Origin of the sequence: Dyadobacter pollutisoli (genome assembly GCF_026625565.1) — a bacterium.
Taxonomy (GTDB): Bacteria; Bacteroidota; Bacteroidia; order Cytophagales; family Spirosomataceae; genus Dyadobacter; species Dyadobacter pollutisoli.
In genome coordinates this window covers 3,808,817-4,270,189 of record NZ_CP112998.1, presented here as the reverse complement: position 1 = coordinate 4,270,189, position 461,373 = coordinate 3,808,817, and the positions used below count along the sequence as shown (strand labels likewise).

At 46.0% G+C, this 461,373-nt stretch carries 370 protein-coding genes, 2 other RNA genes and 1 riboswitch (1 of these 373 running past the window's edge); of the genes, 170 read left to right on the top strand and 202 right to left on the bottom strand.

Annotation, left to right across the window (positions count from 1 at the left end):
- The first annotated feature begins 109 nt into the window (after positions 1-109).
- The gene (locus tag ON006_RS17450; protein WP_244820656.1) at positions 110-910 is read left to right on the top strand and encodes a glycoside hydrolase family 25 protein; all 801 of its coding nucleotides are present in this window, start codon (positions 110-112) and stop codon (positions 908-910) included.
- 67 nt (positions 911-977) lie between these two features.
- On the opposite strand, the gene ON006_RS17445 is transcribed toward ON006_RS17450, so the two are convergent.
- The 11 genes from ON006_RS17445 to ON006_RS17395 all read right to left on the bottom strand — a co-directional run bounded on the left by ON006_RS17445 (position 978) and on the right by ON006_RS17395 (position 15,201).
- Entirely contained in the window at positions 978-2,036 is a 1,059-nt protein-coding gene (locus tag ON006_RS17445; protein WP_244820655.1) for an agmatine deiminase family protein, read from the bottom strand.
- Positions 2,037-2,190: 154 nt separating this feature from the next.
- Positions 2,191-2,781 carry a Hint domain-containing protein gene (locus ON006_RS17440; protein ID WP_244820654.1) on the bottom strand — a complete coding sequence of 197 codons (591 nt, stop codon included), beginning with the start codon at positions 2,779-2,781 and terminating at the stop codon, positions 2,191-2,193.
- Between the two features lie 23 nt (positions 2,782-2,804).
- A complete protein-coding gene (locus ON006_RS17435) occupies positions 2,805-3,899 on the bottom strand; it encodes an AEC family transporter (RefSeq protein ID WP_244820653.1) in 1,095 nt (364 codons plus the stop codon).
- Positions 3,900-4,118: 219 nt separating this feature from the next.
- On the bottom strand, positions 4,119-5,309 hold the full coding sequence (locus ON006_RS17430) for a pyridoxal phosphate-dependent aminotransferase (RefSeq protein ID WP_244820652.1): 1,191 nt from the start codon (positions 5,307-5,309) through the stop codon (positions 4,119-4,121).
- Positions 5,310-5,417: 108 nt separating this feature from the next.
- Complete coding sequence (locus ON006_RS17425) at positions 5,418-5,900, bottom strand: hypothetical protein (protein WP_244820651.1); 483 nt, start codon at positions 5,898-5,900, stop codon at positions 5,418-5,420.
- 40 nt (positions 5,901-5,940) lie between these two features.
- Positions 5,941-7,422, bottom strand: coding sequence for a SusD/RagB family nutrient-binding outer membrane lipoprotein (locus ON006_RS17420; protein WP_244820650.1), 1,482 nt, complete (start codon positions 7,420-7,422; stop codon positions 5,941-5,943).
- 39 nt (positions 7,423-7,461) lie between these two features.
- Complete coding sequence (locus tag ON006_RS17415) at positions 7,462-10,620, bottom strand: SusC/RagA family TonB-linked outer membrane protein (protein ID WP_244820649.1); 3,159 nt, start codon at positions 10,618-10,620, stop codon at positions 7,462-7,464.
- Positions 10,621-11,391: 771 nt separating this feature from the next.
- A complete protein-coding gene (locus ON006_RS17410; protein ID WP_244820648.1) occupies positions 11,392-12,297 on the bottom strand; it encodes a carbon-nitrogen hydrolase in 906 nt (301 codons plus the stop codon).
- 47 nt (positions 12,298-12,344) lie between these two features.
- Complete coding sequence (locus ON006_RS17405) at positions 12,345-13,331, bottom strand: glycosyltransferase family 9 protein (protein WP_244820647.1); 987 nt, start codon at positions 13,329-13,331, stop codon at positions 12,345-12,347.
- Entirely contained in the window at positions 13,324-14,238 is a 915-nt protein-coding gene (locus ON006_RS17400) for a lysophospholipid acyltransferase family protein (RefSeq protein WP_244820646.1), read from the bottom strand. Before ON006_RS17400 ends, ON006_RS17405 begins: the two co-directional genes overlap by 8 nt.
- 63 nt (positions 14,239-14,301) lie before the next feature.
- Positions 14,302-15,201 carry a lysophospholipid acyltransferase family protein gene (locus ON006_RS17395; protein ID WP_244820645.1) on the bottom strand — a complete coding sequence of 300 codons (900 nt, stop codon included), beginning with the start codon at positions 15,199-15,201 and terminating at the stop codon, positions 14,302-14,304.
- Positions 15,202-15,307: 106 nt separating this feature from the next.
- Here ON006_RS17395 and ON006_RS17390 point away from each other — a divergent pair, with 106 nt between their 5' ends.
- Positions 15,308-15,649, top strand: coding sequence for a hypothetical protein (locus ON006_RS17390; RefSeq protein ID WP_244820644.1), 342 nt, complete (start codon positions 15,308-15,310; stop codon positions 15,647-15,649).
- Here the strand turns inward: ON006_RS17390 and cobA are convergent.
- The 9 genes from cobA to ON006_RS17345 form a co-directional block, all read right to left on the bottom strand.
- Complete coding sequence (cobA, locus tag ON006_RS17385) at positions 15,646-16,419, bottom strand: uroporphyrinogen-III C-methyltransferase (protein ID WP_244820643.1); 774 nt, start codon at positions 16,417-16,419, stop codon at positions 15,646-15,648. The two genes, ON006_RS17390 and cobA, sit on opposite strands and share 4 nt — an antisense overlap.
- Positions 16,420-16,497: 78 nt before the next feature.
- Positions 16,498-18,726 carry a ferredoxin-like domain-containing protein gene (locus tag ON006_RS17380; RefSeq protein WP_244820642.1) on the bottom strand — a complete coding sequence of 743 codons (2,229 nt, stop codon included), beginning with the start codon at positions 18,724-18,726 and terminating at the stop codon, positions 16,498-16,500.
- Positions 18,727-18,847: 121 nt separating this feature from the next.
- A complete protein-coding gene (locus tag ON006_RS17375) occupies positions 18,848-20,092 on the bottom strand; it encodes a sulfate adenylyltransferase subunit 1 (protein WP_244820641.1) in 1,245 nt (414 codons plus the stop codon).
- 94 nt (positions 20,093-20,186) lie between these two features.
- The gene (gene cysD / locus ON006_RS17370; protein ID WP_255772896.1) at positions 20,187-21,146 is read right to left on the bottom strand and encodes a sulfate adenylyltransferase subunit CysD; all 960 of its coding nucleotides are present in this window, start codon (positions 21,144-21,146) and stop codon (positions 20,187-20,189) included.
- A gap of 112 nt (positions 21,147-21,258) precedes the next feature.
- Positions 21,259-21,963, bottom strand: coding sequence for a phosphoadenylyl-sulfate reductase (locus ON006_RS17365; protein ID WP_244820640.1), 705 nt, complete (start codon positions 21,961-21,963; stop codon positions 21,259-21,261).
- Between the two features lie 23 nt (positions 21,964-21,986).
- Positions 21,987-23,174: a trans-sulfuration enzyme family protein gene (locus tag ON006_RS17360; protein WP_244820639.1), complete on the bottom strand. Its 1,188-nt coding sequence runs from the start codon at positions 23,172-23,174 to the stop codon at positions 21,987-21,989.
- 70 nt (positions 23,175-23,244) lie between these two features.
- Entirely contained in the window at positions 23,245-24,420 is a 1,176-nt protein-coding gene (locus tag ON006_RS17355) for a TSUP family transporter (protein ID WP_244820638.1), read from the bottom strand.
- 124 nt (positions 24,421-24,544) lie between these two features.
- Complete coding sequence (locus ON006_RS17350) at positions 24,545-26,821, bottom strand: FAD-dependent oxidoreductase (protein WP_244820637.1); 2,277 nt, start codon at positions 26,819-26,821, stop codon at positions 24,545-24,547.
- 127 nt (positions 26,822-26,948) lie between these two features.
- Positions 26,949-28,979, bottom strand: a complete 2,031-nt coding sequence (locus ON006_RS17345; RefSeq protein ID WP_244820636.1) for a glycoside hydrolase family 2 protein — start codon at positions 28,977-28,979, stop codon at positions 26,949-26,951.
- A 58-nt stretch (positions 28,980-29,037) separates the two neighbouring features.
- Here ON006_RS17345 and ON006_RS17340 point away from each other — a divergent pair, with 58 nt between their 5' ends.
- Positions 29,038-29,274 (top strand): DUF8507 family protein, encoded by a 237-nt coding sequence (locus ON006_RS17340; RefSeq protein ID WP_244820635.1) that lies wholly within the window; start codon positions 29,038-29,040, stop codon positions 29,272-29,274.
- On the top strand, positions 29,271-29,681 hold the full coding sequence (locus ON006_RS17335; protein ID WP_244820634.1) for a putative toxin-antitoxin system toxin component, PIN family: 411 nt from the start codon (positions 29,271-29,273) through the stop codon (positions 29,679-29,681). Before ON006_RS17340 ends, ON006_RS17335 begins: the two co-directional genes overlap by 4 nt.
- On the opposite strand, the gene ON006_RS17330 is transcribed toward ON006_RS17335, so the two are convergent.
- The 5 genes from ON006_RS17330 to ON006_RS17310 form a co-directional block, all read right to left on the bottom strand.
- Entirely contained in the window at positions 29,638-31,353 is a 1,716-nt protein-coding gene (locus ON006_RS17330; RefSeq protein ID WP_244820633.1) for a sodium:solute symporter family protein, read from the bottom strand. The two genes, ON006_RS17335 and ON006_RS17330, sit on opposite strands and share 44 nt — an antisense overlap.
- Before the next feature lie 112 nt (positions 31,354-31,465).
- Positions 31,466-33,442 carry a sialate O-acetylesterase gene (locus ON006_RS17325; RefSeq protein ID WP_244820632.1) on the bottom strand — a complete coding sequence of 659 codons (1,977 nt, stop codon included), beginning with the start codon at positions 33,440-33,442 and terminating at the stop codon, positions 31,466-31,468.
- A gap of 38 nt (positions 33,443-33,480) precedes the next feature.
- Positions 33,481-36,051, bottom strand: coding sequence for a glycerophosphoryl diester phosphodiesterase (locus ON006_RS17320; protein WP_244820631.1), 2,571 nt, complete (start codon positions 36,049-36,051; stop codon positions 33,481-33,483).
- Entirely contained in the window at positions 36,052-37,062 is a 1,011-nt protein-coding gene (locus ON006_RS17315; RefSeq protein WP_244820630.1) for an FAD:protein FMN transferase, read from the bottom strand.
- Between the two features lie 24 nt (positions 37,063-37,086).
- Positions 37,087-38,859 carry an FAD-dependent oxidoreductase gene (locus ON006_RS17310; RefSeq protein WP_244820629.1) on the bottom strand — a complete coding sequence of 591 codons (1,773 nt, stop codon included), beginning with the start codon at positions 38,857-38,859 and terminating at the stop codon, positions 37,087-37,089.
- A gap of 52 nt (positions 38,860-38,911) precedes the next feature.
- Here ON006_RS17310 and ON006_RS17305 point away from each other — a divergent pair, with 52 nt between their 5' ends.
- Positions 38,912-39,622 (top strand): hypothetical protein, encoded by a 711-nt coding sequence (locus ON006_RS17305; RefSeq protein ID WP_267609886.1) that lies wholly within the window; start codon positions 38,912-38,914, stop codon positions 39,620-39,622.
- Here ON006_RS17305 and ON006_RS17300 read toward each other — a convergent pair.
- The 3 genes from ON006_RS17300 to ON006_RS17290 form a co-directional block, all read right to left on the bottom strand.
- Positions 39,609-40,520, bottom strand: a complete 912-nt coding sequence (locus tag ON006_RS17300; protein ID WP_244820627.1) for a hypothetical protein — start codon at positions 40,518-40,520, stop codon at positions 39,609-39,611. The genes ON006_RS17305 and ON006_RS17300 overlap by 14 nt on opposite strands.
- A 191-nt stretch (positions 40,521-40,711) precedes the next feature.
- The gene (locus tag ON006_RS17295) at positions 40,712-42,205 is read right to left on the bottom strand and encodes a RagB/SusD family nutrient uptake outer membrane protein (RefSeq protein ID WP_244820626.1); all 1,494 of its coding nucleotides are present in this window, start codon (positions 42,203-42,205) and stop codon (positions 40,712-40,714) included.
- Positions 42,206-42,238: 33 nt separating this feature from the next.
- Positions 42,239-45,265, bottom strand: coding sequence for a SusC/RagA family TonB-linked outer membrane protein (locus tag ON006_RS17290; protein WP_244820625.1), 3,027 nt, complete (start codon positions 45,263-45,265; stop codon positions 42,239-42,241).
- Between the two features lie 351 nt (positions 45,266-45,616).
- On the opposite strand from ON006_RS17290, the gene ON006_RS17285 reads away from it, so the two are divergent.
- The 4 genes from ON006_RS17285 (at position 45,617) to ON006_RS17270 (ending at position 47,639) form a co-directional block, all read left to right on the top strand.
- Positions 45,617-46,789, top strand: coding sequence for a LacI family DNA-binding transcriptional regulator (locus ON006_RS17285; RefSeq protein WP_244820624.1), 1,173 nt, complete (start codon positions 45,617-45,619; stop codon positions 46,787-46,789).
- A 67-nt stretch (positions 46,790-46,856) separates the two neighbouring features.
- The gene (locus ON006_RS17280) at positions 46,857-47,066 is read left to right on the top strand and encodes a type II toxin-antitoxin system Phd/YefM family antitoxin (protein WP_244820623.1); all 210 of its coding nucleotides are present in this window, start codon (positions 46,857-46,859) and stop codon (positions 47,064-47,066) included.
- Positions 47,063-47,323: a Txe/YoeB family addiction module toxin gene (locus tag ON006_RS17275; protein ID WP_244820622.1), complete on the top strand. Its 261-nt coding sequence runs from the start codon at positions 47,063-47,065 to the stop codon at positions 47,321-47,323. The genes ON006_RS17280 and ON006_RS17275 overlap by 4 nt, the downstream gene beginning before the upstream one ends.
- 106 nt (positions 47,324-47,429) lie before the next feature.
- Positions 47,430-47,639: a hypothetical protein gene (locus tag ON006_RS17270; RefSeq protein WP_244820621.1), complete on the top strand. Its 210-nt coding sequence runs from the start codon at positions 47,430-47,432 to the stop codon at positions 47,637-47,639.
- 190 nt (positions 47,640-47,829) lie between these two features.
- On the opposite strand, the gene ON006_RS17265 is transcribed toward ON006_RS17270, so the two are convergent.
- The 5 genes from ON006_RS17265 to ON006_RS17245 form a co-directional block, all read right to left on the bottom strand.
- Entirely contained in the window at positions 47,830-49,494 is a 1,665-nt protein-coding gene (locus ON006_RS17265) for a RagB/SusD family nutrient uptake outer membrane protein (protein WP_244820620.1), read from the bottom strand.
- Between the two features lie 51 nt (positions 49,495-49,545).
- Positions 49,546-53,124: a TonB-dependent receptor gene (locus ON006_RS17260; protein WP_244820619.1), complete on the bottom strand. Its 3,579-nt coding sequence runs from the start codon at positions 53,122-53,124 to the stop codon at positions 49,546-49,548.
- A gap of 173 nt (positions 53,125-53,297) precedes the next feature.
- Positions 53,298-54,416 (bottom strand): FecR family protein, encoded by a 1,119-nt coding sequence (locus ON006_RS17255; RefSeq protein WP_244820618.1) that lies wholly within the window; start codon positions 54,414-54,416, stop codon positions 53,298-53,300.
- Positions 54,417-54,504: 88 nt separating this feature from the next.
- Positions 54,505-55,119: an RNA polymerase sigma factor gene (locus ON006_RS17250; protein WP_244820617.1), complete on the bottom strand. Its 615-nt coding sequence runs from the start codon at positions 55,117-55,119 to the stop codon at positions 54,505-54,507.
- Between the two features lie 215 nt (positions 55,120-55,334).
- Positions 55,335-56,798: an alpha-L-fucosidase gene (locus tag ON006_RS17245; RefSeq protein ID WP_244820616.1), complete on the bottom strand. Its 1,464-nt coding sequence runs from the start codon at positions 56,796-56,798 to the stop codon at positions 55,335-55,337.
- Positions 56,799-57,036: 238 nt separating this feature from the next.
- Between ON006_RS17245 and ON006_RS17240 the strand changes: the two genes are divergently transcribed.
- Both ON006_RS17240 and ON006_RS17235 read left to right on the top strand, forming a co-directional pair.
- Positions 57,037-57,324, top strand: a complete 288-nt coding sequence (locus ON006_RS17240) for a hypothetical protein (RefSeq protein ID WP_244820615.1) — start codon at positions 57,037-57,039, stop codon at positions 57,322-57,324.
- Positions 57,318-57,602 (top strand): type II toxin-antitoxin system RelE family toxin, encoded by a 285-nt coding sequence (locus tag ON006_RS17235; protein ID WP_244820614.1) that lies wholly within the window; start codon positions 57,318-57,320, stop codon positions 57,600-57,602. Before ON006_RS17240 ends, ON006_RS17235 begins: the two co-directional genes overlap by 7 nt.
- On the opposite strand, the gene ON006_RS17230 is transcribed toward ON006_RS17235, so the two are convergent.
- Positions 57,599-59,020, bottom strand: a complete 1,422-nt coding sequence (locus ON006_RS17230; protein ID WP_244820613.1) for an alpha-L-fucosidase — start codon at positions 59,018-59,020, stop codon at positions 57,599-57,601. The two genes, ON006_RS17235 and ON006_RS17230, sit on opposite strands and share 4 nt — an antisense overlap.
- Before the next feature lie 40 nt (positions 59,021-59,060).
- Complete coding sequence (locus ON006_RS17225; RefSeq protein WP_244820612.1) at positions 59,061-60,092, bottom strand: isoaspartyl peptidase/L-asparaginase family protein; 1,032 nt, start codon at positions 60,090-60,092, stop codon at positions 59,061-59,063.
- 221 nt (positions 60,093-60,313) lie between these two features.
- On the opposite strand from ON006_RS17225, the gene ON006_RS17220 reads away from it, so the two are divergent.
- The gene (locus ON006_RS17220; protein ID WP_244820611.1) at positions 60,314-60,952 is read left to right on the top strand and encodes an ABC transporter ATP-binding protein; all 639 of its coding nucleotides are present in this window, start codon (positions 60,314-60,316) and stop codon (positions 60,950-60,952) included.
- Positions 60,949-62,019 carry a hypothetical protein gene (locus tag ON006_RS17215; RefSeq protein ID WP_244820610.1) on the top strand — a complete coding sequence of 357 codons (1,071 nt, stop codon included), beginning with the start codon at positions 60,949-60,951 and terminating at the stop codon, positions 62,017-62,019. The genes ON006_RS17220 and ON006_RS17215 overlap by 4 nt, the downstream gene beginning before the upstream one ends.
- Before the next feature lie 138 nt (positions 62,020-62,157).
- On the opposite strand, the gene ON006_RS17210 is transcribed toward ON006_RS17215, so the two are convergent.
- Both ON006_RS17210 and yiaA read right to left on the bottom strand, forming a co-directional pair.
- Positions 62,158-62,868 carry an SDR family oxidoreductase gene (locus ON006_RS17210; protein ID WP_244820609.1) on the bottom strand — a complete coding sequence of 237 codons (711 nt, stop codon included), beginning with the start codon at positions 62,866-62,868 and terminating at the stop codon, positions 62,158-62,160.
- A gap of 68 nt (positions 62,869-62,936) precedes the next feature.
- A complete protein-coding gene (gene yiaA, locus ON006_RS17205) occupies positions 62,937-63,350 on the bottom strand; it encodes an inner membrane protein YiaA (RefSeq protein ID WP_244820608.1) in 414 nt (137 codons plus the stop codon).
- A gap of 160 nt (positions 63,351-63,510) precedes the next feature.
- On the opposite strand from yiaA, the gene fabG reads away from it, so the two are divergent.
- From fabG to trmD, 10 genes are all read left to right on the top strand, one after another.
- Positions 63,511-64,257: a 3-oxoacyl-[acyl-carrier-protein] reductase gene (gene fabG, locus ON006_RS17200; RefSeq protein WP_244820607.1), complete on the top strand. Its 747-nt coding sequence runs from the start codon at positions 63,511-63,513 to the stop codon at positions 64,255-64,257.
- Positions 64,258-64,332: 75 nt separating this feature from the next.
- On the top strand, positions 64,333-66,408 hold the full coding sequence (locus ON006_RS17195) for a BTB/POZ domain-containing protein (RefSeq protein ID WP_244820606.1): 2,076 nt from the start codon (positions 64,333-64,335) through the stop codon (positions 66,406-66,408).
- Complete coding sequence (locus tag ON006_RS17190) at positions 66,395-67,357, top strand: DUF2279 domain-containing protein (RefSeq protein ID WP_244820605.1); 963 nt, start codon at positions 66,395-66,397, stop codon at positions 67,355-67,357. Before ON006_RS17195 ends, ON006_RS17190 begins: the two co-directional genes overlap by 14 nt.
- A 67-nt stretch (positions 67,358-67,424) precedes the next feature.
- Complete coding sequence (locus ON006_RS17185) at positions 67,425-68,408, top strand: Smr/MutS family protein (protein ID WP_244820604.1); 984 nt, start codon at positions 67,425-67,427, stop codon at positions 68,406-68,408.
- Between the two features lie 94 nt (positions 68,409-68,502).
- The gene (locus ON006_RS17180) at positions 68,503-69,843 is read left to right on the top strand and encodes a DUF4403 family protein (protein ID WP_244820603.1); all 1,341 of its coding nucleotides are present in this window, start codon (positions 68,503-68,505) and stop codon (positions 69,841-69,843) included.
- A 108-nt stretch (positions 69,844-69,951) separates the two neighbouring features.
- Positions 69,952-70,358: RNase P RNA component class A (rnpB, locus tag ON006_RS17175), an RNA gene on the top strand.
- Between the two features lie 54 nt (positions 70,359-70,412).
- Positions 70,413-71,924 carry an OmpA family protein gene (locus ON006_RS17170; RefSeq protein ID WP_244820602.1) on the top strand — a complete coding sequence of 504 codons (1,512 nt, stop codon included), beginning with the start codon at positions 70,413-70,415 and terminating at the stop codon, positions 71,922-71,924.
- Positions 71,925-72,061: 137 nt separating this feature from the next.
- Entirely contained in the window at positions 72,062-72,637 is a 576-nt protein-coding gene (locus ON006_RS17165) for a 30S ribosomal protein S16 (protein ID WP_244820601.1), read from the top strand.
- Between the two features lie 90 nt (positions 72,638-72,727).
- Positions 72,728-73,294 (top strand): ribosome maturation factor RimM, encoded by a 567-nt coding sequence (rimM, locus tag ON006_RS17160; RefSeq protein ID WP_244820600.1) that lies wholly within the window; start codon positions 72,728-72,730, stop codon positions 73,292-73,294.
- On the top strand, positions 73,284-73,958 hold the full coding sequence (trmD, locus tag ON006_RS17155; RefSeq protein ID WP_244820599.1) for a tRNA (guanosine(37)-N1)-methyltransferase TrmD: 675 nt from the start codon (positions 73,284-73,286) through the stop codon (positions 73,956-73,958). The genes rimM and trmD overlap by 11 nt, the downstream gene beginning before the upstream one ends.
- Here the strand turns inward: trmD and ON006_RS17150 are convergent.
- On the bottom strand, positions 73,955-74,398 hold the full coding sequence (locus ON006_RS17150; RefSeq protein WP_244820598.1) for a GNAT family N-acetyltransferase: 444 nt from the start codon (positions 74,396-74,398) through the stop codon (positions 73,955-73,957). The two genes, trmD and ON006_RS17150, sit on opposite strands and share 4 nt — an antisense overlap.
- Before the next feature lie 51 nt (positions 74,399-74,449).
- Positions 74,450-75,481 carry an RluA family pseudouridine synthase gene (locus ON006_RS17145; RefSeq protein ID WP_244820597.1) on the bottom strand — a complete coding sequence of 344 codons (1,032 nt, stop codon included), beginning with the start codon at positions 75,479-75,481 and terminating at the stop codon, positions 74,450-74,452.
- 40 nt (positions 75,482-75,521) lie between these two features.
- Between ON006_RS17145 and ON006_RS17140 the strand changes: the two genes are divergently transcribed.
- Complete coding sequence (locus tag ON006_RS17140) at positions 75,522-76,415, top strand: 1-aminocyclopropane-1-carboxylate deaminase/D-cysteine desulfhydrase (RefSeq protein ID WP_244820596.1); 894 nt, start codon at positions 75,522-75,524, stop codon at positions 76,413-76,415.
- Here ON006_RS17140 and ON006_RS17135 read toward each other — a convergent pair.
- From ON006_RS17135 to rfaD, 3 genes are all read right to left on the bottom strand, one after another.
- Positions 76,408-78,678 (bottom strand): monovalent cation:proton antiporter family protein, encoded by a 2,271-nt coding sequence (locus ON006_RS17135; protein ID WP_244820595.1) that lies wholly within the window; start codon positions 78,676-78,678, stop codon positions 76,408-76,410. The two genes, ON006_RS17140 and ON006_RS17135, sit on opposite strands and share 8 nt — an antisense overlap.
- A 109-nt stretch (positions 78,679-78,787) precedes the next feature.
- Positions 78,788-80,239 (bottom strand): Fe-S cluster assembly protein SufB, encoded by a 1,452-nt coding sequence (gene sufB / locus ON006_RS17130; protein ID WP_244820594.1) that lies wholly within the window; start codon positions 80,237-80,239, stop codon positions 78,788-78,790.
- A gap of 179 nt (positions 80,240-80,418) precedes the next feature.
- Positions 80,419-81,384 (bottom strand): ADP-glyceromanno-heptose 6-epimerase, encoded by a 966-nt coding sequence (rfaD, locus tag ON006_RS17125; RefSeq protein WP_244820593.1) that lies wholly within the window; start codon positions 81,382-81,384, stop codon positions 80,419-80,421.
- A gap of 179 nt (positions 81,385-81,563) precedes the next feature.
- On the opposite strand from rfaD, the gene ON006_RS17120 reads away from it, so the two are divergent.
- From ON006_RS17120 to ON006_RS17105, 4 genes are all read left to right on the top strand, one after another.
- Positions 81,564-81,983 (top strand): 6-pyruvoyl trahydropterin synthase family protein, encoded by a 420-nt coding sequence (locus tag ON006_RS17120; RefSeq protein ID WP_244820592.1) that lies wholly within the window; start codon positions 81,564-81,566, stop codon positions 81,981-81,983.
- Positions 81,984-81,985: 2 nt separating this feature from the next.
- Complete coding sequence (lpxB, locus tag ON006_RS17115; protein ID WP_244820591.1) at positions 81,986-83,089, top strand: lipid-A-disaccharide synthase; 1,104 nt, start codon at positions 81,986-81,988, stop codon at positions 83,087-83,089.
- A 103-nt stretch (positions 83,090-83,192) separates the two neighbouring features.
- Entirely contained in the window at positions 83,193-84,350 is a 1,158-nt protein-coding gene (locus ON006_RS17110) for a TlpA family protein disulfide reductase (protein ID WP_244820590.1), read from the top strand.
- A gap of 96 nt (positions 84,351-84,446) precedes the next feature.
- Positions 84,447-85,394 carry a bifunctional helix-turn-helix transcriptional regulator/GNAT family N-acetyltransferase gene (locus ON006_RS17105; RefSeq protein WP_244820589.1) on the top strand — a complete coding sequence of 316 codons (948 nt, stop codon included), beginning with the start codon at positions 84,447-84,449 and terminating at the stop codon, positions 85,392-85,394.
- Positions 85,395-85,403: 9 nt separating this feature from the next.
- On the opposite strand, the gene ON006_RS17100 is transcribed toward ON006_RS17105, so the two are convergent.
- Both ON006_RS17100 and ON006_RS17095 read right to left on the bottom strand, forming a co-directional pair.
- Positions 85,404-85,997 (bottom strand): Uma2 family endonuclease, encoded by a 594-nt coding sequence (locus ON006_RS17100; protein WP_244820588.1) that lies wholly within the window; start codon positions 85,995-85,997, stop codon positions 85,404-85,406.
- 62 nt (positions 85,998-86,059) lie between these two features.
- On the bottom strand, positions 86,060-87,313 hold the full coding sequence (locus ON006_RS17095; protein ID WP_244820587.1) for an asparagine synthetase B: 1,254 nt from the start codon (positions 87,311-87,313) through the stop codon (positions 86,060-86,062).
- Between the two features lie 229 nt (positions 87,314-87,542).
- On the opposite strand from ON006_RS17095, the gene ON006_RS17090 reads away from it, so the two are divergent.
- The 3 genes from ON006_RS17090 to ON006_RS17080 all read left to right on the top strand — a co-directional run bounded on the left by ON006_RS17090 (position 87,543) and on the right by ON006_RS17080 (position 90,325).
- Positions 87,543-88,130 (top strand): Crp/Fnr family transcriptional regulator, encoded by a 588-nt coding sequence (locus ON006_RS17090; protein WP_244820586.1) that lies wholly within the window; start codon positions 87,543-87,545, stop codon positions 88,128-88,130.
- Between the two features lie 103 nt (positions 88,131-88,233).
- Entirely contained in the window at positions 88,234-89,019 is a 786-nt protein-coding gene (locus ON006_RS17085; protein ID WP_244820585.1) for an alpha/beta hydrolase, read from the top strand.
- A 25-nt stretch (positions 89,020-89,044) separates the two neighbouring features.
- A complete protein-coding gene (locus ON006_RS17080) occupies positions 89,045-90,325 on the top strand; it encodes an aminotransferase class V-fold PLP-dependent enzyme (protein WP_244820584.1) in 1,281 nt (426 codons plus the stop codon).
- Positions 90,326-90,327: 2 nt separating this feature from the next.
- On the opposite strand, the gene ON006_RS17075 is transcribed toward ON006_RS17080, so the two are convergent.
- Entirely contained in the window at positions 90,328-92,040 is a 1,713-nt protein-coding gene (locus ON006_RS17075; RefSeq protein WP_244820583.1) for a hypothetical protein, read from the bottom strand.
- A 71-nt stretch (positions 92,041-92,111) separates the two neighbouring features.
- On the bottom strand, positions 92,112-92,618 hold the full coding sequence (locus tag ON006_RS17070) for a lipocalin family protein (RefSeq protein ID WP_244820582.1): 507 nt from the start codon (positions 92,616-92,618) through the stop codon (positions 92,112-92,114).
- A gap of 223 nt (positions 92,619-92,841) precedes the next feature.
- Between ON006_RS17070 and ON006_RS17065 the strand changes: the two genes are divergently transcribed.
- A complete protein-coding gene (locus tag ON006_RS17065) occupies positions 92,842-94,299 on the top strand; it encodes a hypothetical protein (RefSeq protein WP_244820581.1) in 1,458 nt (485 codons plus the stop codon).
- Between the two features lie 12 nt (positions 94,300-94,311).
- Here ON006_RS17065 and ON006_RS17060 read toward each other — a convergent pair whose 3' ends face one another.
- Positions 94,312-95,922, bottom strand: coding sequence for an amidase (locus ON006_RS17060; RefSeq protein ID WP_244820580.1), 1,611 nt, complete (start codon positions 95,920-95,922; stop codon positions 94,312-94,314).
- A 429-nt stretch (positions 95,923-96,351) separates the two neighbouring features.
- Here ON006_RS17060 and ON006_RS17055 point away from each other — a divergent pair, with 429 nt between their 5' ends.
- From ON006_RS17055 to ON006_RS16925, 27 genes are all read left to right on the top strand, one after another.
- Positions 96,352-96,537 (top strand): hypothetical protein, encoded by a 186-nt coding sequence (locus tag ON006_RS17055; protein WP_244820579.1) that lies wholly within the window; start codon positions 96,352-96,354, stop codon positions 96,535-96,537.
- 158 nt (positions 96,538-96,695) lie between these two features.
- Complete coding sequence (locus ON006_RS17050) at positions 96,696-97,679, top strand: FAD:protein FMN transferase (RefSeq protein ID WP_244820578.1); 984 nt, start codon at positions 96,696-96,698, stop codon at positions 97,677-97,679.
- A gap of 24 nt (positions 97,680-97,703) precedes the next feature.
- Entirely contained in the window at positions 97,704-99,812 is a 2,109-nt protein-coding gene (gene pta, locus ON006_RS17045; RefSeq protein WP_244820577.1) for a phosphate acetyltransferase, read from the top strand.
- A gap of 211 nt (positions 99,813-100,023) precedes the next feature.
- Positions 100,024-100,635: a TetR/AcrR family transcriptional regulator gene (locus tag ON006_RS17040; protein WP_244820576.1), complete on the top strand. Its 612-nt coding sequence runs from the start codon at positions 100,024-100,026 to the stop codon at positions 100,633-100,635.
- A 65-nt stretch (positions 100,636-100,700) separates the two neighbouring features.
- On the top strand, positions 100,701-102,017 hold the full coding sequence (locus ON006_RS17035; protein ID WP_244820575.1) for a TolC family protein: 1,317 nt from the start codon (positions 100,701-100,703) through the stop codon (positions 102,015-102,017).
- A gap of 33 nt (positions 102,018-102,050) precedes the next feature.
- Complete coding sequence (locus ON006_RS17030) at positions 102,051-103,100, top strand: efflux RND transporter periplasmic adaptor subunit (protein WP_244820574.1); 1,050 nt, start codon at positions 102,051-102,053, stop codon at positions 103,098-103,100.
- 21 nt (positions 103,101-103,121) lie between these two features.
- Entirely contained in the window at positions 103,122-106,268 is a 3,147-nt protein-coding gene (locus ON006_RS17025) for an efflux RND transporter permease subunit (RefSeq protein ID WP_244820573.1), read from the top strand.
- A gap of 458 nt (positions 106,269-106,726) precedes the next feature.
- Positions 106,727-107,932: a serine palmitoyltransferase gene (gene spt / locus ON006_RS17020; RefSeq protein WP_244820572.1), complete on the top strand. Its 1,206-nt coding sequence runs from the start codon at positions 106,727-106,729 to the stop codon at positions 107,930-107,932.
- Positions 107,929-109,050 carry a GNAT family N-acetyltransferase gene (locus ON006_RS17015; RefSeq protein WP_244820571.1) on the top strand — a complete coding sequence of 374 codons (1,122 nt, stop codon included), beginning with the start codon at positions 107,929-107,931 and terminating at the stop codon, positions 109,048-109,050. The genes spt and ON006_RS17015 overlap by 4 nt, the downstream gene beginning before the upstream one ends.
- Positions 109,047-110,063, top strand: coding sequence for an NAD-dependent epimerase/dehydratase family protein (locus tag ON006_RS17010; protein ID WP_244820570.1), 1,017 nt, complete (start codon positions 109,047-109,049; stop codon positions 110,061-110,063). Before ON006_RS17015 ends, ON006_RS17010 begins: the two co-directional genes overlap by 4 nt.
- Positions 110,064-110,159: 96 nt before the next feature.
- Entirely contained in the window at positions 110,160-112,727 is a 2,568-nt protein-coding gene (locus tag ON006_RS17005; RefSeq protein ID WP_244820569.1) for a DUF5686 and carboxypeptidase-like regulatory domain-containing protein, read from the top strand.
- A gap of 27 nt (positions 112,728-112,754) precedes the next feature.
- Positions 112,755-113,486, top strand: coding sequence for a nucleotidyltransferase family protein (locus ON006_RS17000; RefSeq protein WP_244820568.1), 732 nt, complete (start codon positions 112,755-112,757; stop codon positions 113,484-113,486).
- Positions 113,487-113,538: 52 nt separating this feature from the next.
- Positions 113,539-114,408, top strand: a complete 870-nt coding sequence (locus tag ON006_RS16995) for a hypothetical protein (protein WP_244820567.1) — start codon at positions 113,539-113,541, stop codon at positions 114,406-114,408.
- Positions 114,408-115,382: a CDP-alcohol phosphatidyltransferase family protein gene (locus tag ON006_RS16990; RefSeq protein WP_244820566.1), complete on the top strand. Its 975-nt coding sequence runs from the start codon at positions 114,408-114,410 to the stop codon at positions 115,380-115,382. The genes ON006_RS16995 and ON006_RS16990 overlap by 1 nt, the downstream gene beginning before the upstream one ends.
- A complete protein-coding gene (locus ON006_RS16985) occupies positions 115,363-116,373 on the top strand; it encodes a lysylphosphatidylglycerol synthase transmembrane domain-containing protein (RefSeq protein ID WP_244820565.1) in 1,011 nt (336 codons plus the stop codon). Before ON006_RS16990 ends, ON006_RS16985 begins: the two co-directional genes overlap by 20 nt.
- A gap of 63 nt (positions 116,374-116,436) precedes the next feature.
- On the top strand, positions 116,437-117,186 hold the full coding sequence (locus ON006_RS16980) for an HAD family hydrolase (protein ID WP_244820564.1): 750 nt from the start codon (positions 116,437-116,439) through the stop codon (positions 117,184-117,186).
- Between the two features lie 57 nt (positions 117,187-117,243).
- The gene (locus tag ON006_RS16975; protein ID WP_244820563.1) at positions 117,244-118,152 is read left to right on the top strand and encodes a PfkB family carbohydrate kinase; all 909 of its coding nucleotides are present in this window, start codon (positions 117,244-117,246) and stop codon (positions 118,150-118,152) included.
- Between the two features lie 15 nt (positions 118,153-118,167).
- Positions 118,168-118,740, top strand: coding sequence for a DUF4833 domain-containing protein (locus ON006_RS16970; RefSeq protein WP_244820562.1), 573 nt, complete (start codon positions 118,168-118,170; stop codon positions 118,738-118,740).
- Position 118,741: 1 nt separating this feature from the next.
- The gene (locus ON006_RS16965; protein ID WP_244820561.1) at positions 118,742-119,380 is read left to right on the top strand and encodes a sterol desaturase family protein; all 639 of its coding nucleotides are present in this window, start codon (positions 118,742-118,744) and stop codon (positions 119,378-119,380) included.
- 11 nt (positions 119,381-119,391) lie between these two features.
- Positions 119,392-120,141, top strand: a complete 750-nt coding sequence (gene cmoA, locus ON006_RS16960; RefSeq protein ID WP_244820560.1) for a carboxy-S-adenosyl-L-methionine synthase CmoA — start codon at positions 119,392-119,394, stop codon at positions 120,139-120,141.
- Positions 120,138-120,866, top strand: a complete 729-nt coding sequence (locus ON006_RS16955; RefSeq protein WP_244820559.1) for a methyltransferase family protein — start codon at positions 120,138-120,140, stop codon at positions 120,864-120,866. Before cmoA ends, ON006_RS16955 begins: the two co-directional genes overlap by 4 nt.
- Before the next feature lie 62 nt (positions 120,867-120,928).
- A complete protein-coding gene (locus ON006_RS16950) occupies positions 120,929-122,206 on the top strand; it encodes an NAD(P)/FAD-dependent oxidoreductase (RefSeq protein ID WP_244820558.1) in 1,278 nt (425 codons plus the stop codon).
- A 111-nt stretch (positions 122,207-122,317) separates the two neighbouring features.
- Positions 122,318-124,723 carry a GAF domain-containing protein gene (locus ON006_RS16945; RefSeq protein ID WP_244820557.1) on the top strand — a complete coding sequence of 802 codons (2,406 nt, stop codon included), beginning with the start codon at positions 122,318-122,320 and terminating at the stop codon, positions 124,721-124,723.
- 44 nt (positions 124,724-124,767) lie between these two features.
- Positions 124,768-126,006 (top strand): Pycsar system effector family protein, encoded by a 1,239-nt coding sequence (locus ON006_RS16940; RefSeq protein ID WP_244820556.1) that lies wholly within the window; start codon positions 124,768-124,770, stop codon positions 126,004-126,006.
- A 9-nt stretch (positions 126,007-126,015) separates the two neighbouring features.
- On the top strand, positions 126,016-128,052 hold the full coding sequence (gene ppk1 / locus ON006_RS16935) for a polyphosphate kinase 1 (protein WP_244820555.1): 2,037 nt from the start codon (positions 126,016-126,018) through the stop codon (positions 128,050-128,052).
- Positions 128,053-128,919, top strand: coding sequence for an SdiA-regulated domain-containing protein (locus tag ON006_RS16930; RefSeq protein ID WP_244820554.1), 867 nt, complete (start codon positions 128,053-128,055; stop codon positions 128,917-128,919). It begins immediately after the preceding gene.
- A gap of 68 nt (positions 128,920-128,987) precedes the next feature.
- A complete protein-coding gene (locus tag ON006_RS16925; RefSeq protein ID WP_244820553.1) occupies positions 128,988-132,779 on the top strand; it encodes a metallophosphoesterase in 3,792 nt (1,263 codons plus the stop codon).
- Between the two features lie 14 nt (positions 132,780-132,793).
- Here the strand turns inward: ON006_RS16925 and ON006_RS16920 are convergent, their stop codons facing one another.
- Positions 132,794-133,288 (bottom strand): DUF421 domain-containing protein, encoded by a 495-nt coding sequence (locus ON006_RS16920; protein WP_244820552.1) that lies wholly within the window; start codon positions 133,286-133,288, stop codon positions 132,794-132,796.
- 297 nt (positions 133,289-133,585) lie between these two features.
- Here ON006_RS16920 and ON006_RS16915 point away from each other — a divergent pair, with 297 nt between their 5' ends.
- Both ON006_RS16915 and ON006_RS16910 read left to right on the top strand, forming a co-directional pair.
- Complete coding sequence (locus ON006_RS16915; RefSeq protein ID WP_244820551.1) at positions 133,586-134,008, top strand: response regulator; 423 nt, start codon at positions 133,586-133,588, stop codon at positions 134,006-134,008.
- Positions 134,009-134,127: 119 nt separating this feature from the next.
- Positions 134,128-135,894: a response regulator gene (locus tag ON006_RS16910; protein WP_244820550.1), complete on the top strand. Its 1,767-nt coding sequence runs from the start codon at positions 134,128-134,130 to the stop codon at positions 135,892-135,894.
- A 24-nt stretch (positions 135,895-135,918) separates the two neighbouring features.
- Here the strand turns inward: ON006_RS16910 and ON006_RS16905 are convergent, their stop codons facing one another.
- Both ON006_RS16905 and ON006_RS16900 read right to left on the bottom strand, forming a co-directional pair.
- Positions 135,919-136,452 carry a hypothetical protein gene (locus ON006_RS16905; RefSeq protein ID WP_244820549.1) on the bottom strand — a complete coding sequence of 178 codons (534 nt, stop codon included), beginning with the start codon at positions 136,450-136,452 and terminating at the stop codon, positions 135,919-135,921.
- Entirely contained in the window at positions 136,418-136,597 is a 180-nt protein-coding gene (locus tag ON006_RS16900; protein ID WP_244820548.1) for a hypothetical protein, read from the bottom strand. The genes ON006_RS16905 and ON006_RS16900 overlap by 35 nt, the downstream gene beginning before the upstream one ends.
- A gap of 201 nt (positions 136,598-136,798) precedes the next feature.
- Between ON006_RS16900 and ON006_RS16895 the strand changes: the two genes are divergently transcribed.
- The 6 genes from ON006_RS16895 (at position 136,799) to ON006_RS16870 (ending at position 146,090) form a co-directional block, all read left to right on the top strand.
- A complete protein-coding gene (locus tag ON006_RS16895) occupies positions 136,799-137,407 on the top strand; it encodes an RNA polymerase sigma factor (protein ID WP_244820547.1) in 609 nt (202 codons plus the stop codon).
- A 109-nt stretch (positions 137,408-137,516) separates the two neighbouring features.
- Positions 137,517-138,620, top strand: coding sequence for a FecR family protein (locus tag ON006_RS16890; RefSeq protein ID WP_244820546.1), 1,104 nt, complete (start codon positions 137,517-137,519; stop codon positions 138,618-138,620).
- Positions 138,621-138,859: 239 nt separating this feature from the next.
- Positions 138,860-142,330, top strand: coding sequence for a TonB-dependent receptor (locus tag ON006_RS16885; protein ID WP_244820545.1), 3,471 nt, complete (start codon positions 138,860-138,862; stop codon positions 142,328-142,330).
- A gap of 11 nt (positions 142,331-142,341) precedes the next feature.
- Complete coding sequence (locus tag ON006_RS16880; RefSeq protein WP_244820544.1) at positions 142,342-144,027, top strand: RagB/SusD family nutrient uptake outer membrane protein; 1,686 nt, start codon at positions 142,342-142,344, stop codon at positions 144,025-144,027.
- 33 nt (positions 144,028-144,060) lie between these two features.
- Positions 144,061-145,212 carry a glycan-binding surface protein gene (locus ON006_RS16875; protein ID WP_244820543.1) on the top strand — a complete coding sequence of 384 codons (1,152 nt, stop codon included), beginning with the start codon at positions 144,061-144,063 and terminating at the stop codon, positions 145,210-145,212.
- A 23-nt stretch (positions 145,213-145,235) separates the two neighbouring features.
- Positions 145,236-146,090 carry an IPT/TIG domain-containing protein gene (locus ON006_RS16870; RefSeq protein ID WP_244820542.1) on the top strand — a complete coding sequence of 285 codons (855 nt, stop codon included), beginning with the start codon at positions 145,236-145,238 and terminating at the stop codon, positions 146,088-146,090.
- A 118-nt stretch (positions 146,091-146,208) separates the two neighbouring features.
- Here the strand turns inward: ON006_RS16870 and ON006_RS16865 are convergent, their stop codons facing one another.
- The gene (locus ON006_RS16865) at positions 146,209-146,418 is read right to left on the bottom strand and encodes a hypothetical protein (protein ID WP_244820541.1); all 210 of its coding nucleotides are present in this window, start codon (positions 146,416-146,418) and stop codon (positions 146,209-146,211) included.
- 327 nt (positions 146,419-146,745) lie between these two features.
- On the opposite strand from ON006_RS16865, the gene ON006_RS16860 reads away from it, so the two are divergent.
- Positions 146,746-149,826, top strand: coding sequence for a sensor histidine kinase (locus ON006_RS16860; RefSeq protein ID WP_244820540.1), 3,081 nt, complete (start codon positions 146,746-146,748; stop codon positions 149,824-149,826).
- A gap of 11 nt (positions 149,827-149,837) precedes the next feature.
- On the opposite strand, the gene ON006_RS16855 is transcribed toward ON006_RS16860, so the two are convergent.
- Positions 149,838-152,192, bottom strand: a complete 2,355-nt coding sequence (locus tag ON006_RS16855) for a PAS domain-containing hybrid sensor histidine kinase/response regulator (protein ID WP_244820539.1) — start codon at positions 152,190-152,192, stop codon at positions 149,838-149,840.
- A gap of 522 nt (positions 152,193-152,714) precedes the next feature.
- Between ON006_RS16855 and ON006_RS16850 the strand changes: the two genes are divergently transcribed.
- The 5 genes from ON006_RS16850 to ON006_RS16830 all read left to right on the top strand — a co-directional run bounded on the left by ON006_RS16850 (position 152,715) and on the right by ON006_RS16830 (position 164,895).
- Entirely contained in the window at positions 152,715-155,774 is a 3,060-nt protein-coding gene (locus ON006_RS16850) for a SusC/RagA family TonB-linked outer membrane protein (protein WP_244820538.1), read from the top strand.
- A 26-nt stretch (positions 155,775-155,800) separates the two neighbouring features.
- Positions 155,801-157,369 carry a RagB/SusD family nutrient uptake outer membrane protein gene (locus tag ON006_RS16845; RefSeq protein ID WP_244820537.1) on the top strand — a complete coding sequence of 523 codons (1,569 nt, stop codon included), beginning with the start codon at positions 155,801-155,803 and terminating at the stop codon, positions 157,367-157,369.
- 20 nt (positions 157,370-157,389) lie between these two features.
- Positions 157,390-158,982 (top strand): arylsulfatase, encoded by a 1,593-nt coding sequence (locus ON006_RS16840; RefSeq protein ID WP_244820536.1) that lies wholly within the window; start codon positions 157,390-157,392, stop codon positions 158,980-158,982.
- 52 nt (positions 158,983-159,034) lie between these two features.
- Entirely contained in the window at positions 159,035-162,808 is a 3,774-nt protein-coding gene (locus ON006_RS16835; RefSeq protein ID WP_267609885.1) for a sulfatase-like hydrolase/transferase, read from the top strand.
- Between the two features lie 272 nt (positions 162,809-163,080).
- Complete coding sequence (locus ON006_RS16830) at positions 163,081-164,895, top strand: sulfatase-like hydrolase/transferase (protein WP_244822757.1); 1,815 nt, start codon at positions 163,081-163,083, stop codon at positions 164,893-164,895.
- Between the two features lie 7 nt (positions 164,896-164,902).
- Here ON006_RS16830 and ON006_RS16825 read toward each other — a convergent pair whose 3' ends face one another.
- The 5 genes from ON006_RS16825 to ON006_RS16805 form a co-directional block, all read right to left on the bottom strand.
- Complete coding sequence (locus tag ON006_RS16825) at positions 164,903-165,106, bottom strand: hypothetical protein (protein WP_244822758.1); 204 nt, start codon at positions 165,104-165,106, stop codon at positions 164,903-164,905.
- Between the two features lie 86 nt (positions 165,107-165,192).
- Positions 165,193-165,390 carry a hypothetical protein gene (locus tag ON006_RS16820; RefSeq protein ID WP_244822759.1) on the bottom strand — a complete coding sequence of 66 codons (198 nt, stop codon included), beginning with the start codon at positions 165,388-165,390 and terminating at the stop codon, positions 165,193-165,195.
- Between the two features lie 31 nt (positions 165,391-165,421).
- Positions 165,422-165,919 (bottom strand): DUF6934 family protein, encoded by a 498-nt coding sequence (locus ON006_RS16815; protein WP_244822760.1) that lies wholly within the window; start codon positions 165,917-165,919, stop codon positions 165,422-165,424.
- A 168-nt stretch (positions 165,920-166,087) separates the two neighbouring features.
- Positions 166,088-167,713, bottom strand: a complete 1,626-nt coding sequence (locus ON006_RS16810) for an NADP-dependent glyceraldehyde-3-phosphate dehydrogenase (RefSeq protein WP_244822761.1) — start codon at positions 167,711-167,713, stop codon at positions 166,088-166,090.
- A 92-nt stretch (positions 167,714-167,805) separates the two neighbouring features.
- Positions 167,806-169,152: an MATE family efflux transporter gene (locus ON006_RS16805; protein ID WP_244822762.1), complete on the bottom strand. Its 1,347-nt coding sequence runs from the start codon at positions 169,150-169,152 to the stop codon at positions 167,806-167,808.
- A 173-nt stretch (positions 169,153-169,325) separates the two neighbouring features.
- Here ON006_RS16805 and ON006_RS16800 point away from each other — a divergent pair, with 173 nt between their 5' ends.
- The 3 genes from ON006_RS16800 to ON006_RS16790 all read left to right on the top strand — a co-directional run bounded on the left by ON006_RS16800 (position 169,326) and on the right by ON006_RS16790 (position 174,783).
- A complete protein-coding gene (locus tag ON006_RS16800; protein WP_244823201.1) occupies positions 169,326-171,752 on the top strand; it encodes a TonB-dependent receptor in 2,427 nt (808 codons plus the stop codon).
- Between the two features lie 145 nt (positions 171,753-171,897).
- On the top strand, positions 171,898-172,347 hold the full coding sequence (locus tag ON006_RS16795; protein WP_244822763.1) for a response regulator: 450 nt from the start codon (positions 171,898-171,900) through the stop codon (positions 172,345-172,347).
- Between the two features lie 18 nt (positions 172,348-172,365).
- Positions 172,366-174,783, top strand: a complete 2,418-nt coding sequence (locus tag ON006_RS16790) for a PAS domain-containing sensor histidine kinase (RefSeq protein WP_267609884.1) — start codon at positions 172,366-172,368, stop codon at positions 174,781-174,783.
- A 6-nt stretch (positions 174,784-174,789) separates the two neighbouring features.
- Here the strand turns inward: ON006_RS16790 and ON006_RS16785 are convergent, their stop codons facing one another.
- On the bottom strand, positions 174,790-175,665 hold the full coding sequence (locus tag ON006_RS16785; RefSeq protein WP_244822765.1) for a DMT family transporter: 876 nt from the start codon (positions 175,663-175,665) through the stop codon (positions 174,790-174,792).
- 48 nt (positions 175,666-175,713) lie between these two features.
- Between ON006_RS16785 and ON006_RS16780 the strand changes: the two genes are divergently transcribed.
- Positions 175,714-176,061, top strand: a complete 348-nt coding sequence (locus tag ON006_RS16780) for a DUF1801 domain-containing protein (RefSeq protein WP_244822766.1) — start codon at positions 175,714-175,716, stop codon at positions 176,059-176,061.
- Between the two features lie 9 nt (positions 176,062-176,070).
- Here the strand turns inward: ON006_RS16780 and namA are convergent, their stop codons facing one another.
- The 3 genes from namA to ON006_RS16765 are packed head-to-tail and all read right to left on the bottom strand — an operon-like array spanning position 176,071 to position 179,615.
- The gene (gene namA / locus ON006_RS16775; RefSeq protein WP_244822767.1) at positions 176,071-177,144 is read right to left on the bottom strand and encodes an NADPH dehydrogenase NamA; all 1,074 of its coding nucleotides are present in this window, start codon (positions 177,142-177,144) and stop codon (positions 176,071-176,073) included.
- Between the two features lie 12 nt (positions 177,145-177,156).
- A complete protein-coding gene (locus ON006_RS16770; RefSeq protein ID WP_244822768.1) occupies positions 177,157-177,369 on the bottom strand; it encodes a YwbE family protein in 213 nt (70 codons plus the stop codon).
- Between the two features lie 8 nt (positions 177,370-177,377).
- Complete coding sequence (locus ON006_RS16765) at positions 177,378-179,615, bottom strand: FUSC family protein (protein WP_244822769.1); 2,238 nt, start codon at positions 179,613-179,615, stop codon at positions 177,378-177,380.
- Between the two features lie 156 nt (positions 179,616-179,771).
- Between ON006_RS16765 and ON006_RS16760 the strand changes: the two genes are divergently transcribed.
- Entirely contained in the window at positions 179,772-180,356 is a 585-nt protein-coding gene (locus ON006_RS16760; protein ID WP_244823202.1) for an HPP family protein, read from the top strand.
- Between the two features lie 36 nt (positions 180,357-180,392).
- Complete coding sequence (locus ON006_RS16755; RefSeq protein ID WP_244822770.1) at positions 180,393-180,950, top strand: GNAT family N-acetyltransferase; 558 nt, start codon at positions 180,393-180,395, stop codon at positions 180,948-180,950.
- 67 nt (positions 180,951-181,017) lie between these two features.
- Here ON006_RS16755 and ON006_RS16750 read toward each other — a convergent pair whose 3' ends face one another.
- The 5 genes from ON006_RS16750 to ON006_RS16730 all read right to left on the bottom strand — a co-directional run bounded on the left by ON006_RS16750 (position 181,018) and on the right by ON006_RS16730 (position 184,420).
- Positions 181,018-181,542 (bottom strand): ferritin, encoded by a 525-nt coding sequence (locus ON006_RS16750; protein WP_244822771.1) that lies wholly within the window; start codon positions 181,540-181,542, stop codon positions 181,018-181,020.
- 112 nt (positions 181,543-181,654) lie between these two features.
- On the bottom strand, positions 181,655-182,002 hold the full coding sequence (locus ON006_RS16745; protein WP_244822772.1) for a hypothetical protein: 348 nt from the start codon (positions 182,000-182,002) through the stop codon (positions 181,655-181,657).
- 114 nt (positions 182,003-182,116) lie between these two features.
- Positions 182,117-182,428: a HigA family addiction module antitoxin gene (locus ON006_RS16740; RefSeq protein WP_244822773.1), complete on the bottom strand. Its 312-nt coding sequence runs from the start codon at positions 182,426-182,428 to the stop codon at positions 182,117-182,119.
- A gap of 5 nt (positions 182,429-182,433) precedes the next feature.
- A complete protein-coding gene (locus tag ON006_RS16735; protein WP_244822774.1) occupies positions 182,434-182,712 on the bottom strand; it encodes a type II toxin-antitoxin system RelE/ParE family toxin in 279 nt (92 codons plus the stop codon).
- A gap of 34 nt (positions 182,713-182,746) precedes the next feature.
- A complete protein-coding gene (locus tag ON006_RS16730) occupies positions 182,747-184,420 on the bottom strand; it encodes a glutamine--tRNA ligase/YqeY domain fusion protein (protein WP_244822775.1) in 1,674 nt (557 codons plus the stop codon).
- Positions 184,421-184,526: 106 nt separating this feature from the next.
- On the opposite strand from ON006_RS16730, the gene truA reads away from it, so the two are divergent.
- Complete coding sequence (truA, locus tag ON006_RS16725) at positions 184,527-185,279, top strand: tRNA pseudouridine(38-40) synthase TruA (protein ID WP_244822776.1); 753 nt, start codon at positions 184,527-184,529, stop codon at positions 185,277-185,279.
- A gap of 16 nt (positions 185,280-185,295) precedes the next feature.
- On the opposite strand, the gene ON006_RS16720 is transcribed toward truA, so the two are convergent.
- The 4 genes from ON006_RS16720 to ON006_RS16705 all read right to left on the bottom strand — a co-directional run bounded on the left by ON006_RS16720 (position 185,296) and on the right by ON006_RS16705 (position 191,737).
- Positions 185,296-186,885 (bottom strand): aldehyde dehydrogenase (NADP(+)), encoded by a 1,590-nt coding sequence (locus tag ON006_RS16720; protein WP_244822777.1) that lies wholly within the window; start codon positions 186,883-186,885, stop codon positions 185,296-185,298.
- 111 nt (positions 186,886-186,996) lie between these two features.
- Positions 186,997-187,959, bottom strand: a complete 963-nt coding sequence (locus ON006_RS16715; protein WP_244822778.1) for an AAA family ATPase — start codon at positions 187,957-187,959, stop codon at positions 186,997-186,999.
- A 21-nt stretch (positions 187,960-187,980) separates the two neighbouring features.
- Positions 187,981-189,351, bottom strand: a complete 1,371-nt coding sequence (locus tag ON006_RS16710) for a peptidylprolyl isomerase (protein WP_244822779.1) — start codon at positions 189,349-189,351, stop codon at positions 187,981-187,983.
- A gap of 94 nt (positions 189,352-189,445) precedes the next feature.
- Entirely contained in the window at positions 189,446-191,737 is a 2,292-nt protein-coding gene (locus ON006_RS16705; protein ID WP_244822780.1) for a peptidylprolyl isomerase, read from the bottom strand.
- A gap of 354 nt (positions 191,738-192,091) precedes the next feature.
- On the opposite strand from ON006_RS16705, the gene ON006_RS16700 reads away from it, so the two are divergent.
- A complete protein-coding gene (locus ON006_RS16700; protein ID WP_244822781.1) occupies positions 192,092-192,574 on the top strand; it encodes a hypothetical protein in 483 nt (160 codons plus the stop codon).
- A gap of 17 nt (positions 192,575-192,591) precedes the next feature.
- Here ON006_RS16700 and gloA2 read toward each other — a convergent pair whose 3' ends face one another.
- The 5 genes from gloA2 to ON006_RS16675 all read right to left on the bottom strand — a co-directional run bounded on the left by gloA2 (position 192,592) and on the right by ON006_RS16675 (position 198,141).
- On the bottom strand, positions 192,592-192,981 hold the full coding sequence (gloA2, locus tag ON006_RS16695; RefSeq protein WP_244822782.1) for an SMU1112c/YaeR family gloxylase I-like metalloprotein: 390 nt from the start codon (positions 192,979-192,981) through the stop codon (positions 192,592-192,594).
- A gap of 46 nt (positions 192,982-193,027) precedes the next feature.
- Complete coding sequence (locus ON006_RS16690; RefSeq protein WP_255772976.1) at positions 193,028-194,215, bottom strand: acyltransferase family protein; 1,188 nt, start codon at positions 194,213-194,215, stop codon at positions 193,028-193,030.
- 243 nt (positions 194,216-194,458) lie between these two features.
- Entirely contained in the window at positions 194,459-196,177 is a 1,719-nt protein-coding gene (locus tag ON006_RS16685; protein WP_244822783.1) for an FAD-dependent oxidoreductase, read from the bottom strand.
- 72 nt (positions 196,178-196,249) lie between these two features.
- A complete protein-coding gene (locus tag ON006_RS16680) occupies positions 196,250-196,849 on the bottom strand; it encodes a gluconate 2-dehydrogenase subunit 3 family protein (protein ID WP_244822784.1) in 600 nt (199 codons plus the stop codon).
- A gap of 236 nt (positions 196,850-197,085) precedes the next feature.
- Complete coding sequence (locus tag ON006_RS16675; RefSeq protein WP_244822785.1) at positions 197,086-198,141, bottom strand: long-chain-fatty-acid--protein ligase; 1,056 nt, start codon at positions 198,139-198,141, stop codon at positions 197,086-197,088.
- Between the two features lie 50 nt (positions 198,142-198,191).
- On the opposite strand from ON006_RS16675, the gene ON006_RS16670 reads away from it, so the two are divergent.
- Positions 198,192-198,743, top strand: a complete 552-nt coding sequence (locus ON006_RS16670) for a hypothetical protein (RefSeq protein WP_244822786.1) — start codon at positions 198,192-198,194, stop codon at positions 198,741-198,743.
- A 54-nt stretch (positions 198,744-198,797) separates the two neighbouring features.
- Here the strand turns inward: ON006_RS16670 and ON006_RS16665 are convergent, their stop codons facing one another.
- Positions 198,798-200,075: a sensor histidine kinase gene (locus ON006_RS16665; RefSeq protein ID WP_244822787.1), complete on the bottom strand. Its 1,278-nt coding sequence runs from the start codon at positions 200,073-200,075 to the stop codon at positions 198,798-198,800.
- 273 nt (positions 200,076-200,348) lie between these two features.
- Here ON006_RS16665 and hemA point away from each other — a divergent pair, with 273 nt between their 5' ends.
- Positions 200,349-201,608, top strand: coding sequence for a glutamyl-tRNA reductase (gene hemA, locus ON006_RS16660; protein WP_244822788.1), 1,260 nt, complete (start codon positions 200,349-200,351; stop codon positions 201,606-201,608).
- Positions 201,609-202,039: 431 nt separating this feature from the next.
- On the opposite strand, the gene ON006_RS16655 is transcribed toward hemA, so the two are convergent.
- The 9 genes from ON006_RS16655 to ON006_RS16615 form a co-directional block, all read right to left on the bottom strand.
- A complete protein-coding gene (locus tag ON006_RS16655; RefSeq protein ID WP_244822789.1) occupies positions 202,040-203,641 on the bottom strand; it encodes a DUF4394 domain-containing protein in 1,602 nt (533 codons plus the stop codon).
- A gap of 137 nt (positions 203,642-203,778) precedes the next feature.
- Positions 203,779-205,563, bottom strand: coding sequence for an ABC transporter ATP-binding protein (locus ON006_RS16650; protein WP_244822790.1), 1,785 nt, complete (start codon positions 205,561-205,563; stop codon positions 203,779-203,781).
- Between the two features lie 60 nt (positions 205,564-205,623).
- Positions 205,624-206,952, bottom strand: coding sequence for a DEAD/DEAH box helicase (locus ON006_RS16645; protein ID WP_244823204.1), 1,329 nt, complete (start codon positions 206,950-206,952; stop codon positions 205,624-205,626).
- Positions 206,953-207,071: 119 nt separating this feature from the next.
- Positions 207,072-207,713, bottom strand: a complete 642-nt coding sequence (locus ON006_RS16640; protein WP_244822791.1) for a porin family protein — start codon at positions 207,711-207,713, stop codon at positions 207,072-207,074.
- Positions 207,714-207,924: 211 nt separating this feature from the next.
- Positions 207,925-209,001 (bottom strand): hypothetical protein, encoded by a 1,077-nt coding sequence (locus ON006_RS16635; RefSeq protein WP_244822792.1) that lies wholly within the window; start codon positions 208,999-209,001, stop codon positions 207,925-207,927.
- A gap of 30 nt (positions 209,002-209,031) precedes the next feature.
- Positions 209,032-209,949, bottom strand: coding sequence for a hypothetical protein (locus ON006_RS16630; RefSeq protein ID WP_244822793.1), 918 nt, complete (start codon positions 209,947-209,949; stop codon positions 209,032-209,034).
- A gap of 8 nt (positions 209,950-209,957) precedes the next feature.
- A complete protein-coding gene (gene purN, locus ON006_RS16625; RefSeq protein ID WP_244822794.1) occupies positions 209,958-210,527 on the bottom strand; it encodes a phosphoribosylglycinamide formyltransferase in 570 nt (189 codons plus the stop codon).
- 130 nt (positions 210,528-210,657) lie between these two features.
- On the bottom strand, positions 210,658-211,353 hold the full coding sequence (locus ON006_RS16620; protein ID WP_244822795.1) for a TapB family protein: 696 nt from the start codon (positions 211,351-211,353) through the stop codon (positions 210,658-210,660).
- Between the two features lie 109 nt (positions 211,354-211,462).
- Positions 211,463-212,344, bottom strand: coding sequence for a geranylgeranylglycerol-phosphate geranylgeranyltransferase (locus tag ON006_RS16615; protein ID WP_244822796.1), 882 nt, complete (start codon positions 212,342-212,344; stop codon positions 211,463-211,465).
- 181 nt (positions 212,345-212,525) lie between these two features.
- On the opposite strand from ON006_RS16615, the gene bshA reads away from it, so the two are divergent.
- Positions 212,526-213,665, top strand: a complete 1,140-nt coding sequence (gene bshA / locus ON006_RS16610; protein ID WP_244822797.1) for an N-acetyl-alpha-D-glucosaminyl L-malate synthase BshA — start codon at positions 212,526-212,528, stop codon at positions 213,663-213,665.
- A gap of 130 nt (positions 213,666-213,795) precedes the next feature.
- Positions 213,796-214,053, top strand: a complete 258-nt coding sequence (locus ON006_RS16605) for a DUF4834 family protein (protein ID WP_244822798.1) — start codon at positions 213,796-213,798, stop codon at positions 214,051-214,053.
- Between the two features lie 78 nt (positions 214,054-214,131).
- On the opposite strand, the gene ON006_RS16600 is transcribed toward ON006_RS16605, so the two are convergent.
- From ON006_RS16600 to nuoB, 6 genes are all read right to left on the bottom strand, one after another.
- Positions 214,132-215,670 carry an MFS transporter gene (locus ON006_RS16600; RefSeq protein WP_244822799.1) on the bottom strand — a complete coding sequence of 513 codons (1,539 nt, stop codon included), beginning with the start codon at positions 215,668-215,670 and terminating at the stop codon, positions 214,132-214,134.
- 185 nt (positions 215,671-215,855) lie between these two features.
- Positions 215,856-218,699, bottom strand: coding sequence for a carbamoyl-phosphate synthase large subunit (gene carB / locus ON006_RS16595; RefSeq protein WP_244822800.1), 2,844 nt, complete (start codon positions 218,697-218,699; stop codon positions 215,856-215,858).
- 216 nt (positions 218,700-218,915) lie between these two features.
- Entirely contained in the window at positions 218,916-220,763 is a 1,848-nt protein-coding gene (locus ON006_RS16590; protein WP_244822801.1) for a BamA/TamA family outer membrane protein, read from the bottom strand.
- A gap of 106 nt (positions 220,764-220,869) precedes the next feature.
- Positions 220,870-222,549, bottom strand: coding sequence for a hypothetical protein (locus ON006_RS16585; protein WP_244822802.1), 1,680 nt, complete (start codon positions 222,547-222,549; stop codon positions 220,870-220,872).
- Positions 222,550-222,654: 105 nt separating this feature from the next.
- Entirely contained in the window at positions 222,655-223,197 is a 543-nt protein-coding gene (locus ON006_RS16580; RefSeq protein ID WP_244822803.1) for an NADH-quinone oxidoreductase subunit C, read from the bottom strand.
- Between the two features lie 15 nt (positions 223,198-223,212).
- Positions 223,213-223,737: an NADH-quinone oxidoreductase subunit NuoB gene (nuoB, locus tag ON006_RS16575; RefSeq protein ID WP_244822804.1), complete on the bottom strand. Its 525-nt coding sequence runs from the start codon at positions 223,735-223,737 to the stop codon at positions 223,213-223,215.
- Between the two features lie 135 nt (positions 223,738-223,872).
- Here nuoB and ON006_RS16570 point away from each other — a divergent pair, with 135 nt between their 5' ends.
- Complete coding sequence (locus ON006_RS16570; protein ID WP_267609883.1) at positions 223,873-224,619, top strand: hypothetical protein; 747 nt, start codon at positions 223,873-223,875, stop codon at positions 224,617-224,619.
- A gap of 5 nt (positions 224,620-224,624) precedes the next feature.
- Here the strand turns inward: ON006_RS16570 and ON006_RS16565 are convergent, their stop codons facing one another.
- Positions 224,625-224,957 (bottom strand): helix-turn-helix domain-containing protein, encoded by a 333-nt coding sequence (locus ON006_RS16565; protein ID WP_244822806.1) that lies wholly within the window; start codon positions 224,955-224,957, stop codon positions 224,625-224,627.
- 232 nt (positions 224,958-225,189) lie between these two features.
- On the opposite strand from ON006_RS16565, the gene ON006_RS16560 reads away from it, so the two are divergent.
- The 3 genes from ON006_RS16560 to ON006_RS16550 are packed head-to-tail and all read left to right on the top strand — an operon-like array spanning position 225,190 to position 226,608.
- A complete protein-coding gene (locus ON006_RS16560) occupies positions 225,190-225,561 on the top strand; it encodes a Spi family protease inhibitor (protein ID WP_244822807.1) in 372 nt (123 codons plus the stop codon).
- Positions 225,562-225,601: 40 nt separating this feature from the next.
- Positions 225,602-226,141: a C10 family peptidase gene (locus ON006_RS16555; protein ID WP_244822808.1), complete on the top strand. Its 540-nt coding sequence runs from the start codon at positions 225,602-225,604 to the stop codon at positions 226,139-226,141.
- 14 nt (positions 226,142-226,155) lie between these two features.
- Positions 226,156-226,608, top strand: coding sequence for a hypothetical protein (locus ON006_RS16550; protein WP_267609882.1), 453 nt, complete (start codon positions 226,156-226,158; stop codon positions 226,606-226,608).
- 7 nt (positions 226,609-226,615) lie between these two features.
- On the opposite strand, the gene ON006_RS16545 is transcribed toward ON006_RS16550, so the two are convergent.
- The 11 genes from ON006_RS16545 to thiS all read right to left on the bottom strand — a co-directional run bounded on the left by ON006_RS16545 (position 226,616) and on the right by thiS (position 237,899).
- The gene (locus ON006_RS16545; protein ID WP_244822810.1) at positions 226,616-227,089 is read right to left on the bottom strand and encodes an NADH-quinone oxidoreductase subunit A; all 474 of its coding nucleotides are present in this window, start codon (positions 227,087-227,089) and stop codon (positions 226,616-226,618) included.
- Positions 227,090-227,180: 91 nt separating this feature from the next.
- A complete protein-coding gene (locus ON006_RS16540) occupies positions 227,181-228,062 on the bottom strand; it encodes a sulfite exporter TauE/SafE family protein (protein WP_244822811.1) in 882 nt (293 codons plus the stop codon).
- 114 nt (positions 228,063-228,176) lie between these two features.
- Positions 228,177-229,316, bottom strand: coding sequence for an ATP-binding protein (locus tag ON006_RS16535; protein WP_244822812.1), 1,140 nt, complete (start codon positions 229,314-229,316; stop codon positions 228,177-228,179).
- 108 nt (positions 229,317-229,424) lie between these two features.
- Positions 229,425-230,366, bottom strand: a complete 942-nt coding sequence (locus ON006_RS16530; protein WP_244822813.1) for a nitrilase family protein — start codon at positions 230,364-230,366, stop codon at positions 229,425-229,427.
- A gap of 74 nt (positions 230,367-230,440) precedes the next feature.
- Entirely contained in the window at positions 230,441-231,244 is an 804-nt protein-coding gene (locus ON006_RS16525; RefSeq protein WP_244822814.1) for a helix-turn-helix domain-containing protein, read from the bottom strand.
- Positions 231,245-231,267: 23 nt separating this feature from the next.
- Entirely contained in the window at positions 231,268-232,308 is a 1,041-nt protein-coding gene (gene moeB, locus ON006_RS16520; RefSeq protein ID WP_244822815.1) for a HesA/MoeB/ThiF family protein, read from the bottom strand.
- A 39-nt stretch (positions 232,309-232,347) separates the two neighbouring features.
- Positions 232,348-233,457, bottom strand: coding sequence for a 2-iminoacetate synthase ThiH (gene thiH, locus ON006_RS16515; RefSeq protein ID WP_244822816.1), 1,110 nt, complete (start codon positions 233,455-233,457; stop codon positions 232,348-232,350).
- Positions 233,447-234,214 (bottom strand): thiazole synthase, encoded by a 768-nt coding sequence (locus ON006_RS16510; protein WP_244822817.1) that lies wholly within the window; start codon positions 234,212-234,214, stop codon positions 233,447-233,449. Before ON006_RS16510 ends, thiH begins: the two co-directional genes overlap by 11 nt.
- Positions 234,208-235,764 carry a thiamine phosphate synthase gene (locus ON006_RS16505; protein WP_244822818.1) on the bottom strand — a complete coding sequence of 519 codons (1,557 nt, stop codon included), beginning with the start codon at positions 235,762-235,764 and terminating at the stop codon, positions 234,208-234,210. Before ON006_RS16505 ends, ON006_RS16510 begins: the two co-directional genes overlap by 7 nt.
- Before the next feature lie 2 nt (positions 235,765-235,766).
- A complete protein-coding gene (gene thiC / locus ON006_RS16500) occupies positions 235,767-237,650 on the bottom strand; it encodes a phosphomethylpyrimidine synthase ThiC (RefSeq protein ID WP_244822819.1) in 1,884 nt (627 codons plus the stop codon).
- A 42-nt stretch (positions 237,651-237,692) separates the two neighbouring features.
- The gene (gene thiS, locus ON006_RS16495) at positions 237,693-237,899 is read right to left on the bottom strand and encodes a sulfur carrier protein ThiS (protein ID WP_244822820.1); all 207 of its coding nucleotides are present in this window, start codon (positions 237,897-237,899) and stop codon (positions 237,693-237,695) included.
- Between the two features lie 68 nt (positions 237,900-237,967).
- Positions 237,968-238,063: riboswitch (TPP riboswitch) on the bottom strand.
- A 141-nt stretch (positions 238,064-238,204) separates the two neighbouring features.
- On the opposite strand from thiS, the gene ON006_RS16490 reads away from it, so the two are divergent.
- Positions 238,205-238,708, top strand: a complete 504-nt coding sequence (locus ON006_RS16490; protein ID WP_244822821.1) for a GNAT family N-acetyltransferase — start codon at positions 238,205-238,207, stop codon at positions 238,706-238,708.
- A gap of 40 nt (positions 238,709-238,748) precedes the next feature.
- On the opposite strand, the gene ON006_RS16485 is transcribed toward ON006_RS16490, so the two are convergent.
- The 6 genes from ON006_RS16485 to ON006_RS16460 all read right to left on the bottom strand — a co-directional run bounded on the left by ON006_RS16485 (position 238,749) and on the right by ON006_RS16460 (position 248,705).
- Positions 238,749-239,855 carry a bile acid:sodium symporter family protein gene (locus ON006_RS16485; RefSeq protein WP_244822822.1) on the bottom strand — a complete coding sequence of 369 codons (1,107 nt, stop codon included), beginning with the start codon at positions 239,853-239,855 and terminating at the stop codon, positions 238,749-238,751.
- Positions 239,856-239,859: 4 nt separating this feature from the next.
- On the bottom strand, positions 239,860-240,792 hold the full coding sequence (locus ON006_RS16480) for an RraA family protein (protein ID WP_244822823.1): 933 nt from the start codon (positions 240,790-240,792) through the stop codon (positions 239,860-239,862).
- 93 nt (positions 240,793-240,885) lie between these two features.
- Positions 240,886-242,157 (bottom strand): amidohydrolase/deacetylase family metallohydrolase, encoded by a 1,272-nt coding sequence (locus tag ON006_RS16475; protein WP_244822824.1) that lies wholly within the window; start codon positions 242,155-242,157, stop codon positions 240,886-240,888.
- Positions 242,158-242,362: 205 nt separating this feature from the next.
- Positions 242,363-243,925: a SusD/RagB family nutrient-binding outer membrane lipoprotein gene (locus ON006_RS16470; protein WP_244822825.1), complete on the bottom strand. Its 1,563-nt coding sequence runs from the start codon at positions 243,923-243,925 to the stop codon at positions 242,363-242,365.
- Positions 243,926-243,946: 21 nt separating this feature from the next.
- Positions 243,947-247,393, bottom strand: coding sequence for a SusC/RagA family TonB-linked outer membrane protein (locus ON006_RS16465; protein ID WP_244822826.1), 3,447 nt, complete (start codon positions 247,391-247,393; stop codon positions 243,947-243,949).
- A gap of 211 nt (positions 247,394-247,604) precedes the next feature.
- Positions 247,605-248,705, bottom strand: coding sequence for a FecR family protein (locus ON006_RS16460; protein WP_244822827.1), 1,101 nt, complete (start codon positions 248,703-248,705; stop codon positions 247,605-247,607).
- A gap of 188 nt (positions 248,706-248,893) precedes the next feature.
- Between ON006_RS16460 and ON006_RS16455 the strand changes: the two genes are divergently transcribed.
- Complete coding sequence (locus ON006_RS16455; RefSeq protein ID WP_244822828.1) at positions 248,894-249,496, top strand: Crp/Fnr family transcriptional regulator; 603 nt, start codon at positions 248,894-248,896, stop codon at positions 249,494-249,496.
- Between the two features lie 15 nt (positions 249,497-249,511).
- Here ON006_RS16455 and ON006_RS16450 read toward each other — a convergent pair whose 3' ends face one another.
- Positions 249,512-250,678, bottom strand: a complete 1,167-nt coding sequence (locus ON006_RS16450) for an acyltransferase family protein (RefSeq protein WP_267609881.1) — start codon at positions 250,676-250,678, stop codon at positions 249,512-249,514.
- 232 nt (positions 250,679-250,910) lie between these two features.
- Here ON006_RS16450 and ON006_RS16445 point away from each other — a divergent pair, with 232 nt between their 5' ends.
- From ON006_RS16445 to ON006_RS16435, 3 genes are all read left to right on the top strand, one after another.
- Positions 250,911-251,312 (top strand): hypothetical protein, encoded by a 402-nt coding sequence (locus ON006_RS16445; protein WP_244822830.1) that lies wholly within the window; start codon positions 250,911-250,913, stop codon positions 251,310-251,312.
- A 235-nt stretch (positions 251,313-251,547) separates the two neighbouring features.
- Complete coding sequence (locus tag ON006_RS16440) at positions 251,548-251,994, top strand: hypothetical protein (RefSeq protein WP_244822831.1); 447 nt, start codon at positions 251,548-251,550, stop codon at positions 251,992-251,994.
- A gap of 160 nt (positions 251,995-252,154) precedes the next feature.
- Entirely contained in the window at positions 252,155-255,202 is a 3,048-nt protein-coding gene (locus ON006_RS16435; protein WP_244822832.1) for a T9SS type A sorting domain-containing protein, read from the top strand.
- A 39-nt stretch (positions 255,203-255,241) separates the two neighbouring features.
- Here ON006_RS16435 and ON006_RS16430 read toward each other — a convergent pair whose 3' ends face one another.
- The 13 genes from ON006_RS16430 to ON006_RS16370 all read right to left on the bottom strand — a co-directional run bounded on the left by ON006_RS16430 (position 255,242) and on the right by ON006_RS16370 (position 272,162).
- Positions 255,242-255,853, bottom strand: a complete 612-nt coding sequence (locus tag ON006_RS16430; protein ID WP_244822833.1) for an RNA polymerase sigma factor — start codon at positions 255,851-255,853, stop codon at positions 255,242-255,244.
- 223 nt (positions 255,854-256,076) lie between these two features.
- The gene (locus ON006_RS16425; RefSeq protein WP_244822834.1) at positions 256,077-256,547 is read right to left on the bottom strand and encodes a RidA family protein; all 471 of its coding nucleotides are present in this window, start codon (positions 256,545-256,547) and stop codon (positions 256,077-256,079) included.
- A 32-nt stretch (positions 256,548-256,579) separates the two neighbouring features.
- Complete coding sequence (locus ON006_RS16420) at positions 256,580-258,061, bottom strand: PQQ-dependent sugar dehydrogenase (RefSeq protein ID WP_244822835.1); 1,482 nt, start codon at positions 258,059-258,061, stop codon at positions 256,580-256,582.
- Positions 258,062-258,083: 22 nt separating this feature from the next.
- Complete coding sequence (locus tag ON006_RS16415; protein ID WP_244822836.1) at positions 258,084-258,479, bottom strand: c-type cytochrome; 396 nt, start codon at positions 258,477-258,479, stop codon at positions 258,084-258,086.
- Between the two features lie 143 nt (positions 258,480-258,622).
- Positions 258,623-260,362, bottom strand: a complete 1,740-nt coding sequence (locus ON006_RS16410; RefSeq protein WP_244822837.1) for a PQQ-dependent sugar dehydrogenase — start codon at positions 260,360-260,362, stop codon at positions 258,623-258,625.
- Between the two features lie 95 nt (positions 260,363-260,457).
- Positions 260,458-261,708, bottom strand: coding sequence for an amidohydrolase/deacetylase family metallohydrolase (locus ON006_RS16405; RefSeq protein ID WP_244822838.1), 1,251 nt, complete (start codon positions 261,706-261,708; stop codon positions 260,458-260,460).
- 46 nt (positions 261,709-261,754) lie between these two features.
- Positions 261,755-262,975, bottom strand: coding sequence for an aminotransferase class V-fold PLP-dependent enzyme (locus ON006_RS16400; RefSeq protein WP_244822839.1), 1,221 nt, complete (start codon positions 262,973-262,975; stop codon positions 261,755-261,757).
- Positions 262,976-263,156: 181 nt separating this feature from the next.
- Positions 263,157-264,734, bottom strand: coding sequence for a SusD/RagB family nutrient-binding outer membrane lipoprotein (locus ON006_RS16395; RefSeq protein ID WP_244822840.1), 1,578 nt, complete (start codon positions 264,732-264,734; stop codon positions 263,157-263,159).
- 11 nt (positions 264,735-264,745) lie between these two features.
- Complete coding sequence (locus ON006_RS16390; protein WP_244822841.1) at positions 264,746-268,204, bottom strand: SusC/RagA family TonB-linked outer membrane protein; 3,459 nt, start codon at positions 268,202-268,204, stop codon at positions 264,746-264,748.
- 146 nt (positions 268,205-268,350) lie between these two features.
- On the bottom strand, positions 268,351-269,388 hold the full coding sequence (locus ON006_RS16385; protein ID WP_244822842.1) for a FecR family protein: 1,038 nt from the start codon (positions 269,386-269,388) through the stop codon (positions 268,351-268,353).
- 69 nt (positions 269,389-269,457) lie between these two features.
- Complete coding sequence (locus ON006_RS16380) at positions 269,458-270,000, bottom strand: RNA polymerase sigma factor (protein ID WP_244822843.1); 543 nt, start codon at positions 269,998-270,000, stop codon at positions 269,458-269,460.
- A gap of 295 nt (positions 270,001-270,295) precedes the next feature.
- The gene (locus ON006_RS16375) at positions 270,296-271,402 is read right to left on the bottom strand and encodes a lactonase family protein (protein ID WP_244822844.1); all 1,107 of its coding nucleotides are present in this window, start codon (positions 271,400-271,402) and stop codon (positions 270,296-270,298) included.
- Between the two features lie 22 nt (positions 271,403-271,424).
- Positions 271,425-272,162 (bottom strand): carbohydrate-binding family 9-like protein, encoded by a 738-nt coding sequence (locus ON006_RS16370; protein ID WP_244822845.1) that lies wholly within the window; start codon positions 272,160-272,162, stop codon positions 271,425-271,427.
- Positions 272,163-272,403: 241 nt separating this feature from the next.
- On the opposite strand from ON006_RS16370, the gene ON006_RS16365 reads away from it, so the two are divergent.
- From ON006_RS16365 to ON006_RS16350, 4 genes are all read left to right on the top strand, one after another.
- Positions 272,404-272,676 carry a hypothetical protein gene (locus ON006_RS16365; RefSeq protein ID WP_244822846.1) on the top strand — a complete coding sequence of 91 codons (273 nt, stop codon included), beginning with the start codon at positions 272,404-272,406 and terminating at the stop codon, positions 272,674-272,676.
- A gap of 133 nt (positions 272,677-272,809) precedes the next feature.
- Positions 272,810-274,345 carry an MFS transporter gene (locus ON006_RS16360; RefSeq protein ID WP_244822847.1) on the top strand — a complete coding sequence of 512 codons (1,536 nt, stop codon included), beginning with the start codon at positions 272,810-272,812 and terminating at the stop codon, positions 274,343-274,345.
- Between the two features lie 27 nt (positions 274,346-274,372).
- Positions 274,373-274,624, top strand: a complete 252-nt coding sequence (locus tag ON006_RS16355; protein WP_244822848.1) for a DUF6814 family protein — start codon at positions 274,373-274,375, stop codon at positions 274,622-274,624.
- A gap of 45 nt (positions 274,625-274,669) precedes the next feature.
- The gene (locus ON006_RS16350) at positions 274,670-275,854 is read left to right on the top strand and encodes an acetyl-CoA C-acyltransferase (RefSeq protein WP_244822849.1); all 1,185 of its coding nucleotides are present in this window, start codon (positions 274,670-274,672) and stop codon (positions 275,852-275,854) included.
- Here ON006_RS16350 and ON006_RS16345 read toward each other — a convergent pair.
- Entirely contained in the window at positions 275,851-276,360 is a 510-nt protein-coding gene (locus ON006_RS16345) for a GtrA family protein (RefSeq protein WP_244822850.1), read from the bottom strand. The two genes, ON006_RS16350 and ON006_RS16345, sit on opposite strands and share 4 nt — an antisense overlap.
- A 231-nt stretch (positions 276,361-276,591) precedes the next feature.
- Here ON006_RS16345 and ON006_RS16340 point away from each other — a divergent pair, with 231 nt between their 5' ends.
- Entirely contained in the window at positions 276,592-277,128 is a 537-nt protein-coding gene (locus ON006_RS16340) for a hypothetical protein (RefSeq protein WP_244822851.1), read from the top strand.
- 6 nt (positions 277,129-277,134) lie between these two features.
- On the opposite strand, the gene ON006_RS16335 is transcribed toward ON006_RS16340, so the two are convergent.
- From ON006_RS16335 to ON006_RS16325, 3 genes are all read right to left on the bottom strand, one after another.
- Entirely contained in the window at positions 277,135-278,139 is a 1,005-nt protein-coding gene (locus ON006_RS16335) for an SMP-30/gluconolactonase/LRE family protein (protein WP_244822852.1), read from the bottom strand.
- A gap of 95 nt (positions 278,140-278,234) precedes the next feature.
- Entirely contained in the window at positions 278,235-279,737 is a 1,503-nt protein-coding gene (locus tag ON006_RS16330; RefSeq protein ID WP_244822853.1) for an alpha-amylase family glycosyl hydrolase, read from the bottom strand.
- Between the two features lie 35 nt (positions 279,738-279,772).
- Complete coding sequence (locus tag ON006_RS16325) at positions 279,773-280,348, bottom strand: Maf family protein (RefSeq protein ID WP_244822854.1); 576 nt, start codon at positions 280,346-280,348, stop codon at positions 279,773-279,775.
- A 185-nt stretch (positions 280,349-280,533) separates the two neighbouring features.
- Here ON006_RS16325 and ON006_RS16320 point away from each other — a divergent pair, with 185 nt between their 5' ends.
- A complete protein-coding gene (locus tag ON006_RS16320) occupies positions 280,534-281,001 on the top strand; it encodes a MarR family winged helix-turn-helix transcriptional regulator (protein ID WP_244822855.1) in 468 nt (155 codons plus the stop codon).
- Positions 281,002-281,050: 49 nt separating this feature from the next.
- A complete protein-coding gene (locus ON006_RS16315; protein ID WP_244822856.1) occupies positions 281,051-281,662 on the top strand; it encodes a YceI family protein in 612 nt (203 codons plus the stop codon).
- A gap of 109 nt (positions 281,663-281,771) precedes the next feature.
- Here the strand turns inward: ON006_RS16315 and ON006_RS16310 are convergent, their stop codons facing one another.
- Positions 281,772-282,221: a type I restriction enzyme HsdR N-terminal domain-containing protein gene (locus ON006_RS16310; protein WP_244822857.1), complete on the bottom strand. Its 450-nt coding sequence runs from the start codon at positions 282,219-282,221 to the stop codon at positions 281,772-281,774.
- 50 nt (positions 282,222-282,271) lie between these two features.
- Here ON006_RS16310 and ON006_RS16305 point away from each other — a divergent pair, with 50 nt between their 5' ends.
- From ON006_RS16305 to ON006_RS16280, 6 genes are all read left to right on the top strand, one after another.
- Complete coding sequence (locus ON006_RS16305) at positions 282,272-283,045, top strand: AMP nucleosidase (protein WP_244822858.1); 774 nt, start codon at positions 282,272-282,274, stop codon at positions 283,043-283,045.
- A gap of 10 nt (positions 283,046-283,055) precedes the next feature.
- On the top strand, positions 283,056-283,427 hold the full coding sequence (locus tag ON006_RS16300; RefSeq protein ID WP_244822859.1) for a globin domain-containing protein: 372 nt from the start codon (positions 283,056-283,058) through the stop codon (positions 283,425-283,427).
- Positions 283,428-283,521: 94 nt separating this feature from the next.
- A complete protein-coding gene (locus tag ON006_RS16295; protein WP_244822860.1) occupies positions 283,522-283,818 on the top strand; it encodes a type II toxin-antitoxin system HigB family toxin in 297 nt (98 codons plus the stop codon).
- Between the two features lie 2 nt (positions 283,819-283,820).
- The gene (locus ON006_RS16290) at positions 283,821-284,186 is read left to right on the top strand and encodes a helix-turn-helix domain-containing protein (protein ID WP_244822861.1); all 366 of its coding nucleotides are present in this window, start codon (positions 283,821-283,823) and stop codon (positions 284,184-284,186) included.
- 47 nt (positions 284,187-284,233) lie between these two features.
- The gene (locus ON006_RS16285) at positions 284,234-285,649 is read left to right on the top strand and encodes a CCA tRNA nucleotidyltransferase (protein ID WP_244822862.1); all 1,416 of its coding nucleotides are present in this window, start codon (positions 284,234-284,236) and stop codon (positions 285,647-285,649) included.
- Positions 285,650-285,737: 88 nt separating this feature from the next.
- Positions 285,738-285,935 carry a hypothetical protein gene (locus ON006_RS16280; RefSeq protein ID WP_244822863.1) on the top strand — a complete coding sequence of 66 codons (198 nt, stop codon included), beginning with the start codon at positions 285,738-285,740 and terminating at the stop codon, positions 285,933-285,935.
- Here the strand turns inward: ON006_RS16280 and ON006_RS16275 are convergent.
- Positions 285,932-287,218 (bottom strand): DUF2851 family protein, encoded by a 1,287-nt coding sequence (locus ON006_RS16275; protein ID WP_244822864.1) that lies wholly within the window; start codon positions 287,216-287,218, stop codon positions 285,932-285,934. The two genes, ON006_RS16280 and ON006_RS16275, sit on opposite strands and share 4 nt — an antisense overlap.
- Positions 287,219-287,352: 134 nt before the next feature.
- Between ON006_RS16275 and mtgA the strand changes: the two genes are divergently transcribed.
- Entirely contained in the window at positions 287,353-288,039 is a 687-nt protein-coding gene (mtgA, locus tag ON006_RS16270; RefSeq protein ID WP_244822865.1) for a monofunctional biosynthetic peptidoglycan transglycosylase, read from the top strand.
- An 87-nt stretch (positions 288,040-288,126) separates the two neighbouring features.
- Here the strand turns inward: mtgA and ON006_RS16265 are convergent, their stop codons facing one another.
- The 10 genes from ON006_RS16265 to ON006_RS16220 form a co-directional block, all read right to left on the bottom strand.
- A complete protein-coding gene (locus ON006_RS16265) occupies positions 288,127-289,377 on the bottom strand; it encodes a hypothetical protein (protein WP_244822866.1) in 1,251 nt (416 codons plus the stop codon).
- 56 nt (positions 289,378-289,433) lie between these two features.
- Complete coding sequence (locus ON006_RS16260) at positions 289,434-290,750, bottom strand: amidohydrolase family protein (protein WP_244822867.1); 1,317 nt, start codon at positions 290,748-290,750, stop codon at positions 289,434-289,436.
- A gap of 94 nt (positions 290,751-290,844) precedes the next feature.
- Positions 290,845-291,729 (bottom strand): glycoside hydrolase family 43 protein, encoded by an 885-nt coding sequence (locus ON006_RS16255; protein ID WP_244822868.1) that lies wholly within the window; start codon positions 291,727-291,729, stop codon positions 290,845-290,847.
- A 31-nt stretch (positions 291,730-291,760) separates the two neighbouring features.
- Entirely contained in the window at positions 291,761-292,456 is a 696-nt protein-coding gene (locus ON006_RS16250) for a hypothetical protein (RefSeq protein ID WP_244822869.1), read from the bottom strand.
- Between the two features lie 137 nt (positions 292,457-292,593).
- Positions 292,594-293,433, bottom strand: a complete 840-nt coding sequence (locus ON006_RS16245) for an endonuclease/exonuclease/phosphatase family protein (RefSeq protein ID WP_244822870.1) — start codon at positions 293,431-293,433, stop codon at positions 292,594-292,596.
- A 72-nt stretch (positions 293,434-293,505) separates the two neighbouring features.
- Entirely contained in the window at positions 293,506-294,723 is a 1,218-nt protein-coding gene (locus tag ON006_RS16240) for a metallophosphoesterase family protein (protein ID WP_244822871.1), read from the bottom strand.
- Between the two features lie 34 nt (positions 294,724-294,757).
- Positions 294,758-296,491, bottom strand: coding sequence for a RagB/SusD family nutrient uptake outer membrane protein (locus ON006_RS16235; protein WP_244822872.1), 1,734 nt, complete (start codon positions 296,489-296,491; stop codon positions 294,758-294,760).
- 22 nt (positions 296,492-296,513) lie between these two features.
- Positions 296,514-300,125, bottom strand: coding sequence for a TonB-dependent receptor (locus ON006_RS16230; RefSeq protein ID WP_244822873.1), 3,612 nt, complete (start codon positions 300,123-300,125; stop codon positions 296,514-296,516).
- 161 nt (positions 300,126-300,286) lie between these two features.
- On the bottom strand, positions 300,287-301,303 hold the full coding sequence (locus ON006_RS16225) for a FecR family protein (RefSeq protein WP_244822874.1): 1,017 nt from the start codon (positions 301,301-301,303) through the stop codon (positions 300,287-300,289).
- A gap of 70 nt (positions 301,304-301,373) precedes the next feature.
- A complete protein-coding gene (locus ON006_RS16220; protein WP_244822875.1) occupies positions 301,374-302,063 on the bottom strand; it encodes an RNA polymerase sigma factor in 690 nt (229 codons plus the stop codon).
- A 61-nt stretch (positions 302,064-302,124) separates the two neighbouring features.
- Between ON006_RS16220 and ON006_RS16215 the strand changes: the two genes are divergently transcribed.
- The 4 genes from ON006_RS16215 to ON006_RS16200 all read left to right on the top strand — a co-directional run bounded on the left by ON006_RS16215 (position 302,125) and on the right by ON006_RS16200 (position 306,923).
- A complete protein-coding gene (locus ON006_RS16215; RefSeq protein ID WP_244822876.1) occupies positions 302,125-302,829 on the top strand; it encodes an NUDIX hydrolase in 705 nt (234 codons plus the stop codon).
- Positions 302,830-303,011: 182 nt separating this feature from the next.
- Positions 303,012-304,697: a ribulokinase gene (locus ON006_RS16210; RefSeq protein WP_244822877.1), complete on the top strand. Its 1,686-nt coding sequence runs from the start codon at positions 303,012-303,014 to the stop codon at positions 304,695-304,697.
- A gap of 20 nt (positions 304,698-304,717) precedes the next feature.
- Positions 304,718-306,208 carry an L-arabinose isomerase gene (gene araA / locus ON006_RS16205; RefSeq protein WP_244822878.1) on the top strand — a complete coding sequence of 497 codons (1,491 nt, stop codon included), beginning with the start codon at positions 304,718-304,720 and terminating at the stop codon, positions 306,206-306,208.
- 10 nt (positions 306,209-306,218) lie between these two features.
- On the top strand, positions 306,219-306,923 hold the full coding sequence (locus ON006_RS16200) for an L-ribulose-5-phosphate 4-epimerase (RefSeq protein WP_244823205.1): 705 nt from the start codon (positions 306,219-306,221) through the stop codon (positions 306,921-306,923).
- A 3-nt stretch (positions 306,924-306,926) separates the two neighbouring features.
- On the opposite strand, the gene ON006_RS16195 is transcribed toward ON006_RS16200, so the two are convergent.
- The 7 genes from ON006_RS16195 to ON006_RS16165 form a co-directional block, all read right to left on the bottom strand.
- Complete coding sequence (locus tag ON006_RS16195; RefSeq protein ID WP_244822879.1) at positions 306,927-307,073, bottom strand: hypothetical protein; 147 nt, start codon at positions 307,071-307,073, stop codon at positions 306,927-306,929.
- 151 nt (positions 307,074-307,224) lie between these two features.
- Positions 307,225-307,413, bottom strand: coding sequence for a hypothetical protein (locus ON006_RS16190; RefSeq protein WP_244822880.1), 189 nt, complete (start codon positions 307,411-307,413; stop codon positions 307,225-307,227).
- A gap of 278 nt (positions 307,414-307,691) precedes the next feature.
- Positions 307,692-308,081 (bottom strand): response regulator, encoded by a 390-nt coding sequence (locus ON006_RS16185; protein ID WP_244822881.1) that lies wholly within the window; start codon positions 308,079-308,081, stop codon positions 307,692-307,694.
- A gap of 6 nt (positions 308,082-308,087) precedes the next feature.
- Positions 308,088-309,179, bottom strand: a complete 1,092-nt coding sequence (locus ON006_RS16180) for a sensor histidine kinase (protein WP_244822882.1) — start codon at positions 309,177-309,179, stop codon at positions 308,088-308,090.
- Positions 309,176-311,350 (bottom strand): sensor histidine kinase, encoded by a 2,175-nt coding sequence (locus tag ON006_RS16175; protein ID WP_244822883.1) that lies wholly within the window; start codon positions 311,348-311,350, stop codon positions 309,176-309,178. The genes ON006_RS16180 and ON006_RS16175 overlap by 4 nt, the downstream gene beginning before the upstream one ends.
- Positions 311,341-312,033, bottom strand: a complete 693-nt coding sequence (locus tag ON006_RS16170) for a hypothetical protein (RefSeq protein ID WP_244822884.1) — start codon at positions 312,031-312,033, stop codon at positions 311,341-311,343. The genes ON006_RS16175 and ON006_RS16170 overlap by 10 nt, the downstream gene beginning before the upstream one ends.
- The gene (locus ON006_RS16165) at positions 312,034-314,328 is read right to left on the bottom strand and encodes an Rv1355c family protein (RefSeq protein WP_244822885.1); all 2,295 of its coding nucleotides are present in this window, start codon (positions 314,326-314,328) and stop codon (positions 312,034-312,036) included.
- A 397-nt stretch (positions 314,329-314,725) separates the two neighbouring features.
- Between ON006_RS16165 and ON006_RS16160 the strand changes: the two genes are divergently transcribed.
- The gene (locus ON006_RS16160; protein ID WP_244822886.1) at positions 314,726-315,193 is read left to right on the top strand and encodes a response regulator; all 468 of its coding nucleotides are present in this window, start codon (positions 314,726-314,728) and stop codon (positions 315,191-315,193) included.
- 33 nt (positions 315,194-315,226) lie between these two features.
- Here ON006_RS16160 and ON006_RS16155 read toward each other — a convergent pair whose 3' ends face one another.
- Complete coding sequence (locus ON006_RS16155) at positions 315,227-315,571, bottom strand: hypothetical protein (protein WP_244822887.1); 345 nt, start codon at positions 315,569-315,571, stop codon at positions 315,227-315,229.
- On the opposite strand from ON006_RS16155, the gene ON006_RS16150 reads away from it, so the two are divergent.
- Together ON006_RS16150 and ON006_RS16145 are read left to right on the top strand one after the other, a co-directional pair.
- On the top strand, positions 315,570-315,782 hold the full coding sequence (locus ON006_RS16150) for a hypothetical protein (protein ID WP_244822888.1): 213 nt from the start codon (positions 315,570-315,572) through the stop codon (positions 315,780-315,782). The genes ON006_RS16155 and ON006_RS16150 overlap by 2 nt on opposite strands.
- 25 nt (positions 315,783-315,807) lie before the next feature.
- Complete coding sequence (locus tag ON006_RS16145) at positions 315,808-316,953, top strand: alpha/beta hydrolase (RefSeq protein WP_244822889.1); 1,146 nt, start codon at positions 315,808-315,810, stop codon at positions 316,951-316,953.
- Here the strand turns inward: ON006_RS16145 and ON006_RS16140 are convergent.
- Entirely contained in the window at positions 316,946-318,106 is a 1,161-nt protein-coding gene (locus ON006_RS16140; RefSeq protein WP_244822890.1) for an acyltransferase family protein, read from the bottom strand. The two genes, ON006_RS16145 and ON006_RS16140, sit on opposite strands and share 8 nt — an antisense overlap.
- Before the next feature lie 309 nt (positions 318,107-318,415).
- Here ON006_RS16140 and ON006_RS16135 point away from each other — a divergent pair, with 309 nt between their 5' ends.
- From ON006_RS16135 to ON006_RS16125, 3 genes are read left to right on the top strand one after another with little or no spacing between them, the layout of a single operon-like run.
- Positions 318,416-318,844 (top strand): SRPBCC family protein, encoded by a 429-nt coding sequence (locus tag ON006_RS16135; RefSeq protein WP_244822891.1) that lies wholly within the window; start codon positions 318,416-318,418, stop codon positions 318,842-318,844.
- A 41-nt stretch (positions 318,845-318,885) separates the two neighbouring features.
- On the top strand, positions 318,886-319,197 hold the full coding sequence (locus ON006_RS16130; RefSeq protein WP_244822892.1) for a MerR family transcriptional regulator: 312 nt from the start codon (positions 318,886-318,888) through the stop codon (positions 319,195-319,197).
- Positions 319,194-320,420 (top strand): M20/M25/M40 family metallo-hydrolase, encoded by a 1,227-nt coding sequence (locus ON006_RS16125; RefSeq protein WP_244822893.1) that lies wholly within the window; start codon positions 319,194-319,196, stop codon positions 320,418-320,420. Before ON006_RS16130 ends, ON006_RS16125 begins: the two co-directional genes overlap by 4 nt.
- A gap of 3 nt (positions 320,421-320,423) precedes the next feature.
- On the opposite strand, the gene ON006_RS16120 is transcribed toward ON006_RS16125, so the two are convergent.
- On the bottom strand, positions 320,424-320,933 hold the full coding sequence (locus tag ON006_RS16120) for a metallophosphoesterase family protein (RefSeq protein WP_244822894.1): 510 nt from the start codon (positions 320,931-320,933) through the stop codon (positions 320,424-320,426).
- A gap of 277 nt (positions 320,934-321,210) precedes the next feature.
- Here ON006_RS16120 and ON006_RS16115 point away from each other — a divergent pair, with 277 nt between their 5' ends.
- The 3 genes from ON006_RS16115 to ON006_RS16105 all read left to right on the top strand — a co-directional run bounded on the left by ON006_RS16115 (position 321,211) and on the right by ON006_RS16105 (position 325,863).
- The gene (locus tag ON006_RS16115) at positions 321,211-324,015 is read left to right on the top strand and encodes a TonB-dependent receptor (RefSeq protein WP_244822895.1); all 2,805 of its coding nucleotides are present in this window, start codon (positions 321,211-321,213) and stop codon (positions 324,013-324,015) included.
- Between the two features lie 17 nt (positions 324,016-324,032).
- Positions 324,033-324,776, top strand: coding sequence for a GLPGLI family protein (locus ON006_RS16110; protein ID WP_244822896.1), 744 nt, complete (start codon positions 324,033-324,035; stop codon positions 324,774-324,776).
- A 199-nt stretch (positions 324,777-324,975) separates the two neighbouring features.
- Positions 324,976-325,863, top strand: a complete 888-nt coding sequence (locus tag ON006_RS16105) for an OmpA family protein (protein WP_244822897.1) — start codon at positions 324,976-324,978, stop codon at positions 325,861-325,863.
- Between the two features lie 57 nt (positions 325,864-325,920).
- On the opposite strand, the gene ON006_RS16100 is transcribed toward ON006_RS16105, so the two are convergent.
- From ON006_RS16100 to ON006_RS16090, 3 genes are all read right to left on the bottom strand, one after another.
- Positions 325,921-326,601, bottom strand: coding sequence for a response regulator transcription factor (locus tag ON006_RS16100; protein ID WP_244822898.1), 681 nt, complete (start codon positions 326,599-326,601; stop codon positions 325,921-325,923).
- 10 nt (positions 326,602-326,611) lie between these two features.
- A complete protein-coding gene (locus ON006_RS16095) occupies positions 326,612-328,264 on the bottom strand; it encodes a T9SS type A sorting domain-containing protein (RefSeq protein WP_244822899.1) in 1,653 nt (550 codons plus the stop codon).
- A gap of 79 nt (positions 328,265-328,343) precedes the next feature.
- A complete protein-coding gene (locus ON006_RS16090) occupies positions 328,344-330,341 on the bottom strand; it encodes a tetratricopeptide repeat-containing sensor histidine kinase (RefSeq protein WP_244822900.1) in 1,998 nt (665 codons plus the stop codon).
- Between the two features lie 143 nt (positions 330,342-330,484).
- On the opposite strand from ON006_RS16090, the gene ON006_RS16085 reads away from it, so the two are divergent.
- Together ON006_RS16085 and ON006_RS16080 are read left to right on the top strand one after the other, a co-directional pair.
- Complete coding sequence (locus tag ON006_RS16085; protein WP_244822901.1) at positions 330,485-331,438, top strand: threonine ammonia-lyase; 954 nt, start codon at positions 330,485-330,487, stop codon at positions 331,436-331,438.
- Between the two features lie 148 nt (positions 331,439-331,586).
- Entirely contained in the window at positions 331,587-332,066 is a 480-nt protein-coding gene (locus tag ON006_RS16080; protein WP_244822902.1) for a hypothetical protein, read from the top strand.
- Positions 332,067-332,423: 357 nt separating this feature from the next.
- On the opposite strand, the gene ssrA is transcribed toward ON006_RS16080, so the two are convergent.
- Positions 332,424-332,795: a transfer-messenger RNA gene (gene ssrA / locus ON006_RS16075) on the bottom strand.
- Positions 332,796-332,994: 199 nt separating this feature from the next.
- Positions 332,995-335,304, bottom strand: coding sequence for a TonB-dependent receptor (locus tag ON006_RS16070; RefSeq protein ID WP_244822903.1), 2,310 nt, complete (start codon positions 335,302-335,304; stop codon positions 332,995-332,997).
- Between the two features lie 170 nt (positions 335,305-335,474).
- Here ON006_RS16070 and ON006_RS16065 point away from each other — a divergent pair, with 170 nt between their 5' ends.
- Positions 335,475-335,600 carry a hypothetical protein gene (locus ON006_RS16065; protein ID WP_255772977.1) on the top strand — a complete coding sequence of 42 codons (126 nt, stop codon included), beginning with the start codon at positions 335,475-335,477 and terminating at the stop codon, positions 335,598-335,600.
- Positions 335,601-335,686: 86 nt separating this feature from the next.
- Positions 335,687-336,598 (top strand): oxygen-dependent coproporphyrinogen oxidase, encoded by a 912-nt coding sequence (gene hemF / locus ON006_RS16060; RefSeq protein ID WP_244822904.1) that lies wholly within the window; start codon positions 335,687-335,689, stop codon positions 336,596-336,598.
- Here the strand turns inward: hemF and ON006_RS16055 are convergent.
- Entirely contained in the window at positions 336,566-337,666 is a 1,101-nt protein-coding gene (locus ON006_RS16055; protein WP_244822905.1) for an o-succinylbenzoate synthase, read from the bottom strand. The two genes, hemF and ON006_RS16055, sit on opposite strands and share 33 nt — an antisense overlap.
- 67 nt (positions 337,667-337,733) lie before the next feature.
- Between ON006_RS16055 and lpxK the strand changes: the two genes are divergently transcribed.
- The 6 genes from lpxK (at position 337,734) to ON006_RS16025 (ending at position 347,600) form a co-directional block, all read left to right on the top strand.
- Positions 337,734-338,774 (top strand): tetraacyldisaccharide 4'-kinase, encoded by a 1,041-nt coding sequence (gene lpxK / locus ON006_RS16050; protein WP_244822906.1) that lies wholly within the window; start codon positions 337,734-337,736, stop codon positions 338,772-338,774.
- Between the two features lie 78 nt (positions 338,775-338,852).
- Positions 338,853-340,790, top strand: coding sequence for a putative porin (locus tag ON006_RS16045; RefSeq protein ID WP_244822907.1), 1,938 nt, complete (start codon positions 338,853-338,855; stop codon positions 340,788-340,790).
- 11 nt (positions 340,791-340,801) lie between these two features.
- A complete protein-coding gene (locus ON006_RS16040) occupies positions 340,802-341,401 on the top strand; it encodes a MiaE family protein (protein ID WP_244822908.1) in 600 nt (199 codons plus the stop codon).
- Between the two features lie 26 nt (positions 341,402-341,427).
- Positions 341,428-344,334, top strand: a complete 2,907-nt coding sequence (locus tag ON006_RS16035) for a PD-(D/E)XK nuclease family protein (protein WP_244822909.1) — start codon at positions 341,428-341,430, stop codon at positions 344,332-344,334.
- Positions 344,335-344,822: 488 nt separating this feature from the next.
- The gene (locus tag ON006_RS16030) at positions 344,823-346,298 is read left to right on the top strand and encodes a tannase/feruloyl esterase family alpha/beta hydrolase (protein WP_244822910.1); all 1,476 of its coding nucleotides are present in this window, start codon (positions 344,823-344,825) and stop codon (positions 346,296-346,298) included.
- A gap of 282 nt (positions 346,299-346,580) precedes the next feature.
- Positions 346,581-347,600, top strand: a complete 1,020-nt coding sequence (locus tag ON006_RS16025) for an LLM class flavin-dependent oxidoreductase (RefSeq protein WP_244822911.1) — start codon at positions 346,581-346,583, stop codon at positions 347,598-347,600.
- Here ON006_RS16025 and ON006_RS16020 read toward each other — a convergent pair.
- From ON006_RS16020 to ON006_RS15975, 10 genes are all read right to left on the bottom strand, one after another.
- On the bottom strand, positions 347,515-348,000 hold the full coding sequence (locus tag ON006_RS16020; protein WP_244822912.1) for a hypothetical protein: 486 nt from the start codon (positions 347,998-348,000) through the stop codon (positions 347,515-347,517). The genes ON006_RS16025 and ON006_RS16020 overlap by 86 nt on opposite strands.
- A 43-nt stretch (positions 348,001-348,043) precedes the next feature.
- A complete protein-coding gene (locus tag ON006_RS16015) occupies positions 348,044-348,631 on the bottom strand; it encodes a hypothetical protein (protein ID WP_244822913.1) in 588 nt (195 codons plus the stop codon).
- A gap of 98 nt (positions 348,632-348,729) precedes the next feature.
- Positions 348,730-348,978, bottom strand: coding sequence for a helix-turn-helix domain-containing protein (locus ON006_RS16010; RefSeq protein ID WP_244822914.1), 249 nt, complete (start codon positions 348,976-348,978; stop codon positions 348,730-348,732).
- A gap of 61 nt (positions 348,979-349,039) precedes the next feature.
- Positions 349,040-349,366 carry a helix-turn-helix domain-containing protein gene (locus ON006_RS16005; protein ID WP_244822915.1) on the bottom strand — a complete coding sequence of 109 codons (327 nt, stop codon included), beginning with the start codon at positions 349,364-349,366 and terminating at the stop codon, positions 349,040-349,042.
- 3 nt (positions 349,367-349,369) lie between these two features.
- Positions 349,370-349,702, bottom strand: a complete 333-nt coding sequence (locus ON006_RS16000; protein WP_244822916.1) for a type II toxin-antitoxin system RelE/ParE family toxin — start codon at positions 349,700-349,702, stop codon at positions 349,370-349,372.
- A gap of 943 nt (positions 349,703-350,645) precedes the next feature.
- The gene (locus tag ON006_RS15995; protein WP_244822918.1) at positions 350,646-353,033 is read right to left on the bottom strand and encodes an ABC transporter permease; all 2,388 of its coding nucleotides are present in this window, start codon (positions 353,031-353,033) and stop codon (positions 350,646-350,648) included.
- Positions 353,034-353,182: 149 nt separating this feature from the next.
- Positions 353,183-354,577, bottom strand: coding sequence for a S41 family peptidase (locus tag ON006_RS15990; RefSeq protein WP_244822919.1), 1,395 nt, complete (start codon positions 354,575-354,577; stop codon positions 353,183-353,185).
- Positions 354,578-354,598: 21 nt separating this feature from the next.
- Positions 354,599-355,021: a hypothetical protein gene (locus ON006_RS15985; RefSeq protein ID WP_244822920.1), complete on the bottom strand. Its 423-nt coding sequence runs from the start codon at positions 355,019-355,021 to the stop codon at positions 354,599-354,601.
- A 21-nt stretch (positions 355,022-355,042) separates the two neighbouring features.
- Positions 355,043-355,525: a hypothetical protein gene (locus tag ON006_RS15980; protein ID WP_244822921.1), complete on the bottom strand. Its 483-nt coding sequence runs from the start codon at positions 355,523-355,525 to the stop codon at positions 355,043-355,045.
- Positions 355,522-356,118, bottom strand: a complete 597-nt coding sequence (locus ON006_RS15975) for an RNA polymerase sigma factor (protein WP_244822922.1) — start codon at positions 356,116-356,118, stop codon at positions 355,522-355,524. Before ON006_RS15975 ends, ON006_RS15980 begins: the two co-directional genes overlap by 4 nt.
- 364 nt (positions 356,119-356,482) lie before the next feature.
- Here ON006_RS15975 and ON006_RS15970 point away from each other — a divergent pair, with 364 nt between their 5' ends.
- The 17 genes from ON006_RS15970 to ON006_RS15890 all read left to right on the top strand — a co-directional run bounded on the left by ON006_RS15970 (position 356,483) and on the right by ON006_RS15890 (position 389,179).
- Complete coding sequence (locus ON006_RS15970) at positions 356,483-357,883, top strand: S8 family peptidase (RefSeq protein ID WP_244822924.1); 1,401 nt, start codon at positions 356,483-356,485, stop codon at positions 357,881-357,883.
- A 234-nt stretch (positions 357,884-358,117) separates the two neighbouring features.
- Positions 358,118-358,555 carry a response regulator gene (locus tag ON006_RS15965; protein ID WP_244822925.1) on the top strand — a complete coding sequence of 146 codons (438 nt, stop codon included), beginning with the start codon at positions 358,118-358,120 and terminating at the stop codon, positions 358,553-358,555.
- A gap of 135 nt (positions 358,556-358,690) precedes the next feature.
- Positions 358,691-360,904 carry a glycosyl hydrolase family 95 catalytic domain-containing protein gene (locus ON006_RS15960; RefSeq protein WP_244822926.1) on the top strand — a complete coding sequence of 738 codons (2,214 nt, stop codon included), beginning with the start codon at positions 358,691-358,693 and terminating at the stop codon, positions 360,902-360,904.
- 130 nt (positions 360,905-361,034) lie between these two features.
- Complete coding sequence (locus ON006_RS15955; protein ID WP_244822927.1) at positions 361,035-362,141, top strand: DKNYY domain-containing protein; 1,107 nt, start codon at positions 361,035-361,037, stop codon at positions 362,139-362,141.
- A 313-nt stretch (positions 362,142-362,454) separates the two neighbouring features.
- On the top strand, positions 362,455-363,642 hold the full coding sequence (locus tag ON006_RS15950; RefSeq protein ID WP_244822928.1) for a DUF5005 domain-containing protein: 1,188 nt from the start codon (positions 362,455-362,457) through the stop codon (positions 363,640-363,642).
- Positions 363,642-365,396, top strand: a complete 1,755-nt coding sequence (locus ON006_RS15945; protein ID WP_244822929.1) for a class I mannose-6-phosphate isomerase — start codon at positions 363,642-363,644, stop codon at positions 365,394-365,396. The genes ON006_RS15950 and ON006_RS15945 overlap by 1 nt, the downstream gene beginning before the upstream one ends.
- A gap of 29 nt (positions 365,397-365,425) precedes the next feature.
- The gene (locus tag ON006_RS15940) at positions 365,426-368,089 is read left to right on the top strand and encodes a glycoside hydrolase family 38 N-terminal domain-containing protein (protein ID WP_244822930.1); all 2,664 of its coding nucleotides are present in this window, start codon (positions 365,426-365,428) and stop codon (positions 368,087-368,089) included.
- Between the two features lie 105 nt (positions 368,090-368,194).
- Positions 368,195-368,926: a GntR family transcriptional regulator gene (locus ON006_RS15935; RefSeq protein WP_244822931.1), complete on the top strand. Its 732-nt coding sequence runs from the start codon at positions 368,195-368,197 to the stop codon at positions 368,924-368,926.
- A 679-nt stretch (positions 368,927-369,605) separates the two neighbouring features.
- Positions 369,606-372,779, top strand: coding sequence for a SusC/RagA family TonB-linked outer membrane protein (locus ON006_RS15930; RefSeq protein ID WP_244822932.1), 3,174 nt, complete (start codon positions 369,606-369,608; stop codon positions 372,777-372,779).
- Positions 372,780-372,792: 13 nt separating this feature from the next.
- Complete coding sequence (locus tag ON006_RS15925; RefSeq protein WP_244822933.1) at positions 372,793-374,643, top strand: RagB/SusD family nutrient uptake outer membrane protein; 1,851 nt, start codon at positions 372,793-372,795, stop codon at positions 374,641-374,643.
- 141 nt (positions 374,644-374,784) lie between these two features.
- Positions 374,785-378,378, top strand: coding sequence for a VCBS repeat-containing protein (locus tag ON006_RS15920; RefSeq protein WP_244822934.1), 3,594 nt, complete (start codon positions 374,785-374,787; stop codon positions 378,376-378,378).
- Between the two features lie 32 nt (positions 378,379-378,410).
- Positions 378,411-379,727, top strand: coding sequence for a vanadium-dependent haloperoxidase (locus ON006_RS15915; RefSeq protein ID WP_244822935.1), 1,317 nt, complete (start codon positions 378,411-378,413; stop codon positions 379,725-379,727).
- Positions 379,728-380,028: 301 nt separating this feature from the next.
- Positions 380,029-381,297, top strand: a complete 1,269-nt coding sequence (locus ON006_RS15910; RefSeq protein ID WP_244822936.1) for an ROK family protein — start codon at positions 380,029-380,031, stop codon at positions 381,295-381,297.
- A 42-nt stretch (positions 381,298-381,339) separates the two neighbouring features.
- Complete coding sequence (locus ON006_RS15905; RefSeq protein WP_244822937.1) at positions 381,340-382,746, top strand: sugar porter family MFS transporter; 1,407 nt, start codon at positions 381,340-381,342, stop codon at positions 382,744-382,746.
- 293 nt (positions 382,747-383,039) lie between these two features.
- Positions 383,040-385,361, top strand: coding sequence for a PSD1 and planctomycete cytochrome C domain-containing protein (locus ON006_RS15900; protein WP_244822938.1), 2,322 nt, complete (start codon positions 383,040-383,042; stop codon positions 385,359-385,361).
- Between the two features lie 156 nt (positions 385,362-385,517).
- Positions 385,518-386,978 (top strand): DUF1501 domain-containing protein, encoded by a 1,461-nt coding sequence (locus ON006_RS15895; RefSeq protein ID WP_244822939.1) that lies wholly within the window; start codon positions 385,518-385,520, stop codon positions 386,976-386,978.
- A gap of 38 nt (positions 386,979-387,016) precedes the next feature.
- Positions 387,017-389,179, top strand: coding sequence for an FN3 associated domain-containing protein (locus tag ON006_RS15890; protein ID WP_244822940.1), 2,163 nt, complete (start codon positions 387,017-387,019; stop codon positions 389,177-389,179).
- A gap of 22 nt (positions 389,180-389,201) precedes the next feature.
- Here the strand turns inward: ON006_RS15890 and ON006_RS15885 are convergent, their stop codons facing one another.
- From ON006_RS15885 to ON006_RS15840, 10 genes are all read right to left on the bottom strand, one after another.
- Positions 389,202-389,939, bottom strand: coding sequence for an outer membrane protein (locus ON006_RS15885; RefSeq protein ID WP_244822941.1), 738 nt, complete (start codon positions 389,937-389,939; stop codon positions 389,202-389,204).
- 24 nt (positions 389,940-389,963) lie between these two features.
- Positions 389,964-390,374, bottom strand: coding sequence for a DoxX family protein (locus tag ON006_RS15880; RefSeq protein WP_244822942.1), 411 nt, complete (start codon positions 390,372-390,374; stop codon positions 389,964-389,966).
- A gap of 29 nt (positions 390,375-390,403) precedes the next feature.
- The gene (locus ON006_RS15875; protein ID WP_244822943.1) at positions 390,404-390,877 is read right to left on the bottom strand and encodes a YHS domain-containing (seleno)protein; all 474 of its coding nucleotides are present in this window, start codon (positions 390,875-390,877) and stop codon (positions 390,404-390,406) included.
- Between the two features lie 12 nt (positions 390,878-390,889).
- Positions 390,890-391,504, bottom strand: a complete 615-nt coding sequence (locus ON006_RS15870) for a LysE family transporter (protein ID WP_244822944.1) — start codon at positions 391,502-391,504, stop codon at positions 390,890-390,892.
- Positions 391,505-391,667: 163 nt separating this feature from the next.
- Positions 391,668-392,684, bottom strand: coding sequence for a hypothetical protein (locus tag ON006_RS15865; protein ID WP_244822945.1), 1,017 nt, complete (start codon positions 392,682-392,684; stop codon positions 391,668-391,670).
- Between the two features lie 57 nt (positions 392,685-392,741).
- Complete coding sequence (locus ON006_RS15860; protein ID WP_244822946.1) at positions 392,742-392,909, bottom strand: hypothetical protein; 168 nt, start codon at positions 392,907-392,909, stop codon at positions 392,742-392,744.
- Positions 392,910-393,115: 206 nt separating this feature from the next.
- Positions 393,116-395,938, bottom strand: coding sequence for a hybrid sensor histidine kinase/response regulator transcription factor (locus tag ON006_RS15855; protein WP_267609880.1), 2,823 nt, complete (start codon positions 395,936-395,938; stop codon positions 393,116-393,118).
- Between the two features lie 4 nt (positions 395,939-395,942).
- Positions 395,943-397,310: a ligand-binding sensor domain-containing protein gene (locus ON006_RS15850; RefSeq protein WP_267609879.1), complete on the bottom strand. Its 1,368-nt coding sequence runs from the start codon at positions 397,308-397,310 to the stop codon at positions 395,943-395,945.
- 81 nt (positions 397,311-397,391) lie between these two features.
- Entirely contained in the window at positions 397,392-399,992 is a 2,601-nt protein-coding gene (locus ON006_RS15845) for an ABC transporter permease (protein WP_244822948.1), read from the bottom strand.
- Between the two features lie 213 nt (positions 399,993-400,205).
- Positions 400,206-400,541, bottom strand: coding sequence for a helix-turn-helix domain-containing protein (locus ON006_RS15840; protein ID WP_244822949.1), 336 nt, complete (start codon positions 400,539-400,541; stop codon positions 400,206-400,208).
- Positions 400,542-400,691: 150 nt separating this feature from the next.
- Between ON006_RS15840 and ON006_RS15835 the strand changes: the two genes are divergently transcribed.
- Positions 400,692-400,979 carry a hypothetical protein gene (locus ON006_RS15835; protein ID WP_244822950.1) on the top strand — a complete coding sequence of 96 codons (288 nt, stop codon included), beginning with the start codon at positions 400,692-400,694 and terminating at the stop codon, positions 400,977-400,979.
- Here the strand turns inward: ON006_RS15835 and ON006_RS15830 are convergent.
- The 3 genes from ON006_RS15830 to ON006_RS15820 form a co-directional block, all read right to left on the bottom strand.
- On the bottom strand, positions 400,946-401,296 hold the full coding sequence (locus ON006_RS15830; protein WP_244822951.1) for a hypothetical protein: 351 nt from the start codon (positions 401,294-401,296) through the stop codon (positions 400,946-400,948). The genes ON006_RS15835 and ON006_RS15830 overlap by 34 nt on opposite strands.
- A 1-nt stretch (position 401,297) precedes the next feature.
- Positions 401,298-401,702 carry a hypothetical protein gene (locus tag ON006_RS15825; RefSeq protein ID WP_244822952.1) on the bottom strand — a complete coding sequence of 135 codons (405 nt, stop codon included), beginning with the start codon at positions 401,700-401,702 and terminating at the stop codon, positions 401,298-401,300.
- A gap of 174 nt (positions 401,703-401,876) precedes the next feature.
- Positions 401,877-404,219, bottom strand: coding sequence for a GAF domain-containing protein (locus ON006_RS15820; RefSeq protein ID WP_244822953.1), 2,343 nt, complete (start codon positions 404,217-404,219; stop codon positions 401,877-401,879).
- Positions 404,220-404,412: 193 nt separating this feature from the next.
- Here ON006_RS15820 and ON006_RS15815 point away from each other — a divergent pair, with 193 nt between their 5' ends.
- The 3 genes from ON006_RS15815 (at position 404,413) to ON006_RS15805 (ending at position 408,478) form a co-directional block, all read left to right on the top strand.
- Positions 404,413-405,987, top strand: a complete 1,575-nt coding sequence (locus tag ON006_RS15815; protein ID WP_244822954.1) for an FG-GAP repeat domain-containing protein — start codon at positions 404,413-404,415, stop codon at positions 405,985-405,987.
- Positions 405,988-406,092: 105 nt separating this feature from the next.
- Entirely contained in the window at positions 406,093-407,244 is a 1,152-nt protein-coding gene (locus ON006_RS15810) for a DUF4249 domain-containing protein (RefSeq protein WP_244822955.1), read from the top strand.
- A 37-nt stretch (positions 407,245-407,281) separates the two neighbouring features.
- A complete protein-coding gene (locus ON006_RS15805) occupies positions 407,282-408,478 on the top strand; it encodes a cytochrome-c peroxidase (protein WP_244822956.1) in 1,197 nt (398 codons plus the stop codon).
- Between the two features lie 5 nt (positions 408,479-408,483).
- On the opposite strand, the gene ON006_RS15800 is transcribed toward ON006_RS15805, so the two are convergent.
- Entirely contained in the window at positions 408,484-409,062 is a 579-nt protein-coding gene (locus tag ON006_RS15800; RefSeq protein ID WP_244822957.1) for a hypothetical protein, read from the bottom strand.
- Positions 409,063-409,329: 267 nt separating this feature from the next.
- Between ON006_RS15800 and ON006_RS15795 the strand changes: the two genes are divergently transcribed.
- Positions 409,330-412,503: a metallophosphoesterase gene (locus tag ON006_RS15795; RefSeq protein ID WP_244822958.1), complete on the top strand. Its 3,174-nt coding sequence runs from the start codon at positions 409,330-409,332 to the stop codon at positions 412,501-412,503.
- A gap of 14 nt (positions 412,504-412,517) precedes the next feature.
- On the opposite strand, the gene ON006_RS15790 is transcribed toward ON006_RS15795, so the two are convergent.
- Entirely contained in the window at positions 412,518-412,961 is a 444-nt protein-coding gene (locus ON006_RS15790; RefSeq protein ID WP_267609878.1) for a winged helix-turn-helix transcriptional regulator, read from the bottom strand.
- A gap of 21 nt (positions 412,962-412,982) precedes the next feature.
- Here ON006_RS15790 and ON006_RS15785 point away from each other — a divergent pair, with 21 nt between their 5' ends.
- The 3 genes from ON006_RS15785 to ON006_RS15775 all read left to right on the top strand — a co-directional run bounded on the left by ON006_RS15785 (position 412,983) and on the right by ON006_RS15775 (position 417,036).
- A complete protein-coding gene (locus ON006_RS15785; protein WP_244822960.1) occupies positions 412,983-413,723 on the top strand; it encodes an SDR family oxidoreductase in 741 nt (246 codons plus the stop codon).
- 333 nt (positions 413,724-414,056) lie between these two features.
- Complete coding sequence (locus ON006_RS15780) at positions 414,057-415,256, top strand: FAD-dependent oxidoreductase (RefSeq protein ID WP_244822961.1); 1,200 nt, start codon at positions 414,057-414,059, stop codon at positions 415,254-415,256.
- Positions 415,257-415,272: 16 nt separating this feature from the next.
- On the top strand, positions 415,273-417,036 hold the full coding sequence (locus tag ON006_RS15775) for a flavin monoamine oxidase family protein (protein ID WP_244822962.1): 1,764 nt from the start codon (positions 415,273-415,275) through the stop codon (positions 417,034-417,036).
- Positions 417,037-417,083: 47 nt separating this feature from the next.
- Here ON006_RS15775 and ON006_RS15770 read toward each other — a convergent pair whose 3' ends face one another.
- Together ON006_RS15770 and ON006_RS15765 are read right to left on the bottom strand one after the other, a co-directional pair.
- On the bottom strand, positions 417,084-418,142 hold the full coding sequence (locus tag ON006_RS15770) for a radical SAM protein (protein WP_244822963.1): 1,059 nt from the start codon (positions 418,140-418,142) through the stop codon (positions 417,084-417,086).
- 3 nt (positions 418,143-418,145) lie between these two features.
- A complete protein-coding gene (locus ON006_RS15765) occupies positions 418,146-418,454 on the bottom strand; it encodes a hypothetical protein (protein WP_244822964.1) in 309 nt (102 codons plus the stop codon).
- 273 nt (positions 418,455-418,727) lie between these two features.
- Between ON006_RS15765 and ON006_RS15760 the strand changes: the two genes are divergently transcribed.
- Complete coding sequence (locus ON006_RS15760) at positions 418,728-418,898, top strand: hypothetical protein (protein WP_244822965.1); 171 nt, start codon at positions 418,728-418,730, stop codon at positions 418,896-418,898.
- A 49-nt stretch (positions 418,899-418,947) separates the two neighbouring features.
- A complete protein-coding gene (locus ON006_RS15755; protein ID WP_244822966.1) occupies positions 418,948-419,274 on the top strand; it encodes a hypothetical protein in 327 nt (108 codons plus the stop codon).
- A gap of 78 nt (positions 419,275-419,352) precedes the next feature.
- Here ON006_RS15755 and ON006_RS15750 read toward each other — a convergent pair whose 3' ends face one another.
- From ON006_RS15750 to ON006_RS15740, 3 genes are read right to left on the bottom strand one after another with little or no spacing between them, the layout of a single operon-like run.
- Positions 419,353-420,792, bottom strand: a complete 1,440-nt coding sequence (locus tag ON006_RS15750) for a TolC family protein (protein ID WP_244823206.1) — start codon at positions 420,790-420,792, stop codon at positions 419,353-419,355.
- Positions 420,782-423,988, bottom strand: a complete 3,207-nt coding sequence (locus ON006_RS15745; protein WP_244822967.1) for an efflux RND transporter permease subunit — start codon at positions 423,986-423,988, stop codon at positions 420,782-420,784. The genes ON006_RS15750 and ON006_RS15745 overlap by 11 nt, the downstream gene beginning before the upstream one ends.
- A 25-nt stretch (positions 423,989-424,013) precedes the next feature.
- Positions 424,014-425,096, bottom strand: a complete 1,083-nt coding sequence (locus ON006_RS15740; RefSeq protein ID WP_244822968.1) for an efflux RND transporter periplasmic adaptor subunit — start codon at positions 425,094-425,096, stop codon at positions 424,014-424,016.
- Positions 425,097-425,886: 790 nt separating this feature from the next.
- On the opposite strand from ON006_RS15740, the gene ON006_RS15735 reads away from it, so the two are divergent.
- Positions 425,887-427,083, top strand: coding sequence for an MFS transporter (locus ON006_RS15735; RefSeq protein WP_244822969.1), 1,197 nt, complete (start codon positions 425,887-425,889; stop codon positions 427,081-427,083).
- Here the strand turns inward: ON006_RS15735 and ON006_RS15730 are convergent.
- Positions 427,076-429,622, bottom strand: coding sequence for a TonB-dependent receptor plug domain-containing protein (locus ON006_RS15730; protein WP_244822970.1), 2,547 nt, complete (start codon positions 429,620-429,622; stop codon positions 427,076-427,078). The two genes, ON006_RS15735 and ON006_RS15730, sit on opposite strands and share 8 nt — an antisense overlap.
- 139 nt (positions 429,623-429,761) lie before the next feature.
- On the opposite strand from ON006_RS15730, the gene ON006_RS15725 reads away from it, so the two are divergent.
- Positions 429,762-430,940: a PQQ-dependent sugar dehydrogenase gene (locus ON006_RS15725; protein ID WP_244822971.1), complete on the top strand. Its 1,179-nt coding sequence runs from the start codon at positions 429,762-429,764 to the stop codon at positions 430,938-430,940.
- A 58-nt stretch (positions 430,941-430,998) separates the two neighbouring features.
- Complete coding sequence (locus ON006_RS15720) at positions 430,999-431,988, top strand: FAD:protein FMN transferase (protein ID WP_244822972.1); 990 nt, start codon at positions 430,999-431,001, stop codon at positions 431,986-431,988.
- Here ON006_RS15720 and ON006_RS15715 read toward each other — a convergent pair.
- From ON006_RS15715 to ON006_RS15690, 6 genes are all read right to left on the bottom strand, one after another.
- Entirely contained in the window at positions 431,982-434,177 is a 2,196-nt protein-coding gene (locus ON006_RS15715; protein ID WP_244822973.1) for a PepSY domain-containing protein, read from the bottom strand. The two genes, ON006_RS15720 and ON006_RS15715, sit on opposite strands and share 7 nt — an antisense overlap.
- A gap of 15 nt (positions 434,178-434,192) precedes the next feature.
- Positions 434,193-434,687, bottom strand: a complete 495-nt coding sequence (locus ON006_RS15710; RefSeq protein WP_244822974.1) for a DUF2271 domain-containing protein — start codon at positions 434,685-434,687, stop codon at positions 434,193-434,195.
- A gap of 6 nt (positions 434,688-434,693) precedes the next feature.
- Entirely contained in the window at positions 434,694-436,166 is a 1,473-nt protein-coding gene (locus ON006_RS15705; RefSeq protein WP_244822975.1) for an ankyrin repeat domain-containing protein, read from the bottom strand.
- 145 nt (positions 436,167-436,311) lie between these two features.
- Positions 436,312-436,494, bottom strand: coding sequence for a hypothetical protein (locus tag ON006_RS15700; protein WP_244822976.1), 183 nt, complete (start codon positions 436,492-436,494; stop codon positions 436,312-436,314).
- Between the two features lie 58 nt (positions 436,495-436,552).
- The gene (locus ON006_RS15695; RefSeq protein ID WP_244822977.1) at positions 436,553-437,317 is read right to left on the bottom strand and encodes a DUF72 domain-containing protein; all 765 of its coding nucleotides are present in this window, start codon (positions 437,315-437,317) and stop codon (positions 436,553-436,555) included.
- A gap of 52 nt (positions 437,318-437,369) precedes the next feature.
- Positions 437,370-438,263: an alpha/beta fold hydrolase gene (locus ON006_RS15690; protein WP_244822978.1), complete on the bottom strand. Its 894-nt coding sequence runs from the start codon at positions 438,261-438,263 to the stop codon at positions 437,370-437,372.
- A gap of 240 nt (positions 438,264-438,503) precedes the next feature.
- Here ON006_RS15690 and ON006_RS15685 point away from each other — a divergent pair, with 240 nt between their 5' ends.
- The gene (locus ON006_RS15685; protein WP_244822979.1) at positions 438,504-438,704 is read left to right on the top strand and encodes a hypothetical protein; all 201 of its coding nucleotides are present in this window, start codon (positions 438,504-438,506) and stop codon (positions 438,702-438,704) included.
- On the opposite strand, the gene ON006_RS15680 is transcribed toward ON006_RS15685, so the two are convergent.
- From ON006_RS15680 to ON006_RS15650, 7 genes are all read right to left on the bottom strand, one after another.
- Positions 438,697-439,773, bottom strand: a complete 1,077-nt coding sequence (locus ON006_RS15680) for a sulfotransferase (RefSeq protein ID WP_244822980.1) — start codon at positions 439,771-439,773, stop codon at positions 438,697-438,699. The genes ON006_RS15685 and ON006_RS15680 overlap by 8 nt on opposite strands.
- A 3-nt stretch (positions 439,774-439,776) precedes the next feature.
- Positions 439,777-440,958 carry a chromate efflux transporter gene (gene chrA / locus ON006_RS15675; RefSeq protein WP_244822981.1) on the bottom strand — a complete coding sequence of 394 codons (1,182 nt, stop codon included), beginning with the start codon at positions 440,956-440,958 and terminating at the stop codon, positions 439,777-439,779.
- 3 nt (positions 440,959-440,961) lie between these two features.
- Positions 440,962-442,362: an aryl-sulfate sulfotransferase gene (locus tag ON006_RS15670; protein ID WP_244822982.1), complete on the bottom strand. Its 1,401-nt coding sequence runs from the start codon at positions 442,360-442,362 to the stop codon at positions 440,962-440,964.
- A 111-nt stretch (positions 442,363-442,473) separates the two neighbouring features.
- Positions 442,474-444,003 carry a RagB/SusD family nutrient uptake outer membrane protein gene (locus tag ON006_RS15665; RefSeq protein ID WP_244822983.1) on the bottom strand — a complete coding sequence of 510 codons (1,530 nt, stop codon included), beginning with the start codon at positions 444,001-444,003 and terminating at the stop codon, positions 442,474-442,476.
- Between the two features lie 10 nt (positions 444,004-444,013).
- Positions 444,014-447,061 carry a SusC/RagA family TonB-linked outer membrane protein gene (locus ON006_RS15660; RefSeq protein ID WP_244822984.1) on the bottom strand — a complete coding sequence of 1,016 codons (3,048 nt, stop codon included), beginning with the start codon at positions 447,059-447,061 and terminating at the stop codon, positions 444,014-444,016.
- Between the two features lie 222 nt (positions 447,062-447,283).
- A complete protein-coding gene (locus tag ON006_RS15655) occupies positions 447,284-450,271 on the bottom strand; it encodes a glycoside hydrolase domain-containing protein (protein WP_244822985.1) in 2,988 nt (995 codons plus the stop codon).
- Positions 450,272-450,386: 115 nt separating this feature from the next.
- Positions 450,387-451,487 (bottom strand): substrate-binding domain-containing protein, encoded by a 1,101-nt coding sequence (locus tag ON006_RS15650; RefSeq protein ID WP_244822986.1) that lies wholly within the window; start codon positions 451,485-451,487, stop codon positions 450,387-450,389.
- Between the two features lie 179 nt (positions 451,488-451,666).
- On the opposite strand from ON006_RS15650, the gene cysQ reads away from it, so the two are divergent.
- On the top strand, positions 451,667-452,428 hold the full coding sequence (gene cysQ, locus ON006_RS15645; protein WP_244822987.1) for a 3'(2'),5'-bisphosphate nucleotidase CysQ: 762 nt from the start codon (positions 451,667-451,669) through the stop codon (positions 452,426-452,428).
- Here the strand turns inward: cysQ and cysC are convergent.
- The gene (cysC, locus tag ON006_RS15640) at positions 452,425-452,988 is read right to left on the bottom strand and encodes an adenylyl-sulfate kinase (RefSeq protein WP_244822988.1); all 564 of its coding nucleotides are present in this window, start codon (positions 452,986-452,988) and stop codon (positions 452,425-452,427) included. The two genes, cysQ and cysC, sit on opposite strands and share 4 nt — an antisense overlap.
- A 45-nt stretch (positions 452,989-453,033) precedes the next feature.
- On the bottom strand, positions 453,034-453,765 hold the full coding sequence (locus tag ON006_RS15635; RefSeq protein ID WP_244822989.1) for a hypothetical protein: 732 nt from the start codon (positions 453,763-453,765) through the stop codon (positions 453,034-453,036).
- Between the two features lie 273 nt (positions 453,766-454,038).
- On the opposite strand from ON006_RS15635, the gene ON006_RS15630 reads away from it, so the two are divergent.
- The 7 genes from ON006_RS15630 (at position 454,039) to ON006_RS15600 (ending at position 460,480) form a co-directional block, all read left to right on the top strand.
- Positions 454,039-455,082 carry a sensor histidine kinase gene (locus ON006_RS15630; RefSeq protein WP_244822990.1) on the top strand — a complete coding sequence of 348 codons (1,044 nt, stop codon included), beginning with the start codon at positions 454,039-454,041 and terminating at the stop codon, positions 455,080-455,082.
- On the top strand, positions 455,082-455,795 hold the full coding sequence (locus ON006_RS15625; protein WP_244822991.1) for a LytR/AlgR family response regulator transcription factor: 714 nt from the start codon (positions 455,082-455,084) through the stop codon (positions 455,793-455,795). Before ON006_RS15630 ends, ON006_RS15625 begins: the two co-directional genes overlap by 1 nt.
- 203 nt (positions 455,796-455,998) lie before the next feature.
- A complete protein-coding gene (locus ON006_RS15620; protein ID WP_244822992.1) occupies positions 455,999-457,060 on the top strand; it encodes an NAD(P)-dependent alcohol dehydrogenase in 1,062 nt (353 codons plus the stop codon).
- 216 nt (positions 457,061-457,276) lie between these two features.
- A complete protein-coding gene (locus tag ON006_RS15615; protein ID WP_244822993.1) occupies positions 457,277-458,278 on the top strand; it encodes a virulence RhuM family protein in 1,002 nt (333 codons plus the stop codon).
- A gap of 50 nt (positions 458,279-458,328) precedes the next feature.
- A complete protein-coding gene (locus ON006_RS15610) occupies positions 458,329-458,901 on the top strand; it encodes a Crp/Fnr family transcriptional regulator (protein ID WP_244822994.1) in 573 nt (190 codons plus the stop codon).
- Between the two features lie 116 nt (positions 458,902-459,017).
- Positions 459,018-459,857, top strand: coding sequence for a DUF2306 domain-containing protein (locus ON006_RS15605; RefSeq protein WP_244822995.1), 840 nt, complete (start codon positions 459,018-459,020; stop codon positions 459,855-459,857).
- Between the two features lie 323 nt (positions 459,858-460,180).
- Complete coding sequence (locus ON006_RS15600) at positions 460,181-460,480, top strand: DUF1330 domain-containing protein (RefSeq protein WP_244822996.1); 300 nt, start codon at positions 460,181-460,183, stop codon at positions 460,478-460,480.
- Positions 460,481-460,677: 197 nt separating this feature from the next.
- Here ON006_RS15600 and ON006_RS15595 read toward each other — a convergent pair whose 3' ends face one another.
- A protein-coding gene (locus tag ON006_RS15595) for a helix-turn-helix domain-containing protein (RefSeq protein WP_244822997.1) crosses the window boundary here: on the bottom strand, positions 460,678-461,373 show its 3' portion. The gene runs 222 nt beyond the window's last position; 696 of the gene's 918 nt are visible here — the last part of the coding sequence; the start codon falls outside the window, past its right edge — the gene reads right to left on this strand; its stop codon occupies positions 460,678-460,680.

The following is a 461,373-nucleotide window of genomic DNA, read 5'->3' as shown; positions in this document are numbered from 1 at the left end:
AAGAACAAAGTTGTGATTTAGCAAGATAGGAGTTTTCAAGCGTCGGCTTCGGGCATACAATCGGCATCACCATCACTTCCAATACCGATCTTTTGTACTTTTGCGCTGTATGGCAAAAAAGAAAGTACGCTCGCTTGCGGGCAAACCCAGTTACCTCAAACCACTTCCTGCAAAAGGCTGGGCAATTATTGCGGCGGTGATTATAGTCATTGGCGGCCTGATTTGGTGGAGTGACACTAAGGACGAAAACCAATGGGAATTCATCAGCAAGTTCGGTATCAAGCTGCCCCTGCGCTACGCAGTTCACGGTATTGACGTTTCACACCACAATGCAAAGATCAATTGGGACAAGCTCAAAAGTACGCGTTCTGACAATGTTGGTATTGACTTTGTATACATTAAAGCTACGGAGGGTGCCACGCATCTTGACAGGCAGTTCAAAAGAAACTGGAGTGAAGCCAAGAGGGTAGGGATGAGGCGCGGTGCATACCATTTTTATAATCCACGGGTGATGTCCGATCGGCAAGTGCAAAATTTTATCGGCCAGGTGAGAATGGAGCCGGGAGATTTACCACCGGTACTGGACCTGGAAACCGACGCACGGAAGCCGAACGAAATTATTGTCAAAGGTGTGCGGAACTGGCTGGTACTTATTGAAGCGCATTACGGCGTGAAGCCGATCATATATGTGAACGAGCATTTTTATAAAAAATACATTGCTGGCAATTTTGACGACTACCCGCTCTGGCTCGCCGGGTACTCCCGTACGCACCTGGACGATCTCGCCTCGGATGCGCATGTGCTTTTCTGGCAGCATAGCGAGAAAGGCTGGGCGGATGGTATCAGAGGTTTTGTGGATTATAATGTATTCCTGCATGAGCGGCAGGATTGGGAGAGTTTGGGAGAGTAGGATAGACCGGCTATTTCGGAATATTTAAGCAAAAATGGCCCCGGATTCAGTCCGGGACAACTTTTACCTAAATCAGCGGCTCCTGCTGGCTCAGGCAGTGAAAACTCCCCTGTCCCCAGATAATCTCCGTCGCCAATAATGGAATAATCTGACGGCCCGGAAAGGCTTTTTCCAGAATGTCAATGGCGATTTCGTCATTAGGGTTATTGAATACCGGCACGATCACCGCGGCATTGCAGATCAGGAAATTGGCGTAAGAGCCCGGCGTCCGGAAATCATCGATCACCACAGCTTTGGGCATCGGTATTTCGATGATATTGAGCTGCTTTCCGTTGACCAGCCTCATGGCTTTCAGCATATCCAGGTTGGTTTGCAGGATTTCAAAATTCTCGTCGTTACGATCACTTTCCACACAGGCAATGACTGTATCTTCATTGATAAAACGGGTCGTGTCGTCGATATGCCCGTCGGTATCATCGCCTACTATGCCGCCCTCCACCCAAAGCACCTGCTCAATCCCGTAGTAATTGCACAAATATTCTTCAATCTGCCCCTGATTCAAATGTGGGTTGCGGTTGACATTCAGCAAGCAGGATTTGCTTGTGAGCAATGAACCTGCCCCATTGAATTCCACGGCGCCGCCTTCCATTATAATGCCCGGCATCACGACAGGGATATTCAAATAATTGGCTATCGCCTGAGGAGTTCTGTTATCGTCGTCATAAGGCGGATATTTTCCGCCCCACGCATTATGCCCCCAGTCCACGATCATTTTCTGGCGGGTTTCGGGATTAATGACAAATGAAGGCCCGTGATCGCGGCACCAGGCGTCATTGGTTGGTTTTATTACAAATTCAATTTTCGCAAGATCTACACCGGTACGGATAAGCTCCTGCGTGATGAATTGTTTCAGGTTTTCATCATTGGCAATGATCCCTACATTTTCACCCTGGCTGATCGCCTTGATGAAAGCAAGATACTGCGGCCGCATCTTCGCTAGCCGGTCACCTTGCCAGGAAGCGTCATTGTGCGGGAATGTGAGCCAGGTAGCGCGGTGAGGAAACCATTCGGCAGGAAATGTATAACCCAGTTCTTTCGGGGTCAATGAAGTGTTAATATCAGGCACAATTACGATTTTTTGTATTCATTATCATGATCAGGATGCAAAGGTCGTAAAGGTTTTCCTGGAAGCCAATTTCCCTGCTGTAATGAATGGCAAAGGCAAGACATAAAAATAGCCCCGGCAACGGGGCTATGAAGAATGTTGAGTATATATGAAATCAGTTATTGGCCACCATTACATTATCAATGAGGTAGGTGCCTTCTTCGGTTTCGAGATTGTAGGCTTTGTTAATCCTCCTTGCATTTTCCTTTACCGCACCCACTTTCCAGGACGAAACAATACCGGTTGAAGGTTCATAATGATAAAGAATGTCTCTTTTTGACAGCCTGTTCATCCTTTTTTTACCTCGCTTGGTCTGCACGAGGTGGTGGGGTGTTGCTTCCAGGAGGAGTGCCGGCACCATGGTTTGTGCATGAGGTTTTTCGTTTTCGGCAGGGCGCAGGTAGATGGCTGTCAGTGTCGAGTTAGGCTGATTGTAAATGTCGATCTGCTTTACCTGCGTGCTGGTGCTTTTGCCATCCTTGCAGGTTTTGACGTGCTCGCCAACCCTCACTTCTGCAATCGGTTTTACACTTCCGTCGGCCATGGTTACTGGCGCGGTTCCCGAGAAATATTTATATCGTTTCTGCTTCTTGGAGACCTTGATCGTTGCTTCCGATTTAATGTTCGCATCAGGAGCGCTTTCCGACTGGGCCAGTAAATTCAATGAAAAAAAGGAAAGAAAAGAAGTGATGACGATCTTATGCATAAATGGTTGTTTATTCTTCAAAATCATGCTTTGGACATTTTTACAAAAACCTTACTCAAAGCATTTGGCAAAGCGCCCAGCGAAATTAGTATCAATCCCGCAGTTACCAAAGTGGAGGTATGTGCAAAAAAGGAACCAGAGGAAAGTATCGCCAGGATCAGGATCGTCGAGAATGGCAATGAAAATGCCAGCAGCAACACGGCCAGTTCCAGGTCAAATGTTCTCTTTTCTTTCGGCAATGCTTTTGCGTCTTCTCTGAGGTTAAACGCTGAAATATGAGCCAGCGGCCAGAAACTTGCAGCACTCAAAGGAATTACAATGGCTAGTAACATCATTGACAAATCATTGATATTCAGTACATATATCATTCCAGCGCTGATCAGCATTGTGATGCCTGCACGGAAGAAAAGTATACTAGCAACAATACGCTTTTTCCCCTCCTTCAGCTGCACAGCCAGTCCGATAAAAAGCAAAACCAAAGGAGTCATCATGGCGCTGGTCTTATCAAAAAGATCGGTTACCACCGACGGGAGCGTTTTATAATTGATGCCTAGGCTGAGGAGAATGATCGCAAGGAAAATCAGTATGTTAATGGGTTCCTGGAACATGCTGGCAAAAAGGCTTTTCAGCTTTCCGCCCATCTTGGTCTCTTTGTCATCGCTGTTTTTAAGGAACATATTCATTGCGAGAATGTACAATGAGATGAGCACAAAAAACTTGTTACCTACGTCCGCAAGGGCTGCGATAGCAAGACTTTTCTCACCCAAAAACTCAGCAATAAATGGAAAACAGGACAAGCCAGGGGCAAGGGATGGGATCAGCATCATCAATGTTCTGCCGGTCGGACTGTTTTTTTCAATCCCAAATAATGCAAAGGCAAGCGGTGCGGAAAAGAACATTAAAAAGTTAAAAACCAGGGTCACCAGTGGGATAATGATCATGGAGGAGTCTATATCAATCTTCATCAGAGAGATAAAGATCGTGGACGGCAATGCAACGGATAAAATGATTTCCTTGATGCCGTTTGTCTGATCCTTGCTCTTGAACTTGCTTTTGAGAAGCAGACCCAGAGAAATCAATAGTAATAGTGTTATGGTTTTTTGCAATGCATCACTCATAATCAAAAAAAATTTGAATGGTCAATGGGTATCGTGAAGATGTTAAAGAGGGCAGTACTTCCGGGAATTTTATTAATAGGAGTGAAAATGGGTTGTCGGATAGCAGTCAGACATTGTCAGGTTGGTCATTTGTAGTCACTTATAGTCATTTATTGTCAAGGGTTGACAACTTATGACTATAAATGACCATTAATGACAACTAATGACAAACTGTAAAAATCAGCTCAGCTGGCCCAGTGCACCTACGAACGCTTTCATTTCGTCCATTGTACCGATACTCACGCGGCACCATGGCTTGTTCATGATATCAAATGAGCGTACAGCTACACCCTTGGCAGTCATTTTAGTAAGTAACTCCTTACCTGTGATACTGATCGGGAATAGTACGAAATTGGTGTAGGACGGGATGTATTTGTAACCCATTTTGTCCAGGTTTTCGTAAAGGTATAGTTTCGCTTCGTGGTTCAGTTTACGTGTTGTGCCTTGAAAATCTTTGTCGTCAAGACTGGCAGATGCCGCGAAGATAGAAGTATAAGAGATACCCATTCCACCGCGGGTGATCTGATTGATGCTTTCCAGGTAGGATGGAAGGGCCACCATATAACCTACACGGATACCAGCCATTCCCATGATTTTAGAGAAAGTACGGGCAACGATCACGTTTTTCTTCTGAGTAAGCAGAGAAACCATGCTCTGAGTGTCAGCGCCAACAGCTAGTTCAATGTAAGCTTCGTCAACAAACACAGGTACTTTTTCCGAAACGCGTGAGCAGAAATCCAGAAGGTCCTGTCCTTTTGTGATAGCGCCGGTTGGGTTGTTAGGGTTACAAACGTAAACCAATTTGGTTTCGCTGTCGATCGCAGCTTCCATTGCTTTCAAGTCATGCGACCAGTCGGCAGTACATGGAACGGGCTTCCAGGTAGCACCAACAGATTTCGCAACCTGCACCAGCGACATGTAGCAAGGATCAGCAGAAACGATGTTTCCTTTGCCTTTCATGAATGTAACCAAAGCAACTTTTTCCAAAAGATCCGATGAACCTGGTCCCATCATAATGTGGTCAGCGCTTACACCTTCTTTTTTGGCAATTTTATCAATCAGGTCATACATTTCTTTCCATGCATAACGGTTACCGTTTTTCACAGAGTCAGCTACTGCTTTTTGAGCAGACATTGGAGGTCCGTATGGGTTTTCGTTAGCATTCAGTTTTGCTATGATTTTAGGAGCTTTGAAATCAGCAGGTAAGAAATGTTCTCTTACCATTGGGCTGCGGTAAATGCGGCTTTCAGGATCTAATGGTAACGGTGAGTTTGAGAAAGCTCCCATGCTCAAATGCGGTGCTAAGGTCATACCTCCGATTGCCATTAAACCGGATTTTAACAGATTCCGACGGTCAATTTTTTGATTCATTGTTCAAATGTTTAGTAAGTACGTGACGATAAGTATTATTGGGTAAAGTCTAGATACAATTTACAAATAAACAGGTCAACTATTGCAAATAGTCGACCTGTTTTTCAACTAGTTAGCTTGTACTTGCGAAAATCTTGTGAAAGCAATTCCCTTGTAACTGCCTGTCCATGAAATCTTGCTGATCGATCCCGCTTTTGGTGCGGCGATACCCAGTTCTGCCCAGGTTTTGTCAATCGTTACAAGTCCTTGTGCATTCGATGTTACCTCGCCAAGAACAGTACCTGTACGCAGCGTGATTTTGATCGAAATATTAGGTACCGGAATCGAATCAATGCCTTTGGTATGGTCAAGAATATTGGTCTTGTCCAGTTCCAGCAGCCTGGCCGAAAGTGTGAGCTTCGTATCGGTAGCTTTGTAAGCCACGGTTGGTTCGCTGGCGATAGGGGCACCAAAAGCGGCCCCGACGATATCCACCAAAACAGGCGCAACATTATTGTCCAAAAACGGATCTTCTTCTTTGCAGGAGGCTAGTCCCAGAGACAGGGTAAGCGCCAGGCAGAGTGCGGGAAAGTATGTTTTGATATTTTTCATAATCTCGGATTCTTAGATAAAATTGAAAGGATTGCGACCACTACTTTTCAGCCCACCACAACTTGGTTTTCATATCATTAGGGCCACCATTCAGTCCTTCTCCTGCTTTTACAGCATCAGCATTCAGCGAATACTCCGAGTTAGGATAAGGGAAACGGGTTGGGAGGATACCGCCATTCTGCAATACCGCACGTGGGTCCGGAGCAGGGAATACAGGTAACCCCGTTCTGCGCCATTCGATCCAGGCTTCAACACCCTGAGCGAAAAGTGAGACCCATTTTTGTTCCAATACTTTTTCACGGGTTACCGCGCCAAGTTTCGTCAGGAACGAAGCCGAAGGCGTTAAGCCGTATTGTGCAAAAGATGCTGCGACGCCAGTTTCAAAGTAGGTTTTGGCAGTTCCGACTGTGATGTCACCGTCCAATGCGGCCTCTGCGAGAATGAAGTTCAATTCTGCGAAAGTCATGATCACTTCCGGAGCATCCGGCTTGGTGAATGCATTTCCAATAGTTGCGCTGGTAGCCAGATAGGAAGTTGCAATGGCGTCAGGAAGCCCGTTCGCGTGTCCTTCGTATTTGCCGTCCTTATTCGCATTGGCGAAAACCGTGATGCGGCTGTCGTCCAGTGCATTCATTTTGTCGGCCAGCGTTTTGCTGATATTCCAGTCAGTCCGTCCGTCCTGCTTCATCACCTGGTTCCATTCGTTATTGCTTGGAAGTACGGTGGTACAATTCAGTTGTGCATTGTCTGCATTGCTGGTGAAAATCGGGAACTTAGTAGCATCGGCGAGTATCTCAGCCATAATCGCTTTTGATTCGGCAGATTTCTTAGCAGCCTGACGATTCGCAAGACGCAGGCGCAGTGAGTTCGCAAATTTTTTCCATTTCAAAATGTCACCTGAGTAAAGAATGTCTCCTGCGATGGACGGGCCGCCTACGACCAGTTTTTCGTTGGCCATTTTAAGGTCGTTCAGCATACCTGCGTATACCACATCCATTGGATCATACTTTGGCGTGTAAATAGGCGCATCAGCGGTTCCTTTGATGGCCTCCGTGTAAGGAATCGCGCCATACATATCAGTAAGCAGTGAGAACACCCAGGTACGCATCACCAATGCTACACCTTCGTAGTTGCTGTTAGGAGTTGCAGAGCCTTCGCCGGTTTGCAGGATAATGCGCTGAAAATTGAGCTGCGAATCGTTGTAGAAGCCTTTCCAGTTGTTGGCTACCAGTGCAGGGGAAACTGTGTAGTCGTCACCTTCATTGGAATAAATATTCCGGGTCAGGTGCTGTACATACAGTTCAGCGGCATCAATGTTGATACGCTCGAAACGGGTCCGGTGTCCCCAGTAGCGGTCGATCGCCGTTTCTATTCCTGTTGGAAGAAGGTATTGCGGTCCGATAGCCGTCGGGCTGTTTGGACTCGTATTCATTTCATCAAAATCTTTGGTACAGCTGGTTGCAGTCAGAATCCCCGCCAAAGCTGTCATCCAAACGGTTTTATGATTAAATATCTTTTTCATTTCGAAGTTCTTTAAGGTCCGTTAATTAGGTTAGCTGGATCAGAATGACAACGAGAGGTTCATACCTACGCTGCGTGAACTTGGAAGTTCTCCGTAACCGAATCCTTGTGAGTTTCCTCCTTTTGCATCAATTTCAGGATCGATATGCGGTGTGTTTTTGAAGATCATCCACACGTTACGTCCTACAACTGAAAGTTTAGCGGACTGAATTTTGATTCTTTTCAGGAATGAAGGAGCGAAGCTGTAACCCAGTGACAATTCACGAAGCTTCACGTAGCTCGCATCGAAAATCGCAGACTCGTGGTAGTTACGTGGATTGCTGTAACCGTACAGCTGGTTGGCAGTAACGATAATGTCATTGGGAACAAAAGATTTGGTTCCGTCAGCAGCTGTCATTTCACGAACACCTTTTCCGATTACACCTTCTTCGCGGCCCAATGCAGTTTCTGCATATTGGCCTGTCCAGCGGGCAGTACCAGTTCCTTCGTCGTAAATGTCCCCGCCGATGCGAACGTCAACCAGTGCGCTCAATGAGAATCCTTTGAAGTTCAATGTGTTTAGCATGCCGCCGATAAAGTCTGGCTGAACATTGCCCAATTTTTGGTTAGAAACCGTCACAGGCAACCCATTTGCACCGTAAACAACCTGTCCGTCAGGTGATTTTTGGAAGCCTACGCCGTAAAATGTTCCGTATGCTTCTCCAACACGTGCTTCGGAAGACATACCTCTTTGCGTAGCCAGCGTGTAGGTGGTCAGGCCTTCTGCCAGTTCAACTACCTTGTTGCGGTTACGGGCATAGTTCAAAGACACATCCCAGCTGAACCCATTGGATAGCTTTATTGGCGTACCCGAGATCGTAACCTCAATCCCCTTGTTAGTGATTTTACCGGCATTCAGGATACGTGTATTGTAGCCGCTCGCTTTGGAGATCTCCACGCCCAGGATCTGATCTTTTGTAGTTTGGTCGTAGTAGGTAACATCCAAACCGATTTTACCTTTTAAGAAACGAACATCAGCACCTACTTCAAGACCGGTTGTGATCTCAGGTTTCAGGTTAGAGTTTGCGATCTGAATGTTTTCGGCAAATTTGGGAACCGATCCGTTCCATGATCCGCTGGACACGAATGTCTGTGCAAGCTGATAAGGAAGCGCATCATTACCTACCTGTGCATAGCTGGCGCGAATTTTACCGAACGAAAGAACATTGCTTTTCAGATCCAGCAATTCAGTCACCACCGCACTTACAGAAGCAGAAGGGTAGAAATAAGATCTTGCATTGGACGGCAATGTGCTCGACCAGTCGTTTCTGGCGGTCAGGTCAAGGAACAATGCGTTTCTCCATGAGAAGTTGGCGGTTCCGAACAAGCTCTGCGTTTCCGATTTCTGGATCAAACTTTCGATGGTATTGGCGCTAGGGACGGAGTTTCCTGCATTGTAAAGACCGTCCACAACAAGCTCACCAACAGCAAAGTAATTTCTCTTGTAATAGTTCTTACGCTGGATACCACCCACCTGAATGTTGAGACCGAAGTCGCTGGTGATGTTCTTATTGTAGGTCAGCATGAAGTCTGAGTTCGTTTCCTGGCTGCGCAAGACCTCTTCGTTAAAGCGTCCTGGGGTACGTGTACCGTTACGGACACGAAGGAAGTTAGTTACATTGATACGGGTATCGCTCCAATAGTCAGTTCCGCTACGCAGCATCAGGGTTAATGATGGAAGGATTTTGTAGTTCAGAGCAATGTTTCCAAGCAGGCGGTCTTTTTCGTTACCAGACGGCAATCTTTTTTGCGAGAAATACGGGTTGGTGAAGAAAGTGTGCTGCCAGTTTGGTGGATCTGTATCGCCCACTTTTTGATTGTGCACGTCCATGTAGCTTTCATAATCACGTAATTGATCCCATGAAACATGGCGGTGTGACCAGATAAATTCCTGTCCGCCTGAGTAGCTGCGGTTGTCAGAGCCTGACTTGATATATTCACCCGATAAGGTTACGCTGATATTTTTGGTAAGGTTGTATCCCGAGTTAATGCGGAAGTTGTTACGGTGGAAATCATTGTAGTACATGATTCCTTTCTGGTCCACACGGCTTAGCCCCAAACGGAAATAGCCTTTGTCGTTACCACCTGAAAGCGCAACGCTATTGGTGATTGTACGGCCGGTATTCCAGTATTCGTCCCAGTTGTTAGGCTGAGGAGTCAGTGGTGCAACATCGTCACCAGTCCACCACTGTCTCACCAGACGCCCGTCCATTGGAGCTCCCCAGCTTTCATCTGTTCCTGCTGATCCGGCAAGCGGATATCTTGCATCGTAAACCGCCCTGTATTGTGCGATCTGCGCAGCGTCGGTAATGGATGAACTCCATCCGTCATTATACCAGGTCCTGTAACCGTTTCCACCACCATATGTGTTTTGGAAATTCGGCTTGATCCAGGGACGTTCGAATGTAATATTAGAGTTGATTTCAACGCCAAGTCCTTTTGTGCCCTGACCGTTTTTAGTGGTGATCAGGATAACACCATTGGCAGCACGCGATCCGTAAAGCGCTGCTGCGTTAGGTCCTTTCAGAACAGACATTTCTTTAATGTTGTCAGGGTTGACCTCCGAAATTCCTCCTCCGAGTGTTTTGCTGGCAGTTTGTTCCATAGGTACACCGTCAATAACGATCAATGGCTGGTTGTTTCCCGAAACAGAAGATGAGCCCCTGATCTGGATGGTGGAGCCACTACCCGGGCCACCGTTAGCCTGTACTCTCACACCTGCGATTTTACCAGACAATGCATTGGCTACGTTGGTAGAACGTGATTCCGTTAATGCGCTTCCTTTTACTTCCTGAACTGTATATCCTAATGCTTTTTTCTCCCGCTCAATACCGAAAGCGGTCACTACCACTTCCGCAAGTTGTCGCGTATCAGCATCTAATTTGATGTCAAACTGAGTTTGGTTGCCAATGGCTACCTCTTTGATCAAAAATCCAACGTATGAAATAACCAGAACGCCATCGCCTGGCACTGAAAAACTAAATTTTCCGTCCGCGTCTGCATTCGTACCTACATTGGTACCCTTATAAATAACAGAAGCTCCAGCTAATCCAATGCCATCTTCGGCAGCCAATATCTTGCCGCTTAGCTGACGCACTTGCGCGAAAGCGAGCGGAGAACATAGGCAGACCCATAATAATAAGAGTAGAATTTTACGCATGGGGAATTAGGGTTAAATTGTTGTTAGGTGTATATGAGAAGAAAAAGTTATGGCTGTGTGGTGTCCACGTTGCCGTGCGCCGCACACACTTTCGCGTGGACATAACAACACAGCCATAAGCTTGCAAAACTGCTTTTCCGGAAAGCAATACCCTCTTTAATCGAGGACAAACAGTGATCGAAGTTTCAGTCTGGACAAAAACACCAAACATCGACAAAAATGTTTGTCCACGGTTTCGAGAAACTTGTATTAAAAAAATTATATTGTATTGAGGCGGAACTTGCCGAAAGATCGTAAGACGAGCTCTCAGGTTTTTGGAATGTTCCTCCCAATACAGTCAGATATATTCATGTGCGGCTGGAATATATCATCGGATTAGAAGTTCGGTCATTCGTTTAATGACATTTCAAATATACTGACAATGTCAAAAAATGCAAGAGAATAAATCTAAAAATTGAAGTTTTTTGCAATAATAATTGGTCATTTGGAATTATTATAAAACGTTTTGGTAATAATTTTATAATTAGTTTCAAATTTCCTGTTTCTGCAAAATCTCTATGGGGTGTATAGACTTGTTTTTCGAAGTATTGCAATTAATTGTCTAAAATTGAGATATTTATATACTTAAAAAATCAATTTTAAATAAAATATAGGTTACATATGATGATTTTTAAACCTAATTTCGGTCAATTGTCAAAAAACAAAAAAGGACACCGCTGAGCGAGTCCTTTTTTGTTGAAAAATAAGAATATTTATATTTTGTTTGAAACGCTAGTCAATGTATCGCTTCAAGATCGGCTTGTAAGAGTCAATTCTCCGGTCTCTCAGGAAAGGCCAGGTAGTCCTGTAAAAATCTAACTTTTGCAGGTCAAGTTCCTCTACATGCGTCACTTCCTCATCGTGCGGAGCCAGGTAAAGTAGCCTTCCCTGCGGATTAGCGATAAAAGAACCGCCCCAGAACTGTTGCTCGGCCTCACGTCCCACACGGTTAACGGATACTACATACACGCCATTCGCAACCGCATGGCCGCGCTGAATAGTTTGCCAGGCACCATACTGCTCCTCATTGATCAATGGGTCCTGCTCATTCGTATCCCAACCGATGGCGGTCGGGTAAAACAATATTTCTGCACCCATCAAACTGGTAATTCTAGCAGCCTCCGGGTACCATTGGTCCCAGCATATCAGCACGCCGATTTTGGCAAATTTTGTTTCAAATATCCGGTAGCCTGTCGTATCACCTTGCTCCTGGTAGTCACCCACGGGCGCATCACCCGGCGTGAAGTAGAATTTTTCGTAGTAACCGGGATCATCCGGGATGTGCATTTTGCGGTATTTGCCAAGGTAAGTACCGTCTGCGTCGAGGACGGCGGTTGTATTGTGATAAAGGCCGTGTGCCCTTTTCTCAAAAAGTGAGGCAATGATCACCACGCCCAGCTCTTTGGCCAGTGCGCCCAGTGAATCAGTGGTAGGCCCGGGAATGACCTCGGCGAGAGCAAAATTGCCATGGTCCTCAACATCACAAAAATATAGCGACTTGAAAAGCTCCTGAAGACAGATCACATTTGCGCCTTTCTGCGCAGCTTCACGGATTTTAACAACGGCTTTTTGAAAATTAGCATCAACATCATCGGTACAGCTCATTTGTACCAGACCTATGTTTACCTTTTTTGTCATTGATCAGAGATTGTGGATTAACCTTTTATATAGTAGGAGAAGCAACACTAATTTTCCAGTGGTAGTTCTTTAATGAGAAAGTCAAACGAGATGTCATTCATACATTTGAAATGCTTTTTGGGACATTCCTTGTACCCGATTTTGGAGCACGGGCGGCATTCCAGGTTTTTGTTTTCGAGAATTTCAAATGCAGTTTTGTAGGGATACATTCCAAAAGCGGGTACCGTGTTGCCCCAGATGGAGTAAACTTTCTTCTTGAATGCGGCCGCAACGTGCATCAGGCCGGTATCGTGCGAAAAGACAATCAATGACTTCTGGATCAGCGACGCGGACTGATTGAAACTGTATTGTCCGCAGGAATTCAGTACCAATGTACCGCCCAATGCTGTCCGAACTTCTTCTCCGGCATCGAAGTCTTCTTTTCCACCCAGGAGAATAATCGGGTAATTGATTTTCCTGCAGAGTTCGATCATTCTTGGCACAGGGAGCTTCTTGGTACCATGCTGCCCACCGATCGCATAGGCCACATAGCCGTTTTGATGAGTCTGAGGCAGCCAGGTGAGCTCTACATTGTCTTTGTATGGAATGAAATAGTCGAGGCCCTTGTCATCATTGGTGATCCCAAGCGATTTCAGCGTGTCCATGCAGCGATCTGCAATGTGTACGTCGGGCAGGTAATTGACCTTAAACTGCGTCAGGAGAAACTTCTGCATATTCAGCTTTTCAAAACTGAATGATGGTACGCCGAGCGTCAGTTTGATCCGTAGCGTGCGGATATTCCTGTGCAGGTCAATGATGTAATCGAATTTTTCTTTTTTGAGAATGGAAAGCAACTCGGCCGTATTCTTCTCTAGCAGCCATACCTTATCTATATATGGATTGTCTTTCAGAAGAAACTCGAACTTGCTTTTGGTAAAATAGTGAATTTCAGCTTCCGGCATTTGTTGTTTCAGGCACCTGACCACCGGCGTCGTCAGCACGATGTCGCCAATGGAAGAAAAACGCAGGATTAAGAATTTGACTGGTTTATTCACTTTTTATTTCTTCACGTTTCTGATAAGGCAGGAGGTGCTGCGGCCGGGTATGCTTCCAGCGACGGTGGCTCCACAGCCAGTTATCAGGTTGCCGTTTAATGTCTTCTTCCAGGTATTCGATCTGGCTTTGCAGAATACGATTAGCGGGTTCTTGTTTTGGATTCTCAGTTATCAGTTTAAAATAGGCCTTATAAAAACCTCTTTTAAGTTCATCTCTTAGTATGCCCATATATAAAACGGGCGCATTCAGTCTTTTTGCGATCAGCTCACCACCTCTGAAAATTCCGGTATCCTGATTCAGGAACCGGGTCCAGTATGCTTTTTCCGGGACTGGCGACTGGTCGTTTATCAATACGAACAGAAACGGTTTCTCGCTTGGTGCCAGTGCGCGGCTCATCGCTTCATTCATTGGTACCATTTCAGTACCGAACCTCGTCCGCACTTTTTTGAACCAGTCTTCGAAGATATCATTGGCGAGTTCGTGATATACGACCACAATTTGGTAGGATAATTTGGCAGAAGCAAACAAGTTAAGCATTTCCCAGTTTCCCAAATGCCCGGCGAGTACCACCACACTCTGCTGTTTTCTGCAATAGTAGTCCAGAATCGGCATTTCCAAGTCAAATCTGTTCAACAGGTCAGCCTTGGAAATTGATCTTAATTTAATGGTCTCGAAAACGATGTCCGTGAAATTCCGGTAGTAATCACGGGCTATCGATTCAATGGTATTGGAGTTGTAAGTGGGGAAACTGTTGCGAAGATTGGAAAGGATCACATTTCTCCGGTAATGTCCCAGATCAAATATAAGGAAGCGAAACAGGTCTGAAAGCTTATACAGTTTTTTCCACGAAAGCCTCGAAATTGCTGTTAGGATAACCAGGAGAAGTCGGGTCGGAAGAGTCTTCATCGAGTAAATTTCTTTGCAAAAAGAAACCAAGTATGCAAAGGAAATAGTTCCTGAAGACTACATCTATATCAATGTCTGTTCCGGTTTAAGGCATTCAGGCCTTTTATGTTTCCAGCGGCGATGGCTCCACAGCCAATTGTGCGGCTGCATATTAATGTTCTGTTCGAGTATACGGATCTGCTTTTCCAGTATTTCGTTATTCCGGATCTCCTTGGGTGTATTGGTGATGGTGGAGATCTCGACATGGTAAAATCCGCGTTTATCCGCTACCTTGGCAAAATCAGCATATAACACTGTAAGGTTATATCGCCGGGCGATGGTTTCCACTCCACGGAAAACGCCTGTATCCTGGTGTAAAAAGTGCGTCCAGAACGCCGTTTTCGGGTTCGGTGACTGATCGTTGGCCAGTACGACCACATACGGTTTTTCGCGCGTTTTTTGAAGTTCTTTGAAAATGCCGTCCATGGGCACAAGTTTAGCCCCGAAACGTGTTCTCAAATCCATAAACCATTGGTCAGAAGCCAGATTTTGAAGCGGCCTGTATACTACGATGCATTCGTGTGTAAAACAAAGGGAGGAGAATAAATTGGCTAGTTCCCAGTTCCCACGGTGCCCCATTAAATAGATGATGTTGGTATTACTGTCATAAAAGTCATCCATGACGCTAATGTCGCCCTGCAACCGCTCGCGGACGCATTCAGGACTGGCCGTCCGAAATTTAATGGTCTCGACGATCAAGTCGGTAAAATGGAGGTGAAAGGCTTTGGCAATGCAATGCAGCTCCGCATCACTTTTTTCGGGAAAGCTGTTTTTTAGGTTTTGCCATATCACTTTTTTGCGGTATCCAAACACACTGAAAAGCGTCCAGCAAAGGAAATCGGAAAGTCTAAAGGCATTCTTCCAGGAGAGGCGGGAAATTTGATTCAATCCTGAGAACAGGATTTGCACAATACTATGTTTCATTTATAAAAATTTAACAAAAATACACATATATTATGTGTTTGTAAAATGTTAGCATTTCATTTTGATTTTTGTTAGATTCACTGTTTCAAAACATTGACGTAAGAACGTGTTGGAAGGATTATTTGACATCAAGAACGACCGCCGCCTGAGCATGTACCTGTACCGGGTGGGATTTGGAATGTGGCTCATGTATCTGGTACTTGGCGCTCCCGCTTTGCATCCGTACCTGCATTACCGCCAGGATTGTGGATTGTTATCTTTCGTATTAATGATCTTTGGATTTACTGCTTCGATGGTTTACGACTATTTCCATCACCACGATCAATACGAAATGAAGAAGAAATGGTTATTTATCAGCTACGTAGTGTTAGCTGGAATTATCTATTTTTTGGAGTTCAAAGGCAAGGGAAATATCATTGACCTGCACTGGATCCTAGGCCTGCTCTAATCTGCAAATCCATTCACGCCGGTTTGCTTCTGCATCATTTCCTGCACTTTTTCATAAGAAAGATCGGGTAGGGCTGCCACTTTGCCAATCACAATGATTGCAGGTGAAGCCATTTCACTTACTTTCGAGAGCGGTACAATGTTGCTGATCTTGCCGGTTACCAGTTTCTGGTTTTCCAGCGTGCCATTTTGGATAATCGTGATAGGCTCATCCATTTTATTCAACCCGGAATACATCGCAACGATCTCTTCCAGTTTGTGCAGCCCCATTAAAATCACGACTGTAGCGGAAGACTGCGCTGCCAGATATAGGTCTTTGGATAACTGATGTTCTTTGGTAGTGCCTGTAATGACCCAGAAACTTTCGCTTACACCTCTGGATGTTAGTGGAATGCCGGCCAGGGCAGGTACCGCATAGCTGCTGGAAATGCCTGGGATCACTTCTGACTCAATGCCGTGCTCTACGGCGAACATGATTTCTTCATAGCCACGTCCGAAAATAAACGAGTCGCCGCCTTTCAGCCGTACCACCTCGCCGTATTGACGTGCTTTTTCAACGATGAGTTCGTTGATATCATCCTGTCCGCAACTGGTTTTTCCAAATCGTTTTCCGACAAGGATTTTAACGCAATCGTCCGGGCAGTAATCCAAAAGTGAGGGATGGGCAAGGGAGTCGTAGAGCACGACCTTCGCTTTTTTCAAAGCTTTGATCCCTTTCAAAGTGATCAGGTCCGGATCACCCGGACCTGCACCAATTAGTGTCAGTTTCATATCTTAGAGACTTCGGCTTTCGGCTTTCGGCCCTCGGCATTAAGCTCGATTGCCGACGGCCGAAAGCCGACTGCCATATTAACTATCTTTTCCAAATGACAATTCCTGCAAAACGGGCTCGCCGGTTTCCATTAATTGTGCTTCACGGGTGTTGCGGACAAAATCCAGGAACTGCTCGGCAGTGCTCAAAAAGTATGTCGCGAATGCTTCCGTTGGTTCAAATTTATTGATACTGAAAGCAAGAGAACGGAATGGTGTTTCTGCTTTGTCAGCCAGTGTAAATTCCGAAGGCGTTTCATATTTGAACTCCTGACCGAAATGTGTTTCAAAGTCATTGATAATGCCGTACTGTGTGTTAGTAGTCATATCTTTGGTCATCAACAAACCTTTTGCACCTGTGATCAGTACATTATAAGCATGATATATAGCATCAGCCCAAATGCCTGATTCGTAGTTTTCTTTGGCAAGGTTCAGTTTTTCCTGTCCTTCCGTAATGGTTGTAGCAACCAAATCCACCAGCACACTCGCACATTCTCCTACCCCGATCTCGGTTTTAAATAATTCATCATGGTCCCAGTCGCGGTAATCGTCATCCTGTAATGTGGACAGATCGGCGATCGGTTTCAGCAATTGGAAGAAGTAGTTTTTCGTTTGGCGCTGATAGTATTGATTGTAGTACTCACCATCGTATGCATTCGTTTCAAAATCATTGAAAAGCGTACGCAACACTTCCGGTCCGCGTTTGGTAGGGACTTTGATCACCTTATCGCCGATCAAACCGATGCCATCACCTGAAAAACCACCTCCGAGCAATACTTGCAAAGCAGGAAGTACCAGCTTGCCGTTTTTGATAGAGCTCCCGTGGAAACCAATGTTGGACGCATTATGCTGGCCGCAGCCATTCATACATCCGCTGATCTTGATTTTGATATCCTGGTTGTAGATCATTTCCGGAAACTCGTCTCTCATCACATCTTCCAGTACACGGGTAATTCCGTAGCTGCTTGAAATCGCGAGGTTACAGGTATCAGTTCCGGGGCAGGTAGTAATGTCCATAGTACTGTCAAAACCCGGGGCAACAAGTCCCAATTTTGCCAGTTCGTGATAGATCGCTACCAGATCTTCGCCTTTTACAAAACGGAGAATGTATCCCTGATTCACTGTTACACGAATATCGTCAGCTGCATATTGACGTACAATGTCAGCCAGTGAACGGGCAGTATCCGAGCTCATATCGCCCAGCAATACCCTCAGCTGAACTGCGTACCAGCCTTTTTGTTTTTGTTCAAATGTATTGGTACGAAGCCATTTTGTAAAAGTGTCCAGTTGGGAAGCATCAATACTTTCGGCTGCGATCTTCAAAATCTCTGCTTCGCTCAATGAAGGACGAGGCGCATGATTGATGGATTCGATTTCGTTCGTGCCAAACAAATCCTCAGGAATAGTGAAGACTTTGTTTTTAACAGCGGTACGTTCTTCCTCCACTTTGGCCATCATTCCTTCGAGGCCCATGTCGTTCAAAAGGAACTTCATACGTGCCTTGTGACGACGTACGCGCTCCCCGTAACGGTCAAAAACACGAAGTAACGCTTCAATGAACGGGATAACGTCTTTTTCTTCCAGGAATTCAAATGCTGTCTGGGCTGAAAAAGGCTGTGCGCCCAGTCCTCCGCCTATCAGCACTTTGAAACCTTTTACTGATTCCCCAACCTCATTCACGCCCATTTTGGCGATCAGACCGACGTCGTGGATAAATGCCAACGCAGAGTCTTTTTCGGAAGAAGAAACCGCTATTTTAAATTTCCGCCCCATATCCTGGTTAATAGGATTGCGAAGGAAATAAGTAAATATCGAATGGGTAATTGGCGTTACATCAAAGGGTTCGTCAGGGTCAATACCCGCTACCGACGATGCCGTAACATTCCGGATAGTATTTCCGCAAGCTTCTTTCAATGTAATGCCCGCATCTTCCAGGTCAGCCCACAATTGAGGCGAATCCGAAAGCTTTACAAAATGCAGCTGGATATCCTGGCGCGTTGTTGCATGCAGGTTACCGGTTGCAAATTTGTCGGATGTATCGGCAATGCGCACGAGCTGGTCGGCAGTGATGCGTCCGTAGGGGAGTTTGATACGGATCATTTGCACGCCTGGCTGGCGCTGACCGTATACGCCACGTGTCAGACGAAACTTACGGAAGGCTTCTTCCGGTGTTTCCCCCGAGTTAAAGGCATTGATTTTGTTGTTTAAATCAATGATATCACGCTTTGCAACGGCGGATACTTTGTCAGAAATGATAATTTCGCTCATGATGGTATTTCTTGTAATCTAATCGTCTATCGGAATAGTATATTATTTTGTCCCACTTCGGCTCCGCTCAGTGTGACAGCAATGACATTGTCACACTGAGCGGAGCCGAAGTGGGACAATGTCACTCAATCATACAAGCCCCAACGGTAACATTTGATGTTTCGTCGATCAGAATGGCGGCGCCGTTTGCGCGGTTTTTCTGATAGGGATCGTAGGCAATAGGCTGGGCAGTTCTCAAAACGATTCTTGCGACATCGTTCAGTTTCAGGCTTTCAACCTCGTCCAGTTTTTCGTATGAATTGATGTCAATCTGGTACTCAATGTCACGGACGGAACAGCGTGATCTTGCTGTGCCATGTTGAAGTACATATTTATTACCTGGTTTCAATGTCTTTCTGTCGTCCATCCAGCATACCAGCGCCTCTATATCCTGACTCACAACCGGAGAATTGTTCAGTGAAACAATGCTATCTCCGCGGCTGATGTCAACGTCGTCTTCCAGCAGAATTGTTACTGATTCTAAAACAGACGCCTCTTCAATTTCGTTTCCGCCAAATTCGATTTTAGCAATTTTAGACTCTGTTTCAGACGGTAGTACCTTAACAAGATCACCTTTTTTGAAGCTTCCGCTCTGAACGCGACCCGCATAACCACGGTAGTCGTGCAGCTCATCAGTTTGCGGACGGATCACATATTGTACAGAAAAACGGCCGTCTTCCTGATTCTGGTCTTTCAGTACATTCACATTTTCCAGAACAGAAAGCAATGTTTCGCCGGTATACCAGCTCATGCTTGCAGATCTGTCCACAATGTTATCACCGTTCAAAGCACTTACCGGAATAATAGTCAGATCTTTGATATTAAGCTTTTTAGCCAACTCCTCGTACGATTTTGCGATCTCCAGGAATGCATCTTCTGAATTGCCAACAAGATCCATTTTATTGATAGCAACAATAACATGGGGAATGCCCAGCATCGAAGCGATCAATGAATGCCTGCGGGTTTGTTCCACCACACCGTGACGGGCATCCACGAGGATAATCGCCAGGTCCGCATTGGAAGCACCGGTAACCATGTTTCGGGTGTACTGAATGTGTCCCGGCGCATCGATACTGATAAACTTACGGTTTGGCGTCTGAAAATATTTGTAGGCAACATCAATGGTAATGCCCTGCTCGCGTTCCGAACGAAGACCGTCGGTCAGCAATGCAAGATCAATTTCACCTGTATTGCGGGTTTTGCTGGCGCGCTCAATGGCTTCCATCTGATCCGCCAGAATATTTTTTGTATCGTAAAGCAAGCGTCCGATCAACGTACTTTTTCCGTCATCTACGGAACCTGCTGTAATAAATCTTAATAAATCCACCTTGTTAAGTTTAAAGTCTATGAGTTTAAAGTCTATGAGTACAGTTTATGAGTAAATACTTTGAACTCATAAACTCCTGAACTTCTAAACTCTATCAAAAATATCCCCCCTTTTTCCTGTCTTCCATTGCCGCTTCTGTTTGCTGGTCGTCGATACGGGTTTCGCCGCGTTCGCTGATCCTCGAAACAGTGATCTCAGCAATAACTTCGTCCAGGGTTGCTGCGCTCGATTCAACCGCTGCGGTACAGGTCATGTCACCCACAGTCCGGAAACGGACCTGACGCGTTACGATCTGGTCCTCAGGATCTTTTTCAATAACAGGGGTATTGTTCAGCAGCTTTCCATCTCTCAAGATCAACTCACGCTCATGTGCGAAGTAAATGGAAGGAAGCGTAATGCCTTCTCTTTTAAGGTAAGCCCATACGTCGAGCTCAGTCCAGTTGGAGATCGGGAATACGCGAACGTTTTCGCCTTTTTGGATCCTACCATTGAACAGGTTCCAAAGCTCAGGACGCTGACGTTTCGGGTCCCATTGACCAAATTCGTCGCGGAAGGAAAATATTCTCTCCTTAGCACGGGCTTTTTCCTCATCCCGGCGTGCACCGCCTATGCAGGCATCGAACTCAAATTCTTCGATGGTATCTAACAAAGTAAAGGTCTGCAACCAGTTACGGCTTGCATTTTTACCGGTTTGTTCTTTCAGTCCTTTTGCTTTAATCGTATCCTCCACATATCTCACAATCAGCTTCGATTCGGTTTTTTCAGCCAGCTCGTCGCGGTACTCGATCGCTTCGATAAAATTGTGTCCTGTATCGATATGGACCAAAGGAAAAGGAATTTTACCAGGGGCAAAAGCTTTTTGCGCCAGACGAACCAGCGTAATCGAGTCTTTTCCACCAGAAAACAACAAGGCAGGGCGCTCAAACTGGCCAGCCACTTCACGCATAATGTAAATGGCCTCGGCTTCCAGTTGATCCAGATAATCCGGAGTTCTGCGTTCGGTACCTAACTCACGAATATTGATATCGGAGGCCTCTTTAACTGAAATTGACATATTGAATTTAATTTTTCTTCAAAAAATTTTGCCGTCGGCTATCAGCAGTCGGCTATCAAAAATTGTAATCGTTTCTAATCAAAGCCGATAGCCGAAAGCCGACGGCCGATAGCTACTTGGCATGCAATCCACATTCCTTTTTCGATTCGTCTTCCCACCACCAACGGCCGGCCCTGAAATCCTCACCTTCCTGGATCGCACGGGTGCAGGGTGCGCAACCAATGCTTACAAAACCTTTATCGTGCAATGGATTATAAGGAATGCCATTGGACTTCACATAATGTTTTACTTCTTCAAACGACCAGTCAAGGATAGGATGGAACTTGATCAGGTCATGCGCTTCGTATACTTCCAGCCGCTCCATTCCCTGACGATTTCCGGACTGCTCTGCCCGGATACCCGTAACCCAGATTTTAGCGCCTTTCAATGCACGGTTCAGAGGTTCTACCTTACGGATGAAGCAACATTCTTTCCTGTTTTCAACCGAATCGTAGAAGCTTAGCGGGCCTTTTGTGCTTACCAGCTCTTCTGCGGCGGCTGTTTGCGGGTAGTAAACCTTTATTTTGGTGTCGTACCGGTTGTTGGTTTTTTGCAGCGTCATATAAGTTTCGCTGAAAAGCCTTCCAGTATCCAATGTGAAGATCGTAATGTTCAGATTGTTCTTTAAAATGAAATCTGTGATCACCTGGTCCTCGTAGCCAAGGCTGGTTGAAAACACGACTTCGCCCGGAAACAGGTCCGCCAGTATCGCCAGCGATTCTATCTCACTTTTGCCTTCAATGGCAGCGTTTAAAGAGGATAATGATATGTTGTTCATGGTGATTGGGTAAGCGCCTTATGTTACTCTAATATATCACTTTTCACAGACACTTCTACGGCGTTGGTGAAATCTTCGATCAGGTCTTCAATGTCTTCCAAACCAACCGAAATCCTGATCAAGCCTTCGGTAATACCCAAAGCCTGCTTTTCTTCCGGTTTCAGTTTCGCGTGGGTTGTCGTGTTCGGATTGGTAACGATTGTTCTGGTATCTCCCAGATTGGACGACAATGATGCAATTTCAAGTGCATCCATAAACGCTGCCACTCTTTCAAAACCACCTTCCAGTTCAATGGTAACAATGGCACCGCCGGCACTCATTTGCTGTTTGGCCAAATGATATTGCGGATGTGATTCCAGGAACGGATATTTTACCTGTTTTACGTCAGGATGTTTTTCCAAAGCCGTTGCTAGTTGCAATGCGTTAGAAGAATGTTTCTCCATTCTCAGGCTCAACGTTTCAAGGCTTTTGCTTAAAACCCATGCATTGAATGGAGACATAGACGGTCCAGTCTGGCGACAGAAAAATCTCAATTCTTTAATGTACTCTTTCTTACCCACTACAATTCCGCCCAATACGCGGCCCTGACCGTCCATAAATTTGGTTGCTGAATGCAAAACAAGGTCTGCGCCGTAATCCGCGGGGTTCTGCAAAGCAGGTGATGCGAAACAGTTATCTACGTTGAATATAATGTTATGCTTTTTTGAAATCCTTCCGATCATCGCCAGATCAACCAGGTCGAGACCCGGATTGGAAGGAGTTTCGAGATAGATCATTTTTGTATTGGGCTGCACCGCAGCTTCCCAATCAGCCTCGCTCGCATCCGCATCCAGGTAAGTATGGGTAATGCCCCATTTGCTCAGTATCTGCGTGATCACCTGATGTGCCGAGCCAAAAAGCGCACGACAAGCCAGGATATGGTCTCCACTTTTCAGCAAAGCAGCCATGCTGGCGAATACTGCAGCCATACCAGTCGCAGTGGCAACTCCATCTTCGCAATCTTCCAGAAGGCAAACCTTGTCTACAAATTCCTGAACACTAGGATTGGAAAAACGGCTGTAAATGTTTCCGTCTTCTGTTTCCTCAAAAAGGGCTTTTCCCTGTTCAGCGCTTTCGAATGTGAAGCTGCTGGTCAAAAACAGAGGAGTGGAATGCTCACGATACTTTGTTTTCGGTGTCTGGGTACGTATCGCTTTGGTTTGCTTTTTCATGATGTAGATACTTCGGTTGTCGGCTTTCGGCTGTCAGCCTGTTTTACTTTATTTTTAAATAGATCTTGAATTATAAGCTACTCAAAACCATATAGATAATTCTCAAACTCACAATAACGACAATGGTACCAACCATGATCATCATTGTTTTAATAGGCAATCTTCTGGAAAGGTTAGCGGCGATGGGGGCGGATACCATACCACCTAATATTAAACCTAAAACCACCTGCCAGTGCGAAAATCCGATGATGCTGATGAATGTGACCGAGCTTGCCAGCGAAACGAAAAATTCGGCCAGGTTAACCGAGCCGATCGTGTATTTGGGGTGGCGTCCTCTGGCAATCAGGGTAGAAGTAACGATGGGTCCCCATCCTCCGCCACCGATCGAATCCAGTGTTCCGCCAGCCATTGCCAGCCAGCCTATTTTGGTAATCGGCCGTTTTTCAACTCGTTTCTTTAACGCTTTCTGAATAATAAGAATTCCCAGTATCAGCGTATAAACTGCCACCAAAGGCTTAATTATATAAATATATTGTTCAAAAGAAGACAACAGATAAGCGCCGGCAATGGCACCAAGGACACCCGGGAACAAAATCTTTTTGAAAAGCTTGCTGTTAACGTTGCCGAATTTCAGGTGCATATAGCCTGAAACGCCACTGGTGAATATCTCGGAAGTATGAACGCTGGCGCTCACAGCGGATGGTGGTACGCCCAGGGTAAGCAGAAAAGTGGAGGCAGTAACCCCGTATGCCATACCCAATGCTCCGTCGATCATTTGCGCAACGAAGCCGCCCAGTACATAATAAAAGAAGTTTTCGTTCAGTTCGAGATCGTTCCAGAGAACTGTCAGACGATCGTAAGTAACAAACGTGAACAACAAATGTCCCACGATCATCAATGCGATCGCCGAGAATATATTAACCGCTATTTCTGTCCTGCTACGTTTTCGAATGGTAGCGGCCCATATTTTTTGCTGAATGGTTTCCCAGGTCAACGGAGATTTTGTATTATTCTTAGGATCTTCCGAAGCATGGGCTGAAATGGCGTCAGATCCTGCGGATGCATTGAAACGAAAATCGGATTCTTCTGGTAAATCTCTCAGAAAAACTACCTGGCCTTTCTCTCTCGCAAGAGCGGCCAAACGCCGATCTTCCTCAGGATCACCACTTGCAATGTAAGCTACATGCAGGGATTCCCAGTCGTTTGTGGCATCAGATGAGGGTGAAAAGTCCGCCGCTTCCTTCAAAGTCTATGTAGTATACTATTATTATAGAGTAAACAGTCAACAAAATAGCAAACGGTAGTTTGCTATAAGGAGCGCAAATTTAAGACCAAATTGTTAATTTTCAAAGAAGAAAGTAAGAGACAACTCAGGCATAGGCACGGATTTCGAACAGTGAAGCAGGGACATTGGGATTGGAATTGGTCACTTTGATTTTCAAATATCGCGTTGCTGCGGACTGTGCGACATTTATTGTTCTTTTGGTCTGGTGATTTTCTTTTATGCTACCTATCAATTCATTTTGATCATTAAAGATTTCGACATCGTTTGCACAGAACGGCATAACCGTTTCGGGATGCACATAAATTACGTTTTCCATAGGATGGTCGAAGTCGGTATCGAACACCAGTTCTATGGTTGAAACGCCGACGGGACTGTTCCATTCCACCGTAATTTCAGGGTGTTGGTCATCAAATGCGGCAACCCAGGCATTAGGGCTGGCTATCGGACGATGAAAACCATTCCGGATATTTTCAGGTTCAAAAAGGCGAATGGGTTCAGCTAATGTAAAAGCCAGGTTTCGGCCTTCCGGGCGTCGCTGCGGACACCAGAACTCGAAAGTATCCACACCGAGATCTTCACCAGGCTCTTGTTTTCCATAGTTGGAGACAGCAGGATTCGTCGCATTGAAAACGGTCAGTATACCGGTCACACGTTTTTCGCTAGCCTGTATTTTGATGTTTTCATTTTTAATAAAACACACGAAAGCATAGCATTCCTCTTCAAAATTTTCCGCCCAGTCGAGCAGAATTTCCTGTTTACCGGGTGCCAGTGCAAAGCTTCTCATTTCCAGGGTAATATCGGGCGTGTGATTGAATGCCTTGCTGCTTTTCCGAAGCTCCACATTCAAAGTGGTATGTTGCGATGCTTCCACCCATACTGTCATTGCAGGCATTTTTCCGTGTATTGGAAGCATTTGTGCTACTGAATGTTCAATGTTTGCCCAGTGATCCGAACCAGGCAATTCGTGTAGTTGCAGGCTGGATGAAGCCGTAATGTTCGCTTTTTCAACCAGATTGTCAGGATCTGAGATTTTGGTCTGAGGCAAATATTGTCCCGAACGCCACAGTTCCAGTTGCAGTTCTTCCAGATACAGCTCACCGACTTCCCTCGGCGTACAACTGTATTTTTTCGCAATCGCTGCCGCCACCGCCACCGCCTGCCCGCCCGTCGCGCTTGTAGCCATAACCCGTGTCGACGCGAACGCCACGTGTGTAGCGCTGATGATCCTGCCCGCAATGAAAAGGTTATTGATATTTCTACTATAAAAACAGCGGTAAGGAATGCTGTAAACCCCTTTGCTATGCCATTGGTTACAGCCCGACTGGTCGCTGTAAACGCCGTCGGCCGGATGCAGATCGAGGCTCCATCCTCCGAATGCGACGGTATCGTCAAATTTTTTTTGCTCAACAATGTCCTGCTGTTTGACCAGATAATCGCCTTCAAAGCGACGGCTTTCCCGTTTTCCGGGGATAGTACCGACCCATTCCAATGTCATAGTCTCAGCCTCAGGAAATGCGCCTGAGTTTTTAATGTAATTCCAGGCGCCGTACACAACTTTCCAGAGCTCCCACTTAATTTTTTCAGTATCGTGGACTGTATCCAGCCTGCCTCCGTATTCAAGCCACCATAGCCGGCAGCCGAAATCTTTCGGATTAAAGGTTTTATAGCGCGGGATTTCAGTAATGTCCTGCAACGCAAAAGAGGGTGGAGTAAACTTAACCGGGCGTCCTATATCTTTGGAGTAGAAATACATAGAATGCCCCAGCAGCTCACCGTAAGCCTTGTCCGGCGCGAATTTTTCACCAAACTCTTCCATAGACTCTGCTCCCATACGGAAGGCGGCACCTGCCAGAAAGCCCACAATTCCGTCTCCCGAAGAGTCACAAAAGAATGGTGCAGTCAGTATATATTTGGTACTATTCTGACTGCAAAAGGCATATATAGTTTCAATGGTATCCGTCCCTGTCTTTTTATCGAGGTCGTAAACAGCCGTGTTCAAAAGCAATGTAATGTTTGCCTCTTGCACAACTTTTTCGAGCAGTACAATGTCGAAGATCAGCGGGTTACCGTCGGGGTTTCGGTTAATGTTGTCCAGCATGATCTCGTCGATCACGCCGCCTTCTCTCGCCCAACGGTTATTGTTGCCCATATGCGAAGTAGCGCCCAGTATCCACAGTCGTACTTCGCTGGAACAGTTACCGCCTAAAACCGGCCTGTCCTGCACCAGGACCACTTTCAAGCCTGCACGCGCCGCTGTTACAGCCGCACAGGTACCGGTCAATCCGCCTCCGATAATCACCAGGTCCGATGCTAATGCTAATGTTTTTGGTTCTCTTTTGTGTGTTGATTCTTCTTTTATCATTGGTCAGGTCATTAAAAAAATGGCATATCTGTTTTGTTGACAATTGACCATCGCCAGTCAATTGTCATTAATGGTCAGGAATAGTCAAGAATTGTTAGAATCATCTATCGTCACTGATGTCAAAGACTTATTTCAGTTCAAACTCCGTTTCAAGGGTTGCAAAACCGGTTGGTTTAGAGATTGTTATATGTATCGTTTTATCAAATCCAAGAACAGGAATCGTAATGTCCTTGCTTTCTCCGGGGTTCAGGTTTGGCAGGTTAATGCCTGTTTTTTCGGTTTTAAGCGTATATCCCTTGATAGTCCGTGAAGGGAAATCTGCGCGCGATGTGATGCGCAGCACCAGCTGATGTTGCCCCTGGTCACCTTTTGTGAAACTTACTTTTTCAATGGTTACCGGTGATAATTCTCTCTGGTGAACCGCATAAGCAGGGCGGTGAGATCGGTCCGGACCAACTATACCCCAGGGCCGGTAGCCATTCACATTCGTACCAAACAATTTACTGCGGTAGTCGTTATAGGTCCACCATGAAATGCCGGCCACATAAGGCCTTTTTCGGATCTCGGACACAACTTCCCGGATATGTTGCGCCTGGTATGCTTCACCTTTGTCTCCGTCGGAGCGCGTACCCCACTCGCTGATAAATACAGGTTTGTTGGGATAAAGTTTGTGGATATGATCGAGGGACCTGGCGTGTCCACCGTAGGTGTTGGTTGATACAAAATCCACGTACTGACTGGCCTCATCTTCGGGCTTAGCGGGCAATGCATTCAGGCGCATTGTCGCAAAAGTGTAGAGCCGTGTGGGATCAACTTCTCTGGCGAATGCAATCATGTCTTTCGTCCAGCGCTGACCACCAGGCTCATCGGAAAGGTATTCATTACCAACGCTGTATGCCATCACACTCGGATGATTCCAATCCCGCTCGGCCATTTCCCTGAACTGCGATTTGAATTTATTCCGCATGGAATCATCGTCCATTTGCTTTCCGGTAAGTTGCCAGTTCCCCGCTTCGGTGATGATCAGCATTCCGTGTTTGTCGGCCAGGTCATAGAAATATTCACCGGGAGTATAATGTGTGAGCCGCTGGAACTCCATACCAGCCTCTTTCATCAGGCGGAAGTCTTTTTCAACAAGCCAGTCCGGCTCCATTGAACCCAATCCCGGGTAATCCAGCACACGATTCCCTCCTCCGACTTTTAATGGCTTTCCGTTGAGCAATATCTGTGTGTCGCGGATTTCGATTTTTCGTATCCCGAAGTGGGAAGCGATCGAGTCCGAGCCGACTGTGGCTTTGAGTTCGTACAGGTTCGGCTGGTCAAGGTCCCATAGCTTTACCTGTGGGGCTGGAATTGTTGCTTCTGCCTCAATGAAGGCAGTTTGTCCAGCGGGAATACTAGCAGATCTCGTTTTCCACCGTAATAAAACTGGTTTTTTGTCTTGAAAAACAACAAAGTCAACTTTTGGCGTAGCTGCGTTTGAAGATGAATTTTTGACCCGGATTTTGGCGGTAATGCTGGCAGAGCTCTTAATAAGGTCCGGTGTTGTTTCAATTTTGATATTCTCAGCGTAAACCTCCGGCTCGATTGTCAGGTAAACAGGGCGGGTCAGTCCGCCGTAATTGACCCAGCCTACAAAGGAATCATCGACATCTCCATTATCCTTGACCCCTGGAATGGTATTTGTTTTCCAGGTATTGTTATTGACTGCAACGACCAGCTCATTATCACTTTCTTTGAGGAAAGAAGTCGCATCGAAGCTGAAAGGCGTGTAACCACCTTCATGCTCGCCGACTTTCTGGCCATTCAGCCAAACGTAGGTTTTGTAATAAGCTGCATCGAAATGCAGGATCACGCGTTTGCCTGACGTTGGTTTCCAGGGAAAAAATTTACGATACCAGGCTGTTCCTGTGTAAAATTCATAGCGGGCATCTGTCGAGAAACAGTGCGGTACAGTTACCTTGTCTTGTCGGGAGGGCTTAGCCGCGTTCTCTTTATACCACTGATTTGAAATTCCAAGCTCAGCCGGGTCCAGCACAAACCACCAATCCCCATTAAGCGATATCGCCCCCGGATCTTTGATATGATACTGAGCGAAAGTGGTTTGTGGCGCCCAATAGGCGATAATCAGGAGTAATGTTTGAAATCTATAGTTCATAAAAAGCGTTAAAGAAATTCAGGAGAATTAGGTTATTTTTGTAAAAACAGTTTCAGCGATGTCATCAACCCAGACCATTCCGAGCCGACTAAGCAATCTTCAAATCGAACTTTTGAAGTTGTATCCGTATAGCGTTTCCGAAAAGGAATTAGCTGATATTCGTAAAATGTTGGCTGATTATTTTGCCGAAAAAATTGATAATCAAATGAGTCAGTTATGGGACAAAAATGACTGGAATGATCAGACCATTGAAACCTGGAAATCAGAGCACCTTCGCAGCAAAGTTTCCAAATGAAAATAGTTCTGGACACAAATGTTTTGCTGATTTCTCTTCCTTTAAAGTCCAAATACCGTCCCATTTTTGATGCGCTCAGAGCGGGCGACTTTGAATTGGTGGTCAGTAATGACATTTTGCTTGAATACCACGAAAAAATTGCCGAAAAAACGTCTTTTGAAATCGCCGAAAATGTCATTAAGTTGATTTTATCTCTCGACAACTGCACACTGCAGACTACCTTTTTCGAATGGGGATTGATGCACAATGATGAAGACGACAATAAATATGTTGACTGTGCATTAGTGGCGAGCGCAGACCATTTGATTTCAGAAGATCGGCATTTTAACATTCTCAAAACGGTTGAATTTCCTAAATTATCTGTCATGCGTGCGGATGATTTTCTTGAACTGGTAAAACTTCACTGACCTTCCTGGATGCCAAAAATGGGATCAATGAGGATATCAGAACCACCGTCGCCACCCCTGCCGTAATCACGGCACCCGAAGTCGTCAAAACACTCAGAATATAAAGCATCACTGCTGTAAAAAGCAGCGCACCGGCAATCACCTGCAATCCAAAACGATTCTGACGTTTGATCTCCAACGCCTCCCCCTCATTGACTTCCAGTGCATTAATTCTCTTTTGTTCTTTGGATACCAGATACTCCCGGTACTCATTGGCCGTCAGGTTATTCGATCGTGACCACAGCTCGTAAGCAAGCAGGAGCAGTAACGGCAACCCGACGCCCACAATGGTTTCCATTCCCCGCGATAACTTGAAATCCAGCAGAATCGGAGCTAATATTTTGAAGAATAAATTGACGGACAAGCCAACACCCGTAACCCATAATGTTACTTTACTGGTGAGCCGTTTTGAAAACAATGCCCAAAGTGGAGGAGCCAGCAAAGGCCCGCCCGAAATGGCTGAAATGCTCAGTACCACTTCCACGATCCCACCCGCGGCAGGCACAAGTAATGCGATCCCGATCATACCCAGCCCGAATACCCAGGAGGAGCCACGCGCGACACGGATCAGCTGCTTGTCAGAAGCTTTCGGGTTCACCATTCCTTTATAGATATCATTGGTAAATACTGCCGAAACTACATTCAAAGCGGTATTGGCACTCGCAGAAGTGGAGAAATACATGCCGGTGAGCATGAGCCCGAGCAGGCCGGGAGGCAGCACCAGTTTGCAGATCATGAGATAAGCATTTTCCGTATCCAGGCCGGTCAGTGATGGATTAATGGCCTTGTAAATCATCGGTGGGAACATCCAGATCACGGGGCTGATGAGATACAATCCGGCAAATAGAAAAGCCACTTTTTTCGCTGATTTTTCACTATCCACACTGGTATACCTCTGTACCATCGTCCAGTTGCCGCCTATGTAGCAAATGTGATAAATGACAAATGCGGCGACAAAACCAAGGGTATATTCGCCGTTCAAAAGATTGAAAAAATCACCCGGAATTCGTTGCGTGAAACCTTCCCAGCCACCGACTTTATCAAATGATAGCGGAAGTAAAATGAATACCGCTGCCGACAAAACCACGAATTGTAAAATATCCGTCACCATCACCGCCCAAAGCCCTCCGACCGCCGTGTAGGCGATCATAAACAATCCCAAACCAATGGTACAAGGTACCAGCGGCAAGTCCAGCGAGGCACTCACAAGCCTGGCAACGGGATAAAGCACTGAACCCTTGATAAAAACAGAGACGAGTGTGAAAATGAAAATGTAGGTCTTTTGAACAGGTAAACCCAGGCGTTCGCGGATGAATTCGGCGGCTGTTAACGCGCCCGTCCGTTTCCAGCGAGGAGCCAGGTAAAGTGCTGTTACCAATGCGCCGATGCACATTGTCCATTGAATGGTGATCGCTACCCAGCCATGTTTGTACGCAATGGAACCCCAGGCCACGAAAGTCCCGGCGGAGAAAAAGCTCATGAAAAGTGATAATCCGCCGATGAACCAGGGTACGGCTTCGCCTCCTGCGAAAAATGACTTCAAATTTCTCCCGGTCCTGGCAAACAACATCCCAATGCCCATCACGAATGCGGAAAAGACGAGAATGACAATGGTATCAATGGTGGTATTCATATTTTGGCTGTCGGCTTTCAGCGGTCGGCTGTCGGCATTTTTAGTTGTATTCGAGTTTTAATGTTTTTATTCCAAATGAGCGATCGTTACTAGCGGCGCTTCGTACTATTCTTTACGGTTTGTCGGTTCGGAATGGGGAGGCGGGGTAGCCCGTCTGGTTGTAAAGATTGGCGCCGTTGCTTTCCACCGGGCTGCCCGACCAGGCATAGCGTACGGTTTTCGGATTATCAATGCCATCCTGCCAAACGATCACTTCATTTCCTTCAATTTTGGTTTTTGCCCAAACAAATTTTTTGTCTTCTCCCGCAATCGCAAATCCTTTCAAAGCGCCTTCTTTGGGCTTCAATCCATTCGTTGCATATTTGAATTTCAAGCGGATCTTATTGCCTTCAATTTGCATCGATTCGTACAATGGAGAGGTTTGGAGGCCGTTTTCACCGTAGCAAATCCTTCTGGCTTCGGCTGCCATTCGTTGGCCGACCTGCTGTTTATAAATCGGGTGGACATCGTAAGGATTTCCGACATCAATGGTAACCGCCAGGCCGGTTTGCGGAACAGCTAGCGTCGCCATTTGCGCCTCGCGTAGTTCAGCCCAGTTTGATTCAACAGGATTGGGAGTCAGTGCACCGTAACCTGCCAGTTGCGCGATGATAAATGGTAATTCTCCCTGGTTAAATTGTTTTCGCCAATCGGAAATCAGCAGCGGCAGCGACTTTTTGTACTTGGCAGCATCGGAAGCATTGGCCTCGCCCTGGTACCAGAGAAACCCTTTTAACCCCAAATCAGCAAAAGGTGCGATCATGGCATTATAAATTACCGATGGATTTTTTCGGTTTTCAGAAGGATCTGCTGGTTTGGCAGGGTACGCATTTATAGCCAGACTGCTCTTGAAAAGCCACTCACCAGACAATGGGATTATCAATGGATTTTCTGACTCTGAGAGTTCTTTAAGCCATAGCTGAGTAGCGTCCCGACTGGTAAAACCGCCCAATCCGGACAAGTTTTCAAGTCGGATGGAAATCAGGTTTTTGCCTTGTTTTACCGATTCTTTTGGGATGGTATAAATTCTTCTGCCCGGCTGCCAGGTCCCGCGTGCGATTTCGGTTCCGTTGAAATAGGTAATGTCGTAATCTTTCAATGTTTCGAGGTTCAAAAGGAGTGGTTTATCAGCCATCGAAGCAGGTACATTCACTTCTTTGCGTAGCCACACAACTCCGTCAAAATCTTGCAGGCCGTGATTTTCCCAGTAGTCGGGAGCGATCAGTTTTTTCCAATTCTTGGGCTGATAGGCTGGCGAATACCACTTTTCAACAAAACCGCTGTCGCTTTTCCACAAATTTTCCATCCATTTTTGTGAACCCGTAGCATAGGCCTGCTGGCTCATTTCAAGCGCATTGTTACCCTTGTATTTAGCATTGAATTTGTCGGCCAGTTCTTTGAAATCAGGATGCTCATTCATGCTTTGCAGCCCGATCCAGGGCTCGATAAAAGTGCCTCCCCAGGAAGAGTGGATAATGCCGATTGGAATGTGTTGTGTCCTGTAAATTTCTTTCGCAAAAAAGTAAGCAACTGCCGAAAAAGCCGCAGCATTTTCAGGAGTAGAGACTTGCCAGAATGCTTTGGTTGTGTTACTCTGAGGATTGGTACTGATCTCTCTCGCAACCGTAAAAGACCGGATCTGCGGCAGATCGGCGTTTTTGAGTTCGTAGGAAGCATTAAATACCTTGCTTACCGGCCATTCCATATTCGATTGCCCGGAACAAAGCCAGACATCCCCGATCATTACGTTTTTGAAAGAAAATGAGCTATCCGAAACCACATTGATCTCATAAGGTCCGCCGGCTTCCCGTGCTGAAAAAGTTACTTTCCAGTTGCCGCCCGGCTCTGCTTTTACCTTTTTCTTTTCTCCATTAAAATCAATGGTGAATGTAGATTTCGGCGCAGCCGTTCCCCAAAAATGAATAGGTTTCTGACGTTGTAACACCATATTATCGCTAAAAAACCAGGGCATTTTTATTCCGTCTGCCAAAGTAAATTGGCTGGCGAAAACACTAAACAGAATGAATATCCCAATGCTAATGCGAATCATTTTTTGAAATAATTACTCAATATTTTTTACTAAAAACCTTACTCAAACCGCACAGTGTATACCTCCATTCCAAATCCAGGCAATTGATACGAAGCAGTGCTGATAGCTTCTCCCGAAACAGTTTTGGCAATATTTTTGACCTTTTTACCAGCAGCCCATTTGTCAGGATCAAATGTTAGTTTCCCGTTGGAAGGCTGTGCACGGTTGTTCAAAAGGATGACGTACGCTTCATTTTTGGAGGTATTCTCAGCCAAAATGCAGTCTACCGTCGGCTGAATACCCGCTACAAATCCTTCGCGAATGACCAGATTAGCTTTTTCTCCGTACACCTTCCCCGCCTCGAAGCCATAGGTTTGATGCGGACCAACTTTGGGTGTTACAAAGCCTCTCGGGAACTCCACTTTTCCAGCAGATCGCAATGCTACTTCTGAAAGCAAATAATCGGTGATCCAGCCGATCTGCCACCACGCATGATGCGGGTAGGGGCCGGCGCCGCGGTTCATCGCATTCCAATAGTAGGAAGCCACACTCGTTTTGCTGTCTACAAATGCATCCCGTCCAATCGCCGCCGAGCGCGCCATATCGGCAAAAATGGGTTCGTTGGTCAGCTGCGACATCCTGATAAACATTCCCGCATGGCTGGCCAGCTGGATAGGGCCATGGCGTGTAGCAGAACCGAAAATGCCGCCATGTTCAAAGCTAAGCCCGGTCTGACTGATCTCCCAGTCTTCCCTCGCGACGCCATTCACCGATTTAGCATTGTGATTGGCGATGGGGTGGGTATAGATGGAAGTGGTGTAAATTTTCGCGCAGGTGATGGCTGCGTCCTGGTACTTTTTGTTTTTGGTCAAATCATAAAGGTCAAGCAACGCCTGCGCTGACTGGCCAGTCGCAAAGTCGGGAGCGTAGCGTGCATCGCCACAAACGCCCAGAAATGCGCCGGTTTCAACTGCATTTTTGATAAACCAATCCGCGCCTTTTTGCGCCGCTTTCAGGTATTTTTCATCTTTCAAAAGTCGGTAAGCCACGATCATTCCGTAGAAAGTCGGTCTTACATCTTTGATATCTTTGAAAAGTTCTTGTTCCGTTTTGCGGTCGTAAGCCACTGCCCAGCTGCCGTCTGCACGCTGCCAGTTAAGCAATTTATCCGCACCAAGGCGCAGCCTGTTTTTGAGCTCGGTATTATTAGCATCAAACAAAAGCATATTCCCCATGTCGAGTAACACATAGTAAGTCAGTGCGATAGGTTCCACCACCTCGCCCCATTCTTCGACGAATTTTTTGCTTTTGGCCAAATAATACTGACCCTCAATGGCACCGTCAAAAAATCCTTTATCAGTTTCTTGCTGTACCAGTTTGAAATTGAGTGCGGGGGGCAATACTTTTTCTTTCAGTTCGGGATCGTTGGTAGCATTGGCCAGCATCCACATTGCACCGTAATCCGCGTTTTTCATTGCGTCTTTATTGGAGCCTACCACTCCACCGAGATAGGATTGAGCACCAATCTTTTTCCCTTCAAACTCCTCAATGTTCCACATCGAAGTTGCCGGATCGGTGAGGTAATGGTGCATTTTTTCAATGCGGTCGGTCAGCGATTGTTTGCTTTGCCGAAGTGCCAGCGTCTCGCGGAATTTGTAAATATCATTAGCAGCATGCTTCGCAGCCTGGAACCAGTCGCCTGCAATAAGGCTGTACCGGAATGAGTAGCTGATCGTTTCTCCGGCATTACGCTCCGACTTTGGTTCACCCAACACCGGGTAATAAAGGGTAGGAGAAAGCTGGGCTTTACGGTTCATGTGCGACAAACCTAAAAACCAGTCCGTTTGCGTGATTTTGTCTTTCGCCCACGGATCTCTCGCCAGCCCTGGCTCCGGAATGACTGACAATGTGATGCCGTTTTTGGTACTCACCAGCGGGCTCAGCGTGGTGGCGCAACGTTCGCGGTAAACAACCGGGCGGGCGGGTGCGCCATGTCCGTATGCATATGCGAGCGCGAAATTTTTCTGTAAAAAGTTACTTTGAAAGTAGCCCGGTACCGATATCCACGCCATTTGTTCTGTGGGTACAGTTGCTAATGTGGGTGTAGCCAGTGAAAAATAGCCCTTCTTTTTCGGGGTCAATGTCATGGTAACCAGCACGTCACCCGGGAAATTTGGGTCGAGTTTCCAGTTTGCCACAACCGTAGCCGCCTCGGTTTCCTTCTTGAATTCCAGTTCTCCATTTTTGGCCTGCAATGATGATGGTAGAAAATGAAAAGCCTGGCCGGCTGTGTTCAATGAAACCTCGGTGGTGCTTTCTTTCCACTGTTCCTGCTGGTAATGGTAGTTGTCCTCCGGGAATTTGCCGCCTGTAATTTTTTCAAATGTCTCTTTGGGTTCGGCGGAAGTTTTGGTGTCGGAATAGAGTAATGTGTACTCGCCGGAAGGAGTGAGTCCCTGCACCCATTTGCCGTCTTTTTTTACCAAAATCTTGTTGATCCGCCAGCTATCATTTTGTTGCTGCCAATGAATCTGAATGTCGTCATTGGATAGCGAATTGACGATTTTCTTCTGGGCGAAGACGCTGCCCAGCAAAATAATGTTCAGGAAAAGGGTTATGGAAATTCGCATTTAATTCGCTGTTTCTTTAATAAAATTCTTAATTCCTTCGGTCACAAAAGCCTCCATTTTGCCTTCGTCGTTGGTGTATAGAACGTACACATCTATATCTTTTCTCTTGGTCAAAAATCGTTTGATACCATCCAGGCCCATTACAAAAAAAGCTGTGTCGTAGCCGTCCGCTGTGATCGCATCTTTGGCAATCACCGTCACGCTCAGTACCGAACTTTGCTCCATCGACCCGGTTTTGGGGTTTATAATGTGATTGAAAACCTGTCCATTTTTCTTGAAATGATTCCGGTAATTTCCAGCCGTCGTCATGGCGCGGTCGGCGAGCACAATGGATGAATGCAATGTGCCGGGAACCAGCGGATTTTCTATCCCTGCAACCCAGTACTGTCCATCGTTCTTTTTTCCTTTGCAAACCACCTCGCCACCTATCTCGACCATAAACCGGTTTATATTTTTAGTTTCAAGAAAATGGCCAATAATGTCAACCGAGTAACCCTGGGCAATTCCATTGAAATCAAGCCTGATGTGCGGCTTCTTTTTGCTGACCGAGGTTTTGTTAAACTGAATGTTCTGAAAACCGATCAGTTGCAACAGCGAATCAACATTAGCATTCTCAGGGTCTATTTTCTTTTTAGGGCCAAATCCGTAGGCTTCCACCAGCGGCATGATCGTCGGGTCAAAAGCGCCGTCAGTTGCATTAAATATTTCTTCTGATTTTTTTAAAACAGGATAAAAATAAGGTAGCCGGAATGTCAGTGAACTGGACTTGTTGAACTCGGCGATCTCCGAGTCTTTCCGGTAATTGGAAAGTGATTTGTCAAATTCTGTCAGGATCGAATCAATTTGAACCTTGAAATTTCGGTTTTGGCCATCGAAGTATTTGATATGATAAGTGGTCCCTTGTGCCTCTCCGCTAATGGAGACCATTGGTGTTTCCAAAGTTGCTGCCTCATCGGAAAGAGGCAGCGTCCAGGACATTAAAAAACAAACTACTCCGGCAAATCGATTCATTATCATTGATTTAAACAAAACTTATTACGGCTGCGGAGGCGAAGTTTCACCTTTCAGAATGCCCATTAGTTCGGGTAGGTGATCCTGATAAACCCCGCGTGGAGTCGTTTTGTATTTGGTTGTCAGATACGCTGCAAAACCAACAACCTCGCCCATCATGCCACAAGTCCGCATGACGCGCGTGCTTCCGAATGCCACGTGGGTGGTGCTGATATTCCGTCCTGCAACGAACAGGTTTTGAATATTTTTCGAATATAAGCAGCGATATGGAATAGTATAGGGCGCTACCTTAATGTGTTTGGTACCCGCAAAAAACTCCTGGCCTTCAAAGTACCGGCTGTTTTTCGCGTCGGGGAAATGGAGGTCAATGGTCCAGGTAGCAGTTACTGAACCATCGGGGTAAAATTTGCCCTCCTGAATATCCATCTGGTTCAGGATATGGTCGCCGATAATGCGCCGAGACTCGCGTTTTCCACCAATGTAAGCCACCCAAGCCAGTTCTTTTTTGGCGTATTTGGCAGGTTTGTTCTTTTTGAGATAAGACCAGTTTCCGTAAATGGCGCGGAGGTTATGGTCGCGGATTTTTTCGGCGTCGGTAATGGTATTAAAGTTTCCAAAGCCTGTTTCCCATTGCCAGTCAGCCTTAGGCTCGTCGATATGGTATTCGTCGGAAAACTGGATGGCCCAGGGTGTTTCTGGGAATGAAGAAACTGTGTCCCTGTCAAGTGAAGCCCACAAATTGGAAGTTCCTAATGTAAAATCGTCTGCTTTTTCGGCCGCTAGCGATTCCCCGGTTTCGGCTTTGCTCTCACGGCCCATCCTGAACTCAGCGCCAGCCAGGTAGCCAATGGTACCATCGCCGGTACAGTCGGAAAAGAATGATCCGGCAAACCGCAGTTCCTTGTTGGTAGCAATGTCACGGCCGATTACAGCTGTAATGATATCGTTTTCTTTTTCCACTTTATAAACGTGGGTATTCAGGAAAAGGGAAATGTTTTTTTCTGCTTTTACAATCGCAATTTTCCTCGCGTCGCCATATTCTTTGGCATCAGGGTTACCGTTGCCTGGATCACCATTATCCATTTCTCTTACAATCCGGCCCAGTTTTGGATAATGGTTTTTATCCACATCCCCCATTAAATGTACCCTGATCTCCGAGCTGTTATTTCCTCCTAAAACAGGTCTGTCCTGTATCAAAGCCACTTTCAGGCCCATTCTTGAAGCTGAGATCGCTGCGCAGGTTCCCCCGATACCACCACCTACTACTACCAGATCAAAGTCACCTGCATTGGCTGGTTTGTCGGTAAGGTTCAGCAGTTTTTTGCGGAATGTGGTCAGTTCTTCCAGTTTATTTGGTGGTGTAAATTTCAGGTCATCGGTGAAAAGTATTGCGTCGCAGCGGCCGTTGAAACCTGTCATGTCCTTTAATGTAAGGCTCAGCTGATCGCTTTTGATTTCCGTTTCGCCGCCGTCGTACCACTTCCATTCGTCCGACCCGCTGGAACCAAAGGCTTGTCCGGCAACTTTGCCATCCAGTATTACTTCGAATTTACCTGGCCCTTTCGGGAATGGCGCCCAGTCTTTGGTGCGTACCCACATGCGGTATTTCCCTTTTTTAGGGAATTTAACGATGGTTGTGGCATCTTTTACAGGCCTTCCCATTCCGTGGGCCATAAGGTACGAGGAGCCCATTACCACAAATGACTGCTGGTCGATCACCCAGCCACCTTTATTTTCAAAGGATTCGGTTTCCACGAAGACGTGGTTTTGGGCGGAGACATGGAGAGACAGGAGCATCAGGAGGACGATGGCGACCCATCCCCTAGCCCAGGGCTTAAGCCCTGGGTTAATGGATGATGATGATGATGATGATGATGATGCGGTATGTCGTCCGGATGGTGTGCCGGTGGATGTACGGGTGTCGTGGGTGGTGGCGATAGCCCAGGGCTTAAGCCCTGGGTTAATGGATGATGATGATGATGATGATGATGATGCGGTATGTCGTCCGGATGGTGTGCCGGTGGATGTACGGGTGTCGTGGGTGGTGGCGATAGCCCAGGGCTTAAGCCCTGGGTTAATGGATGATGATGATGATGATGATGATGATGATGATGATGATGATGATGACGATGCGGTATGTCGTCCGGATGGTATGCCGGTGGACGCGCGGGTGTCGTGGGTGGTGGCGATAGCCCAGTGCTTAAGCCCTGGGTTAATGGATGATGATGATGATGATGATGATGCGGTATGTCGTCCGGGCGGTGTGCTGGTGGACGCGCGGGTGTCGTGGGTGGTGGCGATAGCCCAGGGCTTAAGCCCTGGGTTAATGGATGATGACGATGATGCGGTATGTCGTCCGGATGGTGTGCCGGTGGATGTACGGGTGTCGTGGGTGGTGGCGATAGCCCAGGGCTTAAGCCCTGGGTTAATGGATGATGATGATGATGATGCGGTATGTCGTCCGGATGGTGCGCCGGTGGATGTACGGGTGTCGTGGGTGGTGGCGATAGCCCAGGGCTTAAGCCCTGGGTTAATGGATGATGTTTTCATTGATTGGTGAGTATGGCGTTGATTAGTCTTGACTGCTCTTCGTTGGATGAAGGAGCGGCCGTTTTCAGGTTCTTTTTCAATGATGGGGTTAAGGGAATAGTGGTCAGTTTCTTTAAAATGGCTGTTTGTAGCGCGTATGACGATTTTTGGAATGTTTTCCAGAGCCAGTTTTGTCTTTGCTCACCAGTGAAAAACTGGCCGTTTGTATGTTGCAAGGCATACCTGGCTGTGAAAATGTTTTTTCCACCAATGACCTTTTCAATGTCGGATTCAAATGGTTTTTGAACTATTCCATTTTTGTCCGTCACCTTCGCCATTGCCCAGTATTGATAATTGTGGTTGGTACTGGTCAGAAATTCGTGCAGCAAGTTTTCATTCGTATAACCAGCGATGATTTTTTGCATTTCGGGGACGGCTTTTCCGTATGCAATGTGCCATAATGTATAGCAGGTGTACACCGCCCCGTCGATTACCTGATTTTTAATGGTTTTTAGTGTTGCGCCCGCTTTGGCATCTACCGAATCGGTCAGGCTTTCGGTACCTTTTACGATCAGGTCTTCCATTTTAAGGTCGGCGAAAATGGAGTTGGGCTGGGCAAGGATATCCTGCAATTTTTCGTAATCCTCTTCCTTAAACTCGTCGTGATCCACCTTCGTCAGCACTTTATTTTTGGGTAGATCAAATCGTACATAGTTGCCAAGCAGGTCCCAATAAAAGTTAATATGCACCGGTTTGCATTCATTGGTATAGCAAACCGGTGTGAAAATGTTTCTAAAAAAATATTGCGGCCTGCCGCTCTCATCCAGTGCCAGTTTTAATGTATAAGTCAAGGTATCATTTTCGACAATTTTGAATTCACGAACTTTTTCAATTCCCCAAGTCGGAGAATTGAAAAGTGCAAGTGTCATCAAAAAAAGAAGTGTTTTGAACATTAATAAACAGGGAGCCCCGCTGGGGCTCGGCGGTTAAATTGGTATTATTATTTCTAGTAACAGGGAACCCCGATGGGGTTCTGACTGAAAATGGTCATCCATCGTACCTAACAACATTCATTCATTCATTCATTCATTCGCTCATTCACTCATTCAAAATTCAAAATTCATTTCCAATCTGGGTTTTGTTCCAATTTCGAATTGGCATTGATTTCGTCCTGCGGGATTGGGAAATATTTGTTTTTGGGTGTCACATTACGGACCGGGTACACGCTGTTGACCGCTTTCGGGATCACCGTCAGGAATTTGCCGGTGCGGGTAAGGTCATACCAGCGATCACCTTCTGCAAAAAATTCCCAGGCGCGCTCCTGCAAAACGGCTTCGATGAATGCGTCTTTGGCAAGCCCGGCTTTCAAATTTGGTAACCCGGCGCGGTTTCTCACCATATTCACGTATTCGTAAGCGGCGGCGGTCGGGCCATTCAAACGTGCTTCTGCTTCGGCAGCGATCAGGTATACATCCGGCATTCTCAGAATAGGAATGTTGGGGATCAAACCAATGGTAGACACCGGGTCCTGGTATTTTTTGATCAGTACACCCTGTGTTGTGATCGGGGTGATGCTTTTCTGCGGAACGATTTTTCCAGCTTTATCAATGTAGTTGGTATCCAGCAAAGTGCGGCGTTTGTCGGCAGGATCGAAGGAGTTAAAAAACGACTGATACGCAAACATTGACCCAAAAGAAGTTCTCGCATAAGCAGGCGCAGCACTACCTGCCGGCCCGCACAAGCCTACCAACTGGTGGCCCAATCCCGGTGAAACAGGATCAACCTCGTAAGCGAAAATGTTTTCGAGACGGGCAGCATCTTCGTTGTCATATCGGTAAACATCCACCACATTTGGCAAAAGAGCATGCTTATTCGTAGCGATAGTTGCCTTTGCTTTTTCTAATGCTTTGGCCCAATCTTCATTATACAATGCGGCTTTGGCATAAAGCGCAAGCGCAGCCTCGTTAGAAGCACGACCTTTTACTACCGACGGGAAAGAGGGCAATCCTGCCGAAGTAGCCAGGTCCAGATCGGCATAAATCTGCTTGTACACATCCGCTTTCGGGCTCTTCGCCGTCAACGCTTCTTCTTCTGTATAGCTTGGCGTGATCTTGATCGGAATATCACCGAAGTTTTTTGTCAAAAACCAGTGATAAAAAGCGCGCAGGAAGTATGCTTCGCCGAGGATCTGTTTCTTTCGGGTTTCATCCATTGTCGCATTGGGAACCTTGGCAATGACCCAATTGGCCTTTTCGATACCACCGTAACAAGCCTGCCAGATCTGCTGTGGCGATTCAAACACCCGGCTGTTGCTTTTCTGGGTGGTATAATTGACATCATAAGTGAATAATGTCAATGTGTTTCTGCCCACTACACCGCGAGGGTAGGTTTGGTCGTCACTGAAATCGGCGATGAGCGTGAGTGCTGGCGCACCGCCCAGGCTACCCAATGCTCCATAAACTGCTACGAGCCCTTTTTCAGCGTCAGAGGCAGTTTTGTAAAAATCTTCGGTATAAATGGACGAGTAAATCGTTTCGTTCAACTCGCAGGACGGCAGCATAATGGACGCTGCCAGGGTACATAAGCTTGCGGTTATTTTAAATGTCTTTTTCATATTTTGAATGCTAAGAAATCAGCGTTGAGGATTTTAGAATGTTACCTGAATTCCGCCAAGGAATGATCTGGATTGAGGATACACGAAGTTGTCGACGCCAATCACGGTGTTGGAACCGGCATAGGTGTTCACCTCAGGATCGTACCCGCTGTAATCGGTGATCGTGAACAGGTTGTTTGCACTTACGTACAGTCTGATTCCCTGTACCCACTTCATTTTAGGCAAAGTGTAGCCGAGTGTCAGGTTTTTGCATCGCATGTACGAGCCATCTTCCACCACGTAGTTTGAGATCGGTAACCTTCCGCCCTGCGCACCGCTCACGTACTGGTTGCTCGGGTTTGTCGGTGACCAGCGATTTACCACACCTTTCAGCAAATTGCGCTGGCCAAGCGGGTTTTCGAATGATAATCGGCTTGCATTATAAATATCATTGCCCTGCGATCCCGAAATAAAGACGCCAAGGTCAAAGCCTTTGTATGCCAGATTGGTAGAAAACCCGTAAATGAATTTTGGATTTGGATTACCCACAATCACCTGGTCAGCAGCCGATATCAGCCCGTCGCCGGTAACGTCTTTGATTTTATGACCACCGAGGCGACCGTCATAACCCGGGAGAATGGCATCGCCAGTCTGGTTTACACCATCGAAGACATAGGTTTTAAACATTCCAAGCGGTTGTCCCACTTTCAAAACTGTGTAAGTAGTCACGAAACGTTCGTTGGTAACACCTCCGTCGAGGTCCAGTACTTTGTTTCGGTTAATCGTTGCATTGGCTGAAACGTCCCATTTCAATGCGCCATTCAGGATTCTCGCGTTCACTGCCAGTTCAAGTCCTTTGTTCTCCAATGAGGCATAATTACCTGTTATTGAACCATAACCAGAGCTCAATGGAAGTGTTTTTACGTACAGAAGATCATCTGTTTTCTTGCGATAAAGGTCGGCGATCACACTCACCCGGTTGTTTAGCAGGCTGATATCCAAACCAATGTTACTTTGTACCGAACGCTCCCATCTCAGATCGGGGTTTGCAATTCCGGTCGGGTTGATACCTGTCGTATAAGTATGGTTGATCAGGTAATCGCTCCCCGTAGCTGCGGCGGTCGAAAGCGACTGATATGGGTTGATACCCCCGGCGTTACCCGTTATCCCGAAGCTACCACGCAATTTCAGGTCGGACAGCCAGGTAAGGTCTTTCATAAAAGACTCCTCGATCAGACGGTAAGCCGCTGAAATCGCAGGGAAAACACCGTATTTGTGATTTGCCCCAAATTTGCTTGAACCGTCGGCACGGGCAGTAAGGTCCAGGAAGAACTTATCTTTGAAGCCATAATTCACCCGGGCCATGTAGGAATCCAGGCGCTGGCTGCTTCTGCCACTGCTCACCGTACGGGTCAATGCGAGCTGCATTGCCTCGTTTTGGGTAGCATCATTCGGGAAACCTGATGCATTCATGGTATTGGAATTAGATTGTTCCAATTGTGTTCCAAATACCGCCGTAGCTTTGAATGAATGGTTTTTGCCAAAATTAGTGCTGTAAGTCAGGATACTTTCGTGAAGTAAAGCCAGGTAGTTGGCATTGGCTTTGGTACCGGAACCGGAATTATCATTCAAATCACTTTTGTTGATAATCGATCTGGGAGAATAGCCGTCATACAACTCAGCTCTCTGGTCGATGTTGAAGGAAGCCCGATAAGTAAGGCCCTCGAAAAGATTGGCTTCTCCATACAAATTGGCCAGCGTTCTTTTAATATCTCTTTTATTCAAAGCCGCAGCAAAATTCAGGGGATTAACTACCTCGCGATACTGACCGCCCGCCTGCTCTCCGAAAGGAAAAATGGAACCGTCTTCGCGGTATGGTTTCAATGTAGGTGGTGCACCAATCGCGGCGCCAAGAACCGACGAAAGCACTGCGCCGCCGTCGCCAATGTTCTCTCCGCCGGTCTGGATACCATCATTGACAGAATAACTGCCCAAAATACTGGTGCCTATTTTAATGGATTTGCTGAGGCGGTGATCCAGGTTAAGACGGTAAGAGTAGCGTTTGAAGCCTGAGCCGATGAATGTTCCTTCCTGATCAAAATAATTGAGGGACAAAGCCAACTGGGTCTTTTCGTTTCCACCGTTGACAGAAAGCTGGTGGTTCTGGATCGGGGCTTTGCGGAAAATGTAGCTCTGCCAGTTCACACCCTCGCCAAGCGAAGCGGGATCAGGGTAGTAGGTATTTTTAAAAACCTCATTTTCCAGTTGTGCAAACTCGGAGGCATTCAGTACATCCAATGTTTTGTTGACTTTCTGAGTACCGTAGTAACTGTCGAAAGTGACGCGGGTTGCTCCGTTTTTACCTCTTTTGGTCGTGATCAACACCACGCCATTGGCGGCTCTTGCTCCATATATAGCTGAGGCTGAAGCGTCTTTCAGTACTTCAACTGATTCAATGTCATTGGGGTTAATGGTCGACAGCGGGCTCACGTCAGTGATGCCGCCGCCATTGGAAATCTGGATTCCGTCGATCACATACAACGGTTCCGAAGATCCGTTGATAGAGTTCGTTCCCCTGATCCGGACGCTGATATTTCCGCCTGGCGCGCCAGAGTTCTGGTTGATCTGCACACCTGCTACACGTGCCTGCAATCCTTGTGCGATGTTGGCAACCGGTGTCTGTACCAGGTCAGATGCTTTTACGGATGCAATGGAACCGGTGGTTTCCACTTTGCGCTGCGTTCCGTAACCTACCACCACCACTTCTTCCAGTGCTTTGGTGTCCGTTTTGAGTGAAATATTCACCGAAGACCGGTTGCTGATTGCAATTTCCTCTTTCAGGTATCCGACAAAGGAAAATACCAATGTGCCGTTTCCAGGTGCTTCCAGCGAGTAGGTACCCTCTGCGGTGGTGAGCGTTCCCACCTGTGTTCCTTTTACTGTGACGCTCGCTCCCGGAATACCTTCTCCTTTTTCGTCCGTAACCTTTCCGGTCACAGTTTGGCCCTGGGCAAAAACAGTCTGCATTGTTCCGAGGCACATACCCAGGAGCAAGAACAAATGATGTATTTTTTTCTTCATATAAACAAAAAATTAGGGTTTGATCGATTAACGGGTAAATGGGAATAATACAATTGTTTGGTTATTTGAGAACTGGTAACCTGTTTCAGTAATGTAATTCCAATGTCGTTTCTGCGCTTCAAAACGACACTTTTACTTGAAGATAATGGCTCGATAGTCTCGAATCAAGAGGATTTAAAGCCTAATAATTCAAGAATTCAGACAAAAAGTATCGGCAACGTTTGCGGAGACGTTACCGATATATGGTTTTATATATTTTTAATATAAGAATTTTATATTTTTGTGAAGTGATTGCTGAAAGGAGAGAAGAAATAGGTTTCGGGGGCTGTTTATGTAAATAATACAATTGAAATGATCAAATGTGTCAAGTGCGGGGAAGTGGATGGAATTATGAAGGCGGGTTATGTGAGAGGAAAGCAGCGCTACCTGTGTAAACTCTGCAATTACTATTTCACCTGTTCAGAAAAAGATGATTCAGCCCAGTCTCTGCTTCGGAAAAAACGACATCAAACCACGATCATCGACATTGCCAAATCACTGGGTGTTTCCAATTCAACCGTATCCCGCGCATTGCATGGTCACGCTGACATCAGCCCGGACACGCGCCAGGCGGTACTCGATAAAGCGACGCAGCTGGACTATCAGCCGAATCAGCTGGCCTATAACCTGGTGAAAAGCAAGACGAATACCATTGGAATGATCGTTCCGGAATTTCACAACCCGTTTTTCCCCAATGTCATTATCGGTGCACATGATATCCTGACGAAGGCCGGGTATAACCTGACGATCATGCAGAGTAATGAATCCTATCAGGTGGAAATTTCTAATACCAAAGCAATGCTTGCCAACCGGATCGATGGTTTGCTGATCTCGCTGACGCAGGAAACCAATAATTTTGATCACCTCAGTGTTTTTGAAAAACGTGGGATTCCGCTGATCCTTTTTAACCGGGTATGTGAAGAAATTGATGTGCCCAAGGTAGTGGTGAATGATTTTGAAGCGTCTTTTCTGGCTGTGGAGCATTTGATATTAAATGGATACGAAAGAATCGCCCACCTCGGTGGACCGCTCACATTGCAGGTGAGCCAGGAGCGGCTGAGGGGTTATAAGGCCGCAATGGAAAAGCACGGCAAGAGCATCGATGACCACATGATCATTCAGGGGATGCTAACACAGCAAAAGGCGAGGATCTACGGCCAATATCTGCTGGACCTGGCTGACAGGCCTGATGCAGTTTTTGCTGTCAATGATTCTTCTGCCATTGAAATTATGCTTATCGCTAAGGAAAAAGGAATCAGCATTCCCGACGAGCTCGGGGTAGTGGGGTTCAGTGATAATCCCGAGTCGGCCTACATCGGCCCCGGCCTCACCACAGTCCGGCAGCCTACCCTCGAAATCGGACGGACTACCGCGGAATGGATCCTGCAACTCGTTGATTCGGAGGATCTGAACCTGCATGAAAGGAAGATTCTGAATACGGAACTGATTGTGCGGGGGTCGTCGCGGCGGAGCTGTGTTCTTTGAATTTTTCGTTACATTTGAGATACATTACTCACTTCATGACACATACTAACATTTAAAACTATTCACGATGCTACGATTAGCTTTGGCAACAAACAGAGGCAAACGCACCATTTTAAGTTTTTTGAGGAACCTTAAACCTCAAAAGAAAAGGTTTGTGCCGATGGACACCACAGAATATTTAATGAGTAGTCCAGAGAATAGAGATCGTCTGCTCAAAGCTATAGACGATGTCAAAAATGGTCGAAATATTATTTATCGTGACCTTATTGAGCCTTGACGCTTGCCTGGCAAACCGAAGCCTGGGACGAGTATTTGGAGTGGCAAAAAACTGACAAGAACATTGTAAAACGGATCAATGATCTTATAAAGGAATGTTTAAGAACCCCTTTTGAAGGAAAAGGTAAGCCCGAACTGCTGCGCTCGAACTTGTCAGGCTATTGGTCAAGACGGATCACAGATGAGCATCGTCTTATATATAAAGTGGAGAATGGCATTGTTACTATTGTGAAATGTCGGTATCATAACGGTAAATAACTGATAATAAGGTCGCTGTGTCGTACCAGTACGATCTAAATTTTTCGTTACATTTGAGATACATTACTCACTTCATGACACATACTAACATTTAAAACTATTCACGATGCTACGATTAGCTTTGGCAACAAACAGAGGCAAACGGTCTATTCTTAACTTTTTGAGCCGCAGGGTTCAAAAGAAGAAGCCTGTCGAAATGGATACTACTGACTATTTATTAAGCAGCCCTATTGACAGGGAGCGCCTTCTCCAGGCAATGGACGACTTCGAAAATAACAGAAGCGTCTTTGTCCAGCGAGATCTTATCGAGCTTTGACGCTTTCGTGGCATCCTGATCCAAATGCTATACTTATCTCAGATGATTATTTCGCCACGAATACACGAATAATGCACGAATGCATTAGTGTCCATTCGTGCATTCGTGGCACAAAAAAAGTGCGATCCCAACGAAGTCGCACTTTATTAACTACAGAATATAATTATGATTATCGGTCGGGATATTGCTCTTACTGATTTTGTTTCAATATATTGGCTCCCATAATATCAATTTGCGCCTGAGGAATAGGGAAGTACTCACTTTTCCCTTTTACGAAAGTCGCTCCGGTCAGATAAGTCCTTTTCTTGCTTTCTTTGGTCAGGTAGGCATTCAGGACCACGTCGGCAACTCCCCAGCGAACCAGGTCAAAGTGACGGTGACCTTCCATCGCCAGCTCCACGCGACGCTCGAAACGAACGGCTTTCCGAGCATATTCCTGGGTAGCAAACGCAGTGTAAGGTTTTACAAGATAATTAGCCGCAGGTTTGCCGTCAGCACCGGCCACTACTACATTAGCAGCACGCGTCCGGATTTGGTTTACAATGCTTAGCGCAGTGGCCAGATCATTCTCTTCCACAGCTACTTCTGCACGCATCAAAAGCACGTCGGCAAGGCGGATGGCGCGGTAATTGTTAGCATTGGCACGAGGCGATTCGGCACCGGCGTTTTCGCCACTGTAAGCAAAAAACTTCTTGAATGTATAAGGCCCGCCGAAACTCTGGTCCCTGATCCAGTTCTTACCAGGATGCGTTCCCCAGTTCAGGAAAGGCAATCCTCTGCGTCCAACGGTCCAGTCCAATCGTGGATCCAATGTTCCTTCGTAAGGAGTGAATGCATCTGTGGAAGCAAGTCCTTCGTCATTTTTTACATCCACATCATTGAAAGTGTCCAGTAATGGCAAGCCCGCAGCATCTGTTTTAAATGCATTGACCAGGTTTTGAGAAGGTTGGTAAAATCCGCAGCAACCGCCGGGAGCGGAGCCGTATGGGAAGTTATAGTTATCTCCCCAGCTTCCGTTTTGGCCGCTACCGCCGTCGCCTACCGACATTTGTACTTCAAAGATCGACTCGCTGTTGTTCTCCGTCGTAATCCTGAAATTGTCGTGAAAGCTGTTTACCAGTGAAAAAGGGCCATTTTTAATAATGTCCTCCAAAAGTGGTTTTGCCGCAGTATAATCCGCCTGGTACATATGTACTTTGGCCATCGCCGCCTTAGCTGTCCATTTGCTTGCGCGACCTACCTGCGCTTTGGTGGCCGACAGGTTGTCGATCGCGAACTGAAAATCGGCCTCGATGTTGGGCCAGATATCCTTATCGTTCGGCAGGTTGATGTAATCCGTCACGGTTTCGTCCACGTAAGGCACCATATTCCAAAGTTTTTTAGCTTCAAAATGGTACCACGCCCTCAGAAAACGCGCTTCTCCCAATGCCTGCGCTTTCTCGGCATCAGTCATGTCAGTAGTCAGGCCGATCAGTTTGATCACGTTGTTGGAGCGGGATACACCGTCATAAACGGCCACCCATTTGTCATTGTAAGCGCCGATATCCGCTTGTGGAATGTAGCGTTCGATGGTTGTGATCTGAGCCTGGTCACCTACGTCACTGCCTTTGTAAGCATCATCCGAAGCAATGGAGCCGTAGATCCAGTTGCTCACGGATGAAGTATTTACTGGTCCCGCGCCTACACCATCCAGCAAACTGTATGCACCGATCAAGACTGCATTTACCCCGGATTTATTTGAAAGCGACTGCTCATTTCCCACACCCAGTGGCGTAGTTTCCAGAAACCCATCGCTGCAGGAGGTTATCATCCCTATGCAAACTAATGCTGTTAATACCAATAGTCTCTTTTTCATATCTATAAACTTATGATTCTCAGATAAGTGATTTTTTGATTATACCCGTTTTTAGAATCCGAAATTGATACCGATCTGGTACATTTTGGAATTAGGATAATTTCCCTGATCTACCCCAAGCACTGTGCTGCCCGGAGTGGAGCCAACCGACGTAACCTCAGGATCGATACCGCTGTATTTGGTGATCGTGAAAAGATTTTGGGCCTGCAGGTACACACGTGCGCTTTCGAAACCGATTTTCGACAGCATTGTGGAGGGCAATGTGTAGCCCAGCGTCAGGTTTTTCATTCTGAAATAGGAGCCGTCTTCAATGAAGTAGCTCGAAGGCTGCTGGCTGCGGCTATCGTTTGCATCCAGGATCGGCAACACAGCATCAGGATTTGACGGAGTCCACGAGTCATTCAGCATGCGAAGGCTGCGGTTACCCGCCTGGTTGTTGAAATCTACCCAGCGCTTTACCATGTTAATGATCTGATTGCCTTTTACGCCCTGGAAGAATGCCGAGAGGTCAAAGTTTTTGTAACCTACATTCAGGTTGATACCATAGGTAAAGTCAGGATGCGGGTTACCGAGGAACTTGCGGTCGTTATCGGTAATGGTACCGTCGCCGTCCGTATCGTGGTATTTGTATTTACCAATTGCAGCGTAACCAGGATATTTTGGTCCGCTATCCACATCGCCCTGATTTTGGTAAATACCGTCGATCTGCAAACCGTAGAATGAGTACAATGGCATTCCGGCTACTGAACGCGTCCAAGTATAGCTACGGATCGCTGGTCCTAAAAGAACTGCTGTTGCGCTGTTGTTCAGCTTTTTAACCTCGTTTTTGTAAGTCGAGAAATTGACGCCTACTGAATAGGTAAGGTCACCATTCAATGCTTTGTTGTTAAAATCAATCCCAAGATCAATACCCTTATTATTCATTTCACCTACATTGACATAAGGAATCGTGGCGACACCCTGAGTAGCAGGCAAACTCACCTGATAAAGCATGTCCGAGGTGGTCCTGTTGTACAAATCCAGGTTCAGACCAAACATTCCTTTGAGAAATGTTGCGTCCAAACCAACGTTGGTCTGCGTGGTAGTCTCCCATTTGGCGTTCGGGTTTCCGAATGCATCGGTATCAAAGCCAGGCTGTACCGCATTGTTAGAGCCGTCGATTGCATACGAAGAAAGGCTCAGGCTTGAACGGTAAGTGCTGAATCCATTGTAGTTACCAATTTCCTGGTTGCCGGTTTGACCCCAGCCAGCTCTTATTTTCAAGTCGTCAATCCACGATACCGGTTTCAGGAATGCTTCTTCCGAAAGTCTCCATCCCGCGCTGAATGCTGGGAATGTTCCGTACCGGTTGTTTTGACCAAATCTTGAAGAACCATCGCGGCGTACCGTAGCTTCAAGCAGGTAGCGGTCCAGCAATGAGTAGTTGACCTTTCCGAAAATGGAGAAAAGTGCCCATTCGTAGCCAGCGCCCGTATTGTTGATACCCGCCGTACCTGAGTTAAGGAACATGTACTGAGGATCTTCGGAGAAGAATGTAGTACGGGTCGCAGAAAAGTCGCGACCGGTACCTTTAATGGCTTCCGTTCCCAAAAGGACACCCAGTTTATGAATGTTGCCCAATGTTTTGTTGTAGTTCAATGTATTCGACCACGTCCAGTTAATGTCGTACGCATTGGCATTAGTCAAAGCATTGGCCGCTTCGATTTCGGCTTCTTCCAAATCCAGCAGGGTATAACCTACGCGGTTGGCAGCGGTAATGTCGATACCAATGCTCGATTTCGCAGTCAGGTCTTTCAGGATATCTACTTCCAGGTATGCATTACCAAATGCGCGGAAGTTGTTAGTCTGGTTTTTTCTGGTTCTCCAAAGCTGCGCCACAGGATTGGTAGCAGGTCCGAGTCCCGCCGCTCTCGTAGCAGCGAAATTGCCCATGATATCATACACCGGGATGATCGAAGGAATACGGTATCCGTTTCCGATCGGGTTCCCATCCTGGTTGTTGGCCGAGCTTGAAGTTCCGTTATTGTTATAGTAACCCTTGTTTTCCGTATAACTTACTTCCAGGTTTTCACCAACCCTGATGCGTTTTTTGAACGAGAATTCAGTATTGGAACGCAATGAATAACGGTTAAAAGAAGTGTGGATCAACACACCGTCCTGCTTGAAGTAATTGAATGCGATCGCATACCTTCCGCTTTCTGTCCCACCAGTAGCACCTACATTGTATTCCTGGATCGCAGCCGGGCGCAGGATTTCCTTGTGCCAGTCGGTACCTTCTTTATTTGCTTTCACGATCTGGTAAAAACCTGTGCGGTTGTAGTTGTAAAGCGAAGGGTTGGTTTTTGGGTCACCTTCAAACAACCCGTAGCTCGATCCTGCCAGAATGTAGTCGGGTACCACTGCATTGGCACCATTGCCGTATTGCTGATGCGACGGGTTACCATTAGTCAGTACACCTGCATTTTTGCGTTGCGTCCAAAGCAGGTCACCGAATTGCTGCGGATCTTTGATCAGGTCAAGATCAACTTTACCTGTCTGCAAACCCGCTCTTGAATTGAATGCAAATCTCGGAGCACCTGCTTTTCCTTTTTTGGTAGTGATAATGATAACACCATTCGCCGCCCTTGAACCATAAATAGAAGCCGAAGAAGCATCCTTCAAAACCTGCATTGACTCTATGTTGTTCGGGTTAATGCTGTTCAATCCGCCTTTTGTCGGTACCCCGTCGATCACGTACAAAGGATCATTGTTGTTGATCGTTCCAAAACCACGGATACGTACAGTGGCCTCACCACCCGGCGAGTTATTGGAAGTAACAGTAACACCAGCCACACGTCCCTGCAACTGCTGGGCAACGTTCGGGGCAGCCACTTTGGTCAGCTCGGTAGCGTCAACGGTACTTACCGCGCCGGTAATATCTCTCTTGGATTGAGACGAGTATCCGGTAACTACCACCTCGCTCAATGCTTTTACATCAGATTGCAATGTGACGTCCACCATTGATTTGTTGGTAATGTCAACTTCCTGCGTCAGAAAGCCGATCGATGACACAACCAGCGTGGTGCTGCCGTCGGGTACATTCAGCGAAAAGGCTCCGTCTGCGTCCGTAGTAGTACCGACCGACGAGCTTCCTTTCAAAACAATCGTCGCTCCCGGAACACTGCCGCCCGCAGCGTCCACAACCTTTCCTTTCACCGGAGTATCGATGGACTGAATGGTTTTAATGGATGAGCCGGTGCTTTCAGGAGTAGCGGTCGACGGCTTGGAAGATGCTCTTTTCAGAAGGATCTGTTTGCCCGAAACTTCGTAGGTAACCTGCAAAGGCGTGAGAAAATTATCCAGTATAGCTTCCAGCTTCTCTTCTTTTGCGCTGAAAGTTACTTTGCGTTGGGACCGGATCAGTTCAGGGCTGTACATGAAATTGACGCCCGAAAGTTTACCGATCTGGTTTAAAGCTGCTCCGATTTTTTGTTCCTTAATGTTGATCGTAAGCCGGCGGTTCAGCACTTCCTGCCCGAAACCATCGAAGGCAAAGGACAGCTGCGTGAACCCGACGATCATCATCATTTGTATGAGGCTGATTCTCATAATTTTGAGCAGGTAATTCTGCCGGTAAAAGGTTTTTTTCATACTTTTGTTTGTTTTGTAGGTTATAAAAAATCAGCAAAATAATTCCCTTGTCCCCGTAGGGATTTAGTCTTAGCGCCAGCATAGAGAGGGGATTTACATACGAGGTGAATGATGTTGACGCATCGTTCACCTTTTGTTGTTTTAGGTCAAATAGGGTTGGTTTAGGTGAATAATTATCTACATGGATTTCCTTTGATCGTTATTTTCTCCGGCGTGATCTCGTACTCCGCTTCGAGGATGGTACAGATCCATTTCAACTTATTTTCAAGTGGTTCATCGCCCAAAGTAGCGGTAATGCTGCATTGGGACATGATTTCTCTATTGAATTCAATATCAACACCATATGCTTTGCTCAATGTAGTGAAAACTGCTTCCGCCGGTGTTTCGGAATAAGTAAATGCCTGGTTTTCGATCGGAATATTGAGCAGTATGGCGGTGCTTAATATGGTGCGGAAGAGGCGGTCGTGGCTTCTTTCAAATGTGGCCTGCTGATTCGGGGTCAGAACGAGTGCGGCGAGTTCCTTGTCCTCGGTGTACTGTTTTGCCTTCGCGTCTTTTTTAGTAAATACCGACACCTTGCCAGTCTTGACCGCTACGATCACCTGCTCATCCTCGGCCCTGGCCTTCACACTGAAACTGGTACCGTGTACTTTGGCCACGAGTTCATTGGCATATACAAAAAACGGCTGCTCCGGATTTTTGGTAACCTCGAAAAATGCTTCGCCTGACAGAAAAACCTCTCTTTTGGAAGCCGCAAACTCTTTGGGATACTTCACACTGCTATTCTTGTGCAGTACCACAGAACTGCCATCGGGCAGCTGCACATATTTGAGCGCACGCTCATTGTTGACGATTTCGGTGATGGTTTCCGGTTTTTCCTGAGATGCTGCCACAGGTGGTTCAAGCTTCTGCCTGTTATTTTTATAAATGCGAAACAATGCAAAACCCAGCCCGAGTACAATGAGCACTGATGCTGCTACATTCCAGCCGGACGTAAACAATGGACGGATGGGGGAGATCTGTTGGGTCTTTTTGTGCAGCTCTTTTTGTTTAGCAATGCGAAGTGCCTGGCTGATCTTGTGCTCAATGTGCTCGTCGGTAAGTCCCTGATTTTCGGACTCGACGGCGCTCACCAGTTCGCGGGCTTTTTCGAGGAGCTTTACCCGCTCTTCGTTTTGATCCGCCCATTGTTTCCAAATGACATCATCCTCCGGTTTCTCGCCTCTTGCCCATTGGATAAATCCAGGGTCTTCCAAGAGTTGTTGAAGTGATGTGATAAACCGATGATTCATAGCGGAACGGATGCTGTTTTATTACATTATCCTTTTATGTCGCCTGAATACTCACTTGGAGCAGAATAATTTTTATTTTATTTAAATGTTAATACAACATTTGGTAAAAAGAATAAAAGAAGAGGGAACATGAAGTAGTAGCGGTCCAGAGTTCGCGGAGGTTTGACAATGCACGCTGGATAAGGTTACTGACCGACTGGGGATTGATGGAGAGAAGACCGGCGATTTCTTCCGGTTTGAGATTTTGGAAAAAACGAAGGTAAATGACTTCCTGCTGGCGGGACGGAAGCTGGTCCATTACGTTTCTGACCTGTTTTTTCAATGCCAGGTCATTTTCGCCCTGGATCATGGAATCTTCGCGTGAAAATTCAGTATTCAGGTCATCGAAATGGTTGGTCAGTTCCACCTCTTCGGCCAGCGGTTTAATGGTCTTCAGGATTCTGTTCCTGAATGATTTGATCAAATAGAACTTGACCGACGGTGTGTCATTCACAGATTCACGGTGCAGCCAGAGATGTACCAGCAAGTCTTGCAATGCATCTTCAATCACCTGCATATTGGGAGTAAACCGCTGCCCATATTGCGTCAGTGGACGGTAGTAGCGGCGGGCCAGCTCCGTGTAGGCATCCTCATCCCCATTCCGGAAACAGTTCCAAAGTATGGCATCATCGGTATGTTTGGTAAACTGAGCCAAGAGCAGCAAAAACGGGGAAAATGACCGCTATAATCAAAAATAGGTATTGACTATCATTAATAAAATACTGTTTGGCATATTATTGGAATAACAAAATTTTATTGTTTTATTTTACCAAAGGCAGTTGGTAAAGGAAAGTGTAAAGTTGTGAAATGATAAATGTCCCGCCGGAAAGCTTTCTTTTCCAGCGGGACATTTGCCATAAAATATTGACGTTCAGTGTGCTACTCCGAGTCCTTATAAAGACCAAATTCACTGATTGCCACGCTCACGGGAGATTTTGTGATCCGTAGTCTCACTTTGGCGGATGTGACAGGAGCTGCCAGCTTCACAAGCCGCTTGGCGCCAATGCTGGTACCTTTATGGATTTCCTTCCATTCAGTTCCCTGCCATGCGTCTATCGCAAATTCTTCGATCCGCTGGCCCAGTTTAATGAATTCCTGAATGCTGATAATGTCGAATGTAATTGGCTGGCTCATATCAATGGTTACTTCCGGCGTTTTGAAATCGTCGTCCGTCGCCCAGTAAGTTTCCGGTCTTCCGTCGAGAATGTTTTTGGCACTGTAAACAGAATTATAACCACGCACATTCACTGCTTTTGAACCTCCTTTTGCGGCAAGGTTAGTAGCGAAAGTCTGCTTAATGTGGTCGCCAAATGCTTTAAGCGCAGCCACATCATCCTCGTGCAGCTGACCGCGTGTATCGGGCGCGAGACCAAGATCCAGCGCTGCACCGCGACCAACGCTTTTCAGGTACAGGTCAAAAAGTTTTTCGGGTGTCTTAGGTTTCTCGGTAGGGTGATAAAACCAGCCTTTCCGCAATGGAACGTCACATTCGGCAGGGATCCAGAACTTCCCGTTTCGTGTACCGCCGGGATTTTCAGTAGCATTGGCCTGGCCTGGAACTGCCACATTCTGGCCTTCCGAAGGTTTTGGCGTTAATGTCGCCCAGGATGTTTCGTTCACGCTTCCGTCCTCATTGCCAGCCCAGCGCACGTCCCAGCCGATATCGCTGAAAATGTTAGCTGTCGGCTGCAATTTACGTGTCAGGTTCGTCCAGGTTGAATCCCATTGATAGTAGGTAGTGTTATCGATCGAGCGTTTTTCTCTGGTGCCTCCGTAGTAGCCGTCGCCTCCGTTGGCGCCATCGTGCCAGGACATAAACAATTCCCCGTAATTGGTATAAAGTTCTTTCAACTGTTCGCGGTAAATGGCCAGGTATTCGGGCGTGCCGTATTTGGCATTATTACGGTCCCAGGGAGAGCAATATACTCCGAATTTGAGTCCGTGCTTTCTCGCCGCGTCGGCAACTTCTTTCACAAGATCGCCTTTTCCGTCACGAAATGGGCTTTTTGAAATGTTATACTCGGTTGTTTTTGTTGGCCAGAGCGCAAATCCGTCATGGTGTTTTGCCACCAAAACGACACCTCTGAGCCCACCTGCTTTCGCTGCCAGTACAATTTGTTCCGCATTAAAGTCTGTCGGATTGAATGTCTTCGGGTCAGCGTCTCCGTAGCCCCATTCCTTGTTTTCAAAAGTGGTAGGAGTAAAGTGTATGAGGCCATAAACTTCCGTTTCGTGCCATGCTACCTGCCTGGGTGCGGGCAATGCGCCGTAAGGTTTTGGTGGGGTTTGGGCGAATACAGCAGACGTAGCAAAGAAAAACAGGCAGGTTATTTTTTTTATCATTTTATAATGCGGTTTCTGATGAAACAGATAAGGGTGGCTCATGTAAGATCTAATAAATAGTGAAGATCGTTTTTTTTGGTACAGATCACTAATTTTTTTGAAGTATGTTCAATCAGCATGTTCATTTAAAATTTGGCAGCGGCTAGATTCAGAAATTCAGAAAAAAACGTAACAAAAATCTTAATTTAAAGTTATAAATTTGAATTGAAAAATACTTAATAATGAAATCACAATCGATATGCTGAACATTGTCGAAAACTACATTGAGCTTAAAAAAAATATGGCTGTACTAATTAACAAGTCCGGTTATAAAAATGCGTTTCTGGCAGAACAGATAGGAATTCCGGCCCCTACGTTCAGCGTCAAAAAGCAACGCGGTAATTGGAGTGAGTCCGAGATGATACAAATTTTGCGCATCATTGAGAATGAAAAATTAGAGGACTTTTTTATGCTTGAATTAATGCGTGCTGAAAAAGACGAACCCCGTTTTCCGGTTTCAGACCTTAGGAAAGAGCTCGGATGGTAGTTCTTTATGTTAAACGTTTTCAGAAAGACCTCAAAGGCGCCCATAAAAATGTACAGAAAAGGGTTTTTGAAGTCATAGAGAAATTGGAAAACGCCCAAAGCCTGGAAACTTCCGGCGTCGATTGCAAAAAAATGGAAGGGCAAAAGAGCGGCGAACATTACTACCGGATCCGGGTGGGTGATTGGCGCATCGGAATAGAATACATTCACCCTGACGTTACTTTGTTAAGAGTACTAAGCCGGGGTGATATGTATAAGTCATTTCCGCCCAAATCCTAGTTGATCACAAACAAGTAAGCCGGCTGCGAGCCAATTTCTGCTACTGTTTTCGCTGGGACTTCAATGGCTCCTTCTTTCACTTTCAATGCTTTTTTGTTTCCTGCAAAATGGATTTTCGCATTGGCAGGCAGGTTCAGACCTTCCGGTTTAAGGCTGGCTGGCAGTTTTTCCGCGGCATCAGCAAGGTAGAAAGCGTAAGTAGTAGCTCCTTTTTTGGTATACGCCCATTTGCCCTGGCGGTAAGGTGCCAAGGGCTTGGTTTCATAAATACCTTCTCCATTGACATTCATCCATTTGCCTATTTCTTCCAGTCGCTGATAAGCCTCCTCATGCCACTCTCCGTCCGGGCCGGGAGCTACATTCAGCAGCAGGTTACCACCTTTGGCAACGATGTCGACCAGGGTATGAACCAGTTTCTGGGTAGATTTGAAGTTTTCTTTCGGGATGTAAGACCAGGAATCACCCATGGTAATACACGACTCCCAGGGAATCGACATATAGTGATCGGGAATGGATTGCTCGGGCGTTACATAATTTTCAAACTCTCCGGTCACGGTGCGGTCCACCACGAGCAGGCCAGGCTGATGCGACCTCGCCATTTTAGCGATACGTGCCATGTCAATGTCCTGATCATAAGGAATGTTTTTCTGCCAGCTGATATTGGGATCAATGGAGCTGAATGGGCGAACCCAGCCACCGTCCAGCCAGAGAATGTCCACGGAGCCGTAATCGGACATTAATTCCTCAATCTGATTATAAGTGAAATCCTTGAACTTGTTCCAAATCTCAGGCCGCTTTTTAGGGTCGTAGGACACATTGCGGTCTTTTGGTGGGAAGTAAGGCCACCAGTAGGAGTCGGTATGCCAGTCGGGTTTGGAGAAATAAGTACCTGTCATAAAGCCCTGGTTGCGGAATGCGGCCAGTACTTCCTTGGTCACATTACTTTTGGGATTGGACTTAAATGGCGTGTTCGTGATTTTGTAATCCGTGTATTTGGAATCGAACATTGAAAATCCGTCGTGGTGCTTCGTCGTGAAAACCACATATTTCATGCCAGCGCCTTTCGCTGCCTGCGCCCATCTTTCAGGGTTAAATTTGACGGGGTTGAATGTCTTGGCAATGTCCTCGTAAGCTTTTTTGTATTCAAACCAGTCATGTGAATGCGGTCCTCTGCGCTCGCACCAGCCCTCGTCTTCCGGGCATAGGGACCAAGATTCTACGATCCCCCACTGGCTATACGTTCCCCAGTGCATGAGGAGGCCGAATTTTACGTCCTGCCATTTGCTCAGTTTCTGCTGTACCAGCGGGTCGGTGGGGGCGATGTATTTGGAATGGTCTTGTTCCGAATGCTGTTGCGCATTCGCAAAGCTGGCAGATAGCAGACCGGCCAGAAGAAAAATTGTGGGTTTTAGATTCATTTTTTATTGGATAAAACAACCTGTCCGATTCTCGGATCTTTCAGGCAAAATAACTTTTTGCATTAATCACTACACCTTTACCGCCCTTCTCGGTAACCGTATAATTGAAGCCTTTCTGAACAGAATATGCGCCTACTTCACCTTGCTTGTTGACTGCTATGAAGCCAACCTGGAACGTTTTGGCACGCTCGGGATTAGGTTTTACAATTCGTTCTACCGCTTTCTTGCAAGCTTCTTCCGGCGAAAGTCCGGAGCGCATAAACTCCACTACCAGGTGCGTTCCGCAAACCCTGATCACTTCTTCACCTTGCCCTGACGAGGTAGCAGCGCCTATTTCATTATCTACAAAAAGCCCTGCACCAATGATTGGGGAATCTCCGACCCTGCCACGCATTTTGAAACCCATACCACTGGTCGTACACATTCCCGACAGGTTTCCCTTCGCATCCAGCGCCAATGTACCCATGGTATCATGGTTGAACGAGCCGTCTTCCAATCGCGCAGGCGCAAACGGGCCGTGTCCTTTTGGGTGAGATTGCTGATGTTCAATGTTGATAACGGGCTTGTATTCTGCTTTTTTTAGCCATTCTTTATATGATTTCTCTGCATCCGGGGACAGTTTGTCCGATTCAAGCTTGAAGCCGTTGGCTAGTGCAAACTGTTGCGCTCCCACACCGGCCAGAAACACGTGCGGGGTTGTTTCCATGAGCTTTCTCGCCACCGAGACAGGGTGCTTGATCCTCTCCATAAATGCTACCGCCCCACAATTGGCTTTGTCGTCCATAATGCAGGCATCGAGGGTCACATGGCCGTCACGGTCAGGATTTCCGCCCAGGCCTACACAGCAGTTGATGTCGTTTTCAATGGCTATGGCTGCCTGCTCCACCGCATCCAGCGCAGTACCACCTTTTTCCAATACTGGCCAGGCGGCACCGTTGGCAATCTGGCCGCTGTCCCAGGTTGAAATGAGAAGCGGCTTATTTACAGTGGTTTTACCAAACATGGTATTGATCCTTGTAAATGGAAGTGCTATGGCTGACAGGCGCAGAAAGGAACGGCGATTGGATTTCATGAACGGTTAATTATAAAATTTTAAAAATATCATTTATAAAATTAAAAATTCTTCAAATATACATTTACTATGCAACGTGTCAAATGAAAATAGGAATATTTTGCCGGATAGTAAAACAGGGAAACGGATTATCTGCCTTTTAAGAATTGAGTGTTATAATGTTTTATTTAATAGTTATACTTTTTGGATTTCATATTAAAGTTTCTTCCATATTTTTGTCTATGGTTTTAAAAATTGAAGGTTTGAAGCAGCATTACGGGGACCACGAGGTTCTGGACATTGCTTCATGGGAAATCAATCACGGTATTTACTGGATTCAGGGCGAAAATGGTGCTGGTAAATCCACCCTTTTCAGGACACTTGCGGGAATGTTACCCTATCAGGGAACGGTTATGCTTGATAACCAATATGACTTGCGGAAAAACCCTGTTGGATACCGATTAGGCCTTAATCTCGGAGAAGCTGAACCATTATACCCCTCATTTTTAACTCCCGCCGACCTTATCGCATTTGTTGCGGAAGCAAAAAGAAGCCCTGCCGGTCAGGCGGAAAGCCTGATCAATGCATTGGGTATTCAGTATTTGAACAACACTTTCGGCAGCTGTTCCAGCGGAATGGTCAAAAAGGTGTCGCTTGCCGTGGCTTTTCTGGGTAAGCCCTCGGTCATCATTCTCGACGAACCGCTCATTACAATTGATATGGAAGCGCGGGCGGCGTTATTTGACCTCATCAAAACTTACTATGCCGCCGGCGTTACGTTTCTGCTCTCTTCGCATCAAACTTTTCAACAAGAAGGCTTAGAGGTGACACAGACTTTTGCATTGAAAAATAAGACACTCATTGAATTTCCGGTAGCATGAAAACGCTGATGCTTTCGACCGTGACGGCGTTTTTCAGTCAAAGAGCTGGGCTGTTCTTCGTTTTGATGGGTATTTTGTTTGGATTTCTGAGCGGAGCGGAACACCATGCATTTGCAGTGTTTTTCCTGACGGGTACTTACGGTTTCGCGTATCTGTCGGCGATCTGGCTGGCGTATACCTTATTATGTGTACAATTTTTGACCCGGCTTTGGAAGCAGCCGGAATATACATTTGTTTACCATACCAGGTTATGGAGCACGTCAAGACGCTTTTTTAGATTTTTAATGATGTCCCTGGGTTTCCTGCAGCCGATCCTTTACTACGGCGTGTACCTGACTTCTATTTCAATTCAGGACAAGGTTTCTGACCGTTTGTGGCCAGTTTTGCCACTGTATCTGATCATGATTGCATTCGTAATGATTGCAGGCGAATGGCGGATCAGGAAGCCTGTATTATATGTTGCCAAAAATAGCAAATTCATATTCCGCTGGCCTTTTCCAAGACCACGAAACTGGGCATACTGGTCTATTGAATGGCTTTTCAGAGAAAGAGGGGTGACATTGCTGGCAGGCAAGGCGGGTGCTATCCTCGTTGCTACGGGTACGATGCTCTATTATACCACCGATGCCTATGACTTGCGGCTACCGGCAGTTGGCCTGCTGCTTGCGTACTCTTTGAACCTTGGAATTTCCTTTGAGCTTTATAAATGGGAGAGCCAGGTGTGGCTGTGGGGGAGGACTATGCCGGTTTCGAATTTGCAGCGGTTTGGAAGAGTTTTGACATTGCACGCAATCATCATATTACCCGAAACATTGGCCGTCTTGCGAAATGGCTCACTGACTTTTTTTGAAATCTGCCAGTTGTTTGGACTCGGACTATCGGTATTGACTGTACTTCATTCATTTTTTTACAAAAAAGAGGGATTGCTGGAAGACTCCATGCAAACGATTTTGCTCTGCTTTGTAGGTCTCACCATTTTGATATTATACAAAATACCGCTGCTGCTGATTGGGGGAACTCTGCTGGTACTGACCTATTATATGTTTCCCAGATGGTATAAGGTTTAATGGCGGGTACGGTGATACCCGCCATTAAAATGACGGGCGGGGCGATGCAATCCGCCATTAAATGACGGGCGGGGCAATGCAATCTGCCATTAAATGACGGGTGCGCGGCGCTACCCGCCCCGCCACTAAAGTGACGGGCTATTTGGGTATTGATGGCCTTACTTCAATTTTGCTTGGTAATGTTCGGGCTGGTAACTTGATGAGGTCGGAAACGATTTGGCCGATGTCTTCCGGCTGGATTTTCCATGCATCTTTTTCCGAAGGATGATGATTATTGAACTCCGTTGCTACTGAACCGGGCATGATCGTGGTCACTTTGATACCGGCACTTCGTACGTCCATCATCATGGCCTGCGAAAAACCTACCAGGCCGAATTTGCTTGCATTATAAGCAGTGCCGTTCGGGAAGAAATTGGTTCCTGCAAGGCTTGCAATGTTGATAAAATAGCCTTTGGATTCAGTAAGCGCTGCCAACGAAGCTTTTGCGCTGAAAAATACACCAGTAAGGTTAATATCGATCGTTTCATTCCATTGTTCCGCAGTCAGCTCCTGGATAGGGGCGAAATGTCCTACTCCCGCATTGGCAATGAAATAATCCAGGCGCCCCCATTTGGAGATCACCTGTTCAACCGCAGCTTCCTGCGACTGCAGATTTCTCACGTCCGATTCAATTCCGATTGCGTAGCCTTCCTTGATTTTATTGAGTGAAGCAGCGGCCTGATCAGCGCTTTCTTGCGACCTGCTGGTGATGGCGACAAGTATTCCCTCGCTGATCAGGACTTCTGCTATACCATACCCGATTCCTTTGGAGCCCCCGGTAATGAGCGCAACTTTATTTGATTCTGCCATTACAATATATTTTATTAGAAAAAATTAAGCGTAATGGTTTAACAGCATTCAAGTCTTTAAGGTTTGCGTTAATTTCCGGGGGTTTCAAAAATTTGAGAATCCCTTGTGTTTTTCTGCACGGCAATAGCGCCAAAAATCCCAAGTAAATAAGCAAAAGCATAAAACCCTTTTTCACTAGGGAGCAATGCTGCATTCCATAATCCAACTGCTAAAAGTACGATCGCCAGGATCGTGGAAAACCAGCTGATACCATAATAAATGCCGGTAACAGGGATGCCTTCCAGCCTGTCCCGGACGCTTTTTTGAACAGAGACGGCTGCAAACAGGCCGTACATTAAAACAGTGAAATAGTAGCCCTTTTCGCTTAGTAACATTTCCGACCTCCAAAGTCCAATAATAAAGCCGAGCATTCCGACGCCAAGCGCGATCCAGGAAGCCGCGATAAACGCACCAGAGGTTTTTTGTGCTGCAATAGTGTTCATGTAGGTGTAAATTAAGTGATTGTGATAGTAGAGTTTGTCAATATTACTTCTTTTCAGAATAAAGTACCACTGCAAGTTTCTGTACTTTGTTTTTTGCCGGTCTCTGGTCAATATCCTATTTTTGCCGGCAGTATATATTTTGACAGATTTTTACCCATTTATGAAAATAGTAGAAAACAAGGTTGCATTGGTAACAGGGGCTTCAAGAGGCATTGGCCGCTCTATCGCATTGCGTTTGGCCGAAGAAGGTGCTGATGTAGCATTTACATATCTTTCAAGCGTTGAAAAAGGAGAAGCCCTTGCCAAAGAACTGGAATCCTTTGGTGTGCGAGCAAAAGGTTATCGTTCAGATGCTTCTGACTTTCAGGCTGCTGATCAGCTGGTGACGGATGTGATCGCTGATTTTGGCAAGCTTGACGTGTTGATCAACAATGCCGGTGTAACGCGAGACGGTCTGCTGATGCGCATGAGTGAGGAACAATGGGATACTGTCATTAACATCAACCTGAAATCGGTTTTTAACCTGACCAAAGCCGCTACCAAAAGTATGATCCGCGCCAAAAGCGGTTCTATCATCAATATTACGTCGGTAGTAGGTATCCGCGGAAATGCGGGCCAGTCCAATTATGCGGCTTCCAAAGCGGGTATCATTGGTTTTACGAAGTCCATTGCGCTCGAACTGGGTTCGCGTAATATTCGCTCCAATGCAGTGGCACCGGGTTTTATAGAAACTGAAATGACCGACGCCGTAGACTCCAAAGCAGTAGATGACTGGAAACAGTCGATACCAATGAAGAGGGGCGGACAACCGGAAGAAGTGGCTGATGCCTGCGTTTTCCTTGCATCTGATCTGTCACGTTACATTACCGGACAGGTTATTCAGGTGGACGGTGGTATGTTAACATAGTCTCTTTCTTCGTTAGTGAATAGCTGGCAGTTTCATTGTATATTGTAACGTTGCCAGCTATTGATATTTTAAGACATGCGGTCCGAACTGATTTTTCAAACCCCTTACTGGTTTATCATTTTCTGCCTGATAGCAGGGGCCGCATACGCGTTTTTCTTGTATCAACCGGAAGCTTCCTGGACCAAAAGATTAAACTACATGCTGGCCGCTTTTCGGGGAATTACGGTAGCATTGATCTGTTTTTTGTTGCTGAGCCCGCTGGTCCGTAAAACCGAAACTTCCGTAGACAAAGCCAAGATCGTTTTCGCGATCGATAATTCTGAATCGGTAGGGAAATATGGTAAGGATTTAATGAAACAAATCGCGGACGCGTCTGCCGATCTCGCGGCCTCAGGATTTGAAATAAGTCTCGAAACGCTGGATAAAGCTGCAAAGTCTGCGAATCCTGATTCTGTCAGTTTCAATGAAAATAAAACCGACTTGTCGGGAATGCTGCAAAATGTGAGGAGCAATTTTGAAGGCCGTAATCTCACAGACGTTGTTTTACTTTCTGACGGAATTGTTAATCAAGGCATTTCTCCTTCCTATAACCGTTATCCTTTTCGTGTCAATGCATTGGCTGTGGGCGATTCTGTGCCTGATCTCGACATCAGGATCAAGGACGTGATCAGTAACCGCATTGCTTATTTGGGTAATGAATTTCCGATCCGTACAGAAATTGTGGCTAATGGTCTCGCCGGAAAAGCAACGACTATTTCGCTGAAACAAAATGGTCGCGTGATTGAAAGCCAGACTGTGCTGATCGACAAACCAACCTTTTTTAAAGCATTTGATTTCAAGGCGTCGTCCACGCAGAAAGGAGTACAGCATTACACACTTGAACTGGGTGCAGTAGCTGGTGAGACTTCGGGCAGGAACAACCGTAAGGATGTTTACATTGATATTATCGACGGCAGACAAAAAATATTACTGATGGCGCTGGCGCCACATCCGGACATTAAAAGTATCAGAAGCCTGATCGAAGCCAATGATAATTATGAGCTGGATATCAATATTCTTTCGATTTCCAACACGCCACCTGCCAGTACCAAGCCTTACGACCTGGTGATTCTGCATCAGATACCCAATTTGCTGGGGCTGGGCAATGCGCAGGTGCGAAAATTTATTGATTCCAAAACACCTACATTCTATATTCTGGGAAACCAGTCGGCAGTACCTCTCGCCAATTCACTGAACAGATCATTGATAATTAACGCAGCTAATAGTCAGGTAGATAAGGTTACGGCGAGGTACAATCCTTCATTCCAGCAGCTCAATTTCGATACCGAAAGTCTAAAATTACTCGAACGCCTGCCGCCATTGTCGGTACCATTCGGCGAGTATAATGTGTCGTCAGGTACTGAAACGATTTTGTATCAAAAAGTAGGGACATTGAATACCAATAAACCTTTGCTGGTGCTCAATACCAGCGGGGAGCAGAAGATTGCGGTACTGGCGGGTGAAGGAATATGGCAATGGAGACAAGAGGAATTTGCACAAACCAGCAAGCAGGAAGTGGTCGATAACCTGTTCCAAAAGCTGATTCAGGTCCTTTCTGTTCGTGAAGACAAGCGTAAGTTCAGGGTTTATCCGGTGAGGAACGAATTCGAAGGCGGCGAACAGGTCGTGTTCCAGACGGAGATTTATAATGATATTTACGAACCGATTTATGGTCAGGAAGTGAAGCTGGATGTGACCGATGAGAAGGGTAGGACGAAACAATTTACATATACTCATACCAAGGAATCGCCAAGATTTAATGTGACCGGCCTGGCAGAAGGAGTGTACCGTTATTCTGCGTCTGCTGCATTACGAAATGGTCAGGAAAAGGCCAGCGGACAGTTTGTGATCAGAAACGTTGATGTGGAGCTGAACAATACTACCGCTGATTTTGGTATGCTTCGTGAACTGGCGGGGCGTTCGGGTGGAGCATTTATTACCCCGGCTTCTTTCGCAAACTTTATTCAAAAATTAAAAGACAATCGTCCCGCCGACCGGCTTGACAGCTCCGAAGATATGGTAGAGCTGATTTACCTGAAATGGTTGTTTTTCCTGCTGGTTTTGCTACTTGGAACAGAGTGGGGATTAAGAAAATACCATGGTGGATATTAGTAAAAAAAGCATTGTCAGTAATCCATTGTCGGTATTTTTGGTACAATTTCTCCTGATATTGGGCTTTGCCCAAAGTAATAATCTGTTTGCCCAGCAAGACTCACTGCAAGTTTTGCCTGCTCCCAAAGACTCAATTTCACAAGTCCATCCCAATTACAAAATGCTTCGCGGGATATTTGCTGCGCAGTCGGCATTGTACCTGGGTAGCATTTACGGGCTGAGTAAGTCCTGGTACAAAAACAAACTTACCCATTTCACCATTAAAGACGACACAGGTGAGTGGCTCCAAATGGACAAAATGGGGCACGTTTACACATCATACCAGATCGCACGACATACTGCGGCCATTTATAAAAAAACTGGTATTTCAAAAAGACAGATGCTTGTTTACGGGGCAATTTCCGGGATCATTTTTCAAACACCTATCGAAATCCTGGATGGTTTTTCTCCTGACTACGGGTTTTCTCCGGGCGATATGATCGCTAATATTACGGGTTCCGCATTGTATCTGGGGCAGGTAGCATTGTGGGATGAGGTGCGGATACAGCCCAAGTATTCGTTTCATTACACTTCGTTGTCCAAGGTGCGGCCGGAGCTGCTGGGGAGCAATCGTTATGAAAGCTGGCTGAAAGACTATAACGGGCAAACTTACTGGCTGTCAGCGAGTCCGAAGTCGTTTTTTAGAGGCAGTAACTGGCCGGCATGGCTGTGTTTTTCGGTAGGTTACGGGATTCACGACATGGTATCTGCGGAGCGAAATAAAAGTATAGAAATGGGTTACCGACCTTATCGTCAGTATTATTTGTCACTGGATATTGACCTGACGAAGATCAAAAGCAAGAGTAAGTTTGTTCGTACGATAGGGTTTTTAGCTAACTCCCTGAAAATTCCGGCACCCGCGCTGGTTTTTAGTAAAAAAGGGATTGATTTTAAGCCATTCTATTTTTAAGAGCGTTCTTTTAGAAAGAAATCAAGTGGCAGCAGGACTGAGAAGGATAGTTTAACTAAGTGAATTTATGAATATTGGAGATAAAGTAAGATTGGTGCATGGCCGCGAAGAAGGTGTTATTTATGCTTTTTTGCCAGGCAATATTGTAGAAATTGAGATAGAAGATGGTTTCAGGATTCCGGTGCTTCGTAATGAAATTGTTACCATTTCACCGGTAGAGTCCCAGCGGCTGGTAAAACAGCCGGATTCTAAGAAGCTTGGTTCTCAGAGTGATATCATTGTTTCAAGACAAGCGCCATTCGCTGAAAAAGGGATTTACATTGCTTTTGTATCAATCAATGACCGGGCTCTGACGTTGCACATTATCAACAATACCGACTGGATTTTGCCCTTTACAGCCATTTCGCTGACGGAACAGGTAAGTTTGGGACTGGGGGCAGGCGTGCTGCAACCACGGACTTCGCAGAAATTGACGGAAGTATTGATGAAGGATTTTGAAAGCTGGCCGGTATTTGAACTTAAACTGCTGTATTTCAGGGAAGGAAACCATTTGTTGCCGCAGCCGTTAACCAAGAAAATCAAATGCAGGGCCCAATCATTTTACAAGAATAAAGGCAAGGCGCCAGTGTTGGATAAAGAGGCATTTGTGTATCAGCTGGATGACGAGAACCTGAAAAAGGAAACGGTTGCTACCAGTGAGAACCTTTCTGCCGACCTCAGGGCCAGTATGTTGGGTGGGGCGAAACCTGAACAAGTCACATTGGAGAAGCCAGAACAAGTTGTGGACCTGCACATTGGTAAACTTACCCAGGATTCGGGTAAGCTATCGAATGATGCTATATTAAAAACCCAGTTAGAAACGTTTGAAAGCAGCCTGGAAATGGCGATTGCAAATGGAATGGAGGAGATAACCTTTATCCACGGGGCGGGAAGCGGGGCTTTGAAGAACGAGCTTCACCGTCGGCTTGGCAAAAATCAGCATGTTCAATATTTTAAAGACGCTCAAAAAGAAAAATTCGGATACGGTGCAACCCTCGTCAAAATCAAGTAACAGACCCGTTAAATGCTTGTATCCATTGGTGTTAGCATTCATTATTTGCGGCCAATGGCAATGTACTCCCAAAAAAACCTCTCCCCAGGCACCTATGGAAGAATATAAGTATTCCGATAAAGAAATTCAGAATGAAAAGCATTTATCGTCACTGAATGTCCCGGTCGAAATTCCCGTCTCGGAGATTGAAAATCAGATCAATGCGAAAATAAAGGGCCTGATTTATGAAGATAACAGCTATGAAGATGAGGGGCAGGACAATCTGAAAGCGAAAGTCTGGAAGATCAGCCCGATCCGTGTTGTGGCTATTGACTCGTCATTTTTGTTCGAAGTTCCCTTAAAGATTTGGGTAAGTGCAGGTTACAACATCAGCCCACTCGGAATAAAGATGTCGGGGTACAAGGATACTGAGTTTTCGATCAAAATACGTCTTATTTCCAAAATCGGGATTTCGCCCAACTGGCAGATCAAATCGGAGACTTATGTGGATAGTTACGACTGGATCACCGACCCGAACATCAAAGTTGCAGGAATTAACATCCCCATTAAAAGTATGGCGAGCCGCCTGCTGAACAAGAATTTTGACAAAATCACGGAAGCCATCGACGAACAGGTAGCCAGCAATCTTGAACTGAAAAAGAATGTGGAGCTTGCGTGGGGTATTGCCCGTCAGCCGGTTATGCTTGCGAAAGAGTTTGATACCTGGCTGGTAATTGTTCCCACGGCTATCGTGATGACGCCGCTTTTGGCTAAAAACAACATTCTGCGCTCAGTAATCGGTATCCAGGGATACACGCAAACCATCACTTCCGCGACCAAACCTGCGATACCGGCTGTATATAAACTGCCTGATTTGAAGATAGTTGACAAAATCAATGAAGACTTTAAAGTCGGGTTGATCAGTGTGGTCTCGTATGAAGACGCAGCAAGATTGGCCACTGCGAAGTTTGCAGGAGAGAAGTTCTCCTTTTTGAGCGGGCAGTACAATGTGGAGGTAACGTCCATTGAAATGTACGGGCAAAACGACCGGATGGTAATTAAGGCTGGCCTGAAAGGAAATATTAATGGCTTTATTTATCTGAAAGGCATACCTTACTACGATCCTGTGTCTCAGCAGCTATCGTTGAAAGGACTGGACTATGATCTGGATACGAGGAATAGTATAGTGCGTACGGCCGGTTGGTTATTGCAGGGACAGTTCAGCAGAATGATGGAGAAAAAAATGGTTTTTCCCGTTGGTCAGCAAATCGACGAGGCCAAGAAGACGATACAGAAAGCATTAAGTAACTACAAAGTCACAGAGGGAGTTGTGATTAAAGGAACGCTTTCAGATATCACGCCGGACAAAGTTTACCTCACTCCAAAACACCTTTATTCTGTTGTATTTGCGCACGGAAAGGTCAATTTGAAAGTGGGCGGATTGAAAGGAATTTAAAAGAAAATTTGCACAATAATCTGTGTCGTTACCATATTTTTTTACTTTTTGTGGTATATTGACTGCTGATCGAAAGAAAGTATTTCTTAGCTTTGTGGTCAGAGGAAGGGAATAAGCTGTCCTACCGCCGCGGTATTTGGCCGGGGAGGAAAGTCCGGGCAGCACAGAGTGCCGTACTTCCTAACGGGAAGGCAATCGGATGGAGACGACCGGTTGACAGCAAGTGCCACAGAAATGATACCGCCTTGGCATGTTTTTTATATGTGAAGGTAAGGGTGAAATGGTGGAGTAAGAGCCCACCGCTCCCCGGGCAACCGGTGAGGCAAGGTAAACCTTACGGGCTGAAAGATCAAATAGGTGTTATTAAGTGGGGTTACTCGTCCCCGTTCTTCGGAACAATGACACGGGTAGATCGTTAGAGGTTTCGGGTGACCGGAATCCTGGATAAATGGTAGGAGTCTTTTATTGAGTTTCAATGAAGGAAACAGAACCCGGCTTACAGGCTTATCCTTTTTCTGATTTTTTGTTAATTAAATAGTGAATATTGAATCACATAACTGGTGTTTCCCATGAAGAAAAAGAATCTTTACGTTGCTTTAATTTGTTTGTCCCTACTGAGTTTGAATACGTTTGCTCAAAACCGGACGTATGAAGGACCCAATAAAATGAACACCTGGTCCATCACAGGATACGGCGGGATTACCAAATTCTTCGGAGATTTGACTCAGTACAGCGGCTGGAAACGCGGAGACAATGAGAAGTTGACCGGCGCATGGGGACTTTCCGTAAATAAGCAGTTGTCACCTATTTTCGGCGTTCAGATTGTAGGGTACAATGGTCGCCTTCAAGGCTCGAAAAACGGACATATCAGTTCAATATCCAACGATACTTACAATGCTACCTTCAACAGCCCTTCATTCGTGCAGGTGACTTTGGACGGTACAGCCAATCTTAACCGTCTCCTTTTTGGATACAAAAAAATGCGTAGATGGAAAGTTGACGCACATTTGGGAGGTGGTATCATCTACTATCACACAGATGTTGACTATACCAACGTAACCAAAAACGGCCCGCTTAAACATTTTTCTACTAACACTGATGCCAGCTCGAAAACTGCTGGTAAATGGGAACGTAACGGTTCCACTTACACACGTGAATGGGTTATCCCGACTGGTCTTTCAGTGCATTATGAGTTGACTCCACGTTTCGACTTGGGTATCGATTACACACATAACTTTGTGAATACTGAGAAATTGGATGCAACAGTTGGTGGATTAAGCGACTATGATCTTCAAGCAGGAATCTGGACGTTTGCAAAAGGAGAATCAAACAATGATGCTTACGGAATGGCTACAATTGCATTGACCTACAAATTGGGTAAAAACGCAGTAATGGCTAAAAAAGGCAAGTACGATGCAGCAAGCGGACGTTACCACCTTCGTTGGGCTAATCCACAAGCTTTGATCCCTGTTCCTTACAATCCTACTATGGATGATGCGGATTCAATCGCAAAAGCTAACATGCCAAAAGCAGTTGACCCACGTCTTTACACGGATTCTGATGGTGACGGAGTTGCGGATCTATTCGATAAAGAGCCTAACACACCAATCGGAAGCGTAGTTTCAGGTGGTGGTGTTGCAATGGATCTTGATAAAATTATCAGAGACGCGATCAAAAACAACCTGCCGAAAGACGAATGCGAAGCTTTATTCAGCAACATCGAATTCGATACTGACAAAGCGATCATCCGCAATCCTTCGAAAGAAACATTAAGCAAAGTGGTTGAGTTGTTGAACATGCGTACAAACTGCCGCATCGTTCTGGTTGGTCACACGGATGCCCGTGCTTCTGACAGCTACAACGTTGCACTTTCACGTCGTCGTGTTGATGCCGCCAAGAGATTCCTGGTACGTGGAGGCTTAACTGATCCAAGCCGTATCATTGTAGAATACTATGGTGAGTATCGCCCGATCGCAGAAAATACAACAGTTGAAGGATTGCAGTCTAACCGTCGTGTTGAGATCAAAATTCTTCCAAATAACACAATCCGCTCTACTTACCCGGCTGGTTTCCGCCGCTAGTAGTTGCAGAAAATTGAAAGGGAAGGTACTCGTTACCTTCCCTTTTTTTGTGCAATACTATTTAAAAGCCGAGAATTTAAATTACCTTTGCACCCTGTTTAAACGAGGGACGAGTTCCCAACATAACAAATTCAATAATGGCAGTTAAAATTAGGTTAGCGCGTCGTGGACGCAAAAAGAAAGCGATTTATGATATCGTAGTCGCAGATGCCAGAGCACCACGTGATGGTCGCTTCATCGAAAAATTGGGTATCTACAACCCAGGTACCAACCCTGCTTTCATCGTTTTGGAATCGGATAAGGCAGTTGACTGGTTGCTTAAAGGAGCTCAGCCAACAGATACAGCCCGTTCTATTTTGCAACATGAAGGTGTAATGTTGAAAAAACACTTGCAAGTAGGCGTAATCAAAGGTGCAATTACTCAGGAAGTTGCTGATGCACGTTTTGAAGAGTGGAAAGGATCTAAAACAGATCGTAAAGCTACTGCTGCCGATTCATTGTCTCAAAAGAAAGAAACTGAGAGAAGTGCTAAGCTGGAAGCTGAACGTAAAGTTAACCAGACACGTGCAGAAGCTATTGCTAAGAAGAACGCACCTCCTGTTGAGGAAGTTGTTGTTGCTGAAACCGCAGAAGCAGAGGTTACAGACGAAGTATCTGATGCAGTTGATACTACTGATGGTGCAGAAGCACCGGCAGAAGAGTCAGCTGAATAATTACAAGTCAAAATACATTCTTTATGGGTCTGTCGGTTTTCCGTACAGACTCATACTGTTTTATATTCATCCTAAATATTTTTCTTAACGGTGACACAGGATAACTGTTACTTACTGGGCTATATTGTTCGCACGCACGGGACCACCGGCAATGTCGTAATTTTCATGGATGTAGACTATCCGGAGGATTATGAAGAACTGGATTCGGTATATGTGGAAATCAAAGGCGAACTGGTTCCTTATTTTATCGACAATTTTAATATTCAGAAACAGGGCAACGCTATTGTTAGCTTTGAGGATGTTAATACCATTGAAAAGGCGCAGGCACTTGTCGGTAGCTCGCTTTACCTGTCATTGGACGAATTGGAGGAGCTAGGCGAGGAGGAGTTTTACTACCACGAGATCAAAGGTTTCAAAGTAATTGATCAAAATCAAGGTGAATTAGGGATTGTTCGGGAGGTGTACTCTCTTAACGGACAGGATCTGATAGCAATGGATTATCAGGGTGCAGAAATTCTGATCCCTACCGCGGAAGACATTGTTTTAAAAGCTGATAAGGAACAAAAGCAACTGCTGGTTAATTTACCGGAAGGCCTGCTGGAAGTATATCTCGATAATACCTCTGACGCTGAAAACATTCCTGACGATGCGGATTGATATTTTAACCTGCGTTCCTAACCTGCTGGATAGCTTCTTTGCACATTCAATCCTGAAACGTGCGCAGCAGGGAGGTTATGTGGAAGTGGTAGTACACGATATCCGCGACTACTCCACTAACAAGCATCGTACCATTGATGACTACGCGTTCGGCGGAGGTGCGGGAATGGTACTGCAAATAGAACCGATCGCTGGCTGTATCAGAAAATTACAAGCTGAAAGGCACTACGACGAGGTTATATACCTCACGCCTGACGGTGAGCTCATGCAGCAAAGAATGGTAAATCAGTTATCATTAAAAGGTAATCTGATCATGCTCTGCGGGCATTACAAAGGAGTGGACCAGCGTGTGAGAGACCTTTTTGTTACCAAGGAAGTGAGCATAGGCGATTATGTATTGTCAGGTGGCGAGCTCGCTGCAGCTGTTCTCTCAGACGCTATTATACGGCTACTTCCGGGCGTGCTCAATGACGAAACATCTGCATTAACCGATTCATTTCAGGACAACCTGCTCGCACCGCCGGTATATACCAGGCCTGCGGATTATGAAGGAAGCAAGGTGCCTGACATCCTCATGTCGGGGCACGAAGCTAAAATCGAAGAGTGGCGATATGAACAGTCTCTGAAAAGAACACGGGAAAGAAGGCCCGATTTGCTATCTTAAAAGTCCAGGCTGCAGTTAATCCATTCATTATCGAAATTAGTGCCGTATTTACGGTAAAAGCCTACCGCTGATGTATTCCAATCCAGTACCTGCCAGAGCATACCTGTACATCCGGTTTGTTTGGCAGCTGCTACTGTGGCGTCAAACAGGATCTTCCCAATGCCATTACCCCGCATTGATTCTGTTACAATAATGTCTTCCATGTACAATCTCTTGCCCTTCCAGGTCGAATACCGGTAATAATAAAGGGACAGACCAATGATCTTTGAATCGGACTCGGCGACAAAGAAATCGTATAGCTTTTCATTATAATCACGGGTCATTTTTTCGACATTGTTCGTGACCTGATTTAAAGCTCTTTCATAAATCGCCAACTCTTTTACCAATTCAAAAATGGCAGGTATGTCTTCTATTGTTCCTTGCCGGGTTGAGACTGTCATAAATTCTAATTTTATCTTTAAAGTACTAACAAACTTAAAATATACTATTTCCTACTGATAGTTTACATAGTTTTCCCACTTTTCTATAATCGCTCGAAAATTTTCAGGTAAATCGGTGTCAAACTGGATCCATTGCCTGGTTGTAGGGTGTGTAAAGCCGAGTGATTTGGCGTGTAATGCCTGTCCAGGCAACATACTGAAACAGTTTTCGACCATTGCTTTATAGCTTCCGTTGGATACTCCCCTCAGGATTTTATCACCGCCATAAGTAGTATCATTGAAGATCGGATGCCCGATATGTTTCATGTGCGCGCGTATCTGATGCGTACGCCCGGTTTCGAGATTGCATTTGACCAAAGAAACATAACGCAGCGGCTTGATGACTTCATAATGCGTGACAGCATGTTTTCCCTGGCTTCCGTCCGGGAAAACGTCCATCACACGCCGGTCGCGGACGCTCCGTCCGACATTCCCGGTAATGGTACCTTTCTCCTCTTTCGGTTCTCCCCAGATCAATGCATTGTACGTTCTCTCGATGGTGTGATCGGAAAACTGTTTGGCAAGAAACGACATAGCAAATTCAGTCTTGGCGATCACCAGCAGGCCAGAAGTATCCTTGTCGATCCGGTGAACGAGACCTGGCCTTCCTTCACCGTTTCTGCCAGTGGGAAGCTGCTGGAAATGGTACACCAGTGCATTGATCAATGTGCCGGTCCAGTTTCCAAATGCAGGATGTACGACCATTCCGGTAGGCTTGTTTACGATCAACAATACTTCGTCTTCGTAAACGATCTCCAGCGGGATATTTTCGGGAATTATTTCGGTGTCACGCGGAGGTTCCGGGAGGGAGAGTGTAATCACATCCAGCGGCTTAACCTTGTAACTGGCTTTTGTAGGAAGCCCATTTACTTTTACGGCTTCTGCTTCAATTCCGTTTTGTATTTTTGTCCGGGAAGCATTGGCCACATGAAGGTTCAGATATTTGTCCAACCTGACCAGGCCCTGACCCTTATCGGCAACGATTCGATAATGTTCAAATAAATCATCCTCTTCGGAGGTAATTTCAATGTTATCTTCGGACATTTCCATTCTGTATTTACTAAGAGCAAAATTATTAAAATTGATGGATTTCCTTCATCCTTCCTTACCCACCCCTTTACAGAAACTTTCCGATCCAATCTTTGAAAAGGCGCAAGTCAGTGTATATGTTAAAAGGGAGGACCTGATCCATCCCGTTGTTTCAGGTAATAAATGGAGGAAGCTGAAATACAATCTGCTGGAAGCAAAAGCGACGGAGCAAAAGGCCATTCTCACATTCGGTGGGGCTTATTCCAACCATTTGTATGCTACTGCGGCAGCGGGCAATGCGATGGGTTTTGAGACGATAGGTGTGGTAAGAGGAGTGGAGTTTGCTGAAAATGACACACCGACATTGCGGTTTTGCAGAGAACAAAATATGAAGCTGCAATTTGTTTCCAGGGAAGAATATAAGCATAGAAACTCGTTGTCGTATTTAAATAAACTCGTGCAAAAGCTGGAACACCCTTTTCTTATCCCGGAAGGTGGTACTTCAGAGCTTGGATTGAAGGGTGTTGCCGAAATGGTTACAGAAGCTGGCGAACAGCTGGAATCGCCACCGGATTTTTTTGCGGTTGCTGCCGGCACAGGTGGTACTGCGGCCGGACTACTTTCCGCCGGCGCCAATGTACTCGCATTCTCTGCATTGAAGGGTGGCGAATTCCTGGAAACGGATATTCAGGATCTTTTGATCCATTCTGAACAAAAAGGTAACCTGAAACTTTTCACGGAATATCATTTTGGTGGTTATGCGAAATGGAATACCGAACTAACCGATTTCATGGACAGCTTCAAAGACCGTTTTGACATTCAGCTTGAACAGGTTTATACCGCCAAAATGTTCTACGGCTTATTCGATCAGATTGAAAAAGGATATTTCGAAGCCGGTTCAACCATTGTGGCTGTGCATACTGGTGGCTTGCAAGGCTTGCTCAAATAACAACCGGGACTTCCTCGTCACTATTGGCGGTTTTGTTGCTCATAAACTCCTTAATCAGGTCACGGTCGCCCGCGATCCAAAGCACGTCCTGATTTTCAATGATCATGGACGAATCGGGGTTCAGAATACGCTCTCCATTGCGTTCCAGGCCAACGATCATACCATGTGTTTTTTCACGAATCTGGCTGTTGCGGATCGTTTTACCTCGGATATTATATTCATTTCTAACTTCCACGCGTTCGAGGACAATGCTGTCTTCGTGCGCCATGTACACGTCCCCGTTGGTACTCACCTCCACGTGCCCACGAAAAATGTCGAGCTGTTCATCGGTCCCGATTACCTCAATGCGGTCGCAGGGATAGAGCACTTCCGTCGGCCGGGGCAGGTGAATGGTTTTGCTGCCACGTTCGATCAGTACGACATTGATACCGAAGTTCTCCCGGATTTTTAACTCCTGCAAACTCTTGCCGATTAGTGAAGAGTCTGCACTTACTTCCAGGAAGGCAAAGTGTGCGTCCCAGGGTAGTAATATCTTTTTAGACTTGCCGCTGCCTTCCAGTTGTCTTGCATTGAGATTTTGTAAAAACCTGTCTTCAATGCGATTATAGAACTGTTGCAGCCTTTGATAAAAAATCGCAAATCCCAGTACCATTATTCCCCCGCCTACACTGAGGGCTGTGGGTGTTGCGAAAAAGGAATTTAGCAGAAAACCCATGAGCAAAATGGCGATCAAAACCCGCGATAGTTCCAGTAGGAGCAAGGGCCCGCGACTGTATTTTCTGCTAAGCCAGATGAATGAATAAGCTTTGCGATTTGACCTTTTGAAGATCAGCGCCCACAGAAAAGGGGAAATCAGTAGGAATGTAATGCCAAACAGTACCGAGTTGGTAATGAATGTCTCCGGCACGCGGGTATGGAGCTGTTCGGCTAACTGACGCGACGCCGCCAGAATTATTCCAATCACCACCACAGAGTTCAGTACGACGGTTTGCGCGTAAGATTGTAGTATTTCCTTCCAGTGAGTGGTTTGTGCGATGGTTTCCGTACTGGTACTGTACCGGTTCAGGTAGAGTCGCCATTTCTCCGGTAATCGCTTGTCGAGCCATTCGTACAGCGGTTCTGAGGCTTTCATCATATAGGGCGTAGCAAAGGTCGTGATCACGGAAACACCGACGGCGATTGGATAGAGGAACCCGCTGGTCACTTTTAATGACAAACCGAGATTGGCAATGATGAAAGAAAATTCGCCGATTTGCGAAAGGCTCATTCCCGATTGTAAAGATTTTCTTAATGGCTGGCCTGAAATAACGGCTCCCAGCGTCACGAAAGTGGTTTTGCCAATAATCACAACAAGTACTAAAATCGCTGTCGGAACTGCGTATTCCAGCAGTAATCCGGGATTGATCAGCATCCCTACTGAGATAAAGAACACGGCGCCGAACAGGTCTTTCACCGGTTTTAATAAATGCTCAATCTTTTCAGCGTGTGTTGTTTCGGCCAATATCGAACCCATAATAAATGCGCCCAGCGCCGCGGAAAATCCTGCCTTGGTGACAAAGAATACCATTCCGAAGCAAAGCGCCACGGATGTGATTAATACACTTTCGTCATTCATCAACTTCCGGTAGCGCCGTAGCAATGTCGGGAAGACGAAAATGCCTCCCAAAAACCAGAGTGTAAGAAAAAAGAAGAGTTTTAAAATAGATTGAAGGAGTTCAAATCCCGCAAACTGCTGGCTGATCGACAATGTCGACAATAATACCATTAACAAAACGGCCGTCAGATCTTCTATGACGAGAATGCCGAGGACGACCCGTGTGAATTTCTGGGTTTTGATCCCCAACTCGTCGAAAGCACGGAAAATGATTGTAGTTGAAGAAATGGCTATAATTCCTCCGAGAAAGAGACTATCTGTTTTGCTCCACCCTAATAATTGGCCTGTTATAAAACCGGTCATCAGCATCATACTTACTTCAAAAAGGCCGGTAATGGCCGCAGTGTTTCCGACTTTGACCAGCTTTTTGAAACTGAACTCCAAACCCAGGTTAAACAGCAGAAAAATAACACCTATCTCCGCCCATATCTCAATGGTTTTGATGTCGGTAATGGTGGGGAACAAATGAAAATTAGGTCCAACAAGTAATCCGGCCAAAATGTATCCCAACACGATGGGCTGTTTCAATTTCTTGAAAATGAGGGTAATGATACCCGCCATCGAGAGTATTAAAGAAAGGTCAATGATTAGCTGTGGAACGTGAGTCATGAAGGGTTATCGTTGATGGAACATATTTTAGAATCAATAAAATACAAAAAGCCTTTGACGAATCAAAGGCTTTTGTGATATTAAGCTGCAAAAAGTACCGGGAGGTTTTTCAACCAACGCTACCTTCCAGACTGATTTCCAGTAATTTCTGGGCCTCTACTGCAAACTCCATTGGAAGCTGGTTAAGCACCTCTTTGGCGTATCCATTTACGATCAGCGCAACTGCCTGTTCAGTTGGGATACCACGTTGGTTGCAATAGAAAAGAATGTCTTCCCCGATTTTAGAAGTCGTCGCCTCGTGCTCGACCGTGGCCGAAGGGTTGCTTACTTCAATGTATGGGAAAGTATGCGCGCCACACTTGTCGCCCAGCAACAGTGAATCGCATTGGGAGAAGTTTCTCGCTTTGTCGGCTTTTTTGAAAACCTGAACCAGACCGCGGTATGAGTTCTGACTTTTTCCAGCAGAAATACCTTTGGAAACGATACGGCTTTTGGTGTTCTTTCCGATATGGATCATTTTGGTACCGGTATCAGCCTGCTGCATATTATTGGTAACAGCAACTGAATAGAACTCGCCGATGGAATTATCACCTTTCAGAATGACCGATGGGTATTTCCAGGTAATGGCAGAACCGGTTTCAACCTGTGTCCAGGAGATTTTGGAACCAGCGCCGTCACAAAGACCGCGTTTGGTCACGAAATTGTAAATTCCGCCTTTGCCTTCTTTATCACCAGGGTACCAGTTTTGTACCGTTGAATATTTAACATTCGCGTTTTCATGTGCGAAAATCTCTACGACAGCAGCATGCAACTGGTTTTCGTCACGCATCGGAGCGGTACATCCTTCCAGATAACTCACGTGGCTGTCGGCGTCACCGATAATCAATGTCCGCTCAAACTGACCCGTTCCCGCCGCATTGATACGGAAGTAAGTCGAAAGCTCCATCGGGCAGCGAACGCCTTTTGGAATGTATACAAAAGAACCGTCTGAAAACACTGCTGAGTTCAAGGCGGCGTAATAGTTATCTTTTGGAGGAACAACTGATCCCAGGTATTTTTTTACCAAATCGGGATGTTCGCGGATTGCTTCGCTGATGGAGCAGAAAATGATACCTTTTTCTTTCAGAGACTCTTTAAAAGTTGTGAAAACCGACTCTGAATCCATGACAGCATCTACTGCAATGGCAACACCTGACAGTCTTTTTTGTTCGTTGAGAGAAATTCCCAAACGCTCAAATGTATCGCGCAATTCCGGATCAATGTCATCCAGGCTATCAACTTGCTTTTTCTTTTTAGGCGCAGAGTAATATTTGATCGCCTGAAAATCGATTTTAGGGTAGTGCACGTTTGGCCACTTGGGTTCACTCATGGTAAGCCACAAATGGTATGCTTTCAAACGCCACGCAAGCATCCATTCTGGTTCATTTTTTTTGGCTGAAATGAACCTGATAATATCATCATTCAACCCCATCGGGGCTTCATCTGCTTCAATATCAGTTACAAAGCCGTATTTGTATTCCGAACTGGTGATTTCCTCCAACAATTCATCTTCTTTGCTCATAGTCGTATTTGTATCACACTGTGTTTCGTCGTTATTGTAACACAGAGATGTGGGATTGAGTTTAATCAGAGGGTCAAAAATACAGAAAATTGCGGACAAATCCGCCATAGCAATCAAAACCCCTGCTACGGATTGAGCTGTTTTCAATCCGTAGCAGGGGTTTTGAAGAATAAAAAATCTTATAAATATGAGCCTGAGCTGAGGTAGTTCTTCACGTAATCGGCCACACCGTCTTCGAGGGAAGTAAATGGCTTTGTGAAGCCTATCGAGCGGAGTTTGCTCATGTTGGCCTGTGTAAAATACTGGTACTTGTCTCGAATGTCGACAGGCGTATCAACGAAAGAAATATCAGGCGTTTTGCCCATCGCGATGAAGGTATTGGTCACCAGGTCTTTGAATGTTCTTGCGCGCCCGCTACCCAGGTTATATATGCCTGAGTTCTTGCGGTGGTGCATGAAAAAGATACATACATCGATCAGGTCCTTCACATAAATAAAATCACGCATTTGTTCGCCATCCTTAAAATCAGGGTTGTGTGACCGGAAAAGTTTCATTTTCTCAGTCGCCTTAATCTGGTTGTAAGCATGGAAAATAACGGAAGCCATTCTGCCTTTGTGATATTCATTCGGCCCGTATACGTTGAAGAATTTCAATCCGGCCCAGAAGAAAGGTTTCTTTTCCTGCTGCAATGCCCAGATGTCGAATTCATTTTTAGAATCGCCGTATGGGTTCAGAGGTTTCAGCTGCGATAATGTAGATTCATTATCATCATATCCATGCTCGCCGAGGCCGTAAGTGGCAGCCGACGATGCATATACAAGGGGAATTTGATAGGCTACACACTTTTCCCAGATCTGCTTGGAATAATTGACATTGAGCTCATCGAATATTTCTTTGTCAAACTCCGTCGTGTCCGTCCTGGCACCAATGTGAAAGATGAATTCCACATCCCGGTTGTTTTGATCAAGCCATTCAAAAAGAGTATCCCTTTCTACTTTTTCCTTGATCGTTTTTCCTTCCAGATTTTCCGCTTTATCAATTTTCGAAAAATCATCAACTGCAATAATGTTTTTAAAACCATCTTGATTGAGGCGGCTAATAAGTCCGCTGCCAATGAATCCGGCTGCACCTGTTACGATAATCATGGGAGAGATTATATGTTAAACTGTAAAAAGAATGCCAGATAAGAGTACACTTAGTGGCCAATCTACTCTTAAATTTTATCCTGAAATTGGATTTTTTTTAGTTATCCGCTTGTTGAACTGCAAAACTACGGATACAAGATGTAATTTTGTATCCTATTTATTAAGTGCGAGGAAGATTTATGATTTACGTCACGAGAAAAGAGCATTTCAATGCGGCCCACCGGCTTTTCAATCCGGCTTGGTCAGAAGAGAAAAACCAGGAAGTTTTCGGGCCATGTGCCAATAACAACTGGCACGGACATAATTTTGAGCTGATTGTTACGGTTAAAGGGAAACCGGATGTTGATACCGGTTTTGTGATTGATTTGAAAGTGCTGGGAGATATCATTAAAAACGAAGTGGTAGACAAGGTTGATCATAAAAACCTGAACCTGGATGTGGACTTCATGCGTGGCAAAATGGCTTCCTGCGAGATTTTTGTAATGGAGATCTGGAATATTCTAGCTCCTGCGGTTTCGAGCGCAGCGCCCAATGCAAAACTGCATTACATTAAACTTGTAGAAACCCCCAAGAATTTCGTAGAATACTACGGCGAATAAAAATGAAATACTACCTCATTGCCGGAGAACGTTCAGGAGATTTGCATGGCTCTAACCTGATCAAGGGAATTAGAGAAAGCGACCCGAATGCGGATTTCAGGGGATGGGGCGGTGATATGATGAAGGCGGAGGGGCTGGAACTGGTAACACATTATAAGGATACTGCTTTCATGGGGTTCCTGGAAGTAGCGCTTAACCTGCGCAAGATTTCCGGATTTCTAAAAAAGTGCAAAGCAGATATACTTGCTTACCAGCCGGACGCACTGGTACTCATTGATTATCCCGGATTTAACCTTCGCATTGCGGCATTCGCCAAAGCAAAGGGCCTGAAAGTTTTCTATTACATTTCTCCAAAAGTGTGGGCCTGGAACCAGAAACGGGCTTGGAAGATCAAAAAGAATGTCGATCACATGTTCGTGATCTTTCCATTTGAAATCGATTTTTATAAAAAGTACGACTATAAGGTTGACTATGTCGGTAATCCTTTAATGGACGCCATCGCCGCATTCAAGCCTGATCCTGATTTTAAAAAGAAGAATAACCTGGACGACAGACCGATCATCGCGCTGCTGCCTGGTAGCCGGAAGCAGGAAATCACCGGGATGCTGGACCTGATGTTGACTGTACAACCCCATTTTCCTGACCATCAGTTTGTTATTGCCGGTGTTAGTAACCTGCCTTCGGCTTTATATGGGCAATATAGTTCCTCGGATCGGGCTACTATCGTTTACGAAAGCACGTATAACTTGCTGTCAGTGGCGCAAGCTGCATTGGTAACGTCCGGTACTGCCACTTTGGAAACCGCGCTTTTCAATGTCCCTGAGGTAGTTTGTTACAAAACGAGCGGATTTTCGTACGCTGTCGCCAAACGCCTTATCCGGGTACCCTACATTTCGTTAGTCAATCTGATCCTTGAAAAAGAGGCCGTCAGAGAGCTGATCCAGGATAATTTGAATGAAAAATTACTCGTGGAAGAGCTGAAACAAATTATCCCCGGCGGAGCAAAACATACGGTTCAACTCAATGACTACGCTACTTTGCAAAAGCTGGTAGGCGGCCCGGGCGCTTCTCAGCGGGCCGGGAAGTTGATTGTGGGTTATATATAATTTAATTTTATATAAAATTTAGAAACATTTAGTTCTTTCGTTTATATTTGAGAAGGTATACTATTTATTGAAATAATTAATTATTCAATAATCTCAACTACAAATGAAAGACGTATCAATCATCACGCTCAGGCTGCATAAATGCGCCGTCACCTTATTCTCAGTTCTCGTTACATTCAGCACTTTCTCCTGTCTGTCCACGAGCGAGCCTGATACCATCATCATCACCGGAGATATAGGAGATTCGCGTTCGACGCTTGAAGGGAAGAAACTGTACCTGGGCAATGCCGATACCCGAGAATTTGTGGATTCTACCTTTGTGAAGGATGGCAAGTTTAAACTTGAAATAAAACCTGCTGACAACTTTATTCCTTTTCGCAGCAGCATTCTGTATGCTACTCAAAATCCCAGGCAACCTTACCAACTTATCGGTTACAAAAATCCTTATTTCAGGAAAACCTATGAAAGTAATTTTTATGCGGATAAAGGGATAATGCGTTTAAAGAGGGATACGTCCGTCCATATTAAAGGTAGGGAGATATTTAGTTTCCTTGTCGACAAACCCAATAAGCAAACAGAAGTCGCATTCAGACATTTGTCTTTCAAAGCCAATCCTGAGCAGACTTTGGAAAAGAAAAACTATAATGCTTCGCTTGTAAAAAAATATCCATATTCAATTGATTTGATAAATCAGCTGGACTGGGCGAAACAGTCATTCAAGGATAACGAACTGGCGGCTTTGATTTCTCTTTTTGATAGTTCCGTCGTGCGCACGGCTGACTTTCAAAGCATTAACAATTATGTGCGGTTTCAGAATAAGACTGGCAGTATGTTTCCTGAGGATATTTTATTGAAAAAGCCCGATAATTCGCTCGCATCGAGTATTTTGAACGATAAATACAAATACAATCTGGTCGTTTTCTGGGCAAGCTGGTGTGGTCCATGCCGACAGGAAATCCCTCAGGTGAAGTCGCTTTATTCAAAGCATAAAGATAAACTCAACATTTCCAGCATTTCAATTGACGCAAAGGAAGAGGCCTGGAAAAAAGCTTTGGGCCAGGAGAATATGCCGTGGAGTCAATTTATAGCCAATCGTGATTCTTCATTTACCAAACTCGACAAGAAATATAATCTTCAATCCATTCCTGTATGGCTTCTTTTTGATTCCAATCATAACCTTATTGCCAGGCAGGTAGGTTATGATCAAGGCAAGAATGCGATCGATAAAAAAGTGGAGGAATATTTATTAAGTAAGAACTAATCGGGGATGGCCAGCCTTTTTGAAACAAAGTTTGATTGATCATTTGTATTTAAGTAGGAAACTACGTATAATTGAACATTAATTCAAAATGGCGTTATGAATATTTTTAATGAGCTGGGCGGATTGGCTATTTCTACGCGATTACAGCGGTTGAGTGACCAGTTTCGGAAAGAGGGAGTTTTGATTTATAAGGCAAATGATATCGATTTTGAGCCCAAATGGTTTCCTGTGATTTATGCATTGCATGTCAAAACTTCGCTGAGCATTATCGAACTCTCGGAAGAGATCGGTTACGCGCATCCGTCGACGATCGGTTTGCTGAAAGAGCTGGAAAAGAACGGTTTGGTGGAGTCTTTCAAGGATTCAAAGGACGAGAGAAAGCGAATGGTCAGACTTACGGAGAAAGCTCAGAAGCTGGTGACTAAAATGCAGCCGGTTTGGGAGAAGATGAAAAAGACGGCCGAAGAAATTACGAATACTGCAAATAACCTGTTACTAGCTATGGATGAGACAGAGTATCAACTAAAAAAAGAGGGTTTTCTTGACCGGTACCTTCGTTTAACCCAAGAGGAAACGGATTCCTCGGTCAGCATTGTAGATTATAAGCCGGAGCACGCCAAGGCATTTTACGATCTCAATTATGCTTGGATCTCAGAGACTTACGAAGTGGAGCCGGAGGATGAAAAGACATTGTCGGATCCTGAAAAATACTACCTGAAAGACGGTGGGGCTATTTTAATGGCTTTGTACAATGACGAAGCCGTGGGTACCTGCGCGCTGAAATGGAGTGGCGAAGAAATTGTTGAAATGAGTAAAATGACGGTTTCCAAAACCATGCGCGGCAAAAAGATCGGTGATCTGCTTGGCAATGCGGTTATTCAGAAAGCTGCGGACCTGGGGGCGAAAAAGGTGATTCTTTACTCGAACAGAAAAGGCTCGGCGGCTGGCATTAACCTATATAAAAAGCTGGGTTTCGTAGAAGTACCATTATCCGGGCACAACTTCAAACGAGCAGACATTAAAATGGAAATGGAATTGGCTTGAATGGAAATCTTACTTAAATATCTGTTCAAGATCAATTTTGAGGTCGGGAAAAATGGCCGACTGTAATATGTTAATAGCTGGTTTCAGGCCTATATAAGTGCCGTGTTCGTTTAATACATAGGCGAATACGGCATTTTCCGCTGGCTCAACAAGCCAGTATTCACGTACTCCTGATTCTTCGTATAGTTCGAATTTAATGTCCATTTCCTTGCGGGAGTTGCCGGGAGAAAGTATCTCAACAATCAAATCAGGGGCGCCCAAGCATCCTTTTTCATCTAGTTTTCCCTCATCACAGATCACGCAAAGGTCCGGCTGAACTACAGTGTAAATTTTGGTATCTGAGGACTGGCTATTTTTCTTGTGTAACCGTACATCAAAAGGAGCATAGAAAACCTGGCAGTAATGATTTTTAAAAAACATGCCCATCTCCAAATGTAACTTTCCTGAAATTTTCTGATGCCGGACATTAGGTGCCGGTGACATCTTAAAGATTTTCCCTTTGATGAGTTCTAAACGCTCTTCCAGACGCCAGAGAAGGTAGTCAGCGTAGGTGTAGGTCCCGTTGAGATCCAGTTGATTGATATCCTTGATTGTAGTCGACATAGTGCTGCTGTTTCAGGTAAAGCTACCGAAAAACGACAAAAGAGTAAAATGAAAGTCTTGATTTACGTTTTCCGTTTCTTCTTCCTCGCCGAAGGAAATAATACATTATTCAAAATCAGCCGGTAGCCGGGGGAATTGGGGTAGAGATTCAGGTCAGTTGGCATTCTGCGGCCTCCGCCTCCGCGACCTTCCGGGTCGTGGCCTCCGTAGAATGTCCATTGACCCCGGCCGAGCTCGCCATAAATGTAGCGATCGGAGGAACTGCTGGTACCCATGACCAACACGCTAGGCTTGACGGTGTACTTAGAAAAGGCAGTCGTTTGTCCAAAAAACTCCCGTACCAAATGCTCATGATTTTGAACCAGCATGGCCGGTATCACGTCCCATTTGGCCGAAAAATCGAAAAGTGAGAAGTATGCATCATTCTCGCCCCAGCCACGAAACCTGCCAGCGGAGGAATTGATGTCGGAGAAATTCATCCCCTCGTAGTCGTCGAGCTGCAGTTTGAAATTGTAAAAGGCGAAAGTCTTGTCGAAATCCAGTTTGGACTGTGCGTCGGGGTCGATGCCGTCACCGTCGAGGTTATCGACAATGTCGAGACCTTCCGCTGCCAGTGCAATATCAAAAGTTTCCGCTCCGGAGCACATGGCGAATAAAAATCCGCCTCCCGCACAAAATTCCTTGATAGACTTTGCAACCGCCAGCTTCATTTTAGAAACCTTTGTGTAACCAAACCGGCTAGCAATCGCTTCCTGAGCTTTGATGTCAGTTTGAGTAGTCCTACGCAGGTTTTTGCCAAATTGACCGGTGAAATCTTCGTGATGCAAATGCAGCCAGTCGTATTTCGGAAGTTCGCCTTTCAGAATTTCTTCGTCGTAAATGACTTCAAATGGAATTTCAGCATATTTCAAAACCAGCAAAACCGCATCCGTATTTTCAAACTCGGCGGGACTGATTTTGATCGGAGAATAAACCGCAATTCTCGCTGCCTTGAACAACTTCACCACGTCCATATTCACATCCGGGCTGCTGATCTGGCTCACGATCTGCGAACTAGCAGCCTCCGATAACACTTCGTAGGAAATCGCCCGTAGCTTACATTCATTTTCAATGGATTTGGCATATTGAACCTTGAAGCTGCCGCCGCGATAATTGAGCAGCCAGTCTACTTCAATGTCTCCTTTCAGCAGCATATAGGCAAGGCCATATGCTTTCAGGTGGTTTGTCTGTGTCTGATCCATCGGAATCAGGATCTGGTTTGCTAAACAAACACCGGAAGTCAGTATCAAAAACAGTAGAGTAACCCTTTTCAGCATACTGTTAAAGTTTAAAGGTCGTGAGCTGCAAAGTAGGGGGAGGGTTATCAAATTTAACAAATAAAAATTGGATTCATCATGCTGAAAACGAGTTTTTTAGCTGTAAATCTGTAAGATTCAAATCAGGATTATCATTTTTTAAATGTTTTGTGTTTCGGCGCACCAATTCATGAGGAAATAGTGCCATAACTGGTTATTTTTGGAATATACGTTCCTAATCTCCTTTTTCATGACTGAAACTGATATACTTGGCTACGCTTTAAACAATTTTGCGGAGATCGGAGAGGAGGCTTTTGCATTGTCATTACCTTATTGGCAACGAAAGCAATACGGTAAAGGAGAGTTTTATAATGAGTACAAAAATGTCTGCAAACACCTCGGGTTCATTCTGGACGGGGTTTTCAGGACTTATTATATCAATGACGATACCGCCGAGGAAAAGAATGTGTTCTTCTTTTCCAAAAATCAGGTCGTAGTTTCCTACAAGAGTTTTGTGACACAAACTCCCTGCAACTATTACACGGAGTCAATGGTGGACTCTACCATTCTATACATTCACATCAATCACCTGAAAGAACTTTATCAAAAATCACATCAATGGGAAAGGTTTGGCCGATTAGTGGCCGAAACGGCTTTCAATATAGCCATGACGAGGGCCGAAGACCTGATGTTCCTGACGCCCGAAGAGCGCTACCTGGATCTGATCCGGAAACATCCCGACATCTTTAATAACGTTCCACTGTACCACATTGCGTCTTATTTGGGCATTCAGGCCCCGTCATTGAGCCGTATCCGAAAAAGAATGATGGGTAAATGACGATCTTAACCGAGGTTAATTTTATTGTCTCCGATACTGCTGAATTTTGTCATGTTCAAAGCAAATAACAAGAAACAAAATTCATTTTTAAACGATAGAAATCATGAAAAGCAGTAACACAAAAACCATCGTATTTGTAACAGGAGCATTCGTTAGTAACAGCGGTTGGAATCCATGGAAAGCCTATTTTGAAGCAAAAGGTTATACTACTTACGCACCGGCCTGGCCATTTAAAGATGCGCCCGCAGCGGAACTAAGAAAAAGACAACCCAATGATACTGACCTGGCTGCATTAACATTGACTGAGGTGATAGACCATTATGCGAATTTTGTAAAATCGTTGCCTGAGAAACCAATCATTATCGGACATTCACTGGGCGGATTAATTACGCAGGTTTTGGTAAACAGAGATTTGGCGGCCGCTGGTGTAGCCATTCACTCGGTACCTCCGCAAGGCATTATCCCTTATGAATTCTCGTTTTTGAAAGCAGGCTACAAAGTGCTGGGACTGTTTTCTTCTTTGAAAAAAACCTATCTGATGTCACTGGCTGACTGGCAATATGCATTTACCAATGGAATGTCCCTGGAAGACCAAATAAAATCATACGAAGAAAATACGATCCCGGAATCTAAAACAGTAGGCAGGGGCGGATTGGGTTCAGCCGCGAAAGTTGATTTCAAAAAACCACACGTACCATTGTTGCTCACTTCCGGTGATAAGGACAACATTATCCCTGCCTCATTGAATACCCGGAATTTCAAGGCTTACAAAGCCAATGGTTCCGTACTCGAATACAAAGAATTCCCCGGTCGTAACCACTACGTTTTGGGACAACCTACCTGGACCGAAGACGCCGACTATATCTTGGAATGGCTTGATAGAAATTAATGTTCATAACACTCCCGTTACTCCTATGAAAACAGAAACCTCAGTACAGAATGAAAGAAGGCATTTCCTGAAACGGCTGGGTGCCGGATCGCTCGCAGCTATTGCACTGCCTGTTTTTGGAAACGAAAGTCATGCGCCATTCGTGGCACCTCCATCGGGTGATGCGCCGGATGAAAAGTACTGGGAGCAAATCAGAAAACAGTTTGCGGTGCCGCCCAATCTTATTATGCTGAATGCGGCGAATCTATGCCCGCCGCCGGCAGCGGTGAATGAACAGGTAAAAAAGATGCTGGACGGGCTGGAAAAAGACGTCTCATTCCAATATCGGGAGCAATTTTCGGAGAAGCGGAAGAAAGCAGTGGAGCTTTTGGCAGGATTTACAGGAGTAGCGAAAGAAGAGATCGGCATTACCCGAAATACCTCCGAAAGTAACAACATTATCGTCAATGGCCTGGACTTGAAACCGGGCGATGAGGTGCTGCTTTGGGACCAGAATCATCCCTCGAATGGAAGTGCGTGGGAGCAGCGGGCGAAGCGATATGGATTTACTGTTAAAAAAGTAAGTGTTCCTGCTACTCCGCAATCAGTGGAAGACCTGATCAAGCCATTCCGTGACGCTATTACGCCTCAAACCAAACTGTTGGGTTTCTCACACATTTCGAACACCAGCGGAATCGGGCTTCCTGCGAAAGAATTGTGCAAACTGGCAGCTGAAAAGAATGTATTGACGTTGCTGGACGGAGCGCAGTCATTTGGTTTCCTGGACTTGAACCTAAAAGACATTGGTTGTGATTTTTACACGGGTAGCACACACAAATGGTTTATGGGCCCGCTGGAAAATGGCATTCTGTATGTGAAAAAGGAAAGTGCCGGCAACTTATGGCCGAACATTATCAGCGCAGGCTGGAAAGAAGGTGCATTGACCGTGGACGAAAAATATTGCATGCTGGGGCAGCGTAATGAATCTACATTAGCCGGTTTGGTAGAAACGGTGAATTTCCACCAAACCATTGGTAAAAAGAACATTGAAAATCGTGTCGTTCAGCTGAATACCTATCTCAAAGACCAGATTAAGTCCAAAGTTCCGGGTGCAAGCTTTGTCACGCCGCTGTACCCCGAATTGAGCGGAGGCGTTACGATCATTAGTTTTCCCGGAAAGAAACCGGCAGAACTTTCTAAAAAGCTTTACGAAACACACGGCATTGCAGCCGCACCGACGGGCGGTATCCGTATGTCGCCACACATTTATAACACTATGAGCGATATGGACAAGGTCGTAAAAGCCTTGCAGGCATTATCCGTTTAGTTTTAGTGAAAACGTATCGTGTGCCGGAAGGGTGTAAAACCTGTCAGATATACCGTTGGCGCTTCCATGGCAGGTAATGCGCCGCGCAATGCAATGTTTTTATGCAAAGCAAGGCCCGGGCCAAATGAAACAGTATCGTCTGCAAAACGGTAGCTGCCTGTTTCCTCTTTGAGCAGCCACGAGTCTTTCGTATTTTCAATTTTGGTGACACCTTTCAGTTCGCCGCCCGGCCTGAATATCAGTTCCAATGCAGCCGGAACACGTTCGGTACCATTGGTCGTGATTTCGATTTCCATACCATCGGTCGTTTCCCGGATCAGGATTCGGGTTTCGAGCTTTTGTACCTCGCTTTGAGGGCGGGTGGCTTTTGGCATTTTCTCCCAGTCGCCGTCGGCGGAGATCGCTTCTTTCGCAATGGGTTGGAAGTAAGGGCCTTCCAGCTTTTGGGTCAATTCCCAGGTATTGCCGTTTTGTACGAGTTTCTCAGTTTGAAATTGTCCTTTTCCAAAAAATGAAGAAGCAAACCGCACGCCCTGCAACACTGCATTGCCTTTCATAAAAGTAAACCAAACCGGATTGTTGGCGATCAATGTACAGTCGCGCTGATTTCTGCGTATCCGCACAAGGCCGGAATTTGGGAATGTTTTGACATAGTCAACAGGTAGGGCTTTGTCGGCGGGAAGTTCGGCCCACAATGTAGCATCGGTCAGGAAATAGTCCAGAAAGGCGCCTGTTTTGGGCGCGGCCGTTTTTTCAATCAGTCGGCACATGGCGGCATAAGTGCCATTCTGATCTTTAATGGCCAGGTACCGGTAAGGATAATAGTAATTTTCGAGTGTACCAATGATCGCCTTATCCTGTCGTCCCGACGCATCCGTTACGATTTCAGCATTGGGATGCACATAATACAAGGTCATATCCAGGTTTTTACGTACATCATTCAGCGGTTCTGGTTTTTTCAGCCCCTTTGAAACTGTGATCAGCAAACGATCTGTCAGCGATGAATAAATGAAGGTACTTTTTTCATTGTACTGCCCATCTTTGTCGATATCAATGTGTTCACCCAGCCATTGCTCGGCCCGGGCAACATATTTTGGGTCAGGCCAAAGTTCATTCAGCTTGGTCAGCGCGGCAGAAACTACCCAGCGATGGTTAGGCGTATGAATCCCTCCCACACTCAGCGCATTACCCGCGCGGACCAGAAAAGTTTTGAGATTTGATAAAAACTTCTCAATTCCATGCGTACCCGATTTTTCAACCAAAGTGTAAGCCATCGCAAGCCTTTTGACAATAAAACCGGTATCAGGAGTTGAATGGAAATTGGTCGAAAGCAGGTCAATGGTCCCGTCGGCGTGCTGCGTACGGATGAGGTACAGCGTCGCGAGGTTCATATCGGCCAGCAATTCCGCAGACTGGTAAAATTTGGAAGAAGGAGAAAACAATGCACACGCGCCCCATTGTACCAAAGCAGCCGTACTGTGCGGATTAAGAATGTCGAATCCATCCTTTAACCCGCCATAAGTCTCTCCCTGCACGTTTTTGATCTGATAAGTCCTCAGCGATTCGACTCCTTTGTCATTTTGAGCGACGAGGGCCAGCAGCCAGGGCGGCATTTTATCTGCATTGATTTTGTCAGGAAAAATTCCTGACAAATGAGCGACTGGTAATGCACAAAGGGCTACAGTATTGTTTTTTACAAATTGTCTTCTGTCCATGAAGGTACTTTTTACTTTGGCAGTAAAAGGACAAGAGAGCAGGTGGATACTGGAAAGCCAATGTTTTTTAATTATTCACCGTGATGCTGTGAAGTGAGCTTGGCCACATCATAGCCACGTTCCCGGCATCGTGCAACGATTTCTGAATACAGCTTTTTGTTCATATTTTTCTTGCGGCTCATGATAAACAGAAGCTTATGCTCGGGATGGCCCACAACCGCATAAGAGTAGTCGGAAGCGAGCTCGATCACCCAATAATCCAGCTTGAACGGCCACACAAACTGGCATTTCATCCTTGCGCCGTGATCCGTATTTTTATATACTTTCGAACGAATGGAGAAAACCTCCTCGCTACCGGGCTTTTTGTAAGAGGTCACTACATCAAAATACCCGCCCGAGCTATTCCAGGTATATTTTCCGGTGGTTTCCCGGCTGCCTTTGTCGTAGGATGTCGGAATGGAAGAAAGTGAGTACCAGGTTCCTGAATAGTGTGCCACGTCAAGATTATCAACCGTGGAGTTGGGAATCCTACTCTCATTAAAAAACCAAGTCAGAAGAATCAGGCTGATTAATTTCATAGGAGCTTTTTGAAATGATATACGCCCCGGCAATGCTCCTGGATCGGTTTCTGAAAAAAAGCCGCATTCTGACTTGATTTATCACTAAAATCGTATCCGTTTTCCAACCCTCTGAAATATGTTTTTGTCTTAACATTTGATAACAAATCAATCCATTAATTTTGTCAGATTTTAAGTTAGCCATCATCAACCAAAACCGATCATTAAAAGGCCGCATCTTTAAATGAAAACAACTCTACTGCGTAATTTAAGTTTAGGTTATTTGCTTCTGCCGAACATTATCTTTTCACTCGGCTGGTTCCGAATGCCTATTTCGATCTTATTGGTTGCCGGATTAATTTTCATGTTTATCCAGAGTTACGAACGTGAAAAAACGCTTAAAACCGATCTGGACACCAGGCAAATGATGCAGATTTCTTTGATCTCCCTGCTGATCATCGCATTCTCGGGAATAGGCGGGTTCTGTTTTCAGGCTTTTGATTTCTGGGCCCATAACTCCAAATATTATACACTCTATAATCAATCCTGGCCCGTTTTATTCAAAGAAAATGGCCGGTATGCATGCCACTATTTTGGTTTTTTCCTGGTACCGGCGCTTATTTCGAAAGGGCTGGGCGAGCTCTCGGGCATTGCGCTTTACCTCTGGGCCTCGGTTGGGCTATTTATAGGACTTTGCTGGATTTTTGTATTCACGAGTAAAAATTATCTCGCGCTTGTATTCTTCCTGTCGCTGGGCGGTGTGGGGCACATTACCAAAGTGCTTTTGCTTCATGCAATTGGTCTCAACTATCACGTACCCCCATTTTTCACCGAGATCTGGCCGGTATTGTATCAAACTCAGTGGGCGCCCAATCAGCTTATTCCGATCATCATCGTTTCCTGCATTCTGTTCCACGACTACGTTTATGCAAAAAGACCAGAAAGAAGCTTTCTGGCTGTTACCGCGATTTTTATTTGGGGAATATTCCCATCCATTGTTTTCGTCATCATCTTTGGTATTCTGGTACTGTTCCGCTACCACAAAGATTTGCGTTATTTCCTGCATCCGAGGGCGATGATGGACATTATGGTGCCCGGGTTACTTTTTATTCCAACATTCTTTTATTTTTTGTCAGGGAAAAATTCGGTGGTTGCAGGCTTTATCTGGCAGTTCAAGCCGTTGAATGAAATAGCCTTCCATTACTTTTTCGGGGTTGTGGTAGACCTGCTGGTACTATATGGAATTGTGCTGTTGCTCAATCTCCACAAAAGCGCTTTCAGTGGCTTCATTCATGCATTATTCGCGCTGCTGATCATGATTTCACTGGTCAGAATGGGCAAATGGAACGACTGGTTTCTTCGCGGCAGTACTCCGGTACTGACATTGCTTTCCTTGTTCATTCTGCACCGGTTCTCCGTCTGGATTAAAGAGCGGCCTGACTGGTACAAGATGAAAATGGCCTATCCGGTAGTGTTATTTCTGCTTCTGGGCCTCATTGTACCTGTTTCGCACATTACACGCGCATTGAAAGAGAACCTCATCACACATATGTTGTTCCCCGATCTGGTGAAATTCACGCCCTATCCTTATAATCAGTACGAGGATTTTTACCAAATGGGCAAGGTGATTTACTCGCAACAGGAAGCCAATCAGTTTTTAGGACAAAAAGGCTCCTTTTACGAGGTATATCTGGCTCGATAGTGGTCAGTTAATTTACTTTTTGCCGACGGTCTCAATGAATTTCGGGGCAGCCCGATTTTTGGAAACCTGCTCGTAAGCATAAGCAATGCCGATCAGTCCGGGCTCGTCGTAAGCCTTTCCGAGGAACGATATGCCGACAGGGAGCTCATCCACCTTGCCCATCGGGAGGGTAATGGAAGGAAAGCCGGAGATAGCAGCTGGCCCATATGCGCCATATCCCGTCCAAAAATCGCCATTAACGAGGTCAATACACCAGGAAGCTCCCGTGGCAGGGCCGCAGAGCGCATCGAGTTTATCGTCTTCAAACTTCTTGTTGAGCGAGTCGGCGACACCGGTTATTTTGCTCAATGCATCCTTATATGCTTTGGTATTCAAATCTCCTTTTGCTTGCGAAGTTTCAAACAATTCCTGCTTGAAGTAAGGCATTGTTTTGGCTTCATTTGCTTTGTTGAATGCAATCAGGCCTTCCAATGATTTGATCTTTGCATTGGAATGTGACAGATAGTTATTCACGCCGTCCTTGAACTCAATTTGCAGCAATGCTGATTCAGCGCCATCCAGCGCCTGGGTTTTCATATATTCCACTTCCACGATCACCGCCCCAGCTGCTTTCATTTGGGCTATTGCCTTGGCCAAAAGTGAATCGATACCTTCGTGGACTTTCAACATGCTTTTTTCTACTCCGATCCTTTTGCCTTTCAATGCCGCGGAATCGAGGAATTTGGTATAGTCAACAGGTATCGGGGAGGTAGCAATGTGTCTTGCCGGATCAGCCGGATCATTGCCAGTCATAGCGCCGAGCAAAGCTGCTACATCTGCGACAGTTCGTCCAAATGGACCCGCCGTATCCTGTGTTTTGGAAATTGGAATGATACCGGACCTGCTCACCAGTCCGACCGTAGGCTTAATTCCCACCACGCCATTCATCGACGCGGGGCAGGCAATGGAGCCATTGGTTTCGGTCCCCACAGCTACTGCACAGAGGTTGGCAGCTACGGCCACGCCTGATCCCGAACTGGAACCGCAGGGTGAACGGTCTAGTATATAGGGATTCTTCGTTTGACCTCCGCGACTGCTCCATCCGCTCGACGCCCGCGTGGAACGGAAGTTGGCCCATTCGCTCAAATTGGTCTTACCAAGTATTACTGCTCCGGCCTCTCTGAGTTTTTTTACAACAAATGCGTCATTACCCGCAACATTGCCAGCCAACGCAAGTGAACCGGCGGTAGTCTGCATTTTATCAGCGGTATCAATATTGTCTTTGATCAAAATAGGGATGCCGTGCATCGGGCCTCTCGTTTTTCCTGCTTTTCGCTCCCTGTCCATTGCCTCGGCGATGCTCAATGCGTCCGGGTTTATCTCGATAACAGCATTCAGTTTCGGCCCCTTCTTATCCAGTTTGGCGATTTGATCGAGATAGAAGCTGGTAATGCCCTGAGAAGTCAGCACTCCGCTTTTCATTTTTCTCTGCAGCTCAGCCACGCTCATTTCCGATAAATCGGGCCCGGTGGCTGTTGAACCGGTACCTGCTGCATCGGCTTTTGAATTAGATTGACTGAATGGAATGATGATGGATGATAAACCTGCGGCTGAGCCTAACCGGATAAAAGTTCTTCTTTTCATAGGAATGAATATGCTGAGACGGTTCCAACGCAATATATAAAGTATGGAAACCAGCAGTTCACTTTTGGGTGAGGAAATCTGTGAATTTTTTCCAGATCCACAGCGCCAGCACAACAGGAGACATTACAATCGTGGTGATAACTGTGGCCACTGCGAGGATGGATCCGAACATGACCCGAAGTATAATTAGTAGGAGGCGATTCATTGTAACCTTGCGTGTATAGTATTGTAGTATAGATTTGATTGTCGATAGAATAAATTGAATTATTATACTATCATACAATAGAATATTAGCTATTGATTTCTATCGAATGTTAGCTATTGATCTAAAAATCATCTAAATATATAATAAAATCATAATATTTTTTTGACTGGTACGGTTATTTATTTAACTTTGTCAATGAAAAATATCATATAAACATTACGGTTATGAACTTCCTGTCAAACATTATATATTATTCCGGAAAGCTGTTATTTGCAACGATCCTATTCGTTGCAATGATCATTTCAACCATCATATCCCTGCCGTTTATCGGAGTGGGTATGTTAAAGGATGCCATGGCCTCGCATCATCACCATGCTGACCCTGACAATCTGCTGGATTATTACGGATAGTATTCGGCTGAAAATCAAAAAGATAAGCGAGGGTATGGATTCACAATCCATACCCTCGCTGCATTAAAGGGGTTTGCCGATTTCAAAACATAATTTACTTTGCGGTCTGTAATTGGGCAAAATGAGTTAATTTTCAGGCCGTTTTCTTCGACTACAACATGAATACTATTTTAAGGTCCCTGAAAGTTGCTGCGCTGTTTTGCCTGTTTTCCATTCATTCTGATGGCCAGGAAATGCGTTATAGCTTTGAAAAGGGAATGATGGGCTCTCCTTTCAAACTGGTTTTTTACGCCACCGGTGACTCACTGGCCAACCTTGCTGCCAAGCGTGCATTTGAAAGAATTGAAAAACTAAATGAAATTTTGAGTGACTACCGCGACGGTAGCGAAATAAACTTGCTATCGGCTCAGTCTGGTAGCGGAAAATGGGTTCCGGTAAGTAAAGATTTATTTGACATACTTGCTGTTTCACAGGATATTAGCAAAAAAACAGGTGGTGCATTTGATGCTACATTAGGGCCGGTCGTTCAAATGTGGAGACATGCCACCCGCAAAGGGATTTTCCCTCCCCAAGAAGAGATCCATGAAGCTTTACAAAAGACAGGATATACCAAAATGCAACTGGATCGTGCCAAGCAAAGTGTTTTGCTGATCCAAAAAGGCATGCGACTGGATATTGGCGGATTAGGAAAAGGATATGCTGCCGAAGAAGCCATAAAAGTGTTGAAAAACATGGGCATTACTTCCGCCATGATGGATGCAGGTGGAAAAATAGTCCTCACCAACCCGCCTCCGGGTACCAAAGGCTGGAATATTACGATTTCCAATGGCAGCGATTCCCTCAAAACCATGGCGCTTTCAAATGTGGCCCTCGCTACTTCCGGCCCCACTTACCGATTTATGGAATACAAAGGCGTGAAATATTCACATATTGTTGATCCACAGACAGGTATAGGGCTGCTATTCCATGTTCGGACTACGGTGATTTCACCCGACGGCACAGTTGCCGATGCTTTGGCGACTGCATTCAGCGTGGCAGGAATCGATAAAAGTAAGGCCTACCTGAAACATTTCCCCGGAAGCCGCGTGTGGCTGGTGGAAAAGCAGGACGAGCACATTGCCGACTGGAATATGCTTGAATAATTGCAGGTTAACTGAAAGCTGGTTATGACGAAAACGATTTTTATTGCGTCCGCGGAGCCTTATGCCGGTAAATCAGTGATCGCCTTGGGGCTGGTAAATATGCTTCTCGCCAAGACGAAAAAGATCGGTTTTTTCAAGCCTATCATTTCACAGCAGTCGCCCGGAACCCGGGATAAGCACATTGAAGCGATCCTCAACCACTTTTCTCTTCCAATCGCCTATGAGGACACGTACGCTTTCAGCAGACATGAGGTGTTGCAGCAGTCCGAGTCGGAGAATTGGCGGGAAATGATCAATACGATCATTGGCAAGTTCAAAAAGCTGGAAGAAGCTTATGATTTCACGGTTATCGAAGGAAGCGATTTCCTGGGTGAAGGTGTTGCTTTTGAGTTTGAAACCAATGCTGCTATCGCCAAAAACCTGGGCGCGCCGGTTCTGACGATCATTAACGGGGAAAATAAGTCTACCGAGCAGATCATTAATTCCGCACTGAATGTACTCCGTAATTTTGAATCCCGAGAGGTACAGGTGCTGGGCATCATCGCAAACCGTGTGAAACCGGAACAGGTTGATGATGTGCACGAATTGTTGCGCATGCAGTTACCTGAGGATATGATGCTGACGGTGATCCCGTGGGACAAAAACCTGCAAAGTCCAACAATGAAAGAGATCGCCGATGCGCTGGATGCAAAAGTCCTTTTTGGTGAAAACCTTCTTTCCAGCCAGGTAGATCATTTTGTGACCGGCGCGATGATGCTCCCGAATTTCTTAAACCACATCAAAGAGAATGTACTGATCATTACACCAGGTGACCGGGGTGACATCATCATTGGTGCGTTGCAGGCTAACCTGTCTGCCAATTATCCCAAGGTGGCGGGTATCTTACTCACTGCCGGAACGGAGCCAGAGGAGCCCATTGTGCGGTTGATTGAAGGTCTTCAAACCATTGTACCGGTCATCTCAGTGCAAAAAGGAACTTTTGAGACCACGACGCGGGTAGGTGCGATTCATTCAAGGATTTCTGCTGATAACAAGAAGAAGATCACGCTCGCCATCGATATTTTTGAGAAATATGTGGATATGAAAGTGCTTGACGACAAGATCATCACGTTCAGGTCCGAAGGGATTACGCCGCATATGTTCCAGTACCAGCTCATGAAATGGGCAAAAAGCGAGAAGAAGCACATTGTATTGCCCGAAGGTAACGACGACCGGATTTTGAAAGCCGCCGCCCGTTTGATCAGTCAGAACATCGTGAACCTGACGCTGCTCGGAAATCCGGTGGAAATCGCGGCATCACTGAAAAGGCTCGGCTTGAACCTGGACCTCAATGCAATCAAAATCGTGGACCCGGCCACTTCCGAGAACTATGATTCTTATGTGGAGACATTGTATGCGCTTCGGAAATATAAAAATGTGAATGAAGAAATGGCCCGTGACCTCATGACGGACGTTTCGTATTTCGGTACCATGATGGTGTACAAAGGCCATGCGGACGGAATGGTTTCGGGTGCTGTGCATACTACACAGCATACGATCAGGCCGGCATTGCAGTTCATTAAGACCAAGCCTGGCGTTTCTCTGGTTTCCTCCGTATTTTTTATGTGCCTGCCGGAGCGGGTAAGCGTTTTTGGAGATTGCGCCGTTAATCCGAACCCGACAGCAGAGGAACTGGCGGAAATAGCGATCTCTTCTGCGGAAAGCAGCAAGCTGTTTGGCATAGAGCCGAGGATCGCCATGTTATCGTATTCTTCGGGCTCGTCCGGCGAAGGCGAGGACGTGGAAAGGGTGAGAGAAGCCACTGCATTGGTGCGGCAAAAGCGGCCTGACATTAAGATTGACGGGCCAATCCAGTACGATGCCGCGGTGGACCCGATGGTGGGTAGTCAAAAATCGTCAAATCCTGACGTGTCGGGAAGGGCGAGCGTGTTTATTTTCCCGGACCTCAACACGGGTAACAACACTTATAAAGCATTGCAACGTGAAACGGGTGCGTTGGCAATTGGGCCTATGTTACAGGGACTTAATAAGCCAATCAATGATCTGAGCCGTGGCTGTACGGTTGAGGATATTTTCAATACGGTCATCATTACGGCCATTCAATCGCAGGAGAACGCGGGGCACCGACACTAATCTATTGGGGCAATTCCATTGTGGCAATTCCATTGGGGGCAACGGAATTGTATAAATTAAATAATTTCTATCCTCAAATGAACATTTTAAATGATTGTTTAAATTATTCATTTAAAACGTTTGTGAGTTTGAAATTTATTTCCAACCTTTGAATCGATAATACTGGAACAACTGTTTTAGAAGATCAAAACAAACCTAATCGGTAATCAAAGTGAAGTGCATAGCAGAAAAGAGTGAGGATAAGATCAAGGAAGCGGCGAAGCGGGTTTTTCTGAAAAAAGGTTTCGATGGGACCACGTCGCGTGACATTGCGCGGGAGGCCGACATGAACATTGCATTGACCAATTATTATTTCCGTAGTAAGGAGAAGCTTTTTTTAGAGATTTTCAGGGACATCCTGGGAGAGTATTTTCAAAGTACCGTCGATATTCTGAATAAAAAGATTGACGTTAAGGCAAAGATTTCGGAAATGATTGAGAATGATTTCAAGATGATGAAAGAGGAACCGGACCTTATCATTTTTATCATGAATGAGATTCACAAAGAGCCTGACCGCCTTTTTCCTGATATGTCTTTTTTTCATCAGATTCGAAATACCTACTTTATACAACAGTTGGAGGAAGGTGTTGCAAACGGAACACTGAGGCCTATGCAACTCGAAACTATTTTGCCGCTGATTAAGTGTAATGTAGAGTTCATATTTTTGGGAAAGCACATTCACAAAAAGCTTTTCAACCTAACAGAAGAGGAATTTGAAGTTCATGCTGAGGCGCAGAAAGAACACGTTAAAGAAATGATCTGCAATTATTTGGTGATCGGTTAACAACGATTTTTTTTGCCCTGGGTTTAAACAACCATTTAAAATAAACATTTATTTGATCTACTGCTATGAAATTTAAATTTCATTTACTGGCCGTGCTATGCCTTTTAGCCACGCAAAGCCTGCATGCGCAGGACTACAATCTGAGCCAGTTGCTTGATCTGGCCATGAAAAACGATTTCAGCATTCAGTCTGCACGCCTTGACGAACTGAAAACCAATGCTAAGATTGACGAAGTGAAATCTGCCCTGTTACCGAGCGTGAATGTATCGGGTGATTATAAAAGATATTTCAAGATTCCCGGGCAGGTCGTACCGGCCAGTGCTTTCGGAGGACCGGAAGGTTCTTACAGCACATTGGCTTTTGGGTTGCCATACAATTTGTCTACTACGGCACAAGTAACTCAGAACCTGTACAATCCCTCCGTTAAATATGCTTTGAAAGCTGCCAACCTGAACCGCGAGCTGACATCATTGAGTACTGTGAAGACAAAAGAAGACGTTGCCTACAATGTAACAGACGCTTATTACAACCTTGTCACCGTGGTGCAACAAATGGCTTTTCTGGACAGTAACCTGGTGTCGCTGGACAAGCTTTATAAAGTCTCAAACCTTCTTTATCAGAACAAATTGGGCCAGAGAGTAGACGTAGACCGCATTATCATCAACAGAACTACAACAGAAACCCAGCTGGCTACATTAAAAGACAATTATAGTCAGCTGGTTAATTTGTTGAAATATTACACCGGAACACCGCAATCGGATTCTATTCGTATAGTAGTAAACGTTAGCGGTGTTGCGCTGCCGGCCCGGGATGGATTTGATGAAACAAGGCGTACTGATGTGGCGCTTTTACAAAAGCAAAAAGACCTGAACGAATTACAGGACAGGAACATTAAATCAGGATTAATTCCCACGGTAAATGCTTACGGAGTAGCCAATATGGCTTTTTATGCCAAAGCAGGGGAGAACTCCACTTTTCAGGATGTGCCGGGCTATTGGGCAGGTTTGCAGCTTAATTGGAGCGTTTTTGATGGACTTGCAAGAAGGGCCAAAAGAAGCCAGAACCAGATTGATAAGGAGAAATTGAATGTACAGTTGCGGCAGGTGAAAGAATCCATTCAAATGGAGGAGGCCAATGCTCGGAACAAGTTCGGGGTGGAGCAAAAGAACATTAACGCAAAGAAGGATCAGGTTGCACTGGCGGAACGGGTTTATAAACAGATCCAGCTTCAATTTAAAGAGGGTACTGTTTCTCTGACGGACGTCATTCAATCTGAAAACAGCCTCCTGGATGCGCAGAGCAACTATTTGACTTCATTAGTACAGTTGCTCAAAGCGGAACTGGAATGGAAAAAGGCCACGGGATCATTAATTCAAAAATAGTCAACACCATCATTATCTATCAACAGCCACATTATGAAACGTCTTTTTATATTTCTCGGTGTGATCGCCGTCATCGGCCTAACCGCAGCAAAGTTGCTGAGCAACAAAGAGCAGACAGCACAGAAAGTTTATGTTCCCGACCCGGACCCGAAAGTAGGTGTTAAAACAGCGGTGGCGGAAATGCGCAAATTATCTCAGGAATCGGCTTTTCTGGGCTCATTTACACCTAATCGCAAGGTCGAGATCCGTCCGCAGGCGGGTGGCGAAATCATTCGTCTGACAATCGAGGAGGGGCAATTTGTAAAGGCGGGGCAACTGATCGCCAAGCTGGACGATGAGCAACTACGTTACCAGGTGGAAGCTTTGCAAGTCACATTGGAAGGATATCAGAACGACCTGAAAAGATATGAAGTCCTGGTGAAGGGCGATGCAGTTCCGGCGGTGAACCTGGAAAGGACGCAGCTTAGTATTCGCAGCACGCAGGCGCAAATTAAACAACTGAACAAGCAGATCCAGAACACCAATATTATTGCGCCTTTTGGAGGGATCATTACTGCTAAAATGGTAGAAAAAGGTTCAGTAGTGAGCATAGGGACACCTATGGCGGAGATTACGGATATTTCTTCATTGAAACTGGTGGTTAACATCCCGGAGAAATCAATTAATGAATTTCGTACAGGTAAATCCATTGTCATTAAAACAGACGTAAATCCCGATGCCGACCTGAAAGGACGGGTGACGATGGTAGCCGCCGAAGGTGATGATGCGCACAATTACCCGGTAGAAATTACGGTGGCCAATTCGCAAAATCATCCGCTGAAAGCAGGTATGTATGGTTCCATCGCCAATTCGACAGACGTGAAAGGTGAGGCACTTTCCGTTCCGCGTCAGGCAATTATGGGATCGGCGAAGCAGCCGCAGCTATATGTGGTGGAGAATGGAAAAGCAGTGCTACGCTCGGTAGGGATCGGTTCTACCACGAACGATTACTATGAAATTACCAAAGGTTTGAAAGCAGGTGACAGGGTTGTTACGAGCGGACAGATCAATTTGCAGGATGGTACATCGGTCATTGCCCAGTAATTTATTCCAACAGACAGTATTATGAAATTTGTTGAAACCATATTAAAGCGTCCTTCGATGATTATCGTACTTTTTGCGATACTCTTCATCGGCGGATTGGCTTCCTACACGCAGCTCAGCTACGTGCTGTTACCCGAGTTTTCGGTACCAACCATCACCATTACTACATTATATCCAGGCGCGGCACCTACGGAAGTGGAAGCTGAAATCAGCAAGAAGATTGAGGATGCGGTGTCCGGCCTGGATAATATTGAAGAAGTTACCTCCAAATCATACGAAAGCGCTTCGCTGGTGATCGTGCAGTTCAAAGCTGGTACCGACATTGATAAAGCACTGGAAGATGCGCAGCGTGATGTAAATAACATGCTGAGTGACTTGCCGGACGATGCGGAAACGCCTTCTTTGTCCAAAATATCGCCTAGCGACCAGCCAATTATGCAGCTGCTGGCCACATCCAGTCTGCCCAACGAAGTGTTTTATCAGCAGGTAGAAGACAAGTACCTGCCTGTTCTTCAACAGATCCCGGGCGTTGCCGAGATCAATATGGTGGGTGGTGACCAGCGCGAGATCCGTGTGAATGTGAATAATGATAAGCTCAACTTTTACGGCTTGTCGCTGTTGCAGGTAACACAAGCCATTAACCAGGCTAATGTGGATTTCCCGACGGGGAAAGTAAAAAGCCCTTCTGAAAATATGACGCTTCGTCTGGCTGGTAAATTCGCTTCGCTTGACGACATTCGTAGCCTGGTGATCACGTCGCCTGTCAACGGAAGCCCGATTCGGGTAGGCGACGTAGCTGAAATTACCGATGGGCTCACCGATGCCGAGAGTATCAGCCGGTACAATGGCGTCAACGGGATTGGTATGTTTATCAAAAAACAGTCCGATGCCAATGCCGTGGAGATCAGTAAATCGGTTCAGGCGAAACTCGCTGCCATTGAAAAAGCCAATGCAAAGGACAAGGTCAAATTTGGGATTGCATACGACAGCAGCATTTTTACATTGGAATCGGTTGAGGCAGTTACCCATGACCTGATCATTGCGGTGATCCTGGTAGCGGCGGTAATGCTGCTTTTCCTTCATAGTTTCCGGAATGCATTCATTGTAATGGTTTCAGTACCAGCATCATTGATCGCCGCATTCTTGTTTATGTATGTGATGGGTTACTCGCTCAACCTGATGACATTGCTCGCATTGTCGCTGGTAATCGGTATTCTGGTCGATGACTCCATTGTAATATTGGAAAATATTCAGCGGCACCTTGAAATGGGTAAAGATCGCTGGACGGCCACGGTAGACGGTGTTACTGAAATCGGTTTTGCAGCATTGGCCATTACACTGGTGATTGTAGTCGTATTTGTTCCGATCACCATGGTTAATTCCGTGATTGCGGATTTGCTACGCCAGTTCTCGCTGACGGTAGCATTTGCGACAATGGTCAGCTTGCTGGTGAGCTTCACGCTTACGCCCTGGATGACCTCCAAGATGGCGCGTATCGAGCATCTTGATCCGAAAAATCCTGTTCAGGCATTTTTACTATGGTTTGAAAAAGGGTTGACCAAGCTGACGAAATGGTATCACGGAAGTTTGGAATGGGTTTTGAGCCACAAACTGGCCTTCTCGGGAATACTGATAGCCATATTCGCGATGACTGCCTGGGTAATGAGCCTTGGAATTATCGGTTCCGAGTTTGTTGCCGAAGGTGACCAGGGCAAGTTCCTGCTCACGATGAAGCTTGATAAAAGTGCTTCGCTGCAACAGAATAACCTCAATGCGAGAAGTATTGAAGACTATTTGAGGAAAAAACCGGAAGTGAAAACCATTTTTGCGAACGTAGGTGGTGCCAGTACCGGCTTGAACAGTTCAGGCCAGGGCGAGACCAATCGTACTGAGCTTACCATTGAGCTGGTTCCCGTGGAGGAAAGAAAGAATGCACAACCTACTGAGGACTATATGTTGGCAGTGAGGAAAGAACTGGAACAAAAGTTCGCAGGTGTGGAATTTAATTCCGCAGCGGTGGGTATAGTGAATTCCGGAACTGCCCCTATTGAGATATTCCTTAGCGGCGATAATCTCGACGAAATCCTGGTAGCGGCCAATGATCTGGCGAACCGTCTGAGACAAACGCCGGGAGCTAATGATGTGAATGTCTCGGTGGAAGCTGGAAATCCTGAGGTGAGGGTAGACATTGATCGCGAAAAAATGGCCAAGCTCGGTCTGGATATTCAGACTGTCGGAGCCACCATGCAGAACGCATTCGCAGGTAATGATGATTCCAAATACCGCGACAGCGGTGAAGATTATGACATCCGGATCATGCTGGATGCTTTTGACCGGAAGAATCCTGACGATGTGAAAAGCATCACTTTTTACAGTCCGGCGGCCAAGCGTCCGGTACGACTGGCAGAGTTTGCAAACGTCACATTGAGCACAGGGCCTTCGATCGTGGAACGGAAAAATCGACGTTCATCAGTGACTGTAACCGCTAATACATTAGGGATTGGTTCAGGAACGTTAGTGAGCAATATTCAAGCAGGTTTGGTGCAGCATCCGCTGCCATCAGACATTATTCTTACGTGGGGAGGAGATGCCAAGAACCAGAGTGAAGGGTTCGGATCGCTGGGTCTCGCGATGCTGGCAGGGTTGCTTCTGGTGTATTTTATCATGGTACTGCTTTACGACAGCTTTATCTATCCGTTTGTCGTATTGTTCTCCATTCCTGTTGCAGTGGTAGGAGCATTGCTGGCACTGGCATTATCATCCTCAAACATCGGGATTTTCGCCTTGCTGGGTATGCTGATGCTGATCGGGCTTGTAGTTAAAAATGCAATTCTGATCGTCGACTTTGCGAATCAGCAAAAAGCACAGGGTATTCCGTTCCGAAAGGCGATCCTGATCGCAGGTGAAGAACGGCTGAGACCGATCCTGATGACGACGATCGCAATGGTTATCGGGATGATCCCAATCGCCACAGCAACTGGTGCAGGGGCGGAATGGAAGAACTCGCTGGCATGGGTTTTAATAGGCGGATTGACCAGTTCGATGCTGCTTACCATCTATCTGGTACCTATGGCATACTATTTGGTCGACAGGGTGGGCGAAAAATGGACGGCATTCAGATTACGCACCGGTAAGGTACGGGAAAGTGTTGTGGTAGAGGAAATTTAGGAAATGTGTGTGGTGGTAACATAAAAAACTCCTGTTTTGCCTGATGAAAACTTGCCGGTCATTGAAGTTTAAAGTTGGTCAGGACTTGACAATTATAGGTGCGGTTAGTGAAATAAGGCAAAACATTTTTTTTCATTTTAACGGTAAAATACAAAATGAAGGGCATTTTTTTGAACTAGTGAGGCGGGTATCGGGTTATCAGTAAAATAAAATCCTGTCATGCCGGGGTACACCTCTTTTTCCCGGCCTCGCAAGACCTAGCTGCGGCGGATTTTAACGACTCAACAAGCAAGAAAATGACATTTTTTTACATGACTCACGATTTTCTAAAAAACTTAACCATGGAAAAGAAAGGCTACAACACCAACTGATCCTGCTGATCACTCTTAATCAGGCACCTTGCCTGAGGCCTGGTAGGCACCCCACTAAAAGAGCTCTTGATCCTGACACTAATTATTATGGGTAAAAAATTAAATAAGCGCATCGCCGAGTTCAAAGACGCGGCAATTATAAGAGAAAAAGGTCTTTATCCTTACTTCCGGCCAATAGAGTCCGGACAGGACACAGAAGTAATCATCAACGGCAAGCCCGTCCTGATGTTTGGTTCAAATTCATACCTGGGATTAACTTCCCATCCTTATATCATTGAAGCATCACAACGCGCCATTCAAAAATATGGCAGCGGATGCGCAGGTTCACGTTTTCTGAACGGTACATTAGATATACACGAAGAACTGGAAAGAAGACTAGCGACCTACACAGGAAAAGAGGCTTCTGTCCTTTTCAGTACCGGCTATCAGGCCAATCTGGGTGCATTGTCCAGCCTGACGGGCCGTAATGATTACCTGATCCTGGATGAAAGCGACCACGCGTCTATCATTGACGGTAGCCGTCTTTCTTTTTCGAAAGTGATCAAATATGCGCACAACGACATGAAGGATCTCAGAAAGAAACTGAGCCTTTTGCCGGAAGAATCTGTGAAGCTGATCGCTACCGATGGGATTTTCAGTATGGAAGGAGACATTGTCAAACTTCCTGAACTGAATGCAATTGCAGAAGAATTTGACGCTTCTGTACTGGTCGACGACGCTCATAGTCTTGGCGTGATCGGAAAGAATGGCGCAGGGACAGCTTCTTATTTCGGTTTGACCGAATCTACGGACCTGATCATGGGAACATTCAGCAAATCGCTGGCCTCGCTGGGCGGATTTATCGCCGGTGACGCTGAAACGATCGATTATCTGAAACATCGCGCACGCTCACTGATGTTCAGTGCGAGCATGACGCCGGCAGCAGTAGGTAGTACATTGGCTGCATTGGATATCATTGAATCAGAACCTCATCATATTGAACGCCTTTGGGCAAATACAAGATATGCAAAGGAGTTGCTGCTCGTAAATGGTTTCGATTTGGGTAAAACAGAAAGTCCGATTTTGCCGGTTTACATCCGTGACAATGAAAAGACTTTCCTGATGACCAAGCTGTTACAGGAAGACGGCGTATTTGTTAACCCGGTAGTTTCACCGGCCGTTCGTCCCGAGCATTCCCTGATCCGTTTTTCATTAATGGCAACGCATACATTCGGTCAGATCGAGGAAGCCGTTGACAAAATGGCTAAAATATATCGTCAAATCTGTCCAGAAGCTGTTACTGAAAAACTATGAAGCGAATTGTCCCCGTAAACTCTGCCAAGGAACTGAAATTATTCATCGATTTTCCACATGATCTTTATCAGAACGATAAAAATTATGTTCCGGAATTGTTCATAGCGCAGCAGGATATGCTTTCACCAAGCAAACATCCATTTTATGAACATTCGGAGGTTCAGACTTTTTTGGCATATGACGGGGATAAGATTGTAGGGAGGGTAGCAGCCATTTTTAATCGGAACCACAATGCTTTTACTGGTAGCAATGACGGTTTTTTTGGCTTTTTTGACACTATTAACGATCAGGAAACGGTTAATCTGCTGATAGGAGCGGCTGTTTCGTGGGTAAAGCAACACGGCGCGGGCGCCTTAATGGGCCCCGTGAATTTGTCAACCAATGACACCTGCGGTTTGCTGATCGAAGGTTTTGACAGGCCTGCCATGGCGATGATGGGTTACAATGCACCTTATTATCAGCAGTTGCTCGAAAATACGGGCCTTGTCAAGAAGACGGACCTGCTGGCTTATGAGATCAATGTCAATACAGCCAATGATAAGTCGGTCAGATTGATCGAGGCGCTGGAAGGAAGGTTGGAACGTAGCGGCATTGTTATCCGGAAGATCAATCTCAAAGATTTTAAAAATGAGGTGATCAAGATCAGAGAAGTATATAACAAGGCCTGGGATAAAAACCTCGGTTTTGTTCCGATGACAGAAAAGGAGTTTGATTACCTGGCGAAAGACCTGAAAATGATCCTGGACCCGAACTTCTGTCTGGTTGCCGAAAAGGACGGACAGCTGGTAGGGTTTGTGTTGGGGATACCCGATATCAATCAGATCCTGATCAAGATCAAGCGGGGACGTTTGTTACCGACCGGGATTTTTAAACTGCTTTTTGGCAAAAAAGACATTACCCGTATCCGTGTACTGACATTGGGTGTAATTGAAGGATACCGCAAAATGGGCATTGAGGCCTGTTTGTACGGCCACATCATCAAAAACACATATGGTACCAAGATCACCGGAGGAGAATGTTCATGGATGCTCGAAGAGAATTACCTGATGAACCATGCCATTGAACAGATCAATGGTAAGCTGTACAAACGGTACAGATTGTTTGAAAAACCAATATGAAAGAGCGTGTATTCATAACAGGGGCCAGTGGGTTCATAGGTTATCATCTGGTAGCGGCCGCGCTCAAAGCAGGTATGGAAGTACATGCAGCGGTGAGGCCTTCCAGCGACCTGACCTTCCTGAAAGAGCTTCAAAAAAGCGCTGAACCGGAAGCCCTGGTTTTTGTGAATACAGATTTCAGTTCAAAAGAAGCTTTAAGATCGTTGCTGGAAAAAGGGGGCTATACCTACATCATCCACGCAGCAGGTGTGACGAAGGCAAAAAATGCTGCAGCATATAACCTCGTCAATGCCGAATACTCGCTCAATCTGGCGCAGGCAGCCATGTCGTCTGATATTCCACTAAGGCGGTTTGTGCTCCTGAGCAGTTTGGCGGCCATTGGTCCCCTGGCTTATGCCGAGGAGCAGCCGATCACGGAGAGTACCTTACCCATTCCGGTGACGGACTACGGAAGAAGCAAGTTGTTGGCAGAGCAATATCTGGAAACCGTTAGTGGATTGCCGCTGAGCATTATACGCCCTACGGCGGTGTATGGTCCCGGCGAAAAGGATTTGTTTGTGCTTTTCAAAACACTGAGCAAAGGGCTGGACGCCTACATTGGAAAGGGGCCACAACGATTGAGTTTTGTATATGTAAAAGACCTTGTAGCCGCTACCATGGCTGCATTGACCGAAAGTCAAAAAGAAGTGACGGTGTACAACATCTCCGACGGAAATGCTTACGACCGTTATGCGCTGGCCGACCGTTTCAGTGAAATCAGCGGAAGGCATGTTTTTCGCGCTCACCTGCCAATGGTATTGGTAAAACTGATAGCGGTATTTCTGGATTTTGTTTATGGATTTTCATCAACAACACCGGTACTAAACAAAGAGAAGCTGAAAGAACTAACAGCTTCCAACTGGATCTGCAGCATTGACGCTGCGAGGAACAACCTGCAATACCGGCCGCAATATGATCTGCGACAAGGGCTTACGGAAACCCTGATCTGGTACAAAGAGAATAAATGGCTTTAATATTAAATGTGACCTTTTTGATCATAAACCGGGGTTCCGGCGTAAATGATGATACCAACTAAAGGGGCAGCAGGAAACACGTTATGATGTCAAAAAATGAAAACAATAATTAAGTCGGTATGGTTAAAATTCTTCCTGATCCTCTGTGTGTCACAGATCGGTTCCGGGGTTGCCATGGCGCAGACCACAACTATCAAAGGAACTATTACGGATGCGAAAACCGGTGAGACGCTGCCTTTCGTATCCATTCTGATACCCGGAACGACCATGGGGACCGCTTCCGACTCGGAAGGACGTTATGCCATGACGTTACGTGAAAATCACAGCACTATCAAGTTCACCTACGTGGGCTACCTCAGTGTGGAAAAGCCGATTGAAGCAGGCAAAAGCCAGGTCATCAACATTAAAATGTCGGTTGACGCCTCAATGCTGAAAGAGGTTACCATTAAAGGCAGAGGCCGCTACCGCAACAAGGATAATCCTGCGGTGCAGCTGATCCGTGAAGTAATTGCGCATAAGGACCAGAACAAAATGGCCAGCAATGAATTCGTGGAGTATGAGCAGTACGAGAAGATTTCGTTTGCATTGAGTAACCTTTCCGACAATTTCAAAGACAGAAGGATATTCAGGAATTACCAGTTTTTGTTCAAAGACCAGGATTCCACTGCCATGGGCGGCAAGAATATTTTACCTGCTTACATTCAGGAAAAGCTTTCGCAGGTTTATTTCCGCAAAAGTCCTTATACCAAAAAACAATGGGTACTTGCCAACAGACGCGCTGAATTTGATGCCAAATTCGTTGACAATGATGGTCTGAGCGCCTATTTCAACAGATTGTATGAAGACATTAACCTGTACGAAAACGACGTTTCGATCGCGACCAACCTGTTGCTGAGCCCGATCGCCAACACTGCTCCGACTTTCTATAAATATTTTATCAGGGATACGATCAAAACCAACACCCCGTGGCTGGTAGAACTCGGATTTGTACCCCGGAACAAAACGGACATGCTTTTCGAAGGTAAGCTGTTCATTACCCTGGACGGTAACTACGGTGTTCAAAATGCGTATCTGACAGTTAACAAAGACATTAACCTCAATTTCATGCGCGACCTCGAAGCGCGCCTGGAATATGAAAAAGGCCCCGACGGACGCTATCACCCGATCAAGACTACATTGGGAATGGAGTTTGCGCTGGGCGAGAAAAATGCAGGTTTTTATGGCCAGAGGGTAGTGAATTTTAAAAACTACCTGATCAATCAAAGCCGGCCGGACAGCGTTTACAGTGGTCCGCGCGAAGAAATTGTATTCAATCCTGAGATCAAAACGGGAGAATCTTACTGGAAGGGTGTAAGACACATTCCGTTGGAAAGAATGGAGCTGGATATCTACAAAAACGTGGATACGCTGCAAACGATCCCGTCGTTCCGTCGTACAATGGACATTGCGACACTGTTCTTGTCGGGTTACAAATCCTTTGGAATAGTGGAAATCGGGCCGGTGAATACGTTTTACAGCTTCAACCCGGTTGAAGGTTTCAGGCTTCGTTTTGGAGGAAGGACCACGACGGATTTAAGCAAACGGGTGTATTTCGAGACCTATGCGGCTTATGGCTTCAAGGATCGGAAATGGAAGTACTTTTTGAGTGGTACCTATTCATTCAACAACAAATCCGTTTACCATTTTCCACTGAATTATATCCGGGCGAGTTTTCAGCGCGATACCAAGATCCCGGGCCAGGAATTGCAGTTTGTTCAGGAGGACAACTTCTTGCTGTCTTTCAAACGAGGTGATAACAACCGCTGGCTGTACAATGATATTTATAAACTGGAATACGTTCGTGAATTTGAAAACCGGCTTTCGTATAAAATTGGTTTTACCCAATGGAGACAAACCCCGGCAGGTGTGTTACGGTACGAAAACTTTGACAGCGACAGTGCCCTGCAAAATGTGGGTGGCCTGAGCAACACGGAAGCAAATTTCGAGCTGCGTTATGCACCTCACGAGCAATATTACCAGGGGAAATTGTATAGGACACCTATTATCAACAAGTACCCGATCTTTACATTACGTTATAATGCAGGCTTGAAAGGGGTTTTTGAAGGACAGAACCGGTACCACAATGTAGCGTTGAACATCTCGAAACGCGTGTACCTGTCACAGTTTGGCTTTGTCGACGTGACGACGGAGGGCGGTTATATTTTTGGTAAAAACATATTGTTCCCGTTGCTAACGATCCACCGCGCCAACCAGACCTATGCGTACCAGCTGAATTCGTATAACCTCATGAACTTCCTGGAATTTGCGAGTGATCACTACGCCAGTCTGGACGTGCAATATTATATGAATGGCTTCTTGTTCAACAAGATACCATTATTGAAAAAACTGAAACTGCGCGAGGTTTTCAGTTTCAAAGGACTAGTAGGTGGCTTGCGGGATGAGAACAACCCGGCATTAAACCCGTCACTTTTCCGCTTTCCTGTGGATGCTGAGGGCAAGCCGATCAGTTATACCTTGTCGAGGGAGCCATACATTGAAGGTAGCGTGGGGATAGCGAACATTTTCAAGCTGCTCCGTGTGGACCTGGTCAAACGTTTTACATACCTGGACAACCCGAATGTTTCGGAATGGGGGATCCGGGCGAGGTTCAGGCTTGATTTTTAAGACAGAAGTTAAAAACACCAATTATATATGAATTATGCAATCATAGCGGCAGGAGAGGGTTCCAGATTGGCAAAGGAAGGTTTCAAACTTCCCAAGCCAATGGTAAGCCTTTACGGAGAAATGCTGATAGACAGGCTGATCGGGATTTTTATGCGCAATAATGCAGAAAGGATCAAGATCATCATCAATGAAGATTCAGCCAGTTTGGAAGGACATTTGTCCGAGCTTAGCCAGACCATGCCGATTGACATTATCAAAAAATCCACGCCGAGTTCATTGCATAGTGTTTACGAACTTTTGAAGACAGATCCTGACCTGGATTCAGTTTGCCTGACTACCACGGATACCGTTTTCAAAGAGGAAGAATTCAGCGCGTTCATTACCAAGTTTGAACAAAACCAGCAAATGGAAGGCCAAATGGCCGTTACGTCATTCATTGATGACGAAAGCCCATTGTTCGTGACCGTGGATGAAGACAACCTGATCACGGCTTTTACCGACGACAACAGCACGCATACTCCGTTCGTTTCGGGCGGAATTTACTGTTTGCGGAAAAAAGCCATTGAGAATGTAAACCGGGCCGTAGAGGACGGATTGAGCAGAATGCGGAATTTCCAGCGCCAGTTATTGGTAAATGGCGTAAAGCTCCGGGCATATCCATTTTCTAAAATTGTGGATGTGGACCATGTGAGCGATATCCGCACTGCCGAACTGTTTTTGAGACCTGAGAATGCGGCTTTGGAAATGATAACCAACTAATTGACACTAATTATTATTAAAGACCGGAGCGTATTGCCGGTCGTCAGCGTACATGAATGAATTAGAAATACTGGGCGTTCACCGTAATAAAAAGTTTTCGCCTAACCACATTGGTAATGATGATGCGATTTTTTCTCTGACAGCAAAAGAGCTTGAAAAACTAGGATGTAAGGTCATCATTTGCTGCGAGGATGAATTTTTGGCGATGGAGCATGTAGCGCCGAAAAAAGTGTTCACCATGGCCCGTCAAAAGGAAGTAGTGAGCAAGTTGCAGGTTTTGGAAAAGAATGGGACACAGGTTTTGAACTCCGCATTTGGCATTGAAAACTGTTTCAGGACGAACCTTACCAATGCATTGAACCTGAATAATATCCCGGTAGCGGAAAGTTACATTGTACCGACCAGCTATCAGGATGACGAAGTTTTTGATAAAATAACAGGGAAAGGTTACTGGATCAAGCGGGGAGATTTTCATGCGATCCATAAAGAAGACGTTTCCTTCGCGGTTTCCAAGGCGGAAGCAAAGGAGATATTGAGAGAATACGCATTACGTGACATTCCTGACGCGGTGATTTCCAAACACCTGATCGGGGACCTCGTGAAGTTTTACGGGGTGCGTGGTACTGAGTTTTTCTTTTGGTTTTATCCCTATGATAACAACCATCACAAGTATTCGGAGTACCAGGACATCAATGGTGACTCGGTTTATTACCCGTTTGACGCGTTGAAATTGAAAGATGTGGCGACAGAAGCGGCAGGTGTGGTAGGAATTGAAATTTACGGTGGGGATGCGATTGTTGGCAAAGACGGCCAATTCCGTATCATCGACCTGAACGACTGGCCGAGTTTCGCGCCTTGCCGGGATCAGGCAGCCGGCCACATTGCAAGCATGCTATATCAGAAATTTACAAACCCCAATTAATGGACACAACCAGCACTGGAAATACAGTAAAAAAGGAAGCTGAAAAAGAGGTTTCCGCATTCGAAAATTCGCTCAAATCCAATGATACGGAAGAGCAGATCGACATTTGGTTTTATCGCCCGATTGGCTATCAGATTGCCTTGTTTTGCGCTAAAATCGGTTTGCGGCCTAACCCGGTAACCATTATCAGCATATTTTTTGGCGTAGGGGCGGGTATTTTGTTCTATTACCAGGAGTTGTGGATCAATGTGATCGGGATGCTTTTGCTGGTTTTTGCCAATTCGCTGGATAGCGCCGACGGGCAGCTGGCCAGGATGACGAATGATAAAAGCAGGCTGGGCAGGATACTGGACGGAGCGGCCGGGGATTTCTGGTTCATCGCGATCCACATTGCGATCTGTTTGAGAAGTCAGAACGAAGGATGGAGTGCATGGATATGGGTACCGGGTGTGCTGGCCGGCGCATCGCACGTGGTACAATCGGCTATGGCAGATTATTACCGCAATGTGCATTTGTTCTTTATTAAAGGAACATCAGGCAGCGAACTTGACAATAGCGCGGAGCTGCAAAAAGAGTATGACAGCCTGAGCTGGTCGAAGGATTTCGGAATGAAATTCATTGCCCGTACTTATCTGAACTATACCAAGTTACAGGAGAGCTTTTCACCCAATCTGCAAAAGTTGCTGGCCTTGGTGAGGGGAAAATATAAGAATGGATTACCGCAGACATTGGTAACGGATTTCCGGGCTCAAAACAAGCCGCTGATGAAGTATACCAACATTGTACAGTTCAATACGCGGGTGCTTTTTCTGTTCCTGTGGCTGTTTCTGGACCAGTCGTGGATCTATTTTTTCTTTGATATGTTCGTCCTCAACCCGATCCTCGTGTATATGATCGTGAACCAGGAAAAAGTGAGCCGTTATTTTTATCAGCAGATTTCAACTGAGAAAACGAATGGGTACCAAAGCGTATAAAGCCCTTTTCATGGCGATTGGCATCATTTCACTGGGCTATATGATTTATGGCACGGGGCTGATCGTGATTTGGGATAACGTTCGAAGGACTGGTATTTGGTTTGTTCCGGTGATTGGCAGCTGGCTTTTAATTTATATACTGAATGCATTTGCTTTCCGCGCTATCATTCGCGAGCCCGGGTTACCCGAAAGCAACCTGTCGTTCTGGGCGGTGTTGAGGCTTACCATTTCGGGTTATGCGATCAATTACATTACGCCGTTTGTGGCGCTGGGCGGGGAACCTTACCGGATACTGGAACTGAAACCTGCGCTAGGGATACAAAAAGCAACGTCGTCGGTGCTGCTTTACAGTTTAATGCACATGTTTTCGCATGTATTGTTCTGGCTGGCATCTATTTTACTGATCGTAGCGGTGGTTCCGCTGAGCAATGTAATGCTGGCTGGTTGCGGAGTACTGCTGATCACGGGCCTGGTGCTTGGGTACTGGTTTATTAATGTGTATAAAAAGGGTTTTACGGTAAGTACCTTCCGTTTGCTTGAAAAAGTACCTTTTATCAAAACCAGAGCACGGGAATTTGCATTGAAGAATGCTGAAAACCTATACGAGGTAGACGAGCAGATACGGGTACTGTACGCCGAGCGCAGAAATGTTTTTTACGCTTCCCTGTTCTACGAATTTGTAGCACGGGTAATTGGCTGTTTGGAAATTTACTTTACAGCACACGCTATCGGGATGGAAATGAGCTTGTCGCAATCGCTGATCGTTAGTTCAGGTTCGTCATTATTTGCCAACCTGATCTTCTTTTTTCCAATGCAGCTGGGTACCCGCGAGGGAGGACTTGCGCTGGCTTTGAGAAGTGTAGGATTACCGGCTGCCCAGGGAATTTTCATAGGAGTAGTGCTCAGGATAAGGGAGATAGTGTGGATCATCATTGGTCTGGCGTTGATGAGCAAGAAGGTGAAAGTGGAGGAAGAAGTGGTTTTGCAGTAGGCTTCGGCGGTCGGCTGTCAGATCAGTAATATATGAATTAGGATTTTTTTAGAAACTCGATAAATGTCTGACGGCCGACAGCCGACAGCCGAAGTACAAATGATTAAAGGAATTTTACTTGATTACGGTGGTACGATAGATACCAACGGCCTGCATTGGGCCAATGTTTTGTGGGAAAGCTACCAGAATAATCAGGTAAATGTGGACAGGGATGCATTCGCAAATGCATATAAATTCGGAGAGCGGGCATTAGCCATCAAACCGATCATTGAGCCACATCATGTTTTCTATGATGTTTTGTTCCTGAAAGTAGAGCAGCAGTTTGCTTTTTTGAAGGAAAACGGACACCAGGTAAATGACGAGGCGATTGAAGCAATTGCGACTGAATGTAACCTTTTTGCACGCACTACTGTTGAAAAAGCTGCGCCGGTTTTAGCAAAACTTTCGCAAAACTACCCTCTCGTGATGGTTTCCAATTTTTATGGAAACATTCAGAACGTTTTGAAGGATTTTGGCATTGCCCATTACTTTCAGGCTGTGGTCGAATCTGCTGTGGTCGGCGTCCGGAAGCCCGATCCGCAAATTTACCAGCTGGGAATTGATTCGCTCGGCTTTCTTCCTGACGAATGCGTGGTGATCGGGGATTCATATTCCAAGGACATCATTCCTGCAAAAGAATTGGGCTGCAAGGCATTATGGCTCAATGTGAAAGGCTGGGAGGATGCCGCTGACCACGAGCAGAAAATTTCGGTTGCAGACGTTGAGATCACCGATTTTGACCAGACACCGGAAGCAATAAGAAGTCTGGATTAGTTGTCAACTTTTGTCATGGCAAGAAGCACAGTGACGAAATTAAATTAAAAAATTACCATGTACGACATTTGTACCATAGGGCATATTACACTGGATAAGGTAGTTACGGCCCAATCTGTCAAATACATGCCCGGCGGTACCTCGTTTTATTTTTCCAAGGCACTCCGGCAGTTTGATTTAAAATATATGCTGGTTACCGCATTGGCTGAGGAGGAAAGCCACATTGTGGCCGGTTTGCGGGATGAAAAAATAGAGGTTTTTTCTCAGAACAGCCCTTATACCGTTTACTTCGAAAATATTTACAGTGCCAATCAGGACCATCGCGAGCAGAATGTGCTGCATAAGGCTGCACCATTCACGGTAGCGCAGATGCCTGCGATCGACGCCAAAATTTTTCACCTGGGACCATTGCTTTCCGACGATATCACGGTCGATCTAGTGAAATCACTCGCTTCCAAAGGAATCGTTTCACTGGATATTCAGGGATACCTGAGGTATGTGAAGGACAAAAAGGTGTTGTACAAAGACTGGGCTGATAAGAAAGAAGCATTGGCGCATGTTTCCATTCTCAAAGCCAATGAATTTGAAATGGAAGTGGTAACAGGCACCAGCGATGTACGCGAAGGCGCACAGTACCTGGCCGGCCTGGGCGTGAAAGAAGTCATTATTACGTTGGGCAGCAAAGGTTCATTGATCTTCAAAGACAACCATTTTTTCCAGATACCAGCTTACAGGCCATCGGCTGTGGTAGATGCAACGGGTTGTGGCGATACCTATATGGCGGGGTACCTGAGTAAAAAAGTAGCAGGAGCAGGAGTACAGGAAGCCGGTGAGTTTGGTGCGGCCATGGCCACATTGAAGATCCAGTCTTCGGGGCCATTTTCAGGCGATGCCGAAATGGTGGAGGAGGTGCTCAGGTATGGTGAATGTGACAGAGAAGTGATTGCCCAGGCAATTTATTTATAGAAGCTTACAACAGTTATGAAATACGCAGTCAGCATGTTAATGGCACTTTGCCTATTGCTTGTTTCGTATTCAGGTAGCTATTCTTCGGACAAAAAGTCGAGCGGGACGGTAGCAGAGCCAGACGAATTCCCGGTACCGAAGAATGTCCCCGGATTGCTTTTTTATATTCAGCGTGACCCGAATACGAATACAATTTGTTATCAGCTTAATCTGGATCAGCAGGGCCGGTTAAGTGAGAAGAATCCTGTTAATATGTTCTGGATTCGTTATCCGGAAGGAGGAGGCCGGAAGGAGCTCAACTATCTGCAGCGGAAATTTGCTTATGGGATCAATTCCAAAGCAACCGGTAATGCAAGTTATGAGCTCAGGTCCGTCGCTTACTCCAAGATGCCCCTGTATCTGCGCAGGGACAGCAAGAATGAATATCACGTTTATGCCAGCATCGATAAAAAGGAATGTATCCTTACCCGGGTTTTTATCCGGATCGACGGTGGGACATTCTGGTCGCCCAATGTGCTATACATAGAACTGAAGGGTACCGAAACAGCCACCGGTAAAACCATTATTCAACGTATTAAACCGTCGTGACATGGCTAAAAATTATGTCTCCAACGAAACGGAATCTTCAAGAATGTTTAAGAGTAATTTTCTTGAATCGCTTTCCAAAGTCCATTTTAGTGTTCCACTCTTCATTTTCGTTCCGGTAATCATTTATTTTTCATGGAAATCACTGGCCGCCGGGGGCCTCGCCTGGTATGATTTTATTCTCACTGTTTTGGGCGGACTGTTTGTCTGGACCTTTACAGAGTATTTCATGCACCGATTTGTTTTTCATTTTAATCCGCAGGGAAAGATGATGGAACGTATTCATTTTATTTTCCACGGGGTGCATCATGATTATCCTAATGATGCCAAGAGGCTGGTAATGCCGCCGTCGGTAAGTATTCCGCTGGCGACCGGTTTCTATTTTCTGTTTACACTATTCATGGGAGAATATCATGTTGCTGCATTCTTTTCGGGATTTATGACTGGCTATCTTTTTTATGATATGAGCCATTACGCGCTCCATCATGCCAATTTCAAATCCCCGTTTTGGAAAAAACTAAAGAAGCATCATATGCAACATCATTATTCGGATGCTAGTAAAGGTTACGGAGTTAGTTCAGATATTTGGGACAGGGTCTTTGACTCAAATGAAAAACGCTCGGACAAATCTCACTCAATCTAACCTATTACCTTATGAAGAATGTTGGAAATGCCAATCAGGACCAGGTTTTTAAGGATGAAATCATGAAAGTTTCCGATTTCAAGTTCGGGACGACAGTGGTAAATGTTTTTGATGACATGGTAAGCAGATCAGTGCCGTTCTATGGCGAAACTCAGCGAATGCTGGCCGAGATAGCGGCTGATCACGTTAAAGAAGGAAGCTTTGTTTATGATCTGGGTTGTTCTACGGGTACGACCCTCATCGAGGTAGACAAGCTGATGTCCTCTGATATACGGTTCGTTGGCATTGACGAATCACGGGAAATGCTGGACAAATGCGACTTGAAGTTAAAAGAGGCCGGTTTTGCCCGTCCATACGATCTGATAGCGGGTGATCTGCATCAGGAGCTTCCGATCCAAAATGCGTCCGTGGTGATCTTGTGCCTGACACTTCAATTTGTACGGCCGCTGTACCGGGAGAGGTTGCTTCGTAATATTTACAATGGTCTGAACCCCGGCGGCGTGCTGCTGCTGGTGGAGAAGGTGCTGGCAGAAAGCAGCGTCTTCAACCGTGATTTTATCAAATACTATTACAATTACAAACGCCGCAACCATTACAGTGAAATGGAGATCTCGCAGAAGCGGGAGGCGCTTGAAAACGTTTTAATCCCATATAAGTTATCTGAAAATACGCTCCTGTTGAAGGAAGCAGGTTTCGCGGACTGCGAAGTCTTTTTCAAATGGTACAATTTTTCAGGAATGATAGCTTATAAAAAACTATGATCACGATCGGTAATTTCTTTTTTACATACAGGAACGGTTTGTTCATCATGCTGTACCTCTTACTTTTTGTGCCTTCTCCAATGCTTTTCAGCCCGGAGAAATTTGGAGAAAAATATTACCTGTTCCCGGTCATTCTTGGCCTGCTGGTCACCTTTGCCGGAGAGCTCATCCGCGGTATCACGATCGGGCTCGCTTACATCATCCGCGGTGGCAGGGACAGGAAAGTGTACGCCGACAAGCTGGTGACAGAGGGCATATTCAGGCATTGCCGTAACCCGCTTTATGTGGGGAATATACTGATGTTGCTTGGTGTAGGGATTTTGTCCAACTCGTTGTTTTATGTAGTAATTGTAATGCCGCTGTTCCTTTTTATCTATCAGGCAATCGTTCGGGCAGAGGAAAATTTCCTTCGTAACAAGTTCGGTGCTGATTTCGATAACTACACGAAGCGGGTGAATCGCTGGCTGATCAATTTCAATGGTCTCTCGGAAACATTCAGGGGTATGCGGTTCAACTACAAACGCTGGTTGCTTAAAGAATATAATACGTTGCTGGTGTGGCTGATCGGTATTTTTGCGCTCCTGTTGTTCAGGTATCCGCAGATCGTACCGGACGCCGAGTTCAGAAATACGCTGTTTGGCGCGATCGTGGTTTTTCTATTGGTGTTATACGGATATATCAAGTATCTCAAAAAGTCAGGAAAGATGACTGACAGCATGGCTTAGTACTTTTTCCCTCCCTCTTCTTGATTAAAAAAGATAACCCCCTATATTAATTTACTAAAATTATGAAAATCGTAATCGTTGGAGGAGGATTCGCAGGCGTAAACCTGGCGCTTGATCTTGCCAAAAGCAGCAAGTTTGAGGTAACGCTGGTGGATAAGAATAACTATAATTTTTTCCCGCCGCTGATTTATCAGGTAGCCACCGCTTTCCTCGAACCGTCCAGTATCAGCTATCCGTTCCGCAAGCTTTTTTCAGGAAAAGAAAACCTTCATTTCCGTTTGGGAGAGCTGGTGCGGGTGATCCCCGGCGAGAACAAGATTGTACTCGACAACGGTGAAGTGGATTACGATTTTCTGGTTTTCGCAACAGGAGCGGAGACTAACTTCTTTGGGATGGAGAATGTGAAAAGGAACGCCACACCCATGAAAACCCTGGAAGATGCGATTGGAATGAGGAATAAGATGCTGATGCAGATGGAAAAGGCAACGCTGACAGAAGACCCGGCAGAAGTGAAAAAACTGCTGACTGTGGTCATAGCGGGCGGCGGGCCCACCGGGGTTGAGATATCCGGCATGTTTGCAGAAATGCGCAATGGTATTTTAAGGAAAGAGTATCCCGAACTTGCTGGCAAGGGAAGTGAAATTTACCTGGTCGACGGCGGTGATGCCCTGCTTTCGCCAATGAGTGTGAAATCGCAGAAAGATACGTATGAAGCTCTTCGCAAACTGGGTGTCAAGATAAAGCTCAACACGCACGTGGTTGATTTTGTGGATGATAAAGTGTTCTTCTCGGAAGGGGAGACCATTGAAAGTAAAACATTGATATGGGCTGCCGGGGTAACAGGCAAGATATTTGAGGGAATCCCGGCGGAAGCGTACGGGCGTGGTAGAAGGCTGATCGTGGACGCTTATAACAAAGTGACGGGCGCATACAACATTTACGCCATTGGCGATGCCAGCCTGCAAACAACCGACCCCAACTTCCCGAACGGTCACCCGCAGGTAGCACAGGTAGCGATCCAGCAGGGTAAAAACCTGGCCAGGAACTTTGAACTCATTTCAGAGCACCTGCCGTTGAAGCCTTTTGGCTATCATGACAAAGGTTCGATGGCGATCATCGGACGGGCCAAAGCCGTGGTCGATCTGCCTTCGCCCAAGCTGCATTTCAAAGGAATTATTGCATGGCTTGCGTGGTTGTTCATACACCTTATTTCGCTGATCAACCATCGTAACAGAATGAAAACGCTCTACAACTGGATGATCGCGTATTTCACGAAAGATCAGTCGCTCCGGATGATCATTAAACCGTCGGTCACCCAGGAGAAAGTCGAATCGGTTTAAAAGTATTCAATTTCAATATCTAACGTTGGGAGTTTGACAAAAAACACCCAATTTTAATTGCCGGTAGCCTACCGGTCAATCTGGTAGCTTATTGGCCTATATTTATCTTAAATGGAACCGATCACTATTGATGTAACACAAAACACACCATACGGTCTCCAGAAAATTGACTCTTCAATTTCTTTCGGAAAATTTATTGATTTTCTGGAAAATAAAATAAATCAGGAAGAGACGGTAAAAAAAACATTTTTCTCACTGGTTCTTGAAAGACTGAAGGCCAACCCGGCATTCGAATCGGAGATTGAACTCTCCGAAGTCAGTCTGTACAAAGAAGAGCTAAGTTTGATCTATGGCATGCTTATGCCGCCAATTGCTGACGAAAAGGATGTTTTCTGGGCTATGAGTGCCCCGCTGAGCCCCATTGTATTTTACGGTACTTCCGGATTTTATAGCCTGGTTACCGACGACTGCACGGGCGACCTCAGATGCGACCTGATCGAGGACCAGGCCGCAAATTTCAAGCAGAAAACGAAAATGCTGTATTCCTTTATCCTGGAACGGCTCTATCATTTTCCGCCTTTTTATCACAACGACATGATCATCACCTTAAAGGATGATGTTTCAGGTCTGCAGAAATACTACCGCCTCAACATTGACAATCGTTTCTGTGATGTGTACGCCAAAGGCAGCCTACCCGAACTGGACCTGGATTCTATTCGTGCTGATCTGCAGGAGTCTTTTGATGTAAACACATTCACGACGTTGCTTCCCCATTCGCTGTTCAGGTTTGAAGGATTTTCCATAATAACCCTGACGGATGTAACAGCCGAGCACGCTGTCGAAAACATCAAGAACACGATCCTGGACCGCGCTTCATATGATTCTAAAACGTATTTCAATTTCGTGGCCGGCGCGCTGAAAATGGTTGTGGAAAACGCGCGTATTGATTTCGGGTTGATGGCCGTGTTGCGGGTTAATAATAAGCTTGTATTCGACCGTAGCAGTATGCTTTTTAGCAAACTGATGTCGGCTGCTACCGAGAATGATATGGCGGAGGAAACTTACCTGAATATGGCTAATCATTATTTTCAGGCACCAAAACCATTACTAATGCGCAACCTGGGGGCGGAGGATGAGCATAAGCAGGATTTCATCAGGATACTCAAAAATGACGGCGTGGAATCTTACGCGTTGCTGCCGGTATACTACGACAATAAAGTGGTAGGGGTGCTGGAAGTGTATTCCAAGGAGCAAAAAGCCATTGATGAACGCGTACTAGCCAAGCTGGATGTAGCGTTGCCACTGATCGCCCAGATCATGAAGAACTACATCGACGAGTTCAACATGGAAATTGACAATGTGATCAGGGATAAATTTACTTCCCTGCAACCCGCCGTACAATGGCGGTTCCGGGAAACGGCATGGCATTACCTGAGGGACAAATCGCTGGACCCGCAATCCGCGGCCATTGAAAATATCCATTTCAGAGATGTGTTTCCACTCTATGGCGCCATAGACATTCGTAATTCGACCATTGAGCGAAATAGCGCTTTAAGAGACGATCTTCAATTACAATTTAACTTATTGATAGAAACCTTTACTTTTCTGAAACAAAAATTGGGCTTCGGGCTGGCCGACGAAATGATCTATAAATGCAAAAAATGGATCAGCCAGATCAGCGACGATTCTACCGACAATGATGAAATGAAAGTAAGGGATTTCCTGGAAAATGAAGCGCATCCATTTTTGCAGCATTTCAAGGAAGACAGCTTGCAACAGGCCGTTTTTGGACATGGTACTCCCGATCCTGCCGAAAAATTGCTGATCGAAAATATTAACAAATACTTCGAGGTTATCGACGAACACAGGGGTGCTGCTTTTGCCAACAGACGTGCCCTGGAAGCGTCCATGCAGAAGATCAATTCTTCTGTAAATCTCTATCTGGATCTGTTCAGGAAGGAAATTCAGCAATCGTACCCGTGTTATTTTGAAAAATTCAGGACGGACGGCATTGAATATGACATTTACATTGGCCAGTCTATTGAACCGGAGAAAAAATTCAGCGAGCTTTATCTGAAAAATATCCGGCTGTGGCAGCTCACCTCCATGGCAGCAATCGCCAGGATCACCCATTCACTTATTCCGCAAATGGGTAAACCATTGGAAACGACGCAGCTGATATTTATTCATTCGAGTAGTATCGACATTAGTTTCAGGGACGACGAGCGGCGGTTTGATGTGGAAGGAGCTTACAATATTCGCTACCAGGTGATCAAAAAGAGGATCGACAAGGTACACATTAAAGGTACGGGTGAACGCCTGACCCAGCCGGGTAAAATTGCATTGGTATATTTCAATAGTAAATCTGCCGAAGAATATGTAGGTTATGTGAGGTATTTGCAGGAAAAAAATACTTTAAAGGATGATCTTGAATTCCTGGATCTCGAAGAATTGCAGGGTGTGAGCGGTTTGAAAGCATTGAGAATAAGTGTGAACCTGGATTCGGAATGGAATTAGTAGCAGCGTAAAGAAGCGATTCAAATATAATAATTGACCATTCTATGAACTATAACCATCGGCTCGACAAGGTAAAGCATCATGTCCATCACTTTTTCGGAACCAAATCATTGGCGCAGCTGAGCTACCACAATCTCCTTCATACCGAGGCCGTGGTATCCAATGCTGTCAAAATAGCCAATCATTACCGTTTGGAGGACAGGGAGACTTTTATCGTGGTGACGTCGGCATGGTTTCATGATACCGGTTACAGCACAGGCGAGGCGGTGGGGCACGAAAAGAGAGGCGCTGAAATGGCTGAGGAGTTTTTGAAATCAGAGGAGATAGATGATACCGTCATTGAGGAAGTAAAAGGCTGTATTATGGCGACGGTATGGCCGCAAAACCCGGATAATTTCTTACAGCAGATCGTTTGCGACGCGGACCTGTTCCATCTGGGAACTGCTGACTTTGCCGACTGGAACAAGCTGGTGCGGAAGGAAGCAGAGCAGCGGGCCGGTAAAAAAATTGATAAATCCGACTGGCGGAAGAGCACCATTAAATTGCTTGAAACGCATACTTTTCAAACGGACTATTGCCGCGACCTGCTGGATAAGCAGAAAAAGAAAAATCTTGACAAGTTGAGGGAGAAAGAGCAGGAAGATGTTGTCGAGAAGGAAAAGGAAATGGAAGCAGAGACCATTACATTGCCGATCAAGGAGGAAGGGGTGTCATTTCCTGAAATGGCCGAAGGTAAAAAGAGCAAAGCAGACCGGCCTGACAAGGGGATTGAAACCATGTTCAGGATCAGTTCCAATAACCATCAGCGGCTCAGTGATATGGCTGATAACAAGGCACATATCATGATTACGACCACTTCCATTATCATTTCGGTTTTGCTCAGCGTGCTTGTCAGGAAGCTGGAAGACAACACTTACCTGATCATTCCCACGATGTTGTTGCTGACGATCTGTATGATCACCATGGTATTTTCCATTTTGTCGACCAGGCCTACCATCCCGCATGGAACATTCACGCAGGAGGACATTGAGACGAAGAATGTCAACCTGCTATTCTTCGGAAATTTTTACAGAATGTCATTCCATGACTACTCCGTCGGAATGCAGCGCATGATGAATGACCGGGAGTTTTTATACGGGAGCCTTACCAAAGATGTTTATTCTCAGGGCGTTGTGCTAGGTCGTAAATACCGGTTGCTTCGGGTGGCCTATAATGTTTTCATGTTTGGGATAGTTGTGTCCGTGATTGCATTTGTAATTGCTTCCGTACTTTTTGAACATTAATCGCCGGCTATGGAAGCGTTTCGTTATTTCAATCGTGATATCAGCTGGCTTTCCTTTAACGAACGGGTACTGATGGAAGCAGGGAATGCCGCCGTTCCGTTGATGGAGCGGATCCGGTTTCTTTCCATTTACTCTTCCAATCTGGATGAATTTTATAGGGTACGGATGCCCTACCTGCAAAAAAGCCAGCTGCGCGACGGCGACATAAGCGTTTATGAAAAAGCGCAGGCGGTTATCAACAGACAACAGGACCAGTTCGGCAAGATACTGGGGGAAACAGTGATTCCTGAACTGGGTAAGCTTGGGTTCAGGTTTTGTTACAAAGAGCCAGTCCCGCAATCCGTTGCTGAGCGTACCGTCCCGTACTTCTTCTCACAGGTAGCGGGATTCCTTCAACCAGCGTTTCTGAGCAGGGAAACAAAGTTTTTTCCCGAAAACAACATGCTCTACCTGGTTGTGATCATGAAATTTCCACCGGACGAAGAGCAGGTAGCTTTGGTCAACATCCCCACCGCCAATCTCGACAGGTTTCTGAAAGTCAATGAGGGTATTGAAAATTTCATTGTTTTCCTGGAAGACATTATCCGGTACAATCTCAAAAACCTGTTTCCGGGTGCGATCGACATTCAATCTTATAATATTAAAATAACCCGGGACGCCGAGCTGGACTTACTGGATGAAGACGGCGAGGATGTGACCGAGAAATTTGAAAAGCAGCTGAGCAACCGCGACTACGGCCTGGCTACACGGCTACTGTACGAACCGGGCCTTCCTGTTCGCCATTTGCAGCAGATCATCAATGTATTTGATCTGAAAAGAGCGTCTGTCGTAGAAGGAGGACGTTACCATAACCTCAAAGACCTTGCTTCGTTACCTGTCAATTCACCGGCTATTTCCTATCCCGCCTGGCCGCCGGTGCAGGGCATCGAGGGCGTGGACCTGAATACGACATTGTTCGAAGCTTTGGTCGAAAGAGATTTGATGGTACATGCGCCTTACCAGTCGTATGATACGATTTTGCGGTTTTTCAATGAAGCGGCGATTCATCCGGCCGTGGAAGAGATATACACGACCATGTACCGCGTTGCCCACGATTCCAAAATCGCCCACGCGCTCATCAGCGCAGCCAGAAATGGTAAAAAGGTGACGGTACTGGTAGAGTTAAAGGCCAGGTTCGATGAAGCCAATAACATTCGCTGGGCCAAAAAAATGAAGGCGGCTGGCGTGAAGATCATTCACAGTATCAACACATTGAAAGTACACGCCAAGCTGGCTTTGGTCAAAAGGCAGCACGCGACTCACCCTTATCTGGGTTTGCTGGCAACCGGTAACCTCAATGAAGGCACGGCACGTTTCTATACCGACCATATTTTGCTAACGGCGCATCAGCCGATGTTACGGGAAGCGGAGCAGCTTTTCGGATTTTTGAGAAAGAAGAAAAAGGCAGAAAAAACGGACACCATTACATTCCAGCATTTACTGGTGGCGCAGTTTAACCTTCAAACGAAATTTCTGGAACTGCTCGACCGGGAAATTGAGCACGCGAAAAGCGGGTTACCCAGCGGGCTGACCATTAAGCTGAACAACCTGGAAGAAGAGGTGCTGATCAACAAGTTATACGAAGCATCCAACGCTGGTGTGAAGATCAACCTGATCGTACGGAGCATTTGCCGGCTTGTGCCGGGAGTTGTGGGACAGAGCGAAAACATTGTCGTCAAACGTATTGTAGACCGTTATCTGGAACACGGGCGCGTTTTTGTGTTTATGAATAAAGGCGACCACGAGGTGTTTATGGGTTCGGCTGACTGGATGAACCGGAACATTTATCGCCGGATTGAGGTTTGCTTTCCAATCTACCATGAGAAATTAAAAAAACAATTGATAGAAATCCTATCCATTCAATGGGCAGATACCGCGCAGGCTGTCTTGATTGACAGTGAATTGCATCATGTTTCGCTACCCAAAACGACGACAAGCATCCGGTCGCAGGAAGCGATTTATCAGTTTTTGTCGGAGACGGTACAGGATTTTAAACCGACCTTTTAAATGAAAAAAAGACATTTGCTATTGAATTCACTCGCACTTTTAATTATGCTCAGCACTTGGCTCGGCGGATGTAACTCGACACAAAAAGAAGAGGTGATTTACAAAGATTACGACCTGAGCAAGCCCGAAAAATTCAATATGCCCGAAAGTCTGTTCGAGATTTCGGGTATCACTTTTGTTGACGGAAAGGCCGATACAATCTATGCAGTGCAGGACGAAGAGGGAAAGATTTTCAGGCTCGCCTGGGACATTCCCAAGCAGCTGCACGCCAAATTTGGCAAAAAAGGGGACTACGAGGATGTTGCCATCATGAACGGCCAGGCCTATATTCTGAAAAGCAACGGTACGATTTACGCATTACCTATGGCCGAGGTCGTGTTTGAGGAGCCTGAGCAGGTGAAAGAACTGAAAGGAAGGTTGCCGAAAGGCGAATACGAAGGAATGTATGCCGATGCTGCCAGCGGGGATCTGTATGTCATTTGTAAAAATTGTACTGAGGATAATTCCAAGAACAGCGTGACGGGCTACATCTTCAAACCTGGGCCGGACTCTACCTCCGCACCGCGCACATTCTCCATCAATGTAGATCAGATCAAGGCTATTACGGGTAAGGTTTCGAGAGGTTTCAGGCCGTCGGGATTGGCGAAAAATCCACTAACCAATGACTGGTACATTATCTCAGCGGTGAATAAGCTGCTGGTCGTTACCGACAGCCAATGGAAAGTGAAGGACGCTTTTCCGTTGAATGGCAACATGTTCATGCAGCCCGAAGGAATTGCTTTCGACAAGGCAGGTAATTTGTATATTTCCAATGAAGGCGACGATTTGTTCAGCGGGAATATCCTTAAATTCAAAAAAATAAAGTAACGGATTCAAATCCTGTTATAAGCACCTCATTCCGCTCCCGGCACGCCGACGGCATTATTCAACGATTTATGAATGCACATTTCCGGTTTTTACTGTTCAGCATCTTATGGATTGGCATTACTTCCTGCGCCAGTTATAAAACCCATTTTTCAAAAGAAGGCGCTCAATGGAAGGCATCGTCGCCCGACCCAAATCTGGAACTCAGGCATACCATGTACCTGATCGGCGATGCGGGAAATGATATGCCTGAAAACCGTGCCCCCGTGCTGGAATACCTTAAAGTAAAGCTGGCGACCGAGTCTAAAAATAGCTCTGCGCTGTTTCTGGGGGATAATATTTACGAATATGGCATGCCGCCTTCGGAAGATTCGGTGAACAGGGGAGTGGCCGAATACCGGATCAATTCGCAGCTGGAAACATTGGAGCATTTCAAAGGCCGGCCTTTTTTCATTCCTGGAAATCACGACTGGCGCGGCTGGGGTGTCAAGGGATTGAAAAGGCAGGAAAAATATATCCAGAAATACCTGAACGAACGTCGCGGGAAAACGGATAAGGATGACTACGAAGATTACTTCCTGCCGCTGGATGGTTGTTCAGGCCCGGAGGTAGTTGAAATGAATGATAACGTGGTCGTGATCGTGGCGGATTCACAATGGTGGCTTACCGACTGGGACCGGGACTCGAAGATCAATGATGGCTGCGAGATCAAAAACCGGGAACAGTTTAGGTTCGTTTGGGAGAACGTGGTCAGGAAGTACCGTAACAAAAATGTCGTGATCGCGATGCATCACCCACCTTATACGTATGGGCCGCACGGGGGAAGATTTACAATCAAGCAGCACATTTTTCCGTTGACGGAAATGAACCCGAAGCTGTACATCCCCCTGCCGGTACTGGGCAGTTTGAGTGCATTGTTCCGCGCTACCATCGGTTCAAAACAGGATGTGGCCAACAAACATTATAAAGACCTCCGGACAGCGGTAATGGCCGGCGCGAAGAAAAACGGAAAATTCATTTTTGCCAGCGGCCACGAGCATGCGCTACAGTTCATAGAAAACGACGGGCAGGAGTTCATCGTCAGTGGTAGCGGTTCCAAAAATAGTCCGGTAAGTCTCGGAAAAGGATCATTATATGCTTCATCGGCGTTGGGTTACTCCACACTCAACTTTTATGCCGGTGGCGAAACCTGGGTGAAATTCTGGGAAGTAAATCCTGACGGGAAGGGCGTTAAACTCGTATTTCAACGAAAAGTCAAGGACAAGCAAGAGGCCGAGATACCAGATCCCGCCATTGCTTTCACCGAATATAACCAGCATAGCGATTCTACGAGCCGGTTTGTGACCAGCAATGAAGTGAAGCCGATAGGAGGTTTACACAAGTTTCTGTTCGGCGAGCACAACAGGCCACTTTATCTTGAAAAATATCCATTCCCCGTGTTGGATCTCAGTGCATGGAAAGGCGGCCTGATCCCTGTCAAGCAAGGTGGTGGCAACCAGACGAACTCATTGCGGCTACGGGACAATGACGGAAAGGAATATTCATTGCGCGGCCTGACCAAGGATGTGAGCCGTTTTTTGCCTTTTCCTTTCAATCAAATGATTGCGGCGAAGTATTTGGTAGAGGATAATTTCTTATCTACCAACCCATTCGCACCACTGTCGATGCCGGTACTGGCGGGAGCAGTGAATGTATATCATACCAATCCGAAGCTATATTATGTTCCCGCGCAGCCCGCATTGGCTACTTATAATGCATTGTTTGGCGGTACTATGAACCTGCTGGAAGAGCGCCCCGATGGGAAGAAGTGGAAAAAGGCCGATTTCTTTGGCAATCCCGACAAGATCGTGAGCACACCGGAACTCGTGGAAGAACTGCTTGAAAATAGCAAAAATATCGTCGACGAAGAGTGGGCGATCCGGACCAGATTGTTCGACTTCGTGATTGGTGACTGGGACCGCCACGATGATCAATGGGCATGGTCTTCGGTGAAACAAAAGGATGGTACTACCCTTTACAGGCCGATTCCGAGAGACAGAGATCAGGCTTTTTCCAAATATGACGGTTTACTGACCGGGGTAGCGAGACTAACGCTTCCATTCCTGCGACAGCTTCAAAGTTTCAGTCCGGAAATACAAAGTATGAAATGGACGACGTGGAGCGCACGGCTTTTTGACCGTACCTTCCTGAATGAACTGAGTTGGGAACAATGGGAGGAGCAGGCGAAATTTATCCAAAAGAACCTGACCGACGACGTGATCGCCAAATCATTCGGGGACTGGCCGCAAAAAGCCCGTGAAATATCTTCGCCGGAGCTGATCAGGAATATCCGGTCCCGTCGCGACGACCTTGTTAAAATTGCAAAGGCACACTATGAGTTTGTGAGTGAATCCGTGAATGTGATCGGTACCGAGGAGGAAGAGCGTTTCCTGATTGAACGTTTGGACAACAACCGGACGAGCGTCACGGTTTACGAAACGGGTAAAGATGGGAAGATCAAGCACCAGAACTACCACCGGATTTTTGACGGAAGCATTACCAAATCCATTAATGTGTACGGCAATGGTGACGAGGATGAGTTTATTGTAAAAGGCGATGTCCAGAAAGGTATCAAGCTTAGGCTGATCGGCGGGCTGGGTAAGGATGTGTTTACGGATAGTGCACGGGTGAGCGCAGGGGGCAAAAAGACATTGGTATACGACGACCTGAAAAGCAATACCATCAATCCCGGCCCGGATACCAAAGACAAAAGAACCAGTCTGTACCGGTTCAATGTATATGACCGTAGAAGCGCCGACAGCAATTACGACATTACAATGCCATTTCCCAACATTGGCGCCAATCCTGACGATGGCTTCATTATCGGCGGTAAGGTGAATATGACGAAGTATGGCTTCAAAAAAGAACCTTATGCTTCGGCGCAGACCTTCGGTGGAAGCTATGCATTCAGTACCAGGGGTTTCAAGGTAAATTATACCGGTGATTTTATCAATGCGTTCAAGAAACTTGACTTTTATCTGGATACCTACTACCGCGGCCCTACGTATGCATTCAACTACGCGGGCCTGGGCAACACCACTGTGCGGACGGTGGACGATGCTGATTTTTACCGGGTTAGGCAGTCTGTTTTACACATTTATCCGGCATTTAAAAAACGTTTCGCAGGTAATAGCGGATTCATCACACTAGGGCCGGTTTTCGAAATTTCGGACGTACAAGCCACGGCGGGACGGTTTATTACCAGCAAGGAAAACGGGCTGGGGAACGACATTTTCAAGACTAAATATTTTAGCGGCGCGAAGTTTATGTTTGATTTCAACAGTGTCGACAATATCTTCCAGCCGCATTCGGGTATCCGTTTCAACACAGGCGTTAACTGGACGTCCAACCTGAATAGCAAGGATAACTTTGCTTCATTACGTGCCCAGTTTGCATTTTATAACAGTCTGGATCAGAATGAAAACTTTGTGCTGGCGTCGCAGATCGGCACCGGCATCAACTTTGGCAACGGCTACCAGTTTTTCCAAATGCCTACGATCGGCGGCAAACAAGGATTGCGGGGTTACCGAACCGAGAGGTTTTACGGCAAAGCTTCCCTTTGGCATGATACCGACCTCCGCGTGAGAATTGGCAGCAGCTACAATCCGACATTGCCATTGACTTATGGTGTTTTCGGTAGCTTCGACTACGGACGTGTCTGGTATGGCGACGATGATCCGTCCAAAAACTGGCACTACGACTATGGTGGGGGTATCTGGCTGGCTCCGGTCGACATCCTGACATTCTCGGTCGGGGCATTTATTCCAAAAGAGAAAAGCGAAGAAAAGCCGCGCATCTCTTTGCAGATCGGGTTCTGGTTCTGATGGGCTGACTGCGCTTAATCTTTTTCCAGAACACTCAGGTTACCGCTGCCTTCCAGGTAGCAGGCCTTCACCTTTTTAGGATCGTCAATGCCCTTTGTCCTGAGATAGCTGGCCAGGTCTTCTTCTGAAATGAACTCACGCCGCATGTTTTTGAACTGAAATTCTCCGTCTTTGATCAGCAATTTGGGGCTTGCCTGTGCAAAATTGCTGAATACGCGCGATTTATAACCCAGGTAGTCAATCGCGAGGTCCCAAAACACCAGGGTTCCTATTAGCACAACTCCCTCCGTAATGCTTTTATAATCGCCGGCCATAGCGTTCTGTGCCGCATCGCCGATCAGAATAATGAGCAGAATGTCGCTCACGCTGAACTGGCCTGTTCCCCGCCGGAAAAGCCGCAACAACAGGAAAATAGACCAGTATGTTAATGTTCCCCTGATGAACACTTCAAACAATGAAATATTGGGCGTCCACATGTCCTGCCAGTTGATGTCAAAGAGTTTTTCCATGATGAAAAGGATTAAAATGGTTGATCGGTAAGATTACTCAAATGTAACCGGGTAAATGTTATGCCAATAAAAAAACAGACATGAGATCAGCAAGTAGCTTCCATTAAAAGAGGCCGGGATATGAAATGTTTAACGTATATGATAGTATTAGTTCTACATACACAAGAAAGAATAATTTCATATTGCGACTTTTTTTCGTTAGACTAGTAGGAAAAAGGAAGTTTTTGTAACCACTATATCAATACTGGTGAACAAAAACGTCTGAAACCTCCATAATGCAGTTAAAATCCAAGGTTAATGAGTAGGGAACTAAAAATACTTTTAGTGGATGATGATAAGATCATGCTGTTTCTCCACGAAATGTTCTTGAAGAAGACCGGTGTGCTATGCGAAACCGTGCTATGTTACAACGGCCAGGAAGCCCTCGACTTTCTTAACACTTACGATTCTGGAATGACAACTTTTTTGGTGCTTCTGGATATCAACATGCCTGTTATGAATGGCTGGGAGTTCCTCGGTTCGATCCGCGACCGCGCTGATTTGCCGCCGGTCCACATTGTGATGGTTAGTTCAGCTACGGAAGATTCGGAAAAGGAACGTGCATTCTCTTTCGAACATGTGTTTGATTATCAGCAGAAGCCGCTTACCATTGAAAGTTGCAAACAAATCATCGGCTCGCGGCAGATCAGGGATTTCTTTAATGACATAACATTCGATTAGCTGCTCAAAACCCTTTAATAAGACATTATACAAATTAGATGAGCTTCGTACGTATTAACAGAACGGTTTCTTATATTTAATATCTGTTTTGCATTACCAACCCTACGATAGCATTTTCTTTGAAAAATACCCTCTATACAGAAGCATTTGAAAAGCTATGGCTGGAAGAGGCTGAGACCAAGACGCGTATGCACAACAGGTTGTTCTGTTTCACTTTTCTGGTCTGTAATCCTGTTTTTTCGATCCCGTTTTATCTGGTAGGAGATCCGTTTTTTTATACCATTTTCCCTACACATTTGTTTTCCGGCAGTATTATCATTTTGCTTCTGTTCCTTCATTCCAAAAAGGTGATCACGGGCCAGCAGATGAGTTTTTACACCTTCGTGATCCTGATATGCTTTTACGCCTTTCTGTTATCGATGCCTCATTTATCTTACGTTCAATCGTGTCTGAACCTGACGCTGGCGATCATTTTCGCGGGGCTTGTTCTCAGGTGGCCGGTGAGGTATGCGCTGGTAATTTCGGGACTTTGTCTGACGCTGTTTCCCATATCCATTCATTTTTTCAGTGACATTACTTTAGCGACTTTTCTGTCGCAGGGCGGAATGTTCCTGATGATGGCCAATTTGCTTTTTCCTTTTGTAATCAGGCTGAGTTACATAAAAGACAAGCGTGAGTTTTATTTCAGATATGCACTGCAGGAACATAACGAGGCGCTTGAAAAGCAAAAGACGATTGCCGAGCAAGCGACCAGGGCTAAGTCAGATTTCTTGTCCATGATGAGCCACGAGATCCGTACGCCGCTGAATGGTATTGTCGGGATTGTTCATTTGATGATCCAGGAAGAAACCGAGCAAAAGGAATCTAAGGAACTGCTCGATACGCTCAAATTTTCAGCCGATCATTTAATGGCCGTGGTGAACGAGGTGCTCGACTTCAACAAAATCAATTCCAATCACGTGGTACTCGACCCGGTACCATTTGATCCCGGTCTCCTTTTTGAAAACCTGAGAAAGACATTTGTTCCCAAAGCAAATGAGAAAAATTTAGACCTGGTCTTCGAAGTAGACCCGAACCTTCCTCGCCGACTTGTTGCCGACACTGTACGGCTTAATCAGGTGATTACCAATTTGATCCACAATGCAATTAAGTTTACCGCTGAGGGGTCGGTCAGGTTTGTAGTAGAGGAAGCCGCGAAGGACCCAAGCCACGTTGTCCTCAATTTTGAAGTCATTGATACCGGCATTGGCATCCCGGCCGCCGAGCAAGGTTCGATATTCGAGATTTTTACACAAGCCAAGCCGACCGGCCAGCGGGAAAGCGGTGGTACCGGGCTAGGCCTGGCCATTACCAAAGAACTGCTACGGCTTTTCGGAAGCGAGATCGTGGTCAAAAGTGAAGTAGGGAAAGGTTCCATGTTTTCATTTCAGTTAAAATTGCCTTATCAGGATAAAATGGAGCAGGTTATGACATTGCCAGAAAATGAAACGGCCCCGGTGACTTTCCCGGAGATTAAGGTGCTGGTTGCCGACGATAACAAGACGAACCTGTTGCTGGCGACAATGCTTTTGCAACGTAAAAAAATTCTGTTTGATACCGCGAGTAATGGTCAGGAAGCCTTCGAGATGTTTCAAAAGAATACCTATGATCTCGTTTTAATGGACCTGCGAATGCCGGTGATGGATGGCTTTGAAAGTACCGCACTCATCCGTCAGGTGAACCCCCAAATACCCATCATTGCATTGACCGCCTCGGCTTTTGAAGATGAACGAGAACGCGCACTGGCGAATGGTTTCTCAGGATACCTCATCAAGCCCTTCATACCTGAGGATTTCTATAACTACATTTTTTCTTTCCTCAAAGGCGAGTCTTCCAATGCGGTTTGACGTGGTAGTATCACTAAATGGAGATTACTTTTCAGAATCTGAAAGGCTAAGGAAAGAGGTTTTAACGGCTTGATGGTGCTCCCAATTGTCCTTTACGAATATTGATCCTATTCCCAGGCCAGCCAAATCGGAATCGTATTTCGAAACCCCGAATTCTACAATGCTTAAAGCTTCCTTAAACCACGAATCAAACAGTCTGTGCCGACATTTGTCGCGGCCTTTATGAGCATCAAAAATGACTATTATCCCCTGGATAGAAGCGTTTTTTAGGGAATCTGCCAGTAAATATTGAATAGTTTTTCTTACCCTGGGATCAATTTGCTTAGACAGGGCAAATCTTTCATCCTTTGATAAAAGACGAGCTTCACCCCCAATGCCAACCGGCCCGAAGGTGAAGCTCAATATGTGATGATCGAATTCTGGGTGATCTGGGAAATACCCTTCAGATGTGCTGAAATAGGCTTCGTATGCTATCTGTCTGTCAGTGATGAACTCATATTTAAGGGAGTTTATCTTAACTACATCATATCGGCGTGACGAATTTAATTCCTTTGGCATGTACTTCGTCTATGGATATTTCTCCGTTGAAAAAACGTTCAGTTAGGTCCTTGTCGTCGAGCATTTTCTTGACTATTTCTTTCTTGCTGAGTTTTTTCGCACCATAGGCAGCTTCTGCCACTGGTGCACTTGCCGTTTTGTTCATGGTCTTAAAGTAAACTGTTATAGTTGTGGGCCTTATATTTTCACAACATACAAATATATAGAATTCGTTTCTCAACTGAAAAAAACTGGTTAAATGTTGATTTTACACTTCTCTGTTTAAAATAATATTTATTAGTTCATTAGTTATATATTTTCTTTTAACTTTGATTTTTGACAAGGAAAACAAAGTTCGGACGGCGGCATGATTATTGGTGGAACTTCCTCTCAACTTAGAGATATCCGGCTCTGGAAAGAGTTAATTCAGGGTGACGACCAGGCATTGGGACAACTGATGCATGTGCACTACAAAGCGCTGCTGAATTACGGGTATAAGTTTGTGAAAGACGATGAATTTGTGAAAGACTGTATCCAGGATATTTTTATAGATCTGTGGAACAGCAGGACACGTGTGACTGAACCGGATCATGTCAAGGCCTACTTATTTGTATCGCTCCGCCGCAAAATTTTCCGCAATCGCCGCAAGCTCAGATTAACGGAAGAAAGCAACACTGCCTGGAATGATGACAGCCAGTTTCCGGTGGAATTTTCACCCGAATGGTGGCTGATCGAAGAAGAAACGCTATCCCATAAAACCAGGCTGGTTGCCGAAAAGCTGAATGCACTTCCTGTCAGGCAACGTGAAGTGATCTATCTTAAATATTACCAGGAGCTAAACCGCGAAGAAATCTCGGATATCCTGTCCATTACCCCGCAAACCGTTTCAAACTTGCTTCAACTGGCTTATTCCACGCTACGTAAGCACCTGGACCTGTCCTCGATCGGCCTCTTTTTATTTATTTTATGCTCTTGAATGTCAAGTAGTTAAAAATATATTTATAAAAATTTCAAAAAAAAATATAAATATCATGGTATCTGCGTGACTGTTCCGGTATCTCGGTAATAACAGGACATACGCCCCCATGATGAATTATCGTAAGTATAAGACAACAGATTTTGTAACTGATCCCTATTTCCGGTCGTGGATAATAGAGCAGGACCGGGATGCGGAAGTTTTTTGGGAAGACTGGCTACATGATAACCCCGACAAAAAGGAAGAGGTGGAGGATGCGCGCGCGTTTTTGTATGTGCTGGCCGAAAAATCGGGACAGACCGATGACGCTGAAATAAGGGGCCGTGTGGACACTACCCTAAGAATGATTCAGGAACGGCCGGAAGAAACTGACGCTACGCCCGTCAGGAAGCTATGGTACATGAGTTATGCGCGGGTAGCAGCTATGTTCACGCTTGCGCTTGGCCTCGGCTGGCTGGTTAGCCAATACAAGCAGGGAAGTTTGCCGGGGCAACAGTCTGCTGTGAGCCGTCATTATGCGGAATCGGGCGTTGTACATTACAATCACACGTCCAGCCCTGTGACCATTATGCTCGAAGACAGCAGTACTGTAACGTTACAGCCTGAAAGCGAATTGGAATACCCCAAAACTTTTGCAAAAGGCAAACGAGAAGTGCATTTGAAAGGAGAGGCGTTTTTCGAGATCACGCGTAATCCCAACAGGCCATTCCTGGTGCTAACCGACGAGCTGGTAACGCAGGTACTAGGTACGAGCTTTACAGTAAGGTCATTTGAAAAAGACAGAAATGCCTCCGTATCAGTGAAAACAGGTCGTGTTTCGGTTTATTCGAAACTGGAAGAACAATCGGCGAAAGAGTCATTGTCCAAGGAAATAAAAGGCGTGGTGTTGAAACCTAACCAGCAGGTTCTTTTCGATAAAGAGGAATCCAGGCTGGTGAAAGTGATCGTCAACAGTCCACAGCGTATCTCGGAAATACCCGCTACTGCGCTGGTGTTTGATGAAGTTCCTGTTAAAAATGTATTCAGGACACTGGAAAAGGAATATGGTATAGAGATAATTTTTAATGAAGAAGTGCTCTCAGCCTGTCTGCTAACCGCCAATCTTTCGGGATTGCCGATGTATGAGCAGCTCGACCTGATCTGTAAGATCATCAAAGCCCGGTATGAAATGATCGACGGGCAGGTGGTTATTTACAGTGACGGGTGTAAATAATTTTGTCAAACTTGAACAACCACGAAACCAGCGAAATATGAAAAAATAATTACGTCAGGTACATAAAAAAAGCCAATGATGGTTGCGACATCACTGGCCTTCGAATGCCCCACCTTGTAATACCCTCCGAATGCACGGAAAGGGTCCAGTGAGTTTTTTGCCCCAATCTTTCATTAGAACAAAAAGTGTTTAAAGTTATGCCCGGAATTTATTTTCTCAAAACAATTGTGTGGGATACTATGAAATTATCCTTATTACAGTTATGCATCGCGGTGGTCTTCACGGGAGTGACGTTTAGCCATGACCGTTTATCTGCCCAGGAGTTACTGGAGAGACGGATCACGCTCAAAATGGAGGACAAGAGCCTGAAAAATGTGCTGTCTTCCATTGAACGGACCTCTGAGGTTAAGTTCATTTATAATCCAAACGAGATCAGATCATCGGCCAAAGTGAGTTTCAATGCCTCCAATGAGCCGCTGGCTGAGGCGCTGAATAAACTTTTTCGTCCCCTTTCAATACGGTACGAGGTTGCTGGTAAGCAGGTTATGCTTTTTAAGGAGAACAAAAGTTCATTCACCGATGATAGCATTGAACCGGAAAGCAATGTAGCCGCTGAAACCACCGAAACGGCCGTACTTGCCGGTGTAAAAGGTAAGGTAACCGACGAGAAGGGCGATGGTTTGCCCGGGGTAAGTGTGGTCGTGAAAGGCACACAGCGCGGAACCACTACCAATTCGGCCGGTGTCTACGACCTGGAACTGGCCTCGGGGGACAATACGCTCATCTTTTCATTTGTGGGTTATTTATCTCAGGAAGTGAATGTTGGGTCAAGGTCGGTCATCGATATCGCTCTCAAAGTGGATACCAAAGCATTGGAAGAAGTGGTAGTAGTAGGCTATGGAGAAATGAAACGTGCTGACCTCACCACTGCACAAACTTCGGTATCAGCCAAAGACATTGCCAGAACAACCAATACTACATTGGAACAAGCCATACAGGGTCGTGCCGCAGGTGTGTACGTAACCCAAAACTCAGGCCAGCCTGGCGGAGGGATATCGGTGAATATCCGCGGTGTAAACTCGATCAGCGGGAGTAATGAGCCATTGTATGTAGTGGATGGGGTCCAGATCCAGGGACAGTCGGTTTCGTATGGGCAGCAGAGCTCCTCCAACCCGTTGGCAGGTTTGAACCCGGCTGATATAGAATCTATCGAAGTGTTACAGGGGCCTTCTGCTACGGCCATTTACGGCTCCCGCGCTACGAATGGGGTGCTTTTGGTAACTACAAAAAGAGGGAAATCGGGCGATACCAAAATATCATATGGCTACCAGTACAGCGTGCAGACACCGCCGTCGTCATTGAAGGTAATGGACCTGAAACAATACGCGCAGATGGTGGGTGAGTATCACCAGCTGGCAGGTGGTGATACGCCCGCAGAATTTCTGGACCCGTCATTGCTGGGCAAAGGAACGGACTGGCAGAAAGAGCTTTTTAAAAACGCCCCGATGAACAAACATCAGCTGAGTTTGAGTGGGGGAAACGACAAGACAACTTATTATTTGTCAGGAGAATACCTGAAACAGGAAGGTGTGGCGCTTGGATCGGGGTTTAACAGGTACGCATTCAGACTTAATCTGGACAACAAACCCAGGGAATGGGCAACGATCGGGGCAAACCTGAGCTTTAACCAAACCAATGATAACCTGACCACCAGCCAGGAAAACGTGATTTCAAGTGCTTTGCAATTAACGCCACAAGTTCCTGTCAGAAACATTGACGGTACCTGGGGCGGTGGCGACGAGAATAACGGAGCAAATCAGTTTGCACCTGTTAACCCGATCGCAATTGCCAATTTGACTACTAACAAACTGGTCAGAAGACAGTTTTTGGGAGGCCTCAATGTTGGCGTGAAAATTCTGCCAGGCCTGAATTTGCGCTCGTCGTTCAACACAAACCTGGGATTTTCAAACTCGTCGTACTATGTGCCAACTTACAAAATCGGTTGGGCGCAGAATGTGACCGCATCGTATAACAATGGATCCGGCGTAAACACATACTGGAACTGGAACCAACTTTTGGAGTATAATAAGCAATTTGGGAAGCATAGTATCAATGTCATGCTGAGCCATGAATCGCAGGAATCGTCCTGGAAAAACCTGGCAGGAACACGTACAGGTTTTTTAACGAACGATATTCTTGACCTCGCAGCAGGTGACGCATTAACGGCCAGTAATTCAGGAGGATCGGGCGACTGGGCAATGGAATCATACCTGGGCAGGCTCAACTACAACTACGGCGATAAGTACATTATTATGGGTACCGTGAGACGCGATGGTTCGGCGAACTTCGGAGCTGATAATAAATGGGGCTTCTTCCCATCCGTTTCGGCCGCATGGCGGGTTTCGCAGGAAGCATTTTTCCAGGTACCGGCTATCAGTGAGTTGAAACTGAGATTTGAAACGGGTGTCACAGGTAACCAGGGCAGCGGAGGAATTTACTCGCCGCTTGGTACCGGGACCACTCCCACTACTACCGGCTTTTTGCCCACCAAATACAGCAATGCAGGTTTGAAATGGGAAGAAACGAAAACCAATAACTTCGGTATCAACCTCGCTCTTTTCGAAAACCGCATTCAGTTTGAATTTGACTATTATATCAAGAATACCGACAACCTGCTGATGGAGAAACCATTGCCATGGTATATGGGAACTAATGGTACCGGCGCTGTGGGCTCGCCAACTGTGAACATTGGCGCGCTGCAAAATAAAGGCTGGGGCTTCACAGTCAATACGATCAATATCAACAGGGGCGGATTCAAATGGGAGTCGAACCTGAATTTGTCGAGCTTTAAAACCAAGATCAAGTCATTCTATTCCGACGCGGCATTTGTAGACCGTACTTCGTGGTGGATGGCCGACTGGACGCAGCGGTCGGAAGTAGGAAAGGCACCATGGCTGTTCCGTGGATACATCGAGGAAGGTATATTCCAGTCGGTGGCTGAGATCGAAAGCAGCGCATTGCCTGTGGATAACAATGGCGTAAAGCTGCCGGTCAATGTCAACAATATCTGGGTTGGTGATGTAAAATTCAAGGACATCAATGGCGACGGGATCATCAATGAAAATGACCAGACGGTGATCGGTAATCCATGGCCAAAGCTGTTTTCAGGATTTACCAATACATTTTCCTACAAAGGCTTTGACCTGAGCGTGTTGCTGACCAGTACCTATGGTAATGATGTTTACAACTACCTCGGCAAGCTGAACACCAATGCGAGTAACATCAATTTGAGCCGCAACCTGCTGGTACATGCCATGGATTATGCCAAACCGATCACGAAAGAAGACGGTACAGTAGGCTTGTCCAACCCTGATACCGACGTGGCGCGGATCTCGAACGGACCGAACGGAAACTTTGCAAGACATACCAACAAATGGGTAGAAGACGGTTCTTTTATCAGACTGAAAAATGTATCGCTGACATACAATCTGCCGGTATCGCTGGTATCACGTCAAAAAGTGATCAGAGGGGCCAGATTTACGGTAGGTGCGCAAAACCTGGCTACCATTACCGGTTATTCAGGTTTTGACCCGGAAGTAGGGGCCTATGTATCACGCGATGCGAGTGCCTCCAACCAGGCCATCGGCCTCGACTACGGACGGTACCCTCTGACACCGGTTTACACATTCAGTTTAGGCTTGGATTTCTAAAAACTATCGAGATGAAAAGTTATCAAAAAATATATACCTGGTTTGCATTCATACTGCCGGTCGCATTGCTGTCGGCTTGTTCGGAAGATTTCCTTGAAAGACCACCGAAAGACTCCATCGTAGATGCCGGTTTTTACCAGACGGACGATCAGGTGCTGGCCAGTACTGCATTGCTTTACAGTAAAGTATGGTTCGATTACAATGACAAGGCGTCGTACAATCTGGGCGATTTTCGTGCCGGAACAGCCTTTTCGGCTTGGAACGACAGAGGTAATGTGTTGTTCAACACCACTGGAAATACACCTGAGAATGGCTCGTCGTGGCGTTCATTTTTTATCGTGGTAGGGCAGTCCAATCTCGCGATCCAGAACATTAATAAATATGCCGGGCCAGCAGTTTCGCCTGCGATTAAAAAACATGCGATTGCCGAAGCAAGGTTTATGCGGGCATTGGCGTATCGATTTCTGGTGATGAACTGGGGCGCTGTGCCGGTCATTGAAAATAACCTGGAATTGCTGGCTGACACCACAGTGCAAAGAAATACGCCTGAAAGCGTATGGAAATTCATCACCAGCGAAATGCGCCAGGTAGCGGAAGATTTGCCGGAAACACCCGTTCGTTCAGGCCGCATTACCAAATGGTCGGCGGAAGGAATGCTGGCGAGGTTTTACCTGACGCGCTCAGGCGTGGAAGCAGGGGGCTCGGGTAACCGGAACCAGGCATTTTTGGACAGTGCGAAGTACTATGCCGAAAGGGTCATCACCACAAGTGGGGCTTCAATGGTGGGTAAGTACAGCGATTTGTTCCTATACCCTTACGACAACAATCCCGAGTCGTTATTCTCACTGCAATGGGTATACTCTCCCGGCGCCTGGGGAACGCAAAACTCAACACCAGCATACCTCGCGTATAGTTCCGATATCGCCAATGGCGACGGCTGGGGTGGAGACAAAAGTGCCACGTTCTGGATGATGAAGCAGTATGAGGGGATCAAGCAGACCTCTGAGACGGTATTGCAGGGAAGGACATTGGATCAAAGGTTAAAAGCGACATTCATGCTGCCCGGCGCGAGCTATCCCGAAATCACCCAGACGATTCCAGGCGGCACCCAGAAGCTGATCTTCCCTTTCACGGGTTCTGACAATAATTTCCTTTCCATCAAAAAATACATTACCGGAAAAGCAGCCGACGTGGGCGGGCAGGCAGCCCAGCAGAACTACGGCAATGATACATATATGATGCGTCTGGCTGAAATGTACCTGGTTTATGCTGAGGCTGTTATGGGCAATGCAGCCTCGACCAGTGATGCAAAAGCATTGGCCTATTTCAATAAGGTCCATACCCGCGCTGGCTTGTCACCGGTGACAGGTGCGCTTACTTTTGATATGATCTTCAAAGAGCGGATCGTCGAATTTGCAATGGAAGGAATGGCCTGGTACGACCTTGTGAGCCTGCATTATTACAATGCTGCCAAAGCTTACGCCATTCTGAATGAGCAGGACAGGGGACTTTTCTTTACCAAGCCCGATCAATTCCCGGACCCGACTTCATGGACATTTACCAAAACTTCGTGGGTAGCCGTGACGGACAGGATGATCAATGCCAACAGTGGTAATTTCCTGCTGCCGATCCCGTCGGCCGAGCTGAGCCAGGCGCCAAACCTGCAAAAACCTGCCGTTGATTATTATTCCAAGTAAACCCAATAATGGTCATTACAAATGCGAAATCACATGAAATTCATATATAAGTCAATGCTGCTGCTGGCAGTAATCATTGCCATGGCAGCTGTAACTATGTCTTGCCAGGAAGAGGACCTTCCGAACAATGGCGAGCCCAGTATCAAGTACGTCCGCATTACCGACCCGGCTTCCGGTGATTCGCTGCTGGTGAGCGCAGGGCAGGGCAGCCTGATAGCGATTGTAGGAGAAAATTTGCAAGGTGCGACCGAAATCTGGTTCAATGATCAGAAAGCGAGTTTGACACCTACTTACATTACCAATAAAACCATTCTTGTCAGCGTGCCTACCATGATCCCGGCTGTGATCGACAACAAAATGAAGATCATTTTTTCAAATGGCAGGACATTGGAACATGCTTTCAAGGTGAAGATCAGCGAGCCGCTTGTTTCGAGTATGGTCAGTGAGTACGTACCGGCGGGAAGTGTGGCCACCATCCGGGGAGATTACTTTTATGAGCCCTTAACAGTCACTTTTGCCGGGGGCAAAAAAGGAACGATCGTATCGATCAAAGACCAGGAAATACAAGTAACCGTTCCGGAAGACGTACAGCCTGGGCAGATTACCGTGACCACGAACTTCGGAGAGACTAAATCAGACTTTTGGTTTGCTGATAACCGTAACATTTTCCTGAGCAGTGATCCATTCACAGGCTGGTGGAATGCTGCGTATGTGGTAACCAAACCGGCGGCGGGCGATCCTGTCGCAATCAATGGCAATTATATCCGCGTTAAAAAAGCAATTGCAGGCTGGAACTGGATGGAAGTGGCTGGCGGGCCGCCCGATGCAATGGGCGCGATCAGCAAGAATATCCCGGACGAAGCAATATTGAAACCGGCTGACTATAACCTGAAATTTGAAGTAAATACTGTGAAGCCCTATAATAACAACGTGCTGAAAATCAGTGCCGGGCTGAGTAGTGGCTTTGATGACACGCCTTATCAATGGCTGCCGCCTTACGATACTAAGGGAGAATGGCGAACCGTGGTGATCCCGTTCGAGGAAGTGGCGGGAAGCTACAAATCAAAGCTGGAAGTGAACAAAAATGGCTACTATACCAGGCTGTTGTTCCATGGTGGCGGCGATCTGGATGCCGACATTTCATTCGATAATTTCAGGATCGTTCCCAAAGTCCTTCGTAAGTAAACATTCAAAAAAGCACTGTAAAAATGAAGATATTAATATTGAACAGGAGATTACTCTCTCTGATGTGCCTGATCCTGTCCGTTGCATTCATTACCGCGTGTAATGATGATGATGACGAAGTGAATTCCGGCGAAGTACAATTGCTCAGCTTTGGGCCATCGGGTGTTAAGCCAGGTGAAGAGATCAGTTTTATTGGAAATAATCTTGACAAAGTGACGTCCATTGAACTGCCCGGAGCCAGCGTACCGAGTTCTGCATTTTTAAAACAAACAGCGGAGCTGATCACGCTCAATGTTCCCAAGGAAACGGAGGAAGGGCTGGTTACATTGAAAACAGCAGCCGGGGACATTGTTTCGAAAACCATACTGAGCTTTGAAGTGCCGGTAATCATTAAAACGGTAACCGCGGAAGCTAAGCCGGGAACAAATGTGACCATTACGGGTGAATTTTTGAACTGGGTGGATGGCGTGACCTTTGCGCCGGATACCACTGTCACCAAATTCGTCAGCCAGACAATGACCGAACTGGTAGTGGCCGTACCAGTGAATGCAAAAACAGGTAAGCTTGTGTTGTACTCGGGCGGAACCGAACCTTTAAGTACGGAAACAGAAAAAGAACTCGTCGTTACATTGCCGACGATCACGACTTTGGCTCCCAACCCTGCCACGAAAGGAAAAAGCCTGACCATCACAGGTACTAACCTCGACCTGGCGGAAGGTGTGCTGTTTACCGGATCGGCCGCTGCAGTTACCAAATTCGTAAGCAAGTCGGCCACGCAGATTGTAGTGACGGTACCGGCAGACGCGGCCAAGGGCAAAGTTTCGCTGATCACCTATTCCAATGTAGAGGTGCCGTCGAAGGATGAATTGAAATTATAAAATGCCGTTTTAGTTAACGACTTCATTGATAAACTGAGGCCAGCGGGATGTATGTTCCGCTGGTTTTTTTGTTTGATAAAAATGGATTCTCGATGAAGTTTTGAGCGTAAAAAATGGATCAGGCGACCATTTGATTTCCAATCGATGATCTTAAATCTTCGACCTGATGCTGCAAAAGCCAGTTGCGGAAATCTGTAACATTCTGGGGTTGATAATGTACAATACGCCCATCCGTTAGCATGATGGTAAACACCTCGTATGCATGGATATACTTGCGAAGCTGAACAATACAAAAGTCAAATCCAGGGAAGAAATAGTTTGTTTTCATTTGCCTTTAGGGTTTGCTAAGGATTTAGATCACGTTTTAAGCTACATTTGAGTATGTTAGCACTATGTAACTGGCAATAAATATGCCTATTTAACTATCTGGAACGTTCCGTCTGTATTTTGCTTGTAGTTGGTCAGAATTCATTTTGTAGCTGAATTTCTACAAACATATAACTTTAAACGTTAAAAACTTTAATTCTGTGTTATTTTTTCAAAAATAGTACATCATGAGGCTTAAAGTTTGTCGAATTAATTTTATATAATTGCACGTGTACTACATCAATTTGTATTGAAGAGGCTTTTAACCATCCTACTTTTCGTTTTATTAATGTCAGAAAATACTGTGGCCCAAACGGGTTACACAGTGACTCATTTTACTGATGATAATGGTTTGCCCCAGAACAGCGTCAAAAGTCTTGCGCCTGATGGAGAGGGATATATATGGCTGGCAACTGAGAACGGACTGGCGCGGTTTGACGGCCATCATTTTTACTATGTCGATAAGTCTTCCCTGGGCATTACCAGCAGCCGTTTTTATATGCTGTTACCGTCTATCCAGAACAATGGCAAGCAGGCAATGGAATTGGCAAACTGTGCATTGTACGCGGCGACGGACGGTGGCGAATATGTGCGGATCGAGAATGGAAGGGCGTGGAACGATTCGGCGTATACCGATGGAAGGATGAAGCGCGTTCCGTTTATCCGGGAAGGCGACCGGAATACGTTTTTGGCTGCGGGCCTGCCCAGCTACATGAGCGACATTGCCAGGCCGAAACATTATGTAATCTCAGTCGGATACGGAACCGGAAATACGTATGTGATCGACAGCTCCTCGGTGTCGTTTTACAATGATCAGAAGAGGTTATACAAAACACCTGTTGCCGGCAAGTCGTTCTGGAAATTCTTTACGATGGGCCGGGTGCTGTACCATCTGGACGAGGGTGGTACCCTGAGCAAGATCACGGGTAATGGTATTTCTAAGGTTGACATTTCCGGTGACCTCATTCGGGACAACGGATACGATACCCATTTTGACCGACTGGCCCTGTATTGGAACATTGCGAGCGATCAGGTCTATTTTTATTATCGTAAAAAACTGTATTCGGTCGATAAAGAGCGAAACGGAAGGCTCGCCACCAGTCTAGTACTGCAGGATTTTGACCTCGAAAGTTTCAATATATATTCCGTTCACCGTGAGACAAAGACCGGGACGTTATTCCTGGGCAGCATTTCGGATGGCCTTTTTGTATTGACGAAACATTCATTTGAAACGCTGACGCATGATGGCGAGGATATGGACAATGTCTTTTATGCCCAACTGGATTACAGTAAAAATTCTGTCATGACACCTACCGGGATCATTTTGGGAAAAGATCCAGTTACCGGAAAGACCTTTTCTGATAAGATTCCTTTTCTGGAAAAGATCAACCAGAATGATAAAAGAACCCTTTTGAGGGATAAGACCGGGCTGGTATGGGTCAAGGCAGGCGACATACTGTACCGGCTGGACATGCATCTTGAGAAGATTGTCTATGAACAGAATTTTGGTGAAGAGGTCAAACACCTTTTTGAGGATAGCCACGGAAACATCTGGATAGGACTTGCCCAGCGATTATATTTCATCGACATGGCGCAGCCTGTGCCTAAACCCAGGCAGATCCAGGACAACATGAGGGTAACCTACTTTCAGGAGGACCGTGAGGGGAAAATCCTGGCAGGAACAATCAGCGGACTTTACTCATTTGGGGCCAATGGCCAGAAGAACGGACTTGTACCGGCGACAAAGGATTTGTATATCAAGAGTATATATGTAGACAATGAAGGCCGTACATGGATGGTGGCCAATCAGGAAGGGTTGTTACTGTACAGTAATCATAAGCTGGTGCGCTTTCCGCTCGATAAAAACAAATATCTGGGCAGGCCGCATTGCATTGTGGAGGACAATAGGGGTTTTTTCTGGATACCGACGGACAAAGGATTGTTTCAGATGGCTGTGGAAGACTTACTGAACTATGCGAAATTGCCGGTTTCGGAATTGTTCTATATGTACCATTCGAAAGGCGACGGGTTACGGACGAATGAATTCAATGGCGGCTGCCAACCTTGCGGAGTAAAACTGGAAAGCGGGTACATTTCGCTGCCATCATTGAAGGGGTTGGTATGGTTTAGTCCTGATCAGATTACTGCCAAAGTTCCGGACGGACGCTTTATGCTAGACAGAATACAGGTAAACAGCAGCTTTCTGCCGACAAACGGTGACACACTAACACTTCCGGGCGACCCGGTGCAAACCAAGTTTTACTTTTCAACACCTTATTTTGGCAATGTAAATAACCTGAATCTGTCTTATGCTTTGGTGAAAGAAGGATATGCTGTCCGGCCGACAGACTGGATACCGATTCCAGGTTCAGATTTCAGCATTACCTTTTCGAATCTGGATCCCGGGACGCACAGGCTCATTGTGAGGAAGATAAATGGCTTTGGAAAAAATAACTACACGACCCGGACGATATTGGTCATTGTACCGCCTGTCTGGTATCAGAACTGGTGGGTGAGAGTGCTGTTTCTGATCGGGTTTTTGTTCGTCGTTTACCTCTATAATAGTTTACGGCTGAGAAATATTTCAAGGGAAAATGCGCGGCTGGAAGAGATCGTCGCCAAACGTACCGAGCGCCTCAACCGCGCACTCAGCGATATTGAAGCGTCTAAGAACGAAATGAGCAAACAGATACATATGCTGTCGAGGCTGCTGGCCTCCATGACACATGACATTCAGTCCCCGCTCAACTACATTATACTGACCTCCGGGGCGATACCTGCGATGGTCAAAAAAGGCGAGGTCGAGACGGTCGCAGAGATTGGGCAGGTTATTTCCAACTCGTCGCAGCGGATGAGCGATCTGCTGCGCGGCTTGCTGGATTATGTTAAGCTGCATGTGTACGGAAACAGTGTTCAATTTGAGGATGTTAACCTGAAAGTACTGGTTGAAAACAAATTTGAGATCTTTCGAAGCGTCATAGCGCTTAATGGGAACCAGTTTTTAAATGAATTACCCGACAACCTCACGGTATCATCAGACTATCAGATGCTTGCCATTATGATCCACAACCTCATTGACAACGCGACGAAATTCACCAGCAAAGGCGTTATCCGGGTTTTCTCCGAAACGGATGAGCAAGGTCAGGTAAGGCTTATGATCTCCAATACGGGCCAGGGTATATCCGATGAGCTGATGGAGGTTATCAATTCTCCTGACTTAGATGGAAACGAAGATATCATGAGGCCTTTCGGACGAAAAACAGGACTTGGCTTGCTGATTGTCAAAGAGATTGCGGAACTGATCCAGGTGCGGTTAACATTAACCCAATGCCCAGAAACGTGTTTTGTGATGACGTTCCCATTGATGTAATACTCCCGACTTCAGTTCCTGTACGAGGAGATTTTGGCATACAATTCTGCCGGGCTGAAAGGCTTGCTGATGTAATCGTTCATGCCGACGGTGAAAGCGATATCTTTAATGTCCAGCATCGCCGAGGCAGTGAGTGCGATGATCGGAAGCGTAGCATATTTAACCTCTGGCAGGCTCCGGATTCTCGCAGTAGCCTCGTAACCATCCATTTCGGGCATTTGCAAATCCATCAGGACCAGGTCGTAGTCCGTTTCCTGAACTTTTTGAAGAGCTATCAGCCCGTTTTCGGCAATATCGTATTCAACCTCCCATTGTTTCATGAAATTCTTCATCAGGAAGACATTGATGGTATTGTCTTCCACAATGAGCAGTTTCATTCCTTTGAGGCTGAATGTATTTTTCGAAATACCATTGGTATGTTCTTCGAGCGGTTTCGGGCTTATTTTGAAGGACATCGTAAAATAAAAAGCAGAACCCTTTCCTTGTTCGCTCGTCACATGAATGCTGCTTTGCTGCAATTCGAGCAGCTTTTTGGTGATGGTCAGCCCCAAACCCGAGCCTCCGTATTTTCGGGTCGTATCGGAAGTCGCCTGTGTAAAGCTTTCAAAAATGTTATCGATCTTATCCTTTGGAATACCTATGCCAGTATCTTCGACCTTGAAATCAATGGTAACCGTCTCGTTTTCACGCTTTGCGATCGATGCAGAAAGCGTGACTTTCCCGACTTCGGTAAATTTGACTGCATTGCTCACCAGGTTTGTTATTATCTGGCCGAGCCTCACCGGGTCACCGATCACATTCAGGTTCAGTTCGGTATCCACCATCAGTTTTAGACGGATCCCTTTTTCATTGGCTTTTTGAAGGACGCCTGAGCGGATGTTCTCGAGTAAAAAAAGAATGTTAAAATCGACCTCTTCAAATTCAATTTTACCAGCCTCAATCTTACTGAAGTCCAGAATGTCATTGATCAGTACAAGCAGGTTCTCTGCCGAAAATTTAAGGATATTCAGGAACTCCATTTGCTCAGGTTTGGGGTCCTGCTGCAAAAGAAGGTGTGTAAATCCGATCACAGCGTTCATCGGTGTGCGGATTTCATGACTCATGGTGGAAAGAAACTGAGACTTCGCGATCGCCGCCATTTCAGCTGCTTCCTTCGCTTTGATCAGCTCGGCTTCCGTCTTTTTATGCGTATCAATGTCCATGATCGCACCATATAGCTTCACCACCCGCCCCGACTGGTCCACAAAAGGCTTGCCTATGGCGTGTATGAACTTGATTTTACCGTCAGGCAAAACAATTCGCAGGTCGAAACTCGCAGGATTAAGATGATTGATCGCATCCTTAATGTGAGATTTGTACAGATGCAGGTCATCCGGATGAATCATTTTTGAAAACAGCTCGGTATCAGGTCCGCTGCTGTCCGGTTCCAGGCCGAATATCCTGAAAGCCTCGTCCGACCAGTAGTTCTGCCCGGTAACGAGGTCAGCTTCCCAGCTTCCTGAGTGGGTAAGCTGCTGTGATTCAGAGAGCATGGCTTCGTTGCGGCGAATTGCCTCCTCGGCACGTTTTCTATGGCTGATATCGTGCCACACGACCAGCAATATTTTCTTGTTATTGATCAGAACAGGATTCAATGTAACCTCAACCGGAAATTCCTCCCCATCCATTTTTTTATGGACCCATTCAAACCGGTTGTAACCCGTTTCGTAGGCGATACGATCCATCTCAACTGACTTTTCCGCTGATCTTCTGCCATCGGGCTGGTACTCCGGGGAAAACCGGGCCGGGTGAATAGAGAGTAGCTCGCTCTTGTTCTTGCACCGCAACATCTTCACCGCTGCCTCGTTGCAATCGACAATGCCCGTATCGTCCAGCAGCAAATGTGCGTCGGTGGAGTACTGAAAAATGACACTAAGCTTTTCCTCAACGATTTTTCGCTCCGTCAGATCTTGAAGCACACCATCCAGCTTTGGCGCGAGTTCCTTTTCCATCATCAGATCGTGCACGTCCGAAATAGAGCCTACCATGAGTTCAGGTCTGCCGTTTTCAAACTTAGCCGTGCCCCTGCATTCAAAATAGCGGTAGCCGTTTTTCTTTGTTTTAAGCCGCACCCGTACCTGGTAGGGCACATTATTTTCCAGTTGATCCTTGATCGCCTCAGTAACAACAATACGGTCGTCGGGGTGTACGAGCTGCTCGGTGAACACGCCATAGCCAGGTGTGATGTCCTCAGGCTGGTACCCCAGTAATTCATATAGCCGGTCCGACCAGACTTGTTTGCCCGTCTGAATTTCCCAATCCCATATTCCGGCGTTGATGCCGGAAATGACCATCTCCAAAGAAGCAGGTGTGAATTTGGATGCCATGGGAAATCGGGTGTATTTATTTTGTTAAATTTAAGATAAATTCGAGTTTTCCCGCATCAAATCAATGCCAGGGTCATGTTTCCTGATACCTTAAATATAAAAAAATATTCTTCGGTTAATTCCCTCTTCCCGATTTACCTCACGACAGTTTAATAAAAAAATATTTGTGTATTAATTTTTAATAAGTTTACTTTGTCTATCATATTTGTAGACTATATGATTTTGTCCGATTAACCACCAGTCAGGCAAAACACGATTTCAAAATTCTTATCGTACCTATGAAAGCGAAAGATTTACTTCTTACACCGAATGTTAATGTCGGCAAGATGGTGGTTACCAGTTGTCCCCGCCTCGTGCTTCCCTGTTGTTCCTGTTGTTGACTACGTCAGCATTGAGGTTCTCCCGAATTTTTAAGAGCTGATCTTATACCCATGCCTGTCGTTTCGGCGGAGTCTTGCTGCGTATATGTAGAACAGTTATGTGCCATTCATTCTGCATTTTTCATCCTATTGCTCATTTATAATGATTAAGAAAATCTACTACCTGATAATTCTGTCAGGCTCATTACTATTCGGTTCTGGCTATGCCCGGGCCCAGGATATTATATCCGGTGTTATCAGGGACGAGTCGGGCCAGGGGCTGCCCGGTGCCACAATTGTGGAAAAGGGCTCTTCCAGATATGCGCTTACAGATGTGGACGGCAAATTCAGCATCGCGGCCGCCAAAGAGTTTCCGTTTACATTGCAAATCAACATTACAGGCTTTCAGCAGCAGGAAATTGAAATTTACGAGCTCACTTCCGAGGCTGTTGAAGTAGTTCTAAAAACGGCCAACCTACTCGACGAAGTGGTTGTAATAGGCTACGGTGAGCAAAAGAGAAAAGACATTACCGGATCGGTAGCGTCAGTCCCGATTGAGATCAAAAGCCAGCCTGTGGCCTCTGTGGAGCGTTTATTACAAGGTTCCGTAGCCGGGGCAGTGGTTACGCAAACTTCCGGGCAGCCGGGTGGAGGCGTGAGCGTGCAGATCCGCGGGAACAACTCCATTACAGCCGGCAGCGATCCATTGTATGTGATCGACGGTTATCCGATCAACAATGATTACTCGGTAGCAGATGCGGGGGTGACGGACGGCTCGAAAATTAACCCGTTATCATCCATTAATACCGCTGATATTGAGAATATTGACGTTTTGAAAGATGCTTCCGCCACCGCTATTTACGGATCAAGAGGAGCCAATGGTGTAGTAATCATTACGACCAAAAGCGGTACCAAAAACAAATCTTCTATCAACTACGATGCCTACTACGGCACGCAGCAGGTTTTAAAGACGATTCCATTGCTGAATGCCGCGCAATGGTGGCAGCTGAGAAAGGATGCGGCCGTCAATTCCGGAAAAACGGTGTCCATTCCAAGCGTAACTGGTTACACGCTCGACACGACCGGCGCCGGTACCGACTGGCAGGATGCAGCATTCAGAAAAGCGTCCATTCAAAGTCACAACCTGTCCATTCTTTCAGGATCAGACAAAACCAGACTGGCGTTTTCTGGTAATTATTTCAAACAAAATGGTATCCTGCAAAACACTGATTTCAGACGTTTATCGGCTCGGGTCAATCTGGATCACCAGTATAACGACCGTTTCCGGGTTTTCACGAGCCTTTCGGCCAGCAATACCAAGGCCAATGTAGCTCCCACGGCCATTGTAGCCAACTTACTGCTCACTCCTCCGGCACTACCCATTTACCAGAATGACGGTTCTTTTGTGATCAACAGCCCATTCGAATCGGCGCTGCAAAACCCGATCAACTCACTATATAACCAGCTGAACGAGACCATTACCAATCGTTTTCTGGGGAACATTTCAGGAGAATATACCATTGCTGACGGATTGAAAGCGAAGATCCTCGTCGGTGCGGACATCATTGGCAACAAACAGAACCGTTACCTGCCCAGCACGACTGCGGAAGGCCAGGCTTTGAGCGGGGATGCGATAGTGGGTTCTATATTTACCAGTAACTGGCTGAATGAGAACACGATCAGTTATGATAAAGAGATCAATGAAAAGAACAAAATCAATGCAGTAGCAGGTTTTACGGCACAGGTTTCGGAAACCAAAGGTGCAATCGCAGAAGCTGCCGGCTTTGCTACCGATGCATTTGAATACAATAACCTGGCGACCGGTATTACCAGCATCGCACCGCGTTCGCTGGCCAACAAATGGGCGCTGGCTTCGTACCTGGGTAGGATCAACTACATTTTCGACGAGCGTTACCTGTTCACATTCACATTACGCGCCGACGGATCATCCCGTTTTGGCGACGGTAAAAAGTGGGGATACTTTCCCTCGGCTGCATTTGGCTGGAATATCAATGAAGAAAAATTCTTTCAGCAATTCAAAAAAGTCAGTCTGCTGAAACTGCGTCTGAGTGCCGGAACAACCGGAAACCAGAATATTCCTTCGTACCAGTCGCTTTCGCAGCTGAGTTACTTTCGCTATAATTTTTCGAACACGACGGTTTCAGGTTATGCGCCTAACACGGTCCCTAATGCGAACCTGGGCTGGGAAAAAACATTCCAGGTCGATGCGGGAATTGATTTGGGTCTGTATAAAAACCGCATCAGCATCATTGCCGATTATTATTACAAAAGAACGACCGATCTGCTGCTGACCCGGACGGTACCGGGTACTTCGGGCCTCTCGGATTTCTATAATGGGCAGGCGTCTGTCGTGTATCAGAACATTGGAGAAGTATCCAACCAGGGAATTGAATTATATGTCAATTCACGTAACCTCGAAGGCGCTTTTAAATGGAACACCATTTTTATTTATTCCAAAAATACCAACAAGATCCTGAGCCTGGGCGAGGGTGTGAACCAGATCATTCCGGTGATTTCCAATCCTTCCATTGCGAAAGTAGGTTACCCGCTGGGCTCATTTATTGTCTACAAAACAGACGGCATCATTCAGCAAGGTGAAACGCCGCTTACCCCGCAGCAAAACAAAAGTCCGGGTGGGCAGAAGTACCAGGATATCAATGGGGACGGCGTGATCACGCAGGCCGGCGACCGGGTTGTCATTTCCAATCAGCCAGGCTTTACGACTGGTCTTACCAACACATTCAGTTACAAAGGCTTCGACCTGACCGTGTTCTTCCAGGCTTCTATCGGTGGTAAACTTTACAATGCAAACCGCGCCAACCTCGAATTGGCAACGGGGTATGTGAATGGTTCGGACGTCCTGCTGAACCGCTGGTCAACAACGAATACCAATACCGACGTAAAAGCTGCATTCCAGGATCCAGCGATCACGATTTCAGACCGGTTCATCGAAGACGCGACTTACTATCGTTTGAAAAACCTCTCATTCGGGTACACTTTCCCGAAGGAATTGCTGTCGAAAGCAAGGATAGAGAATCTGCGGATCTACATTTCGGCGCAAAACCCTAAAACCTGGACCAAATACACCGGTTTTGATCCGGAAGTGAGCTTGAATGGTCAGTCGCTGATCAACAAGGGCATTGACCAGGGCGTGTACCCCAACAACAAATCCTACCAGGTCGGATTATCATTAACATTCTGATGAAGCCAACATTAATTCCAATGAAAATGAAAGCATTTAAATATATAGTACTCGCTATCACCACCATAGCGGCCACTTCCTGCGAAGAATTCCTGAAAGAGGAACCAGAGGCATTTCTTTCAGAAGACCAGTATTACAAAACCCAGGCCGACGCCGTGAATGCGGTGAATGCCGTGTATTTCTTCCTGAATTCGGGCGGTTCGTCCATTCAGACACCTTATAATACATTGTTCAACACTGGGATGAACATGGCGAGCGATGACGAAGATCCGGGTCCTGGTGCTACCAATCCCGACGTGCGTTCGCTCTCAGTTCAGGCACATTCGTCTACCAATCTGCGGATTTATGAGCTATGGCAGCAGCATTATGCAGCCATTAAAAAGGCCAATGTTGTTTTAGAAAAAATACCGGCGATCGATTTTGACAATGCATTAAAAGCCAGACTGATTGGCGAAACGAAATTCCTTCGGGCGTTATATTATTTCAATCTGGTGCGGCTTTACGGCGACATTCCTTTGATTTTGGAATATCAGAAATTCGTGAATGCGGCAGACTATGCGATTGCTAAAACCCCTTCCACACAGATCTACGACCAGATCGTGAAGGATTTGACGGAGGCTGCCAGCGCGCTTCCCGCGACTTATTCCTCCCCGAATGTAGGCAGGGCGACAGCTGGCGCAGCGAAGGCATTGCTTGCGAAAGTATATTTGACGAAAGCTTCGTTACCGCTAAAAGTTTCAGCAAATTATCAGGATGCGGTCACCAAAGCAGAGGAAGTACTTTCATCGGCTGACGGCGGAACGGGTACATATGGCTACGACCTGGTTAATAACTATGCAGAAGTGTTTCTTCCTGCATTTAAAAACAACAAAGAGCACATTTTCTCGGCGCAGTTCAAATCCAACTCATTGGCGCAGGGAAATAATGAAAGTCCCCGGGCCATACTCTCTGGTATTCCCGGACTGAGCGGCAACTATGCCCATATGGTCCGTTTTTACACCAATGGTACCGACAAGTTTTTCAGTATTTACAAATTATTTAAAGCTACTGACAAGCGCCGGGATGTGACGTTTGTCAGAAATTTCACCAGTCCTACCAATGGACGGAAGTATGGATTGAGCATTGCCAATACAGCTGTTCCCGCCGACTCGACGCCTTTCTGGAACAAATGGTGGGACCCTAATTCTACGGCGGTAACCAACCAGTCGGCGGCTAATGTGCCTATTATTCGCTATTCTGAGCTGCTTTTGATCCACGCGGAAGCCGAGAATGAAGCCAATGGTCCTACCGCCAAAGCTTACAAATCGCTGAACAAAGTCCGCAACCGCGCGGGTTTGCCTAACCTGACAGCTGGTATCACCAAAGATCAATTCCGTGACTCGCTGTACCTCGACCGCCGGTTGGAACTGGTATACGAGTACCAGCGCTGGTTTGACCTGATCCGTCAGCGTGACGCAGCATACAACGGCACATTTGTGACCAATTTGCACAAAGTAGGAAAGACCAATGCTGCGCCTAAGCACGCGTTTTATCCGATTCCGCAATCCGAAATTGATAACAATGCATTGCTGAAACAAAACCCGCTTTGGGAGTAGCAGTCTTCTCAAACAGGGTCATGATTGATTCATTGAAAAAAATAATAGCATTCCTGGTGTGGATAGTCACGGGGCTTTGGCTGCCGGCTGTCCATGCGCAGGGCCAATCCAAAAAGCCCAATATCATCCTCATTCTGGCCGACGATCTGGGCTTTTCGGATTTAGGGAGTTTCGGTTCGGAAATCAATACGCCTAGTCTCGATAGGCTGGCTGCCAATGGTTTGCGGCTTACTCAGTTCTACAACAGTGGCAGGTGCTGCCCGTCACGTGCTTCTCTTTTGACGGGCCTGTATCCGCACCAGGCAGGCGTGGGTGATATGGTTCAAGACAAAGGAACGCCGGCATATCAGGGTTATCTGAATGAAAACAGTGTGACGATCGCCCAATTGTTGAAAAAGGCTGGGTACCATACGATTGTTTCGGGCAAATGGCACGTGGGTCTGGTTCCGTCTGCACTGGCGAACAACCGCGGTTTTGATCATTCATTCACATTGCAGAACAATGGCAGCAGCTATTTTAACTCCGAGCCGCTTTACAACGATGGCCGGAAAGTGACATTCCTGCTCGATGGCAAGGAAATCTACCGGCAGGATTCCTCGAAGTACCTTACCCAGGCGATTACCGATTTTGCGATTCAGTCATTAGATAAAGTGAAGGATGATACTAACCCTTTTTTCCTTTATCTGGCCTATAATGCCCCTCACTGGCCGATCCAGGCGTTGCCGGAAGACATTGCCCGCTACAAGGGCAAGTACCTGCAAGGTTGGGATTCGGTGAGAGATGCCAGATATCAAAAGCAGAAAGAGCTGGGTATTATTTCAAAAGAATGGACACTCTCGGAGAGGTATGAGAATGCGCCGGACTGGAACTCACTTTCGAATGCTGAAAAGGAGCATTGGGATACCAGAATGGCGATTTATGCAGCTATGGTGGATCGGATGGATCATAGCATTGGCGAGGTTTTGGAAAAATTGAAACAGCTCAAAAAAGACGAAAACACGCTGATCCTCTTTATTTCGGACAATGGCGGAAGTGGTGATACTGTGAAACAATGGGACTATGTATCACAGAAAAATGGGGAACCGGGCTCGGTGGCTTCTATTGATAGCTACGATCCGCCCTGGGGCAATGTCAGCAACACGCCATTTAAATTATTCAAGAAAAACACACACGAAGGCGGCGTCGCTTCACCGTTCATCGCCTACTTCCCGGGAACTGTGATGCCCGGCGCGATAAGCCATCAGGTAGCGCACCTTACCGACATTATGCCCACTTTTTTGGACTTGGCCGGGATACATTATCCATCGGAATTCAATGACAAAAAGCTAGTACCTGCCGAAGGGAAATCATTGACTTATCTATTTAAAAATCCTCAGTTGACAAAGCCCAAAACCGTTTTCTGGGAGCATGAAGGCAGCAGGGCCGTGCGGCAAAATGACTGGAAGCTCGTGGCGGAAATTAACCAGCCGTGGGAATTATATGATTTGAAGAAAGACCGCACCGAAACGCACAATCTGGCAAACCAGTATCCGGAAAAGGTCATACAGCTGCAAAAAGAATGGCTGGAATGGTCACGTAAAGTGGGTGTTTTGGATTGGAATACCATCAAATGACAAGCTTTCAAATATCTAAATTTTAAATATTTATCATCATAAATTATTGATAATGAAAAGAATAATATTACGCTTCAATCGCTGGGCCTTGGCTGCGTTTACATTGTGGTCGGCAAGCGCAGTAGCCCAGCATGCGCCAACACAACCTTATCAGGGAAAAATCGGAAAGACCGTCGCGGAAACGCAGCAGGCTTGGCCGGAAGGAAAAAAAGCACCCAAGGGCGCGCCTAATGTCGTATGGATTCTGCTGGACGACATTGGTTTCGGTGCGATAAGCACATTCGGCGGGCTTATTAATACCCCTACGTTGGACAGTCTGGCCAATAATGGGTTACGTTACACCAATTTCCACACCACCGCGATTTGCGCACCGACCCGCGCTGCATTGCTTACGGGGCGCAACCAGCATTCGGCCCATATGGGACTATTCCCAGAAACTGCGATTGGTACGCCAGGCTATGACGCGATCATGCCTTTTGAAAAAGCGACGATTGCCGAAATCCTGAAAGATAATGGATACAACACTTTTGCCTTGGGCAAATGGCACATTACCCCGCTGGCTGATCTTACGCCCGCGGGCCCATTCAATCGCTGGCCGACTGGGCGTGGTTTTGAGCAGTTTTACGGATTCCCATCCCGCGGTAGCATTGACCAGTGGCATCCTGAACTGTGGGAAGGCGCGCACCGTGAACCGGATCGTCAGGATGGAAAGCATTTTAATGAATTACTGGCCAATCGCGCGATCAGTTATTTGTCAGGACAAAAATCCGGAAGCCCGGATAAGCCGTTTTTTCTGTACATCGCTACGGGTGCAGGCCATGCGCCGCATCAGGTTACAAAGCAATGGTCGGACAAGTATAAAGGTAAATTTGACGGAGGCTGGGACGAGTACCGCGAAAAAGTACTGGCCAATCAGATCAAATTAGGCGTTGTCCCTAAAAATACCAAACTACCCGACCGGAATCCGGGAATTAAGGAGTGGAATTCGCTTTCGGCGGACGAACAGAAGCTGTATGCGCGATTTATGGAAACCTACGCAGGCTTTTTGGAATACACGGATTACGAAATTGGACGGGTGATCAGGCATATCAAAGAGTCCGGGCAGCTGGATAATACTTTGGTGATCGTTTCGGTGGGTGATAATGGAGCGAGTAAGGAGGGGACATTTGTAGGAACTGTCAATAATTTCGGCGCAGAATTGCCGGAGGCACAAAGGCTCAAAAAGAACCTGGAACAGATTGACCTGATCGGTACCGAGTTTTCGAAAGTGAATTATCCGCTGGGATGGGCCGCTGCTACCAATGTCCCGTTCCGCCAGTGGAAGCAGGACGCCAATGCAGAAGGCGGTACCCACAATCCGTTGATTGTCTTTTATCCAAAACGCATTCAGGAAAAAGGCGGTATCAGAAGCCAGTACGGTCACGTGATCGACATTTTGCCCACGACTTTGGAACTGACCAACATCAAGGCACCCGTGGCTGTGAATGGTATCAAGCAGGATCCGATTGAAGGTACTAGCCTGGTTTGCAGCTTAAATGACGCTGCTGCGAAAAATCGCCACCTGGTTCAGTATTACGAGATTAAAGGTTCGAGATCGATTTATAAAGATGGCTGGAAAGCCGGTGCATTGCACGTAAGAGGGCAGGAGTTTGAAAAAGACAAATGGGAGCTTTATAACCTGAATGAAGATTTTAACGAAACCAATGACCTTTCGGCAGCACAGCCAGCCAAACTGAAAGAACTGCGTGCATTGTTTGAAAGCGAGGCTACGAAATACAATGTGTACCCGCTGAAAGATGGTACTGAGCCTTTTATATTGCCAACCGCTTATAATGATGTGGATAAAGTGGTGCTATATCCTGGTCAATCTACGATCATTGACATTGCCAGTCCATTTGCACTGAAACGCTCATTTTCGTTGATCGCTGATGTAGAAATTCCGGGTGTGAAAACGGAGGGTGTGTTGTTGTCGCGCGGAGGAAGTGCGGGCGGTCTGAGCTTTTTTATTCAAAATCATAAGTTGCAGTTTGTATACGCGGTCGGTGATGGAACGAAGTATACAGTAAGCTCCGAACATACCAGGCTTCCAATTGGCAAAGCAGAGCTGAAAGCCAGTGTGAAATATGATCAGAACGGTACAGGAGTGATCAGTTTGTATGCCAATAATGTCAAAGTAGGAGAGACGGCGATACTGGCCAATCGCGCGATCAGTTATTTGTCAGGACAAAAATCCGGAAGCCCGGATAAGCCGTTTTTTCTGTACATCGCTACGGGTGCAGGCCATGCGCCGCATCAGGTTACAAAGCAATGGTCGGACAAGTATAAAGGTAAATTTGACGGAGGCTGGGACGAGTACCGCGAAAAAGTACTGGCCAATCAGATCAAATTAGGCGTTGTCCCTAAAAATACCAAACTACCCGACCGGAATCCGGGAATTAAGGAGTGGAATTCGCTTTCGGCGGACGAACAGAAGCTGTATGCGCGATTTATGGAAACCTACGCAGGCTTTTTGGAATACACGGATTACGAAATTGGACGGGTGATCAGGCATATCAAAGAGTCCGGGCAGCTGGATAATACTTTGGTGATCGTTTCGGTGGGTGATAATGGAGCGAGTAAGGAGGGGACATTTGTAGGAACTGTCAATAATTTCGGCGCAGAATTGCCGGAGGCACAAAGGCTCAAAAAGAACCTGGAACAGATTGACCTGATCGGTACCGAGTTTTCGAAAGTGAATTATCCGCTGGGATGGGCCGCTGCTACCAATGTCCCGTTCCGCCAGTGGAAGCAGGACGCCAATGCAGAAGGCGGTACCCACAATCCGTTGATTGTCTTTTATCCAAAACGCATTCAGGAAAAAGGCGGTATCAGAAGCCAGTACGGTCACGTGATCGACATTTTGCCCACGACTTTGGAACTGACCAACATCAAGGCACCCGTGGCTGTGAATGGTATCAAGCAGGATCCGATTGAAGGTACTAGCCTGGTTTGCAGCTTAAATGACGCTGCTGCGAAAAATCGCCACCTGGTTCAGTATTACGAGATTAAAGGTTCGAGATCGATTTATAAAGATGGCTGGAAAGCCGGTGCATTGCACGTAAGAGGGCAGGAGTTTGAAAAAGACAAATGGGAGCTTTATAACCTGAATGAAGATTTTAACGAAACCAATGACCTTTCGGCAGCACAGCCAGCCAAACTGAAAGAACTGCGTGCATTGTTTGAAAGCGAGGCTACGAAATACAATGTGTACCCGCTGAAAGATGGTACTGAGCCTTTTATATTGCCAACCGCTTATAATGATGTGGATAAAGTGGTGCTATATCCTGGTCAATCTACGATCATTGACATTGCCAGTCCATTTGCACTGAAACGCTCATTTTCGTTGATCGCTGATGTAGAAATTCCGGGTGTGAAAACGGAGGGTGTGTTGTTGTCGCGCGGAGGAAGTGCGGGCGGTCTGAGCTTTTTTATTCAAAATCATAAGTTGCAGTTTGTATACGCGGTCGGTGATGGAACGAAGTATACAGTAAGCTCCGAACATACCAGGCTTCCAATTGGCAAAGCAGAGCTGAAAGCCAGTGTGAAATATGATCAGAACGGTACAGGAGTGATCAGTTTGTATGCCAATAATGTCAAAGTAGGAGAGACGGCGATTGGGAAAACCTCGGATGCATTGTATCTGCATGAAGGCGTGAATGTTGGGTTTGATGATCTGACACCGGTAGGGGACACCTACAAAGTGCCTTTTGCCTATACCGGAAAAATCAACAAGGTGACGATTGATTTGGATCCGGGCCAGCAGGCGCAGTTGCGGACTGGGAAATGATGTAGGTTGTGTTGTTACATGCCTGAGAGCATTTTAAAATACGTGAATAACGGTGCTAAAGGCGGCCGCCAAGGTTACGTGCCTAACGGCACTTGCGGAATGAGGAATCGCGTAGCGATGTAACCTCGGTAGCAAAGAACGGTATATTAAACATATTTCAAATCGCGTAGCGATGCAACCTCGGCGGCCGCGCGCGGTAGCAAAAACGATACATTAATGCATCCAAAATCGCATAGCGATGCAACATTGCTAGGAACGAAACAACGATTCAAATGAAAAAACAACTGGTAGCAATTTTATTAACGATCCTCGTTTTTAGCAAAATCAATGCACAAGATCGTCCCAATATTTTGTGGATCGTCAGTGAAGATAACACCACTATGCTCGGCAGCTACGGTGACAAGTTCGCTACGACGCCCAATCTTGACAAATTCGCTTCCCAAAGTATCCGGTACAAAAATGCATTTTCCACAGCTCCCGTGTGTGCGCCTTCGCGTAACACACTGATCACGGGCATGTACCCACCTTCTCTAGGCACGGAACACATGCGTAGTAGCTACCCTGTGCCCGATTTCGTTAAATTCTTCCCTCGGTATTTACGGGAAGCCGGGTACTATACTACCAATAATGCTAAAAAAGATTATAATACGGACGATCAATCTGAGGATGCTTGGGACGAGTCGAGCAATAAGGCTACTTACAAGAACCGCAAGCCGGGCCAACCTTTTTTCGCAGTTTTTAACCTGAATGTTTCGCATGAAAGTTCACTGCATGAGCCGGTAGCCTCATTACAACACGACCCGGAAAAAGTGGTTTTGCCACCTTACCATCCGGCCACTCCTGAGTTGAAACACGATTGGGCGCAGTACTATGACAAGCTGGAAGAAATGGACAGGCAGTTTGCGAAACTGTTGGAGGAGTTGGAGGATGAAGGATTGGCGGAGAACACCATTGTTTTTTATTATGCAGATAATGGTGGTGTGTTGGCGCGAAGTAAGCGATTTATGTATGAGTCGGGATTGCATGTGCCGCTGATTATTCATTTGCCGGCAAAGTATGCGCATCTGGCAAAGGAAAAACAGGGTACTACGTCGGACCGGCTGGTAACTTTTCTCGACTTTGCGCCGACTGTTTTGAGCCTCACCGACATCAAAGTGCCTGGTTATATGCAGGGAGGGGCTTTTTTGGGGAAACAGCAAAGGCCAGAACCGCAGTATGCGTACGGGTTTCGGGGAAGGATGGACGAGCGGATTGATATGTCCCGATCTGTTCGTGACAAAAAGTACCGTTACATCCGTAATTATTTGCCTAACAAAATTTATGGCCAATACCTTGAATATCTGTGGCGTGCGCCGTCGGTGAAATCCTGGGAGGATGCTTACAAAGCGGGGAAGCTGAATGCTGATCAGTCTAAATTTTGGGAGCCGAAGCCCGCCGAGGAACTATTCGATGTGGAAGCAGATCCGCATAACATTCGTAATCTGGCGGAGGATCCAAAATACAAGTCGGACCTGCTGCGTTTGCGAAAAGCCAATGATCAATGGGTGCGCAGTCTGAAAGATGTGGGCTTTATTCCGGAAGCCATACTATTTGAAATAGCGAAGAAAACACCGCTGTACGATTATGCGAGAAGTGGCCAATATCACCTTGAAAAGATCATTGCGACGGCAGATATGGCTTCCTCTCGAAACGGTGCGCATTCCAAAGAATTGATCAAAAGACTGACTGACCCAGATCCGGTAGTAAGGTACTGGGCTGCGACTGGTCTTGCAATTTTGAAAGATGGCTCAGCCAAGGAACAGCTCAAAAAGTCATTGAATGATTCAGAGCCAGCAGTTCGGATTGCAGCGGCGGAAGCATTGTATGTCACAAACACGGACAAATCGGGAGCAATGACGGCCTTAACAGAAACGTTGAAAAGTGATAACCCTTATGTTCGCCTGCAATCATTAAACATTCTGGATTTGACTGGAAAAGATGTAGAACCTGCGCTAGGGCTTGCCAGAAAGATAGCAGACCAGAAACCGGAGATGTTCGATTATGATATTAGGGCTGCCAGGGTGCTTTTGGAGAAATTAGGGAAGTGAAGTAAGATTATTTCTTATGTTTTTCTTTGAATCCAGACCAATCTACTTTTTCGAGAATTTCGGTCATTCGCCTATTTTTTTCTTTGAAGAAAGGATCTTCGGCTAATCGCGCAAACAGAGCTTCATTAATTTCAGGAAAAGAGTCATCCGGGGTAACTTTTCCTGGCAATTCTTTGCTTGCTTTTTGTGATTTTTCTTTCGTCGCTGGCATAATGTATGTGACTTACAGAATTTAATTTACGAATTTGGATGAATACGGCTCGTATGGCCAATAAGTTTCGTAAGGAATACTTACTTCTACGATTTTTTAGAAATCTGGGACCAATCTACTTTTAACAATGCTTCCTCGGCTTCCTGATGTTTTTTCTTGAAGAATGGTGACTGAGCTATAATTTCAAAGAGTGCCTCCTCAGAGAGATGAGAAGGATCACTGGAAGAAAATGGAGTGTCAATTTCTTCCAGTGCTTTTTGGGAATTTTCTTTAATAGACGGCATAGTGTTGTAGATTGATTCATTCAAATTTAACCTATTTTTTACATTTGATCAAGATCCTATCATATTTGGTTCCTAGAACGTATTCTTCAATGTGATCCTTAACAACGCCGATTATCTCGAATGATTTGCACAACTCCTCAAAATTTGAGTTTATAGCCCTCTGGTAGAGATTAGTCCTTTGATTTCGTCCAAGCTCGAAAGATTTTTTATCCATAAATCCGGAGAAAGACAAAATTGCAGTTTCATTTTTATGCATGAATTCGATGGCGACCTTTGCAACAGTTGCGATAACTTTTGGCATATCACCATTGTTGCTCCTGGAACTGTCGTCAATCATCCATTGTCCGTTGATAATCTTAAAATCACCGAATGCGAGATTGTAAATTTCTTGACCCGGGAGGTTAGTGAACTCGCTTAAAATTCTGGTAATTGACACTGATTTCGTAATGTTTCCATAAGTGCCTTCACTAACAAAAAAGTAAAGATTGGCATCGCCAGATTTGCGATAAGAGTAAGACTCTTTATTCATTAGGTTATGATATAGTATGTGTTCTGTAAAGGGTAAAGGAATTTTAGTCTCTGATTTAATCTTGCTATCGCATAATATTTAGTAAAACAACAAAAACGGCGTGCTCCAAATGAATGGAGCACGCCGGATATTTTTCAAACTTTTATCTGTTGATCAAACTGATCTGCCTCAGAAAATAAACTTCGTACTCAAAAAATTCGAGCTGTCTTCGTGTACTATTTCGTTGATCAGCTGCTTGTTGGCTTCGTTCATTTTGAATGCTACCAGGGAGCGTATTGAGAAGGCGCGTATGGCGTCGGGAACGGATAAGGTTCCTTCGGCGCTGTCTTTGCGACCTGTGAATGGGAATACGTCGGGGCCACGCTGGCATTGCGTGTTGACATTCACGCGGCTAACCTGGTTCACCAACGGATCGATCAGCGACGCTACTTCTGCTGCATTGTTACTGAAAATGCTCACCTGCTGTCCGTGTGTCGATTCGATCAAAAACTCAATCGTTTCTTCCAAATCATCAAACGGTACCACGGGCACGATCGGGCCGAATTGCTCTTCGTGGTACAGCTTCATTTTGCTGTTAACCGGGTAAACCACAGCCGGATAGAAGAATGATCCTTCTGATTTTCCGCCATTTTCATTCACAACCTCCGCGCCGTGCGTTAACGCGTCGGCGATACAGTCGTTGAGGTAGTCAATCTTATTGGTTTCAGGAAGGGGCGTTAGCGACACGCCTTTTTCCCACGGCATCCCGAATTTCAGCTCAGATACAGCCGCATTGAATTGCTTTAAAAACGCGTCGGCTATGCTCCGGTGTACCCAGATGATCTTCAAAGCCGTGCAACGCTGACCATTAAACGAAAGCGAACCGGTAATGATCTCTTTCACAGCCAGGCTGATGTCTGCATTTGGCGTAACAATCGCTGCATTTTTTGCATCGAGCCCAAGTACCGCCCGTAAACGGTTTACCTTCGGGTGTGACTTTTTCAATTCATTCGCAACCTTACTGGAACCGATCAAGGTAAGTACATTGATCTTCCCGGATTGCATCAGGCCCGGAACAATGGCGTTACCACGACCGTAAATGATGTTTACTACGCCTTTTGGGAAACTGTCACGGAATGCTTCCTGCAATGGGTAATGCAGCAGCGTACCGAATTTCGGAGGTTTGAAAAGAATCGTGTTACCCATAATCAGTGCGGGGATCAGGGTCGTGAATGTTTCGTTGAGCGGGTAATTAAATGGTCCCATACAAAGCACGACACCAAGCGGCGAGCGCCGTACCTGTGCTGCAATGCCATCCACAATGTCAAAACTGGACGAGCCTCTGTCGAGGTTTTTTAAGGAGTCAATGGTAGCGTAAATGTATTCCACGGTACGGTCAAATTCTTTGACCGAATCCGCAAATGACTTACCGATCTCCCACATGATAAGCTTAACAATGATGTCCTTTTGCTCGATCATCTTACCTGTAAACTGCTCCACACAATGAATCCTTTCCGCAACTCCCATTGTTGGCCATTCGCCGCGACCATTGTTGTAAGCCGCTACCGCCGCGTCCAGTGATTGTTCAGCTTCCGTGGCGGTGCAAACCGGGTAGCTGCCGATCAGCTTACGTTCGAGACCGGCTTCTGTGCGGACGCAAATCGGCGAATACACTTCGTGGACGGGGCCATCCCAGGGTCTCATCTCCCCATTGCTGAGGTACTCGCGCTGGTGGATCAGTGTAGGCAGGCTGAATTCTGCCGGAATGTCTTTTTCTTCAACAAAGATGTTCTTTAACGTGGAGTTGAAATCCATTGATTCAGATTTTTGTGGATAAAGAATAAAAATAAAAGCGCACTGGGGTAATGACGAAGTTTTTGACTTATATCCTTAGTAACAACTCAAAATTATGTAAGGTTTTCAGGCAAGACCTGATTTCTCTTCGACATTTTAAAGAATCGGGTCATCAGAAAAATAGATGCCATAGTAAGCCCAAGTATCAGCCCAAGCCACATTCCGGAAGCCCCCATGTCGAAATGGAATGCTAATACATATCCAAATGGAATTCCGATCACCCAGTATGCAATGCCGATCAGGATCGTGGGTGTTTTTACATCTTTGATCCCTCTCAATAATCCGGCGCCGATGGCCTGCGTGCTGTCTGAAATCTGAAAAACAGCGGCAAAAAGCAAGAGTAACGCGGCCAGGGTCGTTACCTCCAGATTGTTATTAAATGCCTGGGGAAGCTGAAACCTGAAAACTGCAAAGGTAATCGCGCAAAAGGTGCCGTAGATGAGGGCGGTAAGCAGCGTGCTTTTCCCGATCACAAATATTTTCTGCCAGTCGCCGCGCCCGAGCGCATTGCTCACGCGGATAGAACCCGCCTGCGCGAGGCCCATCGAAACCATGAATGTAAATGACGCGCAGCTCAGAGCGATCTGATGTGCGGCCTGCGAAACGGCGCCTAAGGTGCCGATGATGATACCGGAAACAGCGAATGCGCCAGCTTCCATGCCTATCTGCAAACTGCTCGGTACACCGATATGCAGGAGCTCACGCCAAGTTTTCGCATTTAATTTCCATTGATTACGGCCCACAGCAATGTATTTTTCAAAAGTTTTGTGACGTAAAACGACAAAACCCAATGCAAGGAACATGCAGCTTCTGGTAATCAGCGTTGCCCAGCCTGCCCCTTCCAGTTCGAGCCGTGGGAAGCCCCAGTTGCCGTAGATGAGCAGCCAGTTGAGCAGAATGTTAACGGGCATTCCCGCTAATGAAAAAACCATAGCGGTACGGGTATGTTCCAGACCGTCTGCAAACTGTTTGAGGGTCATGAAAAGTAACATTGGAATAATGGAAAGCCCCATTAGCTTCATAAAGGGCATAGCCAGCGTTACCACTTCCGGGTCTTGTCCCAAATGATGTAGCAGGTCCTTACCAAATACGAGCGTTGCCGAAATGGCCAGAGCGGTCAATGTACAGAGGCAAAATCCATTGAAAAGATAATGTGAAACGAGTTGTGCGTCGCGGCGTCCGTTGGCCAGGGACACCATTTGTGAAACTGAAATGGTCATTCCGATACCGATTACGAACGGAATGTTCATGGCATTGATCACCAATGCGGCGGCTGCAAGCTGTTTGTAACTGATAGCGCCCACCATCGCGCTGTCGATAAGATGGAGGGCCATTTGGGCGAGCTCACCGATAATAATTGGAAATGCTAGTTTTAAAGTTTGTGATGCTTCGTTTTTCATGGCGTTGTGAAGAATTGACTAAAAAGGGATGCAAAGTTAGACAAATACGGGGCAGAGACAGAACCTTTCGTTTTAATATATCATTACGGTAGAGTAAAACAGGGCCTGAAAACGGTTTTCTATTGTTAGTAAAAACAATCAAAAGACTATTGGAAAAATATTACAAAAACGGGATGGGCATTAAAAAGATAGGGGTCGGGATATTGGTTTTTATACTGTGCGGCCAGTTGCAGGGTTTTGCCCAAAGTTCTGAAAAGTTGAAAATTACAGGAAAAATTATTGACAGCCAGACCAGCACCCCGCTGGGATATGCAAGTATAAGGCTGTTCCGCAGTACGGATAGCAGCTTTGTTGCTGGCGCTATTACGGATGAAACGGGTGGATTTGTGGTGGATATCGTGGCTGGTGGCTACTATGCATTGTCTGAATTCATTGGTTATAAGCCTCTTGTAACACCGGGCGTCAGGTTGACCGCGGCTAACGCTCCGCTTGACCTTGGCACATTGAAAGTAATACCTTCCGCGAAAACACTGGACGAGGTAACGGTGCAGGCTGAAAAGAGCTCGATGGAATTGTCATTGGACAAAAAAATATTCAATGTAGGAAAAGACCTTGCGAATGCTGGTGGTACTGCCGTCGATATCCTCACCAATGTGCCGTCGGTAGCCGTGGACGTGGAAGGGAATGTAAGTTTACGGGGAAGTGGGAATGTCCGCATCCTGATCGATGGCAAGCCTTCGGGACTGGTGAGCATCAAAGGAGCGAGTGGATTGCAGCAGTTGCAGGGTAGTATGATCGAGCGTGTGGAGATCATTACCAACCCATCGGCACGTTATGAAGCGGAAGGTATGGGCGGGGTGATCAACATTGTTTTGAAAAAAGAAAGAAAGGAGGGTATCAATGGTTCCTTCGACATCATCACGGGACATCCGACCAATTACGGTGCGGCCGCCAATGTGAATTACCGCCGCAAAAACCTGAATTTCTTTATCAATTATACGATGTCATACCGGAATACGCCGGGCAAGAATTTCGTGTACCAGGAGCTGTACCGCAACGATTCCACATTCATTATGGAACGGGACATGCGCAGTAACCTGAAAGGGATGAACAACAGTGCGAGAGGTGGAATTGATTTTTATTTCAATCCAAAAAATATATTGACAGGGTCCTACACCTGGCGGACAAGCAAAGGAAAACGGTTTTCGACACTGAATTACAGAGATTACCTTTCGAACCTGAGTAACCTGACTACGATCACAAACCGTACACAGGACGAGACGGAGACGGAGCCAAACTCGGAGTATTCGATAACTTATAAAAAGACATTCAACAGAAAAGGGCAGGAATTAACTGCGGATGTGCGCTACCTGGACAACTGGGAAGACTCGGACCAGTATTATCATGAAAATGTATTTAAAGGCGATGGAAGTCCCTCCGGTATTCCGCCGCTGCTGCAAAGAGCTGTAAATTACGAAACTGAAAAACAGCTGCTTTTTCAAGTGGATTACGTGCATCCTTTTGGCAAAGACGGAAAGTTTGAAGCGGGTGCGAGAAGCAGTTCCCGTGACATGACCAATGATTATACGGTGACGCAGCAAACCAATGATGGGGGCTGGATCACGTTGCCTAATCTTACAAACGACTTTCTTTACGAGGAAAATATCAATGCAGCTTACGGAATTGTGGGTAATAAAACGGGTAAGTTTTCCTACCAGGCCGGTGTGCGGGCGGAATGGACGGGCGTAACCACGGAATTGAAACAAACCAAGGAAGTGAATGCGCGGAAGTATGCCAATTTATTTCCCAGCGTACACGTTACCTATGATTTTGCGAAACAAAATGCCTTTCAGCTGAGTTTTAGCCGTCGTGTACGCAGGCCACAGTATAACGACCTGACCCCCTTTGCGACTTATAGTGATAACCGTAATTATTGGAGTGGTAACCCCGACCTTAACCCGGAATTTACCAATGCCTTTGAATTGGGACATATTAAATATATGTCGAAGGGATCATTGACATCCTCGGTCTACTACCGGCATACCAATGGTAAAATTACGAGTATCAGGAGAGTACAGGAGGACGGAAGTTCCTACACCCGTCCCGAAAACCTGGGTACCGAGGATGCGTATGGAGCTGAATTTACCAGCTCATTTACACCCTATCAATGGTGGAAGCTGGATGGTAGCGTGAACTTCTTCCGTGCGATCACGGATGGTACCGGCCTGGACGAGGATTTTAAGAGTGATACTTACAGCTGGTTTGTGCGGACGATGTCGCGGTTTACATTGTGGAAAAGCGCCGACGTACAGCTGAGAGGTAACTACGAAGCGCCACAGCAGACGCCACAGGGCAGAAGAAAGGCATTGGCGACGTTGGATCTTGCGGCTACCAGGGATATTTTGAAGAACAATGGTACACTGACACTCAGCGTGATAGATGTATTTAATTCACGCCGTTTCCGCTCTATTACCGAGGGGCCTAATTTCTACGCGAGAAACAGCTCTCAGGGACGTTTGCGACAGATTAACCTCACGTTTAACTATCGCTTACATCAGGCGAAGAAGAAGCCAAAAGAGGGTGTAGAGGGTGAATTTTAATGCTTTTGATTTCCTTATGCGCTTTTTGTTGTGTATCTTGTTATTGATTTTACGCCTCTTCTCTCTCAAAGTACCGTTAAGGAGTTGATTTTTGTCATCAACATCCCTTTTACATTTCATCTACTAAGCAATACATAATCAGGTTATGAGCGCAAAACCAAATAGATCAATTTTCCTTGCTGACGACGATGCAGATGACTGCATGCTGTTTGAAGACGCATTGAAAGAGGTGAGTACTACCACGGAACTTATAACTGCGAATGACGGAGTAGAGTTGATCAGTTTGATGGAAAACGCTGTACCACCTCCCCCGGACGTCATTTTTCTCGACCTGAACATGCCGCGTAAGAATGGTTTTGAATGTCTGGAACAGATCCGGAGCACAAAAGCATGGGAAGCTATTCCGGTGGTGATATTCTCGACGACGGGACAGGAAGAAATGGTAAGGAAAGTGTATGCGCAGGGAGCCAATTTTTTCATCAGAAAACCAGGTTCTTTTCCAAAGTTGAAACAGGCGATCAAGCAGGTCCTGGACACCGACTGGACCAAGCAAAATTGGAAACCGGCTGCTGAAAACTTCTACTACCAGTACTAAACCAACTTCTTATTTTTGTTGTATCATCTTCGAGACGGAAACCAGGTGAGCAATTCTGAAAAGCTGGACCAGCATGTCAAGCAACAATCTGCAACGACGGCCAGGACCTTAGCACAGGCCAACGACAGCGAAAGCAAGTTCAGGAACACAATGAGGCAGGCCCCGGTAGGTATAGCTATCCTGCGGGGCACTGATTTTATTGTGGAAATGGCCAACGATTCCTACCTGAATATTGTGGATAGAAAGGAGGAAGAGATGGTGGGAAAATCTCTTTTTGTTTCGCTACCGGAAGTGAGAGGAGCAGTGGAGCCGATTATGAGGGAGGTGATGAGAAGTGGTGAGCCTTTTCACGGCTACGAGTTTGAAGTGACCATCAGCCGTTTTGGACAGCCTCAGCAATGTTATTTCAATTTTGTATATCAGCCCCTTTTTGAAGAGACAGACGAAGTGCTCGGCATTATCGTCGTAGCGACCGAAGTAACCCAGCAAGTGGTTTCCAAGCAGGCTTTACAGCGCAGCGAGAACCAGTTTCGGAATCTTGTCACACAATCTCAGTTTGCAAAAGCAATTTTTAAGGGAGAAGACTTTATCATCAGCATTGCCAATGAAAGTATGCTGAAAATATGGCGTCGCAACCTTGATGAAGTAGTAGGGCGAAAGCTTTTCGAGGTATTTCCTGAGCTGAAAGAACAGAGATTCTCCATGTTGCTGAGAGATGTGTTTGAACGCGGCACGCTACACAGGGAAAATGAGGCGGTGGCGTACGTGGACGGCCCTGGTGGGCTGAGAAAACACTATCTTGATTTTCAGTATGCCCCTATGTTTGAGGTCGATGGCCAGGTATCGGGAATTATGGTTTCGGCGAACGATGTGACGGACAAAGTGAAATTGCGCCAGCAGATCACCGAAGCTGCCGACAGGCTATCGTTGGCTACGGACGGTACGAAACTTGCAACATGGGACCTTAACATTCAGACCGGGCATATCATTTATTCGGGCAGGCTTGCGGCTATTTTTGGTTACGATGAGTCCAAAATACTGAGCCATCTCGAACTCAGGGAACATATCCACCCTGACGACAGAGTTTCCATTGTTGAAAAAGCGTTCACGGTTGCGCTGGAAACGGGTACTTATTACTACGAAGCCAGGATCATTCATCCCGATCAAAGCGTTCACTGGATCAGGACGCAGGGCAAGGTACTGTACAAGGACGGGCATGTTCCTCACCGGATGCTGGGTACGATGATGGATATTACCGACCGGAAGGAAGCTGAGCTGGCGTTGAAAACCAGTGAGGGGAAATTCAGGACACTGGCCGATTCGATGCCGCAGTTTGTCTGGACGGGCGATACGGAGGGTAATCTCAATTATTTCAACAAATCTGTTTACGATTATACTGGCTTTACGGCGGAAAGGATTACGGCAAGCGGTTGGCTGCAGTTTATACATCCGGATGATCTTCATGAGAACATCCGGCGATGGCTCCACGCGATCCGTGATGGCGTAGATTTTGTCATCGAACATCGTTTCCGACGGGCTGATGGCGAATATCGCTGGCAGCTGAGCAGGGCGATACCGCAAAGAAACCCGGACGGTACCATTCAAATGTGGGTAGGGACGAGTACCGATATTCATGATAGTAAAATATTCATTGATCAGCTGGAATCGCAGGTTCAGCTTCGGACGAAGGAGCTTACTATTTCAAACAATGAACTGGTAAAGACTAATATGGAGCTCGCCCAGTTCGCTTACGTGGCCAGTCATGATTTGCAGGAGCCGCTGCGAAAGATCCAGACTTTTGCCACGCGTATCCTGGAAACCGAGCTCGGTAACCTTTCAGAAAGAGGCAAGGATTATTTCAAAAGAATGCAATCCTCATCGACCAGAATGCAGCAGCTGATCGTTGATCTGTTGGCATTTTCACGTGCTAATGCTGTTGAAAAACATTACGAAAGCATCGATCTGAATGTGGTTTTGCAAAATGTGAAAGAGCAGCTCAGTGACCTGATCCATCAGAAGAATGCATTGATCATCAGCGAAGAATTACCGGTTATCAATGTCATTGTGTACCAGTTTGAGCAGCTGTTCATGAACCTGATCGCGAATGCATTGAAATTCACGAAACCGGATACACAGCCGGTTATTAACATTCGTACCGGCTTTATTGCTGGCCAAATGATCCCGCTGGTTGAAGCAGACCATAACCTGACGTATCAGTTCGTATCGTTTTCTGACAATGGCATTGGTTTTGATCCGCAGTTTAAAGACCGGATTTTTCAGGTATTTCAGCGACTGCATAACCGCAGTACTTACGAAGGAACCGGCATAGGGCTGGCTATTTGTAAAAAGATCGTTGAAAACCATAAAGGTCTGATCGACGCGGTGGGCAAGCCTTATATCGGCGCTACATTTATTATTTATCTGCCGGTTGAATAAACCAGTTCACGCATTCTTCGGGTCGGCGCCCGCGCGTTTGGTTTGGTAAGTAATACCGATTCCCGCTAGAATGATGAGTCCTCCCAGGATCATTTGCAATGTGATTTTTTCTCCGATAAAAGCCCAGGCGAACAGTCCGGTAACGACTGCCTGGCTCAACAAACTGAGCGAGACCCGTTTTGCATCCATTTTCTTGACGGCATAACTAATTGTAAGCCAGCCCAGCAGCTGGCATATGAGCCCTTGTATTATAAAAACACTCCAAATCGTCGGCTGAAAATTCCAGAGCGGTTCACCCATAAAAACGCAGATCGCTAACAGGTACAAGCTTGAAACCGCCATACTGACCACCATGAAACTAATGATGTCGATCCGGTTCAGTACCGTTTTGCTGATCAGCATGTAAGATGCATAAAGTACCCCTGACAAAATGGCGAGCAAAAACCCTTTGTCGAACCGCATTTCGGTAAATGCATCCAGCCCGATGAGCACAACCATTCCCGTTAATGCTACCAGTGTTCCCAACCAGAAACGCAGCTTAGGTTTGTCAGGCAAAAAGAAGAATGTGCCGACACCGACCCAGACCGGTGAGAGGTTGGTCAGTAATGTGGCTTGTGTTGCATTGGAATAATGAATCGAGACATTCCAAACCGCAATGTCGGTAGCGAAAATGATACCGCATATGAAAATCGGAAACCACAATGCTTTGGCTGGTACTGTGAATTTTTTAGTGATTAATAAATAAGGGAGAAGAAAAAACAGGCCGAAAAACATCCTGTAAAATGCCGAAGTGATTCCTGAAACCGGCGCCCATTTTACCAAAACAGGAAAAATGCTGATGCTAATGATTCCAATAATCAGGGCAATGCGGGGATTTGGCATAAATCAGATAAATTCAGGGCAAATATAGGGAAACGCCAAAGCTATCATATGAAAGAGATCGACCAGTTTTTCATGAACAAGCCCGAACCGGCCAGAAGTTGTATGAGCGCATTGCGGCATCTTATTCTGAAATTTGATATGAGCGTTGCCGAAATATGGAGGTATTCAATGCCTTTTTACACTTTCGAAGGCAAGCGGTTTTGCTACATATGGGTCGAAAAGAAGACGGGAAGGCCATATATTGGAATCGTGGACGGGAAACTCATTGAGCATCCGTTTCTGATCGCTGAGAAACGGACGCGCATGAAGATCATACCGATAGATCCGGCCGAGGACCTGCCATTGGAGTTGATATATGAAATATTCCAGCAGGCGATTAACGCTGTCAAGCGCTAGTCGCGTTACTTACAATGCAGGTTTGGCACGATCATACTGGATCGGCCACACGATATCCTCGCCTAGTTGGTGCGCTGCATGAAGAGGGAAATAGGGATCACGGAGCATTTCGCGTGCCATAATGATCAGGTCAGCCTCTCCGTTTTTAAGAATATCTTCTGCTTGCTGAGAGGTAGTGATCAGTCCAACCGTGCCGGTTAATGATCCGGTTTCCTTTTTAATTTTTGCCGAAAATGGAACTTGATAAGACGGCCCGATCGGAATTTTGGCATAAGAAACCAACCCCCCCGAAGACACGTCAATGAGCGCAACGTCCTTGGTTTGGAGTATTTCAGCAAGCCGGACAGACTGCTCAGCATCCCAGCCGTTTTCGGCCCAGTCAGTCGCAGATATCCTCACGAAAAGTGGCAGGTCTGCGGGCCACACGGAATGAATGGCATCTATGATTTCCAGTAAGAGCCGGATACGGTTTTCAAAGCTCCCTCCATAGTCATCGATACGCTCATTGCTGAGCGGTGATAAAAACTGGTGAACCAGGTAACCATGGGCAGCATGGACTTCAATAACCTTAAAACCAGCCTGCAATGCCCTTACCGCCGCGAGTTTGAAATCTTCGATAACTTTGCGAATGCCTTCCAGATCGAGTGCCGACGGTACGTCATCCTTTTCCGAAAACGCAATAGCCGAAGCGCTGACCGCTTTCCAGCCGCCTTCTTCTGCCGGAACATGTCCGCGACCTTTCCAGGCGGGGTAGGTACTGGCTTTACGCCCGGCATGTGCCAGCTGGACACCTGCAACTGCGCCCTGCGCGGATATGAAGTCAGTGATCTGTTTCAGCTTTTCAATGTGTTCGTCCTTCCATATACCCAGGTCCTGTGGGGATATCCTTCCTTCGGGAGATACTGCGGTGGCTTCGGTGATCAGCAATCCTGCGCCGCCGACGGCCCGACTTCCCAGATGGACCAGATGCCAATCGTTGGCAAACCCGTCAACGGACGAATATTGGCACATAGGAGAGACGACCAGCCTGTTTTTCAGGGTGATACTTTTTAATGTAAACGGCGTGAACAATTGGGAGGCCATTGATAATGTTGTTTAAGAATTGGTTTCTTTGATGACTTTAACGCGGCCAACTTCGCCGTTTTGGAGCCTTACTTTGATGCCGTGCGTATGTTTCGGGGCGCTGGTAAGAATATCTTTGACAATACCGTGGGTGAGTGTGCCGCTGCGCTGGTCTTTTTTCAAAACAATGGCGACCGAAAGCCCTGGTGTAATATTCTTCCTTTCCGTGCCGGATAATATAGTCATGAGGTACTTTAAATTTTTACTGCTTTTATTTTTTGTAAAATTTTGATCTCATCAATGGTAATGGTGCTGATGAGCTCAAAAAGGCCATTGATCGTTTTCAGGTCGGAAAGCATTTTCCTTGCCGGGGACTGGTCTGCTTTTTCGATTCCCATTTCTTTGATCTCTTTTTTTCTCTTGATCAACAACTCAATGAGGCGTTGGTTTTGTGGCAAGGATTCACGGGTAATTTCAAAACTGTTACCTGTTTTTCCCTCGATAACATCGGTTGCAGCCACTAGCTGCCTGTCTATCTGCCGGATCATCATCTCAAATTCTACTGAAAACTGAGAATATTCAAGTCCCTGCGCATAAGTCGAAAGCGAAGCAATGTAGGAGGTCAGCATATGGCTCGTAGCTACAAACTGATGATATTCCTCCATATTCAGCTGCTGGCGTTTCGGTTCCGACAGCATTTTCTGAAAGTTGTCGGACAGGTTGGCCATTGCAATGATCGCATCTTTACGCAATAGTTTCAATTGGTTAATGTCCAGGTCTTTACCAGTGAATTTCGCAGCTACAATATCGAAATATCTGCGGTTTGCATTCAATGCGTCCTTAATGTACTGATTGATCTGAGTATGTTCCCACACCGGTAGTACATAGGAAGAGATCAGGTACGCAATCACCGATCCGATGACCGTGTCCGTGACCCTATCCTGTAAAACCGCGGTAATGTGCTGCGGGTTCAGAAAATTGAAGGAAAGGATCACATATAAGGTGATCGATGTGGACGCAACGAAGTAATTGGTTTTTAAAAAACTATAAGCCAGGATCATTGCCAGCATCATCAGGATAAACAGCACAGTGTTATCATTGATTAGGTAGAGGAAAAGAAAACCGGTGACTACGCCGAGAATCGTTCCTCCGATCCTGTGCAGGTTGCGCTGCTTGGTAATGCTGAATGCGGGTTTCAGGATCACAGCAATGGTCAGAAGGATCCAGTAGCCGTGACCAAGCTCAAAAAACAGCGAGGCAATGTAACCGACCAGCAGCCCGATCGTGACACGCACCGCATGCCGGAAATGACTGGATTTCAGCGACAGGTTGTCGAGCAGGATTCGTGGGTGGTATTCCTGTTTGGGGATAAAGTTTTCAGTTTCAACCGTCAGTGTGTAGCCTTTGCTGACATCGGCATCGTAAGAAGTCGCACGATGCAGCTTTTTGACACGCTCGGTCACGTCCTGCAAACTATTGAGTATCTGACGCAGCATGATAAAATCTTCCATATTGTCATGCGTCATTTTGTATTCCCGCATCCTTTCAAACGCCTGCTGGCATTTGTTAAAAGCCTCGTCCAGATCATGTTTCGGCGTGGAAGGGAAGCCACTTTGAACAGCCAGTCCGATCTGCTGGATTTCTGCCGCCAGCCAGGTAATGTAAGTTCCAAAAAGCCTTAAAACCTTGGTATGGTCAAATGCGCGGTGCAGGTTCGTGTAGTTCTGCTGAGAATTCAGGATTCTTTCAAAAAGATCAATGCTGTCCAGGAACATCAGCATCAGCACGCGGCTTTTGTTGGTGGATTCCGAGACAATTTCCCGTGTTTTGAAAAGGATTTCACGGAGATTTTCATGATTTTCCCGCAATATGACCTGCTGATGGATCATGCGGTTGAACAGCTCATCATAGTCAGGATTGGCGAAATAGTAGCCTGCCTTGATAGACAACAGCTTACCCAGTTCAGCGAAATTTTCACCCAAAAGCTGCTGGATGAGCTTATAGGGCAGCAGCTTTTCCAGCACCATGAAAAGTATAAAGTACCAGATCCCGCCGGTCGCAAATATGGCTGCGGTGCGCAATACCATGTCGCCACTAAGGTGATCATCGATATTAAAAACAAAAACCAGTAGCGAAATAAGGCCAATGCTGTTCACACGGTTACCATAAACGCCTGCCAGGGAAAAGAACATCCCGAAGACAATGATCTCAATGAAAATGACGAAATGGATATGCCGGAGATAGCCGGTAATGCAGGCGACAACGAAGCATGTGGCGATAGCAATAAGAAGGGAATTTCGACGCCTGTGGTACGGGCCGGGATTATCGGTGCCGCCGATCAGTAGTGTGCCTAGTGGAAATGCTATGAACTCACTCAGGACACCAAAACGTTGAAAAATAAGGCTGGGAATGACAGCTCCCAGGGTTAATCTGACACCGGTTGATAGATAATGACTGGAAATAAATTTCTTAAACTCGTCGAGGTAATTCATGAAAAGAAATCAACGGTAGCTGTTACAATACTACTATTTTAATTTTACAAGCTGCAAAAGCCGTACCAATTTTTGCCATAATTTAGTGGCATATATGAACGTTGGGAATCGGGATACAGTTCTGTTTAAAAGTTGTTGCCCGTTAAGTGAAATTAAATATTGAAAAAGCATATTAAACGAAATGCGCGGTTAATGCGCTATGTGATTTATAAAGAGACTCTTATCGATTTTCGGGATCATTTCTGGACATTTGTAGGCTCATTTCTTGGAATTGGTCTCATTGGTTTTCTGAATGAAAAAAGTTTTACGGATTCCGACAACCTGTTTTTGATCGGATCGTTCGGCGCATCGTCGGTATTGATATACGGCATTGTAAACAGCCCGCTTGCGCAACCTCGAAACCTGATTGGCGGCCACGTGATATGCGCACTGGTAGGCGTAACGATCCACAAGATCGTTCCTGATCAGGTCTGGCTTTCTTCCGCTTTTGCCGTTTCACTATCCATTGTTTTCATGCAGGTTACCAAGACGCTGCACCCCCCAGGCGGCGCCACAGCATTGATAGCCAACATTGGATCAGAAAAAATAAGAGGCCTGGGGTATATGTATGTGCTGAGTCCTGTCTTAACCGGTGTTTTGATTTTATTGACAGTCGCGGTCGTTATTAACAAATGGGCTGCTCACCGGAGATATCCCGCCAATAAAAACTGGTATAAAATCTGGGACCGGAAATACCGATAAACATATTTGCTAATGCTTTAAATATAGCCACAACGCATGCTGATTCTGAACTTTGATCCCTTTCCAGCTTTTGAGACAGAACGCCTCCGCTTTCATTCACTATCCATGGAGCATGCCGAAAAATTGTATCACCTCAGGGGCAATGTGCTTGCTATGAAGTACATTGGAAAGCCCGTGTTGAGGTCGGAGGCAGAAGCGATTGAACTGATTGATGCCTATAACAGAAATTTACGCGAACGTACCGGCATTACCTGGGGGATCTCGTTTAAGGATGCGCCTGGATTGATCGGGACGATCGGTTACCATAAAACGGACCCGCTCAATTACAGGGGTGAGATAGGGTACATGATCCATCCCGATCATTGGTTCAAAGGAATCATGAGCGAGGCTTTGAAGAAAGTGCTGGATTATGGTTTCAATGAGATAGGCTTTCACAGCATTGAGGCAAAGATAAATCCCGAAAACAACCAGTCGCGGAACATCCTATTGAAACACAACTTTGTCAAGGAAGCCTATTTTAAAGAGAGTTTTTTTGAAAATGGAACATTCCACGATACAGAGGTGTATTCGCTGATTGCCAATCCGGTCCACTGATATGTATAAATGAGAAAGAGCTGCCTGATCGTTCAGGCAGCTCTTTCTCATTTATATCACTTATCTCTTATTCGTCAGAACCGATTTTGCCGATGGCCTTATCGATCAGGTACAATCCTGATCCCGCTTCGCCGATCACATCAAAAAGCTCGATAGCGCGACGTGCGTTGTCTTCTTCTTCTGTCTGCTCGCTTACAAACCACTGGAGGAAGTTTTCAGTTGCGTAATCTTCTTCCTTGCGGCTTTGCGTAACAATGCGGTTAATGGATTGTGTAACAGCGATTTCGCTTTGAAGTGCAGTTTCGAAAACACTTCTCAAAGAAGCAAATTCTTGCTTAACAGCTGGAACTTCCGGAGAAACTGCGGTACCTCCAACGAACATCAGGTAATTGAAAATCTTCACCATATGTTCTCTTTCTTCACCCGATTGTTTCATGAAATATTTGGCGCTATTTCTGAAACCGTTACGGTCACACCAGGAGGCCATTGCTAAATATTTGGCCGAAGCTTCCGCTTCCATTTTAACCTGGTTGTTCAAAAGTATTTCTATTTCCTCTTTGAGGGAAGTCCGTTGTCTTAATAAATCTCTCATGGTTTTTACTTGCTCTAATTTGTGATAACGAGTACAAAGATCATGCGAAACTTCATCAATCCAAACAGAATCTGAAATTTGGAATTGGTCTAATATGATCTGAATGAGCTATTTAGACTAATTCTGATTCCTTGAAAAGAAGTTGGTGTAAAAGAGAGTTGAGCTCGATCGAGAAATGAGTTCCGTTTACGAGTTCTCTTAGTTGAATGAGCTCGCAAAGCGTAAGCTTATGATAGATATTCACCTGAGGCGCCTCAACGAATTCATAGTCAGACTCATCGGAGAGGTCAAAAATTTTGCTGCGGATATCGATGCTGTTGATAAACCGGCGGAAATTCAGAAAATCCTGAATTCTAAAAGTGGCCTGCATCTCACCAAAATGAAGAATAATTCTTGAAGTTAAATCACACTGAACGCTAAAACCTTTAACGGTACGGAACAACTCATTTGGGGTATTCACTGACAGCAATATATTTGAATCGTGGAAATTGTTACACAAAGATAGATTCAAACTTTTTTCCAAACAAGTTTATTTGTAAGCAATCTAATTAAATGGGGGTTGCCCATCAGTTTTTTATGCTGATTGTAAATTACGGCCTTTGTTGAAGTGCCTGATACGAGATCGGTCGACGTTTTTTTCAGCGTGCCATAACTCGTAATTCCTTTGCAGGTTAATCCAAAATTGAGACGTGTTTCCAAAGGCTTCCGACAATTTTACCGCAAGCTCCGGAGTGATTCTCGCTTGTTCATTTACAACAGCCGACAATGTACTCCTGCTAATACCTAATCCTACGGCAACTTCGGTAATTGTCAACCCACGTTCCAGTATGTATTCTTCTTTTAAAATTTCACCCGGATGTACCGGCGGCAGGTTTCTCTTTATCATAATGATCAATGATAATCTATGTAATCGACATCGTAAACATCTCCATCTTGGAAGCGAAATATAATCCAGAAATTTGGCGAAATTTTCACAGACCAAAACTGTTCCAAATCTCCGGATAATTTATGTATTCCTGAACCCATTTGCTTTACGTCGTCCACCGATGACAAAGCTTCCAATTGATCCAAAATCCTCGTAATTTTCCTCAAATACGATGGCGGCAATTTCGAACCATTACCTTCTTCATAAAAGTAAAGCAGCCCTTTGTGCCGGATGGATATGATCATGAAGAGATAGTGTGTGAAAAATCTAAAATAGCTTCTAATTCCCGCCAGCTTTTGCCCAGTTATCTCTTAAAGTTACGGTTCTGTTGAATACAAGCTTATCCGAGCTGCTATCAGGGTCTTTTGCGAAATAACCTTTGCGCAGGAACTGGAACGATTCGCCTTCGTTGGCTTCCTGCAATGCAGGTTCCGCGTAGCCGGTGATCACATCCAATGAATTGGGATTGATATAATCTTTGAAATCCCCTTCCTCGGACGATACATCTTCCACGGAGAAAAGGCGGTCGTACAATCTCACTTCCACTTTCAGGGCGTGCGAGGCCGAAACCCAGTGCAATGTTCCCTTCACATGAATGCCGGTAGTATCTTGCCCACTTTTGCTGTTTTCAATGTAAGTACAGCGAACTTCGGTGATTTCGCCGTTTTCGTCTTTCACAAAATCATCACATTGAATGATGTAAGCACCTTTCAATCGCACCATTTTACCTGGCGCCAGCCTGAAATATTTCTTGGTCGGCACCTCCATAAAATCCTCTTTTTCAATATACAATTCTCTTGTAAATGGAATCTCACGAACACCGGTAGCAATGTCTTCGGGATTGTTTTCGCTGTGACACATCTCGGTCACTCCTTCCGGGAAGTTCGTAATAACTACCTTCAATGGATCCAGTACGACCATTCTTCTCAGTGCCTTTCTGTTCAGATCCTCACGGACACAGAATTCCAGCAGACCAACGTCGATCATATTTTCACGACGCGCCACGCCAATCCTGTCACAGAAATCACGGATGCTTTCGGGCGTGTAGCCTCTTCTCCTCAAACCACTGATCGTCGGCATTCTCGGATCGTCCCAGCCATTCACATGATTCTCCTGAACCAGTTGCAGCAGTTTTCTTTTGCTGGTCACCGTGTAATTAAGATTGCGGCGGGCAAATTCATACTGGTGTGACGGATATATTTCAAGTGTCGCAATGATCCAGTCGTAGAGTTCGCGATGCGGCGCAAATTCCAATGTGCAAATGGAGTGGGTCACCGTTTCAATGGAGTCGCTTTGTCCGTGCGCGAAGTCGTACATCGGGTAAATGCACCATTTGTTGCCGGTACGGTGGTGATGCGCGTGCTTGATCCGGTAAAGGATGGGGTCGCGCATCAGCATATTGATATGCGCCATGTCAATTTTGGCGCGAAGTGTGCGGCTTCCATCCGGAAATGCACCACTTTTCATTTGTTCAAAAAGTGCAAGATTTTCTTCAACCGTGCGACTACGGAAGGGACTGTCTTTGCCTGGTTCGGTAGGAGTGCCTTTCAATGCGGCGATTTCTTCTGATGTAGAGTCATCCACATAAGCTAAGCCTTTGGAAATAAGTTGAATGGCGAAATCGTAGAGCGTATCGAAGTAGTCGGAAGCATACAGTTCGTGTTCCCATTCGAAACCCATCCAACGAATGTCGTTTTTAATGCTTTCTACATATTCAGTATCCTCGGTAACCGGGTTAGTATCGTCAAAACGCAGATTGGTATAGCCCGGAAACTTCTTGGTCAGACCGAAATTCAGGCAAATGCTTGACGCATGCCCAATATGCAGGTAACCATTTGGCTCAGGTGGAAAGCGCGTAATGATTTGAGTATATTTTCCTGATTGCAAATCTGCTTCCACGATCTCCTCAATAAAATTCAGGCTTTTCTCTTCTTTTTTCTCTTCCGTAATCATACTAAAATGAAATTTTCCAATCTTCAAAGTTAACTTTCTTCGGCACAAATTCCGCAATCCCGACCCTGAAATCGCAAATCTGTCTGGTTTCCGTTATTTTTGCAGGATGCGCTATTTTCTGGAATTCAGTTACAAAGGGACGGCCTACAATGGCTGGCAAAAACAAAACAATGCTCTGGGCGTTCAGCAGGTGCTGGAAGAAGCATTGGCCAAGGTGCTCAGAGTGCCTATTGAACTGACTGGCAGCAGCAGGACCGACACCGGCGTACATGCAGAACAACAATTCGCGCATTTTGATTTACAAGACGGGATTCAGGATTATGAATTGCTGATTTACAAACTAAATGGGCTGATTCCAAGGGATATCGCTGTCAGGAACATTATCCCGGTTCCGGACGATGTTAACTCTCGGTTTGCGGCAACTCATCGCAAATACGAATATCGGATCACCAAAAGAAAGAGCCCTTTTTTGATCGATACGGCTTTTTTGTTACGGGCCAAACTGGACATTACCGCCATGAATGAGGCAGCGGCTTTATTGTTAAAGTACAATGACTTCGAAAGTTTCAGTAAGATCCATACCCAGGTTAATAACTTCCGTTGCACCATTACCGAGGCGGTTTGGAAAGACTCGGAAGATCTGCTGGTTTTTCACATTCAGGCTAATCGTTTCCTGCGGGGAATGGTCCGGGCACTAGTAGGTACATTGCTGGACGTAGGAAAAGGAAAAAAAACAATCACAGATTTCGAGCAGATCATTTTATCAAAAAACAGAAAAGTAGCAGGCGTACAAGCTCCGGCGGAAGGTCTTTTTCTCGTAAAAGTCGGTTATCCTGAGTCGCTGATCAGTCCTGTTTAATTTTAGACTAGATAGTTTAAATAGGACGGGCCGTGGTTTCATTATTCACCAAACGGAGAATGTTCAAAGGATTTGCATTTTTCAGTGCATCCGGCAATAAAGAGTCTGGCCAACCCTGGTAAGCCCGGGGACGGACAAATCTCAATATAGAATGCCGACCGACTGAGGTAAAACGGGCATCAGCAGTGGCAGGAAATGGCCCGCCGTGATGCATGGAGGGGCACACTTCCACCCCGGTAGGTACTCCGTTCATAATAAACCTTCCCGATATCTTGCCCAGATGCTGAACAATGGCAGGGTAGGAGCCCACTTCATTTTCTACTGCCATAAGCGATGACGTGAGCTGGCCTTTTAGCTGAGAAACCGCTTCGAGAAGCTCGGCAGTATCCTTGCAAACAATGAGCAAAGAAAATGGCCCGAATACTTCTTCGTGCAATTTTGGGTTTGCAATAAAATCCTTCCCGGAAACGCGTCCGATGGAAGGTTGTGCCTGATTTTCTCCCGCCGATATATTTTCTGAAACTGCCAGCTGAGTCACATTATCCTGGGCAAAAGCGTGGTCTCTCAGTTTGTAGTAATTTTTGCATATACCAGCCGTCAGCATGGTCGAAGAGGCAGTGTTTAATATTTCTGTTTGATACGAAGCTTCGAAAAGATCCAAGCCTTCCGTTTCAGTCACAAACACTAAGCCAGGATTGGTACAAAATTGCCCCGCTCCCAGGCTAACAGACCCAGCCAATGTTTTCCCAAATTCGGCAGCATGGCTTTTGAGATATTCCGGCAAAATAACGATCGGATTGACACTGCCCATTTCCGCAAAGACTGAAATAGGTTCTTCACGCTCCTGAGCCAATTTATAAAGAGCCATTCCGCCTTTGAATGAGCCGGTAAACCCAACCGCCTTGGCCGCTGGATGCTTCACCAATGCTGTGCCTACTTCAAAACCATCATCATAAAGCATTGAAAATACACCCTCGGGCATACCTGTGCGTTGCGCAGCCTTCACGACCGCCTGCGCAGTAAGGTCACTCACGCCCGGATGTGCCGCGTGCGCTTTGACGATAAGCGGATTCCCGGCCGCAAGCGCAGGCCCTGAATCCACTCCGGCGACTGAATATGCAAACGGAAAATTGCTCGAACCAAAAACGATGACCGGGCCAATCGGCACCAGCATTTTTCTAATGTCCGGCTTTGGAACCGGGGTACGATCAGGTAACGCAGTATCAATGGTGGCGTCCACCCATGAACCTTCCCGAAGGAGGTCGGCAAACTGGGTCAGCTGGTTAATTGTTCGTGCTCTTTCGCCTTGTAGCCTGGCAATCGGCAGGCCAGTTTCGAGGGTGGCCCGTTCCAATAATTCGTCGCCTAATGCGAGAATCTCTTCGGTAATGGCTATCAAGAAATCGGCGCGTTTGGAAGCAGGAACAAGTGCATATTCACCAGAGGCTTTTTCGGCAAGCTCCATTGTTTTTTCAACTTCCTGTAAAGTAGCCGCATGGAATTTCTCCGGTAGAAATGAATCCGTTATCGGAACGTATGATTGAAAAATACGTTGGTTTTGGGCTGAAAGAGAATAGCCTATGTAGTTTTTACCTTGAATAGCCATGATGAAAGTGAATGTTGAAAATGGAGCATATACCCTTTAAAAACAAAAGTTTGTGCTAATCCATCGACGGGCACAAACTTATAATGTTTAAAATATGAATTCTTATAATTTTCAGACCAGACGTCCGATGATTTCGTCTACCGAAATTCCTTCTGCTTCGGCCTTGAAATTCCTGATGATCCTGTGGCGAAGTACCGGCAATGCTACTGCTTTTACATCTTCAATGTCCGGGGAGTATTTCCCTGATAGCAATGCATTGCATTTGGCGGCAAGGATTAATGCCTGCGAAGCACGCGGCCCGGCTCCCCATTCCAGATAATCGCTCGTTTCTTTTGCTGCCAGTCCCGCTGCTGGCCTTGTTTTGTGAACCAGTTTTACAGCGTATTCGATCACATGGTCGGTTACGGGGACACGGCGTACCAGATGCTGGAAATCCATAATTTCTTCTGCACTTACCACTTTCTGAACCTGGTATCGAACGTCATTGGTCGTATTTTTTACAATATTGACCTCTTCGGCGTAAGATGGATAGTCGAGCTGAATCATGAACATGAAACGGTCCAGCTGAGCTTCCGGCAGGGGATAGGTACCTTCCTGCTCAATAGGGTTTTGGGTAGCCAGTACAAAGAATGGTCTGTCCAATGAATGCTTTACACCTGCAATGGTAACAGAATATTCCTGCATCGCTTCCAGCAATGCCGACTGCGTTTTAGGAGGGGTCCGGTTGATTTCATCGGCCAGGATAATGTTGGCGAAAACCGGTCCTTTGATGAATTTGAAATTACGGTTCTGGTCCAATGTTTCAGAACCGAGAATATCGGAAGGCATCAGGTCGGGGGTAAACTGGATCCGGTTAAAATTCAGGTCAAGTGACGAAGCGATGGTTTGAATTAAAAGCGTTTTTGCAAGGCCCGGAACTCCTACCAAAAGACAATGTCCCTGGCAGAAAATGGCGGTAAGCAATCTTTTAACAACTTCATCCTGTCCGATTATCACATTCCCAATTTCACTACGGATTTTCTCGTAAGCTACTTTCATAGCTTCGGCAGCTTCAACGTCCGATGAATACTTCACAATATGTCAGATTAGATTTTTTTAAATATCATTGGCGGAAGCCAGCCCCAGTACCTTACAATTCTTATATTCAGGTTCAATACTTATAAACACATCACCCTGCGCCTTCTTAAACCACTCTTCCAATGCATTGTTTCGCTTGTTACTGAGCACAATCTGCGCCAGTTTTTCATAGTCGTCATGCAGGTTAGCAGTATGTGGTTCCGATTTGCTTTTGTACCAAAGGATTCGCATCGCGCTGCTTCCGTCTTCCAAACGGTAGGTCACAGGTTGGCTCAGATCGCCAACTTTCATGGTATCAATCGCAAAATATAAAGCAGGGTCCATAGAGGCGTCTAATGTAAGTTTTCCAAGTCCTGTATTTCTGTCCTGGATCAAACCACCCGATTCCGCAGTTTCCTTGTCATCGGAATTGTCAAGTGCAGCTTTTGCAAATTTGAGGGTATCCATTTTGATTAATGTTCTCAGGCTGTCTAGCGCGCGAATCGCCTGGGTCATGTCAGTTCCTTTGTTGTAGTCGGGTCTTAACAAAATGTGTCTCGCATGGTATTCGGCTCCCCGTGTTTCGATCAGTTTGATCAAGTGAAAACCGAATTGAGATTCAACAACATCAGACAATTCACCTGGCTTCAATGCCAATGCTGCACCCTCGAACTCCGGTACCATTGCCCCACGTTTGGCAAAATTCAGGTCGCCACCATTTTTGGCAGATCCTAAATCTTCTGAATAAATCTGGGCCAGTGTTGCAAAGTCTTCACCTTTTTCCGCGCGGTGCTTCAGATCGAGCAATTGTTGGCGCAATTTGTCCTTTTGTTCACGGGTTACCGTTCCCTTCTTAACAATGTGGCCGATCTCAACCTCAGAAGGAATGTACGGCAAGCTGTCTTTCGGGATGGAATTGAAAAATTTGCGGACTTCGCTTGGTGTTATTTTGACATTGCCTGAGATCGTACGCTGCATTTTTTCAACGATTTTCTGCTCTTTCACCTGCGTACGCAGCTCAGTTTTCAGGTTGTCAATACTTTTGCCGTATGCTTCTACAATATTCTTTTCTGAACCAAAACGCTGAATCATATAACCCATTTTCGCGTCCAGCTCACCGTCCACCTCTTTGTCTTCTACCGTTACCGAGTCAATCTCAGCCTTGGCAAGAAGCATCTTATTGATAATGAGTGATTCGAGTAACTGGCATTTTTCAGGTGCCGTACGACCTTCTGCCTTGTACTGGTTGTACATTTCTTCCAGCTCCGAATTCAGAATGTAGTGGTTGTCCACCCGTGCAATAATTTTGTCCAGACTAACGCCCTGCTGCCCCTGACCATTACTTATCAGACTGAAAAACAGTGAAAATACCGTAATCAGCTGAGCCGCAATTATTTTATTTATTTTCATATGATTGTTTTGTTCCTGAGGAATACTTCGGGTTTTACTTCTTAATTACTTAAAAATGAAAAACGGTTTTTATATATAAAATGCTAAAATACTGCTAACGCTTAATTTTATCTAATTCTTGTGGGTTGACTTTTACAGGGAATTTTTGTTGAAGCCTGGCAAGCCACTGTTTTTCCAGTTCTTTCTGATAATCATTGATAACGCTTCCCCGTGCCTCAGCAAAAGTTTTGCCTCTGGCAGGTTCTATCTTTCTCACATTCGTCCAAAATACCATGTTATCCGAAGTCACACTCTGTTCGCCGGTTTGCCATTTGAACTTGCTGAATTGTGGATTTTCTCTCGTGAAATAGCCGTCCTGGATCATAACGGTCTTCCCGGTTTCCGAATTATAAACTTTCTCCACATCCTTTCTGGACTCGCTGTAAAACTGAAATCCAACGCGTCTGTTGCGCTCAGGTTCAGCTGTCGGCCTGAATGAACCATAGTCTTTTTCAATGATACGCAAAATAGGGATGTTTCGTGCATTTAAATATTTCACAACATTCCTGATTCTCGTCGCAGATGTCATTTCTGTTTCGTCAGCAGAGCGGTAGCCAGCAATTTCAACAATGTATTCTGGATTTTTTTCCATTACAATGTACAGGTCGGTCAAGGCGTCGATCTGTTCATTGCCAATTTCTGTACTGTTGAGATCGAACAAAATTTCGCGTGATTTTCTTTCCAGCTTGTACGGGCTGGTTGCCAAAGTTTTCCTGATCGCGTTCACGGTCTGTGTGTCTTTGGCCGAAACAATTGTAGCGAGGGCACGCTCCGGGAAGTTATAGCGATCCTTATTACGGTCGTAGAAACTCTGTTGTCCCGTGGAGTCGGAAAGCGAGCGTTGCCATACATTTTCCTCCATCATTTGCGACAGTAAGACGCCTTCCCGGATCTCATCCATCAGGCTTTTAAATTCCGGATTGGTTTCTTCGAGGTGCTCTTTTTCATAGTCAAAAAGGCTCTCAGTCACGTAGTCATTGTAGTATCTGCGGAAAATTACGGCTGGGGAGGCATCCTTAGCCTTTGGTGACTGCTTTCTTTTGACATAGGTCAGGAAAGTCAGTGCGTCAAATGGCTTTTGCTCTATTTTGAACAAAGTGCTGGCAGACCAGTCATTGGAAACCGCCCTCATATAGTCCCATTTTCCAGTTCTGAGCGTACTGTCCGCCAATGCAGCAACGGCGTTCCATTGGTCGGCAAACTCCTGTATTGCATACTTATCTCTCAATCTTTTCGCATTGACCTGCTCAATTACCTTACTACGGGAATCCGTAACAACCTTTTTTCTAAGCGAAGGCGCCATTACTGCATAGGTTTCAATGCTTTTCTTTTCAACCAGCCGGACAATATGCCAGCCGTACATCGTCAGCACCGGTTTGGAATACGCATTAACCTTCGTCAAAGCGAATGACGCTTCTTCTATTTCGGGAACCATTTGGCCGGTACCAAACATCGGAAGCAGCCCATTATTTCGTCGCGATTGTTTGTCGTCGGAATAGCTTTCCACTACATCCGTCCATTCCTCACCATCCTGCAAGTGTTCATAAGCCTCGTTGATCCTGGTCTTTGCCGACTCTTTCTGGGCGAGTGTAGCGCTCGTGTCCACTTGTACCATAATATGAGCGATCTGCACCATGCCACGGCTTGCCCGACGGTCAGCGACGCGTATCAAATGGTATCCTGCCTTGGTGCGGACGGGTTGGGAAATTTTCCCGACAGCCAATGTGTAAGCTGCGGTTTCAATAGGATATAGTGTTTGAAAAGCGGTAAAATAACCCAAATCACCCTTCGTGGTTTTGGCGGCCGGGTCTTTTGAAAACTTCATCGCCATATCTGCGAAATCCGAGCCTTCTTCCAATCTGCCCCGCAAAGCAATGGCGGCACGATAGGCCTCTAGTGTATCCGAAGGGGAGGCATCTTCTGACACACCAACCAAAATATGGGATGCGCGGACTTCTTGTTTTAACCGGGTATAAGCTTCATTAGCCAGTTTTTCAACCAAAACCTTATCAACCAAATGATTTTTGGCAAGCTGCTCGCGGTAGGAAGTAATTTCTTCTTTGTAATCGGTAGTGGTATCCTTGCCATCCTGCTTGGCTTGCAGTACCTTAATTTTAGTGTCGGTATAAAGGCTCAGGTATTCCTCCGGCGTAAGTGCTTTGGCAGAGTCGGAAGCGTATTTGTTTTTATTATAGGAGTCCTCATATTCATCAATCGAGAATGTTTCATTTCCTATTTCCAGCAACGGCCGGGCTTCTGTAACAACTTTTTGCGGAGGAGCCGTGGTTTTGCATGAACTGACAATGAAAATAACAAGCAGACAAATATTAAAAGGGGTTTTAAACATATTTCTAAAATTCGTATTCATTAAAAACTATCAAGGCTGACATTATCTAACCCCGAATAGTGCTCAAATATTGTAAGCCAGCAAAGTTAGGCTCTTTCCGTACAGTACAAAAAAATAACTTCCGGGTATGTGATTTGTTCTCTGGAAATTCCCCAAAACTAGTTGTACACTATGGTAAATTTACCCCATCTGTTTCTACGCGTATCGGGATCTTTTTGTTATCGAAAATTTATTCAATCTTTTTTGGTACTTACCGATGAAGTATTGTTTCTATTACCTTACAAATACACTTTTTTGGTCTTTTGGGCACAATTATTGAGCAGTTTTCCGTACCAAACTTAAATTTTCAGGTTTATGGAAGAAGAGAGAGGAAGCGAAATCGTTCAAATGATCGGCGCTTTATGGAACGAGCAGAAAAACAGAGAACTTCTATACCTGGAAGCATTAAAAAAGGACAGTATGAGCCCGTTCCGGAGGCTACTTAGCCAGGGACATGTCAGCGCCGTACTGTTTCAAAAGGAGATCAGGTCTATTTATGATTATTTCAAATGCTTCCTCACCGACAGGGAGTTAGGGGAGGTTAATCAGATTTCCAGCAAATTGTCGCTACACAATTTGCAAAATTTAAACGAAAAAGAAGAGGTAGCCGGATGTCTGAAAAAAATCGAGGCGGCTACGCTGCAATTATATCAGACGCTCCGCATTTATCTCGAAAAGGATTCGGAAACGTTGGGGATACTTGACGAACATCTAGTAAGGATTTCTGAATTTTACGAATCGCTCTGCAAGCTTGAACGCGGCAACAAGAAAAGCATCAGCTACACTGTCGCTGCCTGACGGGCAATCACCCCTTTCTACATTTCATAAAGTTCTATTGGCAGGTCGTCAGGATCAGCAAAGAAGGTAAATTTCTTACCGGTGAACTCATCCGTCCTGATCGGTTCGGGAAATATTCCTTTTTGATTCAATGTTGCAATGCATTCCTGCACATTTGCTACCTGGAATGCAATGTGCCTCAAACCGCAAGATTCGGGACGGGAAGGACGTTTTGGCGGATTTGGGAATGAGAACAGTTCAATGCAGTACTGCCCATTCAAAGACAAATCCAACTTGTAAGATTCCCTTTCCGACCGGAGTACTTCCCTGTCGATTTTAAAACCAAGAATTTCAGTATAAAAACGTTTTGATTTTTCGTAATCAGAACAAATAATGGCAATGTGATGTATGGACTGCAGAAATTGCATGGACTGATATTTAGATAAAAACTTCCTCAAATATAGCCCACAGACCTCAAATCTTGATGAAGATCTTTCTCTTATACATCCAGTAAAGAATCCACCATTCTACCAGCAGGATAATAGCCCCGCTGATGAGCGATTTGTATCCCTCTCCCAAAAGCATGTCATAATTAGGGCTGATATTGATCCGGAACGATTGGTCAATAAAGCTGTCGATCGTATGAGCAATGATGTAGGCCGCAATGGAATTGGTACCGATCACGATCAGCGGGAAGAAAAACGCTTTCTTATTCTTCACGTCAGCCACGAAATAAAAAGCAGCCAGCAGCAGAAAGCACCAGCCTCCGCTGAATAAGGTCCACGCTGGTGTCCAGATTCTCTTGACAATAGGATTGATCCCGCTAAGGTTAAGGAAAATAGCGAGTACCAGCAAGGTAACGCCTGTAATCACAAACCTTTTGATCAGCCAGGACGATGATACTGCCGATTTTAGCCACTTTCCAGCGATGAGCCCAAGAATCATGGTGCCCAGCGTAGGGATAAAGCTTAATGTACTATAACCTCCGCCATTGAAATGAAATGGTTTCTCCCGGGGAAAGAGGTTCATAAACCAGCGATCGAAGCCCCATGCAAGGTTGGTATTTTTGTTCCAATGCGCAGCAAAACCTTTCAGATTATGTTCCCAGTCGGCCGTGGTACCAGTTTCTGACCAGTCGAAGTAAGGCCCCGGAGAGGGGTAAAGTGCAAATGCTAGTCCGTATAAAAACAGGATGATGATCAGCGAGCTCCATTGAATGCGTTCTGTCGCGAAACCAAGGGCGAAAAGGATAGGATAGCCGAGGCCTATTTGTGTTAATGTATCCTCGAAAGTAAAATTGGTTTGCGAGGCATGCATAGACCTCAGGAAAATCCCCAATAAGATCAGTATCAGCGACCTGCGGATGGTGTGCATCCACATGACGGACGTACTTTGCTGCTTGCTCGCACGGCTGGCCATGGAATAAGGTAATGCAACACCAACCAGAAAAGAAAAGGAAGGCTGGATCATATCGTGCAATGAGCATCCTACCCATGAAACATGACTTTGGTGAAAATCCAGAAAAGCCCAGAAAGTGCTTTGAGGAAAGTATTCGGCCACTTTTCCGAACCTGAGCACTTCTGCCATCATCAGGAACATCACAAAGCCACGGTAAGCATCAACCGAGGAAACGCGCTGTGGGGGAGCGATAAAGTCTTTCAATATTTTAACGGGTTAGTTATTGGGCGTACGGGCCAAAGAGTTCCAACATGGCCGATCAGGGTTACATGCTGATAAAGAAAAAACCCCGCCGGATTTACCCAGCGAGGTTTTCTTTATTTGGTACCGTCATTAATAGTCAGGTATGGTCATTTATTGTCAGGTATTGTCATTTATTGTTGGTATGGCTTCGACCATTAACAACGCTTGACAATAAATGACTATGCATGACCATAAATGACCATTTTATACATTCATCTTCTTCAATTCCTTCACAGCATGGTCAGCTGCACGGGCAGTCATCGCCATGTAAGTAAGTGAAGGGTTAACGCATGATGCGGAAGTCATAAATGCGCCGTCGGTAACATATACGTTCTCAGCGCCCCAAATCTGGTTGTGCTTGTTCAAAACAGATGTTTTTGGATCATTACCCATCCGCGCAGTACCCATTTCGTGAATACCGATACCGGGAGCTTTGGAATCGTCAATGTATGGTTGAACGTTTTTCACGCCTGCTGCTTCCAGCATTTCCGCTGCGTCGTTCATCATATCTACACGCATTTTTCTTTCGTTTTCGCCGTATGCTGCATCAAATACAACAATTGGAAGTCCCCATTTGTCCTTTTTGGTAGGGTGTAATGTGAACCTGTTTTTCTCGTCGGCTATCATTTCGCCAAAGCCCTGAATGTTCATATTCCATCCGCCTGGCTCGGAAAGGCTCTTTTTGAAGTCAGCGCCAAAGCCTTCCGTGCCAACTCCGCGTCCCCAGCTTTCGCGGCTTGCACCACCCTGGTAACCGAAACCACGAATGTAGTCACGCTTATCATCGCCCCAATTGCGGTAACGAGGAATGTAAATACCATTGGCACGACGGCCGAAGTAATATTTGTCTTCAAAACCATCCACATCTCCTCTTGCACCTACTGCCAAATGGTGGTCCATAATATTGCGTCCCAGCTGGTCACTTTCGTTACCCAGTCCATTTGGGAAGCGTTTCGACTTGGAATTCATTAAAATAGAAGCTGAGGCAATCGCAGAAGCATTCATAAAAATGATCTTCGCGTAGTACTCCTTCGTTTCAAGCGTATTCTGGTTGATCACCCGCACGCCGGTGACCTTGCCAGCTTTGTCATCATATATTACTTCCGAAACGATAGAATCAGGTACCAATGTAAGGTTACCAGTTCTTTGCGCTGCGGGAAGGGTAGCAGATTGCGTACTGAAATAGGCTCCGTACGGGCAGCCACGCATACACATGTTGCGGAACTGGCACGCAGCACGGCCCAGCTCGGTATGGAATGCCTGTGGTTGAGTCAAATGCGCCGCGCGACCCATGATCATGTGACGGCCTGCGAATTTTTTCTCGACTTCTCCTTTGATTTGTTTTTCCACGCAGTTCATCTGCATGGGCGGCAGGTAATTTCCGTCCGGCAACACATCCAGGCCATCTTTGGCACCACTGATACCTGCAAATTTTTCAACGTAGTCGTACCAGGGAGCAATGTCTGAATAACGGATCGGCCAGTCTACAGCGATACCGTCTTTTGCATTTGCTTCAAAATCAACGGGATTAAGGCGGTAGCTCTGGCGTCCCCACAAAAGTGAGCGGCCACCAACGTGGTATGCACGGATCCAGTCAAATCTCCGGGTTTCATCGTACATGTTTTCCTTATCATTTTCGAACAGGTAGCGGTGTTCTTCATTGGCTGTGTATCCAGTGCGTATACCTGCCCAGTATTGTTCCTTAGCAATGGTAGTAACCCTTCCACGGTGCTCAAATTCCCAGGGGGCAAGGGTAGCTGTTTTGTAATCGGTAATGTGCTTGATATCACGCCCTCTTTCGAGCATAACCACTTTCAAGCCTTTTTCAGTCAGTTCCTTAGCTGCCCAGCCACCGCTAATACCCGATCCAACCACGATTGCATCGTATGTGGTTTGTTTCGCTGCTTTTATGTTTAAATTCATGATGAATATTTTTCGATTTTAAAGACTCGGCCATTTGAGCGGCCATTTAAAACAATTCCAGCTAGCTGCTAGTTACATTGCCCAGGCTTTCTGACCGGGTTTGTAGTCGGTGCAGCCATCATAGCGGCCTGGTACCGGCACATAGTCAAGTGCTAGCGTGGCGCCGGGCTCAGAAGTGAAGTAGCCCAGGAGGGTGAGTTCCTTTACCAACCGGAAAAATGGTACACTTGCGTCTGTATATTCTTTTCCAGCCTCGGTGTAGTTTTTCTTCTCCTGAACTGCGGCAGCCATTTCAGTGGTCGCGGCTTTTTCCAATTCTTTCAGAATAGCAGTCTGTTGTTCTGGCTTTGCTTTAAGGAAATCTTTTTTCTCAAGTTCTTCCAATCCTTTGTTGAAGCCTTCCTGATCTTTCGCTTCGTAGCAGTCTTTCAGCATTTTTTCGATGAACTCACCAACTTTTGCGTCTTTCGCTCCGGGAGTATCGGTTTTTGGAATAATAATCTCTGCTACCTCCGCGACCAGCGCCTTTCGGTCCGCGGAAAAAGGAAAAGTCAGTGCTGACGAAGTTTCGGTTGCCGGTTTACAGCCTTCCAAAAAAGCCAGCATGGTAGGGGCGGAGAGTGTACCACCCATTAAAAGTGCCACACGACCAAGGGCATCACGTCTTTTCATTGGTTATACTTATATAGGTTAACGATCCAAAGTGTAATAATACATTTGATTAATGCAATTTTAAACAACCCGGCTAATTTATGAAATATTCTCTGCTTCGGCTTGTTAGAATAATTCTATATAGAACGAATGCAAGGTATTGTGCTAGTTTTCAGTTCGCTAGCTCAGATTAAATTAGGGTTAATATTGTGAAATATTATCCTGCACAAAGCTGACCGATTGTTAGAAAAAACGACTTAGAGCACCATTAAATTGCAACCGCGGATATCAGAATTGTCAAAACGGCCCATGATGTAAAACGTGCCGGGTTTGTCCCCGAAGCGTCCCAGGTCTTGCGTTTCGATAAAGGAGCAGCTATCGAGGTTCGCCAGATCGATTACATTGACCCCGCCGGTTTTGGTTTTATTGATATTATGATCAAAAACCGAAAATGGGTCATTGATATCGCGAAGTAAGATCCGCATCGTATAACCCGGCGCAAACAAACCTGAGCCGTGCGAGTATCCCTGTGAAAGAAGTTCTGTCATCCCATACTCCGAATGAATGTTTTTTACTGAAAAATTTTCGGTCAGAATGTCGTGCACTTCCTCGCGCAGCAGCTCCTGACGTCGTCCCTTCATGCCACCTGTATCCATAACAGTGAGCTGGTTCATATCTTTCAGAAACGAGAGGTCGTAGCTGCTTTCGGCCAGGTCAAGAAGTGCAAATGTAACCCCGAGTAAAAGTATCCTCCGGCCATCGGGGTTTTGGGACAGATATTTCAGCCTTTGGAGCATCTCATCGATGTTATTGAGGTAAAAACCAGAGAATTCGGACCCGCTTTCATCAATAAAATGTTGCATCATATACACCAGCGACGAGTTGTTTCGTTCAAGGTATGACGGTAGGAGGGCGAGGATATGGAAGCGGTTGAGGTCACTATAATTTTGCTGAAAAATACGATGTGAAACAGCCTTATAAAGCGGGGCATCGAATAAGTGATGGTGGCTGGTATTTTGCCCGGTAGTACCGCTGCTTTGAAAAACCGCAGAGGCCACGGGAGGTTCGCCAGTTCGTATCGTATGATTTTTGAAAAATTGTATCGGCAAGAAAGGAATTTTGGTAAGGCTTTTTATCCGCCGGGGATCAATGTTCAGGTAATTGATATACTGATGATAAACAGGATTGTACTCAGCCTGATATCTGAAAATCTTTAGCGCCAGGTCTTCGAAATCTGCTGGTTCTAAATCAATAATCCGGTTCCTGAGAGCGGCCCGTATTTCAGCAATAGATTTGTTGTTTTGAAGTTCCAATACAGTTACTTTCGTATAAATATAAGTGCAAAGTTAAAAATTGAAGCGATATGAAGCTGAAAGTTTCCTTGTTCCTGATTCTGGCAGTTGCGTCTGCCGGTTGCGTTGATATCCCCGATTTTGACGATACTCCGAAGATATATTATAATGGAATTGATCAGTACACAGAGACCGACACAGTATCCAATGTGGAGCAGAAGACGGAATATGTAACTATTACGATTGATTTTGAAGATGGCGATGGCGATCTGGGAGCCTCAGCGGATGATGTTAATGATAGCACATTTTGGCAGAAGTATGAAAAAGTTCCGGGATGGGGCATGCCGGCTAACTATCAATTGGTAACCATGCGTATGAACAAAGATAGCTCCTGGTCAGAGACCGTACTGCCGGGTGATACATTCAAATTTTTCCCGGTTTTGAAACCAGACGGTAAACCAGGCCCGATCAAAGGAAAGCTGGATTTAGTGATTCCTTTCCGTTATCTCAAATCCGCGGTTCTCACAAAAATAAAATTTAAGGTGCGAATTATAGACCGCGCGTTCCATATTAGCAACCAGACGCCTGAAACTGACATTGTCACTGTCCCGGTTTTGCAATAGAGAAAATAGAATTCATTTGAAAGCCCGGGTTTACTCTTTGTAGCCCGGGCTTTTTTATTCAATGATCGCGGCATTCAGTACAATTCTGAACGTGGTGCCTTTGCCTACCTCCGAGCTTTTGACGAATAGCTTGCCGGAGTGATAATTTTCTATGATCCGTTTGGCGAGTGTCAGGCCCAATCCCCAACCTCTTTTCTTGGTGCTGAACCCCGGGTTGAAGATCTTGTTCATATTCGCCTTGGTCATACCTTTTCCGGTGTCCGAAATATCAATCCACATTTCCTTCGTTTGCGGAGGAGCCTGTAATGTCACATTGATCTCACCAATCCCACCCATCGCATCGACTGCGTTTTTACAAATATTTTCAATAACCCATTCAAAAAGGTTTTTATTGAGTAAAGTCGTCTGCTCTTCAGCGAGCTGGTTGTACACCGTAAATTTGACTTTGGAAGACACCCTTTTTTCAAGATAGCGGACAAAATTGGTGATGACTTCGGCAATAGGCTCCTCTTTCAATGTCGGTATGGAGCCGATATTCGAGAAACGGGTCGTGATCATTTCAAGCCTGATAACGTCTTTCTCAATTTCCTCGGCAATCGAAGGGTCAATGGCAGGGTCACTGCGGAAATATTCCACCCAGGCCATTAAAGACGACAATGGAGTTCCCAGCTGGTGGGCCGTTTCCTTGGCCAATCCCACCCAAACCCTGTTTTGCTCCGCTTTTCTTGCCGAACTGAATGCGAGATAGGCGAGGTAGCCGATCAAAAGCATGACTGACAATTGTAAAAAAGGATAGTAACGAAGCTGAGTAAGCAAGAAAGAGTTGCTGTAATAAATATAACCCGTCCGGCCTTTGCCGAGCTCTACGGGGATCGCCGGATGTTCCAGCTTCATGGCAGCGAGTTTTTCCTGAATGACCCTCTCTCTTTCCTGAGGACTTATTTTTGCGGGGAACTCAATATTGATAGTCTGGTTGGCGAGGTTATTTTCATTTACGTAAATGGCCGGAATCTGGTAGAAATTGACCGCGTCCTGAATTACCTGGTATACCACATTGAAGTTTTCGTCAAACGGACTATTGAATACATAACGTAGCCCTTCGGCGTAAAGCTGTACCTCCCGTTCTTCCCGCTGTTCGAGTTCTTCCACCAGCTTATTGGTATAAAAGAGCGAACCAATGCTCAGTACCAAAAGGATTACACCAATAATGTACTTGTAAAAGCTTTTCTGATCGTAGGTATCCATCAGCGAACGACGTAACCGCTGACTATTCAGAATGGCGGTTGGATGCAGACGGAAACGCGGTTTTTGCTTGGAAGTGTCGCTAATCATTTAGTTACCAGGCAACCCTCTGCCCGGAGTTTACGTTATGTATTACAAATAACGTAAAATATTTGTGGTTAGTGGATTTGACAGGCGCATAACTTCGAGTGAATATGCCGTTCAGTAAATTGGAAAAGGCCATTTTTTACTAAAAATACGCATACAAGGTCCTGTTGACAAATTGCTATTATTTATAAAATTTCTAAATAGATATCCGGGCTTTCTTTCACTTTTCTATTGAGGTTTTGTGCCGTATTTTTGTGAATCGAATCAGACGTAGTGATGTATAATCAGTTTAAATCTATAAGTTTATCACATCGGAATGCTCCTCTAGCTATCAGGGAACAACTTGCATTGAATGAGGCGGAAGCAAAGAGCATTATGCTTCGTCTAAAGGATTTCTTTGATGTTTCCGATGTTCTTGCCGTATCTACCTGTAACCGTACGGAAATATACTACTCCTCCTCAGCCGATTGTAATGAAGACATTATCAAGCTTCTTTTAATCGAAAAAGGTATTTCTGATACGGAATCCTTTATCAACTATTTCGAGAAATTTTCAGAAGGAGAGGCGGCTGTTCAGCATTTATTCCAGGTTGCTACCGGGCTGCAATCTCAGGTAGTAGGCGATATGCAGATCCCCAACCAGATCAAGCATGCTTACCAATGGTCGGCTGATCTGAACATGGCGGGGCCGTTTTTACACCGATTGCTTCATACCATTTTCTTTGCCAATAAACGTGTAGCCCAGGAGACTTTTTTCCGTGACGGAGCCGCATCGGTTTCATATGCTGCTGTTGAATTGCTGGAAGGCTTAACACCAAATCCAAAGATTCTGGTAGTAGGATTGGGAGAAATAGGAACGGACGTATGCCGGAACCTGGCTCAGAAACGTGATGCAGAGGTTACAATTGTCAATCGTACCAAAAGTAAAGCAGAAAAATTAGGTACAGAGCTTGGATTCAGGGTGGCTGATTTTTTTGACATTGAAGCGGAAGTTTCGAAAGCAGATATCATTATTTCATCCATAGCACGCGACGAACCATTCTTTACAAAGGAAATGATGGTGAGGTTGCGCGGAATGTCATTCAAATATTTTGTCGACCTTGCAGTACCCCGCAGTGTTTCGCCGGAGGTAGAAGAAATTCCAGGGGTAGTACTTTATACCATTGATTCTATCCGTTCCAAAGCGGACGAAGCTTTACATCGTCGCCTGGATGCAGTTCCGCATGTGAGAGAGATCATTGACGAAGCGGTAGTGGAATTTAATGACTGGTCGCGGGAAATGATCGTTTCTCCAACCATTCAAAAATTGAAAGGCGCACTGGAACAAATCAGAAAGGAAGAACTTACACGCTTTACTAAAAACCTTTCAGATTCCGAACTTGAAAAAGTGGAAAGGATTACGACCAGTATGATGCAGAAAATCCTCAAATTGCCGGTACTTCAACTGAAAGCGGCTTGTAAGAGAGGTGAAGCAGAAACATTGATCGACGTTCTCAATGATTTGTTTAACCTCGAAAAGGAAAAGGCAGATCACTAACAGATAGATAAATTAACAAAACTGGCTCTCCGGATTTTTCGGGGAGCCAGTTTTGGTTTTTAATGGACCTTAAAAAAGAGAGGATGGCTTCTGCCATCCTCTCTATGTATTACCTTACCCTCCACAATAATTAATTGTAATCGTTACTTTGGCTTGATCATCTAACCCGATCATTCACCTCAGTTATATTTTCTAGAAACACTGTTTCTCTAATTACAGCCATGTACCCAATTATACAACTTCACTAGCTACATATACGGTGCCAGGATGGATTTGGATGCCGGCGCTAAAAATATTTTTTGTTCAAATTTCAACTAGCTTATATGATTATTATATTTATTTTATAATAATGCATTGAAAACCTTATTATTATATAATTATTTAAATAATGGGCTTGACTAATTATTTTCAAAAAACTAGTCAAGCAATTATTAAATGCCGGAACCCAGCGCAAATCCTTTTACAGACCCAACAAAATCAGAAACTTTAGTGGCTGCTCCGGTTGTCAGGTTAATGGTATACAGGCCGGTATTGCCGCCGACGGTGAGCAGTGCATAAGCGGTTCCGGTCTTGTTGCCAATGTCAAAACCATTTGCCGCGTCGATATCGATACCAAGCGGACCAATTTTTTCCAAACCTCCGCCATTAGGTGGATTCTGCTTATAAAGCGTATTGGATTCACTATCCATGTCGTAAAGAACCGTCGCCGTACTTCCCAGAAAGCTGTTAGTGTAAGCAGCAGCTGTGATAAATGGCGTACCTGGCATTGCAGGGATATTAAGCATGCCGTCAATGATCGTCACGCCGTCGTGCACATTGACCCGCAAATTCTGACCGGTGTTGCTGACGATCCGAAGTCTGTCAGCAACCGGATTGAAGTCTACCCCAAATTGGGTTCCTGAGATTTTGAAATTAGGGTTACTGATATCTTTCAAATTATTCAGAAATTTCGCCGCGCCATTTCCCATGTCAATCGTGTAAAGTCTACCATCCGAGCCGAGGCCATGGAGTCTGCCGTCAGCTGGACGAATATCAATTCCTTCGATGTTGACACCCATCGGCAGACCGGTAATGGTTTTTTCAACACGGGTACCAGCATTCATCGGATTAAATATGAGCAACTTGTTTGAACTGGTAACCGCATAGGCAACCGGACTGGTGGGGATGGCAATGCCGATGATCTTACCGGAAGGCAGATTTCCTATTTTGGTAAGCGCCCCGGTAGAAAGATTAACTTCCACCAGTTGCCATACACCATTAAAAAGAACAGACGCAATGGCGTAATTGGAGCCAGATGCGATATCAAATCCGCCGATATCGCTGATATCCATGCTCAAAGGACCTACTTCTTTTAGGACACCATCGTTTGGTGGCATTTGTAGGAACAATTTGTTTGCGTCCGGGTCAATGTCGTAAAGCTGAGTAGTAGCAGCACCGGCAAAGTTATTTGTATAGGCCGCTGCTGCTATTTTCACATCGTCGTAACCTTTGAGGTATCCATCGACGGCTACCAGAGAATTGTCTTCCGGATGAATTCTCATGTTTTGGGCCGTGTTGGAAACAAGGCGGATGCGGTCGACGGTAGGATTGAAGTCAAAGCCTACGACTGAGGGACCCGAAATAGCAGGATTGAATGGTACCGGGCTGAGCGCTTTCACCCGGCCAGGGTTCATATCGGGACGAATGTTAATAGTGTATGTGTGGTTTTTATTACCAACTCCGTAAAGTTGCCCCGTTGCCGGGCGGAAATCTATGGCTAACAATCTTTCGTTTTGATCTTCCAGGCCATCCTGAATTTTAAAAGTCCGGATCGGAGTACCGGGGTTTTGTACATTTAATTCATAAATCGTGTTGTTGTCTGTTAACGCGTAAAAGATCTGATCCGCTTGGGTCCTCAATGAACCCGGTAATGGCTGTGGTTGCTCTTGTTCTTCCACAAGGGTCTGCTCTGTACAGGCCTGATTTAGAATCGCTAAACCAATAAGAAATAACGGGGCTTTAAGGCTGATCCGGAAAACCTTAGAAATCTTCATAACCGTTGAATTTAAGTTTGACATCGAATTTGATATCTGACTTACGCTCGGGGGACGGTTTTGGATTGCCTGCTTTTAATTAAATTTTAATATGAAATAATGAAATTTAATTCTGTTTTAATTTAATGATTTAAAAGCTAATCTTTTCCGATCAGCTCGATCATCTTGTCCAGGTTGAGACTTCTGGCAGAGGCGTCGAAAATTTCACGGTACACACCGTTCTTTTCATACAATTCAATGTGGGTACCGTGTTCGGCAATGCGACCTTTCTTCATCACATATGTTTGATCGGCGTCGAGGATTTGGGAGAGGCTATGGGAGATGATCACGACTGTACGATCCTTTTTGATAGCGTCCAGGCTGTTTTTTATTTGCTCGGTCGCAATGGCGTCCAGACTGGCGGTTGGTTCGTCGAGGAAAATAATGGGCGGGTTTTTCAGGAAGAGGCGGGCAATGGCAATACGTTGTTGCTGGCCGCCCGAAAGCATTTGAGCATCAGTTTCATACTTTGTTGGCAGTTCCATGATCTGCTCGTGCAGATAGGCTTGCTTTGCCGCAGCTTCGAGGTCTTCCTGAGTTGCATCCATTTTGCCATAACGGATATTTTCTGCGATGGAGCCTTTGAAAATATGGTTTTTTTGAAGGACCATGCCAATGGAGTTACGCAATGCAGGAAGATCGTAATCTTTTAAAGGCAGGCCATCCAATGTAAGTGTTCCTGAGTCCGGCGCATAAAAACCGATCAGGAGATTGATCAATGTGCTTTTTCCTGCGCCAGAAAGGCCAACCAGCGCAGTCGTCTGGCCGGATTTGATATTAATGTCAATGTTGTGTAAAGCTTTGGTGCCATTCGGATAAGCAAATGAGACATTAGTAAGTTGATAATCACCTTTCAGGCTCAATGGTACCGCTTTTCCGCTTATTTCGACAGCATTGTCAGCATCCAGGATATCGAAGAACCCTTCCGAATAGGTGAGCGCATCGTTCATCTCGTCGTAAATGCGGTGCAACTGCCGGATAGGAGCGGAAACGTTGTTGAAAAGCAAAATATGGAACATGATCGCGCCGATCGACATTTGCTGATCCAAAACCAGGTATGCAGTAAGAATGATGATCAGCACGACGCCGATTTGCTCGATAAAACTCTTGATACCGTCGTAGGCAAAGTTGGTACGCCGGGTTTTGAGTTGCGATTCCATAAGTTCCATTTGCGTCTGGTACTGTTTTTCGCCTTCAAATTTTTCCCTGACGAAGGATTTGATGACAATAATGGATTCGATCAGGTTGATGAGCCCGCTACTTTTGTTTTCACGCTGCCTTTTAAGCTTTCGTCTTACACCCTGCAATTCACCGGCTTGTTTGAAACTGATCCAGAAATAGATCGGAAGGATAGCGAGGGCAATGCTTCCGACGTAAAAATTGGCCGAAAACATGATGACCAGCGCGACCAAAGCATTCGCAAAAAGCGGCAGAATGTCAATGAAAAAATTCTGAATCAGCTTGGTAAGACTTTCGACGCCGCGGTCTATCCGAGTTTGCAGCTTTCCTTTCTGGTTGTCATTGTCGCTGAAAAAGGCCAGATTATAGGTCAAAATGCGGCTTACTGCCTCCTGAGCCAGGTCGCTGGATACTTTGATCCTGATTTTTTCTCCAAAATACCTTTGACCAAATACAATGAGGGAGTTAACGATTTCTTTCAGGAAAAGAATGACGGAGATGCGAACCAGCAACTCCTTTCCCTGAATGATGCCCCACTGCTTGTCAAGCATGCTTTGAACGCTATCCACGGTGTAGCGCAAAACCCAGGGGTTTACCTGTGCCGTAATTGCTCCTAGCAATGTGAGGAACAGCGCAAAAATGATTTGCCTGTAATAGGGCTTAACGTAAGGTTGAAGACGTTGGAATATCTGCCAAATACTCATATCAATTGAAACAGACTTTGCCGGGAAATAATTGCAATGCCTGTTTCCAATTACGATGCTCTATTTCTTGCCGGATCGTTTGATAGGTCTGCCGTACTTCTGCATTTTCTCCTGTGCGTGGTTCCGTCGCACGTTTACTTTCTGATTTTTCGCAGCTTTCTCATGAAAAGCAGCACCGACAGATTCCCTTTTTGGGAGTTTCACATCAATGTTCTTCATGAAAATTTTCGGTTCTTCATCCGGTGTGAGAATTTCGGAGATTTTAAGCGTTTCGGGCAATGGCGTAATGGGAATCTGGTAATCCATTAACTCTTCGATCAGCGTCAGAAACTCCTTTTCCCGCTCGGTAATGAATGAAATCGCAACCCCTTTTTTATCGGCCCGACCTGTTCTCCCGATCCGGTGAATGTAGTTTTCAGGTATTTCGGGAATATCAAAGTTGAAAACATGCGATACTTCCGCGACATCCAGCCCGCGTGCGATAATGTCTGTGGCGATGAGAATGCGATAAGTCCCGTCGTGAAACTGCCTGATCGTATTAAAACGGTGATTTTGCTCCTTATTGGAATGTATCACACCGATTTTGTTCAGGTATCCTAGTTCGAGCTGAACGTAAAGCTGATCAGCCAATTTTTTGGTGGCCACAAAAATCAGGACCTTGCTCATATCCTCATTTTGTTCCAGCAGCAGATCCAGCAGGTTTACTTTGGTATAAAAATTCGGGACCTCGTAAGCTTTCTGTTCAATGTTGTCCAGAGGGGTTCCAACAGGCGCTGCCTCGATTCTGACAGGATTGTTGAAATAGGTCTGCATCAGAGCTTCGACTTCCTGGGTAATAGTTGCCGAAAACAGCAGGTTTTGTCGTTTTTGCGGAAGAATGTCCAGTATATTTTTCAGCTGGGTCCTGAATCCCAGGTTGAGCATTTCGTCTACTTCGTCAATGACCAGTTTCTTGATCGCCTTGGTTTTCAGCGAACTATTCAATGCCAGATCAACCAGTCGCCCCGGTGTCGCCACGACCACATCGGCACCCATTTTCAGTTCAGCCATCTGCACTTTGATGTTGCCTCCGCCATACACGCCAACTACCTGCAACGTCAGATATGCGCTCAGTTTCCGGACTTCTTCCACCACCTGCACCACGAGTTCGCGGGTTGGGACGAGAATGAGAAGCTGGGGTAAGCGATCCTTCGAAAATTCGAGCTGGCGAAGCGTGGGAAGGAGGTAAGCAAATGTTTTCCCGGTTCCCGTCTGCGCAATGCCGCACACATCTTTACCGGACATGGTAACAGAAAACACTTTTTGCTGAATGGTGGTAGGTGTCGTATATCCCGCCTCAGTCAGCGCTTTTAGCAACGGTTTGGTGAGATTTAATTCTTCAAAAGTCATAGCACTGGTCGAAAATAATGTGCAAAGGTACTTCTTATCTTTCACAAGGCATGAGATAGGCTCTTAAGTAAAAAAGGGCACTCAAATGAATGCCCTTATGATATGAAGTAAATAGTGTGTTAACGTGTCCGGAGTCTTCCGGTGTTTCTGTTGTATGTGCCTAGCGGGAAGCTGAGGCCTAGATTGATTCCCCAGTTGTTGTTTTTAATATTCGAATTGTCAAGTCTTGTCACGTCCAGTAAACCCAGGCCGTAGCGTGCATCGAAATTTAGCCAGATTTTGTCCTGTAAGCGATAGTTCACACCGGCACCAAAGGTCAGTCCCAGATCGAATGGACTGTAGACACGGTTGTTTGAATCTCCGTTAATGTTATTTCCGTCTTTATCTCTCGCCCCTACCAGAAAGTTCAGGTTAGGGCCCAGGAAGATTTTAGGACGGACTCTCTGTCCGTAGCGGCCAAAGAAGAAAGTAGCCAGTAATGGGGCCTGGATGTAGTTTAGGTTAATTTCGTTTGACTTGTTATTGATCTGAGCACCAAGCTGAGTGAATAACAGCTGGCCGCTGAAACCAAATCCTGATTCGGTGCTGTAATTATAGAAACCGCCGATCGTTAATCCGGGTTTCCAGTCGGTATTGGAGACATCCCCTCTGAAATTCGCAATGGAAATTCCAACGAGCGGGCCTATCGAAACGTTTTCTTGCGCTTGTGCCTGCGAGATACATAATGTCAGCGCAAACAACAAAATAATGCAATTTTTCATGTAAGTATGATTTGTTTTTAGTCAAACCAGATTTACAAAAGATGTGCCAATGATGTGCCTGACCGATATTTATGGTAACCGATTCGGTGCTAGTCTACTTATAAAGGATATTTGGATATTTATATTTGATATAAATAAGGGAAAATCGTAGAAATGCCTCTACAATTGTATACGTTTACCGCAAAAACAGCCTTTTTTAATTGCTCCGACATCAAAAATCATCGTCTTCAAGATAGGGCTGATTGGGTATCTGGTAGGTTTTGAGATACGCTTTGAGTTGTGACGGCACTTTCCAATGTTTAAGAAGCTCCTTAATGTTCTTTATCTCGCTTTTCAACTCATTTACATTGGTATTGAACTTAACAATGACCGTCGTGAGTGAATTGGCATGTTGATAGGGTAGGCCACATACCGCTGAAATTTGCTTCTGAATGATTTCTTTTTCCAGTTCCAGTTCTTCTACCTGCTGTTTCAGCACCTTGTTGTAGTAGTTCAGCTGGTTTTTGGTGAGATTTTCGAGCCTATCCTGGTCAATTCTTTCAAATTCAATTTGGAGTTTCAGCAATTGGAGTAAATTATTGTCTTGGTATGCCTGCGTGATCCGCTGCATGGTTTCCGTTTTTCTCAATTTCTCAGCCTCGTCGGTTTCAAGATCGGGATGAAATGCTTTTACGAGATCCATATAAACGGTCCTTACCGATTTGGTCGTTTTCTGCTTTTCCACGTTCTGCTTGGCTTCCCGGATTCGTTGTTGCAGCCGCTGCTCCCTTTGCTCAGTTTTGATGCGCTGCTGTTCTTCTTCCGGCAGGTCATGAAATGCGGCCGATGATACTTCTTCCTGCCCATTTTCGCTATCGAGCAGAAAAGCCGGGTCTGTTATTCTGCTAGCCTCTCTTTCTCTTTTTTCGTTCAATAAAACCTCAATTTCGGTTTCACTGTATTTATTGAAAACCGGTTTTAACTCGTCAAATCCATAATTGGCAATGAGATCGAATGCACTTTCGGTGATCAGGTAAGCAAGTTTGGTCTGATATGCCTTTCTGAAAAGATCATTGGAGTAAGTACGGTCCATGAGGTGAACGATCTCAGCCCGGAAACCCTGATATTCCCGGACAAGCGGATCCAGGTCTGTCGGTATCCGCTGGATCATTTGCTCGTAGGCCGTCCGTAGTTCTGGTATCAGACGGTCCAGTTCTTCAATTTTTTCAGATAACTGATTGAATTCTTTCTGTCTTTTATTTAGACTTTCTTTTTTCTCGTGTATGCGTAAAACCGACGTTTCTGACATAGGGTATTTTGAAATTGGATAAAGTTCGTGTTACAGCGACAGTTCCTGATACGAAATCAGAATAATCGCCAGCACTGCTAATACAAGTCCCCATTTGTTAAGAAGGTTCAAACGCTCCCGATAAATAGTCCACGCGGCGACTGAAGAGACCAGCATGGTGAGGATATTATAGATCGGAAATACAAATGCGGCGCTGTTACCAAATGAAGCCAGCGCGAGAAGGAGGAAGTAAAGGGACAAGAAATTGGGGACACCAAGGATAAGGCCGCCGACAACGCTCCGCAGCAACAGTTTTTCTTTTCCGAATGTGATTTTATAAAGTAGTATCAAAGTCCCGATGATGATGGCGCCGGTACATGCAATGATCATGAATACCGTCGTCTGGCCGGGAAGGTAGAACTTGACGGACAGGTAGTTAATTAATGTATTATTTGTTCCTGCGGCCAAAAATGTCAGCACGGGCAACAGCCATAACATATTTTCAGAAATCAATGCTGATTCTTGACCCTCGCCTTTTTTTTGCCCTGAATGCTGAATTGCGCCGAATGCAAGAGCGACCAATGCTATCAATAGTCCGGCGTAGTTGAGTGCCGTGAATTCCTTGTTATTGTTCCGGAACACAAAAAGGCCGAAAAGAACGGGGATAACCAGCGACATGTTACCCGCCAGGGATGTAGCGGTCACGCTTACTTTTTGAGCAGTAAGCCCGATCAGCATAAATGCGGTGACGAACATAGTGCCCAGCGCCAAAGTAAGTAATGTTCCTTGTGAATCCCATTGCACTTCCCGGAACACCGACAAGTCGGGCGTGAGTAGCAGTCCTGTGAGTACGCAGGCGTAGTAATTGAACACAATGGCGTGAAAAGAATCCACTTTGTAACGCGGATAGGCACGCATGATAAGGTATAGCGCTACTGTAAACAAAACCGCCAGCAAAAAGTAAAGCATATAATTGGCTACTTTTTGTAAAGGATTTCGTCAATCACCCGTGGGTAATGTTCGTGTTCGAGTGCATGTATCTTATGCGCAACGTCGTCGGGAGTATCGGCAGGGTCAATATCGCAGGTAGCCTGGAAAATGATATTGCCTTCGTCGTAGTGCTGGTTGACATAGTGAATGGTAATACCCGATTGTGTTTCTTTCGCATTCACGACTGCCTCGTGTACATGATGCCCGTACATGCCCTTGCCGCCATACTTGGGGAGGAGCGCGGGATGAATGTTGATCATTCGATCGGGAAAGGCGTCGACCAGCATGGGTGGTACCAGCATCATAAATCCAGCCAGGATCACGAGATCGATTCCTTCATTCTGCAAAATTTGTGGGATTTTACCGGTATGGTAGAATGTTTTCTTGTCAAAAAAAACAACGGGTATTTGCAATTTACAAGCCCTTTTGATAACGCCTGCCATTGGATTATTAGTAAAGATCAGCGAGACATCCACATCCTCTCTTTCCAGAAAATATTCACATATCTTTTCAGCATTAGATCCAGAGCCTGAGGCAAAAATGGCAAGTCTTTTCATTGTTTGTAGTTATAATTATATTCAATCAAAGGTAGGCGTAATATTTATTTTACAAATCTAAGCAAAGAACGGCTTAGGGAGTTACCGAAAGCCGTTCTTGGATAAATAAATAGCCAATAGGTACGAAAAATCAATAAATTTTAGTGAGCTCACTGTAACCCATCAGCTTTCCTTTACGATAAGTTTCGGTTTTGAGGTCCCAGACAACGCCTGGTGCCCGATAGGAAATGGTTTGCATGTCCATTTTTATAGGAAAGCCCATCACCATTTCGACGTTCATGTCGGAAGTGAGCTTGTAGGCATCGTAGGTACCGGCGGGAATGGTCAGTTTTTCCTGGCCAGCGATCACGCGGTTCTTGATCAGCATATTGAAGTTAATAGGCATAGGGCCCGACTTTCCTTCACCTTTGACTGATGCGTCTTTCAGTTTGTCGCCGACATTGAATTTGGCAGGGTATTCAATGTTGTCGTAGGTGAATTTCATTTCCATGTCTTTGAACGACTTCATTTGTTCCTGACTGATCATTGAATTGGCATCCAGTGTCAGCACGTTGCCGTCGCACAGCATTTTGTAGGTGTTCTTTAACTCGGATTTTCCCTTGGTGTTGAAAGATTCCATGTCAATGGTAAAAACGGTACCGGCGGCTTCTTTGCTTACTTTGGCGATTTTGTAAACAATTTTACCGGTTGATTTTCCTTTGCCGTCAAAATTGGCCATTTCAAATCCGCCGCCTTCCTTCATGGTAAGGCCAGCACATTCCTGGGCGAAAACCTGCCCGCAAAGCATGGAGAAGCACAGTATGCTCCATAAAACAAGCTTTTTCATATTTGTAGGATTAGTGAGTTCTGGGGTTGACACCCGGGGTAAATATAGTTTTTCAATTCTATTTTAGCACCCGATTTTTTTTAAATTGATTTAAAGGAAAAAAGGCGCATTACGCCCATACCATTGTGATCAATCCGAGGAGCATAATGATCTTGCATAAACTGCTGATTTCCCGGAAGTCACGACGGGTGTCGGCTTTTGAAAGTTTAAAAGTAAGCCAGGAAACGGGCAAGAGCAGCAAAAAGAATAGTAATACAAGTAAATTGTTGTCGAGCGCTCTCGCCATGACAAACAGGGTGAGTACAAAGAACGTCAGTACCAGATAAAGAAAGTTTTTGGTGCGCCTGATCCCCCAGATAATCGGCAAAGTACGACAGCCATGGGCTTCATCTCCTTTAATGTCCTCCATATCTTTCACGATTTCGCGGATCAATGATATGAAAAAGGAAAATACCGCGTAAATGAAAACGAGGTGGCGGTTAGCCGGGTAATGTACGGTAAGAATGAGCAATGTAAACCCTGTGAGCAGCGATACGATAAAGTTACCAATGAAGGGCAGACGCTTGTAACGTTCGGAGTAAAACCAGAGCAATGTGATGGAGAACACATTGATCAAAAAGATGTAAGGACTCACTACCAATCCCAGAACGGCACCCATCACATTCAAGATCTGATGAGCGCCCATTGCCCATCTTCTTTTCAGGTAACGACCTACGACGACGCGCTCCGGTTTGTTGACAATGTCAATTTTAATGTCAAAATAATCGTTGATAATGTAACCTGCCGCTGCAATGCAAACGGTTGACAATGACAGCACAAACATATCCACATTGCCAACAATGGTGCGCCATTCATGCCTTGGGCCGATCAGAAGAATTCGTGTAAAATATTGGGTAAGAACAACAATTACCAGGTTGGTCATGCGGACCAGACGGGCACTTCCGGTAACGTAATCCCATAATCTGATTTTTGGTCTTGCAGACACATTCATGGAGGCTAATGTCAGGAAAAGAAGGTTTAGGCAATAAAATTATTCATTTTATACCATTAACGACAATTCTTTACATCTTTATCCATTTGTTGAGATAAAAAGAGAGCATTTGTTGTTAGTTGTTTAAAATCGGTCATTTTGACGATTTTATCACGCGACTTTCAACTATTTAATAAAAATTATGAAAATTGGTATTGTATGTTACCCTACCTTCGGAGGAAGTGGAGTGGTAGCTACTGAACTTGGAAAGGCGCTTGCCAAAGCCGGGCATCAGGTTCATTTTATTACATATTCTCAACCGCAAAGACTCGATTTTTTCAATGAGAACCTATATTACCACGAAGTAAACATACCTTCTTATCCCTTATTTCAATACCCGCCTTACGAATCGGCACTGTCCAGTGAAATGGTACATGTCGTGCTTAGCGCTGGCCTTGATCTTTTGCATGTTCATTACGCGATCCCCCATGCGTCTTCGGCTTATCTGGCCAAACAAATATTGGCGCAGCAAGGGATTAACATTCCCGTGATCACCACATTACACGGTACCGATATCACGCTGGTAGGTAAAGATTCGTCTTATGAGCCGGTGGTAACATTCAGTATCAACCAGTCGGATGGTATTACGGCAGTTTCGGATTCTTTGAAGAAAGACACATATAGTCATTTTAATATCACCAAGGACATTGAGGTTATACCAAATTTTATCGATTTGGATCGTTTTAACCGTCAGAAAAAGGATCACTTCAAACTGGCCATTTGTCCTAATAATGAAAAGCTTATCGTCCATACCTCCAATTTCAGGAAGGTAAAAAGGATCGATGACGTGATCATGATCTTTGAAAAGCTGCGCAAATTACTGCCTAGTAAATTGTTACTGGTAGGCGACGGGCCGGACCGTGCCCGTATCGAACGTCTGTGCAAAGAGCTGGATATGCTTTCCGATGTGCGGTTTTTGGGTAAACTGGATGCCATTGAAGAGGTACTTTCCGTTGCCGATCTTTTTCTGATGCCTTCCGAATCGGAGAGCTTCGGACTAGCTGCCCTGGAAGCGCTGGCTTGCGAGGTTCCGTTGATCACTTCCAATGCAGGCGGTTTGCCAGAGCTTAATATTCACGGAGTTACCGGATTTTTGAGCGACGTTGGAGATGTGGAGGATATGGTCAAACACGCAGCATTCATTTTGGATGATGAAAATCTGCCTACCTTCAAAGAGAATGCACTGGCACGTGCCAAGGAATTCGATGTTGCTAAAATCCTGCCACATTACGAGTCATATTATGAGCGTGTGCTGGAAAGCAGCAAAGCCATCGAAATCTAGGAGGTAAAACCATCCGTAATTTCACTTGACCGCTCACAACCGGATTGCATCATTCATTAGGTTTTCATTATATTCGTGTGCTATTTATGCTAGGTTTACGTTATAGATTGAAGTAATAAACTTTTGAAAGATGAAACTGGTATTTAATATAATTCTCATATTCTTGCTTCTGATAGCCTTTGTGCCGTTTTTCAGAAGATTTGTTTTTCATTTGCTGGTAGGACGCCAGTTGATCAAAGAGCAGGAAAGACAATACAGGGCTCAGCAGCAACAGCAACGTCAAAATGCAAAGCCGGGTGTCCGTGTCGACAATGTTCCGCAGTCGGATGCTAACCAATCGTCGAGGTTCCGGGGTGGTGAGTATGTTGATTATGAAGAGGTGAAATAGAGAAGTCCAAAAGATAAAAATAGCCGGTACCCTCAGTGTACCGGCTATTTTGTTTTTTATCAAAAAATGTGATCCATTTCAATGGTCGTCCTGATCTTCCACCCGAAGTGACAGCAGTCCCGCCACGATCATCGAAAGCCCGCCGATCACCAATGCGTAAATCGGTTCTCCATTAAAGAATTGCTTGATCAGAAAGCCGAGCAAAGCGGCGGCGACTATTTGCGGAATGACTATGAAGAAGTTGAACAACCCCATAAAATAACCCATTTTCCTGGGAGGCAGCGAACCTGCCAGCATGGCGTAGGGAATGGATAAAATAGACGCCCAGGCCACTCCGATGCCTATCATTGACAGCATCAGATATTTGGCATCCGGTAACAAGTATACCGATAGCAATGCAATACCGCCAGCCAGCAAGCAGATCATATGCGTCAGTTTTCGGCTGGTTTTCAATGCGATAACAGGTATTATAAATGCTACCAATGCTGAAATACCATTGTAAACACCCATACATAACCCTACCCAGTCGGCGCCGTCGTTGTATAATTTACTGGTAGGATCGGATGTCCCGTATAAGTGGCTGGTCACGGCGGGCGTCATATAGATCCACATGGCAAAAAGTGCAAACCATGAAAAGAACTGCACGACAGCAAGTTGCTTCATCGTAGCAGGCATGTTCTGCAGGTCGCTCATGATCATCACAAATGCCGACCCTTCACTTTTATCTTTGGCGACTACTCCTGCTGCTACAAAAAGGAGTCCCATGACGAGAATCCCGAGCGAAAAAATATACAGTTCTTTATTGAGATCACGGCTGATGAACCATAGTGTGAATGCCACTCCCGTAAGTGAAAACATAAAACCCTGTCGCAAAAGCTTTTGTCGCTTGCTGGCAGCAATTGCGGTAGGATGCAACAGTGGTGTTTCAGATTGTTGTTTTGAAAATGTGTGTAACTGTTCCGGGGTGTATTCTCTCGATTTCGCCACAGTCCATATCACTGCCAGCAAAAAAATGAAACCACCCAGATAGAACGACCATTTGACGGAATCCGGCACGATACCTTCCGGCGCCTGGTTGGAAATATTAAACCAGTTGGTGAAAATATACGGGAGAGAAGAAGCGACAATCGCGCCGGTGCCGATAAAGAAACTCTGCATCGCGAAACCGGAAGTACGCTGCCTCGATGGCAGATTGTCGCCTACAAAGGCCCTGAATGGCTCCATTGTAATGTTAATGGAAGCATCCAGTATCCACAATGTGCCGGCGGCAAACCAAAGTCCCGGGGAATTGGGCATGACCAACAGCGAGAGAGACGCCAGTATGGCGCCAGCCAGAAAGTAAGGTCGTCGACGACCCAGCCGGGTCCAGGTGTGGTCACTGAAATAGCCGATGATAGGTTGTATGACCAAGCCGGTTAGTGGGGCTGCTACCCAGAGAATGGGAATGTCGTCGACCTTCGCCCCGAGCGTCTCGAAGATCCGGCTGACATTGGCATTTTGTAATGCAAATCCAAATTGAATGCCCAGGAAGCCGAAGCTCATGTTCCATATGTCCCAAAAGGGAAGCAACGGCTTGGTATCAAATGCTTCGCTTGTGGAGGGAGTATTGGAAGCCATCGAACTGATTTTTAGATATGATAGGAAGCAAATCAGTCCAAAAGTAGGATAGTTTCCGGGTTTTCAAAATTTAATTTTGAAAGGTTATTTTAGGATTAAATAATTAATGCATTTGGATTATCAAACGGTCTGAAACTGAAAAAGCCCGGATTGCTCCGGGCCTTTTCAGTTGAAAACGATCATGACTACCGGCTTAGGTAGAGATTACGCTCGCCATATATTCTCTGGAAGAAATCGTCCTGTAAATCATCAATGAAGTAAATGGCTTCACCGGTTGATTTCATCTCAGGGCCGAGTTCTTTATTTACATTCGGGAACTTGTTGAATGAGAACACAGGGATTTTAATTGCCCAGCCTTTTTTCACAGGATTGAAAGTGAAATCCGATAGCTTTTTGTCACCCAGCATCAGCTTGGTGGCATAATTAACATATGGCTCCTGATAAGCTTTGCAGATGAAAGGTACCGTGCGGGAAGCTCTCGGGTTGGCTTCGATCACATACACAACCCCATTTTTGACGGCGAATTGTACGTTGATCAACCCTTTCACATTCATTGCAAGAGCAATTTTACGGGTATGTTCTTCAATTTGACGGATTTCGTCTTCGGTAAGGTCAAATGGAGGCAATGCAGCATGAGAGTCGCCGGAGTGAATTCCCGCTGGCTCGATATGTTCCATCACACCAATGATGTACGCGTCTTCGCCGTCGCAAATCGCATCGGCTTCTGCTTCCAGGGCACCTTCCAGGAAGTGATCGAGAAGGATATTGTTGTCCGGAATGTCATGAAGGATTTTTACAACATGCTGTTCCAGTTCTTTTTCGTTGATCACGATCTTCATATTCTGGCCACCCAAAACGTAACTTGGACGTACCAGCAAGGGGAATCCTAATGTGCGTGACAGTTCAACCGCAGCGTCAGATGTCCTCACTGTTCCAAACTGTGGAAAAGGAATTTCCAGTTCTTCCAGTAATGAAGAGAAACGTCCGCGATCTTCGGCCCAGTCGAGTGAGTGATAGCTGGTACCGATGATTTTTACACCATATTTTTCCAGTTTTTCAGCCATTTTGAGGGCCGTCTGGCCACCCAGCTGAACGATCACACCTTCCGGTTTTTCATGTTCAATGATGTCGAAAACGTGTTCCCAGAAAACCGGTTCAAAGTATAATTTGTCAGAAATATCAGGGTCGGTTGAAACCGTTTCAGGGTTACAGTTGATCATGATCGTTTCATAACCTGCTTCTTTTGCAGCCAGCACACCGTGTACGCAGGAGTAGTCAAACTCAATCCCTTGTCCGATCCTGTTTGGTCCTGAGCCCAGCACTACCACTTTTTTGCGGTCGCTTACAATCGATTCATTGTCAGGGAATTCCTGTGAGGTATTGAATGTAGAGTAGTAGTAGGGCGTTTTCGCTTCAAATTCCGCCGCGCAGGTGTCTACACATTTATATACACGTTTAATACCCATAGCTTTTCTCTTGTCGTACACCTTACTTTCTTTGGTATTCAACAAATGAGCGATCTGGCGGTCAGCATAACCTTTTTGTTTTGCTGTCAAAAGCAAGTCTTTAGGAAGGTCATCCAGGTCAAATTTTTCAATTTCATGTTCCAGTTCGATCAGTTCTTCAATCTGGCGGAGGAACCACGCATCAATTTTGGTCAGGTTCTGAATGGTTTTGAATGACAAACCAATCTTGAATGCATCATATATGTGGAAAAGCCTGTCCCAGCTCGGATGTTTCAGGCTGTATTTGATCGCCTCCTGATCACGCAGCTCGCGACCGTCAGCCCCCAAACCATTTCTGCGGATTTCCAGTGACTGACATGCTTTTTGCAGCGCTTCCTGGAAATTACGTCCAATACCCATGGCTTCGCCCACAGACTTCATCTGTAAGCCCAATGAGCGATCGGCGCCTTTGAATTTATCAAAGTTCCAGCGGGGAACCTTCACAATCACGTAGTCAATAGAAGGCTCGAAAAATGCCGAAGTACTCCCTGTGATCGGGTTGATCAGCTCGTCCAGGTTGTATCCGATCGCCATTTTAGCAGCGATTTTCGCGATAGGATAACCGGTCGCCTTGGATGCAAGTGCTGAGGAGCGGGAAACACGTGGGTTGATTTCAATCGCAATGATCTGATCATCAGCTGGATTAACTGAGAACTGAACATTACATCCACCTGCGAATTTACCGATGCCGTCCATCATTTTGATGGCCAGGTCGCGCATTTGCTGGTAAAGCGTATCCGGGAGCGTCATCGCGGGAGCAACCGTAATACTGTCGCCCGTGTGTACGCCCATCGGATCGAAGTTTTCGATCGAGCAGATAATGATGAAGTTACCTTTGCTGTCACGGAGCAGTTCGAGCTCGTATTCTTTCCAGCCCATTGCACTTTGTTCTACCAATACTTCGTGTACCGGGGAAGCGTGCAAGCCATTATTCAATGCTTTGTCGAAATCCTCTTCTCTTTCTACAAAACCGCCACCTGTTCCGCCAAGTGTGAAAGAAGGACGGATTACCAGCGGGAAGCCGATTTCCTGTGCAATTTCTTTTCCTTCCAAAAAGGAACGGGCAGTACGACCTTTGCAGACATTTACATTCAATTCAAGCATTTTCAGACGGAATTTCTCCCTATCCTCCGTGGTCTCGATCGCTTTGATGTCCACACCGATGATGTCGATGTCATATTTCTTCCAGATACCTGCTTTGTCACAGTCAATGGCAAGGTTCAATGCAGTCTGCCCACCCATGGTAGGAAGTACCGCATCGATGGGTTTGCCCATTGCCTTATGCTTTTCCAGAATTTCAACGATATACTTCTTTTCCAATGGCAACAGATAGACGTGATCTGCACTGATCGGGTCAGTCATAATCGTTGCAGGATTTGAGTTGATCAAGACCACCTCTATTCCTTCTTCGCGTAGTGAACGGGCTGCCTGAGAACCGGCATAGTCAAACTCGCACGCCTGACCGATGATAATTGGACCTGAACCGATAATTAGAACGGAATTGATATTCGTATTTTTGGGCACAGTAAATGGTAATTTGTAGAAATGAGGAAATACTTTTAAACAACTTTTGGGGTTGCCTGTTGCTGTATGAGCAGGGGGTACGTCCAAAAATTCCACAAAGTTAATTCACATATCCGAAAAAGAAGGGTAGGATGTCTGAAATTACTGTGATTTCTTGAAGATTGTAAATTAAATACCTGTTTATCAGGTGGTTATTGACATTAAAATTCCTTGATGTCATTGAAGCGGGACAATTGAAGGGGCCGAAATGTCAAAATCCCTCAATCGAAGCGGCACGTTTCCGCTTGCCCCAATGCGGAAAACAGATGTGTTTCCCGGAATGTTAGGGTAGTAGCCAAAGCGCAGTTGCAAAGTGTTAAATGTCAGGTTTTCGTTCCTCAGTCTCAGACCGAGGCCGTAGCCTTGATATAAAGGACTTTTCCATAAAGATGCCCCGCCATTGACCAATCCGAGATCCGCGAAAACAAAATAGGCAATGCGGAACCCTAGCAAACTTTTATCAGAGAAAAATACGGTCTCAGTACCTAATGTCAGCCTCTTAGTACCGATCAGCTGGTCGTTGTTAATGCCCCTGATCCCTTGCTCACCACTGATATTGAGATAGTCGAGCCGGTCACGGCGAATACCGTGAGTGTAGCGAAAAACGAGAAATTGCCTGAAAAAGCTGTACCGGAAAGGAATCAGGTTACTGATGTAATTGAGTTGCCCATTGATCACGCCCTGCTGGGCGTGCCCATTTTTTGAGTAAGTACCCATATTCGCGATGCCATACAAATAGCCCAGGTTGTGGGGCAGATATTTTCCGGTAGCATATTGAATACCGCCATAACCTCTCGCACCGAACTCGGTATTTTCCTGCCCGATTGTGAGTGCAAATAAGCTACCTATGGGTACGTCCTCCGTTCTACCAAAGCCATAAATCAAAACGTCCCTCCGATAGTTTCGGTTTGAATAACCAAGGCTGATCAATGTAGTGGTCCGGTTCCAGTAAATTTTGTTCAGGTCGGCTGCGACCGGCGGACGTTCGTCAAAATCATACTTGCTATGGCGAACTGCCGTGACTATCCGCGAGTCTTTGCTTAAACGACTGTTGGGAAAGGGAAACTTGAATGCCCGGCCCAACCATATGTCGTAATATTTATAATCGGTGGGGTATACCGGTAGGGGAACATCCGGGTTGTCTAAAAAACGCCGATACTGCTGTGTTTTGTAATGACCAATTTCCACAGAACCAGCATACTTCGTTTCATTGGTAAGAAATCGGCGGTAGAAACGGATCGATTGTTCTTTCAGGTCTTTTTCAAATATAAAGTTTGCTTGCCCCGTGATGAAGGTTTTGCCGATATAAGGGACCGTATAAATCGTCCTGAATTGAAATTTCTGAGCATTGGCATCTGTATCCTTCGCATCCCAGCGAATAGCCGTTCGCTGCGAATGTGTCGTACCCCGCATGTTTATGTTTTCGACGCCCACATTGAATTTTTTGAATGAACTGAACCCTCCGGAAAAATTCAGCGACCACGAATCCTGGATTAACACAATTACATCGGCCATCCAGGTGACATCCGTTCGCGGGACCACGATGATACGGGCATCGACAATAGTTCGGTTGGAACGGAGCAGACGCTCATTGTCTTTCAGTACCCGGGCCTGAATATCGTCACCTTCGGAAAACATCAGAAATGACTTTCTGATAATGTTTTCCCGGGTGTTGGTATGAAGTTTTTTGCTTAAAAACCGTTCGAGCCGATTACCTTTCCGCGTGGTATCGTAAACCGATTCTCCAAGTATGTCGAGCTGACGAATGTAGATTTTGCGAATAACCATTCCCTCGTAAGGAGTGAATGGATTAGTCTCAATTTTCTTGACCTCGGTAACTTTTCCCTGGTTGTAAACATCTCTGAATAGAAGCCTGTAAACTGCACGTGAAAATTTCGTTTTCGACATCCGTGCTTTCAGGTTCGTATACCGTATGCTGTCGCGGCTGTGTGTTTCCAGGCTGTCCGGGTTTTGGGCCGAAGCAGTAGCAGCTAGCAGTAAAAACAGCAATAAATATCTACACATAGCACTTTCAATTCCAAATCAACACACTTAACGTAAATGTACGAATGTCAGATATAGTAAGATTGCAAACGGAATTTACGAGACTTTGCTGGAAAGCACAGTAATACTATTGTTTATCCGCTTCTAAAATTGCCGCAGCCGTTTTCTCTGTTGCGCTTGGTGCAGGGGCATTTTTTAGGGCAAATTTGCCATTTGGCCTGATAATGGAAAATGTTGCGGCGTCTAAAGGGTTGAGCCTGAACAAAAGGTCCATCATCTGGTTGGAGTTCATCAACAAATGTGTGCCTTTTAGCTTGTGACGTACAATGTATTGTTTGAGAAGTGTATTGGAGGCAGCATAATCCTCCCCGGGGAAATGCAGGTAGAGAAACACAATGTCTTCGGGAAGCCGGGCCTGGAGAGCAGGAATGTATTCCATTTCCTCCCGGCTTTTGGCATCTTCTAGATTCCATTTGACGAGATAAATGGTCTTACCCTTGTAAATATCAACGACCCGGTTGAACCAGGCAGTACCTCTGTCATTGGATGCTGCCAGCGAATAGCCGGGTATGGCCTCCACAGGATCCGTTCTCAGGTCTTTAAAATCGATGAATTTGTTGATATCGGTGCTGTCTTTTACTTCCAGGTTCACGATCTCGTCAAGTGATTGGCGGAATTGTGGAATACCAGTCCTGGACTGAATGTGCTTGCTCAGCAGTAATTGCTGTTTATAAGTAAATTTGTAGAGATTTTTGGCCAGATAGCGGGCTTTCAGAAATTCTGTGGCGGTACTATCGAAAAGATCATTGTAAATCCTGCTTTCTCTTTCATAGTTGAAAAGCAGGTTAAGTACCATTTCGTTTTTTGCAAAAAGCTTGTTCAGAAAATCCAGCTCGTTTTTTTCAGCCAGGCCATTCAATGTGATCTGGTCGAGATGTTCTTTTTCTTCTGTGTCAAGTTTAGTTGCATTGTTTCTGACCAGCGAGGCCATTAATCTTACCGGTAGGGAATTAGTGCGGCTGGGACTGGTATATTTCCGTTCCTCGACCAGCAGGTCAGCATAGTTGCCGAACCGGTTGGCCCAGATGACACGCTGTCCCGTCAGCGGAGGATTGGCCAGGCGCCGCAGGCTGTCGAGCAAGCTTTTACTTACTTCATATTGATTGCTTAATGCGTGTTCGTAAAGGATTTGAAGCTGCTCTTCGTCGGTAATGGATTTTACCCATTGATATAAAACCGGAGAAGCTACGTTATTTATGGTAGCAGGCTGAACAGCCGAAAGTCGAAGCTGTCCACGCTGTGCTGCCAGTGATTTCGCATCGGAAGGACTTCTTTCCCAAAAGGATTTGAAAAAATCAGCGCCCAGAACTTTGTTTAAACTCAATGCCTGATTTTCGGCTGTTAGATATTGTCCATATTGATTGTTCGCATCTGCATTGACACCGGCGAAGTAGAAAAGCTTTTTCGCCTTGGCCAATGAATCCCCATTGAAAGTGATCTCCACAGTTCCGGGAGAGCCCAGAAACGTTGTAAAAGCCTTGCCGCCGTAATCCAGATAAAACTCTTCCTGGGGAAAAAGAATGGGCAGCGAAACTCGGAAACTGCCGTCAGCCTGCAAAGGGGCCTGCTTGCTGAGCTCGGACTGAGGTTGTAGAATGTTGTTTCGGGAAAAAGTGATCGAGGAAGCCTGACGGTAAAGCCTTCCGTTTAAATTGAGTATGCGCCCTTTAATAATCAGGGAATCAGTTGAGGCAAATGAAGAAGTTAAAAAGCCGGAAAAAAGGACGGTCAATAGGATGAAGCGCATGCAGGTACATATTAAAAATTTGTAACGAAAAATAGTGAGCCTTTTTCACGCTACCAAATTTGTTGTATTTATTTCAGCGCATTGTCCGTTGCTTCAATTATCAGGTTAAGCCCTGTCGGTATCCGCGGGCTGCTGCTCAGAATTTCCATCTTCGTAACGCACGTAAATCCCATGGTAGCGGTCTTGTGTATTGTAATCTTTGCGAAGGGGATGCCCCTGCCAGTCTTCTGGAAGCAGGATCCTTCTCAGGTCCGGATGCCCTTCAAAATGAATGCCCATCAGGTCGTAAGCTTCGCGTTCGTGCCAGTCGGCAGTGCGCCAGATATTGCTGACAGTAGGTACCGAGGGCAGCGGGCTGTCCGGCAAATTTCTTGGAAAAATGGCTTTGAGCGTCAGATTAGTCCCGTATGGTATGGAAGTAAGGTTGTAAATTACTTCCATAGTAGCCAGCCCGGCACCATTGTCAATGGCGGTGATGCAAGCCAGATAGTCAAAATATAATTTTTCATTCTCGTGCAAAAACCGGCAGATATCCTGCACATTTTCCACGGGAATGATCAAAACAGGTTGGGGTCCTTTGGTATCGGCATCAATCGCAGCATCCGGGAATGCAGCTACGATCAATGAGGTAATGTCCTGAAAATCCATGAGCTGAGATAAACGTTAAGTGGTGGCGACTTCGGCAGCTTCCATTTCAAGGAACAATTCCGGTGCGAGCGGATGCTCCCCCCTGATCTTTTCCTGTAATTTCATAAAACCACCGATCAAAGCCTCGGGTCGTGGCGGGCAACCCGGAACGTATACATCTACCGGTATGATCCTGTCCACACCTTTCACCACATGGTAACCATGTTCCCAGTAGGGCCCTCCACAGTTTGAGCAGCTTCCCATTGAGATAACATAGCGCGGCTCAGGCATTTGCTCGTACAGGCGGCGTATCCGATCCGCCATTTTAAAAGTCACGGTACCAGCTACGATCATCACATCCGACTGTCGCGGAGAAGGCCGGGGAAAGATCCCGAAACGTTCCAAATCATAATTAGAAGCGTAGGACGCCATCATTTCAATCGCGCAGCATGCCAGCCCGAAGCCCATTGGCCATAGGGAAGATAGTCGTGCCCAGTTCATCAGGTCTTCTGCGCTGGTTAATATAATGCCACCGTCACCGGTTTTTATTCGCTCGCTCATTCGTAGTTGCAGGGAAATTTTTAGTGGTACGGATATTGCTTCAGTATCACCGAACTATATACACAAAAGTAACCATAATTAGCAAGAAACTGTTTCAGGAGACGTTACAAACCAAACACATTTAACTACAACTGTATGAGAAACAAATTACTTTCAGCCGTAATAATAATGTCCGTAACCTTATTCACCTGCGCACAGGCACAGACAGATACGACTGTGCACATATTCAAGAGCGGAATGGCTGTATATGCTGAATTTGGCCTTCTTCCGAATAATAAAAATATCCGCACCGAGCTGTCCAGACTTAACATTAAGCCATTTACTTCTTTTATGGGTTCAATAGTTTTGGCAAGAAGGACCGAATCGGAGCGATGGTTTTCGGAAGGCAGGATCATCATTATGAACAGTACCAACTATACCAAAGACAAGGACGACAAGAAAGCGTATCTCAACGGATTTGGGATCGGAACCGACGGAGGCCCGAAACTGGTCAATAGCACGCGCTGGAATGTACTGATCCCCATTGGAGCTGACCTGATGCTCTACCGGTTGAAAATCAAAAACAATGGCTCAGCAACCATTTCTCAGGTGGTCCAGAACCCTTCGTCATTTCAGCCGATCAAGCTTTTTACGGGCAATATTAATCTGCACGCGGGAATTGGGGCTGATTACAAGATGAATGTCATGCCAAAATTGTATGACAAAGTATATCTCAGCGGGAAAGCTACCTACCACTTGCCGATACTGGGCAAAAGGAAATGGAAAGGGGAAGATGTGACGATCAGCGATCTTTCATCTCTTAAACTGAACCAGATTTATGTGCAGCTGGGCTTGGTTTTCTTTCCAAAACCAGGTCCTAAAAAGTGGGGAAAGATGCATTGATGCTTTTATCGAAGGTTTTCCTTTTCCAGCAGCAATGTGCGGAGACGGTTTTCCAGTATCTTAATGTAGGTATCTTTATCAGCTTCTGTCCGCTGCAAAACAGGCTGCGGGATTGGAGTGTCGGAATGGCTGGTTCGCTCTTCCGAGATCAGCTCGTCCACCGTAATTTCCAGGATTTTGGCGAATTTTTTAAGCTGCTCGATGGACGGGCTGGTTTTTCCTCTTTCAATGTCGGAATAATTGGGTTGTGACATTCCGCTATGGATGGCCATAAATGCCTGCGTATATCTTTTTTCTTCCCTTCTGGCGAGCAGGTTACTTGCAAAAACATTCATCATAGTGTGTTATAATTTGAGTACGATCAAAATATGGAACGCAAAGTCTATATTTTTTGAACATCTGCCAAGCGATTGATGAAATTATAAGGCCTGGTTATGATTTTATAAGGAATGGTTATTGTGTTATAAGCGTGGCAGCTTGTTTATAAGTTCGGCATCAGGTCATTTTTGCAAAACATCCGGTCACTCACAAAATGTGACGTGCCAGGGTGGGTTCTAACATGCTATACCATTGAAAAAAGTACTGATTGGCCATGCATTATGTTTGTCTGTAACATTATTTTGCGGATGCAAAAATGAAAAACCTTACCCATTAGAAGAAGCAGAACAGTCATCTGTCGCGAGTCCATTTGAAATTTCCATTCACGACGCCATGGAAGTGGCCACACACTACCAGCCCACCGGGAACGATTCTACAGAAGCCAGAGCAAGAAAAGGATCTGTAACGGAAGAGATCGTAGATCAGGAAACTATTGTCGATTCTGTTGACAGGAAGCCGCTACTTTACATTATAAAAAAAGCACGTGGATTTACAATTGTTTCGGCAGACATGCACACCATGCCTGTGCTCGCTTACTCAGCTGAGTACGGCCGGGGACTGTGACGGCTGCGGAAGAAGAGTGGCTGGTTGCGGGCCAGTCGCGATGGCGCAAATACAGGAATTTTATCATCCTGATCTGTCCAGGCCTAGATTTACAAATGGGAAGTGCAATGCTACCACTGCTGGTGAAAGCAATTTAGGAACGCTTATGAAGGATATGGGCTCCAAAGCAAATTCCAGCTACAATTATATGGGCAGTTGTAACACCTTTACCTGGCCTAATAATGTAAAAAGCGGACTAACAGGTTACGGATTTTCGAGTGGTGGGTCAGGGATTGAGGCTTACCAGTATACCCAGATCAAAAGTGAACTGAATGGTAATCATCCATTGATTTTCTGGGGTTCTACGTGCTTGGATTGCTGGTCTAATTATCATGTATGGGTTTGCGATGGGTATCAGGAAAACAATTACAGCGACTTCAACTGTGCAACCAAGCAATGTAACGAATGGTCCTACAGTTTTTTGCACATGAACTGGGGCTGGGGAGATGAGTGGAATGACTACTATGCATTTGGTCAGTACAATCCTGATGGAGATCATTACAACGGTAATTTACATGTGATCAGTGGCATTAGACCTTAATGGTATGAAATGGTATGAAAAATAAAACTAAGTCATTCATGATAATCCTATCGCTCTTGCTAACAGCTGGTCGTTGCGATCCGCCGGAAGGTTGGGATGCTGGTGGGCCTATTGAGATGTATCTGCACGGGATGTGGAAACTTATAAAAGTCGTCACACCTACCGATACGCTAATAGGCTCACAGATTGGATACAATGAGATTTTGAATAACACCTATAAAGATGGGATCGGCTACGACAGTACTTTCAGAAACGACACAGTCTTTGCAGTGCATATCCGCCTCAAAAACCCTTTGCCTGTTTCAAAGACCAAGGATATGACAATCCTAATGTATTACAGAGGAGGCCTGCAGCGATTCCACAAAATAATTCGAACTAACTACATAACTACCCTAGAAACCTCGGATTACTTAAAGGAGGTGGGTACTGACGCCGATTCTGTGAAATATATTTACGGCAGATTTTGAAGAGGCTTTACGCTTTCTTGCTGTATTTTTCATTTACCTTTTGATACAAATCAGCGGGTACAGGAGAGTGAATTTCTGGTACCTGCGGTTTGGGGCGTACCCAGTCGAGGTAGCCTTTTGCCCAGGCGTAGGCAAGTCCAAAGATGAGTATTCCAATGAAAACGGTCATTTCCGCCATCGCAAACCAGCCCCATTGTCCGTCGGTTTGCCGGATCAATTCTTCGTTACCGAATACTACTGACCAGGGAAATAGAAACAGCAGCTCCACCTCAAAGAGGACAAAAATCAATGCAATGACGTAAAACCTGACATTAAACTGAATGTTGGCATTCCCCATTGGATCTTCTCCCGACTCGTAAGTAGTCAGTTTTTCTTCATTGGGATGGTTGGGGCGCAGTACTTTGGCGATTGTTAACATTACTCCCAGCAGGACGAGCCCGGCTATGATGAAAAGTAATATGTAACCAAAATCGGTGAGCATGATCAGAAACTTGTTTTCGCAAAACTACTCATTTTACATAAACACAATCCCAGCGGGAATAAAAAGAAGAGAATTGCTGCCCGCGAGCTATTTAGAAGCTCAGTAAAATGGTACGGATACTTAACCCGATCACCAGGCAGCCGACGATCAGCATCAGCGGTTTGCGTTTGATTTTGCCAACCAGCATCGCGCCAATCGGAGCAGCGATAACGCCGCCTACGATCAATCCCAAAACGACCTGCCAGCTGTTGATACCATTAAAAAGAAGGAATGTTACCCCACTGGCAAATGCAATGACGAACTCCGCCGCATTCACCGATCCGATGGTATACCTCGGGTCGCGACCCTGGCCAAGCAATGTAGAAGTGACAATGGGCCCCCAGCCACCGCCACCTACAGAGTCCAGAAAACCGCCGGTAGCCGCGAGTACGCCGATGCGTTTTGTCTTATTTTTGACCAATGTTTTTTGCAATGCTTTTCGGATAATGATCACGCCCAGAATAAGCATGTAAAAAGCGATATAGGGTTTGATCATGTTGCCGTCAATGACGTCAGATAGCAGGTATGCACCAACCACCGCACCTGCAACGCCAGGTATGAGCAAGCTTTTGAATAATTTCTTATTAATGTTTTTAAATCTGAAATGCGAGATAGCGGAAGCGCCGGTTGTGAACATTTCGGCAAAATGTACGCTGGCACTGCTCACTGCCGGTGTAACGCCGAGGCTGAGCAAAAAAGAGTTGGAAGTAACACCATAGGCCATTCCCAGCGCACCATCGACTAGTTGCGCACCCAATCCGACGAGCAGGTATAAAGCAAAATCGCCCGTCAGGAATGTGGTAAGATCTTGGCTGTCAATATGTATAGTTCCGTTGAAGAGTAATATTCCAAAAAGGAAGGCCAGAATGGTTGCCGGCACAATGTACCAGGCAGGGGAAGAGGGAAGTTTGAGCGACAGGACCTTTGCTAACATTGCAGTTCTTAATTTTGGAATAATAATCGCAAGACAAGACACAAAAGTAGTAAAACTATTTAATCTACGTAATTAATAGATTATTAAAATTTACTTAAACTCTTGTGTTGGCGCCTATATTTCTCCACTTACAAAATCAATGTAGTTTTCCTGCGTGATCCAGCCGGTCTTTGCTTCGGGGTATGCTTCTACAAAAGCTTTAGGGAATTTCACCTTATTATTGCTCCATTTGAACTCGTAGCCGCTCAGTTGTTCGTTTTGAACTTCCAACCAATCCAATTCCTGCTGGTCATAGGTCCGCCAGAAGTAAGTAAGGGGATTTGTTCTCTTATAGGAATTGCATTTAGCTCTCTCAGCAGCGAGGTAATTTTCCCACAATGAGCCTATATCCTGCCTTTGGTTTACTGGTAGGAAGTTGTTGATCAGGGCATTTCGGATGCCATTATCAAAGAAGTACCACTTGGATGATTTGGTTACCTCTTTTCTCAGGTTTCGGCTGAATCCGCCAATGCGGAAAATGATGAAAACTTTGGAAAATAGGTCAAGATATCGCTCTACCGTATTTCTGTCGATTTGAAGTGATTTTGATAATTCTTCATACGAAACTTCCTGGCCAGTCTGGTAAGCAACGAGTTGCAGTAACTGCAACATTTTGTGCGAATAGCGAACCTGCTCATACATCAGAATGTCTTTCAGCAGGTATGCATTGACTAAACTTTTCAGGTATTCAATTTTGTCATCTTCACTGGTCATTTGAAGCACGTCCGGGTAGGTGCCAAAAACCAGCCTGTCGTTGAGTTGCTGTTTTGTCTCCACATAGTTTTCATGCTTTGAAAGTTCAATTTGGGCTAATGGAAATAATTGGTAGCCGATTTGCCTTCCAACCAGCGGTTCCCCGGTTCTGTTCGATAATTCGAAAGCAGAAGAGCCACTTGCGATAATCGTCAACTTGGGAAAGGAGTCAATTAGCAGTTTAAGTGATTTTCCTATTTCCGGTACCATTTGAGCTTCATCCACAATCAAAAGATCAACATCGGAAACCCAGCGTTGGAAAGAGGCGACTCTTCGATCAGACAAAAGCGATACAGTATCCAGATCTTCACCATTCAGGAATAATGATTTTCCCGTAAATTCATTCTGTATCGTTTTGATTAAATGTGTCTTACCCACTCTTCTTGCTCCTGCCAAAATCAAAACTTTGTTGGATTTTAGCTTATCCGTCATTGCGGAATAAATATATCTGGAAAATGTCATAGCTAAATTCGTTGACTCTATTCAACAAATTTAGCTAAATTCATTGAGTTAATTCAACAAATTTAGCTAAATTCATTGAATATGTTCAACGAATTTAGGTTTTTACGGTTACAGCCAAATCACCCGTTGCTCCGAAATATGTTCCTTCCCAATAATTTTTCCATACAATTCTGGGCGGCGGGCTTGCAGGTAGCGGTGACCGCCGGCTTGTTGGAGTTTTTCGGGCGTGAAAGTGGCTATGGCGATGTTATTGCCCAGCTCCCGGCATTCTGCAATGATGTCTCCGAAGGGATCCAGGATCATAGAGCAGCCATTTTTTAACTGATCATCGTCCATACCGATCGGATTGGAGAAAACCGCATAAATAGCATTGTCATAAGCCCGGGCTGGCAGCCATTTCATCAGCCATGCACGGCCTTTCAAGCCATCAAATTCCTGACGGAGCGAGGTAGGATCGGCGGCGCGATTATGCCATAATGCGGGATCAACGAATCCTGCGCCTGGTCGGGTAGAAGGCGTACACATGGTTACGTGAGGCATAAAGATAATGTCGGCGCCAAGTAATTTTGTCGCACGCACATTCTCGATAATGTTGTTATCGTAACAAATCAAAATGCCGCATTTCCAGCCATAGAGGTCGAAAACGACGTATTTGTCGCCGGGAGTCAGGTGCGGATTAATAAACGGATGAAGCTTGCGGTACTTTGCGATCAGTCCGGTTTTATCGACACAGACGTAGGCTTTATATAATTTGTCATTTGAATCTTTTTCAAACAGGCCCGCGAGAATGGCGATATTATGTTTGGCTGCAATGCTTTGGAGTTTTTGAATGCTCGGCCCGTCGGGAATGAGTTCCGAAATGTCAAGCATTTGGTGCTTTGAAAGATTTCTGGCGAAGGTGTACCCGGTAATGGAACATTCGTGAAATGCAATGGCCTTGGCGCCTTTCAATGCGGCTTCTCCCGCGAGCTGATCAATGATTTGTAGATTATAATCTTTGTCGCCGCTCCTGTTCTCGAACTGGGCAGTCGCAATTTTAATGTTTTCCATAGCTTAGTTTTTTTGTCAAAAATAAGCTCCTATCGAATGATCGCTATTGTACAAACCCGACAAATTACGGTTGATTATTGAGACAACCGGATAAGGTTGGCAGCGAGGAGGTTACTACCGTTCATATATTGGCCTGGCGTCAATCCCGAAAGGCTTTTCAATTCCCTGTTGAGATGTGCTGGATCGTAAAATCCGCTGGTGTACAGCGCATCTGTGAGTGTTGTTTCCGAAGATCTGTTTCGCAGTAATTTTAGGAAATACTGTATTCTGGCAATGCCTGAGTACCTCTTGGGTGTCACGCCGATGTGCTCTTCAAAAACCCTTTGAAGCTGCCTTTCATGCACATTCAACATTGAAGCCAGGCGAACAACTGGCATGCCGCCGTGGTGTTCGTCTATCAGTTGTATAGCTTTGGTGGCCAATGCATTGTTCAATATTGGCTTGTGCAGCGCTGATATTAGGAAGTTTTCGACGGTACGGACCTTGTCGAGCGGGGTACAGTCATGCATTTGATCTAAAACCGATTCAGACCTCAGAAACGGAAAAGTATTCGTATCAATGATCTGGTTTTTCAGCTCGAAAGCGGGTATCCGCAACAATGCAGATGCCCCGTACGGATGAAGAACGGCTATCAGTAATTTGATTTTTCCAGTTGAAATTACATTCTGAAATACGTCAAGCTGGCCGTAGATAAAACTTTGGGGTAATGCTTCCGGGGCCGCAGCGTAACATTCCTGCCGGTAAAGCGGGTCTCCATTGTTGAAAACCATTCCCGTATTTCCGTCCGAAAATATGCGCAGCATCAGGCTGCTGTCATTTTCAAGAATTAGAAAATGCTTGACAATTCCGGAAAGGATAGGGGTTGATTTTACCTGCATAATCCTCTTCTTAAACTAAAAATTTACCAGTGTTGTGCCCAAAAACTACGGCCATTGAAACCGCTTTGCAAAAGTAACTTCGCTGCCTGCATGCTTCTTTTGCCACTTTGACAATAAAAAACAATGATTTTGTCTTTCGGGAAATCAGCAATGCTTTCAGGAATTTCGGACAACGGAATGTTCACACCACCAAAATTGTCCGCTTCAAACTCATTGTACTCCCGAACGTCAACCAAATGAATTTGATCGGGGGAAGTTTGCTGAATATTTTCAAATTCTTCATAGGAAATCTCCTCCAATTCCTGAACGGCAGGTACCTCTTTTTTTGGTTCCGCCTTTCGAGCTGGCGCAGTCGCATGTGAAAATTGAAAGACGGATGTCGCATTGGTCAATGCATTGATCACCATGAGCTTACCGGAAAGTGTCTCGCCAATTTCACAAATAATTTTGATCGCCTCATTTGTCATATAAGTACCCACGATCCCCGGCAGTATCCCTATCACCCCGGCCTCCGCACAGTTATCTCCTTCTTCCGCATCTGGAAAAAGACTGCGGTAATCCGGCCCGCCCTGGTAATTGAAAACGGAAACCTGACCTTCAAAACGTAGTATGGAGCCGAAAACGAGTGGCTTATTTAATGTCACACAAAAATCATTGACCAGATAACGGGTCGGGAAATTGTCCGAGCCGTCGATCACAAGGTCGTACCCTGAAATTATTTCAGAAGCATTGTTTTCACTAATTCTTACGGGATAAGGAACAATGTTGATGAAAGGATTGAGGAGCGAAAGCTTTTCAGCAGCGGTAACGGCTTTGTTTTTACCAACATCATTGTGATTATAAAGAATCTGACGGTGTAGATTCGTAACATCCACGGTATCGTCATCCACAATTCCAATGTGACCAGCTCCCGCCGCAGCCAGGTATTGCAGCACCGGACAGCCCAATCCGCCTGCGCCGATCACCAGCACTTTGGCGGCCTTTAATTTCTCCTGCCCGACCAAACCGACCTCGGGAAGCAGGATTTGCCGGCTGTATCGTTTGCGTTCCTGTGGCTCCAACATGGTTTTGAAATATCTGTTAACGAATCTATCAATTTCTTTTCAAACAAAAACATTGTCCCAATCTTTCCAGACCGGCTCATAGCCGCCCATTCGGATCATTTCTGCAATCTGGGCCGGGCTGCGTTCGTCCGAAATCTCAAATTGTTCCAATGAATCTGGTTCTACCGCATAGCCACCCGGGTTTGTCTTGGAACCGGCGCTGATCGAAGTCACGCCAAGCTGAATGCAATGGTTGCGGAATTTTTCAGATTCTCGCGTCGACAGCGATATTTCCACTTCCTCATTCATAATCCGGTAGGCACATATCAGCTGCACCAGTTCCTTGTCCGTCATTTCCACCTTCGGTTCCAGTCCGCCGGAAAATGGCCGCAGCCGTGGAAATGATAAGCTATAACGCGTTTGCCAGTAGGTTCGTTCGAGGTAATTTAAATGTAAGGCAGTAAAAAAACTGTCGGTACGCCAGTCTTCCAGGCCGATGAGCACGCCGAGCCCCATTTTGTAAATTCCCGCCCGGCCCAGCCGGTCCGGTGTTTCCAGCCGATAGTTAAAATTTGACTTTTTGCCTTTAGGATGATGTTTTCTATAATCCTCCTGATGGTAAGTTTCCTGATAAATCAGTACCGAATGCAGCCCCAGTGGAATCAGCTGCTCATATTCATCCTGATTCAATGGCTGCACTTCCATTGAAACCTGGGCGAAATGTGGGCGGATCAGGTCCAATGCTTTTTTGAAATAATCAACGTGGACGGTTTGGTTGGCCTCACCGGTAACTAGCAAAACATGCTCATAACCAAGGCTTTTGATCACTTCTACTTCTTTCAATATCTCGTCAGCATTCAGTGTCCGCCGCCGCACTTTGTTGTCAAGACTAAACCCGCAGTAGGTACAAATATTGGTACATTCATTGGACAGGTATAGCGGAATGTACATCTGGATGGTTTTGCCAAACCTTTTTTGCGTCAGCTCGCGGCTCAGCCGTGCCATCGGTTCCAGGTATCGCGATGCCGCAGGGGAAATCAATGCTTTAAAATCCTCCAATGTCCGTTTTGACACATGAAGTGCCGTTTCTACGTCCGCAGAGGTTTTGGAATAAATACTCTGCTTCACCTCATTCCAGTCGTGAAGTTCAAATTGTGCTCTAAAACTCATCTAAAAAGGCAGTTAAAGGACTGGTGGCTGCGGCGAAATTTCCCTTATTTCCTAGTCTGGCTTCAAACGCCATTCGCCCGGCTTGTACGGCCAGTTTGAATGCGGCCGCCATGGCCACAGGGTCACCGGCGACTGCGATGGCCGTGTTTACCAGCACCGCATCTGCGCCAATCTCCATGGCTAGGGCAGCGTCAGAAGGTGAGCCTATTCCGGCATCGACTACTACCGGTACATTACTTTGTTCAATGATAATTTCCAGAAAATCAATGGTTTTTAAACCTTTATTACTTCCGATAGGCGATCCCAGCGGCATTACCGCGGAGGCGCCTGCATTTTCCAGACGTTTGCACAGTACCGGGTCAGCGTGAATGTAAGGCAGGATTACGAAACCGAGTTTGGCGAGTTCCTCGGTAGCTTTCAGTGTCTCAATCGGATCAGGCATCAGATACTTGGGATCAGGGTGGATTTCCAGTTTCAACCAATTGGTTTCCAATGCTTCCCTCGCCAGTTGCGCCGCAAAAACGGCTTCTTTTGCATTCCTAACCCCCGAAGTGTTCGGTAACAAATGGATATGTGCATGTTTCAAATGCGTCAGAATATCGTCCTGCGTATTATTCATGTCTACGCGACGGAGCGCAACGGTGACCAGCTCGGAACCGGATGCGAGCAAAGCTTCTTCCATCAGGTCCGAGGAACTGAACTTGCCGGTGCCGGTAAACAACCGGGATTGGAATTCTTTATCTGCAATTTTCAGCATAATGTTGACTTGATTTTGCTTACAGTTTCTTTGATATCAGCGGATTGTAGCAAAGCCGAGGACATGGCTACTCCGTGTACACCTGTATTTTTCAGAGTGGCAATGTCATCCGGTACAATCCCTCCAATCGCTATAATTGGAGTGTGATGACCTGCTTTTGCCAATCTGTCCATCAATTTTTGATAGCCTTCCAAACCTAGTATCGGGCTGAGATTCTGCTTCGTAGTAGTGAACCGGTAAGGGCCAAGACCGACGTAATCGGCGCCCTCGTTGATCCTCAAAATAATATCTTCAAATGTATTGGCAGTTCCTCCGACGATCATTTCATTTCCAACGATCTTTCTGGCTTGTGGGATTTTCATGTCCGACAACCCAAGGTGCAATCCGTAAGCGCGCACTTCCTTGGCTATCAATGGAAAATCATTGATGATCAGTTTGGCATTGTAGCCGTCACACAGCTTTTTGGCCTTCAGCGCGAGGGGCAAGACATCCTCCTCCGACTGGTTTTTCACCCGCAGCTGTATCCATTTGCACCCGGCATCGAGCGCTTTTTGAATACTTTGCAAGTGTGAGAGGCCACTCTTTTGGCTGGATATGAAGTGTAGTTTCGCTATCGTATCGAGGTCTTTGCTTTGGCTAAAGCCATATGCGGTGTTTTGGGGCTCTTGGCTAGGAGCGCGCATGTTGTGAGCCCCAGGTCGAAACCTGGGGTTAGGTCTCTGACTCTGCTGATCTTGAGGGTTAGGGATGTGTACCCGATCGTCTCCTCCTGGCGACGTGCAACCAGGACCGCATATGTCATGATATCCAGACCGATACCCATCGGCATCAGCCCGCCTCTCATCAATCCCAGGTTTCAACCTGGGGGAAGGCGAGAGAGCCACCATATCCCCGTCTCCGGGTTTTAACCCGGAGCGACCCGCTGACGACTCTGGTACAAGCAGTTGTGATAACCTACGGAAGTTGATGACAGCATCTTCCGGCTGTTCCCAAAGCGCACCAAGTATAGCCGCACCATCAAAGTTCATCGCCTGAATGTTTTCAAGGTTAGAAGTGCCAATACCGCCGAGTGCGATCAGATTAACCGGTTTTTTGGTCAATTTGAAGTTATTGTTCACCACGCCGTGGTATCCCTTTTTTGATATACTGTCAAATACCGGCCCGAAAAAGGCGTAGGAAAAACAACTTGACAACGTGTCAAGTTGTTCTATATCATGGATCGATGTACTCAGCGTAAAGCCTCTTTTTCGCATCATCTGAAAATCATCCCATGACGTTGCCGCCCGCTCTTTTTCCGTAAAATGCAGTCGGAAAATGCCAAATTCTTCCGCCAGGCAATGGTATTGATGCAAACTGATGCGACTGTGGTACTTTTGGTCTATTTCACTAAGCAATTTTTTAACCTGCTCCCTGGTACTGTCCGGCTTTCGCAGATGCAGAATTTGCAGGCCATTTTCAAATAACTTATTGATCAGGCCAGCTTCATCCCGCAGCGATCCGGGGGGCGCACCCGGGCTTCCACCCGGATGCGATATCACGATTAATTTCATTTTTATAAATAAATTTCGCTGCCCTTGCTCGTAAACTCCCTTGATTTCGCCAGCATACCTTCTGAAATGGCTTCTTCTTCACCGAAACCATTGGATTCCGCATACTCCCGTACGTCCTGTGTGATTTTCATCGAACAGAAATTCGGGCCGCACATAGAGCAGAAATGCGCAATTTTAGCTCCTTCGGCCGGTAACGTCTCATCATGGAATTCTTTGGCAGTGTCAGGATCAAGCGAAAGATTGAACTGGTCTTCCCACCGGAATTCGAACCTCGCTTTGCTCAATGCATTGTCACGGTACTGGGCTCCCGGATGTCCTTTGGCCAGGTCGGCTGCGTGGGCGGCAATCTTATAGGTGATCACGCCGTCTTTTACGTCTTTTTTGTTTGGTAGCCCCAAATGCTCCTTCGGCGTTACATAACACAGCATCGCAGTACCAAACCAGCCGATCATTGCCGCGCCAATTGCCGAGGTAATGTGGTCATAACCAGGTGCAATGTCCGTCGTTAATGGTCCCAATGTGTAAAACGGCGCTTCCTGGCAATGTTCCAGCTGCTTTTCCATATTCTCTTTGATCAGGTGCATCGGTACGTGGCCGGGACCTTCAATAATGGTCTGAATGTCATGTTTCCAGGCGATTTTGGTCAGCTCTCCCAATGTTTCCAGCTCCGCAAATTGGGCGGCATCATTGGCATCGGCGATACTGCCGGGACGCAAGCCGTCGCCGAGCGAAAACGCTACATCATAAGCCTTCATAATCTCGCAAATGTCTTCAAAATGCGTGTAAAGGAAGTTTTCCTTGTGATGGGCCAGGCACCATTTAGCCATAATGGAACCACCACGCGACACAATTCCAGTAATGCGCTTGGCAGTAAGCGGAATGTACCGTAGCAATACCCCGGCGTGGATCGTGAAGTAATCCACGCCCTGCTCAGCCTGCTCGATCAATGTATCACGGAAAAGCTCCCAGGTGAGATCTTCTGCTTTGCCATTTACTTTTTCCAATGCCTGATAAATAGGCACGGTACCAATGGGAACAGGCGAATTTCTGATGATCCATTCACGGGTTTCATGGATATTTTTACCCGTCGAAAGATCCATAATGGTATCCGCACCCCAGCGACATGCCCACACTGCTTTTTCAACTTCCTCTTCAATGGAAGACGAAACAGCCGAATTGCCGATGTTAGCATTGATTTTCACCAGAAAATTTCTCCCGATGATCATGGGCTCGCTTTCGGGGTGGTTAATGTTATTGGGTAGTACGGCCCGGCCTGCTGCTATTTCCTGCCTTACAAATTCCGGGGTAATGTGGCCTTTCGGCGTGTTGGCGCCAAAGCTATGTCCTGCGTGCTGGTGGCCTAGAGTTCCCGCCTTTCCATTCAATTCGGCCATTTGCTGGTCAATGCGCTGGTTTTCACGGATCGCGATGTACTCCATTTCGGCTGTAATGATGCCTTTTTTCGCATAATGCAATTGCGATACATTTTGGCCCGGCAATGCACGAAGCGGCTTGCTAATGTGAGCAAAGCGCAAATGGTCGAGACTGGTATCAGACAGGCGCTGCTTTCCGTATGCCGACGAAATACCTGGTAATTCTTCCACATCCTGTCGGTTTCGGATCCATTCGGCCCTCAACGCAGGTAGTCCTTTTTTTACATCAATGTCAATGTTCGGATCAGTGAATGGGCCGCTGGTGTCGTACACTGTAACGGGAGCGTTTTTCTCAGCTGCGCCAAGCCGCCCGTGGTGCCGGGTGTCGGTTAGTGAAATTTCACGCATCGCCACGGAAATGTCATGGATCTCACCTTTTACATATATTTTTCTTGAATTGGGAAAAGGCGTGCGCGTGATCGCTCCGGCCTCAGGTGTTTTTTCAGTTTTCATAAAAAATCAGGATGAATAATTTGAAGATTGGAATAGACAGGATCAGCCGCCCTGGGTGGCTTTGATCAGCATGACCTGATCATTGGAATGAAGCAAACGGGTAGCCCACTCTGATCCGGGAACGACAGACTGGTTAATAGCGACCGCTATCCCTTTGACCGGCGGGCCGGGAAAAAGGGAAGACAAAAGGTGCTGAACAGAAGACTGTTCAGGAATTTCTTTGGATTGACCGTTAATGATGATTTCCATTCCGAATTGTGTTTTGTAATAAAACTTCAGGAATGGACCTTTCAGGAAAGATTCATTGAGATACAATAGTAGTATCTCTTACTTTTCCCTTCGGCAGTACTAACTGCATCAGGTTCAAAGGGTATTATCTCAGTCCGCATGTCGGGACACCCCTAAAGTCAGGACAAAGCTATTCTAAAATCGGGATTTTCAAAAAAAATCATTCGATTCGTTGCGTTGATGGTCAGTCTGGCACTCAATTTTTTAAAATTATCGGGTAACTTTAAGCCCAATATTTCAACCTGACAACGACCTGATTTACTTTGATGGATCTTATTATCAGAAGTGCAGCTCCCAAGGATTTGCCTTCCCTGTTAGAAATTATTAACCACGCTATACTCAATACTACCGCTATTTACGATTATGAGCCTCGAACGATGGAGCAGCAAAAGGCATGGTTCGAACAAATGTTTTACGACGGTATGCCAGTGATCGTGGCGGAACTGGAAGGGGAGGTGATCGGATACGGTTCGTATAATATTTTCCGGCCAAAAATCGGGTACAAGTTCAGTGTAGAACACTCCATTTATCTCGATGAAAAATCACGGGGAATGGGTGTAGGAGGAAAATTGCTGGGCAGCCTTATCCAGCGCGCGCGGGAATCTGGCCTGCACACCATGATCGCCGGAATCGACGCCGCCAACCGCGGAAGCATCGAATTTCACAAAAAATATGGCTTTGTAGAAAAAGGCTACCTCAAAGAAGTAGGCTACAAATTCGACCAATGGCTAGACCTTGTCTTCATGCAACTTTTACTGGAAGAGGATTGAAAACGAGACTTGGCAAGTCTTGTAGACTTACCAAGTCTTTCTAATGCGCACGCCCGGTCTCCACATAAGTCTCCTCATCGCCGGTAGGCTTGCCCTGCCACCAGGAGGCCAGTATCGATCCTGTAATGTTCATAAGCGGTCCGAAGATCGCGGGAGCGAGTCCTACGGTGGCCATTTTACCCATTTCTTTGGCGATACCGGAAGCTAATCCGCCATTTTGCATTCCGACTTCAATGGCAATGGTCCGGCAATCGCGCTCGCTCATTTTGAATAATCTCCCCGACCAGTAACCCAACGTGTAGCCCGACAAGTTGTGGATCAGCACTAACAGCAGTAATGTTGGCCCAATTGTAAGCAAACTATCGCGGCCGGCAGCAGTGATGATGACGATGATAAATGCAATGCCAGCCATAGAAACAAGCGGCATAGCGTCATCAAGCCATTTGGCTTTGCCGCTGAAAAATTTGTTGAACAACAATCCTGCGCCGATCGGGATGATCACCATTTTGATAATGTCCCACATCATATGCAATGTGTCAATTTGTACAAAAGCACCTGCTAGTGCGCTCATCAGCAATGGCGTAACTATCGGGGCCAGCATGGTAGAAATGGCTGTGATCGTAATGGACAAGGCAAGGTTTGCTTTGGCCAGGTAGGAGATCACATTGGAGGCCATACCGTTTGGCGAGCAGCCGATCAGAATAATTCCCGCTGCTATTTCAGGAGGAAAGCCGCTGAGATTGGCCAATGTATAACCAATGGTTGGCATAATGATAAAATGACTTACGACACCGATCAGCACACCTTTTGGCATTTTGACAACACCCACAAAATCCCCGAAACTCATCGAAGTACCCATTCCAAACATAATGATCTGGATCAGCGGGGTGATCAATATGGCCAGTTTAAAGTCGCCTACGGTCTGGAAATGTTGCGGATAGTAAAGTGCCGTGGTTACTGCGGCGAAAATGACGGTGGTATAAGTAAAACCTTTCAGCTTTTCATAACCCCTGAAACTGACGGCGAGTGCCAGAAAGAAACCGATAAAGAATGGACCGGCCTGTGGAAGGTTGCCCGATAATGCAAAATATAACGCTACCAGAAGGCATAATGCGGCAACACCAGAGAGGAGCTTGTAAATGTTCATATAATTACCAGGTTCTTTTTTTCATGTATTCGTCAAGCTCGGCGCGCTTCATTGGTATTTCCTTCGGATTGCCGTCCAGCCATTTCAGGAATGCTTCTTTTAGCTGGTCCGTCCATTGGTTATCGATCTGGCCGGGCGTGAATTTACCTTCTCTGAGCATTTGCAAAGCGAATTTGTCCCTTAATGTGAGGAACTCGGCGGTCAGGATCACTTTTTCGGCCATGTGGGCAGGAATGAAAATCACCCCTTCTTTTTTAGCCAAAACAATATCACCCGGCAACACAATGGCGCGGCCAATGCGGATAGGCGTGTTGATCCCGGTCAGGAAAACATCTTTCAGGAACGACGGGTCAAAATCTCTTACAAAAGCATTGAAACCAGGAATTTTAGAAAGACCTTCCAGATCGCGGACAGCCGCATCGAACACCACGCCATTGCCTGATTTAGTGAAAATAGATGTTGCCAAATTATCTCCGATCAATGTTCCGCTGGCGATTTTTCCAAAACCGTCGGCCACGTAAACATCACCTTTGGAAAGCATATCAATCGGCCAGGAATTGGTATTACCGAGTCTTCCATTTTTGTTTCCACGGTCCTTTACCAGTTTTTCCACATCGGGGCGGGAAGGCATAAACTGAGCGGTTAACGCGCGTCCGGTGATTACAATGTCGTCTTTCAGGATTTTCCAATTCCCGTCGAACTGGCAATTGTAGCCTTCATTTTGAAGCACTACCCATGCTTCTTCGATGGAGATATTTTTAGCGCGATTGATAAGCTCGTCCGACACCTTTGGACGACCGTCCGGGAAGCGTTCACCTTTCCATTCGGAGGTTAGGAACATCAATTCTTCTTTGGGTATTGTCTGTGATCTCGCGGTATTCGGAGCGCCCAGGCCTAGGGCGGCTAAGGCTATCAGGCCAAGAAACGGTACTCTCATAAACTCAGGATAAATTTAGCGGCTTTTATATAAGGCAAAAATGTATTGATTATCATGGATTTTTATGGAATATTAGATAGGCAATGGGTCCGACTATCTTCTCGACAGTACGAGCGGATTGGTAATGCCATTCAGGTCATACACCACCTTTCCGCCACGGATGGTCACTTCTGCTTCCAGTTTTTGTTTCCCCTGAATTTTGGTTCCGGTGTAATCCCAAAATCCAAATGTTCCGGTATCATTCAATTGAAATTTTCCGTCCAAAACTCGCAGAACGCTGACGTCGGCACGTGATCCAACAGACAGGTTACCAAGCTCTTCGCGGTGAATCGCTTGTGCAGGAGCCCAGGTGCTGGCCTTTATCACACTAGGCAGGTCCATGCCCATCGCCAGGAATTTGGACATAACATTGAGCATATCTTTCATCGCATTGTTCATGCTGCCTGTGTGAATATCGGTACTGATCGTACTGGGGTAAAAACCACTTTTCACGGCTGGAATGGCCTGCGAAAATGCGAAGCTGATCCCGCCGTAACCGACGTCGAACAGGATGCCTTTTTTGCGTGCCTCGTAAACGAACGGTTTGATCTTACCAGTTGCCACGTCCAGGATCGGTTCGCGGCTGTTGAGCTGGCCAAAGCAATGTGTGAAAATGTCGCCCGGGCGTAAATGTTTCATGAAAAGTTCTTCGATCGGTAACACCGGCGAGCTTCCGCCGAAATCGACCATGACCGGGATGTTGGCCAGTTTGCCGGCTTCTACCGCACGCTCGGTTGGCGTCCAGTTGTACCCATTGAAGTGAGCGAGTTTAATTCCTACTATATATTCAGGGTTTTCCTTCGCTACTTTCGCTGTGGCTGCGGCGTCCATATCTTCCACATTTTGTTCAAATGTGCCGCCGCGCATGCCTTCACCCACAATGTTGAGGAAAGCGAGTACCCGTGTTTTGGAAATATCAATGGTTTGTTTTTTGAAATCAGGAAATGACTTCCAGCCAGCACAACCCGCGTCTACCACAGTAGTAACGCCGGTACGGAACGTGAAGCCATCAGGGGGTAATGCATTGGGGCCATTGCTGTAAGTCCGGTCCATTTTTGTTCCGTAGAAGTTGTGCGAATGCATATCGATCAGGCCGGGCGTTACGAATAAGCCTTTGGCATTCACGACCTGTCGGCCTTCCTTGGGATCAATGTTTTTGGCCACCAGCATGATCGTGTCGCCTTTCAGGGCAACATCCATGATCTGGTTGATATTGTTTTTGGGGTCAATAACGTGTCCGCCTTTGATGACGACACTGTATTTCTGAGCATTGGCAAGGGTAACACTACAGAAAAGTGCGGCTGTAAATAATAATTTTCTGATCATGATATGGGATTAGGTTCTGAGGTATTCGGGCAAGACAATTTGCTGATTGGTATCAGCATTTATGATAAGACAGAAATTAGAATGAAATCACCTCACTCCGGTCTTTATTTTTTTCTTCTTTTTCAAAAAAACGATACGGATTGCTTGTTTGGGCAATCCGTATCTGATCAATTCAATTTAAACAAAAGCGATACAAAGGTTGCCCTTACTTATCCCACCACACTACGCTGGAAAGCGTATTGGTTCCACCCTGCCGGGTACGGGCCTCGTAGAAGTTCGCTTTGTTATAGTTTTCTTCCGAATCAGGGATCACAAAACGGGTAGGGATCTTGCCGCCGGTCAGGTTACCAGGATAGTTAGTGGGTGTCAACTTAGGATATCCGGTACGTCTCCAGTTAGAGAAGATCTCGTATTCGTCTTCCAGGAACAGGCTAAGCCATTTCTGTGTTCCGATCTGTTCCATTTTTTCAGCCAGTGTTCCGGCAGTTTTAAATGCATTGTCTTTGAGGTATGCTGCAATTTTAGCATCGGAAATGATACCTGCGTTGCCGAATAATGTCCATTGCTTCATCGCAGAAGTTACCGCAGCAGTGTATTCAGCTTCGGCAGTGGTACCGCTGTACCAGCCTCTCAACGCTGCTTCTGCTAACAGAAGATGTGCTTCGGCTGTTGTGAATACCAGTAATGGCGCGTTGTATTTCAGGATGGTGGCTGGGTTAGGCTCCGAGAAGGTATTAAAGTCACCTGGTAAGCTGTTGAATGCTGCATTTTGCATTCCTTTCTGCAATGCGGTAGTCGTATCAGCAGTGAAGCTTTTTCCGTCAGCCGAAGGTACCCATACGATTGAGATCACATTCAAACGCGGATCTTTGGTATTTTTCAAATGATCGATCAGCGTTTTGGCTAATTTTCCACCTTCTACGTTGTCACCACCTGGGTTAACATAGTCAGTGCTCATCAGACCGCTTGCGATAAAATTACGGCTGGCCGTGATAGATCCGTCTACATAAGCAATGGTAGCCATGTCTGAGTCGCTGGTAATCACGCCGCCGGCGATTGCCTTTTTAACCCAGGTTTCAGCCATAGCAGGATCGATTTCGGTCAGACGCATACCCAGGCGCAGCATCATTGAATAGCCAAATTTCTTCCATTTTGTCACATCTCCCCCATAAATCAGGTCAGAGTTGCCGAAAGTGGCTTTGCTCGCATCGAATGCTGCGATCGACTCTTCGATCTCTTTCAGCAGGTCTGCGTAGATTGATTGCTGCGTATCGTACTTCGGGGTAAAATTCTTGTCAGTAAGCGCTTTTCCTGCTTCTGAGTAAGGAATATCACCATACAAATCCGTCAATCTGTGATACAGATATGCTCTCCATATACGTGCTACTGACAGTTTGTTGACATTTTCAGGAGCAGTTTTAACCGCGCCGATTACTTGTTCAACGTCGATCACGGCACCTGCAGACGCAGGGTCACCGCCATACAATGCCCAGCTTCCGTTGGAGTAGCCATAATTGAAATACTTGTCACCAGCAGCGGGTACCTCTTTGTAGGTAGCAAAGTGCTGCATGGATTGACCAATCGTAAGATATGCAGCGCCAGTGTAGTTGTTGGCCACCGTTGTCAGCTGCGCCCTGGTGAAAAGGAAGCCAGGAACTACCTCGGTGGACGCATTGGGATTAACATTCATTTCCTCGAACCCATTGTCGCAGGAGGCTATGAAGAAGGCCATCGGGGCCAGATATAGTAGCTTTAAGTATTTTTTCATCTTCACTAAATATTTTAATGATTAAAATTTCACTTGCAGGTTCACACCGATGTTTCTGGTACGTGGTACACCGAATGCTTCCAGGCCCTGTGCGTTACCGTTGGTATAGCTGGACTCAGGATCGAAGTAATTGTTTCTCTTGTCTTTGTAGAGCAACAAAAGGTTACGTCCCACGAGCGAAAGCGAAGCAGATTGTATCTTGCCACCGAGTATCGACATTTTCGCAACAGGCAAATTGTAGCTGATGATCACTTGACGAAGCTTGATGAAATCATTGTTGAATACGAAAATACCTGTGTAGTTTTTGTCATTGTCATAGTAGGTATCTACGTCTTTTTTCTCCCAGGTTTTGGTAAAAGGAGCTCCCTCAGGCGTTACACCAGTCACAGTTACACCTGTTTCACGACCTGGAAGCGTTTCTTTCGGTAAGCCGAAACGATAGGCGTACTGGTACATGTTGGAATACACTACGCTTCCGAACTTGCCATCCACCAGAATGTTCAGAGAGAAGTTTTTGTATTTGAAGTTATTGGTGATACCCATTGTCCAAGGCGGGATACCATTGCCCAGTTTGGATAGGTCACCTCTTACCGCATAGCCGCTGGCTGTGTTGAAAACCGTATTGCCATTGGCGTCTTTCTTCTTGTTATAACCCCAAACTTCGCCATATGTACCGCCCACGTAGTTGTTGATGATACCGCCACCTACACCGGTTCCAATGGTAAGGCTTGGAAGCTTGTCGTCCAGCTTAATGATCTCACTTTTGTTATAAGCCATGTTATAGCTCACATCCCATGTGAAATCAGACGCTTTGATTGGTGTTCCGGTCAGCAAAATCTCAACCCCTTTGTTACTCAGCTCACCCAGGTTCAGCAAGGCAGATGTGTAACCCGAAGAAGCTGCAATGTTACTCTGAACGATATCATTGGTTGTTTTACGGTTGTATAACGTCACGTCAAGACCAGCACGGTTATGCAGGAATTTAGCTTCAAGACCTACCTCGTAAGTAGTGGAAGTCAATGGTCTCAGGTTTGGGTTAGGTACCAATGCTGAGCCCAGTTGTTGCACCGGACGACCATTGTGGCCACCCTGCGCCATGCTGTAACTTTGGTAGATCTGGTAAGCAGCTACGTTCGCGCCACCCACTTGTGCCCATGATCCGCGCAGTTTCGCGAAGCTTACTGCGGAAGGCAACTTGAACGCCTCTGAAAGGATCAGCGAGCCTCCGATTGCAGGGTAGAAAATGCTGTTGCTAGCCGTGTTCAGAACCGAGAACCAGTCCTGGCGGCCTGACATGGTGATATAAGCAAATCCTTTGTAACCCAAATCAACAGAACCGAACAATGAGTTGATACCGCTCTTTGTATAGGTAGGTATAGTCGTTGCCGTCGCGAGATTGGTAAAGCTGTAAAAACCCGGAATGGTAAACTCGGCACCTCTGAATTCGGTCTGGTCGTAAATGCTTCTCTGCATGTTACCACCCGCCAGCGCCGAGAAATTGAAATCGTCGGAGAAATCCTTGCTGTAATTCAGCGTCAACATTCCGTTGGTTTCCGAAGAAGTGATTTTCTTAGCTTCGTATTTTCCCAAAGGCTCGTAAGCATTGTTGGTAGGTACCACGAATTCGTAATTGAAGTTGTAGTAATCCTGGCTCACACTTCCTTTGATGAAGAAGTTGTCCAAAATGTCATACTTGACATTGGCCTGTCCCAAAAAACGGTTCTTACGGTCTTCGTTTTTGAATTTATTGATTACAAAATATGGGTTTGGCGCAGCAGGTACCGGGTTCCATTCTACTTCTTTGCCAGTAGTTGCATCGTAACCAGGTGAAAGGCTTCTGATGTCAACTGTATTAGCGATCAGGTAAGTAGCCCAGTGCGGGTTGTAGTCAGCATAACCTACTTTTGGACGGTTGTGACCATTTTCAATGTTGTATTGAACAACAGTTTCAATGCTCAGTTTTTTGCCCAGTTGTGCGTTCAGGTTAAGATTGGCAATTCTTCTGTTGAATGTAGAATTGGGCACAATGCTGGTTGCACTGGTATTGTTCAGGCCAAAACGAAAGTTAATAACCTCGTTACCACCTGTGAATGAGATGGAATTGATGTAGTTCTTTCCGGTACGGTAGAAATTTTTGAGATTGTTCTTCTGCGGGGAATAGGGGCGCATCTGGCCGTCGAACTGGATTACGTCGGTACCGTCCATTTTCGCTCCGTATGACAAGCGGCCCGAGCTTTTTGCCTGGGTTTGGGTGGTAGGTTTTACACCGTCCACTCCCTGTCCGTATTCGTATTGCCAGTCAGGAATGATGGAAAGGTTATCGACACTGAAATTACCATTGTACTCTACGCCGATGCCTTTTTGAGCACGTCCTTTTTTGGTGGTGATCAAAATAACACCATTGGATGCGCGGGCGCCATAAAGGGCCGCTGCCGGGCCACCTTTCAAAACACTGATCGATTCAATGTCGTCCGGGTTGATACCACCGATACCGTCACCACGGTCGGTGTTGTTACCATTACCATCCGATGCATTACCGCCACCCGGAACACTGTTGTCCATCGGCATACCATTGATCACGTACAAAGGCTGGTTGTTACCGCTCAAAGAGCCGTTACCGCGGATAATGATGCGGCTGGAACCGCCCGGGCCGGTTGACATACCGGTTGCGTTGACCCCTGCTATTTTACCTGTCAATGCATTGGCTACGTTGTTTTCACGTGCTTGTGTAAACTCGCTTCCTTTTACTTCCGTCACTGCATAAGCAAGTGCTTTCTTTTCTTTGGAAATACCCAAGGCCGTAACAACGATCTCGTTCAATGCCTTTGCTTCCGGCGCGAGCTGCACGTCGAGGGTAGTTTGAGTGCCCACAGTGATTTCCTGAGATGTATAACCTACAAAGCTGAATACGAGTACTGTGGATGCGACTTCCGCATCAGCAATATCCAGCGCATATTTTCCATCGGTGTCAGAAGAAGTACCGCGCTGGGTACCTTTTATCAAAATACTCACACCCGGCAAACCTGAGCCTGTTTCGTCCGTTACCTTACCGGTTACGTTACGTTTAGGGGCAATTTTGATGGCGGGAACCTCTTCTACAACCGGTGCCTGCTCACGTTTCAGGATAATGCGGTCCTGCACCACTTCATAAGTGACCTTATGTGGTGTAAGGATTTTGTTAAGTACTTCCGACAGCGCTTCTTCCTGGAATTTATAAGTCGATTTTTGTTTATTGAAAATCTGAGGGTTGTACATAAACTTAACCTTCGTAGTATTTTCAATCTTCTCCAATGCCTTGTCAATTTCGGAATTGGACAAACGCAACGTCACTTTTTGTTCTAAAACTCTTTGCCCGCGCACGTCATTTGCATGCACAAATGTGCTGACTGCGATGGAGAGTAGGGCTTGATACAGCGTAATGCGCATGATTTTCTGTAAAGCATGGTGAAATTGTACTCTTTTTGACATAATTTTGATTTTTGTCGGGTTAAAATTCGGCATAAATGATTCCCACGGCAGCCTCTATGGGTGCCGTTAAGCGTGAACAAGCGGGGGATTAAAATTGGAGGTCGGTGGTGTTGCAGCATCATCGACTTTTTTTAGGCAATTAGTAATAGATTCTATTCATAGGCGTCCTTTGAATTTTTTCTTAAAGTATTAGAGAAGAAGGAATTATCGTTTAGCAACCTTTGCTGTTAATAATGATACTGGCATCGAGCTGCTCGTACTGTGCGCCAATCGTCTTACAGATCAGATTGATTTTTTCAAACAACGGTTCGTCCGAAAGCGAGGCCGTCAGATAGCAATTTTGCATGACCTCGGCATCGAAAACAATTTTCACACCATAGGATTTTTCAAGCGCCGCAAATACTTCGGTAATAGGCGTTCCTTTGAATTCAAAGGACTGGCGCTGGATCGGTAGTTCCAGCAGCTTCGGGTCAGGTACCAGGCTGCGCGTAAGTCGCAACTCCTTGGGAGCGAAAACGATCTGCTGGTTCGGGGTCAGTACCATTCCGCCCAGTTTATCATCCGCGTGTTGTGTGGCCAATGCTTCCTTGGTCATTGGGAATACAGAAACTTTTCCGGTCTTCACCACCACTTTCACCTCACGGTCATCGTCAAATGCGCTCACCTTGAAGCTGGTACCGAGTACTTTGGTCGCGAGTGTATGTGCGTATACATAGAATGGTTTGTCCGGGTTTTTGGCAACTTCAAAAAACGCTTCCCCGTTCAGGAATACTTCACGTTTGTTGCCTGCAAATTTTCTGGGGTAAGTAATGCGGCTTTTGGGTTGCAACAGGATCGAGCTGCCGTCTTCCAGCAAAACCAGGCGTGCCTTGTCAGAAGTATTGTTTTCTTCCACCAAAGGTTCTGTGATCTGGCTAAGGATCACTTTGTATTGGTCCGACTGCTGCTGCGTCGCCGTTTGTTTGTTGAACAACCATGCTGCAAACATCAGTATCAGCACGGAGGCGGCCATATGGTACCAGTTAGGCCTGAAATGCAGCCATATCGATGATTTCTTAGCAGTTTTTTCGCCTATGGCGTGAGACAGGCGGTATATTTCGTTGGCAACTTCTTCGTCGGTGATCTGGTCAAACGCGGTTTCGGTCGAGGCCAGAAAATTTTGCGCCCTGGTCACGAGTTCCTGCTTGTCGGGGTTAAGTTCAAGCCATTCCGCCCACACAGTTTCCTCGGCAGGGTCGTTATAGAGCACCCAGCGTCTGAATGATGGATCGGCTGCTAGCTCCTCCGGAAGAAAATTGCGGTAATTCAGCATATCAGGCAAATAATAGTATGGCTAATTTTAATAAGGATGCGGAAACATTAGGTCAATACTCTTTTTTTGAAAATTATTTTTCGGAAATAACTTATACACCATTAATTTATAACTTGTGATACGGCATGCGTGCAATTTGTCGCTCGTCAGTATTTTAAGTTGTCGCAGAACAAGTTTTGGGAAATCCAATGAAGGTTACCGAGGAGATTAAGCCTTTGCAGAGACTGTTGGAGGCTTCGAAGTTTATGTTGTCGGATGAAGTAAAGGAGCGGTTTCAGCAGAACCTGAAAAGGTTTGTGATTCCGAAAGGCCGGGTTTTGGTTAACATCGGTCAGGTGAGCCCTTTCCTGTACTTCATTGAAAAGGGTGTAATGCGTACCTACTACGCCAGAGGATCGGAGGACATTACTTCGCTGCTTGTTTCGGACGGCGACATTGTTTGTATTGCGGAGAGCTTTCTATTGCAGACATTGTCCAATGAAGTTCTGGAAACATTGGAAGATACCATTGTTTATGCGATCTCTTACGACGCCTATCGTAAACTGGTAGAACAGGATTCTTATATGGCTACTTTGGCAGTCAAGCTACTGGAACAGCATCTCATCAATTTCACGGATCGGGTCAAAGTGTTCAAGTATCTGTCTGTGGAAGAGCGTATTACCTATTATGTCAATCAGCCCTCGTCGCTTTTCAGGCGTATTCCCGATCATTATATCGCCACTTACCTGGGTACCACGGCCGCTACATTCAGCAGGTGTTTGAAGTCAATTAATTTTGATAAAAAATCGTAATTGAAAGCCTTTCATTTACAAATATCTTCTTAAAAATGCATTCTTCCTGATCAAAATACTCACTGCCCAGCTCGCTGAAACGGACACGACAAACGTGATCAGAAACTTGACAAATGCCGGGAAGGGAGCTTCAAGTAACAGATATTGAGACCAGACTATAAATACATAATGCACCAGGTAAATCAGGTATGCATTATCGGAAAGAGAATTCCACCATTTTTTGGGAGTACTCACCGTGGCGCGGAACATGGTAATGAATGCAATACAGCTCAATGTACAGGAGGCAACGTAAATCGAGAAATAGATCAGGTATGCGACCAATTCTGAGAGTTGATTTTGCTTTACCATTTTGGTTAAAGTGGCAGGGAAAATAGTCAGAATGGTATAAGTCAATGCACTAAGGAATACCCACCATTTCCAGTTTCTGACCAAAGACGACGTGGGATTGAAAATGCTATCATTGAATGATGTGTTACCGATGGCAGTACCCAGGATGAAATATCCAAAATACATCAGAGCCCTGTTCAGCTGAAAATCAAATGGCCCGAAACCTGTCCAGTTACTGACTCCCAGCCAGAATGCAAAAGGCACATACAGAATGAAGGTGAACAAAAACCAGCCTAGTATGAATCCCAAAGGCTTTTTGCCCCAGTCTACATTGAAAAGCAATTCGCTGCTTTGCCACTTTTTTCGCAGCGAATAGATCAGTGCAAAGACAATATTGAAGACAAACAATACCCAGATAAACCATGGCGGACCAACAGGCCATTGTTCGACGAAGAAAAAGTCTTTGACATAAGCTGCTATATCATTACTGTCGTGGGCAACTTTGTAAGCGGGGAAGTAAGCCAGCAGGTTCAGCAATGTTCCGCCGAGCAGAAATGGAATCAAAAGTCTGTAAACCCTGTCTCTGCTGAAAGCCAGCGCACCTTTTTTCTGAATGCTTTTAAAGAGGAAAAGCCCGGCGATGAAGAACATCAACGACATGAAGAATACGTCATTGAAATTTTCAAAAATATCGAGGCCCACCCACCGCTGGCTGTCTACAATGGGGTTCGTGGAAGTAATGTAGGCCGTTTTATTAAAACTCGCGAAAGTGGTGTACGCGAGGGACGAATGATGGGCAATTACGAGAACGGTGATAAAAGATCGCAAATAGTCGATCCATAAAGTTCTGCTCACAGCTTTGTCCATCAAGAAGGGGGTTTGGTATGTAATAAAGTGACGCAAGATAGCGGCTCTGTTGCATTTACAGTATTATTTATTTGTAGCGGGGGGAAATAAACTGCCTGGGACTTTTACCGCCTAATCATTGCTTTGCCGATCGTTCATCTGATTGGCCAAGCCTCGAAGTATTTCTTTCTTTTGAAGAAGTAAGTTTTAGTGTTGGTCAAGAATAAAAAAAAACGGAATTATGAGGTTGATAAAATTGGTATTGACAATAGTGTTTGTGGTCTCAATAATGGGCTGCGGACCTTTGTTGAACAGGGAGACCGTTGTTTATGGATTAATTACAGATGACGATGGACAGCCTTTGGATAGCATTCCGGTTGGAATGTACGGCGGCAAGGGACTGTCGGCCTCGGGACGAATTGGTCAGGCCTATTCGAACAAGCAAGGCTTCTATGAGATAGAAGTTGATGTTTCTAAAGAATGGTGGAATGCGAGAGTTGGTGTCAATATGAATGATATGAAACTTTGGAAGTTGTATGAATCTTATGAATCTATTCGAAATCAAACGAAAAAAGGTAGTTCTGATGGTGGTGTTTCAATAGGATTGAGAACCCGGTACGATTTTAAACTTATCCGTAAATAATCATCGGGTATGCAAATATGCTTCCAAGATTTGCATGTAATAAACAAATTTCGATATCAAATTACATGGTAACGAATGCAGGAAATAGATGTTGGAACTGCCTCAAATTACCGTTGGGATACCAATCATTGCTATTTGATAATTTATGAAATTACTTGAAATAATTATTTTTATCTTGTTCAAAAAGAACCGGTAGGCTCTATATTTTTCCTTCATCCAAACTATAAATCTCTTAATGAAACACAAATCAAGAATGCCATATTTACAGAGGCAAACCAGATTGCTGCATTCGGCAGCACTCCTTTTCGGTTTGGCTTTTTTTCTTACCAGCTGCTTCCTTAAACAAGACCGGACAACCACGGTTTACGGGACGATTACTGATCAAAACGAGCAGCCTGTGGATAGCATTTTAGTATTGGCAAGTGGTCTCGAGTTTCTCAAATATGAGGATCTAAGGCAAGTTTATTCGAGTAAGGAGGGCAAATATGAGCTGGTGATAGATGTACCAAAGAAATTTAATTCAGTTGACATAGTAATTCCATTCGGTATTGATATAAATCCAAAATATCAGAATAACTATAAGGGTAATCATGTCCGTAAAAATGATGCAGCAACTAATAATTGCTGTATAGCCTCAATAGGAGAAAAGACCAAATATGATTTTCAATTGATCCCAAAATAATAAATTTTTTAACTTTTACACATACACTATAGTGAAACATTTCTTCGCTTGCGAAACGGGAAAACTATGTAGTTTTCTCCTACTTCTCCTTTGTTCTTTTTCCATAGTATCTGCACAGGATTACGAACAACAAAGGCAAGAAAAGCTAAACGGGCTTGACTTGTCCGGCCTCGGTAAAACCCTGTTCCTGAACGCAGGAGTAACCAGTCAAAATGAGGTCAATTATTTTAAAAACCTCTCACAGAGTAGCATACCAAAATACGAACCGGTTTCGTCGGAAGAATGGGTAAATCTTTATGAAAGATTGATGGATACCGATCTCAGACCGGTAAACGACCGTATACCGAATTTGGATCGGTTTGTTGAAACAGATCCGGCAAAGCTTACGAAAAGTAATATTGTCCCCATCGGCATCATGGATTTGGAAAGTATATACTTGACCGGTAAGCAGGTTGCTGATAATGAAGCGTTGAAAAAGACAGGAAAAACTGCCGACTTTTCAGCCTATGAAAAGACTCGCATCCTTTATGCGGCAGCATTGCAGGAAGACATTTATCAGGCAGATGTCTCATTCAGGATCAGTCCTGAGTTATATATTGCAAACCATGAGGACATAATCCAGGACGTTGAAATCGATTTCAATGACGGCAAAGGATTTAAAAACTACACGGTTTCAGAACAGCTCATACCCTATCACTTTGAATCCATTGGAGAACATTCTATCCGCATCCGATTAAAAACTGATAGCGCAATCTATCTTTTTGAAACCAAAGTCAACGTACGGCAACTTGAACGAATTAAACCTTATAAAGAGTTTCAGATAACGGCAAACCGGATATCAAAAGACACATTGAATCCGGATAAATCCAATCGAGCTATGCTCGTAGGCGGAGAAATAAGGATTATTCTTGGGTGTGATCAAATATTGGATAAAGTGATCATTGTTGCTGAGGGTTTTGATATAGGGCAGGATGTAACGTTGGACAAAATTGAAGCCAATTATAGAGGCCCCTTTACTCAGTATCTTACTGAGGGTTACGATTTGGTACTTCTGAATTACAATGATGGCCGCGCCGCCATACAGGATAATGCGCAGGTTTTAAAATCAGTTATACAGCAAATAAACGCAATTAAGCAGGGAGCGACACAATCCATTGTTATCGGTGAAAGCATGAGCGGGCTTGTTGCCAGGTGGGCACTCAGAGAAATGGAGAACAACGGACAAGTTCATAATGTTCGATTAATGTTATGTTATGATACCCCTCACCAAGGCGCAAATATACCGGTAGGACTCACACAACTTTTGCGGGAAGCAACCCCTAGCCTGCTGACCCAGGTTATTTTAAAGTTCCTTGCCAAAGGGTGGCGGAATTATTATCAAGCCATGGGTACTCCTGCGGCAAAACAGATGATGCTACATTGGGGTGGACATTTGACCGGAGGAGTGGGTAACAAAAGCCCTGATTTTGATACTTTCCGTACCCAGTTGCTGGCCTTGGGAAATGGGGGCTATCCTCAAAACTGCCGTAACATTGCAGTAATAAATGGTAGCAGGAATGCAGCTGATCGCGAGTTATTCGACGATTACAATTATGGGAGCCGCATATTACGAAGTTGGACACCATGGGCCTTACAGAATACAAATATCGACGTGCATACCAACCAACTCAACCAAAACACTAATGTGCTGCGGTTTGCAACTTGGGGCTTAATTTCAAAGGCAATTGGCATCAGTAGAAGTTACAGCAGTCCTTTGAATGACGATTTTCTTCCTGGTGGAAGGTCTTCTTTTTCTGTGCCAAACAAATTATTCGGAGATGGTAGAACGTTCTTTGAGTTTTGTTTTGTCCCTACTTTTAGTTCCATCGACTATCAGGGGCCAAGAACGACGCAGGCTGAACGTGAGTTGCTGAATGTAGCAGCAGTCAATGCGGCACAAACGCCATTTGCCGCTATTTATGGAGACAATGATAATACTGTTCATGTAAGAACTCGTGCCATTGACTGGGCCAACATTGGCCTTTCCGAAAACCTACTAACATTCATCCCAGCTTGCCCATCACTTCCAATCCCGCCAACGCCAACCATTTCCACCTACAACACCTGCTACCCATTCAGCGAAAAACGGACTACGGAAGACAACACTGCAAACATTACCGTGTCTCTTGTAACACCGTCCAATGGTCAGTACATACACAACTGGACCGTGCTGCCAACTCAACAAACATTTACTACCACAGGAGACCAAATTACTTTTCAGGCCGAGGATCCGGGTTCATACCAGGTAATTTGTGTCCGCACTTACCCAAATCGCAGAGATTTAGAGTCAAGTCATACGGTGACCTTTTTGGTTTCTGATTGCGGCAACGTCTCAGTAGTTCCTGAAAATCCTAACCCAAATCTGGTGGTCGACCCGGATATTGATATCACTGATATCTGGGAGGGGGATTTTCTGTTAACTACCCCATTACCGGATTCTTCGGCTGTATTTGCTCACTACCAGGGTACTCTTCCAGTCATTCTATACGCAACGACGCAGAATGGGGTCTTCATTTCAAGGGCAACATTGGAAACCAGCGGCATGTTTCCGGAATTTGCAGCATTGTTTGCTGAAACAGATCCGGGTCCGGCGCTCCCAGTGGTTTTATACGAGTTCAATGTAAGGGCTGCCGGGGCACCGGCCGAAGAGAAAATCGGAACGCCGACAACCGCCGCACCGACCGTCGGAGCGTTGCTTACATGGAGCACCGCTAGCGAAATCAATAGCGACCATTTTGAGATTGAAAAAAGCTACACCGGGAAGGATTGGGAAAAAATAGGCAGTATCCCTGCAAAAAAACGGAGTTCGGAAAAGATAGATTATTCCTATATCGATCAAAATCCCGTGTCCAATGTGATTTATTATCGTCTGAAAATGGTAGATACCGACGATACCTTTGCTTACAGCCGCATTCAGACCCTGAGATTTGATTGTCCGGACATTGTTTTGTATCCGAACCCGGTTGAAACTGGCAAGCAACTGCAATTACTTCTAAGTGACAGCAAGGTAAGAAACGTCAGCATCTATAATCTGGCCGGAAAACTCGTATTTGAATCTGATTCACCAACAGATCGCATCAGTATTCAGGACTTACCTGTAGGAAGATATATTTTACGCATTCGCCTGCAAGACGGAAGCGAGAATAGCCGGACATTTGTGAAGCGATAGCAGTTTGTCCGTTGGAATGGACGGACTTGCAAAAAAACTCTACCAAAAAAGAGGAATGATCAGTACCAGCAGATGACTGACGGTGTGCATCTGGGTTTTGAGGGAAGTTATCGCTTTAAAGAGCAGGTTAGCGACAGACTGGCGGTTTACCTGCATCAGGTCCGCGATCTGTTCATTGTCCATTCCTTCAAAATATTTAAGGAAAACCGCTTCCTTTTGGCGACGTGGCAGCTCGTTCAATGCGGCGCGGACCTTCACCTGATTTTCGCTGTACAGTTCATTTTGCTCAATTTCGGTTTCAATCGTCTGGTAGTCCGAAAGCTGGCCTATTTCGTCAATGTCGAGCAGAGAATGGGAAGCATTGTTGCGGCGGAATTCCTGAAGAAGCTGGTTACGCAGCGCTTTCAGAAAGTAAATGGTAACAAATTGAATATTGATGTTCTGACGCTTTTCCCAGATATGGATCAGCAGCTCCTGAATGGAATCTTTAATGAACTCTTTGTCGGTAGTAAAGTTGCAGGCGTAGTTGAAAAGAGTACGATATTGCTTGTCGGCGAGTTGGCAAAACGCGAGACTATCTCCGGCCTGTGCTTGTTGCCAGAGATTTAAAAGAATTGTATTCTCCTCAGCTATGCGTTGTCTCTTGTTCAAGGGCGGTCAGGTCAGATAACAAAGTAACTGTTAAATCATTACAAATAAAATATTAGTATGACTTTATTTTATTTGGAAGAATTTAATGCTGAAAAATTGCATTATACCGGAATATTAGTTTGTGATTTGCAGGCTAGCAGTTTGTCTTGGAGCGCAGTCGAAGCATAGTGCACTATGCTTCGACCGCCCGGCGGCCCGGTCCGCTCAGCATGACAAGGCGATACTAGATATAAGCAATACAGTCAATCTCCACCAGCGAGTCGCCTGGTACGCCGCCGTAGACTGCTACAGTGGTGCGGCATGGTGGCTTGCTTCCGAAGCGGCCTTTGTATGCTTCGTTCATTGCTTTGTAATCGTTCAGGTCGTGCAGGAACACGCTGCATTTCAATACTTTTTCCATCGATGAACCCGCTTTGATCAACTCTTTTTCAAGTTCGTCCAGTACGTGTTTGGTATGGGCAGTAATGTCACCTTCAAAGTGGGCGCCTTTTCCGGCTACGAACACCATATTGTTGAATTTGGTATGGCCAGAAAACAAAGGCACATCCTGGTACATTACCACGTCACCCACTTCTTTTACGGGAGCCGCTGCGGGAGCTATTTCTGCTACTGCTTTGGAAGCTGCTCCAAGGCCTACTACACCTGCTGCTGAGGCGAATAATTTTTTAAGAATCGATCTTCTTTCGGATTTCATGTTGGTATAATTAAGTTATTGAAATATGTACATTATGATCTTTTTTTCTTGCTCTTCTTAGTCATCTTTTCGTTGGCAGGCAGGTTAACTTTCCAGATGCCGCCACCCGCTTTGTTACCGCCTTGCTTACCGCCGTATTCAATGATATATAGGGTACTACCTACCAATAATGCATCGGTAGGGGCCGTAAAGCCCTCAATGATCCGGGTTGTTTTGACTTTATAATTATCGGTTGCCTTGTCGTAGATCATGTCCAGGTGCAGCAGGTCTTTGCCCTGTCTTCTCAGCGGATTCGGATTAACAACCCCGTTTCTTGGCCCTCCTGTGTACCGGATCACAAATCCATCTCCGGCGAGGTCTTTGCCCAATGCCTTATTAGTGTCAAAAAACAGAGCGAGGGGCGATGAATGTGCATTGAATGTTCCCACTGTCACGCCGGTCGTGTCACCATCCATCACCACACCGGTTTTTCTGTCGCGGTATTCGTTAGCATCCGGGCCCAGGTTCTGAACGGACGGGGTGAATGTGACGCCTGCTGGCCTTTTCGGAAAATCCGGATCATTGTGAAAATACTTCATCAGCCATGCAAATGCAAATTTGCTTAAAAAAGGATCTTTTTCAGGATCTGGCTGGAAATCCGGGAACTGCTGCGGGTTTTCAATGCCGCCCATAATCCAGGGAAAACCATAATGATGGCCTTGTCTCACCCAAAACATATCTTCGGGATGGTCATAATCACCTGAGTTGGAAACTGCAAACAAATTTCCTTTCGGATCAAAAGCCATATCGTAGGCATTGCGGATACCTTCTGCGTACAAATAGCCATCTGCTTTCAGTTTAGGGACGTCGGTAGACAGTAACAAATCTTTTGCGTCGATCGGGAAGCGGAAAATGTTGGCAGTAAGGGCATTATCACGGGCATTCGGATATTCGCCACCATTGTCCTGCACCTCGCCGTGATCGGTTCGGGCACCGGTGTTCACGAAAATGTACTTTCCGTCGGGGCTGATCTCCAATGCATTCCAGCCGTGATCGAAAGTGGTTTTATTGGCGCCATATTCGACGGTATTGAAAACGACGGTCATTTCCGGTTTTTCCACACCGCTTTTCATCTCATAACGGACCATGCGGCCTTTATTTCCTTTGTTATTATTCACACTGACATTTCCGGCGAGAAAGAGGGTATTGCCATGAAACGCAGCTCCTTGCAAACGTGGGATACCATGATCTTCCACCGAAAGGATCTTCTTGCTTTCCGGTTTTCCGTCCACGGTCACAATTTTTAAAACGTCACCAAAGAATGTCGTGTAGTAAATTTCACCGGTCAATGGATGTTGAATGATGCGGACAGCTTCGGGCTCTACCTTCATGTAGTACTCGATCGTGATATCGTCGCGGAGCGCTTTGGGCGTGGTGGCTACGGCTTCTTTCGTTTGCGCGGAAACCTGAAGTGAGATGCCCAGGGCAAGCGCAGCAGTAATCCCTGATTTCAAAATGCGGCTAAAATGTGACATGGTATGGTTTAGGAGTTCAGGATTACTCAGTTTTGCCCAAATGACGAATGTAAGCCACGAGCTGCCATCTTTGTTCGTCGGTAAATACGTCCTTAAAAGGTGGCATATTACCTCTTCCGGTCGACATTTTCCAGAAAAGCGAGCCGTCGCTCTGTGCTTTTACCAGCGTATCGTGGAAATTGGCAGGTTTTTGTCCCAATGCGCCTCCGGCTGCCCCGTCTCCATAACCGCCGTCACCATGACAGGATGCGCAGTACAACGTAAACAACTCTTCGCCCTGGGCGAGTGTGAGTGGTTCATCATGATAAGGACTCTTCAAAGTGTCGGCCCAAGCCGGCGCCTTCCACGGGTCCTGATTATTCAAATGGTAATCATTCTTGCCAACAGAAGAAAACCCTGCCCCGGAAAGAATGATCATACTTGCGGCTAATAGTTTACTTTTTAACATTCAATGTATTGAAAAATGATATGGATTTGTGCCATTCTCCCTCCAACCTCTTAAAGGAACACTCAATTGCCGGAGAGTAATATCCGCTTAAACAGGTTGGAAGGAGAAAAGCATTATTTCAAACTATCGAGCGACGCCCGGAATTTAGTAACTTCTTCTGTGCTCACCGGGCCTGCCGTATTCCCGAAATTGCTCCGGATATGGGTCAGTACTTCCGAAATTTCTTCGTCCTTCAAAAAGCTGTGCTGCGGCATTACATTGTTATACGACTGGCCTTTGACATCAATAGGGCCTTCCAATCCTTTCAATACCACCTTGATCAGTCGCTCCTTATCACCCGTCACCCAGTCGGCGCCGCCCAGCGGAGGAAAACGTTGCGAATCTCCCATACCGTTACGTTGGTGGCAAGCCGCGCAATACACGGAATACACTTTACCGCCTGCTACGGGTTTGTCTTTATCCAGATTATCATTGACAAAATCAGGGGTACGGATATGTGTCAGCGATTTTCTTTGCTCCATTTTGGCAAGAGCAGCTTTTGCAAACTTCTTCTTATTGCCTTTGTAAGTCACTTTCCAGATCTTGCCTTTTTCAGTTTCAGCAATGTAGATAGAACCGTCCGGGCCCATTGCGATACCCATTGGGCGGTATACTGCGTCGCTTACATTCACAATCGGGTCGATACCTGCAAAACCGTCCGCAAAAACTTCATAAGGCCCGGATGGCTGGCCGTTTTTGAATGGAACAAAACCAATGAAGTAACTCGACTGCGGGTAAGGAGCGCGATTGGTAGAGCCGTGGAAAGCAATGAATGAACCGTTTTTATAATGGTCAGGCAGCTGATTTCCCTGGTAAAAAAGAATGTCGTTGGGTGCCCAATGGCCGGGAAAACCGATCAATGGTTTTTCGTACTGATCGCAGTCGCCCACTATTTTGCCGTCACCGCCATATTCCGGGTTTAGTACCTTTTTGCTTTGCATCTGGTCCCAGTAGCAGTAAGGCCAGCCCGCGTGCGTTCCTTCTTTGATCCGTAAAAACTCCTCAGAAGGTAGCATAGCGCTTTGCCAGCCATTATAAAGCTGCGGCCACAGGCGTAACAAATCATCGCGGCCGTGTTGAACTGCATATAAATTATTATCCGCAAAATTCCAGTCCAGGGCGACCACACTGCGAAGGCCGGTGGCAAATTTCATACCGTCTTTCTGATGCTGACCGACTTTATTAGCGTCAAACTTCCAGATACCGCCGTGATCTTCGAGGATAGGGCAGGGTGTCATTCCTTTGGAACCCGGTGTACGGTTTTGCTCCTGGCATGCATTGGAATTGGCACCGAAAGGAACATACATGAAACCATTGTTATCGAATGTCAATGGCTTCGCAATGTGCTCGTGCATCCCGTGCGGGTGGTCGTCGGTCAGGATCACCTCTTCCGCGCTTTCAGGAACAAGCTGGCCGGGCGTTAGTTTGTAACGGTACACTACCAGCTCGGAACTGAAATATAAATATCCTTTGTAAATACGCATTGCGGTACCGTACGCCCGTTCCTTGGCAGCACCGCCAAAACGCTTGATGATATCCGCACGGCCATCATTATTCGTATCCCGCAATGCTATGACCGATTCGCCTTTATCTGCAAACCGCGCTTTGACGTAAATATCACCATTGTCATTGATCGCCAAATGACGCGCACGGCCCGGCAAGCTGTCGACAACAACAGTAGCTTCAAATCCATCCGGTAAAAACAAACCACCGTTCTTGGTATTAACTGGTTTATCGTCCTGATCGGATTGCGTAAAGCCCAGCGCAAACAGCATCAGGAGCGAAGCAGACCATTTTAAGCTTTTTATGTTCATTGGTTAAAGAGGGGTTTAGTATGGCTTTCGGCTTTCGGCCGTCGGCTTTCGTTTTTTTGACAATTCTTGACCGCCGATAGCCGAAAGCCGACAGCTCATTTCAAATATATCGGCTTCGCAATTCCATTTAAATCATACACAATCTTGCCCCCCATAATCGTCATTTCACATTCCAGTTTTTCCTTACCTTCCATTTTATATCCGGTCTTGTCATAAAAACCGAAGTTGCCTTTTCTCATTGAAAAAATGGCAACATCTGCTATTGCGTTTTCAGAAATATGGCCCAGATTTTCGCGGTGAATAACCTGTGCCGGAGCCCAGGTACTGGCCTTGATCACTGACGGAAGGTCCATACCCATGACGTAAAACTTAGACATAATGCTCAGCATATCCTTCATCGAGCCATTCATACTGCCCGTGTGGAGGTCGGTGCTGATGGTATTGGGATAAAATCCTGCTTTGATCGCCGGAATAGCCTGTGAATAATTGAAACTCGCCCCGCCATAGCCTACATCAAAAATGATCCCTTTTTTCCGTGCCTCGTAAACGAATGGTTTTACTTTCTGAGTCGATTCGTCCACGATCGTTTCGCGTACATTGCCTTCGAGTAATGTATATGCGTGTGTAAAAATGTCGCCCGGACGAAGGTGTTTCATAAACAGTTCTTCGAGCGGAAGCGGAGGGTTATTTCCTCCAAAATCAATCATAACCGGCATATTGGCCAGTTTACCAGCTTTTACAGCATTGTCAACCGGTTTCCAATCATTGCCGATAAAATGCGCGACTTTGAAACCGACTATGTCATTTTTGTTTTTAATGGCAACTCCCGCAGCCAGGTCGGGGTTCATATCACTGGTGTCCTGCTCGTAATTGCCTCCGCGCATACCTTCACCCACAATGTTGAGGAATGATAGTACCCGCGTTTTGGAATTGAAAATCACGTTCTTTTTGAATTCGGAGAAAGAATCCCAGCCGGCGCCGCCTGCGTCCACAATGGTGGTAACGCCTACGCGGAAAGTGAAGCCGTCGGGTGGCAACGCGACCAAACCATTACTCAGGTAATGGTTTGGCTCGGTGCCGAAAAACACATGTCCATGGATATCGATCAGTCCCGGTGTGACGTACATCCCTTTGGCGTCCACGACCTGGCGGGCTTCCTTCGGATCAATGTCCCTGGCAACCTTTTTGATCTTCCCTTCGAATATGCCCACATCCATGACCTGGTTGAGGTTATTCTTAGGGTCAATGACCGTTCCGCCTTTGATCAGTACACTATAAGTTTGCGCATTTGAAACAAAACATTGCAAACACACCAGAAGAAGGATAGCGATAAACTTGTGTCTCATTTTTAAGAAAAAGTAGGGCTTAGGAATAGCATTCTACTGTACATATTTAAACTACTGCTTTCGACAGTTCTTCTTTCAATCTGGACGCTACAATTTTCTCCTCGCCCGATTTGAGCATCCAGGCAGTGATAGTCAGGGAATTATTTTCCGCTGGCATAATTTCAATCGACGGGTTTCCCTTGCGTAAATTCTCTTGCAATACTTTCACCGCAATGCTTACTTTCGCAGGGTCCCACGACACTTTTAACGTAGGCGTGTGGTTACCCAATTCCGGAACCGTCACATTGGTGGTCACGCCGTTCACACTTTTGGCTGCATTAGCAATGTGATTAATGCGGTCTTCCCAGGTCTTCCATTCTTTTTTGTGGTCCATTTTAACGAAGTTGTCCAGCGCGACATACATGCCCAGGATTTCTTCCTTGTTCACTTTCATACCACGACCGATCGTCGATCCGCGGGGAGGCATGCTCAGTCTTGCAGCGTCGATCAGGTGTTTTTTACCCATCAAAATTCCAGCGCTCTGAGGTCCGCGCATGGCTTTTCCTCCTGAAACACAAACCAGGTCAAAACCCATGTCATTGAATTTCCAGAGGTTTTCTACCGGCGGAACGTCAGCAGCCATGTCGATCATGGTAGGTATGCCGTTCTTTTTGCCGATTTCAACAAACTTCTCATGCATTACCTGCCCTTTGTCGGACTGAATGTTAAGGAACCAAAGCATGGCAGTTTTTTCATTGATCGCTTTTTCAAGTTCTTCCAGCGTCTCCACCTGGATGATTTTACAACCCGTATTGGTCAATGCATGCGAGTAACCGATATTATGTCCTTTCTGGATAATAACTTCCGATTTCATGCCGGTACCTTCCAAATGCGGTAATGCTTCCACTTTTTTCTGGTCCATCCCGGTCAGCACGCCTGCAAGTCCCAATGTCAATGCTGAAAAACAACCTGCGGTAACGACAGCAGCTTCTGCATGGGTAAGTGCCGCGATTTTTTCTCCAACTTTGGTCTGGACTTCATCCAGCATCATAAAATCTTTGGCAGCCCCCTGAATCGTTTCGACCACTTCGTCCTGCATGAGCGATCCGGTCATCATCGTGTAGGTACCCGCGGCATTAATAAAAGTACGGATGCCTAGTTCTTTGGCCAGGTTCCTGACGGGAAGTTTGGCGACAAAGCTGGCCGGTTCAAGGCCGCTTTGTCCCAAGAAACCTCCGATGAGGGGAAATGTGGATAAATGCTTGATTAAATCTCTACGGTTTATCATAACGGTTACAGGGCTTAGTAAATGAGATAAAGGCTTTTCAAAATAACTTTGACTGAATAACAGAGAAAGGATGCAGGAAATATCTACCAATACTCTGTTTGCTAAGATTATTTTTTTTAATACTCGAAATTTAAAAAATAAAGTTTGGTCATTGTTGATTTTGAAGGCTTTTTATTCCGTATCAATCTATATCCCACCAGATCGGTGTCGCGGCGCTGTCTTTCCCACCCAGGTAAGCAGCTACTGCGGCTTTCACTGCTTCCCCGCCTGAGTTCGTCACGGCAGAAGGGTAGGTCAAACGTTTGATGAATGTGCCTGCTGGCAAATCCGGATTTTTGGTCACCGCCACCGGGTACAGTTTCGGGTAACCCGTTCTTCTGAACTCCGACCAGGCTTCCGTTCCTTCGGGATACAATGCGATCCATTTCTGGGTTATGATGCGTTCCAGCTTGGTTTCGAAGTTATCGGCCTCATTCCATTTTACAGTGATCTGCGTCATGGCCGGAGCATTGTTGGCTGTATTTTTGGGGTCGACGTAAGGAATCTGAGTGGAAGTACCGGTCAGATATCCTTCAACACCGCTCGCGCCATTCGCTTTGAAAGAGGCCTTGATGCCTTCTTCATAAAAGTACTGAGCGGTTCCGCCCATATTCCATCCTCGCAGTGCGCCTTCGGCTTTCAAAAAATAGCTTTCGGCCACATCCACCTGCTTCACGGGAGCAGTAGTCGTTACATTGGGTAGAGAATAAAACTGGTACCTGGTTTTGGCCGGACGTTCGGAACCAGCGCGGATACCTTTGATCTGCCCGACTACATCAGGATCAGTGGCAGCCACGGCATAAACCGGCAAACGAGGATCTGCAAATCCTTTGAGGAATGTCTCAACCGCCGCCGACATGCGCGTGTCCGACCATGCATTGGCCATGGTATAATATGGATTGGTAGTCGTTGGTACAATGGAAAAACCAACGTCTGTCAGCAAGCCGCCATTGGCTGGGTCCACTGCTTTTTCTGCTTCTGTTTTCGCCTGGGCAGGTTTTACTTTTGAAATACGGATAGCCAGGCGCAATTTGATGGTGTTGGCCAGTTTGATCCAGCTCGTATATTCTCCCAATAATGAAGACTTGTCCCATTTGAGGAAACGAGCCTTGTCTGCATTCGGGTTGGCGGTTTCTGCGGCTTTCAATGCAGTCACGGCTTTGTCGAGATCTGCAAAAAAAGCAGTGTACGCTTCTTCTTCTGAGTCGAATGTTACCTGTGCGGAGGTTCCGTATTTGGTATAAGGATAAGGCCCGAATGTATCCACGAGGCGATGCGCGGCGGTTACCTTGATGATCAGGGCAATGGCGTACAAATCAGGATATTTGGTTTCGTAACCTTTTTTCCACATTTGCAGCCATTGGTCCATCACGTTCTGGGTGGATGTATTCCATGCAGTGTTGTTCCAGCCGTCCACCATGAAGTACGTAGTCGTATTTTCATTGTTCAGGAACGGGGTAGGGGTTTCCAGGTAGCCTGCAAATGATTCTGCCTGCAAATTTTGCTGGGTTTGTACCGCGGTAGTGGTAGCCACGATGCGGTTCATCATCAGGGGAAGTAATATTCCGCCTTCGTTTGCGTCCTGCACCAGGTCTTCGTCAGTGATCAGTTTGTCGTCCTGGTTCAGGGTCTGCATATAGTCTGTACAAGAGGTGGCTACGGAAAGCAGGCAGCCCAATGCCAGCACGCTGAATTTATGTTTATCGAGGAAAAATTTCATTGGAATGATAGTTAGAAGGTTGCACGAACGGTAAAACCATAAGAACGGGTGGCAGGAATGCTAAATCCTTCGATTCCCTGCATGCTGTTGGCAGTGGTAATGCTCACTTCGGGGTCAAACGGCGCGTCTTTATAGAAGAAGAAAAGGTTTCTGCTAATGAATGACACGCTGATATCTTTAATCGCTTTGGAAACTTTCGGAAATGTATAACCCAGCGCCAGTTCTCTCAGACGCACATTGGTAGCGCTGAACATGTATTCTTCGGCTGCCGCGGCAACATCACCTTTACCCGAGATAAAGTTGTAGTAGGTTTCGGCAGCGATCTGTTTGCCATTCACCATCACACCACCGGCGTCGCGGGCATCACCTGATCTTTTGGAAATGCCTTTGAAATCCAGCCATTGTTCGGTCATCGACGCGATTTTGCCTCCGAAGCGTCCGTCAACCAGGAAGGAAAGTGTTGCGTTTTTGTATTTGAACTGGTTATTGAAGCCCATCAGGAATTTAGGGTTTGCGTTGCCGAGATACTGGTCTGTTCCGGCGGAAAGTAATGGCAAGCCAGTGGTTTCATTGTACTTAATGTTGCCATTCTCGTCCCTCTGGTATGTTTTACCAAACATATCACCGTAGGAACCGTACTCGCGACCGCCCAAATTAGGAATGCCCGGTTTTGTCAAAAACAGCTGCAGCATCCTGGTACTTCCACTCGCTTGAAGTACAAACCAGTTGGATGTCAATAAGTTGCTGAGCTCCCTGATCTGATTTACGTTTCTTGAAAAATTAAGCCCCGGCGTCCAGCTGATACCTTCGCCCAGTTCTGCATTATAGCTGATCGTCGACTCAAATCCCTTGTTGCGGATGGTACCTCCATTGATGTAGAAGTTCGTAGCGCCCGATCCAGGAGGGGCCAGGATCTGGAAAACCTGGTCGTAAGTAGTAGCATTGTAGTAAGTGAAATTTACGTTCAACTTATTTTTGAACAATTTCAGCTCTGTACCGATCTCATAAGAGCGGGTTCTTTCAGGTTTCAGGTTCAATGTATCATTTCCGTTGAAGAATGGCAGGTTACTGCGTCCGTTCACGTTCTCATCATTGGAAAGTGTGTATGGAGGCGTCCAGTTGGCAAAACCAAATGGCAGCGCATTACCTACTTCTGCATACGATGCCCGTACTTTGGCAAATGACAGGATATCGCTCGGTTTCAGGTTTTCTGTCAAAACGTAGGACAAACCGACGGACGGGTAGAAGAAAGACTGGTTCACAGTGGACGACCATTCTTTTCTCGCGGTCACGTCCAGGAACACTGTTTCTTTATAACCCACCGTGGCAGTTCCGAAAAATGCCTGCGATAATCTCTTTTGAAGACTTTCAGTTGCATTAAAAAATCCCTGACCGGTCTGACTCTGCAAAGCGTACACCGAGAAGTAGTTAGGGTACGACAATGTGTTTGTTGCACCATTATTTCCCACATTCAGGTCGTAAAAAGTATTCTGCGTATTGCTGAAACCGAGGGTAGCGGATAGGAACAGGTCTTTTCCGAAAGTTTTGGTCCCGCTCAGCAAAATGTCGGAATACAGTTGGTCGGTATTGGTCAGGTTTTTACGATAACCACCATTACTACCCACCAATGTCGCATCGGAGGAAGCATATTGGCGAAGTTCAAAGCTGTCCTGAACCTTGTCGTAAGTAGCGCGTCCCTGCAAATTCAGCCAGTCGGTGAGCGCCCATTTCGCAGACATGGCGTATATCGTCCTGCTTCTGAACTGATCAGTCTGGTTCTTGTTAGCCAGCCAGTAAGGGTTCTGGTTGGAGCTGGCTTCGTTTTTAATGTAAGGCCAGTTCTGTACATTCATCAGGCGGTTGGAGTCCCACTTCTGGTAATTGTTGCCGCTGTATTTGGAAAAATCATCTCCGGTAGGGAACAGATAAAGACTGAAAATAGGGCTGAAATAGAATCCGGCTTGCGGACGATTGTAAACTTTTTGTTCGATATAATTCACAGAAGCGTCGAGCGAAAGTTTGTTGTTGAACAACTGAGTTGTGCCGCGCAGGTTAATGTTATGTCTTTTGTAATCATTCTCAGGTACGATACCATTGGCCTTGGTATTGGCATAGGACACATAAAACTGGCCGATATCGTTACCATTGGTAATGGAAAGGCTGTTTACGAATGTCTTGCCGGTTTCAAAAAAATCCTTCAAATGCTTATCGCTGCCGTTGGTGATTTTTGGCCCCCAGCTATCGTTTACAGCTGTATTGGCAACACCGCCGTAGCCTTGTCCATAGGTAGTTTGTACCTGCGGCAATGCGATCGGGTTCTCGAAATTGGCACTGGAAGAGAAATTGATCGATGAAAATCCTTTGCGGCCTTTTTTGGTGGTAACCAATATCACACCATTGGCCGCCTGGCTTCCGTACAAGGCCGCAGCAGAGGCACCTTTGAGGATACTGATGTTTTCAATGTCTTCCGGGTTCAGGTTGGAGATCGCGTCACCCGCATCCCTTGTGTCAAACAATGTGGTTCCCTGCGCGCTGTTGGCTGCATTCATCGGGATACCGTCGATCACATACAATGGCTGGTTGTTGCCGGTAATGGATTTGTTACCACGCAAAAGCACTTTGGAGGAAGAACCGGGGCCGCCTGTACCTTTGGTAATCACCACACCCGCAGCCTTACCCGCCAGGGAATTGATCATGTTCGGGTCCTTCACTCTTGTAAGCTCCTCGCCACCCACATTCTGCTGCGCGTAGGTCACACTTTTCGCATCTTTTTCGATACCCAGGGCGGTAACGACCACTTCACCCAATATTTTAACATCCTCCTGCAAAACAATGTCGATCGACGTGCGGCTTCCTACATTAATCTCCTGGCTGATGTAACCGATCGAAGAAAAAATCAGTACCGAATTGTCGTCAGCTACATTAATAGCGTACTTTCCGTCGGTATTAGTGCTGGTTCCAACGGTCGTTCCTTTCACCAGGATATTGGTACCCGGAATCCCGGCACCTTTGATATCCTTCACGGTTCCTGCAACTTCCTTAGCCAATGTCTGGGCAGCAGCTGGTGCCTCGACTTTTTCTACAGAAGTTGCCCGGGAAACGGGTTTGTTGTTGATGATGATGTTGTTGTTGACCTGCGTGTATCCCAATCCGGTACCTGCCAGTATTGTTTCCAGTACCTCTTTTACCGTTTTGTTTTCAATCGATACAGAGACTTTTTTCTTCTTATCGATGCGCTCAATGCTCGTTACAAACTTGAAATCACTCTTTTTTTCAATGGCGATAAATGCTTTCTGCAGGCTGGCATCTTTCAGGAAAAGCGAAATTTTCACTTCCTCAATACTTTGTACCGAACCGGGTTCCATCGCGAAAACAGGCCGGACGATCAGCAGTAATGCGATCATCAGCGTAATGAATTGCCACTGCCGGCTGACGACATGTGGCGGTTGTGTGGGTAACAATTGTGTCATAAGATTGAGTAATAATAGAAAGGTTAAATTGAACTAAGGGACTAGGAATTACATACTACGTCTGTCCGGTAAATTGCCATTTACACGTTCCGGCCGTCGGGTAGTTAGCCACGTGGCGGATATATCATACATTTTTGGTTGCTACGTTATCTGCACACACCGCCCAGGATCGTGACCTGGCTTCCGTCGATCGTGTAACGGAATGAATTGGAGATGCTTAACAATTCTAAAACGCTTTTCAGGTTTGCACCCTCATTAAAGCTGGCCATTACCCTGCATTGACTGAGATTCTTGTTTTTCAGGTCAATCGTGACATTATATTGCTTTTCCAAACTGGCGATCACTTCGGTATACGTATTGTTTCTGAAAACCAGCGGATCTCTCCGCCAGCCACCAATGTCGAACGTGCTAACGATATCGATATACGTTTCGTCTTTTTCGGTGTTGATTACCAGTTCCTGTTGAGGTGTCAGCTGGGTGATCCGGATGGACGTTCCCCTTTCGATCTCCTTGCTTACCTCTACTTTTCCCGTCGCTACCGACACCGATGCCAGCTCATCGCCTTTGTACGCTTTCACATTGAATGAAGTCCCCAGTACTCGTGTCGAAACTTTATCGCTGTGCACTATAAATGGCTTGGAAGGATTGGGTACTACTTCAAAAAATGCCTCTCCTTCCAGATAAACCTCTCTTTGGTCTGCTTCAAATGCTTTTGGATAAGCGATCTTACTGTTTTTGTTCAACCATACTTCCGACCCGTCGGGTAACACGAGCTTTACGATTTCGTCTTTTCCACTCACTTTTTCACTGTAGTCAAGCCGGGTAAGCGTTTTCTTTTCATTGTTTTTATTGACAAAGAAATAACCCAGCCCTATCAGTACAGCCACGCTGGCTGCGGCCATCCAGGAGCTGATTTTGAAATAGTTAAATCGTTTTTCAACAGGTTCGTCGGCGCTGCTGTCAGCCTCTGAAATCAGTGAATTAAGTCGGGCCAGCCCGCTTTCTGCATTGAATTCGGGTTCGGGTGCCGGTTCTTGTTCATTCTGCCAGGCTGACTGTATCTGCTTGAACAGCTGGTGGTTATCGTAATTTTCAAGCCACCATTCCATAGCCAGTTTTTCTTCCGGACTACATTCGCCTGCTAAATATTTGGCGATCAGGGGCCATGGTGTGTGATCGGACATCAAATTGGGTGCTTGCTAATGTTAGGACAAATAAAAAATAGGGGTACCCCCATCCTGTCAGAATATTTTTTAGATCTGATAAGTTTTTTGCAGAAGTTTCAGTTGCTTGATGGCCTTACCCATTTGATTTTCTATCGTTTTGGACGAAAGGGAAAGGATTTCTGCAATTTCGTTGTAGGTGAAACCTTCGAAGCGGTTCAGTTGAAAAATGGCTTTTCTTTTTTGGGGCAGGAAATTGATCAGATCGGTAATGCGGGATTCAAGTTCGTGGTACATCAGCTCATCGTCCGGGCCGGGGGTTTCTTCCACCAGATCTTCACTCAATTCCTCCATGATGTGCTTTTCCTGCTTCATGTAGTTGATACAGGTGTGCCGGGTGGCCGTAAACAGGTAGGAACGAACGTTTTTTTCAACGGTAATGGTTTCTCTTTTTTCCCAAATCCTGAAAAATACATCGGCTACGATTTCCTCGGCGAGATCTGTACGATTGCTCAGGTAAGTAGCAAAACGACACAATGAATAATAGTATTTTCGGAAAAGACTGTCCAGCGCGCGGTTGTTTCCCTGTTTGATCAGCGAAATGAGAAGTAGGTCATCCTGGCCGTTAATCATAAACTGCTATTGCTAAAATGGTATCGGTAATTCCTGTGAATGGTTCAATGTGATCAGATGCCGGGAGTGATTTGGCAATATTACGATTTTGATTTGAATGCAGACTAATTTTTCGCAAAAAATTAAAATAGTAATATTTTATTTGGTGTTATTTTGAATATGAAGAAGAATTGTGTAACCGGTTTCTGAGCGAGAAGAATGGATTGTATAAAGTAATAACCATTGAAATGATTGTCTCAGACGGTCATTTCAATGGTTATCGAATTGAATGTTCTTTGTTTAACCTCGAACTGGGTTAGTTCAGGAAAAGCTGTTTTACGCAAACCGGTGTAGGTATGCTGATTTCTTTCCCGGTATAAGTCAATTGTCCTGTCGAACTATTTCTCTTAAAAAACACGACATTGTCGTTGTCACGGTTCGTAGCGATCACAAATTCTCCTTTTTGATCTACTAAAAAATTACGTGGATGCTTGCCGTGCGTTTCGGCATGTCCTGCCACCGTCAGCTTACCCGTTTTGGCATTAACTCCGTAAATAGCAAGGCTTTCGTGACCGCGGTTGGAGGCGTAAAGGAATTTGCCGTCCGGCGAAAAATGAATGTCTGCCGCATAGCTTTTTCCTGTAAAATCACCCGGAAGCATGGTCACGCGCTCCAACGGGACCAATGCGCCGGAGCCTTTCACGATTGAAAATGAATTGACAACGGAAGCAAGTTCGCAAGCGGAGTAGCCGAAGTTACCATTAGGATGGATCGCAAAATGGCGCGGGCCATCGCCTGCTTTCACTTCTGCATAAGGTACTGCACCAGGTGTCAGCTTGCCCGTTTTTTGGTCTACCGAGTACACCATGATCTTGTCAATACCCAGGTCAGACGCGTAAATGAATTTACCATCTGCTGACGGGATAACAGAGTGCATATGAGGTTTTTGTGAAGGATTTCCTTTGTCCTGGATGGAGTCTGCGGCCGCGCCGATGGTACCGTCAGCATTCAGCAGATACACACCCAGCTGCCCGCTGCCGTAGTTGGAAACATATAAAAAACGTCCTTTTGGGTCTACACTGACGTGGCAAGGACCTTTACCTAATGAAGGTTGCGCGTTCAATGCAGTTAGTTTCGCGGTTGCCGGGTCGATGGCGTAGGCTGATACCGTATTGTTGCCTTCATTGGCAGCGTACAAATACTTTTTGTTCGGATGAAATTCCAGAAATGACGGGCTGGTTTTACTTGTGATTACCTGTAATTCCTTGAATGAGTAATCACTACGGTCGAACTCGTATACATATATGCCCTCACCTTTTTGCGTGTAAGTGCCTATGTATAAGATTTCTTTGGTTTTGGATGTTTGTGCAAAAGTCATGATTGCGGTCAGTAAGCAGACAAATGTAAGAATGGTTTGTTTCATGGTTTACTCATTGAAATGGTTGTTATTCAAAAATTAATGTGCCGAACTTTTTGAATTCGTGGAAACTGCCGCCGGTTTTTTGCCAGGAATAGTAAGCGGTTTCAGAATCGTAGTCGATGCGGTAAAAGTTGCCGCGCCATTTTGTGCCCGATTTGGGAATGGACGGCACGATCGGGTTCATTAACACGTAGGGAATAAAAAATTCAGCTTTCCAGCCTTCCACTGCCGCCATGCTTTTTTTCTGCCCACCTTGTGCACTGGTGGCGTGCTGAACCCTGTTTCGGTCGTCATAATGCCATGGTTTCCAGCCTTGTGCCTTGCCATTCATGTTGGGCACCAGTATCGGTAGCTCGTAATTGAGTGGTGAGACTTCGTATTCCAGGTAAATGGGGACGGTAGTGTCCGGCCAGAGGAATACTTCCACCACATCTTCTTTGAACAATGCGCCGAAATCTTCCATAATGGTGGACGTGAGCCGCTGATCGGTACAGTCGAAAAGAAAGTAGACGCCTTTGTCGGAATACATGATCTTGACCTTAGTAGGGAATGCTTTGCCGGGCGCTGGCTGGTTCGGGCCTTTCTGAACGGTAATATCAAACCATTGTGTAGCCGACCAGTTAGGCGCAGTACCTTCCCCGTTTACCTGGAAGTCTGTCGTTTTCTTGATGACCAGGGAAGAGTCCGGATTCCCGGTAAACGCATAGCAGCTGTTCATGATTCCGGCCATCACCAGGAACAGGAGCGCAATTTTTTGTAACATGAATGAAAGGGTTAGGACAGGAAAAAAATCAGGTAAAGTAAAGTGTGGTCATTTGTAGTCAGGTGTGGTTGTGGATGGGCAGGCAATTTCATTAGGTTTTTAGATTTTACCAAATGATTAGGGATGTGTTAACGATTATCGTCAGAATCTTTTGAATGACATGAAATCAGGCCATTGGAATAATTATTTAACGAATGCTGCGCAAACACTTTTTTTGACAAACCATTTAACTTGAAATGTCATGATACGAGAAAGAGGAGAACCAGCTATTGCTGATACCAGCAAACCCATCATAGAGCCGCCGGTTTTTCCGGATTACCCGGAAAATACCCAAACCACCCGTCCCGTTGCGGAGGACCCGGATCTGATAGGCGACAATGATGATGAGGAAGACGAAGACCTGACCGGCGATACAGTCGTGGATGAATTCGACGATGATGATGTAGAGGATCGTGAGGTAGTGATTGAGGACGGAGATGAGATCATCGACGCGGATGACGATGAAGACATGTAATTTTTTGGGATTAATCGCCGGTAAAAAGCCCTCAGAACAGAGCCTGAGGGCTTTTTATTTTTTGGAATGAGTAATGAAATGCTAGTTGTGTCTTATTCAGCTAAATTGTTTATTCCTCACCTTTCACAAACCCATGCGTTCCACCGACAAAAATGTTACCCAAAGCATTACGCAGGTAATCGCCGCTTCATCCTTAGGTACTCTCATTGAATGGTATGATTTCTACATTTTTGGCAGCCTTGCCGTCGTCATTGGCCAACAGCTTTTCCCGAGCGATGCCGGTGCATCAGCGTTAATTAACACATTGGCGATTTTTGCGGCCGGCTTTATCGTGCGTCCATTCGGGGCATTGGTGTTTGGCCGTCTCGGTGACCTGATCGGCCGGAAATATACATTTTTGCTTACCCTTGTGCTGATGGGCGGCTCCACTTTTCTGATCGGGCTGATACCTTCATATTCCAGCATTGGCTATGCGGCACCGATCCTCGTTTTGATCCTGCGTCTCGTACAGGGGCTCGCGCTTGGAGGCGAGTACGGGGGGGCAGCAACCTACGTTGCAGAACACGCGCCGGTAGGTAAACGCGGGTTTTTCACAAGCTGGATCCAGACTACCGCTACGCTTGGGCTCTTTCTTTCACTGGGAGTTATCGTGTTGACTAAAAACCTGTTGGGCGCGGATAAATTTGCCGACTGGGGCTGGCGTATTCCTTTCCTGGTCTCGATTTTACTGGTAGGGGTGTCCATTTACATTCGTATGAAAATGCACGAGTCCCCGGTTTTTACCAAACTGAAAGCCGAAGGTAAAGTGTCAGCGAATCCATTGAAGGAGAGTTTTCAGAAGAAAGCCAATTTCAAAATGGTACTGCTCGCATTGTTCGGAGCGACGATGGGGCAGGGTGTTGTGTGGTACACTGGCCAATTTTATGCGCAGTCTTTTTTAGAAAATACCTGTAAGCTTGACTTCAACGAATCACGTTATATTCTCCTTTGGGCGATCTTATTTGCGACACCATTCTTCGTGATTTTCGGATCTTGGAGTGATAAAGTGGGCCGGAAATGGATCATGCTGACCGGAATGCTGCTCGGTGTGATCTGCTACCGACCTATTTATCAGTACTTTATTGATGCCACCAATGTAAAGGAGTTTCAGAAAACACAACTGAAAACGGCCTCACAACCTGAGGTAGAACGAGGACTGGTGAAAGGAAAGCTGGATTCGCTGATCACGACCACTGTTTCCAAAACGTTGGAAAACGGAATGACATTCAAAGAATCTCATGTGGTAATCATCCCCGAAGATGTACTGGCGCCGATGCCGGAGCCGCAAGTAGTGATCAAGGATGTGACGCTTTCGGGAAGTGGCTATATCATGATCATTTTTCTCGTGTTTTTCCAGGTAGTGCTCGTTACTATGGTGTACGGGCCGATCGCGGCGTTTTTGGTGGAGCTTTTCCCGACCCAGATCCGGTACACTTCCATGTCGCTGCCTTATCACATTGGCAATGGTGTGTTTGGCGGGCTGGTACCGTTTATCGCAACTTTGGTCGCTTCGTTTCCGGGCTCCACACCACTTTCGGGTCTTTGGTATCCGATCGGAATTGCAGCGCTTTCCTTCATTATCGGTGCTGTTTACATTGATAACAGGTTGGATAACAATGTAATGGACTAATTATTTCAGATCTTAAAAATAGAAAATATGAATAGTTTAAAGAAAATATTAGGTGTGGTCTGGATGATTTTGGGACCTGTCATCATCTTGTTTTTATTCCTGCAAGCCGCCGACAAAATCGCCCATTCGGCTGAGGGCATCGCCCGGACTAATACCACGCTTCAATGGTCGATCATCATCCTGATTTTCATTCCGATCTGTGCCGGTCTGGTAACATTCGGTTACTATGCGATGAAAGGGGAATATGAACATCTGCCTGAAAGTTCCTCGGAATTGTAAGGATAGTTTCTATTTTTGACTATCTCATTGGAATGGTCAAAAAACATGAAAGACGAAGTTTTTATATTATCCGCAGCCCGAACGCCGATCGGAAGTTTCGGTGGCACTCTTTCCACGGTACATGCTGCCCGGCTGGGAGCTACTGCTATTCAGGGAGCTTTGGATAAAAGCGGCATCGACAAGGAACTCGTACAGGAGGTTTTGATGGGCAATGTCGTTTCTGCGAATGTGGGCCAGGCACCTGCGCGTCAGGCCGCTATTTATGCTGGTTTGCCTGCTTCTGTGATTTGTACGACGGTTAATAAGGTTTGCGCCTCGGGCATGAGAGCCGTTGTTTTTGGTGCGCAGGCCATTCAATTGGGCGATGCCGAAGTGGTAGTTGCAGGCGGAATGGAGAGTATGTCACAGATTCCCTACTATCTGCCCAAAGCCAGAAATGGGTACGGTTACGGCAATGGTGAGATCATCGATGGACTGCTGAAAGACGGGCTAACCGACGTTTACGACCAGATTGGAATGGGCGTTTGCGGTGACCGGACAGCGTCGAAATATTCCATTTCCAGAGAAGAGCAGGATGAGTTTGCGATCCTGTCGTACCAACGAAGTGCAGCCTCTACTACCAATGGATTTTTTGCAAATGAACTGGTTCCTGTTGAAGTCCCGTCGCCGAAAGGTGGGGATTCAACCTGGGTAGCCGAAGATGAGGAGTATAAAAAGGTCAAATTCGAGAAGATACCTTCCTTAAAACCCGCATTTTCAAAAGACGGTACTGTCACGGCGGCCAATGCTTCGACCATTAATGACGGCGGTGCGGCGCTGGTACTGGCAAGTTCAGCGTTTGTGAATAATGCTTCGCTCAAACCCATCGCGAGAATCGTAGCTTATGCCGATGCAGAACAGGAACCTGCCTGGTTTACGACTACCCCCATTCTCGCTACTGAAAAGGTGCTTCAAAAAGCAGGGTTGACGATTGCAGATATTGATTATTTCGAAGTGAATGAGGCGTTTGCAGTGGTGGTACTGGCTTATATCAAAGCTTTTAACCTTGATGTTGAGAAAGTAAATGCGTTCGGCGGTGCGGTTTCACTCGGTCATCCGCTGGGAGCATCCGGCGCGCGCATCATCACGACATTATTGTCGGTACTTGAAAAAAATAAGGGGAAATATGGCCTGGCCGCGATTTGTAATGGAGGCGGCGGCGCTTCGGCGGTTATTATTGAAAGACTTTAAGATTCTTTGATCAGCTCCTTCAACCTGTCGTAAAAACCGGTGCTTTTGAATGTGAAGGATTTATGCAGGATGTAGTTGCTCACAAAACTGCAACCCTGGCCGAATATGTAACAAACCATTTCGGTAATATTCACCTCTTTTTTTCCAAAAGGCAATTTAGCCTCGTAAATGTCGAATCCGAGGTAATTGATCACAACCTCATAAGAAACGTCAGCCCCGATTTTGGTAACGAACATGGATACCGCTGCTACCATAAAAAACTTGATCATTTCCCGTCTCGTCTGATTACTTTGACGGGCATTAAAAGCAAAAAGCTTGGTCAGAATAAATCCCCATACCAAACCTACGAGGTACGACGGATAGATGGAAGCACTCCACGTAATGCCGAACCAATCCTGAATTAAACTGCTGGAAACTAACTGGATAACTGCGCCTGTGCCTGCAACAAGAAAATAAGCAATTAAATCTTTGGCATTGAAGAAGGAACCTTTTTTTTGTTCGGCCACGTGCGTGATAATTAATTTGAAACGGCTAATAAATCAAATGAGGCTCAATATTAGAAAGAAAATGATACTGAAACAAAACCGGAATGTTAATTTGATTGAATGGAAAAACAGTTTCCAAAGGAGCAGACACCTGTCATTTTGATAGATTATCTTGAATTGATATGTAAATTCTTTTACTTTAACCCTAATCTCGGCGTGGGGCCGGGGCTTCATTTTTAACCTGATCAAGCTGTGAAAAAGCTATACACATTCGGCTGCATTATTTTCCTGGCGGCGATAGCCATGTCATGTTCGGCAACATTACAGAGAAGATACGATCAACGGCATGGAACCACATCTTCCACAAACACCGGCCCGGATCAGTATAGCGATAACCATTCAGGATCAGGGACTTATAAAAAGGATTACGGTAAAATCACGGATGAGAATTCCGGTAATACAAGCGGCGTCTCAGGGCTTGATGGCAGCGCTGACTATAATCAGAAACTAGTAGCCCAGTATGCCGAAATGGATAAACTGGGCGAAGTGGTATTGTACGAACTGGACATTCTGGAAAGCCGTTGGAATGTGTTATTAGAAGAATACAAAAGCTCCAAAGCCTCGGGTAAGCAAGTGATTTCCAACGAACTCGACAAAATCAGTGATGACCGGATCGTACTTTATAAGGCATACACCAACATTTACCGGAATGGTAAAACCAACTGGCCGGTCGTGAAACGGGAAGTTGAAAATACATTGAGATCGGTTCGCAGGGTTGGCGAGAAGTAGCAAAGGCTACCATCCCGCTCCTTTCGTATTGGTTTTGACCCGGCAAACGTAACCGTCGACTGTCATATAAAGCGTTGATCCTTCATTTCCCCATGCGCAGTTGGAAGTCAGTTCACCCATTTCGATCCGTCCCAGTAATTTGCCTGCGGGGCTGAGGATGATCATTCCACCTGGACCTGATGACCAGAGGTTTCCGTCTTTGTCAATTTTCAATCCATCTGGCAGCCCATTAAACCCTTTTTTAAGCATGAAAGTGGCATCATACAAGAGTGTGCCTTTTCCTGCATTTCCATCAGCATCCAGCGGGTACGACATCCAGATTGCCTTTTCAGGATCGGATTGAGCTACATATAAAGTTTTGCCGTCAGGAGAAAAAGCGAGACCGTTCGGCCGCGTCAGGTTATCGACCTGTAAGCTCACTTTTCCGTCTTTTGCGATCCGGTACACGCCAAAATAGGGGAGCTCGCGTGTTGGATCTTCGTGTTTTTTCATCAAGCCGTAAGGCGGATCGGTAAAGTAGTAGCTGCCGTTGGTATGTTCCACCACGTCATTGGGACTGTTGAAACGTTTGCCTTCGTAGTTGTCAGCCAATGTAATTTTCCCTCCGATGTTCAATGGCATCGCGGAAATGCGGCGGTCGCCGTGCTCGCAGGAAACCAGTCGCCCTTTGCTATCAATGATTAGTCCGTTGCTTCCAGGTTCGTCACTGTATACGCCAAGGCCAGTATAGCCCGATGGTTCGAGAAAAACGGACAAACCCGTTTTTTCTTCCCATTTATAGACTTTGTTCTTTGGAACATCAGAAAATAAGAGATACTCACCATCTTTCACCCAAACCGGCCCTTCTGACCATTCGAAACCGGAAGCCAGTACTTCGATTTTGGAGTCTTTGGGAAGCAATTTTTCAAATGCAGGATCTTCGTAAATAATCTTTCCCATCGTTGGATAGGATTTTTGCGCTATTGCCATATTTGCAAAAATAGAAATCAATAAAAATAAACTACACTTCATGAGGCGAAAGTTTAGTGTAAACCAAAGGTAGACTAAGCTTTAAAGAAAAATAGGCCGGGTACCTACTGTTTTGCCGAAACCGACGATTTTGCGGGCTAAACTGCCGAAAGGATCAAACTCGTATAAGGTGCCAGCTCCATAAGCGTGACGGTTCCGGAATGGGATGGATCGCACGAAAAGAGGATTTTATTGAAGTCGGATTTGTCGTCCGGCAGCAGTATTTCCTTTGTGTCCGAACTTAAATTGTGTATGATAACGAGTGATTTATCAACATGTGGCCGGAAGTAGGCGAGCAGCTGATCGTCGTGCAGGCAAACCCGGTGTAGGTTTGGGGCGAAAAGCTGATTGAGAGCCGGTTCTTGCTTCCGAAGGCTAATCAGTGTTTGGTAATGCCTGAAAACGGAATTGCTGTCATGTTGCTGAACTGACAATGGAAGTACCTGCTGGCGCGTCGAAAACTGGGCATTGATCCAGTAAGTGTGCTCCACATCTTCCTCGTTTTCCGACCACAGAAAGGGCTCCCGAATGTAAGGATCCGGCTTGGTGCCCAGCATTCCGATCTCCTCGCCGTAATAAATGTAAGGCTGGCCCGGTAAAGTGAGTAGTATGCTGGCGGCCAGCTTTATTTTGTCGGTATAGTTGCCCACCACACTCCCGATCCGGTCCTGGTCGTGGTTGGTGAGCATGATCGCATCGATAAAAAGGGGGTTGTATTTTTCAAAAAGATGGTAACTCGCAAGCAGCTTTTCTATCAGTTCTTCATCGCGCTCGGCGACCAGGATTCTTTGCAGTGCGAAACTCAGATCAAAGTGAAATGTAGCGTTCAGGTATTTGAAATAGGGTGCAACTTCCTCTGTTTCAGCCCATACCTCGGCCACAGTGAATGCATCCGGCTTTGCTTTTTCAATTGCTTTTGAAAAGAACTCCCAGAATTCAATGCTCAGATCTTTCTCCCAGTCAGGATAAATGTGTCTGGCCGCATCCAGCCGGAAACCGTCCACGCCTATCTCCACGAGCCAGAAATGCACAATTTTCTCAATTTCGCGACGAAGTGCTTCTGAATGGTAATTGAGATCGGGCATGCCTTTGTAAAACAGGCCATAGTACTTCTCAGTATCCGGCAGGTTCTCATGCCACGGGTACACTACCTGCGAGTCGTCGGAAGTCTCACGCTCGGATATGCCCAGTTTCTCTATCTGCGGCGGCGTCATCCACCAGTAAAAGTCCCGGTAAGGATTCTCGTGGCTTTTCCGCGCTTCCGAAAACCAGGGATGCAATGTGCTGGTATGGTTAATGATCAGGTCCAGATAAATTTGGATACCCCGGGAGTGGGCGCAGGCCAAAAGCCTTTTGAAATCATCCATTGTACCAAATTCCGGTTCAATGGCGCAGTAGTCGATGACGTCGTATTTGTGGTAGCTGGGTGAAGGATGCACCGGTGTGAGCCAGATTGCCTCAATGCCAAGGTCCTGTAAGTAATCGAGTTTGGAAATGATGCCGTTCAGATCACCGATCCCATCGCCGTTTGAATCACAAAAAGAACGTACGAAAATTTCATAACAAACTCTCGGAATAAATTTTGACTTGTCTGCAAGCATCTGGTTGGGGCGGCCGGGTTATCGGGGCCCGTCCGCTATTTGAAATGAGGCCTTAGCAACTGGTAAACTATATGTACAGGAAGACCCATAATGGTATAAAACGACCCTTCTATTTTTCCGATCCCTACCATCCCGATCCATTCCTGTATTCCGTACGAACCCGCCTTGTCGAAGGGCTTATACTGCTCAATATAATAGGTTATTTCCGAATCTTCCAATTCCCGGAAGTAAACTGTGGCACTATCTGAAACCGTTTGAATGGAATCATCGGCCAAAAGGCTCACTGCGGTAACCACCTGGTGGCTTCTGCCGGACAGCATTTGCAGCATTCGGAATGCGTCGGCCTGGTCTACTGGCTTCGCAAGGATCTGATGGTCAGCGATTACCACCGTGTCGGCAGTCAGAATAAGGTGTTCGGGGCGGACGCCTTGAAATACTTCGGCTTTTTCTCTTGATATATAAGCTGCTACCTCCCCGGTGGGCAATGTGGCGGGAAACGACTCGTCGGTAGGCAATGCTTCAACGGTAAATTCAAAGCCTGCATCGGTCAAAAGCTGTTTTCTTCTGGGTGAATTGGAGGCAAGTATCAGTTTTTTTTGTAAAGAAATCATGCAAGATTTTATATTTTATACAGCTGATAATCAATAGATTGAATGTTAACTATCAACAGTTTAGAAGGATTTGAAGAAATAGTTTTTGAAATATTTTCTCAAAGCAGGAACTACTACTGCGCCAATAGATGTTTCTACATTAAATGTATATACATCATTATTATTACATTTAAATTAAACAGGCTATGTCTATTGAAACTGATATTAAGCAAAAAAAATTTCGGAGCCCTTACCAACGATTGGCCTTAAACCTGGTTTATACCACCAATTGGCTGGAATACAAGCAGCACGAATTTTTCAAGCAGCACGATATTTCAGCTCAGCAGTACAATGTCCTCCGAATCCTGCGTGGCCAGCAGTTTAATCCGATCAAGGTGAGCGACATTACTGAGCGAATGCTCGACAGAAACTCCAATACATCGAGGCTGGTTGACAAATTGCTGGTTAAAAATCTCGCAAAGCGTACCTCCTGTCCCGACGACAGACGTGCTGTGGATGTGGTGATCACGGAAGAAGGGATGAAACTCCTGGAGGAACTTGATCCTCATGTGGAAGAGTGGGAGAACCGCTTCAACATCATTACCCCCGAAGAGGCGGACCACATTAGTGCGCTGCTGGACAAGCTTCGGGAATCTGAAAAAGAAAATGAATAACTCAATAATCCCAATAAACAATCAATTTTAATTCAAAATGAAAACTACAATGAAATTAGTGAAATTTTTCGTTGCCTCTTTAGCAGTCGCTTTGTTTGTTTCTGCATCAGTTTCTGCAGAAGTCCCTGGTAAAAAAGCTACCAACCTGAAAGTGAATACATCTAAAAGTGAACTTACCTGGTTAGGCAAAAAAGTAACCGGCGAGCATACTGGCAAAATCACGTTGAAAGAAGGAACTATTACGCTTGACGGAGCTAAATTGACAGGTGGTAAATTCGTTGCCGACCTGACAAGCATCACTTGTACTGACCTTACTGACAAGGAATACAATGGCAAATTGATCGGCCACTTGAAATCTGATGATTTCTTCGCGGTTGAAAAACACCCTACCGCAACTTTCGTGGTAACAAAAGCTACTCCAAAATCTGCTGGTGTTTACGAAGTGACTGGTGACCTTACTATCAAAGGAATTACCAAACCTGCTACATTCCCTGTAACTGTTAAATCTACTCCTGCTGGTGCAGAAGCAACTGGTACACTGGTTGTTGACCGTTCTAAATATGACATCAAGTATAACTCGAAATCATTCTTCGAAAACCTTGGTGACAAAATGATCCATGACGATTTCTCAATCGACGTGAAATTGGTTGCTGCAAAATAATTGACTGCGGATGGTCGCCTGGTATCGGCCGTCTGCATTGTATGACCTGAATATTTTAAAGCCTGTCCATTTGTGGCAGGCTTTATTTGTTTTATATTTTATCAGAAAATCAGGAGTTCCAGTCACGATAGAGTGGGAAATCGTCCATAAAATGGATCTGTCCGTTGACGGCTTTGAAACAATAGTGGCTCATTCCATTGGTAACGGCCAGGTATTGAGGTTGAAGTGTAAAGTTATACCGACTGATCTGCGCGAATGTGGCGTCGGTCACGGAAATGAATGGCGCTTTGCATTCTACCAGTAAAAATGGAAGGGAATCGCCCGATAGAATCATGATGTCCGTCCGTTTGGCCAGCGTGTTGTATTGCATTCCGGTTTCCACTGCAAACAATGATTTGGGGTAACCATATTGAGTAATAAGTAAATGAATGAAGTGTTGCCGTACCCATTCTTCCGGCGTAAGCGCAACGAATTTCCTGCGGATAATATCGAAAATATGCGGTTTCCCGTTAACCTGCTTAACTTTGTAGGCAAACTCGGGAAGATTTAAAGATTCCATAAACGAAGATACACATCACAACAAACCTGACCAATTAACCTGCTGAAATCATGACTACCAAAGAGCAAATCGTTGAAAACTGGCTGCCACGTTACACGGGAACGGCAGTGGAGGATTTCGGGAATTATATATTGCTGACCAACTTTGGCAACTACGTGACTATGTTTGCCGAGAAGTTTAATGTAGAAGTAAAAGGGCAGGGTAGGGCTATGCAAACCGCTACTGCTAAGGATATTACGATCATCAATTTTGGGATGGGCAGTCCGATGGCGGCAACGGTAATGGACCTTTTATCAGCCATTAATCCCAAAGCTGTTTTGTTTTTAGGTAAATGTGGCGGTCTGAAAAAGACCCAGGTGGGCGACCTGATTTTACCTATTGCAGCCATTCGTGGGGAAGGTACCAGTGATGACTATATGCCTGCGGAAATTCCGGCATTGCCGTCATTCCGGCTGCAAAGCACGGTTTCTGCCAGCATTGCAAAACACAACATGGACTACTGGACAGGGACCGTTTACACGACGAACCGCAGGATCTGGGAGCATGACGATACGTTCAAAGAATATCTTCGCGAAATACGTGCCATGGCGATTGACATGGAAACGGCCACCATCTTCATTGTAGGATTTGCCAATTCGATCCCCCATGGCGCATTGCTGCTGGTATCCGACAATCCAATGGTGCCGGAAGGCGTGAAAACGGAGGAAAGCGATAAAAAGGTGACGACCAATTACGTGAAAATGCATCTCGAAATCGGTATTGAATCATTGACCGAGCTGGCCAGGTCCGGCGCGTCGGTGAAACATATGCGGTTCGAAAACTAGTACAATATTAATGGAAAATCAAACACTTTACGAGCGCATTGGAGGTGACGAGGCGCTCCAATTGCTTACTGATAAATTTTACGACCTGGTTTTTGAGCATGAGCTGATTTCCAGGCTTTTTAAAACTGATAAAGACCTTATTAAAGAAAAGCAGAGGTTGTTTCTAACCCAGTTCCTGGGCGGTCCACAGCTTTATTCGGACGTCTACGGGCACCCGATGATGCGTGCACGGCACATGCCGCACACCATTACGGAAGACGACGCGGTTGCCTGGCTCCAATGTATGTCACAGGCAGTAGGGGAGCTACCGATCAGCAAGGAATTGAAGGACGAATTGTTCGACAGGTTTCCGCGGACGGCGTTTTTTATGGTGAATAGCTAAAATTCCATTCTACCCCTGCGTTACTTTTTTGTATTCTTTCGTCTAAATGGTGTTCCATATTTGGGAACATTGTATTTTTGATTGTCTATTTGAGATGAAAAGAATCTTTGCGAAAGGAACGCTCCGCGAATTTTGGGAAAAATACCCTGAGGTAGAGCAGCAGCTGAAAGTTTGGTACGAAGATGTGTTAGCTGCAACATGGAAATCACCGGCGGATGTGAAGAACAGCTACGCAACAGCCAGTATTTTAAAGAATGGCCGGATCGTGTTCAACATTCGGGGAAATTCGTTCAGGTTGGTTGCTCATTTTAAGTTTGAAAAGCAACTTGTTTTTATCCGATTCATCGGATCGCATGAAGAATATGACAAAATTGACGCTAATTCAATTTAACCATGCTGAAATTGATCAAGACAAAAGAAGAGTATGATAACGCGTTGAAGCGACTTGGGGAAGTTTTTGATGCACCAACCGGTACGCCAGAAAGTGACGAATGCGATGTACTTGCGTTGCTGGTAGGGGCATATGAAGATGAACATTACCCAATAGATGCACCGGATCCGATCGAAGCGATCAAGATTAGAATGCAACAGTTGCAGCTTAAACAGGTCGATTTAATTGAGGATATGGGAGGCAAAAACCGGGTTTCGGAAGTTTTGAATAAGAAGCGAAAACTGAGCATCGAAATGATCCGAAATCTTTCAAAACGACTTAATCTTTCCCTGAAGGTTTTGACCCAGGACTACCACCTCACACAGTAATGTAACGCCCTGACTCGTGTAGAAGAAGAATTCTGTACATTTGCGGCATGAATTTTAAAGAGCATTTAACCCAGTACCCGGTTCTTGAAATCGTGGCAGCTGCTTCGAAAGAGCTGGGTGTGGAATCATATATCATCGGTGGATTTGTTAGAGACCTGATCCTCAAAAGGAGCAGCAAGGATATTGATATCGTATCCATTGGCAGCGGAATCGAGCTGGCTGAGTTGGTAGCCAGTCAGTTAGGGCCGGACGTTTTTGTAAGTGTATATAAAAGTTTCGGTACCGCCCAGATACGCCAGGGCGACCTCGAAATCGAGTTTGTAGGTGCCAGAAAGGAATCTTATCGTGCCGATTCCCGCAAACCTGCCGTGGAAGATGGGTCACTAAGTGATGACCAGAACCGGCGGGACTTTACTATCAATGCGATGGGGATCAGCCTTAACAAGGGTACATTCGGTGACCTGATCGACCCTTTTGAAGGAATGAGGGACCTGCGGAAAAAGATCATCCGTACGCCTCTCGAACCGGAGATCACCTTCTGCGATGACCCCCTCCGAATGATGCGGGCGATCCGTTTTGCAAGCCAGCTTAACTTTGACATTGAACCGGATACTTTCGATGCGATCGTCAAAATGAAGGACCGGGTCGAAATTGTTTCGGCGGAACGCATTTCGGATGAACTGAACAAGATCATTCTTTCGCCAGTACCTTCCTACGGTTTCAAATTGCTTTTTCATGCAGGTATCCTGGCCATTATTTTCCCGGAAATGATCGAATTGCAGGGAGTTGAGAACATTGAAGGCAAAGGGCATAAGGATAATTTTTACCATACTTTACAGGTACTGGACAATGTTTCCCAGAACACCAATGACCTCTGGCTGCGCTGGGCGGCGATCCTGCACGATATTGCCAAGCCGGCAACCAAAAAATTCGATAAGCGTGTAGGCTGGTCGTTTCACAATCACGAAGAGGTGGGCGCTCGAATGGTGCCCGTTATTTTCAGGAGGATGAAGTTGCCGTTGAATGAGAAGATGCGGTTTGTGAAAAAGCTTGTCAGGCTGCATTTAAGGCCCATTGTTTTGTCCAAAGAAGAAATTACGGATTCGGCCATGAGGCGACTGCTGGTCGAAGCTGGTGAGGATATTGAAGCATTAATGAAACTTTGCCGTGCCGACATTACCTCCAAAAACCCTGAAAAAGTAAAACGTTTCCTCGGCAATTTTGACCTGGTAGAACAAAAGCTGAAAGACCTGGAAGAACGTGACAAGCTGCGTAATTTTCAGCCAGTGATTACGGGAGAAATGATCATGGAAACATTTGGGTTGAAGCCCGCAAAGGAAGTAGGCATTATCAAGGAAGTGATCAGGGAGGCGATCCTGGAAGGGATTATCCCCAATGAATACCAGCCTGCTTATGATTTTATGGTGAAGGAGGGGCAAAAAATGGGCCTGACTGTGCAGTGAGCAGGTATAATTTTAATGTACTCACGAAAAGCCGCCCGTTAATTTAATATTTTTGCGAACCTTAATTTTTGTCTCCTCATAGCAATCAATGGAAAATACCCAGTTTAAACGCTTCTTCGGTGCATTATTGACCATTTTGGGCATAGCTGTACTTTTATTCTCATGTGTGGCTTTCTTGTCTGATAAACCCGTTCTCGGCCTGACTGTCTCCAAATGGGAGTCGGTAGTACCTTTTTTGGTAGGGACGGTTTTCTTGCTAACCGGCGTCAACCTGGTGAAAGGTTAAACAGACCGGACCAATGCGGCCCCTATTGTACATTCGAGGCACTTCCGGGGCGTGCAATATTGGTTATACCATTCAATTAATGCCTGGGAATCGGCGGCGGTAGTTACCCGCATTCCCAGGTCGTTCCAATCCCGTGTAATCCGGTTGTTCTCTGCCGGGATTTCCGACAGCCAATAAATCGCTTTATCAAGCAATTCGGGTTGCTGGCGTTGTTTGGAGTAAGCAACAAGTAACGGCACCACTGCATTAATGATAAGCAGTGCCGATGAATCACTACCCATGGCTGGAACTCTGGCCTTTGCTTTTTTACCAAAAATGTAATGTTCTTCCCAATACTGCGACTGCCCGATCTGAAACCTGCTTTGCAGTTCCTGAAAGTTAGTAGCGGTAATGATCATTGAAAACAGGCTTCCATGCTCACTCAACAGTCGTGCAAGCTGGGCTATCCGCACCGTTGGAAAGCCCACGGGGCGCAATCGAGAGAACTTCCATTCGTGGCTTTGCATCGGCTGGTCCGTTAACTTATACTTGGCGCTGAGAAACTGAAATTCATTTCGCAATTGCCTCACATATACCTCTACCGTTTCATCTGCATCGGGCAGCAACCCCGCGCAGCCAAATAAAAGTGCCTCTATTTGCAGGGGGCGATCGCGGTGTTTCTGGATTGTTTTCCAGCTGGCAATCTGTGCCAGCCTGAGAAATGAATGGTCATTTAATTTAAACCCAAAATGCTTTGCAAGCCATTGATATGCAGTTTCTTCCCAATCATTTTTATTGATTTCCAATAACCTGTTCACAGCGGAAGCCTTTCTGTCAAGTCGTTCCAATAATACCCTGTCCAGCATGGCATACTTCTGGATTTCAGCCACTTCGTGAAACATGGCGGCGCATGGAATGCCTTCCTTTTCATCCTGCAACTGGGCGTACCTTTCCAGTACTGCTGTTTTGACCAATCCTTTCAGTGACAAAGTGGGAATGCTGGTACCGTCTTTTCGAATCACGGGCCGGTCATTTTCCCAAACAATGTGCAGGATTACGCCCTCGTAGGCATCATTTGTCTCATGTGTGTGCAAGAACCAGTCAGAGGATTTGACGTGGATTTCAATGCTGCCAATCCATTGAACACCGTCGATGATTACCCTTGCTTCCGAAAAATCAGGACCTGCATTCACATTTTTATATCCCGTCCTAATAACAGAAAGGCCCAAATTTTCATCAGTTCGGAGATCTGCTGTTTCAAAATATTGGAATCGCCATATAAAACTCAGTATATCTTCATTCATTGCTTCCGGAATAGTGTATGTTCAAATATTTGATGAATAATGGTCTTTATTTTCTTTGCCTAAACCTGATTAGTTTCTGTTATTTGTACGCAGGTTTTGTTGTTTGGTTTCTGTTTTAGAAGTAAAAAAGTTTTATGCTCCGCCGTTTGCAATTTATTGCGTTAAGATTTCTCATAGCCTTTTTCGTTATTTCCATTGTTTGGGTGATCCTATTGCGGTTTTTACCGGTCTGGGTTACGCCTTATATGTTGTCCAGAAAAATGGAAGCTTTTAAAGCAGATGAGGATACAGAGCTTTTTCATGACTGGGAGCCATACGAAAATATATCAAAGGAGGTAGCGCTGGCAGTAGTAGCGTCAGAGGATCAGAATTTTCCCAACCACTGGGGTTTTGATTTTGATCAGATCTACAATGCGGTGACGGAGGATAGGAAACGCGCCCGTGGAGCCAGTACGATTTCGCAGCAGGTGGCCAAGAATGTTTTTCTATGGCACGGACGCAGTTTTATCAGAAAAGGACTGGAAGCCTATTTCACAATTTTGATCGAATTGATCTGGGACAAAGAAAGGATCCTGGAAGTATATCTCAATGTGGCCGAAATGGGCAAGATGACTTTCGGCGTAGAAGCTGCATCATTGCGTTACTATAACAAATCTGCAAAGAAGCTAAGCCGCTTCGAATCGGCACGCATAGCGGCCGTACTGCCGAATCCAGTCCGTTTCTCCATCAAAAATCCATCCGCATACGTCAACAAACGCACGAACCAGATCGTCCGGCAAATGCGCTACCTGGGCGGCCAGAAATACATTGCAGATCTGTGATCCAGGTACGCCCAACCCAGGTACACCATAACCCAGGGTTTAAACCCTGGGCTGATGATGTGCATGCATGTGTCTGATATCCCCACCTCACCCACGCTCCCTGCTAGACGGCCTCGTCGCCGGGCGTGACTCCGGCCGTGCAGACGGTGCAGGACGTGATGGTGCAGGCCTGGTTACCGGCCTCTGAGGTTCTGGTTTCGGCGCAGGCCTTGGCCTGACTGGCCTGGTTACGGGCCGTTGCGTTTCAGGTCTGGAAACTTCCGGCCTGCTTGTTCCGGGCCGTGTCACCGATGGCCGTGAAGTCCCTGGACGGGCGTTTTCATTCCCATTCCCCGGTCTTGTTACCGATGGTCGTGAAGTTCCCGGCCTTGAAGTTTCCGGTCTTGAAGTTCCTAGTCTCGATGGAACCGGGCGGCTTACGACAGGCCTGCCGGTTTTATCAAATGAAGGCAAGCGTTCTTTTACTGTTGGTGCTTTTGGGTTTCTCCTTACGAATAGATCCGAGCCGTCCCTCGCAGACGATGGTCTCGAATAGGTATTTCGGTAATCTCCACGGGTATATCTCGTCCTGACAACCACCGACCGAGAACGATAACCTCCGCCGTAGTAATGATTGTACCATACCGGGTTACGATACTGGTTCCAGCGGCGGAAATGCCCGTTATAGTAGTAATGCCAGTGGTAATGATAGCCATAGTAGGCGTGCCAATAGCGCGGTCTCCAGGGATGCCAGTAGCTCGGGTAGTAGTGCCACCGCCACGGCGAATGCCAGATCACATAGTTAGGTACATATATATAGCGGACCAGCGGCCATGACGCGATGACATAGGTAGTGTTGTCACGCACTTCCACAGGTTCATCGCGGCGTTCTTTATTGCCATTGTAGCCCGGGTTGGGCGTTTCTCCATTGTCAGAGAGTGCATTGGGTTCAATAATATAGTCTTTGCCGTAAAGGTCTTCGTCTCCGATGAGCTGGATCAGTACCTGTCCGTCTTCTTTTTTCTCCACAAAAAACACCGCCACATCCTGATCTTCGCGATCACTTACGGCCACTTTCAATGTAATGGTGTGCAAATTTCCGTCCGCGTCGTCAGAAACGCGGATATAGTCAATGTTGTCATCCCCGTCGAGATCGAGGTTATTGATCTCGGTTTCTTCATCATTCAGCTTTCTTTCAAAGCCTTCGAGGGTCTCCGATTCCTGAAATAATTTCAGTACCGCGTAAAGGTTCAGGTTATCGCCCGGTAAGTCGAGTTTTTCCTCTTCTGCCTGTGCTTTCGCGTTTAGCCCGCTGAGCATGCACGCGATCATGATGATAAAGGAAGCGAGATTTTTCATAACTGGAAGTTTGAGGCAATGTAAGGAAATACTCTCAACGGGCGAAGCTACCTGTGTTATTTCACCCACACACCATTTAACATCACTTTCAAAACCTTTCGTGTAGCGCTGATGTCCTGCAAAGGATTGCCATGGACTAGCACCAGGTCTGCAATTTTGCCTTTTTCAATGCTGCCCAGCTTGTCCTCAATTCTGAAAAAACGTGCATTTTCCATGGTAGCAGCCATAATGACCTCTTTCGGACTGATGCCGCTTTCCACAAATAACTCCATTTCACGCTGATAAGCCCAGCCCATTTCGGCATAGGTGATCATGGAATGCGAGCCGACTACGAGATGTACACCTGCCTTTTTTAACTTTCCGGTCAATGCCTTCATATTTCCAAAGGCAGTCAGTCTGGCGGTGTCAAGAGGTAAATCCGGGGCGGCCTGATACTCGAAAGCGCCAAGCGTTGGGCTGACGAAGGTGCCTTTTCTGACCAAGAAATGAGCTAATGTGTCAGCCAGCGGTCCATTGACATTCACTTTTTCCCAAAAGTCGTACCGCCCCTGTTTTCGTGCATTGTTGTCCGCAAGTACCAGCTGGCGGTATTTTTCTCCCTCGATCTGCGGTTGCAGGGACAATCCGAATGAGGTAATGTGTTCTATTCCATCCAGCCCGGCGTTAATCGCTTCCATCGCCTCCGTAGTTTCCAAATGACCCGTTACAGGGAGCCCACGGCTGTGCGCTGCCTTGCATACCTCGCGGATAATACCCGAAGGAAGCCGAAAGTAGACCTTAATCACGGACGCGCCCCGGTCTGCCATTTTATTGACCTGATTCACAGCTTCCTCAGCATCTCTGACCACATAAGCGTCTTTCGGATAGGCAGGAGGGAACATGTCAATGTGCGGATCAGCGAGAAACAACCTTGGAATCGGCTTGCCGGATTTTCTTTCCCCGTCATAGGCTTCGATCCATGCGCCCGGATCGCGGACGGAGGTAACCCCGTTTTGAAGAAACATCGCGGGAAGGTCCTTTACCCCGTCCAGGTGAAAATGTGAATCTATAAAGCCTGGAAGCAATGTGAGACCCTTCCCGTCCACTATTTTTGCCCCGCCCGGAATGGTAACTTCGCCAAGTTTACCAACTTCTTTGATCATTCCATTTTCTACAATCACACATCCATTCAGGACAGGGTCTGCTCCCGTTCCATCGATGATAGTGGCCCCGGTAATGGCAATTGTACCTTTCCCTACCGGAATTTCCTTGCGATTGATCTCCTTGATGACATTGGGCTTACCGTCGCCATCAGTTGGGGGGGTACCGCAACTGAGCACGAAAGCTACGCTGCAAAAAGCAATGATAGTCTTAATCTTTTGAAGGAAATGCATGAAGTGATTGGCCAAGTAGAGGTTTTAGGAAATCGCACTGGTTTGAACAATGATCCGATGCTAATTCCAAAAGAAGAAACCGTTGTGATTATAACTACACGCCTTCGGAAGTCATAATAATCTGTTGCATAGTGCCGTCCTGATTGTAGCGCAGCCGGTCCAGACAAACCGATCGCCGGTGGCTGCTTCCGTTTGGTAAAGCACCAATGTGGTAAAAGAAGTATGATTCATTTCTAAAATCAATGATGGCGGGACGGTTGGTTTCACAATTAAAAACAGTCTCATTAAGTATTCCTTTGAAATCCCAGGGACCAAGAATGTCCCTGCTCATGGCGTACGCGACTTTTTCGGGAAACTGATATCCGTATGACAAATAGTACCAGCCGTTTCGTTTATGAATGTGGGCACCTTCCTGGAAATCGGGCAGGTCAATGATGTGTACCGGGCCGTCGAGTTCAATCATGTTTTCTTTCAACCGGGCAAAATAGCAGGTTCCATTTCCCCAGAAAATATAGGTTTGTCCATCATCGTCAACAAGAACTGTCGGGTCGAGGTTTGCCTTTTCATTTTCGGTAGGCGGCAGCATGTCGTGTGTGATCATCGCAGATCCACGTGCATCTTCGAATGGACCAGCGGGAGAATTGGAAACAGCCACACCGATTGCTTTGCCCGATAGTTCAGCGTGCGTAACTGACACATACCAGTAAAATTTCCCGCCGCGCTGAATTACTTTCGAAGCATAAGCATCGCCCGACGACCATTTAAAATCAGTAGCCCTCAGTAATATGCCGTGATCTTGCCAATGTATCAGATCATTGGACGAAAAGCCGAGCCATGTATTCATCACATAACCGGAATGGCCGATCCCGGCCTCGTCGTGGCCGGTATAGAGGTATACGATCCCGTCATGTACCAATACCGTCGGATCAGCGGTAAAGAAATGTTTGATAATAGGATTACCAGTCACTTGCCGATTCATTTTTTACTGTTTTGGCTAACAGTAAAATCTCCTAAAACTTTGTGCCTGAGGAATGGATTTCAGTGACTGATGTTTTAGCCACCCGCCTTTTTTCTTTTAACAGTTTGTAATTTTTGTGGTGTGCCAATGCGGGGTCAAGTCGTTCGAACAATCCCTGGTTTTTGAATGCGTACCAGTTGATTTTCAGTAGATAGAGACTTACGTAGGAGCGGGGATGGTCAAAGATAAATTTGCCGGTTTTGGAGAGTACTTCTTGTCTTTCCAAATCCTGCTGAGCGACCCAGTAGTTCAAACTGTCCGTCTGATTTTTCTTGCGGGCACGCACTTCCTTCACAACATAGGCATTCAGCCGCGCGTCCGATGGTTGCTGGATGCTATCCCAGTACATCCGCCATTCAGGATTGCTTTTCGAATGTGTCACCACGGATTTGGAAACGTCGGTAGTATCCAGCCGGACCTGGGTGCCGGAATCAAAAAAGAAAGTCAATGAGCCCTTCATTTGCGATACCTGTAACTGGTACAGGTCGGGAACCAGGTTCCGGTCCATTTGCAGGTGGGTAGTGTCGAAGCCGAGCTTAATGGAATGGACCACAGCCGCAAATCCTTTTTCACGTGTGAGTAAAATGGCTTTACGACCATTCAAAACGGCGGGTGCGTCAATGCTGATTTTTACATTTTGGGAAAATGCATTGGTAACGAACGCAAGAAGGAAGAGAATTTTATACATCGGCAATCGGCTTTCGGCAATCGGATTTGGGCCGTAGGCGATGAGCAACAGGCTATAAGCAATCGGCTTTCGAAAATTAGTAAAAAAAACTGACGGCCGAAAGCCGACCGCCGAAAGCTAAAAACTGACTGCCGAAGTTACTTTATCTCTATCTTCGCCACTACCGGCTGATGATCCGATGGATAGCGCTGTTCTTTGGCATCTGTTAAAACGCCGTATTTGAGTACGTCAATATTCTTGCTCACAAAAATGTAATCGATCCGTTTGTCCATTGGCGCATCGAATTTGAAGCTGTTGAATGTTCCTTCCGGGCCATATGGTGCTTGCTTGGTAACGTTATGCGCGTCATTAAGCAGGTTACTGATCGTTTTGATCTGCTCGGTGTCAGGGGTGGAATTGAAATCACCGGTTAGCAGAACGGTGGATTTTCCCGCGATTTCATTAATCTTTTTTACCATCAAATGCCCCGACTGGCGGCGCGCTTCTACACCCTGGTGATCGAAATGTACATTGAAAAAGAAGAACTCTTTTTTACTTTTCAAATCCTGAAATTTTCCCCACGAGCAAATCCGATTGCAGCAGGTTGCATCCCAGCCTTTTCCCGGCTTATCCGGCGTTTCGCTAAGCCAGAAATCTCCTGAGTTAAGCAATTTGAAACGGTCTTTCCTATAAAATATCGCAGAATGTTCGCCACCTTCCTGACCATCGTCACGACCTTTTCCTATGAATGCGAAATCTTTCAACTCGACCACATCCCTCAGCTGGCCGATCAGTGCTTCCTGTACGCCAAACAAATCGAATTCGTGAAATTGAATGAGGCCTTTGACGTTTTCCTTACGGTTTGGCCAGGCATTTACGCCATCGTTGGCAGTGTTGTAGCGCAGGTTGTAGGTGGCCAGATTGATTGTGTTTTTTTGTGCAAATGATGTTTCGGCCAATGCGAAAAGCAATGCCAGCAAAAGGGTAATTTTTTTCATTGTAATTAAATGGTTGCGGACTTTTTAAAATAAAAGAAAGACCCCGAAGGGGTCTCCTGTAATCGGGTGAAACTATTTTCCTTTCTTTGGGATCAAAAATTTGCCTACAACTTCGCCGTCGTCACGGATCATTTTCATATCCAGCTGTTTCCTGGTAACATGTAGTTTGATCAATGTGCGTTTACCTTCCAGCGGGCCACCACCGATTACGATCGGGTAGTTGTGGGTTGCGTCGGGCTCGTGTGTCATATACCGGTGCGTATGCCCGGAGATTTGCAGGTCAATTTTTGACTTGTTCAAAATCGGCCCGAACATTTCTCGGCAATGCAATGTACCATGCCAGTCGCCGGAATGGTAGGGCGAAATGTGGATCAAAACAATGCGGAAATCTGCTTTTTTGAACTCTGCGGATTCCACCTCTTTTTCAAGCCACTTTTTCTGAACTTCCCGGTACCGGTCAAATGCGGATAACCCGCCATATTCGACGCTGTCATCCGTTTTGTCCTCACCCGAATCCAGTACTACAAACCTGACGGGGCCGCGAGTGAATGCGAAATAGTATTTCTGGTCGGGGTAAGCATAGTATTCGGGAATGTGCCGTGAAAAACTTCCCCGGCACTCATGGTTTCCCTGAGTGAGCAAGAACGGAAACTCGGTCGCAAAAATATCCACAGAAGGCTTGATCAGGTGGTCTACCATTTGCTGTTCCTCTGTAACCCAGTCAAAGCAGTCGCCATTAAACACTACAAAATCGTAGTCGCGGGTGTTGCCAGTATACCCGTGGCGATAAAGCAGCTGCGGAATGATCTGAGGCCGGTCATGAATGTCATTGAAGATCACCATTTTAAACTCGTCTTCATTTTCGCCCCACGTTTTGAAGCCGTACAATGGGCTGGCAATGGTTTCTCCGAACTCTACTTTGGAGCCTTTGTAACCTGTCACCTCAGTCGAAACGATCTTGTACTTGTGCTCCGTTCCTGCATTAAGGCCGGTCAATGTAACTTTATTGATGCGGTTATTGGCCTCGATCAGACCATTATTATAGCCAAATTCGCGTTTGCTCGTGTAAGTACCGGCACCGTATTCCACCCAGCTGAAACAGTTTTTATGGGTGATCCACATAATGGTCACCTCATTGGTGCCCATATTTTGCAGGTAAGGCCCGGCTACAAAATGATTTTTTTCTTCAACCGGCAATGCATCTCCGGCCTGGGAAGCTGACAGGGGCAACAAGCTCAGCGCCCCTATCTGTGACATTTTTTCAAGAAACGACCTTCTGTCTGAAAGCATATTAATTAAGGGTTAGGAATAGCAAGTTAGTATTTTACTCCCAATTCGGGTTCTGCGAAAGATTGGTGTTCAATAACCTTTCTTGCTTTGGAATAGGGTATAGGTAGTCTTTGTTTTCGTCAAACTTCTTGGTAATGTGTCCGTTAATGATAATATTTCCGCCTTTGACGCCATTTTCGAGGAGAATTTCGCTGCCCAATTTTAATAGTTGCGCACCGGGAACCGTCGGTTTGGTGCCTTCGTAAATCACGAGGTCAACCTTACCATTCCTGTCCAGATCATAGCTGCCGGGACCTGGGAAGTACATTCCTTTGTACTGTTTGGTCAGGAGCTGGCCTTCTTTCCAGCGGATAATGTCGTCCCAGCGGAAGAAGTTTTCCATCACCAGTTCCACACGTCTTTCTCTGCGGATTTCAAGGATCACACCTGCATTTTTGCCGGACAATTTCGTGTACATCTGTGCCTGGTACGGGTCCGGCTTCGCATTGGCGTCGGCCAGGTTAATGTTGGGCATTCCCACACGGTCACGGATCAGTTTGGTCGAAATGTCAAGATCGTCCTGTGTCAATGTGCCTTTTTCCGCTTTTGCTTCTGCGAAGTTCAGCAACACCTCCGCATATCGGAAGATTGGCATGTCGGTAATGTCCTTTCCGAATGTATCCCACTTAGGCTCGGAAACGAATTTGATCAGCTGATAACCCGTCACCGTAGCGCCAAACTCTGGTACCAATGGTGTCGACTCGCCAATGCGGGTGTAGCCTGGTGTGCGGATAGACTGCGTCAGGCGTGGGTCACGTTTCTGGACCTCGTCGTAAAACTGCATCGTTTCGTAACCTTTGATATCCGTAAAACGCGTTCCATCGGCCATCAAATAGCTGTTCACCAGCTTTTTTTCAAGTCCCGGCTTGCCATACGAAGCCGTCATTGTGTAATAGTTGAGGTTGTGATAAACCTGCAACTGATCGCTGAAATCGCGACCGAGAATGACTTCCTCGGCGATGGAATTATCGGCAGAGAACAGTTTGAGATACGCAGTTGCCGGAGTGTCTTTGTAGATGCCGTAGCCACTGTTTTTCATCAGGTCTTGTGAAGCTTCAATGCATTCATCCAAGAATTTTTCAGAGTCGGGAAGGTTAAATTCCGTGTGATACTTGCGGTAGGTACCTTCGTACAATGCCATGCGCGACTTCAATGCGAGTGCCGTCCATTTGGTAATAGTATTCACCTGGCGTGTGCCGTCGAGGTTAGCGATCGCGAAGTCAATGTCGGCCATTACGGAGTCCATCACCAGCGTTCTCGGATCTCTTGCCTTGGTTAGCAGATCCTGGTCTTCCACTTCGATCGTGGAAGAATACCAGGGCACATCGCCGAAGCGTTTCACCATTCCGAAGTAAAAGTAAGCCCGGAAGAAACGTGCTAATCCATTGTATTTCGCAACTGCTTTTTTGTCTGTGCATTTACCGGAATTGGCAAGGAAGTAATTGATATTACGCAAGTTGGTCCAGGTCCAGCCACCACCACTCGTCGGCACGATCCTGGTTCCCTGCAATTCATCCCGCAAGCTGTTTTTGACTACATTATCCACATCTTCATTATATACATCCTCCGCACTCGGCAGGGCGTTGTAGAATGAATTGGTATAAAGAAGCAGGTCATTTTCTGTATTAAAAAATGTTTCCGGCGCAATGGCTTCCTTGGGTAGCTGGTCCAGGTCGCAGGCGGTGAGCCCAACAGCCAGCAGCATGATATATATGAGCTTTTTCATCATTCTAAAAATTTGAGTCGTCAGATTAGAAATTGAGGTTTAAACCGACTGAATATGTTTTGGACAAAGGGTAAGTCCGTCCATTGGTACCGTCACCGTCAAATTGTTCAGGATCAATGTATTTGCTTCTCAATGGCGTGTAAGTAAGCAGGTTTTCGCCGCTCACATAAATGCGCGCCCTTGGAATCCGGGCCAGTTTGCTGATGCGTTCAGGGATTGTGTAGCCGATCACGACATTTTTGAGTCTCAGATAACCAATGTTCTGGATATAGCGATCGTTTCGGGCATTCAGGTCGCCGCCGCCGTTCAATGCTGTGTAGCCTCTCAGGATCGGAAAGTACGCGTCGGTGTTTTCAGGAGTCCAGACGTCTTCTTCAAATTTTTCAGGAATAAAAGAGTAGTAAGGACGTGAGTAGGGCCCCCAGAACTTATCCGCATTAGCTCCTGGATACCAGTTTCTGCGAACGATACCCTGTGCCAGGGCAGAAAAATCAAGACCTCCCCACGATGCTCCGATGTTCATGCCATACCGGAACCTTGGGTTGGCATTACCGATGATTTTGAGGTCACCATGATCAGCCAATGTGTTGGCGCCTTCCGAAATTTTACCGTCACCGTTCACATCAATGAATTTGAGGTCGCCGGCCTGCAACTTGCTCCATTCGCCCGGGGCGCTCAGCCGCTGCTTATTAACCAGTGTCTGGTCTACCTTATAGGCCTGTGCCTCTTCATTGGTTTTGAAATAGCCATCAATGGAGTAGCCCCACATTTCGCCGATTTTTTGTCCCTCGTACCGGCTAGACAGGATTTTGTTCGGGTTGTCGTATTTCGTGATCGTCGATACATAATCCGAAAGCATGAAGGACGCATTGTATGCGAATGTCTTGCCTGCCAGCTTGAATTGGTCCCGCCATGCGAGTGAGATTTCAAATCCCTTGGTTTCCAGGTCTCCCGCATTCTCGGTAGGAACAGTTGCGCCATATACCAGCGGCAGTACCTTGCCCGGAATCAGCATGTCGGAAGTTTTGCGGATGTATGCGTCAAATGCAAGATTCAGCCTGTTTTTCAACAGATCAGCGTCCACACCAATGTTGGAAGTCGTTGCCGATTCCCATGTCAGTCCGGCAGAGATCGGGTTCGGGCTGTCGACGTAAGAAAGTTTCTGGCCATTGGTGATCCAGCTTGACAGCGCCACGGGCATTGTCGAAATGTAGGGATAGAAGCTGGCCGAACTTGGATTATCATTGAATTTTGGAGGTAGCTGGTTACCGAGCGTTCCGTAAGATGCGCGGATTTTTAGGTTGTTTACTACGCCTTTCAAAGGTTCAAAAAAGTCCTCCTCGCTGATGCGGTAACCTGCCGAAACCGACGGGAAGAAACCATATCTCCTGCCTGCGCCAAACCGGGAAGTACCATCGTACCGACCATTGACTTCAAACAAATATTTACCACTGAAATCATAATTCAGGCGAAAGAATGCGCCGAAAAGTGAGTATTGGTAAGATCCGCCATTCACCAGTTGTTCCCCGGTTCCGAGGTTAAGGTCATTTAGGCTCTCGGACAAAAGATTTTTACGCGAACCTGTGAGTGCCTGATGTTTGCGCGTTTCATAGTTCATCCCGATTGTCGCACCTAAAAAATGCTTTCCAAAGTTTTGATTAAAAGAAGAAAACACATTGGTAACGTGCATTGGATCAAACCATAATGTCTTTTTCAACTGGTCGGTATTGTAATTCGGGACCGCTGCCAGGATGCCAGGCTGAATGGAGTATTGGGCAACTGCTGACCGGTACCAGTCGTCGGCAATGTAGAATGAGTAGGAATGATTGGCAACCAGGTTCCAGGATTTGGTAAAATCAATGGTAACCGAGTTAATGGTCGTGAGCTCGTGTATCTTCTTCTCTCCGCCCGCTGCTCCTTTCAAAAGATTGGCGAACAACCCGTCACCAATGGAGTAGTTGTTTTTTAATGTATTATAAGTAGCCGTTCCGTCGGGGTTTTGAGGTGCGTAGGCTGGCATTGCATGCACAGTAATTGCCACAAAATTCGCATTCGCACCGCCTTCAAGCCCTGGGTATTTGTATCTGGAATCGAAATATTGCGTGTTATTGCTCACTTTCAGCCATGGCGTCAGCTGCGCGTTGACCTTGCTTCTGAAAGTATAGGAATTGAACCGGTCGGTATTGATCTTCATAATCCCATCTTTCTGAAAAGCCGATCCTGAGAGGAAGTAATTGATCTTCTCAGTACCGCCGGAGAGGCTGAGGTTATGCTGCATAGACGGCTCCGTCATATCGAAGATCGTGTTCCACCAGTCGTAGTTTCCGTAGTAATTGTAAATGTCCTTGCCATTCACATTTTTTACCACAGTCCACGGACGGGCTGCATTCTCTGTTTTGTCGTATCTTCTGGCTTCCAGTTCGGCATAGTCTTCGTCGGAATACCGGGTGTAGGTATTTCCTGTTGCCCGTTTGAATGCCTCATCATTCAATTTGGTATGTTCGTAACCATTGGTGAGGAAGTTAGTGCTGACGGTAGGCGTCGACCAGCCGAAGTTGTTGCTGTATGTAACACTGGTTTTACCGCTTTTCGCAGTTTTGGTAGTCACCAAAATAACCCCGAATGCTCCACGTGCACCGTAAATGGCCGAGGCAGCAGCATCTTTCAGTACCGAAACTGATTCTACGTCGTTAGGGTTGATCCGGTTGATATCACCAGGAATCCCGTCGACAAGTACCAGCGGGCCGCCGCCGTTAATGGAAGTTTCACCGCGCACGTTCAGGCTTCCTCCCGATCCCGGGGCACCTGTACCAAAAGTAATGTTCAGGTTAGGCACCATGCCTTGCAATATTTGTGACATATTATTCAAAGGCCTGTTTTCCAGGTCTTTGGCCTGAACCTGTGTTACTGCGCCGGTGAGGTTTACCCGTTTCTGGGTACCATATCCCACCACGACTACTTCTGACAATGCCTTGTTGTCGGCTTCCAATGTTACATTGATCGACGTGCGGTTACCTACCACGATTTCCTGAGAGATATAGCCGACGAAACTAAAAACCAGCACCGATTCTACATTCGGTACCACCATTTCAAATTTCCCCTGACTGTCGGTCGTCGTGCCCTGCGAGCTTCCTTTCAAAACCACACTCACACCCGGTAACGTACCCTGCCCGTCGGACGAGCTAATGGTACCGGTCACATTGATTTCCAGCGGCAGGACATAGTTTTGCAGCCTTTCTTCCAGTTCAGGAATGACAGATTCTTCTTTACTGAGCCTGCTTTTTGCCAGCACGATCTGGTCGTTGATTACCCGGTAGGTAATGCCGCGGGCAACCAGGAGCTGGTCCAGTACTTTGGAGAGTTTCTGATTTTTTACATCAATGCTCACATTTTCCCGAACCGAAACGCGACTGCTGTAAACAAACCGCGTGTTCACTTTTTGCTGGATCTGGTTTAATGCTTCTTTAAGCGAGACATTTTTCAGGCTCAGCGTCATGTCCTTACTCAATACCGATTGAGCAGAAGTTTCTTTTGCGTAGCTGGCGCCTGCCAGCGTGGCGACGAGAATCCATTGAAGCAGTCCAATGCGCATAATTTTTCGCCAGTCGACCGGCTTGTTACGTACTGATTTTTGCATAATTTTGATTGTCTGATGGTTAAGCACTGTTGGGTAAAAACATCCCTTTTGTTCGGTGGTACGATTTGAAAGGGGTGAAATCTTGGACCGGGGGTGGTGGTACACTCCCGGTTTTTTCATGGCGGAATAGATATGTAGGTCATGATGAGGATATATATAGGTTATTCACATGGTGTTCCGCTGATCCTGATGTTATTGCCCGATATGGTATAGGATGCTTCCAGGGTGGTACAAAGCATTTCCAGGATACCAGGTAAGGGTTGCGATTCGAAATTGGCGGTTACGCTGCACCGGGAAATTTCCGGATTGGAGAGGCTGATACTGACATTAAACCGCTTTTCAAGTTGCTGAACGATCTTGTTGAGCGGAGTTTCTTCAAATACAATGCTGACAGGTTCATATATTTCTTTGCGTGCCTGCTCGGGTATCTGCTTGGATATGAGCCGCCTCGAACCTATTTCAAATAATGCCTGCTGTTTTGGTTTCAGTATCACCTGCTGAGGCTTTTGCTCTGTACCTGGCGTGGTAACTTCCACTGTACCAGTGACCACATCCACCTGAAAAACCTTTTGTGCAACAGGCGCTTTTACATTGAAACTGGTACCCAGCACGCGGATCACCATTTCGCCGCTCTGAATCATGAATGGACGGCTCTTGTCTTTGGTAATGTCAAAAAAGCCTTCTCCCGAGAAAGCAACCAATCTTTTATCCTCTTCGAAATCCCTGGGGTAAGTGATCGCAGCATCCGGGCGCATGGATACAGAACTTCCGTCGGGCAGGTGGTGGATCACGATCCGGTGTTCCTCATTCACGAAGTGCGTTAGTTCATTTTCTGCTTTTTCTTCCAGCTGCTCTGTAACCGTAAGCTGTGTTGTTTTCTTAAATGGATTGATAAAATACAATCCTAAAACCAACAGTACCGATGCTGCAAGCCCGGTGATCCATCGCCAATGCAGCATTCTGGCAGGCTGCTCATCGGCCTGTTCCAGTTCCGCCCTGATATTTTTGAATGTATCATTTTGAATCTCTCGCGACTCTGCATCCGGGAGGTGGTCCAGATAGCGGGTTTCTCCCTGCAATGATGCGTACCAGGCTTCCACCAATGCTTTTTCCTCTTCGGTGCATTGGTCAAGCAAATATTTTTCGAGTAAAAGGGGCGATATTTCGGGGGGCTTCATTGCTTAAAGTCTGTTACAAACTTCAAGTCGCGTGCCGGGAGCCTGACCCTTAGTCCGGATCAGAATTTTTTTAACAAAGAGGAAAAAAGAGCACAGCGCAGATCATATGTTCTTTCAAATGCTCCCTCAGTATCCGCAAAGCCTTGGTAATGTGTTGTTCGACAGTCTTTTCTGAAATGGTAAGCTGTTCGCCGATATGTTTGTTGGACAAGCCCTGGCGGCTGAGGACAAACACTTCCTGACATTTGGGCGAAAGCAGGTGAAGGCCTTCTTCGTACCGGTGTTGCAAATCAGAAGCAAGGGTATGCTGGTCGGGAAGTTCGGAAGAATCGGTGCGCATCAGCTCCCACTGGTCATAATGATGCTGGCGGGTGAACTCTTTCCGGTAGAAGGAAATGATTTTTTTCTTGGCAACAGAAAACAGAAATGATTTGCAGCACTGAATGTCATCGCGGCGCCCCCGTTGCTGCCATAAGCTTACAAAAAGCTCTTGAATAATTTCCTGAGCAGCAAAACGGTCATTGACCTTGCTGTAAGTGTAGTTGAATAAGGACTTGAAATAACGGTTGTAAAGTTCTTCAAAAGCGAGTTCATCACCTTGTCCGCTAATCAGGATCAGGATATTTTCATCGGAACAGGTAGAGTAGATGGAGTTCATAATGAAGACGGCCTTAAAATCAGATTTACTTTCTTCGAAAAGATTTACAAAATTCGCACTTAAATTAATGTTAAGCTCTTTAAACAGATTAAGTAATCTCATTCTTTTTTTTACTTTCTTAACAAAAATTTAACCTGATCATACCTCTACAATCATTTGATGAATGAACAATTATCCGCAGGCTTCACGCATACTGGTAGCTATTGACTGTATCATATTCGGCTTTGACGGAAAGGATATCAAACTGTTGCTGATCAAACGGAATTTTGAACCTGAAAAGGGGAAATGGTCATTAATGGGTGGTTTTCTTAATCAGGATGAAGATCTTTCCGACGGCGCAGCGAGGATATTATATAATCTGACAGGCCTGAAAGATATATATGTAGAGCAGCTCGAAACATTCGGGAAAGTCAATCGCGACCCGGGCGAAAGGACAGTTTCAGTTGTATTTTTTGCATTGATACAAATAGATGACCACGATGCCGAAGCTGTAAAAAGCCACAATGCTTCGTGGATCACGCTGGAAAGCCGCCCAGGGCTGATATTTGATCACGAACAAATGGTGAACCAAGCCATTGAACATTTGAAATACAAGGCCGCATTGCACCCCATCGGCTTTGAACTCCTTCCGGAACGGTTTACCATTCCACAATTACAAAAACTTTACGAGGCGATCTACAATATCCCGATCGACCGGCGAAATTTCAGCAGAAAGTTGCTTTCCACAGGCCTCCTGATCGATACAGGGTATAAAAATAGCAACAGTACCACCAAGAAAGCAGCCTTGTACAAGCTGGATGTAGTGAAGTACAAAGAGAAATTTCACTCATTCTGGAATTTTATGCCCGACTCCATGAAACAGTCGTAAGGGTGAGCAAGTACTTTCCAGTCTCTTCTTTATAAATTGATCAACTGGCGGGGTGCTGCCGGTGAAATTCTTCAATTTTAATTGTGTCAATTGTACACTATAATCAAATTTATTTATATTTGTTAGTTGATTAGTTAAATTGAAGGAAAAAGTCGGAACCTTACCATATCCTAAGCCGCAATATGAAAGAAAACTACGTGATCGGAATTGATTTTGGTACCGATTCGGTACGTGCATTGGTAGTCAACGCAAACACGGGAGAGCAGGCGGGTACCGCGGTGGCCGAGTACACCCGCTGGAAACAGGGGAAATACTGTGACGCATCAGTTTCGCAATTCCGCCAGCATCCGCTGGACTATCTGGAGGGGCTGGAAAGCGCCGTGTCGAGAGCATTGGAACAATCGCCGGAACATGTCAGGGAAAATATAAAAGGAATATCGGTTGATACCACGGGTTCAACACCGGTGGCAGTTGACAGAAATGGTACTCCATTGTCTCTGTTGCCCGAATTTGCTGAAAATCCGAACGGTATGTTCATTCTTTGGAAAGATCATACCGCTAATGCAGAGGCTGAGGAAATCAACAAACTTGCGCACGGCTGGTCGGTGGACTACACGAAATATGTAGGGGGCATTTATTCATCGGAATGGTTTTGGGCGAAAATCCTGCGCACATTACGCATAGATGCGGCGGTACGGGAACATGCTTACTCATGGGTGGAGCATTGCGACTGGATATCGGCCGAACTTACCGGGGTTACTGATCCATTAACATTGAAAAGATCGCGCTGCGCGGCAGGGCATAAGGCATTGTGGCATCAGGATTTCGAAGGATTGCCGTCCAATGCGTTTTTTACCGAGCTGGACCCACTGCTCGATGGTCTTCGCGACCGGCTTTTTGCTGACACAACTACGTCGGACAGACCTATGGGCACCATTTCGCAGGCATGGGCCGACAAGCTGGGTATACCTACTGATGTAATCATAGGTGTAGGCGCGTTTGATGCGCATATGGGTGCCGTAGGCGCTTTGATCGAACCTTATTCGTTGTGTAAAGTGATCGGTACCTCTACCTGCGACATGCTCGTGGCGCCAAATGGAGAGGTCGGGCATTTGCTCATTAAAGGAATTTGCGGACAGGTGGACGGCTCTATTGTTCCCGGTATGCTGGGAATGGAGGCGGGACAATCGGCGTTTGGGGACATTTACGCATGGTTTGCCAGGTTGGTTGTGGAACCGGTCAGGACTTTGTTGGGAGAGGAAGCAGCGCAGGAGTTATCGAAGAAGTTACTTCCGCATTTAGCCGCCCAGGCTTCTCAGCTACCTGTTACAGAAAAAGACATCATTGCCGTCGACTGGCTGAATGGTCGTCGTACTCCTGACGCCAAACATACATTGAAAGGGGCGATCCTTGGCCTGAACCTGGCCAGTGATCCTGCCAGAATATTTAAAGCATTGGTAGAGGCAACAGCCTATGGTTCCAAAAGCATCGTGGAACGTTTCCGAAATGAAGGCGTACCGATCCATCAGGTGATTGCGATTGGCGGTGTTGCAAAAAAATCGTCATTCGTGATGCAGACGCTGGCGGATGTACTGAACATGCCCATTAAAGTGGCTGCTTCGGAGCAGGCTTGCGCTTTGGGTGCGGCGATGTTTGCTGCCGTTGCGGCCGGCGTCTACGAGACATTGCCGGAAGCGCAGGAAGCTATGAGTTCGGGATTTGATGCCGTATATCAGCCCAGGCCAGAGCAATCGGCTGTATACCAAACGCTTTATCAGAAATATTTACAGTCTGGCGCTTTCCTGGAAAACGAATTTTTACAAAAAGCAGCAGCAGTCCCGGCCAATTCCTACTCCGATACTTTTTAACAACTGTCTTTCACGATATAATGCTTGATTTAAAACAATTTGAAGTTTGGTTTGTCACAGGTAGTCAGCATTTGTACGGCGAGGAAACACTCCGCCAGGTTGACGAGCACTCCCAGATTATCAGCAGGTATTTTGACCAGTCGCCGGTAGTTCCGGTCAGGGTCGTTTTCAAACCGGTAGTGAAGACGCCGGACGAAATTTTTAACATTATTCAGGAAGCAAACTGCGCGCCACATTGCATTGGCATTGTAGCATGGATGCATACTTTTTCGCCAGCCAAAATGTGGATCAGGGGATTGCAGATCCTGCAAAAGCCGCTGCTGCATTTACATACCCAATATAACCGTGACATTCCCTGGGCGGATATCGACATGGATTTCATGAACCTGAACCAGTCAGCGCATGGCGACCGGGAGTTTGGGTTTATCATGACCAGAATGCGGCTGAACCGGAAAGTGATCGTTGGACATTGGCAGCAGGAACATGTGGTGGACGGACTTAGCCAGTGGATGCGCGTAGCAGCAGGCAGACACGATCTGAAAGGTGCGAAATTCGTAAGATTCGGAGATAATATGCGGCAGGTTGCGGTTACGGACGGAGATAAAGTAGCTGCTGAAATGACATTTGGATTTTCGGTCAATACCCACGCTGTGGGTGATCTGGTGGAAGTGATCAACCAGGTTTCTGATGAAGAGGTAACTCAGTTAACAGACGAGTATCAGTCATTGTACAAGTTGGCGGCGGGTCTTGGAAAGGGTGGTGAGCGATACAATGCATTGCGGGACGCGGCGCGTATAGAGCTGGGGATGAAGTACTTCTTGGAGGACGGTAATTTTAAAGGTTATACCAACACATTTGAAGACCTGCATGGCATGAAACAATTGCCGGGTATTGGGTCACAGCGCATGATGGCTGCTGGGTATGGATACGCAGGTGAGGGCGACTGGAAAACTTCGGCGATGGTACGTGCGCTGAAAGTAATGGCTAGCGGGCTGGATGGAGGCAATTCGTTTATGGAAGACTATACCTACCATTTCAATCCGGCCAATAACCTGGTACTAGGCTCGCATATGCTCGAAATTTGTCCGTCAATTGCGGCGGGTCAGCCTTCCTGTGAAATCCATCCGCTGGGGATAGGAGGGAAGGAAGATCCTGTGCGGCTGGTTTTCAATGCACCGGCGGGACCTGCGATCAATGTTTCTCTGGTGGATATGGGCAATCGTTTCAGGTTGCTGGTGAATGAAGTGGAGGCTGTCGCTGCGCGGGAAGAGCTTCCCAAATTACCGGTGGCGAGGGTGCTTTGGAAACCAGCGCCGGATATGCACGCCGGTTGTGCCGCATGGCTGTATGCAGGAGGGGCGCACCACACGGTTTTCAGCCAGAACCTTACTACTGACCATATCGAAGCATTTGCAGAAATGACTGGTGTGGAGCTGGTAGTAATCGACAAGAACACGTCATTGAGACAGCTAAAAAATGAGCTGCGGTGGAGTGAAGCCTATTACAGATAAAGAGCAGATCATGTCAAAATACACCTATTTGAAAGAGTTGGTTTACGAAGCCAACATGGAAATTCCGAAGGAAGAGCTTGCTATCGTCACATTCGGTAATGTCAGCGGGGTCGACAGGGCTGCAGGTGTGGTGGCGATCAAGCCCAGCGGCGTCCCCTATCACCGCCTGAAAGTGGAAGATATCGTGATCGTGGATTTGGATAATGTGCTGGTGGAAGGAAATATGCGTCCTTCCTCGGACACCAAAACGCACACATTGCTCTATAAAAACTTCCCGACAATCGGCGGGGTTTGTCATACGCATTCCACGTACGCGGTGGCCTGGGCGCAGGCCATTACGCCCATACCTAACCTGGGTACCACGCATGCGGACCATCTAACAGTGTCTATACCAGTTACTGAAATAATGTCCGACGATATGATCCAGAGGGATTACGAGCTGGAAACAGGGAATCAGATCATGGATGTTTTTAAGAAAGAAAACCTAAGTCCGGAAGAAGTAGAAATGGTGCTGGTGGCTTGCCATGGCCCTTTTACATGGGGCAAAGACCCGGCCAAAGCGGTTTACAATTCGATTGTATTGGAAGAAATTGCGAAAATGGCCTATCTAACCTTGCAGATCAATCCGGCGGCTGTTGCGATCAAGCAGAGCCTTTGCGACAAGCATTATTTCAGAAAGCACGGTAAAGACGCCTACTACGGGCAAGGCTGCTGATCCTTATTTTTTCTCGGAACGTTTGCTGGCAATGTTACGCATTTGCTGTAATGCCTCCTGGCGCGAAATGCGTTTTTCGCTGGATTTCGCTTCCTCGATTGCTTCTTTGGAAAAGCGGCCTTTGAAAAGATTGAATAGGGAAAAAAGCATAAAATAAGTTTTCTTAGCTAACGGGGAAATATTAACAACGCATATCCAAACATATGAAAGATATGGTTATAAAAAAACTACCGGCTGAGGAATTCGGCCGGTAGTCAAGACTTTATAAACGTTGAGTATAGTGGGTCGATGCAGGAGACAATTAGCTCATCACTTCTTTGCGAAGCTTACTGCCCGGGTGGAACTCATCTTTGATCCAACGAACAAAATTGTGAGAGTTGGTTTTGTAGATTTCCATGGATAATGGCTTAATACCACTGAACTCCACTTCTTTAACATACTGAGCATGTAACTTCAAAATCTCGGACAGTGTTTTGCTATCAGTTTTCATTCAATGTGTTGTGTTAAGGTTTACACTCTGTTGGTGCTCCATTAGTAAAAAGACGTACCTACATTTTAATTTTGCTTCGCATTATTCGAAAAATTATGAAAATATTTTAAATAGTTATATTTAACTATACTATTGGCTATGGAAACACAATTGGATATATCCTTTCCATTATCAAACTGTTACATTTTAGGGCAAATTGTAGACGTGTGATAATCAATACAGTTAACTATACAACAGGTTACAAAATAGCAGGGCAAAGTAACTTTAAATGTGATTTTTCAGAGAGAGAGCTTCTTTTTCAGGAAGGATATTTCCAGAGGTTTGGGGAGCAGGTCAATGATGTGCGGGCTTGCTTTTGCTTTCTCAATGTCCCTGGTATCGATCGTCGAAGAGAGCATGAAGATCTTGATCCTGGACCGTAGAAGATCCGGTAGATGGTCGAATTCGTCGATAAACTCAAATCCGTTCATATCAGGCATCTGTAAATCGAGCAAAATAATTGTTTCAGGTAGGGCAGGGCCTTCTGCCAATAAATACTTCAAAGCATCGCGTGCTGAATTGAAAGTCTTCACCGAATCAGTAATCCCGCTTTTTTTAAGGAGTTTTTCATAGATGAATAAATCAAAAGCGCTATCATCTATTAAAAAGAAGTTAAGCAGTGACTTCATGACGGGTCAGTTAAGTATAGAAGGAATGTTGATTTCAAAAATGCTACCTTGTCCTATTTTTGAATTTACACTAATATCGCCCCCTAATTTCGATATCGCCTCGTGTACAATATACAGTCCGATCCCGGAACCGCTGTTGGTAGCACCAGCGCGATAGAACATTTTGAAAATTTTATCCTGATCTGAATCCTTTATTCCGGAACCGTTGTCTTCCACAGTGATGGTAGCGTCGGTCTCGGTAGATTTGACGGTCAGGTGAACAAAAGGGTTAGGCTTATTTTTGTCCTGGAATTTGATAGCGTTGTTTATGAGGTTATTAAAAATGATCCTGAGCTTCATTACGTCGGAACGGAATATTCCTGACTGATCAATGTCTGTGGTCATTTTCAGATTGCCGTATTCGGGGAGGTACTGGATCGTTGCCTGAACTTCTGTCACAAGTTCTTCGAAACTGATATCCGTGACGACAGGTACGCCACGCGCATTTTTGTAATAATCGATAATGTTGATAATGAAAGTATCCAGCTTCTTGACCGACTGCCGGATGAGTTCCAGGTATTCATTTTGAGATTTAACGTCTTCTTCCAGCAAGGCAAGGTTCACAATACCCAGTACGGACATTAAGGGTGCCCTCAGATCGTGAGATGCACTATAAACAAACTTGTCCAGCTCCTCATTGGCCTTTTGCAGCTCTATATTGCGCTGTTTGAGATCTTCACGCGTTTTGTAAATATCGTAAGCATGCGTAATAGCATTTTCCACATATTTATAATCCCAGGGCTTGTCAATGAACCTGAAAACCTCACCTTTATTAATCGCGTCAATGGCCGCAGTGATGTCGGTGTGTCCTGTGATAAGTATACGGATAGGTTTAGGATAATCAAGCCTGATCTTCTCAAAGAATTGGACACCAGTCATGATCGGCATTCGCTGATCCGCAAGGATAATGCAGAAGTCCTTGGTGGTCAGAATATGCTCGGCCTCCATTACCGATGACGTGATGGTAATGTCGTACTGTTTACGAAATGAAGCCTTGAATGAATGCAGGTTATGCTCTTCATCGTCGATATACAGAATGGTTATTGCTTTGTCACTCATTGAGGTTCAGGGATAGGAAGCGTTGCTCTTTTAACCGGAAGTGTAATTAAAAATTCTGTTCCTTGTCCGACTTCCGTATTCACTTGAATGTTTCCGTGATGTACTTCGATTATTTTAAATACAATTGAAAGACCTAACCCTGTGCCATCTCCCACTTGTTTGGTGGTAAAAAACGGTTCAAATATTTTAGCACGTACCTCCGGAGTCATTCCCGGCCCGTTATCTTTCATGGAAATCGCAATGTGTTCAGGATCTTTCAGCCAGGATTTCACCCATATGGTAGGTGTTTTGTTTTCTTGTTTATCTTTCAGTAACGCATAAATTGAATTCGTAAGAATGTTCATGAAAACCTGGTTTAGCTTTCCTGCGTAGCATTCAATGCTAGGTATATTCCCTAATTCTTTTACCAAATGTATAGAATTCCCCATTTGATAGTTCAAAATAATCAATGTTGATTCCACACCCTCATTAATATTGACCAGGTTTAGGTCAGTCTCGTCTATGCGGGAGAATATTTTTAACCCTTTTACGATTTCAACGGTGCGGTGCGCGCCGTCCTCCATTCCTTTCAGCAAGGTAACCAGTTCCGTTTTGACGTAATCGAGATCCAGATCTTCCTTGAGCTGCTGTATCTCCTTCATTTTGAGTTTCAGACTGTCGATGCTGTCTACTTGCTCGACCTCATCATAGGAGTCCAGAATTTCAAGGATATCATCAATGTCACGGCGTAACGGCCGGATATTGGAGCTCACGAAGTTGATCGGGTTGTTGATCTCGTGTGCAATACCAGCAGTCAGCTGACCCAGGGAGGCCATTTTTTCGGAATCGATCAACTGGGTCTGCGTATCTTTCAATTTGGTCAGTGTAATGTTGAGTTCTTTATTTGCAAACTGCAATTCCGACGTACGCTCATTGACGCTTTTTTCAAGGAAGGCATTTTGTTCCAAAATGATCTTTTCATTTTCCATTGAAATACGTAGCGCCTGGGCTTGGGAAACTTCTTTCTCTTTCTTTAAAATGTTGATTTTATCAGCTAGTGCAAAGGAAAGTAAAATCACTTCAATTGCCGTTCCAGCCTGCATGGTATAGTTCGTAAACGTATTGTATGGTAATATATTAAGATTTCTTAGTGTATATAGCACAATTCCAATTAAAAAGATTGACCAGGCTACCAAATAGAATTTCGCTGGGCGGTAACCGTCCAGTGAAAGTTGTATCGCAACCACCAGCGCCAGTAGCGCGGCCGCTGGTCCTGTGACGTCAATGATCCTGTAACTGATACTATCCAACCCAAGCAGGTTGAACACCATTGAAAGTACAAAAGCCACAATCAGGGCGGACAAAATCCGGTGAATGGATGGCGCTCTTTCTCTTGAATGCAGAAAATTTTGAAAAAACAGAATGGCAAAGATCCCGCCCAATGCCGGGAAAATGCTAAAATATTTGTTTAGTGCAGGCGTGTTAGGCCAAAGAAACTTAAAGGTATATCCAGTAATAGTGATCTGATTAAGACCTATGAAAAGAATGTAAAAAACGTAATAAAGGTAGCTTTTCTCGCGGATGGAGAAGTACAGAAAAAAGTTATAGAGCATCATCACAATCAGAACACCCATATGGATGCCGGAAATGATCTCATTGGTAAAGGTAAACTGAAAGAAACCCATTTCACTCCGAACGATCAGTGGTAGTACGATCTGTTCATTGCCCTTGATTTTCAGGTAGTATTCACGGGTTTGATTTTGATGGATATTAAGTTTGAAGACAATATTTTGGTGCTTTACCGATCGCTTGGTAAATGGGTCGTTCCAGGAGATAGACTCCTCTGTGAACTTGTTATTTTCCTTCGTAAATAAGTAGCACGATTGTATCCTTGGGTAAGCCAGTTCCAGAAACACGTTGTTGTCAGCTGTCTTGTTGGTGATTTCAAACTTGATCCAGAATGTGGATTTACTAAGCCCGAAATTAGGAGTGTCCTCATAACTCTTGTCGAATTTAGCTTTGGAAATCACTTCTGAAATAGTACGGGTTCCCAGGCTGTCTTCAAAAATTTCTACGTTTTTACCGATCGTAATGTCTGTTCCATCAAATATTACCTGACCGGCATTTGTCGTGACGGAAATCAGTAACAGCAGAAATGTCAGAAAATTCTTCTTGCAGAGGTTTAATTCCATTTTTTGATGTCGTAATTTATTGTCAGATCTCCTCTTCTGCCACTTTCCGTCACTGTTTGTATTGGGTTTTCTCTTAGGCTGAAAATCTTCTCTCTTTCATCATCCGTTGCAAAGGGCAGGTTTGTCAAATCCCTTGCAATCAACGACGTAGCGATCAATCCTTCTTTGGGGTAGTAGAATGTGCCATTGTTTCCGAGGTCGGTGAGTACTTCAAAACCAATACGCTGACTGATAACCAATGTGATAGGAGAGCACAGGCCCATCAGATATTTGATGCCTACCATAGAAGAAATCGCCATCGCTGTTCTTCCCAGGTATACACTTCCAATCCCATAACCAGCCACTTCTTTGGAATTGAACAATCCGCAAAACTCGGCCACATGGTAATCGCCGATGTTATCCACATACTTATAAATGCTCTTGTCAATTTTGGCGATAGCATCCTCCATGGGCATTTTCAGGTTTGGGGACCTCACCTGTACCCTTGTACCGCCGTATATTTGACTGCCGTCTTCTGATTCAACTATAATGACGTAGGTGTTAGGGTCATGCAGCCAGTCATGGTTTGCCGAAGTAACTTGTTTGACTCCATACGCTTCCAAAACTTTTCTATGTCCGTCTGCATATCTCAGGCTGGTCTCCACATCATCGGGCGCACGGTATGCTTTAATCTGTGCTACCATTTAAAATTGAGGGTTAACAATAAATAATGTTTCATCCAGCGATAACCTGTAACTGGGGATCTTTGGTTTTTCAGCTTTTGCTATCTTAAATAAAAACACCTCGGCCGCATCTTCACCGATCGGCACTATGGACAGGAATTTTTTTCGTAAATCTTCCAACCTCGCCGCTTCTTCATCGTCCAGACCTTCTCCGTGCCCTTTTGTAATTCTTGGAAACAGATAAAAAGGGGAAATTAACGGATGGATCGCGAATTCCAATTCTTCCGCCTTCAGCCACAGCCGCTGCATGGCTATGCCACCCAGGAAGAAGTTCTCGTAGGTGTAACGGGGCAATGTAATCATCCCCAGGCCCGAAGCTGTATGTATTGTACTGAGCGCGGCGTCAATCAGTGCATTTCCGCCGTTAATATTTTTTAAAGATTTTGTAATTTCTTCGTCACGGATGATGGCCAGGGCTGCCATTTGAGCCGTATTCATACCCAATGTCCGGATATCGATGCCATCCCTGGTGCGTTCGGCCTCCTGTGGCGACCACTTCATTTCCCGTTGCACAAAATCACGGTGACCATTGACATTCAATAACCTTACCCGGTCGCATTCACCAATGATCTGGCCGATAGCCATGACCTTTGCTTTTTCTGAAAAATATTGAAATGATGCTCCTACAACGCTTTCTGCGGCATTTTTGAGCGTTTCTAGTTGTGTTTCAGTGATTTCAACCGGGACGGAAGGGTTGCGGTTGGTACTACGGTCGTATATGACTTTTACAGACTGAGGGGAATAAACGGCTTGCAGATCGCTCGCCGGCTCCTTATAGAAATCAATAGCTGCGATCAGTATCGAATCTTTGCCAAGCGGGAACAAATTGCCTTTGATCCCCAGGCCGGCCTCATTACTTTTCAATGTCAGGTTTTCGTAAGAAGCCCCGAAGGATATATTGGAAGCGATATGATCAAAGTCGCCGAAAGAGTAGGACCGGTGCTGATCGTGAAAAAGATGTAGCCTGCCATTGCGGTAAAGCCATTTCCAGGGCTGGTCATTACCGGTAGAAGGCGCCTGGCACGCCGCTTTCACAATTTCCCGAATCGTGTTTTCGTCCGGGCCTTCGCTTGCATTTGTATATGGTAACGAGTCAGCTATACGAACCGCCTCTTCAACATTAAAGGGCTTGTAAGGATTTTCGGGGAGCGGTGATTTTTCGCGCGGTATTTTGTTGCTAACGAGCTCTTCCAGATCTATATAGTATCTTCCCGATTCATGATATTGATCCAGTAATAATCGCCTGCAAACATCGGTCACTACGCCTGCGCCCAGTGTGACCGCACTTGCCAGCTGCGGCCAGGTACTGATCGTCTGCCCGATTTCGACCAGGGACACTTTTCCTCTTTTGGAACCGTTGATCGCATTCACGATTTTGAGCACCATCGGGAGTCTGTCCTGTTCCGAAATGTTTTCGAGTTTTTCGGCTGGAACATCTTTTAACAGTCCATGAAATATGGGCCTTTCCGGTTCCAGATCATATCTTTCTACGTCCAGCATACCTCTGTCACTTGTTTCCATGATGACCGGGATCCGGTATTTGCTGGCCTCTATCCGGCAAGCAATTTTGATCCCGATGTCATCGCACTCATCGATTAAAATGTCAAGCTTTCCTCCTTCCAACAGAAAGGAGTCCATGTTTTCCTTGTTTACTCCTTCCGTAAAGCACTGAATTTCGAGGTATGGGTCTATTTCAGCAATTTCTCTTGCTGTAACAATGCATTTATTAACGCCAATATTATGGAGCCCGGTTTTGATCCGGTTCAGGTTGCTTAGTTCAATGGTGTCGAAATCAGCGAGTTTGAGTTTTCCGCAGGTTCTTTCCGTGGCAATGCTGATGGCTACGGCGTGCCCTACCGACAAGCCAATGATTCCAATTTTACGTTGTGATAACGCTTCCTGTTCTTGTGGGGTAATTTTGTACTGATTGCGGCTGGTCCTGAGCTCAACGAACTCATTTTCATCCAAAATGTGAAGCAGGCGGCCTGACCAGGGATAATATATCCATTGACCTTCTGTTTCCGGGTCTTTTCCGGCCAGCCATTCCTGATAGATATGGTCTGTTTCAACTGCTGTCAGGCGTTTCCTCGGATGCCGTATTTTGATGAGCTCTTTCTTCTGTAAAGCGAATAAATCAAGTACGGCTTTTTCAGTGTAATCATCTATGAATGAGATGAATTTTTGCTTGTCAGCGTAAAGTTCCTTGGGTATAAAAACTGGTTTGTAAGCGTTACTGTTACTTGCGTCCTGATACATTTTTAATTAATTGTGGTGCAGTCCCAAAAAGAACTCAAGCTGAAATTTAACAAATCACAAAATTGTTATTGATCTTCGTGTAAAAATGGCCTGCTGGTACCTGCATATTTGAATTTCGTTATTTCGCCTGTGATGTTTGTTATAATAATTACACAAATTGCTGAATTTATTTTTGTAAAACTAACCACAGGTAAAATGGTGGAAAAAATATTTGATTGAAGAGAACGAAAAATGAACGCACCGGCGTAACCAGGCAATCTTTTCTACGAAAAAAAGGGAAATAGTGGATGGGGCACTGGTGTGAATATAGAATTAATATTATAATATTATCTGCTGGTTTGACCGGATAAACCCAGTGCACTTTTAAGCCACCTCTAAGCACAAGAATTATATAAGAATGGAAAGCAAAGGCAAAATAAGCGTTCTTTACGTGGATGATGAGATCAATAACCTCAATTCATTTAAAGCCGCTTTTAGGAGAGATTTTAACATTTTAATCGCAACGTCAGGGCGGGAAGGGCTGGAACTGCTGAAACACAATGTCGTACATGTGATCATCACGGACCAGCGGATGCCTGAAATGACAGGTGTTGATTTTTTAATAGAGGTCTTAAAGGATTACTCGGACCCTGTCCGGATTTTATTGACAGGCTATACCGATATCACGGCGGTTATTGATGCAGTTAACAAGGGCCATATCTACTACTATCTCAACAAGCCCTGGGATGAGCAGCAGCTACGCATTATTATTAAAAACGCGTACGAAATATTTCATTTGCGCGAGGAAAACAAGGAGCTGATCGAGAAACTGATTGATGTTAACGGACAGCTGGAATTCCTGTTGAGACAGAATCTGTTATCCTAGTATGATGAACGAATAACTACTCCTCTCAACAATTTATTTTCTTCTGAAGAGCAGCCCTTTACGGTAATGTAACGCAGGCCCCAGGCCTTTGAAAAGGTATATTAGCACTGAAAACGCGGAGGTGATCAGTACTGCCAGAAAAAGAATCGCAGCGAATAGCAGATTCCCGATGGCCTTGAAAAAAATGATAATGTCCATGATATAGTTGTGTAGGTATGCAGGCTGATCTTTAAAAACCGTACCAGTGCAATCATTGAGTGTGGCTGATGCCGGCCCACTGAACGGGAAATGTGTTTCTGGTATCGTTTTTGTGATCTTTTCGCTGGTTTTATACCAGTATTGAAAAAAAGGAACATCAACAAAAGGGAGCTTAACCATGAAAAAGATCATCGCAATCGGCATTGTAACAGGAGTAGTACTGTTCGTTTTCCTCACATCTTGTGCAAAACAAATGGACGGAAAGAAAAATAAGTCGGAAAAAGAAGGCGAAATTGCAGGCAAGAATAAAACTGAAGGGTATTTTTATCATCAGACTGAACAGGACCGCGCTACCGACTCGACCAGAATCAAGAAGAACATCAATAACTAGTAAAAAGCATTACTACCGGGGGAGCATGTTGAGGAATTTTTGCCTGAAATTTGGTCTGTTTGTGCTCATTGGGTTTTGCACCTACTGCAAAACGCCCTCGCTCCCGCCAGAACCTGTCGACAAGGGGGATACCACCGGCACTGACACTTCAAACATTGATACTTCCATTATTTCCAACCCTGATACTACCCAGGTGATAGACACTGTTCGTGCACGTACATCTGACTCGGCGCTGGCAGTTTCACGGAGATTTGGGAATGAGTTTATTTTCGCTGAGGATGACCTGGAAGGCAAGACCGGGATTTTCTACAAGGCCAATGATTTTATCGGCCGGCCGGTGAGTCTGAATTACTCATTTGTGGCTCCGGCAAAGGACACATTGAAATACAGACCGTTCGTACTGATGGTCCATGAAGGGGCTTTTTTGTTTGGCGACCTGGGTAATGAGCTGGGTAAAGCCAGGCTGCTGGCCAGAAAAGGCTACGCTGCGGCATCTATTAATTATCGGTTGGGGTTCAATGGTGGAAGCCAGTACAATGCCTGCGGAGGGAACAACCTGGAAGTGGTCCAGGCTGTATACCGGGCCGTACAGGATACCTATGCCGCCTTACATTACTTTGTGGAAAGGGCTGATGAATTTGGGATTGATCCCGGGCAGATCGTGCTGGCAGGCAGCAGCGCCGGGGCGATCACAATCTCTGCACTCGCGTACATGACCGAGCAGGACTTTGAAGCATTGCAGCCAGGTATCGTCAAAACGCTCGGTAAGCTTGATCCCACTCCCAACGGAGGGCAGTTTAAGATCAAAGCGCTGCTTTCTTCGCTGGGGTATGGCGTGTTTAAAAGCAGCTACCTGACCACAAACAATGCAAAGCCAACGATATTTTTCCAAAGAACGGGAGATAATGTGCTGCCATTTCAAAAGGGGACCTTCCTTTCCTGTCCTTTTTACCTGAGTTCCGAGGGGGCAAAACCGGTTTCTGACCAACTTAAAAAGTTGAAAGTGCCATTTGAGTTAAACTTTGAAACGGCCATCGGGCACCAGCTTAGTTATCCGCAGGAATATATTACGGAACGTTATGCCCAATTCCTGAAAAGACTCTGGGCCGGAAAGCGGCACCAGATCACGAATGAAAAATACAAGACAATAGAAGATATTCAGCTCAAATAAGCTCTGACTTGCTTCCCGCACTGATTTTCGCGGGTTTTTGAAACGAAAAATAGCTTTTCAAATAATTTGAAAGCCTTATTTCCAGATATTCATACGAAATATGCGAGAAGATCAGGGTCATGGACAATGACAGGAAAAACATGGCCGTCCCTGAGCTGTATAACGGGTAGCCGACCTTGTTAAAGACGTAAGATATCGCCACCATGACTGGTAAATGGATCAGATAAATGGAAAAGGAAATATCTCCAAGCCGCACAAGCCAGTTAGGGAATCTGGTGATCCTGCCTTTGGTATGAAAAATAAAACTTGTAAAAAGTAGCGCAGAACCTACGCCCCATTGTAGCGGCCCGAGCCCCCCGAAAAATCCTGATAAATACTGCCATAAGGCTAGTCCAATGCAAGTAGCAACCAGCCATTTCTTCGAAAAGAAAGCTGAAAAAGCACGCGACAATGCGCCATTATAATAGATCAGGCCAATGATAACGCCAGATATGAAATTGCAGATGATCGGGTTTGTGATCATATTGAGGTAAGCGGAGCCGTAACCCACAGCATGATCAGGCTTCAAGGTGAAATTTCCGTAGGCTAATGGTACCAGTATCAGCGTGGTGCCGGATAGGATAAAGAATGCATACCACCTGAATTTTGAAAAGCATAGCGAGATAGCAATGACGAGATAAAAGTAGATTTCATAGTTGAGGCTCCATCCGACAGGAAGCGTTGCGTATCCGTAAAATGGTGGTGCTTCGGCAGAAGCGGGAATGAAGACCATGCTCAAAATCAGTTCGTTTAGAGGAGCCTGGTCGGGTGCAATGCGGTGTTGTAAAACGAAATAGATGACAGTAATTACTGCATAGGCAGGCCAGATCCTGATAAATCTTTTGATAATAAACTGGCCGACGCCCGTTACGGAACCTGATGTATGTCTCGTGATATATACCATGATGAAGCCACTGATCACAAAGAAAAGATCAACCCCGGCTGGACCTGAATTGAACAAAAAGTCGAGTTCTTTTTTGAAGGGATCACCTTCCCTGATCACGTCCTTTAAATGGTATATTGTTACTATTAAAGCTGCAATACCTCTCAGTACCTGAATACTATTGATTTTTGAGTCACGAGGATTATAGCCCAGGGTTGTCTCCTGTTCCATATTTATGTGGGGTGTTTATTTTCTAGCAATCGCCTGTTAATGAGACACAACAATGTGGTAGAACTGTTGCATGACCTCGGGCAAAATTGGCTACAGAGAAAGTTGTAATCGATTGGCAGGCTGGAAGTGGCCGGGGAGTATTAGAGTGTCCTTCATTTGTTAGTGAGTAGTTGTTATTGGCCGTAAAAATAGTCAAAGTTTGGAAACAGTAGTATTTTACCCGGAAATCCGGTGCAATCGCGCCTTCGGAATTCGAAACGGCATAGTTTTTAATGCTTAGGATATGAATGTTTTTTAGCCCTGAATTTTATGGATGAACCATTGGTAGTGAAATCTGAAATATCCATTGAAGCACCCATTGCCAAAGTCTGGGAAGTTTTGGTGGCACCAAAATATATCAAGCAATGGGACGATCTGCCCTCTGATTTTGAAGATTACTATCTGGAACTCGGCAGGAGCATTGAATGGACAGGGACCTCAAAAGTGGTCGTAACGGTCTGCGAGCCTAATGAGATTTTGAAAATGTCGCTTTATGTCTCGAAATGGGAGCAGCCATCGACGGCTTACGACATTGCCTACATTTACAGGCTAGCCAATGATGGTACAGCGACAAAGCTGACACTTGAAATCGGAGACTTCTCGGTGCTACCCGATGGAGAGGATTATTACACCGCTTCGGTTGAATTTGCAGGTGCAGCATTGGAGAAAATCAAAAGTTTGTCCGAAAACAGGGTTTGATTCAGTCGCTGATTATATTTGTGATATCGCTTCTGAACACTATGGAATCCAAAACAAAACTTTACTACGACACCAACGAAGTAGCTGAAATGGTTGGCTGCGAACCATCCGCATTGCGTTTCTGGGAGAAGAAATTCCCCCAGCTAAATCCCAAAAGAGATGGTCGGAACCGTCGGCGTTACACCGAGCGGGATATCGAGATTATCCGGAAAATTATGCACCAGCGCGACAAGCAGGGCCGGACGATCAAAGGTACGCGGGAGCAGCTGCGCAGGAAGGAAGAAGCGCAGTTGCTGATCCAGCGACTGGTACGGGTCCGTAAATTTCTGGTAGAAATACAGGAGAAGCTATGAGGCAGGTTGTCATGTTGTTGCTGGCTCTGGCGTTCAACAATAATACATTTTCCCAGACTTTTCTTCCCGCCTCGGTTCGCGGACACATTGAGTTTCTGGCCTCTGACGAGCTGGAAGGCCGCGGTACGGCAAGTCTGGGCGAGATCCGCGCAGCAAATTACATCGCCGGAGTATTCAAAAACCTGTCATTAAAACCCGCAGGAAATGAGGGTAGCTTTTTTCAGCCATTCGAAGTTTCATTCTCAATAGAAGGTAATGCGCACAAGCTGACCGCGCGAAATGTGGTGGGTTTTCTGGATAATGGCGCAAAAAAAACCATTGTAGTCGGTGCGCATTACGACCATTTGGGCAAAGGGTTTCAGGGGAGCTCGCTTTCGCCCAACAGCAAAAATCAGATCCATAACGGGGCCGACGATAACGCATCAGGTACGGCCGGCCTGTTGGAACTTGCGAAATACTTTGCAGGTAACAATATGATTGAGAAGCATAATTTTCTGTTTGTCGCTTTTTCAGGAGAGGAGCTGGGGATGATCGGTTCCAAATATTTTACAGAAAGGCCCTCCATTCCATTGAATTCGGTGTCATGTATGATCAATATGGATATGATCGGGCGGCTTGATCCGGACAAGGGCGTCATTGTTTCAGGCTGGGGGACGAGCTCTGCATGGGGCAGACTGATTCCCGATCTTGCCAAAAAGGAAAAGCTGAAATACACGGTCGATTCCTCCGGAGTAGGGGCTTCGGACCATACTTCATTTTACTTAAAAGACATTCCCGTCCTGCAATTTTTTACGGGCACGCACGTGGATTATCACAAAGTGAGTGATGATATTGAGAAAATCAATTTTGAAGGAGAGTCTCAAATCCTTTCGCTGATCGCCGGCTTACTGCGGGAAATGGACAATCAGACCACTGATCCTGATTTTCTGACAGCCGGGAATCCTCACACAGGCAGCACCACTACGGATTTCAAGGTGACGCTGGGGGTTATGCCAGATTATAGTTATACCGGAAAGGGACTGAAAATTGATGGCGTTTCCAAAGCCCGGCCAGCCGACAAAGCGGGGATATTGGCGGGGGACATTATTAAGAAACTGGCGGGAAAAGAGATCGGTACCATTTATGACTATATGGAAATCCTTGGCCAGCACGAAAAAGGCGAGCAGGTAGAAGCCGAAGTACTCCGCGGTACCGAAACAAAAACCGTTAAGGTAACATTCTAGTCTCTAAATAATAGCCCCCCGTTTCCCGAGTTCAATGACTTCCATTTGACTGATCAATCCTTCGTGGAGATTGAAACGAAGTAATGTCCTGAACTTATGAAATCCTTCACGCCCGGCAGCTCCCGGGTTCATGTACAGCATATTGTTCAGGGATTTGTCACGTATAACCCTCAGGATGTGAGAATGTCCGCAGATAAAAATATCCGGCGTTTGTGATTTTAATTCAGGGAATACCTGTGGATTGTACCGCGGTGGCGCACCCCCAATGTGCGTGATCCAGATGCGAAACCCTTCCAGTTCAAAATGGAGGTTTTCCACGGTTCTGGCCCTGATTGCATTGTTATCAATATTCCCAAAAACGATTCTGGTAGGCTTAAAAGCCTCTAACTGGTCAATGATAGTTGTTGATCCAATATCTCCTGCATGCCACACTTCGTCGCAATTGGCAAAATGATCAAATACCCGTTCATCCAAATACCCGTGTGTGTCCGATAATAATCCTATACTTTTCATTGTAAAATCAAAACAGTCCGCCTCAGCCTGCAAATATGTGCAATGATTTTTACCGTAAAATAAATTATTTAAAAATTTATCAAATAAAAGTAACTTATATATACTAAAATCACCATTTTAACGGTTACAAAACTTAATAAAAGTTAAATTATTCTCCAAACCATATAAAATCGGTTTTAAACTAAATTTTTAGTTGTAAAGTTTGACCGGTTTATATATTATTGCAGAATGTAATTTAATAGTTACAAACCTTACTCACTTAACCACCAGACCAGCCTTGAAAAAAATCTTACTTCTTTTCTTCTTCTGTCTTCCCATCTTGGTCGCCCAGGCGCAGACCGGAGGACGCTTCACGTTAAAAGGTGTCATTACCGACACCGCTGGCGTTGTATTACCGGAAGCGACAATCATGTTGCTTTTACCAAAGGATTCCTCTTTGGTCAATTATGGAAGGGCGAATAAAGAGGGAGCTTTCGAAATGAAAAACCTCAAAAGGGCGCAGTACATTTTTAAAGTATCCTATGTAGGCTACATCCCGTATCAGGAAGACATTAATCCTAAGGATCAGGATGTTGTGGATATAGGCAAAGCTAAAATGAAGGTTCTTCAGAAGGAATTGTATGAAGTCGTGATCAAAACAGCACGAGCCCCATTGAGCATACGAGGCGATACAGTGGAGTTCGACGCCAAGGCATTTAAAGTACCACCGGGGTCAACAGTGGAAGATTTATTACGTAAGCTGCCTGGTGTACAGGTAGATGGCGACGGGAATATCAGAGCACAGGGCGAGGAGATTAAACGTGTAACGGTCGACGGTAAGCGTTTTTTTGGAGATGATCCTAAAATGGCCACCAAGAACCTCCCCGCCGAAGCCATTAATAAGGTTCAGGTATTTAACGGAAAAACAGAACAAGCCAAGGCAACGGGCGTGGACGACGGGAAAAGGGAAAAGACATTAAACCTGGAACTGAAAGACAGTCATAAAAAGGGCGGTTTTGGAAAGGCTGTTGCAGGAGTCGGAACGGACAAGAGATTGGAAGGGAAGGTAAGCTATAACCGATTTGACGACAAGCAGCAGTTTGCGGTACTGGGTTTTGGAAATAATACTAACCAGTCAGGTATCGCAAGGAACGACTATCAGGATTTTAAAGGAAGCCAGTCATTCAACTGGGGCGACGACGGCGATTTCGGGTTTAGCAGCGGCCGGTACTATGGTGGGGATGACATTACCATTCAACCCAACTGGGGAGGTGGCGGATCCGATGGTTATACCAAAAACTGGGCAGGTGGCGCTAATTACAATTATGATACGAAAAAGACGAAGCTGAGCACCAGCTATTTTTACAATCAGTCGAACTCGATCATGGATGTGCGTTCGAGCACGGAGAATTTCCTGACGAACGATTCCTATAATTCTACGGATAAAAATAAAACACTCGGATTTACTGCGAACCACCGCCCGAGTTTCCGGTTTGAAAAGAACATAGACTCTCTGAACACAATCGTTCTCATCAGCAATTCGAGAATCAATACAGGAGATAGCGACTATGAGAGCTTCCAGCAATCCTTCCGGAATGAGGGTGTGCTGACAAACCAGTCGAATGTTAATAACAAAAGCAACTACAATTCTTTTGCAATGGCCAATTTGCTTTTGTACCGTCATAAGTTTAAGAAAAAAGGGCGGAATTTTGCAGCTAGCCTTGGGTACAACATCAACAATTCTGACGAGGACAAAAAATTAAACTCAACTAATCTTTTTTTGCAGGATTCGACCAGAAACAGTGTCATTAATCAGCTTAATGAAACCGAAAGTACCAGAGGGAACTTCAAAGGAAGCCTTTCATATGTGGAGCCTCTTTCTAAAAAGTTCTTCTGGGAGACTTTCTATAATTACAGCATGCGCAAGGACAAAGTAGACAGGAATGTGTTTGATGTCGAGGGTGATGTACGGGAGGCGAATCAATTTCTTACCCGTTACTATTCCAATGATTTTACATACAATCGTTTGGGTAGCAGCCTTCGATACTCATACAAAGGCTTCAACCTGGCTGCCGGACTTGCCGGTGTGCAGTTTGAATTGAAAGGTAAGTTTGCTAGCGATAAAAATTCAACTGAATTTACCCGCGTTGATCGCAGCTTTTTTACCTGGGTACCCAATGTGTCGCTGAATTATGACCTCAAAAACAATCGTTACGTCTATGCAGAATATGGTTTGAATGTGAGGGAACCATCGGTTACCGATCTGCAACCTATCGTAGACAACAGCAACCCGCTTTACATTGTCGAGGGGAACCCTGATCTGATACCTGCCTCAACCCATAATGTGTATGCTGGCTATAACATGTTCAATCCGGCGAGCTTTACGAATCTTTACGTCAATGTGTTTTACAACTATAACGTCAATCAGATCGTTTACAACCGTAAGACCAATCTCGAAAACCTGATCACGACAACAAAACCGATGAACGTAACAGGTGGTAACAGTTACGGTAGCCACATAGGTTTTGGCTTTCCGCTAAAAAAGACAAAGGCGACATTAAACCTGAATACTGGAATCAATTTGAGCAACAACCTGACATATATCAATGATGTTGAAAATGAGACCAAAACAGACGGATATAATTTTGGAACACGCCTGGACCTTACGCCTAGTGATGCATTCACGCTTTATACGAATGCAAACTGGAATATCAGCAATACTAAATATTCGATCAACACCAGCCAGAACCAGAAGATAGTGAATGGTAACTACGGCGCGGAAATGAATGTTAAAATGCCGAAGGAAATTTATTTCAATGCGCGTTTTAACTACCGTACCTATACCAATGATCAATTCGGGTTTAGTCAGAAACAGCCGATCCTTAATCTGTCGGTTTATAAAATTGTATTGAAAAGTAAAAAAGGAGAGATCAGGCTTACTGCCAATGACGTGTTCAAGAGAAACCTTGGTATCAGCCAGTACGTGAGCCAAAACTTCTACACTGAAAGGCGTGTGGCTACATTGTCGCGGTATTTCATGCTAAGCTTTACCTACAATATGCGGGGGATGTCAGCAAGCGTAAGACGTAGTAATTTCTTCTAAAAATCCAGAAACATAAAATGAGAACATTAACCTTATTGATATTAACCCTTTTCGTTTCACTTGTTTCATACGCCCAGAAAACGGAGGGAGAAATTACCTATGAAAAAGTTTACCACTGGACAAGGCTCAATGCGCGGCTGAGTTTCCTGAGTAATGAGGAAAAAGAGCGGATGAAAATGACCTGGGCAAACAACGACGAGCACAAAGTGGAAATGCTTCTGGCTTTCAACGAGAAGCTGAGCTACTACACTTACCCTAAAACGGAGGAAAATGACGGAGGCTATTCATGGAGAAAAGGGGAGTACAGGATCTACCGGGATTTTGAGAATGAAAAGAGGGCCGATATCATTGAAATGTTAGGCAAAACCTACATTGTCGACGATTCCCTCAAATTTCCAAAGTGGAAAATCATGAATAAGATCAAAGAAATCGGTGGATATATGTGTATGATGGCCGTTACACAGGACACGATCAAGGATCAGAAAGTGACCGCCTGGTTCGCCGATGGTATTCCGGTGTCGGGCGGACCGGAGCAGTATTCAGGGTTGCCGGGAATGATACTGGAACTGGATATTAATGACGGAGACATCGTGACCACAGCCAAAGAGATCAAGTTAAAGCCAGTTACTGACGACATTAGTATTCCCAAAAAACTCAAAGGTAAAAAGGTCAATACCCAGAAATACGAGGAAATGATGAGCGTCCATATCAGAGATAGTATTAAAGCGCATCGAAACCCATTTTGGTCTATGCCCTACTAGTCAGGGCATAAACTTTGCATTTTAATGCTTTTCTAATTTTTAAAAGGGAGGATTGTCTGGACAATCCTCCCTTTTTTTGTACCTTTGCGACTCGAAAGGGGGCGTGCCCGTGAAGGTTGGCTCGATATTTTTAACTTTTTCTTTTTACTTACCAATTTCTATACTTAACTCTTTTGATTTAAATTAACCACCCTTTATTATGAAAAAAACGCTTTTAGCCGTTGCAATGCTCTTTATTCTCGGATCCTGCGCAAGCAAGAAGAAATTACTTTCTGCCCAGAAACAAGCCAATGAAATCCAGATTCAATTGGACAAAGCAAGAGCTGACCTGAATGATTGTGATAGCAGAACTGCTAGTTTAAATAATGATTTGAAGGCCAAAAATGACGAGCTTACCAGCAAAAACTCCAAAATGAAGGAGCTGGAAGACCAAATTGAATTTTTGAAGAAAAACAACAACAATCTGTTGGACCGTATGTCTGACCTTTCTGTGATCAGCAAAGAAGGTTCGGAAAGCATCAAAAAATCATTGGCTATGATGGATGCCCAAGGCGCTCAGATCCGTGATTTGAATTCAAGCATCCAGAAAAAAGACTCTTTGAACATGGCGCTTGTCTTGAACCTGAAACGTTCATTGGCGGATGTTAGCGACGAAGACGTTCAGATCGAAGTGAAGAAAGGTGTTGTATATGTATCACTGTCTGACAAAATGTTGTTTAAATCAGGTAGTTCCGTGATCAACACACAAGCTGAGACTGTATTGAGTAAAGTTGCTAAGATCCTGAACGACTACAAAGAGATCGAGATTTTGATCGAAGGTCACACGGATAATGTACCTATCTCTACAGACAAAATTTCTGATAACTGGGATTTGAGCGTTTTGCGTGCTACTTCTGTTGCGCGTACACTTCAAAAGAAATATGGTGTTGAGCCTGTTCGTATGATCGCTGGTGGCCGTGGTGAATATTTACCCAAAGTGGCAAACGATTCAGCGCCTAACCGTAGCTTGAACCGTCGTACCGAGATCATCATCACTCCAAAATTGGATCAGTTCTTTAACCTTTACACACCAAACGCTGGTAAATAAGGTTAATTGATAAAATGTTAATTGAAAGCCCGTCAGAAATGACGGGCTTTTGTTTTGTTATACAATCCGTTTTTTGATAGCGAGTGAAACCGCTTCTGTGGCAGAATGGACGTGCAGCTTATCGTAGATTTTCTTAATGTGCGACCGGACCGTGTCAATGCTGATATTCATTTCAAAACCGATCATTTTGTAGCTGAAACCATTGACCAGAAGCTGTAAAAGTTCAGTTTCTCTTTTGGAAAGATCGTAATTCTCCTGCTCCTCACTTTTAGCGACCGGCACCATTTGTAACACTTTTCGCGCCACAGAGCCCGTCATCGGAGCGCCACCGCTCATAACGTTGCGGATTGCCGACGGAATTTCCTCACTGGCATAACGTTTCAGAATGTAGCCCGATGCCCCGGCGCATATCGCATTGAAAATATTTTCATTATCGTCAAACACCGTCAGCATGATCACTGGAATGTGCTCATTCACTTTCCGGATCAGTTTCACAGCTTCCACACCATTGATTTCGGGCATATCAATATCCATCAGGATCACATCAGGCTGAAACTTGTGAATGTCTTCCACCACGTTTTTGGCTGACGACTTGGCGGCAAGCAGGTTCAGGTCATCCTGGTCGGTGATCAATGCCTCCATGCTGATCCTCAGTGCCTCATTATCATCGTAAATCAGGATATCGGCAGTTTCCATGTCGGGCAAAGCGGTGGGCGGATAACAGAACGGGTTATTCATAAAGCTAAGGTTATTTTACGATGACTTTGTGGGTACGGACCAGATTTTTCTCCTGAACCTGCAAAATGTAAATACCAGCAGGCATAACGTCCAAAGGCTGTATTGAAATGGTATTCAAAGATTCTTTCTCAGTTCTGAATTGAAGACTGGAACCTGATAAACTGACCAGCTTGATTTTCGCACCATCAGCGTCATCCACCCTCACTTTGAATCCTGCTGATGTTGCGGGATTGGGGTAGGTACCGTATGCAATTTGATCTTTTTCGCTGCCAATGCCAGATGCGATCTCTTCTGCCGAGATTCTGGACGAAGTTGTGGCTTGAAATATTCCAAAGTCTTCCCAGGTGCTTGAATTGTAAATGTAAGTGTAAGGTCCTGTTCCGGTTGGTATTCCTTCTGAGCCGGTCATGGCCCATCCGGTTTCGGTTCTCCGGTCTATCCGGACCCTGGATGAATGGTTAAATCCGGCCGATTCGTCCGCGGCATACCAATAGGCCTGGTGCAGCCAGCGAGGGGAATCTACGCCCGGGCTGACGCTGATACTTTCGGTTTTATATATCACGTTTACATGCGGCGTCGAAGGAAATAGTAATGCATTGAACTCCGCACGGGCCATGAGCTGCACTCTCCAGCTGGTCGAAGTATTGGAAATTTTTAAAGGAGTATAAGAGTTTTCTGATGATCCGATCGGGAAATATTGGTTGTAAATACTTCCGGTACCGTTTCCCGGCAGCACCAGATATCCATTACCGTTTGTTACTATATAGCGGGCTGAGTTGGCACCCAGTATAGTCTGGCAGGATAAAATATATCCATCCAGAAAGATTTTCCCTTTTACAAATTGGGTTTCACAGGCAACTGATGACGGGGGCGACAAAAAACCAAATGCAGAAAGAAGCCTTACGCCGTAGGGATTATTGATGATGACGCGCTGCATTCTAATCCAGACGCCTCTTTCACCATTTGATTGTAAAGCTTGGCGAGCATTACCAGCCAATTCCATCGAGTAAATCTCAATTCGTCCTGACACACCAACATCCAGATTTCCGTTGAGTTTGAGCCGGGAGGCAAGCGCAGGACCGGTAAGGCTGTGCCCGTCATAGGGAAATGACGTAACCGAATTAATCTTTAAAGTGTTGCAACTTGCTTCAATGTCCAAAATGACGTCGCTGTTGATTGTCACATTATCGTAGGCGCGTGGGAGAAATCCGGATGACCACGTAGCCGGGTTACTCCAACGACAATCATCGCACAAGGAAGTCTGCGCAACAGTTGCATATACTTTCAATGGCGTGTACAAACCTAGGGGATTACCATAAGGATATAGGACAGACCATGCTTTAACTGGTGGGTAAGTGCCCGTAGAACTGCTGGTTGCAACGGTTACCCGGGTCGGAACCCCTGAAACCAATTTTGTTACATTAATTTCCCAACGTCTGGCAAAACTATTCCAGCCAATGGACAGGTTTTGGATAACACCGTCAGTCCTGTCTGAGCTGAACTGCATATGTCCGCTGCTGGACGTTGAGTAATATTTGTAACGGCCATTGATGACACTGTTGTCACCAGGGTAACCTTCCACTGCAACATCAGCTATTACCGGACCTGCCATGGAGGCCAATGAAAAAACGATCAGGATCAGAAATGTGAGTAAAGTTTTCATCGGGATTGTGTTTAAGATCATGACAAAGTTGACACTTTGTTGACCTCAGATCAATCGCATGATGATGTGGTTTTTGGTGTTAAATCAGCGGGATTTGGACCTCAATAGTAGTGCCCAGGCCCTGTTCCGAAGAAATATGGAAGGTACCGGAAAGAGATTTCGCCCGGGCTTCCATATTCCTGATCCCGTTTGAAGATCTGACCAGATCTACATTGAAACCAATACCATTGTCTTTGACGGTAAGCAATAGGTGTTTTTCTGCTTTTTCGAGGACGATACTGACCGAACTTGCCTGCGCATACTTAGCCGTATTGTTGATCGCTTCTTTAAAAATGAGAAAAAAGTCTCGCCGCTGCTGCATGTTCAGACTCGATAAAAGCACCTCTTGGTTGACTACGAAATCGGCTTTGATGTTTTTAGGTTCAAGGGTATAGCTCGCAAATTCCCGCATCCGTACCAGCATATTGGCCAGTTTATCATTGTCGGGCTTGATAGACCACACGATGTCGCTCATTTCCTGCTGCATATGCGACGATTGTTCTGTTATTTTTTTCAAATACGAGCCCGCTTTGGTCTGATCTTTTAACAGGTTGTTGAGCGACACTTCCGACAGGATTTTGATGCTGGTTAATGTCGATCCGATATCATCGTGCAAATCCCGCGCGACGTCATTCCGGAAGTTGATCAGAAGCTCCTGTTGCTCTATTTTTTTCTTTAACTGATACCGGTTGAACATAAAACCGATCAGCAGGAGTATAATTCCGGTACCGCCGATGATGCCATTTCGCATTAGTTTCTGGTTGGCGAGCTGCGTCTTTTGTTTTTCAATTTCCAACTGCCGTACTTTCCGGTCAATGGTGAGCAGGGCGATCTCGTTGTCTTTTTTCTCCGTATCGTATTTCAATTGCAGCTCGGCAATGTTGCTTTGGGTTTTTTCCTGGATCAGACTGTCCTTGTAAAGTGCATAATTCCTGAAATTCTGATATGCGTGATAGTAGTCTTTCTGATCTTTGAAATAATTCGCTTTATGCAGCGAAACGTCCCTCAGCATCGACAGATTTTTGGTCTGAGAGGCAATATTATGTGCATTTTCAAAAAACTTTAATGCCGCTTCCCGGTCGCCGATCTGCCCCGAAAAGTTGGCTGCACTGATGCTCCGGTACGCTTCCTGATGTTTATCACCCGTTTCTTTGAAGATTGCGATGGCCTTTTTTTCAAGATCCAGTGCCTCGCTTTTTTTGCCCTGCCGCCCCTTCAAAAGCGCCATCGTCGACAGGCTGCCGGCTACGAGCCCTTTCACGCCAGTTTGCTTGGCATAATAGATAGCAAGCTTCTGATACCCGATAGCAGCGCTTAACGAGTCTTTTTGAAGCATGCGGGCAAGGCTGTTGTAATTGTTGGACAAGCCAACTTTATTACCCAGCTCTTTGCGGACCCGTATCGCTTCCCGAAGATTTTCGAAAGCCTTTTTCCTGTCCCCAAGCTGATCATATGCTACCGCCAGGTTGCTCGAAGTGGACGCGATAGCATACTTATCGTGTAGTTTGTCGCCCAGTCTCTTGGCTTTCAGCAACCATTCAACCTGTTTTTCGTACTGACCTTTTGATTGAAATAAAAGCCCCAGGTCGCTGTAAACGATCGCAGTATACTCGGATTGTTCCCTTTCGAAATGGATCGCCAACGCATCTGCGTAATGTTTTTCAGATTCCGCGTAACGATGTTGAAACATATAGTACTGCCCCAGCTGCAAATGCCCCAGCCCTTCCATAAAGTGGTCCCGCAGCTTTTTCGCTATCGCCAGGCCGGCGTTCTGGAAGATCTCGACACTGTCGGGTTTGGTTGTGTACCGTTTCAGGTCGCCTATTTTCAGTAAAGCCCAGCCTTCGCCACGCGTCATTTGTTTTTGAATGCTCAAACGATGCGCGAGACGGGCATAATGCATGGCAGAATCAATGTTGACGTCGGATACTTCGTCCGCCATATCCAAAAATCGATAGATCTGTACGGAATCTTTGGAGGAGTATTTTTTCTGAGAAAATGAACAGGTGACCGTTACCGCCAGCATTGCGGCTATCATGCATAATCTAAGAAAGTTTGGTACTGACCTCGGCATGATTTCAGCGGACGGTTTTTTTGATATTACCTTTGCGATTGAAGCCAATTGCTTTTTTACTCGTTATTGTAAATTTAAAGGAAATTATTTCATATAAATTGGGGAAAATGTCAGATACAGTACCTGTTAAAGAGACTATTGAAGCAGCGCATCAGCTGGTGGCGCCATTTATTCATCGCACGCCCATCGCTACCTCCCGTTTTTTGAATGATCTGACAGGGGCGGAGCTGTTTTTTAAATGTGAAAATTTGCAAAAAATCGGTGCATTCAAAGCACGGGGTGGCCTGAATGCTATCCTTACATTGCCAGAGGATAAACTTAAAAATGGTGTTGCCACACATTCCTCGGGTAATCACGCCCAGGCTATTGCGTTTGCCGCTGCCAAGGTAGGAGTGAAGGCGTACATTGTGATGCCTGAAAACTCGCCGTCTGTCAAAATCAGCGCGGTGCAGGATTATGGCGCCGAGGTGACGTTTTGTGAAAATACCCCGGAAGCCCGTCAGGAAGCAGTCGACGCGATCGTTGCGAGGACCGGGGCGACATTTATTCACCCATTCAACAATTACCAGGTTATTGCTGGCCAGGCAACGGCGTCCAAAGAACTGATCGAGGATGCCGGTACGCAGCTGGACGTGATCATGGCACCGGTAGGAGGCGGGGGACTGCTGAGCGGTACTGCATTGACAGCCCATTATTTTTCTCCTGAAACAAAAGTTTATGCAGGCGAGCCGGAAGGTGCGGCGGATGCGGTACTGTCGTTCAGGAGTGATAAAATTGAAAAAGCACCCTACATTAATACCATTGCTGACGGGCTGCTGACCTACCTGGGAGATAAGACTTTTCCGATCATTAAGTCGCAAGTAACAGACATCCTGACCGTTTCGGATGAAGAAATCATTACAGCCATGCGGTATCTGTGGGAGAGAATGAAACTGGTTGTGGAGCCTTCGGGAGCAGTTTCGCTGGCGGCAGTTTTGAAAAATAGAGAGCAGTTTGCAGGCCAAAAAGTAGGGATCATTATTTCGGGAGGTAATGTAGATTTGGGTAAATTACCTTTTTGAAAGGTGCTGAAAATCAGGCGAATTGATGTCTGATGAGAAATTTACAGACGTGGAATATGCGCTTCACACGTCGTTGCCGTTATAGTAGAAATTGTCTGGCGCGTATTTTTTATTGAAATAGTAAATAGTTTACACTTAAAGTTGAAGTATGAAAAAGTTGATTTTTTGCTGTCTGGTAATTTTAATGGGCGCCTGCAAGGACAAAAATAAGGATGTTGAACCTGAACCTGATTTTGCACCGGAATTTGTGGGAAAATATGAGACTACGACGGTGGCACCCTCTATTGTTACGAAGCAAGCCTGGGATGTGACAGTGAAAGAAAAAAATCAGCTGAACATTTTGTATAATAAAAATACTGAAGTGAAGGTTCCTGGCACCAGCATTACGCTGGATCAGGAATATTCGCTTGTGAATGTGAAAAGCACCTCCAAAGATGTATTTGAGATCAATGAGATTGTGGATGTAAAGCAAAGTAACGGGAAACCATTGCAGCAGAAAGTACAAGGAATTGCAACAAAGGTGGTGAATGCTGCGGGTGTTCCACAAATCAACATCACGATCAAATTTAGTGATCCGGGCACAGGTGCGGTAGCACTGGAGGAATACCTCGAATTCAAGAAGAAATAAAGTTGAGATAAGCATCATGAAAAGCCCTTCCAGATTGTCCCGGAAGGGCTTTTTTATGGATTTTTATTTATTCTTTATTACCGTCAGATAATGCATTTTTGTCGTTGGATAAACGCATCAATCAGAAGACTTTAACTCCTTAATAATTCTGTAAAATTACCACAGTAACCGTTTGGCAACTATATTTTTTACAATATTAGCAGTGTATCTGTGCTGCCAAACCTCTTACACTCTTCATTCGTGCTGATTGCTCACCGTTTTTTTGAGAATATTCGAATATTTTGTCCTAGTTCAGAAAACAAAAAAAGCCTGCAAATCAGCGATTTGCAGGCTTTTGATACTTTTTGCAATTGGTACTAGTGGAGATGCAGGGAGTCGAACCCTGGTCCAGAACAGGGAAACCCTGCGCCTTCTACATGCTTATCCGTGTTTAGATTTTCGAGCCTGACAAGGTACACGGCGGACCCGCGTCATAGCCTTAGATACTGGTGTCTCGTTGAATTTCCGTATCACTATTTCAACCAGCGCTGATTTGCGACACCCCGGAGCCCAACCATCAGCACGTAGGTTGGAGGGATGATGGCATTTGGTTAATCCTCCGGATTAAGCAGCCATGGCGTAAGTATTTTCGCCAGTTATTGTTTGAGAATATTATTTCCGGGAGGTACTCTCAACTCCCGACATGCTTACACACAGACCTTCAGCCCGCTGTCAATTCCAGTCACCCCCAATTTTATTAGCTTCCGGCAATCAGCCGTCGGCTTGCAATAGTCTCCAGATTAAAAGTTCAATTGCAATGCTATTTACACATATTAAGTCACGAAAGTTCGCAACAGAAAGTAGATTTATCCTAAACGATTGACTATCAGTACCAGTAAACAGGAAAATATTCACTCATTCACTCATTCACTCATTCACTCATTAAACATTAAAACTCCCACCGATAACTCAGTACCGGAATTAAGCCTAGCTGATACTGCGTCACCACCGCATCCTTCCGTTTGTCAAAATAACGATAGGCTTCATTTTTTGTACCGGACACATTTTGCAAGTCCAGTGCCAGCGTCCTGCTGTATTTTGCCCTGCTTTTCTTCCAGTACACACGCAGATCCGGCCGAAAGTAGTCTTTCATTTTGACCGTGTAGCTGCTTTGTGTTTCGTACAGAGTATACCCTAATATTCGGGAATATTCTGCGTCAACGGGTTTATCGCGGAAGCCGCCGATCCAAAGGATCTTCACATTAACGCCCCACAAATCCTGGTTGGAGGATCTCAATTCCTTACCGCCTGTCAAACTGAACGTATGCCTGCCATTGAAGCGGCTATTGTGCCGCAGGCCCAGGTAATCTACATAAGTTGCGTCGTATAAGGAACCGGAAACTAGCATATAAAAATCCTTACTCAGGAATTTCTGAAAGCTCGCCTCGATGCCATAGTTCCGGGCGGTGCTGGTGTTGTCCAAAAATTCATACGGTACTTCCTCTACCAGATTGACCGCCGAATAGTTATCGTGTAACCCGTGGCCAACCGGCACATCAAATAAATGCTGCCAATAAACCTCAACTTTGAGGCTGCTGCTTTTTGGAAACGTTTTCTGATAACCCAAAGTAACCTGCTGAGAACGTGTCGGTGCAAGGTTTCGGTTCGAGTTAGGCCCATAGTCATAAATGCGCATCGCGTACAGACCTGCGTTCTGCATTTGGCTATGTAAACCATAAGATGCAGTTAGTTGTGTTGTGGGGCCAATCTGCCATTTAATGGCCGCCCTCGGCTCCGGTAATGCGCTTACTTTCTTGGTTCTCTGCACGGTACTGATCATAGCATGCAGGCCGATATCCGCCGAGACCTTTGGTGTAAATTGGAGCGACCAGTTCACAAACGGCTGAAACACATAACTTTTCAACGATTCACCTGCTGACCTAATACCCGCTTCGTAGTGATTGAGCGTTGCAAATAACCCGCCACGAAACCTAAAACGTGCATTGTGACGGTAAGTCAGCGTTACGTTTGCCGAAATTTTACCATTGATCAGATCCTGATTATCAAGCACTTCGGCTCTTGACAAAGTCTTGCTGTTCACCGCATAGGCAACCCTGGAAGTGTTTAATGTCGAACCGACAAGCGCGGCACGGAGCGACACTTTCTCACTAAGCGGCTGATCCAGCGTTAGCCCGCTGGCGAACATTTTGTTTTTGTACAGAATATTTTGACCATCCTTATCAAACTCCCAGGTAGCCGTGTCTTTGTCTGGTTCAAATGTGTTGCTGCTCAATCCACCTGTTCCGAAAAAAGTAACCTTTCCCCCATGGGCGGTCGGGAAATTGAGGTTAAATGACAGATCCTGAAACCGGGAGTCCTCTCCGCCGAAATTAACGCCCATAGCACCGAGCAGACCGGTAAAAGAGTACCTGTAATTGACAAGGTATGACGCCTTCGATTTCTTGGAAAACGGGCCTTCTGCCGAGAAATCCATCCCTATCAAGCTCGCCTGGGCGACAAATTCTGCTTTTTCGTCATTCCCTTTTCTGAGATTCATATCCAAAACAGCCCCGGTCACATTGCCATATTGTGCAGGAAACGGCCCGGACAGGAAATTAGAAGTGCCCAATAGTTGTGTGCTCAAAATATTTACACCGCCGCCCGTAGAAGTAGGCCGATCGCTGAAAGTACCTGCGTTGGACAAATGGTTGGGGTTGACAATCTCTACACCTTCCAGTCTCCATTGCATGGCGTTCGGGGAATTGCCGCGCACTACCAGCCCATTCGCCTGGTCATTTGCCGCTGCAACGCCCGGAAACGAGGTCGCTACCCGCGCCGGATCCATGTACGTGGCAGCATATCGCAAAGTTTGCTCAATGGTAATCGCCTGCACACTGTTGAATGCGACAGGCCGCGCAGCCGAAACCGTAGCTTCTTCCAACTCCTTTCCTGCCACGTTCATCCTGATTTGGATTACCTGTTCTTTCCCCGACTCCAAAAGAATTTCCGGGATAGAAATGGTACCGTAGCCGACGTAGGAAACTTTCAGCTCATAACGACCCACTGACAGGTTGTCGAACCGGAATGTGCCTTCCGGGCCGGTGGCCGCACCGGATTCCGTGGACGAAAGCGAAACGGTCGCGCCGACCAGCGGTAAGCCGGTATCGGCGTCCCGGACAGTACCACGAATGGTGGAAGTAAAACTTTGGGCCAATCCGTTGGTGGCAAAAAAGATCAGGCAGAGCAGAATTCTAAGCATTTGGGAACAAGTGATGTAATATTCGTAAAAATAGTGCCTTCCTGGTTACTTACTATCATGCATCAAAAGTTTCAATCAAGCGTTCATTGAATTATATTTTTTAAATAAAAATTTGGTTTATTTAAATTTGAATCTGCATTTGTAGAATATAAATTACAAACGTAGATCAAATGAGGCTTAGCAAAGCGGAAGAGCAAATTATGGAACAGGTGTGGAAGCACGAAAATACAGAACTTGACAAGTACATTTCCCGGGCAGGTTGGGTTGGAGAGAGACCTAATAAGTTCCGAAAGTAAGGGTAGGCCTGCTACTCCGTTTGTTGCTACACTTCGCTTCCAATTTCAGATTTATCGTACTTTTGCCCCGCAATAGCATACGACATATGAAAGTTGAAGATATAGAAGGATTTTTCAAGAGTTTACAAGACGATATCTGTCAGGCGATTGAAGCCGCCGACGGAGGCAGCCAGTTCCAGGAAGACTTATGGGAACACCATTCAGGCGGTGGTGGCAGGACGCGACTGATCCAGAATGGTGGCGTTATTGAAAAGGGTGGCGTTAATTTTTCGAGTGTCAAAGGAGAAGTTCATCCGCGGCTCAGGCAACAAATGAACCTCAATGAAGACGATGAGTATCACTTTACTGCAACCGGCGTGTCCATTGTTATGCACCCGCATAACCCGCACGTGCCCATTATACATATGAATGTGCGGTATTTTGAGCTGAGTAACGGGACCTGCTGGTTTGGCGGCGGTATCGACCTCACGCCCCATTATGTGAATGAGGAAGATGCGTCTAAGTTTCATCGGCGTTTGAAATCCGCCTGCAACAAGCACCACACTGACTTTTATCCAAAGTTCAAGCAATGGGCGGATGATTATTTCTACATTCCGCACCGCAATGAGACGCGCGGAGTCGGAGGAGTATTCTTTGATTATCTCAAACCAAACGAACCGGGCAATGGTGAAAATCTTTCGAAAGAGGCACTTTTCGCATTTGTAAAAGAAATCGGTGAAACCTTCGCGCCTGTGTACACATCATTTATGCGCAAACACAGGGATGATGTTTTTACAGAAAAGGAGAAACAATGGCAATTCCTACGCCGCGGACGTTACGTGGAGTTCAATCTGGTGTGGGACCGGGGTACCAAGTTCGGTTTGGAAACCAATGGACGCACGGAATCCATTCTGATGAGCTTACCGCCTCAGGCTAACTGGGAATACAATTTTCAACCGGAAGAAGGATCGGCAGAGGCTAAAACATTAAACCTGCTCCGAAAAGGAATAGTCTGGTAGCTCCCAAACGGCATCTGGCTGGTAGTACAGGTGCCCGTTTTCAATGTACAGCGGGGATTCGAAATTATTGGTATAAAGCTGCCCGGTACCCAGGCCCTGCGGCAACGCATTTTGAAATGTAGCCGTGTACTGCGCGATCGCATTAAGACCTATATTGGATTCCAGCGCCGAAGTAATCCACCAGTCAATTTTCAGACGATTAGCGATCTCGATCCATTCGCTGGTGTGGCCGAAGCCGCCAAGTAATGTAGGTTTGAGAATGATAAATGGCGGCATCAGTTTTTTCAGCAGGGCAAATTTCCCCCGGTAATCGAAAACACCGATCAATTCTTCGTCCAAGGCAACCGCTACGGGAGACACTCCACACAATTCGGCCATTAAGTCATGCTGGCCTGCTTTGACGGGCTGCTCGATCGAATGCAGATCAAACTTTGCGAGCGCATTGAGCCTGCTATGAACGTTTTCAGGAGTAAATGCCCCGTTTGCGTCCACTCTTAATGTAATGGAGTCTTTGTCAAACCGGCTGCGAACTGTTTCCAGTATCCTGCATTCCTTATCAAAATCGATCGCACCCACCTTCATTTTTAAGGTGGTGAAGCCCTGGCTTAGCTTTTCCTCCACCTGTTCCAGCATGTTATCGTAGGAACCCATCCAGATCAGGCCATTCATCAAAATCCCGGTATGACCTTTGGAAAAAGCAGACTTAAACGGAGTTCTCCGCCCGCCATTCATAAAGTCCAGCAGGGCAGTTTCAATGCCGCATCTGGCCGATGGCAAATGCTGGGGTACCAGCTGGTCGAGAATGATGCCTAAGTTGAATGGGAAAACGTCGAGGTCCAGATCATTGAATGTCTCACAAACATCAGCCAGTTGTGCTTCAAAATCAGGAAGATCGTCGACACTGAGGCCTGGCAGCGGCCCACATTCGCCGTAACCTTCCACACCTGGTTTTTCTGTATCGGTAATTTTGATCAGCCAGGAAGTTTTTTGTGTAAGAACCCCGCGTGAGGTACCCGCTTGCTTGCGAAAATGCAGCGTATAGGGCTTATACACAATTTTTAGAGGCATGATTTTGCGGTGTCAGATTTTTTCGGGGCACAATATTAGACAAAAAATACGTAATTATGCACCAGGTATGGAAGAACATCAATGGATAAAAACAGCATTAACACCATTCTCGTGGGTCTACGGTTTTATCACGACTCTCCGGAATCTGTTCTATGATATTGGCCTTTTTTCTTCCACCAAAGTTCCTCAATTTGTCATTTCAACAGGCAACTTAACAGTCGGAGGGACGGGCAAAACTCCTGTTGTTGAATACCTTACCAACCTGCTTTCATCCGCAACACCTCTTGCCATTCTGAGCCGGGGCTATGGCCGCGAGACCAGGGGTTTTATCCAGGCTGACGCCGATGCTACGGCCGCTACCATCGGTGATGAGCCACTTCAATATTTTACAAAATTTGGGAAGAAAGTAACCGTCGCCGTTTGCGAAAACCGAGTGAAAGGAGCTTTGGAGATCAATCGTACACATCCTGAAAGCAGGCTTCTGTTACTCGACGACGCCTACCAGCACCGCGCCATTCGGAGGGATATCAACCTGTTGCTGAATGATTACAACCGCCCGTTTTATAACGATCTTCCTTTTCCGGCTGGCAGGTTACGGGAAACGCGGAAAGGCGCCAACCGGGCCGACGCAGTTATTGTTACCAAATGTCCTCCATCGATTGATGGAAATCAAAGAGCTCAGATCCGTGGTGAGATCTTAAAATATGCAAAACCGGAAACCCCGGTATTTTTTGCCTTTACCGACTACGCCGGGCCGCTAAACTACGAAGGGAGGCCTGTTTCGTTAAAGAATGTTAAAATGGTGGCTGGTATCGCTAATCCGGCCCCTTTCGCTGCATATCTCGAAGGCAGGTTTGACGTTGTAGATAAAATGATCTTTCCGGATCATCATAATTACAGTGAGAGTGACCTGCAAGGCCTGATTAAGTACCTAAAAAACGATACTTTTGTGGTCACAACCGAAAAAGATATGGTCAAACTAAAACCATTGGTTGAGAAATCAGGTTACGCTGAGCGGTTTGCCTATATCCCAGTTGCCGTCAATTTCGGGGATGATACGCTGCCATTCAGCCAATGGATTACCAAACAAATTGATGACCGTCTTTAAAGCGGCAGAACGACAGTTTCCTCTATGAGAATTGCTTTTTATACCATACTGTGTCTTTTATGCAGCTTCATTTTAATCGTGCCAAAGGCCACGGCCCAGGTCAGGTTACCGGGAGGTGTCCAGATGCCTGGCGGCGGTGGTGGTGGATCGAGAGGCGGCGGTGGCGCACAGGGAGGCGGAGCTATTCTGGACGACAGTACCAAGCAGATCTACGGGCCGCAGACTACATTACATTTCTTTGAAAACGATATCCTGAACAACCGTGATTCTGTTCGCTATCGGGTAGATACGAACCTCATCAACTTTCACCGGTGGACACCACTCGATCGCTCCTGGGGAAAACTGGTGGACCTCGGCAACACTGTAACAGCCACACGCAACCTTTTTTTTCAGCCCCGCGAAGACATTGGTACCCAGATCGGCCTCCGCGCCTATGACGCTTATGCGATCAAACAGGACGAAGTACAATACTACGACACGCACTCGCAGCATACCGAGCTGGACTTTATTTCTGGAGGAAAAAAGACATCGCTCGGCAGATTTGCTTACACTCAAAACGTGCATTCCCGCTTTAATTTTGGTCTCCGGGCACAAAGGCTTACTTCCAATAAACAATATGGATTTGTCAATACCCTGAACTCGGGGGCATTACTGGGGCAGAACTGGACACTATTAATGCACACCAGCTTTTTTTCCAAAAACAAAAAATACCTGATCCTCGCACATTACCGGCACATGAACCAGAAAGTGCGAGAACAAGGCGGCGTGATCCCGAATGTCGGGGCGGATGGTGTGGTGGAAAAGTACTCATACGATGGCGCGGCACGGATCAGCGATGATGCCAATTCGTGGGAACGACGCCATGTTTTCCACATTTACCAGCAGTATCGGCTTGCCAATGGATTCCAGGTATTCCAGCAGGCGGATTACCAAAGCGTGATCGACCGCTATACCGACAAGGATATTTCACGGGGGTTGGAAAAAGAGGTATACCCGGCTCCCCGCTTCGATTCCACATTGACACGGCAGGATATTTATTACAAACTGTTTGATAACAAGGTCGGGATCAAGGGATTTTATTCCGGGTTCAATTACAGGGCATATCTCCGGCAACGATTCTATGGTATGCGTGCGGTCGGCCAGGGCGGAAACGAAACCGGCGACGCCTTCATAACGTATCGCACCGGATTGAAATTCGACAATATTGCTGGTGCGTGGCTGGGTTATTATCTCAAAGATTCCAGCAACTATCTCACCGCCGAGGCCGATCTCAATCTGGCCAAAAATGTTGAATACAAACTGAAAGCCGAACTGAACACGCATTGGGGGAAAGCCGGTTTTCAGAGCATTCAAACAGCGCCCGACCTGATGGTGCAGCGCTACCTCAGCAATCATTTTGCATGGAGAAATAACTTTGACCCTACGAAAATTCAAACGATATATGCTTCGCTTCGGCTCAAAACCAAGAAAATTGACTTTGTTCCGGAAATACAGATCCATCAGATTAACGACTACATTTATTACGATACCGTTGCAGTCCCACGTCAGCTCAATTCCGGCTTCCGGTTGCTGCGTGTTGGTTTTAACTCAGCGATACATTTGAAGCGATGGAATTTTACGGCCATGAGCTTCCTGACATTGAATGATAACAAAGATGTACTGCGCGTGCCGACCTTGTTTGCCAGCGGTGAGATCAGCTACGACTTTATTTATGCCAAAGTATTGTACATTCAGCTGGGGCTGGCGGCCAGATACCGCTCCTCTTACCTCGCCGATGCGTATATGCCTGTTACACAACAGTTTCATTTGCAAAATGATCAAAAACTGGGACAGAATATGGTAGTGGATGGATTCGCGACGATCCGTATCAAGCGGGTACGGTTGTTTTTCAAAATGTCCTATCTGAATATGGGCGGGCAGTTCGGGCTTTTTCCAAAAGGCTATTACATCACACCCAACTATCTCGGGCTGGCCAGGGCCTTTTCATTTGGCGTCAACTGGCCGATGTTTGACTAATATTTTAGCATATGGCTACACCACTAACTACCCTGGGATTAGAATTACCGACAGATCCCCGCTGGACTGACGTTGCTGCCATGCAGATTGGCGACATCCTGATCGATCATGCATATTGCGAACAAAAAGCGGCTTCCAGCTGCATTTCCCTGATCGTACATTATCCTGAAAAAGCAGATTTGGTAGAAACCCTCACGCCGATAGTTGCCGAGGAATGGGGCCATTTTCAACGGGTACTGAAAGAATTGAAGAAAAGAAACATTCCTTTGGGCCGGCAGCGGAAGGATGAATATGTAGGCCAGCTCATGCAGCTTGTGAGAAACAAAGGCGACTACGAACAGGCACTGCTGGATCGGCTGCTGATATGTGGCCTGATCGAAGCCAGAAGTTGTGAGCGCTTCAAATTACTTTCAGAATCGCTGGAAGACGAATCGCTTCAAAAATTTTACCGCGAACTGATGATCTCCGAGGCGGGCCACTACCGCACTTTTATCGAACTTGCAGAAACTTACCTGCCCGAACATGAAGTAAGGAAAAGGTGGAAGGAATTGCTGCATACGGAGGCAGAGATCATGAAATCACTGACGCCACGCGGCGATCGTATCCACTAACTCACTCAGAGAACTATTCACAGCATATGCAATCCTTTCTGAATCTCGTTGCAAAACGTATTTTAAGTAACCACACCTCGCTGGAAAGGATCCATATCATTGTCCCTACGCGCCGCGCAGCCTTTTTCCTCATGCAGGAACTGGCCCGGGAAACGACCGAACCCATGATGAGCCCCGTCGTAATGGCTGTCGATGACTTTGTCGAAAGCATTTGCACATTGGAAATTGAAGATCCGGTGCATTTACTGTTTGATCTGTACGAAACTTTCAGGGAAATAGACCCTGACGTTCAGTTTGAAAGGTTCATGGGCTGGGCGTCTGTTTTGCTCAGCGACCTGGATAAAATCGATCAGTACCTGGTTAAAACGGACTATCTCTTCGACTATTTATCGGAGGCGCATGCGATCACACGCTGGCAGGAAAGTTTGCCTTCCGGGAAAACATTGCAAAGCGAGGGCGGCTCCAAACAGTATTTCTCGTTATTTGAAAATATCAAAAAAGTCTATCTGTCATTCAGAAACAGGCTTTCAGAAAAAGGAATGGCGTACCGCGGAATGGCATACCGTGAAATCGCAGAAGACGAAGGACAGCTACTTTCGAAAAAAACGGATTTCGAAAAACTGTATTTTGCCGGTTTCAATGCATTTACAGAATCTGAAAGGATCATTGTGAGCTCATTGATCAAAGCAAAAAAAGCGGAGGTACTATGGGATTCGGACAGCTACTATATGTCTGAAAACACAGGTGTGGAAGCTGGAAAAAGCCTTCGTGACTACCAGAAAAGCAAAGTATTCGGTGAATGGAACTGGACGACGGACCATTTGATGCAAACCGCAAAGGACCTGACCATTTACGGCGTGCCTAATGCAACCCTGCAAACCAAAGTAGCCGGGCAGCTTTACCGGCAAATGCGGGAGCAGGATGATCCAGAAAACCCGATCCCGACCGCCATTGTACTGGCAGATGAAAACCTGCTGCTGCCGATGCTGTACTCGCTCGACGAGGATGTGCGCGACCTGAATGTGACCATGGGGCTTTCCATGCGTAACTCGCTGCTTTATACATTGGTGGACAGTATTTTTGAGCTGCAGCAGAATGTGGTCGAATTCCGGAGCAAAAGTGGCAAACTGATCAGGATACCAAAGTTTGGCCATAAATCGATCAACAAAATCCTGAACCATCCCTTTATCCGGCATTACGAACACGTGGCACTTACACCGCTGAGCGACGGGCAGACGATCATTCAGAAAACGGTACGGGCCATTACGGAAGACAACCAGGTGTTCCTCAGTTCCGAGGATTTATTGGGGCTTAGTGAGAACCATCCATTATTCAGGATACTGTTTACACATTGGCAAAGAAACAATTCCAAACAGGTTATACAGTCGTTTTACCAGTTGATTGAGTTGCTGCGGGAGGTTTATAAAGATTACAAAAACGCGCTGGAAACGGAGTATCTGTATCTTTTTTACACGCTCCTCAAACAATTTGAACAAACCATTGAAGAGAAATCCGAGCTGATCACGTTACGGACACTTCGCTCATTCATGTTTGAACTGATCCGGCAAACCCGCATTCCATTCAGCGGCGAACCTGTCAGTAATTTGCAAATTATGGGAATGCTGGAAACCCGCGCCCTTGATTTTGAACGGATCATTATATTATCGTTGAATGAAGGAATGCTGCCGTCGGCCAAACGTCAGAACTCACTGATCCCTTTCGACGCTGCCCAGGCAGTAGGGTTACCTACTCACCAGCATCAGGAAGCGGTGATGTCCTACCATTTTTACAGACTTTTACAGCGTGCGTCAGAGGTACATATGCTCTACACGAGCACCAATGATGCGCCGGGTGGCGGGGAAAAGAGCCGTTTTATCAGGCAGGTGGAATACGAGCTGTCCCAATACAATCCGCAGATCAAAATTGAAAACAAGACCGTCGTATTTGAAGGCAGGCAGCAGGAGGAGCTGGAAGAAGTAGTGCACAAAGACGAAGCTATGATCGCTGCAATTCGCCATTACCTAGCCAGTAAGGGCATATTCCCCACCCATCTCAATGAATTCATCCGCTGCTCCATGCAGTTTTATCTCAAACACATTGTGGGGGTAAAAGAAAAGGAAGAAGTGGAAGAAGAGCTGGGAATGGACAAGATCGGTACGTGGCTGCACGCTTCGCTGGAAAGGCTGGACAAAGAGTTTTTCCTGAACTCGACCGATCCTTCCGAAGATCAGATCAAAGGCGTTTTAAGGGAGGAGTTCGACCGTTTATTCAGGGGGTACGTGACGGATATGGGGCTGAACAGGATCTACTACCAGATCGGGGAGCAACAGATCCTGGTTTTCCTACGGCACCAGATGAGCCAGCAGCCGAGAAGGCAGATCCTGGCGGCAGAGCAGCCATTAACTACCAAAATCGAACTGGTACTGCAGGGTTCCTACACGCCCGTGAAGATTGGCGGGAAAATCGACCGCATTGAACAGGCCGAAGACGGAACGCTGTATGTCATGGATTACAAAACCGGCAGCGTAGAACTGACCGGAAAACAAAAACTGGCCGATCCGCAAAAACGGGAAGATGTGATCCGCAACGACGCTGACCGAAAGATGGGCTACGTGCGGCAACTCTGGATGTACGAGTACCTTATGTACCGCAAGATGCTGGACGAAAAAGGGCTGAGACTAAAAGGCCAGGTTTACAATTTTGGTGACTTTGCCGTAAAATCAGGGTTCTACTCTTTTCGTGACCCCAAAAACCTGATATCCAATCCACTGGAACTTACCGAAGAACTGGCGCCGGGTGATTTTATCAAGAAATCAGAGATTATCCTGACCGATATCCTCAATGTAATGGTTGACGCAGATGTGCCATTCCGCAAAACCGATGACCTGAATACTTGCCAGTATTGCGACTTTACAGGTATCTGCGGACGTTGACGCAAACCTTGAAAAAATAACATACAAACATTGCAACCAAACATTCATAAAAGTAATCTTTCTAATAAAAAATAGGAAGCAATGATCGTTCTGGCAAAATTAACCCTCTTTACTCTCTGGCTCGCGGCCTTTTTTATTACGTGTCTGGTTATGGGAATCGTGTTCCCGCTGATAACCATTTTTGAAAGGCTCCAAACGATGTTCGAAGACGGTTCGGTCGCCTAAAACCATTTACAACCAGAAGATACCGAGAATACCTTGGATCAAATAATCTCCAACGGGTCTTCGGCGACCTCCTGAAAGTACATCGAACCCGCTGTTGCTAGTAACGTTACCTTTTTCATTTCAGCTTTTGACGCTTTTCAGAGCTTCACCGATCTTGTCAGTTCCTTCAAATTATGGTGCTCACCAAGGTGCCTGAGACAAAGCCATTTGATTCGACTGCTGATGATGAATTCACCGACCAGATTCAATAAAACATTTCAAATATGAGAAAATTTTACATTTCCTTCGCGCTCATGTTGTTTGCCCGCCTGGCTGTGGCGCAACATGTAAAACCATGTAAGCCCTGCGAGGAGTTGAAAAAGCTTCAGCTTCCGGATGTTACGATAGTAGTCGCTGAGGCCAATGCCGGGGATACGATCAGCAATCGGGATGAGCCGTGGCGTGGAACTGTGGTTATAAAAAAGCCTTTCTGTCGCATATTGGGCAGGATAAGCAAGGAAATCAATTTTGAGCTCTTGCTGCCGGAGGAAAGTAACACACGTTTTCTGATGTCGGGCGGAGGTGGTTTTGTTGGCACTATCCAAAATGATTTCCAAAGGAAAGTGGATGAGGGATTTGCAACGGCCGGAACTGACACAGGTCACCAAGGTGGCGAGGATGCAAAATGGGCTTATAACAACATGGAGCGACAACTCAATTTTGGGCGGCTTGCCATACATCGTACGGCCGTGGTATCGAAAGCCATTATGCAAAATTATTATTGTGCCGCGGCTTCCAAATCCTATTTTGTGGGTTGTTCACGTGGGGGTGGACAGGCGATGGTTGAGGCCCAATATTATCCAGAGGATTTTGACGGGATCGTGGCTGGTGCACCAGCATTTGCATGGCCGGCTATTGCTGCGAAATTTCTACAGCACAGCCAATACAATTATCCGGATCCAAAAAAACTCAGCCCGGTCGTCACAAAAGATAATCTCAAACTTTTACAGAAGGAAGTTCTTCGACAATGTGACCAGCTGGACGGGTCGGTGGATGGGATCATAAACAACCCAGGTAAATGCAAGTTGGATTTTTCCAAATTGCCGCTGTGCGCCAACGAAAAGCCCGGCAGCGTATGTTTTACAAAAGCTCAGATGGCAGCGATCAGGGCGATTTATAGTCCGTTGGTTGCAAATGGCAAACAAATTTACCCAGGTTTTCCCTTTGGTGGAGAAGCCGAGGATAATTCCTGGGACCCGTGGATTACCGCGCCAATTTCCTCCGCGCAAAAAGAACCCAGCCTGCATCATATGTTTTCCACAAACATTTTCAAATATCTCATTTTCAATGATTCCACTTTTAGTTATTCGAACTACAACTTCAAAAATTTTACCACGGAAACTGCATATGCCTCATCCTATCTGGATGCCACCAATACCGATTATAGCGAGTTCAAAAAACGCAACGGTAAGATCATCTTTTTCCATGGATGGAATGATGCTGCGCTCTCCGCCAACGCCACCATTGAGCATTACAACGGAATATTAAAAAGCGACAAGGATGCGGAATCTTATGCAAGGTTGTTTCTCCTTCCGGGCGTTCTGCACTGCGGAGGGGGGCCAGGCTGTGATAATGTAGACTGGGTCAGCCTGATCATCGATTGGGTAGAAAAATCGAAAGCGCCAGATCAGATCGTTGCATCGAAAGAGGCTGGGGGTAAGACTATCACGAAGCATATTTTTCCCTATCCCAAAGAATAGGAGTACTTTAATTGGGACGTCGCGGCTGCTTTTTTTAAGTGTATCAATGATATCACGCATGTCTTCGATTATAGACGAAACTGCGCCATGTCAGGAGTGATCCATTAGATTGGCAGTTGGGGCATCTCCCCAAAACTTGATAAGTCGGATCGTTAGCATCTTTTATAATTTATTTAATATGCTGTAAATCAAGTATTTATATATATTTATTGTCTGTGAAAAGGAACTTTTGAACTAATAAAATGCTTGTTATGAGCAGCATTATCATTGTTACGAATCAATATGGCAGACAAACTTATTCAGGATATACCACTTTCCATTCTTGATCTTGCGCCGATCACGGAGGGAAGTAATGCAGCTAATACATTCAAAAACAGTCTTCGCCTCGCGCAGCGGGTCGAGGAACTTGGTTATAATCGATACTGGCTTGCGGAGCATCACAATATGGCCAGCGTGGCTAGCTCGGCGACCTCGGTACTGATCGGTTACATTGCAGGCGGCACGAATACCATCCGTGTGGGCAGCGGAGGCATTATGTTGCCCAATCACGCGCCGCTGGTCGTCGCCGAACAGTTCGGTACGCTTGCGTCACTCTATCCCGGCCGTATTGACCTCGGACTGGGGCGTGCACCCGGAACAGACCAGATTACAGCCCGTGCGCTCAGGCGCAACTACATGGAATCTGCCCAGGATTTTCCAGACGATGTGATGGCATTGCAAACCTATTTTTCAGCAGAGAACAGCAGCTCCAAAGTACGTGCCGTTCCCGGCGAAGGGCTGGATATACCGATCTGGATACTGGGTTCGAGTACCGACAGTGCGCGGCTGGCCGCGCACCTGGGATTACCGTACGCATTTGCCAGTCATTTCGCCCCCACTCAGTTTATGACCGCCATAGATCTTTACCGCCGGAATTTCAGGCCCTCGCAATACCTTAGGGAGCCATATGTGATGGCCTGTGTGAATGTGATCGCGGCAGATACTACAGGGGAAGCAGAACGGCTTGCAACCTCGTTTTACCAACTGGCTACGGGAATTATTACCGGCAAACGTCGACCATTACAGCCGCCCGTTGATAGTATGGATGGACTTTGGGGAGATTATGAGGAAGCCGCGGTGAGAGAAATGATGAAATACACATTCATCGGCGACAGAAAAAGAATCGGCAGCGATCTGGCTTATTTTCAACGACATGCGCAGCTCGATGAGTTGATGGTTACCAGCCACATCTACGATCCTGAGGCTCGGATTCATAGTTATGAAGTTTTGAAAAGCGTGCAGAATACAAGTGTGCTTCTATGAAGTTTGACTTGTCGCGATTGGGGCCAAATGACACTTCGCCATTCTGATTCTTTTTGTAAATGGCAATGCAGCCGACGTCAAAGCTTTTGTCAAAATGAGGCTCTGTGCCGGATAGTTCGAGAGGTACCTGCTTGGTGGTGTTGAAGAAATAAACGGTGGTTGTTCCGTACTTCGTGTACGGCATCAGATCGCCATATTTCTTCATCTCCTCCATGATAGGTTCCTCAACGGAGACGGCATAGATCCTTGTTATAGGGCCGGTGTTGTTTTTGTTGCGATAAACGGCCACTTCTTTGAAGTTGCCTTTCAGGTCACCTGCTTTTGGCAAAGTAGCGGAATCGTACACGATATAACCAATGATCAAAACTGCAAAGAGTAGCAGGAGTAGCTTTTTATTCATGATCAAAAGTAATCGAAATGTGAGCGATAGTTGGTCGTTTTGCTTATTGTGCAGTCAGTAATGCTATTGTCATTGCTCGTTTAAAAAAATCTGAAAATTCTTCTCTCCTATATTTTGTCCGCATAGCTCTTAAGACGTCCAATGTACCAAGTGCGCCCCATTCCCAAAGCATTGTATCAAAGTTGTATTTAAGCATTTGAGTTTTAATCTCTGTTCTTAGTGATTTCACCTGGTGAGCTGTCAGACCATATTTTTCTAAGTGCTTCGTCAACCTTTGATCTGTTTCGGTTGTGTATTCTGTGTCCAAAAATGGTTCAAGAATCCATTCCCAAATCATTGGCCGCTCAACTGTCCTAATGTTATTGTTACTGGCAAATTCTTCAAGTTCTGCTTTCTTTTCGGCCGTTAAGAAGATTAGTTCTCCTTCAACTCTGAATGTCGGCGGACAAGATTTAAAGTCTATATCATCAATTTGGTTTGCTGTGAATTTCGTTTGTCTAAATGCAAGTGAAGGCTCAAATGGATAATTTTCTATTTTCAGGAAGTCGCTACCAATTGTTAGTTCTCCTGTAGAAACAAATAATTCTTTCACTTCTGGTTTTGACTTGAAAAGTTGCTTGATAAATCTCATTTTTTGTTTCTCAAATCTTTAAAGCCTTACCTCTAACTTACCAGTTGACTCAATTTTTTTACGAACTATATACATAAGCGCATTTACATTCTAGCCACTCAATCCGTCACACTCAACTTCAAATTCCTAGCCGAACCCTCTCTAACAATCGGCGTCAAAGTGGAAAGCCTTATATCACTCGCATTATTTTCAATACGTAAAATGTAGGTTTTTGTCGTGCCACATTTGTCAGCAAGTTGTTCTTGTGTCAAACCTTGTTTCTTGCGTAGGTCCTGAATCATCGCCCCCAATTTGAAAGCTTCGAATTCTTCTTCGTATTGCTCTCTCTGCCGTTCCTCGTTTTCCATATTGGTCCTCCAAATGTCCGGAAAAGATCGTCATTTTTAATTTAGAGTCTCGTCGCCCTTTTTAAGCCAGTTTAACATACTGATTTTCCAATGTCACGTTGAAATGGATATCCGCTTTCAACGCCTTGAAAACCTTCAAGATCGTGTCAATGGTTGCGCTATTTGTGCTGCTTTCTAGTTTGGATATTTGAGATTTTTGAACGCCAACAAGCTGTCCCAACTGCTCTTGTGTCAAATTGCGCTCTTGTCGTGCCGTTTTTATCATTCGCCCCAAAACATCCATACGAAGTTCATATTCGTATTCATCTCGTTCAGTTGAACCAACCTGTCCGATGTATTTATCTTTCATTTCGGAAAGTGAGTATGATTTGATTGCTTTCGTTGCCATTTTTTATTTATTTTCGAAGTACTTTGCTCTAATTTTTACTGCTCGCTCGATTTCATTTTTAGGAACTTTGTCTACCTTTTTAATAAAACCGTGTGTCGCGATAACTAATGTCTCTGCGCCGTCAGTTTTGTCCCAAAATGCAAGAAGTCTAATTTGAAACCCCGCGTATTTTGTTCGAAATTCCCAAATGTCATTTTGTAGTTTTTTTAAAAGCGTCGGATCATTGGTTTGTTCGGCCAAGTCAATATTGTAGAAAACTTTCCTTGCAGATTTGGGATCAAGTCCGGCAATGAATTTGTCGGCTTCTTCTAAAAACCTCGTCTGAAAATAGTGCATGTGTCTTTTTCAGACAAAAATGCTAAAAGTTTCCAAATATTGCAACATTATCGAACGGAAGTTTTCGTTAATAGGTTGCTTTGTAAAGTGCACGGCAGGAAGTCTTCTTCACATTCCGCCCCTGCGTTTCAAACGCCAAGACGGTATACGAACGTAGTACATCACCAGGTAACGAAGTTTTGAGCTTTATTGATCTGCCGATGTAAGCAAATGAAATCTGAAATTACGACACGAAGAACCTCATTCCCGGCGAGCAGGAAGAAGATATGATTATAGCCGATGCAATGTTAAGAATCGGGTAGTTGATTAATGAAAAATGATTGATCAGGCAGCGTCAACCAAGGTTTCACTTCCGATTTCCTTAAATGACACAACACGTACATCCGTATGCCCGGGATAAAATTCTTGATACGATTGTATTAATTCGCTCTCTGAATGCGTGAGGTTTGATTCAAAATTATACGAATTGTTGATAATTTCCCCATTCGACAAAGCAGACATGGTAAGTACGTATTTTGGCATAACTAATTGGTAAATACTGTTTTAGTGTTTATCTGAGATTATGATTCACCAGCAAACCCTGGTAATCACCAGCATATACGCTAAAACCTTGCCAAAAGATGTGGGGATGTTTGACGGCGCACCTTGCCGTATTTCATATTCTTATAGCTGCCGAGATTAGATCGTGATGACGTCCCGATCCTGGAAGAGATAACTGATTTGGATTAAGAAGGTGACAAAGGCCAATCCAGAAGAACTGACCCTTGTCTTAACGTTGAGTATACAGAACAATGTAGTAATAGTTTCATAACCAGATAAGTAATCATTGAAATAGTTGAAATTTTTATTGAAATATACCTATTGAAGTTATTTAACGGTTACATATTCACAAAAAAGCCGCTCCGGGAAACCGGAGCGGCTTTTTTGCATATTAAATATACCACTAATCTGCGCGCAGTCTTTCGATTGGATTTGCAGTGGCGGCATGGTATACTTTTGAGCCTATGATTAGACAGCAACAGATTACAACAGCTAAGAATGTTCCAATGTAGGGCGCAGGGCCGGCATCAGGATGATATTTGAAGATCACCTGGAAAATAAACTTGCTGGTAAACAGGTAACCCAAAATAGAACCAATCACAAATGCAACCAAAAGGATATGCACAAAGCGACGATTGACAGACCCGATTATCTGCAATACTGAGGCGCCGAGTACCTTACGCATCCCAATTTCTTTACTTCGTTTATCTATGTTGAGTGAAATTTGGGCAAACAAACCCGAGGCTGAAAGCAACAGGGTAACTACGGCCAGAAAAAACGCTATCGACTTGAAGCCTTGTGTCATGCGCAACTCTTTTTCGATCAGGTCTGATTGTAGAAAACCCCGGTAAGGAACATTGGGAGCCACTTTGTGCCAGGCTGTCTGCAGGTAAGCCGCAACCTGGGATAATTTTCCTTTGTTCGTCCGGACGACCATATACTTGTACTCACCGGGCTTGGCCATACGGAGTACGCATGGAGGAACCAGGTCATGTAAGCCATACTCCTTGAAGTCGCTTACGACACCAACAATCGTATATTTTGCACTGTCCAGAGTAACTTGCTGACCTATTGGCTGATTCAATCCCGACCGTTCTACAAAGGTCTGATTGACGATGATGGACGCATCAACATCACTTTCACCATCATGAAATTGACGTCCTTGAACCAACTGAATCCCCATAGTATTGAGGTAATCATGCCCGCCCACGTGCGCGACCTGCGCTTGTAATTCGCCACTCGGAGTTTTTGCGGTTAATGTGTACGTTCCGTCTCCGATCTGCTGAGCAGTTCCTGCTACACTTTTGATATCAGAATGGGATTGAACGGTCTGGCTTAAAGCGCTGTACTCCTGTGGATTGTTGAGTTCTACCACCGCAACCTCATTGAGCGCATAGCCATAGTCGGCCTTTTGTTGGAATGTTGCATTCTGAGTCATGACAATACCAACTACCAATGCGAAACATGATAAGCTAAATTGCGCAAGTAGTAAAAAGCGTGTAAAACGGTTGGAGGAGCCAAGGGTAGTTTTTCCTTTGAGGATACGAACCGGCTGGAACGAACTAACATAAACTGCCGGATACAGACCGGAACAGATTGCACTAACAGCCGGTACCAGTATCAAAAACAACCAAAAACCATAATCTTTTGTCAGGTCCGGTGATAGGTCTATGCCAGTGAGTTCAACCATCGTTGGCGTCAGCAGATTGATGAAAAATAACCCCAATGTCGATGCCAGAATGCAGAGAATAATGTTCTCGGTTAAGAATTGCCAGATTAATTCGCTTCTAAGTCCTCCGATTACCTTGCGTACACCTATCTCTTTTAACCGTCCGCTGGCAAAGGCAATGGAGACATTTGTGAAATTAAAGCAGGTGATAATCAAAATAAATATGGACATGATCGCCGGGACAATCACAAGAACGCCACGGGGATTGGAAGTTAACGCGCTGCCATGTACATATCCCGGCATGTCAATATCCGAGCTGGTCGCCAACTCCGAAAATGGCTGGAGCGAAAAGCTTTCCAATGCCCAGTCGGCACGATTGCTATTGTGTGGCGCTACGTAGGGTTTGAGATTGGATATTACAAAAGGTGTAGCCTGCTCATTTTTCAACTGCACAAATGTGGTAATGAGCGCAGGATTAGCCCAGTCGTCTGGCGATGTTTGTTCCTGATGTAAGCCGTTCTCAAATGAAGTAATAATGTCAAATTGAATACTTGAATTGTCAGGAATCTTTTGAGTTACAGCCGCAACGGTATAGACCCTATTTTCCCCTTTGGAATCAACAATGGTCAGTGACTGTCCGACGGACATCTGCTTGGGAAAGTATTTTTCTGCTAAATCTTCACTGATTATTATCTGGTTAGCTTTGTCAAAACCCGACAGGTTTCCAAATTTCAAGGGAAATGTAAAAAAATCGAATAACGCTCTGTCAGTGTAGTAAATACGCTCGTCGATCGTATTCTCTTTGTGTTTTACAATGACAGCGGCACTGCTGAGCCGGGCAATCCGGTCGGCACCGGCCGGATCTTTTTGCATGGCCATGGCCAACGGCAGGGGAACCACACCCCAGGTCTGCTTCGTACTTTCCACCAGTCGCTCGCTGTTCAGTCTGTAGATACCCTTGGTATGGACGTGGTTTTGATCGAACTTCGCTCTGTAATTGTAGTTAAGGTAAGCCAGAATGCAGCAGGCAATTGCAAAACCCAGTCCTACAACATTGAGGACCACATAAATCTTATTGCGCCAAAGGACACGGAAAGCAATCTTAAAGTAATTGAAGAGCATAGGCTAATATAAAATGAAAGAAGTACAGGACGTTCGTTCGGGAATCACAATTATTATACCGCTTACGCAAATGTAGCTTCTGATGAGTGTGAAGCACATTTCTTCCCATTATTTGTACGGATATGAACACCATTGTCCGGTTTTAAGCCTCATTCACGATGCGCAATTTCAAGCGCTTTTTCCAGTTGCACGTCTTTTTCCGCTAGCATGTCTAAAATGGAAGGGATCACAGCATAGTCGGGAATAATGCCGCGTCCAGGTTCGGTACCTGGCTTCACGGCATTGGAATATCTGACCGTGGGAACCGCGAGCCGGATACCCGAATGCGGCAAATTGACCCTAACCGTTCCACCCGAATTGTTGCCCTCATAGCTACCACCGGTTTCTTCACCGACGAAGACGCCTCTTGCATTGCTTCGTACAATGGCACAAAAGTCTGCGGCGGTGGAGAATGTCCGGCCGTCGGTCAGTACATAAACTTTTTTCTTGAAATTGATATTTGCCGGTTGCTGAATGGCTAGTCCGGGATGATCGTCGGAGGTCATTAATGGTTTCGACTTCGATTGAAGTACTGAAAAGTATCGGAATGTTTCATTGGTCAGGTAGGAGTAAAGCAATGCTCCATAAATATCGTCGCCACCACCATTTCCACGCAAATCGATTACCAAATGCCGAATTTCCCGTTGTTCGAGCTGATTAAAAATACTATCCAGAAAGACCGGGAAGTCTTGGCCTGCATTTGAAATCCGATCCTTGCTGAATGTGCGGATCGTCAGTAAAGCACGGGTATTGTCGCTGAGGCTGAATTCGAGTGGTTTGGTATTGTTACCTGTTTTATAGGCGGGACATTGTGTGTTTTCAAACTTTGTGGCCAGCAATGTAATGTCCCGAACCTGCCCATCAGACATTGCCAATCTGGTTCTGAAATGGATTTTTTCACCATAGACGAAATTGTACAGAAACTGGAACGCATCATTGTTCAAAGTGGCATTTTTCTTGGTCTGAATTTTGCCATCCGAAGGCAGGTAGGAGAACAGCTTTTGACGTATCTGCTCAATGGGTTCGCCGTCTATCGACAAGATTTCCGATCCTACTGGGGCATTCGCCTCTTTACTGCATAGTACGAATGCCCTACCGCCGGCAAACCATAATTTTAGTGGAAACATAGCCACTGAGCTTGCATACTGTTCCATGAGCTCGCCCGGCAAACTGCCGCTGGTATGACCGCATTCAATGGCGCTGACTGCAAAACGGATCAGGTTGCCAAATGCAATCAGGTTCATCGGCGCAACGATACTTTTCTGGCAACTGTCCAATAACCGGTCGATGGATTCACGTGGCCGGTAGCGATACAAATCCGGGTGATTTTCTGTTAACGTCGAGCGGAATGTTTGAAAGTCCTCCCTAAGCTGAGATGTTTGCAGCAAACGGCGGAAATTTGGCTCGGACGTTTGCTGCGCTAATGTATTTGTAAAAACCAAAAGCATTAGAAAAAGGGCAATAGAAATCCTGCCCCATTGAATGGGTGTTTTTGCGTTAATCATGATGGGTTTGATTTATGAAATCTAGTGAACGGATTTTTTTAGAAAAAGGTAATAACCCAGAAACCCGCCAGACAAACAGAATGCTATGACAGCCAACGCACCCCAGATCGGCAACTGGGCAACAGCGACAATAGTAAAACCACAGGCGAGACCCAGAAAAATGGCAAGCCATTTAATGCAAGTCCGTAAAAGGTCTTGCTGATCACGATGTAACAAAAGCGACGCCAGTTCCTGGGTAACGCCCGATTCAACGACTTTCTCTTTGAGACGGTAATCGAGGTACCGCTTGACTAGTTCTAACAGAAAGGCTAGTATGACTGCAATGATCAGTACCGTGACTGCGAGCGCAATCTGGTCCCGGTCAATGTGCATGCTACCCTGCGTTTGAGCATTAGCCAGCGTCGGAAATAATGCGGTGGACAGTATCAATAATATCTTTTTCATAGTCGTAAGCCAGTTTTTTAATTAGACCGCCCCGCGGAGGTTTTGTTGCAATGTTCCCGAAACATGAAGCTTGCTGAGTTTATGGCTATGCTCCCGCCAAAGGTCAGCCGTCAGAAAAATAAAGAGGAGCCCGCATATCAAGACAATGGCGTAGGTGGTCACCCCGTGATTCGACAGCATTCCATTCAGTAGCTCTGCATTTAAGTAGTAAAAAGTGAAGATGCATGTCAGTATGCTTGCTATCGCAATCGACCCTAAGATCAATGCTGGGGAGCGACTGGGTTTTTGTACCGGAAGCTTCGCTAATACTGCTGGCACCAGTTCAAAATCGAATACCGGTTCCGGGGTCGCTGCGATGACTATCGCCATTTCGCGGTACAATGCAGCCTGACCCGAGCAATGGGCACATTGATCAATATGCTTAGTCAGGCCCGTGTCCAACATTGCCTCCCCCAATGCATATTGCTGGATCTCAATGTCTGATAAATGTTCGTTTTCTTTCATAAACCTTTATTATAAATTATTTCCAGCCGCTCTCTTAACATTTTCCTCGCACGGAAAAGATAGTTTTTGACTGTCCCTTCTGGTAGGTTGACGATCTGGCCGATCTCTGAATAGCTCAGTTCCTCGTAATGGTAAAGCGTAATGAGCAGTTTGTATATTTCAGGTAGCTTATCCAATTCCACTTGCAGCATCGTGTTAAATTCAGCACTGATCAGCTTTTCTTCCATATCGTTCTGATCGACATGCTCCTGCGCATTTCCCGTTTCATCATCAGCCTGCATGTTTTCAAGATCTTTGAATGTCCGCGACTGGTGTTTTTCCAAATGGTTGATACACGTATTATAAGCAATCCTGGCGATCCAGGTCGAGAGCTTAGCCTGAAACCGGAAGCTGTCCAGCTTTTGGAAAACTTTCAGGTAAATGTCCTGGGCAATGTCCCGCCTTTCCTCCCGGTTTGAAATCATTTTGAAAACAATCTGCGCGACCAGCCCTTCCGTCTGCTTCATGATCATACCGAAGGCCCTGGTGTTGCCACTCAGTACCTTTTCGACGATGATGCGGTCTGCTGACCTGTGGTGTTCGTTCTGATCCATTATTACTGATTGGACAGCGGTTAGATCAAAAAGTTGCAAAAACAGACAGGTTACTGAACGGTGAATTCCAATAGGCGGTTTTCATAGCCACATTCCCAATGCCCGCACCCACCAGCACGTTCCTGATGTAATGCCGGTTGATGGCCATACGGAGACATCCCGGCGGATGAGGCGACGGTCCAGGAGGCATAAGGGATCTGCGGACAGCGGTCTTTGTAGCCCTTCCCGCATTCTGGAAATATTGTCGACAAACTTTAAACAATTCTACATAGAATTAGAATTTGTACGTCGAATAGTTTAATTCAAGTTTAATTTCGATACATTCGTTTTAAGAAATAAACGCACCCAAATTACAAAAACCACTATGAAAAAAATGTATGTTTCTTTAGCATCCAGGGCACTCGCTATGGGTATTGCGGTTTCCTTAATGGTTGTTGGTTGTAAGGACGCCGGAATTGACTCCGAACCTTCAAGTTCTCCCGTCAACACTGAAAATAATGCCCGTTTAAGCGCTGAAAGTGAATATGTTGAAGGCGAATTGCTGGTTCAATTCTCCGAAGGCGCATCCGAAGCCGTCAAGCAGAAAGCACTGGACAAAGTCAAGGGGCAATCGATTGAAAAGATTCTTACCAAGGCAATGGAAAGAGCCGGGAAAAAGCAAGGTGTCCAGCTGATCAAGATCAGTAAAAAAGTTTCCGAAGCCATTGCAGATTTGAAAGCGTCTGAGGGGGTCGATTTTGCAGAACCGAATTTTGTTTACTACCATACCGCTACCACCGTCGACCCGTATTTTACCAATGGATCTTTGTGGGGAATGTACGGGGCTGGCACTTCGCCTGCCAACCAGTACGGTAGCAATGCGGCCGCTGCCTGGTCTGCGGGGAAAACAGGCTCGGCATCTGTTTACATCGGAATCATTGATGAGGGGATCCAATTGAGCCATCCTGATCTGACGGGGCAAATATGGGTGAATCCCTTAGAAGCCACCGACGGGGTTGATAACGACGGTAACGGATTAAAGGATGATATTAACGGATGGGATTTTGCCAACAATGACGCTTCTATCTATGACGGCGGCAGCAAAGGAACGCTGGATGATCACGGCACCCATGTCTCGGGTACGATCGGAGGCAAATCAAATACACAAGGGGTTGTCGGGGTCAACTGGAGTGTCACGCTGATCTCTGCCAAATTCCTCGGAAGGAGGGGCGGCACGACGGCCAATGCGATCAAAGCGGTTGATTACCTTACCAATTTGAAGATCCGCGGACTTAATGTAGTCGCCAGTAACAATTCCTGGGGCGGCGGCGGATATTCGCAGGCGCTTTTCGATGCGATCAGCCGTGCGAACAATGCCGGTATCATGTTTATCGCAGCGGCAGGAAATGCGGGTACTAATAACGATATAACAGCCAGCTATCCTGCCAATTACAATCTGCCGAACGTTATCTCGGTGGCAGCTATCGATAAAAATGGCGCACTTGCAAGTTTCTCTCAATATGGCGCAACGACGGTCGACATTGGTGCACCTGGCGTTGCGATCAATTCAACTACTGCATTTAATACTTATTCATCCTATAATGGTACCTCCATGGCTACGCCTCATGTCACCGGAGCAGTGGCGCTTTACGCGTCTACACATCCTGGCGCGTCCGTGGCGCAGATCAGGAATGCAATTTTAGCAAGCGCTGTTCCGACAGCATCCCTGGCCGGAAAAACGGTTACAGGCGGCAGGCTCAACGTAAATGCGGCCCTTTCACTGTAGGCATAACGAACCTGACGAAGTTTAAGCAAGTTGTATAAAGAAAGGTCAGCCAGCATTTTATAACTGGCTGACCTTCTTTATTGGTATGATTACAAGCTACATAAGTGTGTCGAAGTAGTTTATACGCCATTAAATTTATTCAATCAAACAAACAATATATTTAAATAATGTTTCAATTTTTTTGTAAGTCTGGGTTGCGCATATGAAATACTTTTGTCTGGCCTTTAGAAGTATATGAAAACCAAGGAAGACATGAATGTAGCGCTCGTAGAAGAAAACCCGGTATTTCGCACAACCCTACGTGCTATACTCAATCGCCGGTTCCAGAATTTAGCACCGCTGGAAACAGAATCCATGGAATCCCTGGAAAAGATCATGCAGATGGGGATTTTTGATATCATCATCATTGGCTTTTCAGACGAACAGTCCGAAATAAACGAGAGCGCTCTGAAAATGGCAATGGAAAAGAACCCGTTCTCGGCATTCATCGTATACGCCAGCACACCCGATCATAAGCAGGTGCGTTCGTTGATACGTATGGGTGTAAAGGGGTATCTTCCCAAGTACGCGTGCGCTGACGAACTTGTCAACTGTGTGCGGACGGTGTTTTCGGGCAATCCCTATCTCAGCCCTCAGATACTCGTAAGTCTCCACCATACAACAGCGTATTGAGCGTATATCAATATACGTTATTTTTTACTATGCCAATATAGTATCAGCATTGATCAATGGTAAATAGGCAGTTGGTGAGATATTGATATTTATTTGCATGATTCTTTGTTGGATCTGATTGGTTCCCGAATGTTCATGAAAAATGCCTGTTTAGTTTCCCTTTTGCTACTTTGCTATTTTGATGGTTTGGCTCAATTCCGCAAGGCAGTTGCTCCCGCAGTTTCGTCTTATTATAATATCTGGACAAAGCCATTGGTTTCTACTCCCAGTAAAAACAAGGTGGACGGACCATTGATGGGTAACGGCGATGTTACAATGACTACGGGCTACATGGGGAATACGTTGAGTCACTATATTTCCAAGAATGATTTCTGGCGGTTGGTCTCACCCAAAACCGTGACCCGAAAAGATGACGTGTCCGGTCCGCGGATCGTTGGGTCAGTTGATGTTCAGATTGAAGATTTGAACAATGCCCGGTTCACCGCAGACCAGCGGCTTGTCGATGGCGTCACGACTTGCTCATTAGTATCTGACCACCAAAAAGTGGAGGCGAAATCTTGGGTGTCAGCTACTGATAACCTGATATTCATCGAACTGAAAGCAATTGGAAAGGTGGCAAATGTATCAGTAAGCCTGACAGCCCCTGAAAACAAGGAAGCCAGATTGACGAAAGGTGTTCGGGGAAATAGCCTTTGGCTGACCCGTGCTTTTACAGATAGCGTCGACATTGCCACAGAAGTAGCTGTTGCATTGCGTACCATCGACGCGAATAGTAGCTCATTTACCATAGAACCGGGCAAGAAAGTGGTAATAGCAGTCGCAGTTGAAAGCCGGTTTAAGAACGCGGAGCCCTTGAAATACGTTTTGGCACGAATAAATAACGTGGACAGAAGCACGGCGCAAACGCAATTGAGCAAACATCAACAATGGTGGAACGCATATTGGCAAAAATCATCGGTTGTAATAGAAGACACGGTTTTGATGAAGGCGTACTACCAGGGTCTTTATACAATGGCAGCATGCAGCCGTGACCCTAAATTCCCGCCGGGACTTTTTGGCTGGGTAACCAGTGACGATCCTCAATGGGCGGGGGACTACCATTTGAATTATAACCATCAGGCCCCGTTTTACTCTCTTTATTCCGCTAACAGGTTGGAGCAAGGCGCACCCCATGACGCCCCATTGATCGATTTTATACCAAGAGGGGAGTGGTATGCGCAAAACGTCACCCATACAAGAGGTGTGCAGTACCCCGTCGGCATCGGACCTCTGGGAATAGAGGTAACAAGGAACCACCCCAGGTATTATAATTCAGTGAATGAGCAGCAGGGCGGGCTGTTTTTTGGCCAGCGTTCCAATGCGGCGTACGGATTGTTGAATATGGCGCAATACTGGCGTTGTACTTACGACGAGGCTTATGGAAAAAAGATCTACCCATATGCATTGGCGGTAGCCAATTTTTGGGAAGATTATCTCAAATATGAGAACGGCCGTTACGTGATCTACGACGACGCGATACACGAGGGATCTGGCGCGGATATGAATCCGATTTTATCATTAGGCCTTGTCCGTAATGCATTTAACCTGATGCTCGACCTCAGTACGACCCTGAAAATTGACCAGGATAGGCGGGCAAAATGGAATGATATTTTAGAGAAGCTCAGCCATTTTCCAGTCCAGGAGCGGAATGGAAAAAAGGTGTTCCGGTACACCGAAAAGGGAGTTGACTGGTGGGTGAATAATGGGCTGGGTATCCAGCATATTTATCCATCCAATGCCATCACGCTGGATAGTGGCGAAGAATTGTTGACCCTTGCCCGTAATACCATCACGGACATGCAGCGGTTTCAGGACCATAACACTGGCAGCAGTTTTTTTATGGCCGCAATAAGGGTGGGTTATGATCCGGGAGTCGTATTCAATGAGTTGCGCAAATATGCTTTGCATACATATCCCAATGGTTTTCAGCTGGATAATCCGCATGGGATAGAAAACAGCTGCACGGTTACCAATGCGCTGGACGAAATGCTATGTATGAGTGCCGGAAATGTCATCCGTTTGTTTGCCGGTTTGCCCGAAGGGCAGAATGCAAAATTTGAGAATCTGAGGGCCTGGGGCGCATTCCTGGTTTCTGCGAGCCGAACTGATGGGAATGTTTCAATAGTCAACATCAAAAGTGAAAAAGGGAAAACATGTACGATTGTTAATCCCTGGCCGGGCAGGCAGGTGCGCATTATACGTAACAGAAAGAATGCTGAGAAGGTCTCAGGCGAAAGATTTAGTCTTAATACCAGTGCCGGTGAACATCTGAATCTGCAATTGATAGCCGGTGCACCGGATTCGAAATAGATATTAATTAGGTTAATTGTAGTATTTAAGCTTGCAAATCAACGATTTGCAAGCTTTTTGTTTGATGGTCAAATTTCATAACTTATGCATCGCTTGATCATTGCTATCCGGCCTAATATTTAAAATACACATGTCTACCGCATTCAAAATAATAAAATGGCTTCTTAAAACCTTTTTCAAGATCGCCGGATCTTTGCTCAGATCAATGTTGGGCTTCAAAGAAAAGGCTGACAAAATCAAATTTAACGGCGAAGTTGTCACAGATAAAAATTTTCAGGTACTGAACAAAACGTTTGCAAAGGACTCAACGACTGCTTATTACAGGACACGGGCTTTCAGCTACGCCGATGTTCCTACATTTGAAGCATTGGACGACCATTATGCCAAAGACAAGGACAGGGCATATTATTGTAATGAATACCGGGAAGGACAAAACTACTATCTGACCAAAAAGCAGACGATCGTGACTATCGAAGATGCTGATATCCCGACATTTATAAGCCTTGGGGACGGGTATGCAAAAAATAAATCAAATGCGTGGTTCCAGGGGATTGCTTTCAAAGTTCAGCAAGTAGCATCACTGGTCATTATCGACACGCATTTTTGTAAAGACGACGTATCAGCCTATTTAAACCGGCTTCCCATTGCGGGTAGCGAAGGCAAAACTTTTGAGCTTTTGGAAGAGCATTTCGCCAGAGATGCTGCGAACATTTACTATTATGGCTATACCGGCGAAGGGCAGCATATCTGTATTTTGCCGTGCGAGCGAACTTCGTTCCAAATACTGGATTACCGCTATTCAAAAGACGATAACCATGTGTTCTTTCTTGGATTCATACTGAAAGGCATTGATGGCCATTCGTTCGAAATACTGCCCGAGGGGTATGCGAAAGACAAAAACGCAGTCTTTTTCCGCGAAGGGCAAGTCGCTGGTGCTGATCCCGGGTCGTTTGTAGTATTCGAGGAAAATGGAATATATGGGCATGATTACAACTATGCCAGAGATCAAACTTCGGTTTTTATGAATGATAGAAAGATGAAGGATGCAGATGTAGCAACATTTAAAGTGCTGGGAGAGAACTACGGCAGCGACAGCAAACATGTATATTACAAAACCAGAGTAGTCAAAGGCGCTGACCCAGCCACTTTTAAAGTATACCCACACGATTTAGGAAATGCGGATTCCGAAGATGCAATTCACAAATTCCACGAAGGCGTGAAGGTAGCCGTTGATTAAGGATATTTAGCTTTTTTGCCTATCACCTGCTCGCCGAAACAGCAATGCCGATCCGACAAATAGTGCGGCGAAGCATGCATGCAGGCCAAATACTGGGATAAGGATTGCCAGCGCGACGATCCTCACCGCGCGTCAATTGCTTGTATACTATGAACAGGTGGCTGCAATCGAACAGGCTGACGTGACACCTACAACTACACTGCCAGTAAAGAAAACATCTTCCAGAAATCATATATTTGATTTAAACTTGAATTTTTAAATATGTTCATACATATATACATATTGTTTATATTTAGGAAAAATTACACCCTCTATGAAATATAGCATTCTATTTTTCGTGGTCGCCATTTTTTCATGTGACACGCAATCTTCTGACAGCAAGCAGAATGCGGCATTACCGGATGTCAATGAGAAGGAATTTACCGCTGCCCCGGCACCGGAATGGTCCAACCTGTTTCTGAGGAAATCGGGCTGGTTTGGCGGCGATGGAATTTTTACCATCCCATTTTCAGGTAAAGATTCTGAAAAAAGCGACAGCATACTTTTTCTTTTCAGTGATACAATGGTGGGTGAAATTGAAGGAGACAAACTGATGCCGGGCTATCAATTTGTAAACAATTCGATAGCATTGTTGAACGGTAAGGCTCCGGATTCTGCGAGCATAGCGTTTAAGGTTGCCGGGGAAAAGGCCGTTTTTATTCCAAAAACGGCTAAGGACAAGGATACCTACTTTTGGCTGGGGGACGGTTTTGTTAATCCTGATGCTGGTAAGGATCTGTTTATTTTTGCATATAAAATTACCAATACACACGATAAATCGGCCTTCCCGTTCAAGGAAACGGGTAATACGCTGCTTCGGATTCCGGCGGGAAGTCGCTTTCCATATGAGACGCAGGAGCAATTGGAATTGCCGTTCAATAATTACAAAAGCGGAGAGGAGACGATCTCATTCGGGTCGGCGGTACTCAATAATACCGAGTCGGCAGGGGAGGCGGAGCCTGATGGTTTTATGTATGTGTATGGGACAAAAGGCATTACCAAAAAGCTTGTCTCTGCGAGGGTGAAACCGGCGCAGGTTACATCATTTGATCAATGGGAGTTCTGGAACGGCAAGGGCTGGGGGAAGGATGTGAAGTCGGTGGCGGCATTGAGCGATTCGGTTTCCAATGAGCTGAGTGTGAGCCTGCTGTCACCGGGTAAGTATGCCCTGGTTTATCAATTAGGCAGCCTTTTTCCGGAAATTTGCATGCAGGTAGGGCCTACCCCGGTGGGGCCGTTTGGTCCGAGAATTGTACTTTACAAGACTTCGGCTGACATTAAAGACCCGGATTTATTCACATACAATGCCAAAGCCCATCCCGCGCTATCGGAGCCGGGCGAGTTGCTGATTTCTTATAATGTAAACACTTTCAAGTTTTTTGAAGTTTTGCAAAAGCAGCCGAACCTGTACCGTCCGCGTTTTGTGCGGGTAAAATTTAGCAAAACACTAAAAAATAACTGATGATGCGATCCAGTTACGACAAGTTTCCGTTTATCGAAGTAAGCCAATCCTCCGATGCATTTTTTGCTGGCTGGGAAAGAATTTTCCGGGAGGTGAGGCAAGTTGTCCATCTAAAAAACAAAACAAAGAATGTGATTTGCATTGATCTCTATCACGGGGTTAATGTGGACGAGGTTCTTGACGCCATAAAGGAAAATCTGGAAGCTGTCGCGGTGATTAACACGAACGATTTTCTTAAAAGTGCCGCTGAAATCAATGAAATGGTTTATCCGTTTGTAACGGATGATCAGGTGTTCGGGAAAATGAACGACCTGAAAATGATCGATTTTTTTGATACCGGAAGCCTTGACCGGGAGTGTGAAAAGATCCGTAACATCGAGTCCGGCACGGTGGTGGTGTGCGGCGAGGGAGCCAGGCTGTTTGCCGACGCCGACGTGCTGATCTACGCCGACCTGGCACGCTGGGAAATTCAGAAACGAATGAAGCGGAACGAGGTCGGCAACTTTGGAATGGGTAACCTGGATGCAGGTTTTGCATTAAAATACAAACAGGGCTATTTCCTCGATTGGCGTGTTTTCGACCGCCATAAACTCAGGTTTTTTGATCAGATTGACTTTTTTATCGACGCCAATATAGCGGGCGAACCCAAAATGATCGGTGCTGAACTGTATCTGAAAGGACTGGACGAAGCCGTGAGCAGACCATTCAGGGTAGTACCGTTTTTTGACCCTGGACCCTGGGGTGGGCAATGGCTGAAAGAAGTCATTGATCTTGACCGTGAGGAGGTTAACTATGCCTGGGGTTTCGACTGCGTTCCGGAGGAAAATAGTCTGCTTTTCAAATTTGGCGAGGAGATTTTTGAACTTCCGTCCATTAACCTGGTGCTCACCCGGCCGCGGCAATTGCTGGGAACGGGTATCTATGGCAAATTCGGCGCGGAATTTCCAATCCGGTTCGATTTTCTGGATACGATGGATGGAGGCAACCTGAGTTTGCAGGTACATCCAACGCGTGCGTACATTCAGGAGCATTTTGGAATGGATTATACCCAGGACGAAAGCTACTACTTCCTGGAAGCGGAGGAGGACGCGTGCGTATACCTGGGTACGCATAAAGGTGTGAACGCGGCCGATATGATCGCTGATCTGGAAGAGGCGCAGAACGGGTCGGCTGATTTTAACGCGGAAAAATATGTAAACAAGCTGTCCGTCAAAAAGCACGACCACATCCTTATTCCCGCCGGGACGATACATTGCTCAGGGAAAAATGCAGTGGTACTTGAAATTTCAGCAACGCCGTACATTTTTACATTCAAATTATGGGACTGGGGCAGACTGGGACTCGACGGAAAGCCGAGACCGATCAATATAGAACATGGTAAAAATGTCATCGACTGGACCCGTGACGAAGATTGGGTGAAAGAGAATCTCTTTAACAATATTACCGAAATCTCACTGAATGGCCATTCCAGGGAAGAATCCACAGGTTTGTACTCCACGCAGTTCATTGAAACCAGAAGACATTGGTTTGACAGAAAAGTGACACATTACACCCACGGGAATTTGAATGTGATTAATCTCGTGGAAGGCGATGAAGTAATCGTGGAAAGTCCCGATGGCCTTTTTGAACCTTATGTGATCCATTATGCCGAGACATTTATCGTACCGGCGCATGTGGCATCTTACACGATCAACCCCTCCGGAAAATCTGTCGGGAAAAAATGTGCAACGCTGAAAGCTTATATCAGAGTGTAGGACGATTTGTATCGGTATAATTGGAAATTATGAGAATATTAAATTTATCTTTTTTAGCGCTGCTGGCCCTGACGGCTACCGCGCAGAAACAGGCTACGCCCGGCGAATCAAAAGTCACGGACGTCTGGCTGGTTTTTAAAACCCATTTTGACCTTGGTTTTACCGATTTGCCGCAGAACGTTTTTGCCAGGTACCGGGGAGAAATGATGGACAATGCATTGAAAATCGTCGATGAAAATGCCAAGCTTCCGGCAGACAAGCATTTTGCTTGGACCGTGTCCGGCTGGCCGCTCAGCGCTCAGATCCTGGGCCCATTGCAAACGCCGGAACGAAAGCAAAGAGTCGAGAAGGCGATCAGGGAAGGGTCTATCGCCGTGCATGCGTTTCCTTTTACGACGCATACGGAATCTCTTGATTATGAAGATCTTGTTCGCGGGCTCGGGTTTTCTTCGCAGATAGCCCGTACCTATGGCTTACCCCTGCCCATCAGCGCGAAAATGACTGATGTCCCCAGTCATTCATGGGTGTTGCCAACTTTGCTCAGCCATGCAGGTGTCAAGTTTCTTCAATTGGGTTGCAATCCGGCGAGCCAGTATCCGCGTGTTCCGCCGCTGTTTTGGTGGGAAGGTGCAGACGGTTCTAAAATATTGTGTCAATACACTTCACTATATGGGTCTGAAATAAAGCCTCCCGCTGACTGGCCATGCCGTAATTACCTGGGAATGATCATGACCGGCGATAACCATGGTCCGCCAAGTCAAAAGGAGCTGGAAGAAATCCTTGCGAAGACAACCGCCGACCTGCCGGGAGTAAAGATCCACCTCGGAACGTTGGATGATTTTGCCAAAGCAGTATTAGCTGAAAATCCACAATTGCCTGTTGTAAAGGGAGATACTCCCGACACCTGGATACAGGGACTGCTTGCAAACCCAAGGGAAACGAAGGTGGCAAGGCAGGTTCGCCCGCTGGAATCCGCTTTGGACGAATTGAATACGCAGATGAAAATCTGGCAATTGCCTGTTAAATCCATTGCAGCTGAATTGGCACGAGCCTATGAGCAAAGCCTCTTGTACGCGGAACATACCTGGGGAATGAATGCCGAATATGGCCCGCGGTACAGCTATGGCGAGGATTGGAAAAAATGGATGAGGGAGGCAGAGGCAGAACCCATCCCTGCCGACGGTGATTATTCGAAATTAAAAAATAGCTACGCCAAAAAAACGGAGATTGGGAGCAAAAGAAAGTGGTTGAATTCCTACGACGAGAAACGCCGGTACATCCTTAATACCGAGGAGATTGTCACCAGCGAGTTGACCAGCCATCTTAACCTCCTTGCCAAATCGGTTGGTATCGAAGGAAAGAGGGTGGTCGTGTATAACCCACTGCCCTGGGCGCGATCCGGAATGGTTGAGATTCCATGGGAGAAGGGTAAATACTTTTATGCGAAGGAAGTGCCGGCATCGGGTTTTGTATCTTTTTCGCAAAAAGAAATAGGTATTCCCACGATTTCCAGTGACTCGCGGCCGTCTTTTGAGACGCCCAATTTCAAGGTAGTCTTTGATTTGAAAAAAGGAGGGATTGCGTCTCTTATTGAAAAAACCAATGGTAAAGAACTGATTGATAGGTCATCAGGCTATGTTGCAGGGCAGTTTTTGCACGAGCGGTTTAGTAGTAATGAAGTGGATAGCTGGTTTAACAAATACAGCCGCATTAAGGAGGGCTGGGGATTGAACGATCTGGGAAAACCAGGTATGGCACCAGCCTCGCAGGTTCCTTATCAGGCATTTACGCCGGATGACTGGAAAATGAATGTCACCCATTCCAAAGTTGCGGACATTGCCACATTGACTTCGGTCAATACAAAAGGCCTGGCTAAACAATATACCATTGTATATACATTCCCTCGCAATGCGGCCTACGTGGACATTGAATGGTTTGTAGATTCCAAAACTGCCGACAAGCATCCTGAGGGTGGCTGGCTGTGTTTTCCGTTCGCAGTAAAAGATCCTACTTTCACTGTTGGCAGGCTTGGAGGCCCGATTGACCCAGCAAAAGATATTATTTCGGGGACCAACAGGTATTTGATGGCCGTCAATTCCGGCGTTTCAGTTACTGCTGCGGATCAATCAGGCGTGGCTTTGTCCCCGGTTGACTCTCCGCTGATCAGTTTGGGAGAGCCGGGCCTGTGGAAGTTTGATATGGAGCATACTCCCAAAAAGGCAGCCGTGTTTGTCAACATTTACAATAATATGTGGAACACCAATTTTCCGCTGTGGCAGGACGGCTCATGGAGTGAAAAAGTTCGGATTTGGGGAATTGGAAAGAAAACCGAAACAAACCCTGACCTTGTTAAAAACTCCTGGGAGGCCCGTTTGCCATTATTGACGGGTGTGGCCGACGGCGTGGCGGGGCAACTGGCTGCGAAACAAAGTGGCTTGTCTACTTCCAGAGCAGGCGCATTGGTCACTGCTTTTGGTGAAAATCCTGATGGTAAGGGAGTTGTTTTCCGGTTATGGGAGCAAGAAGGGATTTCCGGTGACATGACAGTTTCCCTGCCGGCGAAGTCGATGTTTACGAAAGCAACGCCTGTAAATCTTCGTGGTGAGGTAATGGAAAAGGCGATTTCTATTTCAAACAATAAGTTCAGCTTTTTTCTGGGGGCCAACGCCCCGGCAAGTTTTGTGCTGGAATGATGCTGGTTCGGAATAAACTGCAATTGTTTGGATTGCTCATACATATTGTTTCGGAAGGTAGCCAAATTTGCTATTTTTGTTTTTGTCTACCTGGTTTTCCTATTTATGAAATTTAGTATCGATCATAAGAGTCCGGTTCCTTTGCACATTCAGGCGGAAAATCTGCTGCGCACGATGATCAGCGACCCCGAGCATTTGAACGGCAAGTTTTTACCTAATGAAGTTGAGTTGGCAAAGCAGCTGGCGATATCCCGGTCAACCTTGCGGCAGGCTTTGAACAAGCTGGTGTATGAAGGCCTTTTGATCCGGAAAAAAGGGATTGGTACCAAGGTTGCTGAGCCTGTAATTAGCTCAAAATCAAAGAACTGGTTGAGTTTTACGCAGGAAATGAATGCACGTGGCATTATCGTTAAGAACTTCGAGCTTCACGTTACCTGGGTTACCCCGGATGAAAAAATCGCTAATTTCTTTGATATTACACCGGACAAAAAAATCCTGAAATTGGAGCGCCTCAGAGGTAAGGCAGACGGGCCATTTGTATATTTCATTTCCTATTTTCACCCCCGGGTAGGCCTGACTGGGGAGGAGGACTTCAAGCGGCCGTTGTATGATATTCTTGAAAAAGACCATATGGTGGTGGCCACGCTCTCCAAAGAAGAAGTCGGCGCGATAGCTGCTGACAAGTTCACTGCCGCCAAACTGGAAGTGGATCCCGGAAGTCCTATCCTTTTCAGAAAACGTTTTGTGTTTGATCAGGGCGAAAGACCCATCGAATATAACCTTGGTTATTACCGCGCCGATAGCTTTGTATATACAGTAGAAAGCGTAAGAGAGTAATTGTGACGTTTAGTGACATTCGTTAAACCCCCAAAGCCATCCGCATTTTCGTGCCGGATGGCTTTTTTTATGACAATATGGTACTAGAACATATCAACATGCCATCAATTTGTAGTACTAATCTGCCATAAATTTGAATAATTTCTCTAATGGGAGGTCTAAATATAGAATTTTAAAGGCCTTTTATGTGTTAAAATTGCGACTTGGAGTGCGCCTCGTTTCGCATTCCCAGGTGAAAATATCATCAGATATGCTGCAAGGTGTTGAATGTGTGGTGGATACAGTGAAGCGCTAAAAGAGGCTCTCAGACCTCACCAGGGCAGATTTTGACACTCCAATACAAACTTACAGGGACCGCTGGTAATAATTATATTATATCAATGAATTATTATTTGACATAAGGCTTGCTACTTTGACAATATGTTTATATGTTTGTACATATTAAAGTTTCATCATTTGCCCGTGTGATTTAGATGCCTCTGCTATTTTAAGTTGGCAGAAAGTATCTCACGGGCGTTTACAGGGGTTGACGTTTATGGGTATCCGTTATTTAAAGAGCGGGTGCCAGGTAATATTATAGTACCCCTTCATCAGCAATTTCGAGCCGCTTTCAGTGAATACCCAACTATAACCGGAGGATTTAACCCACGGACGAATTTTAATAACTAATAATTGCTTTATGAGACCAAAACTACTTACAGACAATGGACACAGGGCATCGCATGCCCTTTTGGGAATTGCGCTGGTGGGCCTCCTGACTCCCGCAGTGTGGGCGAACGGGACACCGTTGGGCGGCAATCCGCTGGGACGGGCGTCAGGCGTGGCTATCCACCATGCAAGCCGCAGTGCCGCAGAACAGGCCATTACCGGAACGATCACGGATGAGAAAAATGCAGGGATACCAGGCGTAAACGTCCTGGAAAAAGGTACCACTAATGGTGTGGTTTCGGATACGGACGGAAAGTATTCTATTAAGGTAAAGGATGCGAACAGCATTCTGGTTTTTTCTTATATCGGGTATATTACCAAGGAAGTGAAAGCCGGCTCTCAATCGTCCATAGACGTAAAATTGGAGGTTTCGTCGCAGGAACTGAACGATGTGGTCGTGGTTGGATATGGTACCCAGAAGCGGTCGGAACTGACCAATGCAGTTGTGCAGACAACAGGTGCGGAGATCAAAAAATCCAGCGCTGCGTCTCTGTCCAACTCCCTCGCAGGACGCATGGCAGGCGTATATGTTACGCAAAGAAGTGCTGCTCCTGGTTTTGATGACGCGCAGATCCTGGTACGGGGTGCAAATACGTACCGCAACACCTCTGCACTGATCGTAATCGACGGGGTTGCCAATGCGGACCCGGATGGTTTGAACCGTTTGGATCCCAATGATATTGAATCCATTTCTGTGTTGAAGGATGCTTCCGCAGCGATTTATGGTGCGCAGTCGGCGGGTGGGGTAATCCTGGTCACTACCAAAAGAGGTACATCGGGCAAGCCTACATTTGATTTTTCAACAACGCAGTCGTGGCAGTCGCCGACTATGAAAGTGAAATCGGCCGACGCATTTCAGTATATGAAAGTATTGAACGACAGAAGAGCACTTGAGGGTACACCCGCAGACTTTCCTGATGCATTGGTAGATGCTTTCAAAACCGGAAAAAGGAGAGCTGAAAACTGGTGGGATGCATTGATCGGGCCACCGGTGAAGCAAACAAGATACTCGCTGACCATGCGCGGTGGTACTGACAAGGTACGGTATTTTGTTTCCCTGGGTACTGCGACACAAGGAGGTATCCTTCGTGGTGACAACAAATCGAAGCTGAAACAATATAATGTAAGAAGTAACATTGATGTGACAGTAACCAAAGACCTGGAAGTAGGACTTGACCTGTCGATCCGTGAAAAAGCAACTCAGACTCCACAGGGCGGTCCTGGCGGAGAAGTAGGATCGCTGGCAAGTACCAGCCCGTTGCAGGAAGCATATATCGGTGGCGATTACCGTTATCCGGGTGAAGGATGGTCGCACTTGAACCCTGCGGCGCGTCTTCTCAGCCCAGGTTACCGCAGATATAAAGCTGATGTGGCCAGCGGAACGCTACGCTTCAAGTACAACATGCCTTTTGTGCCAGGGTTAGCATTGGATGGATTTTTGTCTATTGTTAAAACCGTCGGTTATGATAAGCAATTCAACTATGTATGGCCATATTACGAGAAAGACCCTACCACCGGTAATATTGTGAAGAAACAATCGAGGTCGGTAGAGGATATTGGTTTGCGGGAGGATTTTAGACAAAGCCTGCGTACAACCGGAAACATCAAGCTTTCGTATAGCAAGACTTTCTCCAAGGATCACAAGGTTAACGCGTTCGTAGCCTACGAACAGATGAGTTATGATGACAACAATTTCTGGGCACAACGTCTCGGGTATGACTCACCATTGATCGATCAGCTTTTTGCAGGAACTACAAACCGGTTGAACTGGAACACAGACGGTACTGCAACAGAATCGGCAAGACAGAACTTTTTCGGACGTGTAAGCTATGACTTCAGAGAGAAATACCTCTTCGGATTTAGCGCCAGATATGACGGTTCTCCTATATTCCCCAAAGAAACCCGTTTTGGATTTTTCCCACAGGTTTCAGCAGGTTGGGTAATTAGCAACGAGGCATTTATTCCAAAAAATGTAATCAGTAATTTGAAACTGAGAGCTTCCTGGGGACGTCTTGGAAATGACCGCGTTAATCCTTTTCAATACATTGCCGCGTACGGATATGATGCTGGCTGGGTAGTGAATGGAGTGGATGCGCGGGGTATTGCCGTGAAGTCGACACCTAACCCTAATATTACATGGGAAGTGAGCGAAAAGACTGATATTGGTTTGGAAGCAGCATTTTTGAATAACCGGTTAACATTCGAAGTCGATCTTTTCAAAGCGAAAACTTCCAACATCCTGGGTAGAAGACAGGCATCCATACCAAGCTACACGGGATTGCTGCTACCTGATGAAAACATCGGTAAAATGAACAGCCAGGGGATTGAATTCCAGGCTGGGTACCGTCATAACTTCTCGGATATTACCCTACGTATCAACGGAAACGTGTCGTATAACAAAAACGAGATTGTCTATTTCGACGAAACGCCACAGGCAGAAGATTACCAGAAGCTGGAAGGCCAGCCTTTCGGATCGAGATTGGTGTATAAATCCATCGGTATTTACCGGACACAGGCAGACCTCGACAAAAGCGTGAAATATCCGGGAGCCACATTGGGAGGCCTGATCTTCGCCGACTTGAACGGAGATGGCAAGATCGATAGCAATGACCGTTATATGTTCAATACGACCAATAATACCGACGCGACCACGGGGGTTACTACGATTTTCCCAAGTACCCAGTATGGTCTGAGTATCGGATTGAATTACAGAGACTTTGACCTAAGTACATTGTTACAGGGCCAAAGTGGTGCGAAGTTCCGATTGAGTACAGGCTTCAATTCCGGCGCAGGTGGTAATGGTCTGGAATATGTGGCGCTCAATAGCTACTCAAAAGAAAATGTGAACTCGGAACTTCCGATGATCGCACCGACTGGTCTTGCGAACTCCGACAGTGATTTCTACTACCGCACCGCAACGTGGATGCGTCTGAAAAATGTCCAGCTTGGCTATACTCTTCCTAAGAGTATTTCTTCAAAAGCGAGGATTACTGCATTGAGAATTTACGTTTCGGGCGACAATGCCTTTATGATATTCAATTCGCTTAAAAAGTATGGTAACGGTGACCCGGAATTCCTGAGTGGAAACGGTGGGGCTTATCCTAATATGAAAACGCTAAGCTTCGGAGCTAATCTTACTTTCTAATCAGAGAAAACCTATGAAATATTTAATCAAAAATAGATTGGTAAAAAGGGCGCTTTCGCTGTCATTCATTGGCATGCTCGCTACTGCTACCTCGTGTAATGTTTTGGATAAAAAGCCGCTGGATGCCATATCCGATGACGCGGTATTTAATGATCCTGTTTTCTTGCAGAACTACGTTTATAACGTTTATAACGGTATAAAACCGCCCTGGGCACCAGGAACCGGGGGGTATGATGCCCTCACGGACATTGCAGTGAACCAGCCAGAGACCCACGAGCGGTCGGCCGGTATCCGCAATTACCTGGAAGGAAACCTGACAGCCGACAACGTGTCGGATCTGGCAGCGACCCCGAGTGGCCCGCTTTGGGATTTTGAATATGGTTTTATCAGGAAGGCCAATGTGTTCTTCGAAAATATAGAGAGCTCAACCATAGCTGCCGACAAGCTGGACCCGATGAAGGGTGAAGTGCATTTTCTGCGTGCGTGGATGTATTTTGAGCTGATGCGTACATATGGAGGAGTTCCTATCATCAAAAATAGCTTCCAGCTAAACGCTGAGAGTTTTGATGTACCCAGAAATACTTTTGATGAGTGCGCGCAGTTTGTGTTAAGTGAAGTTGATAATGCCATCGGGTTTTTGAATGGTGTGCCGGTCAATACTGGTAAAATCAGCAAAGCGGCCGCATTAGCATTCAAAGCCAGAGTACTTCTTTACCTGGCGAGCCCGCTGAACAATCCTAACAATGATCAGGCTAAATGGAAAGCTGCTGAAACTGCGACCAAAGCGGTATTCGATCTTGGATTTACATTGCACCCTGAGTATGCTGCACTTTTCAAAAAGCCTTTGAAAACCGACGAAACGATCTTTGGTAAGTCGTTTACTCCGGCAACAAGGATACCAGGCTGGGGTTATAACTACGATTTCTGGCCAAGTGGATTCGATGCGCAGCAGCGACTTGTTCCTACGCAGAATTTTGTGAACATGTTCCAGTTGACCAACGGCGAATATCCTTATATGCCGGATGGCGTAACCGTGAATGCAGCATCGGGATATGATCCTCAGAAACCGGAAAAAAACAGAGACCCAAGGTTTTATGATTCTGTGATCTATCCGGGAGCAGGGCCGCTGAACATTATCGATGGTTCAAAAAGTACCCAGCGGCTTTACGAATACTGGGAAGATGCAAACCCGAACGCGGACAATGCACCTCCTTATATTAACCCCAATAAAGTGGATCCTAAAAATGGTCAGAACCTTTTCGATTTCGGTCGCGATTCTAAAACCTACTGGGTAAAAGGACTTACACCATTCCACTGGAGAGTGCAAACTGGTTATACGTTTAAAAAGACCGATGACTTCGCCGGACCTCGCGCGAGCTTTGACAATGACTATAACCAGGTGGTTGTGTTCATGAGATTGACAGAGTTTTACCTGAACTATGCTGAAATCCAAATGGCGCTAGGCAATGAGGCTGTGGCACGGGAGTACATTAACAAGGTCAGAAAAAGATCTTCGGTAAATATGCCTGACATCAAAAGCACGGGTGTAGCTTTGGTTAGAGATTACCGTAACGAAAGAGCCATTGAGCTACATTTGGAAGATTCACGCTTCTTTGACCTGATGCGCTGGAAAGCTGCTCCGGGCAATGTCGATATTGCAGTGCGCGGACTTACGAAAGTGACCATGGATTGGTCTGCTGCGAAACCAGGGGACCAGTTAGGTAAGCTGACGTATACTTATGGCGTAATTCCCGAAGCTGAGGTGAGGAAACCATGGAAAGGTGATCATTATTACCTGTTCCCGATCCCGAATACTGAGATCAGAAAAAGCAATGGTGCCCTGAAACAGAATCCGGGTTATTAACAGTATCATAGTTTTTTATTAGGTTAGGTTAGATAAATTAGTAGATGTATTTTCGGCCAGTGGCGGGCAATGCTCCGCCATTGGTTTTTTTCAATATCACTTCCTCCTCCCGAAATGCCTTTGAAATCATTTTACTTTGATATGAAACCCATTTTTGCATTTCTTTTAACCGTTGCCACGTTGGCCGGAGCCATGATGGTCTGCGGTTCTTGTAAAAAGAATGATAAGCTTTTTCAACTGGTAGCCCCGGACGACTCAGGCATTGATTTTAGTAATACCATCATTGAGAACGATTCGATCAACCCCATTAACCTGATCAATGTCTACAATGGAGGCGGCGTGGGCGTCGGAGATTTCAATAATGACGGGTTGCAGGATATCTATTTTACAGGAAATATGGTTTCCAACAAACTGTACCTGAATAGAGGAGAAATGCAGTTTGAAGACATTACGGCCAGCGCCGGTGTAGGTGGCAACGGCAAATGGTGCAGAGGGGTAGCGGTGATCGACATTAACAACGACGGGTGGATGGATATGTACGTGTGCGCGTCCGTACACGGGGACCCGGAGAAAAGAAAGAACCTTTTGTATATCAATCAGGGTAAGACTGAAAGCGGGGCTGTTACTTTCAAGGAGTCGGCCGCGGATTATGGCCTCGACGACTCATCTCACACCACCATGGCCAGCTTTTTTGACTATGACAATGATGGCGATCTGGATGTGTATCTGGTTGTCAATCAAATGCTTCCCAAGGTGGATCCTTCCACATTCAAATCTAAAATTACGGACGGCTCGTTCCCTAGTACCGGCAGACTTTACCGTAATGACCCTAACCCTGCATTAAAACACCCCGTATTTACAAATGTGACCAGCCAAGCCGGAGTGACGATAGAAGGTTACGGGCATAGTGTGAATATCACGGACGTTAACCGCGACGGCTGGAAGGATATTTTTGTGAGCAATGATTTTATTTCCAACGACCTTTTATATATCAATAACCACGACGGGACTTTTATTGATAAGGCCGCATCGTATTTCAAACACACCTCCGCCAATGGAATGGGGCAGGATGTGATCGATATCAATAATGACGGGCTGTCGGACGTGGTGGAGCTGGACATGAACCCGGAGGATAATTATCGTAAGAAAATGATGATGATGCCAGGCAGTTATCAGTCATTTCAGCTCAATGATTTTTACAAATATCAATACCAATATGTAAGAAACACGATCCAGATCAACCAAGGGCCGCGAGTGAACGCGAATGATTCTATTGGCGACCCGATTTTCAGTGATGCGGGTTACATTTCTGGTATTACTGCAACGGATTGGAGCTGGACACCACTCGTGGCGGACTTCGACAATGACGGGCTGAGGGACATGGTGGTTACCAATGGTTTTCCAAAAGATGTTACCGACCACGATTTCATGGCATATCGCCTCGAAGCTGCACCGGTGACGCCACAATCCGAAACCTTGAAGCAAATACCAGAAGTGAAGCTGCATAATTATGCATTTAAAAATGCCGGAAACTGTGCATTCAATGATGTTTCAGGAGACTGGGGCCTCACCGATATCTCCTTCTCGAACGGTGCGGCCTACGCGGACCTGGACAATGACGGCGACCTGGATATGGTCGTGAACAACATCAACGACCCGGCTTCGCTTTATGAAAATACTATGATGGATGCCAAACCGGCTGACAAACATTACCTGACAGTGGAACTGGCTGGCGACGCATTGAACCGGAACGGAATGGGCGCCTGGGTGGATCTGTATTATGCGGGCGGCCACCAGGCTTACGAGCAGACGCCATACCGTGGGTATCTGTCGTCCGTGCAGCTGAACCCTTATTTTGGTCTTGGAACGGTTTCAGTGATTGATTCGCTGATTGTGAAATGGCCAGACGGTAGCAAGCAAAAAATGCTGAATGTGAAAGCAGATCAGATAGTTAAGGTCAATAAAACGGCTTCCAATGGGAAGTATGATTGGAGTGGTCCTGCTTTGGCGCAAAATACCTTGTTTCGTGAGATTACGAGTTCGCTCGGCATTCGATTGGAACACGCACAAATGGATCACATCGATTTTACGATCCAGAAATTATTACCTCACAAGCTTTCAGAATACGGCCCGTCACTCGCAGCCGGGGACCTGAATGCCGACGGGCTGGATGATATGATTGTCGGAGGGAGCTCTTCCTCTGGTACCGCCGTACTGATGCAGCAGGCGAATGGTTCTTTCGCGCAAAAGACGCTCGTGCCACCCGGCGCGGACCCCAACATGCATTACCAGGATATGGGGATATTGTTGTTTGACGCCGACCGGGACAATGATCCGGACATGTACATTGCGCGCGGCGGATACAGTGCCAAATCTGGCTCGCCTGCTTACCGTGATCAGTTTTATGTCAATGATGGTAAAGGCAATTTTACACTCGATAGCCTGGTGTTCCCTTCCAATTTGACCAGTAAATCGTGCGTTCGGGCTGCGGATTATGACAAAGACGGCGACCTCGATTTGTTCGTCGGTGGCAGGGTCGATCCATGGAATTACCCTAAACCCGTTTCCAGTTTTATTTACAGGAACGATTCAAAAAATGGCAAGGCCCGGTTCACCGATGTTACCGCGAAGGTTGCAGGTGGATTGGGTAATATAGGGTTGGTTTGCGACGTGACTTTTAGTGATTTTGACAACGACGGCTGGCCCGATCTGGTGCTGGCCGGAGAATGGATGCCGCTTACTTTTTTCAAAAATGACAAAGGTACGTTCAAAAATGTGACGGCTGCGACTGGTATTTCAGGCCACCAAGGTTGGTGGAATAGCCTGGTTACCGGCGACTTTGATAATGACGGAGACACAGACTATATAGCCGGAAATCTTGGGCGGAATTCGTTTTTTCAGGCGACGGAGCAATATCCTGTTTCAGTTTATGCCAAGGATTTTGACAACAATGGCAGTTACGACGCTTTCCCAGCCTTGTACATTCGCACCAGCCAGGAAGATCCTACTCAAAAGGAATATCCGGCACATATGCGCGACGATGCGGTGAAGCAAATGATAGGAATGCGGGCCAAATTTCAAAACTATAAATCTTACGCAAATGCCACCATGGGCCAGCTTTTCACACCTGAACAGATGGAAGGCGCATTGGTATTAAAAGCCAGTAACCTCAGTTCCAGCTATTGCCGGAATGATGGCGGCGGGAAATTTACATTGGTACCATTGCCGTTTGCCGCACAACTATCTGCATTGAATGGCATGCTGGCCGACGACTTCGACGGCGACGGTAACCTCGACCTCATAATGAACACCAATGATTACGGAACCGATGTTAGCATTGGCCGCTACGATGCATTGAACGGCTTGATGCTGAAAGGCGATGGTAAGGGAAATTTTGCAGCAAAATCGATCCTTGAAAGCGGTATTTTTATTCCGGGCAATGGAAAGGCGCTGGTGAAATTGAGAGGAAAAGATGGCAAATATCTGGCCGCCGCGGGACAAAACCGCGGGCCATTGAAAGTGTTCGAACTGAAAAGAGACCTGGCCGGCGTACCTCTGAAACCGGGTGATGCGAGTGCTGAAATTACATTCGCCGATGGCAGAAAGCAGAAGGCAGAGGTAAATTACGGCTCCTCGTTTCTTTCACAATCAGCCAGGTTTCTCAGCATTGGAAAGAGTGTGAAGTCGGTATCCGTTACCGATGGCGTCGGCAAAGCCAGAAAGATCGATTTTTAATACCTGTTGCCCACTAACCCGCCATAAAAAGTATGAAGATATCAGTGAAGGTGATCTGCGCGTCGGTCATTTTTTTGAGTTTGTTCGTAGGTTGTAAACGAAAAGCACCCGTCAATCTCGATGATCCTGAGATATTGCACCAAAACCAGGACATGCTGACGCAAGTCATCATTTACGATGTGTTTTCGCCGCCGGTCGCGAGCCGCATTTATGCATATTCCTCGCTCGCATCCTACGAAGCCGTACGTTTCTCAAAAGAAGGAAACCCGTCGATTGCAGAGAAGCTCAATGGATTTAGTAAAATGCCTCAGCCAGCCAAAGGCAAGGCTTACAACTACACACTAGCCGCCACCAAAGCATTTTTTACGGTTGTGAGATTGGTGAAGGTGTTTTCCGTTGATTCGCTAAGTGCCTATGAAGAATCGGTTTACAATAATTTTAAAGAAAATCTGGACGATTCAACCTATCAGCGGTCTGTGGCTTTTGGGGATACAATCGGAAAAACGATACTCGCCCGGGCCAAAGTAGACGGCTACATCAAATCACGCGGAAAGCCCAAATACCTCGGTAGCTCAGAACCTGGTAAATGGAGACCAACGCCGCCCGATTACCTCGATGGCGTGGAATGGTGCTGGAATGATATGCTGCCCATGGCGCTCGATTCTGCCTCGCAATTTATGCCGCCGCGTCCGCCAGTGTTTAGTAAGGATACCAATAGTGCCTTCTATAAAGAGGCGTACGAGGTTTTTACAGTAGGTAAAAATTTGAGCGAAGAACAGATCAATATTGCAAAATTCTGGGACGACAATCCGATGGTCGTGGAGCATTCGGGCCACCTCATGGTGGGTAAGAAGAAGATCACGCCAGGCGGTCACTGGATGGGAATTGCAGCCATCGCAGCCAGGCAGACCAAAGCCGATCCGGTGAAAACTGCCCAGGGCTACGCGTTTACGGCCATAGCATTGTACGACGCGTTCATCGCTTGCTGGGATGAGAAGTACCGCAGCAGTGTCATCAGGCCGGTAACGATCATCAACGAAATCATCAGCAGGGACTTTGTGCCATTCCTGCAAACGCCACCATTCCCGGAATATCCTAGCGGACATAGCGGCATCACAGCGTCCGCATCCACGGTGCTAGCGCACTTATACGGAGGGAGTTTCGCTTTCCAGGATACGAGCGACCTTCGGTACATTGGTATGCAGCGACATTTCAATTCGTTTCAGGAAGCCGCCGCCGAAGCGTCTATCAGTCGCTTGTACGGAGGCATTCATTACCGAAAGGGTGTGGAGGAGGGAGCGAAGCAGGGGAATAAAGTGGGGAACCAGATTATTGGACGGCTGTGGTAGGGAGGCATTGTCATATATAGTCAGGCATTGTCAAGTAATTTCGAAACTATGTATGTACATTGTGTACATACATAGTTCGTTTTAAGGATAGGCTGACTTCTAAATATAGAAAGTTTTCGATCTTGAATCGGAGTTTTTATTTCAGATATTGTAGTAATGCATTGATAATAAGATATTTATAAATATTTAGTTGATTATTTTCAATATCGTATTAATGCAATTTTTTGTACGTTAATTATATGTTTGTATATTTGAACATACAATACAAAGTAAGCGTTTTAAGCAATTTTCTAACACTGGCATGATGAGTCTGGGGGTGGATATCGGCGGAAGTCACGTCACGGCAAGCGTCATTGACTTGTCGGCTCCGGGTAAGCAACCGCTGCATTCGGTGAGAAAAAGTATCAACAGCTTTGATACCGCACTTCATATTGTTGACTCGATTAGCAATTGCATCCGCGGGATACTGAACGACGGGGCTTCGGTCGCGGAAATAGGGATCGCATTTCCCGGTCCATTCGATTACGACAAGGGCGTCAGTACCATTCGCAATGTGGGTGGGAAGTTTGAAAAAACCTTTGGTATTCACATTAAGCAGGCATTGAAAGATGCTACCGGTCTGGGTGACACGCTGTTCCGGTTTTCAAATGACGCACATTGCTTTGCTGTGGGCGCTTATACCCGGGCGGAACTGAGCAGTAAACGTACCGTTTTTCTCACATTAGGAACAGGGTTTGGGTCTGCATTCATGGAAGATGGCCGACTGACCACACATCATCCTGCATTGCCGGAGATAGGTGCATTCTATAATGAACCTTTTCTGGCGTCAATTGCCGATGATTACTTTGCTACCCGATGGTTTCATAACGCATACAAGCGGGCCACGGGAAGAGATATCGCTGATGTACAGGAGCTTGCGAAAATGGATTCAGATATATCACGGAATATTTTCAAGGAATTTGGGGCTAACCTCGGTTCTTTTCTGAAACCCTGGCTGGAAAAATTTCAGTGTGACGAATTGGTAATCGGCGGGAATATTTCAAAAGCTAATGCATTGTTTTTCAAATCCTTAAAAGTGCATTTGAGTGATAGGGTAAATATTATTTTTTGCGACGATACGGAAGAATGCATTTTAACCGGCGCTGCTTATATAGCAAGAGAGGAAAACAGCAGTGCCAAAGGCGTAGCCAGCGATGACAATATTGTGGAATACAATGTCAACGACCTGGTTGAAAAGTTGAACGGCCAAAAAACGGCGATCATCGACGGTAATGGAATAACATCCTGGGAGGCCATCCGGCATAAGCTGCACGTTGCATTGAGCGAAAAAGGGCGACGGGTTGTTTGGTACGACATCAATGCCTGCGTCAAATCCGGCGCGGAAGCAAATGAAATGCTGACGGAGGGAAATCAATCACAGTTTTTTGACGAACAAAAGATAGCAATGCTAAGCCCGGACCCGTCTGCCGATTTGTGCATTGTGTATGGTGCCGGCGCAGCATTGAGTAACTGGGAAGGAGAGTTGGTGCATCTGGGCTTGGCCCGAAAAGCGAAATACAGTGTAATGTAGGAGGGTATGTGGCGAAATAATGAAGTTTAAACAAACGATACCTTGCAAACGAAACCAGTGAAACATTTTATCTCCCTGATCACGCTCATCGCGGCATTGGGAGGCTTCCTATTCGGGTTTGATATGGCGGTAGTGAGCGGTATCATCGAGCCGGTGAGAGCTCAGTACGGCTTGTCGGCTGCCGAGGAGGGTTTGTTTGTCTCTTTTGCATTGGTGGGTTGCATTATCGGCGTCGCATTTTCGGGTTATCTGAGCGATAAAATCGGAAGAAAAAAAGTCTTGTTTGTTGCAGCCTCATTGTTCCTGGCCAGCGCGATCGGGTTTTCATTATCAGGAACATATACGGTCCTGATCATATTTCGCATACTCGCCGGTGTAGGCGTGGGCGTGGCTTCCAATGTGTCCCCGCTCTATATTTCCGAAATTGCGCCTGCTGCGAAGCGGGGAGGTTTGGTAACCTTTTACCAGCTTGCGATCACCATCGGAGTGCTGGCCGCCTATATCAGCAATTTGTTTTTACAGCGATATGCCGTAGCACATGCAGGAACAGGTACCGGGCTGATACACTGGATGTTTGCCGAAGAAGTTTGGCGGGGAATGTTCTTTATGAGCATCATTCCCGCGTCGCTTTTTTGTTTGTTGCTCGTGATCGTCCCGGAAAGTCCGCGTTGGTTGGCGAAGAATGGCCGAAATGAAGAAGCGTTGGATATTTTGGTCAAGATAAGTGGTGAAGAAGGCGGGCGTTCCGAGCTGGAAGCGATCAGAGAGGTGGCGGATCAAAAGTCCGGTGGCGTAAAGGAGCTCATGAAGTTTCCGTTGCGTGGATTATTGGTCATGACCATGGTATTGACTGCATTATCGCAGTTCAGCGGTATTAACGGGGTGATTTTTTACGGTCCCACGATTTTGAAATCCGCCGGGATCGTTACCAGCGACGCATTGCTTTACCAGGTTATGCTGGGTACAGCGAGCATGCTTTTTACCCTCATCGCCATTTGGAAAGTGGATACCTGGGGCCGCAGGTCGCTGTATCTCATCGGCTCGTTTTGGGCGGCTGTTGCGCTGGCGTTGACAGGGATTTGTTTTATGTATAATGTCAATGGATGGGGTATGTTGTTCTGTATCATACTGTTCCTGTTGTTTTTTGCATTCTCGCTCGGGCCGTTGAAGTTTGTCATCGCCACCGAAGTTTTCCCGATGCATATCAGAGGAACGGCATTGTCGATCTGTATTATGACCATGTGGGTTTCCGACTGGATCGTAAACCTGTTGTTCCCGATCATGCGGGACGGGCTAGGTATTGCGAACACGTTTTTTGTCTTCTCCTTCTTTTGCGTCTGCTCTTTTGTGTATGCCAAAATGAAGTTGTTTGAAACGAAAGGAAAACGGCTGGAAGAGATTGAGCAGCTGCTGAGTTCCGGTGGTATTAAAAGTGAAGTACAAGTTTGACGACTTGTGCAAACATAGTATCGAAAAGTGCCAACCGATAATTAATTTGCTGTACTGGTTTATAATAGCTTTGTATAATTCCTTTAAATGCCATATTTGGATTGGAGTGTGCAAATGTGTTTGAAAGTGATGTGTTGGTATTTTTGAAAGGTAATGTATTGATATTGAGTATTGTATGTCGTGCGTTGCAAGGTTGAGGTGATCGGCATGTGATTAATTAAAATCGTCTGTCGTCACTGGTAGCATATTAACATGACTCCAATGGGTTTTTACGTAGGTTTAGTGATTTTCAAATGAAAAAAAAGTTCTTATTTCTAGCAGTAATAGCGGGTACTGTTGCCTTTTTTGCGGTTTCGTGTTTTAAGAAAAACGGCGTATTGCAATCCAAATCGGGCAATGATGCGGTGAGTTATAATTTTGACATCCGGCCCATTCTGTCCGACAAATGCTATGCTTGTCATGGACCCGATGCGAAGAAAAGGGAAGCGGGGTTACGGTTGGACGTCGCAGAGAGCGCCTATGCTAAATTAAAGGACGGTAAAGGTTTCGCGATTTTCCCTGGAAAGCCTGAGCAGTCGGAAGTTTACAAAAGAATCACTTCCGTGGACCCGTCGTACCAAATGCCTACACCTGAGTCACATTTGGGGCTATTGAATGAAAATGAGATCGGCTTGGTCAAAAAATGGATTGAGCAAGGTGCTAAATATGAAAAGCACTGGGCATTCACCACGCCGGTATTGCCTGCGGTTCCCGAGGTGTCCGACGAGGATTGGCCTAAGAATGAAATTGACCATTTTGTATTGAAAAAAATGGAAAGCGTTGGGCTTACCCCCAACGAAGAAGCGGATAAAAGCCACTTGCTGAAAAGGGTAGCACTCGACCTCACCGGCCTGCCACCAACCGTCGAAATGCAAAAGAAATTTGAAGCTGACGGTGGCGAAAAAGCATACGAAAAGGTTGTCGAAGAGCTGATTAACCAAAAATCTTATGGTGAGAAAATGGCGGTTTACTGGCTGGATGTGGCGCGATACGCGGATTCTTACGGTTACCAGGACGATGAAGTACGTACGCAATGGCCGTGGCGTGACTGGTTGATCAATGCATTTAACAAAAATATGTCCTATGACCAGTTTCTGTCGTGGCAGGTAGCGGGAGATATGTTGCCGAATGCGAACAAGGAACAGATCCTGGCGACTGCATTTTTCCGTAACCATAAATACACAGAAGAAGGTGGTGTGATCCCCGAGGAATACAGGATTGAATATAATATTGATAAAACCAAGACTTTCAGTACCGGCGTGCTGGGGCTGACTGTGGAATGTGCGCAGTGCCATGACCACAAGTACGACCCGATTTCGCAGGAAGATTATTACCGGATGTTCGCGTTTTTCAACAACTCGAAAGAACTGGGTTTTGAAGGGGACATTTCCCGGACCAAACCGGCAAAAATGCCCATCATGACGATTTCGGATGAGGAGGTAAAGACATTGCTGTCGTTTATCAACCGGCCTGATACGAGCAAGCTGATGGTTTCCGTACTAGGGGACCTGGACACCCTCCGGCCCACTCACATTCTTAATCGCGGGGTGTATGATGCACCTGGTCGCGTAGTGACTGCGGCCGCACTGCCAGCGGTGATGAAATTTGATACCATTAAACTTCCGCAAACCAGACTAGGCCTTGCCAAATGGACGACCAGCAAGAGTAACCCGTTGACAGCAAGGGTTTTTGTAAACCAGATCTGGCAGGAGTTCTTCGGTCGGGGTATTGTAAAAAGTACGGGCGACTTTGGAATGCAGGGAGACTTGCCAACAAACCCGGCATTGCTGGACTGGCTTGCGGTTGATTTTATGAACCACGGCTGGGACATTAAAAGACTGGTGAAACAGATTGTGACTTCGGCTACATATCGCCAGTCGGCCAAGATCACGAAGGAAAAAATGAGCGCAGACCCGGACAATATTTATCTGTCACACGGCCCGCGTTACCGCTTGCCTGCTGAGCTGGTGCGGGATATGGTGCTCTCCACAAGCGGATTGCTAAACCCGAAAATAGGAGGGCCAAGCGTAAAACCTTACCAGCCGAAAGGGCTTTGGGAGGCTGCGACCTCGGGCCGCGGGACACTGAGAACGTATCAGCAGGACAGGGGCGAAGCATTGTACCGGAGAGGAATGTACACGTTTATCAAGCTGACGGTACCACCGCCTTCGATGATCATTTTCGATGCCAGCAACCGTGACCATTGCGAGATCAAGCGTTCCAAAACGAACACGCCATTGCAGGCACTTGTGATGCTGAATGACCCAACGGTACTGGAAGCGTCGAGGGTACTGGCAGAGAGGCTCATAGTGAAATCCACCGACGTGGAAAACAATATCAAAACCTCATTCCAGCGGATCGTGTGCCGGGTTCCGACGGATAAGGAAATGAAACTGCTGACGAATTATTATAACAGTGAGGCTTCCATGTTTGCGAAGGATAAAAAGCAGGCATTCAAGGTGTTGAATGTGGGGGAATATCCGCACGAAGCGAAAGTGAATGAAGTACAGGCCGCGGCTTTAATGCGGGTGATTAATACGCTGTACAATATGGAAGAGACGATTACGAAGAGCTGAGATGGCTGTCGGCTTTCGGCCATCGGCTTTCAGCTTTCGGCCGTCGGTTTTTGAGCCTTGCTAGTTTTGAGATGTTTTTAATGTGTTAAAAATCAGAGTTCTATTTAAATAAAATAAGGCCGAAAGCCGATTGCTGACAGCCGAAAGCTAATAAGTATGGAAAAGCCAATATTTGATTTTGGGATCAATACCACACGCAGGCATTTTTTGTCCAAACTGAGTCTGGGGCTTGGAAGCGCGGCCCTGGGGTCGCTGCTGATCCCTGACCTTTTCAAAGGCGGTGGCGGAGATGCTGGCGTAGACGAGCTGATGGCCGGTCTCCCACACTTTGCGCCAAAAGCCAAACGGGTGATCTATTTGTTCCAAAACGGCGCACCATCGCAGCTGGATTTGTTTGACTACAAACCGATGCTGAACAAAATGCACGGGCAAGACCTGCCGGAATCGATCCGTGGTACCCAGCGGTTGACGGGTATGACGGCCAATCAGGCAAAATTCCCATTGGCAGGATCGGTATTTAATTTCAAGCAGCATGGTAAAAGTGGTGCCTGGATGAGCGAGCTGTTGCCACATATGGCCAGCATTGCCGATGATCTTTGCATTATCAAAACTCTTAATACCGAGGCTATTAACCACGATCCGGCCCTGACATTCTTTCAGACTGGCGCGCAGGTAGGCAACCGGCCGAGCTTTGGCTCGTGGCTAAGCTATGGCCTCGGAAGTGAAAACCAGAACCTTCCCGGTTTCTGCGTGCTGCTGTCGCGCGGCAAGGGTAATGGACAAGGGGTGTATTCGAAGCTTTGGACCAATGGTTTTCTGGATTCTGTACATCAGGGCGTTCAGTTTAGTAGTGGTGAAAACCCGGTTTTGTATCTCAATGATCCCGATGGCATGGACCGGACGCAGCGCCGCAAAATGCTCGATAACCTCGCTGAGCTAAACCAGGGAACATATGACGAGTTTAGTGACCCGGAAATAACTGCGAAAGTGCAGCAATACGAAATGGCGTTCCGGATGCAGACGGCTGTACCGGAAATTACCGACATGACCAAGGAGCCGGAGTCGATCGTGAAAATGTACGGTCCTGAATGTCTCGTACCCGGTACTTATGCAGCGAACTGCCTTTTGGCCCGGAAACTTTCCGAGCAGGGAGTACGATTTGTGCAGCTGTATCACCAGGGTTGGGATAGCCACGGCGGGTTACCAACAGAAATCAAAGGACAATGTATGGACGTTGACCAGGCTTCTGCTGCGCTGATCACCGATCTTAAACAACGCGGATTGCTGGACGAAACATTGGTGATTTGGGGCGGAGAGTTCGGTCGCACAAACTATTGCCAGGGAACATTGACCAAAGATAATTATGGCCGTGACCACCACCCGAGAGCATTTACGGTGTGGATGGCAGGCGGTGGCGTGAAACCAGGGATCGTTTACGGTGAAACCGACGAGTTTGGATACAACATTGTGAAAGACCCTGTGCACGTCCATGACTTTCATGCGACGATACTCAACCAGTTGGGCCTGGATCATGAAAAACTCGTTTTCAAACACCAGGGACGCCGTTATCGCCTCACGGATGTAGCCGGTAAATTGGTAAAAGGGATTATCGCATAATCCGTGGCAGATAAAATCATATACTAACCTCGAATACAGTGCGCAGATATTTGTCAGACTGGAAAGGGCTTGTTTACAACCTGGCCTTCTTCCTCAATGGGTTACTCATTTTTCTTTTGCTTTTTGAAGATCGCTTTACCGTACCTTTCTGGATGCAGGCGGTGGGAAGAATGCACCCGCTGGTTTTACACTTCCCGCTGGTGGTGCTGATACTTTACAGCCTATGGGTAGTCATCATCGAAAAACCGGATTCCACTCGCTGGAATGCCGGGCTGGGAGATAGCCTGCTTATTATAGGTACGCTTACCGCAGCAGTAGCGGCATTTTCAGGGTTTGTTTTGTCCAAAGAAGACGGCTACGAATCCGACACATTGTTGTGGCATAAATGGTTGGGGATCGCTATTTCGCTGACGAGTATCATTTGGTATAGTTCAAGAAAATATCTGGAACCCTGGAAGTTATCGTCGAAAATTGTGGCTGCCTCGTTTCTGGTGCTGCTTTTTGTTGGCGGACATTTGGGCGGGAACCTTACGCACGGCGAAGACTTCCTGATATCGCCACTGGGGCCGTCGGTCGACGAAGCCCCAAAGGTAGCCTTTGAAGAAGCGAAGGTTTATGAAAACCTTGTCAAGCCGGTATTGGAACAAAAATGCCTTTCCTGTCACAATGAAGAAAAATCGAAAGGGAATTTGCAAATGCAAACCCAGGCCTTACTGACCAAGGGAGGAAAAGGTGGTGCGCTGTGGGATACTACCAAGGCAGACCTTGGTTTGCTGATCGGGCGACTGCACTTACCGATAGACGACAAAAAACATATGCCCCCGCGCGGGAAAGTACAGCTGACCGACGATGAGATCGTGTTACTGGCCGCCTGGGTAAAAAGCGGATCACGTTTCGACCAGATGGTGAGCTCGCTGTCACCGCAAAATCCGGTGTATGCCTATGCGCAAAATGTATTGGGCGGTGGCCGGACAGAAGAGCAGTACGATTTCAGTGCGGCTGATGCCGACGAGGTCCAAAAGCTGAATACGACTTACCGGTTGATTAAGCCATTGTCGGCTGAATCTCCGGCATTGTTTGTGAATTTTTACAACCGTGCCAATTTCAAAAGTGAAGATATCGAGGGGTTAATGCCATTGAAGGGGCAGATCGTTTCAATGGATTTGAGTAAAATGCCTGTGAAAGATCAGGATCTCAAAACACTGGCTGGATTCCCCGAACTGCGTAAGCTGATCCTGAATTTTACGGACATCACCGGAGGGACATTAGGCGAACTGAAAAAACTCGAACATCTCAGAGAACTTTCACTGAGCGGTACCGGGGTTAAAATGGCGCACATTAAATTGCTGGAAGCCATTCCATCATTGAAAAGCGTATATGTCTGGAATACCGGCCTGAGTACGGAAGAACTGGCGGGATTGAAGAAAGGACAAAAAATCAGGTTTGAAACTGGTTTCCGTAGCGATACGCTGATCCTCGCACTCAATGCACCGATCATTGTCACAGAAAAGCAACTCATTTCCAAAGATGAAACTGTATCGCTGAAACATCAGATCGCCGGTACTGTTATCCGGTACACGCTGGATGGTACCGAGCCAGACAGCACCAAGTCGCTGGTATACGATAAGCCGATTGCGATTACCAAAAACAGTACGTTGAAAGCCAGGGCGTTCCGGGCTGGCTGGTACGGCAGCAAGCAGGTGGAAAAGGTCTTTTTTAAAGCAGGTTACCCCATTGATAGCGCGCAGTTGCTTACACCGGTAGACCCTGGCTATAAAGGGAAAGGAGCGGCCTCGCTTATCGATGGAAAAGTAGGTGACACCGAGCGGGTGAGTGGTACCTGGCTGGGTTTCAACCAGAACGATTTTCAAAGCTACCTGTACTTCAAAAAACCTGTAAAGGCAGGTAATGTAACCATTAGCATGCTCAGGAACATCGGAAGCTACATTTTCCCGCCTACCCGCATCGAAGTATGGGGTGGAGCCAATGAGAAATCGCTCAAATTATTGAAAGTGATCACTCCCGAGGTACCAACAAAGGATTTACCTGGCGCAGTAAATCTTGTTTACGAGGCGGGGTTCGAACCGCAGCAGCTAAGCTGTATCAAAGTGATCGCTAAACCACTAGCCAAAATTCCGGACTGGCACGGAGGCAAGGGCGGGAAAGGATGGCTGTTTATCGATGAATTGATCGTGAATTAACGTCATAAATTGAATCTCAAAGTCAGAACTGATAGGACAAGCCAGCACCAAAATTGTTGGCTTTGTTCCTGAAGCGGTCGATGACCGTGCCGTCGGAGGCTGTTTGCTTTACGTTGCTGGTTTTATATTCGGTAAACAGAAACTGATATATCGCCCTGACGGCCCACTTGTCATTGATTTTGTATTTGAGAAAAAACTCTGAATTCAATGATCCCCGGTCGTGGTCGCCGGTAAGAAGCAGGTTAAAAGTGGTGGGTTTTGAGGCCGGATCGGTGCTGGTTTCACCATTGCTTTTGAAAACAGAGGACGATTTTTTGCCAAATGTGGCCCCGATCAGGTCAATGTTGAACCCGGCGCCGAACCTGGGTGTAAAATTATAGCCCAGGTTAATGGTTACATTTAATGCATTGACAAAAGGTCGCTGAACTGTGAGTGTATCCCAGTTTTCTGTTTTTTGTCCGGCGAAGAAAATTACAAATGGCGTTGTAAATGAGCGTGTAAGCCTTGCCGGCCCGGCCGTGATATAGGTTAGCTTTGTCCCAGCAACACTCGTCAGTCTCAGCCCCAGCCCGGCTTCGATTTTTCGTTTTTTCCCAATTTGCCAACTGTAAACATAGGATAAGGCTCCCGAACCCTGGGAGTTGCCGACCGTCCCCGCCAGATCAACGAATTGGTTGACATTTGCCGGTGCGGTATGCTGTGCGTGAACAGCTGCTGAGGCGATAGCGAAGACGAAAAGAGAAATAATGCTGGCTTTCATGTTGTTGATGAAGTGAAATTGTGATCAGTTTTTCAGCGGATTTTTGACTGAACCTTTCAAGAGATAGAGCAGCTTGTCTTTTTCAAAAAACACTAACAAGGCCGAGCTGATAAATACAAGCACCGCATAGATAAACAGCTGCCCGCCATCACCCTGTACTTCTATCCCGAGCACAGTGAAATGGGAGATTAATGCACCCGAAATGACTCCCAGCGCCATAAATGCGCCGATTCCGGTAACGGCAGGGATCAATATGAGTATCGCGGCGATGAGTTCCGCGATACCGGAACCAATGCGTCCCCACGGCTCTATCCCCAATTTTGAGAATATATAAACAGACTCTTCCGCAGCCGTAAACTTGAAGAATAGCGTCTGCAACAGGATAACCGCCGGTACTATACGAAGCACCCAGAATACGATTTTGTTAGGTTTCATTGATATGACATTTAATGTTTGAAAGTTGTTTAATGTTGATTGGCAGCCGTGGATAAACGGATCCAGTTTGCGTCGGCCTTCTTTTTGAGTCCGGGCTCGTCCTTGTTCCAGGTTTTCAGGGTATTGTTGAAATATTTATTGTAAAACAGATAGAGTTTGCCGCCGATCACTTTGAAAGTTTCGGGATCTACTTCTACTTTTTCACCGCTTGCACCCATAGCGTAGGCGCACCAGCCGCCGTACTGAGGTTGGTACTTGGCGGGATCCGCTTTGAATTTATCGCGATTTTGAGCCGAAGAGAAGTAGTACGTCGCGCTGCCATCGGAGGCAGCAAATTCTTTTTTCCCTTCAATGGCCTTTCCGGCCGTAAAGTAAGCGACCGGATCATATCCTTCGATAGCAAGTCCGGACCTTGGGATATTCCATTGTTTTTTAATGGCGTCCTGTGCGAAAATCGGAGATGCCATAATTGTCATAAAGAGAATGATAACGAGCTTTTGCATTGATATAGAATTTTAAACGATAAGCGAAATAAACTGGCAGGCGCAAAGAAAAATAAAGAGCAGTCCGATCGCGCGGTCCATTCGATGCTGGTGTACAGCCACAATCCTGGTGAGGAACCGGCTGGCATAAGCAAATGGAAGTAATCCGGCAATGGTACCGACTGAAATCCCGGTCACATAAATGATAATGAGAGAATGCTGGGAAAGGCCTACGAGGCCTTTCCCCAGTAAAAGCGTGGTGTAAAGGATCCAGAATGGAAATGCAACCACATTCAGAATGCTGAGTACTGTTCCGAGATAGAACGAGGATACCGTTTTTTGCTTACTCGCTGTGAGGCTATTTTGTTTTCGAATGTAGTAGATGCCCATTCCAAGCAAGGTAATGGTCGCAATAAGTTCGGTCACCGGTCGGAGGGCGGGGAATTCGGCGATGGATTTGGTAAGCTGGACCGAAATGTAACTGTATACGAATTCAACCAGTGCGCAGGCCAATGCAAATCTGAGTGCGGAATTCATTCCTTTTTTTACAGACACGTCCATGATCGTGATGTTGAGCACACCCAATGGTAATGTCCCTAAAAAGCTGACGATCAGGCCGGTGAAGAAATTGAGAGGAAGTGAAGTCATGTTTGCAGTTTTTCAGAAAGGTATTAAAAAGCCATTCCTAAACTGCATTTTACCATAAATATTTGATTATGAGATTGGTATGTATCTTTTTGTCATCTTCTGGCAAAAGAGTATTCCGATATTTCGTGAAATGTCCTTCATAATGGGACTTTCTAACAAGTTACTAACGCATCCGTGCTGCTTCCCATACCACATTGACCTGATCATTGATCACCTTCGTTACTTGTCCGTCAGGATTTTTGACAAAATTGAGTTTCCAGTTCGTTACCCTGACGAATAATTTGGTATCCGATGAGGCACCAAGCTCCCATTTGGGTTCGCCGGGCAGCTGCATGTAGAGTTTTCCGGCATCGCGGCTGATGGTGAAGTGCCACTTTGCATCACCGTAATTACCAATTAGCTGATCACTCTGCGCCTCGGTAATCCGCACTTCGATCACCTTTTCTACAAATGGTGAAATCGCATTGAACCAGAACTTGTGCCAGGCCGGTGAACCCCATCCCCACACGATACCTACTTGCAAAGTACAGATCAGCAAGGCCCCAAACCAGGTCATGAAGTGTATGCGTTTTAATGTACGCCAGTCGTAAACGAACAATGGGATCAACAGCAAATCCAGATAAAGAAACCGGACAAATAGCGCTTCGTGTATGGCTGGCAGAAAGCGGATACGGTCGATGGCTGCCTGCATAATGATCAGACTGGCGAGTAGAAGCAGGCGCTTGTGTGCCGCCGCATGCTTTCGGGCCAGCATCCCCCAGGTAAAGAAAAACGCAAACAGTACCAGCCCCTGCAACTGTATGAACAGGATGTCAAACTGGAAATCGGGCATAGGCGGATTGTTGACAATGAGCGCCCGAACAATGAGGGTGATCAGCGAGAGTATGACGAGGATACCAAACACAAAGCCGGTTTGTCCGAGTTGCCGGTGACGTTTGACATTGCCTCTCGCCACCAGTAAGGTTTGCGCCAGAAAAATCCCCAGCCATACCGTCATGATGGCGCCGTGCACGTGCAGGAACCAATGAACTTTAAATTTCCCACCTAGTATTTCCTGATAGTCCGGGGTGAAGCCGAGCGCGACCAGAATGGGGAACAGGATCGCCATGGATACAAAAAAGTATCGGCTCCGGCGATAGGGAATGCTTTTGGAGTCCCTGTTTTCTAATACACTTTCCATGTTTTCAAATTTGAGGTTGTACGGATATTGCTTGTTCCTTAATGGTAGTATGATTAGTCAGGGACCTTCGAATTTAATGTCGGCGATAGCCAGTACGTGCGTGAAGTATTGCAGCATACTGTCGAAAGAGAACCAGCAAATTAGGAGGGCAGTGATCCAGTAAATGCAGGTCAGTATGAGCAGGAACGGTTTCGCGGCAAGGAAGGAGAGCATGTATGTTTTCATGGCCTTTTCTTTTGGTTGAGCTGATGTAAATCTTATAACCAAAAGTAGCCAGCCTGGCCGGACGGGAGTTAGCAGAAAGCGCCCTCAATGTAAAAGCCTCGTAACGTGTATATGTAATGCATATACGGGCATGGCAAACCCTGTCACAGTGGTAACAAAACCTGTAAAAATCGTAACCTGTAATGTTACTAGTCAGTAAATGGGAGTCAATGGATGGTGCGCGGCAGGTCGGCTACGAATGCAGAAGGGGTTCTGCCATATTGTTCCTGGAAGCATTTGGAAAAATAGGAATGGGACGCGAAACCAACGCTGTCGGCGATCTGCGCTACTGTTCCGCTGTTTGCAGACAGTAATTGCGCGGCACGTTGCAGGCGGATCGTCCTGATAAAATCGCTGGGGGATTGGCCGGTTAATGCGAGCAACTTGCGGTAGAGCTGCATTCTGCTCATACCTACTTCCTTACCGAATGTTTCCACACTAAAATTCTCATCGGCCATATACTGCTCAATAACAGCCAGCGCACGGTTCAGAAATTGCTCGTCGATGGAAGAAATAACAATATTGCTTGGTTGAAGTACGACCTCACGTGTGAACCTTTCTTTGAGCTGGCGACGTCCTTCAATGAGGTTAGCGACGCGGATCAACAGCTCCCGGACTTCGAATGGCTTGGTCAGGTAATCGTCGGCCCCGGTTTCCAGGCCCTGCAATTTGTTTTCGACGGAAGTTTTGGCAGTCAGCAGGATCACAGGAACATGACTCGTGTTTTGATCTGTTTTCAGGCGCTGGCATAGTTCCATCCCGTCCATCTTAGGCATCATAATGTCGGAAATAACCAGGTCAGGAATGTGTTCGCAGGCAAGTTTATAGCCGTCAACGCCATTGGTCGCTTCCAAAATCCGGTAGAGCGAATGCTCGGAAAGCGACTCGCGAATGAAGTGACGTAGATCAGCATTGTCTTCGACGACCAGTACCAGCGGAGTTTCCGGATCTGAACTCAGCTCAATATCTGGTATTTTTCCAAAAACCGAAGCTTCATTTCTCTGTTCGGGAAGGATTGATACCTGGGTTGACAATGTATTCAAATGTCCCAATTGAGCCGAATGAAGCAGTTCAAGTGGCAATGAAACCACAAACTGACTTCCCTGACCTAATGTACTGGACGCAATAATGGTACCCTTCTGTAACTCCACCAGCTCGCGGGTAAGGGCAAGACCAATACCCGAACCTTCATGTTCACGGGCAAGCGAATTGTCGATTTGGTGAAAACGGTCAAAAATCCTTTCAAGCTCGCTGGCCGGAATCCCCGGGCCACTATCTGTGACTTTTAATTGAACTAATACATATGGTTTTTCAGATTGGTGCGACACCTGCGCATCAGATAGTACTTGCAGTGACAGGGAAATACGACCATTGTCGGCTGTAAATTTGAAGGCATTGGAAAGCAGGTTATTCAGGATTTTTTCCAGTTTGTCAGCGTCGAAACTAAGCCAGAGGTTACCTTCCGGCGCGGCCACATGAAATGAGATTCCGCGGCTATCAGCGAGGGAGGCAAAAGAATGGGCTATCCGGCGAACAGTATGGATCAGATCGCCCGGTTGGGCTTCGATCCGCATTTTCCCGGCCTCCAGTTTCGAAAGGTCAAGCAATTGATTGACTAAATGCAACAGCCGCCGACCGTTTCGCTGCATGCTTCGGAATGGTTGGGCGTACGGATCATTTGCAGACATCGTGCTGAGCCAATGTTCCAGCGGACTAAGGATAAGCGTTAAAGGTGTGCGGAATTCGTGCGTGACATTGGTGAAAAAATCGGATTTAAGCTGGTCCAATTCCAGTGCCTGCAAAGCCTTCAATTCCTGGATCTTCGATTCATTTTTACGCCGTTCGCGGCGTAGCAACATTCGCCAGCCGCCGAAGAAGCTTCCCAAAAGGATGAATACATACAAGCCGTAAGCCCAGCCGGTGCGCCACCAGGGTGGTGAGACCGTTATGAAAATTGATTTTTCAACCCAAACTCCGTCGTTACCGGCTGCCCGGGCACGAAAGTGGTATTTTCCGGGAGGCACATTGAAATAATTGGCGGTACGGGCCGGGCTAACCGGCGACCAGTCCAAATCGTAGTTTTCGAGTTTGTAAGTATACAAATGAAGTTCCGGATGCCGGAAGTCTATCGCCGCAAAATCAATGGAAAAGTCATTCTGATTGTAAGCCAGCGCTATCGACTTCGCTTGTGACAATGTTGCGTGCAGCGGCCCGTCGGAACCGGGCCGGACTAACTGATTATGAATGCGGAAAGCGGAAAGGTTGAGTAATGGTGTGATAGGCCGATCTCTCAACAATTCATCCGGCTGGAAATGAAAGTACCTTTCCATACTCCCAAAATAGATGCTGCCGTCGCGCCTTTTGTAACTTCCGCCAAAAAAGAAATCTTCCCCCGGCGGGATACCATAATTGGCGCCAAACAAGCGCAGGGACTTTCTATCGGGACTTATTACCGCAATGCCATTGGACACCGCTGTCCAGAGATTGCCCCGGTTGTCCTCGATCAGGGCCTTTGGGAATGGAAGCGGTTTGCCCGTTCCCGGGTCTGTAAAAGGCATAAATGTCCCTCTTTTCCGGTCGTACCGGTGCAGTCCGGCGCTGGAAGCCACCCACAATGTGCCGGAAGCATCTTCCACGATTTGCGTGACAATGCTCCATGGAAGAAAATGCTTGAACTTCCCTGTCGCGCGATCCATCAGGTTGAGCCCGCCACCATTGGTCCCTACCCAGTATCGGCCGGTATGGTCTTCCAAAACAGCGAGGATGCTGCTGCTGCTAATGGTGGTAGTGTCCGAATCCAGGTGCCGGTAATGTTTGAATTTTCCCGGTTGACTGTCCATCCGGTCAAGCCCGCCACTCGTCGATACCCAGCGCGTCCCCGCCCGGTCCTGATAAAATCCGGTAGCTTCTCCCATACTGATGCTCGACGGGTCGAGAGAATCGTGCCGGTATCGGGTAAATCGCTGACTGGACCGCTCATAACGGTACAATCCATTATTCCAGGTTGAAATCCAACGATTTCCTTCGTGATCCGTGTTCAGCCGGGTTACGTGATCGCTCAGAAGCCCCGTTTCTTTCCCTGCCTTTTCCAGCCATTGACTGGCTTTTTTTTGTTAAAGGGCGCTCTGCTACCAAGCCGCTTACCGTTGCTATCCAAAGCGTACCTGCGGAATCTTCCTCAAAGTAATGCACGCCCAGTTGCATTTTCACTCTCTTAATGACATTGGCAGGGGTAATGATCTTGACAAGATGGCCCGGTATCGTCCCTACCCAGAGCGTACCGTCGCGGGTGCGACAGGCTGATAAGAGGTTAAAATCGGGCATTCCATCGGCCGGCGACTCGTAGCGGGTCACCTTGCCAGAAGCGGGATCGTACCGGTTCGCGCCAGCATCGATTGTGCCGATCCAGATGCCACCTGCCGGATCTTCCCTGATAAACTGAATTCCATTTGTAATGAATCTCCGAAGGTTTTTCTCTTTGGAAAAAGGACGGCTCAATCGCTCCGGGTGCGCATCGTGAAACGGATATCGGGTAATTTTGCCAGTCCTGCGATCGAGGCTATGCAATCCGTCACCACTCGTCCCGATCCAGAAAGTTCCGCGGCTGTCTTCGAACAAGGCCAGCACCCGGTTTTCTGCTAAACTATTCGTATCCGCCGGGTTGTGGAGGTAGCGCGTGAAGGTGGAGGTCTTTCGGTCCAACTTGTTCAAGCCGCCTTCCCATACTTTAACATTGTCCTGATTACCCGTTCCAATCCAGAGCGTGCCTTGCCGATCCTCGTAAATACAGCTGATATGTTGGTGGCTCAGCGTCCGGGGATCCTTTACGATCGATGGATACAAAATAAACTGGCCTGTGACATTATCCCTGCGGTACAGCCCGGCAATAGTACCGACCCAAAGATTGCCCAGATGATCTTCGAACAGTATGCTGATCGCGTTCTCCTCGTATTTATATTCCTTGCGTTTGACCAGCTGGTGATGTGTGATTTTTCCGGTTTCAGGATCAAGGCAATCCAGCCCTGAGCTCCATCCGCCAATCCACACCAGACCGTCACGTGTGGGGCACACGGTTTTTACATTGTCGCCAGCCAGCGAATTAGCATTTTTGGGGTCATGTTGGTAGGTGGTCCAGGTGTAGCCATCGTAGCGCAGCAACCCTGAACCGGTAGCAAGCCACAGGTAACCCTGCGCGTCCTGGCGAATATCCGCTATTTGGTGCGCATCGATCCCTGGGGGCGTGCTCACTGTTTCCAGTATCGGATTTTGTGCAAAAAGCGATATCCTGCCCAGTAGAAACAGGGTCAATGCAAGTGAAAGTCGGATAGCGCGCCAGATCATAAAGATCGTCGTTGAATTCATCGGTAAGCTAGTTTATTTTCCGGTGAATCAGGCACTTATGGTCAGGAAGTTATGCAGCGGTTCGCTACTCGTATTTCTCTTTTATTCAGAACGCAATGTCTTTGCCGGGTTCAGGTACGCCGCTTTGATCGCCTGAAAGCTTACCGTTATCAGGGCGATCAGCATTGCCATAATAGCCGCAGCCGGAATGATCCACCATTGTACTTCAATGCGGTATTCATAGGTTTGAAGCCATTTAGTCATCAGCCAAAAGGTTAGGGGAGCTGCGAGCACACAGGCTATGCCAACCAGCCAGATAAATTCTCCCGACAAAAGCAGCCACAAATTCGCCACCGTGGCGCCCAATACCTTGCGGATAGTCACCTCTTTTGACCTGCGTTCGGCCATGAACATGGCCAATCCGAATAAGCCGAGGCATGAAATGAAAATTCCCAGGCAGGCAAAGATCCCCGAAAGCTTGGCCACCTGATTTGCTACGCGGAACTTCTTGCCGAATTCTTCATCAGCAAACTGGTATTCAAATGGCAGCGAAGGATTGTATTTGTCGACAATGGGCTGCATGGCTGCGATAGCCTTCGGCAAATCGGCCTGATCTTTCAGCCGGACGAGGATTGCGTTGACATTACCGCCATTGAACAGGATAACCCCGGGTTTGACAAGACTAAAAGGGTTTTGCATTAACACATTCTTCGTGACCCCGATGATGGTCAAAACCTGATCGCCTAGTTTCATCGTTTTGCCAATTGGGTCTTTATATCCGATCAGTTTCAATGCCGATTCATTGAGAATCACCGCCGTAGAGTCCGTGGCATAACGTTTGTCGAAAGCGCGGCCGGCAATAAATTGTAATCCTGTTGTTTTTTCATAGTCCCAGTCGGTCATCACCACATTGATGCTTACGGAGCTCGCCGGGTCTTTTCCTTCCCAGCTGAAATGCGTAAAATCGTTGTTGATCCAAGTCATGGCACTGGATGCTTTGGCCACCGAGGCAATGTAGCCTGTGTTTAAAAGGTCGTATTTAAGGGCCTCATAACTTTTAACAAGATCGCCGCTAGCGTCCAGCGCAATCAGATTGTTGGGATTGTAGCCAATGGAGCGGTTTCTGACATGGGTGATTTGTTGGAAAATAACAACGGTACCGATAATGAGGACAATGGATATGAAGAATTGCGAGACGACCAGCGTTTTCCGAAATGTGACGGTGCCGCTTCCCTGCTGCAATATCCCTTTTAATACTTTGACAGGTAAAAAGGACGAAAGATATAACGCCGGATAGCTGCCCGCCAGCAAGCCGGTAAGCAGGCAAATTGCCAGTACTGCCGCCCAGAGCGATACATTTTCAAAATCTACCTGGATATTTTCAAATCCAAGATCTTGAAGAAAAGGTAATAGCAGCCAGATTAATGCAAGCGAAAGTGCAAAAGCCAGAAACGCAGTCAGCATCGATTCGGTCAGGAATTGCACGATGAGCTGGCGACGTTGTGAGCCTATTGCTTTGCGGATACCCACTTCCTTGGCCCGTTTTTCAAACCGCGCGGTACTCAGGTTCATGAAATTGATACAGGCGATCAGCAATATGAACGCACCGATGATCCCGAAAAGCCGTACAAAAAGAATTTGCCCGCCGACATTCACCCAGTCTTTGAAATCGTCGTACAAATGCCACCTCGGCATAGGGTACAATGAAAGCGTCTGGACTTTGATATAGTTGTCTTTGTTGGCCGGAATCGGGGCGATTTTTTTGGAAAGGGCATCCATCGATATGCCTTCTTTTATTTCAAGAACGACACCGATAAAACTGTTATTCCAGCGTGTTTTGGACTCTCTTACATCCGGATTGTTCTGAACGCTGAACTCAAAAGGTGCCAGGAATTCAAAGCTCAATGAAGCGTTTTTCGGGACATCCTGCATCACGGCAGTAACCTGAATGTCGAATTTGTTATCAATGCGGATCACCTTGCCCACCGGGTCCACGGCGCCGAACATGGCTTTTGAAAGTGATTCGGTTAGTACGATGGAGTTAGGTTCGGTTAATGCAGTTTCAATGTTGCCTTTGATGACCGGATAGGTGAATATTTTCAAAAAGTCAGGATCTACATAATACCCTTCCTTTTTGAACTTATGGTTTTGAGCAACGAGGCTGTGCACACTTCCCCAGTCGAGCCGGGATATCCGCTTGATTTCCGGATAGTTACTTTTCAGTTCATCGTAAATGGGCATCATTAACGAACTGGATGAGTTTTTCTGGTCATTCATGAGCGAATGCTTCATGACCAAAGCCACACGGTCAGCGTTTTTGTTAAATGTATCGAAGCTGATTTCGAAATAAACCCACATTCCAATGAGCAACGCGAACGTCATTCCAAGCGCTAATCCCAGAATGTTGATGAATGACAATGTTTTGTTTCGCAGGAGGTTGCGTGTGGCAACTTTAAAGTAATTTTTGATCATGGGCTGGCTAAATAACAGGGTTGAAGGATATTGGCTGGCTTGTCTTTTAATGTATCGCGGCTGAAAAAATCCCAATACTTCCCACCAGTAGCGCAGCGCGGCTTTACGCTGACCGACAGATTTGAGCTGAAAGTAAAATTCTTCACGCAAATCCCCTTCAATGGTTTCCAGCAGGTGCGGGGCCATGAACCATTTCAGGAATTTTTCGGCCAAACGGGGTGGTTTTTTCATGGTATCCATTATTTCCATATTTGCTGATAAAATAGCTTGCCAAGGAAAATAGCCCTTATAAATTTCTGATAATCAATGAATTAATTTTGAATATACAGCAAAGATTGTCCGCTATCGGACAATCTTTGTTCGCTATCGGGATGGCGGTAGCGGGTATGGTGGCGGGTGATGGGATTGTGCTTGAGGGAGGCGACTTTGTTATTTGCCTGACTATTATTTGCTCCGGCGCTCTTCGGCCAGTTGCTTGTAAACTTCTCCTAATTCATTCTTTAATTCCTGAATGACCTTATCGCGCTTTTCTACCTCACTTTTGGGGACAAGATCTTTCATGTACATTACCTCGTCCGAATTTCCTTCGTAGCCAAAAAGCCAGTGTGGATGAATGCCAAATTCTTTAATTAGTTTACCAACTGCTTCGGCTGGAAGAGTTTGCTCACCAGCCATAACTTTGCTCATTTTCGAATGTGACAATTGAAACATTTTCCCAAGTGAGGTTTGGGACAAATGGTGTGCTTTAAGTATTGCAAGAATGCGTGTGTTTTCAATCATCAGCAAAGAAATTTTTCCATTCTGGGTATGGGTGAAACTATAAGGAAAATATTTAACCTAATGATTCGTATTTGTTCCAAAAGTTTCATAAATTTGACTATCCAATCACTTCTGACTCGATTATTGTAAATATAATAAAACTACACGCACATGAATTTCAAAATCATCCTACTGCCTGAAACGCAAACCGAAGTATGTCTTCACCGTGACCGGAATGAAGAAGGCGAGGAAATCGTACGTATAACCGCGTTCGTAATCAGCTCGTCCGGCACGGAACCGATGTTAGAGCGGGTTGTCCGGTTTTCAGACGAAAAGTCGGCGAGGTTTTTTGTGGATGATTATTCGGAGGTGTCGGCGAAGGGGTTTTTGAGGTTTTGTTTGGAGGAGGAGGGGGTTAGGGTTGGTTACTTTGCCAAACCCTTACCGGAATTTCCCTGAAAAATGCCCAGGCTTGCAGATCTTTTTAGCTTCACTTTACGAACATTTGCCGCAGAATTGTAAATCGGCTCGGCAACTTTTAGATAAGGGTCGTTGCTAATAAACAATATTCCCTGATGAGGGAAATTCGATAAAAATTCCGCGGTAGCATTAGCCTCGTCCAGCAAATACTGTTCATTTTCATAGCTTTCGGTCGGCGCAACTTCTATGATATGTTGATTTAAACTTTCGTCATAACCATATAAAAATGACATGTGGCTATGCTTTGCAGCAAGAGCATCAAGGAGTTTGACAACCAGCTTATTTTCTTTTTTCATGTCATTTAATTTTTACTGTTTCGGAAAGAATTGAAGTGAGGTTTTTTGCCATCTCGTATGCCACAATGCTTCTAGTTTGATCGATAAACTGGTCCCTGTAATCGGCGATCACTCGTTCCGCTTTCAACTTGCCCATTTCTCTATTAAAGTAACCGGCTTTAATGCGGTCTATTGCAAACAGAATATCAAAGGTAGCACTTATGATCAAATCATGGGAGCCAGTACCTGTCAGTTTATCTCTGTTCCTAAATATCCGTGAATCCCTGACTTTATGAAAATGCAGTAAATACTGAAAAACAGAGTAATAGGAGCAATGAATACTGTTGCAGTAATGGGCGTGATTGTAAATGAGCAACTCCGAGGATCTGAGACTCTCCTCGTGCCTTTTGAGATAATTATTGTTCATGGACAGGGTTCAATGATATGTCTGATCACAGACGAAGTGCGTGGATACTACAAGAATTGTGTGACTGATAAGTTGAAAGTAGCAGGATTTACTTATCTATAAAGTATAGCAGATAGGGAGAATGATTCTGCGGTAGTAATGGGGTTTTTAAAGGTTAATTTAGATTTACAAAACCTAATAAACCAACCCAAACCGCAACGCCTGCAACCCACTTAGCCCCTGCAAATCTTCCAGGGCCAGTTCTTCCACTTCTTGTGAGATGGCATTTGTTTCCTGTAGGTATTGGATAAAAGGTAGGTAATCCTCTACATCCTTTTTTTCGAGGAAGATCAGGGCAATTTTGTCTGGTTGCGTCAGTCGTTCTCCGGTACCGCGAATGTGGGCTTTGTCTATTCGCTTTTTGATCATTTGATACCGGATATTGTACGCTCCCTCCACGTCAAATTTTCTTTCATCGGGCCTGAAACTAATGTCGATTGGGCTGTTATGAATGAAAATGAGCTGGGTGGTCTGCAACACTTTCGACATTTCTGATTGGAGCGAATGCGTCATTTTTGCTACCGCTATCATCGACGAGAGCTGCCAGAGACGCAGGTTTTTGAGGTGAAAATGATTAAAATGTTTATCCGGGCTGATGGATTGACCTATATATATGTCATACTCGACTCCATCAGTTCGAAACTTTTCGAAATAGCAGGGATAGGGTTGCTGCAGCTTTTCTTTTTCGGATTCAAAATAGGTATTAACTGCATCGTTGATCAGATGCATCGAATGTTCGAGTGCTTTGCGATTGGCGAAAACTTCTCCGGTTTCTGATTGTACAACTTCAAGATACCTATTGATTACGTCCTGTGTTTCGGGTTGATATTGAGACAAATGAAGAAGGTAATCCTTGGTCTCATGGTTGAGGAAGTTGTTCAGGTTGTTTTCCCCGACATTGCTCCAATGGTCGGAGCCGAGCGTCTGCTGCCATTTTCGGCAGTTATAACAGAGTTCCAGCATCAGCGAAGAATCGTCCCAGGCAAGAAGGGTGTTCAATGTATTATCCAGCACTTCCAGGTGAAATTGAAGGTCTTTACGGGTCGCAAGGTTTCGCTCCGTAGTGGAATTCCGGATGTCTATGGCACCATAAAGCGGGTAAACATCATTGAAACAGATGGTTTGCGTTTCGACATGGTGATGTTTCTTTTTCTGGTGCAAAACGAGCCACGCAGCTTCATTGAATTTCCATTGAACGGAGGGCTGCAAAGAGGTAAACCTTTCTTTGATAATGTTCTCTAATTCCAGATTAAATTCATCAATGTAGATTTGAAGGAGCTGGGCGATCGGATCAAAGGCCGGTTCCAGCCGCGACAGGGTTTTTTCGTCGAAAACTTCACCCTGCCAGGTATGCATGCACAAAACACCCACCACAGTTTCATCGGAAAAAACGGGCAAAAGCGCCAATGATTGTACCCCCAGGTTTCGGAATGGCTCCAAAAACGTAATCCGCATTTCTTTTTCGCCGGCAATGTCAGCCGAGAAAAAAGAAATTGGGCGTGCAAAATAGCTTTCTGCCTGCCGGGTAAATACCTCGCTGGTAACCTGATTTTCACCCCATACTTTTGACATTATGCCGGTTCCGGTGGTCTCGTGGCCGTAAACCGCCTTGTTATTGACTCTCAAAAAAGGAAAAAGATCAAACTCGATCCGGTTGTTCTGAACGAGCGTTTTCAGCGATTCGATGATGTTTTTATACCGTTCGTTTTCCTGGCCGGGAACCCGGTTGAGCCTTACTTTCCTGATATTTTCAACGGCCATTTTACTGGTAACATCAGAAACACTCAATACCGCAAAACCCCGAAACCTGAACAAGCTGAGCGGAAGCACATTTTCGAGCAATAGTTGTCCGTTTTCCTTTGCAAACCGAGCGTAAAGTTCAGCGAAATCGAGAACAGGTAGCTCGTCCTTTGGTGTGATATCTACGAAATCTGTATTGACATTTGCCTCAAAATAACGCCTTAGGCCGGTTTCCGGGTTGGTCCATGCGTAATATTGCCGGATTCTGGCAGGAACTTTAAAGTTGTAAAGGCGCTCCAAAATGAGTGTATAGATAATATGTAGCCTTTCTTTAAAAAATTCTGCCGGAGCCTTTTTATTAATGTATTGATCAGCGTCCTCAGGCTTTTGTTCCAGCATATCGTACAAAAGATCTGTCCCGTAAAAAATTCTGGGATTGAGCGGAAGACTAAGCCCCCACACCAGTTTTTTCTCAGATTTGTGCACGGGCGACAGGCATGCGTAAATGTGTTCAAGAAAGCCCTCGTACAGGTGAATGTCGTCTAGCGGAATGTCGGTTTGAGGAATGCTATGCTCCTGAAAGTACGCCAGTATCTGTTTATAAATAAACGCCTTTGGTGTAATTTCTTCTGCGGCACGCTGCTCAACAAACCGCATAAAAGGCATAAATGAGATCGCAACATCAATCGTCAGCCCCAGGGACTGAAAGCCGGAAACGTCCTGAATTTTTACTTTCATGTTCGAGGGGGGGCGGCATTTGTCCGATACTTTTCTTTCCTGGATTTAAGATACAATATCTAGTCGGAAACGGCTGAATATTAGCCTATAACCTGCCAAATTATTTATTATCCTTAAAAAATATTGGAGAACTTCTTCCATTTTCGGGTGCGACCTGCGTCATTTGCCTAATCCTCCGAATTCGCTGCTTTATATGAGACAACTTATCGCTTTCTGCATTGTACTACACTTCCTGATCTCATGTACGGCCAAAAAGCAAAATGAAAAAGTTGAATTAAAAGAGCCGCCGGCTTCGGGGCTGTCAGGAAAGGAACTGTCGATCGCGCATTGCAGCCGCTGCCATGCTTTTGTGAAACCTGACCTGTTGACGAAAGCGAGCTGGCGGGATGTGCTTCCTGCGATGGGGCACCGGATGGGCGTATACAGCGGCGGGTTCAGGCCCGACAGTTTGTTCGACGCCGGTATCAGTGGCGATGTCGTACGTAATGCGGGGATCTTCCCGGAAACATCGGTTTTGGCGAAGGAGGATTGGGTCAAAATAGAGAAATACTACCTCGACAATGCGCCTGACACGATTGCACCTCCGCTACGGAAAAGTAAAATCAGGATTGGTTTAAAGCATTTCAAATACAAAGAAGCATCATTTAACAACCGGCCTGCATTGACTAGCATGGTCAAAATCCTGCCTGATAACCGGGGTGTCGTATACGGTGACGCGAAAAACAGGCGCAATGTCCTGACCTTTCTTACTCCTGAGCTCAAAGAAAATTACAGCATTCAGTTGCAATCAACACCCATTGATTTTTACGAAAAAGGCAATGAATTGTACCTGACAATGGTTGGTAGGGGCGTGTTCCCGACTGATGCAGCTGATGGTACCTTGCAACGATTTTTGAAAAGTGGACAAACGTCCGGATACAAACCTGCCGATGTTCCTGTTTCAAATTTGCGACGGCCTGTTTCTATGGTTTACGGGGATCTGAATAAAGATGGCTTCGAGGATATAGTAGCCTGTGAGTTTGGCAACGAAACAGGTCAACTGGCATGGTATCAAAACAATGGGAAAGGTGGTTATGACAAGAGGACGCTGCGTGACAAGCCAGGTGCCATTACGGCCGTCATTAAGGATGCAAATCAGGATGGTTTGCCGGATATATATGTGCTTATGGCGCAGGGTGATGAGGGTGTTTTTTTGTATGAAAACCAGGGGTTCGGAAAGTTTCAGGAGAAACGGTTACTGTCCTTTTTGCCGCTGAATGGATCGCAATACATTCAGCTGGCAGATTTCAATAAGGACGGTTTTGATGATATCGTGTACGTCTGTGGGGACAATGCGGACAAAACGCCGGTATTGAAGGATTATCACGGGATTTATATTTTTCTCAATGATGGTAAATCCAATTTCAGGCAGGCATATTTCTACCAACTGAATGGTGCGTATAAAGCAATGATCCGCGATTACGATCTGGATGGGGACCTGGATATAGCCGCCATTTCGTTTTTCCCTGACTACCTGCGCTACCCAGAGGAGAGCTTTGTTTATCTGGAAAATAAAGGAAAACTAAAATTTGAAGATTATTCCATTCCCGAAGCGCCGAAAGGGCGATGGGTAGTGATGGACGCCGGCGACATGGATGCAGACGGGGACATTGACCTGGTTCTGGGCTCGTTTGTCTATTTTCTACCGCAAGGTGATACCACTGGGCTAGGGAAGAAGTGGTTGACCGACGGGCCTTCGGTGATTGTTTTAGAGAATACTACGAGGTAACAAAAGCAAATGAATCTGATTATTTACAAAGCATCTGACGAGGAGAAATTTATGGGATACAGACTTTTCTAGTGAAGAAATTAGTATTCCTTAATCGATTGCTAAATGAAGAATGTCGGATTGTACAGTAGGATAGGTGCAGCAATTTTGATGGTGTTTGTTACGCTGCTATTCTTTCTGGACAGTTGTATAGAACCTTTTTCTCCGCCGGAAGTCAATTCTGATGAGAATTATCTGGTCGTTGACGGATTTTTCAATGCAAGCGGTTCTGACACCAGCCGGTTCGAATTACGAAGGACCCAAAATGTCAATCAAACCGCGCAGCCTACAATCGAAACAGGTGCATCCATTGCCGTTGAGGAGGAGGGAGGAGCGACCTATCCTTTCACTGAATCCGGAACAGGAATGTATGTGCTGCCGCCCCGACCTTATAATATGGCAGGCAAATACAGGATCCGAATTAAAACCGAAAGCGGGCAAGAGTATCTTTCCGAATTTGTGACCGTAAGCCGCACACCCGCCATAGACAGCGTGACCTACAAAATGGATGAGCTGCAAAACGCCATGGTATTTTATGTCAATACCCACGACGCTGCGAACAGGACGCAGTTTTATCGCTGGAAATTTGATGAAACCTGGGAATACCATGCGACCTATTATTCAGCTCTGGAAGTAAAGGGTAGTGAGGTGGTGATCAGGAAGGAAAACATTAATAAATGCTGGGGCAACAAAAAGTCCGGTAGCATTTTACTCGGAAGTACGGTCAGGCTGAGCGATGACATTATCAAAAACCTGCCGTTGAACAGAGTACCGGTCTCCACCAACAAACTTTTCATTAAATACAGCATGCTCGTGAAGCAGTATGGTTTGTCGCGCGAGGCCTTCGAATATTGGACTGATCTTGCGAAGACCACGCAGGCTACCGGCAGCCTTTTTGACCCGCAACCGTCGCAGGTTACGGGCAACATTAAAAACACCGCGAATGTTAAAGACCTGGTTTTTGGTTATTTCAGCGCCTCCACAGAGGAAACCAAGCGAATTACCATTGAACCAAAACTGGGCCTGTTTCCCAGATGTACCGAGCCCGACACCCTGCCCATCCGTTGCGGCCGGGCCGAAGAGCCGTGTGCCTTTAACACAACTAAAATGCTGCTGACTTACTGGGGCTTCCGGGCGGATTCGGTGCTGGTAGCATCTTCTAACTGTACGGATTGCCGGGAGGGCGGGGGAACCACACAAAAGCCCTCTTACTGGTAAAAGTGTTCCGATATTTCAAAAAATCCTTACTTTGACAATGCGTAGATTGTTTGCAAATCTGAGTTGTTTTCCCCCTGCCTGGGCCGTCTTGCTGTTTATATGTTTTGCGTGTGGTGTCAACCCGGAATATTCCAAACCGAAGCAACAAACAAAGACCGAAACGATTGCCGACCTGGGTGCGCTGCCCAGGTTTGTTACCGATCCGGTCGATAATCCAACCAGTCCTGAAAAGGTACAGCTGGGGCGGCTGCTGTTCTTTGATCCCGTGTTATCGGGCAATAAGGATGTGGCCTGCGCTACCTGCCATCAGCCGGAATTCAATTATGCGGAGTTTCTCGAAACTTCCATTGGCGTGAATGGGGTAGGGAGAGGTTCTAAGCGATTTTTTCAGGATCCGAATGACATTCCTTTTGTTAAGAGAAATTCACAAAGTGTTTTGAACACCGCATTCAATGGAATCCGGAACGACGAGCCTTATCATCCCGAGTCAGCTGCTATGTTTTGGGACGGCCGGGCGAAGAGCCTGGAAGAGCAAGCCCTGTTCCCGATCAGGACTTTTGAAGAAATGCGTGGGCATGGCTACGCCGAGGACAAAGTATTGGAAGGGATCGTCAAGAGGCTCAATGCTATTCCCGAGTATCGCGCGCTGTTTGCGGCGGCATTTAAAAGTGATAAGAATCCGGTGAATGACGGTAATCTTGCCAAAGCCATTGCCGCATACGAAAGGACATTAATCGCCAATAATTCCCGGTTTGACCAATACATGAGAGGGGATAGCGGCGCGCTCACGACAGGAGAGAAGGAGGGGCTGAACCTGTTTCTCAAATCGGGCTGTGCCAAATGCCATTCGGGGCCGATGTTATCGGATTTTAAACTCCATACGCTGGGTGTTGCCGATACCCCAAACCGAAAGGAGAGCGACACAGGCGGCAATAAAAACTATGGATTTCGTACGCCTACATTGCGAAACCTGCGTTACTCAGGTCCGTATATGCATAGTGGTACTCTCAAAACCCTGGATCAGGTATTGCTTTTTTATGAAGACCTTGCCGGCGGAAAAATCGAAAACCCGAATGTTGAGATGTACCAAATGGATACCCTCGCCAATCAGTTGAATGTGAAATTCAAGGACATTGACCGGATCGTTGAATTTCTGAATTCATTGAATGACGATTCGTTTGACAAAAGCATTCCAGCCAGGGTGCCGAGTGGGTTGCCCGTTTCAGGGCGTTAATTTACTTAGTCATTGAGCCCGAATTCTTCTCTAACCTGCTGGTAATTAGTGAAATCAATGCTTTTCATACGTCCACGTGCCTTGGGCGGAACGATAATCCAGCGGAATTCCAGGTCAAAATCAATGGGTATCAGGCGGCGTTCATAGAAAGTCAGGTCGAAATTCATGGTGCCTTTATTCTCTCTCACCTGCATAAAATACCCAAGCGTCAGGAGCTCGTTCGATGATGGAAGCGAAAACACCACATTCGGCCTGCCGTCGTTGCGGTAGTAAGCCATCACCAGTGCACTGTCCAGGATAGCCTGCGTAATGTTATTGTCATCTTTGGATACCAGAAAGTAAGTCGAATCCTGGTTCCGCATCCAGACGTCCCCGGGAATTTTGACCCAGGCCGAAACGATCAGGTTAGCGGCTCCCGCGGGTCCGGCTGGCCCTGCCGCCCCCGCGGCACCAGCTGTTCCGGCAGGACCTGCGGGGCCAGCCGGGCCCGTGTCTCCATTCGGTCCTTTACATGCATTTATTCCTATTGCAAAAGCGACAATCCACAGCCAGCCTGGGCTTATAAAGCGTAATGTTTTTTTCATGATTTTATAGAGAAAGGGAGTACTGTAACCTTCAAAAAGCATTGGGTAAGCCACAAAATTTACCCTCTCACATTCCGGCTGAAATTGGGAACGGAGCAGTCAAAACGGCAATGCTGCCTTTGAATGCTAACTGGCTGATTGGCAGCGACGAACAAAGTAAATATATCTAAATTAATTTGGATATTTAAAGAAAAAATTGCAATTTTTATGTATAAATAGGCCACTCCTATAAACCTTCCTTCTATCACTTTTTAAACTTTCCAGCTTATGAGACTAGCTCTATCAGTGCTCTCATTATGCCTGCTGTTATTTTTGGAGTCGATTGGTCAGACACCGGTAATAACACGTGGGCCTTACCTGCAAATGGCTTACTCCAAACGTTTAAACGAATTTGCAACCCGCGCTTCTGTTACTATTCGCTGGCAAACCAGCATCCCCACAATCGGCAGGGTAGGCTACTCCGCGGAACCGGAATACGAATTGCTGGGAAACGGCACGCCTATCATGGAAGAGACAACTCCTGGGACGGATCATAAGATTGTCTTAACAGATCTTAAAACCGATCAGCAGTACCGCTATTACATCGGAACCGGAACCACTCAGCAATTCCCGACACCATTGCCTATCATCCTCGAAAAATCACCCGACCATTTTTTCAAAACTCCCCCGGACCCCGGTGTCAGGAAAAAGACAAAAATGTGGGTGCTTGGTGACTTTGGATATGCCTCGTCTACCGAGACCGCGAGCAGGCAGGACAGCACCATTGCCGCCATGAAGGATTTTATGACTACCAACAAAACGGGGTCAATGGACCTTTGGCTTTGGCTGGGTGACAATGCGTACGAGCAGGGCAAATTAGAAGAGTATCAGGATAAAATTTTTAATAAGACCAAAAGCCGCTACGACTGGATGTTCCGTCAGACACCGTTTTACGCTACTCCCGGAAATCATGACTACTTCGACGGTACCGTTGATAGTGCCTCTCTATACCGCGTCAGGGCAAATAAAAACATTCATTATTATGATGTGGTCAATAACTTTATGAATGGTGAAGGCGGGGGAGAACCGTCCAATACAGAAGCATATTATTCATTTGATTACAGTAACATTCATTTCATCAGCCTGGATACGTATGGATTTGAAAAATTAGGTGACGACCATACCAAAATCCTGGCTGTAAATGGTGATCAATCCAATTGGCTTAAAAGAGATCTGGCCAAGGCGAATGCCAATCCTGCGATCAACTGGGTGATCGTGTTCACACACATTGCGCCTTTCAGCGGGGGATCACATAATTCAGACACTGAGAGGGATTTGATACAAATACGAGAGAACCTGGTACCGATACTGGACGCTTATAAGGTAGATGTGGTGCTGGCCGGGCATAGTCACAACTATGAACGATCCCGATTGATGCGAGACCATTCTACTATTTCCAGCAATTTTGTGATGGCTACGCACAATCCGGCTGTCGGCAGTAATGCACAGGGAAATGGTCGGTACGACGGTACGCCCAATTCCTGCTTCTATTATAAAAACAGTGCTGCTACTAAAAACGAAGGCATTATTTATGTGGTTAACGGTGCGGGCGGAAGAAAACACGACGATGGTTTAAGCAGGAATATCAGGAATCAGGGGCTTGTCGACAGGCTGATGGCATCTTCGGCCTTCTATGTGGGAGGTTCCATGTACATCGAGGTTGAGAATAAGAGACTGACGGCCAAATTTATCAGCGCAAAAAAGCAGGTACTGGACCAGTTTACTATTATCAAAGACCTGGATGGCTTCACGGTACCGCGTACGGATGACACTACACGAACTGCTATTTGTGAATGCACCGATGCACAGCCGACAGCTAATAACTTTACACATTACGTTGATAACAAAGGTAATTTGCTGCTGTCCATTAACAAGCACGATCTCAACATTGGTAAAGCAGGCGTACCACCGTTTGAAGTGAAACTGGGTGGTATCTGGGGGCGGAAAGATGTAGGCGCGTTCTTCCCGGATAATTATATCCGTGCGGACCGCATCCGGTCGTTTAATTCCAATTGGAGCCTGATGAACAGGTACTGGACGGTTCAGCCCAATCCGGAATTGACAGGGAATCAGCAGGTCACGGTGCGGCATTATTATAAAGAGGAGGACCTGACTTACCTGCGCTATGAGGACGGTACCTACAACCGGATCGGGCATTACAGCCTGCGATTCTTTAAAATAAACAGTGTGTCCACCAATTTTAATGTTGATCCGCAGAGCGGTGTTCACAATACGATCAAAGGTGCATCGGATTTCAATAAAAATGGTATCTGGCTGTACGACGTCTACCAGGGCAGCATTCCAAATCAGCAGGCCACTCCCACGGAATATAAATGGAGGTATGGTTTTAATCAGAAGGAAGTATTCTTCTATCCGACCGAATCTTATCCGTTTTACTCGGGTGAGTTCGTAGTAGGCAGGCTGAAGGGCGGAGGCGGCATTGGGGCCCAGGTATACAACCTCAATCCTCGCGGTACGGTAGTAGTGCTGAATGCAGGCAGTCTCTGGCGTTTTTACGCGAAAGGAGGGCCGCCGCCGAACGTCGGCATCTACAATTGGAAAGGAGGACAGGATAGCGACGAGCTGAATGGTAATGAGGAGGCCAACTATGACGCCGACTCAAGATGGATGAGAGGTGCTGCTCCCCTGGGATACTCGACAAACCGGGAAGACGGTGAAAAAACGCTGATCCCAGGATGCCAAACCGAGCTGGACTGTTACGTATACAATGAAACAAATTCCTATTTGGGAGCGGGATGTGCGACCTGTACGAGCCGCTGGACAACCACCTATTTCCGAAACTCTTTTTACATGTCGTCGCAAAATCGGTCCTATCACCAATCCGTGATTATTAATTATAAGAGGGACGACGGCGTTCTGATTTATATCAATGGCAAAGAGCTGACGCCCCGCGACCCAAACATGCCGAAAAATGCTGTTACTTACGATAGCCTGGCAAAAAATGCCAATGTAGAGTATGCCTGGCAAACGGTGGTAGTGCCTAATGACGGTAGTTTTTTCAGGCTGGGACAGAATACGATTGCCGTTGAACTGCACCAGAACAGCCTGACAAGCTCCGACATTCATTTCGATATGGACATTACATTGAGTCCGGACGTTATGACTACGCCTACCCGGGTAGCCGCAATGATTGAAACCCAGAAAACGGAAACAATACCGGTGCTCTATCCCAACCCGTCAGATAACGACAAAGTCCTTTTCAGCCAGCCTTTGATGTACGAGACGCTGAGAATTACCGATTCCAAAGGTGTCGTCAAACGCTATCTGCCGACCGCGGGGACTTTAAATGAAATGAACTTATCTGGCCTGCCAGCAGGCATTTTTATATTGTCGAGCCAGTACAAGGGAAAAGTCACTCATTTTAAAATCATCAAAAAGTGAAATACGGGAAAGAATTATGGGCTATGGCCCATAATCTTCTCCCGATGCTCCTTGCCCCATTTGATCATCTCCAGAATGATATCACCGAACGACTGGCAATAGTCGGTCACGGTGTATTCCACCATCACGGGTGATGATGGCGTTACTGTCCTGCGCAAGAGCTGATTGGCTTCCATTTCTTTCAGCTCGCGGGATAGCATGCGCGTAGTAATGCCAGGGATACTTCTTTCGATGTCCCTGAAACGCTTGTTTCCATTGCATAATGAGTTGATAATGGGTAGTTTCCATTTTCCTCCGATCACATAAATGGTGTCCTGAAGCGCCTGTATCTCTTCCCGCTGATCCCGGGGATGAGACAGGATTTCTTTTGCTTTTTCGCGTAGTTCGTCGTTTTGCATGCTGGTATACTCTGTGATACTGGTTACAAAGTTATACCAGTTATTCCATAATTTTGTCAAAAAATAAAAAGTAAATATTTTATGAAAAATCTGGAAGGAAAAACAGCCGTCGTTACCGGCGGGAATAGCGGGATCGGTTATGCAGCGGCAAAGGAATTGAAGGAGCAAGGTGCCAGCGTGATCATTACAGGACGAAGAAAAGATGCATTGGAATTGGCGGCCGCGGAACTGGGTGTAACTGGCATTGTGGCCGATCAAGGCCAGGTATCGGCGATTGGCGAACTGGCAAATGCTGCTGCCGATCAGTTCGGGAAGGTCGATATTCTATTTATCAATGCGGGGGTTCTGGGTATGGGCAGTGTCGAAAATGCGACCGAAGAAGTGTTCGATAATGTGATTGATATTAATTTCAAAGGGGCTTATTTTACCCTTAGCAAGTTTATTCCATTTCTGAGTGAAGGCGCGTCGGTGGTGTTTCTATCGTCCAACACGGCAAGTATGAACGGTGCCGAGTCGTCTATTTATTCTTCGGGTAAAGCGGCCCTTAATTCAGTCATGCGCATTGCCGCAGTCGAGCTGGCGCCACGCAAGATCAGGGTCAATGCAGTAAGCCCGGGGCCTACCGAGACAGCGATTATGGGTAAGGCAGGTTTTGAAGGTGATCAGCTGGACGCCATTAAATCCTGGGTGATCGATCGGGTACCTCTGAAGAAGATGGGCGATGCCGGAGATGTTGCCAAAATGGTAGCCTATCTTTCAGGGGATGGCGCGAAGTTCATTACCGGTTCAGAATTTGTAATGGATGGAGGTATGAGCTTGTAAACGGAGGGGAATGGATTTGTTTGTTTAAGATGAGGATATTCCCTCAAAAATTTCCCGAGGTGCATTAAAGTTACATCTACGTTTAACCAAGAACCCTGGTATCACTGATGCCGGGGTTCTTGGTTTTATGAGTGAAATCTACGTTCGATAAGTATGCCATTTACCGTTAAATAAGTTGAAAAGTAGTAATAGTTGTATATATACTTTGTCATATAAATTTGTAGAAACTAAAATATTTTCTAAAAAAGTATAATTAATTCTATTCTTGCGGGAATTGAATCGCTGCCAGCAGCGCACATTTCCGGTTTTTCCTCTTCACAATAAACATGCGTAATGATGACAAAAGAAACAGACCGTCACTTTAATGTGATCGTCATTGGTGGTGGCGCCATGGGGCTTTCCACGGCTTATCATTTAAGTAAAAGAAGCAGCAAAACGCTGGTACTGGAGCAATTTCAGTTCAAAAATCAGCTCGGTAGTTCCGCTGGTGTTTCGAGACAATACCGCATTCCATATCCCGAAGAGTATATGGTGCAAATGGCCGTGGACGCCCAACCTTATTGGGACGAATTGCAAAGCCACACGTCCAAAAAATTACTTGACAAAGTCGGTACGCTTTGGTTCGGGGATCCGGCGGTGCATTCAACAGAGGGAAATATCGGAGAGGCGGAAAAAGCGCTCAACGCTGCGAATGTTCCCTATACCACGCTGACTTCAAAGGAAATTGAAGCAAAATATCATTTCAAAAACCTGCCCGATACCTACACCGGTCTCTTTCAGCCGGATGGTGCGAGCATTGATTTCAAGGCAACCATTGAAACCTTGTACGAGGCTGGTCAGCGAAGTCCTTATGTGACTTTGGAGGACGAATCGCCTGTCACGGCGATCAAGCAGAATGGTAAATTGTTTGAGGTTACGACACCAAAAGGAACATATATATCTGAAAAACTGGTGATTACGCCGGGGCCCTATGTAGATAGCGTCATTAATTTGCTGAAATTCAAAATTGAGGCTACTTACTGGAATATGTCTTCGGCCTATTTCAAAAAGACCGATCCGTCCATTCAATATCCCACATGGTTTGTTTTTCAGAATGCCATTGGCCAGAACGGGAATCAGTTTTATGGGTTTCCCGGCGTGGTTTGGGACCATCCCGAGTACATCAGGGTAGCACCGGATTTTGTGATCAATCCTTTATCAAGTCCCGATGAAAGAACATCGGTACCTAACCCGCAGGAGCTGGCATACACTGCCGAATGGGTCAAAAATCACATGACCGGGTTGGAACCTGTGCCCGAATTAACCTCCACCTGTCTGATCGAATTGAGCAAGATCGCAAACAAGGAGTTGCTGATCGACTTTGCGCCACCATATGTGCCAAACAACAAGAATATCGTCGTGTATGCAACCGGATGGGCTGCGAAGTTTACCCCGTTTCTGGGCCAAATATTGACAGAACTCGCTCTCGACGGACATTCTACATTCGATATCACGCCATTCAAATTGGGATATAACTATTTTAAAGCCATTTAGCACAACATCACAAACAATGAACAAGAATACACCACTCAACAACGGCACAGCGCCAGGGATGAAAATCGAAGTAGCCATTATCGGGGCCGGAACATCTGGTTTATACAGTGCATACCGGCTCACGGAAGACAAAACATATACGGCCGACCAGGTCCAGATATTCGACTTGAACGACAGACTGGGCGGCCGGCTGGAATCGGTGATATTGCCGGGGATGAATTTCTGGGGAGAGCTGGGCGGAATGCGTTACCTCACCTCTCAGGAAATTGTGACCACATTGATCGAAGGTTATCCGCTTACGGAAAAGGACCCTGCTAAACGAAAACCTGTCCTCACCGATCAGATGACCCCGGTGGATTTTCCGATGGGTAACCCGGCCGAGCTGCTGTTCTATCTTCGAAAGCAGCATTTCAAACAGGATGCATGGAATATTGCGCAGCGGTACGGCGAAAAGCTGGATACCCGGTATTACCTGAATGACGATGATCTTGGTTTTAGCTCCGATCAGTTGTTCAACAAGATCATTTATGAAGTGTTAATGGCTGATCCCTGGTGCGCAAAAAAATATGCGAAGAAAATAACGAAGGGTCCGTCGGAATATGACTTCGCGTTTATGCTGACGAGCCGGGATTGGGACGATATCAAACCCAAGCTGACGTATAACTTCAAGGGTTCTCCGTACGACGGCCGGAAAGTAAATGACCTTGGTTTCTGGAACCTGATTAAAGACCAGGTATCACAGGAAGGGTATTCTTTTGTAGCCAATGCAGGTGGTTATTATTCCAATACCATCAACTGGAATGCGGCAGAGGCGTTTCCTTACATGGTAGGGGATTTTTCTGCGGATGTTGTTTACAAAACGATCCAGGAAGGCTATGATAGCATTGCCTATGCGCTGGCGAACCAATACATAGCTAAGAAGGGTGCGTGCATATGGTCTGAAAATAAACTTGTTACATTCACGAAGGATCACATCAATCAGAAGACGCACAAATACGAGCTTTCCTTCCTGAATTTGAGAACCAATTTGATCTGGAATGTATGTGCGAATTCGATCATTCTGGCCATGCCGCGCAAGTCACTGGAACTTTTGGATCAGGACAACTTCTTTTTCAATGTCAATGAAAACGCGGAGCTCGACAGAAACATACAGTCTACGATCATGGAGCCTGCTTTCAAGATACTAATGGGCTTCGAGCATCCTTGGTGGAAGCAACTTGGTATAGATTCGGGGCATTCTATTACCGACCTTCCGATGCGACAATGCTACTATTTCGGCACGGATCCGGTGACGGATAACTCGATGTTGCTCGGAAGCTACGGGGATATGGAGACCGAGACTTTCTGGAAAGCATTGTCTGAGGACACGGTTTTATTCAAAGTAAGGGCTGCCAAATCCGCATCGCTTAGCGAATTAAAAGCTTTGAATGAGGTACAGGCCACACAGTTAATGGTTGACGAAATAATGAACCAGCTCAGGGAGTTACATGGTAAAATGGTGGAAATCCCCGAGCCATATGTTACCTATTTCAGAGACTGGACTGACGATCCATTCGGGGCAGGGTACCACGCGTGGAAAGCAGGAGTATCGGTTAAGGACGTGATGCCTTATATGAGGCAGCCCGATCCCAAAGAGCAAATCCATATCTGCGGCGAGGCGTATTCCGATCAGCAGGGCTGGGTGGAAGGCGCCTTTTGCGAAGCGGAAAAAATGTTACAGGAGCATTTCGGTATGAAACGGCCGGTTTGGTTGAACAAAGACTATTATCTGGGCTGGTAAGTTTTGTATGAAGAGGTTGCCTCATTCAAACAGGGCAACCTCTTTGGCTAAATTTCAATTCCAACCTCCATTGAACGATGGCTTTCTTCAATTAAGAGCTCGTTCCAGTTGACAATATCCCGGGTGCCATATTCAGCTATTCTGGATAATGTGTTTTTGAAAATATCCTTAATGTCAGGGATAGACTGTCTTTCGAAATCTTCAAATGCAGACATTGAGAAATTGGAAATATTTCCTATTGAATAGCGCGGGTTGAAGCCATATGAAACGGGCAGTATCGTTCCCGATTCCTCTATGACGATCGTATCAAGCAAGTCTGCCAGCTTTCCGCTTTGTCCGCAGCTTCGTTCAAATCCGCTCACGATCTGCGGATGTGCCAATAAGTAGTCGCGGTGGAGCATGTCCAGCTGTACGACCAGCTGGTCGCTATATTTGCTTACCAGATAATGGCCCAGGATAAACATTTTGTGAGCCAGGTCATCGTCAATCGCCTCACTGGTCAGCGTATCCAATGCACGGCCATACATTTCCAATGGATGTAGTTGAAGTAATTTGGCTCCATTAGAAGCTGCAAATTCACCCAGCCAGATCAATGATGTCCAGCTTTCCGGAGTAAGGGTATGTATGATTCCGAACGGTTTGTCCAGGTCTTTCAGAACTTCCAGTCCCTGGCACATCTTATCAAATGCACCCGCCTGGTTCCTTATTTTGTCATGAAGCGGTTGCGGCCCATCCACACTAATGGCGATAAGATCGACAAAATCCAGTATCCTTTTTGCCCGCTCCGACCGTAGCAGCATGCCATTGGATGCCAGCGTATTCTGGTATCCGATGGATCTTGAAAACTGTAATAATTCTTCAAGATCTTTGTATAGAAACGGCTCTCCGCCTGAGACCGAAATGTTGTTAAAACCATTGTCAAAAGCGTAGGCAAGAAAGCTTTTCAGATTGGCTAAGTCCAGAACGTCATGATAACCAGGAGCGGAACTGGAATAACAATGCAGACAGGTCAGATTGCACTTTTTGGTCGGGTGAATCTGAATGGTGCGAAATCTGTCGGGCGGCTGCCCGACAGATTCGCAAAAGGAATTGATATCCTTTTGCATGGCTCAGTAACTTTCAACAATTCCCTCAAACCGGAATCCCTCAGGGTTAATGATTCCGTACGGAAACACCATAAATCTTCGGAAGGGCGTGTTCGCAGATCCGAATTTTCTCCAAAATTCAGGATCGACAATACCGTTGATCAGAACGCGACTGTACCCAGGCTGTCCTTTGATGTAAACCCGATCGATCACCAGGCCCTGATTTTTGAGGCCAATAATAGAAGAGGAGATTTTTTTCAAGGCCACCTTATCCAATCCGCCTTTTTCGAGCTTGGCCATTAGGGCCGCCTCGAACTTGTCAATTTCTTGCATAAAGTAATTTTTGCTAAAAAAATGAACAAAGCCCCACGATACGTGCGGGGGCACTGCACGGCTAGTTATGTAGCGATGTAAATTTGATTATTTATATATATCAATAAAAGAGTACAATTACTCGTCGTGAAAATCGGGGGTTTCTACCTTAGGTGGGAGGAATTACTTAGTGTGAGAGTTTCATTGGGAGAAGAAATGCGATTTGCTATAATATTTGTGAAATTAATTCACAAATATTATCTTTAAAGCAACCATTAAACACACGCTAAATAGATGAGCAAAACGAGGAAAGAACAATTGGTGGAAGAGCTGAGACAGATAATCGAGGAAGCTGAAAACCTACTGATAAACACTCCTGAAAATGTTACCGCAGGAGAATATCAGCAAACTATTGAAAGGATCAAGTATTTGAGAGAGACTTTAAAAAATGTCTTGAAAATGTAGAACAAGGAAGGAGTCACATTAGTGTAGCTCCGCATAAACTATTATATAAATGGAAACTGTAAAAGAGAAAAATACCGTATTTGTAGAGGTTAATAAAAAGCTGGATGAGGTTGAATCAATGCTGATGGACTTCACTAACAGCAAGCTGGTTATCATGGATAAGGAATATAAGTTGAGAGAATGGATGACACTTTCTGACTATTGTAAAAAGTATAATATCAAGCCATCCAGGCTCTCCAACTGGATTGACCGGGGCGTTGTTCCTGATGGAAGCATTATCGTAGTGCCGGAATTGAATGGTTTGAAATTAATAAAAGACCAACTTTACACAGCCAGATCTTACGAATCCCGCGCTGTCCGAAGTGCAGCGAGGTAATGTTTGCGAGTTTGTTATAAAAAATGCCGCCCCAAAAAATTTGAGACGGCATTTTCATTTCTATCAACAATACTCCAATCAATTCCAACCGCCACCCAATGCACGGTAAATATTGACCGTCGCGTGCATCTGCTGCATCTTGGTCTCGATCAGGTCGAAACGGGATTCCAGTGCTTCACGTTGCGTAAGGAGGACTTCCATATAATCCGCTCTGGCTGAGCTGAACAGCCTGTTAGCGATGTTAATGGACTCGGTCAGCGCTTGCACTTCGCGGGTTTTCGTATCATAGCTTTGCGACAGGTTATTAATGTTGGAAAGCTGATTGACCACTTCAATGTATGCATTCAAAACCGTGCGTTCGTAATTGTAAACGGTCTGGATCTGTTTGGCATTGGCAGTATAGTAGGTAGCCTGGATCGCGTTTTTGTTGATCAGCGGCCCCACCATGTCTCCGATCAGGTTAGCCATCAGCGATTTGGGGATATTCCCAAGGAAAATCGGGTTAAATGACTGCACACCAAGTGCTGCCGAAAGACCCAGTGAAGGATAGAAATTCGCCCTTGCTACCTGAATGTCCAGCTTAGCTGCTGCCAGTTCCTGTTCCGCCTGACGTACATCCGGACGGTTTTGAAGGAGTTGGGAAGGAATCCCCGCCTGCATTACGGTCGGTACCAGCGTCTCAAAATTCCCTGTGCTTCTCAGGACCGGCTGCGGGTAGCGTCCCAGAAGGAAGTTGATCCGGTTTTCGGTTTCCACAATCCGTTGCTGGATCGCATACTGGCGGTTCTGGGTGTTCAGCACCTGCGCTTCAAACCTGCGTACTGCCAGTTCGGTTACCCGGGTTGCCTCTTTCTGCATTTTGACAATTCGGAGCGCGTTTGTTTGAATATCAATGTTTTGCTTCACGATATTCAACTGACTGTCCAGTGCAAGCAGCTCGTAGTAAGAGTTGGCGATTTCAGAAACCAGATTGGTCATCATGAAATTCTTACCTTCGATAGAGCCCAGATACCTGGATACTGCCGCCTTTTTTGCATTCCGCAATTTATGCCAGATATCCACTTCCCATCGTGCAACCAAATTGACGCCGAAATCGGGTAGGGGCTCCGGTGTCTCTTTGCCCGGTTTGATTTCCGTGGTGGCTTCGCTGGAACCTATTTGCGTATAGCGACCAGCTTTTTCAAGCCCGGCACCGCCTCTCAAACCCACAAATGGCAGGTATTCCCCTTTCCGGCCCCTGATTTCGTTGCGGGCAATCTCAATTTCCTGCAACGTAATGTTCAGCTCCTGGTTGTTTTTAAAAGCGGTATCAATCAGGGCATTGAGGTTCGGGTCCGTGAAATAATCTCTCCATTTCACTTTGCCGGTATTGGTGGAATCTGTTCCCTGCACATTGTTGTAGCTCGCGGAGACAGCCAGATTAGGTGTTTTCTGAACCATCGACGGCGCATTGCACCCGGTATAAGCCAAGGCAACAAAGGTTATCCCAACCCAATTTAATATTCTTTTATTCGTGATCATTTTGAGTATCTTTAGTTGGGGAAAAAGCGTCGATTGCGTGGACAAACTCTTCTGACAATGAGCCATCTTCTTCACCTTTGATCATTTTTCTGCCATCGGCCAACGTGCCGAATATCACATACAACCCAGGAATGATGATTACCCCGAAGATCGTTCCGAATAACATACCTCCCATGGCCGAAGCTCCGATGGTACGGTTCCCGATCGCGCCTGCACCCGTTGCAATGATCAATGGTATCAATCCTGCAACAAAAGCGAAGGAAGTCATCAGGATCGGACGGAAACGTACTCTGGCCCCTTCGATGGCTGCATTCAGGATCGTTTCTCCCTGCTGTCGCTTCTGCACCGCAAATTCGACGATCAGTACGGCGTTTTTACCCAGCAAACCAACGAGCATGATCAATCCGATCTGGGCATAAATATTGTTTTCCAGTCCCATCATTTTTAGTAACAGGAACGAACCAAACACCCCAACCGGCAGCGATAACACCACCGCGAATGGTATGATGAAACTTTCGTACTGCGCTGCCAATACAAAATATACAAAGGCAAGTACGATCATGAACACGACAAGAGACTCATTTCCACGGATCGATTCGTCGTAAGAAAGACCTTCAAATGCAATGTCGTACCCTTTTGGCAAGGTCTTGGCGGCAACTTCACGTATCGCCTGGATGGCATCCGCTGTTGTATAACCCTTGGCCGGAAGACCCTGGATGGCTGCTGAGTTGTACAAATTGAAACGGGTGATCTCGTTAGGTCCCTGTCCTTTTTTAAGTGTCATGAACGACGAGTAAGGAACCATTTCTCCGGCATCATTTTTAACAAAAAGCTTTAAAAGATCGGATGGGAGCCTTCTGAAACTTGGATCAGACTGCACATACACTTTGAAAAACTGGTTAAACCTGGTGAAACCTTGCTCGTAAGTACTACCGATCATGATGTTGAGGTTATCCATTGCTTTTCCGATAGACACTCCTTTTTGCATGGCAAGCTGGTTGTCAATCTGCAATTCATACTGCGGATAATTCGCCGCAAAGAAGGTAAACAAGCCGGTAAGCTCGGGGCGCTTGCCCAAATCTCCCATGAACTTCTTATTGATCTTGTCAAACTCGCTGTAATCCGTATCGGTTGTTTTATCCAACAAACGCATGGAGAAGCCGCCTGAGGTACCGAAACCAGGAATTGCTGGCGGCTCAAAGAATTCAACTACGGCGCCAAGTCCCCTTGTTTCGGCTTCCAGTTCTTCCATGATCTCCTTCACGTTCTTATCACGGTCATGCCACGGTTTCAAGTTGATCAAACAGGTACCGGCATTGGAACCGCGGCCTTCTGTCATGATCTCGTAACCCGCCAGCGAAGATACCGACTCGATTCCCTCAACCTCTTCGCAGATCTTCTGAAGACGTCTGGAAACTTCGTTCGTTTTTTCAAGCGTAGAACCCGGAGGTGTTTGGATAATCGCGTAGATCGTACTCTGATCCTCGTTGGGGATAAATCCTGCCGGCAAAATTTTATTTACGTACACGATACCCGCACAGAATGCCAGCAATACGCCCCACGTAACCACTCTGCGGCTCACGATTCGTCTCAAAAGGCTCACATACCCTCCGGTAAGTTTGTCAAACACCCGGTTGAAGCTGTCCAGGGCTTTCGTAAGCATGTTTTTCTTTTTCGGATGTCCATGGTGATTTTGCAGCAACATGGCGCACAATACAGGCGTCAAAGTCAAGGCGATCAAAGCCGAAATGACGATCGAACTTGCCATAGTGATCGAGAACTGACGGTAGAACGTACCGACCGGACCGGACATGAATGAGATCGGAAGGAATACTGACACCATTACCGCTGTGATCGCGATAATCGCTCCACTGATCTCAGAAAGTACTTTCTTTACCGCATTGTAAGGTGATATACCCGGCTCTTCTTCAAACTTCGCATGGACAGCCTCGACGACGACTATGGCATCATCGACCACAATACCGATCGCAAGTACAAGGGCAAAAAGCGTGATCAGGTTGATCGAAAGCCCAAAACCCTGAATCACAAAGAACGCCCCAATGAGAGATACCGGTACCGCAAGGATCGGGATCAATGTAGAACGCCAGTCGCCAAGGAATATGAATACAACCAATGCAACCAGGATAAATGCATCCCGCAAGGTATCAATAACCTGCTCGATAGACGCATCCAAAAATTGGGAAACGTCATAGCTGATCTTGTAATCCACGCCCGGCGGGAAGGATTCTTTCATCACATCCAGCTTCTTTTTAACCTCTTCAATTACGTCACTGGCATTACTACCATAGTTTTGCCGCAACACGATAGCCGCAGACGGGTGACCATCCAAATTGGAATAAATATCAAAGAATTCACTACCCAGCTCCACTTTGGCAATGTCTCTCAGGTGGACACTTTCACCATTTGACTTGGCCCGGACAATGATATTTTCATACTCTTCCGGCTTGTCGTACCGGCCTTTGTAGGTAAGTACATATTCCAGCGACTGTGCTGCAATACCCGAGCTTTGACCGATCCGGCCAGGGCGGCCCACTATACTTTGTTCGCCTACGGCCTTCATTACTTCTTCCGTCGAGATGCTGTAGGCACGCATACGCTCAGGATTTAACCAGAGACGCATCGCATATCTCCTGCTACCCAATATTTGCGCCCGTGCAATACCTTTGGTCCGCTGAATTTCAGGGATCATTTTAACGGTAGCATAATTGAAAAGGAATTTTTCGTCAATGCTCTTTTCTTTCGAATAAAGGTTGACGTACATCAACATACTAGGCTGAACTGGCGAGATGATAACCCCTTCGCGTTGAACAAGTTCAGGCAAAAGCGGCATAACCTGGTCCACCCTCGTTTTGACCCGGATTACCGCCACGTTGGGGTCGGTCCCGGGCTCGAAGATAATCCTCAGCGTCGCCTCCCCCGCACTGGTTGCGTCGGTAGCGATGTACCGCATATCCTGAACCCCGTTGATCGCCTGTTCCAGCGTAATCAGCGTGGATTTAACTAATACATCAGCACTGGCACCAGGGTAAGCTATAAATATATTGACGGTCGTCGGGGCAATGTCCGGGAACTGAGAAATAGGTAATTTCTCAATCGCCAGGATGCCTATAAATACTATCATGATCGATATCACAATAGCAAATACAGGTCTTCGTATGAATTGATTAAACATGTGTTTTGCTTTTTAAGATACCTGATTATTCGGCATATAGACTTAAATGGGAGATGACAGAATCGGGCTGCACGAATTTGGAATGTATTTTTTCGTTTTCATGTACCTGACGCAGCCCTTCCAGAAGGATTTTGTCGGTCGTTGCTAAACCGGATTTAACGACAAAAATGTGCGGAAGCTCTGCTTCGATTTTTATTTCCCTTGACCGGATCATATTGTTTTTGTCCAGGACATAAACATATTTCTTTTCAAGCACTTCGAATGTGGCTTTTTGCGGGATAAGCAGCGCATTTTTAAAAGGGACGGTTACGAGTATGTTACCGGTTTCGCCATGTCTCAAAAGTCTCTTCGGGTTGGGGAATGTAGCTCTGAAAGCGATGTTACCGGTTTCGTTGTTAAAATCCGCCTCAATCGTTTTGACCACGCCGGTGTGCGGGAACAATTGCTGATTAGCCATCCGCAGGCTCACATTCAGCATTCCTGCCGTTGCTTCGTTGGCCTTATAGTCCAGGTACTCAGCTTCCGGTACATTGAAATAAACCCACATCTCGCTGTTGTCGGAAAGGGTCGTCAGCAAATCGCCTTCGTCCACAAGGCTTCCGAGCCTAACCTGAAAATGGTCCATGATACCGTCAAACGGTGCCCTGATTTCGGTGAAACCAAGGTGCGTCGTAGCCAATCCCAGCTCCGCTTTCGCTTTGTCCAATTTGGCTTTGGCGAGGGCAAGCTCGTTTTTGGAAACAACATTGCTGTCCGCCAGCGACTTCGTATTTCTATATTCGATTTCCGCGAAATTGGCTTCTGCCTGTGCTTTTTGCTGCTCAGCCTGGTAAAGCATTGGCATGATCTGGAACATCAGCTGTCCCTTTTTGATAAACTGCCCCTCGTCTACGTAGATTTTTTGCAGGTAACCTTTTTCCAGGGCTCTCAGCTCAATGTGGCTGATCGCTCGGATCTGACTTACATAATCTTTTGTGATCAGTGTGTCTTTCTGTAGAGGACTGGTAACCAGGAAGTCGGTTTCTTCTTCCTTTTCTTCTTTTTTGGATTCACAGCTTGTATGTGTTAGTAACGCGCACAAACTGAGGACCATGAGAATTCTCTTCATGATTATTTTGCTATTTGATAATATATAATTTGCCTGTAATTTTTGTTTAAGTTCAGATCAGACCCGGATCACCCGAAGCGCAATACACCGGTCCGATGACGAATGAAACCAATGTTCGCAAAGCGGTAAGCAACGTGCTACCCCGGAGAAAAAATGTCCGGATGTCGGATTGTAAAATGCAGTGAAGTAATGGCTGATATCCGCGTATGTAGGCAGAAAAATCAGTTTATCAAGCTCCTCTTCATTTTTCTCAGAATAAATTTTAACCATTTCCCTCCTTCCAGTCGATCCGTACCTGACGGCCAGGGACTCGGAAACGGGGTTGGGAGTGAAGACAGAATATGTTGATTTTTTAAGAAGTTTTGTTGAAGAATCAAGTATCGGGCCTTGACTAAAATGAGCATATAGTAGGCCATATCCACTCAGTAACAGAGTAAACAGTGTTAATAGATATGTCTTTAGTGCTTTTGTCATCTGCTAGGGGGGCGTCTGGTGTCAGGTCGATTACCTGACCAGGGAATTCAACGAAATTAGATTTTTCATAGAAGTGGCCCTTTTGTATTTAAATACAAAAACCGCATACTATCCTTAATAAGATGTTAAAAGCGTGTTAAAAAGACATTAAAATTGCCTGGGCAGGTTGCGCAAATGACGGCGACTGTATAAGAATAAGGATGAATAGAAGCGTCGTCTGGTTAAATTTTTGTCTGAAATAGCCCTGTTTAAAGTCTATTTTACACCCCGTCGGCTTCGCATTAAGACACTAATTTTGATGTAAAACAGAAACACCATGAAAATGAAACCCGCCGAGTTTATTGCGTTGTCTGCCTGCACCATGACGCTGACAGCTTTGGGGATTGACATTATGCTTCCTGCATTCGGACAGCTCCGGACGCATCTGGGATTAGGGCCAGAATCGACGGCTACTGCACAGATCATCTCGTTCTTTTTCATGGGGCAGGTGGCGCAGATCATTTTCGGGGCACTTTCTGATCGTTTCGGGCGACTGGTTATCCTGCGGATCGGGTTCCCGCTTTACATCATCGGAGGAATCGCCGCAGCTTTTTCGCCGACGCTGGAACTCATGCTCGCAGCACGTTTTCTGGCGGGAGTAGGTGCCTCAGCCGTTTTTATGACGACCATTGCCGGTGTTCGCGACCGCTTCGTAGGCGATGAAATGGCCCGCATCATGTCATTGATCTTTACGATATTCCTTTTCACTCCGGTACTCGCGCCCTTTTTAGGATTGGCTATTCTGTCTGTTTTCTCCTGGCAGATGGTATTTCTTACGCCTCCACTTTTTGCCGTGATCGTTTTTCTCTGGTCGCTCAGAATGGAAGAATCACTTCCACGCGAGCAACGCGCTTCGCTTGACTGGAAAAGTATCGGCCTGTCGGTCCGGAGAGTCGTGAGTAACCGGATTTTTCTTCGCTATACCGGCATTACCACCGTCCTTTTTACAGCATTAAGCTCCTACGTGGCCAGTTCCGAGCACATTGTTGGGGAGATCTACGGCCGGCCGGAGTTGTTTGCCTGGATTTTTGCTGGTATGGGTCTGTTAATGTCCATGTGTTCGTTGCTGAACTCCCAGCTTTCTTCCAGGTTTGGGGCGCAGCGGACGATGAAGTGGTTACTCGCTCTGTACACGATTGTCGGAGGGATTTTGCTGGTGCTTACTTTCACATTCGGTGATCCGCCGGGAATGCGGCTGTTCTTTATTTCAGTAGCGTTGCTGATGGCCATTAACCTGGCCGTGGAGCCCAACAGCAGTGCCCTTGCATTGGAACCAATGGGCAATATGGCAGGTATGGCCTCGGCTATTTATGGAACGTCTTTCTTTTTTATCGGGGCGTCCATGGGGTCAGTCATCAGTCATTTTATGGTCAATGGTGTTTTTCCACTGGTTGTAAGCTTTTTCATTATCGGGTTGGTTGCTATCGTGTTGGTATTCAGTGATATTCGTCCATTGAGCAAACAGGCTAGTTGATGCCATACCCCACGGTCACATAGTACATTCCACCGACCGATGGGCCGCCCAGGAATGAGTTGTAATAATGGTTCAGCAGGTTGCTCGCGCCGATTTTAATGATGCTTTTGACCGCTGGCAAATGGTAAGTCGCCTGCGCGTCGAGGCTGCCGTAGGAAGGTACCTGGCCCGTTACCAAAAATGTCTGCGAGTAGTAGCCCGACTGCCATTTGTAAGCTATCGTCGCGTCCGTGTTTTTGATGAGGTTTTTCTTCGACAGGGAGATATTATAAATCCATTTCGGGGTATTAAATCCGTCTTCCAGCCCGTCCTGTTTCTCCGCGTTTTTTAGTTTTGCAAAAGTGGTATTGACCGAAATGATCAGGTCTTTTTTGTATTGATAATTCAAACCAGCACTGAACCCGTAATTGTAAATAATGGACTGTGAGTTGGTATACATCCGGTACGGCGACTGTTTTGCTTTATCATACAAATCAACCGGAATCGTTGCTGCATCTTTTGAATTGGGCACATTCATATTGGCCTGAGCGATAAAATTGCTGAACCGGCTCACATACATATCCGCATTTGCATAAAGGGTTTTGTTGAAAAAAAGGCCTTTATAACCAGCCTCCCATGTACGGGCGTGCTCGGGTTTCATGTAGGTGTACGGGCTCTTTTTGAGCAATCCTTTGTTCTTTTCAATGGCCGCAACCTGAGACAAACCATTCTGATTAATGTCGGCAAGTACCGCGTTCTGGAATGCGGTAATGGAGGTAGCCAGCCATGCATTTTCGAAAATCCCGCTGGACATAACCGGCAGTCCGCCCACGCGTTTTACACCGCCGCTATTGACATTGCTGTAAGCCTCAAAAATGCTCGGGAAACGGTAGCCGCTTTGGAACGAAACCCTGAAATTATGGTCGTAAACAGGACTGTAAACCGCGCTCAGTCTGGGGTTGAATGTGGTAGAGAAATAGTCGTTTTTATCGGCCCGTAAAATGGCCCCCAGCTTTAATTTGCTTTGCATCAATCCTTTGCTGATTGAAATGAAGCCGCCTGTTTTGCCGTAGCTGATGTTTTTGCCTTCTTTACCGGCTACCGGATTTACAAAATAATTACCATCCGGAACAATGATATACGTTCTATGGTCGGCCCCGATGAGCAGGTCAATGTCGTATTTGGTTTTGAGAGAATGCAAATAAGTTTCTGTCAGGTTTGCCTGCACTTCGGCGTGTACCAGGCTTGCTTTTACCCGTAACGCCGCGCCGACGTCCCAGTTGTTGATGTCCTGGAGTTTTTGAAGCTGTTGGTTAAATGAATCTGTACCAGGTACATATCGTCCTGCGTCTGCCGCTGCCCTTGCCTGTTTTAATGCAGCGGCCACGGTCGCGCCGCCTGCCGCGGATTGGTTGAATCCCGTCGTGAAATCAGCATACCAGGCATTGTCAGGCTTGTAGCTGCGGTCCATATTCTCGCCCATGGATCGCAGATTGTACGACCTTCCTGTGTTTTCAGAATTGATGTACAGCTTCGCCTGAATGGACCTGGACTGATACTGAATGGCTTGTTGCTGAAGCAGATAATTTTGCAGCCGAAAACGGTTGGCCCGCTGGTACACATTGTCAAGCTGGCTGAAATGATACGTGTAGGTCAGCATGGCGTCCGGCGCGATTTTGTAATAAATACCGGCGTCGGCCTTGATATTTTGCAGGTTATAATCCACCACATCCATTTCCTGATATCCCGTGCGGCTTACCACATACTTTTTTCCGCCAAGCGTAATCGTTTTTCTGTCAGAACTTTCATTGCCATAGCTGTTTACAGGATCCTGGGCAGGATTATCTGCGCCAAACAGTTGCGTGCTGCTGTTAGCATTTGCATTGAGCTCCGTTTGGTCAGAAGCGATCCAGTCGTATCCTTTTGTCAATGCCCCATTGATTTTAAATGCCCATTTTGGCGAGATGACTTTCGCGAAACGCAATGTTGTTTCTGAAAACGGTTTGGCTTTGCTATGGCGGTCGTTGATGTGGTTAACTGCGGTTTTCTGCTGTATGGAAAGGCCCTCGGACGTGAAAGGATTTTTAGTAAAGAAGTTGGCCAGACCATTCACCGTGTTCATCCCATACAAAGCAGAGGCAGTACCCGGCAAAATTTCAACATTATCAATGTCCAGGTCAGTGGGGCCAAGCGAATTCCCGATAGCGCCTCCGATATGCGGCGACTGCACGTCCATACCATCCACGAGCTGTGCAAAACGTACATTGGTCGTGTTTGAAAATCCCCTGGCATTCAAAACTTTAAAGCTCAGTGAAGGAGTGATCATGTGTATTCCCTGCGCATTTTCTAACCCATCAAAAAAGGAAAGGGCGGGGGATAATGCAATGGTGCTGCGGTTTACTTTTTGGACGCTTACCGGCGATACGAGGATACTTTCACTAACCCTGGACGCAGTGATGACCACCTCCTGCAGTGCATTACTTTTGAGTGTATCGGTACCGGTTTGAGCGTTTGCCCAGAGAGCGGAAATGCAGAAAATACAAGTAAAAGTTGCCTTCATTCGCGTCGTTTGAATGCGTTATAGCTTTGAAGATACAACGATAGGGAAAATAAATTAAAATCCCACTTCTTTCCTTCGCGGATTTGCCATATAATTGGGCCGCCGCAGCCGGTATCTGAACCACCTAAATCCATCTCCCATGAAACCAATCTCCCGAAAGCTAGTTGTGCTGGCACTATTGCTGATTGCTTGTAAGTCGTCCACGCGGGAAGGTATCGGCCCGGTGGCGGACGAAAGCGTGAAGGTGACCGAGGCATTTCCTCAGCTAACATTCCAGTCTCCCGTGGACCTGACACATGCTAACGATGGTTCAAACAGGTTGTTTGTGTTGGAACAAGAAGGAACGATCCGGGTTTTTGACAATAACAGCAGCACAGCTACTTCCCAGGAATTTCTGAATATTAAATCAAAGGTGAGCTATGGCGGCGAAGCGGGACTACTCGGTCTGACTTTTCACCCGGATTACAAAAACAATGGTTACTTCTTTTTGAACTATACAAGGAAAACTGGCGGTAAGCTTGAAACCGCGATTGTTCGGTATAAAGTCAGCGCTTCCAATAAAAACCAGGCGGATGCGGCCAGTGAGACGGTTTTATTCACATTTGATCAACCTTTTGATAACCATAATGGTGGCGCTGTGAAATTTGGCAAAGACGGCTACCTGTACGTTTCCACGGGCGACGGCGGGAGCTGGGGAGATCCCAGCAATAATGGGCAAAACAAAAGTGCTTTTCTGGGGAAAATATTGAGAGTTGATGTGAATAGTACTGAAAAAGGTAACTACGGAATTCCCAAAGACAATCCTTTTGCAGGCAATAAGGAGGGTTTTAGAGAGGAAATTTATGCATACGGGCTACGGAATCCGTGGAGGATCAGTTTTGATGACGCTACCAATACACTTTGGGCGGGAGACGTCGGACAAAATGCGAGGGAGGAGATCGATATCATTGTAAAAGGAGGCAACTACGGCTGGCGCAGGAAGGAAAGTGTCGACTGCTACAATCCTAAAAAAGATTGTGGTGAAAGCGGGTTGATCGATCCTGTACTGGACATGCCACAGTCGAAAGGAGAGCATTCCATTACCGGTGGTTTTGTTTACCGGGGTAACAATGTTCCTGCGCTTCGGGGAAAATATATTTTTGGAGATTATGTGAGCGGCCGCGTGTTTGCATTGGAAACGAAAGATGGTAAGGCGGTCAAAAACACGATACTTGCTGAGGGAGTAGGGCAGATCTCAGCTTTCGGGACCGACGCCGCCAATGAGCTGTATATTTGTAACCATGGAACGGGGAAGATTTTGAAACTGGTGAGGAAGTAGCGTTCGGGCGGGGTGATATTGAATGAGTGAATGAGTGAATGAGTTAATGAGTGAATGAATGAAAAATTGGTTTGCTATTTTGCTAATGCTTTGGTGTCTTGATTTGCAGGCTCAGGTTTTGCGGAAGAGGACTACTATGCTGATGGGCGGGCGGTTCGACATTACCATCGTGGCGAAGGATTCTGCTGCGGCGGAAATGAATATTGATACCGTCATTGCCGAAATAACCCGGATCGAGAACCTGATATCGGATTGGAAACCCACTTCGCAGGTATCGCAGGTGAATGCAAATGCAGGAATTAGCCCCATTAAAGTAGATAAAGAGGTTTTTGAATTGACGGAAAGAGCACTCGAACTTTCTAAATTAACCGGCGGTGCTTTTGACATCAGCTTTGCGGCCATGGACAGGATCTGGAAATTCGATGGCTCCATGACGGTGATGCCGACTGCTGCAGCCATCAAAAAATCCGTTGAAAAAGTGGGCTATCAGAACATTATCCTCGATAAAGCGCATTCCACTATTTTCCTGAAACTGAAAGGGATGAAGATCGGGTTCGGTGCATTGGGCGAAGGTTACGCAGCAGATCAATGTCGGGAAATGATGTTGAAAAGGGGCATTAAAGCGGGAATTGTTAATGGTTCCGGGGATATGAGCACATGGGGAAAGCAACCCGACGGCAGCGACTGGATCATTGGTATCAGCGACCCGGTTCATCAGGGTGAACTTTTCGCAGTGGTACCGCTTCGGCAAGGTGCTGTGGTGACTTCGGGGAGCTACGAAAAGTTTGTGACTTTCAATGGCAAGCGTTATTCGCACATTATCAATCCTGCCACTGGCTACCCGGCCTCAGGACTGACGAGCGTGACAGTTTTCGGCCCCAGCGCCGAAAGGGCCAATGGTTTCAGTACTTCACTAATGGTTTTGGGTAAAGAAACCGGGTTAAAACTGATCAACCGTTTTCCCGAATTCAGCTGCGTAATGATTACCGACGCCGGGAAAGTCGCTACTTCTAAAAACTTTGACATTTCCCAGTACCAACCTCAATAACAGTCCATGAGTACCTGGCTGTGCGACTGGTAGTAGCTGACGCTTTTGCCAAGATGGGTTTGGCAAATGTCTTCCAGCAATGCGACCACATTCTTTTGCATTGATAAAGACCCGCAGAGCATGATCACACCATTGTTTTTCAAGGTATCCGCCACAAAAGCTTCGTCCTTCGCCAGCAAGTCTCTCACGTATTGTTTTTCGCCCTCGCGGGAATAGGCTACATGCAGGCTGCCCAGTTTTTTGTCTTCCAGGTTCTTTTGGATTGAAGCTTTATAAAGTGCGAAAGAGGCCTGATCGCGGAATCCGCAGTACAAACGGCTATTTGAATTGGCACTCTGCTCATCGATCATGCCGAGAAATGGTGCAATGCCTGTCCCGTTGGAGATCATAATCACCGAACCTGCGTTTTGAGGAAAATGAAAATGATCATTGCCGACAATCCGCGCACTGATAACACTCCCTGGATTAAGACAATATAAATAATCGGAACCCATCCCGTTTTCGTGCAGCTTTACACTCAATTGAATGTCGTCTCCAACCTTGCCAATAGAATAAAGCCGCTCGCGATGATCACTTGCAGGGTATATCGCCAACAGGTCGCCGGACGTGTATTTTGCACGACGTTTGGGACGCAGGCTGATTAAAAATGACTCTCCTGGTCCCGACACCGCTGTCTTAGAAACCACCGTTAGTTCCTGCGGCGTTTCGGGCCGGGTAGTGAGCAAGCCGGAAGATATGTTCAGCGCCACACCCGCCTGCTGCGACCAGCCGGCAGCCCACTGACTGAACTCGTCCGGGGATTTATCATTAACCGTGTGTATTTCCAAGGTCGGGACGGCCCATTGCTGTTTTGCAAACAGGTTATCGACTTCAAAAGCGAATTTGCAAAAATCGGGGTAGCCGTGCGAGCCGAAGCCTACCACCGAAAAACGTACCGGATTCAGTTGTTTGTGCTTTTCTAATTTTGCGGCAAAATGGGCTGCATTGGTAGGCGGATTGCCGAGTCCGTAAGTCGCCGCCATCACAATCATATTCGATGCTTTTGGGAAAACCTTATAGTTATTCAGTTCCGTAACATAAGCAGATTTTCCCCCGGCGATCAGTTGTTGGTGGATCGCATTGGCAAAGCCGAACGTGCTGCCATTTTCCGAACCTACCAGAATGATAAACTCACTTTCGTCGGCGGTGTATTTGTTTTTCATCCGGTTAGCCCTGCGTTTGAAAGTCATGGCGAAACCTGAGTAAATGAAAAACAGGATGTTACCCGAAGCAAATGCCAGTAAAATAGCCCAAATCCCGCTAGTCCGGCCAGTATGCAGATCCAGGCTCAGCTCGGTAAGCAATGCGGCTGTGGGGTATTTAACTCCCGTGAGCATGTCGCCGGTAATCTGGTTCACAGTCACTTCGCGGTCGGTGAGTTTTAGCGTATAGTAATCTTCGGGATCTTCCGAAAACGGAAATTCAATGCTCTGTACTTCCGAAAGCCTTACTTTTTTGAAAATATCAAAGTCAGCCGGATCTTTCACCGGTGCTGATTTAATGGCGTCAAAATCCACTTCCGATGAGACTTTGGACGTTTCAATGAGTCCGAAACGGGCGAGTGAAAGGTATGTGCCGCTCAGTGCAATAATGAAAATCGGAATGAGGGACAGCCGCCCCAGCACGACATGATAGTACTGCGCAAAATTATCCCTGACGATGCGGGTGAAAAAGCGCTTTAATCCCCGCTGTCGCTGTATGATCAGCATGGTACCGGAAACGGTGATCAATAGCAGCAAAAAGGAAGTAAGTCCAATCAAAAACCGGCCCGTTTCATGGATGAAAAGCGAGCGGTGCAAGGCGGTAACCCATTCAAAAAACTCACTTTTCGCGGTCGGGTAGCCCAGGATTTTACCTGTTTTGGGATCAATGTAGGCTACCAGTTTTTTCCCCTCCGCATCCGTGCCTTTGATCTGTACAAAATCATTTTTGTCGACCGTCAGCTCGCTGATTTCCGGGTATTGTTTCCGGAGCAGCGGGAGCGTTTGCGCGAGTGTGGTTTCACTGAAACCTTCGGTGCGGTAGGGTAGTATTTTCTCGGATAATGGCTGAAATGACAGCACTATACCGGTTATTGAAGCAAGGGTCAGTAAAAGAAAAGAAGATACAGCCAACGCTAGGTGGCTGTATCTCCATATTGAAATAGTCATAAGGTACTCAGTACATTAGTTGGCGCTGAACCGGACGTAGCGGATATATCCGGTACCCTCGCTCTTAGCGGAAAGTGCTTCCGTGGTCAATGGTATTTCCAGGTCTTTCACATTGTAATCTTTATCCTCCACAGCACTTTCAAACCGGATCTTGTAGCCTGCGTTGATCTTCGAATTTTCGATCTCGAACACATTCACGCTGCGGTCGCCTCCGGTAACGGATGCCCCGGTGATTGCGCTGATATTGGCGGTTTTTTTGGCGTGGAACTTATGCCATTCTTTGATACTGTTGTACCACTTTTTATCGGGGCCAAGTACATACAATGTTTTGTCATATGCACCTTTACTATTGATGAGCGAAATCACGATATAGGCACCTTCACCCATGTAATTCGTCATCTGGATCATGCACTTGTATTTGCTGGTACCCGTGGCTTGCGCCAATGTGCTGGTGGGCCGGGCGAATGTCAGCGTCAGAAAAAGGAGTGTTACTTTCAGTAGGTCGGACATTGAAAATTATTTCAGGAAATTAACAGTTACATTGTTTTTGGACAGCGATTCATTTTCGCCGGCCAGGTCAAAGGCAGTTTCTTTGAAGTTAGTTTCAATATCTTTTTTAGCCCCGATCGATATCAGATATTTAAGCACAACGTCGTCTTTCGAAACCATAGCAGCCCTGTGAAGCGCGGTAAGGCCTTCTGCATTCTTCGCATTTACATCGAGTTGCAAGGCTTCCAGGCGTTTCAGCAGCGACAGGTCATTTTTGGCCACAGCTACATGGTACAACGTATTGCCATTTTTAGCAGGGGCGGCAATTTTGAAACCTTTTTCCTGAAGAACTGCGACTTTGGCATCGAACTCGCTGGCTTTCTGTGCATTGTATGACTGGGCCAGATAGAAAGACAGGTTGTCGCCATTCTTATCAGTCGTATTAATGTCGGCGCCTTTGCCGATCAGGTATCCGATTACTTCGGGAGAATTACTGCGAACTGCCATGGCTAATGCGCTCACACCCTTCGAATTACCCTGATTAACGTCTTTCACTTTGGGAAGCAAGATGTCGAGCGCAGTAGTTTCGCGGTTGCTGGCAGCTGCATTCATGAACACTGTATTTCCGTTTTCGTCGGCGTTATTTACATCAACGCCTTTGTCCAGGAAGTACTTGATAATTTCTTCCTGCTTAGGTTTCCGTACGACGAAATGCAATGCATTTTCACCAGTTTTGCTCACCACAGTTGGTTTCAGGTTCAGGCTTTCCAGGTATTGATATACTTCAATAGGATTGGCACCGGCGCGTGATCCTTGTGCCGCCATCAATATCGCATTGGAATTGGCAGGTACTCCTTTTTGCAGAAGCGTTTTCAATACATCAATCTTACCAGCACGGGCGGCATAGCTGAATGCATTGTTGCCGGCAGCGTCAGTACTTTTTATATCAAGGCCTTTTGAAACGAAATAATTGGTCAAGGCAAGGTCTTTATCATTCGCCACCGCGATAAGCAATGCATTGGCACCGTCGTGGTTAAGGTCTTTTTTAAGGTCAGCGCCGTGTGCCAGACAGATATCGTAAACTTTGGTATTCTGCTGACCGCCGCCCGCTGCAAAATTGATAGGAGTTGCTCCGTGCCCATCCACAAAATTTCCTTTCGCACCTTTGGCGACAAGCGACTCCATTAATGCTACATTACCACGCATAGCAGCCCAATGCAGGTAAATGCGGCCATCATGTGTCAATTTATCAACCGTATTGCCCGGGAATGTCATCAAATATTCAATGGTTGCATTCGGTGCCTGGGCATTGATCGCCAGCACGACCGGGTCAAACATATTATTGTTAAACTGAGAAGGGTTTGCTCCTTTCTCAATCTCTGCTTTGACCGCATTCACATCTGGGGAATTTTTCCAGAATGACTGTTCCAGAAGCACATTCTGCTGAGCCTGAGCAGCAATAGAAAATAATGCACAAGCGACGACAAGAAGTTTTTTCATACAAACACTTATTATTTAGATGCTGGGTTACCTTTTGCGTTCTTCTGTTTTCGAGGTAAGGTGCGCAAAGTTAATTGATAACGAGTCTAAATAATATTATTTGTGAAATTTTGATTTTTATCGTGGTTAATGCCGGTGTCCGGTATCAGTCCGCATCGTTCAATTTTTCCAGTACCTCGTTTTCGGTTCCATAAATAAAGTGCTTGTCGCCATTTTTAAGGATCACCAGGCTAAACCGGAAATCAGCATCGGGGACGATCTCATCAACTTCTTCCGGGAAAATTTCGATTTCAGTGGATTCGTCTTCTTTTAATTTAAACAGGCCCATTTTCTTAAATTTGAATGATCATTATTGATGGCCTTAAATTCCCGTTCCAGTCTCCTTGTTACCTCCGTAAGGAAAGGTTAAGTTGCCGCAGATCGCTGACGGCATCACCCATTGTGTTGTTAAAGTAAGTGTACACGGTCAGCCCCTCATGCAGCCATTCGCGGATCATCTGACTGTAATCCTCAGTAAATGCCGCGTCGTAATGTCCCTTGTAATCTCCGTTTGGTCCATGAAAACGCAGGTATGTAAAATCAACGTCGGAACTGCCAAATGGCGTGACGGAGCCCGGTTTGTCATGGATCACGACACCGAAGCCAAATTCATTAAGCAAGTCATAAATATCTTCGTGGTACCAGGAGTTGTGACGGAATTCGAGCGCAATCTTCCAGGCGTTAGCGGCATTTGCCTCCGATATTACCGTACACAATTTTTCAAGCTGCGATGCCATGCCAATTTTCAGCGAAGGCGGAAATTGCACTAGCAAGCATCCCTTTTTATCTCCCACCTGATTGATGATTTCGATAAACCGGACTACATCCTCAGGCTGAAAAGATAGATTCTTGATGTGCGTGATTTCTCTCCAAAGTTTGAATGTAAACCGGAATGTATCAGGAACTTCACCGGCCCATTTGGCAATAGTTCTAGCCAAAGGAAGCTTGTAAAAGGTGCTATTGATCTCAATGCTGTTGAAAATGGTCGAGTAATACCGCAGTCGGGTCTTGCTTTGAAACTCCGGCGGTAAAAATGATTTGTTCCGAACCGGCAAGACCAGGCCGCTTGTTCCCGAGAAAAATTGAGGTTGGCTTTCGGAATTCTTTTGCATGGCTGTTTTAATAAACAACTGCCATTATCAAAAACCGAACCAGTGATCATTTTTACTTTTCCAGGCCCTCGATGAGCATTTTGATATTGCCTATCACCATCGGGGCGTCGTCGCGGTGTATGAAGTGACCGCTATTTGTGAGGTAAATCAGCGCGCCGGGTTTATGAGAGGAATGAATGAATCTTTTCCACCTTGCCATATTTGAATTATTTTTCACGTCAAAGAACAATTCATGGTTGTAATCTTTGCTCCTGCGGTCTGCTGGAACTTCGAATTTTCCACCGACAAAGAAGTAGATTGGTACCTGGGGAACCGGCAAACTGCTGAGTTCTGCGAAGTCTGTTTTGCGTAACTCCGTCAACACCTGGCCCTCACTCCATGGCCCATAACGCACTGAATCTACTTTTGAAGCCACATACAACCGTTGGTAGATCATTTCATCAATCCGTTTTTCGGGCACTCCAATGGTTCTGAAAATCTGATTCCAGTCGTCTTTTGTCTCCGTGAAATCTGCCGGGTCAACGAACACCAAGCCTGCCACGTCATCTGGATAGTATCCCGCAAAAGCCCTGATGTAAACTCCGCCCATCGAATGCCCGACGAGTACATATGGCGGGGCAATTTTCAATTCACCGAGTATCCCTTTGAGATTGTCGGCCACCCGGCGCGGTGTGGGTAGCTGGTATATTTTGCCTGATTTTTCAATATTCTGCCTGTCATAGGCAACTACGGGAGCTACTTTGGAAAGTTCGTCGAACACTGTATTCCAGTTGCCAGAGCCCATTCCCATTCCATTCTCAAAAATGAGCACAGGAGAACCCGGCTTTCTCTTCTCAAAACCCTTGGTCAGCAAATGATGATCGATACCATTCACATTCACCATTTTTTCCTGAGAAAAGGAAGGGAATGAGAGCATTAGCAGAAGCAAAGGCAACCACTTTTTCATTTTATGTGGTTTGAGGTAGTCCTTGTCAAAGTTGGGAGCACATTTCACGGCTTCGTTTTGATTAGTTCAATAATTTTATATTTTTGTTTGATCAAATGTCAGTGATGCTGCTGATACAGATACTCTTCGATCCAAGATTATTTCAATTTTACTAAAAAAGAAAGAAGAAACTTACTTCCAATAACTTTCTCAGTGTTATCTGGTTAGTAATCATGTCTGTAACAAAAAAACCTGGTCTAAATGGAAGCAATAGATAATTTTTCAACACTTGTCATATTATTGGCAGTAGCCATTGCTTCTGCTAGTATTATCAGGTTTATCTATAATATTGTAACTGATAAAGGTATAACAGTTACCAACGTCAAGACGGGTAAATCCGCTACGATTACCCGTACGTACAACAAAAGCCAGGTACAAAGGCTTAGCGAAGTCCTTAGTTAATAATTGGAGTTGTCAGATCAGCAGGCTCCCTTGAAGAGGCAGGCGGCGAAGGTAACTGGTGTACAGGCATTTGTGATTTGATTTTCCTTAAAAGCTCCTCCTGGCCGCGCCTTTTTTCAAGGTCTTCCGGGCGGAGTTTTTTTCTGAATTCGGCTTTCAAATCATCATTGATTTTCGAAAATGAAGCGATTTCTTCGTCGGAAAATGAATGGTTTTTGTTGTACTCAAATTGAAGTTGATAGCCGAGTTTTTCCAAGGTTTCACCAGCGACGCATTCAAAAATCCGGATATCGACTTCACTCAATTCTTTCAAAAACTTGTTGTGATTATCCGTCAATACGGGTTTCACGACATTCTGCCACATGAGTCCTGAGTTGGCTGTTTCTTTCGATTCGTCTGATTCGTGGTAGGACATAGCGGCTTCCGAATATGCAACTCCAAGGAAGCTGCACAGCTTTTTTAGTTCTTCCTGCGGGTTTTGAAGCAGATCTTCATACCGAAGCCTGATCACCCGGCTGCTACCCAGCTTTTCGTACAAATCAATCGACGCGTCCTGCTCCTGCTTCCATTGACGGGCAATGTGGTAAATGTGTTTTTCGCCAACAATGGCTTTTTTGAATGATAGCGCCACATCGCGGCCGTCGCGGAAAAGGTGGACGTATAGGGGTTTGCGGTAGTATTTTTCAAGATCGTCGGCGTAACGGATATTTGCCATGCTTTTACACATCCACACATTTGCGCCCTCACTCTCAGCTTTCAGTTCATACACCACGCGGGTAACTTCAGGAAGCGTAGGTTCCGCGCACCGCGTGAGTATCACCTGGCGGTCAAGCACGACGCCTGTCCAGGGAACGGGATTGGTTTCTACCAGTGAACACACATCCTCGATCAGTTTTTCAAAATTAGGGACAATGTTCAGATCTCCATATGCGGGCAGCAGTGGCATCAGCCTTTCCAGAATATGCGGCGGGTGAGGGGCTGATACGCCTTTCAACTGGTTCAGCATCAGTCTGAGTAAATTAGAGCCGGAACGTTGTGTCCCGATCATCTGGACGGGGGTAAATGTCATGGGTTATAGTATTAAAATTCCAATGATACCGGCGACGGGAATCACGTAAACCGGGTCTATTTTGAAACGCATGATCGTGAGTAATGCCAGGGCAAAAATCGCAATGGTAAAAATGGACAGGCCATTATTCCACAGAATCGTCAGGGCTGCCGAGGCGATCATTCCGATAATAGCGGGCCTCAAACCTTTGAAGATTGCTGTTACCAGGGCCGAGCTGCTGATTTTGTTAAAAAATTTGGCACAAAAAACCGTGAGTATCGCCGTTGGAAAGAAAATAGAAATTGTTGCATTGAGCGCGCCCCAGAACCCGGCCAGCTTGTACCCGATAAATGTCGCACTCACGAAAATGGGTCCCGGCGTGATCTGACCCATCGCGACGGCATCTACAAATTCCTTGTCCGAAAGCCATTTCATTCCGTCGACGACGATTTTTTGCATGGTGGGGATAATCACATAACCGCCTCCAAACTGGCTCAGGCTCATTCCCGAGAAGGTAAGCAGGATGGTTTTATGTAAATGAATGCCCGGGCTTTTATTGATAAAAACAAAGAGCAAAACCAATGCTGCCACAGGTATCAGGAGCCAATATTGCTTTCGCGAAGCTCTGATTTCCGATGTTCCCTGTTCGGGTAATGTTTGTGCCGGTGCGGGTTTGTAATAGAAGATATACCCGAAAATGCCGCTGCCGACAAGAATGGTCAATGTAGTGAGGTAGGATTTTGAGAAAAAAATCAGTACCGCCGAAGCGATTGCAATGACGATCTGCGGGAGGTCTTTGATGCTCTTTTCTCCCAGATTGACGGCCACACTAATGATAATCGCCGCCACCGCCGGAAGAATTCCCGAGAAAAAATGGCTCATCGCCGGGATGTTACCGTATAAAAAATACAAGTGAGAGAGGGCCAGCATGAGTAAGAAGGAGGGTAACAACACCGCCACGACGCTTACGAATGCGCCCGTCCAGCCGCCCAGCCTGTAACCTACAAACGATACCACATTAACAGCCATCGGACCGGGTAACACCGAGGCCAGCGAAATGCCTTCCATGATCACATTGGCTTCCAGGTTTCCGTCCTTCTCAACCACCTTCTTCTGGATCATGGAAATGAGAACCATAAATCCGCCCCACGACGTCGCACCTATCCTCAGGAATGTCAGGAAAAGATAGGTGAGGGTAGGTTTCATCGGCTATTTGTTCACGAGATAGGGAGCGACCAGTTTGCCCGGAATAAACTCGGCACGATAGGGCATGATCCTGCTTTTGAGCATCCATAAAAACCGTCCTTCCTTGTTTGTCAGCACGACGGTGTTGGTTTTGGAGCTGCATTGCAGGATTGCGTCGCTGGTAACCAGGTATGCGCTGCCCATTCTGGCGGTGTAAATTTCTTTGGGTAAAATGATCTGTCGGGTAACAGCGGCGGTTTTGTTTTTTTCGTCCAGTTTGAATGTCAATGTGCGGGTTTGTTCACGGCTCGTACCATTATCAAAAAGCATAATATCTCCCTCAGCATTGCGGTGTACTGCGTGGCCCTGGTCGAAAACAACTTCTTTGGGCATCGCAAAATCTCCGTTTTTACCAAATTTCCAGATTACTTTCCCGGTTTTGGTATCCAGCTTCCAGATTTGTCCATTGTTGTAAAAAGAGATCAGGTAGTTGCCGTCGGTATCGAAGTTGACACTATTGGCATGCATCCAGTCTTTCTTTTCCTGCATAATTTTGGGATCTTTTAATGGATCGAGCACGTCGAAAACGGACCAGCTCCATACTCTTTTGCCTTTTCTGTCGAGTACAATGATGCCGTCACTTTTCACAGTGTCTTTTGCCGTTCCGCCGACGCTGGTGAGGTCCATGATCTTGGTCTGGACGCTCAGTGTGACGACTTCGCTTTTCGGGTTCAGGATAATTTCGTGGTGTACCGTTTCTTTGAAGTCGCCTTCGCCCTTTTTGAGATGCAGCAGCGTGTCGCCGGTCATGGATACTTCGAGAATTTCATTTCCATAGCTCGTGGGATATTCTTCCGTTCCGAGAATGGACAAAATGGTTTTGTTGCGTGTAAAATGCGTGGTTTTAAATCCGGTACCGTTCACCTGATGATACCAGCGGATCTCGCCTTTTGCGTCGAGCATGAAAATAATCCCGGGCGTTTCACGGCGTGCGATCAGCACAAAACCTTCTTTGAATGTCTGTGGTACCGACGCCGAATCGGGCGCGATAACGCGGAAAAAATCCTGAATCCAGACCGGGTAACCGGAGGTTTTGAAGTCGTATACTTTGCTGCTGGTTTCCACCCCGCCATCTGTTGAGATGATCTGATAAAGGTATTGTGAGCTGGGGCGGAGATTGGTCAGTACGAGGGCGTGCTCAGTGCCTTCGGGAGAACTTGGTGTTGTGTATTTGGTAAGTGAGTCGTTTTTTGTCCAATAGTTGATCCGAAGACTGTTCTTATGAGTTGTTTTTACATCAATCTTTACTTTCAATGTGTTTCTGCCGGGAGCGCTCAGGCTGATCGTTTCAATGCCTGAACCGCCGCAGCCAGTCAGGAGCATTCCCGCGAGTAAAATCAGAAAGTTGAGTAAAATGCATTTCATAAATGTAGGAACGTGGGTATGCGTAAATATAGTAAAGTGCTTTGGCTTCGCTCAGCATGACAATGTTTTTGTCCCTTGACAATACTTGTCACTCTGAACGAAGCCGAAAGGTTACTGCCTGTCGCTGTTGCTTAGGCTTGGGTTTAGGTCTACTTGTGTTTGTGGGTATGGGAAGTATTTATGTTTGTTGATATCAATACGTGGTGCCTTGCCGATGGTGGTAAGGTAGTTGTTCACAACGGATTGATATTTTCCCATGCGGATCAAATCTTCACGACGTTTGCATTCGAAGAAGAATTCCCAGCCACGTTCTGTCAGGATCTGATCGCGCAGCCCATCTTTCGTAAATGTACCCGGAGCACCCAGCAATGTCGCTTTCGAGCGTGCTTTTACCTGATTGATCAGTTGAATGCTTTCTGCATTAGGACCATTCAATTCATTCAAAGCTTCGGCGCGGGACATCAGGATATCCGCGTAGCGAATGATCGGGAACACGTGTCCGTCCAGGTAAGTAGTTGATCCTTTGGGGTCAGCATATTTTTTCGACGCTACGTCCGCCAGGTAGTAGTAGCCGGCAGGCGGGTTTATTTGCCCGGCAGGAGGCTGTACATAGTGCAAGCCGTCACTGCCGATATAGTCATAGAAGAACATTTCGCGACGATCGTCATTCTTTTCAAATGTATTCCAGAAATACCAGGTTATCGCGAAGTACTGCCATCTGTCGGTAACTTCCTTATTGTTGATAGGTCCAAAATGGTTCATCATTTCAGTACCATCCACAAGATTGTTGGACAATGCGCTGAAAATATTTTCAGAACACCATTTGTTGTTTTCTGCAAAAAGTCCCGCATAAGTAGGGTAAAGCGCATACTGTTTCAGATCCATGATCTGTTGAGTTACTTCAACTACTTTTTGCCACTGTTTTTCACGCATATACAGTTTGCAAAGTAAGGCAAGCGCCGAACCCTTTGTAGCCCTGCCCACATCATTGGTTTTATAAATCGCATTGGACGTATAATTCGCCGGCAGGTTTTTCGCTGCATATTCCAGGTCAGCGATCACTTGTGCGTTGATTTTTGACAATTCTGTTACAGGAGTGTGAGCTCCAAAATCAGGACTTTGGATGCTTTTGGCTACCGAATCTTCCGTCATCAACGGAACGGGACCAAATGCATTTGTCAAATCAAAATATCCTAACGACCGCAAAAATTTCAGCTCGCTTAAAAATTGCGTTTTTTCGTCATCTTTCAGCGAAGCGATTTTTGGAATATAATAAAGAGCATTGTTTACATCGGAAACGAGTTTAAACTGGTGTTGCCATGCATAAGCCAGATACGTGTTACTCGGTCCCCAGTTGGCGTCGGACATCAAGCCAACGTCTCCACCTGATTTTGCATGTCCAATGTCAGTTGTAAGGTCAGTAATCGTAACCTGAAAACCAGCATAATACATCCATGAGTCGTTGGTCCCGCTGGGCTGTTTCAGTCTGGAATAGGCTGCGTTAACTGCGGCAATAGCATCGTCTTTTGATTGAAAAGCGTTTCCGTCGGTGAGGATGCTGTACACTTTTGGTTCAATCAGCCCCTCGCAGGATACCGCAAGGCACATGATGAGTAGTGATAAGATTGATATATATTTCATTGTCAGAATATTAGAAGTTAATTTTTAAACCAAGGGTATACGAACGGTAAGAAGGGAACGCCGTATAATCCAGCCCGGAAGCAAGGTTGACAGCAGTGGTTGGAACCGCACTAGGAGGAGTTCCGCCAATTGCCGCTGTGCCTGAGTTGGAAGCCCTTGTATTTGCCTCAGGGTCGGTCCCGGTATAGTTTGTAATGGTGAAGAGATTCTGAATTGTCGTGTACACTCTTACATTCAGTTTTTTGGCTGAACCAATCGGAAGATTGTAACCCAAAGTGATCATTTTGCAACGCAGAAACGAAGCATCTTCCACAAACCGGTCATTGATATAGCTTCCGTAAGAAGTAGTCGCGTAGCCATCACGTGGAATGTCCGTGTTCTGGTTATTGGGTGTCCATCTGTTTAGAGCGGATGTACCGTAGCCCGATTCAAGTACTAATCCGTTACCATTGTAAAGGCTGTAATCCAGGGCACCTTGCATGAATATATTCAGATCGAAATTCTTATACCTGAACTCATTGCCAATACCATAAATGTAATGTGGGTTAGCATTGCCAAGGTAAGCGCGGTCATTTGCATCGACTTTGCCATCATTGTTAACGTCCACATATTTTGGGCTACCAGCTGGAGCACCCGGTTGTGGCGTGTAGGTTTCGCCCGTTTTGATCACCCCTGCATACTTATATCCAAAGAAGCTGCTGAGTTCCTGACCCACTTCCAGTTTGGTAAAGTCGATGGCCCTTCCGCCGTAAGGATTGGCTGTTTGTGTGATAATATACGGACGGTCGGCAAGGCTCAACACTTTTTGCTTGTTGTAGCCGATGTTGAATGAGGTTTTCCACCTGAAACTTCCTTTTGCAATATTTTGCGTGTTAAGAGAAAGTTCAAGACCACTGTTTTGAATAGAACCTGCATTCACGATCTGGGTTGTAAAACCCCACCAGTCGCCAACAGGAATATTCAAGAGCAAATCCTTCGTTTTTTTGCGATAGTAATCGAAAGTGGCAGAAATGCGTCCACCGCCGAAGGTTACATCGGCACCGATGTCCAATTGGGCAGTACTTTCCCATTTAAGATCAGGATTTGGTAAACGGCTGGCGGCTGTCCCGCCGTAAGAATTGTTGCCGTCCAATGTGACGTTAACCGGGGAAAAAGTAGTCATGTACGCGTAATCTCCGATACGGTCATTACCTGTAACTCCGTAGCTTGCTCTTAGTTTCAGGTCAGAGAACACATTCAGGTTTTTCACGAACTCTTCATCGCCAAGACGCCAGGCCACCGAACCAGATGGGAAGTAACCGTAACGGTTGTTTGGTCCGAAACGCGACGATCCGTCTCTACGGATTGTAAAGGTCGCCAGGTATTTATCTTTAAAAGCGTAGTTAATACGTCCGTAAGCGGAAGCGATTTTAGTATTCGTTTTCGAACTGGTAGAAAGCATACGTTGCGTACCTGCTCCAAGGTTATTGTAAAGAAACGCGTCGGTACTGAAATTTTGAACAGCCGAAAAATGGTTTTCCACTACGTCATTTTGCATCGATACCCCCGCAATGGCATTAACAGAATGCGACCCGAAGGTTTTGACATAGGTAAAATAACCTTCAACCAGATTTCGCGCAGCGGTATTTTCCATGACCGTCGCGCGGCCCCTTACTTTTTCACCATCCACAAGCCTACGTGGTAAATAAGTGCCTTCCTTATTAGCGTTGTATTCCGTACCGGCATTCACCTTGAAGGATAACGCATCGGTAAACTGGTACTCTAAAAATGTATTGATATTGATCTTGTTGCCATAAAGGTGGTTGACAGGTTCCAGCAACCAGGCAATGGAGTTATCGCGGCCTTGAAATCTTGCGTATGTCCCATCAGCATTGTAGGCGGCTGTTGCAGGCGAAGCTGACAAAATTCCGTACATCACATTGGATGGCTGAATGTTACCGTCATAGTTTTTGTACAGAGAGAAAGTATGCGCTCCGTACATGTTCGCGCCCATTTTGAAGCGTTTGCCAAATTGCTTATCCAGGTTTAAGCGGATAGCATACCGGTCGTAGTCGGTATTTTTAAGCGCTCCGTCCTGAGAAAAATAATTGAGTGAAAGAGCCACACGGGTGTCTTCATTTCCACCACTGGCAGTTAAACTATAGCTTTGGACTTTTGCATCACGGGTGGCCAGCTTGAACCAATCCGTATTGGTCCCGCTTGTCAGGTCTGCCGGCGTGTACGTAGGCGGTAAACCTCTCTCCTGATTTTTGGCATTGGTGATTTCCATAGCCTGCAAACCAGTCATTTTATCATACGAGCTGGTTACTTTTTGAATCCCGTAGTAGCTATCGAAGGTAACGGTTGGCTTGCCGGCCTTACCACGTTTGGTAGTGATGATCACAACACCATTTGCACCCCTAGCACCATAAATAGCAGTAGCGGAAGCATCTTTCAGGATCTGAATATCGTCGATATCGTTAGGGTTGATCTCTTTTCCAGTTTCGGAAGGAAATCCATCCACCACATATAGGGGTTCGTTGGTTGAGGAAATGGAGTTTCCACCGCGCACACGTACAACCGTCGAGCCACCGGGAGCCGAGTTGGACTGGCTCACCTGCACACCTGCCGCTCTACCCTGAAAGGCCTGTGCTACGTTGGAAGTAGCACCTCCAAGGTTCAGGCTTTCATTGCCGATGGAGCTTACTGCGCCGGTCAGGTCCTTTTTCTTCTGCGTACCATAACCTACTACCACCAGCTGATCCAATGTCTTGGAATCTTCTTCGAGCGTTACATTAAACTGCGTCTGGTTGCCTACTGTCATTTCGGCTGTTTTGTAGCCGATAAAAGAAACGCGCAAAACTGACTTGGTACCTGGAACATTCAGGGAAAATTTCCCTTCCACATCGGTGATCACGCCGGAGTTGGTACCTACCAGCGAAACATTGGCCCCTGGGATCTCAGATCCTTTGGCGTCGGTCACTTTTCCTGACACACGGATTTCACCCGATTGAGCGAAACCGTTTTTCACAGCGAGAAGCGAGACGAAAATTAGAAAGAATAAAAGTTTGTACTTCATTGAAACGTGGGTTTGGGGTTGACATAAAAAATCTTTCAGGAAGAAACCAGCCGCTATGAGCGACCTTCTTCCAAATACACTGATTTCAAATATTTTATGGGTGTAAACAAATGTAAAAACAAAATGTGTGCGCACACACCATCAAAATAAAAATTCCTGCGATTTGTTCATTCGAAAGAAAATTTTACTGAGAGAGGTAAGTGAAAAACATAATTTTACTTTTTAGGGCTTTTCGGATATGATTAGTAACCATCCTTTGCCTTTTGCCACAGGAATGGATTGCCCATCGCTGAATGACGTTTTATTTTGGAAGTTTTTTACCTCCGGCGCTTCTATGGAAGCTTTTGCAGGATCTATTCCCAATGCTTTCCAATCTATTTTCAGGTGAAAGTCAGTATCGCCTTCTGCCCAGCTTGCAATGGATACCAGCGCGGACTTTCCTTTGACATAGCTGGTGGCCAAAACCGTCGCCGCGTCTGTCTTCACCGGATTGTTTTCCACCCAGTAACCGATCATTTTGCTTCCCTGAATACCGAACGTATCCCATACTTTCCAGATCGGCCGCGCGTCGTCGCCTTCGCCCCAGGGCATCCGGTTGGTCATGCCGTATACCATCCCGCGCCACGGGTTACCGCCATCCTGCAACATTTCGCCCATCAAGCCAAAAGGAATACCGGACACTTCGGTCATGAAAAAGTCGGGACTGTTCTTTTCGTAGTCAAAATATTCGCCGAACCAGAGGCGGTTCAGGTAAGGGAAATGCTCCATGTACAGGTTCGCGCTGTTGTTGAAGCCATCGTTTTTATTGTATTGATTGGCGGAATGCAGGTCAATGATACCTGGATGATTGTCTTTGGTCAATACGCGTTTTACACGCTTCATCGTCGTGCGGTCGAAAGCCACATCGTCGAGATAAATGCCGTCGATACCCACTTTTTGAGTCAGCCAGTTCATTCCTTCCACGTAGTAATTATGCCAGCGGCTCATGCCAGAGTTTACCAGGGCAGCGTCTTTGAGTCCGGGAACATACCAGGCGGCAATGTAATCCTCGCCAACGTGCTCCTGCAACCATGCATAACCATTGCCTTTTCCCGGCGAAAAAATCTCGTGACCCAGGCTACGGAGCGGGAAAAGCTCATAGGCACTGTTGGAAAGCTCACGGATCGTGTTGTAAATCTTCACCTGCAATCCATCCTGATGTGCCTTGTCAATGTATTCCTTCATCGCTTTGTGTTCAATGAAGGGATAGTTGACGAATGGGTTGATCGGTGTGGCGTGGTGAATGTTGACAACCGTCGCGCCTTTTGTCTTAATGGAATCCGGGTTGTCGTATTTGTGGAAAAACCTTGTTTTCCATTGAAAATCCGTATCCAATGCATGGAATGGCGTGATGAGGAGCGTGAAATTGTAGTACAGGCTTTCACCTTTCTTCATTTTCCTGTCGCCGCTGTAATTTTTGATCAAAACCTGATCGCCTTCTTCCGATATTTTGATACCGCCTTTGTTAGCATTACCCCAGGAAGCAGGTAGCAGCAATGGTTTTTGCAGGTAAAAGTTGGTGTTCAATGGCCGTACATATTGCTCGTCGCGCAGCGAGAAGTTCAGTCCTGCATTCACGTCGCCGATCCATGCACCGTCCTGATTTTTGGTCGCGACTTCCCACTTCCAGTCAAAAGCCGCAGGCCGCTTTCCGCCTTTCAGGTTCAGGCCCATCATGTAGCGGGCTGCATCTTTGTTCATTGGAATATCCATGAAAATGTCCGCGAGCCCGATGTCTTTCAATGCAGTCACTTTAATTTCATACGCTACAAACCCATCGAATTCGATATGCGCTTTCACATCCATGCTCACATTCGGAGAAGAGCTCGTCGCTGTCCAACCGATCGTTCCCGGCGTTTGCGTGGTGTATTTCAATCCTTTCGCAACCAGTTTTTCAGGTGTACCGCTTGCATTGACCACCTGAAACTTTACGGGTGACTGGATAATGTTCTTGGCCGTCTTCGATACGCCGGTCATTTCCGGCGTGAAGTAGGTCTGGATATTTTCAGGAAGGCCGTTTGGCGAAACATTGAATTTCCTGCCCAGCAATGCAATGCTGTTTCCCTCTCTTTGAAGCGGAATATACGGGCTGATCACCTGGTTTTCCTGGGCCAATGTAGAGTTGAGCCAGGCCAGGCGCGTTTGCTTTTGCGGCTCGCTGATGCCTTTGTCTGCCAGCTTGTTTGCATTAACGGTGAATGTCAATGCAACGGGAGTTTCGGCAGCACCGTCGGCTGTTACGAAAATGGTACCCGTGTAAGTTCCGGCCGGAATGTTGCCTGGAATGTCGGTAAGGCACCATAATGCCTGTACTTTTCCTTTGGCAACATTTACTTTGTTAGTGAGTTTCTTCCCGTCCCAGCCTGTACCGTCGGTATTGAGGCAAGAGAACGCGCTGGCGGGTAATGTGTTTTTACCGTTTTTCAGATCTGTAAAACGGATTCTAATATTTTTCAAATCGGTTTTGACAGGATAGATACCCAATTGAAACGAAAAGTTCTCGCCAGGTGAGACCTCTGATTTAAAACCTGATATCGCTCCGTTGCTTACCCAGCGCTGCGGCAGGTCGTCCGTCATTTTAATGGGATGCATCCGGTCTTCGGGGAACACCAGGTAGTTTTTGGATGCATTGTCCGCAACAAGTCTCTTCACTTCCGGAGCTTTTGCAATAACCTCCATCGGATAAAAGCTATTGAGCTCGTTGATGGATTCCATGTATAAAACCTTGGCTGGAACCGGCTTGGCGGACAAATTTTTCCATGCCGGAGAAGCTGTTTCTGTTTTTGTGAGATAAGTTGTGGTAGGGTAGTTGGCCCGGCCGCTGACCTTGTAGGGCAGGTAATAAATGTAATACTGACCTGCACCGGAAAGCGGTTCAAAGAAAACATCGCCCGATTCGCGGCTGATATTTTCTGTTTTTACATTCAGGATTCGTTTGTTGGCCTGCGCGTCCACAACGATGATTTCACTATCGGTATGCTTGTCGCGGCGGCGCCAATCTATGGTAACTTTGGCGACTTCCGACGCCTGGCTTACCTGCACTACTGCGCGATGGTTGCCTAGTGAATCGCCGGTCCATTGATTTTGTCCGACAACATATTTCAACTCCTGCGCATGGATAACAGTACATAGCAGCAGACAGATCAGGGAGAGGGGTAACGCTGTTTTCATGGGTACAAACGTACCAAATTTAAAGTGTGTACGCACACACTTCAAGCAAATTTTAATTTATCAATGGGTTTAATGACCCAATATTTGTTTTTGAAAAGCAAAAAAAAGAGCTAATTCATGCGTTAGCGACCGTTTCTTCCATTACGGTTTCTTCTTCTTCGTCGAGATAGTAGTTCAGGTTTTCCTGTGTGACAATGTCGAGCGGCAGGAATTTGAGTTTCGCAACTTTCTTTCTGAATACCAGGAAGTCGGCCAGCTGTTTAATGCCCAGATAACCCTGTCTTTTTGGATTTTGGTTGATCAGAAAACCAATGGTTCCCTTTTTCAGATAATGTAGATTTTGAGAAAGCAGATCATAGCCAATGATCTTGATGTGACCGATGTGCCGGTCTTCAAGGAACGAGGCGACGTGATGTGCCTTGGAGGTAGTGACGAAAATATGTTTCAGGTCAGGAGTGCTGTCAATTGCCTGACTAAGTTTTTGGCTGAAATCCGAGGGATCAGAGCGGTCCAGTTCCAACGTGGCAATGGCGTAATGTTTATCGGCGTCAACCTGGCCGAAGTAATCCCGCAACCCATTTTCCTTTTTGACCAAGTGGGCGGCATTACTGGTTTTTTCATCAATGTGTACGACCAGTATCGAGCATGGCTCCGACTGTCCGTAATGCATCAGTTTACCTGCAAGTTTGCCGCTCTGGTACGAATCCTGGCCGATATAGCTCAGCGGGCCGAAGTCCTCAATTTCGGTATTGAAAAGGACAAAAGGAATGTGTGCCTTTTTCCATTTCTCAAAAAAAGGCAATGTTTCGTGGTAAAAAATCGGGGACAAAAAGATCCCTTCCGGGTTGGTAGCGGTTAGTTCTGTCGCTTTTTCAATGTAAGAAGCGACGTTGAATGGATTGAAAACAAACGGCTCGACCGAGATACCATATTGCCTCAATTCCTTCACGGCGAGTTCGATACCTTCTTTTGGTGCGTGCCAATAGGAGTCTATTTCATGATCGGGTACCAGGGCTGCGAAGCGATATTGCTTTTTGGAGCCGAGCGCCCGGGCCATCAGATTGGGCTCATAGTTAGAATCGTCGATGATCTTCTGAATGCGGAGCCTTACTTTTTCTGCTACTTTTCCGCGATTGTGGATTACGCGGTCGACGGTCCCCGTAGAAACTTTGGCTTTCAGGGCTATGTCTTTGATGCGAATTGTCTTATTATTCATTTAGGTTAATTGCGTTTATTATTTTCCCAAAGCGGTTTTCTATTTTTTAATACTGTAATCGAAGTGTCTTAAATACTGGAAACGGTAACTTGCAAAGAAGGCCGGTTGCGAATTTATGCGAAGTTTGCAGATTGATTTAGATTTACATTCTCAATGCTCATTTTCAAGCAAAATAACCCATGCAAATAGATATTGAACGGATCAATGCGATTGCCATCGAAGCAGGAAAAGCTATTCTGGAAGTGTACAATGGTACTCAGGCAGACTTTCAGACCACATTGAAGTCGGACAATTCTCCTTTGACTGTCGCCGACCGCATTGCAAACGATTTGATTGTAAAAGCATTGAAAGAAGCCTATCCATTGATCCTGATCATTTCAGAAGAGGGTAAGGATATTCCCTACGATGACCGGAAAGACTGGTCCTATTTTTGGTGCGTAGATCCTCTTGACGGGACCAAGGAATTTATTAAACGGAACGGAGAATTTACCGTAAATATTGCGCTGATACATGATGGCGTACCTGTTTTGGGCGTGATTTATGTGCCCGTCCAGGAGGTTTTGTACTATGCAAGCGAGGCTGACGGAAGCTGGAAGAAATCAGCCGACGGGATGGTAACTGCTATAAAAGTGGCCAAGCCAGCCACGGACTGGGTTTCGGTGGGAAGCCGGTCGCACGCTTCCGAAGAGGATGAAAAAGTGCTCGCGGGTTATCCGGTGACGTCCTCGATTACGGTGGGTAGCTCGCTCAAATTCTGCATGGTAGCAGAAGGTAAGGCGCAGATCTATTACCGTCACGGGCCGACGATGGAATGGGACACTGCGGCCGGCCACGCCATTGCGAATTATAGTGGGGCCAGGGTCACCCAGCCAAATGGAGAGCCGTTTTCTTACAACAAACCTTCGTTGCTGAATGGCAGCTTCTTGTGCATTGTTAATTAATTCGCGTCGGGCTTTATATAGGGTAGGATGGCGGAATAGAGCATTCCGCAGCTGTCTTCGGGTGTCTGAATATTTGTAAAAAGGGTGAGGTGGGAACTGACGGAAGGTTCAAATGCAGCGCTGATACCGGTGAAATTGGACAAGCCTTCTCTCCGTGCTTTTTTATAAAGACCTTTGACATCTCTCTTTTCACAAATTTCGAGTGGACAATTGACAAACACTTCGAAATACTGATCGCCGAGAATTTGATGGGTCAAATCCCTGTGTCCCTGCAATGGAGTGATGAAAGAACAGATCGTGATAATGTTGTTCCCGACGAGGATTTTCGCCATTTCAGCGGCGCGGCGGACATTTTCTGCTCGGTCCTCGTTTGAATAGGTCAGGTTATTGTTGATCCCCGCCCTGAGAATGTCCCCATCCAGTGAAACGGAAAAAAAACCTTCGCTATCGAGCTTTTCCTTCAGCAATGTCGCAATGGTACTTTTCCCTGCCCCGGACAACCCCAGCAGCCAGATTACCATTCCTTTTTGGTTCAGGGGTGTCTTTTTAGCATTGATCATTGGGGCGCGTTTTTCGGGCAATTTAGTATAAAACAAATGAAATTGTCAGTTATTCTGACTCGCGGCGACCATTTGCTGGATACTATATGTGCTTTTCGTATTCTGTTTTTTGATATTATAAATGAACCGCTGGTTATTGATACCGACGATCACACGGAGCGAATCACCGGGGAGAGGAGATACGTCCAGCCTCCGCCGGTAGTGATCATGGCTGGTAAATTCCTTATAAACAGATCGTTCCATGTGATCCACCACCTCTATTTTGTATCTGAAACGATCAGGATTGTCAACAACGATATACAACTTGGCATCTGCATTGATAGTGGCATGAACGCTGTAAGACCCAGAATTGGAGGAACTGTCCTGTGAAGCATTCAAATATGTGGGTACCGGATCGGGGAGTTTGGGTGGTAAGTCTTCCGTTTTGAGCCTGGCTATTAATAACTGGTTGGCCAAAATTTGTGAGAGCAGCTTGTCGAGTTGCTTTTGTGTTTTTCGGTTTTGTTTGATCCATTTTTCAGGCAATGCCTCTTCGTATAGTAATTGCTGATCCCGTCCGAAAAACTGAACCTGTGTGCGCCGGGTAGCAGCATTGGTCAGTATCCGCCAATGGGCGTTGGACGAGTCGTTTTCAATTTTCGCTCCCGCAAGTTGGTAGGATTGTGCTTGCACATTGACTTGAAGAGAAAACAGGACAGCAAAACACAGCCACAATAAATAGCTTGACGAGCTGGATTTCGTAATGCATTTGATCGGAGTGATAGGATGAATTGACATGGCTGATGATGTTTTGAGGAAAAACTGAGCACTTATATCACTGGCAAATCAATTCATTATTCCAATACGCTTTTTGGATTTTAGCCAAGCGACCTGCCGGTTCTCCCACATGACTACGATTTGGACAATAGCACTGTTTGTCGGAAAAATCCGCCGTTTGTCGGGTCGCAGCTGCGTTGAGGCCGGGTCTTTTGTCGTTAGGCGAATTATGACGGTTTTCCTATATTAATTATTTAGATTCGGCCTTTCGAACAGAGAAATTTATATTTAGTAATGGTTCGTTTTTCTTCGCTGAAACCCTATAAGCAGGTATGGACACAAAGTGTGTTTTGGCTGGCCTATTTTCTGTTTGAATGGCTCAACACCGGTGCCTACCTGGACAATTTTCAGCAAAGTCTGTGTTTTATCACCATTAACCTACCATTGCTGATCATTGCGGGGTACTGGCATTTGGTTGTGACGGTGCGTCATTTCCTGTTGACCAACCGGATGCTGGAATTTTCGCTGAGCCTTGTAGTTGGACTACTGGTTTTTGGCGTTCTGAGGAGATACATTAATTACACCTGGTTTTATCCGATCTATCACCCGAACGCCTTGGAAAAACCTTTTTTGTATTGGCCTAAAATATTAGCTGAAACCATGCAGCTGCATTTGGTTGTGGTGCTTTTTGTGGCTGTGGACCTGGTCCGTCACGCGTTGCGTCAGCAGCAGCTAAGTGAAACCTACCGTCGCGAGAAAGTTTCGGCCGAGTATCGTTTGCTGCAATCCCAGGTACAGCCGCATTTTTTGTTCAATACCCTCAATAACCTGATCTCGGTTTCTATGCACCAGCCCGGGCAGATGCCTAACCTGCTCCACCAGCTTGGTGGGCTGCTTAGTTACCAGCTTCATGAAAGTCACCGCGATACGGTCCCTGTATCAAAGGAAATAGCCTATTTGAAAGATTACATTTCGCTTGAACAAATTCGTTACGGGGAGCGGCTGGATTTGCAGGCTAATTTTAATTACCTGATCAATTCGGATCAGATAATGATCCCTCCAATGCTGCTTTTACCATTTGTGGAAAATGCATTCAAGCACGGGGCGGCGCAAACCGAAGGCCCTTGCTGGATCCAGATGCATTTGTCATTGAATGGGAACCGTCTGGTATTTTCGGTCGAAAACTCGGTACCGGAAGGCTCGCCTGCGCCATTTACTTCGGGTTTGGGCCTGTCCAATTTGAAAAAGAGACTGGAAATTCTCTTTCCAGGCAGTTACGAACTGGTTACTATGCCGGAAGAGGGGCAGTTTCTGGCAGTTTTAAAATTCGATATATAATGGCTATCCGTTGTTTTGTACTGGACGATGAACCTCTCGCTTCCGACTTGCTCACGGATTACATCAGCCGTTTGCCCGATCTGGAATTAGTGGGCGTGTCCAACAGTCCTTCTCAGGCATTGACCATTTTACAGCAGACGCAGATCGACGTTATTTTTCTCGATATTCAAATGCCGCGTTTGTCTGGATTTGACCTGCTACGTCCGCTCGGTTACCGGCCCAAGGTTGTATTTACCACTGCTTTCAGGGAGTATGCGCTGGAAAGCTACGAGTTTGATGTGCTGGATTTTCTGGTGAAACCTATCTCATTTGAACGCTTCCTGCAATCAGTAGGCAAGATCTATCGGTTTTCACAGAATTCGATCGCCCCGCAGGAGGTGACCGCATTGCCGAAAGCTAGTAAAGAGTACCAGTATTTTAAGGTAGATAAAGAAATGGTCAAGCTGTTTCTGGATGATATTTTATGGATCGAAAGTCTTAAAGATTATGTGCGTGTCCATACGACCACGGGCCCGCTGGTTTCCTACCTACGAATCAGTTACCTGGAAGAAAAGCTGCCACCCGACCGGTTTGTGAGAATTCACAAGTCTTTTATCGTATCTCTGGACCACATTCAAGCCGTGAGCGCGACTTACATTCGGGTTGATAACGAAGAAATCCCGATCGGACGAATTTATAAAGCCAAACTGGATAAAGTGCTTCAAAAGACCTGACGTCCTTTCAAGACCCGTTCGATCAGGCATATCCCGTTTCAGAAATATTTGATTTTCATAATAGGCTGTTTGGTTTTTCTTATTGAACCACACGGCCTGGCAGTAACTTGCAGGTGTGAAATCATCCAGCCGTAATTTGCGTCAACGGAATTTGGAAGCATTCAAAAAAGGACATTCAAACGAAAGTAAATTAAGTAAACCATATGGAAGTAAAACAAATCAAAGCGTTCGGCACGGAAACGGCTGAGGCGCCACTCAACGAGCTGGGTATTCAGCGCAGAAAGCCAACACCGCATGATGTGGAAATTGAAATATTGTACTGTGGCGTTTGCCATTCCGACCTGCACCAGGCAAGAAATGAATGGGGCGGCACTACATATCCCGTGGTACCGGGGCATGAAATAGTAGGGAAAGTAACTTCCGTAGGCGATCACGTGACTAAGTTCAAGGTAGGCGATCTGGCAGGAGTAGGCTGTATGGTAGACAGTTGCCGTGAATGTGACCATTGTAAAGAAGGTTTGGAGCAATACTGCCTCGTTGGTGCCGTGTACACTTACAACAGCGAAGAAAAGCATTTGCATCAGCAAACATTCGGTGGTTATTCGGAGAGCATTGTGGTGGATGAAAACTACGTGCTCAGCATACCGGAAAACCTCGATCTTGCAGCTGCTGCACCTTTGCTTTGCGCTGGAATTACCACTTATTCACCTTTAAAACACTGGAATGTGGGTCCGGGCAAAAAAGTAGGAGTTGTAGGATTGGGTGGGCTGGGGCATATGGGCATCAAAATCGCCAAAGCCATGGGCGCGCATGTCGTAGTTTTTACAACTTCAACGTCAAAAATAGAAGATGCCAAGAGACTTGGGGCAGACGAGGTGGTATTATCGACGGATCCGGAACAAATGCGCAAGTATGGAAACGGTCTTCATTTCATCCTGGATGCGGTTTCGGCACAGCACGATATCAATGCCTATCTGCAATTGCTCAAATTGGATGGTACCATTGCATTGGTAGGGTTGCCCGAACATGAACTACCTATCGGCGCATTTAATGTGGTCGGAATGCGCAGGAATTTCAGTGGCTCGTCCATTGGTGGTATAGCCGAAACACAGGAAATGCTTGATTTCTGTGCGGAACACAACATTGTTTCAGACATCGAAATGATCGATATCCAGCAAATCAACGAAGCTTACGATCGCCTGTTGAAAGGTGATGTGAAGTACCGGTTTGTAATTGATATGGCATCACTGAAAGAACCTGCCTGATAGCCTGAACTAACGAGAACGAGAGGTGAGCGACGGTTGTCGTTCACCTTTTTTTGTTTAATCAAAACCTCAAAGACAGTGCCTGGATGAAAGAGGATATTTATAACAACCGATTGATTATTAAAATCAATTTATTTCCGAAAAACATTTTACTTTGGGAGCAAAGCAAATAATTCATTTACACCACAAAACACACTATCAAACTTCACTACCTCCATGGAAAATCAGCAAACAGATATCATATTTTACAGCTCCCCGGCCGGGAACATTAAAGTCGAAGTTATCTTCAATGACGAGACTTTCTGGTTGAATCAGAAGCGTTTGGCTGAGTTGTTTGGAGTAGACGTGCGGACGATCAATGAGCATTTGCAAAACATTTTCAATTCAGAGGAACTGATACGAGAAGCAACTATCCGGAAAATCCGGATAGTTCAAAAGGAAGGAAACAGGGATGTAGCGCGCGAGGTTGATTTCTATAATCTGGACGCCATTATCGCGGTGGGTTACCGGGTGAACAGTTTCCAGGCAACGCAATTCCGCATTTGGGCGACGAAGACTTTGCGGGAATTTATCATCAAAGGGTTTGTACTGGATGATGAGCGGCTCAAACAGGGGAAACGATTTGGAAAAGATTATTTCGATGAATTGCTGGAACGCATTCGTGAAATACGAGCCAGCGAGCGCAGATTTTATCTGAAAATCACTGACATATACGAACAATGTAGCATTGACTATGTCAAAGGTTCGGATATTACATTGAAATTTTTCAAAACAGTGCAAAATAAGCTTCACTACGCCATTGCCGGAAAAACGGCAGCAGCAATTATCGCTGAACGGGCGGATTCTGAAAAGCCGAATATGGGATTGCAGACATTTAGGAATGCCCCGCACGGGAAAGTCCTGAAAACCGATATTGGTGTTGCAAAAAACTACCTAATTGAAAAGGAAATAAAAGAACTCGAACGTATCGTTTCGATGTATCTGGATTACGCTGAAAATCAGGCCGCCAGACAAATTCCGATGAAAATGGAGGATTGGGTCTCAAAGCTGGACGGCTTCTTGCAGTTTAACGAATATGAAATTCTGAAAGATGCAGGAAAAGTAAGTCACGAAATAGCCCTGAAACTTGCAGAGCAGGAATTTGAAAAGTTTCGTGTCGGACAAGACAGGAATTTCGAAAGTGATTTTGACCAGGAGTTGAAGAAGTTGAAATTTTAGATAAATTGCTTACGCTCCGACTCATTTCATGCCGCCTAACCGTCATCAATATGGAACATTACTATATTGGGTTTTTCAATTATGTTGAGGAGATCCTGACATTGCCGGAAGGTGACAAGGAATCGATTCGTCGATCATTCAAGCCGGTGTTCGTGCCAAAGGATACCATTATCGAACGTGCCGGGCAGGTACCTGAGTATCATAATTTCATCGTGTCGGGCTACATGCGGAACTTTCATTTAGATAAAGATGACAACGAGATCACAACTGATCTGAATGACGGCCCACGGTTTTTTACTTCCTATACTTATTTCATGAACCGCAGCGTTTCCAATGAAAACCTGCATTGCATTACCGATTGCGAGTTATTGCGGATTAACAGGGACGATGTGGAGGCCGGCGCCAATCATAGCAAAACACAGAAAGACTATACCATTCAGATTCTGCAAAAGCATTTGCAGGAAGATAAAAACAGGATCAACGACATGGCTACGCTGAGCGCCGAAGATCGTTATCTGAAATTTTTGAAAGAGAAGCCAAACATCATCAAGCACGTACCGCTGCGCTACATTGCGTCATATCTGGGGATCACACAGCGGCATCTGAGCAGGCTTCGGGGATAGGTAACTGCTATTTCGCTCACATTAAAATAAAACCGCCTATCCGTATTGGACATTTGTCTAATCAGCTAAGAGAAAGTCGGATTTAAGTTTGACCAAAACTTAAACGGCCTTCGACTATGATGACAAATGTAAACGTCCTGCAATCCGAAAAAGTACCAGTATTGAATGCACCAAAAATCCTCACCTTCGCAGCAACTTCCTGGCTCGCCGTCACTACGATTGGACAATGGATATTTGGGGTTTATATCCTCTCGTTTTACGGAAAAAGTACTCTTGCCGGGGAATTTGAAAAATGGAACCAAGTACTGCCGCACGGCTATGTGGAAGGTGACTGGAAAGGAAACCTGGTCGTAGGAATGCATGTGCTTTTGGCTGCGGTGCTGGTAATTGGCGGGCCTTTGCAACTGATCACGCAGATACGCAGCCGTTTCCCTCGGTTTCATCGCTGGCTGGGGAGAACCTACGTCACTACGGCAATCTTCGTCAGTATTGGCGGACTTATTATGATATGGACGCGCGAAGGCGTGGACGTTGATTCACGCCGTGTCAGCATTAGTACTCACGCCATTTACATCATTGGATTTGCTCTGCTGGCGATCAGATATGCACGTGCGCGGCAGTTTGAAAAGCATAGGAACTGGGCATTACGACTGTTTATGGTCGTTAGCGGCGTTTGGTTTTTCCGGGTGTTGTTGATGTTCTGGTTACTCATTAATGGCGGACCTGTGGGGTTCGATCCTAAAACCTTCACCGGTCCGTTTTTAACAGGTCTTTCGGTATTTACATACGCCATTCCAATCTCGCTGATTATACTGGAAATGTATTTTTACGCCAAAAAAAACCAGGGTAAAATGTTCAGTCTAGTGACGTCAGCTATCATTTTCATAGCCACTATTATCATGGGGATTGGTATTTTTGCGGCGACAATGGGCATGTGGTTGCCGAGAATAGAATAGTCATGGCATTAATATCGCCTCATAAACAGTGAGAGGGGCCAGAAAAGTGTCGCTACAATGGCTTTACTCCAATTTGGTTTCTCAGGATTAACCCTAACAGCTTTCACACAATACCAACACAAGACGATACCTGAAATAGTCCACGCGATAGTCATTTGAATTGCGGTTTAAAATGTTCTGGAATTAGCTTATAGGTAGTAAGTTAGAGTCTTTTCTGAGTTTTAGCAAGTTAAAATATTGCGGATCTTCCTTATATACTGGATTTTGTACATATTTGAACTTCTATCGGTTACAAGAAGACACAGCTAACAGAGCCGCAAACGATGATCTATTTTACACAGCTGATATTTATTAAGGAAGGAAAGGAAAACACATTCCATTCTTTTGAAGACCATGTTTTGCCATTGCTTCAACGACATAATGGGGAGCTGATTTATCGGGTAAGACCGCCGAGGTCTTCGGTAGTTGCCACGACATTAGGGCATCCGTATGAACTTCATTTGGTGAGTTTTATAGACCGCGCAAGTTTTGAAGGCTACCGTGACGACCCTGAACGCTTGCAACATATGCATCTGAAAGACGAGTCCGTAGAGCGGATCATGTTAATCGAAGGCAAAATATAATTCCCACAACGGCGCCAGAGGCGCCCCCTATATGTAGAAAATTAACGGTCACCATTTTTGCGGCTCCGGCGGAGCCTCCTGCGTTTTTGCATGTTAGGTGGCTCCGCCGGAGCCGGGGGAATTTCAATGATATTTTTGCTAGAAACAGGAGGCCGCTCTGCGGCTTGATGCTGGGGCTGCGTGGTATACGGCCTTTTTTAGTTAAATGACTGCCGAAATTCCAGCGGTGAAAAATTAGTTTTGGTCTTGAATAATTTGCTGAACGACTGCGGATGTTCAAAACCAAGCTCGTAGGCTATTTCGCTGACTGACAGATCGGTGACGGATAATTTTTCTTTGGCCTTTTCAATGAGTTTGTCGTGAATGTGTTGCTGCGTAGTTTGACCTGTCAATAGTTTCAGCATCCCACTCAGGTAATTGGGCGAGATATTTAATGCATCGGCAACATATTGAACGGTCGGCAAACCTTTTTTTATCAAATCATCGCTATCGAAATATGCGGAGATGACTTGCTCTAAACGGCCCAAAATTTTGTGATTACCTATTTTTCTGGTCAAAAATTGGCGCTGATAAAACCGCTCTGAATATTTGAGTAGCAGTTCGATCTGAGCAATGATCAGGTCCTGGCTGAACTGGTCCATATTGGACTGGTACTCCTGCTGAATGCTTTGCATAATGCCCGAAATGATGTTTTCCTCCTTCTCGGAAAGGAACAAAGCCTCATTGACGGAATAGTCGAAATATTCGTATTGTTTGATGGTTTGGGCCAGCGGCGTATTCCACAAAAAGTCGGGATGGACCAGTAACATCCATCCCGATTGTTGCAACGTGGTATCGACTTCAACTTCAAGCCTGAGTACCTGGCCGGGCGACATGAAGAACATCACGCCTTC

Excerpts from the sequence above, each read along its gene's own strand:
- ON006_RS15605 (WP_244822995.1), top strand. The coding sequence starts at position 459,018 with ATGATGACAAATGTAAACGTCCTGCAATCCGAAAAAGTACCAGTATTG.
- ON006_RS17395 (WP_244820645.1), bottom strand. The coding sequence starts at position 15,201 with ATGAAACATAGTATTGTGCAAATCCTGTTCTCAGGATTGAATCAAATT.
- ON006_RS15945 (WP_244822929.1), top strand. The coding sequence starts at position 363,642 with ATGATGCGATCCAGTTACGACAAGTTTCCGTTTATCGAAGTAAGCCAA.
- ON006_RS17425 (WP_244820651.1), bottom strand. The coding sequence starts at position 5,900 with ATGAAAAATATCAAAACATACTTTCCCGCACTCTGCCTGGCGCTTACC.
- ON006_RS16225 (WP_244822874.1), bottom strand. The coding sequence starts at position 301,303 with ATGAAGCCCCCCGAAATATCGCCCCTTTTACTCGAAAAATATTTGCTT.
- ON006_RS17270 (WP_244820621.1), top strand. The coding sequence starts at position 47,430 with ATGCTACGATTAGCTTTGGCAACAAACAGAGGCAAACGGTCTATTCTT.
- ON006_RS17050 (WP_244820578.1), top strand. The coding sequence starts at position 96,696 with ATGAATACTATTTTAAGGTCCCTGAAAGTTGCTGCGCTGTTTTGCCTG.
- ON006_RS16870 (WP_244820542.1), top strand. The coding sequence starts at position 145,236 with ATGAAGATATTAATATTGAACAGGAGATTACTCTCTCTGATGTGCCTG.
- ON006_RS16215 (WP_244822876.1), top strand. The coding sequence starts at position 302,125 with ATGAACAATTATCCGCAGGCTTCACGCATACTGGTAGCTATTGACTGT.
- ON006_RS16145 (WP_244822889.1), top strand. The coding sequence starts at position 315,808 with ATGTTGAGGAATTTTTGCCTGAAATTTGGTCTGTTTGTGCTCATTGGG.
- ON006_RS17260 (WP_244820619.1), bottom strand. The coding sequence starts at position 53,124 with ATGAAAAAAACCTTTTACCGGCAGAATTACCTGCTCAAAATTATGAGA.
- ON006_RS16700 (WP_244822781.1), top strand. The coding sequence starts at position 192,092 with ATGGAAGAAGAGAGAGGAAGCGAAATCGTTCAAATGATCGGCGCTTTA.
- ON006_RS16490 (WP_244822821.1), top strand. The coding sequence starts at position 238,205 with ATGGATCTTATTATCAGAAGTGCAGCTCCCAAGGATTTGCCTTCCCTG.
- ON006_RS16180 (WP_244822882.1), bottom strand. The coding sequence starts at position 309,179 with ATGAGTGACAAAGCAATAACCATTCTGTATATCGACGATGAAGAGCAT.
- ON006_RS16650 (WP_244822790.1), bottom strand. The coding sequence starts at position 205,563 with ATGAGTATTTGGCAGATATTCCAACGTCTTCAACCTTACGTTAAGCCC.
- ON006_RS16150 (WP_244822888.1), top strand. The coding sequence starts at position 315,570 with ATGAAAAAGATCATCGCAATCGGCATTGTAACAGGAGTAGTACTGTTC.
- ON006_RS17090 (WP_244820586.1), top strand. The coding sequence starts at position 87,543 with ATGACTGAAACTGATATACTTGGCTACGCTTTAAACAATTTTGCGGAG.
- ON006_RS16200 (WP_244823205.1), top strand. The coding sequence starts at position 306,219 with ATGTCAAAATACACCTATTTGAAAGAGTTGGTTTACGAAGCCAACATG.
- ON006_RS15670 (WP_244822982.1), bottom strand. The coding sequence starts at position 442,362 with ATGAAATGCATTTTACTCAACTTTCTGATTTTACTCGCGGGAATGCTC.
- ON006_RS15865 (WP_244822945.1), bottom strand. The coding sequence starts at position 392,684 with ATGGAAAGTGTATTAGAAAACAGGGACTCCAAAAGCATTCCCTATCGC.
- ON006_RS16580 (WP_244822803.1), bottom strand. The coding sequence starts at position 223,197 with ATGGATTTTCAGGACATTACCTCATTGATCGTAGCTGCATTCCCGGAT.
- ON006_RS17255 (WP_244820618.1), bottom strand. The coding sequence starts at position 54,416 with ATGAATCATCGGTTTATCACATCACTTCAACAACTCTTGGAAGACCCT.
- ON006_RS16175 (WP_244822883.1), bottom strand. The coding sequence starts at position 311,350 with ATGGAATTAAACCTCTGCAAGAAGAATTTTCTGACATTTCTGCTGTTA.
- ON006_RS15660 (WP_244822984.1), bottom strand. The coding sequence starts at position 447,061 with ATGAAGTACAAACTTTTATTCTTTCTAATTTTCGTCTCGCTTCTCGCT.
- chrA (WP_244822981.1), bottom strand. The coding sequence starts at position 440,958 with ATGAAACCTACCCTCACCTATCTTTTCCTGACATTCCTGAGGATAGGT.
- ON006_RS15680 (WP_244822980.1), bottom strand. The coding sequence starts at position 439,773 with ATGACATTTACCCCCGTCCAGATGATCGGGACACAACGTTCCGGCTCT.
- ON006_RS17060 (WP_244820580.1), bottom strand. The coding sequence starts at position 95,922 with ATGAAAAGAAGAACTTTTATCCGGTTAGGCTCAGCCGCAGGTTTATCA.
- ON006_RS15935 (WP_244822931.1), top strand. The coding sequence starts at position 368,195 with ATGAAATTTAGTATCGATCATAAGAGTCCGGTTCCTTTGCACATTCAG.
- ON006_RS17110 (WP_244820590.1), top strand. The coding sequence starts at position 83,193 with ATGAAAGACGTATCAATCATCACGCTCAGGCTGCATAAATGCGCCGTC.
- ON006_RS17210 (WP_244820609.1), bottom strand. The coding sequence starts at position 62,868 with ATGGCAGAATCAAATAAAGTTGCGCTCATTACCGGGGGCTCCAAAGGA.
- ON006_RS16330 (WP_244822853.1), bottom strand. The coding sequence starts at position 279,737 with ATGCTTGCAGACAAGTCAAAATTTATTCCGAGAGTTTGTTATGAAATT.
- ON006_RS16795 (WP_244822763.1), top strand. The coding sequence starts at position 171,898 with ATGAGCGCAAAACCAAATAGATCAATTTTCCTTGCTGACGACGATGCA.
- ON006_RS15720 (WP_244822972.1), top strand. The coding sequence starts at position 430,999 with ATGAAAAATTGGTTTGCTATTTTGCTAATGCTTTGGTGTCTTGATTTG.
- ON006_RS15620 (WP_244822992.1), top strand. The coding sequence starts at position 455,999 with ATGGAAGTAAAACAAATCAAAGCGTTCGGCACGGAAACGGCTGAGGCG.
- ON006_RS17435 (WP_244820653.1), bottom strand. The coding sequence starts at position 3,899 with ATGAGTGATGCATTGCAAAAAACCATAACACTATTACTATTGATTTCT.
- ON006_RS16120 (WP_244822894.1), bottom strand. The coding sequence starts at position 320,933 with ATGAAAAGTATAGGATTATTATCGGACACACACGGGTATTTGGATGAA.
- ON006_RS16750 (WP_244822771.1), bottom strand. The coding sequence starts at position 181,542 with ATGAGAGATTTATTAAGACAACGGACTTCCCTCAAAGAGGAAATAGAA.
- ON006_RS16375 (WP_244822844.1), bottom strand. The coding sequence starts at position 271,402 with ATGAAACAAACCATTCTTACATTTGTCTGCTTACTGACCGCAATCATG.
- ON006_RS15775 (WP_244822962.1), top strand. The coding sequence starts at position 415,273 with ATGAACAAGAATACACCACTCAACAACGGCACAGCGCCAGGGATGAAA.
- ON006_RS16540 (WP_244822811.1), bottom strand. The coding sequence starts at position 228,062 with ATGTTAGCAAAGGTCCTGTCGCTCAAACTTCCCTCTTCCCCTGCCTGG.
- ON006_RS16840 (WP_244820536.1), top strand. The coding sequence starts at position 157,390 with ATGATTGATTCATTGAAAAAAATAATAGCATTCCTGGTGTGGATAGTC.
- ON006_RS16105 (WP_244822897.1), top strand. The coding sequence starts at position 324,976 with ATGAAAAAAACGCTTTTAGCCGTTGCAATGCTCTTTATTCTCGGATCC.
- ON006_RS17235 (WP_244820614.1), top strand. The coding sequence starts at position 57,318 with ATGGTAGTTCTTTATGTTAAACGTTTTCAGAAAGACCTCAAAGGCGCC.
- ON006_RS15765 (WP_244822964.1), bottom strand. The coding sequence starts at position 418,454 with ATGCAAGAAATTGACAAGTTCGAGGCGGCCCTAATGGCCAAGCTCGAA.
- ON006_RS17400 (WP_244820646.1), bottom strand. The coding sequence starts at position 14,238 with ATGAAGACTCTTCCGACCCGACTTCTCCTGGTTATCCTAACAGCAATT.
- ON006_RS16905 (WP_244820549.1), bottom strand. The coding sequence starts at position 136,452 with ATGCCAAAGGAATTAAATTCGTCACGCCGATATGATGTAGTTAAGATA.
- ON006_RS16925 (WP_244820553.1), top strand. The coding sequence starts at position 128,988 with ATGAATGCACATTTCCGGTTTTTACTGTTCAGCATCTTATGGATTGGC.
- ON006_RS17330 (WP_244820633.1), bottom strand. The coding sequence starts at position 31,353 with ATGAATACCACCATTGATACCATTGTCATTCTCGTCTTTTCCGCATTC.
- ON006_RS16605 (WP_244822798.1), top strand. The coding sequence starts at position 213,796 with ATGAAACTGGTATTTAATATAATTCTCATATTCTTGCTTCTGATAGCC.
- ON006_RS17230 (WP_244820613.1), bottom strand. The coding sequence starts at position 59,020 with ATGAATCTAAAACCCACAATTTTTCTTCTGGCCGGTCTGCTATCTGCC.
- ON006_RS16385 (WP_244822842.1), bottom strand. The coding sequence starts at position 269,388 with ATGTCCGATCACACACCATGGCCCCTGATCGCCAAATATTTAGCAGGC.
- ON006_RS17105 (WP_244820589.1), top strand. The coding sequence starts at position 84,447 with ATGAATATTTTTAATGAGCTGGGCGGATTGGCTATTTCTACGCGATTA.
- ON006_RS15975 (WP_244822922.1), bottom strand. The coding sequence starts at position 356,118 with ATGGATCAGAACGAACACCACAGGTCAGCAGACCGCATCATCGTCGAA.
- ON006_RS15830 (WP_244822951.1), bottom strand. The coding sequence starts at position 401,296 with ATGAAAAAAGAAAATAAGCTGGTTGTCAAACTCCTTGATGCTCTTGCT.
- ON006_RS16005 (WP_244822915.1), bottom strand. The coding sequence starts at position 349,366 with ATGGCAACGAAAGCAATCAAATCATACTCACTTTCCGAAATGAAAGAT.
- ON006_RS16040 (WP_244822908.1), top strand. The coding sequence starts at position 340,802 with ATGGCTACACCACTAACTACCCTGGGATTAGAATTACCGACAGATCCC.
- ON006_RS16550 (WP_267609882.1), top strand. The coding sequence starts at position 226,156 with ATGAAAAATAAAACTAAGTCATTCATGATAATCCTATCGCTCTTGCTA.
- ON006_RS17170 (WP_244820602.1), top strand. The coding sequence starts at position 70,413 with ATGAAGAAAAAGAATCTTTACGTTGCTTTAATTTGTTTGTCCCTACTG.
- ON006_RS16630 (WP_244822793.1), bottom strand. The coding sequence starts at position 209,949 with ATGCTTTACTTTTTGCTGGCGGTTTTGTTTACAGTAGCGCTATACCTT.
- ON006_RS17145 (WP_244820597.1), bottom strand. The coding sequence starts at position 75,481 with ATGTCCGAAGATAACATTGAAATTACCTCCGAAGAGGATGATTTATTT.
- ON006_RS16525 (WP_244822814.1), bottom strand. The coding sequence starts at position 231,244 with ATGCAGGTAAAATCAACCCCTATCCTTTCCGGAATTGTCAAGCATTTT.
- ON006_RS17410 (WP_244820648.1), bottom strand. The coding sequence starts at position 12,297 with ATGACAAAAAAGGTAAACATAGGTCTGGTACAAATGAGCTGTACCGAT.
- ON006_RS16845 (WP_244820537.1), top strand. The coding sequence starts at position 155,801 with ATGAAAGCATTTAAATATATAGTACTCGCTATCACCACCATAGCGGCC.
- ON006_RS15875 (WP_244822943.1), bottom strand. The coding sequence starts at position 390,877 with ATGCAAAAGCTCGTTATCATTCTCTTTATGACAATTATGGCATCTCCG.
- ON006_RS16265 (WP_244822866.1), bottom strand. The coding sequence starts at position 289,377 with ATGAAAAATCTCGCTTCCTTTATCATCATGATCGCGTGCATGCTCAGC.
- ON006_RS16470 (WP_244822825.1), bottom strand. The coding sequence starts at position 243,925 with ATGAAAAAATACTTAAAGCTACTATATCTGGCCCCGATGGCCTTCTTC.
- ON006_RS15840 (WP_244822949.1), bottom strand. The coding sequence starts at position 400,541 with ATGATTGAAAACACACGCATTCTTGCAATACTTAAAGCACACCATTTG.
- ON006_RS15810 (WP_244822955.1), top strand. The coding sequence starts at position 406,093 with ATGAAGAATGTCGGATTGTACAGTAGGATAGGTGCAGCAATTTTGATG.
- ON006_RS16670 (WP_244822786.1), top strand. The coding sequence starts at position 198,192 with ATGAAGCTGAAAGTTTCCTTGTTCCTGATTCTGGCAGTTGCGTCTGCC.
- ON006_RS15795 (WP_244822958.1), top strand. The coding sequence starts at position 409,330 with ATGAGACTAGCTCTATCAGTGCTCTCATTATGCCTGCTGTTATTTTTG.
- ON006_RS16930 (WP_244820554.1), top strand. The coding sequence starts at position 128,053 with ATGAAAAAAAGACATTTGCTATTGAATTCACTCGCACTTTTAATTATG.
- ON006_RS17015 (WP_244820571.1), top strand. The coding sequence starts at position 107,929 with ATGAAGCGAATTGTCCCCGTAAACTCTGCCAAGGAACTGAAATTATTC.
- ON006_RS16355 (WP_244822848.1), top strand. The coding sequence starts at position 274,373 with ATGAATAGTTTAAAGAAAATATTAGGTGTGGTCTGGATGATTTTGGGA.
- ON006_RS15600 (WP_244822996.1), top strand. The coding sequence starts at position 460,181 with ATGATCTATTTTACACAGCTGATATTTATTAAGGAAGGAAAGGAAAAC.
- ON006_RS16755 (WP_244822770.1), top strand. The coding sequence starts at position 180,393 with ATGCTGATTCTGAACTTTGATCCCTTTCCAGCTTTTGAGACAGAACGC.
- ON006_RS15760 (WP_244822965.1), top strand. The coding sequence starts at position 418,728 with ATGAGCAAAACGAGGAAAGAACAATTGGTGGAAGAGCTGAGACAGATA.
- ON006_RS16865 (WP_244820541.1), bottom strand. The coding sequence starts at position 146,418 with ATGAAAACAAACTATTTCTTCCCTGGATTTGACTTTTGTATTGTTCAG.
- ON006_RS16770 (WP_244822768.1), bottom strand. The coding sequence starts at position 177,369 with ATGACTATATTATCCGGCACGGAAAGGAAGAATATTACACCAGGGCTT.
- rfaD (WP_244820593.1), bottom strand. The coding sequence starts at position 81,384 with ATGATTATCGTAACAGGTGCAGCCGGATTCATTGGCAGCGGACTTATT.
- ON006_RS16210 (WP_244822877.1), top strand. The coding sequence starts at position 303,012 with ATGAAAGAAAACTACGTGATCGGAATTGATTTTGGTACCGATTCGGTA.
- ON006_RS16995 (WP_244820567.1), top strand. The coding sequence starts at position 113,539 with ATGAATGAATTAGAAATACTGGGCGTTCACCGTAATAAAAAGTTTTCG.
- ON006_RS16655 (WP_244822789.1), bottom strand. The coding sequence starts at position 203,641 with ATGAAGATTTCTAAGGTTTTCCGGATCAGCCTTAAAGCCCCGTTATTT.
- ON006_RS16975 (WP_244820563.1), top strand. The coding sequence starts at position 117,244 with ATGTACGACATTTGTACCATAGGGCATATTACACTGGATAAGGTAGTT.
- ON006_RS15710 (WP_244822974.1), bottom strand. The coding sequence starts at position 434,687 with ATGTCCGACCTACTGAAAGTAACACTCCTTTTTCTGACGCTGACATTC.
- ON006_RS16170 (WP_244822884.1), bottom strand. The coding sequence starts at position 312,033 with ATGGTAGCACAGATTAAAGCATACCGTGCGCCCGATGATGTGGAGACC.
- ON006_RS16685 (WP_244822783.1), bottom strand. The coding sequence starts at position 196,177 with ATGAATTTAAACATAAAAGCAGCGAAACAAACCACATACGATGCAATC.
- ON006_RS15705 (WP_244822975.1), bottom strand. The coding sequence starts at position 436,166 with ATGAAAAAACTTCTTGTCGTCGCTTGTGCATTATTTTCTATTGCTGCT.
- ON006_RS15860 (WP_244822946.1), bottom strand. The coding sequence starts at position 392,909 with ATGAAAACATACATGCTCTCCTTCCTTGCCGCGAAACCGTTCCTGCTC.
- ON006_RS16955 (WP_244820559.1), top strand. The coding sequence starts at position 120,138 with ATGATCACGATCGGTAATTTCTTTTTTACATACAGGAACGGTTTGTTC.
- ON006_RS16780 (WP_244822766.1), top strand. The coding sequence starts at position 175,714 with ATGAAAGAGATCGACCAGTTTTTCATGAACAAGCCCGAACCGGCCAGA.
- ON006_RS15985 (WP_244822920.1), bottom strand. The coding sequence starts at position 355,021 with ATGAAAAAGATATTATTGATACTGTCCACCGCATTATTTCCGACGCTG.
- ON006_RS17360 (WP_244820639.1), bottom strand. The coding sequence starts at position 23,174 with ATGAAAAAGCAAACCAAAGCGATACGTACCCAGACACCGAAAACAAAG.
- ON006_RS16970 (WP_244820562.1), top strand. The coding sequence starts at position 118,168 with ATGAAATACGCAGTCAGCATGTTAATGGCACTTTGCCTATTGCTTGTT.
- ON006_RS17075 (WP_244820583.1), bottom strand. The coding sequence starts at position 92,040 with ATGGACAGAAGACAATTTGTAAAAAACAATACTGTAGCCCTTTGTGCA.
- hemA (WP_244822788.1), top strand. The coding sequence starts at position 200,349 with ATGTATAATCAGTTTAAATCTATAAGTTTATCACATCGGAATGCTCCT.
- ON006_RS16810 (WP_244822761.1), bottom strand. The coding sequence starts at position 167,713 with ATGGATTTCAACTCCACGTTAAAGAACATCTTTGTTGAAGAAAAAGAC.
- ON006_RS15835 (WP_244822950.1), top strand. The coding sequence starts at position 400,692 with ATGAATTTCAAAATCATCCTACTGCCTGAAACGCAAACCGAAGTATGT.
- ON006_RS16085 (WP_244822901.1), top strand. The coding sequence starts at position 330,485 with ATGTCAGATACAGTACCTGTTAAAGAGACTATTGAAGCAGCGCATCAG.
- yiaA (WP_244820608.1), bottom strand. The coding sequence starts at position 63,350 with ATGAACACTATTGCAGCACAAAAAACCTCTGGTGCGTTTATCGCGGCT.
- ON006_RS15960 (WP_244822926.1), top strand. The coding sequence starts at position 358,691 with ATGAAAAATGCCTGTTTAGTTTCCCTTTTGCTACTTTGCTATTTTGAT.
- ON006_RS16035 (WP_244822909.1), top strand. The coding sequence starts at position 341,428 with ATGCAATCCTTTCTGAATCTCGTTGCAAAACGTATTTTAAGTAACCAC.
- ON006_RS16445 (WP_244822830.1), top strand. The coding sequence starts at position 250,911 with ATGAGGTTGATAAAATTGGTATTGACAATAGTGTTTGTGGTCTCAATA.
- ON006_RS16255 (WP_244822868.1), bottom strand. The coding sequence starts at position 291,729 with ATGAATCGGCAAGTGACTGGTAATCCTATTATCAAACATTTCTTTACC.
- ON006_RS15610 (WP_244822994.1), top strand. The coding sequence starts at position 458,329 with ATGGAACATTACTATATTGGGTTTTTCAATTATGTTGAGGAGATCCTG.
- ON006_RS15700 (WP_244822976.1), bottom strand. The coding sequence starts at position 436,494 with ATGGGCCTGTTTAAATTAAAAGAAGACGAATCCACTGAAATCGAAATT.
- ON006_RS16100 (WP_244822898.1), bottom strand. The coding sequence starts at position 326,601 with ATGAATAACCCGTTCTGTTATCCGCCCACCGCTTTGCCCGACATGGAA.
- ON006_RS16920 (WP_244820552.1), bottom strand. The coding sequence starts at position 133,288 with ATGGAAAAACTCTTTGACATCAACTGGCAGGACATGTGGACGCCCAAT.
- ON006_RS16420 (WP_244822835.1), bottom strand. The coding sequence starts at position 258,061 with ATGTCACATTTTAGCCGCATTTTGAAATCAGGGATTACTGCTGCGCTT.
- ON006_RS16950 (WP_244820558.1), top strand. The coding sequence starts at position 120,929 with ATGAAAATCGTAATCGTTGGAGGAGGATTCGCAGGCGTAAACCTGGCG.
- ON006_RS15630 (WP_244822990.1), top strand. The coding sequence starts at position 454,039 with ATGGTTCGTTTTTCTTCGCTGAAACCCTATAAGCAGGTATGGACACAA.
- ON006_RS16465 (WP_244822826.1), bottom strand. The coding sequence starts at position 247,393 with ATGTCAAAAAGAGTACAATTTCACCATGCTTTACAGAAAATCATGCGC.
- ON006_RS16705 (WP_244822780.1), bottom strand. The coding sequence starts at position 191,737 with ATGTTTAAAACCCCTTTTAATATTTGTCTGCTTGTTATTTTCATTGTC.
- araA (WP_244822878.1), top strand. The coding sequence starts at position 304,718 with ATGCTTGATTTAAAACAATTTGAAGTTTGGTTTGTCACAGGTAGTCAG.
- ON006_RS15635 (WP_244822989.1), bottom strand. The coding sequence starts at position 453,765 with ATGTCAATTCATCCTATCACTCCGATCAAATGCATTACGAAATCCAGC.
- ON006_RS17080 (WP_244820584.1), top strand. The coding sequence starts at position 89,045 with ATGAAAACAGAAACCTCAGTACAGAATGAAAGAAGGCATTTCCTGAAA.
- ON006_RS17335 (WP_244820634.1), top strand. The coding sequence starts at position 29,271 with ATGAAAATAGTTCTGGACACAAATGTTTTGCTGATTTCTCTTCCTTTA.
- ON006_RS17225 (WP_244820612.1), bottom strand. The coding sequence starts at position 60,092 with ATGAAATCCAATCGCCGTTCCTTTCTGCGCCTGTCAGCCATAGCACTT.
- ON006_RS15755 (WP_244822966.1), top strand. The coding sequence starts at position 418,948 with ATGGAAACTGTAAAAGAGAAAAATACCGTATTTGTAGAGGTTAATAAA.
- ON006_RS16300 (WP_244822859.1), top strand. The coding sequence starts at position 283,056 with ATGGAAAATCAAACACTTTACGAGCGCATTGGAGGTGACGAGGCGCTC.
- truA (WP_244822776.1), top strand. The coding sequence starts at position 184,527 with ATGCGCTATTTTCTGGAATTCAGTTACAAAGGGACGGCCTACAATGGC.
- sufB (WP_244820594.1), bottom strand. The coding sequence starts at position 80,239 with ATGAGCAAAGAAGATGAATTGTTGGAGGAAATCACCAGTTCGGAATAC.
- nuoB (WP_244822804.1), bottom strand. The coding sequence starts at position 223,737 with ATGAGCGAGCGAATAAAAACCGGTGACGGTGGCATTATATTAACCAGC.
- ON006_RS15825 (WP_244822952.1), bottom strand. The coding sequence starts at position 401,702 with ATGAACAATAATTATCTCAAAAGGCACGAGGAGAGTCTCAGATCCTCG.
- ON006_RS15910 (WP_244822936.1), top strand. The coding sequence starts at position 380,029 with ATGATGAGTCTGGGGGTGGATATCGGCGGAAGTCACGTCACGGCAAGC.
- ON006_RS16815 (WP_244822760.1), bottom strand. The coding sequence starts at position 165,919 with ATGAATAAAGAGTCTTACTCTTATCGCAAATCTGGCGATGCCAATCTT.
- ON006_RS16535 (WP_244822812.1), bottom strand. The coding sequence starts at position 229,316 with ATGACATTTTCCAGATATATTTATTCCGCAATGACGGATAAGCTAAAA.
- ON006_RS16315 (WP_244822856.1), top strand. The coding sequence starts at position 281,051 with ATGAAATTAGTGAAATTTTTCGTTGCCTCTTTAGCAGTCGCTTTGTTT.
- ON006_RS15815 (WP_244822954.1), top strand. The coding sequence starts at position 404,413 with ATGAGACAACTTATCGCTTTCTGCATTGTACTACACTTCCTGATCTCA.
- ON006_RS16410 (WP_244822837.1), bottom strand. The coding sequence starts at position 260,362 with ATGAACATAAAAAGCTTAAAATGGTCTGCTTCGCTCCTGATGCTGTTT.
- ON006_RS17350 (WP_244820637.1), bottom strand. The coding sequence starts at position 26,821 with ATGATAAAAGAAGAATCAACACACAAAAGAGAACCAAAAACATTAGCA.
- ON006_RS17365 (WP_244820640.1), bottom strand. The coding sequence starts at position 21,963 with ATGAACAACATATCATTATCCTCTTTAAACGCTGCCATTGAAGGCAAA.
- ON006_RS17030 (WP_244820574.1), top strand. The coding sequence starts at position 102,051 with ATGAAACGTCTTTTTATATTTCTCGGTGTGATCGCCGTCATCGGCCTA.
- trmD (WP_244820599.1), top strand. The coding sequence starts at position 73,284 with ATGCGGATTGATATTTTAACCTGCGTTCCTAACCTGCTGGATAGCTTC.
- ON006_RS15780 (WP_244822961.1), top strand. The coding sequence starts at position 414,057 with ATGATGACAAAAGAAACAGACCGTCACTTTAATGTGATCGTCATTGGT.
- ON006_RS16855 (WP_244820539.1), bottom strand. The coding sequence starts at position 152,192 with ATGGCATCCAAATTCACACCTGCTTCTTTGGAGATGGTCATTTCCGGC.
- ON006_RS17025 (WP_244820573.1), top strand. The coding sequence starts at position 103,122 with ATGAAATTTGTTGAAACCATATTAAAGCGTCCTTCGATGATTATCGTA.
- ON006_RS17305 (WP_267609886.1), top strand. The coding sequence starts at position 38,912 with ATGGATGATGATGATGATGATGATGATGATGCGGTATGTCGTCCGGAT.
- cobA (WP_244820643.1), bottom strand. The coding sequence starts at position 16,419 with ATGAAACTGACACTAATTGGTGCAGGTCCGGGTGATCCGGACCTGATC.
- ON006_RS16240 (WP_244822871.1), bottom strand. The coding sequence starts at position 294,723 with ATGCTTTCAGACAGAAGGTCGTTTCTTGAAAAAATGTCACAGATAGGG.
- ON006_RS16945 (WP_244820557.1), top strand. The coding sequence starts at position 122,318 with ATGGAACCGATCACTATTGATGTAACACAAAACACACCATACGGTCTC.
- ON006_RS15785 (WP_244822960.1), top strand. The coding sequence starts at position 412,983 with ATGAAAAATCTGGAAGGAAAAACAGCCGTCGTTACCGGCGGGAATAGC.
- ON006_RS17070 (WP_244820582.1), bottom strand. The coding sequence starts at position 92,618 with ATGAAATTAATCAGCCTGATTCTTCTGACTTGGTTTTTTAATGAGAGT.
- ON006_RS16370 (WP_244822845.1), bottom strand. The coding sequence starts at position 272,162 with ATGTTACAAAAAATTGCGCTCCTGTTCCTGGTGATGGCCGGAATCATG.
- ON006_RS17135 (WP_244820595.1), bottom strand. The coding sequence starts at position 78,678 with ATGACTCACGTTCCACAGCTAATCATTGACCTTTCTTTAATACTCTCG.
- ON006_RS16965 (WP_244820561.1), top strand. The coding sequence starts at position 118,742 with ATGGCTAAAAATTATGTCTCCAACGAAACGGAATCTTCAAGAATGTTT.
- ON006_RS16530 (WP_244822813.1), bottom strand. The coding sequence starts at position 230,366 with ATGGAAAACATTAAAATTGCGACTGCCCAGTTCGAGAACAGGAGCGGC.
- ON006_RS16285 (WP_244822862.1), top strand. The coding sequence starts at position 284,234 with ATGAATTTTAAAGAGCATTTAACCCAGTACCCGGTTCTTGAAATCGTG.
- ON006_RS15885 (WP_244822941.1), bottom strand. The coding sequence starts at position 389,939 with ATGAAAGCCAGCATTATTTCTCTTTTCGTCTTCGCTATCGCCTCAGCA.
- ppk1 (WP_244820555.1), top strand. The coding sequence starts at position 126,016 with ATGGAAGCGTTTCGTTATTTCAATCGTGATATCAGCTGGCTTTCCTTT.
- ON006_RS16895 (WP_244820547.1), top strand. The coding sequence starts at position 136,799 with ATGATTATTGGTGGAACTTCCTCTCAACTTAGAGATATCCGGCTCTGG.
- ON006_RS16880 (WP_244820544.1), top strand. The coding sequence starts at position 142,342 with ATGAAAAGTTATCAAAAAATATATACCTGGTTTGCATTCATACTGCCG.
- ON006_RS17215 (WP_244820610.1), top strand. The coding sequence starts at position 60,949 with ATGAAAACGCTGATGCTTTCGACCGTGACGGCGTTTTTCAGTCAAAGA.
- ON006_RS17095 (WP_244820587.1), bottom strand. The coding sequence starts at position 87,313 with ATGCTGAAAAGGGTTACTCTACTGTTTTTGATACTGACTTCCGGTGTT.
- ON006_RS16000 (WP_244822916.1), bottom strand. The coding sequence starts at position 349,702 with ATGCACTATTTTCAGACGAGGTTTTTAGAAGAAGCCGACAAATTCATT.
- ON006_RS15725 (WP_244822971.1), top strand. The coding sequence starts at position 429,762 with ATGAAACCAATCTCCCGAAAGCTAGTTGTGCTGGCACTATTGCTGATT.
- ON006_RS16485 (WP_244822822.1), bottom strand. The coding sequence starts at position 239,855 with ATGAACATTTACAAGCTCCTCTCTGGTGTTGCCGCATTATGCCTTCTG.
- ON006_RS17100 (WP_244820588.1), bottom strand. The coding sequence starts at position 85,997 with ATGTCGACTACAATCAAGGATATCAATCAACTGGATCTCAACGGGACC.
- ON006_RS16640 (WP_244822791.1), bottom strand. The coding sequence starts at position 207,713 with ATGAAAAATTGCATTATTTTGTTGTTTGCGCTGACATTATGTATCTCG.
- cmoA (WP_244820560.1), top strand. The coding sequence starts at position 119,392 with ATGAAGAATGTTGGAAATGCCAATCAGGACCAGGTTTTTAAGGATGAA.
- ON006_RS16390 (WP_244822841.1), bottom strand. The coding sequence starts at position 268,204 with ATGACACAATTGTTACCCACACAACCGCCACATGTCGTCAGCCGGCAG.
- ON006_RS17010 (WP_244820570.1), top strand. The coding sequence starts at position 109,047 with ATGAAAGAGCGTGTATTCATAACAGGGGCCAGTGGGTTCATAGGTTAT.
- ON006_RS16305 (WP_244822858.1), top strand. The coding sequence starts at position 282,272 with ATGACTACCAAAGAGCAAATCGTTGAAAACTGGCTGCCACGTTACACG.
- ON006_RS16785 (WP_244822765.1), bottom strand. The coding sequence starts at position 175,665 with ATGCCAAATCCCCGCATTGCCCTGATTATTGGAATCATTAGCATCAGC.
- ON006_RS15735 (WP_244822969.1), top strand. The coding sequence starts at position 425,887 with ATGAAAATGAAACCCGCCGAGTTTATTGCGTTGTCTGCCTGCACCATG.
- ON006_RS15925 (WP_244822933.1), top strand. The coding sequence starts at position 372,793 with ATGAAATATTTAATCAAAAATAGATTGGTAAAAAGGGCGCTTTCGCTG.
- ON006_RS16665 (WP_244822787.1), bottom strand. The coding sequence starts at position 200,075 with ATGATTAGCGACACTTCCAAGCAAAAACCGCGTTTCCGTCTGCATCCA.
- ON006_RS16425 (WP_244822834.1), bottom strand. The coding sequence starts at position 256,547 with ATGAAATCCGAAAGAAGATCGATTCTTAAAAAATTATTCGCCTCAGCA.
- ON006_RS15820 (WP_244822953.1), bottom strand. The coding sequence starts at position 404,219 with ATGAAAGTAAAAATTCAGGACGTTTCCGGCTTTCAGTCCCTGGGGCTG.
- ON006_RS17320 (WP_244820631.1), bottom strand. The coding sequence starts at position 36,051 with ATGCGAATTTCCATAACCCTTTTCCTGAACATTATTTTGCTGGGCAGC.
- ON006_RS16555 (WP_244822808.1), top strand. The coding sequence starts at position 225,602 with ATGGCGCAAATACAGGAATTTTATCATCCTGATCTGTCCAGGCCTAGA.
- ON006_RS16140 (WP_244822890.1), bottom strand. The coding sequence starts at position 318,106 with ATGGAACAGGAGACAACCCTGGGCTATAATCCTCGTGACTCAAAAATC.
- ON006_RS16065 (WP_255772977.1), top strand. The coding sequence starts at position 335,475 with ATGAGGCTTAGCAAAGCGGAAGAGCAAATTATGGAACAGGTGTGGAAG.
- thiS (WP_244822820.1), bottom strand. The coding sequence starts at position 237,899 with ATGGAAATCATCATTAACGGTCAATCCAAAGAAATTCCTGAACAGTCT.
- ON006_RS16055 (WP_244822905.1), bottom strand. The coding sequence starts at position 337,666 with ATGCCTCTAAAAATTGTGTATAAGCCCTATACGCTGCATTTTCGCAAG.
- mtgA (WP_244822865.1), top strand. The coding sequence starts at position 287,353 with ATGCTCCGCCGTTTGCAATTTATTGCGTTAAGATTTCTCATAGCCTTT.
- ON006_RS16510 (WP_244822817.1), bottom strand. The coding sequence starts at position 234,214 with ATGCTGAAAATTGCAGATAAAGAATTCCAATCCCGGTTGTTTACCGGC.
- ON006_RS16455 (WP_244822828.1), top strand. The coding sequence starts at position 248,894 with ATGAAGGTTACCGAGGAGATTAAGCCTTTGCAGAGACTGTTGGAGGCT.
- ON006_RS16800 (WP_244823201.1), top strand. The coding sequence starts at position 169,326 with ATGGGCATTAAAAAGATAGGGGTCGGGATATTGGTTTTTATACTGTGC.
- ON006_RS15965 (WP_244822925.1), top strand. The coding sequence starts at position 358,118 with ATGAAAACCAAGGAAGACATGAATGTAGCGCTCGTAGAAGAAAACCCG.
- ON006_RS15915 (WP_244822935.1), top strand. The coding sequence starts at position 378,411 with ATGAAGATATCAGTGAAGGTGATCTGCGCGTCGGTCATTTTTTTGAGT.
- ON006_RS16985 (WP_244820565.1), top strand. The coding sequence starts at position 115,363 with ATGGGTACCAAAGCGTATAAAGCCCTTTTCATGGCGATTGGCATCATT.
- thiH (WP_244822816.1), bottom strand. The coding sequence starts at position 233,457 with ATGAGTTTTAGAGCACAATTTGAACTTCACGACTGGAATGAGGTGAAG.
- cysD (WP_255772896.1), bottom strand. The coding sequence starts at position 21,146 with ATGTCAATTTCAGTTAAAGAGGCCTCCGATATCAATATTCGTGAGTTA.
- thiC (WP_244822819.1), bottom strand. The coding sequence starts at position 237,650 with ATGAAAACTGAAAAAACACCTGAGGCCGGAGCGATCACGCGCACGCCT.
- ON006_RS16195 (WP_244822879.1), bottom strand. The coding sequence starts at position 307,073 with ATGCTTTTTTCCCTATTCAATCTTTTCAAAGGCCGCTTTTCCAAAGAA.
- ON006_RS16020 (WP_244822912.1), bottom strand. The coding sequence starts at position 348,000 with ATGAATAAAAAGCTACTCCTGCTACTCTTTGCAGTTTTGATCATTGGT.
- ON006_RS16320 (WP_244822855.1), top strand. The coding sequence starts at position 280,534 with ATGTCTATTGAAACTGATATTAAGCAAAAAAAATTTCGGAGCCCTTAC.
- ON006_RS16325 (WP_244822854.1), bottom strand. The coding sequence starts at position 280,348 with ATGATTTCTTTACAAAAAAAACTGATACTTGCCTCCAATTCACCCAGA.
- ON006_RS16835 (WP_267609885.1), top strand. The coding sequence starts at position 159,035 with ATGAAAAGAATAATATTACGCTTCAATCGCTGGGCCTTGGCTGCGTTT.
- ON006_RS15625 (WP_244822991.1), top strand. The coding sequence starts at position 455,082 with ATGGCTATCCGTTGTTTTGTACTGGACGATGAACCTCTCGCTTCCGAC.
- ON006_RS16680 (WP_244822784.1), bottom strand. The coding sequence starts at position 196,849 with ATGAAAAGACGTGATGCCCTTGGTCGTGTGGCACTTTTAATGGGTGGT.
- ON006_RS15615 (WP_244822993.1), top strand. The coding sequence starts at position 457,277 with ATGGAAAATCAGCAAACAGATATCATATTTTACAGCTCCCCGGCCGGG.
- ON006_RS16885 (WP_244820545.1), top strand. The coding sequence starts at position 138,860 with ATGAAATTATCCTTATTACAGTTATGCATCGCGGTGGTCTTCACGGGA.
- ON006_RS15850 (WP_267609879.1), bottom strand. The coding sequence starts at position 397,310 with ATGAATTCAACGACGATCTTTATGATCTGGCGCGCTATCCGACTTTCA.
- ON006_RS17285 (WP_244820624.1), top strand. The coding sequence starts at position 45,617 with ATGATCAAATGTGTCAAGTGCGGGGAAGTGGATGGAATTATGAAGGCG.
- ON006_RS16740 (WP_244822773.1), bottom strand. The coding sequence starts at position 182,428 with ATGATAAAGAGAAACCTGCCGCCGGTACATCCGGGTGAAATTTTAAAA.
- ON006_RS17055 (WP_244820579.1), top strand. The coding sequence starts at position 96,352 with ATGAACTTCCTGTCAAACATTATATATTATTCCGGAAAGCTGTTATTT.
- ON006_RS16480 (WP_244822823.1), bottom strand. The coding sequence starts at position 240,792 with ATGAGAGTACCGTTTCTTGGCCTGATAGCCTTAGCCGCCCTAGGCCTG.
- ON006_RS17065 (WP_244820581.1), top strand. The coding sequence starts at position 92,842 with ATGAAAACAACTCTACTGCGTAATTTAAGTTTAGGTTATTTGCTTCTG.
- ON006_RS17310 (WP_244820629.1), bottom strand. The coding sequence starts at position 38,859 with ATGCTCCTGTCTCTCCATGTCTCCGCCCAAAACCACGTCTTCGTGGAA.
- ON006_RS16635 (WP_244822792.1), bottom strand. The coding sequence starts at position 209,001 with ATGTCAGAAACGTCGGTTTTACGCATACACGAGAAAAAAGAAAGTCTA.
- ON006_RS17005 (WP_244820569.1), top strand. The coding sequence starts at position 110,160 with ATGAAAACAATAATTAAGTCGGTATGGTTAAAATTCTTCCTGATCCTC.
- ON006_RS16645 (WP_244823204.1), bottom strand. The coding sequence starts at position 206,952 with ATGACTTTTGAAGAATTAAATCTCACCAAACCGTTGCTAAAAGCGCTG.
- ON006_RS16875 (WP_244820543.1), top strand. The coding sequence starts at position 144,061 with ATGAAATTCATATATAAGTCAATGCTGCTGCTGGCAGTAATCATTGCC.
- ON006_RS16860 (WP_244820540.1), top strand. The coding sequence starts at position 146,746 with ATGTCAGAAAATACTGTGGCCCAAACGGGTTACACAGTGACTCATTTT.
- ON006_RS15980 (WP_244822921.1), bottom strand. The coding sequence starts at position 355,525 with ATGAAAGAAAACGAACATTTATCAGACATTGAGATCCAGCAATATGCA.
- lpxB (WP_244820591.1), top strand. The coding sequence starts at position 81,986 with ATGAAATACTACCTCATTGCCGGAGAACGTTCAGGAGATTTGCATGGC.
- ON006_RS17450 (WP_244820656.1), top strand. The coding sequence starts at position 110 with ATGGCAAAAAAGAAAGTACGCTCGCTTGCGGGCAAACCCAGTTACCTC.
- ON006_RS17325 (WP_244820632.1), bottom strand. The coding sequence starts at position 33,442 with ATGATTCGCATTAGCATTGGGATATTCATTCTGTTTAGTGTTTTCGCC.
- ON006_RS15995 (WP_244822918.1), bottom strand. The coding sequence starts at position 353,033 with ATGCTCTTCAATTACTTTAAGATTGCTTTCCGTGTCCTTTGGCGCAAT.
- ON006_RS17440 (WP_244820654.1), bottom strand. The coding sequence starts at position 2,781 with ATGCATAAGATCGTCATCACTTCTTTTCTTTCCTTTTTTTCATTGAAT.
- ON006_RS16350 (WP_244822849.1), top strand. The coding sequence starts at position 274,670 with ATGAAAGACGAAGTTTTTATATTATCCGCAGCCCGAACGCCGATCGGA.
- ON006_RS15920 (WP_244822934.1), top strand. The coding sequence starts at position 374,785 with ATGAAACCCATTTTTGCATTTCTTTTAACCGTTGCCACGTTGGCCGGA.
- ON006_RS16615 (WP_244822796.1), bottom strand. The coding sequence starts at position 212,344 with ATGAATGTGTCTGCAAGACCAAAAATCAGATTATGGGATTACGTTACC.
- ON006_RS17240 (WP_244820615.1), top strand. The coding sequence starts at position 57,037 with ATGCTGAACATTGTCGAAAACTACATTGAGCTTAAAAAAAATATGGCT.
- ON006_RS16010 (WP_244822914.1), bottom strand. The coding sequence starts at position 348,978 with ATGGAAAACGAGGAACGGCAGAGAGAGCAATACGAAGAAGAATTCGAA.
- ON006_RS17290 (WP_244820625.1), bottom strand. The coding sequence starts at position 45,265 with ATGAAGAAAAAAATACATCATTTGTTCTTGCTCCTGGGTATGTGCCTC.
- ON006_RS16380 (WP_244822843.1), bottom strand. The coding sequence starts at position 270,000 with ATGATTAACGGCCAGGATGACCTACTTCTCATTTCGCTGATCAAACAG.
- ON006_RS16460 (WP_244822827.1), bottom strand. The coding sequence starts at position 248,705 with ATGCTGAATTACCGCAATTTTCTTCCGGAGGAGCTAGCAGCCGATCCA.
- ON006_RS17035 (WP_244820575.1), top strand. The coding sequence starts at position 100,701 with ATGAAATTTAAATTTCATTTACTGGCCGTGCTATGCCTTTTAGCCACG.
- ON006_RS16820 (WP_244822759.1), bottom strand. The coding sequence starts at position 165,390 with ATGCCGTCTATTAAAGAAAATTCCCAAAAAGCACTGGAAGAAATTGAC.
- fabG (WP_244820607.1), top strand. The coding sequence starts at position 63,511 with ATGAAAATAGTAGAAAACAAGGTTGCATTGGTAACAGGGGCTTCAAGA.
- ON006_RS16275 (WP_244822864.1), bottom strand. The coding sequence starts at position 287,218 with ATGAATGAAGATATACTGAGTTTTATATGGCGATTCCAATATTTTGAA.
- ON006_RS16570 (WP_267609883.1), top strand. The coding sequence starts at position 223,873 with ATGAGAAACAAATTACTTTCAGCCGTAATAATAATGTCCGTAACCTTA.
- ON006_RS15940 (WP_244822930.1), top strand. The coding sequence starts at position 365,426 with ATGAGAATATTAAATTTATCTTTTTTAGCGCTGCTGGCCCTGACGGCT.
- ON006_RS17165 (WP_244820601.1), top strand. The coding sequence starts at position 72,062 with ATGGCAGTTAAAATTAGGTTAGCGCGTCGTGGACGCAAAAAGAAAGCG.
- ON006_RS17185 (WP_244820604.1), top strand. The coding sequence starts at position 67,425 with ATGAATATTGGAGATAAAGTAAGATTGGTGCATGGCCGCGAAGAAGGT.
- ON006_RS16545 (WP_244822810.1), bottom strand. The coding sequence starts at position 227,089 with ATGCTCACCGATTTTGGTTACATATTACTTTTCATCATAGCCGGGCTC.
- ON006_RS16015 (WP_244822913.1), bottom strand. The coding sequence starts at position 348,631 with ATGAGATTTATCAAGCAACTTTTCAAGTCAAAACCAGAAGTGAAAGAA.
- ON006_RS15770 (WP_244822963.1), bottom strand. The coding sequence starts at position 418,142 with ATGCAAAAGGATATCAATTCCTTTTGCGAATCTGTCGGGCAGCCGCCC.
- ON006_RS16585 (WP_244822802.1), bottom strand. The coding sequence starts at position 222,549 with ATGCGCTTCATCCTATTGACCGTCCTTTTTTCCGGCTTTTTAACTTCT.
- ON006_RS16125 (WP_244822893.1), top strand. The coding sequence starts at position 319,194 with ATGAGGCAGGTTGTCATGTTGTTGCTGGCTCTGGCGTTCAACAATAAT.
- ON006_RS15930 (WP_244822932.1), top strand. The coding sequence starts at position 369,606 with ATGAGACCAAAACTACTTACAGACAATGGACACAGGGCATCGCATGCC.
- ON006_RS16160 (WP_244822886.1), top strand. The coding sequence starts at position 314,726 with ATGGAAAGCAAAGGCAAAATAAGCGTTCTTTACGTGGATGATGAGATC.
- ON006_RS16190 (WP_244822880.1), bottom strand. The coding sequence starts at position 307,413 with ATGAAAACTGATAGCAAAACACTGTCCGAGATTTTGAAGTTACATGCT.
- ON006_RS16095 (WP_244822899.1), bottom strand. The coding sequence starts at position 328,264 with ATGAAAACTTTACTCACATTTCTGATCCTGATCGTTTTTTCATTGGCC.
- ON006_RS17180 (WP_244820603.1), top strand. The coding sequence starts at position 68,503 with ATGGAAGAATATAAGTATTCCGATAAAGAAATTCAGAATGAAAAGCAT.
- ON006_RS16565 (WP_244822806.1), bottom strand. The coding sequence starts at position 224,957 with ATGATGAATGTTTTTGCAAGTAACCTGCTCGCCAGAAGGGAAGAAAAA.
- ON006_RS16720 (WP_244822777.1), bottom strand. The coding sequence starts at position 186,885 with ATGGCTATTCAAGGTAAAAACTACATAGGCTATTCTCTTTCAGCCCAA.
- spt (WP_244820572.1), top strand. The coding sequence starts at position 106,727 with ATGGGTAAAAAATTAAATAAGCGCATCGCCGAGTTCAAAGACGCGGCA.
- ON006_RS16185 (WP_244822881.1), bottom strand. The coding sequence starts at position 308,081 with ATGAAGTCACTGCTTAACTTCTTTTTAATAGATGATAGCGCTTTTGAT.
- ON006_RS16080 (WP_244822902.1), top strand. The coding sequence starts at position 331,587 with ATGAAAAAGTTGATTTTTTGCTGTCTGGTAATTTTAATGGGCGCCTGC.
- ON006_RS16400 (WP_244822839.1), bottom strand. The coding sequence starts at position 262,975 with ATGATAAACCGTAGAGATTTAATCAAGCATTTATCCACATTTCCCCTC.
- ON006_RS17265 (WP_244820620.1), bottom strand. The coding sequence starts at position 49,494 with ATGAAAAAGAGACTATTGGTATTAACAGCATTAGTTTGCATAGGGATG.
- ON006_RS17345 (WP_244820636.1), bottom strand. The coding sequence starts at position 28,979 with ATGAACTATAGATTTCAAACATTACTCCTGATTATCGCCTATTGGGCG.
- ON006_RS16090 (WP_244822900.1), bottom strand. The coding sequence starts at position 330,341 with ATGATAGCCGCAATGCTGGCGGTAACGGTCACCTGTTCATTTTCTCAG.
- ON006_RS16830 (WP_244822757.1), top strand. The coding sequence starts at position 163,081 with ATGAAAAAACAACTGGTAGCAATTTTATTAACGATCCTCGTTTTTAGC.
- ON006_RS15730 (WP_244822970.1), bottom strand. The coding sequence starts at position 429,622 with ATGAAGGCAACTTTTACTTGTATTTTCTGCATTTCCGCTCTCTGGGCA.
- namA (WP_244822767.1), bottom strand. The coding sequence starts at position 177,144 with ATGGCCTCCCAATTGTTCACGCCGTTTACATTAAAAAGTATCACCCTG.
- ON006_RS15895 (WP_244822939.1), top strand. The coding sequence starts at position 385,518 with ATGGAAAAGCCAATATTTGATTTTGGGATCAATACCACACGCAGGCAT.
- ON006_RS16440 (WP_244822831.1), top strand. The coding sequence starts at position 251,548 with ATGAAACACAAATCAAGAATGCCATATTTACAGAGGCAAACCAGATTG.
- ON006_RS15690 (WP_244822978.1), bottom strand. The coding sequence starts at position 438,263 with ATGAAAAAGTGGTTGCCTTTGCTTCTGCTAATGCTCTCATTCCCTTCC.
- ON006_RS16360 (WP_244822847.1), top strand. The coding sequence starts at position 272,810 with ATGCGTTCCACCGACAAAAATGTTACCCAAAGCATTACGCAGGTAATC.
- ON006_RS17245 (WP_244820616.1), bottom strand. The coding sequence starts at position 56,798 with ATGATAAAAAAAATAACCTGCCTGTTTTTCTTTGCTACGTCTGCTGTA.
- ON006_RS15800 (WP_244822957.1), bottom strand. The coding sequence starts at position 409,062 with ATGAAAAAAACATTACGCTTTATAAGCCCAGGCTGGCTGTGGATTGTC.
- ON006_RS16220 (WP_244822875.1), bottom strand. The coding sequence starts at position 302,063 with ATGAGATTACTTAATCTGTTTAAAGAGCTTAACATTAATTTAAGTGCG.
- ON006_RS16620 (WP_244822795.1), bottom strand. The coding sequence starts at position 211,353 with ATGAAAAAGCTTGTTTTATGGAGCATACTGTGCTTCTCCATGCTTTGC.
- ON006_RS17340 (WP_244820635.1), top strand. The coding sequence starts at position 29,038 with ATGTCATCAACCCAGACCATTCCGAGCCGACTAAGCAATCTTCAAATC.
- ON006_RS17415 (WP_244820649.1), bottom strand. The coding sequence starts at position 10,620 with ATGCGTAAAATTCTACTCTTATTATTATGGGTCTGCCTATGTTCTCCG.
- pta (WP_244820577.1), top strand. The coding sequence starts at position 97,704 with ATGACGAAAACGATTTTTATTGCGTCCGCGGAGCCTTATGCCGGTAAA.
- ON006_RS16825 (WP_244822758.1), bottom strand. The coding sequence starts at position 165,106 with ATGCCAGCGACGAAAGAAAAATCACAAAAAGCAAGCAAAGAATTGCCA.
- ON006_RS15805 (WP_244822956.1), top strand. The coding sequence starts at position 407,282 with ATGCGTAGATTGTTTGCAAATCTGAGTTGTTTTCCCCCTGCCTGGGCC.
- ON006_RS16805 (WP_244822762.1), bottom strand. The coding sequence starts at position 169,152 with ATGAAAAACGAAGCATCACAAACTTTAAAACTAGCATTTCCAATTATT.
- ON006_RS17420 (WP_244820650.1), bottom strand. The coding sequence starts at position 7,422 with ATGAAAAAGATATTTAATCATAAAACCGTTTGGATGACAGCTTTGGCG.
- ON006_RS15870 (WP_244822944.1), bottom strand. The coding sequence starts at position 391,504 with ATGACTTCACTTCCTCTCAATTTCTTCACCGGCCTGATCGTCAGCTTT.
- ON006_RS16245 (WP_244822870.1), bottom strand. The coding sequence starts at position 293,433 with ATGAAAAAAATTACCCTTTTGCTGGCATTGCTTTTCGCATTGGCCGAA.
- ON006_RS16130 (WP_244822892.1), top strand. The coding sequence starts at position 318,886 with ATGGAATCCAAAACAAAACTTTACTACGACACCAACGAAGTAGCTGAA.
- ON006_RS16290 (WP_244822861.1), top strand. The coding sequence starts at position 283,821 with ATGCTGAAATTGATCAAGACAAAAGAAGAGTATGATAACGCGTTGAAG.
- ON006_RS17000 (WP_244820568.1), top strand. The coding sequence starts at position 112,755 with ATGAATTATGCAATCATAGCGGCAGGAGAGGGTTCCAGATTGGCAAAG.
- ON006_RS16395 (WP_244822840.1), bottom strand. The coding sequence starts at position 264,734 with ATGAAATTTTTCCTCGATAAACATAAATTCAGCGTGCTGGCATTGGGC.
- ON006_RS16155 (WP_244822887.1), bottom strand. The coding sequence starts at position 315,571 with ATGGTTAAGCTCCCTTTTGTTGATGTTCCTTTTTTTCAATACTGGTAT.
- ON006_RS16260 (WP_244822867.1), bottom strand. The coding sequence starts at position 290,750 with ATGCATTTCCTTCAAAAGATTAAGACTATCATTGCTTTTTGCAGCGTA.
- ON006_RS16735 (WP_244822774.1), bottom strand. The coding sequence starts at position 182,712 with ATGATCATATCCATCCGGCACAAAGGGCTGCTTTACTTTTATGAAGAA.
- ON006_RS17085 (WP_244820585.1), top strand. The coding sequence starts at position 88,234 with ATGAAAAGCAGTAACACAAAAACCATCGTATTTGTAACAGGAGCATTC.
- ON006_RS17195 (WP_244820606.1), top strand. The coding sequence starts at position 64,333 with ATGCGGTCCGAACTGATTTTTCAAACCCCTTACTGGTTTATCATTTTC.
- ON006_RS16235 (WP_244822872.1), bottom strand. The coding sequence starts at position 296,491 with ATGATGAAAAAGCTCATATATATCATGCTGCTGGCTGTTGGGCTCACC.
- cysC (WP_244822988.1), bottom strand. The coding sequence starts at position 452,988 with ATGATCAATGCTAAAAAGACACCCCTGAACCAAAAAGGAATGGTAATC.
- ON006_RS16405 (WP_244822838.1), bottom strand. The coding sequence starts at position 261,708 with ATGAGACACAAGTTTATCGCTATCCTTCTTCTGGTGTGTTTGCAATGT.
- ON006_RS17295 (WP_244820626.1), bottom strand. The coding sequence starts at position 42,205 with ATGAAAAAGACATTTAAAATAACCGCAAGCTTATGTACCCTGGCAGCG.
- ON006_RS15880 (WP_244822942.1), bottom strand. The coding sequence starts at position 390,374 with ATGAAACCTAACAAAATCGTATTCTGGGTGCTTCGTATAGTACCGGCG.
- ON006_RS15695 (WP_244822977.1), bottom strand. The coding sequence starts at position 437,317 with ATGCAAAAGAATTCCGAAAGCCAACCTCAATTTTTCTCGGGAACAAGC.
- moeB (WP_244822815.1), bottom strand. The coding sequence starts at position 232,308 with ATGTTGGAGCCACAGGAACGCAAACGATACAGCCGGCAAATCCTGCTT.
- ON006_RS16030 (WP_244822910.1), top strand. The coding sequence starts at position 344,823 with ATGAGAAAATTTTACATTTCCTTCGCGCTCATGTTGTTTGCCCGCCTG.
- ON006_RS16765 (WP_244822769.1), bottom strand. The coding sequence starts at position 179,615 with ATGAATTACCTCGACGAGTTTAAGAAATTTATTTCCAGTCATTATCTA.
- ON006_RS16310 (WP_244822857.1), bottom strand. The coding sequence starts at position 282,221 with ATGGAATCTTTAAATCTTCCCGAGTTTGCCTACAAAGTTAAGCAGGTT.
- ON006_RS16990 (WP_244820566.1), top strand. The coding sequence starts at position 114,408 with ATGGACACAACCAGCACTGGAAATACAGTAAAAAAGGAAGCTGAAAAA.
- ON006_RS15900 (WP_244822938.1), top strand. The coding sequence starts at position 383,040 with ATGAAAAAAAAGTTCTTATTTCTAGCAGTAATAGCGGGTACTGTTGCC.
- ON006_RS16900 (WP_244820548.1), bottom strand. The coding sequence starts at position 136,597 with ATGAACAAAACGGCAAGTGCACCAGTGGCAGAAGCTGCCTATGGTGCG.
- ON006_RS17120 (WP_244820592.1), top strand. The coding sequence starts at position 81,564 with ATGATTTACGTCACGAGAAAAGAGCATTTCAATGCGGCCCACCGGCTT.
- ON006_RS15665 (WP_244822983.1), bottom strand. The coding sequence starts at position 444,003 with ATGAAATATATATCAATCTTATCACTACTCATCATGTGCCTTGCGGTA.
- ON006_RS16600 (WP_244822799.1), bottom strand. The coding sequence starts at position 215,670 with ATGGCTTCCAATACTCCCTCCACAAGCGAAGCATTTGATACCAAGCCG.
- lpxK (WP_244822906.1), top strand. The coding sequence starts at position 337,734 with ATGGAAGAACATCAATGGATAAAAACAGCATTAACACCATTCTCGTGG.
- ON006_RS16505 (WP_244822818.1), bottom strand. The coding sequence starts at position 235,764 with ATGAAATTAATCGTGATATCGCATCCGGGTGGAAGCCCGGGTGCGCCC.
- ON006_RS15950 (WP_244822928.1), top strand. The coding sequence starts at position 362,455 with ATGAAATATAGCATTCTATTTTTCGTGGTCGCCATTTTTTCATGTGAC.
- ON006_RS16890 (WP_244820546.1), top strand. The coding sequence starts at position 137,517 with ATGATGAATTATCGTAAGTATAAGACAACAGATTTTGTAACTGATCCC.
- ON006_RS16915 (WP_244820551.1), top strand. The coding sequence starts at position 133,586 with ATGAGTAGGGAACTAAAAATACTTTTAGTGGATGATGATAAGATCATG.
- ON006_RS16280 (WP_244822863.1), top strand. The coding sequence starts at position 285,738 with ATGGAAAATACCCAGTTTAAACGCTTCTTCGGTGCATTATTGACCATT.
- ON006_RS17280 (WP_244820623.1), top strand. The coding sequence starts at position 46,857 with ATGCTACGATTAGCTTTGGCAACAAACAGAGGCAAACGCACCATTTTA.
- ON006_RS15955 (WP_244822927.1), top strand. The coding sequence starts at position 361,035 with ATGTCTACCGCATTCAAAATAATAAAATGGCTTCTTAAAACCTTTTTC.
- ON006_RS16295 (WP_244822860.1), top strand. The coding sequence starts at position 283,522 with ATGAAAAGAATCTTTGCGAAAGGAACGCTCCGCGAATTTTGGGAAAAA.
- ON006_RS15685 (WP_244822979.1), top strand. The coding sequence starts at position 438,504 with ATGGAAGCAATAGATAATTTTTCAACACTTGTCATATTATTGGCAGTA.
- ON006_RS16230 (WP_244822873.1), bottom strand. The coding sequence starts at position 300,125 with ATGCAAAAATCAGTACGTAACAAGCCGGTCGACTGGCGAAAAATTATG.
- ON006_RS15745 (WP_244822967.1), bottom strand. The coding sequence starts at position 423,988 with ATGTTTAATCAATTCATACGAAGACCTGTATTTGCTATTGTGATATCG.
- ON006_RS17140 (WP_244820596.1), top strand. The coding sequence starts at position 75,522 with ATGGATTTCCTTCATCCTTCCTTACCCACCCCTTTACAGAAACTTTCC.
- gloA2 (WP_244822782.1), bottom strand. The coding sequence starts at position 192,981 with ATGCAATTTCTGCAGTCCATACATCACATTGCCATTATTTGTTCTGAT.
- ON006_RS16025 (WP_244822911.1), top strand. The coding sequence starts at position 346,581 with ATGGCAGACAAACTTATTCAGGATATACCACTTTCCATTCTTGATCTT.
- ON006_RS15970 (WP_244822924.1), top strand. The coding sequence starts at position 356,483 with ATGAAAAAAATGTATGTTTCTTTAGCATCCAGGGCACTCGCTATGGGT.
- ON006_RS17220 (WP_244820611.1), top strand. The coding sequence starts at position 60,314 with ATGGTTTTAAAAATTGAAGGTTTGAAGCAGCATTACGGGGACCACGAG.
- ON006_RS17300 (WP_244820627.1), bottom strand. The coding sequence starts at position 40,520 with ATGACACTTGCACTTTTCAATTCTCCGACTTGGGGAATTGAAAAAGTT.
- hemF (WP_244822904.1), top strand. The coding sequence starts at position 335,687 with ATGAAAGTTGAAGATATAGAAGGATTTTTCAAGAGTTTACAAGACGAT.
- ON006_RS17190 (WP_244820605.1), top strand. The coding sequence starts at position 66,395 with ATGGTGGATATTAGTAAAAAAAGCATTGTCAGTAATCCATTGTCGGTA.
- ON006_RS16475 (WP_244822824.1), bottom strand. The coding sequence starts at position 242,157 with ATGATCAGAAAATTATTATTTACAGCCGCACTTTTCTGTAGTGTTACC.
- ON006_RS16940 (WP_244820556.1), top strand. The coding sequence starts at position 124,768 with ATGAACTATAACCATCGGCTCGACAAGGTAAAGCATCATGTCCATCAC.
- ON006_RS16110 (WP_244822896.1), top strand. The coding sequence starts at position 324,033 with ATGAGAACATTAACCTTATTGATATTAACCCTTTTCGTTTCACTTGTT.
- purN (WP_244822794.1), bottom strand. The coding sequence starts at position 210,527 with ATGAAAAGACTTGCCATTTTTGCCTCAGGCTCTGGATCTAATGCTGAA.
- ON006_RS16980 (WP_244820564.1), top strand. The coding sequence starts at position 116,437 with ATGTCTGACGGCCGACAGCCGACAGCCGAAGTACAAATGATTAAAGGA.
- ON006_RS16165 (WP_244822885.1), bottom strand. The coding sequence starts at position 314,328 with ATGTATCAGGACGCAAGTAACAGTAACGCTTACAAACCAGTTTTTATA.
- cysQ (WP_244822987.1), top strand. The coding sequence starts at position 451,667 with ATGCAAATAGATATTGAACGGATCAATGCGATTGCCATCGAAGCAGGA.
- bshA (WP_244822797.1), top strand. The coding sequence starts at position 212,526 with ATGAAAATTGGTATTGTATGTTACCCTACCTTCGGAGGAAGTGGAGTG.
- ON006_RS16730 (WP_244822775.1), bottom strand. The coding sequence starts at position 184,420 with ATGATTACGGAAGAGAAAAAAGAAGAGAAAAGCCTGAATTTTATTGAG.
- ON006_RS16710 (WP_244822779.1), bottom strand. The coding sequence starts at position 189,351 with ATGAAAATAAATAAAATAATTGCGGCTCAGCTGATTACGGTATTTTCA.
- ON006_RS17380 (WP_244820642.1), bottom strand. The coding sequence starts at position 18,726 with ATGAGCGAAATTATCATTTCTGACAAAGTATCCGCCGTTGCAAAGCGT.
- ON006_RS16850 (WP_244820538.1), top strand. The coding sequence starts at position 152,715 with ATGATTAAGAAAATCTACTACCTGATAATTCTGTCAGGCTCATTACTA.
- ON006_RS16070 (WP_244822903.1), bottom strand. The coding sequence starts at position 335,304 with ATGCTTAGAATTCTGCTCTGCCTGATCTTTTTTGCCACCAACGGATTG.
- ON006_RS16135 (WP_244822891.1), top strand. The coding sequence starts at position 318,416 with ATGGATGAACCATTGGTAGTGAAATCTGAAATATCCATTGAAGCACCC.
- ON006_RS15715 (WP_244822973.1), bottom strand. The coding sequence starts at position 434,177 with ATGACTATTTCAATATGGAGATACAGCCACCTAGCGTTGGCTGTATCT.
- ON006_RS15845 (WP_244822948.1), bottom strand. The coding sequence starts at position 399,992 with ATGAAAAAACCACCCCGTTTGGCCGAAAAATTCCTGAAATGGTTCATG.
- ON006_RS15650 (WP_244822986.1), bottom strand. The coding sequence starts at position 451,487 with ATGAATAATAAGACAATTCGCATCAAAGACATAGCCCTGAAAGCCAAA.
- ON006_RS15655 (WP_244822985.1), bottom strand. The coding sequence starts at position 450,271 with ATGAAAACAGCGTTACCCCTCTCCCTGATCTGTCTGCTGCTATGTACT.
- ON006_RS17315 (WP_244820630.1), bottom strand. The coding sequence starts at position 37,062 with ATGAATCGATTTGCCGGAGTAGTTTGTTTTTTAATGTCCTGGACGCTG.
- ON006_RS15740 (WP_244822968.1), bottom strand. The coding sequence starts at position 425,096 with ATGAAGAGAATTCTCATGGTCCTCAGTTTGTGCGCGTTACTAACACAT.
- ON006_RS16415 (WP_244822836.1), bottom strand. The coding sequence starts at position 258,479 with ATGATCATTCTTTCCGGGGCAGGGTTTTCTTCTGTTGGCAAGAATGAT.
- ON006_RS16365 (WP_244822846.1), top strand. The coding sequence starts at position 272,404 with ATGATACGAGAAAGAGGAGAACCAGCTATTGCTGATACCAGCAAACCC.
- ON006_RS16335 (WP_244822852.1), bottom strand. The coding sequence starts at position 278,139 with ATGAAGTGTAGTTTATTTTTATTGATTTCTATTTTTGCAAATATGGCA.
- ON006_RS15990 (WP_244822919.1), bottom strand. The coding sequence starts at position 354,577 with ATGATTAACGCAAAAACACCCATTCAATGGGGCAGGATTTCTATTGCC.
- ON006_RS17430 (WP_244820652.1), bottom strand. The coding sequence starts at position 5,309 with ATGAATCAAAAAATTGACCGTCGGAATCTGTTAAAATCCGGTTTAATG.
- ON006_RS16250 (WP_244822869.1), bottom strand. The coding sequence starts at position 292,456 with ATGTATAAAATTCTCTTCCTTCTTGCGTTCGTTACCAATGCATTTTCC.
- ON006_RS17150 (WP_244820598.1), bottom strand. The coding sequence starts at position 74,398 with ATGACAGTCTCAACCCGGCAAGGAACAATAGAAGACATACCTGCCATT.
- ON006_RS16590 (WP_244822801.1), bottom strand. The coding sequence starts at position 220,763 with ATGTGTAGATATTTATTGCTGTTTTTACTGCTAGCTGCTACTGCTTCG.